The organism is Weizmannia sp. FSL K6-3076 (assembly GCF_038007245.1).
In the GTDB taxonomy this organism is placed as follows: Bacteria; Bacillota; Bacilli; order Bacillales; family Bacillaceae_C; genus Weizmannia; species Weizmannia faecalis.
In genome coordinates, this window is record NZ_JBBOWU010000001.1 from 346028 (window position 1) to 807400 (window position 461373).

Sequence of the window (461373 nt, forward strand, 5' to 3'; positions counted from 1 at the left end):
ACAAATCTGGATGCACCATTTTCACTGCAATACGGCTGTATCAAAAAAGGCTGCCCGCCACGCGTTCGGCAGCCTTTTTTGATGAGCAGAACAAATTACCGTAGACGCTTCGTTCAACATCAAACGCGGCAAAAGCCAAAATAAAAAAGCCGCGCAACGCCGCGCAGCCAAAATCTTATCGGTTCCAAATCAAAAGAAGCAAAACAATCGCCAAAAGGATGCGGTATATCGCAAACGGGACCAGCTTTACCTTGTTGATCAGTGCGAGGAAAAACTTGATCGCGATTAAGGCGAAAATAAACGCGCTGATGAATCCGGTAATAAAGAACGGAATCGTCTCAGGTGTTACGGCACCCCAATGCTTTACAAGCGAAAGAAAGCTCGCGCCAAACATGATCGGCACGGCCATAATAAACGTAAAGTCCGCTGCCGCACGGTGACTCATGCCAAGCAAGACGCCGCCTGAAATCGTGGAGCCGGAACGTGAAAAACCCGGCCACAGGGCAAGACATTGAAAAAGCCCAACCACAAACGCCTGTCTATATGTAATCTGGTCGACCGTCTCCGTCTTCGGCCGACGTGGGCGCGTGAGATCCGCTACAATCATCAAAATGGCTCCAACCACCAGGGCAACAAGTACCGTATTCACCGAAAACAGATGGGCATCAATATAGTCTTCAAACAAAAAGCCGAGCACAGCCGCCGGAACGAGCCCGGTAATCACATGCGTCAATCTCAGCCGTTCACCGTACATCTGCTCTCTCGTAATATTTTTTTTCAGGCCAAGCAAATTTAAAAATCTGTCCCAAAAAACCACAACCATCGCCATAATGGACCCAAGCTGGATCACCACTTTAAATACATTTGCCGCTTCAGTGCCATAAAGATGATTCGATTTCAAAATCAAGTCATCCACAATAATCATATGGCCCGTCGAAGAAACCGGGGCAAACTCTGTCAGCCCCTCCACAAGGCCGAGAATTGCGGCCACAAACAAATTCCACAAATGCAAAAACGTCACCTCCAGACTACATTATTCTACCATGGACACCGGCCAAAACGAATAAATTTTTTACGAACCCCGCCATGCTTAATCAGAAAATAAATTGAATTCAAGTGATTATAAGTTGAAAATGTTTACAATACACTATAAGATAAAGATAAAGAAGCCCGGGGAGGGGAAAAAATGCCTGGAAATCTCAGCTTTGGCGAAGTTCTCATTATTCTTGTTGTTGCCCTATTAATTTTCGGCCCGTCGAAACTCCCGCAGCTTGGAAGGGCAGCCGGCCAAACATTGCGCGAATTCAAAAAAGGCGTGCGTGACGCCATTGACGAAGAAGAAAAGCCGCAAGTGAAAAAAAGTAAATCATAACCATAGGCCGCTGTAAAACGCAGCGGCCCATTTTTTGCATGCACCCCGCCATTTTCCGAACGCTTTTCATGGTAAAACACCGAAAGACGACCGCCCTGACACCTTCACGAGCCGTCGTGTAAAAATACGACCAGCATACTGCCACTTTTCATCTCATTGCCAGTGCTGCAAAAAATGTCTGATCCTTTTTGCGAAAAACGCAGCAGCCAGTTTTTTATTCGCGCTGCCGTCATCCGAACATTTTTCACGGTAAAACACCGAAAGACGACCGCCCTGACACCTTCACGGGCCGAAAATGCAGCCGTAACGCCCTGTCCCCGGGGACGGATTCAATTTTCCTGATCGTGCTATATAAGTTGAACCAAACATTAGTTGCCAGAAGCAATGTCTATCCTGATCGTAATTGATTTTGACGCGAAAAACTTAAGTTCTTTTTATATAGCAGCAGGAACGGAGGGCTCCCCATGGGCTGATTCATCTGTATGGTTTATTTCCTTTTATGGCAGGAAAAAATTTTACACATCCCTCGCCGGCTAAATTACTTGAACCGGCTATAAATGTGTTAAGATAAGGGTAAATAGAAAAATGGTTCCTTTGAATCCGGAGGGGGCAATAACAATACGATGGAAGACCGGCTGTTTTCATTATTTCAAAAACGGGGGGTCAGAAGGGTCCTTATCTTTGTGCTGATCACACTTATCCTGTATTTTCTGCGCAGCATGATGGACCTGATGCTGCTCACCTTTATTTTTTCCTATCTTGTCAACAGACTGCAAAAAATTGTGACAAGATGGTTTCCGATCAAACGCAGACTGGCTGTTTTAATCGTGTACATTTTGATTCTCGGCGGCCTCACACTCGGCGTGATCAAATATTTTCCGATCCTGGTCAATGAAATTACCCAGCTTGTTATGCAGATTTCCGATTTTTACACAAAACCTCAGCACAATGAAGTACTGAATTATATTGTGAAAAACATCCAGGAAAAGAAAATTGTCGACTACGCACAAAAAGGCGTTTCTATCCTGTTCGATTATTTTACAAGCATCAGCAAAGTCAGCATCCAGGTCTTCATGGCCATTATCCTGAGTTTGTTTTTCCTGCTTGAAAAAGAGCGGATCATCCGTTTTACAAAACAGTTTAAAAAGAGCAAACTTGCAGCGTTTTACGATGAAATCGAGTATTTCGGTGTCAAATTTGTAGGGACATTCGGGAAAGTGATCGAGGCCCAGTTCATTATCGCCGTTGTGAATTCCGTGCTTACCACGATCGGCCTCTGGATTCTCGGCTTTCCGCAGTTATTCGGGCTCGCCATTCTCATTTTTGCTCTCGGCCTTATCCCGGTCGCCGGCGTTTTCATCTCGCTCATTCCGCTCTGTATCATCGCTTACAGCATCGGCGGCGGAATGAAAGTACTGTATGTCCTCATTTTGATTGTCATCGTGCATGCCGTGGAAGCCTATGTGCTGAATCCGCAGCTGATGTCCTCAAAAACGAATATGCCTGTTTTTTACACTTTTCTCATTTTAATTTTTTGTGAGCATTTTTTCGGTCTGTGGGGGCTCATTCTTGGTATTCCCATTGTGATGTTCTTCCTTGATGTTCTTGAAGTTACCGGCCAAAGTACGGAGCCAAAGAAAAAAACATAATGTGCACCAGCCGTTCCGAAGTGGGTAAGCATTTTGGAATGGCTTTTTTTATTGAAAAAAATGGCAGCAGGGCAAGAAACCTTTATAAGCTGTTTCCTATTTATTTAAAAAAGCGTTCTTCCCGGAAATTGAATTCCATTCGCCAAAGAGAACGCCGAGATTTTTAATATTTTATAAAAATATCCTCCCAGGAAATTTACATTAAAAAACAGAAAAATACCTTCAATAAAAATATTGATGTTATCTGAATAGATTGATATACTCTAAAATAGGGAGTAATGGAAGGTTTCTAAATACTGGAAGCGCACACCAAAAAGATGAGCAGCCGGGAGGTGATGATGTGATTTCATTCCGTCATGTCAACAAATACTATGGTGATTTTCACGTTTTAAAAGATATTAACCTTGAAGTAAAAGAAGGGGAAGTCGTCGTTGTGATCGGGCCTTCCGGATCAGGGAAGAGTACAATGCTCCGCTGCATCAACCGTCTGGAAGACATCACGGACGGCGAGCTCTTCGTCCGCAATATGAAAGTCAATGACAAAAAAACCGATATCAACGATCTTCGCAAAAACATCGGCATGGTCTTCCAGCACTTCAATTTGTATCCGCATAGAACTGTCTTGCAAAATATCACGCTGGCGCCGATCAAAGTGCTGGGCCAAAGTAAGGAAGAAGCGGAAAAAAAGGCGATGCACTACTTGGAAAGGGTGGGCATTCCGGATAAAGCAAACGCCTACCCGTCACAGTTATCAGGCGGCCAGCAGCAACGTGTCGCAATTGCCAGGGGGCTGGCAATGGAGCCGGACATTATGCTGTTTGACGAACCGACATCTGCCTTGGATCCCGAGATGATCGGAGAAGTGCTCGACGTTATGAAAGCACTCGCAAAAGACGGTATGACGATGGTAGTTGTCACGCACGAAATGGGCTTTGCCCGCGAAGTGGCGGACCGCGTCCTTTTCATGGACCAGGGGAGAATCATTGAGGACAATACGCCGGAAGACTTTTTCAAAAACCCGCGTGAAGAACGCGCCCGCACCTTTTTAAACCGTGTGCTGAACCATTAACCACAGGCCATGGTACATACACTTGCAAAACATGTGTATCCGGGCAGGATGCTAAAAATGGAAGCAAACGACCGCGGCTATTGGGTACACGCATGTCGGCCGTCGATCGCCGGAAAGCCGGCTACGAATGGTGGCCAAACATCCTGCATCACGCCCGGGCAGGATGCTAAAAATCGGGTGCAAACCATACGCGGTTATCAGGTCCATACATGGCGGCATCAATCGCCGGAAAGCCGGTTACGATGGCGGCCAAACACCCTGCATCACGCCCGGGCAGGATGCCAGAAATCGGAAGCAAACGATCCGCGGCTATCGGGTGCACGCATGGCGGCATCACTGCCGGAAAGCCGTTTTCTCGTGGCGGCCAAATAACCTGTACCACGCGGGTCAGGATGCCAAAAAATGAAAGCAAACGATCCGCGGCTATCGGGTACACGTACGGTGGCCGTCAATCGCCGGGAAAGCCGGTTCCAGTCGCAGTCATAAACCATTTGCATCTGCATATACATTCATATCCGGGGATGGTGCGCAATCATGGCCATAAGCCAAGGAATGGTAGGTGCCGGCCCGCGGGAATACCGTGCTACTCAAAGCAGTACCAGCATAAAACATTTATCATTGGGGACTTCCGCAAAGCGCTTGCTTTCGCGGTGACCATAAATAAAAAAGGGGGATTCAAATGGGAAAGGTCAAAAAATGGTTAGCAGCAGGATTGGTTTTCATTTTGGCAGCAGCACTGGTTGCAGGCTGCGGCAAATCAAAATCGACAGGCGGATCCGGTTCTGCAAGCGATGATCCGATCAAAAAAATCGAAGACAGAGGGAAATTGGTCGTTGGAGTCAAATATGATACATATCTATTTGGCTACAAAGACCCTAAAACCGGAAATGTGGAAGGCTTTGATGTAGACATTGCCAAAGCGATTTCCAAGAAAATTTTCGGTGACAAAGTTAAAGTCGAACTGAAAGAAGTCACATCGAAAACCCGGATTCCAATGCTGCAAAACGGCGATGTTGACATGGTTGTCGCTACCATGACGATTTCGCCGGATCGTAAAAAAGTGGTCGACTTCTCGGATGTTTATTTTGACGCCGGCCAGTCGCTCCTTGTGAAAAAAGGAAGCAAGATTAAGAGCGTCAAAGACTTGACGAAAGGCACAAAAGTCTTGACGGTAAAAGGTGCGACATCTGGTGACAACGTCAGAAAAGCCGCTCCGGATACAACCGTGTTAGAGTATGAAAACTATCAAGAAGCATTCACGGCTTTAAAATCCGGCAAAGGCGATGCACTGACAACCGACAACTCGATTCTGTACGGCATGGCCGCCCAAGACTCGAACTACCAGGTTGTAGGTGGCACTTTCACGAAAGAACCGTACGGCATTGCCATGAAAAAAGGCAATACGAAACTTGTAAAAGCCGTCAACAAAGCTTTGAAAGAACTGAAAGACAGCGGGGAATACGACAAAATCAAAAACAAATGGATCAAAGAATAAGGATAAGGGGTGGGCAAAATCGCCCATCCCTTTCTCCTGATTAAACCGCAAAGGAGTGAAACAGCGTGCTTGATTTTTCCATCCTCACCGACAATATCGACTTATACATGAAAGGTTTTGTCAATACGATTAAAATCAGCATCATCGGCCTTGTCGCCAGTTTCATTCTCGGCAACCTCATTGCCGTGTTCAGGCTGGCCCCTGTGAAACTGCTGAATTTTATCGGCGCAGTCTACGTTGAAGTCATCCGCAATATTCCGTTAATCCTGACCGGTTTCTTTTTCTATAACGGGCTCAGCTATTTTCATATTAATTTAAGCGGCTTTATCGCGGGCACCATTGCGCTCTCCATTTACACCGCCGCTTTTATTGCGGAAGCCGTACGTGCCGGCATTCAATCGGTGGACAAAGGTCAGCTTGAAGCCGCACGGTCAACTGGTCTGACATATACCCAGGCGATGCGTTACGTCGTCCTTCCGCAGGCGATCAAAATCGTCATTCCGCCGATCGGCAACCAATTCCTGAACCTGGTCAAAAACTCTTCGATCCTCGGTGTTTTTGCGGGACTCGACCTCATGTACTACGCCGATCTCATTCATGAAAAAACATGGATCACTTTTGATACGTATATTTTCGTCGGCATGTTTTATCTCATTCTGACGATCCCGCTCAGCCTGCTTGTCAACTATCTTGAACGCCGGCTGGCCAGAAGCAGTTGAATCATATTTAAAGGAGGGAAATGCGATGGATTTTGCCGGAGCTTATTCAAGTGGAAACCTGGCGTATTTGCTGAAGGGTTTTGCGGTGACATTGGAAGTGGCTTTTGTTGCAATCGTGTTGAGTTTTCTCATCGGCTGTATTCTCGGCATCTTGCGTTACGCCAAAATTCCAATTTTATCGCCAATCGTGGCACTTGTTGTGGAAATCACCCGGAACTTGCCACTGATTTTGATTATTTTCTTTACATATTTTGCCTTGCCTGAAGTCGGCATGAAAATGAGCGTCACGGCAGCAGCCATTTCGGCGCTGACGGTGTTCGAATCCGCGATGATTGCTGAAATTGTGCGCGGCGGCCTGAACGCCATCCCGAAAGGCCAGATCGAAGCTGCCCGTTCATCCGGCTTGAAATATATCCAAACCTTGTGGTACATCATCCTGCCGCAAGCTTTGAAAAAAATGATCCCGCCGCTTGTGAGCCAGTTCATTTCGCTTTTAAAAGATACGTCGCTTGCGATCATCATTGCACTGCCGGAACTGTTACACAATGCAAAAGGGATTTACAACGGGGAAGGCGGATCAAAATACATCATCCCGATTCTGCTCATGGCAGCTTTCATGTATTTTGTTGTCAACTACTTGCTTTCGATTCTCGCGCGCCGGCTCGAAAAGCGCCTCGACCCGGACCGTTCCGCTGCCAAACAGCTTGTGAACACAACAGAAAATTTGCTCTAGGGGAACCTGTCCTGAGGTTCCTTTTTTTTGCGCAGCTTTTCTCATGATAGAGATGTTTGCGATTGCTGATTTTCATTCGCAAAGTTGCAAAATAAATCAAATCCCCATTGCTTTTTTGTGCTAACTGTTATACAATATATATAACAAATAACCCAAATAAAAGAGATGATGTTCATGCTCATGAAAATCGACCTTGAATCGGATGTCCCTATTTACCAACAGCTGCATAACAGCATCATGGAAGGGATTGCGTCAAAAGAGCTGGCACCGGGCGATTCGCTTCCATCGGTAAGGGCGATGGCATCCGATCTCGGCGTCAACATGCACACGGTCAATAAAGCCTACCAAATCTTGAAGCAGGAAGGCTTTATCCAGATCCACCGGCAAAAAGGGGTTGTCATCCAGCCTGACCAGATGCCCCCGGCCGATGAACCATATCTTGAAAGCCTTACGGGAAAACTGCGCCCGCTCATCAGTGAAGCGATCTGCCGCGGCCTGGACGAAAAGCAATTTTTAAAAATATGCGAAAAGCTATACAACGACATTCAAAAGGTGGGAGAACAATGGAAACCATAATGGTATTGATCTTTTTCGGAATGGTTGCCGTCATGATGGCAGTAACACCGTACATTACAAGAAAAACGGAAAGTTTTGGGGTCACCATCCCAGAGGCAGCCTACCTGGATCCTGAACTGAAAAAACTGAGGAAACAATACGCCGCAGTCATTATTGTCTTCAGCATCCTTCTGGCAGCCGCCCTGTTCATAGCTGTAAGCACAAGCCAGTTGCTTCAAACTGGTTTCGCTCTCGCAGTCCTTGTTGACATTGCCGGTAATTTTCTCATCTATCTTTATTTTCACCGAAAAATGAAGGCAATCAAGAAGACGCGGAACTGGGCAGCCGGGAAAAAGCAGGCGATCATCGTCGACCCGAAATTCCGGAGCCAGAAACTCATTTTTTCCAACGCATGGTTTCTGATCCATGCAAGCGTGACAGCAGCCACTTTCCTGATGACATGGTTGTGCTACGGACGGATTCCGGACCGGATCGCCATGCATTATGATTTTAACGGTACACCGACAGACTGGGTGGAAAAATCGTACCGGACCGTGTTTGAACTGCCAACTGTCCAGCTGTTCTTGCTTATCCTGTTCATTTGGCTGAATACGATGATTGCAAAAAGCAAACAGCAGCTCAATGCCGAAAGACCGGAAGCCTCCCTCGAGCAAAATGTCCGTTTCCGGCGCAGATGGTCAGCATTTATGATCATTACAGGCTTGCTTATGATTTTACTATTTTTTGCCATTCAGCTTTCCTTTATTGTGCCGGTCCCGATTGCCTGGTTGTCGTACGGAGGCATGGGCGCGGTCCTGTTGATTGTGGCCGGGGCGGTTTTGCTCTCGGTTATCACCGGGCAGGGCGGCAGCCGCATCCGCGTAGGCAATGGTGCCGTTCAGGGCCGCTTCCAGTATGATGACGATGCGTATTGGAAACTCGGCGTTTTTTACTTCAATCGCAACGATCCTTCCTTATGGGTGGAAAAAAGGTTCGGGAGCGGCTGGACCCTTAACTTTGCGCACCCGGCAGGCTGGATTATCCTCGGGCTCATTATTCTGATTCCGCTTTTGCTTGGTGTTTTCTTTTCTTAAAAAACAAGGGGGCTGCTCCAAAGAATGGAAGCAACCCCTTTTATTATTCACTTTCAAGATCAACCCATTTGTCTGCCCAATTTTGCACTTCATCAAGGACCGGCTTGATCGCCTCGCCTTTTTCTGTCAACCGGTATTCGATCCGGACAGGGCTTTCCGGGTACACTTCCCGTACAAGGATGCCCTGGTCTTCCAGCTCCTTCAGCCGCTCCGAAAGCACCTTTTGGCTGATATGCGGGATAAGCTCCGCCATTTCGTTAAACCGCATCGGCCCATTAGAAAGGACACGGATAATCACGCCAACCCAGCGTTTTCCCAATAGCTGAAACGCCTTTTCGAAACGCGGACATAAACTTTGGTTTCCCATTTTTGTAACGCACCTTTCTCATCAACCCTGCATTCCGGGGCTATATCAACAAAAGCCTTTTTAACCATTATACATGAATTGTAAACTTACTAAAAGTAACTAGCTAACAATCTCTGTCCAGTGGAACTGCTGTGCTTCGCTGAAAAAGCTGGCAAACCCGTGACAGAAATGGCCCTAAAAAATCCCCAAATAAAGACGAAAAAATGAAAATGAGAGGAAATGCACAGTGAAACGGTGCTGCCCCCAAATAAAAAAGCGAAAAGGAAAATGCTCCGATGCGTCCTGGCCGGGTAAAGTTCTTCCAATCCATTGAATTTTCATATAAAATAAAGGGAGTAAAGAAAGGGAGGTTTTTAAGGTGAAAAAATTACTTTTCTATACAGCAGTAGGCTTTGCCGGCTACCAATACTTCAAATCAAAAGAAAACCGTGAAAAAGCGGCAGATGCCCTGAACAAGTTTTATGGAAACGTGGAAAAATGGCTCTCAAATTTTCAGCAATCAAATCGCAGCGGAGACAGACAATCCGGCACACAAGCCTAAAGGCAGACAGTGATTGGGCGTAGTCACCATTGCGATCCAGTCAGTCGAACGCTTGAAATGATCTCCCACCTGCTCTTTGGCCATGAGGATGGAAGACTTCTTTCATAAATCCGTTAAAATGGACTTGATCATTCACGCCCTCTTCTAATCCCCGTTCACCCACAACTGTAAAATTTTCCCTGGGCCATCACAACAGGGAAGTCGTGAACCTTCCAAATCTCAAATAAAATTTACAGGTGTAAAAACCATACGGAGACGGGTGAAGTATCATGGCCGAAAGCGGATAAAATAAATACTGAATCTTGATTGTTCCCTGGCAAAATACGGAAACCGAAACAATAAGCCTCATGTAAAAACTCCCCAAAGCCTGGTGAATATATAAAATGAACCTAAATTTTTCGCGTTAAAATCAATTACGATGGCTACACATACAGAAGTAGGAATGTTTAGTTCAACTTATACAGCAGCCGAAAGCAGAAAACGTGATTCTTAACTTAACGAAAAACGGGTGCGGGAACACGCTGGGTCCGGGAAAGAAGCTGGTTTTAAACCTGGATGGTTCCCTGCAAAGTGCCTATCATAAAATTGACAAATATCAAGTTTTAACCTTTTTGACAAACCCATCCTCATGCCCGAAAATGGCTGTAAGAAGAGTGAACTTTATGCAAACAAAAGCGGTCGTTTTTATTGACGCCGTTTAAGAGAGGGATACAAATGTCAGTGACATCATACGTCGATCAATATGGATATATTGTGCTGCTTTTGGCACTTTTGCTCGAAATGATTGCAGTTCCGCTTCCAGGCGAAGTGCTGATGAGCTATGCCGGTTATATGGTGCACCAGGGGCAGCTCAACTGGATCTTGAGCATTCTCATTGCCGCCACCGGTACATCTGTCGGCATGACAACGGCCTATTTTATCGGGCAGCGGCTCGGCGGCCCGTTTTTACATAAATACGGCCATTTTATCCATCTCGGCCCGTCCCAGCTTGAAAAAACATCGCGCTGGTTTAATAAATATGGGAATAAATTGCTTATCGTCGCGTATTTTATACCAGGTGTCCGCCACATCACCGGCTATTTTTCCGGAATTACGAAACTGCCATTCCGGTCATTTGCCACTTTTGCCTATTCCGGCGCTTTGATTTGGACAAGCACGTTTATTTCCCTCGGGAAGCTGCTTGGCCCGCAGTGGGAGCAGTTTCACGAAGCGGTCAAAAAATATCTCGTCATAGGCGGTATTGTAAGCGCCGGTTTAATCATCGCGTATTATGTGTTCCGCTATTTCCATAAGCAGATTTTCTGGGCGATGATGGCGGTGCTCCGGCGCGTTTTCATGATTTTCCGCAGCCGGGTCCGCGCCGAGTTTGTGATTATCGGCACCACGCTGGTGACATTGTTTTTGATTGTGTTAATGATCACAATGATTCAAAACCTTTTCAGCGAAGATTTCAGTGACTTTAACGAGGTGACCTCTTTAATCGTATCGCTTTTGTTCAAACACCATTGGGCAGGCGTCATGAAAGGGATGCTGGCGCTCAGCTCGCGGCAGGCGCTCATTCTCGTCATGGTGTTGACGGTTCTTTGGATCATTTGGAAAGGCAAAGATCGCACGCACGAATTTTTGATTATGCTGCTTGTCACAATCGGCGGGGAACTGTATCAAAATGTGCTGCATGAAGTGTTCCACCGGATGTCGGAAACGGAAATTCCGACGTTTTCCCACTTTGTCTTCTCATTTCCGAGCGACCAGGCGATGATGATTCTGATCATTTACGGCTATTTTACATATCTCGTTGTCCGGCACGCTGAGATGTTTTGGGTCCATACGTTTATGGATGTACTTCTTTTAGCTGTTCTGTTGTTCGCAGCTGTCAGCCATATTTATTTCGGCCTTGAAATCCCGAGCAACATTGCGGGCGGTTACGTATTCGGCGGCGTCTGGCTTGGCTTAAATATTTTATTGCTGGAAATTTTCCGTATGATATGATGGATAAGAAAGCAAATGTTGGAGGGGAAACATGTTCTCAGACTTTGTCACACAAATTTTAACAGCACTCGCTGATCTGGGTTACTTCGGTGTTGCGATCGGGCTTGCGATTGAGATTATCCCGAGCGAGATTGTCCTTGCCTATGCCGGCTATTTAATTTCCCGGGGAGAGATCAATTATTTCGGCGCCATTGCAGCGGGCACACTTGGCATTTTGATTGCCCAACTGATTTTATACTGGATCGGTGCATACGGTGGGCGCCCGTTCTTGCTAAAGTACGGCAAATATTTGCTGATTCACGAAAGGCATCTCGATGTCGCGGAAGAATGGTTCAACAAGTACGGCGCCGGTGTTATTTTTACGGGCCGATTCATCCCGGTCATCCGCCAGGCCATTTCGATCCCGGCCGGCATTGCCAAAATGTCGTATTTCAAGTTCATTTTTTTCACCCTGCTTGCGACCATTCCGTGGGCGGTGCTGTTTATCTTTCTCGGTGAACGTCTCGCATCAAACTGGGCACAAATTGATGACGTCGCGGCTCCTTATGTCAAGCCGGTTACCATTATCGCGATCATCATCATTGTGCTTTATATCGCTTACTCGATGTACCGCAAGAAAAAAAAAGCCTGACCCTCTATTTAGGGGGCCGGGCTTTTTCCATAGATGAGGGAAGAATGGAAACAGTGCGGTTCGGATCCCAAGAGCGGCTAACTCCCACTAAATCAAAGATACAGAGGGGATTAGCTGCTATAATTGTTCAAAATCCTTAACCAAAAAAACCGCCTGCACAAAGCAGACGGCGAAAAAGGGGGTTAACATGGATGAAACGCATATTCCGCACGTAAATTTTTCCATTTTATGATTTTTTTAAAGGAATTTTCTCCTTCTTTGTAGAATTGAATGATTATCTAATTACGGGAAGATGAGGAAATTTTTATGTCAGATCAAATTTTAACCTTACATGTGGGGCCGTCTCAACTTTTATCTAAACTGTGTGATGAAATAGAACTCGAAAAGACCATTAATGATTTAGTCAAATGGGATTCTGTCCGTTGTCATGTCTCACCCGGAACAAGGATTAAAGCCCTTGTCTTAAACATTTTATGCAGTGGCAAGCCCCTTTATAAGGTTCATGAATTCTATCAAAACCTAGATTCTGAGATGCTTTTCGATACATCGGTTTCACCCGATCAATTAAATGATGATGCATTAGGAAGAGCATTAGATTACTTGTATGAAGCCGAAGCATGGAAAGTCTATTCCACCATTGCATTAAAAGCACTAAAAAAATTGAATCTTCCTATTGGTGTACTGCATAACGATACAACCTCAATTTCTGTTTACGGAGAATATAAGCAACCGAAGGAAGATGGACTGCAAATTACGTACGGGTATAGTAAGGCCCATAGGCCTGACTTAAAACAAATCGTTCTGGGGATGGGGGTCACACCTGAACGAATTCCTATCCTTGCAAAAGTAGAAAATGGGAATACTTCGGATAAATCTTGGAATGTGGAATTCATTCAAAAGATGAGAAAAATCCTTTCCCATGAAGATTGGAAAAATCTCATTTATCAAGCCGATTCTGCATTAATCACAACGGAAAATCTAGCGGAAATTCAACAACAAAATTTATCGTTTATTTCCCGTTTACCTGATACATTCGGTTTAAGCACAGAACTAAAGAAAGAGGCATGGTTGCTCAATAACTGGGAAAGGGTAGGCTCACTTAGCAATAAAAAAGACGCAGCTATTTACCAAATTCAAGCTTTTGAAAGACAAATTCAAAACCTTCCTTACCGGTTTCTTGTTGTCCACTCAAACAATTTAGATCAACGAAAAGAGAAAACCCTAAATCGGGCGATCGAAAAGGAAGAAATACAATTAAAAAAAGAGATAGAAAAACTGAGTAAAGTTATCTTTCATTGTAAAGAGGACGCACTAGAAGCAATTCAATCTTTTAAGAAAAAACAAAAGGCTTCATATTTCTGTTATAAACTAAACGTCCAGATGAGTGATCAACCTATCAAACGAAAAAAGAGAGGAAGACCTAAAAAGGACGAACAGACAAAACAAGAACAAATCTATCAAATACAACTGGAATCGTTTGAAAAAGATCATGATTTTATCGAAAATAAGAAAAAAATGCTCAGCACTTTTGTTTTAATCACAAATAAATTAGATGAGGAGACACTATCCAATCAAGAAGTTTTGAGGGTTTATAAAGGACAGTCGGCCGCTGAGACCCGTTTCCGATTAATCAAAGATTCACAAATGATTGATGCCATTTACTTAAAAACCCCGGAAAGGGTTGAGGCCTTAGGTATTGTGTATGTGATGGCTTTATTAATCTATGGAATTTTAGAATATCGAGTTAGAAAAGAACTGAAAGAAAAGAACCTATCTCTAATCTTGAAAGGAAAAAGGAAACTCTATCAACCCACAGGCCAAGCATTGTTAGAGCAATTAGAAGATATTACCGTGATCCTTATAAATCAAAATCAACAAAAAATAAGGCTCTTACCCGATAATATTGATTCACAAGCCAAAAAAATCATTGAATTATGCGGGTATGATGTATCAATATACGTGTCAAAAAATGTCGAAAACAAAGGAGAATAACACACAATAGGAGGAATTCATGAAAAGAATGTCGAATTGAAAAGAATTTTATCGAAAATTCCTCAAAAATAAGAAGATATCATCCCACCAAGCCATTTAAATATAGTTCATTCAAAAATTAGAATGAACTATATTTAAGACGTGCGAAATGTGGGATGAAAAAGCAAGCCTAGTTTGCATCTTGCCTGATTACAAGAAAAAGGATAACGCAGGAAGCTTAAAACAATCTTAACAGGCCGAAATTCCGAAAAGAGGCAGGCTTGCCCACTATGCCCAGAAAAAAACCGCCTGCACAAAGCAGACGGCCAAAAAAGGGGGTTAACATGGATGAAAAAGCAAGCCGGATTTTCATCTTGCCTGATTACAAGAAAAAGGATAACGCCGAAAGCTTAAAACAACCTTAACAGGCCGAAATTCCGAAAAGAGGCAGGCTTGCCCACTATGCCCAGAAAAAAACCGCCTGCACAAGGGCGGCGGCCTAAAAAAGGGGCATATGAAAAAAGTAGGTTGTAAGCTCTCTTGCAAAGAAAAAGATACCTGCCGAAACTTAATAAATGCTTAAGACCTCCACGTCTCCGGCCATAAAAAAACGCCTGCACAAAGCAGACGAACCAACAAAAGCTCTTACCTGATGACAAACATCAATATACCGCTGGAAAATAAAAAACGCCTTAACTTTGGATGAAAGTTATGTGAAATCCCCCACAAATTATGATCTCGACAAAAATAACAAAATTTCATCAAAATCTTCGTGACAAATTGCCGCTTTTAGATAATAATAATGAAGACAGACTACTAAAACGAGGGATTCTATGGAGTCAAGAGTAGCGAAAAAAAAGAAAAAACGGTCAAGAGTCCGCTGGCGCAGAGTGTTCCTTATGCTCTTTTTACTGCTCATCGTCGCCGGCGCGGGTTACACAGCCTATCAATACTACGCTGGCGTTCATCAGACAGACCCGAATGATGCCTTAAATATGGACAATCTGGAATTTAACGGTAAAAAGGATGCAAATGGCCGCACCAATATTCTCCTTCTCGGAATTGATCGGCGCGGGCAAGAAGATTCAAGAACCGATACCATCATGATTGCCCAATATGACCCGAAGAATAACCAGGTGAAGCTCATTTCGATTATGCGTGACATTTATGCCGAAATTCCGGGGTATAGAAACTATAAAATTAACACAGCCTACTATCTTGGCAATCTGAAGAATCAAAAAAAGGGTGTTGAATTGCTGCGTCAAACACTCAAAACCAATTTTGACATTGATGTGCAATATTATGCACTTGTCGATTTCCAAGGTTTTGTTAAAATTGTCGATACCCTGGCGCCTCAAGGCATTGAAATGAACGTGGAACATAAAATGTCGGAAAACATCGGCTTGACGCTTTATCCTGGAAAACAGCTGATGCATGGGAAACAATTGCTCGCCTACGCACGATTCAGACATGACGCGCAAGGCGACTTTGGCCGGGTTGCCCGCCAGCAAAAAGTGCTTAAAGCGCTCCAATCTGAAGTTTTCAGCGTGAACGGTATCGCCAAAGCGCCGAAACTGCTTGGAACCATTCAGCCGTATATTGCCACCAATATGAGCAAAATGAACATTCTTGCGCTCGCCAAAGACGCCGTCGGAGGCAACCTCAAGGTAAAAACAATGACCGTACCGGTTGCCGGCACCTATACCAATGTCAGCTATCCGGGCGTCGGCGCCGCACTCGAAGTGGACAAAGAAAAAAATATAGAAGCCATCAAACAGTTTTTGGATGAATAACAGGGGCCGGTTCCGGCTCTTTTTTTTGTTGCAGACAGAAAGCCGTACCGGGAGCAAATTGTCCTTTTGGAGGGTTCAAAAAGACAAAAGAAAGCCGGACTAGGAGCAAATTGTCTTTTTGAAGGGTTCAAAAAGACAAAAGAGAGCCGTACCGGGAGCAAATTGTCCTTTTGGAGAGCTCTAAAAGACAAAAGAAAGCCGGACCAGGAGCAAATTGTCCTTTTGGAGAGCTCAAAAAGACAAAAGAGAGCTGGACCAGGAGCAAATTGTCCTTTTGGAGAGCTCAAAAAGACAAAAGAGAGTCGGATCAGGGGCGAATTGTCCTTTTGGAGGGCTCAAAAAGACAAAAGAAAGCCGGACCAAGAGCAAATTGTCTTTTTGAAGGGTTCAAAAAGAAAAAAGAGAGCCGTACCGGGAGCAAATTGTCTTTTTGGAGAGCTCAAAAAGACAAAAGAAAGCCGGACCAAGAGCAAATTGTCCTTTTGAAGGGCTCAAAAAGACAAAAGAAAGCCGGACCAAGAGCAAATTGTCTTTTTGAAGGGCCCAAAAAGACAAAAGAAAGCCGGACCAGGAGCAAATTGTCTTTTTGGAGAGTTCAAAAAGACAAAAGAAAGCCGTACCGGGAGCAAATTGTCTTTTTGGAGAGCTCAAAAAGACAAAAGAGAGTCGGACCAAGAGCAAATTGTCCTTTTGGAGAGCTCAAAAAGACAAAAGAAAGCCAATTAGACAATAGGGGCGAAACCGCATCCAATATGAATTTCAATTTCCCCCTTGTCATGTCACCCGAACAAGTGTAAAGTATAAATAAGTCAAAATTTTAAGTACGTTCAATTAAATAGCCTTATCAAGAGAGGCGGAGGGACTTGGCCCGATGAAACCTCAGCAACCAGCCATACGGCACGGTGCTAAATCCAACAGGTATACCTGAAAAGATAAGGAGCCATGTTATCATCTTGCCTCCTTTTCCGGGAGGCTTTTTTCATATCATGCAAAGGGAGTGTAAAAAGTTGGACTTTCTCGAAACGTTAAAAAACCGCATCCTTGTTGCGGACGGGGCAATGGGGACGCTGCTGTATGCATACGGCGCCGACACATGTTATGAGTCATTCAATCTGAGCCACCCGGAAGACATCCACGCGATCCACCGCGCCTATATCGAAGCTGGCGCATCGGTCATCCAGACCAACACGTACAGTGCCAACTATATCAAGCTTGCACAGTATGGACTGGATGAAAAAGTAAAAGACATCAACAAAGCGGCCGTCCGGATTGCAAAAGAGGCGGCAAACCGTGACACATTTATACTCGGCACAGTCGGCGGTATCCGCGGCCAGCGCAAAACCGAAGCAACACTTGCCGAAATCAAGCGTACGTTCCGCGAGCAGATTTTTCACCTCCTGGACGAAGGAGTTGATGCCCTGCTTTTGGAAACGTATTTTGACGCGGAAGAACTGTATACGGTCGTTGACATTGCGAAAAAAGAAGCGGATGTCCCGGTCATCGCCCAGTTCTCGCTTATCGAACCGGGCGTGCTCCAAAACGGAACCCCGGTCCGCGACGCGTTCAAGGAACTTGAAAACCGCGGCGCCGATGTGACCGGCCTGAACTGCCGGCTCGGCCCGCACCACATGATCCAGGCGTTCGAAGAAATCCCGATACCGAAGCGTGCCTTTTTGTCCGCATACCCGAATGCGAGTCTTTTAGATTACGAGGAAGGCCGGTTCACGTTCACAAATAACGCCGATTATTTTAAAACATGCGCCGAAAAACTGGTCGAACAGGGTGTGCGTCTGATCGGCGGCTGCTGCGGCACGACCCCAGCTCACATCAAAGCAATCGCAGACGGGGTGCAGGGGCTTTTGCCTGTCACAGAAAAAACGGTCCGCCCACCGAAAATTGAAATCGCAGCCGCCCCGGCGCAGCACGAACCACCGTTGCATGAAATCGTAAAAAAGCGCCGCTCTGTCATTGTCGAATTGGATACGCCGAAAACGCTGAACACGACTCGCTTTTTTGAAGGGGCAAAAGCGCTGCACGACGCCGGCATCGATGCCTTGACAATGGCCGACAACTCGCTTGCAAGCCCGCGCATCAGCAACACAGCGATTGCTTCAATTTTAAAAGAGAAACATGGCATCCGGCCGCTTGTTCATATTACATGCCGTGATCGTAATTTGATCGGGCTGCAGTCGCACTTAATGGGCCTTGCTGCGCTCGGGATTGACCAGGTGCTTGCCATCACGGGGGATCCGACAAAAATCGGCGACTTCCCGGGAGCGACGAGCGTATACGATTTGTCATCCATGGAACTGATCGCAATGATCAAGCAATTCAATGATGGCATCTCCCATTCCGGCAAATCGCTTCACAGGAAAACGAATTTTTCCGTCGCGGCTGCATTTAACCCGAACGTCCGCAATCTTGATAAAACGGTCGGGAGGTTGGAGCGCAAAATCCGCCACGGTGCCGATTATTTTATCACCCAGCCTGTGTTCAGCACGGAAAAAATCGAGCAAATCCATGAAGCAACGAAGCATTTGGACGCGCCGATCTATCTTGGCATTATGCCGCTTACCAGCTACCGGAACGCGGTCTTTCTGCACAATGAAGTGCCGGGCATCAAACTGACGGATGAAATTTTGGCGGCGATGGAAAAAACAAATGGCGACCCTGCAAAAGCGCGTGAAGAAAGCCTTGCGATCAGCCGTAACTTGATCGATGCGGCCCTCGCCTATTTCAACGGCATTTACCTGATTACGCCGCTCGAACGCTATGAACTCACAGTGGAATGCACGCGCTACATCCACGAAAAAACAGCAGTGCGAGGCGCAGGCATTGTCTGAGACTGCAACGAAAAGAGTACAGGCGGATTCATTGAAGTGAAACTTTGATAGCACTGTCCAATTGCAAGATTAAGAAAAGAGCTCAAGAAGACAAAACGAAACCTTGACCGGCGTCAGCCCCGGCGAGATGCATGCACTTTAAACTCAATCAAAAGTGGCACCGGCATCGCCAGCATCGGAACGCGGCCCAGCCAGGTACCAAATGTTACCGTACGTCGCAATCTCAATATCAAACGTACAACCAAAGGGGGAATTTTTCATGGGGCAAACGTTATTTGAACAGCAGCTTGCAAACCGCATTCTCATCCTTGACGGGGCGATGGGGACGATGATCCAGCAGCAACACCTTACCGCGGCGGATTTTGGCGGCGAAGCATATGAAGGCTGCAATGAATACTTGAATCTCACAGCGCCCGATATCATCCGCTCGATCCATGAAGCATATCTCGAGGCGGGGGCCGATATCATCGAAACTAATACCTTTGGCGCAACGTCCATCGTTCTTAACGAGTACGGCCTCGGGCACCTTGCTGAAAAAATCAACATCGAAGCCGCGCGCATCGCCAAGCAGGCTGCCGAAAAATATTCCACACCCGGCCGGCTGCGGTTTGTCGCTGGTTCGATGGGTCCGACAACAAAGACGCTCTCCGTCACAGGCGGCACCACTTTTGACGCGCTCAAAACCGCTTACCAGGAACAGGCTTGCGGGCTCATAAAAGGCGGCGCCGACGTGCTTCTCCTCGAAACATCGCAGGACTTGCTGAACGTCAAAGCCGCTTTTCTTGGCATTACGGATGCATTCAACGAAACCGGAAAAAAACTGCCGCTTCTCATCTCCGGCACCATCGAACCGATGGGCACAACGCTTGCTGGTCAGAACATTGAAGCATTTTACATTTCCGTCGAGCATATGCAGCCGGCCGCAGTCGGGCTTAACTGCGCGACCGGCCCGGAGTTCATGGCCGACTCGATCCGCACACTCGCGGGGCTCGCCAAAACGGCAGTGAGCTGCTACCCGAACGCCGGGCTTCCCGACGAAGAAGGGCATTACCACGAAACACCGGAATCGCTCGCTGTCAAAATGAAAGGCTTCGCCGAAAAAGGCTGGCTCAACATCGCAGGCGGCTGCTGCGGCACAACACCTGCCCATATCAAAGCACTGAATGAAGCACTTGCCGGGCTCCCGCCGCGCCAGCCTGCAAAACAAGAACACCACGCCGTCTCCGGGATCGAACCATTTATTTACGATGACCCGTCCACCCGTCCGATTTTTGTCGGCGAACGCACAAACGTCATCGGCTCGCGCAAGTTCCGGCGCCTGATCGCGGAAGGCAAATGGGAAGAAGCAAGTGAAATTGCCCGCACACAGGTTAAAAATGGCGCACAGATCATCGACATCTGCCTCGCCGATCCGGACCGCGATGAAATCAGCGATATGGAAAATTTTATTTCGATCGCCGTGAAAAAAGTGAAAGTGCCGTTTATGATCGATTCCACAGACGAAAACGTAATCGAAAAAGCTTTTACATACTGCCAGGGAAAAAGCATTGTCAATTCCATTAACCTTGAAAACGGTACGGAACGGTTTGAAAAAGTCGTGCCGCTCCTCAAAAAATACGGGGGTGCCGTTGTCGTCGGCACGATCGATGAAGAGGGGATGGCTGTCACTGCCGAACGGAAACTTGAGATTGCGCGCCGCTCTTATGATCTGCTCGTCGATACGTACGGGCTCAACCCGCGTGATCTTATTTTTGACACGCTCGTGTTCCCGGCCGGCACCGGCGACAAGCAGTATTTTGGCGCAGCAAAAGAAACGGTCGAAGGCATCCGCTTCATCAAAGAAGCGATGCCGGAATGCCAGACAATCCTCGGCGTCAGCAATGTTTCATTCGGGCTGCCGCCAGCCGGGCGTGAAGTGCTAAACTCAGTGTTTCTCTACCATTGTACGAAAGCCGGGCTGGATTACGCCATCGTGAACACAGAAAAACTCGAACGCTTTGCGTCCATCCCGGAAGAAAACGTGAAAATGGCCGAAAAACTGTTGTTTGAAACGAGTGACGAAGCCCTCGCCGCGTTCACCGAATATTACCGCGGTAAAGTGCAGGAGAAAAAAGCGCCAAAGCGCACGATGACGCTTGCTGAACGGCTTGCGAATTATGTTGTCGAAGGGACGAAAGAAGGCCTCATCCCGGACCTGGAACAGGCTTTAAAAGAATACCCGGATCCGCTCGCCATTATCAACGGCCCGCTTATGGAGGGGATGGCGGAAGTCGGCCGCCTGTTTAACGACAACCAGCTCATTGTCGCAGAAGTCTTGCAGAGTGCGGAAGTGATGAAAGCATCCGTCGCATTCCTCGAGCCTTTTATGGAAAAAAATGAAACAAGCACAAAAGGGAAAGTGCTGCTCGCAACCGTGAAAGGCGACGTCCATGATATCGGCAAAAATCTGGTCGACATCATTTTGTCGAATAATGGCTATAAAGTGGTCGACCTTGGCATCAAAGTGGCCCCGGCTGATCTTATCCACGCCGTCCGCAAAGAGAAACCGGATGTAATCGGGCTATCCGGCCTTCTTGTCAAATCCGCCCAGCAAATGGTCGTCACTGCCCAGGATTTGCGGGAAGCGGGCATCCACCAGCCGATACTGGTCGGCGGCGCAGCCCTGTCACGGAAATTCACGGTAAATAAAATTGCTCCGCAATATAAAGGGCTTGTGCTGTATGCAAAAGACGCAATGGAGGGCCTCACGCTTGCGAACAAATTGCAGGATGAATCGGAACGCAGCTCGCTCGAAACGGAACTTGCCAACCAGCGCAGCGGCGGGACAAGGGTGGTGGCGGCCGTGAATGCCGGCGGGGCACCTGTTGCGACTTTATCGCGCCGTTCTTCGGTATCCCCGGATGCGCTCGTTTACCAGCCGGCCGATTTGAAGCGGCATGTGCTGCGCAATTATCCGCTTGCCCATATCGAGCCCTACGTGAACATGCAAATGCTCCTCGGCCACCATTTAGGATTGAAAGGCCGCGTCGAAAAGCTGCTTGCGGAGGGAGACGAACGCGCCCTCAAGTTGAAACAGCAGGTGGATGAACTGCGCGAATGGGTGATGAAAGAAAAATTGCTTCAGCCCTCCGCTGTATACCAGTTTTTCCCTGCCCAGTCGGATGGGAATACTTTGATTGTTTATGAACCAGCTGGAGAGCCTGGTACATTAGATCCGAAATCTTTATCCGTCCTAGAGCGATTCACGTTCCCACGCCAGGCAAAGCCGCCGTATTTGTGCCTTGCCGATTATGTCCGGAGCGTGGACAGCGGGGTCGTAGATTATGTCTGCATGTTCGCGGTCGTCGCCGGCAAAAACATCCGCCATCATGCACGCTATTTGAAAGAAGCGGGCGAATATTTCAAAAGTCATGCTCTCCAGGCGCTTGCCCTCGAAACGGCAGAAGGTTTCGCCGAGCGACTGCATGAACTGATACGCGGCCAATGGGGCTTCCCGGACCCGGCTGATTTCACAATGCAGCAACGCTTTGCCGCCAAATACCAGGGCCAGCGCTACTCTTTCGGCTACCCGGCCTGCCCGAACCTCGAAGACCAGGCCAAACTGTTTAAATTGTTGCAACCGCAAAAAATCGGCCTCCACTTGACCGAAGGCTACATGATGGAACCCGAAGCCGCCGTCACCGCGCTTGTATTCTCCCATCCTGAGGCAAGATATTTTGCGGTATAACTCCCGAAGCGGGCCCTGGCCCGCTTCGGTTTTTTAAACCATTTACGACTTTTTCAGAGTCCAGTGCCATGTTGCTTTTTACAAAAAACCAAATGATTCGACAAAATCTGCGCTAACCCGATTTTTCTGTTCCGCCCTCAATGTTCCACGGGAAACATTCCACTGAAAACTGTGCATGTTGAACAGGATTTTCTGAACAAATTCCACTTGCCAGCAAGCCCTTCTTCGATATGATAGAAGAATAGACGTACGAACATGCTTGACCCGCTTTCTTTCTATATAAAATAACGCCATGCTTTCACCTACCACGTTCCCTGTGGCATTGAACGTCTACGCTAAATCAACGCCGGCTGAATAAAACCTGTACATCTCAAATTCGGCCAGTGCTGTCATCATCCTTGCATAACTTAACATTCCCAATGGCTGCGAATATTGACGTTTTTGGTGGCATGACAAGATGACAAGATACGATTCATCTCGACAAAACCAGCAATATTTCCACGGAAATACCCATATAAAAAAGCCCGAATACCGAAATCCGGGCTTTACATCCATCTATCTAAAAATGTGCGGCGACTGCGGCTAATTTTCATTCTTCCACTCATGCCGTATCCTTTACGGCATGAGTGGAAAATCCGCATTGAGCCGTTTCGTTCTTTTCTGTTCTTAGCCAATGAAAGTCCAAAAGCTCCATTGCTTTCTAGCAACTTACCAAATGCAAATGGCTTACTTACGGGAGAGGCGGTCTTTTGCACTACCGACCGAGTCCTGGGCCTCGCCTTTCAATTTGTCCATTTTGCCTTCAGCTTGTTTTTCCGCATCGCCGGTGATTTCACCCCACGTATCTTTTGCTTCGCCTTTCAATTTGTTCCCTTTTCCTTTGAGCTTGTCCTTCGTGGAGTCTTGATCCATTTTCATTCCTCCCATTCATATTGTTCATCTTTCCTATTCCCTGATCACAGGCCGATAAACGAAAAATGCAAAAGAAATAAATGGACAGGCTAGTTATCCGACCGGCGCAGATCATTTGCGCAAAATTTGACCTATCACGTCCAAAAGCAAAAAAATAAAGGGCCAAAACCAAATCAAATAGGGGCACCGCCACAACCAAAAATACACCTATTACAACAGGAGAAAGAGATAGAGTTCAATATAAAAAGATTGCAACAAGGCGATATCCATTTGCAAAAAGCAGGCAACAGAGCTGTGATATTTTATGGGACGTGAATAAGGTAAAGGGAACGCATGCGCATCATCTCCGTCTCGCTCCAAAATTGGAATGAGGAAACGCATGCGTATATAGGTTGGATGGTGTTGCAGAGTGGATGTGTGTTCGGCGTAACGCCCAATTTCAACGATTGCACGCCCGTTCTCAAAGCACCTGAAAACAGCCCCTAGATCATTTTCTTCCATGGTATGTATTTGCCGAGGCCATGGTAATAGCTGGCACAAATAATCGTGCGGCTGAATTGTTTCTGAAATGTATGCACGGAGCAGTTCAGTTTCAGCTGCTGCTGATTGGAAAAAGTAACATAAAGGCCGTCCGCCGTGGCATCAAAGTCTATTATGTTTGCCAGGAAAATGAACTGGCAGTCATACGATCTCGGGGATTTTGTCGGTGTTGCAATCAAACCATCCCCCACCACAATCGGTGCCTTATTAAAGTTAAAAATTTGTTTTGTTCCCTTGAGAACGCCTTCAAAATCGCACATCCGGTAATGGATGCAAGCGTCCCGTAATAATTCAAGCTTGCTCTTCCGTGAGCGAAAAACGCCGTCCTGATCATAAATGACTGTTTGATATTCCGGATCAAATGCGGTATCCAGCGCCATCGTTTCTTTCCTGATTAGGTAGTCAATTTTTTCTGTCACAAAAAATACCCCCTCATGTTAATTTGTGCTTTCCCTCCCGCTTCACTTTCAGGGGCAGAATTGCCAGGGGTGCCATGTCTTGCTGCCATCAAAGTATCCTTCCCCAAAAGAAGAGGGATATCATTGATTTTTATAGTCCTATTATACTATAAATTTCTAAAAAATAAAGCATGAATTTACAATTTTGTTATTATTTTTAATCCATGTAAATCTTGGCCAAAATTTCACGTTTTCCCTTAAAAAATATCAAATTTTCCCGCGGAAAACAGGATGTTTTGGAAACGAAAAAATGACGATCGCCGGTTCGCCCTCTTCCTTTGAACCTGTTATTTTACAATCAACCCGGGAATTCAAGGAAAGCGCGCTTTCCAAAAGGGGAAGCAAAGTGGAAAATTTTGAAGAAATGCTCAGGCAATACCGGCCGATGATTTTTCATATGATCCGCAAACTCCGCATTTACAAAAACATCGATGAGTTCGAGCAGATCGGTATGATTGCGCTGTGGGAAGCGTATCAGAACAGGCAGGACGACAAAGGGTCATTCACGAGCTATGCGTACAACACGATCCGTGGGAAAATGCTGACCGAACTCACGAAAAGGCGGCGGGAGGAAAAAATGTTTGCATTTCCGAAAGAGGAATTTTGGAATGTGAAAGTGGACGAGTCGCTTCGTCCCCCGCTTGAGCTTGAAACCCTGCTGTCCTATTGCGACGGTCTTACGGAAAAAGAGAAAAAATGGGTAGTGGCTACTTTTTATGAACAATTGAAACAAGGTGAAATCGCATTTCGCGAAGGCAAGTCCGTCGAGGCGGTAAAAAAATGGCGGAGACAAGCCCTCGAGAAAATCAGAAAGAGTATGGAGCAAAAAGAGAGGAAGCACTGACTGCTTCCTCACTCTGCGATGAAAAACTTGCGCAAGTAGTCATACCATGCTTTTGTGCCCTTGTTGCTTGGGGCGGTTTGTTCGCCATTTTGAAAGGTGACATACGATTTGAATGCGTCACTGTCCGGGTCTGGCCAGTATTTCCAATGATCCAGGTATGTGTAACCTTCTTTTTTTGCGTACGACGCTAGCTCTTTCACCTGCGCCGGATAATTCGCTGCCTTATAGAGCGGGTATGAAGGCTGAATCATCAGCACGGCATCATCCCAGGCAGCAGCGGCCGTTTTGATATCATCAAGCTGATTGTCCATTGCCACAGCCCCGTTGTTGATTAAAATAAACGGCTCAAACAAAATGAGATCCGGTTTGAAATGGGCGACGTCTTTATACTTGCCTTCACGGATAAACTCATCGGAATTTAAATGATAGGAAAAAAGGGAAACCGACACATGGCTGCCGTACGTATCATTCAACGCCTGCTTCAACTGTGGCCCCCAGCCATGCGTATTCGCACCCATCGCGTCCGAACCGACAATCGCAATTTTGTAGGCTCGCTTCTTGGAAAGTGCGTTTTCAAAATCCGCGCGGGCTTTTTTCGGCCAGTTTTTCGTGTAAGCCACTAGAGAAGTCTCCGGCTGGCCCGTTTTGTTTACGTCGCGCTTTTTCCCCGTGGTCGGTTCTGCCTTTGTCTTTTCCGCTTTTACTGCTACAGAATCCGGCTTGAACCGGCTTGGATCCGTTTTATACCCCCAGTACAGATGCCCAACTACCAATACGGCAATGACGACAACAGCCGACAAAATCGCCGTGAATATTTTCATACATCATACCTCCGCTCATCATCGCTTATGAAACGTCCGTGCAAACCTATAAAAAATTATGACAAAAAAAGACAAATTGCACAACCAAAATTGAAAGAAAATCCGCAAAAGGTAAATACAGGAAGACTATCTAACCGGTTTCTTTCTGCAAAATATTGTGGTTTAATACAAATTGTATCAAATTGTTTAAATTTATTTCAGTTTCCCACAAATTTCGGAATGATCTATGATATAATGTATGATAGTTTTCTATCTATTTCGCATTTGTGCTGCAGATCTAAAGGGAGGAACTTATGGAAGACACAATTAGTTTAAAAGAATTGATGCAGGTGCTGCGCAAACGACTTTCGATGATCGCGCTGATTACACTGGGGGCGATGATTGTGACGGCCATTGTGACCTATTTTGTGGTGACGCCTGTCTATGAATCATCGACACAAATCCTTGTCAATAAAGCAAGCGATGACCAATCGATGTATACCACCAATGCCGTACAAACAAACGTTCAGCTGGTCAATACATATAATGTGATTATTAAGAGCCCGTCGATCTTGGATAAAGTGATTGACGAACTGAAACTCGACATGACAACGGACGAACTGAACAACAAAATCGAAGTCAGCACAGAGCAAAATTCACAAGTCTTTACTTTGACGGTAAAAGATACAAACCCGTATATAGCAACCAAAATTGCCAATAAAATCGGGGAAGTGTTCAAAAAAGAAATCAAATCCATTATGAAAGTCGACAATGTGACCGTTATTTCGAAAGCACAAGTGCCTACGGGACCTGTTAGCCCGAAACCGTTGCTGAATATTGCGATTGCACTTGTTGTCGGCCTGATGGTGGGTGTTGGGATTGCCTTTCTGCTTGAATACCTCGACAACACGATTAAAGATGAACAGGATATTGAACAAATTTTGGAATTGCCTGTCCTTGGCGTGATTGGGCAAATTGACGATCAGGAATTGAATGGTTTGAACCGCGCAGGAAAAAAAACAAAAAGAAAGGTTGAGACGGTTGGCGCCTAAAAAAACAAAGCTGTTGAATACAAGAAGAAAATTAATCTCAAAGCTAAATCCAACGTCGCCGATTTCCGAACAATTTCGGACGATCCGTACAAACATCAGTTTTTCTTCTGTCGACCAAGACCTGCAGCTTTTGATGGTCACTTCAAGCGGGCCGGGAGAAGGAAAATCGACGATTGTCGGCAACCTCGCTGTTGTCTTTGCCCAACAAGGGAAAAGGGTCCTCCTTGTCGATGCCGATTTACGCCGCCCGACTGTCCATTATACGTTCGGGATGACGAATACATTTGGTTTAACAACCGTGCTGACAAAACAGGGTACACTCGAGGAAACGGCGGTCAAAACCGATGTGGACCATTTGCATGTTTTAACAAGCGGCCCGATTCCGCCAAACCCGGCAGAACTGTTAAGCTCAAAGGCAATGAAGGAATTTTTTAAGGAAGCAAAAGAACAATACGATATTATTTTACTCGATACACCACCGGTTTTGGCTGTCACCGATGCGCAAGTGTTAACCAATCAGTGTGATGGCACGATTCTTGTCGTCTCAAGCGGGAAAGCGGAAGTAGATGCCGTCAAAAAATCGAAAGAATTGCTGGAATCTGCAAATGCCAATCTGCTTGGGGTCGTCTTAAACAACAAGAAAACGCAAAATACGCATTATTATTACTATTATGGTAAAGACTGACACCATTTAAGTGGAAATTTTCCAAACACTATTGAAAAAAGATAAGAATACACTATAATTTTGTATAGAGTTTGGTTTTCATTGAAACGGAATTTCATTTTTTCACATGTTTGGAGGGGTACGGGATGATGGATATTCATTGCCATATTTTGCCGGGAATTGACGACGGTGCGCAAACGATATACGACAGCCTTGATATGGCAAAACAAGCCGTCTCCCAGGGGATCAAGCAGATTATTGCCACCCCTCATCATATGAACGGGAAATACGAAAACCGCAAAACAGAAATCGTTCAAAAAGTCAATGAATTGAATGAAAGATTGAAAGAAGAACAAATTGATCTGGAGATTCTGCCAGGGCAGGAAAACCGGATTTATGGAGAAATTTTGGAAGACTATGAAAAAGGGGAAATTCAAACGTTGGCCGGCACTTCTTACCTGTTTATCGAGTTTCCATCAGGGCATGTGCCGCGCTACGCGGAAACCCTTTTATACGAGATACAAGTGAAGGGCCTGGTGCCCATTATCGTGCATCCGGAAAGGAACGCGGAGCTGATTCAGCATCCGGATCGGTTGTATGAAATGGTGAATAATGGTGTGGCAACACAAATTACAGCCGCAAGCTTAACTGGTGCTTTCGGGAAAAAGATTAAAAAATTTACCGAACAACTGATAGAAGCGAATCTCACCCATTTTCTTGCATCAGACGCCCATAATGTAAAAACGCGTGCTTTTAAAATGGATGAAGCAGCGGACGAAATTGAAAAGAAATACGGCACGGATATGCTCTACTTCTTTACAGAAAACGCCGAACTGCTTGCAGGCGGCCAATCCATTTACAGAGAAATTCCGCAGCCAGTAAGACAAAAGAAATTGTTTGGTTTGTTTTAATTGTCCTTCTTTTTTAGCATTTTAGGAGAAGCATCAAGGTATATGAATGGAACTATGGGGCTGCTCCGCTGTTTTTGGCAAACAGTTTTATCCAATGTTGCTTGATTTTGGAACAGCTATTTCGGGTATGTCTCTCATCCGTTATCGTGCGAGGCACTCGGCCATGCTGTGGGTGTGTGTGCACCTTAGACGCCTGTCGTCAAGAGTGTGGTGTGAGGGCGGGTTAGATGCCCGATCATTTATTTTTATACCCGAATGCTGGAAGAACAAACATCGATTGTTTTTATCGTACTGCGCAAATCTTAAAAATCAATTAGAATAAGGAGGAATTTACGTGAAAAAAGTGAGAAAGGCAATTATCCCGGCTGCAGGCCTCGGAACACGGTTTTTGCCTGCAACAAAAGCGATGCCGAAAGAAATGTTGCCAATTGTGGACAAGCCTACGATCCAATACATAGTCGAAGAAGCCGTTGAATCCGGCATCGAAGACATCATCATTGTAACCGGAAAAGGGAAGCGTGCGATCGAAGACCATTTCGACAACGCCTGGGAACTTGAACAAAACCTTGCTGAAAAAGGAAAATTCGACCTCTTAGATAAAGTCCGCTACTCATCCAACTTAGCCAATATCCACTATATCCGACAGAAAGAACCGCTCGGCTTGGGGCATGCCGTTTGGTGCGCTCGCAACTTTATCGGCGACGAACCATTTGCGGTCCTTTTGGGTGACGACATCGTCCAAAACGATCCGCCATGCTTAAAACAACTCATTGATCAGTACGAAGAAACCCGTTCTTCCGTTATCGGCGTCCAGCAAGTCCCGGAAGAAGAAACACATCGGTATGGCATTATCGCACCCGCTTCCAAAGAAGGCCGCCGATATCAAGTTGACAAATTTGTCGAAAAGCCAAAACAAGGCACTGCACCATCCAATCTGGCCATCATCGGACGCTATTTACTGACACCAGAAATCTTTATGTTCCTGGACAAACAGGAAAAAGGTGCCGGCGGCGAGATCCAATTAACAGATGCCATCCAGCAACTGAACCAGATTCAAAGAGTATTTGCTTACCAGTTTGAGGGCAAGCGGTATGATGTTGGGGAGAAATTGGGGTTTGTTACTTCAAATATTGAAATGGCTTTACAGCATGATGAGATTAAAAATGAACTAATTCAATTCTTGGAAGATAGATTAGATGCCATAAAGAAGGGGAGTAGCGAGCTTGTCTGATTTAGGGTATAGCAAAAAATTGTCAGTTCAGCCTAATACGAAAGAAATATCCATTGATCGATCAAATAATTCAAAAATATATACTGTGTGCAAAAGGTCTATTGACTTAGTTATCTCGATCATTGGTTTGATTATCGTATCACCTCTATTTTTATTCATTGGTTTCTTTTATCTGTTTGGAGAAAATAAAGGTCCACTTATTTTTAAACAAAATAGAGTAGGAAAGGGCGGTGAACTTTTTTATATTTATAAGTTCCGATCAATGATTGTAGATGCAGATGAGAAGTTAAAAGCAAATAAAGTACTTTACCAAAAATATTTAAAAAATAATTATAAGTTAGAGCCTGAAGAGGATCCAAGAATCACAAAATTAGGGAGGTTTTTAAGAAAAACCAGCTTGGATGAAATACCGCAATTAATAAATGTTATAAAAGGTGACATGAGTTTAGTGGGTCCAAGACCAGTTGTAGAAGAAGAACTATTAGAATATGGAGAAAGGAAGAACGAATTTTTATCTGTCAAGCCGGGGATAACTGGCTATTGGCAAGTTAGTGGAAGAAGTAATGTTGGTTATCCTGAAAGAGTCAATTTAGAACTATATTATGTTAATAATCAGTCTTTATTATTTGATTTATATATTTTTTTAAAAACAATTTTTATGGTAATTCTAAAGAAAGGGGCATATTAAATTAAAAATATGGAATTAAGCGTAATAACATTGACTTGGAATAGTGAAACTTATATTAGCTCAATGTTAAGTTCCCTTATAAAAGGTTTAGAGGAAATTAATTGTGATTTTGAAATAATAATAGTTGATAATAATTCAAAAGATGGTACTGTTAAGATTTTAAATAAGTATTCAAAAAAATATAATAATATTAAAACCTATATTCTTTCTAAAAATTTTGGGACAACAAAACCTAGAAATTTAGCAATTAAAAAGGCAAAATATGAAAATATTTTAATAGTAGATAGCGATACGGATTTTTCCGATACTGATGTTCTAAGTTTATTAAATAGCTTTTCTAAAATTTCAAGTAAAAAGATTGGTTTAATACAGCCGCAATTAGTACATACAGATGGTACTATTCAAGCCTCAGCTCTAAAGTTTCCTACTCTGGGTAATAAGTTAGCTAGGTTTTTGGGAAAAGTCAATACACCGTATGACTTGAAAGAGATACAAACGGTAGATTATTGCATTTCTGCTGCTTGGTTGTTAAAAAAAGAAATATTCAACACTGTTGGTTTGTTAGACGAAAATATCTTTTATGCTCCAGAGGACGCCGAATTTTGTAAAAGGCTCTGGACAAAAGGTTTAGAAGTATGGTATTTTCCGGAAGTAAAGATAACCCATCATTATCAAAGAATGACAAGTAAAAAAAGATTCAATAAAATGTGGTTCTTGCATTTAAAAGGACTAATTTATTTTTGGTTAAAAAAATATTGATATCCTACCTATGTTAAATTTTAAATTAAAAAAGTTTTCCTGATTTCTAATATAATTGGTAATATCATGACAAAGTTGGAAGTGTTTAATAAATACTCAAATATTACCCTTTACATTATATTATCTTTAAACTATTTAAAGACAATAAATTAAAAAGAACTTTTAAAAAAAGACCTTTTAAAATTGAAGATCTCTAGCGTATTATTACAGTTTTTGCTTTAACGTGTTTTGACACTTTTTATTAAGGAGTTCGAACAATTTATGAAGAAAATGCATTATTTATTTAATGCTGTATTAGCTTTAATGTTAATGCCAATATACAAAAAAAAGCTCTTAAAAAAAAGATTATTACTTGTTGGTGGTCATAAGGGTGACTTATTCACAGATAACGGAAAAGAATTTTTTATTTTTTTGTGTGAACAATATCCTGAAGAGTATATTACTTATTGGGTCATTAATTCAAATAGCAAAGATTTAAGAAAAGTAAAGAAATACAATTATTTAATTAGAGGAAGCATAAAAAACTATATATATTATTTTTTTTCTAGAGGAGTATTTTTTACTCACTCCATTCAAGATGTTGCCCCAATTATTTCAGCGTTTATAAAACCAAAGGGAAAAAGAGTTTTTCTTAGTCATGGTATAGAAGGATTGAAAAAATTAAAATTGCCGAGATTAAATATACCACAGAATAAAAAGGCTGATTTATATTTGAGTATATCTGCCTTTGAAAAAAATATAAAGGTAAATGATTGGAACATAGATGAATCTAAAGTTAAAATAACCGGCTATCCCAGGTATGATAAATTAATAAAAAGAGATAAATATGAAAAGGTAATCTTGTATGCCCCCACCTGGAGGGAATGGAATAAAGGTTTAACTAAAGAGCAGTTTAGAAAAACAGATTATTATAGAGAGGTAATGAACTTTCTACAAAGTGATGACTTACAAAACATGTTAAGAAAAAATGGATACCAATTATACTTTTATGTACACTATTTATTTCACCAATTTGCAGATACATTCAATATTAAATCCGATTATATAAAATTATTAGAACCGAATGATGAATTGCAAAAATATATTTTGAATAGCGAGATATTTATTACTGACTATTCCAGCTCATGTTGGGATTTTTTCTATTTGGATAAACCTGTTCTGTTCTATATGTTTGATCAGAAGAAATATGAAGAAAAAAGAGGATCATATATTGATTTAGATGGACAGTTAATAGGGGAAAAATATACGTCTTTAAATAATTTATTATCTGGAATTAGTGAGGTTATAAGAGATAGAGAAACATATTCTAATAGATTTTACTTTTTAAAAGAGAAATATTATAAGTTTAATGATACTAACAATTGCCAACGTGTGTTAGATGAGTTTAAAAAGCTTGAAGTTAAGTAATATTTTCATATAATTAAAGGGTGTATCCTAAATGAAAAAAATTATAGTAGTGGTTCCCCGCTTATCCGGGAGGGGAGGGACAGAAACAGTACTAACAGAGGTAGATAACTTAGTCAATAATACTAATGAATATAGTATGAAGTTGTTTTTATTGAGTGGGACAGAGAATGAAGAATGGTTGCGAAATGTACATTATGATATGCCCTCTTCATTAGTTTTGAAAAAAAATACTAATAAAGCTATTCGATATTTAGTTAATTTTAAAGTGTTATGTCGTTATTTGTTATGTGAAAAACCAAATTTAGTTATCAGCACTAATACTCAATTATGCCAATATATATATATTGCAAGAATGTTAACTAAAGGAAAATATCCAATTGTTTCGTGGATACATTTTTCATTAAATGCCCCTAACACAAATATTAAGAAAAGACTTTTAAAATTTGCTGATTTTCATTTAGCTGTTAGTTCGGGAATAAGTGAGCAACTTAAAAAACTAAAAATAAGTACCTCGAACATCTATACAATTTACAATCCCATTAAAGAGATAGATTGTACTATAAAAAGGCCTATTAATAAAACGGTTTTCATATATATAGGTCGTATTACTTTTGAAGGGCAAAAAAGAATGAAAGATTTATTAATTTCTTTGTCTAAAATTAGTGGAGATTGGCAACTCGATGTTTACGGAGATGGAAAGGATGTAAATAAGTGTAAGACTTTTTCAAGAGAGTTAGGTATAGATGATAGAGTTATTTGGCATGGATGGGTTGATGATCCTTGGTCCACTGTTAAAGAAGCTACAGCGTTAGTGTTAACTTCTGAATACGAAGGATTTGGAATGGTATTAGTTGAAGCTTTGTCTAGAGGAGTATACTGTATTAGTTCAAATTGTGAAGTTGGCCCAGCTGATATCATTAAAGATAATGAAAATGGCAGATTGTTTAATAAAGATAATCTTAATGAATTACAAAGTATTTTACAGAATATAGTTGATGGTGAAGCTTTACCTTCACAAAAAAAGTTAAAAGAATCAATTACCAACTTTTATACACATCAATTTATTAAAAGTTTTATACGAGTAATTAAAGATATTAATATGAAATGGTATAGATAGTACATTGCTATTAAAATTAAGTAGGTGACTAGCTTTTGAAAAAGTACATTTTAGATATTATAGAAACTGAAAAAGAACACGCTGGTTCCAAAGCAAAAAGTGATATAAGCTTTTTTTTACATGATATGGGTTTCCTGAGTATTTTTTTTGATAGAGAAATAAGTAGACTGGAAAAGTATATGTTTGTAAATAATAATATAAAGAAAAAACTGAAACATATGGATAAAGGAGATTTACTAGTAGTACAATATCCATTATATACTGGTGAATACTTTTTTAAATGTTTATTAAAACAAACGAAGGAAAAACAGATATCAACGGTACTAGTTATTCACGACATAGAATCCATTAGAGATCAAGCTAGTTTACATAAAATAAATAAGGAAATGAGAGCTATAAATAGCTTCGATGTTGTGGTTTCTCATAATAAAGAAATGACAAAATGGCTACAATTAAATGGCATAACAAAGAAAATTATTGAATTAGGCATATTTGATTATCGTAATAATCATAAAGTTGTTACAATACCACCCAATGAAAAGAGCGTTGTATTTGCTGGTAACTTGGTAAAATCTAATTTTATAAAAAAAATAGATCGTATAGGAGTCAATTTCTTATTATACGGACCCAATCCACCAAAAATTAATAATAATATTATTAAATATAAAGGTGTATTTTCTCCAGAAGAGTTGCCTTTGCATCTGAAAGGTAACTTCGGCTTAGTCTGGGATGGAACTTCATTAGATGTTTGTGATGGCAAATATGGTGAATATCTAAAATATAATAATCCACATAAAACTTCTCTCTATTTGAGTTGTGGGATACCTGTGATTATCTGGAAAGAGGCTGCTTTAGCTGATTTTATCAGTAAAAATAACTTAGGAATTTGTATTAAATCATTACATGAATTAGATCATAAACTTAATTTGCTAGACAGTGAAACTTATATTGAAATTAAACAAAACGTATTAGAAGTGTCAAAAAAAATAAGGAATGGCTTTTTTATTAAAATGGCTATTAAAAAAGCACTAATTGAATTAGGAATAAATTAACTTATAAAAAAGGCATTACACTTGAATTTTTAACAACAGTGAAGGATGTTTCCTAAAGGTAAACTAACTTTAAATATGAATTAATATAGGGGTAACAAAATGTCATATGTACTTTTACCTATTAGTATGTTTATTAAACAGATGAATAATTCATCTTTCTTATTCTTAACAGAATTACCGATATATATATATATTAGTATAATAATGATGTTTCTACTTATTGGTAAATTTCCAAAACCTAAATACTTATTTAATAAAAGAATCATAGTTTGCTTATTAATTATTCTTTTTATGCAATTCATTGCGATGTTCCTAAGTAATTATGAAATAGGGAATGCTATAACTAATAGAAATCCTTTAAAAGAGTATGTAAGATTACTTCTCTTTTTTGGATGCATTATTATCCATTATGTAGTTGTAAGAATTAGTGTAAAAAATCAAGTAAGTATGATCAGATTTATACAAGGTAATGGAGTAGCTTTGATAATATTGCTGATAGTAACTTACCTTCAGTTTTTCTATTTAATTTTTCCCCATATTTTTACAAATACAGTAAGTTTTATCGGAAAGTATTTTGAAAATAGATATGATAGAAGCTGGTATAGTCAAGGAAGTTATGTTCAAACTTTGCATAGGATAAATGGATTTAATCCCGAATCTGATTATTTAGCTATACAATTTTTAGTTGTATTTGTTCCATTTTTATTAAGTGCAATAAAAAATAAATTTAATATTTTTTTTCCAAAAAGCACGTATAACCCAACTTTATATTATTTAACTTTATTAGGTGTTATAATTATTTTGTTTTTTGCCCAGACAACAACTGGTATTTTGGCAATCCTCTTGATTGTAGGTTTTCTTTGGTTGAGTTTACCTATCAAAAGAAAGTTATTAACCGCTGTATCTTTTTTAATACTATTTATTATTCTATGCATTGTGGTAACTAATAATGCATATATGATGGAAATTCTTAATGAAAATTTATTCAATAAAGCTGAAAGTGATTCTTCAATGAATAGAATTGGAGGTACAATTGGACTTATAGTTACTTGGTTTAAACATTTTATATTTGGAGTGGGATGGAATTTTCATAATTATTATTTATTAAAAAATGTACCTCAATGGACAACGAATAATGGAGAATATATGTATGTTTTTTCTGCACAAAATTTTTATCCGATTTTGAGTGTTTTTTTTGGCTGGCTTGCAGAATTTGGAACTATTATAGTAATCTTTCTAGTAGTATATATTTATAAGTTGTTAAGTGATTTTCGGAAATTTAGTAAACAGGTAAATTTGATTACAAATAATGAATTTGAGTATAAATTTATAAAGACTATTAGTGATTCTGTACACTTTTTTGTTATCTTTTATTTAATTTCTTCACTTTTTGTTTTCTATTGGTCAGAAAGTGTTTATCTAATTATGTTTTTTTTCTTTATTGTAGTTCGCCAATATTTGAAAAAAGAATATGGGACAAATGACAATTAGAAGTGGTTGTAGATTATCAAGATATAAATACAAAATATAAAGACAAATAATTTATGTTTCAATGCTTTTTTGAAAAAAGAGCATTGAAAAGGTATACAATCGCCTTTGAACATACGCGTAACGTTTTACTGTTTTTAGCTTAAGTAATTAAATAAAATTAATTAAAAGGAGACTAAAATGAACTACGATTATCTTGTTGTTGGATCAGGACTTTTCGGTAGTGTCTTTGCTTATGAAGCTGCAAAAAGAGGGAAAAGAGTTAAAGTAATTGATAAAAGGGATCACATTGCCGGTAATATTTATACAGAAGAAATAGAGGGTATTCAGGTACATAAATATGGCGCTCATATCTTTCACACAAATAACAAAAAGATTTGGGATTATGTAAATCAATTTGCAGAGTTTAACCGTTATACAAATAGTCCGATAGCAAACTATAAAGGTGAAATCTATAATATGCCTTTTAATATGAATACATTTAATAAACTATGGGGAGTTATAACTCCTGATGAAGCCAAAGCTAAAATTGAAGAGCAAAGAGCTGCTGCCCATATTGGTAAACCGAAAAACCTAGAAGAGCAAGCAATTTCGTTAGTTGGTACTGATATTTATGAAAAATTGATAAAAGGTTATACTGAAAAACAATGGGGACGAAAAGCAACTGAACTTCCATCATTTATTATCAAAAGATTACCTGTTCGCTTTACTTATGATAACAATTATTTTAATGATAGATATCAAGGCATTCCGATTGGTGGTTACACCCAAATTGTGGAAAAAATGTTAGCAAGTGATTTAATAGATGTCGAACTAGAAACCGACTTTTTTAACAATAAGGATAAGTATATAGAGCAGTTTCCTAAAATTGTTTATACAGGTATGATTGATCAATTTTTTGATTATCAATTTGGCACACTTGAATATAGAAGTTTAAGATTTGAAACGGATATTTTGGATCAAGAAAATTATCAAGGGAATGCTGTTGTAAACTATACTGATGCAGAAACTCCATATACAAGAATTATCGAGCATAAACATTTTGAGTTTGGAACTCAGTCTAAAACGGTTATCACTAAAGAATATCCAAAAACATGGCAAAAAGGTGATGAACCATATTATCCTATGAATGACGAAAAAAACAATGAAATATTTAAAAAATACCATGAATTGGCGGATCAAACTCCAAAAGTTATTTTTGGTGGTAGACTAGGTATGTATAAATACTATGATATGCACCAAGTTATAGCAGCAGCACTAACTGTTGTAAATAATGAATTTAAATGATATGAAACGGGTAATTAAATATGAGTATCACGAAAAATTATATTTATAATGTTATTTATCAAGTTATCACATTGATTGTACCTTTAGTTACAGTACCATATATTTCCCGTGTACTTGGGAGTCATGGTATAGGAATTAATGCATATACTAATTCTATTATTCAATACTTTATATTATTTGGAACAATCGGTATTTCTCTTTATGGAAATCGAGCAATCGCGTATGTAAGAGATGATAAAGAAAATTTAAGTCGTACTTTTTGGGGGATTTTCACTCTACAAATAAGTACGACCTTAATTTCTTATATAGTATTTTTGTTTTTTCTCAAAATAACAGGGGAATATCAAAATATCTTCCTTTTACAGTCGCTTTTTTTGCTGGCTGCTATGGTTGATGTATCATGGTTGTTTATGGGATTGGAAGATTTTAAAAAAACAGTCACTAGAAATTTGTTTGTCAAACTCGTTGGGGTTGTTTGCATATTTATATTTGTAAAATCGGCTCAGGATTTGTGGAAATACGTATTAATTTTATCTTTATCTCAATTTTTGGGACAATTAACTTTATGGTTTTATATTCCAAAGACAATAAAAAAAGTAAAAATAAAGTTAAATGATGTAAAAACACATTTGGGACCTTCACTAGTCCTTTTTTTGCCCCAAGTAGCCATCCAAATTTATTTAGTATTAAATAAAACGATGTTGGGATATTTATCAGATACTAATGAAGTCGGTTTTTTTGATAACTCTGATAAAATAGTGAGAATGGCATTGTCTATAGTAACTGCAACAGGTGTTGTTATGCTGCCACGAGTAGCTAATACATTTGCAAAGGGAGATTTATCAAAGGTAAACGATTATCTTTATTTATCTTTTGGTTTTGCCTCATATTTGTCATTTCCATTAATGTTTGGTTTGATGGGGATTGCTGAACAGTTTACCCCTTGGTTTTTCGGACCTGAATTTAGCAAGACTAATGAAATAATATTTATTATTAGTCCAATAATTGTGTTTATAGCATGGAGTAATGTAATTGGTCAGCAATATTTGATGCCAACAGGAAAAATGCGTGGTTATACTATTTCAGTTATAGTAGGAGCAATTATCAATTTTATTTTAAATTTATTACTAATACCTCATTTTCAATCTCTTGGTACATCTCTAGCAACATTAATTGCTGAGTTTACTGTAACTTTTGTACAATTGCTGTTTTTATCGGGACAAGTAAAATATAAAACATTATTTGCTTCAACCTGGAAATATTTTTTTAGTGGTTTAATCATGTACAGTGTTATAAAAGTAATTGGATTGAACTTGAACTTTGGTTTTATTACAACATTTATTCAAATAATTATTGGTCTGTTAATATATCCTCTTCTTTTATTTATTTTTAAGAATGAGTTAAATCGAAATTTATTTATTAAAGGATTAAGTTTCATTAAAAGATTGGTTAAATAGGACTTGTGGATAAGTAAAAAATTCCAGACTTTACAAGGATCTCTGCCACTTTTGTCAATTATAAAGTGCAAGGATTTTATGGGAAACACGTAAAAAATCTTACACTTGGAGGCCGTTACTATGTACAAAATGATCAAACATCAATTCACTTTTTTAGAAGATTCTTTTTCTACCATTGATGGAAAATGAAATAAAAAAATCGCTGGGTCCGTTTTTCTTAAATAATCCCTTGGTGGAAGGCTGAAATGTACAAGAAGAAAACACACCGGATTGACCACTGGATTGTGACATTTCCCAGTCGCATTTCCGTCCAATTGTGCTGGGCAAGGCAAAAGCGAACGTGGGGTTCGGTTCAAAAGTCGCCACAGTGCCGTTGGTGGCTATGCCTTGATTGAGCAACTTGAGACAATGAAGGGATCACCCTGAGGGAATCCGTTGAGAACGTCAACAGCCGGTTCGGATATTATTTGGAAGCGGTTTTGACAGATAAAATCTAACAAAACCGGGATCAATCTCTTGGCATTCGTCTGAGTGGGCCTTGGTTGGGACGTCCATCCAAACGGTACACAACACTATTTTACATTTTGACAATCGGATTTGGACTTGTATCTGACTGTATTGTATTTAAATCGTTCAGCAAAACCCTAATTAACGTACAATATGTAGATTTAAAATTATTATTGTTCTCATAAAAGTAAATGAATTGTCTAATTGGATTTTAAACTTCAAAATATAAATATATCTGCAGGGAGTGGTAGTTATCAATACTGAAGTATATAAATCGGAAGATGTTTTCGGGATATCCAGGGATTTGCCTTTAAATTATATTATAAGAAAAGATATAGACAGTTTATTTACCGATAGCTTAAAGCGAAAAAAGCATGTTGTAGTTTTTGGAAGCTCCAAGCAAGGTAAAACATCACTTAGAAAGAAATATCTTTTAGAAACAGATGCCATAATTATACACTGTTCAAATAAATGGACTTTAGAGGATATTCACGTAAATATATTAAAACGGGCTGGCTTTGAAATAACACAATCAAATAAAAAAACATCTACAGGAAAATATAAAATTGTTGCACAACTAAAGGCAATGTTTTCACCTTTGGTTTCATCTAGTTTAGCATCTGAAGTGGATAAAACAAATCAAGTGGAAGTAACTACTCAGCCACTTGAATTAGATCCAGAGGATGTCAACGATATTATCAGCGCACTAAAAACGATGAATTTTAAAAAACGCGTTTTATTAGAAGACTTCCATTACCTTAATATAGAGGCTCAAAGAGACTTTTCTATAGCTTTAAAGGCATTTCATGAAAACTCAGATATCAGTTTTATAATTATTGGAGTATGGTTAGATGAAAATCGTCTAACTATTTATAATGGCGACTTAACTGGGAGAGTGATCTCAGTAAATGCTGATAAGTGGACACCAGACGAACTGAAGGAAGTAATAGAAAAGGGTGAAAGTCTTTTAAACATTACATTTGCGGAAGATTTTAAAACAAAACTTATAGAAAATTCATTTGATAGTGTCTACATTGTTCAGGAAGCTTGTTATAATGTCTGTAGAGAAAATGGTGTTTTAGAAACACAGGAAAATAATAAAGTTATTGGAAAAGATACTAACATACAACAATTAATCAGAAAAATAGTTAATCAACAATCCGGAAGATACAATGATTTTTTAACGAAATTTGGTGATGGTTTTCAAACTACAGTATTAGAAATGTACAAGTGGATATTATATCCTTTGATTACTTCAGACTCTAATGTTTTAGAAAGAGGTCTTAGGTATTCCGATATAAGACATATTATCCAAGCCCATCACCCACGTGGCACTGAATTAAATCCAGGTAATTTGACTCAGTCTTTAAAATCCGTAGCTTCCTTACAAGTTTCTAAAAAAATTCAACCTATCATTATTGATTATGATGAGACAAATTTAAGACTCAGCTCTGAGGAGTAAAAATTTTTCGTGATAATTTAAATATACCTCCCAAAAAAGCGGCCAAATATGTAATAATTTAAATAATTAGAGCTTGCTGGACGAATATTTTGGCATGGCTTAGTGACAAGTCGAATACAAGCTAAAATTTGATTCGTTCAGCAAGCCCTAATTAAACTTGGCTGTTTTGAGGGGGTTTTTATTTTGGTTACTAGAAAAGAAAAAAGAAATCGTGAAAAAGAAGCAAATTATTTTTTCGAGTTCCTTAAAATTCAGAAGCATTTTTTCAAAGACCTGATGAATAACCTAAAAAAGGTAGCAGACCACCGACATCAAAGCTATATCACTTATGGTCCAGAGGTCCTTTTATTTACGATGATGTTGAAAAATATGACCGGCCTAAAATCCATGAGAAACATGAGTGAGAGTTTTAATAAAGAAGAATGTATTAAAAATGTAGGGAAGGTGTTAGGCTTAGATTCTCTTGAAGAACTTCCACATTATGATACAATTAACGACTTTTTATCTGGCTTAGATGTAAATGAATTAGAAAAAATTAGAACGTATATGATTAAAGAATTATTGAAAAAAAGGTCTCTCGAGTCTTATCGAATTGAAGGAAAGTACTGGGGTGTCATCATTGATGGAACTGGATTACACACCTTTCATGAGAAACATTGTAAACACTGCCTGAGACGGGCATATACAAATAAAGAAACAGGAGAAACGAACGTACTTTATATGCACCATGTACTTGAAGCCAAGCTTGTCGTGGGGGATATGGTCTTCAGTATTGCCTCCGAATTTATCGAAAATGAATCAGAAAATGTTTCTAAGCAAGATTGTGAATTAAAAGCCTTCGACAGGCTGGCAAAGAAAATAAAAAAAATATTTAAAAGACTACCGATTTGTATCTTGGGAGATAGTCTCTATGCATGTGAAACGGTATTTAATCTGTGCAGGGCGCACAAATGGAAATATATATGCAGATTTAAGGAAGGGAGAATTAAAAGTATCTCGACGGAGTTTAAGGCAATAAAAGAGCTGGAACAAAGTAAGGATCAGAATTCATTAGTTTGGGTGAATGATATTGCCTACAAAGACAGAACGGTCAATCTGATGGAGGCCACAATGAAAACAGAGGATGGGAAATCGAAAGAGTATGTATTTATAACGGATATTAAAATCACGAAAAAGAACGTGGAACGACTCATCGCTGCAGGAAGAAGCCGCTGGAAGATTGAAAATCAAGGATTTAACGAACAAAAAAATAATCGTTACAATATAGAACATGCCAATAGCCAAAACTACACAGCCATGAAAAATCATTATTTATTAGTTCAAATAACAGATATTATTAGACAGCTGTTTGAAAAAGGTTCGTCAATCTTAAAAGCACTCAAAAAAACGGCAAAAGAAAAATCCTCAAATCTGTTGGAATCGTTTCGGACACGCATTTTAACAGACGAGGATTTCACCCATTTAAGTAAGCCAATACAAGTAAGGTTTACTTAATGGTTATATTATAGCAAAGGATGTGATGTAAAAAAAGGTTTTTTTGAAGTTATCCACAATTTTAAAAAAGAAATTTGCAAATTCGGCTCTTTTTGACTTTGAAAGCAGAAAAAATAGATGGAAAAATTTTCTAAATGTGGATAAGTCATTTTATCATAAAACATCTAAAAATTGATGAATTTACTCTTCAGAACTGTTTAAGACTTAATGTTGTAGACAAAAGTTTCATTATGTGGTTAAATTTCCAAGAAAAAAAGGAAGTATTAGAATTAGCTGACTTACCCAATGATTAGTTATATAAGATGAACTTAAGTTTTCGACAGCTCTAATCTAACAAGCAGCCGATCAATAACTTTCTGACTTTTTTGGCTAGCTTGTTTCATAAATTCAGCCACGTGGGACCGGATTTGATAAAACTTGCTGGAAAAAACATTATTAACGACGTCTTGCTTCAGCCATTTCCATAATCCTTCCACTGGATTCAGCTCAGGGCTGTATTTAGGAAGATAGACAAACCTCAGCCGTGGATTTTCTTTCAGAAAATCCTTGATGACTTGTGACTTGTTCACTTTACTATTATCCAGGACCATTACAATTTTACCTTGTGGGTATTCGCTTAAAAGGAGTTCCAAAAATCGTTTAAAGGCCGAAGAGTTGCTTTTTTCTTCTTCATAATGCGTGACTTCGCCGGTTTCATAGTTTATTGCGGCGAACAATTTAGCACCTTTATGTTGGCCATATGTCATAATCTTTCGCTGCTGACCTTTCGGAAACCAGTTATACTGCAGGGCCTGATAAGCACGGATGAATGCTTCATCTTCGAATAACAAGTGATCAATGAGACCATTCTCCAGTTCCTTTTTCAAAGCTGGAAAAGTGACTTCTTTGAACTCCTTTTGTTCGTCCGGATCAGCTTTTGCCAAAGTATACGTTGCCTTAGTGTAGCTGAATCCAAGCCTGTGTAACATCTCAGAAACACCCTTGGGAGTAAAAGACTGCTGAAACTCTTGTTGAATCCAGTCGGCAATTAATTGGAGCGTCCAAGTGTATTTTGCTTCGAAACCGACTTCTGCAGGTGTTTTATTTACGATGGTATCGGCCAACTGTTCCTGTTGTTCTTTACTTAACTTTTCGGGTTTACCTGTTGTTTTTTTCATTTGTAGCCCGGAAATTCCACCTTCTTCATAAGAATGCAGTTCTGAAGAGTAAATTCATCAATTTTTAGATGTTTTATGATAAAATGACTTATCCACATTTAGAAAATTTTTCCATCTATTTTTTCTGCTTTCAAAGTCAAAAAGAGCCGAATTTGCAAATTTCTTTTTTAAAATTGTGGATAACTTCAAAAAAACCTTTTTTTACATCACATCCTTTGCTATAATATAACCATTAAGTAAACCTTACTTGTATTGGCTTACTTAAATGGGTGAAATCCTCGTCTGTTAAAATGCGTGTCCGAAACGATTCCAACAGATTTGAGGATTTTTCTTTTGCCGTTTTTTTGAGTGCTTTTAAGATTGACGAACCTTTTTCAAACAGCTGTCTAATAATATCTGTTATTTGAACTAATAAATAATGATTTTTCATGGCTGTGTAGTTTTGGCTATTGGCATGTTCTATATTGTAACGATTATTTTTTTGTTCGTTAAATCCTTGATTTTCAATCTTCCAGCGGCTTCTTCCTGCAGCGATGAGTCGTTCCACGTTCTTTTTCGTGATTTTAATATCCGTTATAAATACATACTCTTTCGATTTCCCATCCTCTGTTTTCATTGTGGCCTCCATCAGATTGACCGTTCTGTCTTTGTAGGCAATATCATTCACCCAAACTAATGAATTCTGATCCTTACTTTGTTCCAGCTCTTTTATTGCCCTAAACTCCGTCGAGATACTTTTAATTCTCCCTTCCTTAAATCTGCATATATATTTCCATTTGTGCGCCCTGCACAGATTAAATACCGTTTCACATGCATAGAGACTATCTCCCAAGATACAAATCGGTAGTCTTTTAAATATTTTTTTTATTTTCTTTGCCAGCCTGTCGAAGGCTTTTAATTCACAATCTTGCTTAGAAACATTTTCTGATTCATTTTCGATAAATTCGGAGGCAATACTGAAGACCATATCCCCCACGACAAGCTTGGCTTCAAGTACATGGTGCATATAAAGTACGTTCGTTTCTCCTGTTTCTTTATTTGTATATGCCCGTCTCAGGCAGTGTTTACAATGTTTCTCATGAAAGGTGTGTAATCCAGTTCCATCAATGATGACACCCCAGTACTTTCCTTCAATTCGATAAGACTCGAGAGACCTTTTTTTCAATAATTCTTTAATCATATACGTTCTAATTTTTTCTAATTCATTTACATCTAAGCCAGATAAAAAGTCGTTAATTGTATCATAATGTGGAAGTTCTTCAAGAGAATCTAAGCCTAACACCTTCCCTACATTTTTAATACATTCTTCTTTATTAAAACTCTCACTCATGTTTCTCATGGATTTTAGGCCGGTCATATTTTTCAACATCATCGTAAATAAAAGGACCTCTGGACCATAAGTGATATAGCTTTGATGTCGGTGGTCTGCTACCTTTTTTAGGTTATTCATCAGGTCTTTGAAAAAATGCTTCTGAATTTTAAGGAACTCGAAAAAATAATTTGCTTCTTTTTCACGATTTCTTTTTTCTTTTCTAGTAACCAAAATAAAAACCCCCTCAAAACAGCCAAGTTTAATTAGGGCTTGCTGAACGAATCAAATTTTAGCTTGTATTCGACTTGTCACTAAGCCATACCAAAATATTCGTCCAGCAAGCTCTAATTATTTAAATTATTACATATTTAGCCGCATTTTTGGGGGGGAATAGTTAAATTATCACGAAAAATTTTTACTCCTCAGAGCTGATAAGAATGAAAGTATGCCATAACCGTCTGCCGATTACGTCCTATAATCTTAGCGATATCCATATATATGGCCTTCTAGGTGTAATAGCACAGAAAGGTAACGCTCATAAAGACGTTTATCTTTTGTATTTTTCATTGCATTTCGTAAGGATTCAATTTCATGATTTACCATTTTTTCTCCATCCTTTTTGGTATAGTTACAGACTTTATACCCGAAAAAGGACCAAGAAATTGAGCAAAGATGATTAGTTCATCTTATATAGCAACTGATGCATATCTAAAAGAGACTTATGGATTAATTCTGACTTGTTATTTCAGTAATTAATACTTGCTGAATAAGTGAAAATTCCAGATTTGACAAGGGTTTCGGTTACCTTTGTCGAATATAAAGTGTAAGGACTTTATAACGTAAAAAACCTTGTGCTTGGAAGTCTTTACGACATACAAAAAAATGGGCGTTACACTTGCCGCCGGATACAGTCTGTCCTGGTTTAAGGATACATTCGCAAAAGGCGAAGATTTTGCAACATTGCTGGAAGAAGCCGCGCATTCTTCGATCGGGGCAAACGGGCTGCTTTTCACGCCGTTTATTGCCGGGGAAAGAACGCCCTATGCCGATGCAAAAATCCGCGGCACTTTTACAGGCATTGACAGCTCACACACCAGGCGGGATTTTACCCGTGCAGTGATGGAAGGTATTGCCTTCTCTATCAATGAAAGTGTTGAAATTTTTCGGAACTATGGCAAGAACATCGATACCGTGGTATCCATCGGCGGCGGTGCGAAAAGTGACCTGTGGCTGCAAATTCAGGCTGATATTTTTCATGCAAAAGTCATCAAACTTCAGAATGAACAAGGTCTCGGGATGGGCGCCGCCATGATTGCAGCAAGCGGATTGGGGTGGTTTTCTTCCCTCAAAGATTGTGCAGCCGCCTTTATCCGGACAGGCCGGACATTTGAGCCAATACCGAAAAACGTCAGCCGTTACCGGGATTTTTATCAGGTTTATAAAGATGTTTATCCGCACACCGTCGCGATCAATCACCAGTTGTTTGATTTAAGGGAGGAATGAGGGGGCTGCAGCACATTCAATTTGCTAAATGTACCGTATGTTGGCTTTTTTTCGAAAAATAGTCGCTTTACCCTCTTTTATCCGTTGAAACAGTTTTCAAGTAAAAAGTATTTCTATAAAAAATTTACATTCAGTATTTTGCTAATCCCTGGAATTTTTTCCAATTCCGGGGTTTTGCTTATCCTATCTCCAAAAATTTAGAGGGAAGAATTTCTGATAAACTCTGGACAATATTTAGAAAATATTGTAAACTTTAAACAAAGTGGTTTTCATTTCCTTTTTAATATGAAGGGGTTCTGCAAACTTGGGAGTGAGATCCACCAGATTAGGGGGGGAGTTATATGAAAAAAGTGAGATTCGTACTCTATGTATTGTTAGCGTTCTCTTTGATCGTTGGGTTGCCGATAGGTGCGCAGGCAAGTAGTAAGGCTGACCAGCAAAATAAAGTGGGATCAGCTGAGGTAACAGCTGGCTTGAACCAGAACGCCAAACCCCATCTGGATAAAAAAGGACTGGAAGACTACCGAGATCCGAATGATTATCCATTAGTTAGAGAGGGAGAAAATGTTGGTCTTTTGAATGACACCTATGGTAGCTATCATTTCCTTACTTATCTCTCTGTAAAGGAATACTCAGATACCCAAATGCAATTGCTCATTCGGCATGGTTGCTATAGCAGTAGCAAGGATCCTTATTTGTATGCTGAGTTCTATACCAACCGTAATGGAGTAATGGATCTTTTGGGGAGTTCCTATAATAATATAGGATGGTTTACAGGGGATATCAATGTGGGCTACACCATTGATAAATCACTCTATGAAAATGATCCCTATATTTATATAAGAATAGGCACATTAAGAAGCCTTTCGGATCAATATTTCAGCGGTGTGACTTACTTTAAGGTAGCAAACCCGTTTTATAAAGGCAACGGTTCAAATGCCGGAGATACGAATTACTATGAACTCATCAGCAATGAATTTCCTGATGGTTCAAACTCTGAATATACCGGTTCTTTCCGCATTAATAACGATGCTTATGCCGACAGAAAAAAACTCAGCCCGTCCGCATATCGTATGGATTATGTGGCACCGTTTGACACAGAGAAAAACCAAAATAAAGCTCTGAAAAAAGAGACAAAGTCTATTAAAAAAGATTATGTTAAAGGGGACAGCAAATCGTTCTATGTTCAAAATATAGAAACCAGCAATTTTTCATCCATTTCTGCAACCCTTCTTTATAGCGGCGACCACGCCAACGTTTGGGTAAACAACAACGATATTACAGAGGATGAAGCAGCATTACTTGGAAAAGAATTCGATAATAAAATCTATCGATCAGATGTCGACAACTTTGGAATGCCATCAGATGTCGACCAGAATGGGAAGGTCAATATATTATGCTATGACATTCAAGATGGATTTAGTGGAAGCGGCGGTTATGTGGCTGGTTATTTTTCTCCGCGCGATCTGTATTATTATAGCTATTCCAATCAGTCGGAAATTTTCTATATTGATACCTATCCGTTGATGGGGATGTCTGCGACGAAAGATGTTTCGCAAGCTTATTCTACCCTGGCGCATGAGTTTCAACATATGATTAATTTTAACCAGAAAGTATTTGTACAAGGATTGACCGATACGGATACTTGGATGGATGAGGGCCTCTCGATGGCGGCTGAACAAATTTACACCGGTGCGCCGTTGAATGACCGGATCGATTACTACAATGAAGATGCGGACATTACAAAAGGCCATTCGCTTTTGTATTGGGATTATGAGAGTGACACATTAGCAAACTATTCATTGTCATACCTGGTTATGGAGTATTTAAAGGCCCAGTGCGGACAAGGAAACACGATTTTTAAGGAATTGATTAATGATCCGCATACTGATTATCAAGCAGTGCAGAATATCATCCACAAATACATTGATCCAAACCTTAGCTTCGGCCAGTTTATGACAGATTTCCGTGCCGCACTTGTCTTGAAAGAAGATACCGGTCTTTACGGGTTTAAAGGAGATACTGCTTTTGACGGGCTGAAAGTAAAAACCTACAGCGGTTCCTCCATCAATATAAAAGGCGGCGGAGCCATCGTCAAAGCTTTAAGCTCCAAAGATGATTTTCAAGTTCCTTCTGACAAAGGAACCGATATCACCTATACGCTTCTTGAAAAAGGAGATGCAGGCGCTGTAACGTCCCTGTCAAAACCGTCCGTTCAAACGGTTGGGGATAATGACACAGTGGTTACCGGTACGGCCGACCCGAATGTGACTGTGAAAGTAGCGGTGAGCGGAAAGGAAATTGGTTCCGATTCTACCGATTCAAATGGAAGTTTTTCGGTCAGCATTCCTAAACAAAAAGCCGGAACAGAACTGCATGTGTATACTGAAGACAGCAAGGGCAATCAGAGTGAAGAAACCGTCGTCACTGTTCAGGACAAAACGGCTCCAGCAGCGCCGAAAGTGAATGAAGTAAGCGATGCAAGCACTGCGGTTAAAGGAACCACGGAAGCGGGGGCAAAAGTTACAGTAAAATCTGGCTCAAACATCTTAGGCACGGCAACGGCCGATAATACCGGTGCATTCTGGATATTTATCGAAAAACAAAATGCGGGAACGAAGCTTGTCGTTTATGCAGAAGATACAGCAGGGAATAAAAGCGCTGAAACAACGGTAACGGTCATTGACAAAACGACTCCGGCAGCGCCGAAAGTGAATGAAGTAAGCGATGCAAGTACTACGGTTACTGGAACCACAGAAGCGGGCGCGAAAGTAACAGTAAAATCTGGCTCGAACGTCTTAGGCACGGCAAAGGCCGATAATAACGGTGCATTCAAGGTAACCATCGCAAAACAAAAAGCAGGGACGAAGCTTGTCGTTTATGCAGAAGATGCAGCAGGGAACAAGAGCGCTGAAACGACGGTAACGGTCATTGATAAAACGGCTCCGGCAGCGCCGAAAGTGAATGAAGTAAGCGATGCAAGTACTACGGTAACAGGAACAACAGAAGCGGGCGCGAAAGTAACGGTAAAATCTGGATCGAAAATCTTAGGCACGGCAACGGCCGATAAAACTGGTGCATTCAAGGTAACCATCGCAAAACAAAGAGCAGGAACGACTTTGACAGTCTACGCAACAGATAAAGCGGGAAATACAAGTGCAGGCAAATCGTTCAAAGTGGTAGACAAAACAGCACCATCGGCCCCGTCCGTCAATCGGTTTGGTGATAATCAAACAACGATTACAGGTAAAGCAGAAGCCGGCGCCAAAGTGACGATTAAACGTGGTAAAACGGTGCTGGGGACAGGGACAGCAAGTAGTAAAGGCACCTTTTCAGTTAAAATCAAATCGAAGCAAAAGGCAGGAACGGTTCTAACAGCCTATGCGACAGATAAAGCTGGAAATACGGGTGCAGGCAAATCGTTCAAAGTGGAAGACAAAACAGCACCATCAGCCCCGTCTGTCAATCGGTTTGGTGATAATCAAACAGTGATTACAGGTAAAGCAGAAGCCGGCGCCAAAGTGACAATTAAACGTGGCAAAACAGTGCTGGGGACAAGGACAGCAAGTAGTAAGGGTAGCTTTTCAGTCAGAATTAAATCGAAGCAAAAGGCAGGAACGGTTCTAACAGCCTATGCGACAGATAAAGCGGGAAATACGGGTGCAGGCAAATCGTTCAAAGTGGAAGACAAAACAGCACCATCGGCCCCGTCCGTCAATCGGTTTGGCGATAATCAAACAACGATTACAGGTAAAGCAGAAGCCGGCGCCAGAGTGACGATTAAACGTGGTAAAACGGTGCTGGGGACAGGGACAGCAAACAGTAAAGGCACCTTCTCAATCAGGATCAAATCGAAGCAAAAGGCAGGAACGACTCTGACAGCCTACGCGACGGATAAATCGAGAAATACAAGTGCAGGCAAATCGTTTAAGGTTGTAGATAAAACCGCCCCTGGCATTCCAACAGCCGGAAAGGTCACTTACAAATCATCAACGGTTTCCGGTAAGGCGGAAAAATACGCGACGGTTTATGTTTACAACGGTAGCCATTACGTCGGAAAAGCAACGGCAAATTCAAGAGGAACCTACTCGGTGCATATGAAGAAACAAAAAAGAGGATCCACGCTGAGGATTTATGCAAAAGACAAGGCGGGGAATAAAAGCAAATACCGATATGTAAAGGTGAAGTAAGACGAAACGGCCTCCAGGTAGGGGGCCGTTTCTCCATATCCTGGAATGATAGATCGCTTTAGGTGAAAATTCCATCCTTTCAGCTGGTGTTTGAAGCTGGGGATCTTGGTCGCTTATTACGAAGTGCAATGAATAGTGTATTCGTACAAGGTATCTCAAACAAGGGCGACACTATGCTGCAACTTTTGTAGACGTCTACACTTTTTGCATGGTTTTGTATATAATAAAGATATAGGAATAATTGAGGGAGTGTAATTCATGAATAAAGCCAATGAAGCGGCAATCAAAAAAGTGAGAGATTGGCTTGACACGGAAGGAAAATCCATTCAAGATCTTGCTGAGGAAGTAGGAATCAGTAAATCCTTAATGGGACATATTTTAACAGGAAAACGGCAATTTCTTCCAAACAGAATGGCTCAAGTCGCAAAAGTTATGGGGATTACCGTTGAAGAATTGTTAGCTGAAGATCGTTCAGAAAAACCTTATGTACTTTCTTTACGCGGGAAAGCCAATTCGAGGGCTGCCAAACGCCAGTTGGAAAATATGTTATTTGCAATTGAAGATTGTTTACGGATTGAGGAGATCAATCGTGCTACTGGGGAGAAACCATATGAGTAAGCTGAAGTTACAGTCGGAACAAGTTGGTGAAGCTTTCGCCGGGCAATTTTTAACTGATCATTTTGGCGCCGAAATATTTATCGGCCCGGGGATTGAGTTAAAACTTCAAGAAATATCACATGTTATTTTTCAAGATGTGCCGGACAACGAATATTTCGGCGCTACTGTAAATGTTGATTCGGAACAAGTTTTTGTGGCCATCAATACCCGGCAGCCTTTACGCATAAGATATTTTACAGTTGCACATGAATTTTGGCATTTATTAGGATACAAAGAAGTCATTAGTGAAGAAATTGACCATGAAAGAGCAGCTGACCGGTTTGCTGCAGCGGTAATGATGCCTGCCTCGCTTGTCCGTCTGCTATGGGGAAGACTGAAACAGGACTTTGGAGAAGAAAAAGCGATCATCATGATTGCTGACATGGCCGCAGCACCATACGAAGCTGTGGCAAGACGGATACTCGAATTAAAGTTATCAAAATCCCGCCGCTTGATAGCAATAAAAGAAAAAGAGTGGATTTCACTTCGTAAAGCACACCATCTCGCAAACAGCCCGCTTGATGAGCCTTTTCCCATTAAAAGCTTTAGCAAATATGAAAGCGTTATCGCTGAAGCTGTTGAAAAAAGATTATTAAATAAAGCAGAAGCATCTGGAAAATTGGCTCAAATCTCTCCGGAAACGGCGATAAGGTATCAAACGGAAACAAATCGTGAACGCACGATCTCACAGGAAGAGGAAGAAGATTTGTGAGAAGAGGGAAAGTCTTTATTGATACCAATATTATTCAACTCGCGGCTGTTTATAAAAAAAGCGATGTCATCGGGTGGATTAATCAGCTTTACGAGGATGTATACATCCATATCTCAGTTTTGAATGAACTCCTATTGAACAGATCAGTGGCGGAAAAACAAATTCATGAACAAAGGTGGCAACTTTTTGATCCGGATGATGTACAATGTCTTTCTCACGATGAATTTGAAATATATCGTTACTATGAACGATATATTGGAGAGAGCTTTAAGAGGCTTTATGAAAAAAAGAGAAATCTTGGAATGATACTTAAAAGCACAAGCAATCTTGGTGAAATTCACACATTGGCTGCTGCAATGTTATTGCAAGCTAGAATCATTTGCAGCAATGATTATGAGATACGAGAAATTATCCATGATGAAGAAATATGCACAGCAGCCAGTGAATACGATACCCCCGAGCTCATTATACAAGATACACTTGAAGATTTTTGTTTTTTTTGCGTACAACACAAAGTTGCAACCAAAAAGGAAGTGAGGCAACTCTTTAAAGTAGCTAATGCTGAAGATAACGAACCTAAGCGCCAAAGAAAGCTAAATGCTTTAAATGCAAGATTGAATGAACTGTCCGATTCATGAACTAGGGTTTGCTGAACGGATCTGATTTTGGCTTACATCCCATTTGTCAGCAAGCTCTGCCTTAATATATAAAAGAATACATCGGCGAAAATACTTGGTTATTCTTTATGCATTCAATCAGCTTTCAAATGCAAAGTTCTTTTAGTATTTTCTATATAACCCTTGCATTGAATATTTACTAAAGCCCTTCAAGTTTTTGCTAAGTCTAAGAGAATGTAAAATATTTTGTGTAAATGAATAAGTGAAGGTGAACTAGGGCGAAGCGGCCTCCGATAATGGGGGCCGCCCCAGTACAGATAAATCAATATGCGTGTGCCCTGTCACCGCTTGAAAATATCCCCCCTTTGAAAATGAGGGGGGATATAGAAGAAAAACCGGGTTATACTGTTTCTGCCGATTGAGAGTTAAAGATTTGACGGCGGCGCTCCAGTTCGATACTCATTTTTTCCCGTTGTTGGTCCAGTTTATAGAAACAGGTCGTGATGCCGATAAGCAGGCAGATCAACATGGGAATCCATATAAATGAAGCTTCAATATATTTTAAAGCAGTCGGGGTTTGTGTTGCGTTCGGGACATAGCCGCCCATTTTTAAGAATATCCCGATCAGCGCGCTTGCCAGTCCCATGCTTAATTTCACACAAAAGCCCTGGAAAGCAGCAATCATACCGGATATGCTTCTTTTTTTCTGATACTCCGAGTAGTCGATGACATCTGGTTGGATGGCAAATGTTGTCCCAAAAATGCCGTATATGCCGAGACCCGTTACGGCTAATCCGGCAATCAGTATAACTGGGAATGCGCTTCCAAAGTAGATCATCAAATCGCCGATAATGTAAATCGCTGTGCTTAACAGCAAGCAAGCCTTTTTTGATATTTTTTTCTGTAAAAATGGAAGAACAAGCAGCATGGGCAAGCCGGACAAAATACCGAAAAGCCCTACAAAAGTTAACCAGCTGGAACGTCCCAGATTATAGGTAAAATAATAGATGACCGTGGTATTCCGGATCACAAATAATGCAAAGTAAAGAAAGTTTAAGATAAAGAACAGGATGCTCTGGCCGGTTAATCCTTTTAGATCCTCCAAAAACGAATGTTTTTCCTGTTTGACAGCCGGGGGTACAACTTCTTCTGTGTTCATAAAGGTAATCACAAATATCAATAAGGCGAGAACAGCATATAACGACATTGTAATGAGAAAGCCTTTTTGTGTGCTTCCCTGCCCGAACAGGTTTACAAGTGGTGTTGTAATGGACATCACCAATGCTGTTCCCAATAAAGCGCAAATCATTCTGGTCGTTACAAGCCAGTTTCGTTCATGTACGTCTGAAGTCAGTCTTGGAACGATCGTGTTTAACGGAATATTGACAACGGTATATGCGATATTCAGCAAAGTAAACGTCACATACGCCCAGACCAATTTTCCAGTCATTCCGGTATCCGGCACGATAAACGTAAGGATGGTAAAAACAGTAAATGGAACAGCTCCGATGATAAAATAAGGCCTCCCCTGGCCCCATCTCGTATGGGTCCGGTCAACGATCAATCCCATTCCGGTATCCGCAAATGCATCGATGATTTTTGTGACGAGCATTAATGTGCCGGCAGCGGCTGCTGTAATGCCAAAGACGTCCGTATAGAAAAACATCAGATAAGACGCCATTGTCCCAAACACAAGGTTACAACCTAAATCTCCTACGCCATACCCCATTCTTTTTTTCCATTTCTCCATTTAACTCACATCCCCTTTTTTGAATTTCCGTTGGGCCGTTGTATCGTAATGGCGCCACAACTGGACATGATGGCGAGGCTGGAAAACCAGCCAATAAGCAAATCATGTCCACTCTGTCTATCTTGTTGGTGATTCAACAAGGCGGGATATCGCTTTCATATCTTGTTTTAAATGTTGATAGGCAGATTGATAAACTTGATAGCAGGCATTATATTTTTCATGGTTTTCCGGATTTGGCAGGATCTTTTCATCTAACACCTGCCATTTTTTTACGTCGCCGTAACTTAAAAGTCCTGTTCCGATTCCGGCAAGAATTACATCCCCCATATTGGCTTCAACATCATGGAGCGGGCAAATGACAGGGTAGCCGGTTACGTCCGCAAAAATTTGCCGCCAGACTTTAGATTTTATTACCCCGCCGGCAATGTAGATGGAATTCCCCACATTTTCACCGGTTGCTTCCATGGCATTTCTTAAAGAATAGGCAACTGCCTCTAAGAATGCACGATAAAGATGTGCTTTAGTATGGGCGAGCGAGAGCCCGATAATTGTGCCCTTGGCATCTGAATCCCATATTGGGGCTCTTTCCCCCATAAAATACGGAAGGACGATAAGGCCATTACTGCCGGCAGGAATTTTCGATGCCTGTTCATTTAAAATATCATAAGCATTTCTACCGCCGTGTTTCTCTGCTTCCAATTCAAACTGGCACAGGGTTTGCTTGAACCATTTGACGATCGCGCCTGCCGTATTGGCTCCTGCAAAACAATACGATAATCGTTTGGCGTCATATAAATAAGGCCAGACAATCAAACCTTTTCCTTTCGCAGGCTGGTCGGAGATAAGTGCAGCACACATCGAAGTGCCGATAGAAGCGGCGTAAATGCCGGATTCCAATACCCCCAGCCCGATGTTTGCGGCGCCGCAGTCGATTCCGCCGGCGATGACGGGCATACCTTCAGAAAGCCCCAGTTCTTCTGCTGCTTTTTTCGTCAATCCGCCAACGATATCCGTTGACTCTACAATCCTTTGCGGCATCATCGACATAGGAATTCCCATTTGATCCATTAATGTTTTTGACCATGTCCTTGTATTCATGTCAAAGATCCCGCCAATATTGCCTGCCGAGGAATAGTCAATCGCAATTTCACCAGTCAAATGGTAGATGACGTAATCGTTAGGCGGGAGAAAGAGTTTCGTTTTTTTCCAGTTTTCCGGTTCATGGCGTTTCATCCATAAAATTTTTGTGTAGCCGTAATATGGATCTGCCCCGTTATAAGTGATTTCCTGCAAGTTTTCTTCCCCGATATGCTGAAGCACCCATTTCGTTTCTTCTTCAGCTCTTCTGTCCATCCAGATCATGCAAGGCCTTACAGGTTTCATGTTTTCATCCAGCGGTATGCCGGAACCTCCGTAAAGCCCGCTGATTGCAATCCCGGCAATCTTTTCTTTTGAAATGCCGGATTTTTGTACCGTGTTGCGAATAGAGGTTTTGGCTGCGTCTAGCCATACGTCCGGCCACTGCTCCGCCCATAAAGGCCTGGGGGTGATAATGTCATATTCTTGCAAGTCCTGGGCAATCAGATGGCCTTCTGTATCCATCAGTACTGTCTTTGTTCCTGAAGTTCCAATGTCTGTCCCAAGTAAATAGTTCATTAAATAAGCTCCTCGTATAATAAGTTTCAAATCCAAAGTTGATGTCAATTTCCAATTCGTTTTGCTCATTTACAAGTGAATATAAGGTTTTTATTCCAGGCGAACTCGTAATGATAGAATCATTAGATACAAGTGAAGGCACCATCTACAACAAAATCAGCACCGGTTGTAAATGTGCTCGTGTCACCTGCAAGGTATACACAAATGGATTGCAATTCTTCCGGTTTTCCCATCCGGTGAAGCGGGGCCATCTTGTTCCATTGTTCAATTAAAGGCTTCAGGCTTGGGGAATTTAATGTCAGTTCTGTGCCCATATATCCCGGGCTGATACAGTTGACCCGCACATTTTTGTCCGCCCATTCGACAGCCAGTGATTTCGTCAATTGAATAACGCCTGCTTTAGAAGCATTGTAGGAGCATTGCGGCTGCGGTACGTTGACAATATGTCCGGACATGGAGGCTGTATTGATAATCGAACCGCCACCTTGTTGAATCATCACTTTGCCGGCTGCCTGCGCGGTTAAAAAGATCCCTGTAAGGTTTACATCTATGACTTTTTTCCATTGTTCGAAGGTCATTTCTTCAGCCGGGACATTCAGGCAAATTCCTGCATTGCAAAACGCAACATCAATCCGCCCGAATGCATCCAATATTTTTGTGGTCATTGCCTTTACATCTCCGGGTTTTGTCACATCGGCTTGTACTGCAATGGCCTGGACCGGATGATTTTCTTGCAGTTCTCTGGCGGTTTTTTCTGCTTCTTTTAAATCCACGTCAACAATTGCAATGTCTGCACCCGCTTCAGCAAAAGCAGTGGCAACGCTTTTACCAATCCCTCTTGCGCCGCCTGTTACGAAAATCTTTTTTCCATCCAATCTCATTTTCTCGATTATTCCCATTTCGCTTACTCCCCTTTGATAAGTTATTTTATAAAATCATTTTATAAAACTTGTTTATATAATAAAACGCTTTTATGGGAGTGTCAACAGAAAGCGCTTAAAAAATTTGAACCATAATATTTTAGAAGATTTGAAAAACATGTCTGCATGATGCCATTCCTAAGTTGTGAGGGATTAGTCTGTATGTTATAGTGAATTTAAACAACTGTTTTTATAAATCGTATTTATATAATGGGGTCATCACATGGCGAATAGTATGACATTGAAAGATATAAAAAAGAATAATTATTCCTTAATCTATCACTTGATTTATCAGCACAAAAAACTTTCCAAACAAGAAATTTCGAATATGCTTCATTTAAGTCTGCCAACCGTTAGCCAGCATTTGACGCAGTTGGAGAAGAAAAATCTAATTCAAAAAAGCGGATACTTCGAATCTTCTGTTGGCAGACGGGCTGCGGCATATACCGTATGTCAACAGGCACGTATTGGGATCGGAGTCGAAATTCAAAAAGAGAAAGTCCGCATTTTGGCGATTGATTTACGAGGCACAGTCTTTCAGCAAAAAGAGCTGTATCTGACTTATGCAAATGACGACCATTATTTCAAACAAGTTACCCAGGAAGTACAGGCATTTATCGATCATTTTGATTTTAAGAAAGAACAAGTGCTGGGAATTGGATTTGCAGTACAGGCCCTGACTTCTAACGACGGAGAAAAAATTGTGTACGGCAAAATATTGGATTGTACAGGATTGGATATCCATGTTTTTGCTCGGCATCTTGACTATCCTTGCAAGTTCTTACACGATGCAAAATGTGCGGCTACAACAGAGCTTTGGATGAGAAAAGACATTGGGGATGCAGTATATTTATCGATCGGGACGCATCTTGGCGGAGCGATTATTATCAATGACCAAATTTATATGGGAAAAGATGGGCACAGCGGGACTGTCGAACATATGACAATTGATCCGAATGGTTCTTTGTGTTACTGCGGGAAAAGAGGCTGCATGGAAACGCTCTGTTCCATCCATGCACTATTAAAAAAAGAAGAATCCCTGGCATTTTTCTTCCAGAAAGTTCGTTCAGGGGTGCCTTCCTATGTGGAAAGATGGCATACTTTTATAGAACATCTGGCTTTTTCCATTAATAATATTCGCCTTGTAATCAACCGGGATTTTATTTTAGGCGGGCATATTTCCCCGTATTTAAAAGATAAAGATTTACAAATTCTCCATGAAAAGGTAAATGAGAAGACAGCTTTTCCAAGTGAAGAACCGTTTATTTTTATTAGCCGTTCCAATGAAGACGGTGTGCCGGTCGGTGCTGCCATTCCGTTTATCCAATCGTTTCTGGACAGTATTTGAAACAGGTAGCAAATCAAAAACCATGTTGAAAATTCAAGATGAAACGGCCTCCGGATATTGGAGGCCGTTTCAGTATGGAAGAAATATGCTTGGGTCTCCTATACAGAAAACTTAGGCCCTGTACAGATTCAACCTTGGATGTCAAATGTTGTCCCGAAAATGCCGTATTTCCAAGACCGGTTAGATAATCGGGAATCCGTTTCCAACTTGATAAAAATCTCTTGATATACATAAGAATGAAAAAACATGGGTATAGGTCTGTATAAAAGGAGGTTATGGCAGTGAAGGCAGTTACGTTTCAAGGTGCGAAAGACATACAGGTAAAAGAAGTTGATGATCCGTCATTAAAAAAGCGGGATGATATTTTAATCAGGATTACCTCAACGGCCATTTGCGGATCTGATTTGCATATTTATAACGGAGCTTTGCCGGCGCGCCCGGGATTTGTGATCGGGCATGAGCCGATGGGAATCGTTGAAGAGGTTGGCTCGGAAGTCACAAAAGTAAAAAAGGGCGACCGGGTTGTTCTGCCGTTTACGGTTTCGTGCGGGCATTGCTATTACTGCCAGCACGGGATGGAGTCCCAGTGTGACAACTCGAATCCGAATGAAGAGGTCGACACAGGCGGTTTATTTGGTTATACAGAGCGGTACGGAGATATTCCGGGCGGGCAGGCTGAGTACCTGCGTGTACCGTTCGGCAATCAAATGCCGTTTGTGATTCCCGAATCTTGTGAGTTGGAAGACGAGGCGTTGCTGTTCTTGTCGGATGTGCTTCCAACGGCATACTGGAGTGTTGAAAATGCCGGTGTGAAACAGGGAGACACGGTCGTTGTGCTCGGCTGCGGTCCGATCGGCTTGATGACCCAGAAATTTGCATGGCTGAACGGGGCCAGCAGGGTGATTGCAGTTGACCATGTGCCATACCGGTTAAAGCATGCCAAAAAAATGAATAGAGTCGAAGTTTATAATTTTAAAGAATACGATGAGATGGGAAAGTATTTACGTGAGATTACCAATGGCGGGGCTGATGTTGTGATCGATTGCGTCGGCATGGACGGAAAAAAATCGGCGATTGAAGCAATCGAACAAAAACTCAAGTTGCAGGGTGGCACAATCAGCGCAATTCAAATTGCGATGGAAGCAGTCAGGAAGTTTGGTACTATCCAGCTGACAGGGGTATACGGTTCGGTTTACAATGCATTCCCGCTTGGCAGGCTGTTCGAACGCAATATCACCCTGAAAATGGGACAGGCGCCGGCTGTACATCTGATGCCGAAACTCTTTCAAGACATTACAGAGAAAAAGTTTGACCCAACTGAAATCATAACCCATAAAATTTCGCTAGATAAAGCAAGCGAGGCCTATCAATTGTTCAATGATCATAAAGATGGCTGCATAAAAGTCGTATTAAAACCATAAAAAATGCCGGCTCCGTATATTTTTTAAAAGCGGGGCCGGCATTTTTTGGGATGTCTGTCAGCGCCCGATTTTGCCGGCAGTTGCCAACAGAACAAGGATTCAATTGGAAAAGGCATTTATGTCGTCCTCCGTGTGAGTGCGTGGATGAAATAAATAAATTGATTGAATTTGAAGGCGCTTACTCATAAAATAATAGTAAAACATGTAAAGGAGCCTCAAAAATGTCGAAAGTATTGGTTGTAAAAGCCCATCCATTTTCCGAAGAATACTCGCGTACTATGAAAGTGACGAATGCTTTTTTAACGTTTTTCCGAAAGAAGTCTCCCATCCTCAAGGAATGTGAAGGTGCGAATCGCACCAATGAGTAGGTGGGAGATGAATTTCGGTTGGCTTTAGCCAAAGTTATTTTTCCAATCCTTTTCTCAACAATTCTAAGATTGCGGCTGTTCTAGTTGGAATCCCATTTTCTTTTTGATATTGCTCCAATTTTTCTAATATCGTCTTAGGCATACGAATTTCTACACGTTCTTTCTCTTCTCTCATGATTATCACCTCATATTGATTGTACGGATTTTTTACGATATAATCAATATATACGAAATTTTTCCGCACAAAGTGAGGTGAATTGATATGGCCAAGCAAAACAAAGCTTTCAAGTTTCGTTTGTTACCAAACAAAGAACAATCCGCATTATTAGCTAAGACATTTGGTTGTGTTCGCTTTGTCTACAATAAGATGTTAGCTGAACGCAAAGAAACGTATGAAAAGTTCAAGGATGATAAAGAATTGCTTAAAAAGCAAAAGTTTCCGACCCCTGCAAAATATAAAAGTGAATTTCCATTCCTAAAAGAAGTGGATTCTTTAGCTTTGGCAAATGCACAAATGAACTTACAGACTGCTTATAAGAATTTCTTTGAAGGAAACGCGGATTTTCCAAAGTTCAAAAATCGTAAAGCAAAACAATCCTATACAACTAATATGGTCAACGGAAATATTAAGCTAGAAAATGGTCATATCAAACTGCCAAAAATCAAAAAGCCAATAAAAATGAAACAGCATAGAGAGATACCTGCTGATTATAAAATCAAATCTTGCACTATTTCTAAAACAAAGACAGGCAAATACTACATTTCAATTTTGACAGAATATGAGAAAGATATTCGTCCAGTTAAAATACAGAAAGTTGTTGGTTTGGATTTTGCTATGGATGGTCTATATGTCGAGAGTGAACAGGGTAAGAAAGCCAATTACCCACGTTACTATCGGCAAGCCTTAGATAAATTAGCAAAAGCACAACGAATTCTTTCTCGAAGAAAGAAAGGTTCTGCACGTTGGAACAAGCAACGACTAGTAGTGGCTAAATTACATGAGAAAGTGGCGAACCAACGCATGAATTTTCTTCATCATAAGTCAAAAGAATTAGCTTCTAACTTTGATGCTGTCGTGATTGAGGACTTGAACATGAAAGGGATGTCTCAAGCCCTTCACTTTGGGAAAAGCGTTCATGATAACGGCTGGGGGATGTTCACTACTTTCTTAGCGTATAAGCTAAAAGAACAGGGGAAACAACTTGTGAAAATTGATAAGTGGTTTCCCTCCACTAAGAAGTGTTCATGTTGCGGCAAGGAAAAAGAAATGCCATTATCTGAACGTGTATATAAATGTTCTTGCGGCTTTGTATTAGATCGCGATCACAATTCAGCAATCAATATCAAAAATGAGGGATTACGCTTATTAGCGTTATCATAAGTAACAAAACTCTTGGAACAAGAGGGTTAGCTCGGTCAGTTTTCGTTGGCTAGTAAAAGCAACGATAAGTCGAGAAGCCCCCACTTCAATCAAACCGTAAGGTTGATAAGTGGAGGGTAGTTCACTGAGGCTGGTTTTGTCGTTTCCGCAGATGATCATGTCAGGCATGGAAAGACAGCGTATGATTCAGGTAACTGGGGAGACTGGGGAGACAAAGGATATATGACGATGGCGGAGGATGAGCATACGCTTCGTAAGATTGTGCAGGAACAATATCCTGATTTGCCTTATTTCATGTTCGGGCATAGTATGGGGTCAATGATTGCCAGAGGTTATGCTGCTGCCTACGGGGATGGTTTGTCCGGCTTAATTCTGTGCGGGACTTCGGGCCAATTCCCGAATGCAGGCAAACTGCTCCCTGTTTTGAAAGACCTGGTCGATGAAGGCAAAGGGGAAGAAACCGATTCTTCTTATTTGGAAGAACTGATGGGCTGGATGACAGAACGGATTGAACAACCGAAAACGCCAAACGACTGGATAAGCGGCGACCCGGATATTGTGGCAGACCACGCAAACGATCCGTTTAATAATTTTTCAACTCCGCCAAATATACACTCACTCTACTATTTTGTCCAGATGATGGAGAAGATTGTCGGAACGGAGTGGGCAGAAAAAGTGCCGGTATCGATCCCTGTTTATAACATTGCCGGTGACCAGGATCCGGTCGGCCAATATGGGGAAGGGTATATGCTGTATCGAACTGGCTGGTGCAAACCGGACATATTTTTTGCTTGTCCTGCACTTGTAAGCGAAAAATGCATCTGAACCTGGCTGCAGCTATAACAAAAAGCTTCTGCCCAAAAAAGGGAGAAGCTTTTGTCATTTGCCATGCTCTTTACAAGATCCTGAATAGCCTTCATGACCAGCCTAATGGCTGCAGGCAATTATTTATAACTTGGAACTTCCAATGTGATATTGTAATTGTCTAATAGGTTGTATAAGTTATAGATTTCATCCACTTGTTTGTAAGCCCAGCCAATGTCTGTTGCATATTGATGGGAGGCATAGCCATATGTTGCAGCGACATCTGGATTCCATCTCATTTTATACAAGGTATCTTGACCGGCGCCAAGGTAATTGCTGCTGATAAATTTAGCTCCGCCAATGATGGCCGCTTCCGGGGTCGTCCAACCATGTTGATAGGCATACCTGGCTCCATTTTGGACGGCATTGCCATCATTCGCCCCAGTCCCATACATATTATAAACTGTCTTGCCATTATACTTGACCCCATTTGCCAGCTGGGAAGTGCCATTTCCTGTTTCAAGTAAGGCATGAGCAATCAGATAAATTTCATTGATACCATTTTGTTTTGCTGCAGTTAAAAATGCAGATGCTTTCCCGGCTAAAATGCCTTTACCCGCAAGAATTTTTTGGTTCACTTCTGTTGCATTCAGATTGGCGGTCGAAGTTAATTTCAAAAATTGAAGTGAGCGGACTGGATCCGAAACAAAGTTATTCGGATTTAAATAGTATTTCACTTCATTTTTCGTGGCATTTTTCCATGCCTTGTTATAACTGATTTGATACCATGTATAGCCGTCATCCCCTTTTACAGTGGATAAGATGGTGACCTTTGTGCCTTCTTTAAGCGTTTCGCCGACTTCATGATTCTTTGTACCGGCACCATCTCTGATATGCCAGTTTCCGTTTTGGACAACACCTGTTGTATGGCTTGTCAGCTTAATGGCATCACTTCTGATATATCGTTCATTTGTATCTGTTTGAGGCGAAACTTTCATTTGAATATTTGCAAGTTCATCCAGTGAAAGATCATATTTTTTTACAATCGATGTCACCTTGCCATTGGATTGTTTTGCAGCGGATGTTAAATAATTTGTGCTGACATAACCAATTTTTCCACCGATTTCTACCTTTGCCCAGCCATCCTCTTCGGAGTAGACCTTTACAGCTGTTCCTTTATCAAGGACTTCAATCACACTTGTTAAGGTAGAAGGCCCTTTACGTAAATTCAAATCTGCTGTCGTGTATTTGGTTACCGTAGAATCTGGTGTTGGTTCGGAACTGTTATTGCCGTCATCTGCTGTGCTTGCATCAGGGTCTGAACTTGACAGATAGGATGCGAGCACATAACCGGTTATGCCTCTCGCTTTCACTTTTACCCATGGGCCGGAAGCGGTGTAAACCGTCACTTTTTCGCCTCTTTGCAGACTTGCTAATTTTTTGCCACTTGTGGAGGCTTTGGAACGCAATAACAGATGCGAACCTTTGTCCACATTGACATATTTCGTCGTTGTTTTGGCAGGAGTTGAAGTGCCTGCATGGTTGTCCGGATTTGAATTCGCCAAAAAAGATGCGTGGACATACCCCGTTTTGCTCCCGGCCTTTACTTTCGCCCAATCCCCGGAAATGGAGTAAACCGTCACTTTTTCTCCTCTTGCCAAGCTCGCTAAAATGCTGGACGAAGTGGAGGCTTTGGAGCGCAATATTAAATGGGAGCCTTTGTCCACATTGACATACTTCGTCGTTGTTTTGGCCGGAGTAGAAGTGTCTGCACTGCTATCGGGATTTGAGTTCGCCAAAAAAGATGCGTGGACATACCCTGTTTTGCTGCCGGCTTTTACTTTTGCCCAGTCGCCAGAAATGGAGTATACCGTCACTTTTTCTCCTCTTGCCAAGCTCGCTAAAATGCTAGACGAAGTGGAGGACTTAGAACGCAATATTAAATGGGATCCTTTATCCACATTGACATACTTCGTCGTTGTTTTGGCCGGAGTAGAAGTGTCTGCATTGCTATCGGGATTTGAGTTCGCCAAAAAAGAGGCATGAACATATCCCGTTTTGCTGCCGGCTTTCACTTTTGCCCACTCCCCGGAAATAGAGTACACCGTCACTTTTTCTCCTCTTGCCAGGCTTGCTAAAATGCTGGACGAAGTGGAGGCTTTGGAGCGCAATATTAAATGGGAGCCTTTGTCCACATTGACATACTTCGTCGTTGTTTTGGCCGGAGTAGAAGTGTCTGCACTGCTATCGGGATTAGAATTCGCCAAAAAAGATGCATGAACATAACCCGTTTTGCTCCCGGCTTTTACTTTTGCCCAATCCCCAGAAATGGAGTAAACCGTCACCTTTTCGCCTCTAGCCAAGCTATCTAAAATGCTGGCCGTTCCGGAGGCTTTCGAACGTAATATTAAATGAGAGCCTTTGTCCACGTTGACATACTTCGTCGTTGTTTTGGCCGGAGTAGAAGTGTCTGCACTGCTATCGGGATTTGAGTTCGCCAAAAAAGATGCATGAACATAGCCCGTTTTGCTCCCGGCTTTTACTTTTGCCCAATCCCCGGAAATGGAGTAAACCGTCACTTTTTCTCCTCTTGCCAAGCTTGCTAAAATGCTGGACGAAGTGGAGGCCTTAGAGCGCAATATTAAATGGGAACCTTTGTCCACATTGACATACTTCGTCGTTGTTTTGGCTGGTTTTGAAGTACTTGTATTGCTGTCTGGATTTGAGTTTACCAAAAAAGATGCATGAACATAGCCCGTTTTACTTCCGGCTTTTACTTTCGCCCAATCCCCGGAAATAGAGTAAACCGTCACTTTTTCTCCTCTAGCCAAGCTTGCTAAAATGCTGGACGAAGTGGAGGTCTTCGAACGCAATATTAAATGGGAGCCTTTGTCCACATTGACATACTTCGTCGTTGTTTTGGTTGTGCTCGTTGTCGTTGCCGTACTGCCGGGTTTTGTGCTGGTTAAATATTCCGCGCTAACATACCCCGTTTTTGTCCCGGATTTTACTTCTGCCCAACCATCAGACACATTGTATACCAATACAGCTGTTCCTTTTTTTAAGCTGTCCAATTTGGCGGCACTTTTTGAAGGCTTTGCTCTTAATGTCAAGCTTGAATTCGCATCAACATTGACATATTTTGTCTCTGTTTTTGCTGCGGCTTGTACACTTGAACTATGTAGGAATTTTGTCAGTGAAGCGCCCTGTACCGTTTTATCAAAAGCAGGAGTGGATAATACTGCAAAACAAAGTGGTATGACTAAGCCTTTTTTCATTTCAATCTCCTTTCCAATTGGATCTTTCAGCTCGAGGGTTCCTGAAATTTAAAATTTCATTCTTTTAGCCTTTGTTCTATCAAAATACCCTAAATCCTGTCAAATCCGTCTAGTAAATTTATCGTCTTTTTTTAGTACTTTTTAAGGGGAATACGCCGTTTTTATTGAAAATATAAACCGAAAGTCCCGAATCGTGTAAAAAATCTCTTTTGACAAATGCCGAAGAGCGTTCAATTGGAAGAAACCCAAAAAACCAGAACAGGTCAGCGATCACTGGCCAGCCAATTCACTAAAAGACGGTGAACACTATGAATGGTAGCGTTCACCGTTTTGCACCTTGCAGCAACCCTTTTTTGACAGTCTTCACGATAGAGCTTACTTCGATTTTGGTTGCGTTAAATCATAAAGGGTAACGCCATCAATTGGAACCTCTGCCCATGGCGCCATTTGGGGATTGTTTTCTATATTTTTGCCATCTTGCAAGGTTTTGCCCATTTGTTTCATATTGCCAAAGGAGCCTCTTCCATTATAAAGTAGTGGATCTTCCCTTGCCGGACATATTTTTTAAACGCGGAAAGGGTCGGGGCCGGGTCACTTACTGTAAAACCGCCGATGTCCATCACGGGTTGATCTGTTGCAAGCTGATAAGTCGCCGGAGATGCGCACTTACCGTTGCAGCGACCCAAGTGTATGTTGAAGCACCTTTTTGTAACAACTTCACAATCTTTTTACTTGTGGATTCAGACCTTCCAGGAAATCCATCCTGTGCCTTTGGGGTTTATTACAGAAACTTAGTCTAGAGGGCTTCTTTTAAATTTTTCTTAATTTCGCTTGAAAGTTTCGGTAGGGGGGGACAGACCGAATTTTGCCGCAAGATTTATAGATTGGTGCGGAGGCGAAAAAGCGATCCTTAACTCCTGATCATGCTAAGCATGGCGTTATCGCAATTTGATTTGGATGTCCAGCGGATGCCGGCTTCGTGATTAGATAGCTGAATCGTTGATGAATCGGTATTAATGGAAACAGGGACAGCGGGGATTGCAAAAACGGCCGGCTTGTCCACCCAATCATTTAATGGGCATTTTAATGATAAGAAAACCCTAAAAACAAAACCGGGAGCACAATGCGTACCCCCGGTTTTGTTCCGGCTCTCATGATAAAGCTGTATAAGGCAGCATTCCCTTTTTCCGTGCAACTTTCGAGCATGTGAGGGGGGCATGGAAAACGGACTTTAAATGCCGGAGACCCTTACTTCATTGCATGGCTTACCAAAAACACCCGCCGTAGCCCCCATATCCGCCATAACCGCCGCCGTAACCGCCGACATATGAGGCACCGATGATGATCAACAGGATAAACAATACGACGACTAAAGCGAAACCGCCACTGTAAACGCCGCCATCAGACATCTTTTTAACCTCCTTTCGAAATAGCCATAACATACTATGTGAAATTCTCCATAAGGGAAGGGCGCTTTCTGTAAATCCGTACATGGCTGAACCCGATTATCACCGGCCGGGCTGCGCCAGTCCTATCTGCTTCTAAAAATGCTGCAAAAACTTCTTACCAGAAGAAGAAAGGAATTAAAGCCAAAGCAGCGATTGAACCGATGGCAATGCCCCAGCCAAATCCCCATCCCCAACCCCAGCCTCCGTAGCCAAATCCGCCAAGATTGCGGGGGCCTCCAAGCGGCCGAAGGAACACTCTGTTTCCGCTCACATGATGAATAATGCCTCTATGGATCCGTCCATCAACCGTCCGGATTTGGACCGCTCTGCCCCTGTATCGATGGCATAGTGCATGGAAGTGACGATATGACATAAAAATATCCTCCAATCCTTTAGGAATGGTACAGTATATGATTTTTGCCGGCGGATACGGTGGACAAAACGATCAGACTTTTTGTGGAATTATCGTGCGGGATTTTGAAACCCGGGTGCAGGGATGAAAATTACATGGAATCGATTTGTGCCAAAACCTTTGCATCGGTTTTGAGCACATCTTTTACGGAGAGGCCGGTTTTTTCAAGATATTGCTTGACGAGGTAGTATCCGACGCAATAACCGGACATTTTCGGATAGACACGTGAACCGTACAAAATCTCTTGATGTTGCTGTTTTGTTTTTTTAAGGTTTCTATGCGGGTACACGTATTGTCTCCATATCTTTTCCATTTCGTCATTGGAATAAGAAAAGGCCCAGGATGAAACGTATTTACGCCCGAATTTTTCCCTAACTGCATTTTCTGCCAGCCCTTCTAAAATAATCGTATCCAATAAAACATAATCGGCCTCCTCTTTCGGGTATTTTGTAAGCCGGCAAACATGGTTATACTCATGGACAAATAATGACCTGATTTCTGTTTCGCTGTTCCGGGCCGAAACAAATAAAAATAATTGATCTTTAAAGGCTAATCCTGATTTTCCGTTAAATTCTTTTTGAATCAGTAAATTGGCGGAGTCAGACGGAAAAATATAGATCGGAACATCCGGCCCATTCCATTCTTTTTTGCAGCAAAGAAATTCATTTTTTACGATTTCCCAAACATGCCGGTTTTGCAATTGCCGGACAATCCCGGCTCCGTTATCTTCCGGCTGGTACATGCCATGATAAGCCAGGTAGTCATAAATTTCCGCAGCACTTGCGCCTTTAAAATGCGCTTTAAACTTTTCGCAAATCGCTACAGGCTGGTGATATAATTGGCGCAGCCACTTGTCCGTTTCAACAACCCCCATATGCCTTCCTCCATTGCTTTTTCTTAACCAAAGTATGTTTTTAAACGATAACGGTTACCGATTTCTGCAATGGTACATACGGTATATAAACGAGCCAGCTGTTTGAATGGCAAGGGAGGGGTTAGAGTGGATCGGGAATATACTTACCTGAATTGTTTAGCAGAACTGGGAGTCGGCGGAGCGCATCCAGGCGGTTTCAAGCTGACACAGGATATATTATCGACTGAACATATAGGAAAAAAAACAACAGTGCTTGATGCGGGCTGCGGCACCGGCCAAACTGCTGCATACGTCGCGCAGCAGTACGGATGCCAAGTGACAGGGCTGGATCATCATCAATTGATGGTGGAAAAAGCCAGGAAAAGAGTCCGGTCATTAGGTTTGCCGATACAAATTGTGCACGGGAACACAGAGGCTCTCCCGTTTGCAGACAGTCAATTTGATTTGGTATTGTCAGAGTCGGTGATCGTTTTTACCGATATGCCCAAAACGGTTCAGGAATTTCAGCGGGTGCTGAAGCCCGGCGGATGTTTAATTGCGATTGAAATGGTTTTGGAGCAGCCTGTTTCGCCCCAAAGATTAGCACACATCAAAGACTTTTATGGAGTATCCCGAATTTTAACCGAGGAACAGTGGGTGCAGCTTTTTCAAGAAGCAGGGTTTCAATCCATCCATTCTGAAAAATATGATTTGCAATTTGGAGTTCAAAATGTCCCTGATTTTTCATTGTCGGAGGGCGTGGATGTGCAGTATTTTGAGATGCTTGAGCATCATATGATTATGTTTGAGTCAACCAAAGAGATCCTCGGCTTCCGGATTTTCAGATGCAAAACGGTTTAGGGTGCCGATCTATGGCAAGTTTTTCGACACAAAATAAGGAAGCTGGAATATTTGCAGGTTTGTCTTTTTAGGAGCCGGAGGAGTACGCGTGCATACCGGCTCCTTCATTTTTCGGTCCGTACACTTTTTATGGGCAATTTCAAATTCATAGATGGCCCGTTTGAGGAGAAATATTTTATGGGGGATGGGGGCGGACCGGATGGCATTGGAAGTATGTGTAAAATTTTACTCGAAGGGGCAAATGAGTGGAAAAAAATGGGAAGACGCTCTATCATCTAATTGTACACTTCAAGATGAACATCTAGAGAGAGGTCTTCCCATGGATATTATATCAATAATTGCTGGATTATTAAAGGATACAAAGAGTCTTATCGAATTTGAAGAACAGCTTAAACTTCTGATGCAGAAGGCTTTTACACAATGGGTTGGGGAAATATTTGAAGAGTTAGATAAAACAATTAAACAGGAGAAGTTAGAGGAGGGCTGGGTGTACTGCCGGAGTGATAACAGAAGCGTTCAGTTTCTATTTGGAAGTGTGACTTTTAAACGTTCATTAATGCGTGATAAGAGAGGGAACTCACATTATCCTCTGGATGAATGGTTAGGGCTGGTACCACACCAACGATACAGCCCGTTAGTGGAATTAAAGGTGGCAGAGTTGGCAAGTGAGAACACCTATCGGGAAGTAGCTGATATTTTAAAAGAGTGGACAGCAGTGAGTCTTAGTCACACAACTGTAGGGAACATGGTAAAACACGTAGGGAAAACTCAGGCGGAAGCCGATAAGGCACTTGTAGAAGAGCTAGAAATAGCTGTTTCCCTGCCTGAGGGGAAGAAGGTAGACTACCTGTTTTCTGAAGCAGATGGTGTATTCGTTCGGGGACTAAAAAAGAAACAGAGTATGGAAGTCCACCACGCCATTCTCTATGAGGGATGGCAAACCAATGGTAAAAGGGTCTCCCTGCGTCAGCCCACAGTCATCATGACAACGGAAGCCATCCAGACATTTTGGGATGAAGTCCAAGCCACAGCTGCCAACACCTACTCCCTCGAAAAAACGCATGTCATTACAAACAGTGATGGAGGTGCGGGATACACAGCTGAACGGTTTCAAACAGCATTCTCACAGTCGGAATTTCCGGTGCTCAACCAGCTGGATACCTACCACGTTGCACAAGCCATCATAAGGACATTTGGGGGCGGAAAGAGCGAGATCAAGGAGCAAATTAGAAAAGCGATTAGAACGCATGACCTGGACCAATTCACGTTATATTTGGATACGCACGAAAGCACCTTGACGGATAAAAAGGCTCTCAAGAAAATCAAGGAATTCCGTTCGTATATCTTGAAAAACTGGGACCGCATTTTTGACTGGAGAGACAGGGTGAAAAACGTGCCGGAAGGTGCGAGAGGCCTAGGAGCGATGGAATCGAATCAAAGGCATATCTCCTTCAGGATGAAAAAAAGGGGCATGCATTGGAGTGAACTTGGCGCAGAAGCCATGGTGAAAATCAAACAAGGCATACTCAATGGGACATTGAGAGAAGCCTATCTGAAACACCGTTCAAGAAGCGAGAGAAAGCAACGGAACTTGAAACAATCCATCAGGATGTCTCAACTACTCAAGCAGCCTGTACGCCCGTCAGTGGGCGTAAAGCACGGATCAGTTGCCCTGCATTCAAGCAGTTCATCGGCAATGGGACATTTAAGCAAAATATTAGAGCTTTCGTTTTAAGCCTGGCTCAGTGGGGACTGATCGTTGAGGCGCGCGAAATTTACGAGACTCCTGCGGGAAAAGCGAGCCAGGAGAGACCCCGCAGCGAGGTACGAGCGAGGAGGCTCGCCGGCCGCCCGCGGAAAGCGAGTGAATTTCGCGCGCCTCAACATCCCCGTTATCCATCTTTATACGGAAATATTACATCTTTTCCGAAAATTACACCGAGCAAGTAAAGCACGGTAGCCGAAAGTGTACAAAAAGAGTGTCTTGGAATACCCGATATTTAAACCTTGTCGAGAAAAACTTGACACATACCATTGGAAAAAATAGTTGACATCAGAAAAGATTTCAAATAATATCAAATTAATAGATTTACTCTATGAAACCCTCGCAAAACAACCCCGAAAGGAAGGATCCTCATGACAAAAGAATACCTTGACCTCAAAATGGACTTTATGTTCAAACAGCTTTTCGGCCACCCGAGCCGGAAAAACATCACCCTTGCCTTTTTGAATGACTTGCTGAACCGAAAAGGGCAGGACAGAATTGTCGATGTCCAGTATGAGAACACCGCACTCATTAAATCTGACTCGGACGGCAAAACAGGTCTGCTTGATATCCTCGTTTACACATCCAACCATGAGAGAATAAATGTTGAAATCCAGGTGGAAAATCAGCACAATATGCGGGAACGAGTGCTTTATTATTGGACAAAACTTTTCTCTTCCACGTTAGAGGCCGGACAAAATTATACAGAACTTGTTCCTACAATCATGATTTCTATCTTAAATTACCTGCTTTTCCCGCACCAAACCAAACGATTCCATAACCGCTTTCATGTTTATGAGGATTTGGAGTTTTTTATGTGGAGCCCGCATCTGGAATTTCACACATTTGATTTGACAAAGTTCAAGTCAAAGTGGAAAAAATATAGACGAGGGATGAAAGCGAAACCACCGGCAGCCTATCCATGGCTGATGATGCTTTCTGCTGCAGATTACCGGAAAAAGACGATAGACACCGACATTTTGCAGGAATTGGAGGAGTTAGCGATGAATGAGCAGGAAGTACTTGATGCGATCAAAGAGTGGGAAAGCTTAAGTGCGAATCGGGAAAACAAAGTGATGTTAGTATAGTTTTATGGACGTCCCTTAGATTTTTATTGAGTAAACAAGAGGAATTATTTAAAATACAGCTTAAAGACAGGGAAGAATCTGCTCATTTTTGGTGAAGGAAGATGGATCCGTGTTCAGCATATTGTTCTTAAAAATTAAAGGGATATGGTACACTATAGTGAAGAAATAAGTTGTAGATTTGAGGTTGATTCCATGAAAAACTTTCCTCGAACAACGAAATTAAAGAACAGAGATAATACTATATATAAATATTACCCGGGTTTTTCTGAGGATTTTGTTGAGGATATCATAAAGATTTTAAAAGTAAATACTAATGGAATTATTCTTGATCCTTGGAATGGGAGCGGAACAACTACTTATGTAGCATCAAAATTAGGGATTCCATCTATTGGTTTGGATATTAATCCGGTTATGAGTATTATTGCTTCTGCTCGTTTATTTAACATTGAAACCAACCCCTATAATGCAAATTATCTTTTAAAATCATCGGATAAATTTAGAACAAATGTAGAGGAAAATGATGCATTATGTAATTGGTTTCATAAAGATACTGTAAAAATAATTAGAAATATAGAGCGAACTATATTTAATGGCAAATACCTGAGGGAAGTCATCGTGAATAATGATTATTCAAATTTACAAGCATTTTATTGCTTAATCCTTTTTAATGTTTTAAAACATTTAGCCCATGATTTGAAATCTTCCAATCCAACTTGGATAAAGAAGCCAATATTAACAGAAAGGAAGAGTTTTTCAAAAGCAGAAATAGACGAAATATATCTGAATGAATATAACCGTTTAGTTCAAGTATATGAGCATAATAACGTCCATCAAAAAGTGAAACCAAAAATAATCATTGGCCGTTCAGAATCGATCCCATTAGATAATTCGAGTGTTGAAACAATAATTACTTCACCTCCATATTGTACTAGAATTGATTATGCAATTATGACCAGTTTGGAGTTAGCTATATTTAATATTAGTGAAATTGATTTTGTTAAATTAAGACATTCTTTGATTGGCGCGCCTGTCATTCATAAGCAAACACCGAAAGCAATTCGAGAGTGGGGACCAACATGTTTGGAAACATTATCAAAAATAGAAAATCATCATTCCAAAGCTTCCCGAACTTACTATTTGAAAACATATTTACAATATTTTCATTCCATTTTTCTATCTTTAAAAGAAATTGATCGAGTAATGAAAAATGAAGGGAAATGTATCATTGTTATTCAAAATTCCTATTATAAGGATATCTTTATAGATTTGAAACAAATTTTTATAGAAATGATAAAATACTTAGGTTGGCGATTAGTGGGTACTTATGAATTTATTAATCCAAATAATTTGGCTGAGATTAACCCAAGAGGGAAAGAGTATAGAGAAAGCTCGATAACAAAGGAATACGCCGTTATTTTTAGAAAATGGTAAAAAGGAAGTGAAAAAATGTCACAAATAGAACTGCTAACGATAATTGACGATAAAATTGAACAAGTACGTACAAAAAGCTTGGATTTATCATTTAATGAAATAGTGGATATGTATCGCGACGGAGAATTTGAAATTTCTCCGGCATATCAAAGACTTTTCAGGTGGTCAGAAGAAAAACAGTCTCAATTTATAGAATCTTTAATATTAGAAATGCCTATCCCACCTATTTATGTTATAGAAAAAGATGAGGGTCAGTATGAATTAATTGATGGTTTGCAAAGAATATCAACATACCTACACTTTAGAGGGGAATTACCTAATCCCAACAACCATTCAAATGATAAAACGGAAGAAGAAAACGTCGGTTTTTTAACATTAACCGGCTGCGACATTGTAAAGGAATTAAATGGGTTAACATATGAAAAATTGCCAAAAACCTTACAAATAAGACTAAAAAGAAGTTTTGTGCGAGTAGAGGTTATTCGGAAAGGGAGCGACCCGAGGCTAAGATATTATATGTTTAAACGTTTAAATACTGGCGGGGAACTTTTAAGTGAACAAGAAATCCGTAATTGTACAATTCGTTTACTAGACGATACTTTTAATGATTTTATTATCAGGTTAAGTAGTAATAAGCACTTTCAAAATACTATCAGTCATTTGAATGAGGAAAAAATCGAAAAAAAGGAGGATCAAGAATATGTTCTTAAGTATTTCGCATATAAATTGGATAGGGAAAATTATAAAAAGAATATAAGTTCTTTCCTTACAACTTTTATGGAAAAGGTATCTGACGAAAGCCATGAAGAGCATATCAAATTTGATTATGAAAAGGAGAGAAAAGAGTTCGAGAAAACTTTTGGAATATTAGATTTGTCTCTAGGAGAATACGCTTTTGATAAACTTCGAAAGGGAAAGTATATTTCTGGAATTACTTCCACTCATTTTGATGCTTTTACAATGGGAATTCAATCCTACTTAAATATTATTGATACAGAAGATAAACAATTAATGGAACAGTTGGGTGAAGTATTTAAGGCTATTAAGTTAGATCAGGAATTTCTGGATAATGCCTCCGGTGGGGGTAAAAATACAAAAAATTATTTATCTAAGAGAATTGAAGTAGTGCAAAAAAGAGTTGGTGAATTCTTAGATGGACGAAGCTAAAATAATAAATATACGTGAAGAACTTGAGAATGAATTAACTTGGAGAGAAAATGAACTAAAATTGCTAAAGAATCAGTTAGTAAAAATTCAAACAAAAAAAGAACAAAACATTTATAGAAAGTCACTTGTAGTTATGCTGTATGCTCATTATGAGGGGTTTTGCAATTTTGCCTTTCAAACCTATATTATGGCAATTAATGAAGAAAGTTTATTACGAAAGCAAGTGAATAATTATTTAGTAGCAGCATCCATGCATCAAGAATTTACATTGTTTGAAAACGAACAATTTAAAGAACAAACATTTAAGAAAATTTTTGGTCAAAAACCAATTGAAGATAGAAAACTCTTTAAACTGTCAAAAAGAAAATATTTGCTTGATGCATTGGAAAATTTTCTTGAACAAAAAATAATAATACCCGATAAAGTAATAAATACGGAAAGTAATCTTCGGCCCTTGGTACTTAAAAAGCTACTATATAGTCTTGGATTACCTGAAAATTCCTTTTCTAGATACGAAGAACATATCACCGAATTGGTGAATATCAGAAACGCAATCTCACACGGTCAGAAAAAAGGTGGGATAGATGAAAGTACATTTGAAAGATTAGAGAAAACGACAAGGGATATTAATAACGCTATTATTATATTAATATATGATGCATTGAGAAAGAAATTATATTTAAAAGACCATTCCATTGTATTTTAACGAAGAAAAAACAGGAAGTTTCATTAGAGCCTCCTCTGCCAAAAAATAAACCCTTGAGCGAGGCTCTGGAAATTTATTATCTCGGTTTTATTGGCCTTTTTCCGGATTTTCAAATTCACTAGAAATAAAACGGCCATTCTTTTCCAAAAAAGGTATATGTATCTTTTCCTCACAAATGGGTGTTTTTTTCACTACTCTTTGTTGAAAGGAGAAGCTACAAATTATTCACATATCCCCCTGTGAATAACTTAATTCGCTGGTACACCATATTTGCCATGATATGCATAGATGCAATGATTATCATCCGTAAAGATTCAGAGGCAGTCGTAATCACCTTCGAAAGAAACCGTCTTTCTTGTTTTATTCAACGTTGCTTCTGCCTCTATATGTGATGTATCCACGGCGGCTGCTTCCTCAACCGTTTCAACCACGCCTTCCCCTTTATTATATTCAACCACCAATAGCCGGGCTTTTTCCCAAAGATCATTTGTTGCCATGATTTGATCAAAGCGAGCAAAGGAACGGTAACTCGGAATTTTCTCCGTAAATCCACACATGGCGGCAAATAGCGGGTTTGATTTCACTTGTAAATAGACGCTCTCAACCATCACTTCAATATTGAAAAGGGCCAGTTCAAAAGCACGAAAAACGGGCATGAAAGGATGCGGTTTTCTCCCTGCAGGAAAAAAATCCAGCGGGAAAAAGAGCGGAGACATTAATGTTTCCCTAAACTGGAGGAATGGGCGTGAATGAGCAGGAAGTACTTGATGCGATCAAAGAAATCCCCAAATTTTAAATGAACCCGACCTTAAAGGTGCCCTTCTTTTTGGTTTAAAGTATCTCTTCAAACTCAACTATAAGATGTTTGCGGTGAACAAAAAAAGCGTACCCACCCCATTGCCGGTTGTTGGGAACGCTTTTTGTTTATAGGAATTTATTTGCTTTTAACTGCTTTGGCATTGATGTAGCCTATCCATTTGCCTTTGTTGTCATAAAGGGACAGGTAGCTTAGCCCGTTTATATGATAATAAATGTACTTCGCCAAGTATGTTTTGTTTACGGCCCGGATATTTTTCTTCTTCCAGTTAAAGTTTTGATATACGCCGTAGTTCTTGCTGGTTACTTTGACGGATTTGCCGTATTGAATGGCAGCACCTTGCTTGCCGCTTCCGGTTTTTGCTGCCTTGGCATTGATATAGCCTATCCCCGGTCTTTTTTAAATCCCTTCACCTTCTGATGATTCTGCAGCTGTTGCTTTTTTCTCGCCAAAATAGGTGGCCGCTTTCCTGCTTAATTCGACAATTTGACGGGCTATTTCTATAGCTGGATTTTCCTCATTTACAAAGATGCTTTCCAACAGTGCCCCCACATTGCAGCCGGCTGTAACAGCGGCATCTTTCCGGTTAGCAGACAGAGTGGCCGCCTCTTTATAAGGGGTGCCGCCTGCCAAGTCGCAGAAAAAGAGATATGTGTCATACCGGTTGTCTTTTAGTTCCGCCTCCAATTTTTCCCGCAGGTTTTCGTTTGACTCACCTTCCGGGAAATCAATGTAAGCGATGTTTTCCTGGATGCCTACCAACAGTTTGATGGTGGATTGGATGCCGGACGCAAAATGGCCGTGACCGGTGACGATGAATTTTATCATTTTACAACACTCCTAAGAAGCTCAGTACAATCGCCATGATAAAAGTGGCAATGATCAAAATAACTGGGCTGATTTTTTTAGCTTTTAACAGCCAATACATCAGAAACGTATAGGCGAATGGCAGCAGTTTCGGGAAAATCCGGTCAAGAAAGTCTTTTTGCAGCGAAATCGTATGGCCGGCGCTGACTGGAATTTTCGGCGCAAGTTCGATATTGACATATGTTGCGATTAAGCCGCCAATGACTGTTACGCCGAGAATCGTTGCTGCTTGAGAAATGACGCTTGAATTTTCCCGGATTTTGCTGATTGCCCTTGTTCCAAGTGAATAACCGATACGTGCCCAGAAAATGCGGCACAGGAAGATGGCGACATAAGCAAGGAAAAAGACAATTGGGCCGATCAAACTACCTTGTTTTGCAAATGAGGCGGTAATCCCGGCGAGAATTGGCAGGATGGTAAACCAGAAAATTGCATCGCCAATTCCTGCAAGCGGTCCGAAAAGTGCAACTTTCAATCCTTTAATGGTCGAACGGCTTTCTTTTCCTTCTTCGAGGGATAAAAGCAATCCCATCAGAAAAGGAGATGTATGGCAGTTCGTATTGATGAACTCCAGATTATCCTTCATCGTATTGGACAATCCTTCTTTATCGTTTTTATAAATTTTGCGCAAAGCCGGCAACATGGCAAGAAGCCAGCCCGCTGCCTGCATTCTTTCATAGTTGAACGCCGATTGAAGCAAAATGGAACGCAGGCCGAGTTTGGTTAAGTCTCTTTTCGTTAAGGCTTTTGTTTGTTTGGTTTGTTGATTAGATTCCATCTTCATCGTCACCCCCAAAGCGGGCTGCATTTGCAATTTGTTCCTGCAGTTCGCGTTTTTCCCGTGAATGAAAGTACTCGTAAACCGCGGCTGCAACCCCGATTACCGCAACTGGCAGGAGGTTGCTGAAATTGATAAAGCAGGCAGCTAAAAATCCAATCAATAAGTAAGGCATGTAGTTTGCTTTTAACATGACTTTTAGCAGCAACCCAAACCCAACAGCTGGCAAGATGCTTCCGGCAATGCCAAATCCGTGGCTGAGCCAACCCGGCATCGCTTCGACGAGCATTTTCATTGGAGTTTGTGCCAGGTAAGCACTTAAAAACACGACAACACCGTAAGTCAATCCGACAAGTAAAATTGGTAGCAGCGTTAGCCTGGTATAAGCTTTAATATTGGCTTCAGCTGCGTATTTGTCTGCTTTTGCCATGAAGACGGAGAAAATTGAATAATAGAATAAAATAATATATTGCATTAAGAAACTGAAAGGCAGCGCCAGGCCGATTGCCGTGGCAGGGCTTTTTCCTGTCGTGTGGGCAATGACCACTGTCATAACCCCTGCCAAAATGGGGTTTGGCGGCTGGGTCCCGCCGGCCGGTGTTAATCCGGCAAAAGCAAGTTCGGTCAGACCCGCTGCGATAAGTCCCATTTTAACATCGCCCAAAATGATCCCCGTTACGGTACAGACAATCATCGGTCGGAAAATATACAAACCTTCCAGCCAGAAATCGAAACCTGCGATAATGGCAAAAATGGTAATGAGTATGCCTTGCGTTAATGTGATGTCCATTTAGAGCAGCTCCTTAAAAGGTGTATTTTTTCTCACCGGGGACGTCTTGAATATAAACATTTACACCTAATGCCTGGATCGCTTTTAAATCTGCTTTGTCCTGTTCGTCCATATATACTTTTTTCGTAATTTCATCCTTTCCTTGTGAGAAGTGCATATTGCCGATATTCAGTTCTTTTATTGGCACACCGCCTTCGACAAGCTTTCTTGCGGATTGCGGTGTTCTTACAACTATAAAAATTTTTTGGCGTGGTGAAGCTTTTCCAATAATATCGATCGTTTTTTGCAAGGTGAAAAAGCGAATCGAAACGCCTGCAGATTCAGCAGTGGCTGACATTAATTCCTGCTGAAGCGGGTCATTTGCAGTTTCGTCATCCGCAACGATCAAAAGATTTGCACCCAAACTCGATGTCCAAATTACGCCAACCTGTCCGTGTACGAGGCGATTATCAATTCTTGTCAATAAAATATTTGGTGTGGCCATTTCTATTCTCTCCTTTGTCGTTTTATCATGTTGTCATGACAAGTAGTTTTATAAGGTGAAGCTGGTAGTAAATTGCTTTATCTTTTGTTTTATCCAAATAGCCGATAAAGCTATTTACTTGAAGAACTGTAAAATTGATAAAGAGCATTTGCTGTTACAGGTATTGGCAAAGCTTTTTAAACGATCTTTTGTCATGTTGTCATGACAAGTTATCCCGTTATTGGAACCGGGAAGCAGCTGCTTCATCCAAGACAACGGTAAGAGCCGGATGAAGTTGCAAAATTGATGCAGGGACACTTTCCGTTACGGGCCCTGTGAGTGCTTTGTGAATCATTTCAGCTTTTTCCGGGCCGTTTGCGATGAGTAAAATGCGTCTGCTGTTCATAATTGTTTTCATCCCAATTGTGAGTCCGTGGGAAGGGACGTTTCCCACGCCACCAAATTCATCTCCATGCTGTTGTTTGGATGCTTCTGTTAATTCCATGCGGTGTGTAACTGAACCAAACGGCGTGCCCGGTTCGTTAAAAGCAATGTGGCCGTTTTTTCCAATGCCGAGCATGCAAAGATCCAATCCACCTGCCTTATGAAGGTTTTGTTCAAAGAAAGGAAAAGTTTCTGCATACAGACGATGAATTTGATTTTCCGGAATATTTAATGGTCCGTAAAAACGCTCCTGCAAGTATGCATTGCAAGTGCCTTCTAAGTCAATTGGAACTTGATCATATTCATCGATGTTAAAGAAATGCCAATACTTCGGCAGCTCATGTTTGGAAAAGTATTGGACCAATGTATCATAACATTCTATTGGAGAGTTGCCGGTTGCAAGCCCGATATTTGCATGTTCTGATTTTAATAAATCCAAAATGGCTTCAGCCGCCGCTTTCCCAACGCCTTTTTTGCTTTTTACAATGTTAATTTTCATCTCAATCCTCTCTCTCATCAAGGTTAGAATGTTTAAGAAAACTCACCTCCTTTAGTTATGTATCCAGTAAGTACAGCGGAAGCTCACCTTTCACGATGGCTTTTGTAAACTCAAAAGGGTAGCCGCCAGAGAGACCTTGAGTCATCATTTGCATCGCCGGATCTCCTTTTTCAGCTTTTAACATTTTTGCCTGTTCTTTATTCAGGAGCACTGCACGGAATTCCCGTTTAAAGGACATGTTTAATAGATGGTAGTTTCTTTGTAGAATATGGTGCAGACTTTCCGACTCAAGATCCTCATTTTCAAGTCCCGAAAAACGGTCTGCCGGCAAGTACGTTTCTTCCAACATAACAGGGTCCCGGTCGGCCAACCGGATCCTTTTGATCGCATATATTTTTTTCCCGACTTTATATTCCAGGGCGCGTGCAATGTCTATTTCTATTAAATCTCTAATCTGGAAATCTGCAACAATTGTGGAAGGTTTTCTTCCCATCTTTTTGATCGCTTCAACGACATTGATAAAGTTGACTTTATTTTTAGACGCCTCATTTTCAAATGGAGCGACAAAACTTCCTTTTCCTTGTTGTTTGTAGATTCTTTTCATCTTTTCCAATTCATCGAGTGCCTGGCGTACAGTCGTCCGGCTTACCTGATAACGTTCACACAATTCTTTTTCAGTCGGGAGCTTATCATGCGCCTTCAACTTTCCGCTGTCCATTTGTTCTATTAAAATATCCAACAGTTGTGCATACAGCGGCACATAACTTTTTTTATTAATTGGCATTCGCCTCTCTCCTTTTATTGTTATGTTGTCATAACAACTGGCTAACTTTATTAAAACGCTTTCTTGCAGAAAAGTCAATGGATTTTTATTCAGTTCTGAAGAGTAAATTCATCAATTTTTAGATGTTTTATGATAAAATGACTTATCCACATTTAGAAAATTTTTCCATCTATTTTTTCTGCTTTCAAAGTCAAAAAGAGCCGAATTTGCAAATTTCTTTTTTAAAATTGTGGATAACTTCAAAAAAACCTTTTTTTACATCACATCCTTTGCTATAATATAACCATTAAGTAAACCTTACTTGTATTGGCTTACTTAAATGGGTGAAATCCTCGTCTGTTAAAATGCGTGTCCGAAACGATTCCAACAGATTTGAGGATTTTTCTTTTGCCGTTTTTTTGAGTGCTTTTAAGATTGACGAACCTTTTTCAAACAGCTGTCTAATAATATCTGTTATTTGAACTAATAAATAATGATTTTTCATGGCTGTGTAGTTTTGGCTATTGGCATGTTCTATATTGTAACGATTATTTTTTTGTTCGTTAAATCCTTGATTTTCAATCTTCCAGCGGCTTCTTCCTGCAGCGATGAGTCGTTCCACGTTCTTTTTCGTGATTTTAATATCCGTTATAAATACATACTCTTTCGATTTCCCATCCTCTGTTTTCATTGTGGCCTCCATCAGATTGACCGTTCTGTCTTTGTAGGCAATATCATTCACCCAAACTAATGAATTCTGATCCTTACTTTGTTCCAGCTCTTTTATTGCCCTAAACTCCGTCGAGATACTTTTAATTCTCCCTTCCTTAAATCTGCATATATATTTCCATTTGTGCGCCCTGCACAGATTAAATACCGTTTCACATGCATAGAGACTATCTCCCAAGATACAAATCGGTAGTCTTTTAAATATTTTTTTTATTTTCTTTGCCAGCCTGTCGAAGGCTTTTAATTCACAATCTTGCTTAGAAACATTTTCTGATTCATTTTCGATAAATTCGGAGGCAATACTGAAGACCATATCCCCCACGACAAGCTTGGCTTCAAGTACATGGTGCATATAAAGTACGTTCGTTTCTCCTGTTTCTTTATTTGTATATGCCCGTCTCAGGCAGTGTTTACAATGTTTCTCATGAAAGGTGTGTAATCCAGTTCCATCAATGATGACACCCCAGTACTTTCCTTCAATTCGATAAGACTCGAGAGACCTTTTTTTCAATAATTCTTTAATCATATACGTTCTAATTTTTTCTAATTCATTTACATCTAAGCCAGATAAAAAGTCGTTAATTGTATCATAATGTGGAAGTTCTTCAAGAGAATCTAAGCCTAACACCTTCCCTACATTTTTAATACATTCTTCTTTATTAAAACTCTCACTCATGTTTCTCATGGATTTTAGGCCGGTCATATTTTTCAACATCATCGTAAATAAAAGGACCTCTGGACCATAAGTGATATAGCTTTGATGTCGGTGGTCTGCTACCTTTTTTAGGTTATTCATCAGGTCTTTGAAAAAATGCTTCTGAATTTTAAGGAACTCGAAAAAATAATTTGCTTCTTTTTCACGATTTCTTTTTTCTTTTCTAGTAACCAAAATAAAAACCCCCTCAAAACAGCCAAGTTTAATTAGGGCTTGCTGAACGAATCAAATTTTAGCTTGTATTCGACTTGTCACTAAGCCATACCAAAATATTCGTCCAGCAAGCTCTAATTATTTAAATTATTACATATTTAGCCGCATTTTTGGGGGGGAATAGTTAAATTATCACGAAAAATTTTTACTCCTCAGAGCTGATTTTTATTAGAATGCTGGCAGTGGCAAAAAGCAGCTTACTTTCGGCCCATCCAATTTCAATAATTCGCCCCGCTTCATTATGCTGATTTCCAAATGACTGCGGCAAACCTGTACGGTTCTTTTTGCCAGCACCATTTACATGGGGAACAAAAATATTGGTTCAAAAAAGATAAAATATATTGACATTTTTATCTGTTGTGATAATATGGACTACAAATAATTTTAGTTATACTTCATTTTTTTTAACCTGACTAAACATCGACAGATCAGAGAGGATAATCATGATTGAAATTCACAAAAAAATTCGTGAGCTAAGGTTACAAAAAGGACTGACTCTAAAACAATTAAGCGAAAAGACTAATTTAACCATTGGTTTTCTTTCACAAGTTGAAAGAGGGACATCTTCACTTGCCATTACTTCTCTAAAAAAAATTGCAGATAGCTTGGGCGTGGAAATTTCGTACTTTTTCAACCCGACCATCACAGCGCATTATGCCGTAAAGAAGGAGAACCAGAAAACTTTTACAGTGGAAGGGAATGCAACAAAATATATCCGGTTAAGCGGAAACTTTCACAATCGAAATTTGGAGTGTATGCTTGTCACGCTGCAGCCATTTCAAAAAGATGATCAGACATTCAGCCATATGGGCGAGGAGTTTTATTATGTTTTAAAAGGTGAAGTGATATTTAAAATTGACAACAATGAATACCACCTTATGGCAGGTGAATCCATTCACTTTCCTTCTGAAAAAACCCATCAGTGGGAAAATCCGACAGGCGAGGAAACAGTTCTTATAAGTGTATTAACTCCGGTTCTTTTTTAAGAATTGGAGATTTCAATATACCTTTGAAAGGAGCGTTCATATTTTATGAAAGTTGCAACGGATATTGGGGGTACGTTCACAGATCTTGTATACGTCAATGACAGAGGGGATTTAGGTATTGCAAAAAGCCATACGACGCCGCCAAATTTTGAACAAGGTGTAATGGACGTTATACAGCAAGCCGGAATAGAACCGGACGCCATCAAGACATTCATTCATGGAACAACCGTCATTATTAATGCACTGACAGAAAGGAAAGGAGCTAAGACAGGCCTTATCACGACAAAGGGATTCAGAGATGTATTAGAGATTGCGCGCGGGAACAGGCCTGATCTTTATAATGTAAGGTATCAAAAACCAACGCCGTTTGTTGAGAGATATCTAAGAAAAGAAGTAGAGGAGAGGTTAAATTATAAGGGAGAAGAATTAACACCGCTTAATAAAAATGAAATCAAAGAAATTGTAGATTTTTTTAAGAAAGAAAAAGTTGAGGCCATTGCAGTATCTTTTCTGCATTCTTACGCGAATCCAGTCCACGAACAAGAAACGGTGGCGTATATTAAAGCATTATGGCCTGAAGTATTTGTAACAGCTTCCCATGAAATCACAAAGGAATGGCGGGAGTACGAAAGAACAAATACCGCTGTTTTCAATGCATATGTAAAACCAATTGCGACCTCTTATGTGAACAAACTGGATGAAAAACAAAAAAGAAGCAATAACTATATTATGCAATCAAATGGCGGGACGACTACTTTTGAAAACGCCAAAAATATTCCCATCCATATTGTAGAATCCGGCCCTGTTGCAGGCATATTCGGGGCGGCTGTCCTTGGTAATATACTGGGCGAAAAAAATATCATCGCATTTGATGTTGGTGGGACTACAGCAAAGTGTTCACTGATCGAAAATGGTGAAGTAAAAGTTTCAACAGACTATTATATTGAGCGTGATGACCGGCATGCCGGCTATCCAATTAAAACGCCTGTTGTGGATATTGTAGAAATCGGGAATGGCGGGGGATCGATCGCCTGGATAGATGATGCTGGATCTCTTAAAGTAGGGCCTAAGTCTGCTGGTGCTTTGCCGGGTCCTGTTGCTTACGGGCAGGGCGGTACAGAGCCAACAACGACCGATGCAAATTTATTAACCGGAAGACTTTCACCAAAGAATTTTGATTATACTGTAAATATGGACAAGGTCAAAGATGCGATTGAAACTAAAATTGCAAACTATTTTAATATCAGTGCAGAAGAAGCAGCACTCGGGATTATTCGAATTGCCAATTCTAACATGCTCAATGCTTTAAAGTTGATTTCTATACGCAAAGGATATAATCCGCGGGAATTTTCATTAATTGCTTTTGGCGGAGGAGGATCTATGCACGCTGCTGCCCTGGCAAAAGAGCTTGGGGTAAAGAAAGTCATTATTCCGGTCGCTTCATCCGTTTTTTCTGCATGGGGGATGTTAATGACGGATTTAAGGCATGACTATATTCAAACTTACATTACACGCTTAACTGATTTAGATCCGGCTGTCATTAATCGTGAATGGGAGAACCTGGAAAACAATGCTTATCATGAGTTTCTTTATGAAGATGTTAAGAAATCTTCTGTCATGTTTACGAGATTTTTAGACATGAGATATTTGGGGCAGGAGCATACAGTAAAAGTGCCAGTACCGAATGGACGTTGGAATAAAGAAACCTTGGAAACCATCATTCAAAGTTTTCATGAATTGCATGAAAAAACTTATACTTTCAAGTTGGAAAATGCAGAAACGGAAATTGTGAATCTGCATCTGACTGCAGTGGGGATTGTAGAGAAGCCTGAATTAGAAAAAGAACATCGTGATGGTGAAGTAAAAGATGCCATCAAAGAAGTACGCCCGGTTTATTTTGAGGATACGGGTTGGGTGCAAACTGATATTTATGATCGGGATAAGCTGCCGACTTTAAAGACGGTAACGGGACCGGCCATTGTAGAAGAAAAGGCTTCTGTCACAGTGCTTTACGAAGGCCAAACGCTGGTTGTCGATGAATATGGAAACCTTATTCTTGAAATAGGAGTGGAGTAACATGATCACTACATCCAAAAAAATTGACCCATTTACGTTGGAAATTGTAAAAGATTCTTTGCTTGCCATTGGAGATGAAATGTTTATAGCGCTGGCGAGAACTTCCATGAGTCCTATTGTATACGAAGTTCTTGACTATGCCAGCGGTTTAACCGATGCGAAAGGCAACCTTCTAACACAAGGAAACGGAGCAACCGGATTTATTGGCATGCTAACCTTTATGGTTAAGGAGACGTTAAATAAATTTGGAGAACAGGATTTAAACCCCGGTGATATTATCATTATTAACGATCCTTATAAGGGCGGGGGTTCGCATTTATCCGATGTCGGCCTCGTCATGCCGATTTTTTACAACGATAAGCTCATTGCATTTTCTGCGAATAAAGCGCACTGGACCGAGGTGGGCGGGAAGGATCCCGGTTCCTTCACAAATGATTCAACTGAAATTTTTCAAGAGGGCTTGCAATTTCCTTGTGTAAAGCTTTTTGAAAAGGGACGAGTCAATCAGGCTGTTGTTGATATGATTGAATCAAATGTGCGCTTTCCCGACTTGTCACTGGGGGATATGTGGGCACAAGTGGCGGCTTTGAAAACCGGAGAAAGGCGTGTTAGGGAGCTTTGCCAAAAACATGGCGAGGAGACTGTGTTGGCTTCAATTGAGCACTACTTGGACCATGGCGAGCAGCTATCCCGGCTCGAATTAAGCCAGTTGCCGAAAGGGACTTTTGAAGCTGAAGATCTCATTGATACAGACGGCATTGGGAACGGCCCCTTTAAAGTAAAAGTAAAGGTGACGATTACTGACGATGAGTTTATTTGTGACTTCAGAGGAAGCCATCCGCAAGTTCCAGGGCCGGTTAACTGCTCGTTAACGGCATTAACTTCTGCGGTCAGGGTCATTTTTCTGGCGGTTACCAATCCATCCCAGGATATTAACGACGGTGTGTTTCGTCCTTTAAAAATTCTTACGGACAAAAAATCTATCTTATCTGCAGAGAGGCCGGTTCCGGTTTCTAATTATTTTGAGTCTATGATTATGGGGGCTGACTTAATATGGAAGGCACTCGCACCGCATTTGCCTGACAGGTTATCGGCCGGCCATTTAACTTCTGTTTGCGCAGTTACGCTTTCTGGCATTCATCCCGATTCAAAAGAACCATTTTTAATTGTTGAGCCTTCAGTTGGAGGATGGGGTGCCGCCAAAGGGGCAGATGGTGCCAGCGGCCAGTTTTGTCTTGGGGATGGTGAAACTTATAATGTACCGGTGGAGGTAGCTGAGACAAGATATGGCGTTCTTGTTGACGAATACCGTTTGCGTAATGATGGTGGTGGAGCCGGAGAATATATCGGGGGGAGAGGCGTCATTCGTTCTTACCGGGCGCTCTCGGACGGCCAGACAGCAACGATTACTTACGGCAGGCACATAACGCCTCCTTGGGGGATGAATGGCGGAGAAAACGGGTCGGTTAACCAATTTTATGTTGAAAAAGCAAATGGGGATATTGATGGCCCGTATGGTTGCTACCCGAGATATCCATTGCAAAAAAATGATGTTGTAAAATTAATGACTGCAACCGGCGGCGGGTATGGAAATCCGTTAAAACGGCCGGCGCAAAAGGTTATCCAGGATGTAAAAAATGAATATATCTCAATCGAAGAAGCAGAGCAAGTTTTTGGTGTCCGTGTACAGTTCTGAAGAGTAAATTCATCAATTTTTAGATGTTTTATGATAAAATGACTTATCCACATTTAGAAAATTTTTCCATCTATTTTTTCTGCTTTCAAAGTCAAAAAGAGCCGAATTTGCAAATTTCTTTTTTAAAATTGTGGATAACTTCAAAAAAACCTTTTTTTACATCACATCCTTTGCTATAATATAACCATTAAGTAAACCTTACTTGTATTGGCTTACTTAAATGGGTGAAATCCTCGTCTGTTAAAATGCGTGTCCGAAACGATTCCAACAGATTTGAGGATTTTTCTTTTGCCGTTTTTTTGAGTGCTTTTAAGATTGACGAACCTTTTTCAAACAGCTGTCTAATAATATCTGTTATTTGAACTAATAAATAATGATTTTTCATGGCTGTGTAGTTTTGGCTATTGGCATGTTCTATATTGTAACGATTATTTTTTTGTTCGTTAAATCCTTGATTTTCAATCTTCCAGCGGCTTCTTCCTGCAGCGATGAGTCGTTCCACGTTCTTTTTCGTGATTTTAATATCCGTTATAAATACATACTCTTTCGATTTCCCATCCTCTGTTTTCATTGTGGCCTCCATCAGATTGACCGTTCTGTCTTTGTAGGCAATATCATTCACCCAAACTAATGAATTCTGATCCTTACTTTGTTCCAGCTCTTTTATTGCCCTAAACTCCGTCGAGATACTTTTAATTCTCCCTTCCTTAAATCTGCATATATATTTCCATTTGTGCGCCCTGCACAGATTAAATACCGTTTCACATGCATAGAGACTATCTCCCAAGATACAAATCGGTAGTCTTTTAAATATTTTTTTTATTTTCTTTGCCAGCCTGTCGAAGGCTTTTAATTCACAATCTTGCTTAGAAACATTTTCTGATTCATTTTCGATAAATTCGGAGGCAATACTGAAGACCATATCCCCCACGACAAGCTTGGCTTCAAGTACATGGTGCATATAAAGTACGTTCGTTTCTCCTGTTTCTTTATTTGTATATGCCCGTCTCAGGCAGTGTTTACAATGTTTCTCATGAAAGGTGTGTAATCCAGTTCCATCAATGATGACACCCCAGTACTTTCCTTCAATTCGATAAGACTCGAGAGACCTTTTTTTCAATAATTCTTTAATCATATACGTTCTAATTTTTTCTAATTCATTTACATCTAAGCCAGATAAAAAGTCGTTAATTGTATCATAATGTGGAAGTTCTTCAAGAGAATCTAAGCCTAACACCTTCCCTACATTTTTAATACATTCTTCTTTATTAAAACTCTCACTCATGTTTCTCATGGATTTTAGGCCGGTCATATTTTTCAACATCATCGTAAATAAAAGGACCTCTGGACCATAAGTGATATAGCTTTGATGTCGGTGGTCTGCTACCTTTTTTAGGTTATTCATCAGGTCTTTGAAAAAATGCTTCTGAATTTTAAGGAACTCGAAAAAATAATTTGCTTCTTTTTCACGATTTCTTTTTTCTTTTCTAGTAACCAAAATAAAAACCCCCTCAAAACAGCCAAGTTTAATTAGGGCTTGCTGAACGAATCAAATTTTAGCTTGTATTCGACTTGTCACTAAGCCATACCAAAATATTCGTCCAGCAAGCTCTAATTATTTAAATTATTACATATTTAGCCGCATTTTTGGGGGGGAATAGTTAAATTATCACGAAAAATTTTTACTCCTCAGAGCTGGTCCGTGTAAACCCGGTTACTTTTGAATATGAAGAAACAGAAACACGAAAAGCATTTGGTAAATGATTTTGAAGCTTCCAACATGAAAATTCAGAAGGGGAAAAACGAGCAATCATGAAAGTGAAATGATTGCTCGTTAATATACCGGGTACTTAAAGGGGGATTTATATTGGAGGATACAAAAAACAAAGGATCTGTTGCGACTGATGAGGCATTGATCTCGGTTCCCTTGTCTCAAAGGCAAAATTGGCTTACGCCAGCCATGATTTTTGGAGGGTTGGAGTTTACCATCCCGGTTTTGATGATTGGCGCCCAATTGACCTCTTCCTACAGTTTAGGAAAAATATTTTGGATTTTGGTTGTTGCTCTTGTCCTGTTTCAGTGGATTGGCAACACGATACAAGGGTATATAGGGGCAAAAACAGGCAGGGCATCCTCTGTCATTGCGCGATCCAGTTTTGGAGCAGTCCAGGCCCGTTTTATCGTTGGTTTAACCATTTTTATTGTCTCGTTAGGATGGTGGGCACTACAGACTGCGGTCGCAGGAAACGCCATTTCTGCGATGGTTCATGTAAATTACGAAAAAGATTGGGGAATGTGGGCAGTGATTACAGTCATTGCGGGATTCATTTTTGCTATCCCCTCAATTATTGGTTACTCATCCATGAAGTGGACAGATTATATTGCGGTACCGGCCGGCCTATTGCTGGTTGTCGGCTGTATCTTCTATGCATTGAGAAATACCGGCTGGCATGAAATGATCAACTGGAGCCCGGCAAATTCAAGTATTGGTTTTCTTGCAGCTGTCAGCCTTGTAATTGGCGTCAATGTTTCTCAATGGGTCATTGCTTCAGATTACACAAGATATGCAAAACCGAGTTGGAAGGATAATTTTCTTATTCCATTGGGCATCATTGCAGTCGGGTTTCCTCTGTTTTTTGTAGGTTCCATTATGTCGGTAGGCGTTGGAAATGCCGACATTGTAAATGTCATGATGAAGTTGGGATTTCCTTTTTGGGGCTTTTTGATTCTTTGGCTGGCAACATGGACCAGCCAACTTGTAAATAACTACAGTATGGGATTAGCGCTGGCAAATATGTTAAATATTAATTCCGGAAAAGGCAGGGCTATTTTGACTTTTATTGGAACGATCATTGCGATCATCATTGCACTGGCAGGGATACTGGATTATTTTACAGATTTCCTGTATATGACTGCCCTGGTCTATCCTGCGATTGGCGGAGTCATGATGTCTGACTTTTTCATCGTAAGAAAGCAGCAATGGGAAGATAATAAAGGATGGAACTGGATGGCAACCATTGCTTTAGTGATTGGTGGATTGATTGGATATTTAACGCAATATGTTTATCCATTCGGGTTACCGGCTGTGCAATCCTTAATCGCATCCGGGGTCATTTATGTGATTGCGATGAAAATAAAGGCGGCGGTAAAACCGGACCATTTTACGTCGTCATTATTCAGTCAAAATCCTGAGACGCCTGAACCGCAAAGTGATATTCCGACTTTATAAATTTTAAAGAGGTACAAATCTCGCTCTGTTGAGAAGAGATTGTGCCTTTTTTCTTTGAAAAACAGCCTCAATAAAACTGCAATGTACAACAGTATAAAAAGCAAAAAAATTATGTTACGATATTTTTAAAGAAAAATGATTTTAAAAATGATCTGTCTTTTTGAGCGAAGTAAGGAGGGTGCTTGATGAAGAAAGAAAAGGTAACCGATTATTTAAGAAAGGCAACCGAAAACTTTTCATTTCATGATGATTTGGATTTAAGCCCGTTTGAAACGAATGAAATCGCGGCATTTTTCTCTTCCAAGCGCACGACCATCAGCCGCATTTTAAATCAGGGAGTTAAAGAAGGCGAATTGATTAAAATAAATACCCGGCCGGTTTATTTTCTCCACAAACGTACCTTTGAGAAAAATTTTGGAAAGTTAAAAGGAAGCGTGTTCAAAAGTTTTCAAGCATTAAGCGAATATATACTGGAAGACTCTGCTGAGATGATTTTCCGGAGGTTAATTGGTTACGATAAAAGCCTAAAAGAAGTATTGGAACAAATGAAAACAGCTATTTTTTATCCTGATAACGGATTGCCGATCATGTTGCTTGGCCCGACCGGCATAGGGAAAACTTATTTGGCCCGGTTAATGTATGAATATACGAAAGCAAAAAAACGGATCAAACAGGATGCCCCTTTTTACGTGTTCAATTGTGCACAATATGCCAATAACCCGGAACTGTTGACCAGTTATTTATTTGGCCATGTAAAAGGTGCCTACACAGGGGCGGATAAAGACAAGGCCGGTTTATTGGAGAGGGCGGATGAAGGCATACTATTTTTGGATGAGGCGCATCGGTTGAATAGGGAGGGACAGGAAAAACTTTTTACCTTTATGGATCAGGGGATTTTTTACCGGCTGGGGGACACGGAAATTGCACGGAAAGCTAAAGTGAGGCTCGTCTTCGCGACAACCGAAAAAACAAGCAGTTTTTTGGAAACGTTTTTGCGGAGAATCCCGATAAAAGTCTATGTCCCCAGTTTGGATGAAAGGGGACCTTTTGAAAAAAGTCAGCTGATTGAACATTTTTTTATGGAGGAGAGCCAGCTTTTTCAGTTGCCGATTGAAGTCAGCCACCAGACATTGGATGCACTTAATAAATATCATTATGAGGGAAATATTGGTGAATGCAAAAATATGATTAAGTACACATGTGGTTGTGCTTATGCCAAAGCAGCAAAAGGATCGGACAAGATAAAGGTCACGCTGCAGGATCTTCCAAAAGAAATGCTAAAAAATGTACCGCAATTGTTTCACCATTTTACAGCCAATGAAGGGAATGTGATATTCTTTTCGGGGCGTAAACAATCCGTCGGGGAAATGAACGAGCTGGCAATTGATAAAATCAGACATACGTTCAAGAATTGCTTAAAATATTACCAAAAGGTGAAAGAAGGAAATATTGAGGAACAAGTTGCCAATCAAAAAATGTGTGAGGATATCACTGTATTGCTGGATCAATTGATATTTACCAGGCCAGATGACAATATCAATATCATGATGGGATTCACATTGCAGACCATGCAGGAATTTTTCAGGTACTTGGAAACGAATCACCATATTAAGTATGAAGGCAACAATGTGTATGCTTTGTCATCCTATTTGTTTTTTAAAACCGGGCTCCTCGCCTTAAACCATCAGGATGAAGTGCTTTCCGAACAATTGCTGGACGATGTGAAGCAGCGTTACAAGAAGGAATATCAGATTGTTTTGATGGTTAAAACGTTTATTGAAAACAGAATAGAGTTTCAATTAGGCAACGAGGACATCATTATAATGACGTTGTTTCTTTCAACAACGAAAATCTCCCATGATGAAAGCAGGATAAAAGCGATGGTCATTGCACACGGTTATGCAACAGCCAGCAGTATCGCAAATGTGTGCAACAGAATATTGGGTGTGAATGTTTTTGATTCACTTGATATGGAGATCGAAGCAACGACAGATGATATTATTGAAAAGTTGCGCCATTATCTCGAAATCAATGAGACGAACAACGGCCTGATTATTTTTGTTGACATGGGATCGTTGAATCAAATTCAAAATCAAATCCAGGAATATATAGATGGGCCACTGTTGTTTATTGACCAGGTGACGACAATGCCTGTGCTGGAAGTGGGACATTGCCTGATGAAAGGGAATACCATTCATGAAATTGCGGAGCATATGCAAATTTTAGAAAGGCCGAAAGTGAACCTGCTCCATCCGAAAAAGAAAAAAGCATATGCCATTGTTACTTCATGTTTTACAGGAATTGGAACTGCCATGCAAATTCAGAAACTATTAGAGAAGAGTATTAAGGACTTTTTGGAAGTGCACATTGTTGCCCACGACTTTGACAGACTTAAAAAGAATGGGATGAATGAAGCCCCTTTTCAACTATACGATGTGCTGGCAATTGTGGGGACAGCCAATCCCGGGATTAATGGGGTGAATTTTATTTCATTGGAAGATATTATTTCAGGCAAAGGCGAAAATGATGTTTTTCGTATATTTGGCAAAATCGCAGAGCCTGATATTATCCGACGGGTAAATGACAATATTATCCTGAATTTTTCTCTGAACAAAGTGATTGAATCCTTAACCATACTGGATACTGAAAAATTAATTAAGAATGTTGAAAAGAGTATCATCCAGCTTGAAAAACAGATGAACAGAAATTTTTCCAATGATAAAAAAATTGCACTCTATGTTCATATCAGCTGCATGGTTGAAAGATTGATCCGCTTGAGCCCGATTACGGAATATCCTGACCAGGACTTATTTGAACAGGCGCACACTCGCGAGATTCATGCGATTAAAAGTGCGCTTAGTGTGCTCGAGGATGATTATTGTGTGCAATTAAACATTCCTGAAATCGGTTATATATTCAATATTATGAATGGATAGACCCTTTGTTATAAAGGTTTATGGGCATTTGGAAAACCAATGCAAAAAGCATGTCACTAAGTTGGCATGCTTTTTGCATTTTTAAAGATTAGAAAAATCATTGAAAAACTTTTGAAATGGGGATTGGCTGTATGAGACAATTTTTATTTGCTACACACGGAGATCTATCTAAATCTTTTATAGATGCTGTTTCGTTGATAGTCGGAGATACTTCAAATGTTTCATATTTTCAAATGACCAAAAATAAATCCGGCGATTCGGCGAAAGATGAATTAAGAAAGATATTAAAAAACAAAAAGGAGGAGGATCAATTTATTGTATTGACGGATATGTTTGGTGGAAGTGTCTGTAACATCTGCACGGAATTGCTGATGGAACTGCAAAATTTTGAGTTGCTGACGGGTGTGAACCTGCCCATGACTTTGACGGTACTGCTGGCTGGTGAAGATACCAGTACAGAAGATCTGATTTCTCAAGGCTTACAGGCAGGAAAAGATGGAATCGTGCATTTGAATCAGTTGTTAGCATCACAGAAAGGAAGTGCCAACGATGATCTCTTTAGTGAGAATTGACGACCGTTTGCTTCACGGCCAGGTTGCTTATGGGTGGACATCATCATTAGGCGTGAATGTCATCCTGGTTGTAAATGATGAAGCCAAAAATGATCAAATGAAAGCGATGGCGCTGAATCTGGCAAAGCCGAACCAAGTCAAACTGTATATTCGCGGAGTGGAGGAATCCGGCGAAATTGTCCGGAAATTTGCCGAGGCAAAAAAAAGCAAAGTACTTGTTTTGGTCAAAAACTCCGCAGATGCACTTTCATTGGCCCAAGGTTCCGGCGGGGCGATTCATTCGGTCAATGTCGGCGGAATGCGCTATTCAGAAGGAAAACTTAAGTTAACAGATTTAGTGGCAGTAGATCAACAGGACTTGGAAAACTTTAAGAAAATGCAGGAACTCGGAGTGGAACTGGAATTCCGGTTATTGCCACGCGACAAGAAGAAAACATTGAGTGACTTGCTCAAAAACTAATGTGATTGGGGGTTGGGTTGGATGCTGATCGATGCATTAATGTTGGGGATTGTTGCCGGCATCGGAATCTTGGATGGGCGTATTTTCGGAGTCATGATGCTGGAACGCCCGCTTGTGACAGGATTATTGGTTGGCCTAGTATTGGGCGATGTAAAGAGCGGCATTATGATTGGTGCGCAATTAGAGTTGATTTGGATGGGAATTGCTGGCATCGGCGCCTCAACGCCACCGGATGTCGTCACAGGCGGTGTGCTTGGCACAGCATTTGCCATTTTGTCGGGACATGGCGTAGCTGTTGCACTGGCACTTGCGGTTCCAATTGCAGTACTGGCACAATCGCTTGGCGTGCTGGTACGGATTATGAACGGTTACTTCCTTCACAAGGCCGATAAGTATGCCGAAGATGCCAACTTTCGCGGCGTCACTTTGATGATGTGGGTCCCGCCAATTCTGTTTTTCTTAAGTGTTTTTCTTCCAACCTTCCTGGCGATTCTGATGGGGGCAAAGGAGGTAACAGCCTTAATCAATGCGGTGCCGAAAACCATTTTGGATGGTTTAACCATTGCAGGGAATTTGCTGCCTGCAATCGGGTTTGCATTGTTATTGGATATGTTGTTCTCAAAAAAAATGGTGGTCTTTTTCTTCCTCGGTTTTCTCGCGGCTTCTTATTTAAAATTGGATATTACGGCGATTGCTCTATTTGGCACTTGTCTCGCCATTATTATCTATGTTGTGATGAACCGTGATGAAAAAAGCAGCAACACCCAGGCCGGCCCAAATGACTTCGATAACTTAACGGAAGGAGAGATTGACTTTGAGTGAAGCCAAAATAACCAAAAAAGAACTCCGTCAAGTTTTTTGGAGATCGTTTGCCTTGCAAGGGGCCTTTAACTATGAAAGAATGCAGAACTTAGGTTATACGTACGCCATGATCCCGGTCATCCGGAAATTATACCGGAATCATGATGAACAGGTATCAGCATTAAAGCGGCACTTGGAAATGTTTAATACAACCCCTGTTGTGGCTCCGGCAATCATGGGCATCTCCGCAGCGATGGAAGAGCAGAATGCCAATGACCCGAATTTTGACGAAACTTCCATTAATGCGGTCAAGGCATCGTTAATGGGCCCTTTAGCTGGTATAGGTGATTCCCTGTTTTGGGGCACATTCAGGGTCATCGCGGCCGGAATTGGCATCTCTTTTGCGCAACAGGGAAATATTCTCGGGCCGATTTTGTTTTTCCTTTTGTACAACATTCCAAACTTTTTAGTAAAAATTTTCGGCCTGCAATTCGGATACCAGGTTGGCGTAAATTCTCTGGAAAGAATCCAGAAGCAGGGGCTGATGGACCGCATCATGTCCATTACCACCACGATCGGTCTTGTTGTCGTCGGCGGAATGGTTGCAACGATGTTAAATGTTACGACTCCCCTGAAATTCGATATAAATGGGGCGAAGGTTGTCATCCAGGATATATTGGACAAAATCCTGCCCAATATGTTGCCGCTTCTTGTAACATTTATAATTTATTATTTGATGAAAAAGAAAGTGAGCATTACATGGCTGACAGTCGGCATCCTGATAGCGGGCATCCTGCTTCACTGGGTTAAAATATTATAAATATGAAAGGAAGATAAAACATGAACATTGAAGATTACATGAAAGAAACACCTGTAAAAATGAAGGAAATTATTCAAGGGGCAGACGAATTATTTGCGGAAGTCCGAAAAGAAAAATTTAGCCGGATTGTAGTGACAGGATCAGGGACAAGTTACCATTCTGCTGCTCAGACGAAAAAATTGATGCAGCATTTTCTGGGCATTTATGTTGATGTGTTTTACCCATTCCAAATTGACAAGGAAACATTTCTTGATGATGCTTCCAAAACATTGTTGATCGGTATTTCACAGGGAGGAAGCAGTTATTCAACATACCATGCCATGAAAACCGGTAAGGAAGCAGGATGCAGCATTGCTTCAATGGCAGGCACAGAGGGAGCCCTCATTGACGAAATTTCGGACTATATTTTAACCGTCCGTTGCGGGGAAGAAACGGCCGGCGCAAAAACAAAGGGATTCTACTGTACAAAACTGAATCTTACGTTATTTGCATTACAGTTGGCGAAATCATACGGAAGAATATCAGCGGAGGACTATGCAGCTGAAATCACCCAATTAGAGGCATATGCCGACCATTTCCTTGCCATTTATGAACAATCATTGCAATGGGTGTCTCAAAACCGTGAGAACTTGGCTGCAGCAAAAGATATTCGCGTGATCGGGACAAAAGAAATTTACGGCGATACGTTGGAAAGTGCATTAAAACTGCTGGAAACCATGCGTATTCCTGTAACCGGCTATGAATTTGAAGAATTCGTTCATGGTATTTACAATGCTGTTAACGAAGACTCCACCATCATCATTCTCGATACAGGAGAAGAAGGCCGTGTTGAGACCTTGATCAATGTATTATCTGATTGGACAAACCATATTTATGTGATTGGCAAAAATGGGCGGGAAACGCCAAAAGATTTAAAAGCAGACTTTTTGAATCATCCATTCTATAAAACTTATGAATACATCATCCCGGTTCAACTGATCTGTGCGTATGTCCCGCAGTTAAAAGGGATCGACCCAAGTACGCCAAAAGACAAGGATTTCCATAGAAAACTGGGGAGCAAGAAACTGGACCGGTGATTTGTGAAAGGTGTTCTTTTAGGAAAAAATAGCGGCATAACGCCGCTATTTTTTGTTTTCAAGTTCTGCAGGATCATCATGCTTTCTCCGCAAGGGTTAATGGTTTCGAATCTTCATCACAGCCAAAATGTAAGCGCTTTATAATGTTGTGATGAAGTTGGTCGGGAGCTGAACGTATAATGAAAGTGGAAGGAGGCATGGGAATGAAATTGATGGATAAAGAAGTGCTGAATTTTATACTGGCGCACCAGGAAATTTCACTTGAAACAGTCGGGCAACTTCTTTCAAAGAAAGAAGAGGAAATTCGAAAAATGATCGAGCGGATTAATTCAGTGCTTCCGGAAGGCTCAATCAAAATACGGGATAACAAGATTCTTGTATCCGGTGGCGGCATAGAGGAAAGTTTTGATATGCTGACATTGCAGGAAAAAAGTTTTTTGCAGGAATATGAAGTCGAACTGAGAAGAAACTTGATCATGTATAGGCTGCTCACCCATCATGATCCTTCCTCGTTGCAGCAATTATCAGAACAATTTTTCGTAAGCAGGAACACAGCTTTTACAGATATTAAAAAGATAAAGGAATTATTTCGGCATGATCCTATTCAATTGAGTTATTCGCGGAAAGGCGGATACCAGTTTAAGGGGCCGGAAATGATTATCCGAAATAAACTGATTCAAATCACAAGAGACCTGATCAAAACTGTATACGGGAAAACGAAAATGATAACGTTTCATCTGCTTTCTGAAACAGATATTCACTTGATGAGAGAAAAGCTGGAGGAAATTGAGCATCATATCGGAATTCAATTAACCGATGAGCAAGTAAATGAATTACCGTATATTTTGTGTGCGATACTGGCGAGGGCAAAGAATCATCCAATTGAATGGTCTTTTCAAATGCACCGGTATGATATTCGGAATACAAAAGAGTACCCGGTCATCAGAGATGCCTTTCAGGACTATCCATTTCTCAAGGAACCGGATTTGATCTATCTTACATTGCAAATTTTATCTTCTAATATGATTGAATCAGCGTTTCGATTATCTGACAGTGATGAAATCTCTTTGGCCGTTGATAGATTTGTTGATCACTTAAAATCAAAACTTGCGATTGAGTTTATTAAAGAATCAGATCTAAAGGAAAAGATTTTGCTGCATATTCAGCCTGCCATCTTTCGCAATTTGCTTGGGTTCCAAATTAACAACCCGCTTAAAACAAAATTTATCAAAGATCATGGCTTTATTTATCAAGTTGTTTCCGAGTCAGCTGCCCCTTTTGAAAACTTGATTGGCCATGCCTTGTCTCCCGAAGAGCGGGTGTATCTGTCCATGATTGTTTTAGGGTGGATGTATCAAACAAAGGAAAATGCAAAATCCATTTTCAAAGCAGTGGTTCTTTGCCATAACGGTACTTCGATTTCCAAATTGCTCCTTGAAAATTTAAAAGAGATGTTCCCGGATTTCGAATTTATTGGGGCTTATTCTTTCCGGCAGTTTGAAAGCCGTCCGATTGAAGTAGATTTTATTTTTACAACGATTCCATATAAAAGCAAGGCAACGACGATCGTTGTGCCGCCATTCCTGGAACAGGAAAGCCGGCAGCAATTAAAAAAACTTGTTCAGAAGCTGCTTGATCTCGACACCAAGAAAAAGGCAAAAGGGATCGTTTATGCGATTAAAGACTTTATTCCTACAGATAAAATGAATCTTGTAGAAGAAACGGTCAAGACCTTTTTTGAAAGTGACAGAAAAAATGAAACTGGTGAAGAAAGTGATGCCTTGGGTCTGAAATTAACGGAACAAAATATCTCCGTTTTATCATATGAAATTTCTTGGGAAGAAGTGGTAGATACCATATTTGCACCATTACTGGAAAGAAACGCAATAGAACCGCGCTATCTTCAAGCTGTTAAAAGCGCGTTTTATAAACATTATCAAACGATGCTAATTGGTCCCGATGTTTACCTGCCACATGCAAGACCTGATGAAGGTGTCAACTATACGGATATTCAGATCGTCCTTTTTAAGAAAACTGTGATGTTTCCAAATAATAGGCCGATTTCTTTAATGGTTGCATTGGCACCTTCAGCGGATAACTCTCATGTTTTAACACTATCCAAATTAAATGATATTTTTCTTGATTCAAAGGCGCTTAGGCAAATCAAGTCGGCAGCGTCTCCTAAAGAATTGCTCAAAATCATTGAAAGGAGGTGAGGCGGTTGAATAACGGCAACAGTGTTCCCCAACCCCAATTTTTCGTGGAGGATATCCACCATCATTTTGCTGAAATGTTTCAGGAGGCGTTTATCGTTTTGGATGCGGATTACAAAACACAAGCGGAATTTTTCTGTGCATCCAGCGTGATTCTTGAACAAAGGCAATATGTAAAGTCTTCCTTTTGCAAGGCTGTCATGGAAAGGGAAGCCTTATATCCGACAGGTCTGGCGAACGAGTATATTCAATTTGCAATTCCGCATACGGACGCTTTTCATGTGGAAAAACCGTTTGTTTTTGTCACAAGGCTAAAAAATAATATCCCTTTTATGCATATGGGAACGACTGATATTCCGGTTCAGGCCAAAGTCATTTTTATGCTGGGGATTAAAAATCCGGAAAAACAAGTCGGCTTACTGTCGGATATTATGAAATGTTTCAATGACGGGGATTTTGTCCGGACGATCTTGACCATTCGAGACACACATGTAATGGTGGATTACTTAAAAAAACAATTTGGAGGTTGATGAAAAATGAAAAGGGTTATTGTCGCTTGTGGTTCAGGTGTGGCAACCAGCCAGACGGTGGCTTCAAAGGTGAAAAGAATCCTGCAGGAAAAGAAGATCAGCGCCGAGGTGGAAGCAGTTGATATCAAATCGTTGGACCGCCATGTGAAAAATTGTGATGTCTATGTTGCGATTACTAAGCCGAAAAAGGATTATGGCGTTCCCACGTTAAATGGCATTGCGTTTCTTACCGGAATGGGCATGGACAAAGAAGTGGAAAAGCTGGTAGAAGCCTTGAAATAAACCACAAATAAAAGGAGTGGGTCGCCGTGGAAGTGTTGCAGCATGTTGTTCAGTATGTATTAAATATGGGCGCTTCAGTATTCGTTCCAATCATAATGTTGATCATTGGAATTTGTGCACGGATGAAACTCAGAGAGGCAATTGGCGCAGCAATTATTTTCGGTGTGGCATTTGCCGGTATGAACCTGGTTGTAGGTTATATGTTAGATGCCATTAGCCCGGCGGCACAGTCTTTTGCAAAAAATACGGGCATTTCCCTGACTGCAATTGATGGCGGCTGGACAACCGCCGCATCGATAACCTGGGCTTGGCCGCTCGCCTTTTTGGTTTTCCCTCTCCAGATTGCGATCAATATTGTAATGTTGCTGTTTAAATGGACCAAAACGCTAAATGTAGATATGTGGAATGTGTGGGGGAAATGTTTTGTAGCTGTCATGATTTCCTATATCTCCGGGAATATTTATTTGGCCTTTGTGGTCGTTGCGATTCAAGTCATCGTAGAATTGAAAATCGGCGATATTTGGGGGAGGGAAATTGAAGATTTAACCGGAATACCCGGCGTAACCGTTCCGCATCATATGACCTTAATTGCCAGTCTGCTTTATCCAATCGATAAGCTGTTGGATAAGGTCCCATTTATGAATAAGAAAATGGACGCAGAAGCATTGAAAGAAAAACTCGGCGTTTTTGCAGAAAATCATGTCATGGGTGCCATTATCGGCTTCTTACTTGGTTTAGTTGCGGGCTACGGCATCTCTAAATCCTTGATTCTTGCTATTCAGGCTGCAACTGCGCTAACACTTTTTCCAATGGTTTCAAAACTATTTATGCAAGCGTTATCCCCGATATCTGAAGCCATTTCCGAGTTTATGAGGAAGCATTTTGGCGACCGGGAAATCTTTATCGGGCTTGATTGGCCGATACTGGCTGGACGAAATGAAATTTGGGTATCTGCCATTATCTTAATTCCGTTTGAATTGCTTTTCGCTGTTATTTTGCCTGGAAATAAAGTTCTGCCATTCGGCGGCATCATCAACTTATCGATCGCAGTGGCAGTTGTGCTGCTTACAAGGGGAAATCTGCTCCGAATGATTATATACGGGATTGTTACAACCCCTGTATTTCTTTATATTGCAACATTCTTCTCTCCTTATATTACAAGGCTTGCTCAAGAAACGGGGGCAGTGAAGGTTGCAGAGGGGACAATGCTGACATGGAGCACAATTGAAAACGGGGAGTTTAAATTTGCTTTTGCAGAGGCAATGGCAGGAAAATGGTGGGGCATGCTACTTTCGGTTTTATGGCTCGCACTCTTTGCACTGTTTTACTCCGGCAGGAAGAAAGATAATGCCGTTTATTTCGGACAAAATCATAATGAATATGTGACAGATGCTTTTAAAGAGGAGCAGTCTTTATGAGCCATCACCGGGCAGAAAAATGGTTTTGGAGAGGCATGCTGATTCTTGCCGGTATCCTTCTCGTTTTAGGCTTTTTAAGCGGCAATTTGATGATGTGGATCATGGCACTTACGATTGGTATTTTGGTCCGCTATTGTGCGTACGATTTGCTCTTCGCCGATTTTGACGCAAAAGCAGAAGAAATCAGACAACGCTATCTTAAGAAGAAGGAGGCGAAATAATGATATATACCATTACGCTGAACCCAGCCATTGATAGAGTCATCCATATTAATGGCGAACTAACAAGGGGAAGAAATAACACGGTCTCTAACACAGCCTTTGATATAGGAGGGAAAGGGACACATATATCGGTTGTTTTATCCGCCCTGGGCCAGCCAAATATTGCAGCCGGGATGGTCGGTGAAAATCGGAAAGATGAATTGATAGCTTTATTACGGGAGAAACAGGTTGAGTCAGCTTTTTACGTGGTCCCCGGGCAAACCGTCCGCGAAAATTTTGTGATAACCGATGACTCACAGAAGGGTAGCTATATGATTACCCATGCCGGCCCCGTTTTAAAGAAGGAAGATCTTGAAGGGTTTGCAAAAAATTTTATCAAAAGATGCAACCCCGGCGACATCGTGGCAGTGGCAGGTAATCCGCCAAAAACAACGAGACCGGAAGAGTATGAATGGGTCTTAAGGAAAATAAAGGAGACAGGTGTTCAATTGGTGGTCGACGCTTCGGGGCCCTATTTGAAAGCTGCCATCCAGGCAGAACCGGACCTGGTCAAACCCAATCAATTTGAATTTGCTGAGCTGATGCAATTGGAAATCAATAGCATTGAAGATTGTATTGCCGCTTATCAAAAGACGGAGCTATCGAAGATTCCTTACTTTATTGTTTCATTTGGAAAAAATGGATCTTTGTTATTTTACAACAATCTTGTATATAAAGTCACTCCGCCGGATGTTCATACTGTAAATGATACGGGATGCGGGGATGCATTTGTCGGTGGATTGGTCTATGGCATGTCCTGCAGGTATGATGTTCAGAAAATGTTGAAGTTTGCTACAGCTGTCAGTGCCTCAAAGGCAATGCAGGCAACAAGTTCCGGATTTGATATTAAAGAAGCCGGGAACATCGAGCAGAATGTGAAGTTTGAAAACATCGAAAAATCAGGGAGGAATTGCTATGTTATATGAAGCGGAAAGAAGAGATCTTTGTACAGTTGTGAAAACAATGTTTGATAGGTTTAACACAAATGCTGCAGGTGGGAACGTCAGCGTCCGGATGAACGGTAAACATATTATTATGACGCCGACATTAATGTCGCAGGAGAAGCTGTGCAATTTGGAACCTTATCAAATTTTAGTTGTTGATATGAATGAGAATATTGTAGAGGGAGACGGCCGAATTACAAGGGAAATCAATATGCATATGGCCTGTTATCATGAGAATGAATCGATCGGCTGTGTGCTCCATGCCCATCCAAAGGAATCTTTCGTTTTTGCGACTTTGGGAATGGATATGCCGAATTTAACCGAGGCTACACAAAAGCTCGGAAAAATCCCAACATTGGAATACCGCCCGGCAACAACAGTAGAACTGGCAGAAACTGTCCGAAAGCACATTATCTCGTTAGGGGAAAAAGTAACACCGGCAGCCATGCTGCTCAATAGGCATGGTATCCTGATTACAGATGAAACCCTACACAAAGCCTATGATATGCTTGAGAGAATTGAGTATAACGCATATGTTGCAAGCAAAGCCCTTGTCTTTGAAAAATTGGGCATCGCCGCAATCCCTGATGAGGTCTCTGCTCATTAAGACTGGACCATGCCCAAACAAAACAAAAATCGAAAATCAGCTCTTCCTATGGCAGCTGGCAGGCGATCCATAGGGAGAGCTTTTTATATGAGTATCGTAACACATAAAGGGGAGGAGCGGAACATCAATCTAATTGGTTATTTGGTAACACGGATTTGTGAAACATTTAATTATCGTGCTATGATTACAGGAAAGTAGTTTTTGGAGGGAGTTGCAGATGCCATACACGGAATTTGAACAGTCATTAAATGAAGCCTTTTTTTTCGCTACTCCTGGTTTTGTGGAGATAAAGGAAAAGGATGCGTTGTTACAGTGTGAGGGTTTGGATCAAGCGTATATAAAAGAAATGTTCAAATCGGGCGTAAGAATGGATGCGGGACGGGAAGAGGCGGAAGCCGTTTGCTATTTTCCGATTGTTCAGGAGATGAAAGTGGTCTCTGTCTTATTGTTGCGGCCGAAGCAGGGCGAGAAAGAAAGGTTTGCCCGTGACATCCAATACTTGAAGTTATTGTCAGAACTGGCCTGCCAATGGGTGGCTGAGAAATTAGAAAGGGAAACATGGCAAAAAATGTTCGGGGAGATCCATCTCGAAACCCGGAAACTGATTCAATCCATTACCGAGCCTTTTTGTCTAGTGGACCAGGACGGACTAATCCAGGAAATGAATGAACATATGGCTTCGCTCTTTCGCAAAAGAAGAACCACCTTAATGGGTGAAAAGATTATGCAATATATCACAAAGGAAAAATGGGAAAGCATCAAAAGCAGGAACGAAAAGGATGAGATGGTGGTGCAGGTGCCGGGAAACCAGGGGGAAGCCTATTTTGCCACCATTCAACCGGTAAAAAGCAAACAAGGGATTGTCTCGTATATGATCCTTTTAAAATCAAAGAAGACAGAAAAACCGGAGCAGGCCGGCCGGCGCCTTTACCATTTTGAAGATATTCTCGGCGTCAGTGAGATACTAAAACAGACGATCCAGTCAGCAAAAAGGGTGTCTAAAAGCGATGTAACCATCATGCTGCGCGGCGAGAGCGGAACGGGAAAAGAAATGTTTGCCCAAGCCATCCATCATGAAAGTGAGCGGAAAGATCAGCCTTTTGTTGCCTTAAATTGCGCGGCGATACCTGAAAACTTGCTGGAAAGCGAACTGTTTGGCTATGAAAAAGGGGCCTTTACGGGAGCAGAAAAAGAAAAACCGGGGCGTTTTGAACTGGCCAATCACGGCACGCTGTTTTTAGACGAAATCGGGGATATGTCCTTGTACCTGCAGGCAAAAATACTCCGGGTGCTGCAGGAAAAAACTTTGGAAAGGATTGGCTCAAACAAAAGCAGGAAGATCGATGTCCGTATTATCACAGCAACACACCGGAATTTGGAGGAATTGATCAGAAAGGGAGAATTTCGGGAAGATTTGTATTACCGGATCAGCGTGATTCCCATTTATATTCCGCCACTCAGGGCAAGAAAAGAAGACCTGCCTATCCTGATTGAGCATTTTATTCAAAAGTTTTCAAAAGATTTGAACAGAGATTCGAAAAATTTAGCGGCAGAAACACTCGACAGGCTTATGCAATATGATTGGCCGGGAAATATCCGGGAGTTGCAAAATGTGGTCCGCCATTTTGTGGAATTGCAGATTGGGGACACGGTAACATTGGAAAGCCTCCCATCCTCTTTACAAAGAGGGGCAAAATCATTTCCTCCATCTGTAAAACCGAAACGGACAAATCATTATCAAACCAGACTGGAGAAAAGGAAAGTGCTGGAATTGTTGGAGCGAAACGGCTGGAGTACAGAGGGAAAGAAAAAAACAGCAGCGGATTTGGGCATCAGTTTGGCTACCTTGTACCGGTATTTAAAGAAGATACAGGGATAAAAATGAGAATTATGAGAAACCATGCGAAAAGATGAGAAAAAACGAGAAAACTCAACATTTTACGAGGAAAAACGGCAAAACTGGACGTGCTTTTCTCAAACTGTAAAATGAGAAAAATGATTTTTAAACTTTGAAAATGTCCGAATACATTGCGAAATGAACGATTCTGTCCGTTTATATTTTTGGCACGATATTTGCATTGTATTTGGTGAGGGGTGAGGTCGTGAGCTGGTTCATTCACAAGGAAGACATTGCTTACATAAGCGCCGGCGCAAAATTTTTATCCAGCGGAGGCGGCGGGGATACGAAAATAGCAGCGTATTTGCTTTTGTCTGCTATGGAAGAAGATGACGTGATAGAAGTAAAAACCGCAGTTGAAATGGCAGACGAGTGGGTCGTGCCGGTCGCAGCCGCAGGGTCCACGGTGTTAATGAAAGAAGATCTGCCTGCAGGGGAAGAAATTGTAAAAGCTTTGAAAGAATATGAATCTGTGTCAGGCAGAAAAGCAGACGCTGTGATTTCAATGGAGATTGGGGGGATCAATGCATTAACCCCTTTACTGGCTGCGTTCAAATGCCATCTTCCGGTCATTGATGGCGATGGGATGGGCAGATCCTTCCCCGAACTGGAGATGGTGCATTTCTATCATGCTGGAATCCCGGCCGTTCCGCTCGCCGCCTGTTCAAAAGACGAAACGCTCGTAATAAATGAAGCAAAGCATGTCTCGCGCACTTTGAAAGAATTTATGTTTCAGCAGGATGGGTATTGCCATTTTGCCTGCTTCGGGGCTGCCGGGTCCCGTATGAGGGCGGCCATGGTACCGGGAACATTGAAGCTGGCACTGGAAATTGGAAAAATACTTGCCCAAAACGCCTCTATCTGGGTGAAAGTGCAGCAGTTGCGCCATGCCTTTTTTCAATCTGTATACGGGGAGATGGAGATTGCGTTTGCCGGGAAAATCCGGGCCATCAATCGCTGGTTTGAAGAGAAAATGCTGGTGGGCGCGTTGGAACTGGCCGGGCAGATGGAATACCATAAGCAACGCGCAAAACTGTATTTTCAAAATGAATTTCTTTCTTTTCAAATTCCGGATGCGTGCCATTGTACAACCCCTGATTTAATCATTTTCGTTCATTATGAAACCGGGCTGCCTGTAGCTGTATCGGAACTCCGTGAAGGGATGATGGCCATGGTTTTAACGGTAAAGGCTCCGGGACTGTATCAGACGAAAAAAATGCTTGCACAAACGGGTCCTGAAATGTTCCGGATTCCAAATCAGTTTCTTCAGAAGGAAACGGCCGGGAGGAGGCAGCAAGGTGAAAATTGGCATTGATATTGGCGGGACCAACACGCATGCCGTTTTGGTTTCCGGTGATGGGAAGCTCAAAATGGTTTCCAGTTCTTTGACCACCCCTGATGTCTATACAGGCGTATATCGATCAATGAAGGCCCTGCTGCAAAAATCAGAGATCAGGGCAGAGGAAGTAAAAGGGATTTATATCGGAACAACAGAACTAATGAATGCCGTATACGATGAGAAGGTTTTAGCAAAAACAGCTCTAATCCGCATTGCGAGAAGGCCTGTCAATATCACCCCGGCGCTTAAATGGCCGGCAACACTTCGGCGTTTGATCACAGAGCCGTATTTTATGGAAAGTGATCATGGCTACAACAAGAGCGGCGGCCGGATCGCGGATTTCAAACCGCTCGAACCGCTTTACCAATCCATTGCTGATGGAAAAATTGATGCCGTCTGCATCGTGGGCAGCTACTCCCCTTTGTATGAAAATGAGGAAGTTGCGGTAAAAAATGAAATTCGGAAAAGATTCCCGGAAATGCCTGTTACGGTTTCCCACTCATTTGGCACCCTTGGGTTTATGGAACGGGAAAATGCCGCTTTGCTCAACAGCTTATTGTCGAGAGTGATCAAAAAAATGCTTGCCAATTTAGCGGAAGGCTTCTCCTCTCTCTTGCTGGAATGCCCTTTTTGGCTGACGGAAAATAACGGATCGTTAATGTCTGTTGAACAAGCGATGAAATTCCCAGTTCTAACGCTTGCTTCCGGAGCGGCCAACAGTTTGAAAGGGGCAGCGAAACTTTCCGGGCTTCAAGATGTGATTGCGGTGGATATCGGCGGAAGCAAAGTGTATGCTGCGCGTGTTGCCGGCGGGGATTTGCCTGAAGTCATGGGCTCCTCCGATTTCCCCGGCTTGGAAGCAGGGCTTGAGATGCCGGAAATCATTTCCCTGCCTTTTGGCACAGGGAACAGGCCTGTTATCCGGAAGGGGGAAGTGGAGCTGTTGCCACTGCTTTCGAATGATATTAAGCAATACGGCGTTGCCTGGGGAGGAGATGCACTGACAGTCAGTGATTGCTTTCTTAAGCTCTTTCCTGATGCTTTTTATGACCCCGAACTCCAAACAGAAAAATTAAAATATGTACCAACGAATGATTGTGCGATGGTTGTCCAGTATGTGGTGCAAAAAATAAAAGAAATCCTGGACCGGCTGCAAAATGAAGAAAAAAACCTCCCCATTGTACTGGTCGGCGGAGGCAGCCCGCTTTTTAACCCGAATCTATTCGGAAAGTACCAAAAAGTGCTGAATCCGGCCGGCTATCCGTATAGCGGGGCAATCGGGGCTTGTGATGCGACCATCAGCGAAGTGTCAGATAAAGTGTACTGGTTAAATGACCGCTCAAAAGAAGAAGTGGTGGCCGAAGCAGCTTCTGCCTGCAAATTAGAAGCCATCAAAAAGGGCGCAGATCCTGATACCGTCAAACTTGCTTATATAGAAGAGTATCCTTTTGAGTACATGAAAGGGGAAATTCTCCGGATCAAAATAAAAGCTGTTGGCGAGCAAATTTTATAAAACGGAGGCTGCAAAATGCAAAAAAAATCAAGTCTTGGTGATGATTATGCTCTGTCCCGGGTACCGTCGTCCGGCCGCCAATCGTTGTGGAATATCACCATTGTCCGGGTCGGCTCATTAGCGACGATTTCACAATTTATTCTGGGGGCTTCATTAGGATACGGGATGAACTTTTGGCAGGCTTTTTGGGCAACGATGTTCGGCAGTGTCATCCTTGAAGTCATTAGTTTTCTGCTTGGCTATGCGGGTGCAAAAGAAGGGATGTCAACCAGCCTGCTATCTCGGTGGACGGGCTTTGGCAGGTACGGGTCAAGCATCATTGGCGCTGTAATTGCCATTTCTTGCATCGGCTGGTTTGGCGTACAAAACGCTGTCTTTGCCCAGGGGATCGTACAATCCACGAACGGGGCAATCAGCCTGCCGGTTGCGGCCGCGATTACAGGCTTGGGTGTAACGGTTCTTGTCATCTTTGGTTTTAAAATTTTAAGTGTAACAGCATCCATCGCTGTTCCTGCTTTTCTATTGGCAGTGGCAGTTGGCATTTATGATGTGCTCAACAAATCCTCTATTACGGAGTTAGTGGCAAGCGCACCTGCCGGAAAACCGCTGACAATGGGTGTTGCCGCAACAATGGTGGCGGGCGGGTTTATTATCGGAGCCGTGATTACGCCGGATTTCAGCAGATTTGCCAAAAACGGGAAAGATGTTTTCTGGATGACGATGATCGGCACCATTGTCGGTGAGCTTGGGATCAATATGATTGCCGTACTCATGGCGCTTGCTGCCAAAACAAGTGACGTGGCGAGCATCATGATGCAAACTTCCGGGTGGCTGGGCGCATTGGTTGTTGTTTTTTCCACCGTTAAAATCAATAACTTGAACTTGTATTCCTCATCACTCGGCTTTACGAATATCTTTGACAGCATATTGAACGTCAAATTGAATCGCGGCCTCGTGACGCTCGTCATCGGCATCATCGGGACGTTATTGTCTGTGATGGGCATCCTCGGCCGCTTTACGGATTTTCTTGTTTTTCTCGGGGTTCTGGTGCCGCCGATTGCTGGCATCATTGTCGTGGATTACTTTGTACTGAGAACGCACAAGAAGGAATTGGATGCCAGCCGGATGAAAGGAACCTTGCCGGAGACAGAAGAAAATGTAAACTGGGTTACGATGATTTCCTGGGCTGCGGGTTTTGCAGTCGGATACTTTGTGAAAATGGGGATCCCGTCCATCAATTCATTGGCGGCGAGTGCAGCGGTATATCTGGCAGGCATGCTGATTGTCCAGGCCGTCAGGAAAAACCCCGCTGAAGAAAAAATTGCATCTTAAAGAACCTGAATATTGGAGGCCTAAAAAGTAATGAGAAAAATCGGAATACAGGAAATAGAAGATATCGCAGTTGGAGCCGCCTTGCTGGGCACAGGGGGCGGCGGTGACCCGTACATCGGGAAGCTGATGGCAATCCAGGCAATTGAAGAATACGGCGAGGTCACTTTATTGGATGCGGAAGAAGTGCCGGATGATGCCCTGGTGGTTCCTTCCTCCATGATGGGCGCACCGACTGTCATGCTGGAAAAAGCGCCTAGCGGTGAGGAAGCGTTCGTTGCTTTTCAAAAATTGGAAACGTATCTTGGCGATAAAATTTATGCTACTTTTCCCATTGAGGCCGGCGGGGTCAACTCCATGCTGCCCTTTGCGTTAGCGGCGAAACTGGGGTTGCCTGTTGTCGATGCGGATGGAATGGGGCGGGCTTTTCCGGAGCTGCAAATGGTGACATTTTATCTGGACGGCATAGCTGCAACGCCGGCCGTTTTAGCGGATGAAAAAGGAAATACCGTTGTCCTTTCAACCATTGATAATGTTTGGACAGAAAGGATTGCCCGTTCAGCAACGGTCCAAATGGGCGGATCTGCGATGACTGCCATGTACGCGATGAAAGGGAGAAATTTAAAAGAAAGCGGCGTCCGCAATATTTTAAAACTCGAAGAAACCATTGGTAAGACGATCCGGAAAGCAAAGGAAAACAATGTAAATCCGATTCAGGAAGTTGTTAAAAGCGTCAAAGGATTTCCGCTGTTTTCCGGCAAAGTGAAAGATATTAACCGTAAAACGGAATCCGGATTTGCAAGAGGGACAGCAACGTTTGAAGGCATGCATGAAAATAAAGGAGAGACGCTTACGCTTCGGTTTCAAAACGAGCATCTTTTGGCCCGGACGGAAGAACGCTTATTGTGCATGACCCCGGATTTAATCGCTGTTTTGGATGCGGAAACAGGGCTCCCGATCACAACAGAGGGGATTCGTTACGGCGCCCGGTGTGTTGTCATTGGAATTCCGTGCCATCCAAAATGGAGAACAGAAAAAGGGTTGGCAACGGTCGGCCCGAAATATTTCGGATATGATGTGGACTATGTTCCGGTGGAAGAACTTGCAAAAGAAGGAGTGCGTTCATAATGGGAGTTTACCGTATTGGAATCGACGTTGGTGGCACACATACAGATGCCGTTTTATTGGATGAAAAGAATACTGTGATTGCGGAAACCAAATCGCCGACAACAGAAGACGTGGCAACAGGCATATATCATGCGATGCATAAGATCATCAGCGATGCCAATGTTCCGCGCGATCAAATACACTATGCCATGCTTGGCACGACACATTGTACAAATGCCATTGTAGAAAGAAAGAGATTAAATCATATTGCGGTTGTGAGGATCGGCGCGCCGGCCACATTGGCTGTGAAACCGTTGATCGGCGTTCCGGAAGATTTAAGGGAAGCGTTAGGGAAACACGTTTATCTCGTTCGCGGCGGCCATGAGTTTGACGGCCGGGAAATTACAACGCTTGATACCCATTATCTTTTTCAAATTGCCAGGGAAATGAAAGGAAAAGTAGATTCTATTGCGATCACTTCCGTCTTTTCACCTGTTTCCCAGGACCATGAGCACAGGGCAAGCGAAATTTTCAGGGAAGTATTAGGAGATGAGGTTGCGATTTCGTTATCGTCCGAAATTGGTTCCGTCGGCCTGCTTGAACGGGAAAATGCAACCATTTTGAATGCAGCGGTTGTCAATGTTGCCAAAACAGCCGCAGAAGGATTTATTCAGGCACTCGAAAATGAAGGTATCAAAGCACGCGTCTTTTTCGGGCAAAACGACGGCACGCTGATGTCGGTTGATTATGCCGTAAAATATCCGATTTTTACGGTTGCTTGCGGACCGACCAATTCACTGCGCGGCGCTTCTTATTTAAGCCAATTGTCTGATGCGATCGTGGTCGATGTCGGGGGGACGACTTCGGATGCCGGCGTACTTGTCAACTCTTTCCCCCGGGAGTCATCGCTTGCCGTTGAAATCGGCGGAGCGCGGACAAATTTCCGCATGCCGGATCTCATTTCAATCGGTCTTGGCGGCGGGACAATTGTACGAATCCGGGATAACGGGGAGTTCACAATCGGGCCGGACAGCGTCGGTTACAGGCTTCCGGAAAAAGGTTTGATTTTCGGGGGAGACACCCTCACCACCACCGATGTGGCAGTAGCACTTGGAAAAGTGGAACTGGGCGACCCGGAAAAAGTAGCGCATCTTGACAAAAAAGTGATGCAGCAGGTGTATGGCAGAATGGTGGAAATGGTCGAAGAAGCTATCGATAAGATGAAAACAAGTGCGGCACCGGTTCCGGTCATCCTTGTTGGCGGCGGGAGTGTATTGCTGCCGGACTCTTTAAAGGGCGCATCACGGGTCATCCGCCCGGAACATTCCGGTGTTGCCAATGCGATTGGTTCTGCGATTGCACAAGTCAGCGGCCAAATTGAAAAAATTTACGTTCTTGACGAAATAGGCAGGGAACAGGCATTGGAATCTGCCAAATCCCAGGCGAAGCAAGAAGCGATCAAAGCAGGGGCAGATCCCGGCAGCCTTGTCATCGTGGATATAGAAGATGTGCCGCTCGCCTATCTTCCGGGAAATGCGACAAGAATCCGAGTGAAGGCAGCCGGGGAGCTGGGGCGGATGCCAGTTGCCTCGATTTAAATTCTTGGATGTTGAAGCCGGGAAAGCACGTGAATTCTAACTGGTGCCGGATAGGAATGAGAAATCTGCCAAAGATGGATCTTTGGCAGATTTTTAGCAGGGGGGTCAATTTTTCTCCAACCAAACGAGTGTTGGGCAGGGAGCCCCGTCAGGTTTGTCAATCGTTGCTTCACGATGATCTATGGGTTTGTTCTTTCATAATATGATCTAATCGGGATAACCCTTTTTCTGCAGTATGCATCATCTCGTCAAACAATTCCTGCACTGTCGGAATCGTATGAATAAGGCCGACGACCTGTCCGGCCCAAGCATAACCTTTTTCTTCATTCCCGTCATAAATATAGTTGCAATTTGCGCTACCGCTAATCATCTCTTTCAGGTCTTCGTAGGATGCCCCTTCCTGTTCACGTTCCATAATATTCAAGGCAAAGCGGTTTTTCAAGACCCGGCCCGGTGCCCCTAATGTTCTCTTAATCACTACTGTATCCGTTTCTTTTGCATGCACGATGGCCTGCTTATATTTCTCGTGTGCATGAATACATTCTTTGGTGGCAATAAAACGGGTCCCCATTTGAATTCCTTCTGCGCCAAGAGAAAGGGCAGCCAATAATCCACGTCCGTCGCCAATGCCCCCGCCGGCGATTACAGGAATGGATACTTCGTCTGCAACCCGGGGAATGAGCAACATGCCGCCAATGTCGTCCCGGCCTAAATGGCCCCCGCCTTCCTGCCCGACGGCGATCACTGCGTCTGCACCCAATTGTTCAGCTTTTTGTGCTTGTCTTGTTCCAGCCACAAGGACAAGTGTACGAATGTTTTCTCCTTTTATCCTTTCGAAGACCGGTTGCGGGTTACCGCCACTGATGGAAATGGCTGGAACCTTTTCTTCAATGGCCACTTCAAGCAACTCCTCGTACCGGCCGTTATACCTTGCGATTGCAAAGTTTACACCGAAGGGCTTCCCGGTTAATTTTCGTACTTTGTGAATTGCATTGCGAAGTTTTTCAGGTGTTCGCAGCGTCGCGGCAGTAATTTGCCCCAGGCCGCCCGCATTGGAAACAGCAGCAGCTAATTCCGCATATCCGAGATAAGCAAGGCCTCCTTGGATAATGGGGTATTTTATTTTTAATATCTCCGTAATGCGAGTTCTCATTTTTACCGGCCCCTATTTGACTGAATTCCTTTTTTCTTCGTTAAGTGATAGCTTTGCCTTATCATATCACAGATTTCTTCCTCCGGGACGGTGCCGTCAAGAATAACGGAATTCCAATGTTCTTTGTTCAGATGGTATGCCGGAACAACAGCGTGGTATTTCCGGCGATAAAAGTCCAGCCAGCCGTTTTCACCTTTCACATTGATCCAAATATGGCCGTTTCTTTCAAAAATCCAGGCAAAGACTTTTTTATTTTTTTTGTGGCGCATTAATGTCCAATTCTTATCTTTAAAGGGGTAATCTTCATACGTGTTTTCCAGTTTTAAACAGTAATGGATAGCGTCCTCTCTTGTTTTCATTTATGATGCTCCTTCAACATGCTGTTATTTATATTATATAAAAATGTTAGGGATTACCGTCATTTTTTCCTGCTTTCTTAACGTAGGCGTGCTCTATGTAAAGGAAGGTCACCGAATTTTTCTGCCTTCTTAACATAGGCGTGCTCTAAGTAAAGGAAGGACGTCGATTTTTCCCGCTTTCTTAACGTAGACGGCCCTATGTAAAGGAAGGACGCCGATTTTTTCTGCTTTCTTAACATAGGCGTGCTCTATGTTAAGAAAGGTCATCGAATTTTCTTGCTTTCTTAACGTAGATGCGGTCTATGTAAAGGAAGGGCGTCGAATTTTCTCACTTTCTTAACGTAGGCGTGCTCTATGTTAAGAAAGGTCACCAATTTTTCCTGCTTTCTTAACATAGACATGGTCTATGTAAAGGAAGGACGCTGATTTTTCTTTCTTTTTTAACGTAGACATGCTCTAAGTAAAGGAAGGACGCCGATTTTTCCTACTTTCTTAACATAGGCGTGCTCTATGTTAAGAAAGGTCATCGAATTTTCTTGTTTTCTTAACGTAGATGCGGTCTAAGTAAGGGAGGGACGCCGAATTTTCTCACTTTCTTAACGTAGACATGCTCTATGTAAAGGAAGGACGCCGAATTTTCTCGCTTTCTTAACGTAGACGGGTTCTATGTTAAGGAACAGCGCCGTTTATTCGTATTTTTTGCTTTATATTGGTTTGAGTGGTGAAACTTTTTCAGCGTTCATCCTTCCTTTATCGTATTGTTGTTATTTTATTTTTTTGCGTCACGATTCCTGATGCAATTGGAATTCCCATGCCAATGATTACGATAGGTAAAAACCATTTACCAAACCCGTTTCCCCATCCCATTGCAATCACAATGGATTCCAATAAGATTAAAGCAAAGAAAATCAGACAAATATTTTTCAATTGATTTAGCAGTTTCCGGCTATGCACATAAAATTGTTTTGCATTTGATTCATTTAATCGATCAGGATAATTATAAATATGAGGGAATTTTTCCAAAACCTGCATCAATAGCGCAAGGATTGCCCCCACGCCGGGTAAAATCAAAAGTTCCCATTTTGATCCCCAACGATCGACTTTACCGGAGGCATCATAATGTCCGGGAACTTTTTCTGGAAGTTTCCCCAAACGCTAACCAGAAAAATAATCGAACCAAAGAAAAATAAATAGCCAATTATGTCCCAAAACCATTCGCCTTTTGTCTTGGAAATTTTCAATTTGGGCTGCTTCCGGGAGTTTGGCATGCCATTTCCCTCCAATCCAGTTTCTGATTCATTTCCGTCCAGCCATAAAGTTTTTTGTACATGAAAAAGCCCCCAAGTGCAAGGTTTTTTACATTTCATGAAACCCTTACATTATAGATACGATAAAAGTAACCAAATTCCTTATCAAATTTGAATTTGGTTTTTTATCCGGGCTTCTCTCCGAAGCGGATCGTGTATGGTAAACTAATGATGTCTTTGCCACTTTGAACGGGATTCCAGTTTTCACCATTTGAGTCCATATGAAAAGAAGGGGAATAAAAATTGAAAATGAACCGAACAGGCGCATGGTTTCTACTACTATTCTTAATGCTTTTTTGCAGTGGTTGCGGCCAAACCCAATCCACTAACAGCCAGCCAGTAAAAGAAAAGCAAGTGCAGCATATAAGTGCGGCAAAATCAGAGAGTAAGGCCGACAGTAAAACCGTTAACAAAACAGACAGCAATCATAAAAGTACCGCATCACTTCCAAAAGGAAAACTAAAGGTTTATTTTTTTGATGTCGGGCAAGGGGATAGCATGCTCATCCAAACACCAAAAGGAGAAAATGTGTTAATTGATGGTGGGAATAATGACAAAGGTGATGATGTTGTCCGGTATCTTCGCCAGCTGCATGTCAGCCAATTGGATGATGTGATTGCCACCCATCCGGATGCCGATCATATCGGGGGCCTGGATACGGTTCTGGAAAACTTAAAAGTAAAAAATGTATATGCGCCGCGGGTCGTGAATACAACCAGAACCTATGAAGATTTTTTGCTGGCTGTGAAAAATAGCAGACTTAAAATCAAGCAGGCAAAAGCGAATGTTGATCTTGGGTTGCGGGGGGCATCGATGAAGTTTGTCGGTCCTGTAAAAGATTATCACGAAGAGATGAATGACTGGTCGGCTGTTGTAAAACTTTCCTATGGGGAGAAAGGCACTTTTCTATTCACGGGAGATGCCCCTATCCGTTCTGAAGAAGAAATGATTGCAACGCACCAAGATCTTTCATCCCAAGTATTAAAAGTGGGGCATCACGGTTCAAAGACTGCTACAAGTCAGGCGTTTTTGGACGCCGTAAAACCGAAGTACGCGATTATTTCGGTAGCGAAGGTGAATTCGTACGGGCTTCCAAATGACGAGGTGATCAATCGTTTAAAGTCGAATCATATTCAAATTTTCCGGACAGACGAAATGAAAACCATTTTAGCGGTGACCGATGGGAAGTCTATTGAATTCCAGCCGGTTCCGTCTTTAACGCCGAATCATTCGTCTTCGGAAGCGGGAAATGCAACGGCTTCCGGCAAGGCTGCTCCGCCAGTAAAGCAGCCATCCCAGCAAGCCACTTCTAACGGGACATTACAGGCGAAGCTTGATGATCCAACGCCGCAGCAGTATAGTAAAATCAATTTAATGGTTACAGGTTTGACAGGCGCAACGTATCAGGCCACTTTTCATTATAAAAGCAAAGACACCGTCTATCGGGGAACGGTAGGGACGCCGCTTTCGGTTCGAATCAGCAGAGCGGCTCCTGGTTATGAGGTGCGGATTGATATAAAAGCTGTTGTAAAAGGGAAAACATATACCACCCATACTTCTTTTACCCCGCAATAAAGGAGGCCATTTTTGATGAAATATATTGTAGATCGGATCGAAGGGGAATTTGCTGTTTGTGAAAAAGAGGACCGGACGACTGTGGATATCCGTCTAAGTAAGCTCCCATCCGGTGTCAAAGCCGGAGACGTTCTCGTCGTCGAAGATGGAACACTGCGCATTGACAGGCAACAAACAAAGGAACGAAAAGCCCAAATCGAAAAATTGGCGGATGAGCTTTTTGAATAGGTAGCAGGGGGAAAAGGGTCAAACGGGGTACCAGTTGGGATATGGTCTTATCCAATAAGGGTGCGCACTGCCCAACTTTGAAAGAACGCGGGAATCCTTAAAGTATGCAGTGTTCAATTAGATTTTGGGGAGGGGGATTGTCTTATGCTATATTTGTAAGGACAAAATGAAGGTAAATAGAGACGGTTTGAAACTTTTAATCATCTCTGATAAACTACCCTATATATTTTATTCGCATTTTATGGGAGTACATTAAGGTTTAAACATCAACACGATTGATGCGTTGTTTATATCTTGGTGTACGCAGTAAGTGCGTGGATTGAAATTGTGAATTGGAAATTTACGTTTTTCTTGATTTTTACGTGTGTAGGCCAAACTACCAGGGTATGGGTATTGCCCCGATAGTTTGGCCTTTTTTTGTTCGGCAGCGGAATTTCAATATTAACAGACATTTATATGATATGAGTCCAATGAAAACAGATATAAAAAACATCTCTTTTTTTATGAACTCGTCACTTTTGATGCGGGGTTTAAAAAATATTAAATGTTCAAATTTTTGTGTTGCAGAGCAAGAAAATTTTTACTATAATTAATGTATGGTTAAATTTCCAATTCACAGAAGGTGGTAAAAATCAGATACATTGCCCATTTTGCTGAAAATAAAGAGCCTCATTATTTGGATGAGCATATTAAGGGGACGTATTTTCAAGCAAGACGTTTTAGCCATACGTTTGATCGTTACGGGATCACGGCCATTGCTGCGATTGCACATGACTTGGGGAAAAAGTCTAGTGCGTTTGTACAATACTTAAAAGCAGACAAAAAAATTCGCGGGTCAGTCCAACATGCTATTGGTGGTGTGATTGCGCTTTGTGACATTCTACAAGAGGTGCGGGATGAACGACTTATCATGGCTGCTCTGATAGTAGCGGGTCATCATACAGGGATGCCGGATCTACCAAGGTTGTCTGAGGAAAAGGTTCGTGAAGCCCCGCAATATTTGAAAGCAATTCCGGAGTTGTCACAAACAGAAATGCAAATGATTAAAGACATATTGAAACGATTTCCGGGATTGCCGCTCGGAGGAAAATCTGATCGTAAATCTTCATTTGCGTACAAAGAAATGCTGATGAGAATGTGTTTTTCTGCACTTGTAGATTCTGACTTTCTGGATACAGAACGTTATTTTGATTATGGAAAGAGTATAAAACGGCGGGGAAAAGCATTCAGTATACAACAACTGGATGAACAATTACAGAACTATATGCTTAAGTTGCGCATGGAAAGCCAGGATAAAGAGATAAATAGATATAGAAATGAAGTATATATGGCTTGCAGAGAAGCGGCAAAACAACCTTTGTTTTTTCGGGCGCTGGTTGTACCGACCGGGTTGGGGAAAACGTTGGCTTCGATAGCTTTTGCACTTGAGCACGCAAAAAGATTTAACAAAAAACGGGTGATTGTGGCGTTGCCGCTCGTGAACATCATTGATCAAACAGCCAGACAGTATCAAAAGGTTTTCGGGAAGGCATCCGTTTTGGAACAGCATTCCCAGCTAAGTTATACAGATGATAAAGGTGAGTCAATGGAGCGGGCAAGGTTGGCAGCTGAAAACTGGGATTCATTTCCGATTATTGTAACAACGACAGTAGAATTGTTTGAAAGTTTATTTTCAAACCGCACAAGTAAAGTAAGAAAGCTTCACCGTTTAGCAAACAGCGTGATTATTTTAGACGAATTTCAAAAATTGCCCATCCATGTTCTTGCACCTATTTTTCAAGCTCTGCACATATTAATGGAACATTTTAATGTCACTGTCGTTTTATGCAGCGCAACACCGTTGTCTTTCAAAAATGCTGAATTGGTTGGAAATATGGGTACGCCGGTAGAAATTTGTAAAAACCATGATCAACTGTTTGCAAGCATGAAACGGGTTGAATATACCCGGATTGAAAAGCCGCTAACTGTCTCAGAGCTTGTGGCCAGAATGAGGGAACACCCTGCTGCACTTTGTATCCTAAATACGAGGAAAGATGCCTTTCAGGTATATCGCGAAGCAATCAGCCAAAAGGTGAACGGACAGAAATTATATCATTTATCGAATCGGATGTGTCCTGACCACCGGAAAAAGGTGATCGAACAAATTAAAGAGGATTTAAAAAAAGAAAAGCCCATTCTTGTCATAACAACAACAGTAGTAGAAGCAGGAGTGGATTTGGACTTTCCAACAGTGTTTCGCGCAATGGCCCCGATTGACTCAATTGTTCAGGCTGCAGGAAGAAGCAACAGAGAAGGAAAGCTGGACAAAGGAAAAGTGTTTATTTTCGAATTGATTGGAGGGGGGATGCCTGGCGGAATGTACCGTAAAGGAACGGAGCAAACGAGAATTTTATTGAATCATCACGGCACCGTTGCATTGCATGAGCCTTGGATTTTCGAAAAATATTTTCGGAGTTTATATACCCTCGGTGGAGACGACTTGCTGGATTCATATGGAATAACAAGCCTTAAACCTTTTTCATTTGAGAAAGCGAGCCGCTTGTTTCAAATGATTGATCAGAATACGGTATCCATCCTTTGCAAAAATTACCAAGATGAAGACGGACAGATTGAAAGATTGATTCGGATGTACAAAGAAGCTCCATATTTAACAAAGGAATGGTATCGTGAGGCACAGTTATTTGCTGTAAATGAATATGTGGACAGCAGTTTTTTTAGAGAGAATCAAAATCAGTTGGAAAAGATATCGGAAGGTTGGTATATTTGGCACGGTGATTATGACATGAAAACCGGGATTATGGATATGGACGAGGGAGGAGATTGATAGATGGGGAAAATTTTCCGGCTGAAAGTATGGGGCGAGTATGCACTGTTTACCAGGGTGGAAGCGAAAGTGGAACGGGTATCTTATCCCGTAATGACTCCGTCTGCGGCAAGGGGCATTTTAGAAGGAATTTTTTGGAAACCAGAATTCAAGTGGCGAATAAAAAGCATCCATGTGTTGAAGCCCATTCAGTATTATTCTATTTTGCGGAATGAAGTTGCTTCAATTGTGCCTGGTAACATCGTCACGAGTAGACGGGATTATTTCACAGATGATAACCGGGAACGGCAATTGCGCCATTCAATCATGCTGCGTGATGTTGCCTATATTATAACGGCAGAAATGCAGCTAGTAAACCCGACGATGGAAAATAAGAGGAAGTATGCATCTATGTTTTTGCGAAGAGTGAACAAAGGGCAGTGCTTTCATCGCCCCTATCTCGGGACAAGGGAATGTTCACTTCACTTTTCCCTGCCTGAAGATGATGATAAGGCAATACCCGATACAATGGACATTGGCCCAATGTTATTCGACTTAAAATATCCCAAAGATCCCGGACAAAAAAATGCCCGTGTCATTCCCTATTTCTTTGATGCCAAATTGGACCGGGGTGTATTGTATGTGCCCGAGTACCTATATAAGGAGGTGGACGGCTGAATGTATATGCGCAGACTGGTGGAGTTTGCCGAACAGCATGCCAATGATTTGCCGCCGGTCGGATATGCCCGGAAAAGTTATCAATGGTTTGTTGTAATTACACATGATGACTGTTTTGAGTTTATTCAGGCTGAGCGGGGTGAACAGCGTGTTATTCCGAATCGCAGTCGTCAATCGGGTGTATCGCCTATTTTGCTTACTGACAAGGCGGAGTATGTATTTCAACTGCCTAAAAATCCCGCCAATGCAAATAGAGCAGCGGAACGCCACCTTGCATACCTGAAATTATTGAAAGAATGTTGTGAGGCCACACGCAATGAAATTGTTCAAAAGATCGTGCGGATATTGGAAAGTAAAAGCTGGCGGCTCCCAGATGGCATGAAACCGGATGATTTTATCTTGTTTCGGACGGAAGCGGGTGACTTTCCCCACGAAGACAATAAAGTAAAAAAGTTTTGGGAGGATTTTCTATTAAAGAATAGCTCAAAGGAAGAGAACGATAGTGTTTGCTTCATTTGCGGACGTACTGCACCGGCAGTAAAACGCCATACCATTGAATTTTCTTTGGGAAAAGAAAGGACAAAGCTTATTTCGGCCAACAAAAGTGCCTATTTTTCATACGGACTAGAAAACTCAGAAATTGCACCTACATGTTTTGCATGTGAACAAAAATATGGACAAGCTCTCTCGTACTTATTGAGAAAATATCCTAACAAAAAGCAGCACGGTGGCCCTCATATGATGGAAATCGGCAATGTGACGTACGTGTACTGGACTGTGCAAAACGATCCGGAAACGACCAGCATGTTTTCGTCACTATCCGACCCGGATCCCGATGCAGTCCAGAGAATTTTATCATCACCATTCAGAAGGACTGAAAATTACGCTTCTTTAGACCGTGTATGTATTTTAGCGCTGTCAGCAAACAAGGCCAGAATGGTTGTCCGGGACTATGCGGAGCCGCCTGTATGGGAGGTAAAGGCTCAAATCCGACGCTATTTTGATGCGCAACAAGTAGTGGGAGCACCAAAACCGGCGAGCATTTATTTATTGGCCGCTTGCATGTACCGTGATGGAAGAAAAGAGATGCGGAAGGAAGATGTTCTGGACTGGATGAACTGGGCACTTTATGGCAAAAGACTCTCAGAGCGGATCGTAGCAAAAATCGTGAGAAGAATTCAGGCAAGGGGCGGTATGACATGGATACATGCAGCAGCAATAAGAAGCTGGCTAATTAGCCAAAACAAGGAGGAATGGACAGTGGATTTAGATCACGCCAGAATCACGCCGCCTTACTTATGCGGCAGGTTGTTTGCGGTATTGGAAGCAGTGCAATACGAAGCAGTTAGAGGAAACGAAACGATTGCATCAAGGTTCTATGCGGCAGCTTCATCGACTCCACGAACGATTTTCGGACTTTTAATGCGAAATAGCAAATGGCATTTAAGTAAAATCGGTAAAGAAAACAAAGGATATGAAGTTCGTTATCAACAAAGGATTCAATTGATAACCGGCCAATTGAAAGAATTCCCTGCTGTCCTTGATTTGCAAGGACAGGCTGAGTTTGCACTCGGTTACTACCATGAAAGACAAGATATATACAAGAAAAAAGAAGATATGTCTGCTGATTCTGCTAATGTAAATCATTTAAATAAAACTGTTGTTGAGGGGGATAAATAGAATGAACATCAATTCAATTATTGATCCAAACAAACGCTACGATTTTGTGCTCGTCTTTGATGTGACGGATGGAAACCCGAACGGTGATCCGGACGCAGGCAATCTGCCGAGAATTGATCCGGAAACAATGCAAGGTATCGTAACGGACGTTGCAATAAAAAGAAAAATAAGAGATTACATTTACTTGACCAGAGGGAATTTGGAAGGTTTTGATATTTACGTCAAGCATCGCGGAATTCTTACAAATGAGCAGAAGAAGGCTTATGAGCAATTAGGAAAACCGGAAAACGACACCAACTTGAAAACAGTAAAAGATGCGCGGCAGTGGATGTGCGAACATTATTTTGATACACGTATGTTTGGTGCTGTCATGTCCACAAAAAAATTTAATGCAGGTCAAGTACGGGGAGCCGTACAACTGACATTCGCACGCTCGGTTGATCCGATTTTTCCTGCTGAATCGAGTATTACTCGTGTTGCATTAACAAATGCTGATGATATTAAAGGCGGGGAAGCTGCTGATGAAGAGGCACGTACCGGACAAATGGGGAGGAAAGCCCATGTGCCATACGGTTTATATATCTCCTATGGTTTTTATACACCATCATTTGCAGTTCAGACAGGAGTAAGAGAAGAAGATTTAAAAGGGCTGTGGGAGTCGCTTATTAACATGTGGGATCTGGATCATTCAGCCTCGCGCGGTCGGATGGCATGTCGGGGATTATATGTATTTTCACATGAAAGTTATTTAGGTAATGCACCATCTAATCAATTGTTCGAGAAAATTGAAATCCATCGAATCGATCACAGTAAGGTTGCAAGATCGTATAAAGATTATACCGTCGTTTTTGATGAAAAAATGCCCGAGGGAGTAACGCTGTATAAAATTGTGAATTCTTTTAAAGATGTCAAAGCTGTCAACTGAGTTGTTGTCTTTGGATACAGGGCTTTACTTCAGTGCCACTCTTTGGTTTGGGTCAGACGCTTACCAGATGCTTAAAACCTAACAGCGGGGAAGGTCCTTAGAATGATTTTTAGTTTTAATAGGATATTCAACATCTGTCGAATTAGACGCCGATGCTGAAATTAATCGTAGTAGTACTGATGACTTTTTGCAGCAGGAAACAGAGTAACACGTTTTAGTTCATTTTATATAGCAGAAAAACAAAAATTAACCAGTCCAATTTATCTCGTAAGAACGATTAGTTAAAAAGTGGTTTTTTAACGTGCTGCTTTTTACGACATAGCAGTCTGTAATAAGAATGCTTTTTGGTGAAACTGTGCGAATGAATAGTGGACATGGATTTCCCATGGGATTCGCACCAAAAATCCAATAGGTTTTTCCATATAAAGGAATTTTCGTATAGCAAAACTTGGGATAATATGGGGTAATTTGTAGATATTCGTCAAAATCTATTAAATTTCTACACGATAATAGCTGTCACACTCCTCGTGAGTGTGTGGATTGAAATGCTTCGTACTGAATACGAACAATTGCGCCAAGAATGTCACACTCCTCGTGAGTGTGTGGATTGAAATATTTGGAATTGTGCATAGCGATCTAACTACCAAAGTCACACTCCTCGTGAGTGTGTGGATTGAAATCGCCAAACTCAACCGCTTATTTAACTCCTGTATGTCACACTCCTCGTGAGTGTGTGGATTGAAATTTTTCCACGTCTAGTACGATTGTTTCGTCGGTCAGTCACACTCCTCGTGAGTGTGTGGATTGAAATGCGTATGTCGGCAAGGACTACGGCGACGATCCGGGTCACACTCCTCGTGAGTGTGTGGATTGAAATTGAATCAACTGCCGGTAAATGGATATTGCAAAAAGTCACACTCCTCGTGAGTGTGTGGATTGAAATACCACCTTCATCATTTTTGCAATCCAACATTTGTGTCACACTCCTCGTGAGTGTGTGGATTGAAATTTGCCTGCGAATTAAGAGCAAATCGCCATCCATGTCACACTCCTCGTGAGTGTGTGGATTGAAATTTGCCTGCGAATTAAGAGCAAATCGCCATCCATGTCACACTCCTCGTGAGTGTGTGGATTGAAATCGAAAAAGTGACGAATGATATTTATGGACATGTGGTCACACTCCTCGTGAGTGTGTGGATTGAAATAAGACCAAGTCCGTGATTTATCCGCCGGCATTTCGTCACACTCCTCGTGAGTGTGTGGATTGAAATCGAGAAGGTGTGTTTATTACGGAAGATAAGAAGCGTCACACTCCTCGTGAGTGTGTGGATTGAAATATGGCGTTATCTTCGCCAAGACTAGACCAAACAGGTCACACTCCTCGTGAGTGTGTGGATTGAAATAGTAACCTGAATGATAAATAGATCGGAACCGCAGGTCACACTCCTCGTGAGTGTGTGGATTGAAATTGAAGTAAGGGACGTTACAGAAGAGGAATTGGGGAAAGTGTTGGAAGAACAGCAGCAGCGAAAAGAACAGCGGAAAAAAGAGGAACTGCTAAAAATTGAGCAAGAGCAGGCGTTGCGTGAACAACAGGAAGCAGAAGCCCGCTTGGCGGCGATGTCGAAGGAAGAAAGATTGCTCTTTGCTATACAATCATTAACAGAATCACAAGCAGACCTGGAAAAAAGCAAATCGGAGTTATATGAGGAGGTAATCGCACAGCAAAATCAGGAAGCTGCTTTAGCCCTCCGACAATATTGGGAAAAAACAGGCCAGTGGAGAGTCAATAAGAAAAAGAAAAAACAGTATGATAAAGTCCTATCCATTAAAAAACTGTTAAATATAGAGTAAAGGCACGGGATCTCTGTAAACAGCTTTTTTTGATGTAAATAGGGCTTGCTGAACGAATCCGACGCTGAGTTTGTGCCCAATTTATCTGCAACCTCTGTCTCAAAATATAGAAGAATTCTTTTGCAAAAAGGGGTGATTTGATCTTCTCCATACGTTGAATCGGCTTTCGCGTGCAGGCATTTCCCTGGATTTGTTGTAAAACCCATGCATTTAAATGGTGGCCAAAGCTGTCAGCGTCCTTGCCAAATCTAGGAATTTCGCTTATTCAGCAAGCCCTAAATAGCGAAAGGAAGAAAACTCTTATTCAAGATTTCTTCCTTTTTTCTATGGAAAATATTCAGCTGCTTCAAATTTATCGGCTTCCTGCCGGGCCGGGCGGGAGTATAGATATCGCATCTATAATTGAGCACCCAGGGAGCTGATGTAGAATACATTTTCATCTTTTCCAGTGTGGTTTTTCTTTCCCATATCTTAGAGCTTGCTGAACGAATCCGATTCTGAGTTTGTCTGCAAGCTCTGTCTCAAAATATAGAAGAATTCTTTTGCGAAAATGGGTGATTTTATCTTCTCCATACGTTGAATTGGCTTTCGAGTGCAAGCTTTTCACTGGATTTGTTATAAAACCCTAGCATTTAATGGTTGCCAAAGCTGTCAGCAACCTTGCTAAATCTAGGCATTTTGCTTATTCAGCAAGCCCTATCTTAGGTAAGTCGGATTTTCATGATAAAACGTTTCTAGTCAGCCAGCGTACGCTTGTTAATAAACTGCCGATTTTTTTGAACTTCAGTATGGGTAAAGCTTTCTTTAAGAGTGCCGGGGTTGCATATTTTTCCAGCTTCATGGAGAATCTTATCCAATGCGTTGTCTGTATTGGATTCATCGGCGAAGGGGAGGAACGCATGACTGTATACACGTTAGTCTTGTATCCTAACAGCTTAAAGTGGTGAAAAAGGAGAGATCCGGGGGCGTAATGCGTGATATTCCATCAAAAGGATAATTCGTTCGTTACGCGTGTCCCGGCGTTAAGGCGTCAAGCGTGAACCATGATTCGTTCGCAACCAGTTGTAAATAGTGAGTGCCAAACGATTTGATATGCTCAAATCTAAGCAGCAAGCCCCCAGATCTCCTTTTCCTTGCCGGCATGAGATCCGGCGGCAAAAGGCGGAATCCAGGCTCCGTCCCTTGCCGCCGGGTCTCATGCCGGGTGTTTACTGGTACTCCTCTACAAAGTCGAGGTCAACCGCTGCGTTAAAATTGGCTTTATCAATCAGTATCGATAGACGGTTGGCTTCTTTTTCGGTTTTTTCAGCCTGCTTTTTAACCGCAGGGGGGTCAAACAGCGCTTTCTTGTAGACAACATTTGCGTCAAAAGCGCCTCTTTCTATCCGTTCCACTTGTTGGCTGCTTCCAAACTCTTGGAGCATTTCGGCTTCGGCGCGAAGTTGTTTCACAAGCTCTAACGCCTCTACGATGGATATTTTTTCACCCTTCCATTCAATCGTTGTGCGTAAGTTGGATGCTGCCAGTGCCTTTGTGACCGCCCGATAGTGGTTTCGCACTTGCTGAATTTCCGCGCTCACCACCTGAAATGTTCGTGCATGCGGCTTATATTCTTCACCTTTTTCAAATTCAACGTAGGCAATCTGGCTTCGATCCTGAATCAAGTCATGCAGTTTTTTGGACACCGCATTTTTAAGCAACCGTGCTTCCGCGACCGTGATTTGCATTTAACGCCCCACTCCCCTCCGACTTTTTCAATTTGGTATTATTATACAATTCCTGCTTTTAAGAGTGCAATGGTGGATTTGTAGTTCTTGCGGCCGTCATCTCTTTTTATTTTGAGGTTGCTGAACAAGCGGCATTCTCAAAGTTAAAAATGATTCCGTAGATTTTGTCGAACTTTAAATGCAATACAGAAAAAAACTTTGCACTCGAAAACATTTTAACGGTTATAAGAGGACAAAATCCTTCCTTTTTTGAAATATTTCTTCTATTGGGGTGAACATTTAAGACGGCTTGCTGGGTGAATCGGTTAAAATGCCAAAATCCGATTCGTTCAGAATCCCTATTATGGATCGATTTTTTTGTGCCAACTGTTGAATCCGAATGAAAAGGAGAGCCGGCCCGTCCATTTACAGTCTGGAATCTGGCCGGGAATCCACTTGCTTCACGAGGGAAAAGATATTGTATAGATCGTATTCAAATTATTGGGTATTCGCATTTTTTAAAGATAAAATGGAATTATGCATTTATAAATTTTGTCATTAGAGGAGGCGGATGAGTTTCTCTTGCTTGTGCCGGGGTAAAATAAAGTAAAATTTTAATCAAATTTTTCATGTCAGCTCTTTTTGTATTTTCAACTTGGCCAACACAGAAAAGAAAGAAGGATACTGTATGAACATGATGCATCGTAAGTTGGGAACTTTTGCGCTTACCATGACCGGTCTTGGATCCATCATCGGGTCCGGCTGGTTGTTTGGTGCCTGGAAAGCAGCTACGATTGCCGGCCCGGCAGCCATTTTTGCCTGGGTGATCGGAATGGTCGTTATCTTATTTATTGCCCTTTCTTACAGTGAACTGGGGGCCATGTTTCCAGTAGCGGGGGGAATGGTAAAATACACCCAATATTCCCATGGTTCTTTTGTTGGCTTCCTTGCTGCATGGGCGAACTGGATTGCCATTGTTTCCGTTATTCCGAGTGAGGCCATGGCTTCTGTGCAGTATATGAGCTCATGGCATTGGAGCTGGGCACAGAGTTTGGCACATAGCGGAATGCTGACGCCAAAAGGACTCGGCCTTGCTTCTTTGCTACTGTTGATTTATTTTTTTCTGAATTACTGGGCGGTTAGTTTATTTGCAAGGGTAAACTCGCTGATCACTATATTTAAAATCGTGATTCCGGGGTTGACGATTTTTGCACTTTTGATTGTCGGGTTCCATGGCGGCAACTTTACATACGGCCATGCTTTTGCGCCATACGGGTGGTCAAGTGTGTTTACGGCGGTGGCGACATCCGGGATTGTGTTCGCGTTTAACGGCTTTCAAAGTCCGATTAATATGGCGGGCGAAGCGAGAAAGCCGGGCCGGTCGATCCCGATTGCAGTCGTTGGATCTGTTTTAATTGCAACGGTGATTTACGTTCTGCTGCAAATTGCGTTTATCGGGGGTGTCAGCCCTTCTGTCCTGGCACATGGCTGGAATCATTTGAAGTTTAACTCCCCGTTTGCAGATCTTGCCATTGCGTTAAATATTAACTGGCTCGTGATTGTCTTGTATTTGGATGCGTTTGTATCTCCATCCGGCACCGGGACTACTTATACTGCAACAACTGCGCGTATGCTGTATGGTATGGAGAAAAATGGATATTTGCCGCGGTTTATCGGCAAACTGCATCCGGTTTATGGCATTCCGCGCCCGGCGATGTTTGTCAATTTGGTCATCTGTTTTATTTTCCTGTTTGTATTTAAAGGATGGGGTTCACTGGCAGAGGTTATTTCTGTTGCTACGTTGATTTCTTATATCACCGGGCCTGTAACTGTCATGGCATTAAGAAAAACCGCGGGGTACTTGTACCGTCCGCTCCGGGTGAAAGGCATGCAGATCATTGCGCCATGCGGCTTTATTTTTGCTTCGTTGACGCTATATTGGGCACGGTGGCCGCTTACCGGGGAAGTTTTCCTCATTATTATGATCGGGCTTCCCATTTATTTTTACTATCAGGCGAAAAGGAAATGGCAGTCTTTTTCGAAAAATTTCAAGTCCGGTATTTGGATGGTCGCCTATCTGATTGTGATGATGGGCATCTCTTATTTTGGAAGTGAGAAATTTGGCGGCCTCAACATGATCCCGTACGGCTGGGACATGGTCCTCATTGCTTTCGTTTCGCTCGGTTTTTACATTTGGGCAGTGAAAAGCGGATACGAAACACCCGACCTGCTTGAAGCTGCAAAATTAAACAAAGCATTGAAAGAGCATGACACGGGTGTGAATGATGATGAAAACGGTAACGGGAAACGAAACCCAGCTTATTCAACGGATTGGCCGCACTGATTATCGTAGAATTTGTCTAACAGGGGAATCCCTTCAAACACGTACAAAAAGCAGCAACCCATTTATTATTGAAAAACTGAATACCAAAAAAGCGCAGCTGAACCACTGCGCTTTTTTGATGCCTTTTTATTTCACTTTCACCGTCCGGTATCCACTGCTGTTGCCGGACTTATCCGTAGCTTTTACTTTGATCGCAGTCCCTTTTTTCTTCGGGCTGATTTTTATTTTGTAACTACCATGTTTATCAGCTTTGGCAGAGCCGATTTTTTTACTGCCGGTATAAGCGGTGACCGTTGCATATGCTTCCGTTTTTCCGGTGATATAACGGGAAGTATGGCTGACAGTGTTAACAGACGGTGTACTTGGTGCAATTCTGTCAACCACCGTCACGCTTTTTGTTCCACTTTTGCCATAAGTGTTTGTAGCATACACATAAATTTTTGTTCCGGATTTTTGTTTAGGAATAGAAACTTTATAGTCGCCTTTGCTGTTGCTTTTGCCTTTATAGGTTTTGGAACCGATTTTGACATAAACTGTGCTTGATTTGCTCGTCTTCCCGCTAACGGATGTGCTTTTATTGCTGACTGTGTTCACAGACGGCGTTGTAGCCGGTGATCCGACGGTCGTTACTTTTGTTCCACTTTTCCCATAAGTGTTTGTAGCATACACATAAATTCTTGTTCCGGCTTTTTGTTTAGGAATAGAAACTTTATAGTCGCCTTTGCTGTTGCTTTTGCCTTTATAGGTTTTAGAACCGGCTTTAACATAAACCGTGCAGTTTGCGTCTGTTTTGCCAGATACACTTGTACTATTGGTACTTACCGTATTAATAGATGGTGCAGAAGGGTACAAAGGTGCATTGACGGATAAAACGTACTTGCCGGTATTATAATCACTGCTAATTTTTAAATAGTATGTTCCCGCTGGCAGGCTCTCACTTTTGTTCCATTGTTTAGGTGTTTCAATGGAGCCGTCGTAAATATAGTCGTCCCAAAGGGCGGTTCCCTTTGAATTTGTTAGATGAAGATCGACCCCCTCCATATAGGAATCTATATTCATCGTAACTTTTACAGCTTTTGGCAATGTGAATTTATAGCAATCTGTATGATCACTCTCGCTCAGAAAACCGGTTATTTTTTGCGTATTAAGGGAAATCTGCTGGGCCTGGGTCGTTCCATTATTGGGTTCCGATTCATTGTTTCCGGCGGCAGTAAACCAGGTTGACAAATGATAAGTGCCGGTTTCAGGGCTGTGAATTTTGATATAATAGGTTCCGGCCTCTAAATCAGCATCTTTCATCCATTGCTTGGGAGTCTCTTTGGTTCCGTCATAAACAGATTCTTCGTCCCAGATGTTGTTTCCGTTCGCATCTATAAGATCCACATAGGCCCAATCTATACTGGAGTCAAGACTGATTTTAAGGTTTCCTGCTTTTGGCAGTCTTACTTTATAAACGTCCGTATCGTCACTCCAGCTCAAAAAACCGGTGACTTTTTGGCCGTTTGACAGCTCCTGTGCCTGAGATGTACCGTTATTTGGCTCCACTTCATTATTCCCTGCTGGTGTGTAATTGACATATAAATTGTATTTACCCGTATAACCGCTGGAATTAGAAATCTTGATATAATAGGTTCCTGCCTCCAGATCAACACTCTTTGACCATTGCTTCGGCGTTTGAGAGGATCCACCATATATGTCTTCATCTATTCCCCAAACGTCATTTCCACTTTCATCCAGAAGATCCAGAGAAGCATCATAAATGTTTGAATCTACGTGAACATCAATGGTGCCTGCTTGTTTCAAAATGAATTTATAGCAATCCGTATCATCATTTAAGCTAAGAAAACCGTTGATTTTCTGGGTATTGAGTGTAATAGGCTGTGCTTGTGATGTGCCATTGTTCGGCTCTGTTTCATTGTTCCCAGCAGTATTAAATCCAACCTTTAAATCATATTTTCCAGTATAGTCACTGGATTGGGAAATCTTGATGTAATAGGTCCCGGCCTCCAAATCAGCTTGATCCGACCATTGTTTTGGCGTGGAAGCAGATCCATCGTAAATGTCTCTGCTATAGCCCCATACACTCTTTCCATTTTCATCTGTCAGATCCAAGATAACAGCTTCGATATACGAGTTTAAATTGACTTTCACTGTACCAGCCGAAGGCAGTGTAATTTTATAGACTTGCTCAGCATTTTTGTTACTTATTGTGTTAGTAACTGTCGTATTAAAGTTTAAAGTTTGCGTGGTGCTCGCAGAAGCATGACCTGTTTGTAAAACAAGTGCTGGTAAAATTAATGCAATTGCCAAGACCAAGTAAATGGTTTTCTTTATAACCTTCACTATTCAACCCCTCCAGTATCGACAAATTAAAAATAAGTGGGAAAACACGTCTCCTTTCTATGCAAAATTAAAAAAACCAATTCTATTATAAAAGGAATTGGAAAAATAAACCACAATTTTTATAGGACTTTTGTATGAGGGATTTATCGTATTTTTAAAGCTACAAATCCTGTTTTCCAGAGTAGTTCGGGAATTCCGGGGAAGTCAGTTAGTACCAGCGGGGCTGCAGCTGGGTTCCGTTTAAAAGTGGGGATTTTCAATCTGAAAAAAATATGAGAAGGTTCTTCATAGGACAGGAAACTATGGCCCCATTGTTTGGTAACAGACAAATTTTCAACTTATGGCATCATGGGGAAGGTGAGACATCGTATGAATAAGTTGCCAGCTACAACAAAATTTTGTCGAAATGTATAGTCTTGGATGGAAAAATGTTATATAATTTAAATAGTTTACACATAAACGATTTTGGGGGAAATGATGAAAAAACTGAGGATCTTTTTATCCATTTTACTGGTGGTTGTTGTATTGGGCGGCGGGGTGGCTTATTTTGCTTACCAAAAGCTGCAGCCGGAGAACCATTTTAAAAACGTGCCGACCGTCTCTAAAACTGGGAACAACCCGGGCAGCCAAAGCACAACAACGCCCAAAATGAAGGAAAACGTATTCAATGTCCTCTTACTCGGTTCAGACGAACGGAAAGGGCAGAAGGTGGGACATTCGGATTCGATTATCTTGCTTCATGTCGATCTGAATAAGCACAAGTATAACATGGCCAGCATTCCCCGTGACACACGCGTGTATCTTGATGGCTACGGCTATACGAAACTGACAAGCGTGCAATATATTAAACAAGCAACAGGTGGCACAACAGCCGGGATTAAAGCCGCTATCAATTCAATCAGCCAATTGACAGGCGTACCGGTCAACTATTATGTGGAAACGAATTATGAAGGCTTGCAGTCGATGGTGGATGCACTGGGGACGATTGATGTGGATGTGCCGTTTGATGTAAAACTGACACACCCCTGGTACCCGGAAAACAAAGGAAGAGTAATTGCACAAGGTACGCAGACGCTTGACGGAGAAATGGTGACAGAGCTTGTACACGAACGCTATTCGTTGAAAAACGTGGACTATGACCGCCAGCTGCTGCAGGAAAAAGTGTTGATCGGTATTGCCAAAACCGCACTTCAACCGAAAAATTTAACGAAACTGCCAAAACTGGTGGACAAATCATCTGAATTTGTCATTGCTACCAATATGTCAAAAACAGATATCGCGAGTCTTGGTCTGCTTGTAAAAAATCTTAACACAGATAAGCAAGTGACCTATTACCAGCTGAACGGCACATCGAAAAGTATGTACGACGATATTTTAAAAAACAACAACTCGGAAATCGTCCTCGACCAGACGGCATTGAAAAAGACAATGGAGCATTTTGAATAAAAGGATTCGGAATTGGGATTGTGATTTGCATGATGGAGCTGGGATAAGCGGGGACAATTTAGGTTTCAAACGAATTTTATCCACTTGAATTTTTTGGAAAGTGAACGGCCAGAAAAAGCGGCCATCTACTTTGCGTGGAAAATAAACAGATTGCTACGTAAGCTAATAGGGTTAATTACTTTTTCTGTATGTAAAGGCCCGGTATTTTGAAGGCAGACAAGAGCAAGGTTCCAGATAAGGTTGCTTTGTTTTTACGGAGGCATGATGGTAGGGGCCGGGTCATAAATATTTTATAAGTCTGGTGTACAACGCCGGAAATCTAATTCAGTGGGGGTATCATAATGGCAACAATTTTATACGCCGTCTTTATTGCAATTGCGCTTTATGTTTTAAATGGCATGGCATTTATGAAGTTGGCCCAAAAAGCCGGGCGCGGAGACATTGCCTGGATGGCTTGGGTCCCGGTCTGTAATGTGATCCAGCAGCTTCTTTTGATTAAGAAAAGCGGCTGGTGGGTGCTCATTCTGCTCGTCCCGGTTGTGAACTTTATTTTTATTATCATTTGGCAAGTGAAATTGCTTCAAGCATTCGGCAAGCATGGCGCCTATGTACTGTTGTATATTTTTATTCCCATAGTTTATCAAATTTTATGGATCGTTTGGGCATTTTCCGACGAGACGAAGTACGTGGAAAGGGAAGCAGTGTAAGGATGATAAAAAGATGCCGGCGTTTGGTACGGCATCTTTTTATTATCATGAAGCTAAAGTGGGAAAGCTGCTCTGTTGTTTTAAAAGGGAAACGATCACGAGGCCCACTGCTGTTTTTGGATCCAACAATATACCTGTTAAGGCAAATCATTGCCGGCAGCAAAATAAATATCATACCAGTTTCGGCGGGTAAGACTTACTTTTGATGCTTCTGTAATTTTTTTCAGCCTTTCCGGGTTCATTGTTCCGGCAATGACTTGGATTTTTGCAGGATGCCTTAAAATCCACGCGGTCGCGACGGCCTCTTTGGACACGCCTTGTGCTTGTGCCAATTGGCCAAGTTTTTCGTTCAATTCCGGGAATTTTGGATCATCGATAAAGACGCCCTCAAAGAACCCGTACTGGAACGGTGACCAAGCTTGAATGGTGATATCATGCAGGCGGGAATATTCCAGAATTCCACCGTCATGGTTGATGCTGCGTTCGTCTTTCATATTGACGTGCATCCCGAAGTCAATCATACCGGTATGCGCGATGCTGAACTGCAACTGGTTGACAATCAGTTTTTGAGAAATGTATTTTTGGACAAGTTCTACCTGGTACGGATGGAAGTTGCTGACCCCGAACTGGCGGACTTTTCCGGCATTTTGTAGTTCTGAAAAAGCTTCGGCAATTTCTTCTGGTTCCATTAACGGATCAGGACGGTGAAGCAGGAGTATATCCAGGTAATCGGTTTGGAGCCGTTCTAGGATGCCGTCAACCGCTTTTAAAATATGCGATTTGGAAAAGTCATACATCTTGTCGCCAATGCCACATTTTGATTGGAGAACGATATCTTCCCGCTTGATGGAACTGTTTTTCAGCGCATTTGCAAAAATTTTCTCTGATTCTCCTTTTCCGTATATATCGGCATGGTCAAAGAAATTAATGCCGTGCTCGACTGCTGTTTCAATCATCGTTTGCGCTTCTTTTTCCGACAACCCGTTCATCCGCATGCAGCCTAACGCAACTTCTGATCCTAATATACCGCTCTTGCCAAGATTGATCCGATTCATCTTCATCCCTCCTGTAAAATGCTTCACATTTTATTATGGATTTGGATCATCTGCAAAGTCAAAGAAAAGCACTCGCATAACCAGGGGACGCCGGATCAAATTTGCAAATTGAAAAATCTACTTGAAAAACGAACGTTTGTCCTTTATAATAAAACTGAAAAATAAGAAAAGGAGTGCTGCCATTGGAACTTGTAATGGAAAAACATGCCGGTTATCACGTGCATGACCGTTTGTTTAAGGAGCTGATCCAAAACTTTTTTCAGGAGTTTATGGATGCCTTTTTCCCGGATCTTTCAGCGGATCTCGACTACCGCCGGGTGCGGTTTTTGTCGCAGGAACAGTTTACGGACTTTCCGGGCGGTGAGCAAAAACGGGTTGACATCCTCGCCGAAACGAAGGTAAAAGGGAAAGACACCGTGATTCTCATCCATGTTGAGCCGCAGTCGTATTACGAAAAGCCTTTTCCTGAACGCATGTTTCGTTATTACATGATGATCAGTCTCCGGCACCGGAAACCGGTATTGCCGATTGCCGTTTTCAGTTATGAGGAGAAAACAGAAACCCCTGATACGTACACCTTTGCGTTCCACAACATTGAAATTCTTCGTTTTCACTATTTATCCATTCATCTGATGAAACAAAATTGGAGAAATTATATCCGGAGCAACAACCCTGTTGCCGCGGCATTATTAAGCAAAATGGGGTATACAGAAACAGAACGGGTGCAGGTCAAACTGGAGTTTCTGCGGATGCTGGCCCGGATGGAACTCGACCCTGCAAAAATGAGGCTGTTACACGGTTTCTTTGATTATTATTTAAAATTGAACGAAAAAGAGGAGGCGGAAGTAATGGAAAACATTAAAATGCTGGATCCGGACGAAGCAGAGCAAGTATTGAAGCTGCCGAATTCTTACTTTGACCGCGGGTATAAGAAGGGGAAAGAGGAAGGCAGAGAAGAAGGAAGAGAGGAGTTATTACAAACCATTGTTTCCAGAATGCTCAAGAATGGCCTGGAACCACAATTGATTGTTGACATGACCGGCCTGACCCAGACAGAAGTGGAAAAAATAAAACAGCAACTGGAGCATTCATAAGATGGAAGTCAGACTGCCTGGTGTGGATGGAAAAGAAGTTGTTTTAGACTTGCCGAACTATTATTATGACCTCGGATATAAAAAAGGATTTAAAGAGGGATTTAAAGAAGGATTTAAAGAAGGAGTAAAGGAGAGAAGAGAAGAAGAAAGAACACGATTGATTATCAACTTGCTAAAAAATCAAGTGGATGTGAAGGCCATCGTCCAAGCATCCGGCTTGAGTGAGGACGAGATCATGAAAATCAACAGGGAGAACAATTGGTAAGAACACCATTGTACTTCAAAACTGCCAGCCTGCAGTAGGCGGTTTTGAAGTACGCTCGTTTGCCTGTACAAGGAATTCTCCGCCATGCTGCTGAATAAAGAATAAAGCTTTACACGAATGGGGGATGTTGATGCAAACTGCTTTTATCGCGGGCCATGCGAAGCTTCCGTCCGGGATGGCGGCCCAAAATATTTATGATACTTTGACGATAACGGCGGAAATTGAGATGAGGTACGGTGTCATTCTTGATGTCTCCTGTACACTGGCTACGGAGCACGGAAGGAAATTTATTTCCCATCTGCTTAAGGGTTACAGTTTAAATGATGGCATTGAGGAACCATTGAAGCAACTGCAGGAATTTTACTTAGGCAAAGCTTCAAATGCCTTAATTTCTGCTTTTAAAGATTTGTATAAACAGTATCATCTCGTATTGAAAACAAAACAGGGGGAATAGCCCCCTCCCATCCAAATCGTGCTTTCACCATATTCTGAGCCCTTTAGTAAACTTTATAGGCAAGTTTTTTATAGAAAATGAGAAAAAACTTTGCACTCGAAAGCCATTTTTGCAGATATCCATTCTATGAATGGCAAACATTGCAGCACTTGCTGAATGAGCCGGAAAAAAAGCCACAACGGATTCGACCAGCAAGCCTGTTGCCGCTTATGACGTCGTTAAAAATTTCTATGCCGAGGCCACCGGTATTTCATTATAGAAGCTGTGCCGTTACGATTCCTCCGCACCGCTTTCTGTAAACGGCCAGGCCGGCAGCATTTTGCTGAGCGGTTTGTCCGTACGATAACCGAGGACGTATTCTGCCTGCATGATCGTGTGAATTTCGCGAGTGCCTTCGTAAATGACCGGTGCCTTCGAGTTGCGTAAGTAGCGTTCAACCGGGTATTCGCTTGAGTAGCCGTAAGCGCCATGAATTTGGACGGCATCGTTGGCGGCTTCATTGGCGAAGTCGCACGCTTGCCATTTGGCGAGCGAGGTTTCGCGGGTGTTGCGCTTCCCTTGGTTTTTCAGTTCGCCGGCGCGGAAAACGAGGAGACGGCTCATTTGATAGCCTGCTTCCATTTTCGCAATCATTTGCTGGACAAGCTGGTGTTTGCCAATTTCATGCCCGAATGTTTTCCGCTCATGGCAGTATTTGACGCTTGCTTCAAGGCAGGCCTGGATTAACCCGCACGCGCCGGCTGCCACAGTAAAACGGCCATTGTCGAGCGCCGACATGGCAATTTTGAACCCTTCGCCTTCTTCTCCAAGCAGGTTTTCTTTTGGCACCCGCACATTGTCAAAAAACAGTTCCCCGGTGTTTCCGGCTCGGATTCCGAGTTTGCCTTTAATGGCTTTTGAAGAAAAGCCTGGCATTGTACGTTCCACGATAAATGCGGAAATGCCGTGATGCTTTTTCGCTTTATCGGTGTAAGCAAATACGAGAAAATGGTCCGCGACATCGCAAAGCGAGATCCATGTTTTCTGCCCGTTTAAGATATAAAAGTCCCCGTCTTTTTCGGCCGTTGTGCCAATGCCGGCAACATCCGAGCCCGCGCCAGGTTCCGTGAGGCCGAATGCCCCGATTTTCTCGCCTTTTGCCTGCGGGACAAGGTATTTCTGCTTTTGTGCCTCTGTTCCCCACTGTAAAAGGGTCAGGCTGTTTAAGCCGGTGTGGACGCTCACGGCCGTTCGGAAGGCGGTATCTCCCCGCTCGAGTTCTTCGCACACAATCGCGAGCGCGTTATAATCCATGCCGCTGCCGCCATATTTCTCCGGGATGCAGACCCCCATCAGGCCGAGATCCGCCAGCTTTTTCAACAGGCCTGTTTCAAAATGGTGGTTTTCATCCCATTCGCGAATAAAAGGCATAATCTCTTTATCTACAAAATTCCGTACGGTTTTCTTTAAAAGTTCCTGTTCTTCCGTCAGTTCAAAATGCATGATTTCATTCCTCCTTGTACGCTTCAATTTCTTCTTGTGAAAACCCGATTCTGCGTAAAATCTCTTCTGTGTGCTCTCCCGGCATGGGCGGGTGTTGCACGTACCGGACAGGGGTTTCAGATAGCTTCAACGGGCTTGCAACAAGTTTGATTTCCCCGGCAATCGGGTGCTCCATTTTAATCAACATTTCCCTTGCCTCAAGCTGCGGATCGGCCGCTACCTGCTCGAGGCTTTGGATTGGACCACACGGAATTTTCCGCTTCTCCAATGCTTCCCGCCAAAAGGAAACCGGTCGAGTTCGAAAAACTTTTTCCAAAATCGGGATCAATGTCTCACGGTTTTCTACCCGTTTCGGATTTGTCGCGAATCTTTCATCCGATGCAAGTTGCCCCAGGTCGAGCAATTCACAAAGCGTCTGAAACTGGCGGTCGTTTCCAACGGCGATCGCAATCTCCCCGTCGCTCGTTTGAAAAGATTGATAGGGAACAATATTGGGATGCCGGTTGCCTAGCCGTCCGGGAATGTTACCCGACATAAGAAAGTTGCTGGCAATATTAACAAGGGCTGTTGTAGCTGAATCGTAAAGCGAAAGGTCGATTTTCTGCCCTTCCCCCGTATGCTCCCTTGCCAAAAGGGCAGCCTCTATGCCGATGCAGGCGTAAAGCCCGGTTAATACATCGGTAATGGCGACGCCTGTCTTCAGCGGCGGCCCGTTTTCTTCGCCCGTGATGCTCATCAGCCCGCTCATCGCCTGGATAATAAAATCGTAGCCGGGCAAATCTTTGTACGGGCCGGTTTCCCCGAATCCCGTAATCGAGCAGTAGACGAGCCGCGGGTTGAGTGTCCGGAGTGTTTCGTATCCAAGCCCAAGTCGCTCCATCGTACCGGTTTTAAAATTATGGATGACAACATCGCTATTTTTCGCCAGCCTGCGAATGATTTCTTTTCCGCTTTCACGCTTTAAATCTAGCGTAATGCTTTTTTTATTTCGGTTGGTGCACAAATAGTAAGCGCTTACGTTTTGCTGAAACGGTGGTCCCCATCCCCGTGTTTCGTCACTGCCGCCGGGTGCTTCGACTTTGATCACCTCTGCACCGAGATCGCCAAGGATCATCGTGCAGAAAGGCCCGGCCAGCACTCTTGTTAAATCAAGCACTTTTATCCCGGACAATGCGGATTTCAACCTATCCACTCCTTTCAAAAAGTAGAAAAAGCCAGCATTGCATCCATGAGGCACGGATAAAATGACTGGCTTTTTCTGCCGGACAGCTTATCTTGCGGGATAAGCAGGCAGAATAAACAGTTATGTCTTTCTTTAATTGGGGCTTGCTGAATAAGCAAAGTTCCTCGATTTGGCAAGGCTGCTAACAGCTTTGGCAACCATTTAAATGCAAAGGTTTTACCACAGATCCAGGGAAATGCTTGCACTCGAAACCCGATTCAACGTATGGAGAAGATGAAATCTCCCCTTTTCGCAAAAGGATTCTTCTAAATTTTTGAGACAGAGCTTGCAGACAAATTGGGTACAAACTTAGAATCGGATTTGTTCAGCAAGCCCTAATTGGATTACCCCCGGCTGGCTTTGTTCACGCATTCCGGGAAGGGAACATCGCACAAAGCTTGGCGGGTGTTATGTATATAGGATAATCCATTCCGGAAAAATTGTAAATCGTTTTTGAATATTTTTATAAGAAAATCAAAACAAACAGTCAGATTGGCCATGCTGATAGCGGCGGCCTATCCATACAGTCCTAAAGTGCATTCGCATAGCGCGTGATCGTTTCGGATTTCATTCTTATCCAATGTAGGTTGAATGCCAATATCCGGAAAAACTTGATTGTTTTATTTTTGACCGCGGAATTGGGGAATGTTAAATTATAGGAAAATGGTTGTTCAGGAGGGATTTTCATGGATGGGAACAAAAAACAGATCCGGCTGGCAAGAAGGCCTGTTGGAACGCCAACAATGGAGGATTTCGCTTTTACCGAAGCGCCAATTGGCACACCAGGTGAAGGCGAAGTGCTAATTCGAAATGTATATATTTCCGTTGATCCGTACTTAAGGGGAAGAATGGAAGATGTGAAATCGTATATCCCGCCTTTTCAGCTGAATGATGTCATTGTAAGCGGCGTGATCGGACAGGTTGTCGCATCGCAGTCCGCCCAATTTAAAAAGGGCGACATCGTGATCGGCACGCTTGGTTGGGAAACGTATTCTATTGCGCATGAAAAAACGATCCGGAAGCTGGATCCCGATCTTGCACCCATAACGACCCATCTTGGCATTATTGGAATGACCGGGCTCACTGCGTATTTCGGTCTGCTCGATATTGGGAAGCCGAAAGCAGGTGAGACAGTGGTTGTATCGGGTGCTGCAGGGGCGGTTGGCTCCACTGTCGGCCAGATCGCAAAAATCAAAGGGGCGCGTGCTGTCGGAATTGCCGGATCTGAGGAAAAATGCCGCTATCTGACAGAAACGTTAGGGTTTGATGCAGCCATTAATTATAAAACGGAAAATGTCAGAAAGGCACTTAAGGAAGCATGCCCTGACGGTGTTGATGTCTATTTTGACAATGTCGGCGGTGAAATTTCCGACGCGGTCTTTCCGCTATTGAACGATTTTGCGCGCATTCCGGTATGCGGTGCCATATCCGCTTACAATAAAACAGAGCCGGACGTCGGGCCGCGTGTACAGCAATATTTAATCAAAACGAGTTCGCTGATGCAAGGTTTTACAGTCGGCCATTACAGTTCCCGCTTTAAAGAAGCCGGCGCCCAGCTTGCTGCCTGGTTGAACGAAGGCAAATTAAAATATGAAGAAACGATAACAGAAGGTTTTGATTCGATCATTGACGCTTTTCTCGATTTGTTTAAAGGAAAAAATATCGGAAAGCAGCTGGTGAAAATCAGCGAATTTGAATAATGTAGAAAGAAACAATCATCATGGGTGTATGGCTGCACCAGTCGGGACATAACGATGCATTGATCAGGTATGGGGCGAGGATAGAGGCTGCCGTACTTGACAATAAGTTATGTCCTCTTTTGTGCATTCAACCAGTTATATGGAATTTCACAATAAGGCCGGGCATTGTTCTTGCTTCTTTTATATAGAAGAATTCCTGATTATGCTGTAAAGTCGGCCAAAAATTTGGACCGTGGCTGAATCCGCGTTTATAAACCGGAGTGTAATGAGAGAAAGGCAGAGCAAGATGTCTTTTCCCCAACGGTTTCTGTTTCCCGCGTGTTTCTGGAATTTAACAGATGTTCAAAAAAGCTAAAAGCACAATGAAAAACCGAACAGGTCTCATGCAAATCTTCCTTTTTATTGGCGGAGTTTTCATGATTTCACCACAAGAATCCGGCTGTGCGGAGGGAAAATCGTCAAATATCTTTACCTTGCACACGCCTGGTGATTCCGGTATGATAGGGGCACAATGGTGTCGGCGCAGGGGGATATAAATTTGAGAGAACTGCTAACTAACCGGTTTGTCCGGATGATCTTTTTATCGGAACTATTTTTGCAAGCCGGGATCTGGGTACGGAATTTTGCCGTCCTGTTGTTTGTTACAGATAAAACGAACGGAAATCCGCTTGCGGTATCAATGATTTCAGTGGCAGATTATTTGCCCATTTTCATCTTTAGTTTTATCGGCGGGGCATATGCGGATCGCTGGCAGCCAAAGAAAACGATGATCTGGTGCGATTTGCTGAGTGCCGCCTCGGTTTTTGTCGTGATCGGGGCGCTTATATTTGGGTCGTGGCAGGTGATCTTTTTTGCCATGCTCGTTTCTTCCACTTTATCGCAGTTTTCACAGCCGTCAGGTTTAAAGCTGTTTAAAATACATCTGGAAGAACGCCTGATTCAGCAGGGGATGGCGGTCTACCAGACGATTTATGCCGTGTTCATGATTTTTGGCCCTGTGATCGGCACGTTTGCTTATCAAAGGTTAGGCATTGATCTATCGATAACCATTACCGGCGTAGCTTTCCTGCTCTCCGCAGCGGCCTTGTCTTTTATTCCGCGCGATGAAAAGGTAAAAAAAGCTGAAAATGCGACAAATATTTTCCAGGAAATGAAAAGCGGGGTTCGTTATGTGCTTGCAAAAAAGGAACTCAAGCTGCTTGGCTGCGGATTTCTTACTGCCGGGCTCGGCGTTGGTCTCATTCAGCCGATGAACATTTTTCTTGTAACCGATCGCCTCGGCCTGCCGAAAGAATACCTCCAGTGGCTCGTAATGGTAAACGGGATCGGCATGATTGCAGGCGGCGCGTTTTCAATGTTTTTTTCGAGATCCGTCTCCCCGCTTAAATTGCTCTTTACCGGATTGCTCGCGAATGCCCTCGGGCTTGCGGTGATCGGCGCGTCAACTTCTCTTTGGCTGACCCTTGCTGCGGAGCTGGTTTCCGGCCTGTTCTTGCCAAGCATTCAAATCGGGATCAGCACGATGGTTTTACAAAATACGGAAGCGGACTATATTGGCAGGGTGAACGGCACGCTTTACCCGCTTTTCACGGGGGCAATGGTGATCACGATGAGCCTTGCCGGCCTGGTGAAAACATGGCTGTCAGTGACGGCTGTTTTTGAAATTGCGGCGTTATTTTTTATCATCGGCCTCTGCTTTGCCTTCCCGTTAATGAAAGAACGATCACATGCGAGGTGAAGTCTTTGCGGGATGGGCAAGAGGCGAATAGTTTTTCAAAAAAGTTTTCCAAAAGAGGATGCTTCGAAACGGCGGAAGCACCCTTTTTCGTATATCATTCTGTAAAATATGGATGGACAGCTTCTTTTAAACAGGGCAGTGAAAGGGGAATAGAAGCTTTGGTTTCGAATCGGCAAAAACAAATATTATGGTTGTTACAAAAGTCAGCAGGCCCTCTGAATGCGAAGGCCATTGGTGAACGGCTGGGCATTAGCGACCGGACGGTAAGGGAGGAAATTCGGCAAATTCAACAGAAGAGCGATGCGCTTGGCGTAAAATTGAAAGTGCTCAGGGGAAAAGGATATCTCCTTGAAAAAGTGGACGATCGTCGTTTGCTTCAGTTAGAGGAAAACGGGCTTTTTGCAGAACAGGAGGAAAGGGTCAAGTACATTTTAAAGCGTTTGCTACTGGAAAAAGATTATGTGAGGCTGGAAGATTTGGAAGCAGACCTATATGTTTCAAAGTCGACACTTCATACTGATTTGAAAAAGGTAAGAAAAATATTAAAAAAGTACGACTTAACTCTGGCTAACCGTCCGCATTACGGAACAAAAGTGGAGGGCGGTGAATTCAAAAAAAGGCTGTGCCTGGCGGATTCCTTTTTTGGCTGGCAAAATAAGCCGGGTCAACAAAATACCCCGTTCAATCAGGATTTATTCCAAAAAGTAAAGCAAATCTTGATTCGCATTATTTCCAAATACCGGATACGCTTTTCCGATATAGAATTGCAAAATTTGGCAACCCATATTACCCTTGCATGCAAGAGAATTGAGGACGGGTTCACGATTGAGCCGTTGCCATTTCACTTTAAAGAATCCTACACTTTTGAAAGGAAAGTGGCAAAGGAAATTACCGGGGAAGTGGAAAAAATCTCCGGCATCCCGTTTCCCCCTGCAGAAATAGACTATATTCTCGTCCATTTACTGGGGACAAAACTGATCTCCAAGCATGTAGCGCGGCAAGTATCCGATGAGATTGATGATATTGTCAACGCCATCCTCCATAAACTAAAGACTCAGTTTCATTGGGACTTCAGCAATGACCAGGAATTCAGAAACGGACTGACATTGCATCTGCAAACATCCTTGAACCGGATGAAATATAAGATGAATATCCGGAATCCGTTGCTGAATGAAATGAAAACCAAGTTCCCCATCGCCTTTGAAGGGGCAGTCGCTGCGGGCGAGTGCATTGAAGCGGTTATCCATAAAAAGGTGAATGAGGACGAAATCAGTTATCTTGCCATTCATATTGCCATCGCGCTTGAGCGAATGAGAAAGAAGAAGCATGTTCTTGTTGTGTGCGCGACAGGGTTGGGCAGCGCCAAAATTTTGTCCTATCAGCTGGAAAACAGATTTGCAAATGAGATGGAGATTGTGGACACGATCAGCTATTACACTCTCTCTGATTATGATTTGTCACGGGTAGACCTGATTGTCAGCACGATCATGATTCCCGATTATTTAGAAGTGCCTGTTGTGGTGGTCAGTCACTTTTTGGAAGAGAATGATGCCATCCATATCCAACGGGAAATCGGCCGTCTGAAAGGGAATGTGCAGAAATATATGGCGCCTTCCAAAATATTTATCCATCAGGAGCTGGACAGCAAGGAGAAAGTCATTCAATTTTTATGCAAAAAACTGGTTGAACAGCATGCCGTTCCGGAAAATTATGCAACACTTGTTTTGAAAAGGGAAGCGATTGCATCCACTGCTTTTGGCAACCTGGTCGCAGTCCCGCATCCGCTTGAACCGGTTACCCACCGCACCTTTTGGACAATTTGTACACTTGCCCGGCCGATTCAGTGGGATGAAGACAAAAAAGTGCAGTTGGTTTGTTTGCTTAATGTCGGAAAAGAAGGCGGCAATCTGAATGCGATGTATAAGTATTTAACCGGGATCGTCCAAAACAAAGCAGCCGTTCAGAAGATCATCAAAAGCAACACGGTGGAAGAGTTAATACAATGCATGGAGGCGGGCTGATTGCTTTTTGCAATTGGCTTTTTTGTTTGATTTTTTCCACTTGCAAGCGGAAAAAATTCGGAATAAAAGTGAAACGCTTTCATTCTATAATGAAAGTGTCAAGAAAAGACAGGAGGAGAGCATCATGGGAGACGAAAAAATCCGGATCTTATTGGTTTGCTCGGCAGGCATGAGCACCAGCCTGCTGATGGAAAAAATGCAACATTCGGCCCAGGACCGGGGAATTAACGCAGAAGTGATGGCCATGTCTTCAACGGAAGCGGATAAATTTTTGAAAAAGGAGCATGTAGATGTGCTGCTTTTGGGTCCGCAAGTCCGTTATATGAAAAAGAAATATGAAAAAGCGCTGGCAAAAACGGATATTCCTTTGGCTGTCATTGACATGAAAGACTACGGAAAAATGAATGGTGAAAAAGTACTGGATGCTGCGTTGCAACTTGTAAACGCCGGCAAATAAGGAAGGTGGTGTGCAATTTGGAAGAACCGCAAACAATGGATGTCGTCATGGATTTAATTGTTCACAGCGGCAATGCCAAAAGCATTGGGATGGAGGCGCTGGACGCTTCGAAGCAAGGGGACTTTCCGCTGGCCCGTCAAAAGCTGGAAGAGGCGGATGAGGAATTGCTGGTGGCCCACCAGGCTCAGACCAATCTTTTAAAACAGGAAGCATCCGGCCAAACGATGTTCGTATCACTTCTTATGGTACACGGGCAGGATCATTTGATGAATGCCATTACTTTTTTAGATCTGGCAAAGGAATTGGTAGAAGTCTATCAAAATATGAAGGTCACGACAAAAGGGTAACTGTAGCCATTTACAGAGAGGAGCGTGTGCCATTTGGGACAAATCGGTATTTCTATTTATCCGTCGCGCAGCCGTTTTGAAGAGGACAAAGCTTATTTGGATCTGGCAAAAAAATACGGTTTTACAAGAATTTTTGCAAGTTTGCTGGAAATACAGGGGGATCAGGAAGAAATAGTTCGGAAATTTAAAAACACTATCCATTATGGAAACACAATCGGCATGGAGACGATACTCGATATCAATCCGGGTTTGTTTGAACAATTGGGAATCCGTTACGATGATCTCGGCTTTTTTAAAGATCTTGGGGCATCCGGCATCCGTCTCGATCTTGGATTCACCGGGGCTGAAGAAGCAAAAATGACGCAAAATCCGTACGGCCTCAAGATTGAAGTCAATATGAGTTCAGGGACAAGGTATATCGATCATATTATGAGTTACAGGCCGAATACAGAAAAACTGTATGCCTCCCATAATTTTTATCCGCAGAGATACTCGGGCCTTTCACAGAAACATTTTGAACAAACGACAGCCGTTTTCCGGGAATACCCTATTCATACTGCAGCGTTTGTCACTTCTCGCTATGGGGACCTCGGGCCGTGGCCGGTCCAGTCCGGCCTTTGCACATTGGAACAGCACCGCAATCTCAGCCTGCTGACCCAGGTGGCGCATTACCGCATCATGGGAACCATTGATGATATTTTGATTGGCAATGCGTATGCAACGGAAGATGAGTTGCGCGCCATGTCAGCAGTTTATTTGAATGTCCATCCTTCTTTGGAAGTGGAATTGCAGCCGAATCTGTCAAACATTGAACATCAGATTTTGCAGGAAGTTCACCAGTACCGGGGGGATTGTTCCGAATATATGATCCGTTCTTCTGTGACAAGAAGAAAATACCGGGACCACGACATCGAGCCCGGTGATACGCGCCCGATTCAACGCGGGGATCTGTTAATTTGCAATGATCGTTTTGGACAGTACAAAGGGGAGCTTCAGATTGCATTGAAAGAGATGGAGAACGAAGGAAACCGCAATGTTGTCGGCCATGTGAAAGAAGAAGCCGTTTTCTTATTGGATTACCTGCAGCCTTGGTCCACTTTCAAATTGATTTTTTCATAGGGGGTAAAAGAGATGCTTGAGAAAATTGAAGCCATTGCCGGCGCGATTGGAAGCCAGAGACATTTACGGGCGTTGAGAGACGGGATTTTGCTCAGCATGCCACTGATTATTATCGGTTCTTTTTTTCTCATATTGGGCAATCTGCCGATAAACGGCTATACCGATTGGTTAGCAAAGATTGAGCTAGCACCTGTCTTTAATAAAATTGTAAACGGTTCTTTCGGCCTGATGGCGATTATCGCCGTGTTCGGCATTGCCAGGAGCCTTGCCGACCATTATGAAGTCGACGGAGTAAGCGCAGGGGTTGTGGCCTTAGCCAGTTTTGTCATTGTAACGCCAGATGTGGTGGCAAAAACCGGTTCGGGCATTCCATATGCTTTTGTAGGCAGCGGCGGGTTGTTTGTTGCCATTTTAATCGGACTGATTTCGGCCGAAGTATTCAGGTTTTTTGTCCAAAAGAATTTTACCATTAAAATGCCTGAAGGGGTACCGGTAGCGGTTGAAAAATCATTTGCGGCCTTAATTCCTGGGTTCATGGTCATTCTCGTTTGGAGCTTGGTCTACTTGCTGCTTGGTTTAGCCGGTGTGGACAATATTCATACTTTATTAACCGGTATTTTAGGAAAGCCGCTTGGTGCGTTGGGTAGCAGTTTATGGGGAACGTTAATCATCATTGCCTTAAACTCCCTGTTCTGGTTTGTCGGCATCCATGGGGCGAATACGATCAATCCGGTCATTCAGCCGATTTGGCTGCAGAACACGGATGCCAACCGGATTGCATTTCAGGCGGGGCATGCGCTGCCGCATATTGTAACGAATGAGTTTATGATGAATTTTGTCTGGATGGGCGGCGGCGGCACCACGATCGGCCTTGTCATTTGCCTGTGGCTGTTTGCGAGAAGCAAAAACAACAAAGCGATGGGCTCGCTTTCTGTCGCGCCGGGTGTTTTTAACATCAATGAGCCGGTACTGTTTGGGCTCCCGGTCGTACTCAACTTTAAACTGCTCATTCCTTTTGTGCTAACGCCTATGATTACTGCTGTCATCACTTATTTTTCAATGGCAACCGGCCTGGTGGCAAAACCTGCAGGCATCGTCGTTCCGTGGACAATGCCGCCTGTGATCAGCGGCTACCTCGCAACCGGAGGGAAAATCAGCGGGGCAGTCATCCAGCTCATTACCCTGGCTTTATCTGTCGGCATTTATTACCCATTCGTTCGTAGCATGGATAAGGCTGAGCTGAGAAATGAACCGGACGAACAACAGGAACCAACGACGAAGGATAGCATTGCTTAATCCATTTAAAAGGCGCTTGTCCTATTTGGCAAGCGCCTTTTAATGGAAATAAAGGAGCAGTATTATTTTGCGCTTAATTTATGCTCAAGCTGTTTTACAATTTGCGCGTGTTTTTCTTCTGTCAGCCTGATTTTGAAAAAGTAGAGCAATGCTGCAATGGCAATTAAAATCATCGGGCCGAAGAAAATGAAAAGTTTAAAGGTAAACAACCCATGGCTTGAGATATCACTTGGAAGGGCATTCCCTGTCATACCGGCAAGTACGGCTGCTATCCCAACAATCCCGTTGGAAAAGGCGCCGGCGAGTTTATCAAGCAAAGGGCGTACGACTAATGTGACAGACTCATTCCGGTTCCCATTTTTTAATTGCCCGTATTCTACACTGTCGGTAATCGTCATCAGCGCCGCCAGGAAAATCATCGGATAAGGGAAAAAGTACAGCGAAACCGCAACCAAAACAGGGATTAAATGATGCCCGGCCAATAAGAACAGCACATAACCACAAAACATGAATATAATGCCGCCGGTGTAAATGGTTTTGCGTTTCACCCATTTCACCATTACCGGGAACAGGGCGACAGAAATCATGCCTAAGATGGCCGTAATCACACCGACTAAATAGTAATCACTCTGTCTTCCTAACACATATCTAAAATAGTAAAGTGAACTACCCTCCACTTATCAACCTTACGGTTTGATTGAAGTGGGGGCTTCTCGACTTATCGTTGCTTTTACTAGCCAACGAAAACTGACCGAGCTAACCCTCTTGTTCCAAGAGTTTTGTTACTTATGATAACGCTAATAAGCGTATACCTTCATTTTTGATATTGATTGCTGAATTATAGTCGCGATCTGCCACATAACCGCACGAACAACGGTAGGTGCGTTCAGATAGTTTCACAGGTTTTTCTGCACCACAACAAGAACACTTCTTAGTGGAGGGAAACCACTTATCAATTTTCACAAGTTGTTTCCCCTGTTCTTTTAGCTTATACGCTAAGAAAGTAGTGAACATTCCCCAGCCGTTATCATGAACGCTTTTCCCAAAGTGAAGGGCTTGAGACATCCCTTTCATGTTCAAGTCCTCAATCACGACAGCATCAAAGTTAGAAGCTAATTCTTTTGACTTATGATGAAGAAAATTCATGCGTTGGTTCGCCACTTTCTCATGTAACTTAGCCACTACTAGTCGTTGCTTGTTCCAACGTGCAGAACCTTTCTTTCTTCGAGAAAGAATTCGTTGTGCTTTTGCTAATTTATCTAAGGCTTGCCGATAGTAACGTGGGTAATTGGCTTTCTTACCCTGTTCACTCTCGACATATAGACCATCCATAGCAAAATCCAAACCAACAACTTTCTGTATTTTAACTGGACGAATATCTTTCTCATATTCTGTCAAAATTGAAATGTAGTATTTGCCTGTCTTTGTTTTAGAAATAGTGCAAGATTTGATTTTATAATCAGCAGGTATCTCTCTATGCTGTTTCATTTTTATTGGCTTTTTGATTTTTGGCAGTTTGATATGACCATTTTCTAGCTTAATATTTCCGTTGACCATATTAGTTGTATAGGATTGTTTTGCTTTACGATTTTTGAACTTTGGAAAATCCGCATTTCCTTCAAAGAAATTCTTATAAGCAGTCTGTAAGTTCATTTGTGCATTTGCCAAAGCTAAAGAATCCACTTCTTTTAGGAATGGAAATTCACTTTTATATTTTGCAGGAGTCGGAAACTTTTGCTTTTTAAGCGATTCTTTATCATCCTTGAACTTTTCATACGTTTCTTTGCGTTCAGCTAACATCTTATTGTAGACAAAGCGAACACAACCAAATGTCTTAGCTAATAATGCGGATTGTTCTTTGTTTGGTAACAAACGAAACTTGAAAGCTTTGTTTTGCTTGGCCATATCAATTCACCTCACTTTGTGCGGAAAAATTTCGTATATATTGATTATATCGTAAAAAATCCGTACAATCAATATGAGGTGATAATCATGAGAGAAGAGAAAGAACGTGTAGAAATTCGTATGCCTAAGACGATATTAGAAAAATTGAAGCAATATCAAAAAGAAAATGGGATTCCAACTAGAACAGCCGCAATCTTAGAATTGTTGAGAAAAGGATTGGAAAAATAACTATGGCTAAAGCCAACCGAAATTCATCTCCCACCTACTCATTGGTGCGATTCGCACCTTCACATTCCTTGAGGATGGGAGACTTCTTTCGGAAAGCCGTTAAAACATTCTCAATTTTTTATATCATAAACTTTTCCCATCCGGATCGTCAACTATCGGCGGCGAAAAATTTAAACTTTTTGTATTTATATAGCATCTAGCGTTGAAGATAATTTTAAAGAGACACTGAAAGAATCCATTCTCTTGCCGGAATGATTATGGTTTAACAAACCTTGAAATAAATGCATCAAACGCAAACAAGAGAAAAATCGTACCGAATTATCAGGAACATGGATACATTTTTTGAATTATTAGTATAACCGCCCATTGACAACGACTGAATGAACCTGTATATTTAGTCTTGCGAAATGTTGCTTAGGGTAACGAAACTGTTTGTGTGATTTCGCTGTGGCCGGAGCTTTCTAATGCGGGCCCGGGCAGATGCTCAAGGGATTGGAGGAGGCTTGCTTGATGCAAGGGCTGTTTTACCGCTATATACGCTTGTACCGCGTACTGATCAAGAAATTGAACGGCTTATTGGCACAGTTCGGGTTGTCCTATTCGCTCTGGCAGGTGACGTTTTATGTGCGGAATTTCGGCCCGTGCACACTTGTGGAAATTTGCAAGTATTATCAAGTTGAAAAACCGAATGTGACAAGGATTGTCCAAAAGCTGGAAGAACAGGGAATCGTAGAACAGATCCCGGGAAAAGACCGCCGTGAAAAAGTGATTCGGATGACGGAAAGAGGCGAAAACCTCTACCGGCAGTGCCGCGCGGAAATTACCGGATTGGAACAGCAGGCAATGAAGGGGATTCCGGAAGCGGAGCAAGAGATGGTATTCGAACTGCTTCCGCAAATCAGAGACAATTTAGATCACAAAGGGGAGGAAACAAATTGAGCAGGCCGAAGTTATGGACAAAGGATTTTATAATTGTTTCGACCGCGAACTTTTTTCTGTATTTTACATTTTACTTATTGATGGCGACCGTTACGATTTTTGCGACTGACCGGTTTCATGCATCACCAAGCGCGGCCGGCCTGGCATCAGGGATTTTCGTCGTCGGGGTCCTGGTTGCGCGGCTCTTTGCCGGCAAATCGATTGACCGCATCGGCAGGAAAAAGATGCTTTATGCTGGTTTTATTGCGATTATCATCATTTCATTATTTTATTTTGTGACGAATCAACTAGGTGTTTTACTGGCTGTCCGCTTTTTAAACGGCGCAGCGCTTGGGATAGCTTCAACTGCAACGGGAACCATTGTTGCCGGGATCATACCAAATGAACGCCGCGGGGAAGGCACGGGTTATTATGCATTGAGTGTGACACTTGCCGCGGCTGTCGGGCCTTTTGTCGGCATGTTCCTCATTCAGCACGCAAGTTTTAATATGGTATTTGCTTTATGCCTTGTGCTATTGGCTTTGAGCTTTATCTCCGCCCTCTTTTTAAAGATGCCGAAAGTGGTACTTTCAAAAGCGGATCTGGAAAAGATGAAGGGGCTCAAAATCAGCAATTTCTTTGAGCCGAAAGTGTTCCCAATTGCCATCATCAGTGCATTTGTCGGGCTCGGCTACTCCAGCATCCTGTCTTTTATGACTTCATATGCGAAAGAAATGAATCTTGTTGATATTTCAAGCTTTTTCTTTATTGTTTATGCTGTAACGGTGCTTGTGTCCAGGTCGTTTACGGGAAGATGGTTTGATACAAAAGGCGAGAACTTTGTCATGTATCCTTCGTTTCTTTTGTTTGCGGCAGGGCTCGTGCTGCTGAACCAGGCTGACAGCGGACTATTAATTTTATTGGCCGGAATTTTCGTCGGGCTTGGGTACGGCACTTTCTCGGCAAGCGGGCAGGCGATTGCAGTCAAAGTATCGCCGAAAAACCGGATTGGGCTTGCAACTTCAACGTTCTTTATTTTTCTTGATGCCGGTGTCGGGGTCGGGCCGTTTTTGCTCGGGCTTTTGGTTCCGTTCGCTGGTTATCACGGCTTGTACGCCATCATGGCTGTTGTCCTTGTCCTTTGCGTATTTCTTTATTATTTTGTCCATGGGAAAAAAGCTGCATCTATGCAAGGCGTGGTGGAAGAAGCAGAATAATTTGTCTGAACACAAACCCGGGGATTGCCCCCGGGTTTGTGTTTTTTAGTGACTTGCCTGGGTCAAAAGCGAAGTGAACGAGAGCGGGATAGTCCGGTGGAAAGCCAGTGCAGGATCGGCCGGCAAAGACTTGGGAAATCAAAAAAGAAGCAAGGGGCAGGCTCTTTTGATTGCGCAGCGGAAGGTTCCTGTTTTTTCATAAGATAAGTTTAAAAATATTTTATAAAAAATTTGATTATATCTAATTGTTCCGTTTACAATAAACGTAAGCGGAATATTTTTACGTAAAAATAAATAAAAATTTACATAGAGTTTTCGTAAAGGAAAAGGTGGTTATTATGGCGACAATGGCTGATATTGCTAAAATGGCGGGGGTATCCATTGCAACCGTGTCCAGAGTCCTGAATTATGACGATAAGGTCGTTGCATCTGATGAAACAAAGCGAAAAATATTTGAAGCAGCCGAAAGTCTGAACTATACAAAACATATGAACAAAAAAACTGCGAGAAAGGAAAAAATAGCAATTGTACAATGGAGCTCGCAGGAAGAAGAACTGAATGATATTTACTATATGTCCATTCGCTTAGGAGCCGAAAAATGCGCACAGGAACATGGCCTGATCATCTCTCGGATTTATGCCGAGTACGAAAAGATCCCGGATGATGTGGAAGGAATTTTAGCCATTGGGAAATTCTCAGAACAGCAGATTCAAGTTCTTCAATCTTTTCATAAACCGATTTGCTTTGTGGATACTTATTATGAGGTGGGAAGTGCTGATCAGGTCATGATAGATTTTGAACAGGCAGTTAAAGATGTCATTGATTACTTCGTTCAACAGGGACATCAGCGGATTGGATATATCGGGTCGCTTGCTGAGGATGAAACGAATTCCGGAATTGATCCGCGCAGTCTTGAATATACCAAATATATGCAAAAGTTAGGGCTCTATCGTAAAGAAGATGTTTTCGATTTTAAAGGGAAATATGATGTTCGTGCCGGCTACCAGCAAATGATTTCTGCCATTCGGAACTTGGGGGATCATTTGCCGACAGCTTTTTTTATTGCAAATGATCCGATGGCGATCGGCAGTTTAAAGGCCCTTCATGAAAATAACATCCGGGTTCCGGAACAAGTGAGTCTGATCGGCTTTAATGACGTAAGTGTGTCCCAATATACGGTCCCCGCCTTGAGCACCGTAAAAGTGTATACCGAAGTTTTGGGCGAAGAAGGGGTGACACTGTTGCTAGAACGTATAAACAGTCGGGAAATCCCTAAAAAAGTCAGACTGGGGACAAAACTTGTTATAAGAGAAAGCAGCAAATGAAACGCTTCCCTCGCAAAATATTTACGTAAAAATTATGTAAAAAATCAGCTGAAATGTTTAAATTTTTATTGATTTTTGCGTAAAACGGTGCTAGGATGGGGTTATGAATGATACCGTTTTCACAAAAGTGGAAGAAGGATGGAAGCATTGGGTGGCAGTGCACTTAAATAACGGACAACTTGGAGGAATGCGTGATGTTAAAAAAACAAGAAAAATTTTATTACGGCGGGGATTATAACCCTGAACAATGGGATGAATCTGTGTGGAAAGAAGACATGCGGCTGATGAAAAAAGCCGGCGCCAATTATGTAAGCATCAACATTTTCAGCTGGGCAAGGCTGCAGCCGGATGAAGAAACATATGATTTTTCAACGCTCGATAAAATCATGGATATGCTTGCGGAAAACGGCATCGGGGCGGACCTGGCCACTGCCACTGCGGCCCCGCCGGCATGGCTGTCGCGGAAATATCCCGATTCGCTTCCGGTTGACAAGGACGGGGCGCGCTTTCTGCCGGGGTCGCGCCAGCATTATTGCCCGAACAGCAAAGACTACGCGCGGCTTGCGGCGAAACTGGTGCGCAAAATTGCGGAACGGTACAAAAACCATCCCGCGCTTGTCATGTGGCATGTGAACAATGAGTATGGCTGCCACATTGCCGAATGCTACTGCGACAACTGCAAAAAAGCTTTTCAAACATGGCTCAAAGAAAAATACAGCACGATCGAGAACTTGAATAAAAGCTGGTCAACGGACTTCTGGAGCCAGCGTTATTATGAATGGGAAGAAATCTGTCTCCCGGGGAAAACGCCGACTTTTGCCAATCCGATGCAACAGCTTGATTACAAAGCCTTTATGGATGATTCGCTGCTTGCGCTTTATAAAATGGAACGCGATGTCCTGAAAGCATATACGCCGGATGTGCCGGTGATGACAAACTTAATGGGGCTGCACAAACCGGTGGACGGATTCCACTGGGCGAAAGAAATGGATCTTGTGACATGGGATGCCTACCCGGATCCGTTTGAGGACATCCCGTATGCGCAATTCATGGCCCATGATTTGACGCGCAGTTTGAAAAAACAGCCGTTTTTGCTAATGGAACAGGCAGCCGGCGCGGTGAACTGGCGGGCGCAAAACGCTGTGAAAGCACCGGGTGTGATGCGGCTTTGGAGTTATGAAGCGGCTGCGCACGGGGCGGACGGCATCATGTTTTTCCAATGGCGCGCATCCCAGGGCGGTGCGGAGAAATTCCATAGCGGGATGGTGCCGCATTCCGGGGATGAAGAAAGCCGGAATTTCCGGGAAGTGGTACAACTCGGCAATGAATTGAAAAATTTGGAAAAGGTAACGGGTTCAGCATATGCATCCGATGTTGCGATTGTTTTTGACTGGAAAAACTGGTGGGCGTTGGAACTCGATTCAAAACCTTCTTCGCTTGTAACCTATATCAAACAGCTTCTGCCGTTTTATAGGGTGCTTCATACCCAAAACATTGGTGTCGATTTTATTCACCCGGACGAGGCAATGGACCGGTATAAAGTGGTTTTCGCGCCGGCAAGTTACCGGGTGACAAAGACATTTGCGGATAAAGTAAAAGCCTATGTCGAAAACGGCGGTTATTTTGCCACCAATTTCTTCAGCGGAATTGCGGATGAAAACGACCGTGTGTATCTTGGCGGCTATCCGGGCGCGTACCGGGATATTCTTGGCATTTATGTTGAAGAGTTTGCGCCGATGAAAAAGGGGGCAGTACATCAAATCCGGACCGGGTATGGCGATGCGGCTATCCGCGTGTGGGAGGAAAAGATCCACTTGAAAGGCGCCGAAGCTTTGGCCTGGTTCAAAGACGGCTATTTGGCCGGGTCGCCTGCTGTCACCGCGCATCATTGCGGAAAAGGAAAAGCTTATTATATCGGGACACAGCCGGATGAACAATATTTGTCTTCGCTTTTAAAAGACATTTTACAGGAAGCGGATGTCCGACCAGCTTTGGATGCTCCTCGTGGCGTGGAAGTAGCAGTGCGCAAAAATGGAAATGAAAAATACTTGTTCCTGCTTAACCACACAGATCAGGTTCAGTTTGTGAATGCAGGTGGCACGTACCCGGAACTGATTAACGGGCATACTGAATCAGAAACGGTCCGGCTCTCACCCCGGGACGTAAAAATTTTGCAGGTGGTTGAAAAATAGGGTAGCACGAAGGGGAAAGTCTGTCTTTCGGACTTGCTGGAGATCAGGAAATGCTCACTTTTCAGTTGCTTTCTTGGAAAAACGGTATTCAGGGGAAACCACTCCGGCCTTTTCAGTTGGACGAACTGCAAAGTCACCGGAGAAGGCCATCATTTTCGAGACGTATTTTGCGATTTCCGGCAAAAACGCTGAAATCTCAGGCGAACCATTGATTCCACAGTCCCGGCGATACCACATCAAAAAGGATACCCCGCGTCACGCGGGGTATCCTTTTATGCTGCCTGTTCTACAGTCTGTTTGCGTGTTTTCTTTTTTACCGGAGAAAGGCGGCGTTCAATCCAGCCCATGATAAAGTCGGCAACGACAGCCATCAAGGCAGTCGGAATGGCACCGGCTAAAATAATCGATGTGCCATTTGAGACGCTGGTTCCGCGGACGATGATATCTCCGAGTCCGCCTGCGCCGACAAATGTGCCCATGGCTGCAATTCCGATCGCAACGACGAGTGCGGTCCTGAGGCCGGCCATAATGACAGACAATGCAAGTGGAAGTTCCACCATCCGCATGATCTGGAACTTTGTCATCCCCATTGCCTTGCCGGACTCAAGCAAAAATTGATCGACGCTGAGGATGCCGGTATACGTATTTTTTAAAACCGGCAAAAGCGAGTAAAGAAACAGGGCAAGCACGACCGTATTGGTGCCGAGTCCCATAACGAGCATCAACATGGACAGCATCGCCAACGACGGGACCGTTTGGATGATATTGGCAAGTGTGAGAATCCAGGCGCTTAGCTTGCGGCGGCGGGCCATGAAAATCCCGAGCGGAATCGCGACGACCGCTGCAAACAGAACACCATATGCCGACATCAGGAAATGGCGGTAAAATTGTACCCATACATAGTTGCCGTTTTCCCCGTAATAATGAAGTACGCTCCTGATCGTTTCCATGATCACCCCTCCTATTCAAAGTAATGATGTTTTTCTAGAAATTCTTTTGCCACCGTCGACGGTTCTTTCATTTCGACGTCACTTTCATAATTCAACTGCTGCATTGTTTTCGTATCAATTTTTCCAACAAGCTTTTGTAAAACTTTCCTGAGTTCAGGATGTTGTTTTAACGTGTCGTCCCGTACGACAGGGGAGGCGTCATACGGCGGGAAAAAGTGTTTGTCATCTTCCAGCATAACGAGGTTGTATGCATTGATCCTTCCGTCGGTTGAATAGGCAAGGACGACATCCGCCTTCCCGCTTTTGACGGCTTTGTAGACAAGCCCGAGTTCCATCGGGTACGTATTTCCAAAGGTAAATCCGTACGTTTTCACAAACCCGTCGTAACCGTCGCCTTTCCGTTTCAGCCAGGAATTATCCACGCCAAGCCGCAAATCTTTTGCCACTGGTTTTAATTGGGAAATTTTTGTCAAGTGGTCTTTGTCTGCTAAGGATTTGGTAACGGTAAAAGCATATGTGTTGGCAAATCCGAAAGAGTCGAACCATGTTTGGTGGAACCGTTTTTCAAATTGCTGTTTGACAATTTTTAATGCTTTTTCCGGATCGGTTACCGGTTCCATGCCGAGTGCGCCCGAAAGATCCGTCCCGGTGTAACGGACAGCGGAAATATTGATCTGCCCGCTTGTCATCGCTTTATGGAGCACAATCGACGAACCAAGATTATTGACCATATCGACTTTTATATCGGTATAATGTTCGATCATATCTTTTTCCATATAACCGATAATTTGTGTTTCTGTTGAGTTTGTCATGCCGATCTTTACGGACTGGCTGTCTGCGGCACTTAGGCCTGGCAGGGTGCAGCCGCCCGCAAAGATGCTTAAGCAGAAAATAAGCAAGAGGGCTGCTAACTTTTTCATGTGCCGTCATCCTTTCTAAGCGGCCTGTTTTTGTTTCCGGATACCTTTTGGGGTGGCAATCGTTTCAAGCTTTCCAAACAGATAGTCCACGATAAGCGCCAAAATGGTTACCGGTACTGCGCCGGCTGCGATCATTTCCGGCTGGTATAAATTGAGGCCGCTGAAAATATAGTCTCCGAGGCCGCCTGCACCGATAAAGGAAGCAAGGGTTGCCCAACCGATTAAGTAAACGGTGGACAGGCGGACGCCGGCCATGATCACAGGGATGGCAAGGGGCAGTTCCAAATGGATCACTCTTTCCCATCCGGTCATCCCCATCCCGCGCCCTGCTTCCACCAGTTTTGGGTCAATCCCCTTTACACCGGTGTACGTGTTCCGCAAGATAGGCAGGACCGAATAGAAAAACAACGCCGCAATTGCGGAAAGCTTTCCGATGCCGAAGATCGGAATGAAGAAGGCTAAAATGGCAAGGCTTGGGAAAGTTTGGACAACGCCCGCTATGCCCATCACGATATGTGCCGCCCGCCGGTATTTTGTCAGCCAGATGCCAAGCGGAACAGCGACAACGATGCCCAGGATGACAGCCGTAATGGAGATATAGAAATGCTGCCATGTTTTGAACAACAGTTCGCTCCAGTTGGCTTCCATAAACTGCATGAAGGCTTCCATGATTTTTCCTCCTAACTGATGATTTCAGATACGGCTTCCTCTTCGCCCCAGATGGAGTCGTAAACGATATCGACAAGGCTTGCTCTCGTGACAATGCCAACAAGCCGGTGTTCATGGTCGACAACAGGCACGTATTTAATACCCCGTTTTAAAATTTTCCGGACGGTATCGCGGACGAGGGTATCTTTTTCCACTGCGATTAAATTCGTTTCCACCATGTCTTTGACAAGAACCGGTTTCCTGCGGTTTCGGTCGATGATTTCGACATCGATATAGCCGAGGAGCACTTCCCGGCTGTCCACGACAAGCAGGGAGTCAACCCGCCGTTCTTTCATGATTTGGATGGCTTCTGTTAATGTTTTATCGACTGTGACTGTAACGGCTTTCGGGCTCATGATTTGTTCAACGGTCTGGATATTCGGCCGGGCCTGAAGCAGCCGTTCTTTGCCGATAAACGTTTCCACAAATTCGTTGGCCGGTTCGCGGAGAATTTCATCCGGCGTGCCGGTTTGGACCAGTTTGCCGTCGCGCATGATGACAATCTGGTCGGCAAGTTTAATTGCTTCATCCATGTCGTGGGTGACAAATACGATGGTTTTGCCAAGTTCCTTTTGCAGCTTTTTCAGTTCGTCCTGCAGGCTGTCGCGTGTAATCGGATCGAGCGCGCCAAACGGTTCATCCATTAAAATGAGCGGCTGGTCTGCCGCCAGTGCCCGCAAAACGCCAATACGCTGCTGCTGGCCGCCGCTCAATTCATGCGGGTAACGGTCCAAAAATTCTTCAGGCATATCTACGAGCTGGAGCAGTTCTTTGGCCCGCTCCCGTTGTTTTTCTTCAGGCCATTTCAGTAATCGCGGGACAAGAGAGATGTTTTGCTGGATTGTCATGTGGGGGAATAAACCGATTTGTTGAATCACGTACCCGATTTCTCTTCTGAGTTTGACGGGGTCCGTATTTTTGATGTTTTTGCCATTGATATAAATGGTACCCTCTGTTGGTTCAATCAGCCTATTGATCATTTTCATCGTGGTCGTTTTACCGCAGCCGCTCGGGCCGATAAAAACGATAAAGCGGCCGGATTCGAATTCGAGATTCAAATCGTCCACGGCGCGTTTGCCGCCCTTATAAATTTTCGAGACGTGGTCAAACTTTAACAATTTTCGCACCTCCAGTTTTTTTGGTTAAAGATTGGTTACAATATAAGTATAACGTAAAATTTGTAAAATGAAAAGTTTACGTATTGTACTTATTATATAGATGATATATATTGTAATTGAAGGCGATTTGTTATTCATTTTTTACGGTACCTTTTTCCGGCATTTGAAAAAGCGGCCAAAAGGAGCATTTCTAAGAGATGGAAGAAAAGACGTTGGACAAGGTTGTCCAGGCGAAGGAACAATATATCGAAAAAATTGCGGACCATATTCGTGCTTTCGGCATCCCGCCAACCGTCGGGCGTGTCCTCGGCATTATCTATATGAACCACAGGCCGATGACGCTCGATGAATTGTCCCAGGCAACAGGCATGAGCAAGACAAGGATGAGCCAGGTAGTCCGCGAAATGGTCGATATGAATATCGCAGAAAAAGTGTTTGAAAAAGGGGTCCGGAAAGATCTTTACAATGTCGGCCTCGATTTTTACGACACGTTTGTTACCATTTTCACGTCCAATTTGCAGAAAAGCATTCACCGCAACAAATTTTTTGAAAAAAAATTTGCGCGTGAATTGGCGGAACTGAAGGCCAATGAAGAACTGCCGCCGGAAATGGAAAAACAGCTGAATAACTTCTTAAATGAACTCGGCAATCTTGCAGAATATTATGATTGGCTTTCGCGGCTTGTGGATTTTTTTGAGAGCGGAAAAATTTTTGAATATGTACCGAAGAAAAAACAGGGATAAACGGAGGCTGGCCCATGAGTACAGAAAAAGAAAAAATGATTGCCGGGAAGTTGTACAATGCGGGAGACCCGGAACTCGCGCAGGCGAGGCTTAATGCAAGACGCCTCGTCCGTACGTTCAATGAAACGGACGAAACCGATTTGGAAACCCGGACAGCATTGTTGAAAAAATTATTCGGTTCGACGGGGGAATGCCTCTTTATCGAATCTGATTTCCGCTGCGATTACGGGTTTAACATTCATGTCGGGGAGAATTTTTATGCGAATTTCGATTGTGTAATTCTAGACGGGGGACCGGTTGAAATCGGGAAAAACTGCATGCTGGCGCCGGGTGTCCATATTTATACGGCAACACATCCGCTTGATGCAAAAACACGCGTGTCCGGCCTGGAGTTGACCAAACCGGTGAAAATTGGCGATAACGTCTGGATCGGCGGACGCGCGGTGATTAACCCGGGCGTTACGATCGGCAACAACGCGGTGATCGCTTCCGGAGCCGTCGTGGTCAAAGATGTGCCCGACAATGCAGTCGTCGGCGGAAACCCGGCGCGGATCATCAAGATGGCGGAATCATAAGGGAGGCGGCGCCTTCCTTTTTTGTCGATGCAAGAAGGGATGCAAGCCTGGTATCAACGAAACGCCATGGGAAACCCGGGAAGTTGGGAAAAGCCGGGAGAGCAGTTAAAGCCAGGGAAAAGAGAGGACGTGGAAAAAACACTCTCAAAATTGGGGTTATGTAAACATAGCCTATCGAGTGACCAGAATCAGTGAAAACTGGCGGCCATCAGTAAAAAAACAGCGGAATGTCAACCATAACAAGCCACCCTGCGGTCAAGGTGGCTTGCCCCTTAATCTTTTTGCCTGGCTGAAACGGCAGCCCAGAGCGCTGCCCCGACAAATGCAGCTATGGCGGCTGATGCAAGCGGATATTTGCTCATCTTGACATAATAACTGTTTCTGCGCATCCAGCCTTTATTCGTGCCCCGTTCATGCAGGCCGTAACCCGGATGGTAGAGGGCGCTGTCCGCTTTCGACTTTGACGGCCGGTCGCTGTGCTGCGTCCGGTACATGGTCAGCTCCATTAATTTATCCATGAACCGTGGCAAGAAGCGGCCTAAGACTGCGACCATTTTTGCCTGCGATCCGACATACATATCCCGCTTCGGGTGCTCGGCTGCAAACAGGATGGCTTCCGCGACGGCTTGAGGCGGGTAAATCATGGACATATAATGCGCCGGTTGTTTCTTAAGGTAGCTGCACGCATGCTCATTATACGGCGTATCGATCCGGCCGGGGTGAACGAGCGTAATCGAAACGGGCGCATGCTCTTTTTCAAGTTCCATCCGGATGCTTTCCGTAAAACCGTGCAACGCAAATTTAGAGGAAGCATAGGTGGACTGGATGACGGTTCCGCGGTCGCCGAACAGGCTGCCGATATTGATCACAGCGCCGGGCACGCCGCGGCTTTTGTAATGCTGGACGGCTAACCTTGTCCCGTATACGGCGCCCCAGAAATTCGTGTCATACATGCGTTTCATGTCTTCAATGCTGACGTCCATCGCTTCGCCAAAAATCGAAACGCCGGCATTGTTCACCCAGGTGTCAAAGCCGCCGAACGTTTTAATGGCGGTTGCCGCAATATGCTTCACATCTTCTTCGCGGCCGACATCCGCCCGCACCCAGATGGCGGAACTGCCATTATTTTTTAACGTCTTTCCGAAAGAAGTCTCCCATCCTCAAGGAATGTGAAGGTGCGAATCGCACCAATGAGTAGGTGGGAGATGAATTTCGGTTGGCTTTAGCCAAAGTTATTTTTCCAATCCTTTTCTCAACAATTCTAAGATTGCGCCTGTTCTAGTTGGAATCCCATTTTCTTTTTGATATTGCTCCAATTTTTCTAATATCGTCTTAGGCATACGAATTTCTACACGTTCTTTCTCTTCTCTCATGATTATCACCTCATATTGATTGTACGGATTTTTTACGATATAATCAATATATACGAAATTTTTCCGCACAAAGTGAGGTGAATTGATATGGCCAAGCAAAACAAAGCTTTCAAGTTTCGTTTGTTACCAAACAAAGAACAATCCGCATTATTAGCTAAGACATTTGGTTGTGTTCGCTTTGTCTACAATAAGATGTTAGCTGAACGCAAAGAAACGTATGAAAAGTTCAAGGATGATAAAGAATCGCTTAAAAAGCAAAAGTTTCCGACTCCTGCAAAATATAAAAGTGAATTTCCATTCCTAAAAGAAGTGGATTCTTTAGCTTTGGCAAATGCACAAATGAACTTACAGACTGCTTATAAGAATTTCTTTGAAGGAAATGCGGATTTTCCAAAGTTCAAAAATCGTAAAGCAAAACAATCCTATACAACTAATATGGTCAACGGAAATATTAAGCTAGAAAATGGTCATATCAAACTGCCAAAAATCAAAAAGCCAATAAAAATGAAACAGCATAGAGAGATACCTGCTGATTATAAAATCAAATCTTGCACTATTTCTAAAACAAAGACAGGCAAATACTACATTTCAATTTTGACAGAATATGAGAAAGATATTCGTCCAGTTAAAATACAGAAAGTTGTTGGTTTGGATTTTGCTATGGATGGTCTATATGTCGAGAGTGAACAGGGTAAGAAAGCCAATTACCCACGTTACTATCGGCAAGCCTTAGATAAATTAGCAAAAGCACAACGAATTCTTTCTCGAAGAAAGAAAGGTTCTGCACGTTGGAACAAGCAACGACTAGTAGTGGCTAAATTACATGAGAAAGTGGCGAACCAACGCATGAATTTTCTTCATCATAAGTCAAAAGAATTAGCTTCTAACTTTGATGCTGTCGTGATTGAGGACTTGAACATGAAAGGGATGTCTCAAGCCCTTCACTTTGGGAAAAGCGTTCATGATAACGGCTGGGGTATGTTCACTACTTTCTTAGCGTATAAGCTAAAAGAACAGGGGAAACAACTTGTGAAAATTGATAAGTGGTTTCCCTCCACTAAGAAGTGTTCATGTTGCGGCAAGGAAAAAGAAATGCCATTATCTGAACGTGTATATAAATGTTCTTGCGGCTTTGTATTAGATCGCGATCACAATTCAGCAATCAATATCAAAAATGAGGGATTACGCTTATTAGCGTTATCATAAGTAACAAAACTCTTGGAACAAGAGGGTTAGCTCGGTCAGTTTTCGTTGGCTAGTAAAAGCAACGATAAGTCGAGAAGCCCCCACTTCAATCAAACCGTAAGGTTGATAAGTGGAGGGTAGTTCACCTCATTGGCAAGAATTTTCAACGCGTGCTCATTCCTTGCCGCGAGTACAAGCCGTGCGCCGCGGGCTGCAGCCATTCTTGCGGTGGCAAGCCCGATCCCGCTCGAAGCGCCGGTGATCACGATGACCTGGTCTGCCAGTTTTTTCAGTGATAATGGTTTTTCCATACTGGCATCCATACTGCCGTTGCCTTGTTGTACATAAGATTGGTCCAATGTATGCCCTCCTTGAAGTTTTTTTGCTGTGTTTCGTAATATATCTATACTCTGATTGCGGTTATTTTTGCAGCAGCAGGATTTGGAAATGGGAGGTTCCGGAATTGAAAAAGCAGGGAAGGCGCGGTTGGGCTTTTTTTTAAGGGATGCATGGGAGAAATTGCCGAAACCGCGATTGCGGAAATCATTTGGAGAGTATTGGCTTCCTTGTCCAAAATCGTTGCCCGGTTCGCGCTACATGGATGGAATAACAGAAAAACCTTGGAAAATCCAAGGTTTGAATGGAGCACGATGTTGTTTTTAAAAATCTGCCTTTTAAAATGGATCATTATTTTCCGTTCCAGAGAAAGACTCAATGGCATGCTCAAGGGCGTTGTATGCCTGGCCGAATGCGCCTGCCGCCGAATCAGTACCTGCATGGCGGTGTTCCGGGATCGAATGTTTCGCCTGTTCGATCGCCGTAATGGCATCTTCAATCATCGTCCCTTTGTCCCCGTACTGCTGGCGGGCATCCTGAAGCTGCCGGATGCAGGCATCTAAATCTGCTGAATCGGGATGATTATAAGCGTTTTCGAGCTTTTCCTTCACTTGTTCCAAAATTTCCTTCATGATTCACACCCATTTCTGTAAAGAATACAAGGCTAGTCTTTCAAGTTGGGTTTCATTTTATGCAATATGGAATGCAAACTAGAAAGAAATTTCATCTTTTGCGCTGGAACCAGCCTGCCCTGGCGGCCGTTTCTGCCCGCGAACTGCCGCTCATCCTGCTTTGCCGCCCGGTTCAGGGGTCCAATAGGAAAAAAGCGGCCCGTTTTTTCCAAACACGGGATCGGTTTCCGGCATGCCGGTTTTGCGGATATTTTCGCGCAAGGTTTCATCTGCCCTCATTTGGGTATCATAATCCTGCCCGCCCGGATAACCCCCTGTCACCGCGAACCCGCCTCCTGACTCAATCCGTTTATGCCCGGTTCCGGCCGGCAACAGCACACAATCACCTTCAGAAATTGTAAAAATTTTACCTTGAGGGCCGCCAAGCTGCACTTTGGCATGGCCGCTCCGTACCGCAATCACTTCATGGGAATTGCTGTGGAAATGATGGTAAGGGAAAATGGTCCATACCCAGTTGTTTCCCCAATTATTTTTTTGAAACACTTTCTCAATTTCGTCTGTCCGTCCTTTAAAAACACCGTGGTAAATGAGCACAGGGAGAAACGGATTATTCGGAATCCCGCCGTTCTCCTCAAAATAAAATGCAGAAACGTTATCGTTTGCTGCCGTGCCCCCTGCATCTTTGCCGTCTGAAGCTGACATAAATGGAAGCAATCGTTTCATGGTTGTTTCCCCTCCTCTTTTAATCAGGTTTCATGATTTCCCGGCTTCTCGTTCATCTGCACGATACAGGCAGAATTTTCTTTTTGGTATGCTCCGCCCTTGTTATTGTTTTTCCCCGCCTAACCTATCGGAAACTTTCACTTTTTGCCAAAAATCCGCGGGCTTTTTTAATAAAGGCATCCATGGTGTAATGGGATACGGCAAAGCAAGTTTTTTTGGATACCCAACCACATCCTATCCTTTTTCCCTCTTACAGGCAAATCTTGTATAATAGTCTCAGAAACCATTCAGGAGGACGGCAGTTTGGGAAAAAAAGGATGGCTCGTAGTTTTATTGTTTTTCATTACGGCTGGTGTGCTGGGAACCGGTAACTGGTATTATCAGGCGAACACCGGAAAAACGATTGAAAAAGCACAGCAGCAATATAAAAAAGACTTGGCAAAAGAAAAGAAGCGCAGCCTGGAGGCAAAGGCAGCAAAGGAAAGCGCGGCAAAACAGATTTACGAAAAACATAAAGGGAAAGAACTGGTGTATTTGCCGGTCGGCTCCAGCCTGACAGCAGGGGATTTTGCAACGAAAAAAAGCAAAACGTATGCCGCTTTGTTGGCTGCGCGCATTCACCAAGGCCTTGGATATGAAGTGAAGACCATCAATGGCTACGGCAAGAGCGGGGCCGGCCTGAAGGAACATGGGGCAGACAGTCTTCCCCATATTATTTTCAATCATCCTGATCTTGTGACGATTGAGTTCGGTACGTTTGATCTGAACTGGAATGCCAAAAACACTTACGTTTCTGCCGGCCAATTTAAGAAAGATCTCGAACATTTTGTGGATGAAATCAGAAAGAGTACCGGCAAGAAAACAAAAATCATTTTGCTCACCACCTGGAACAGCGGGCAGTTGTCTTTTACTTATGACCGCGCCATTGAAGAGGTGGGGAAGGCAAAGGGTGTTCCTGTTGCCAATATTGAATCTGTCTGGCTGAACCGTTCCGATACACACGGCCAGAAAGGAGAGAAAGCGGCCACGGGCAAAAGCGATGGCTGGCTTGCCAATGACAAAGGGCATAAAGAAATTGCAAATACGGTGTACAAAAAAGCGTATGGGCTGTTAAAGTAAAATACTGGCTGCTTTTCGGAAGGGCAACCCCCGGTCTTTTGGCAGGCGCTCAAGGATTGTGAATATATCGCCCTGTCTTTCAGAAGGCTATCTCTGAAAGACAGGGCTTTTTGCTGTTTTCGGATAAATCACCTCAGTGAAAAACGAATTGTTCGTAATATAAAACAATTTGTTCTTAATATATTTTTAAAAAGCAAGGAAAACAAAGGAATGTTGCGAAAAAGAAAGTATTTTGTTCGTTATTACGAAAAAATGGCGTCGCTTTCAGCTGCATTTATTTTGAGAGACAGTTGATGCAATGCCCATTGTAATTCGTTATCAAGAACTATCGAGATGCAAAAGGTTAACATGCCGTTTCCAATTGTGGTTTTATAAAGTTGGCGTTGCCGGCGTGGCCGGGAGTTCTTCACCGAGAAACGGATTTAGTACGGTGCTGCCTAATACGGCCACCCATGTTTTTAACGTTCTCGTGCCAGGAGTCCTCCTTTTTCTTATTGGTGCAGCGATGGCGCGCACCAGCGCCATAAGCTCCAGCTTCGGAAGGAATAGCGAAAGGCAGCAGAATAGGGCTGTCTGTTTTTTGTGATAAAATGGAAAAGACAATGCAGATGGGAGGGATTCAATTGAAAAAAATTGCCGAGGGCGTTGCGATGCTGGAAATCAACCTGAACCATTTTATCATTCACCCCACTTTGATCTGGGATGAACAGAAAGCGGTTTTGGTAGATGCCGGCATGCCGGGTTCGCTTGATTTGATCCATGCAGAAATGGAGAAGGCGGGCGTGCCGTTTGAAAAATTGGACGCAGTTATTCTGACGCACCAGGATATGGATCATATTGGCAGCGTGCCGGAAATATTGGCAGAGTCCGGCCATTCCATTACGGTGTACGCACACGGGCTGGACAAGCCATATATCGAAGGGGAGAGGCTTCTGATCAAAGCGGATCCGGAAAAGATCGATCCGGCAAGATGGGAATCGATGCCGGAAGAAATGAAACAGATGTATTTGAATCCGCCGAAAGCGAAAGTGGACAAAGTGATCGGGGATGGAGAAGTTCTGCCTTTTGGCGGCGGAATAGAGGTGATTTTTACACCGGGGCATACGCCTGGCCATTGCTGCCTGTATCTTAAAAAGAGCAAAACATTGATCGCTGCGGATGCGATGGTTGCAGACAACGGCAAACTGCATGGCCCCAGACAGCAAGTCACGCCTGATATGGGAACCGCAATGGCTTCATTGAAAAAGCTGCTTGATTTTGATATTGAATCCGTCATCTGCTACCACGGCGGCCTGTGCCATGAAAATGTAAATGAACAGATTCGCAAGCTTGCAGAATGAAATAAGAGCGTGACAAAAAAGCCACGTTCTTATTTCAGTGCGCCGTGCATGGCGATTCGCTAGGCGGTGTAAGTCCGCTATGGGGGTAGGTAGCGACCAACCATTAGCCAAGAGCAAGGGTGTCCATCGTGAGATGGAATCTGAAGGAAGCTGGAGGCAAAATTCTGACCCGAGGAACACGAACATCATTAGGCGTACTCTCACAGGGTAAGGCTGCTGAACAAGTCAAAGCCCAAAAGCTATCCGGATGTGGAAACGTAAATGGTGCGGGTACATGGAATGAAAGCAAATCACCTTACCACGGGAGGTCTCACGGACAGGTGGAAACAGAGTATGAAACCTGGTTGAAACAAGATTTGCCGTGAGAAGTCAGCAGAAGCCATAGTACGGAGATGCCTGGAGCATCGAAGGAAGGGCTGAACTAAAGGAAGTGGAAGTCAATGAAAGTTACCGAAGAAACGAACAAATGCAGAAAACAGGAAGAAACCTGCTGTCAAAAAGATACTGCGGAACAGGAAGGATATGGCAGAGGGCATAGTTTCAAGAGGATAACTGAAAACAACACCACTAACACCAACAGACAGAACGAATGGATGCTCGAACGAATCCTTTCAAGTAATAACCTGCACCGTGCCTATAAAAAGGTAAAGAAAAACAAAGGTGCGGGCGGTGTCGATGGAATGAAAACAGGTGAACTTTTGGCATACCTAACTGAACATCAGAGGGAACTCGTCCTCTCCATTCGAAATGGGACATACAAGCCCCAACCCGTTAGAAGGGTAGAAATTCCAAAAGACAACGGGAAAACAAGGAAACTTGGAATACCAACGGTAGTAGACCGAGTCATCCAACAAGCCATTTCGCAGGTCCTAGTCCCTATATATGAAAGAAAGTTCTCAGACAATAGCTATGGTTTCCGACCACATAGAAGTACACATCAGGCACTTCTCAAGTGCCAAAAGAATGTAAATGAAGGATACCAGTATGTAGTAGACCTGGACTTAGAACAGTACTTTGACACGGTAAACCATAGTAAGCTTATCCAGATATTGAGTGAAACAATTCACGACGGACGTGTAATCTCCTTAATCCATAAATTCCTAAATGCAGGTGTTATGATCAAAGGAATAAGGACAACAAATGATTTCGGTGTTCCACAAGGAGGACCACTAAGTCCGCTTCTTGCCAATGTAATGTTAAACGAATTGGATAAAGAAATGGAAGCAAGAAATCACCGATTTGTCCGTTACGCTGATGATGTGATCATATTCTGTAAAAGCCGAAGAAGCTGCGAAAGAACATACCATAACATTCTCCCATTCATTGAGAAGAAATTGCGACTCAAAGTGAACCGAGAGAAGACGATGATCACACATATTAGAAACATCAAGTTCCTGAGTTATGGATTTTACCTTTATGAAGGAAAATGCAAATTCCGGGTACACCCGAAGGGTGTTCAAAAATTAAAGGAGAAAATTCGCAGAATCACAGGAAGAAGCAACGGATTAAGCGTAGAGGAAAGAAAGAAAAGGCTAAACGACACTGTCCGAGGATGGGTAAATTACTACAAGCTAGCGGATATGAAAAGTCTGGTAACCAGACTGGACCAATGGACACGAAGAAGAATGCGAATGGTAACTTGGAAAAGATGGAAGAGAGTACGCACAAGATTTTATTGGCTCAAGAAATTAGGGATCAATAAAAGAAAGGCGTGGGAATGGGCTAACACAAGAAAAGGCTACTGGAGAATCTCCGGCAGCCATATCTTAGCTAGAACCCTTACAAACGAACTCTTCCGAAGAGCAAGGTATATATTACTATCTGTCTGTACGGTCGTAAACTTTAGAACCGCCGTGTACTGAACCGTACGCACGGTGGTGTGAGAGGTCGGTTAATCAAATAATGATTAGCCTCCTACTCGATTAAGCCAAACCGATGGCTGGAAAAGATGCCGGACATGGGGAAGAAAAGTCCCTGTCTTTCTGTTTTTTCCTTTTCTGGTGTGGGCCGTTTTTTGTCGTTTTTGAGTCATATAGCGGCCGACCTTGCCCCGCAGCCTTCCTTTTCTGGTGTGGGCCGTATCGCCGGTGTGTGATATAAAATGGGTTTTGTTGCCGCTCATGTTCCGGGCGGCCTTGTCATCCTGACCCCCCTGCCTGGTGCAGGTTCGCCGGCATGTTGATTTGAAAAATGCCCGCCGCCCGAGCTATTTTGCCTTTTGCCGCGGCTTCTCATTCCCCCAGGCCGCCCCACAATGCCCGCTCGGCTTGGTGCGGATCCTTTTCTACTCTGCAATCCTGGCCAAAAATCATCGCGGGCCGCTGCCTTGTGTTATATGGCGGCCATTCGGGGAGCAGGCTGCAATTCGGATCGCCATTTTGGGCAAAAGCAATCCACGCCTGATGCATCTGGTCTGCAAGCGCATGCCGGCCGGGTGCATTTCCCGTTAAGTTTTCCGTGCCGGGTTGTTCCAGCGTATGCCACACAAATGGAATTTCCAGGGCATGGCAGGCTTTAAGCGTCCCGTTATAAACGGGGCTTTCCCAGTCAAACTGGTACATCCACACCTTTTCCCCGGTTTGTGCGCGGGTATCTGCCAATTTTAAGGCAGGACCGGTAAATACAAAGTATGTCATGATCCGGTCGTATAATTCCTGGGTAAATGCACTTGGATCTGTAATTTTTGCGGAAAGGGCGTCCCAATACTTTGCAAATGTTTTTTGGAAAACGTCCTGCATCTCTTTAGGGTCCTGCCTTTTCCACACCGGATCGAAAACAGTGAACAGCCGGTATTCGTCCTTATTTGTTCCGATTAAAACCGGAATGTCCTTTGCCGCATTTTCAAGAGCCCTTTCCGGATGTTCCGGCAGCACAATGCCATCTGTAACCGGAAGTAGGCTCATGAAAGGGAGCGAATTCACAGCCTCTGCTAGATTTTTTGCCGGCACCTCTGCCAGTTTTGCAACATCTTTTTTCTCCAGACCAAGCGTTTCCAGTATGCGTCGTGCATTTTTGGCTGCCCGTTCAGGTGTAGCGGTAAAATTGGCCGCCCCGCTTTCGAGAATGGCCTTATGAAACAACCCGCTTGCGGCAGGGGAAGAAAGCAATGCCGCAACACTCATGGCACCTGCAGATTCGCCGAAAATGGTCACGCAGTCCGGATCCCCGCCGAAAGCAGCAATATTTTCTTTTACCCATTTTAAAGCTGCGATCTGATCGAGGATCCCGCAATTTCCGGAGGCCTCATACTCTCCGCCCATTTCGCCAAGATACAGAAAACCGAGCGCCCCGAGCCGGTAATTGATCGTGACCACAACAACATCCCCGTTTTTGGCAAAAGCAGAGCCGTCATAAGAAGGCGCTGAACCTGCCCCGTTAGCAAACGCGCCGCCGTGGATCCATACCATAACAGGACGCCTCTCCCCGTCTGCTCCAGGCGTCCAAATATTAAGATTCAGGCAGTCTTCGTCCATATTTTCAGCCGGATTCCCGAGAAAATCCATCAGTTCAACCGGCGGCTGCCATGCAATTGGCCCGAACTGCGTGCAATCTTTTACGCCTGCCCAGGGTTCGGGCAGTTCCGGCGGGCGGAAACGCAAAGGTCCGATTGGCGGTTTTGCATAGGGAATCCCTTTCCAGATTTGCACACCTTTTTCCTCGTATCCCCGGGCCTTTCCGAAAACGGTTTCAACAATTGCTGTCTTCATTTTTATTCTCCTTTCCGGAATGGATTTCTAAAGTATTCGACGGGAATGTGCAAATTTCCTTTCAGTTTTTTTGAAAAATAGATTGACAACGAACGTACGATCTTTTATTCTGTTTATAGAATGTAAGTTCGGGTGAAGGGGTGCGAAAATATGGCAACCATCATAAGCAGCATTGGCCTAAAGGGAATAGAAGGATATTGTGTTCATGCCGAAGTGCAGATGATGTTGGGGTGCGGGTCCGGGATCACCATTGTCGGGTTGCCGGATGCTTCGGTGAAAGAATCTAAGGAACGAATACGGGGTGCATGTTCATCGATTGGATGTATGCTGTTCCAAAGCAAAACGATTGTCAATCTTTCCCCGGCAGACGAGCGGAAAAACAGTCCTGCACTTGATCTGCCCATTGCAATCGGGCTGATGGCAGAAAACCACTTTTTTCATGCCAGAATTCCTGATCATACTGCCTTTTTGGGCGCGCTCTCACTGGACGGGTCTGTTCAGGCAGTGGCTGGGATGCTTCCGTATGTGATGGCAGCAAGGGGATTAGGCATGAAAAGATTGTATTTGCCAGCCTCTGCGGAACTTCCCTTTTCACAAATGGACGGGATGGATATTATATTTGTCCAGCATTTAAAGGACGTACTCGATTCATTGTCCGGAAAGAAGCTGCCGCCTGTCCGGAAAAAGAGGCAGCTGCAACCAGATGAGTATTCATTCGAAGCAGATTTCAGCATGATTCTTGGGCACCGGCATGCGAAAAAAGTACTGGAGATTGCCGCCGCCGGAAGCCACAATGTTTTAATGTACGGCCCGCCCGGAAGCGGAAAAAGTATGCTGGCTGAGGCTTTTCCTTCGATTTTGCCGCCGCTTTCGGAAACGTCTTCTTTTGAAGTGGCGGGACTCTATCAGCTTGCAAACGTGAAAAGGGGATTTCACCGGAAACCGCCGTTTCGCGCGCCGCATCACGCTTCATCTGCAGTTTCACTCGTCGGTGGGGGTTCCCGGCCGCATCCGGGTGAAATTTCATTAGCCCATCACGGGGTGCTGTTTCTCGATGAAATGGCCGAGTTTCCAAAAAGAACGCTTGATATGCTCAGGCAGCCGCTTGAAAATGGGAAAGTAACCATTAGCAGAGCCGCTTCCACGGTGACTTACCCTGCCCGGTTTATTATGCTTGCGGCCATGAACTTGTGCCCATGCGGTTATCTCGGGTCGCCCCATGCGTATTGCACATGCACGCCAAAACAAATTCAAGCTTATCAAAACCGGATTTCCGGACCGCTGTTAGACCGCTTTGACATATTTTTGCCAGTCGGGACAGTACCGTTACTGGAAGAGTCCGGGAAAATAAACGAAACTTCAGAACAGATCCGAACCCGCGTCACGGAAGCAAGGAAAAGGCAGTACGAAAGGTACGGGGCGGAAGTTTGTAACGGTACAGTGCCAAACGAAATCTTTCTACAAAAAAATCCGCTCGCAAACAGCAGCAGTTTAATGCTCAGGCAGTGGGCAAGCAAGGACAACTTCAGCAGCCGGGCACAAATGAAAATTCTCAGGCTGGCAAGGACGATTTCAGATTTGCAAGGCAGCCGGGAGCTGTCAGAAGACGCGCTCTGGCAGGCATTGCAAATGAAAAGAAATCATCTTTTTGGAAAAAGAAAGGTGGATGCATATGCAACTTATAATGGAAGAAAAAGCGGAGTATTTGCCGCACGACCGCTTGTTTAAAGAACTTATCCAAACTTTTTTTGCAGATTTCATGGAAGCCTTTTTCCCGGAAGTAGCGCGGTGGATGGACTTTTCTGATGTGGAATTCCTCCAGCAGGATCTGTTTACAGACATCACAGCTGGTGAACAACGCAGAATTGATATTTTGGCAAAATTGAAATTAAAAGGGGAAGACACGGTTGTCCTCATCCATGTGGAACCGCAGTCTTATTATCAAATGGAATTTCCGGAACGGATGTTTATTTACTATTCCCGCATTTATGAAAAATATCGCTTGCCGGTTTTGCCAATTGCTGTTTTCAGTTATAATAAACGCAGGGAAACTCCTTCTCTTTTCACCGTAAGAATCCGCAACTTTGAGTCCATCCGTTTTCGTTATATGTCCATACACTTAATCAGGAAAAACTGGAAAGAATATATTCGAAGCAACAATCCCGTTGCGGCTGCACTGCTCAGCAAAATGGGGTATACAAAAAAAGAAAAAGTACAGGTAAAAGTAGAGTTCTTAAGAATGATGGCCCGCATGGAACTCGACCCGGCAAGAATGGCACTAATCTATGGATTTTTTGATTCTTATTTTAAATTAACGGATAAGGAGGATGAACTTGTGATGTCAAGCATTAAAAATCTGGATCCGCAAGAAGCCGACCAAATCCTGCGCCTGCCAAATTCCTTTTACGACAAAGGGTACAAAAAAGGGAAGGAAGAAGGAAAAGAAGAAGGAAAAGAAGAAGGAAAGGAAGAAGGATTGAAAGAGGGGTTGAAAGAAGGGGAAAGGAGAGCGGCATTAAGGATTGCCAAAAGAATGCTGGAAGAGAACCAGGATCTGGCATCAATCGCAAAATACACCGGGCTGGCAGAGGAAGAATTGAAAAAGCTGAAACAGAGCGGAGCAACCAGACTTAGGTGTGATCAATAAATACACTGGGTTGCCGGAAGAAGAAATTCAAAATTTTAAAATAGAACCGAGCAATCGGCTGCAATCGCATAAATTGTGAGCATCCGTGGAAAACTAGCCGCATCACTTCAATAAGGATGTGGAGAGAGTGGAAAAAGAGAACGGACGTGTTGAGCCGACACTTGCGACTGGCCTTGACGACCAGGAAGAGCTCGACCAAAAAGCAACGCCGGAAGAAATAGCAAAAGGTGAATATACGAAAGTGGTCAGATTGTCTCTGGATGAAGCAGATCCAAGTAAGGGTGAAGATTAATATGGCATCGAATTTTTTGGCAGGCCTAATTGCCTCCATAACCGCATTTTAAATGGCGATCCCGTATGAAAGTCCGCTATGGCGGCCATTTCTATTGCAAGTGATGCAAACAGAAAAGGCGGAAACTTTGAAAAAATGGTGCAACAAACGGATTGCATTTAAGCAGGGTGAAGGCGGCCTTGTTCCGGGGCCGCCCGTGCCAATCATTTGATATCAGCCTTTTCAGCCGTGAGCTGTTCGATTGTTTCCATTGCTTTTGCAATTTGCGCCTTCGTAAAGCTGCCAAGCAGGCGAAAGGATTCTTCGGGTTTTGCGGCATATGCTGCGACTTTTTCAATGGCCGCGCCATGATTTTCCGTCACATGCAGTGTATCCAGATTATAAGGAAAACCGAGTTTTTGATACAACGGAAGCAGTTTTTTCACTTCATTGATATCGCCTGTTGCCGCTAATTGGACAAGGATGCCGTAAGCCACTTTGGAACCGTGCAGAATGGAATGCGTTTCCGGCAGGAAGGACAGCCCGTTATGGATGGCGTGGGCCCCAGCCATTCTTCCGTATTCGCCGGCAAAGCCGCCGACTGTCCCGGCCGCGCCAATTATAATTTCAACTATATTGCGGAAAGCGTCGGTTATCTTCCCTTCGTTTCGGTCGTGTAATGCCTGCTCACTGTCGCGCAAGATCCCTTCATAAATCGCTTTTGCGGAGCGGAGGCCGAGTTCGACCATCACCGGCAAATGTTTCATGGAACGGGTGATGCCTTCTGCTTCATACCATTTGGCTAAAGAATCGCCAATTCCGCCCAGCAAATATTCGGCCGGTGCGTTCAGGAGAATACGCAAATCGATCAGGGTTAAAAAGGCGGAACGTTTGTAATAAGCGACATGACTGAATGAGCCGTCTTCATGATAAACAGCGGATAAAGGCGTATAACCGGCACACGTTCCGGCTAGCGTTGGAACGAGCACGACTTCACAGTTGAGCAGTTCTGCTGTTCCCTTTGCCGTATCGAGCACTTTGCCGCCGCCAATCCCGACGATGACATCTGCACGGCCTGCCTGTTCCGCCAGTTCTGCCATGTTTTTCTCACTTGCGGTATGATCGTACTGGAGCACCGGCCAGTTTTGCGGTACTGACGCAAATTCCTGAAATGCTTCGAATGATTTTACCCCAGTAATGACAACCGGATGCCTGAATTCTTCCAGCTTTTCTTCCAAATATTTGGCTGCTTCTTCTTCACATATGTATTGGTTTGGGCCGCTTCTTATGACTTGGCTGAGACGCATCTTACAGAACCTCCGTGATGTAAAAAATTTGATGTATGTCCAGCTTACGCCTAAATAAATTATATTTCAATAATTTTTTTATAAATGTCATAAGTACAAACTCTATTTTTTACAGATACTGGTTATCAAGAAATCTTTTGGTATAGAAACTTAACTAAGTATTGCAGCTCCATTGATTAGTCAAGTTTGGATAACGGAGTACGTGATTGAGATTACTTTATACATATAAGACAGATGTGCTTAATCAACAAAACAACGACTGACTAATGCAGCCGTTGTTTAATAAATTATTTTTGTATGGATTGAGAAAAGTTAAATTTTTTATGCTCAGCTTGTTGTCTGAGATCAATCTCAATTTGCTCAAGGCTTTTTCCTTTTGTCTCGGATACTTTTCGGGTTACAAAGATGAACGCCAGAACACCCATAATGCCATATATAATAAACATGGTTGAAATGCCAAATTGTTCAATCAATTTAGGAAAAGTTAAGGAGACAATTAAGTTTGCAAGCCAGTTTGTAACACTGCCAATCCCCATGCCTATGCCGCGAATTTTAAGCGGAAAGATTTCAGAGAGCATCACCCATACGACCGGTCCCCAGCTGAGGGAGAAAAATGCAATGTAAACAGCCAGGCAAATCACCGTTGTCCAACTGGCAGCAGTTGACGGGCCAAGTAAAGCGTTTACAATCCCCAGTACAAATAAGGCAAGAGACATACCGGCATTACCGATTAATAAAAGTGGTTTTCTACCAACTTTATCGATGATAAGAACTGCAATAGCTGTAATGATCACGTTAACAATCCCGATGCCTACTGTACCCAGAATAGCTGCAGATGCTCCTAGCCCGACGTTTGTAAAAGTGGTAGGTGCGTAATATAGAACGGTATTGCAGCCAATGATCTGTTGAAAGACTGCCAATCCTATGCCGGCAATTAATGCTGGCCGCACCCACGCTTGTTTTACTTCACTAAAACCGCCCTGATTTTTTTCAAGTTCGTTTGCTTGCTTGATCTCACGTATTTCTTCTTCAACGCCGTGCCCTTTTCTCATATAATTGAGAATCGTTCTTGCTTCAGGTTCTTTTCCCTGTTTCAAAAGCCAACGTGGGCTTTCTGGTAAAAAAAGCATACCGATTAACATCAGCAAACCCGGGATCAGCGCAAAACCGAGCATCCAGCGCCAGCTTCCTGTAGCAGCAAAAACATAGTTAATGATATAAGCCAATAAAATACCTGTCATGATCATCAGTTGATTCAAACTGGACAATGCACCGCGGATTGAAGTTGGTGCCATTTCTGATAAATACATTGGAACAAGGGTAGAGGCACTTCCGACTGCCAGGCCCAATATGACCCGGAAAAGAATTAAAACACCAGTATTTGGTGCCAACGCGGTACCTAATGCTCCAATACAGAAAACAGATGCTGCGATGAGAACGACTTTTTTTCTTCCCCATCTGTCAGACATTGCTCCGCTAATTGCGGCACCGATCATACAGCCAAACAGAATGGAGCTGACGACAATTCCTTCTGTCCAGGAAGTCAGGTGTAAATCATTTTTGATAAAAAGAAGGGCGCCGGAAATTACACCGGTATCATATCCAAATAATAATCCGCCCAAAGCGCCAAAAAAGTAAATCAAGCCATTATTGATTTTAAATTTCATCTGTTTTCCCTCCAAACCGCGATTCGTTTACTCTTCTTAAATCAAACAACTGGTGATTGATCGCGACGGTGTGCGGATAAACATCTTTATAAACCTGGTAAAAATCCCGGTAACGCTTCACGTTTTTCGGTACTGGCTCAAATGTCCGGTCCGTCCGGATAAAGGCGGCTGCGCAATCTTTGAGAGAAGAGAACCATCCCAATCCGCTTGCTGCAATCATGGCGGCGCCCATCCCGGGACCTTGTTCATTCTGAAGTTTGATAACTTTTGCTTGAAAAATATCAGCCTGAATTTGCAGCCACAGGTCACTTTTCGCACCGCCGCCGATGGATACCACGGTATCGATGTTCTTGCCATAGTTCCGAAAAATTTCAACACTTTCATTGATAGAGAAGGCAATACCTTCCATCACTGCACGGGTAAAATCCCGCCTGGTGTGTGAACTGTCAATGCCTGTAAAAGTGCCGCGGATTTTTGCATCGGCATAGGGCGTTCTTTCCCCGGCAATAAACGGCGTGAAAAGCAGGCCGTTTGCCCCGATCGAAGAATGCGCGGCTTCTTCCAGCAATGTTGCAAAATCTTCGCCTTTTGCGAATGTATCCTTAAACCAGGACAGACTGTATCCGGCGGCGAGTGTAACGCCCATTGTATAGTAAGCATCTTTCTGTCCATGATTAAAAAGATGCACTTTGCCGCCAAAGTTTTTATTGCTGTCTGATTCATATGAAAGGAATACACCGGATGTGCCAATGCTGCAAAGTGCTTTGCCTTCTTCTAAAATGCCGGCGCCAATTGCACCGCAGGCATTGTCCGCCCCACCGGCAAACACTTTGGTCGCAGGAGAAAGACCGCACGTCGCAGCGATGTCCGGCAATAATGTGCCGACTTCTGCTTCCGTCTCAACAAGCGGCGGGCAAATGCCGGCCGGGATGTCAAATGTGCGCAAAATATCCGTGCTCCACGATTGATTAACGATATCTAGCAACAGGGTGCCCGCTGCATCCGAGTAATCGATGCCAATCGTTCCGGTTAACCGGTAACGGAGATAATCTTTTGGCAGGAGAAAGACACGCGTTTTCCGGAAATTTTCCGGTTCGTACTGCTGGATCCAAAGCATCTTCGGAAGTGTAAATCCTTCCAAAGCCGGGTTTTTTGTAATTTCCAGCAGCTTGCCACCCAGTACTTGATCGATTTTTTTGCATTGTTCCGTTGTTCTTGTGTCATTCCAAAGAATGGCATTGCGGATGACTTGCAGATTTTCGTCCAGCAGCACAAGCCCGTGCATTTGGCCAGAAAAACTGAGTCCTTCAATCTCATCGCGGGATACTTCGGATTTTTCCGTTAGTTCTTTCAAAGCCTGAACTGTTTTTTCGACCCATTGTTCCGGATCCTGTTCGCTGTAACCCGGGTGCGGCTGCATTAACGGATAGGATTTGGAAACAGATGAAACCACCTGTCCATTTTGGTCAACAAGCAATACTTTAACAGAACTTGTCCCAAGGTCGACACCGATTGCATATTTCATCTTAATCTCCCCATTGAATAAACCGGCCGACCTTCATCCAGGCAGACCGGTTCGGAATTTTATGCATTTACACTTTGATAGGCTTCTTGCACAATATAATGGTTCAGCGTGTTTTTCAGTTGTTCCAGGCGGCCAGATTGATTTGTAATTTCTTTTTTATCAAGAATATAGTTTTCAAGTGATTTAAAATCAGCTTTGCCGGAAACGATATCGGCGCCGATGCCTTCTTTATAACTGCTGTACCGTTCTTCGATAAAGGCATCAAATACCCGGTCTTCAATCAGCCGGTTCGCCACTTTTAATCCAAGGGCAAAGCTGTCCATACCGGCAATATGGGCATAAAACAGATCTTCATCTGTGAACGAGGCGCGGCGTGTTTTCGCATCAAAGTTCAATCCGCCCCTGCCAAGGCCGCCGTTTTTCAATACTTCATACATCGCAAGTGTGGTGGAATAGAGATCTGTCGGGAATTCATCTGTGTCCCAACCGAGCAGCGGATCACCCTGGTTCGCATCCAAAGAGCCAAGCAAGCCGTGGGTACGTGCAACCCGAATTTCATGTTCAAACGTATGGCCGGCCAAAGTGGCATGATTTGCTTCAAGATTCAGCTTGAAGTGTTGATCCAAATCGTAAGTTTTTAAGAATGCAATAGTCGTAGCAGCATCAAAATCATATTGATGTTTTGTCGGTTCTTTCGGTTTCGGTTCAAGCAAGAACTGGGCATCAAATCCGATTTCTTTCGCGTAATCAACGGCCATATGGAAGAACCGTGCTAGGTTGTCCTGTTCTAGCTTCAAATCTGTATTCAACAAAGTTTCATAGCCTTCCCGGCCGCCCCAAAATACATAGTTTTCAGCGCCCAGCTCTTTCCCGACTTCAAGCCCTTTTTTCACTTGGGCGGCTGCGTACGCGAAAACATCTGCGTTGCACGAGCTAGCTGCACCGTGGACAAAACGTGGATTTGTGAACATATTGGCTGTATTCCATAAGAGTTTTACTTTGCTTGTTTTCATATAATCTTTAATCATGGCAACGATGACGTCCAGATTTTTATTTGTTTCCCTTAATGTATCGCCTTCAGGAGCAATATCGCGGTCATGAAAGCAGAAATAAGGGTTACCTAGTTTTTCAAAAAATTCAAATGCTGCTTCTACTCTTGCTTTGGCAAGATCCATGCCTGTGAAGCGATCCCACGGGCGGATCTTGGAGCCTGCGCCAAACGGATCGGTACCGCTTTCAGTAAAGGTGTGCCAGAATGCGACTGAGAATCGAAGCTGTTCTTCCATCGTTTTTCCACCAACGAGTTCTTTCGGATTGTAATGATTAAATGAAAGACCGCTTTTCAATTGTTTGCCAGAATAAGTGATTTTGCTGACATTTGGAAAATATGCCATCATTGTCCCCTCCTATCATTCATTGCAAGCGTATACATAGGGCCCTAGAAAAATAGCACTTTGTTTGTTTAACGGTTAAACTAAGTACATGTTCATAGTAGCACGGTCTTTTAAAAAAAACAACCAATTTTTAAGAAAAATTTTTGATATAATGATAAAAACCGATAATGTTTGTTTAGTGCCTTTACGAATGGAGAGATATTACAACATGCACATAGCGGACCAAAGTTTTATTAAAAATCAAAACCAGCGGGTGATTTTGAACGAGTTGATGAAACATGAGCAAATTTCCCGTGCCAAATTAGCAAAAATTACGAAATTAAATAAAGCAACGATTTCTTCCCAGGTATCGTTTTTGATAGAAAAGAAGCTTGTGAAAGAAGTGGGCACTGGCTTGTCGAGCGGTGGAAGAAAGCCGGTTATGCTAGTATTTAATGAAAAAGCCGGTTATGCTATTGGCGTGGATATTGGTGTGACATATATTTTAACAGTGCTTACTGATTTGGACGGAAACATGATTTACAGTGATTACTGTGAAATTGAAGATCCTTCTTTTGAGATGATAAAGCCGGTAATTATTGAAAGAATCCGGCTTGTTGCAAGTAAAGTGTCGTCTTCCCCGTACGGTATTATTGGCATTGGCGCGGGCGTTCACGGATTTGTCGATATGCAACAGAATGTGCTGTTTACACCGAATTCCGGCTGGCGGGATGTGGATTTAAAAGGCTTGCTGCAAACCCATTTTGATTGTCCTGTTTTGGTGGACAATGAGGCAAATGCCGGGGCATACGGCGAAAAATTGTTTGGCATCTTGAAAGGATGCAAAAATGGCATATATGTCAGTATTGGCATTGGTATTGGGCTTGGTATCATTGTTAATGATGAACTGTATCGCGGAAAAGAAGGCTTTTCCGGTGAAATGGGGCATATGTCGATTGACTTTAACGGCAGGCAGTGCGGCTGCGGCAATAAAGGTTGCTGGGAACTTTATGCATCCGAAAAAGCTTTTTATGATCAACTGTGCTTAGTAAAAAACAAACGCCGGATTACTTTGGAAGAAGTGACGAATTGGGTAAAGGAAAATGATGGTGAAACACTACGGGAATTGGATAAGCTGGGGTACTTTTTAGGAATCGGCCTTACGAATATTATCAATACCTTTAACCCCGAGGCGATTGTGCTTCGCAGTAATTTAATTCAGGAAAACCCGACCATTTTAAATTCTATACAAAGTACGATTGCATCCAGAGTGTCAAAATATGTCCGGCAGAACCATCGAATTTATTTGTCGCAGTTGCATCGGAATGCGACAGCAGTTGGGGCTGCGGCTTTTATTGTCCATCATTTTTTGATGGAGTCGGAAGAGCTTTACGGGAATTAAGGATGCTGCAGGTAACCTGGTGTTCATGTTAAAGCTAGGCCATAAAAGAAAAAGATGCGGAGCGCCCACGTGCAAACCACCAAAAAGACAAAAAGGGGCTCTCTGGACCCCTGAGTCTAAGCATGCATCAATCCGAAACCAGCATCATCAAAGTTTTAACATCCGCTCTAACGCCAAAACCGCATCCCGCGCTGTATTTTCCTCTACTTTGATCACGTTTGTTTCTTTGCCCTCGATGATATTTTCCAGTGACCATAAAAGATGGGGCAGGTTGATCCGGTTCATGGTCAGGCACGGGCACATGACCGGATTTAACGAAATAATCTTTTTATCCGGATGATTTTTGATCAGGCGCTGCACCAGGTTCATTTCAGTGCCAATTGCCCAGGCGCTCCCGGCCGGCGCGTTTTCAATCGTATCAATGATGTATTTTGTGGAGCCGCTGAAATCTGACAGGGCAACCACTTCATGCGCACATTCCGGATGGACAATGATTTGCATATCCGGATATTTCGCGCGCACGAATTCGATATTTTTGATGGTAAAGTGCGCGTGCACGGAGCAGTGCCCTTTCCATAAAATGACTTTCACATTTTCCAGCGCGCCTTCGTAGATAAGTTCGTTCCGGATCGGGTCCCAGACTGCCATATCTGCGAGTTCCACGCCCAAATCAAATGCAGTGTTCCGGCCGAGATGCTGGTCTGGTAAAAAGAAAACCCGTTCTTTCTGGGTGAAGGCCCACTTGACCATTTTTTTCGCATTTGAAGAGGTAACGGTTGCCCCGCCGTTGCGCCCGACAAATGCTTTTATCGCTGCTGTGGAGTTGACATAGGTAAGGGGCAGCATCGTATCCCCGAACAAAGATTGCAACATATCCCATGCCCGTTCCGTCTGGTGGATGTCGGCCATGTCTGCCATCGAGCAGCCTGCGCGCATGTCGGGGAGAATGACAGTTTGTTCCGCTGATGTTAAAATATCCGCCGTTTCTGCCATAAAATGTACACCGCAAAACACAATGTATTTGGCATGGCGGTTTTTTGCCGAAATTTGCGCAAGCTGCAGCGAATCACCGGCAGCATCGGCAAACTGGTATACTTCTTCACGCTGGTAGTGGTGACATGGGAGGAAAAGTTGCGCGCCCATTTCTTTTTTGATGTCCCAAACCCGGTTTTCCATTTCTTCTTGCGAAAGAGACTGATATTTTTCCGGCAAAGTCGTAAGTTGTAACGTTTCCAGCAGGCTCATAAAGCAACCTCCTTCGTATTTTCCACGATTGCACTGATATCAAGTACTGGATAGGAATGGGTCAAAAATCCGAGCGAAATCCACTCGATGCCGGTTTCAGCATAGCTCCGGATCTTTTCCATTGTGATGTTGCCCGATGCTTCCGTCGCAATATGGGGCGGCACGAGCGGGAGCCATTCGCGAATTTCTGCCGGTGATCGGTTGTCAAACATGATGATGTCAGCACCGGCACGGACAGCCTCAAGCAGCTGGTCTTTTGTTTCAATTTCGACTTCAATTTTCACAGTATGCCCGATGGATGCTTTCACTGTTTCCACGGCTTTTGTGATGCTGCCGGCAAATGCGATATGGTTGTCTTTCAGCATGACACAGTCGTACAGCCCGCGCCGGTGGTTGAATCCGCCGCCTGCTTTAACGGCGGATTTTTCAAGCATCCGGAGGCCAGGGGTTGTCTTTCTTGTATCGCAAATCTTTGCATGGGTGCCTTTCGTCTCACGGACTGCAGCGTTTGTTGTTGTTGCAATGCCCGACATGCGCTGGACGAGATTCAGGATTACCCGCTCTCCGGAAAGGAGGCTTACAATGGGCCCGTGGATTTCTGCAATGACCGTACCTTTTTCAAGCCAGGCACCGTCCTGGGGGAAAATGCGGGGTCTCACCGTACTGTCCAGGATACGGAAACCTTCTTCTATCACATCTTTCCCACAGAAAATCCCGTTTTGTTTTGCAATGAACGTTAATTTGCCCGGTTGATCCGGCGAAAAAATATATTCCGTATTGATATCGCCTTCCCCAATGTCTTCCATGAAAAAATCTTTAAGCATGGATTGAAGTTTGAGCTTGTTCATAAAGTCCCCTCCTTGCGATCAAGCCTTTGTTTTTTGCATGAATGAGATGGATACCCTGCCAGTCGCTGCTTTCATCCGGGTAATCGGCGCGGATATGGGCACCACGCGATTCTTTCCGGAAAAGCGCCGATTGTGTGATGAAAAAGCTGTTGGTAAACATAAAGACTTTTTCTATTTCTTCCTTTGTAAGATGGTCGAGTGAAAAAGCGGAAAACGTATCAGCCCCGCGTGCTTCGAGCCACTGCAAAAGATGCCGCAACCCGGTTTCCGTACGGATCACACCGGTATTTTCCATCATTTTTTCCTTCAATGCTGCGGTGTCTAACCGACGGGCGATTTCCGGATTTAAAGGAGGGCGGACGATTTCTACTGTTTCGCCGCCCGATGCTTCAGGTTCCGATGCATTTAAAAACGCTGCGAGCCGTTTGCCGAATACGAGCCCTTCCAAAAGCGAATTGCTGGCGAGCCGGTTTGCACCGTGTACGCCGCTTGCCGCGGCTTCCCCGATGGCATACAGCCCGTTTACCGTTGTTCTGCCATATGTATCCACTACGATGCCGCCCATAAAGAAATGGCTGCCCGGGACAACAGGCAACAGGCCGGAATGGATATCAATGCCGCTTTCCCGGCAAATCCGGGAAATGGTCGGGAACCTTTTTTCAAAGTGTTTGATTTTACGGATGTCCAGAAAAACTTTCTTTCCGCTATGAATCGTTTGATGAATTTGGTGGGCGACCACATGCCTGGGTGCCAGGTCTTTTAACGGGTGGACACCCGCCATGACAGGCGATCCATTTTCGTCCACGAGTACTGCACCTTCTCCGCGGACGGCTTCGGACACAAGGCCTTTCGCGCAGCCTTCCGCATACAATAATGTCGGGTGAAACTGGACGAACTCCATATCTGCAAGTTCCGCGCCGGCCCGGTATGCCATTTGAATCCCGTCGCCGATGATTTCCGGGTGGTTCGAGGTAAAAGGATACAAGCTCCCTAGCCCGCCGGTTGCGATTACGGTATGATCGGAAAAATAACGGCGGATTTTACCGGCGGCCGTTTTTGTTTTTACACCGGTTACGCGTCCTGTTTCTGCGGATACGATTAGTTCAAACGCCAGCTCATGTTCGATCATCCGGACGTTTTTTCCAAGTTGCCCGAGAAGATGTTGAATGACAAATTTGCCGGTTGCATCGCCGCCGCAATGGAGAATACGGTGCACTGTATGGGCGCCTTCAAGCCCTAAATCAAGCCCGCCGTCCGGCCGCCTGTCTACGGGAAGCCCGCTTTTTATGAGTGCTTCCGCTACAGCCGCACCCTCTTTCACCAATTTTTCCACTTCTTTTTCATCATGGTGCCGGCAGCCCGCCCGGATCGTGTCTTTCACATGCAATTTAAAACGGTCTTCCGGCGAGAGGACGGCTGCGATCCCGCCTTGTGCTTTGTAGGAATTGCTCGTTTTTACCTGCGCCTTTGTGATGATCGTCACTTCGTAGCGGCTGCCCAAGTGCACGGCCAACTGTAAGGCGGCAATCCCGCTTCCCAAGATACATATTTTTTCTGTCATCGGTCTCCCTACTTTACATCTGTCTTGACACCTATCTTTGCACAAAATTAAACTGAATACAAGTACTTTTTAGGAGGCTAGCTATGTTTTATTTTGATTATGCGGCAACGACAAAAATGAGTGAACGGGCACGGGAGACGTTTATGGAAGCGGCCGAATCTTTTTACGGAAACAGTGAAAGCCTGCATGACATCGGGACGGATGCGCGGGCGGTTCTTGAAAAATCGCGGGACTTGATCAGCAGCTATCTCGGCATACCGGCTGAAGGGCTGTATTTTACTTCAGGCGGGACGGAGGGGAATTTATTGGCGATTGTTTCGCTTGCAATGGGAGCTTCCGGAAGGGGAAAACATATCATTTCGTCGATGGCGGAGCATGCGTCCGTCCATTCGGCGCTCGGGTTTTTGGAAAGGCTGGGATTTGAAGTGACAAGGCTCCCGTTTACAGAAAAAGGGACGGTGGATGTTAAGAAGCTTGAAGCGGCGATCCGGCCGGACACGGTGCTCGTTTCGGTTCAGCATATTAACCAGGAAATCGGCACCATCCAGCCTATTGAGGAAATTTCCCGGATGGTAAGAAGGCGGGGGATCCTGCTTCATTCCGATTGTGTGCAGTCATTTGGCAAGGCCGATGTAGCGCGCATGATCCCTTACGTCGACAGCATCACCCTCTCTTCACACAAAATTCACGGGCCAAAAGGGGTCGGAGCAGTGTACATTCACCCCTCTTGTGTCATGGCGCCTGTTTTTCCGCATTTATCCCATGAAAAGGGGTTCCGCGGCGGGACGGTGAATGTGCCCGGCATTGCCGGATTTGCTGCCGCTGTCGAGGAAATTTTGATAGAAAGTGAGCGGGACTGGGAATACCGGACTGCATTAAAAGAGGCAACCGGCGGGGCGGTTGTTTTTATAGAAGGGGAACGGGCGATGCAGCTTCCTTCCATCGTCGGCTGTATGATTACAGGCGTTCAGGGGCAGCTTGTTTTATTGGAGTGTAACAAAGCGGGATTCGCGATTTCAACCGGGAGCGCCTGCCAGGAACATCATGAAGGCGGGAGCAAAGCGGTTGAAGCCATGGGATACCCGAGGGAAGCGGCTGATCAGTTTTTTAGAATTTCTTTTGGGCGCCACACAACAAAAGAGGAGATCTTTTCACTCGGAGAAAGATTGAAACAGATTGCGGCTGTGCACCGTGTCGGAACCGCGAGATGAAATCTATTTGCCCGCTGAACAAACATTGAGTGACTTATGGTTCAAGCAGTTGGTAATGTGGAAAGAGGGTATATGGAAGAACATGTATGGGTAGAATTTTACTTGAAGGGATAGATGAGTGGAAAAAATGGGAAGACACGCTGTTACTTAATTTTGCTGTTGACAGCTTCCCCGGTGTGGTGATATATTTACCTCGAATAGGTCAAGAAACTCGGAAACTTAACCAAAAAGGGATATGGTAAGACCGTCAGTCGGAGGCGGTGTCTTTCAGTGTTGTGAGGTGCTTAGCAATCGAAGCTAAGTACAAGAGAATCAGAAAAGGCGTCAGCATCGAAGCTGGCGCCTTTAGTATGTCAAAGGGGGAAACCAAATGTGAAGAGAGTGATGGTCTTTATTGATGGCAATAATTTCGAAGCGGCTCTTACTGCCTTGTACGGGTCTCAGCAGAGGCTGGACTATTTAAAGTTGGCAGAATACGTGGCTGCCCGGAGAGATGGGATCCTTCAGCGCATTTATTATTACACAGCAGTCGGAAGTTTGGATAAAGAAAAAGCGGCAGCAACGAAATTATTTATTGATCATTTAAACAAAAAGGTTCCAAAATGTATCGCGAAACTGGGTTATTTAAGTGTTGTGGGAATAAATGCGCTAGGCAAGCCAATTTTTACAGAAAAAGGAACAGATGTAAATATAGCGGTAGATTTGGTGTCACTTGCTTTTAATAACGGTTATGATGAGGCAATTTTATTCAGTGCTGATACGGATTACGAAGCAGCCATTAAAATGGCCAGAAGTTTGGGGAAAAATGTGGTTGCCGGTGTCGTAGATCAACAAAAAGCGGGTTATATGAAGGATCTTTGTGATGAGTATATTACTTTAAAAAAAGAAGACTTTAATCAGTGCATGCGTTAATGAAAAAGTAAAGCTGCCCGGAGTCCGAGCCTCAAGGCAGCAAATGATGCGCTTGGCTGTATAGTTCGAATCTGTACAGCCTTCTAATCATGAGTATGAACGGACAACACGGGTTCATACCCATTTTCTTTCGACATTTTTATTCCCATTTGAAAGAATGAAAAAACCTGTCTGCCATGCCATCCGTGTGGGAATCGCTTTATGGATTAAAATACGCGTGGTTTCCGCCATAAGAGGAATAGCCTTCCTAAAGGGCACAACTTTTAATATACATAATATCTGAATTTTTTTAAAAGGAAACAAAAAGTTTCCTGCTTGTCTGTTTAAGCATGCGCCGAAGTGGGGAAAGGTATTTTGCAAAATGTACAGAAGCGCCAAAGTGCATTTGACTTCATTGAAAGTTTGGATATATTATAAATTAGAAATTTTTCCATCATGGAAGCTTCAAAAAATATCATGCAAAGAAAACTGGATAAAAAAATTTTGCTTATACATCCTAAAAGATAGCAATACCCGCCGGACATCCCGGGAAAAATACGGGTGTAGCGGGAAGAAACACGCTGGCACTTAAATATAGCCTGATTTCGAATGATCTATTTTGCGAATTTGCGTTGATGCTGGTACGGTGAGCAGCAGCAGGAATGTTTTTATTCTCTATCATATAAGAAATGAGAGGTGGGTATGATGGACTTAAGTCCGAAAGAAATTGCGGATGTAGCAATTGAAAAAGGAATAGCGAAAGCGAACAGCTCGTTTTTGTCGATGGTGGTGCTTGGTTTTTTGGGCGGGGCTTTTATTGCAATCGGTTATTTGGCTTATATCCGGGTGACCGGCACGATGCCAGCGAGCTGGGGCAGTTTTGACACATTTATGGGTGCCGCAGTGTTCCCGACCGGCCTGATCTTGATTTTGGTTGGGGGCGGCGAGCTTGTCACCGGCAATATGATGGCCGTCAGCATGGCCTGTTTTGACAAAAAGATTAACATCTTGCAGCTTATCTGGAACTGGTTGTGGATCACCATTTTTAACCTGATCGGTGCGCTGTTTGTGGCCTACTTTTTCGGGCATTTTATCGGCCTGACAGAGGGGGATTTTTTGGCGAAAACAGTTCACACGGCAGAAATGAAGACAAGCGCACCTTTTTGGCAGGCATTTGTCTCCGGGATCGGTTGTAACTGGCTTGTCAGCATGGCAGTCTGGCTTTGCTACGGCGCCAAAACGTTTGCAGGCAAAATCCTCGGCATCTGGTTTCCGATCATGGCTTTTGTGCTGATTGGGTTCCAGCACGTCGTTGCCAATATGTTCATTATTCCGGCCGCTATTTTTGCGGGGCATCTTTCATGGATGTTATTTTTGAAAAATATCATTGCCGTTTTCCTCGGGAATGCGGCAGGCGCAGTTGTGTTTGTCAGCATGCTCTACTTTATCGCATATAAAAAAGAAGGGGTGCAAAAGACAGACACTGCACTTTGAAAGGGAAGGCTTCTCACAAAATGGGAAGCCTTCCTTTTGGTTTTCGGTAAAAACCGGATCAATTTTCCAGCCATTGCAGAAAAGGACGTAAATTTGAATAGGCGAGGCAGGATGGGAATGAGTCAGCAAGAATGCAAAGATCGGATAGAAAAAGCAGCAAAAACTTTGTACCCCGCCTGGTTCTAACGGAGAAAGAGCCATTACCAAGCCCTTCGTAATAATGGGTATCACAGTGCTTCCCGAGCAAAGCTCCACTTGCTTCCGCTCCCTATTCACACAAATTTTGCATGATTCTACAAATTTCCGCAAAGGATTGATATAATAGATATATAGTCTCAGACATTGGATCTGTTACTTATGGGACATCGTTTTTTGGAAAAACAACCTGTTCATAAATTGCAGATTGATGCTGGGTACATTGTCCTATGGATATCTTTACGGATTCCGGTTTGCAAGGGGATACCCATTTTAAAAAACAAATCTATCGCAGTGGAACCAGGGGGAAGAGGATGAGCAAACTACTACATACGACTGCAGCGAAAAAAGCACTGACTAAAGTTGAAAGGGTGGCTGAAAAGGTAAGGCAGGTTTGGGATACGCAAAAGTCCGTAGAAGAGCAGGCCGACTCCATTCGTTCCCTGCTTGATCAGGAACTTGCGCGGGATGAATACTTTGTGATTGTGGATGAAAACGGTGTGGGTTATATCCATACGAACCGTCTCCGGGAAGGAACTATTTTTAATGACAAAGTGGGGCTGGCTGCTGCCGGTACAAATACAGGTCTGTTACAGGTGTACCCAAGAGATACGGGGGAAGTGCTCATTGATGCCTCGTGTCCGCTTTTGACTGAGCCAAATGGAAAGCGCTTTAATTTGCGGATGGGCAGGCTTGTTCATCAGCCGTTTATCGGTCTCCTTTTTGGGGGGATAACGGTGGTGTCGAGCGTAGCAGCATCATTGGCCGCCTATTTTTTTCATCAAGACCTGGTGGAAACAGGCAGTGTGTTCGGCATTACCCTTTTCGTCAGTCTTGTGCTTAGTTTGGTCGCCTATTTGATCATCACTCATCAGCTGCGACATTGGTATGCGGTTACAAGAAAAATTTCATCGGGGGACTTGAGCGCAATGGTGAAGACAGTAGGGCTGCGCAATGAGTTCCATCAAATCGGCTATGAAATAAATAAAATCATTTTAGGGATCCGGGCAATGATCCGTGACTTTAAAAATGGAAGCGAAACAGTGGAACAGATAAGCAAGGAACAAGAAATGGAATTGCAGCACATTTCCGCAGCTTTTGAACAAATCTCTGCAGCCGTCCAAACTTTTCGGGGCGGCGCTGAGATTCAGGGCAACTCGGTTGGAAATGCGAATGAGATGGTGGAAAAGATGATGGAAAAGGTATGGGAAATGCAGGAAGAAGCGGAGAATGCTGTTGCCGGGGCGGATGAAGCACTGAGGGATGCAAGTAAGGGAGAACAGGCTGTACAATTGGCGAAAAACCAAATGAAGGCGATTCAGGATGAGGCTTCAAATACAGCGTCTAATATCCGTTTGGTAGCCGAAGAAGCGAAAACGGTCATGGAAAAGGTGTCGGCCATTACGGAAATTTCCAAGCAAACGAATATGCTGGCACTTAATGCCTCGATTGAAGCGGCACGGGCTGGCGAGGTCGGAAACGGTTTTGCGATTGTCGCCAATGAGGTGAGAAAACTGGCGGAAGGGACAAATGTATTTGCCGAACATATCATGTCCTCTATGAAAAAAACAAGGGAAGATTTAGAAGCAGCTGTTGCGCAGGTTGAACATAATGTAAAGGCGATCGATAAGGGAATGGAGATTGTTTCGCAAACCGGTGAGACCATTATGCAATTAACAAAGAGCGCCGTCCGGACACAAGACATGGTCATCCATAATCGCAAGTCTGTTCAAAACATCACGGAGGAGGGGGAAAAGCTTCAGGAAATGATAAAAGAAATAAAAACGATTACGGAAGATTTCACCAAAACAGTGGCTGAAACGAACGCCAGCATGGAAATTCAGGTGGAAGGCGTAAATTCGATCGCTCAGAATGCAACACAGCTGGCATCGGAAGCCAAGCATCTTAACCGCATTGTGAAAAGATTTCGGGATGGAAAAGACATTTTTTAAAAAGGGGACGCCCATTTCGCAAGCGCGACGTGGACGCCCATTCTGAAAATAGGGGGAGTGATTTTCATTTTTTACGGATGCATTCATTGCGGTAGGGGTGTTCCTCCTAAAAAGAACCCTAAACCAAGCCTTAATTAAGATAACTTAAGAAACGGGTTATAAAAGCGGCTGCCGTTGTGAAAGGTGACAAGCAGTGAAGCAACCAAGATGGCCAAAAAGACAGCCATTGTTGCATAGTCCTTTAACTGAAAAGGGCGTGCACTGTACCAGGTGCGTTTTTTATTTTTTCCGAAGCCGCGTAGTTCCATCGCGTTGCTGATGGTTTCGATTTTATCAAGGCTCGACAAGATGAGCGGAATCAGGATGGTTGCCGCATTTTTTATCCGTTTCGGCAGCTTTTCTTTGCGTGACATATCTAAGCCTCTTGCCTGCTGGGAAAGGGCGATATTGTGAAAGTCCCGCTGAATATCGGGAATATAGCGGAGCGCTAGGGCAACCGCAAATGAAATCCGGTAGCTGATCCCGATTTTATTGAGCGATGCAGCAAACTCGCTTGGATGCGTCGTTACAATAAACAGAAGTGCGGCTGGAATGACCGTGAAATATTTGAGTGTAATGTTAAACTGGTAAAAAAGCTGTTCCCACGTGATATTGTACCGGCCGGCAATCGAGAACAGCACATGGCTTGTCCCGTAAATTTTTACACCCTGTCCTGGCGAAAAAATATAAATCGCAATGTTATTCAAAAGCAGAAAAGCCAAGATAAAAAGCAAAATAAATAATACTTCCCGGATCTTGATGCGTGAAATGTAAAAAATAACAAGGCTTAAAAGAAAAAGGAAAAGAAGCACACGTGTATCATAGGTAAGCATGGCAGCAAAAGACCACATCAAAAAGAGAATCAATTTTGTCGCACCAGTCAATTCATGGACGGGGGATTTCCGCTCGATATAAGACAGCATTTCGGTTGCCATTTGTCTGTAGCCCCCTTTCGTACGTGATAAAGCGTTCCGTGAAACTTTCCGGGTTCAAATGTAGCCGGTTTGCAAGCGCATAGAGGGATGTCTCTTTTAAATTGGCACGTCGGATTATATCAGGATGAGTTAAAATTCCGGCAGCCGAACCGTCGGCAATTTTTTCTCCGTCTGCAAGTACAATGGCGCGCGGCGTATACTCCAGCATGAGGTGCATGTCATGGGTGATGAAGAGAATTGTGATGCCTTTTTTGTTCAGTTCCACCAAAAACTCCATGATTTCATGGTAATGCATATAATCCTGGCCGGCAGTTGGTTCATCGAGAATCAAAATATCCGGTTCCAGTACGAGAATAGAAGCAATGGTCACCCTTTTTTTCTGTCCGAAGCTGAGCGCGGAAACAGGCCAATTCCGAAAAGGGTAAAGACCGCAAAGCCGCATGGCATTTTCTGTGCGTTTTTTGATCTCTTCCGGGGCAATTCCCCGGTTGGCCAGACCAAGCGCAATTTCATCGAAAATCATATGTTTTGAGATCATCTGGTTCGGGTTTTGCATGACCATGCCAATCCGAAGCGACCGTTCTTTAATGGTGTCGTTTGTGACGTCTTTCCCTTTGTAAAAAATTTTTCCGGAAGAAGGTTGTTCAAAGCCGCAGATCAGACGTGACAATGTTGATTTTCCTGCACCATTTTTCCCGACAATGCTTACCATTTCCCCTTTTTGGATGGTGAAAGAAAGGTTTTTGAGCACAGGCTGCCCGGGTTTATACGAAAAAGACAAATGATGGATTTCAAGCACCGGCTCTGTTTCGATGCGGGCAACCGGCTTTTTGGCATGTTTATACCAGTTTAAAAGGGCGTCTTTGCACCGGCTGAGTTGAAATGTATCCAGGTGGGCCGGATGCATTTCAGGTGTAATGCGGCAGCCGGCATATTTTGCAGCTTTGACATAAAGCGGCTCCCGGATATGGCACGTTTCCAGCACGGAAGAAGAAAGCAATTCATCCGGCGTACAATCGCTGATCATGTTGCCTTCATCCATCACAATGACTCGGTCTATTTTTTCAGCCAGTACATCCTCAAGCCGGTGTTCAATGATTATGACGGTCACGTTTGCTTTTTTTCGGATGTCCGAAATAAGCTGAATGGCTTGCTTTCCGGTTGCCGGGTCGAGATTTGCGAGCGGTTCATCAAACAAAAGAATTCCTGTATGGTCCACCATTACACCAGCAAGAGACACTTTCTGCTTTTGGCCGCCTGATAATTCATGTACATGTGCTGAAAGCTTGTTTTCAATACCGACTGTCCGAGCTGCTTTATCAACGGCATCATGCATGTCACGGAGCGCGAGACCCTCATTTTCCAGGGCAAAAGCGATGTCCTCGCCGACGGTTAAGCCAATGAACTGTCCGTCCGGATCCTGTAGCACTGTCCCGACTAATTTGGATATGGAGAAAATGTCCATATCTTTTGTTTCTTTTCCGTTTATCTTTAGACTTCCGGATACTTTGCCTTTATATGAAAAAGGAATGAGACCGTTAATGCAGTGGCCAAGTGTGCTCTTCCCCGACCCGGACTGCCCGAGGATCAGCACGCTTTCCCCCTCATAAATCGTTAAATTGATATCATGCAGGGTAGGGGTGGCCTGACTTCTGTATTGAAACGTATAATTCTGGAATTCAATGACGGGCTTTTTCATCTTTTCCTCCCGGTATTCTATCATTCTTTTCGGAGACTACCGCTTTTGCTTCTCGTTTTCGCGTAAGCAGCAATCAGCAATGTTCCGATAATCCCGACTGTCACCATGTTGGACACACCCGCGACAATGCCTTGTAAAAATACTTTATTGGCAGGTTCCGCATAGATAAGGATGTCGAGCAAAGGGGCAACAAGAAACCATCCGATTGCTTGGGCAATGACTTGTACGATATTAAACAGAAAAATCTTTTTGCCGTTTAGAATGCCGGATTCGATGTCTATTTTTTTCGAAACAAGGCCGAATAAGAAGCCGACAAGGGTAGAAACGATCACCCAGCTCCACCAGATAGACCCGTAAGAAATGGCATCCTTTAAGGCATGCCCGATCAAGCCAATCAGGGCGCCTGCAACTGGGCCGTATACAATCGACATAAGGGCAAGAAAAGCATAAGACGTTTCAATGGTCGTATTCGGGATGCCGGTCGGGATGGAAACAAACCTGCCCAAAATAATAAAAACGGCAGCGCCAATCCCGATTGCAACAATTGTGACGATCGATCTTCTGTTTGATTGCATGTCGTGTTCCCCCTATTTTTGATATACAATTTTCGGTGCTTTGCGGATGGTAATGTTCCATTTGATACCGGTATCGATATGGTAGGCTTTTGCGAAAGAGCCCTGGTTGATGGCGATGCCGAGTTTGTACAGGGAATTGATGTACAAAAGCGGTTCGCCAATATGGCTGTCGGCAAAAGAATGGCCGAATGTCATAATGTTTTTATAATGCTGGCGGGATTCGTTAAAAATCGTGACTTCGAACGAATCGCCGTAGTTGACGTCCAATTGCCTGAACAAGGAAGAATCAATATTGGTCCATAAATTGCCGAAACGGACATCCAGCGTATCGATCGTGCCTGTAATCACGCCATCCTGAAGCTCCGGTGCTTTTCTCGGCAGTTCAATAATGGAGTCAGCCGGAATTTCCGGCCCGATTTCTTCAAAACGGATCACCCCGGCAGCCAGCTTTGCGCCGGTGTAGGCATATACATCACGGCCGTGAAACGTATACGATTCTTCTGAATGCGGGAGCCGGTTGGTGGTTTCGTCAATTTCTCTGGCGGCCACAATCGTGTCTTTAATGTGGGTCAGGGTGCCGTTATCCGGTGTGATGATGTACTGGCCGTTTGCCGTTTTGGCGGCAATGCTGCGCCGATCGGATCCGACACCGGGGTCGACCACGCTCACAAACACGGTATCCGCCGGCCAGTAGGAAATCGTCTGGTACAGCCGGTAAGAAGCTTCCCAAATATGGTAGGGTGGAATTTCATGGGTCAAGTTAAAGATTCGGAGCGCTGGGTCAACCGAGACTGCTACCCCGTTCATCGCGGCTACGGCGCCGTCGCATAATCCGAAGTCTGTTTGAAGTACCAATGGTTTTGTCATATCATTTCCTCCTTGAATTTTGAAAAATAAAAAACCACGCCCCTATACGATAAGGGCGTGGTTTGAATTCACGCGGTACCACCTTCGTTCACTGTTTACTCACATAAACAGCCTTAGCCAGTACGGGAGCCTGCAATCTCCTTATACTGCGGCGCTTTAACGGGCGCTCTTCCCGCCGGAACCTACTTACGGTTAAGCTTTCAGCACGGAACTCCAAGGCCATTTTTCCGGTTCGTCCTTTTGCTTCTTTTCAGCAACCGAAGCTCTCTGTGAAAATTCGTGAACCGTACTTTTCCTTTTCCTCGTTTTTGGAATGAACTTTGAATTCATTATAGGATTAATCATTTGAAATTTCAAGATAAAATTTTATAATTTTGCTTTTTCATCAAATCCCGTCTTCTATCCTGAAAATATACATCAGCTGATTTTCGTCTTTTTGCTGGTGCCGCGCTCACTGCTGTATTGGCGTCTAATTGCGGCCGTGCCGTTTCCGGGTTGGTTGCAGATGAAAACGGCACGATTTCTGACGCTCCGCCGGTTATTGCGCCGTATACCCTCCGTCCAGCACGGCTGCCTGGCCGGTGATACCTTTTGCTTTATTGCTAACCAAAAAAACGGCATAATCAGCGATTTCTGTGACAGAAAGCAGCCGTTTTTGCGGGACAAGGGGATAAATCACTTCCTCAAGTACTTTTTCAAAAGGCACTTTCCGCGTTTCTGCCAGGTCTTTCAGCTGGTTGCGTACAAGCGGCGTGTCGACATAGCCCGGGCAAATGGCGTTGACACGAATGCCATGCTCCGCCCCTTCCAAAGCGGCTACTTTCGTCAACCCGATCACCCCGTGTTTGGCGCTGTTGTAGGCGGCTTTGCCGGCAAACCCGATCAGACCGTTAACGGATGCCATGTTTAAAATCGTGCCGCCGCCCTGTTTTTTCATGATGGGGAAAGCATATTTGATGGCCATAAAAGGGGCTGTCAGCATGACTTTAATCAGCAGTTCAAATTTCTCTGTCGGAAAGGCTTCAATCGGCGAGACGTACTGGAGCCCGGCGTTGTTAACGAGAATATCCAGACGGCCGAATGTGCCTGCCGTTGTTTCGATCACTTGCTTCAAGTCCTTTTCGATCGTGACATCACACGGTGCAGAGACAGCGCCCAATTCATCAGCTGCTTTCTGGCTTGCTTCGGCGTTTTTATCGGAAATCACGACATTGGCGCCTTCTGTTTTAAAAGCGCGCGCAATGGCAAGGCCGATGCCGCTTCCTGCCCCTGTCACAAGCGCGGTTTTTCCTTCAAGGCATTTTTCCATCCCTTTTTCCTCCCTGTAATTCGGATCAAATGATGCCAAATATGGTGTAGAGTGCAATGGCAAAGAAAACAGAAACGGTTTTAATGATGGTGACGGCAAAAATATCACGATAAGACTGCTTGTGCGTCAAACCTGTAACGGCAAGCAGCGTAATGACCGCACCGTTATGCGGAAGGGTATCCATACCGCCGGATGCCATGGCAACAACACGGTGCATGACTTCGGGCGGAATATGGGCAGCGGCAATGGCTTTGTTGTACTGATCCGCCATCGCGCTCAGTGCAATCCCCATGCCGCCCGATGCCGAGCCGGTCACCCCGGCAAGCGTTGTTGTTGTTACTGCGCCGTTTACAAGCGGATTTGTAAACGTATGGGAAATGCCGTGGCTGATCGTTGTAAAACCGGGAAGCGAGGCAATAACGCCGCCAAACCCGTATTCAGCTCCGGTATTCATCGTTGCGAGCAGAGATCCGCCGATACTTGCATTCAATCCTTCTTTTATATTTTTCGGTACCCTTTTCCAGTCAAAAGCAACCGTTGCCAAAATGCCCATGACAAGCGCCATTTCCACCGCCCAAATGGCAGCCACCGCGTTGATGTCCACCGTGCCAAAAGCGTCAAGGCCGATTTTGGAAAAATCGAATCCGTCCGGGTACCATTTCGGGATATAGGTGGTAAAAACTTTGTTCATGACACCGACAAGAACGAGCGGGACGAAAGCAAAAATCTGCCTGGCCAGCGATTGGCTTGCGGAAAGATCCGGTGCTGGTTCCTGTTCGGCTTCAAGCGCCGCGGCCGTTTCTGAAGGAAAACCGTAATAGCCCTCGCCGGATTTTTCCGCTTTTTTCCGCCTGTATTCCAAGTATAACAGGCCGCATATCAGCACGAATGCACCGCCGAGCAGACCGAGAATCGGTGCTGCATAAATGTCCGTTTTAAAGAAAGTGGTGGGGATCACGTTTTGGATTTGCGGCGTGCCAGGCAAAGCATCCATCGTAAACGTTAAGGTTCCTAAAGCGATTGTCCCGGGAATGAGCCGTTTCGGAATATCCGCTTCCCGAAACATTTGGGCGGCAAACGGATAGATCGCAAACACGGCTACAAACAAGCTTACACCGCTGTAGGTCAGAATCGCTCCAAGCAGCACGATGGCAAGCATCGCCCGTTTTGCGCCGATGAGCTGGACGATCGTTTTGGCAATAGATTCTGCAATCCCGCTCATTTCCACCACTTTGCCGAAAATGGCACCTAAAAGGAAGACAGCAAAATAAGATTTAATAAAGCTGACCATCTTTTCCATAAACACATTTGAAAAGAACGGGAGCACATATTCCGGCGCCGTCAATAGTACGGCGAGCAGCGCGCACAAAGGGGCAAACAGGATCACCGAGTACCCCCTGTATGCAACAAATATTAATAGGCCCAGCGATAATAAAATGACGAAAAAGTCCATCTTCATCCCCCATTTTTCAATTTGAGAAAACGGTTACATTTATGAGCGTATCCGATTTGCCAGCAAACCTGTTTCCATAATCATAATAAAATGCAGCTGCCACAGTTGAATCAGCTTTCGATTGCAAGCATTACCCCAAAGTATTGTTGCAAAAGCGTCCGAGGATCTGCCCGGGTTTTTCAACTCATTCGGACAACCGGACTGCAAAAAAGAAAGCAGAAGCCGCCACGCCGGGCAGCTCCTTGATTTTTACCACCTTGCTGTCAGCATTTTCCGGCGGGTGTAGAATTCGACGCCGTCTGTGCCATTTGCGTGAAGGTCGCCGAAGAAGGAATTTTTCCAGCCGGAAAACGGGAAAAAGGCCATGGGCGCAGGCACCCCAATATTAACGCCAAGCATGCCGGCCTGGATCTTTTCCCTGAAGTAGCGGACATTGCTGCCGTCTTTCGTAAACAGACAGGCGCCGTTACCAAACTCAGACTGGTTTGCCACTTCAATGGCTTCTTTCAGGCTTCCCACGCGCACAACGGAGAGGACCGGCGCAAAAATTTCATCTTTCCAAATGCGCATATCCGGGGTGACTTTGTCAAAGATGGTCGGCCCGAGGAAATAGCCATCGCCGTGCGTAGCCGCATCTTTTCTGCCGTCCCTCACCAAAACGGCGCCTTCTGCTATTCCGGTTTCGATATATTTTTCCGTACGTTCTTTATGGTCCTGTCTGATAACCGGTCCGAGGAACACACCTTCATCGAGGCCGTTGCCGATTTGGATTTCATCCGCTTTCTGCTTCAGTTTTTGCAAAAGCGGTTCGGCTGTGTTTCCGACAGCGACCACAACCGAGCAGGCCATGCACCGTTCGCCGGCTGACCCGAAAGCAGCGCCGATTACTTCTTTTACCGCGGTGTCCAGATCGGCATCCGGCATCACGATCGTATGGTTTTTGGCGCCTGCTAATGCCTGCACCCGTTTTCCGTTGGCTGCCGCGGTTTTATACACATATTCAGCCACTGGTTTTGACCCGACAAAGGAGATTGCGGGCACGTCTTCGTGTTCCAATAGACGGTTGACAACATCATGTGCGCCATGGACGATATTGAGCACGCCATCCGGCAGACCTGCTTCCCGGAACAATTCTGCAAGCCGGTTGGCAAGGAGCGGTGTGCGTTCCGACGGTTTCAGGACAAAGGTATTCCCCATCGCGATAGCCAGTGGAAACATCCAGCACGGCACCATCATCGGAAAATTGAACGGTGTAATGCCGCCTACAACACCGACCGGGTAGCGGTACATGCCGGATTCCATATTGGTTGCAATATCCGGCAGCTGTTTTCCCATCATGAGTGAAGGGGCACCTGCGGCAAACTCCACACATTCAATGCCGCGCTGCACTTCCCCGTAAGCTTCCGTATAGCTTTTTCCATTTTCCTCGGTAATCATTTTGGCGAGTTCATCCCAATGGTCCACAAGCAGCTGCTGGAATTTGAACAAGATACGCGCACGTTTCGGAACGGGCGTTGTACTCCACGTTTTGAAAGCCTCTTTTGCTGCTTCTACCGCTTCATCGACATCAAGCGCAACGGAGAGCGGCACTTCTGCAAGCAGGTCGTCTGTCGCAGGATTCGGGACAGCCTGGTAACGGGTTGTTTGCGGCTCAATCCATTTGCCGCCCACATAGTTTTTTAAAATATTTTTCGTCGTTGTGTTCAACGTCAACAGCTCCTTTTTAGAAATGAAATACAATATGTTTTCAATGATGGGGCACAGCTGCAAAGGCAAATCAGCTGTGAATTTGTATTTAAGTTTTGCCCCAGTTTGCACGATGGTTGATTTTTGACAAAACAGGGTACAGCGTAGCAATGATCCGGCCATTTTATACCGAAAAAATTTTCAGAGTGAGCGCTCATGCCGCTTTTTCCCGTTGTAAATTTTCCGGATAAGCACGCCGTCCGCAAATCAGCGGCCGCAATTTTTCAGGATAGGCGGCCATTTAACGCGGTACCAGCCGAAGATTAAAAATCAGCCGCTGCAAACTTCCAGAACCGGCCAGCCTAAAAAATGGCCCGGCATGCAGCATTGGAATCTGAAAAGGCCGGCTGCTCTATCCCCGAGCCTGCACTTCCCCGGAAAACTGGTAATCATAGCAAACAAGATATAAATCTTCTATTTCCTTTTGCGAAGGAACCCGTGGATTGTTTTGCGGGCTGCCGCTGGCAAGGGCATCAGAAGCCATTTTGTTTATGGCGCTTTCAAACGGTTGCTGTGGAATGCCCCAGCCTCTTAAATTCGGGATATTTAAATCAAGGCACAGCTGCTTGACGGCACGGACGGCAAGATCAGCCGCTTCTTTGCCGGACAGGTCTTTCGCTTCCGGTGAAAAAATTTTCCCGATATCCGCGAGCCTTTCCAAACAGACGGATTTACTGAATTCAAGCACGGCAGGCAACAGCATGGCATTCGATACGCCGTGCGGGACGTGGAAGAGTGCGCCGATCGGCCGGCTCATTCCGTGCACAAGGCAGACAGAAGCGTTGGAAAATGCCATCCCCGCTTGCAAAGAACCGAGCGCCATGGCATCGCGAGCTTCCATATTTTCCCCATCTTCGTAGGCACTTTTTAAGTTCGGGATGATCAGCCGCATAGCGGACAGGGCAAGCGTATCGGTTAACGGATGCGCCCTTCTTGAAATATACGCTTCAATCGCATGGCTTAAGGCATCTACACCGGTCGCCGCTGTCACCGATTTCGGGGAAGACTTTGACAAAACAGGGTCCACAATCGCGACAGCCGGCATAAAGGCAGGCTGCTTGATCATCATTTTGACATCATTGGCCGTATTCGTAATGATCGTGGCGTCTGTCGCTTCTGATCCCGTTCCGGCCGTTGTCGGAACCGCAATATGCGCGACAGGCGGCTTTTCTGCTATTTTCCTTGCCCCCATATAATCGCCGATATAACCGCCGTTCGTTGCTACAACGGCAACGGCCTTGGCTGTGTCAATGCAACTGCCGCCCCCGAGAGAAACCAGCAGGTCGCAACTTTCCTGTTGAAAAAGGGCGAGCGCTTCAGAGACATAGTGGTCAACCGGTTCGGAATTGACACCTGCATACACGGCGCTTTTCACGCCGGCTTCCTGCAAAATGTGCTGGCACGCATCCGCATTGCCAAGCCCGGCCATGATTTTATCTGTGACAATTAAAGCTTTTTTTCCTCTTCGGGCCGCCTCTTCACCGATTTTTTCAAAAGCTTGTTTTCCGTAGAGAATGGTTTGCGGGGTCCGGAATACGGCTTGCCTCATTTTATTTTCACTCCTTTTGCGATGCTGCCTTTTTAAATGCAAAAAGCATGCCAAGAGCGTCTCACAGAATAGGGCCCGTTTCATACCGGAAAAGTGTAGGAAAAATACGACAATTGTAGCGGACTGGCTACACTACAGGCGCTACAGGTTATATTTTTTGATTTTCTGGTAAAGCGTTGTGCGGTGGATACCGAGCAGTTCCGCCGCTTTCGTCTTATTGCCGCCTGCATTTTTCAGTGCCCGAATAATGAGTGCTTTTTCTTGCGCCTCACCCGCTTCTCTAGCGCGGCTGATCAAAGATTCAGCGTAGATGTCTTTTGCCGGTTGAGCCTCATGAATCGCTTCCGGCAGATCGCCACGGCTGATTTCCGGTCCGTCGGCGAGTGTCACAAGCCTTTCCACCGTATTGGCCAGTTCCCTTACATTTCCTTTCCATCCGTAAGCCATCATCGCTGCAACTGCCTCCGAACTAATCCTTTTTTCGGGTAAATCGTAACGCCGGCAAAACGCCTTCAGAAAATGGGAAACCAAACCCGGTATATCTTCTTTTCGTTCGCGGAGCGGGGGCAAATGGATCCGGATAATATTCAGCCGGTAATATAAATCCGCCCGGAACGTGCCGGCTTCTACCATTTCTTCAAGATTGCGATTGGTAGCGGCGACAATCCTCACATTCGTTTTATATTTTTTTACGCCGCCAACCCGCTCGGCTTCTTTTTCCTGAATGGCACGCAGCAGTTTCGTCTGCATGGCGGGCGATAATTCCCCGATTTCGTCCAAAAACAGCGTGCCATTTTCCGCCAATTCAAATTTCCCGGGCTTCCCGCCTTTTTTTGCGCCGGTAAACGCGCCTTCTTCGTAACCAAACAGCTCGGATTCAAACAAAGGCTCCGGAATCGCGCCGCAGTTGACGGTAATAAACAGCCCCCGTGCATACGTGCTCAATTGGTGGATGCTTTTGGCAAACAGCTCCTTTCCAGTTCCGCTTTCCCCTGTTATTAAGACAGTTGCCGAAGTCCGTGCCGCCCTTCTTGCCAGCCGTTTTACGCGGGAGATGCTTTCGCTCGTTCCTAAAATTTGTGTGAAGCCGGCTTGATCCGGCATCTTTTTGGAACCTGTTTTTTCTTTCCGGGCGGACAAAGAATCCTGCTGCAGCCGCTCAAAAATTTGATACAATTCCGAGACGCCTTCGAAAATCAGCATGCCAATCGCGCCGACTACCCGGCCCCCTTTCCAAATCGGGATACGGTGGACGACCATTGCCTGCCCCTGAATATATTGGATGACACCGCGCTCAGGGATGGCCGTTTTGACAGTGACATGCAGATTGGTATTTTCAATGACTTCGGTAACATGCCGCCCGATCGCATCTTCCCGTTTGATGCCTGTAAACCGGCTGTATGCCTCGTTGAATTCGATGAGAATACCATTTTCATCGACAACGGCAATGCCCTCATAAGCGCTCTCCAATACGGCGTTTAAAATCTCTGCTGTGTTTTTTGTTTGCGCCATTTGCCGGATATAGTGCGCAAGGCCGTCCAATAGATCCTGCCTTGTAAGGATGCCGGTGCATTTCCGGTTTTCATTCACGACCGGAAATGCAGTAAAAGGCAGGGACAACACGTCAAGCAGGCTGTCTTGTTCAGAGATTGCGACAAAATTTCTCTTCGGCAGGGCGCGCAAGACCGGTTCGTTTTCCATATGATCCAACAATGCGGCGAGGACATGATGCAGCGTCAGCATCCCGACTGGTTGGTCGGTTTCATCTGCGACCACAAGGCTGCTTAAATTTTGCTTGCGCATGATGCATGCTGCTTCCTGGAACACGGTCCCCGGCCGGATGATATGAGGGCAAGGGGACATCCAGACACCTGCTTTTAACATGCTTTCCGTTTTTTCATAGTAAAGCGGTTTTGCCATTTCTCATTCCCCTTTTTGAAACGAAGGCTGCCGGGATACCCGGCACCATTCCGTTTAAATCGTTTTTAAGCATGCAACGAATAACTTCTTCCTTTCTTGCCGATTTCCTTTTGAAAAGTGCCATTTGTAAAATTTTTTTGCCGGATCAGCATGATTTATCATGGGAAAAAGTTTGCTGTTTGGAGGAAAAAGGGAAAAGGTTGCATGAGCGTATAGTAAAATGAAAAAAGGGTGGTCCGTGATGAAGGAAGAAAAAATGCGTTTTCCATTAAGCCCTAAGCCCAATCCGCAGGCTGTTATAACTGGGGAGCATTACCGGTTTACCGTGCTGACGCCGAAGCTGATTCGCTTGGAATATGCGGAAAACGGCATGTTTGAAGACAGGGCGACACAAACCGTGCTGAACCGGGCGTTTCCGGTACCGGCATTCCGGAAGCTGGAAAACGATGTTTCGCTTGAAATCATCACCGAAGCTTTCCATCTGCACTACCTTAAGAAAGGCCCGTTTTCGCCGAATGCACTTTTTATTGATGTGAAAAGCAATTTTACAAACCACAAGAACCGCTGGTATTTCGGAACACCGGTGGAAACATTGAAAGGCACAGCCAGAACGCTGGACCAGGTGGATGGGGAAATCGATTTGGAAGAAGGCATTCTTTCTAAAAAAGGTTACGCGGTGCTGGATGATTCGGAATCTTTTATTCTTGTTGATGAAGAGACGATTGAACCGCGCAAGAACAAAGGCGTGGATCTTTATTTTTTTGCGTACGGCCGCAGTTATCTGGAGGCATTGCGTGATTTTTACAAACTGACAGGGGCGCCACCGCTTTTGCCCCGGTTTGTGTTCGGAAACTGGTGGAGCCGGTACTGGCCGTATAAAGAGCAGGAATATAAAACGCTTGTGGAGCGGTTTGAAAACGAGGATATTCCTTTTTCTGTCGCCGTGCTGGACATGGACTGGCATCTTGTGGATATTCCGGCAAAATACGGGAGCGGCTGGACAGGCTATACGTGGAATAAGGAGCTGTTTCCGGATCCAAAATCGTTCTTGGACTGGCTGCATGCACGGCATTTAAAAGTAACGCTCAATCTGCATCCAGCCGACGGGGTGCGTGCCTATGAGGAAATGTATCCGGAAATGGCTGTAAAAATGGGCATCGACCCGGAGACGGGAGACCCGATTTTATTCGATATCAACAACCGTTTTTTCCGTGATGCGTATTTTGAGTACCTGCACCATCCGCAGGAAAAAGATGGTGTTGATTTTTGGTGGATTGACTGGCAGCAGGGGACAAACAGTTCGATTGAAGGGCTTGATCCTTTGTGGCTTTTGAATCATTTCCACACCTTGGACAGGTTGAAGTCCGGAAAGCGCCCGCTCATTTTATCACGCTACGCCGGCGCCGGCAGCCACCGTTATCCCATCGGTTTTTCCGGCGATACCGTTGTATCCTGGGACTCTTACCGGTTTCAGCCGTATTTTACGGCAACAGCTTCAAATATTGGCTACTCATGGTGGAGCCATGATATCGGCGGCCACTTCGGCGGGGCGCGTGATGACGAACTGGCTGTGCGCTGGGTGCAGTTTGGCACTTTTAGCCCGATCTTGCGCCTGCACAGCACGCAGAGTGAATTCATGGGGAAAGAGCCGTGGAAATACGGAAAAGAAGCGGCGGATGCAATCAAGGCATTTCTGCGGTTAAGGCACCGGCTGGTTCCGTATCTTTACACGATGAACTGGCGGACGCATCATGACTTGCTGCCGCTTGTCATGCCGATGTATGGTTTGTATCCGCTTAATGAAGAGTCGTATGATGTCCGGCACCAGTACTTTTTCGGCAGCGAACTGGTCGTTGCACCAGTAACGGAAAAAAGAAATCCGGCGCTTGGTCTCGCGTGTGTAAAGGTATGGCTGCCGTTTGGCACGTGGTACGACTTTTTTACCGGCCACCGTTATGAAGGCGGCACGAGGTTAAACGTGTACAGGGGGCTTGGCCGTTTGCCTGTTTTTGCAAAAGCCGGCGCGATCATTCCACTTGCGGGGCACTGCCCGCATAAAAACGGAACCGAAAATCCGAAGCAGCTGGATGTGCTGGTTTTTCCGGGGAGCACAAATACCTTTGTACTGTATGAAGATGACGGGGAAACGCTGGCATATGAAAACGGGGCGTATGCCTTGACGAAATTTGAACTCGACTGGGAGCAGCAGAAATTTATCGTGCATCCGATTGAGGGCGACTCGCGTGTTTTGCCTGCTCCAAGAGAGATCCGGATGCTGTTTCGCGGATTCGGAAACATCGAAATATCCGGGTATTCGGCATCCTATGACGAGGCAACAGAGGATTGCAGCATACGATCCGAAAAAAGGGGCTGCGGTTTCATTTTCGGCCGGCACGCACGATGTTCGCGCACGCCGCTTGCAGGATTTTTACGGGCTGCTAAACGCGGCACAGATTGCTTATCGTTTGAAAGAGGAGATTTATGCTTTGGCCCGGGAAGAAGAGGCGCCTTTGAAAATACTGGCCCGGCTGCGCACCATGAATCTCGACCCGGATTTGTTTGATGCGGTGTTTGAGCTGATCTACAGGGAATAAAGCGGCTGCCTGCCGGGGACAGTTTTTTTGGTGCTGCCTGATGTATTTCATAGGTGTGCTGATTGGATTTGGCGGGTAATTCCCGGAAGGCATACTATTAGATTTGGCAAATGAATTTTGAATGTAAAGTATAAGGATAGAAAAGATGAGTTCAGAAAATCCGGAACTTAAGCTAGGGGAATTATTGCCATTGGAAAGGGAACTTGCAGTTGTGTCATCCTGATTTGGAAAACGGCACGCTTGCTGGTTGCGGGTCAACCGGCAAAATCCGCCTCAACCTGTCGAAAAAAGACAAAATGAGAAGGAAACCAGACTGCCTGCTTCGAATATCTTTAAAGAAGAAGAGAAATTGAGGGGGGACCAAATGGACCGGATTGAACAGCTTGAACTAAGAGTGGCCGTTTTGGAACAGGAAGTGGCAACATTAAAAACTGACCTTGCAGCGAAACAGGGAAACCAGCCGGCCAAAAGGGAAGCCGCTCAAAGCACCATACCAACCACAACCAGCACGCCGGATAAACGGGTTGAGAAAACCGTACCACGCATAGAGGATGCTGAGACACCGGTTCAGGCGAAGCCGGAACCGGTTGATTGGGAATACCGGCTCGGAAGGGTGTGGCTGCCGAGAATCTTTATTTTCGTGCTGCTTCTAGGCATCATTTTTGCCTTTACCATTGTGGCCATTGCGGGGACGGAACTAATCAGGGTTTTGCTCGGTTTTGGCGTGGCCGCTGTGCTGTACTTTTTTGGGGAGAGACAGATTAAGAAACAAATGGTGGCACTTGGAACCGTGCTGCTGTCCGGCGCCGTTTCCGTTGCCATTTTGACGACGTTTGCGATGCATGTTTTGTACGGTTTCGTGCCGCCTTTCATTGCATTTATCCTGAACCTGATCTGGATCGGGCTTGGGCTGTTTCTTTCTGACCGGCACCGTTCGGAAGCGATTGCGATTTTAACTGCATGTGCCGGGTATCTTGTGCCGTTTTTGGTTGAAGGAAAGGAACATGCCGCCCATTTTGTCATTTGGTATGAAACGGCATTTTATGCGCTTTTGCTCTTGTTTGCCGTCCGGAAATCTTACAAAGCGCTGTTTTATACGGCAAGCGGGTTGTGGCATGCCGCCGTTTTTATCCTTTATATCAATCTTTTGATCAATCAAGTTGGTGCAGGGATCTCGTATTCTGTTGTGCTTGGGGCGATCATTCAGCATGTGCTGCTTTGCTGGGTCGCTTTTTACAAGAAGGGGATGGGAGAGGCAACAGTGCTGGTCTTATTCTCAAGCTTTGTGCTGACAACCGGATGGGCTTATAGTACGCTGGAGGAAGTGCCGGGCATATTGCTGCAAGCATCGCTTCAACATGCGCTGTTTAATCTATACTTATTGGCCGCTGCAGTCGCTTACGGCTGGTTTGCCTACTACGGCCGGGAAAAACAAAACCGGGAGCAGATCTCTGTCTCCATTTCCATTTGTACAGTAAGCGTTGTTTATTTCCTATACCAGATTTTGCCTGATCATGTGCTAAATCTTGCCGTGTATTTTATTGTAGCCACGGTCGCCATTTATCTTGGCTTTCATTTTAAAGCAGTCATTCAGCAGGTTATCGGGTTATTGCTTTATATTTTTACAACTTTTCAATTATTTTCCACCGCATGGATCCGGGATGTGTTCAGTGCGGAGACTTTCGTGTGGCTTGTTGTGATCGGGACGATGCTGTTTTTCTACCGGATGCTGGCTGCAGCTTCGTTGAAACAGGAAGGGATCGCCGTAAATGCCTTTTTTCATCTTGTTTTTCTTACCCAGCTGGCAGGTGCGGTTGCAGAAAGCTGGTCCGTCAGCCTGCGGATGATGCTCCAGTCTTTTGTCTGGATGGTATATGCTGCAGCTGGAGTGGCGCTCGGGGTTTGGAAAGACAATAAGAAGATCCGGCTCGCGGGGATGATCCTGCTTTTGATCACGCTTTGTAAACTGATTTTTGTCGATATGCATACCGTCAACCTCTTTATCCGGACGATTTTGTTTATTGCCCTCGGGACAGTTGGGCTACTTGTGTCACGGCTGTTTTATGTAAAAAAATAGCGTGGTATTGCCTTGCACCTATCCCCTGAAAGAAGGCAGGTGATTGGTGCAGTTTTTTTAAAAAAATATGGCTGAAGAGGCGAGCAGTTTCATACGAAACCTGCGCAAAAACAGGGCTGTGCCAGGCATTTCCGGTACAGCCCTGTCCTATTTTCCAAGTATATCCGCCTGGACGATGCATATATTGTATTGATAAACGATGAAATGAAAGCGTAATCATTATTAAAAAGGAGGACAACCCATGGATTTCACGCTGTCAGATGAGCAAAAAATGATTCAGCGAACGGTGCGGGAGTTTGTAAAAAAAGAATTGATGCCACTCGAGCAGGAGGTTTTAAAAAATGAACGCGAGGGGCGGCCGGGCCTGGCGGATAGCGTCATAAAAAATTTGCAAGAAAAAGCGAAGGCAGCCGGTTTCTGGGGGATTAATACGCCGGAAGAATATGGCGGCGCGAACCTCGGCCCCGTGATGACGGCGCTCCTCCAGATGGAACTCGGGCGCACCTTTGTCCCGTTCAGCTTCGGCGGGTCGGCGGACAATATTTTATATGACTGTAATGAGGAACAAAAGCAAAAATATTTAATCCCGGTTATTAACGGTGAGCGGCGGTCATGCTTTGCCTTAACGGAACCGGGGGCGGGGTCTGATGCCGCGAATATTAAAATGACGGCCGTAAAAGACGGGGACCATTGGGTGTTGAACGGCGAAAAAGTGTTCATTACAAACGGCAATGAAGCCGATTTTGCAATGGTATTTGCCGTCACGGACAAGGAAAAAGGGGCAAACGGCGGGGTAACCTGCTTCCTTGTTGATCGTGACATGGGGTGGCGGTCGGAATACATCCAGACGATGGGGGAGTGGGGGCCTGCTTCGCTCGTGTTCGAGGATGTCCGGGTGCCTGAAGCAAATATTCTCGGCGAACCGGGCAAGGGGTTCAGCCTTGGGATGAAGTGGATCGGCCAAGGGCGCTGGCTCATTCCGGCAAGAGCGGTCGGTGCCTCGGAACGGTTATTGCAAATGGCCATGGATTACGCGAAAACACGCGTTACTTTTGGCAAGCCTATTGCAGAACGGCAGGCGATCCAATGGATGATTGCCGATTCCAATGTTGAAATTGAAGCAACAAGGTGGCTCGTTCTCCATGCGGCATGGCTTTCTGAAACGGGAAAGGATAACCGGCACTATGCCTCGATTGCAAAACTGTACGGCAGCAATATGGCCAACCGGGTTGTGGACCGGGTGCTCCAAATCCACGGCGGCATGGGGTATACGAAAGAACTGCCGATTGAGCGGTGGTACCGGGAAATGCGGCTGTGGCGGATTTTCGAAGGCACGGACGAAATCCAGCGCTACATCATCTCCCGGAACCTGCTACGTGGGCATGTGAAAGTGGGGGAATTAATGGATTAACGGCTCATGCCCGGGCGGATAGAAAAAGCGCGTCTCCCGTCACTTTAACATAAATGGGGTGAAAAAATGCCGTTATTACAGGATTTGCTGGAACAAAACATTGCACAGTTTGGCGAATACCCGCTGTTTTATTACAGCGGGAAGGCTTACAGCAATCTGGATGCGCAAAAATACGCCAACCGGATTGCCGGGAACCTGCAAAAAAACGGTATCCGGAAAGGAGACCGGGTGCTCGTTTGCATGCCCAACTGCCCGGAAGTGCTGTTTTCCTATCAGGGCATCGCAAGGACCGGCGCCATCATCGTACCGGTCATGTTTTTGCTGCATGCTGAAGAAATCGCCTATATTCTTCGGAATTCCGGTGCCAAGGCTGTTATCACAGACGCCGCTACAATGCCAAAACTCAGGCAGGCCCTTTCCGGATTGCCGGAAAAACCGGTTGTTTTTTCGGCGGACGGTATAGCATCCGACCCGTTGGAAAATGCCTTCACGCCGGTAATGGGAATCCGGGAAGACAATCCCGCTGTCATTTTATATACATCTGGCACAACCGGCAGTCCAAAAGGGGTCATCTTAACGCACAGGAATTTGTATTCGAATGCGGTGAATTCTGCAGCAAACACGAAAGAGGGGCAAGGGCGCGAAGTGACAATTGGTGTCCTGCCGCTTGCCCATGTGTACGGACTGACTGTTTCAAATGTATGCTATATCAAAGGGTATTCTGTCGTTGTTTTTGCAAAATTTGAGCCGGAACAGGTTTTTGCAGCAATTGAAAAATATCGGGTCCGGTCTTTCTCGGTGGTCCCGGCAATGGTGTATGCAATGTACCATCACCCGAAGGCAGAAGCGTACGACCTGTCGAGCCTCGAATCCCTTTGCTCCGGTTCAGCGCCACTGCCGGAAGCATTGCGGCGAGGATTTCTGGAAAAATTCGGGGTGGAGGTGCTGGAAGGCTACGGGCTGTCGGAAGCTGCGCCGGTTGTCAGTTCTTATAAGGAGGGCATGCCGTATAAACCAGGGTCTGTCGGTGTGCCGATCCCTGGCGTTGAGATTAAAATTGTGGACCCGAATGATTTGGAAGTGCCGGCTGGCGAGGTCGGGGAGCTGGTCGTCCGCGGCGATAACATCACCCCTGGCTATTACCAAAATAGAGAAGAAACAGCGCGGGTTTTAAAGAACGGATGGCTTTATACAGGGGATCTTGCGAAAGTGGATGAAGACGGCTATTTGTATATCGTCGACCGTAAAAAAGATTTAATCATTCGCGGCGGTTTTAATATTTATCCGCGTGATATCGAAGAACTGCTTGCCCGCCACCCCGCTGTGCTGGAGACAGCGGTGATCGGTGTGCCAGATGAGCGGATGGGGGAAGAAGTGCTCGCTTTTATCGTGAAGAAGCCGGGAGACGAAACGTCAGCGCAGGATTTGGCCGCATATTGCCTCAAGCATCTCGCGAAAAACAAAGTGCCAAAAAAATTTGTCTTTTTAGATGACCTGCCGCGCAACGGGGTCGGGAAAATTTTAAAAACGCAGCTGAGGAAACAATCTGCCGATTTGCAACCGTAATGGCGGTTGTTTTTTTCTTTCTATAAAAATGAACAAAATGTCGCAGCTCTGTTGCCCGCTGTAAAAAATATTCATCATGAAAATTGCTGCTCGGAATTGATTTAAAAACTTAAGTTCATTTTATATAGCGTCTGGGATACACTGGTCTCGGCACGGAAAGAGGCTTTTACAGGAAAAATAGCGGCGAAGCGGGCGCCGCTACCTGTTATTGGAGTTGTGTCGGGACAGAAGATGTGTGATAGAAAATATTTTCCCTTGTTAACTGAAAGTGCTGCAAAAATGCTTCAAAATAAGCTTCAAACGGTTCCCCATTACGCACAAGCCTGTCGAGGTGCTTGGCGATGCCGACGATTTCGGAAATCACAAGTTGCGGGTTCTGTTCTAGATTTTTCCGGAAATAAAAAATTTCTTCGTAGATCATTTCGTCCGGCGCCACACCCCGCTTTACAGCAAACCGCGTTTTTTCTTCGCGCTCGTAAATTTTGTTGATATACCGCTTCAGCAATTCTTCATATGTTTTTCTGTCCACCACCCCTTTATGGTGTGAAGTGATGAAAATTTGCGCATCTGTTTCCAACGTGGTTTTCGCGGATGCGATAAAGGCGTCAATGTCAGAGTCGGCGTTGTTGTACCACGGTCCGAAAGAGGCCAGGTCAAAATCGCCGGCAAACAGGACACCGTGTTCCGGAAAATACGGGCAGCAGTATCCTTCCGTATGGCCGGGCGCATGGATCATCAACATTTTCGTCCCATATACATTGAGCTCTTCCCCGTACGGATACCATTTTTCCGTAAGGTTCAGCACCGGCTGCCAGTGCGGGCGGTCCCAGTTTTCAGGCGGTTTCTCAAACAGCTGCTTCATCCACTTTTTGCGGCTCTCCGGGTCGGCCGGGCTCAGCATACCGCTCGCTTTTGCCAGCTCTTCAACATCATTCAGTTTTTTTACATCATATGGATTGATTTGAATTTCGGCGTCTTTAAACAGGTACGCGCCCCAAATATGGTCCAGATGGTAATGGGTCAAATAAACAGACCGAATGGCGTATTCCTTTTTTATTTCATTTAAAATTTGAAAGCCGCTGCCGCAGTCAATGAGCGCCGCCCCCTGCCCGCCCTCGACGAGAAGCGAGGTACTGAACGGGACGCGGCTGCCGTTTTCCCCCGTAATGACGGTAAGCGGCCCGAATTTCGTATATGCCATGGGTAAGACCCCCTTTAAAATGAATGATCATTCATTTTTCTTTATTATAATGAATTTGAACCATTTTGTCTATTGCAAAAATACCTTTAACAATCTTCCCATATACGCTCTCATTGCCTTTTCCAAATCATAACCCCCATCATGCAAGCACCAGTCATACGTGACGCCCCGTGCTGCAATGAAGAGGTACTCCGTGATTTTTTCTGCAGGCATATCACGAACCATCTGATGATTAGCCAAAAACGTACAAGAAGAGCGTCGGGAAATACCCGGTATAGTGCCGAGAAAAACGTGAGATATACGGAACAAAATCATCCTTGAGTTTGCGGGCATTCATTGGTATAGTAAAAATAGCACATTAAATTTTGGCAACTTTCAATATTAAAGGGGAGTAGAAATGATCGAGTTTAAGAGCGTTTCTAAAGTTTATCCGAATGGGACACGAGGGTTAAACAATGTGAACCTGACGATACATAAGGGTGAGTTTGTCGTAATTGTCGGTCTTTCCGGCGCGGGAAAGTCTACATTACTGCGCTCAATTAACCGACTGCATGAAATCACGGAAGGTGAAATTCTGATTGATGGCAAGTCGATTACCGCTGCCAAGGGAAAGGAACTTCGTTATATCCGCCGTGATATCGGGATGATTTTCCAAAACTTTAACTTAGTGAAACGTTCTACGGTACTGCGTAATGTGTTATCCGGCCGTGTTGCCTACCATTCAACCCTCCGAACAATCTTGGGTCTGTTCCCGAAAGAAGATATGGATCTTGCCATGGATGCGTTGGAACGTGTAAATATAAAAGAAAAAGCGTATTCGCGTGCAGATGAATTATCTGGTGGGCAGCAGCAGCGCGTTTCGATTGCGCGGGCGCTCGCACAGGGGGCAAAAATCATTCTAGCAGATGAACCGGTAGCGTCGCTCGATCCGCTCACCACAAAGCAGGTAATGAATGACCTCAAACGGATTAACCAGGAGCTGGGGATTACAACGGTCGTAAATCTTCACTTCGTTGATTTGGCGAAGGCCTACGCGACAAGAATTATTGGCATCCGTGCCGGGAACATCGTGTTTGACGGCCCCGTATCTGAAGCGACAGATGATGTTTTCGCTGATATTTACGGCCGTAATCTGAAGGATGATGAGCTATTAGGGGGTGCGTTGTAATGGATGTAATCAGGCGGAAAAGAGTGGCAAGGATAAAGACAAGCCTGACCATCCTTTTCCTGATACTTATCATTTGGGGGAGCGCGCATACTACACAAGTCTCTTTGGCAGCATTGTGGGCAGGCCGCAGAAACATGGGGTCGTTATTGAATGAAATGTTCCCCCCTGACTGGCATTACTTCAGTTCCGTCACCAAGCCGATGCTTGCTACGATCCGCATGGCGATTTTGGGGACAACCTTTGGCGGCATCGCAGCGATTCCTGTTGCCCTGCTTGCATCAAGCAATGTTGTGAAAATACCGGTCATCTACCAAATTGCCCGCGTCATGATGAACTTGATCCGGACGCTGCCTGAGCTGCTGCTTGCCGCATTGTTCGTACCGGTTTTCGGGATCGGTGAAATACCAGGAATATTTGCGTTGGCGGTTTTTTCATTCGGGGTCATCGCCAAGCTTTTCTATGAATCGATTGAAGCGATTGACAGTGGGCCGCTTGAATCCATGACAGCGGTGGGCGCCAATAAAATCCAGTGGATCTTTTTCGGAGTAGTGCCGCAAGTGACGGCAAGCTATATGTCGTATTTCCTTTATAGTTTTGAAATTAATGTTCGTGCGGCAGCTGTTCTGGGGTATGTCGGCGCTGGCGGAATCGGGCTGTATTTAAATAATGCCCTCGGTTTTTTCCAATATAACCAAGTGCTCACGATCATTTTATACACGTTTGTTGTCGTTCTGATCATTGATGGCTTAAGTAATCGGATAAGGGAGAAATTAATATGAGGGGTCAATCGGATTTGGTAAAAAAACCGCTGCTGAAGAGGATCAAAACATGGGCGATTGTGCTGATTGTCGTTCTGATCTATGCATGGGCATTCGGCAGTGCACCCCATCTTGAATTAAAAGATACGGCGGCACAGGCATTAAAAGCGATCATTCATGGGTTCATCCACCCCGATTTCGGCTATATTTATGATCCGGACGGGGAAGATTTGTTGCATGCTCTCCTTGAAACATTAGCAATCGCGGTTTTAGGGACATTTATCTCGGCAGTTCTATGCGTGCCGTTTGCGTTTTGGGCAGCGCGGAATATGAGCAAGTATTATGTCGTTTCCACGCTTGGAAAAGTGGTTTTAAGCAGTATTCGCGTATTTCCGGAGCTGATTATGGCACTTTTGTTTATTAAATCGGTCGGGCTTGGCGCTTTTGCCGGGATACTGGCACTTGGTTTCCATTCGATCGGGATGCTTGGAAAACTGTTCGGAGAGTCGATTGAAAATATGAATTTTTCTGCCAGAGAGGCGCTGATCGCATCGGGTGCAAACCGGATCCAGGTGCTGTGGTTTGCAATTCTGCCGGAAGTCATGCCAGCTTTTATGTCATACACGCTGTACCGGTTTGAAATTAGCGTACGGTCGGCGGCAATTTTGGGAATTGTCGGTGCCGGCGGAATCGGTGCACCGCTGATTTTTGCTTTAAACGGCCACTCATGGGACCGGGTTGGAATTATTCTTTGGGGTATTATTATAATGGTTACGATAATCGACTATATTTCCGGATCGATCCGCAAGCGTTTGATATAACAAGCGGTTTTTTCGATAAACATGGACTGTTCAATTAGGATAATAGATAAAAGAAAAGGCTGCCTGCAGTGCTTTATTAACGCCCTGCAGGCAGCCTTTTCAGTGCGCCGTGCATGGCGATTCGCTAGGCGGTGTAAGTCCGCTATGGGGGTAGGTAGCGACCAACCATTAGCCAAGAGCAAGGGTGTCCATCGTGAGATGGAATCTGAAGGAAGCTGGAGGCAAAATTCTGACCCGAGGAACACGAACATCATTAGGCGTACTCTCACAGGGTAAGGCGGCTGAACAAGTCAAAGCCCAAAAGCTATCCGGATGTGGAAACGTAAATGGTGCGGGTACATGGAATGAAAGTGAATCACCTTACCACGGGAGGTCTCACGGACAGGTGGAAACAGAGTATGAAACCTGGTTGAAACAAGATTTGCCGTGAGAAGTCAGCAGAAGCCATAGTACGGAGATGCCTGGAGCATCGAAGGAAGGGCTGAACTAAAGGAAGTGGAAGTCAATGAAAGTTACCGAAGAAACGAACAAATGCAGAAAACAGGAAGAAACCTGCTGTCAAAAAGATACTGCGGAACAGGAAGGATATGGCAGAGGGCATAGTTTCAAGAGGATAACTGAAAACAACACCACTAACACCAACAGACAGAACGAATGGATGCTCGAACGAATCCTTTCAAGTAATAACCTGCACCGTGCCTATAAAAAGGTAAAGAAAAACAAAGGTGCGGGCGGTGTCGATGGAATGAAAACAGGTGAACTTTTGGCATACCTAACTGAACATCAGAGGGAACTCGTCCTCTCCATTCGAAATGGGACATACAAGCCCCAACCCGTTAGAAGGGTAGAAATTCCAAAAGACAACGGGAAAACAAGGAAACTTGGAATACCAACGGTAGTAGACCGAGTCATCCAACAAGCCATTTCGCAGGTCCTAGTCCCTATATATGAAAGAAAGTTCTCAGACAATAGCTATGGTTTCCGACCACATAGAAGTACACATCAGGCACTTCTCAAGTGCCAAAAGAATGTAAATGAAGGATACCAGTATGTAGTAGACCTGGACTTAGAACAGTACTTTGACACGGTAAACCATAGTAAGCTTATCCAGATATTGAGTGAAACAATTCACGACGGACGTGTAATCTCCTTAATCCATAAATTCCTAAATGCAGGTGTTATGATCAAAGGAATAAGGACAACAAATGATTTCGGTGTTCCACAAGGAGGACCACTAAGTCCGCTTCTTGCCAATGTAATGTTAAACGAATTGGATAAAGAAATGGAAGCAAGAAATCACCGATTTGTCCGTTACGCTGATGATGTGATCATATTCTGTAAAAGCCGAAGAAGCTGCGAAAGAACATACCATAACATTCTCCCATTCATTGAGAGGAAATTGCGACTCAAAGTGAACCGAGAGAAGACGATGATCACACATATTAGAAACATCAAGTTCCTGAGTTATGGATTCTACCTTTATGAAGGAAAATGCAAATTCCGGGTACACCCGAAGGGTGTTCAAAAATTAAAGGAGAAAATTCGCAGAATCACAGGAAGAAGCAACGGATTAAGCGTAGAGGAAAGAAAGAAAAGGCTAAACGACACTGTCCGAGGATGGGTAAATTACTACAAGCTAGCGGATATGAAAAGTCTGGTAACCAGACTGGACCAATGGACACGAAGAAGAATGCGAATGGTAACTTGGAAAAGATGGAAGAGAGTACGCACAAGATTTTATTGGCTCAAGAAATTAGGGATCAATAAAAGAAAGGCGTGGGAATGGGCTAACACAAGAAAAGGCTACTGGAGAATCTCCGGCAGCCATATCTTAGCTAGAACCCTTACAAACGAACTCTTCCGAAGAGCAAGGTATATAAGTTTTCTGGATTACTATCTGTCTGTACGGTCGTAAACTTTAGAACCGCCGTGTACGGAACCGTACGCACGGTGGTGTGAGAGGTCGGCTAATCAAATAATGATTAGCCTCCTACTCGATTGCGTTTTCGTGCTTATTTTCCGATTTTCTGGACTTTTTCGCTGTATTCTCGAACAGTATCGAAGTTCGCATCGGATGATTTTTTATAGCCGACATGTGTGTAAATATCTTTGATGATTTTTTGACCTTTTGGATCATTTCCAATTTTGATAAAAGCGTCAGTGACCTTGTCTTTCCACTTTTTAGACATATCCGGCCGTACACTAATCGTGTCATTTGGAATTTTCTCCGTCAAGAATAAGTAATGCGTTGTTTTATAAATATTCGGGTACTCTTTTTCAACAATATTACGGGCATCGACAAAGACGGCAGCAGCATCAACGTCACCCGACATCAGCGCCTGCACGCCTTTGTCATGGCCCTGCAGTTGGACGCCGGTTACATCTTTTTGCGCATCGACACCGGCTTTTTTCATTTCAACGGCCGGCCATACATACCCCGCAGAAGATGTTGGTGACTGCCAGCCAATCTTTTTACCTTTTAAATCTTTGATGCTTTTAATGTTAGAATCATTTTTAACAAGCATGCCGGAATAATAGTAATCCACTTTTTCCGAAGTGGGTTTTCCGGTTTTCGGATCCACCCCGTAGCGGAGCGCCTGTAATAAGACATCTGCATAGTGTTTTTTATGGGCAAGCACATAATCCGTTGGCGGCAGGAATCCGATATCCAGCTGCTTCGAACCCAATGCTTCCACAATACTGTTGTAATCCGTTGTCACTGTTACGGTGACCGGAATGCCGAGTTCTTTTGACAATAGTTTCCCCAGCGGTTTAGCTTTCGCTTCCAATGTTTCGGCATTCTGGGAAGGCACAAAGCCGATTTTCAGTTCTTTAGGTGTATAGGAACTGCTGCTGGAGTGGCTGCTATTCCCTGATTTTTCCCCGTTACTCCCGCAACCGGCAGCCAAGGAGGAAGTCAGTCCTAAAACGACAAACAGTGCAAGAAACTTTTTCAGCATACATTTACCCCCAACTTTATCATGATGGATTTACCTTCACTTTCAGTTTCATTATATACTACATGGAAAACAAAACAAACAAAATTTTAATTGTTTATAAATGTTTTAACAACGCAGAAAAAATGGGGATTTTTGAACATACATGGAAAATGTAAAAGAAAAAAGCTACAATGTGGATAATGAGATGTCGAAAAGAAAGGAAATAGGGATGAAAACATTTGAGCTGGTGATACTTGAAACAAGCGATATTCATGGAAATATTCTGCCGATCAATTATGGAACAAATGAGGAAGCGGCTGTTGGGTTGGCAAAAATCTCCACTTTGGTCAAAACAGAACGCGCACGGCAAAAGCACGTGCTGCTTCTTGATAATGGAGACCTTATTCAAGGGACGCCGCTAACCTACTATTATGCAAGGATTGATTCAGAAGGGCCCAACCCGATGGTGCTTGCTGCCAATTCGTTGCAGTACGATGCAGCCGTGCCGGGAAATCATGAGTTTAACTATGGGCAAGCGCTGCTCCTGGGGGCGGTGAAGGAATCCCATTTCCCGTGGCTGTCCGCCAATATTTTAAACGAGCAGACGAAAATGCCTTATTTTGGGCGCCCCTATATCATAAAAAAATTCGCGGAAGGATTGAAAGTGGCCGTACTGGGATTGACTACTCCTTATATCCCAAACTGGGAGCAGCCGCAGCATATCAGCGGGATGTTGTTTGCCGACCCTGTTGAAACGGCAAAACAGTGGGTGAAATTTTTGCGTGAAAAAGAACAGGCAGATATCGTCATCCTCTCTTACCACGGCGGATTTGAACGGGACTTGGACAGCGGCGAACCGACAGAAGACTTGACAGGTGAAAATCAGGGTTACCAGCTGTGCCAGAAAGTATCCGGAATCGATGTGCTTTTGACCGGTCATCAGCACCGGATGATCGCTGGAAAAGCAATCAACGGGGTGACGGTGGTACAGCCAGGCAATAACGGCAGGGCGGTAGGAAAAGTTGTATTGCAATTGGAAAAACAACAGGGACACTGGCGCTGTGTTCAGAAGACATCAGAACTTTTGTCTGTTGAAACAGTAAAAGCCGACCCTGCGATTATTTCTCTTGCCAAACCATATGAAGAGGCGACACAGGCCTGGCTTGACCAGCCAATCGGTAAAATTGAAGGGGATATGCTCGTGCATAACCCGATGGAAGTCCGCTTGAAAGATCATCCCCTGATTGAATTTATGAATCGCGTGCAAATGGAAGCGACTGGGGTAGACATATCATGCACAGCACTATTTGATAACCAGTCGCCAGGCTTTCCTGAAAACGTGACGATGCGGGATGTTGTTTCCAACTACATTTATCCGAATACCTTTAAGGTTATCCGAATTACCGGAGCAGATATAAAAGCGGCACTTGAGCGTTCGGCTAGCTATTTTAAGACTAGTAACGGCGGGACAATCGAAGTCAACCCCGCTTTTTCGAACCCAAAACCACAGCATTATAATTATGATATGTGGGAGGGCATCGACTATGTGATCGATCTGTCAAAACCAGTCGGCAAACGGGTTGTCAAACTCGAATACAAAGGAAAGCCCGTTGATCCGGCCGCCGAATATGATGTCGTGATGAATAACTACCGGGCCGGCGGTGGCGGTGATTATTTGATGTTCAAGGGTAAGCCTGTTGTAAAAGATGTGCAAATCGACGCGGCCGAACTGATCGCCAACTACATTTTAGAACGGAAAGTGATTCGGGCAACGGTGGATCACAATTGGAAAGTGATTTTTTAAAGAAAGTGTATGTCACATGGCCAAAATGGTAAAGCCCAATGCGATGCGGCTGCTTGATGACCATAAATGCCCATACGGCTGTCACTTTCAATTCCACTAATGGACTGTGTCGTGACTTTTCTCAGAAACGCGGTAGCCAAAAGCCCACAAAAAGAGTATCGGGAAATACCCGGCATAGTCCGACGTGATATAAAAGTAGATGGGCTGAAACTTTTTACACTTTTTGCGATTTTGATTATAATAGGCTTTGTACATATTGGGACGAGGAGGGAATGCCAGTGGCAAAGTTAGATGAGACATTGTCCATGTTGAAAGATTTAACCGATGCAAAAGGGATTGCCGGCAATGAAGCAGAAGTGCGTGCCGTTGTCAAAAAATATATAGAGCCCTATGCCGATGAACTCGACACAGACGGCCTCGGCAGCTTAATTGCGAAGAAAACGGGGCAGGCGGACGGTCCGAAGATTATGATCGCCGGCCATATGGATGAAGTTGGGTTCATGGTGACGCAAATTGATGAGTCAGGCTTTCTGCGCTTCCAAACGATCGGCGGCTGGTGGTCACAGGTGATGCTTGCCCAACGCGTTACGGTTGTAACAGATAAGGGTGATGTGACAGGTGTGATCGGATCGAAGCCACCGCATATTTTATCACCGGATGCACGCAAGAAATCGTACGATATCAAGGATATGTTCATTGATATTGGTGCCACAAGCCGGGAAGAAGCGCTTGAGTGGGGCGTAAAACCGGGCGACATGGTGGTGCCTTACTTTGAATTTACGGTTATGAAAAATGAAAAAATGCTGCTTGCCAAAGCCTGGGATAACCGGATCGGCTGTGCAGTTGTCATTGATGTGCTAAAGAATCTGCATAAAGAAAACCATCCGAACATCGTTTACGGCGTAACAAATGTCCAGGAAGAAGTGGGCTTGCGCGGTGCGAAAACGGCAGCCAGCAAAGTGAAACCGGATATTGCCTTTGCACTTGATGTCGGGATTGCCGGGGACACACCGGGAATCTCCGAAAAAGAAGCGCTTAGCAAAATGGGCAAAGGTCCGCAAATCGTGATTTACGACGCTTCAATGGTGGCGCATAAAGGCTTGCGCGATACGGTTGTGAAAGTTGCTGAAGAGTTGAATATCCCGTACCAGTTTGAATCGATTCCGGGCGGCGGAACAGACGCCGGCTCCATTCACTTAACGGGCAGCGGCATTCCATCTCTTGCCATCACGATTGCAACACGCTATATCCACTCGCACGCCGGCATCTTGCACCGTGATGATTACGAAAATACTGTTAAACTGATAACAGAAGTGATCAAACGTCTCGATCGCAAAACAGTAAACCATATTATTTTTGACTAAAATCATAAAAAATCCGGGCACTTTTTGATGCCTGGATTTTTTTATGAATAAAGTTTCCCGACAGTTCACCAAAAAGCCCTGTATGCAAAAGTTTGCCACCAAGTATTTTCTCCTTTTGTCCGTCTTTCCTCTTATTGGTATCTCATGGGGATGATGATTGCCGCCACCATCTGAATATCCTGGTTTTAGTTAGTGGAGAAAGGGAAATAAGTAACCAAGCTAGCCTAAAAGACCTAATTTTTGAAAAAATATTGAAACGAGAAGCTGGTTGATAGAAAATATTGGTAAAATAAACCGTTTGTACACTCGAACAAGGGGAGGCGGTGAGCGAAGGATGGATAAAAGCGATCTGATCCGCAAAAGGGAAAACATGCAGGCTCAGGCAGCAGCGGCGAGGCAGGATGCTGCACTGCTTGAAGAAAAAATCGAGCGGCTGTATCGGGCAAAGGGGCGAATGGAGGGAGTCATTGAAGGCGCATGGCAGCACGAAAGGAAGGTGGCGCATATTGATTTTCATCCACCCTCTTGGAAAGGCACAACGAAAAATAAGTATTTGAATCACTTGTATAAAATAGAGTCGTCTGTACGCCAATATGTGCACCATCTCCGAAATACGGAGGACAGGCTGGAAGAAGAAATTCGGCGTCTTTCGAATCAGCTGAATGAGGCACAAAGCAATTTATCATATTTGCAATCGCATATTTCTAACTTGAGCCAGGAAATTGCGGAAGGGGTTTAAGTGATGGGAGAAATTGCGATCAATCAAACCGTCTTCCGTGCAGTGCTCAGCCAAGCGGACAGTACCAGGTCTACGCTTGAAGGCATTAAGCCGGTAAAAATAACACTGCAGCAGACGGATTTAAAAAGCATGAGAGAACAGCTTGAAATAGTTGGGAAACTGAAGAAAGCGTTTGAACTGTACAGCGCGCTTCTTGATGCGGATTTGCAGAAACTGGAACAATTAGGGAATGAGATGGTACAGCAGGATGATCAAATCGGCCAGTCTTTTCACAGGCTTGAGAATTAAAGAGGGGAAAGGGTTGAATGTTGCACCATGAAAGTTGAATTTGAAGAGCTGCTGGATCTGCAAAAAGAAATCGACCGGAGCACAAAAGAATTAACGGCAAAGCTGGAAACTGTAAGGCAAAAAACAAACGCGATCAGTAGGCTGCAATCTTTTAAAGGGAAAGCGGCAGATTCAGCAAAACATTATTTTCACACCACCCACGGCGAAATGATTGAAGCACTGGTGACAGCTGCCCGGCAAGTTCAGCACCGGTACAACCAAATCATTTCCGAATTTGAGGGTACAGTGGATGATTCACCGGGCGCGGTACTGCACGCTGATTATATGCATAACCTTAATCAAAAAACGCGCATATTGAAAAACCAAATGATGGACATCCACCATGAAGGCGCGCAAGTTTTACACAGCATTTCGGATATCGTATCCATTCCGGCACCGGACTTGGGCCATTTCATAGAAAGCGCTGAAGCATCATAAAAATTTGCGAATGAAGTGAATGAAAAACTCCACGCCTTTGACCGCAAAGCCCTGCAAATCGTCGAAGAAAGCCGCCGCGACGTGGACAGGGTAATGAAGAAAGTGATGGAAGCAGGAGAAAGGAGTTTGGTTGGGGGCGGAATCAGTAATCTGCATTTGCAAAAATCTGAAACAGAGGATGGATCGATTAGTAAAACGAGATTGTTTATTTTGTTGACTGGGGCTTATAAAACATACAAAGATGTGAGCAAAAAATTAAAAAAAGCAGATAAGGCGACAATGAATGCCGCAAAAATCATTGTTGAATCTATGCTATCACCGCAAGCGAAAAGAAGGATTACAAGGGGGGATATTAGTGGCCTTACAAAAGAGCAATTAAGAAAGTATAATAATATTCTCTCTTTTAACTTGTTTAGGATCAAAGACAAAGCAATTATAGACCATATCAGAAAGTTTAAGGTGAACTCTTTTACAAGAGAAAATTTAGAAGAGTTGGCTGCCAGCCTCGAAACTTTTGGAAGAGAGCGTGGAAAACTCGCATTACAAAAAGAGTTTACCAAACTATACGGTCTCGAAAAATATGAAGAATTCAATAAGTTAAACCCCAAGAAAATGGCAACTAAGTTTGTAAAAGATTTTAATGATGAGTTAGTCGGGAAAAAAATAACTAATGTCAAGAAAACAATTAAATTTATTCCTGAATGGAAAAATCCAAAGCTTGCCTATAAAAAAATCGTTGACAATTTTAATGAAAGTACAAAAGGCCTTAACAAAATAGGAAAAACAATAAGTGCCTTGGATAAAGGACTGGGGCCACTAAATTTTTCACTTTCTGTGGCCGATAATTATAAAAAGTATAAAGGAGACACACAAAAAATTTTGGTGGGAACAGCTGTTGATGGAGTTTTTACTGCAGGTGTGACGACGACAAGCCAGTTTATTGGGGGTGCTCTTGGAAGTGCATTGGTACCACCAATCGGTACTGTTGCAGGGATTGCAGTAGGAACAATGGTGGGCTATGCTGTAAATAGGAAATTTGGAAAGCCGCCTAAAAGTGTTGTTGATCGAACAAAAGATTTATTAAACGAAGGAGTAGACGAGGTACAGTCAGTGGCAAAAAAAATAGTAAAGTTTTTTTAATAAATTGGGGTGAGAACATGGAAAAACTATCTGAAGAAAAGTTTTTTTAAATATTAAACGCTGATAGCAAAAGCGGTTTACTAACTTTCTCGGATTTACGCAAATTTTTAAGAATATGGTTTGTTTATTCTTTAACCTGAATTATTCATACCTGCGGGCGATGTTGTAAATTGAAGCAGAAAACCTTCATTTGTTTCTTCGTTGCCAAAGATTTAAAGCTGTTTTTTTCAATTTGATAAAGTCTGGCCTTTCAGTTCCAATAAATTACCGTTTTTGGGCAGACTAATCCCTTGGTCTGCCAATTAAATTTTTTTGAAGTTAATAACAGTATTGCTGGCTTATTCAAGTTGTAGGTATTGAATTTTCCGAAGTACCGCCCAAAAGAATTCCTGGTACACAAAACTAGAGGACAATTTAAAGTAAAAGGATCGTCCTGATTTTACTAATTTACTGGCCACTTTTATGATTCTTGTCCGAATCGTTTCAATTTGCATCGTCTGTTGCCCCTCTGGAAAGCAAAGGGTTCGCAGCCAATTCGTTAGATTATAAGCTAACAGGCTCAACATCATCTTCGCTTCATTCATTTGGAAAGCATGGCTGCTCATTTTATCGAGGCCGAAGCCATTCTTGGCTTCTTTGATATAGTTTTCCATTGTTCCACGTTTTTTGTACGCTTTAACAATATCCTGCGGGGAGAATGCAGCAATGTTCGTTACAAAAAATGAATGCGTGAAAAATAATTCTCCAGCAGGACGGACAGACTGAATGATCACTTTTCTCGGCTTGGACCATGACTTTGCTTGATACTCGCTTTCCTCGTAATAACATTCTAATTTCGTTGTATCAGTCGGTGTAGAGGCAGGATGCAGCTCATCGGCGAGACGTTGCAAATTGGCATTTGACTTTAAACGAATCACGTAATAGACCGATTGTTCTTCACATAGTTCATACAAAGCTGGGACAGCAAAACCACTGTCTCCCCGTAAGAATGGGAGGGTTTCGGGAAATTTCTCGTTATAATGTTCAATAAGAGGTTTCACAAAGTCCACAACCCCATTCGAAGTATACACATTTCCCGGTCTCAGCCGGGCTTTAAGGAAATCACCCATCATACCGTCGAAAGCAACTAATGGATGGAAACCGACTGTACCATAATGTGAATTGTAAGCTGCGGATTCTTGCTTTCCGTACGTGTCAGCGTGTGTTGAATCCAAGTCTATGATAAGAGCCTTTGACTCTCTGAATTGATGTACTTTGTCTAAAAGTTCCTGATTGGCTTGATTTAATTGAGCGATCGATTCAGCATCAAATCGTGAAAAAAAGCGAGATAAACTAGGCTGGGAAGCTAATGCATCTTTCCCCACGACTTTTGTAAAAACCGGGTCATTTGTCAATTGATCGGCTGCGTCATCTTCGAAATACCCGGCTATGATTTGATAAATCTTTTGGCGGAGTAAATCTTCATTCGAATGGATAAAGTAATGTCGTTCGTCTTTTAAATGAAGAAATCGAGCGATTGTTTTTGAAAAACCTATTTTCTCATCGAACTCTCTAAAGATGAGTTCCCCTGTATCAGAGGAAAGAGAACCTCCATCATTTGACAATTTAATTTGACGATTGAAATCTAGCGTTATTTGCGGTAAAGTAGCCATTATAAGAATCCTTTCTGATGGTTATTTCGTAGTTGCTTTAACCTTATCAGAAATGGATTCTTTTTGCATTTATTTGATGCATGAACAACTTAGGTTAATTCCATGGTAGATTAACGTTTGTAGATTATTTTGGTATTTCTATGAATAATTCAGGTTTAATTTTAATAGGAATCGCTTTTGCGGTCGTAAATGGCGGAAATATTGGTTGGGAAAATCTTTCTTCTTTCTGGCAATGGGTTTTTCGACTGGAATTCATTTTTTTTATCGTACATGCGCTTATGATTTTTATATGCCTGCCAAACCGGCCTTATAGTTGGAGATTATCCAGTATTGCAGTTGCCTTTTTTATGTATAAGGCTGCTTTTGATCCGTTTGTCTTGTTTATGATGTTTGCGAAAGATGGGCACATCTATGATTCATATGTTCAGACTGCCCTTTACGGGGTGATCACTTGCGTTATTTTCCACATCATTTTTCTATATTTCTGGCTCAGAAAAAGAAGAAATTTACGGGAAATAAACAAACCGGATATAAAAACCTATAATAAGGAAATTGGAGGTTCTGTGATTGGTTTTTTTGTTGTGCTGGTTTCAATTGTCACCCGTCATTACCTGCAGGGAGAGGCCGGAATGTTATTCTTTTTCGCTTTAATTCTTTTTATTTGTGCCGGGTTATTAATGAGCGTTTGCCAATTTGTTCTCATCGCTTGCAGAACTATCCGTATCCCGTCTTTTACCAATCTGTCAGCTTAAAATGAATACAAAAGGAGACTTTATATGATCGTCCGTGAATCATCACTCGTTATTCAAAATGTTATCTGCGTGGAAGAAGTGATCCCGCACGATAGTGGTATGTGCCAGCTTTGAGTCTGCGCATGAACCTTGTTAATGAAGATATTTATTACACAAGCCCGGTGATTTTTATACGATAGAAGAAATGGAAAATGAGCCGTCTTTTGGAAAGTATACGTATTATATCGGCCTGAACGGGCAGGTGGAAGTCCCTGAAGATGCATTTTACAAGCAGCTTGATTACATGGAAATTATGCCGGCGATCTATGTACGCTGTCCGGAAGTGGATGAGATTGAGGATGCGTACATGCTGTTAAGGGGTTATGCGAAGCGGAACGGGCTGGAAATCAAGGAGCCGTTTTACCACGTGTGTCTTGATGTGTTTGATGATGTGATGATGGATATTTATGCCAGGGTAAAGGAAGTGCCATCCGATGGTCGTTGAATATGAAACGATTGAGTATCGGAATGTAGTCATGTCTACATATGATATCCATGTCAGCCAGTTCGAAATGGCATTGGAAGATTTTAATGAAAAGCTTACAGATGCGCACCTTACCGTGAAAGGACCGCTGTTTTATGCGCTGTATAACATTCCGTTTGATGAAAGGATGTTGATTGACATCTATATGCCGGTTGAGCAGTCCAATGTTCCGAAAGATACAGACCTTACATTCCAAAGTTATTTTTATATCGATCAAATGCTGATGACGCGGGTAAAAGGGCAGTTTGAAGCCAATACAGAAAAAGCTTATGATGAATTGTTCCGGCACGTCATGGAGAATGGTTATAAAATTTCCTCGCCAATATTCCATATTTTACGCGGGGATGATGAAATGCAGTGGGTGGAGATTAAAATAAAGGTGTTTGAGGATGATGAGGCGGATGATTTAAAACAGGAGCGGTGAACGCCCGCTCCTTCACTTTATACCTGCTTCAGTCCTTGCTCAAGCGTATCCAGCATCATGCTTTGCTTTCCTGATCTCCGTTATTCCAAATCAATCCAAACAACGCGCCAATCCTTGGTAGCACTTTTTTTCCTCGCCTCTTTGAATCGCATTTTTCAACTGTTCCTGGTATAGCAAGAATTTTGTAAAGTGATTTAAATAATTTAAGCGAGGAGTGCAACACGAGCCGAATAGAAAATTCTTGTCGAATTGAGCGGAAAAAAATAACCGGTTATATATGAATCATGCAGAGGTTTGCTGCAAAAACAACCTTATCGATTGAAAAAAGGTCTGCCCGGAAGTGACAAACTGACTTTGGTGCAGACCTTTTTATTTTTTTTATGAACTTTATCTATAAAGATTCATTGGAGAAGATTAACAAATAAATGATTGTGCGCACAGGCTAGTGTGGAGAACTGTTAATCTAAGCCAAGCAGAGGAGTGGCGGGACATGCCTGTATTATTTTGTGGTCGGCTATACCGGTAAAGTGTTTACTCATTTTTTTGAATCGAATTTGCAAGGATTGGAACGCGTCTTTATTTTAAAAGGCGGCCCACGGACGGGAAAATCATTTTTCATAAAGAGGCTGAGTGTAGAATGGCAGTAGAAGGGATATGATCTTGAATTGATTCATTGCCCTTCCGACCCTGATTCGTTAGATGGCATTATCATTCCTTCATCAAAAACAGGGGTTGTGGATGGGAGTGCGCTACACGCAGTAGAACCGAAAGTACCAGGTAACCAAAATTTTTGTCGAATTGGTGTTCCCTTCATTTTAAAAATGTTGTATAATAAAAACGGAATAGTTTTAATACTTGAAAAGGGGGAATGGGATGGATAAGCGGACTGGGCGCAATGAATATGACCGTCATTGGAAGCGGGTTATTCATTCGCTGTTTGAAGATTTTGTTGCGTTTTTTTCACCAGGCTTGTATGAGATGATTGATTGGGACAAGCCACCTGACGACCTGGATAAGGAATTCCAAAGGCTGAATCCGGACGGCAAAAGCCGTGACCGGGAAGCAGACGGGCTTTTTAAAGTGTATTTGAAAAATGGTAGCGAACAGTGGATACTTGTCCATATCGAAGTGCAGGGGTGGAAAGATACTGGTTTTGCAGAAAGAATGTTTCAATACTTCTACCGGATTTTTGATGTGTATGATAAAAAGATATTTGCGCTTGTGATTTACACCGAAGATTACTCCGAAACGTATACCCCACCCCGTTATGAATACAACTTTTTCGGGACAAAATTGAATTATGAATACAATGTGTATAAAATAGCGGAACAAGATGAAAATGAATTGTTGCAATCGACTAATCCATTTGCTTTTGTAATCCTTGCGGCAAAAAAAGCCCTGTATGGAAAAACAGCCGCACAGCCAACCAAATTAGAATTGAAAAAGCAGTTGCTCCGGGTTTTAGCTGTTATGAAAGATCGCTTGCAGCTCGATAAAAAGGATTTACTGACACTTTTCATTTTCATGGACCACATGATAAAACTCGAAAGTCATTACCAACAGGAATTTGACCAGGAAATCCAAAATTGGGAGGGCGGCACGATGATAACGTATGAGGATGAACTAAAACAAGAAGCAAGAAAAGAAGGAAGGGAAGAAGGAAGAAAAGAAGGACTACAAGAAGGTAAACGAGAAGGAAGACAAGAAGGAAAAATAGAAATCACCCGAAACCTTATTAAACTTGGGGCATCCCTTGATTTTATCAAAAAGGCAACAGGCTTTTCTGAAAAAAAGGTCCTTGAAATAAAAGAGAAGCTGGAAAAGGAATAAGGTCTGATGGCTTTGAAATAGGAGGGCGGCACGATGATAACGTATGAGGATGAACTAAAACAAGAAGCAAGAAAAGAAGGAAGGGAAGAAGGAAAAATCGAGATCACCCGAAACCTCATTAAACTAGGGTCATCCCTCGATTTTATCAAAAAAGCAACAGGCCTTTCCGAAAAAAAGATCCTTGAAATAAAGGAGAAGTTGGAAAAGGAATAAGGGCTGATGGTTTTGAATTGGGAGGGTGGCACGATGATAACGTATGAAGATGAACTAAAACAAGAAGCAAGAAAAGAAGGGAGACAAGAAGAAAAAATTGAAATTACCCGAAACCTTATTAAACTTGGGATACCACTCGATTCTATCAAAAAAGCAACAGGTCTCTCCGAAAAAAAGATCCTTGAAATAAAGGAGAAGTTGGAAAAGGAATAAGGGCTGATGGCTTTGAAACGGGAGGGCGGCATGATGATCACGTATGAAGATGAACTAAGAAAAGAAGGGAAACGAACATGAACCGACTGTGCGTAAAGATGTGAATTTCCAATTTCACTTATATATGAATAAAGAAAAACGCCATCCAATAGGATGACGTTTTTCTCACGCTTTCGTATACTCCGTTTCGTGGCAGTTCGGGCATGGAGGGAGCCTGTCCTTATCTTCATCCAGCGTAATCTGTTCCCCGCAGTTTTTGCATTTATACTCGCCTTTTCCCGGTGTTTCACCTGTATGTGGCATCGGCCATGCTCCTTTCGTTTCGTGTTGTCATTTGAATACCCGTGCGAAAAAGTTTTTAAACATCGGCTGCCATACGCGTGCAAAACCGCCCGTTCGCTACAGAGCTTCATCAAAATGTCCCGCCACGGGTTTTCCACCGAGTCATGCTCCCACTGGCTGCCGGAATCCTGCAATCGAACATAAAATCTGGCTATCTAACATTGGGGAAGCACCTTCAATTACCTGCCCGGAATCCTGTGATCGAACACAAAACACCCCGCCGCGAAATGTCCGCAGCGGGGTTTCTGATTAAGGCACCATCCAGGAAAGGATGTTGGATTGCAGGAAGGTGAGCAGACAAATGATGAAAAGCAAAAACATACTGTGCTTGACTGTGAATCTCAGCAGTTGTGCTTCCCTGCCAATCAGCCCGGTTGCAGCGCAGGCAACGGCAATCGACTGCGGAGAAATCATTTTTCCCGTGACACCCCCGGATGAATTGGCCGCAATGGCAAGCAGCGGGTTCATGCCGACAGACTGAGCTGAAACTTGCTGAAGCGTGCCAAACAAAACATTGGACGAGGTGTCCGATCCGGTAATGAAAACGCCGAGCCAGCCAAGTACCGGCGAGAAAAACGGGAACAAAGCGGCTGTTTTGGCGAGCGCCAATGCCAATGTAGTAATCATGCCGGAAGCATTCATGACATACGCAAAGCCGACAATGAACAAAATGGTAAGAATCGGAAACTTCAATTCTTTTAACGTTTCAAAGAATGCGGCAAACCAGGCTTTCCATGTAATTTTTAAAAGAAACTTCGTGACAATGGCTGCGATAAAAATCGCTGTGCCTGCAGTGCCAAGCAGATCCAGCTTATACATGGCCGCAATCGGGGTGTGCGAGCCATTGATAATATGATTGTTTAAAAATGGCACATTCCCGCTGAACGAAGCCGCTCCGCCGATCGGGTTTAGAGCCTTTAAAACCGGGTTCGCTCCGGCATACTGCCCGGTGAGCGCAAGTTTGATCTGCGGGATGCCCCAGATGGTGATCAAAACCGTCAGGACAATAAATGGCGACCATGCTTTCGCAATTTGCCCGCCTGTATTGGAAACAGGCGGCGTTTCGAGCGCGGCGGCAGCCTCTTCATGCTCAAAATAGAATATGTTTTTCGGCTTCCAAAATTTTAGGAAGACGGCAAGGACAACCAAAGATACGAGTGCTGATAAAACGTCCGGCAGTTCCGGCCCCAGAAAATTGGAAGCAAAGAACTGCGTCAAGGCAAAGGACAAGCCTGATACAATAAGCGCCGGCAGCACTTCCATTGCTTTTTTAAAGCCCGCCATGACAATGATGAGATAAAGCGGAATGAACATGGAAATAAGCGGCAATTGTCGCCCGATCATTTTTGAAATTTCCAGTGCAGAAACACCGGTCGGCCCTGCCATCGCAATTACAGGGGACCCGATTGCGCCAAATGCTACCGGTGCAGTGTTGGCCAATAAGCAGATGCCGGCTGCATAAAGCGGATTGAATCCGAGCCCGACAAGCAGGGCAGCGGTAATCGCAACCGGCGCGCCAAACCCGGCACAACCTTCCAAAAAAGCGCCAAATGAAAACGCAATCAATAAAGCTTGCAATCTCCTGTCTTCCGTGATCGATACGACCGAGTTGCGGATCACATCAAACTGGCCGGTTTTGACCGTCAATTTATATAAAAACACAGAATTGATAATGATCCAGGCAATCGGTAGAATCCCATACACAATCCCCTGGGTAGCTGACATAACCGGCAGTACGGCCGGCATTCTGTAAACGATTACAGAAATCAGCAGCGCAATCACCAGCGTGGCAAGGCTTGCAAGATGTGCCGCCATTTTTTTAATGGCGAGTGCCCAGAAGAAAAACAGAATCGGAAAGGCAGCAATCAGTGCGGATAAAAACAAATGCCCCTTAAGCGGAATAAAATTTTGTACGTACTCCAACAATCTCCACTCCTTTTTGAAAAATTTTCTCCAATCCATCCCAATTGCAATTTTTAAGGTCATTAGATGAAATAGTCATCAGATGATAAGGTTTACACGTTAAAAAGTATAAGTATAATAAAAAGAAAAAACAACTCTTTTTTTAAAATTTTTGTTTGCTATTTTTCCGGATTGCTGTTATTCATAAAATATAGAAAAGGGATAAGAGGAGAAAACATGAAATATAAAAAAATTAAACCTGCAAAAATTTATGAACAAGTGGCAAATGAATTGATAGAGATGATCCAAAACGGGGAGCTTAAGCCCGGGGATAAGCTTGATCCGGTGCCACTTTTGGCAGAAAAGTTTTCCGTGGGGAGATCGGCTATAAGAGAAGCGTTAACGTCACTAAGGGCGCTCGGCTATATTGAGCTAAAACAGGGAGAGGGAACGTTTGTTCGTAACTTTGATGCGAGCGGGATTTCGTATCCCATTTCGCAGGCAGTCCTGATGAATCAGGAAGATGTGGCAAATCTGCTTGAAGTCCGGAAGATTCTTGAAGCCGGAGCAGCCGCCACGGCCGCTGTCAAACGGACCGAAGCTGATCTGGAAAGGATAAGGCAGGCGCTCGCAGATATGAAGCGGGCGACGGGGAACGAAGAACTCGGTGAAAAAGCAGATCTTGCCTTCCATCTTGCCATTGTCCAGGCTGTACAAAATCCGATTCTTGCCGGGCTGATGAACCAGGTTGCTGAGACGATGGAGGATGCAATGAAAGAAACGCGCAGAATGCTTCTTTTTTCTGATCCTTCCACATTGGGCGCCTTGTATGAGCAACATGAAAGAATCAGGGTAGCCATCGAAGAAAAGGACAGCGAAAAAGCGCGCAAGGCCATGATCGACCATTTGCAGTTTGTGGAAAACAGTCTAAAGGATTTTCTGCGTTAACCAATCTGTTTTCATGAACGCAAATCCGGCCCTTTTCTTCAGCAGGGGATCTGTTTTGGGGTAGTCCGGCTCCCTTGATATTGGCACCTGAGAATGAGAGGAAATTTAAAGCCTGTTCCGCTTTGAAAGATTTTTCAAGCAGAACAGGCTTTTGTATTGCGCCGATTCGTACGACTTCGGGCTTTCGATGACAGGATAATACCGAAGCACAACAGCTGGAAACATGAGGTGGTGTGAATTTCTCGGCTGATGTTCCGTGTGGATGACAAGGGCATGCGGCCTGGATATACTATTGCTACCTTGTCTTCTTGTCTGATTTCATGCTTTATTTTTTGTGTCACTTTCCTCCGCGCTTTCCCATATACATAGGGTATAGGCAATTTTTCAGCAAATGGAAAGCGGGGTGCGGCGGCGATGAAGCAAATGTTTTCAGCGTTGAGCGGCAAGATTAAAGAAAATGCGATTGATGTGTATATGGACAGCATCGAGCCGGCTGTCCGGGATCCGGTATTTTTCAGCGTCGGCATGCCAAATGGCGGCATGATCCCGAAAAAAGAACTGCAGCGCATCATGAATGAAATCTTTGAGGCAGATCCGGCACGCCTGTATGAGTATTGCAGTGCAAAAGGGTTTGGGCCGTATGTGGATGTTATCTCTAAAACGGAAAATATTCCGGAAAGCTATATCATGGCGACAAACGGCAATACGCAGGGGGTTGACCTTGTCTGCAGAATGCTGCTGGATGAAGGGGACGGTTTTGCAATGGAAATGTACACGTATTCCATTGCCTTTTCGGCGGTGCACCAGTACCGGCTCAAGGCGGTCGGCATTCCGCTTGAACAAGACGGTTTGGATGTCGATTTTCTTGAAAAAACATTGCAAACAAGAAGATTGAAAGCGCTTTACATTATTCCAAATGCTCAAAACCCAACCGGCGTCACCACCTCTCTCGAAAAACGGAAAAAACTCATTGAACTTGCTTACCAGTATGATTTTATCATTATAGAAGATGATCCGTACCGTGATCTGCTGTTTCACGGCCGCCCTCCTTCCTTGTTCGAACTCGATCCCTTAAAAGAAAGAACCATATACCTGTACAGTTTTTCAAAAGTTATGGCGCCGGCGATGCGGACCGGCTTTATTCTCGCGCACCCAGCCTTTCTGAAAAAACTTGAACAGTTTAAGCAGGTAACAGACGCCTGCACATCGCCCATGAACCAGATGCTGGCGGGAAAACTCATTTCTTCCGAAAACTGGCCGCAGATTCTTGCAAAACAAAAACACTTTTATGAAAAACGGAAAGACTGGACAAAACGGTTTTTACAGCATATGCACGAGACGGAGCAATGGGAAGGAGCTGAACCGGCCGGCGGGCTGTTTTACTGGATCGATGTCAAAAAAGGCGGTGTAACAGAATGGATGAAAATAGCGGCACAGGACGGCGCCGTGTTTGTGCCGGGTGATGCCTTTACGCTTGAGCGCGGGCTAAACACAAAAATCCGCCTTTGTTTCGCCTACTGCAGTGATGAGGAAATGAAAAAAGGGTTTTCCCGTCTGGAAGAAAGTTTTAAAAAGTGGAAGAAAACAAGCGCTTAACGGGGGAGGATCTGCTAAAGGGATTTCCGGGCATGTAAAAGTTCCGGGATCCCGCGTTTTCCGGGCTTACCTGGCTGTTTGTCATTCGTATATTGGGATTTTTTCACGCTCTTTAAAAAGAGAGCGGCGTCTCCTTATCACCGGCGGTCTTCAATATCCCGTGTATGCCGGAATGTTTCATCAGCGGTATTCAATCCCATGTATCCCTGGAATGTTTCATGAATAGGCGTTTTGGCGCCCTTTACGGTCCGGAAGGCGTTCCTCGAAGCTGCTGAGTTTCGCAAGCTCCTTACCGGTCTTCAAAAGGCAGGCGCAACGGGAGGAAGAAACCGGTGATTCGGTTTTTTACCCACTCCGCTGCTATTTGCGGGTGGTAATTCTTTTCAAACCGCCAGCCGCGCACAAACACGGTATAGGAAAGGTCGTTCCGTTTGTAAAAGCGCATCTTTTTTCTGCCGGCTTCCCGTTTGACTTGAGCGAGGCAGGATGAAATTTGCAAGAGCATTTGGTCCGTTGCAAAAAGATAAGGCTCTTTAAATTTTAACAGGCTTGCCCGGATCGCTCTCTGGTCCCGTTCCAGCGTCCTTTTGGCAAGCGGCAGGAGGATAAATGCCTCGATCAGCTTTTCTTCTTCCTCGGTTAAGATTTGCGGCATACGGATCACCTGTTTTCATTATATAAACAAACGTACGTTCCTGTCAATACTTACTTGGTTTTAAGGAGATGGGTTGTTATAATAATGTTCATCCTATTCGCCAAAATATTTACGAGGCGAATGCATCCTATTACTTAAAAAGGAAAATGAAGAGATGAATGGAAAAGACGGAGATTTTGCGAAAGGCTGTCTGATTGGCATTGGCTTGTCCATTCCGGTATGGGCTTTTGTAATATGGGTTTTGTTCAGGCTGTTTTGAGCGTTCCGTTTTCCACGGTAGCTTTTGTAAGTGCAGGTTACCTTCGCTCCGGCCGGGGGCAGGTGCCGGCACGAATCTGCGGTAGGTAACAGGTTATATTGCCTTTGCTCCCGTTTGAATGGAAAGCTGGTAAAAAACAAAAGCGGTGGCCGGATCACCTTCCATCTAAGCCCCTGGTTATCCGTTGCAGCTATAGGGATCCATTGCCTTCGCTTGTCCGAATAGACATTTTTTGTTCCGCCAAAGCGGGCAGCCTCTCCCCTTTGTTTAGCATATGCAGTTACCGGGTATTTTTACAATAGACAAGCAGTGATGCTAAGGAACATTAATCCAACCGGGAGGAGGGCACCAAATGGATTACAACAAGGACAAAAAAGGCGACTCGCCGGAACAACAGGAAAAACAGCATCATCATAAAGACATAGAGCCGGAAAGATCTCCGGTAAAACCGCAGGAAAAGCAAAAATAAAAATTGAAAAGGGCAGGCTCCGGACAACGGGGCCTGCCTGTCTTTATTGTTCCATATTGGTCACCATGTTGTGGACCTTGTCGCGTTCTGCCTGGCTGACATTGAGGTAGTAAATGCCATCAATGGTTGTACTGTTACCTTTTACTTCATAGTCTGTCGTATTTTGGCGGCAGTCGCGGTAGTTCATCGCAATGTTTTTCATATCATCAAGCGTCAGGTTTGTTTTGACATTGTTCTGGATCGCAGCCAGGATTTCCTGATAACGCGAGAAAGACTGGATGGTCGCCGCTTTGTTAATGACGGCCATAATGACGTCACGCTGGCGCTGGTTACGGCCAAAGTCACCTTGAGGATCAAGGTGGCGCATTCTTACATAACCGAGCGCTTTTTTGCCGGTATCCAATGTAATGTTCCCTTTGGCATAATAGTAGCCTTTTTTATAATACCCTTCGTCATGCCAGCTGATTTTATTGTAGACGGTTACACCGCCGACAGCATCTACAAGGTCAGCCAATCCTTCCATATTCAAGCGTATGTACTGGTCAAGGTTTAAATTAGCAAATTTGTTTACCGTATCCAGTGCCATTTTTGGCCCGCCGTAAGCATAAGCCGCATTTATCTTATTCAATGTTCCCTTGCCCACGATTTCTGTCCTCGTGTCACGCGGAATGGAGATCATCTGCATGGCTTTCTTTTGCGGGTTCAGTGTAAGAATAATGAGCGTATCGGATCTTCCTACATCTCCGGCCCGCTCATCTACGCCGAGTAAAAGAATGGAAATTGGTTTTTCACTTTTGATTTTTTCAGTGTTTTTCTCGGATGGTTTCACGGATTTGCTGTCATACATTTTATCTGCGGCATTTTGGACAGAATGGTAGACGTAATAGGCGAACCCTCCGCCCCCGATCACGATGATCGCTAAGAGAATCCCGAGTGTGATGAATATCTTCTTCTTCATTTTTTCGACCCTTTTCTTTGAATTTTTTATTTAATCTAATCGCTATCATATCATGGTTTTTCCAAATTGTTAACGGGGATTTTTCGTTTATGCAATGGTCCGGCTTTTCTCTTGCAATTTATTGGAAAAAGAAGAGGATGTGTGCGTGAAATGTGGCGAAAATGGCTGCAAGAAAAATGGTTTGGGTTGAGGCGTGTGACAGGACGAGGAGGTGGAAGTAATGGAAAACATGAAAATGTCGGGCCCGGGCGAAGCAGAATAGATGCCTGTTTTGAGTGCAGGCATGAGAAGGGACTGGCCGAAGGAAAAAAAGGAGCACGCGGCCGAATGCGCCGATTTTTTCACCTTTTGCCTGCGGGCTTCCGTTTCCCAAGTTTGCATGCATTTTTTCGCACTCTGTTTTACACGGGTGCTTCTGTATTGCTTAAGGCTTTCAATTCCGGTATGATTATGGCACGATATGAGACAGATTTGACCAGAGGGGGGCGCTTGTGGGAGAGCTTTTGAGAAATCGGTTTGTCCGGATGGTGTTTGTATCCGCGTTGTTTTTGCAGGTGGGCATATGGGTGCGGAATTTTGCCGTCCTGTTGTTTGTGACAGAAAAAACAAACGGCGACCCGTTTGCCGTTTCGATGATTTCAGTGGCGGAGTTCCTGCCCATTTTCATTTTTAGTTTTATCGGCGGAACATTTGCGGACCGCTGGCAGCCGAAGAAAACAATGGTTTGGTGTGATTTGCTGAGTGCTGTGTCCATTTTTGGCGTCATCGGCGCGCTTGTTTTTGGCTCGTGGCAGTCCGTCTTTTTTGCAACACTGATTTCCTCGATTTTGTCGCAGTTTTCACAACCGTCCGGGATGAAACTGTTTAAAATGCATCTTGAGGAACGCCTGATCTAGCAGGCAATGGCCGTTTACCAGACCATTTTTGCTGTTTTCATGATTCTTGGCCCGGTGGTCGGCACGTTTGCCTATGAAAGGTTTGGAATCGATTATTCTATTTTGATAACCGGTCTCGCTTTCCTGTTTTCCGCCGCGAGTTTGTCATTTATCCCGAAAGACCAGGCCATGAAAAAGAAGGAAAAATTGTCGAATATTTTCCAGGAAATGACGAGCGGGGTTCGCTATGTATTATCTAAAAAGGAATTGCGGCTGCTGGGACTTGGTTTTCTGGCGGCAGGGCTTGGCGTCGGTTTTATCCAACCGATGAATATTTTCCTCGTAACGGACCGTCTCGGCCTGCCGAAAGAGAACCTGCAATGGCTTGTGATGGTGAATGGCATTGGGATGATTACAGGCGGGGCTTTTTCCATGGCCTTTTCAAAATCTGCTTCACCTCAAAAAATGCTGTTCACCGGTATGCTTGCAAATGCCATTGGGCTTGCGATAATCGGTGCTTCGACTTCGCTTTGGCTGACACTCGCCGCCGAACTCGTTTCGGGCTTTTTCATGCCGAGCATCCAGATCGGCATTAACACCCTGATCCTGCAAAATACGGAATCCGATTTTATTGGCAGGGTGAACGGCATTTTGAGCCCGCTTTTCACTGGCTCCATGGTGGTGACCATGAGCCTTGCGGGGGCATTGAAGGAATGGTTTTCGATCACGGCTGTTTTCGAACTTGCTGCGTTGTTTTTCATTATCGGGCTGTGCTTTGTTTTTCCAATGTTGAAAACAGGCGTGTCGGGGAATGCAGAATCGAAGGGAGAATAGCGGCAGCATGTGCCCGTTTGCTGCCCGCTGCCGTTAACCGGAAAAATTTGATGCAAATAGGAATGAGCGGCGTGCCCGCGGCCATTCGCTGAAAAAGTCAGTGATCAAACAGCAGTGACAAGTATCTCGAACGCCAGCGGAAAAAATTCGGAGGGCGTGCCCGATCTGTTCGCGTACAAATTAGCCAATCAAAAGGCAATGAGCTGTTTTCTCATTGCCTTTATTTTTTCCTTTCCCCATACAATGGCTTGGCACATTAGGTTAAAGCGATATGCCGTTCATTCATCTTCTGAAAATCACCATGTTGATCGTATGTTGTTTATCATTACCCGCTTGGCGCAGCGGGGGCAGCAACGGAATAAGAATCTTGATTTTAAGGGATGATAAAGCATTTCATTTTCATGCTTATGGTAAAATGAATATAATTGGGAGCGCTTTAACGGAGGGGATTAGAATGAAAACATACCATATCGCGGCGATCCCGGGCGACGGGATTGGAAAAGAAGTGGTGCCGGCTGCCATCCGTGTGCTGCATGCGGCAGCGGAACGGCATGGCGGAATCCGGTTCGAATTCACGGCGTTCCCGTGGAGCTGTGATTATTATCTTGATCAGGGAAAAATGATGCCGGATAACGGGCTTGAGATTTTAAAAGATTATGAGGCTATTTTTCTCGGGGCAGTCGGCAATCCAAGGCTTGTGCCGGATCATGTGTCGCTTTGGGGCCTTTTGCTGAAAATCCGGCGCGGCTTCGAACAGGTGCTGAATATCCGGCCTGCAAAGTATTTCAAAGGGCTGCAGTCCCCGTTAAGGGACCCGAAAGATTTTGATTTCATTGTCGTGCGTGAAAACAGCGAAGGGGAGTACAGCGAGGTTGGCGGCAGAATTCATCGCGGTGAAGACGAAATTGCGATCCAGAATGCAATTTTTACAAGAAAAGGAACAGAGCGGGCGATGCGATATGCGTTTGAACTGGCGCAAAAACGCGGCCGACGCCTGACCAGTGCAACGAAATCAAACGGCATTTTCCACACAATGCCTTTTTGGGACGAGGTGTTCAGCCAGGTAAAGGCTGGCTATCCGGATGTGGCTGTAAACAGCATGCATATTGATGCGCTGTCTGCTTTTCTGGTGATGAAGCCGGAGACTTTTGATGTCATTGTTGCGAGCAATTTATTCGGGGATATTTTAACAGATATTGGCGGCGCGATTATGGGCAGTATCGGCATTGCGCCGTCCGCGAACATCAATTTGGACGGGAAATATCCTTCCATGTTTGAACCTGTCCACGGCTCGGCGCCGGATATTGCAGGAAAAGGCATTGCCAACCCAATAGGCCAAATTTGGACAGCTAAAATGATGCTCGATCATTTTGGCGAAACAGAAATGGGTGAAACGATAATGGATGCAATCGAATGGACGATTGAAAAAGGCATCAAAACCTCGGACATCGGCGGAACGGCAACAACAGAAGAAGTAACAGAAGCAGTTTGCCGGCGCATTTTACAAACTTAAAGAAAGCGAAGCCTGTATAGGGTTTGCTGAATCAGTAAAATTTCTAGATTTGGCAAGGCTGCTGACAGCTTTGACAACAATTTTAATGTAAGGGTTTTACAAAGTTTGCACTTGAAAGCCGATTCAACGTATGAAAAGATAAAATCGTCATTTTCGCAAAAAGATTCTACTATATTTTGAGACAGGGCTTGCAGACAAATTGGGTACAAACTCAGCATCGGATTCGTTCAGCAACCCCTATATGAAAACAATCGGTCTGAGCCGGGAGTCCACGGTTGAGCGTTACCGGAAGATGAGTGAAGAAGTGAAATGCAGGCTTGGTGGGCTGCCTTCGTCGAAATATATCCTTTGCAGCGTGGATTTTGCGGAAATGGAGCAGTTGCAGGTATGTGACTAAACAAATGAATAACGACCGGACCGGGAAATGATCCATCCGGAAAAAGGGAGGGGCTTGCACATAAGCCCCTCCCTTTCAGATCCCCTTCATCCGTTCCGGCAGGTTTTGGATCGATTCAATCACCGCATCAAGCTTGGCCTCAATCCGGTACAGCAAAAAGACGGTGACGGCGACCGGAAACCCGACTTCACTGATGAGCGACACCATTTCATGCATTTCTCCTCTCCCCCTGTAAAATCAAGAGCCCCCGTTCCGAAAACGGGAACCGGGGGCAAAAGATTACGCCAGTGTATATTCAGTAATGTTTTGCTCAATAAGACGTGCACCTTTCACGCTGGAGAGCGCCGTGCCGGATGAGCTGACCAGCACGCCCGAGCCGAGCATCTGAGCCATGGCGTTTTTCACTTTCACCGTATCGATGGGTTCTGCCGGCTCATCGACTGCAACCCTCACTGTTTTGTTATCCTGCGTTAAAAACTGAAGTTCCAAAGTTTTCATCTATCCATTCCCCCTTTTTTAATTTTTACTCACTGATGTCATTCAAGTCAGTGCGCGTCACACGGACAAGCGCTTTTTGCTGCAGTGAAGCGTATGCGTCTGCAAATTGCCGGATCGCATCGGGCGTTGCAGAGGCAGCCACATTGGCGAACGACTTCGCTTTGGTTACCGGTTTTCCATTTTCATTCACCCCGTTATCAAAGATTAATGAAATGCGGGAACTTGTTAAATGGACTTGTGCCATTCCCGCTCACCCCCTTTCACTCCTTATATAGCGGCTGAACAGAAAAAAGGGTACTTTTTTGTTGAAAAGAGAGAAACAGGGAGAGGAGGCGGGCAGTGCAACAGAGGCAGGACAATCGTTTTAGAAAATAATCCTCTTGGTTAAACAAAGCCGAACCATATGGCAGAACTTTTGTAAATGAAATGGAAACAGCAGCGCCAGGGATACAGCCGCGGCCGAAAAACGCCCCCATGCAGCGGGATATGAAAGATTTCCTGCTTAACAGACATGCCCTCAAATTGTGCAGTCCGGCCCTTAAAGATTGTCCCAAAGATTGCACCAATACGTCTTTTCGTACAGCCCCTGCTGTTGCAAAAGAATCCGCTCAGCAGGATAAGGTAGCCAAGCAAATGTGTTAAAAAACCCGCTCTTCTTTTTCCTGAACCGGGCAGCCAAAATTCGACTTGCTGTGCTAGAATGAAAGAAGCAACTTTTTAACATTGCCGGGTTGTCCGGACAGAGGTGCAGGAGGAATTTCATTGAGAATGTTCAGACGGGCATTATCCTTGCCTATTATACTATCGCTATTGTTTATACTGCCTGCCGGGGTATTCGGTGCAGGCGGAAGCGCGTCGGCCCAGGATTATTATAAACTTGTCAGCAACGAGTCTACCTCAAGCCTTTCGACAGAGCAGACTGGCACCTTCAAGATTGCGAACCTGGCAGCGCTCCGCCAAAAGTTAAAGAGCAACATTTACCGGATTGATTACCAAAAGCCATTTGATCTATTAAAATATTTAAGCCTTCGGAAGTATTCCGTTCGCATGGATACGAAAAGGGCTCGTCTTCCCCGGGTGGGAGATACGAAAAAATTCTGGGTGTCCAATCTTGCCAGCAATAAAGATTATCAAATAAGTGCTAAGCTTTTATACAGCGGTCCGCATGCGGATGTCTGGGTATACAACAACCAGCTGAACGACGCTCAGGCTGCCCAGCTTGGAAAAGAATTTGACAACCGTATTTATGCGCTCGATACAAAATATTTCGGCATGCCGTCCGATGTTGATGGAAATGGGAAAGTGAATATTCTTTGTTATGATATCCAGGACGGGTTTGATGGCTCAGGCGGATATGTAGCTGGCTATTTTTACCCGCTTGACCTTTTTGATGCCGACACTTCCAACAAGTCGGAAATCTTTTATATTGACACATACCCGCTGATGGGCACCGGAACATCGAAAAATGTAACCGAAGCGTATTCGACACTCGCCCATGAGTTTCAGCATATGATCTCTTTTAACCAGAAAGTGTTCGTCCAGCACCATTGGGATACGTTTGATACATGGATTGACGAAGGGATGTCCATGGCCGCAGAGCAAATTTATACCGGAAAGCCGCTTTCCGATCGGATTGATGATTATAACAACGATGCTTCAATCCCAAACGGCCACTCGCTTCTCTACTGGGATAGTAACGGGGATGTGCTTGCCAATTATTCCTTGTCCTATTTGTTCATGGAGTATTTGAAAATTCAATGCGGACAAGGCGATGCCATTTTCAAAAAAATCATGGACGATCCGAACACGAATGAAAAAGCCATCGAGGATGTGATCCGAAAATACATTGACCCGAACCTGACTTTCGGGCAGTTTATGACCGATTTCCGGGCCGCGCTCGTGTTAAAGCAGACAAACGGATTATACGGGTTTAAAGGGGATGCCGCGTTCAAGCCGCTCCGAATTAAAACTTACAACGGCAGTTCATTGAAGCTAAAAGGCGGCGGGGCGGTTGTGAAAAAGCTGTCTTCAGCAAGCCGCTTTTCCGTTCCGTCTGGAAAAGGACGGGATATGACATATACGCTCTTGTCGGGAAGTATCGGCGGCAAGGCGCAGCAACCGAAAACACCGAAAGTATGGACTGTCGGCGATAATAGCACATCCATTTCCGGCAGCTCCGACCCGGGGATCGAAGTAGCCATTATGAAGAACGGAAAAATACTTGCCCGCGGCACAGCGGACGGGAAAGGATATTTTAAAGTCCCGGTTTCAAAGCAAAAAGCCGGAACCGTCCTCTATGTTTATACAGAGGCCGGTTTAAAAAGCAGCAAAGTAAAAGTTATAGTAAAAGACAAAACGGCACCAGGCATGCCGACTGCCGGCAATGTCACAACGAAGTCCACGCATGTTGTGGGTAAAGCGGAAAAATCAGTAGTTGTCTATGTATACCGCGGCAGCAAACAGATCGGCAAAGCCACAGTAAATGCCAAAGGCGCATACAGTGTAAGAATCAGCAAACAGAAAAAAGGCACGAAGCTTTCCATTTTCGCGAAAGACAGAGCCGGAAACAAAAGCAAAACAAGAACGGTTACGGTAAGGTGAAAGAAAGTAAAAGTTTTGCTTGGCCGAAAAAATTGCGTAGTGATTAAAAAACTTGATGCTTGCCGATTGGATGATTTATTGATGAATGGTAAGTTTTTATAGGAATACGAAAAAACGGCAGCTCATCCGGCTGCCGTTTTTTCAATCAGTCACCGCCGTATCCGGTAAATTCGCGGTCAGGCGTGTGATGGAAAAGATGGTGTAAATATTTATGGAAGAACCATTCGCCGGCTGCAATGACGATGCTCGAAGCCAGCGCCGCCCATAACAGATTGTCCATGTCCGGGGCGAGTGATCTGCCCATCAGCCACACGACAAGGTACGCCAGAACAAAATCGGCGACGGTCGCCATGATATTTCTTTGCGTATTCTCTTCCCGTTCATTTTCCCGTTTGAAAATCATTAAATCTCCCAGGACATATGCGAGAATGGTCAGTACTACACTGGTGGCGATCATATCGCCAAACGGCATGTTGAAGATGGCGGATAAAATGATGCCCAACACAACTGCGACCATAATAAACTTTATCACTAACGCCTTTGCATGATCCATAACGGTCCCTCCTTTTAGTGTTTGTACTATATCATTACCCGCTTCTGCAGCCGTTAATCGGGAAATGAAGGCATTCTGCACAGAAAATCTTTCCAATTGTAACTTTTAATGCGGGTTCTTAAAATGCTGCAAATTGCCTTCTGCTTGCCGCACTTTCCTTTTTTGAAATGCCAGGCCGGGATTGGTAAGTACGATAAACAAAAAGGTATGTCTAAAAGCTTGATGCCATGCTTTATTGAAAAAAGCGGCAATCATGTTAATGGCGAGAAAGCAGAAACTTGATCCCGGATTCCTTTTTCCGTTACTTCATTTTTTCCAGTAATGATTTCCGTTGCGCTAAGGAAAGAGTTTAGGTTAAAGTGAAACCGTTTCCATATTAATATTGAATTAAGGCAAGCGGCTGATAAAGCGGAGCATTAAACAGTGTTTAAGGATTACAGCAAGTTACTCTTTGTGATCAACAGTAAGTAACAATGATGGATATTATGCGACAAAAAGGGTGAAGAAACGACAATTTTTAAACTAAGGGTGATGACATTGAACATAGAAGAAATCAGTTTTCAAATTATTTTAAATGGTGGAAACGCCCGAAGCTTAGCTGCGGAGTCCATAAATCATGCTAAAGCTGGTGAGTTTAAATTAGCTGAACAAAAAATTGAAGAAGCCAACGAAGCCATGACAATCGCTCATCGTTTTCAAACAGACCTAATAAAGGGGGAGGCCAGTGGGGAAAAATTTGAAATCAGTATATTGCTGATACACGCACAGGACCATTTAATGAATGCCATGACAGTAATTGACCTGGCAAAAGAAATCATTGAACTTTATAAAAAAACAAATGAACTTGAATGTCGAAAGTGCTAACAAATTTGCCAAGTTTGCTGTTTGAAAAATGGATGATTGGCGGCACAAGCGGGCCATTAAAAGCAACGGAAGTCATTAATTCATTGATAAGCAAGTTTAAATCACAATAAAAAACCAATTGGAGGCATTTATGATGAAAAAAGCATTAATTATTTGTGCAGCAGGTATGTCATCTTCTTTAATGGCGAAGAAGACAACGGAATTTTTTAAAACAAAAGGTAAGGAAATTGAAGTCTATGCTGTTTCAGCAAATGAAGGCAATAAGATGATTGAAAAGGGGGACTTTGATTTATATTTAGTCAGCCCACAAACAAAGATGTATTTTCAAAAACTTAAGGAAGCCGGAGAACGCGTAGGAAAGCCAGTTGTAAACATTCCGCCACAAGCCTATATTCCGATTCCAATGGGTGTTGAAAAATTAGGAAATTTAATCTTACAAGAACTGCCAAAAGATTGATTTGCTTATGAGAAAATGGGTCTTCGCTATTTACAATGCACTCACCCGGAAATGCCAAAATTTATGGATAGTCGGAAGGAAGGTGATCTTCAAGCAAGATACCCGTTAAGATGTCTTTTGGATTGGAGGTAATGGATTGCTTAAGCTTTAACGAGTAGCGGGGAGCCATATTTTTAATAAATGAGGGATTTTTATGAATGACGTAGAAAGAGCATTATTTGAAAAAAATCAAAAAAACCAGATGCTTAAATCGATGTACTATAACCGATATTTGCTTGTCAGATATGTTACCGCAATCTTTTTCTTTACGAATGTATATTGGTTAATTTCATTGGTTATGAGTCATTCGTTACTATACCTTCTTCCATTGGCGTTGATCATCGTTGTCATATTGAGCGTTGCGGAACAAGTAAAGATTTATAGCAGCCCGACAAATCATGCTAAATACACAAAGTTTTGTTTCATGACTTTGCTCATTGCAAATGTGATTTTGCTGTTGCCGAGTTGTTTTTCGTCATCTTTCGCTCATTTATATCCATTTTTAATCAATCAAAACAAGTCAAAAGTATTAATTTTAACTGTTTTGATTGCCGGGATATTTTTAAGCGCTTTTATCCTTTATCGGTTATACCAAATTACACATGATGAAGACAAGCATTTTCAACGCATCATGGAGTATGAAAAAGCGATTCGTTAATAATAGAAAAGAGGGGTCTTTATGTCAGAACAAAATAAGGCATTTACTTTTCTTGAAAAGTATCTGATGGGTCCTATGGGGAAAGTAGCATCTTTTCGATTTGTCCGGGCGGTAATGGCTGCCGGGATGGCTTCGATTCCATTTACAATCGTAGGGTCCATGTTCTTGGTGCTGAACGTATTGCCGCAGACCTTAACATTTTTGCAGGGCTTTTTCGATAATACGTTCTTTAGAATTAGTGACTTGTATATGCTGGCTAATAAAGCAACAATGGGAATTTTAGCATTATATTTCAACCTTGTTATTGGTTATGAGTATACAAAAATATACGCTGAAGAAGAAGGGATAAATGTAAACCCGCTAAATGGGGCTTTATTATCCATGTTTGCTTTCTTCATGACGATTCCGGAATTGGTTTCAGGTGGTGGAAAAATGTCACTTGTACAAAAAATGAATGACACCACCCATATTATTTTCGGTTGGGAAATGGGTGACAGTGGTGTCAGCCGTTTAGGTTCTTCGGGGATTTTTACGGCGATTATTGTTGCTGTCATTGCTGTCCAGCTGTACCGGCTCTGTGTAAAACAAAACTGGGTGATTAAAATGCCGGAAGCTGTTCCGGAAGGGGTATCCAGATCGTTCACAGCTTTAATTCCTGCTTTTTTAGTCGCTTTTGTGATCTTAATCATCAATGGTATTTTTGTAGCTTTAGGCACAGATATATTTAAAGTTGTCGCTGTTCCATTCAGCTTTGTTACGCATATCGCAAGCAGCTGGCTGGGATTGATGGTGATTTACTTCTTAATCCATGCACTCTGGATTGTAGGCATTCACGGGGCGAATATTATTGGAGCCTTCCTGACGCCTATTACTTTGGCAAATATGGAAGCCAATATTCATGGGGCAAATATTCCATTCGCCGGCGAGTTCCAAAATTCATTTGTCATTATGGGCGGTTCCGGATCGACTTTAGGATTATGTATCTTTATTGCATTTTTAGCCCGGTCACAGCAATTGAGAATACTGGGAAAAGCATCCCTTGCTCCTGGCATCTTTAATATTAATGAACCAATATTGTTTGGACTACCGATTGTTTATAATCCATACCTGGCTATCCCGTTCTTCTTAGCACCTATGGCTACAGCTACAATTGGTTATTTTGCGATCAAACTGCACATTGTTGCGCCACTTATCGCCCAAGTGCCGTGGCCAACGCCAATCGGTATCGGGGCTTTCATTGGAACAGGCGGGAGTATTATGGCGCCAGTTGTCTCACTCATTTGTGGTGTGGTCGCGTTTATCATATATCTTCCGTTCATCAGAATATATGATAAGAAGTTAGTTGAACAAGAAAAAGGTGGAGAATCTGTACTCTGATCCTAATCTTGGAATAGAAGAATAAGATGTAGAAATATCCTATGAAAACGATGTTGCACTGCGGGTGAATGAAAGAAGGCGGTTCTTCATAGGAAAATCGCCTTCTTATTTAACTTTTCTAGTTCAGGAAACCAAATAAGATAAATGATGGAGGGTTTACAATGTCAAAAGGCGTTTTACCAGAAAACTTTTTATGGGGCGGAGCAGTAGCAGCCCACCAGCTTGAAGGCGGCTGGAATAAAGGCGGAAAAGGTGTAAGTGTTGCTGATGTGATGACTGCAGGAAGGCACGGTGTTCCACGGCAAATTACGGATGGTGTATTGGAAGGTTACTATTATCCCAACCATGAAGCAATCGGCTTCTATTCCCGTTATAAAGAAGATATTAAACTGTTCGCAGAAATGGGGTTTAAATGTTTCCGTACTTCTATTGCCTGGACAAGAATTTTTCCAAACGGGGACGATGATGAGCCAAATGAAGAAGGATTGCAATTTTACGATGATTTGTTTGATGAATTATTAAAATATCATATTGAACCTGTTATTACCCTATCTCATTTTGAATTGCCTTACCATCTGGTGAAAAAATATGGCGGTTTTAGAAACCGGAAGTGTATTGATTTCTTTGTGAAATTTTCTGAGACAGTCATGAGACGTTATAAAGATAAAGTAAAATATTGGATGACCTTTAACGAAATCAATAATCAAGCAGATACGAGCATGGATTTCGCAAGCTTCACAAACTCAGGAATTAAATACGAAGAAGGTGAAAACCGGAAACAAACCATGTACCAGGCAGCGCTTTATGAATTAATTGCCAGCGCAAAAGCCGTTACATTAGGCCACAAAATCAATCCTGATTTTAAGATTGGTTGCATGCTTTCTTTCGTCCCTGTATATCCATATTCCTGCCATCCGGATGATGTGATGCTTGCAACTGAAGCAATGCGTAATCGCTGGTTCTTTGGTGATGTACATGTTCGCGGGGCGATTCCTCATTATACGAAAAAATACTGGGAAAGAAACGGATTTGAAATTGAATATACAAAGGAAGATGAACAAATTCTTAAAGAAGGAACAGTAGATTACATTGGATTCAGCTATTATATGTCTAAAGTAGTCAGCGCCCGTGAAGTAGAAGATAGCCAGCCTGATGGAGAGTTTGGCCGCGTCGTCCGCAATCCATATGTACAAGCCAGTGATTGGGGTTGGCAAATTGATCCGGTAGGCCTTCGTTATTCATTAAATGCTTTATATGAAAGGTACAATATTCCTTTATTTATTGTAGAAAACGGGCTTGGTGCGCGGGATGCCGTTGAAGAGGATGGCACGATTAACGATGATTACCGTATCCAATATTTTCGCGACCATATTCAGGAAATGAAAAAAGCGGTTGAACTGGACGGCGTTGATTTAATGGGGTACACACCGTGGGGATGTATAGATTTAGTGAGTGCTGGAACAGGAGAAATGGAAAAACGTTACGGTTTTATTTATGTGGACAAAGATAATGAAGGAAACGGAACTTTGGAAAGAAAAAAGAAAAAGTCATTTGAATGGTATAAGCATGTCATAAAAACAAATGGAGAAGAGCTATAACTTTTTAGGATGGCCGTTTTTCTAACAATTAAAATAAAACCTATATTCAATTTTGAGGTGAAAAATGGAGTTTCAATAAAACTCCATTTTTTCATATACGGAAAAAAAGAATCCCCTGCGGAAAAGCAATGGGGGTAGAAGAGAAGCTACGATATGGCAGGCTGCACAAGTGTAAAAGCATTGTTTTTTTAGCGTGTACATCACAGCCCGAAAAAATGGTTTCCCTTTGCCAAAAATCTTAGTAATCAATGATAAAAAGGAGTTGTTGGCATTGGCTATTCTCTCAAAACGGCAGAAAGATATATTAATCCTGTTATCCAAGTCAAAAGAACCTGTTACTGCAAGCTGGATGGCAAAAGAATTAGGCGTCAGTGACCGAACGATTCGAAATGAAATCAAGTTCATGCAAAATAATACGGCATCACACGGGTTTCAAATTGAATCGACCAGAGGATTGGGATATAGCGTAAAAGTATTAGATGACGGGCTTTTTTCAAAAATTCTCAATGAGATTTCTACGGAGGAACATCATTTAGCGGGTGACTTCACTGATAAAGATACGAGAGTTCTCTATATTTTGCGCCGGCTATTGTTAGAAACAGATTTTATTAAAATCGAAAGTTTTATAGATGAGATGTTCATCTCTTTGTCGACATTACAAAATGACTTAAAGATGGTAAAGGAAATTCTTGATAAATATCATTTAAAGCTAATCAACCGTCCGCACTATGGCTCAAAGGTTGAAGGCGATGAATATATGAAACGTCTATGTTTGTCTAATTTATTGTTGGAGCGGAACCAGGAAGCATTTCTAAAAGAAGATTGTTTACAACTCATTGATCCGGAACTATTTAAAAAGATTAAAGAAATAATCATCCAAAAGGTTAATAAATATAAAATTGAAATCTCTGATATATCTTTGGAAAATTTAGCAACGCATATTGCCATCGCCTGCAGAAGAATCCAGGAAGGCTTTGTTATTGAAGAGCTGGCTGATGTTCTGGTCGATGATCATCCATTTGAAAAAATTGTAGCGAATGAAATTATAAAAGAAGTGGAAGATTTTACTTCGTTAACTTTTCCTGGGACAGAAATCGATTATGTTATTGTTCATTTATTGGGAACCAAACTTTTACACAAGAAGGAACTGGCCGAGTTTAGTAAATTTGATGAAGCCGGAACGATTATAAATTGTATGTTAGATCGTTTAAAGTCTGAATTGAATTGGGACTTTCGCCAAGACCGCGAGTTTATCCAGGCGTTAACGCTGCATATCCGTCCTGCAATGAACCGATTGCGGTATAAAATGAATATCCGGAATCCGTTATTAAACGATATAAAGAAAAAATACCCGGCCGCGTTTGAAGGCGCCATTATTGCCAGCAAATGTATAGAAAAGTATTTGCAAATGGAAGTGGTTGAAGATGAAATTGCCTATATTGCGCTGCATATTGGTGTTGCGCTAGAACGGATGAAATTAAACAAGAAAAAAATAAAAAAAGTACTCATCGTTTGCGCATCGGGCGTAGGGAGCGCAAAATTGCTCTCCTACCGATTGCAAAATTTGTATGGGCAAGAAATTGAAATTGCCGATACCATTAATTACTACAATTTGTCATCCTATGATTTATCTTTTATTGATCTGATCATTAGTACGATTCCTATAAAGGAAAATTTGGGCGTCCCGGTCCAAGTTGTGAATACTTTTTTGGAAGATAAGGACATTCATGCGATAAAATGTTTTTTATCCAAGACACAAAATGTAGCAGAAAAGTATTTACATCCTTCAAGAATTTTTCTCCAGCTGGAATTGCGGGATAAGGAAAGCGTGATTCGATTTTTATGTGATGAACTATATAAGCAAAAGCTTGTACCAAGGGATTATGTAAACCTTGTTTTAGAAAGGGAGTCGATTACGCCAACCTGTTTTGGGAATCTCGTAGCCATTCCCCATCCAATGGTGCCCGTAACGAAGGAGACGTTTTGGACAGTATGCACGTTAAAAAGCCCTATTCACTGGCATGACCAGCAAATGGTCCAATTTGTTTGCCTGTTAAATATTAAAGAAGGCACGCAAACGGATTTAGATGGTATGTATGAAAAACTCATTTCCATTATTGAAAACAGGTACGTTGTGCAAAAAATCATCAAAAGCAAAACGGCTGATGAGTTAATGGCATGTATAAAATAATGAGCTCAGTGCCGCCGCCATTTACAAAGGAATATTTTCCAATCCATTGCCTCAAAGGATACTTTACCCGCCATCCATGTCATCAAGCACAAAACTTGTCCGGTTTTGTGCTTGGTATTTCTGGAGATAACTTTACATAAAAGCGAAAAAAGTTTGTGAACATTTTTTACAACTTCCTTGCCCTGTGCGGTTTCCTAAAGGATAATATTTGTAACCTGCAGTAGAAGGAGTAAAGACACGTGAAAACTTAAAAATGAGGAGTGAGCAAATGAAAACGGTCCAACTGAACAGCCGGATAGCTTTCGGCCAACGTCTACCGCTTGTATTGATTGCCGGCCCGTGCGTAATTGAAAGTGAAACGATGGCCATGGAAACAGCCGCAACCCTTCAAACCATTGCCGAAAAACTCGGCATTCCTTTCGTTTTTAAAGCTTCTTTCGATAAAGCCAACCGATCATCCATTTTTTCCAAACGGGGCCCGGGACTGGAAAAAGGGCTCGAAATACTTGACCGGATTAAAAATGTATTTGGCGCACCGGTCACGTCTGATATTCATGAGCCGCACCAGGCAAAAGCAGCCGGGGAAGTGCTCGACATACTGCAAATCCCCGCTTTCCTTTGCCGCCAGACCGATTTGCTGCTTGCCGCCGCCGCGACGGGCAAAATCGTGAATGTCAAAAAAGGGCAGTTTTTGGCGCCTTGGGATATGAAAAACGTCATTCAAAAATTGGAAGAATCCGGCACCGAAAAAATTCTCCTTACAGAACGTGGTTCGACATTCGGCTACAATAACCTGGTGGTGGACATGCGTGCACTTCCGGAAATGCGCAGATTAGGGTATCCGGTCGTGTTTGACGCTACCCATAGTGTCCAAATTCCGGGCGGAAACGGCACTTCAACAGGCGGAAAGCGTGCGTTTGTCCCGTATCTGGCAAGGGCAGCGGCGGCTTGCGGGATCGATGCGTTGTTTCTGGAAACCCATCCTGATCCGGACCAGGCCTGGTCGGATGGCCCAAATATGGTGAAACTGGATGATATTGAAGAAATGTTAAAGCCAATAATTGAAATTGATCGCATGATAAAAGAACAAACGGCAGCAAACATCCATTAACGGAGGTGAATAGGATGTTAAAAGATTTCAAACGAAGCATCAATTATGTCGAAAGCGTCCGTGAAGTACTGGAAAAAGAAGCCAATGAGATCTTAAAGCTGAAAGACCGGATCAATTTTCGTATAAATGAAGGCATTGAAATGATATTGGCGTGCGAAGGCAGAGTCATTTTTACAGGAATGGGGAAATCGGGCATCATTGGCCGGAAACTTGCTTCCACATTTGCAAGCACCGGTACCCCGGCATTTTTCCTTCACCCGGGAGAAGCACTGCACGGCGATCTTGGAAAAATAACAAAAGAAGACATCCTCATTGCCATTTCCAACAGCGGGGAAACTTCGGAAATATTAAATATGATCCCCTCCATCAAAAGGATCGGCGCAAAAATGATTGCTATTTCCGGTTCACGCAAGTCGACACTGGCGCGGCGTTCGAATCTGGTGATGGATATCGGTGAAGTTGAGGAAGCGTGCCCGCTCGGCCTTGCGCCGACTTCTACAACCACCGTCACGCTTGCGCTCGGGGATGCAATTGCGGTTGCCCTTTTGAAGGCAAGGGATTTTAAACCTGAAAATTTTGCGCTCTTCCATCCCGGCGGCTCGCTTGGCCGGCGTTTGCTTCTCACGGTTGGCCATGTGGCTAAACGGAAAAGGATGAACCCGGTTGCCGGAATGGACACCGGCATAAAGGAAGCATTATTTATGATGACGGAAGCGGGGGCGGGGGCTGTTTCAGTTATTGACGATCGGGGACGGCTGGCCGGCATTTTAACGGACGGCGATATCCGGCGTGAGCTTTTAAACGGCCATGAAGTACTGGATAAAAAAGTAGCAGATTTGTATACAAAATATCCGGTTTGCGTCAGTGAGCATCAGCTGGCAGCGGAAGCATTGCGGATAATGGAAGACCACGCTTTCAAGGTGCTTCCGGTTGTTACCGGCCAGAAACCGGTTGCCATGCTCCATATTCAGGATTTGGTCCAGACTATATAAGCAAAATAACAAGAATAAGCAAAATAACAAGAAAAAATTTTTTGACTGGATAGAGCGGATTCATAAAGAATCCCGCTTTTTTTGGTGGTTGCCGCCAATATGTGCAGCAGCAGTTTGTTTTTTCGGTGACACCACGCAAAAATTTCGGTGACAATGGCGCTGCGGCCTATTAAAATAGGTGATAAGATCTTGTGAATTAACGGGGGAGGGATTGTTTTGTTAAGGGTAAACAATGTGTCAGTAGAGATAGAGAAGTCAAAAATTTTGGAAGATATAAGTTTTTCTGCTGAACCAGGGGAGATTATTGGCCTGGTTGCTCCAAATGGATCCGGCAAGACGACGCTTTTAAATGCGATATCCAACCTGATTCCTGCTTCAAAAGGCGAAATTAGTATTTACGGCATGAATTATAAAATGCATCGGGAAAAAATCCTTAAAAAAATATTTTTTTTGCAAGACCATACAGTATTGTATCCAAATTTAACAGGGAGAGAGCATTTAAAACTTGTACAAAGATTATGGGAGAGCAAACAAGAATGTGGCGCTGTTATTGAAAAATTAAGCATGGGTTCCTATATCGACAAAAGGGTTTCAAAATATTCGCTTGGCATGCAGCAAAGGCTGCTATTTGGGATGTGCTTGATCAGTTCTTGTGATTTGCTATTGATGGACGAGCCGATGAATGGGCTGGACCCATCCAATATTAAACTGATAAGCAAATCCATTAAGCAACTTAGAGATGAAAATAAAATTGTATTTTTTTCTTCCCATATTCTGAACAATGTTGATGAATTATGTGATCGTGTCATCTTTTTAAAGCAAGGAAGAATGGTTTACGAAAGCAGAAAAAATAATCCGGACTTTAATAAATACATCATCATTAAGTTAGAGAATGGGAATGATGCGGATAAAGTTCTTTCCCTATTTAAAGATGAAGAAATTAAAAATGCCACAGCCAATGAAGTATGGGCGGAGATAGATTCGAGTAAAAGCTCCTTTGTGGTAAATCAGGCATTCGAACAAGACATGAAATTTAAATCATTTTTCATAGGGCAAAAAGGCAGCCAACTAATTTATGAGGAAATATACGAAGGTGAAGATAAATGGGGCTAATCAAATTAGAGACATTGCGATTCATTAGAAATAAAAAAAATTTGACTGTTTTTATTGCTGCTATTTTGATTGTTTTCATTTTGTTTGCAATTACTTTCGTGGGAGCAAAGAGAATGGACCCGCTCAATGAATATCAGGATAACAAATCCTCACTGGAAAATGCCATTTCACACATGGAATCAAATCCAAATAAGAGTGAAGCAAAGAAGAAAGCACTTGCGGGTTTGCAGGAGGAGTTACGCCTTCGTACAGAACAAATACAAGCTCATGAAGCAGGGGATTGGAAGCAAGAACTGAAATTGCAGATCGCTTTAGATAAAAAATTAATTGCTGGGATTAATGCCGGAACAATTGTTTTTGGTAATAAAAAAATTGTTCCGCAGACAGAAAAAGCAATACAGCTCAATACCATTCTGCTTAAACAAAATATTCATCCGGTAATAGAGTCGTTCGAAACCCCGGGTATTAACTTTACATATCGTATTCTTTTTTACGTATTCCCGTTCTTAATGCCTCTTCTCATTGCAGTTTTAATTGGTGATATTTCAACAAGAGACAAACAAGGCGGTATTAATCATTTTGTAAATGTTTTGCCAGTGAAGCTCAAGAAAATATTGGATGCGAGAATCTTCACTTCATTTGTTTACAGCCTTGCCATCACGATTGTTATCCTGGTTGTTGCGCTCATTATTGGTAGCATCATAAGCCATTTGGGGAGTTGGAAGTACCCTGTGGCGATCAATTTAAACGGGACAGAAGTATTGTGGATTTCAATTGCCCGGTTTTTGGGCAGATCGCTTTTACTAATCCTATGTCTTCTATTATTTATTTCTGTTTTCACGCAGTTTTTAAATACCTTTATTCGAAATCAATTGCTTCTGATGCTCGTTTTGGTGGCTTGTTTTTGTTTTGAGGAAATGATGAGCGGATTTAAGACAAAGTTGTATGCTGTTATGCATATCATCCCTTTTACATTTGTGGATGTGCCGAATATAGTGAATGGAGAAAGTGCAGCAAAATTCAGGAATGAGTATATCAATACTACAGACGGAGTCATTACGCTTCTCCTTTCATCTTTGCTGTTTTATTTTCTCACCATATGGATTATCCATAAGAAAAACAAAATTTAAAAAAAGCTTGACGAATCCGAAAAAAAGGGATAAATTGAACGTAAGCAATTTTTAGGTTCGTTGTGTAATTTCTTTTGCGGCGTTGATGGCAAATTTCATATTGGTGTTTTCTTATCAAGAGAGGTTGAGGGAATGGCCCGATGAAGCCTCAGCAACCTTCAATGCTTTTACGCGTTGAAAAGGTGCTAAGTCCTGCAAGTTATGGGATCATAACTTGAAAGATAAGAAGATGGTTCATGCACGAAAGGAATGGCCTTCTTCTTATTGGAGAAGGCTTTTTGATTTTAAGTGAGGGAGTGTCCATCATGTATCATACAGAAACAAAACTTGCACAAATCGGAAACCGCAGTGACCGCGTGACAGGTGCGGTGAACCCGCCTGTTTATTTTTCTACCGCTTACCGCCACGAAGGCATTGGGCAGTCAACCGGTTTCGATTATTCCCGTACCGGCAACCCGACGCGCCAGTTGCTTGAAGAAGCGATTGCGGATCTGGAGGGCGGGGACCGCGGGTTTGCGTGCAGTTCCGGCATGGCTGCGATTTTCACTGTTTTATCTTTGTTCCAGGCCGGCGATGAGTGGATTGTGAGTGATGATTTATATGGCGGCACCTACCGCCTGCTGGAGCAGGGATATAAAAAATGGGGGCTTTGTTGTAAGTACGTGAATACGTGCAACCCGGAAAATATTGAACAAGAAATCACCCCGAAAACGAAAGCCATTTTCCTCGAAACGCCGACAAACCCCCTCATGCAGCAGACGGATATCGGCGCAGTGGCTGAAATTGCGAAAAGGCACGGAATCCTGCTGATTGTAGACAATACTTTTTACACCCCGCTTTTGCAGCAGCCGATTAAAGAAGGCGCTGATATTGTAGTCCATAGCGCGACGAAATATCTTGGCGGGCATAACGACGTGCTGGCCGGTCTGATCGTGGCAAAGGGTGCTGAACTTTGCGAGCAGCTTTTTCTGTACCATAACGGTGCCGGCGCCACCCTCAGTCCGTTTGATTCGTGGCTTCTGATGCGCGGCATGAAAACGCTGGCGCTTAGGATGGAAAAACACGAAAAAAATGCAAAAGCTGTGGCGGCATTTTTAAGCGCGCATCCGGATGTAAAAGATGTGCTGTATCCGGGCCGCGGCGGGATGCTTTCTTTCCGTGTAAAAGAAGAATCATGGGTCGACCCGTTTTTACGCGGCCTGTCTTTGATTACATTTGCCGAAAGCCTCGGTGGGACGGAAAGTTTTATCACTTACCCGGCTACACAGACGCATGCCGACATTCCGGAAGAAAAACGGATTGCTTCAGGCGTAGACAATTGCCTTTTGCGCTTTTCAGTCGGAATTGAAAATGAACGCGATTTGCTTGCAGATATTGAAAAAGCTTTTGCCAACATTCACGAAGGGGTGCAAACACGATGACAAATGAAGATTATTCTTTTCAAACGAGGCTTTTACATAACAGCCATAAAATAGACCCGGCGACCGGTGCTGTGAGTGTACCGATCCAGCATGCTTCGACATACCACCAGGCGGACATTGACCAGTTCGGTAAATACGATTACAGCCGCTCGCTCAATCCAACGAGGGAAGCGCTCGAGGATGTCATCGCCGAACTCGAAGGCGGTGTCAAAGGTTTCGCGTTTGCTTCCGGGATGGCGGCGATTTCAACCGCGTTTCTGCTTTTGTCGGCGGGCGACCATGTTGTCATCACCGAAGATGTGTATGGCGGCACGTTCCGGATGGTGACAGAAGTCCTGACCCGGCTTGGTATTGAACATACATTTGTAGATATGACCAACCTTGAAGAAGTGCGGCAGGCCGTCCGCCCGAACACGAAGGCTTTTTATGTGGAAACCCCTTCAAACCCGCTTTTAAAAGTGACGGATATCCGTGCGGTGAGTGAACTGGCAAAGGAAACCGGGGCGCTCACCTTTGTCGACAACACCTTTTTAACGCCTGCCCTGCAGCGCCCGCTTGAACTCGGGGCGGATATCGTGCTGCACAGCGCGACGAAATTTTTAGCAGGGCACAGCGATGTCGTTGCTGGGCTTGCGGTTGTAAAAGATGAAGCATTGGCAGCGCGCCTCGGATTTTTGCAAAATTCATTCGGGGCGGTGCTCGGCGTCCAGGATGCATGGCTCGTTTTGCGCGGGTTGAAAACGTTGCATGTGCGGCTGCTCCAATCGCAGCAGTCAGCGGTGAAAATCGCACATTTTCTTGATGCGCATCCGCTTGTGCGAAACGTGTATTATCCGGGGCTCGGGCACCATCCGCAGCATGCGCTTCAAAAGCTAGAGGCACAAGGGCCGGGCGCGGTATTGTCGTTTGAACTGGAAGATGAGGAAGCGCTCCGGACATTCGTCAGCCATGTGAAAATTCCGGTCTTTGCCGTCAGCCTCGGCGCTGTAGAATCGATTCTGTCCTATCCGGCAAAAATGTCCCACGCCGCAATGCCGCCTGAGGACCGAAGAAAACGCGGCATCTCCGACAGCTTGTTGCGCTTATCGGTTGGCCTCGAAAATCCGGATGATCTGATTGCCGATTTCGAGCAGGCTTTTTCGTACACGAAAGCGGGCACAACCGTGAAATAATGGACAAACGGCTGCAGGGAATCCGCCCTGATCGGCGGGATTCCCCGTTTCAAAATAGACGCCCGGGCTTATTTTGAAACGCGAATGGAGGCACGCCCCGTCCGTACGTATGACAAAAAACTGCACCACAGAAGCCGCTGAAAAAGCCCGAAAGAAAACATAAAAACGGCGGGAAACCACTGTAAAAAGTGTCCCGCCGCTTTTTTCTGTTTTTTGTGTAAAGGAAAGGAACGCCTGCATTCACAATCCGGAAATCGGCCGGGTAACCGTCCTGCCTGGTTTCAACGTTTCTGTACGGCCGCCTATATGGATGTCCAGCGCATCTCCTTCCAGCAATGTCACTTTAAACGCATGGCGCGCCACTTCCACCTGAAACTTGCGGTTTTGGTAGGTGAGGCGAAATAAATAGCGGTCCCATTGTTCCGGAATGGTAGGATTTAGAAAAAACCCGTTTTCTTTGATCCGGACGCCGCCGAATCCGTACACGATTGATAGCCATGTCCCGCCCATATTGGCCATATGCAGGCCGTCCTTTGTATTGCCATGTGTGTTATCAAGATCAAGGCGGGCTGTTTCGATAAAATAATGATACGCTTTTTCCGCTTCGCCGAGCCTAGACGCCATTATGCTGAAAATGCATGTGGACAGTGATGAATCGTGTGTCGTGACTTTTTCATAATAATGATACGAGTTTCGGATCGTTTCCGGATTTGCCTCGTCTTCCAGCAAAAAATGCGCGAGCACCGTGTCTGCCTGTTTGCATACTTGGTACCGGTAAATCGTGAGCGGATGGTAATGCAAAAGGAGCGGGTAATGGTCTTTCGGCGTATGTTCAAAGTCCCAGACCGCTTTATCGAGAAAGCTGTCATCCTGTTTGTGGATGCCGCGTTTTTCATCATAAGGGAGATACATCGCATCCGCCGCTTTCAGCCAGCTTGCCGCTTCTTCGTCCGTTAAACCAAGCCGTGCAGCAAATGCCGCAAAATAGGCATCATCTGTTTCTTTCAGCCAGTGATAAAATTTGTGAGCTGATTTCAAATTATATTTTGCCATCACATTTGTATAGTAATTGTTGTTGACGATGGCTGTGTACTCATCCGGCCCGGTCACATCTTCAATCGCAAATTTGCCGTCTTTTTCCCGGTAATGGCCAACCTCAAGCCAAAGCCGCGCCGTTTCCACGAGAATTTCGACGCCGTATTGCTTCATAAAGTCCTGATCTTGGGTGGCATACCAGTATTGCATATAACTGTAAGCGATGTCCGCGCTGATATGATACTGCGCTGTGCCGGCAGGGAAATACGGGGAGCATTCCGTGCCGGAAATCGTCCGCCACGGAAATAGCGCACCTTTTTGATGGCCCATCTCTTTTGCCCTTGCCAGTGCGTGGTCAAGGATATGGTAGCGGTACAGCAGCAAATGCCGCGCGAGTTCCGGATGGATCAACAGAAACACCGGGAAAATGTAAATCTCCGTGTCCCAAAAGTAATGCCCTTCATAACCTTCCCCGGACAGCCCTTTTGCCGCAATATTGCTGGCGGTGTCTTTTCCGACAGATTGCAGGAGCTGGTACAGATTGAAACGGATCCCTTCCTGCAGTTTCGGATCGCCGTCAATTTCAATGTCCGCTGCTTGCCAGTAAGTGGCTAAATATTGCTCCTGCTCCCGTAATAGTGCTGAAAAATCTTTGCCTTGCATGCTTTTTAGGATGGCCGCCGCCTTTTCTGCGATATGGTCCCCGTGGCGGAGCGTGTCCGTATAGATCGCAAATTTTGTAAGGGACACCGGCTCGCCGTGTTTGAAATCGATGATTGCGTGCACTTTTTGTTCGTCTTGTTCATAATGGCATTCGCAAGAGACGGAAACGGCGTGGGTTGCGGCACAAGCCATTTCAAGCCCGGAAGCAAATGTGCGGACACGCAGTACAATCGTGCCTCTGTCCTCTGCCACTTTTGTCACAGCCAGCTTTTTTGCATGGGCAGATCCGGTCCGCGGGTCGTTTTTATCGACATAATTTTGCACATCACCGTTGACAGTGGAAATCACCCGCACCGGCCCGGAAAAGTTTACCGGCTCCATTTTCACTTGAATCGCAAACAGTTCCCGCTGTGTAAAAGAAACCAACCGTGAAAAAGTGAGCTTGATTTCTTTTCCGGAAGGCGATTTCCAATGGATGGCGCGTTCGGAAAACCCGCGTTTCATGTGCAAAGTTTGGGAAAAACCGAGAACTTCCCCTTCAAAAAGAGAAAAGCGTTCTTTTTCTTCTCCAAGAAAAATTTCGATGGTCTGCGCATCGATCACATTCAGCATTTTCTGACCGGTTTCCGGGAATCCGTACGCTTTTTCCCCGTACTGGATTTCTGTAATGTCATAAAAAGCATTCAAATATGTGCCGCGGATAGAAGGGATTTCTTCCGGGTAGCCTTCTTCAAAGTTTCCGCGCACGCCAAGATAGCCATTCCCGAGTGCAAATAAGCTTTCATTGACCAGCAGCATTTGTTTGTCCAATTCGTGTTTCGTGATTTCCCATGTCATACGCTGTTCCTCCAAAAATTCCAAATTCGAAGATGGCATGGTGCCAAGCGCCCTTTTTTCTTATGGTCCGGCCGGGAAGCCCTTTTTTCGCTCATATCGGATCGACCGCCGGCTCATGTATTCATCCAGGGGTCACACACCGGCAGGCAGGATTCCGGAAAATGTCGCGCGTTATACCGAGGGAAAACTTTTCCACTGCCGGAAATTTTTATTCTTTCACCCCACCTGTTGTAAGGCCGGAGACGATTTGTTTCTGGAACAGAAGGACGATGATCAAAGTCGGGACCGTGACGACTGTGGTAGCGGCAGCGACCTGTCCCCAAAGTATTTCGAACTGGGTGCGGAGGAAAGAAATCGCGACCGGCACAGTATGATAATTAGCGTCCGAATTTAAGGTAATCGTCAGCAAAAATTCGTTCCACGCGGCAATGAATGTAATAATCGCAGTTGTAAAAACACCTGGCGCGGCAAGCGGGAAGACAATCCGGAACAGCGTCTGGACCGGCGTCGCACCGTCAATTTTTGCCGATTCTTCAAGTGCGAGCGGAATCTGGTTGAAATGCGTCACCAGGATCCATACCGCAGTCGGCAGGGTGATCGTCGAATACGGCAGGACAATCGCATACGAGTTCGTTAAATGCAAATGCAGGAACAAATTATAAATCGGCCCGGTGACAATCATTTGCGGGAACATCGAAACCGCCAGAATCAGCCCGAGCAACAGGTTTTTCCCTTTGAAATCAAAGCGTGAAATCGCGTAAGCCGTAAACGTGGCAATTAAAATAATGTAAACCGTTGTCGTTGTCGCAACGATAAAACTGTTTTTCACCGATGTCAGGATCCCTTTTTGGAAAATCTGCGTGTAATTTTCCCATGTCGGATGATGGGCAAAGACCCGAAAAGCCCCGTCGCCAAAAATTTCCCCGGAAGGTTTAAAGGAGGTGATAAAAATCCAGAAAAACGGAAATATCATCCCAAATAAAAATACGGCAATCAGGGCGATGATGAGCACATTCCATTTGCGGTTCGTTTTCATGGCCATCCCTCCTTAGTTTTTATCCATCAAATTGGCGCCGAGCACTTTAATGTAAATGGTTGCGATGATGGCGACGCAAATAAACATGATGATGACAATGACGGAGCCGTAGCCGAAGTTGGTTTGCCCGAACATCGTTTTGTAACCGTAGACAGACATGGTTTCTGTTGCCCCGCCCGGACCGCCGCCTGTCAGAACGTAAATCAGGTCGAAAACGCGAAAAGCGTCAAGTGTCCTGAACAGCAGTGCGACTAAAATAGAAGGCTTCAGCATTGGTAGCGTAATTTTGAAAAATTGCTGGATTTTTGTTGCGCCGTCAATGGATGCGGCTTCATACAACCCTTTGGAAATGTTTTGCAGGCCGGCAAGCAGCAAAAGGGCCATATAAGGTGTTGTTTTCCAAACGTCGGCTAAGATCGTGGATACCATCGCGCCGGATCCCGTTAATAGCAGAATGCGCGAATCGCTGATTAGCCCTATGGATTGGAAAAAATGCGCGACAACACCGCTTGTGCCGTCATACAAATAACTCCACATGAGCGCGGCAACCGCGGTCGGAATTGCCCACGGGATCAGCGAAGTTGTCCTTACAATGCCTTGCCCTCTGAACGCTTTGTTCATAATCATGGCGAGGCCGAGGCCGAGGACGAACTCAAGGAAAACCGAAACGACGGTAAAGAGCACGGTATTCCATAAGGCATGCCCGAGTCGTTTGTCATGCAATGCTTCTTTATAAGACTTGAAGCCGATGAAGTTGGAGGGTACAAAGCTGCTTTTAAAATCTTTTACAATTTTTGATAAATTTTTTCCGTTTTGCGTATTGTATTTGGCGTTGATTTCCTTTACCAGTTTGGATGAGTCGGTATAAAGGCCCATCAGCTTTTTCTGGTCGGCCTGGCTGATTTTTTGGACGCCTTTTCTGCCTTTATACTGCTTGGCAACATTGGCAACGCGATGGACCAGCTTGTCGACTTTTTGCCGGTCGGCCGGGTCGGTGATTTTTTCCCGGTCTTCTGTTAGAAACAGCCTGACATACGTTTGCGTTTCGTCAAATAAATCGAAATTATAGCGCGGGCTCATGTACAGCCCCGATTTTTGCTGGTTATTCAGCTGATAATCAAAAAAGGTATAGCGGAGTGACTGAAAAATCGGCCACAGCGAGAATACGCCGATAAACAGCAGGGCTGGAAGGATAAATAAAAAAGCCTGCAAGCGGTTCTTCTTCATGATGCTGGCACCTCTTTTCACCATAATGTTTCTTCCCGTAGGAGGATGCACAGTTTATGCAGCGCCCCCTCATTTCTTTTTAAAAAAGGCTCTATTGAATAGAGCCTTTCGCCGATATCAAACCATTATGAAAAGCAGGCGCCCGGGGACGGAAAGGGAGTAAAACGCGTTCCCGGACGGTTGCTTATTCGCCTGTTGCGTCCTGGATCGTTTTGACTGCATCATCCAGATTTTGGCCTGTGCTTAAATATTTGTGGGCCGCAATTTGGATCGTGTCGGATACTTTGCTGTATTTCGCGGATACCGGGCGGGCAATCGTCGTTTTCAACGCTTTTTGGAAGCCCGGCATGGTCAGCATTTTGTTTTGTTTTTGGACATCAGGATCATTCAGCAAATCATTATATCCCGGCAGGTAACCGCCTTTTGTGGACATAATCTTCTGCCCTTTTTTGCCGGCTACGAATTTTACAAACTCCCATGCGCCTTCTTCATGTTTTGAGTTTTTGTTGATGCCGAGAAGCCAGCCGCCGACAGCACCGCCGTTTGGAAGCGGAGCAATGCCAACATTTTTGATGTCCACTTTTACGCCTTCCCCGCCTGTTTTAATGGTGCCATACTGGTACGGCCAGTTCCGCGAAAAGACAGATTTTCCTTGTGCAAAGCTGTCCAGCGTTTGTTGTTCCATATAGTTCAGCAAATCTTTCGGTGACCATGATGCTTTTGTAAATTGATACATCGTCTCAAGGCCGCCTTTGATATCTTTATAATGATTCGTGAATTCTGTCACATTAACTGTTAAGCCTTCATATTGTTTGGACTGATAAACAAAGCCGTTTGTCGTTCCGTTTTTGCCGGCATATTTTGCAGCCATGTCCCCGAGTTCTTTATAGGTGTAGTCCCCGCTTTCGAGTTTCGCTGCATCTTCCTTGCTGACAATATCGGAACGGTAATACAGAATGCCGAGGTCCGGGAAGAATGGAAGTGTGTATTGTTTCCCTTCATAGTTTCCGGAAGCCATTGAGCCGGCATTGAACTGGTCTTTCGTCAAATTGGCATCCATCATTTTTTTGTCAATCGGCACAAGGTATCCGGCACCGGCAAATTCGCCGCCCCACACAACGTCCATGGACATGATGTCATATTCGCTTGATCCGCTGGAGAGCGATGTCAGTAATTGGTCGTGCATTTGTGCCGAGTCATTCGTCATTTGTACCCATTTCACCTGGTACTTTTTCGATTGTTTGTTAAAAGCCGCAATGACTGCTTTTGTCGCAGGTGTACTGTCATTTTGTGCTGCGAATTTTAACACAATCTTTTTTGAGGAACTGCCGCTTTTGCTTGATTTCGAGTTTGAATTGCTGCCGCAGCCGGCCAGCACGCCGATAACAAGCGTAAGCGCTGCCAAAATCACGCCCGCTTTTTTCCACATACGAAAGCCCCCTTTAGTTTTGATGATTACACTTGAATATTACCCTGTATGCGCATACAATGATATTAGAATCTTTAGATCTATAATAAAATTTTTAGGTATTGGGGCGGCTCCGATGAAACAGTCTGCCATCAGCAAATCCATTATAGAACGCTACCTTTCATACCGCGTTGAGCACCAGCGCGAGTATTTTCTTCATCCGCCTTATATGATGGAAAAGCAGTTGTTGAATGCCGTAAAAGAAGGGAGAGTGGAAGCAGCCGAATCCGTTTTGAAAACTATCAATAAGCTGGAGCGGGCTAAACTTGCGGAAGAACCGATCCGCTCGCTCCGTAATTCACTCATCTGTATTTGCACGCTGTTTACAAGGGCGGCGATCGAAGCGGGCGTGCCACCGGAAACCGCTTTTAACATCAGCGATGCGCATATTTTGGAGATTGAAAGGTTAAAGACGCAGGAAAAGCTGTTCGAACTCGAGTACAGCATGTTGCGAAATTTTACGGAAGCCGTTCAGCAGGCAAGGAAACAGGAAAATCGCTACAGCCATGCGATTCATATGGCTGTGGCATATATTCATGAAAATATTTTACAGGTGATCACGCTTGAATCGCTGGCGAAACATGTTTACCTGAATCCGAGCTACTTGTCCCACTTGTTTAAAAAAGAGACCGGCGTATCGGTGACGGATTATATTAATAAAAAGCGGATTGAAGAATCGATTTATTTTTTGCTCCATACAAATATTACTATTTCCGAAATTGCGCTTCTGTTCCATTTTTGCAACCAAAGCTACTATACTTCGCTTTTTAAAAAATATATGGGGCTCACCCCAAAAGAATTCAGGGAGCAGAACCAGCACTAGCTTTGCCGGCATGTATCCGTTTTTTAACGGCCGGCCGGCGCTTCCTTGCGATTTTCCAATGTTTAACACATGGCAGCACCGTTTCACGTCCGGATTTCCATCAAGTTCCTTTCCTTAGCCCGTCTACCGCACTCGAACAAAACCGTATATCGCCCTTGCTGCAAAAAACACGGTATCAGCAAAGGGCGCCTTTTTATGACCACAAGCCGGGTTTTCCCTTTTTGCCCAGGCATTGGCGGACCGGGATTTTACATTGCCGGCGGTGCACGGAACGTATATACTAAACATGGAAACATTTCACCGTGCTAAGGAGAAAACTGTTTTGAAAAAGGCATTTGGCAATATCGATTTGACCGTAATTACAGAAGAACAATTTTTGGACGAATTTGAGAGCCGGGTACACGAAGGGATCAAAACCAATGTGTTCTTTTTGAATGCGCACTGCTACAATATCGCCCAAACCGACCGCGACTACTACCGAATTATCAATGAAGCCGACTATCTGCTCAACGATGGGGTCGGGATTGAAATCGGCGCAAAACTGTTTGACATTCCGCTTGCCGGCAATTTAAACGGTACCGACTTGACGCCGAAAATATTAAAGCGCTGTGAAAAAAACGGCTTCTCCGTATTTGTGCTCGGTGCTACCGAAACGAATCTGCAAAGCGCGATACAACATTTCCGCAGGGATTATCCCGGTTTAAAAATTGCCGGCTGCCACCACGGGTATTTTCAATCAAAACATGAGATTGTGGCGATGATTAACCGCTCGCATGCCGATGTGCTGCTCGTCGGAATGGGCGTTCCGCTGCAGGAAAAATTCATTGCCGGCTTCGATCAGGAACTTTCTTGCACAGCACGGCTCGGCGTCGGCGCATTTATTGATTTTGCATCCGGAAACGTACCGCGCGCCCCGTATTTGTTCCGGAAATTGCGGATCGAGTGGCTGTTCCGATTGTTGCGCGAACCGAAACGGCTGTGGAAGCGAAATTTCGGCAGCCTCATCTTTTTGTGCCGGATTTTGCGATATAAATGGAAACATTCATAGTCTCCTTTTTCCGGCGCTGAAAGGAACAGGGCGTGCAGGACGGGAATTCAGACACGTGCCAAAAAAAGAAGGAAATACCCGGTACTTGCCGACAATAAAAGATGTGCTATTTTTGTTTTACAAAAGGGAAAAGCGGGTACGATAATGAAATCATTTGTAAAAGAAAGGTGAGAAAGATGATGGAAATTGATATCAAACCCTCTGCACTCTCCCAATTCAAACAAATTGAATTTCAAGAAGGCGAAGGCATCCGGATTGAGGCGGTCTTTGTCGGGAGCTGTACAATTGCTGCGGAACATTCTTTAAAAATTGACCATAAACGGGAAGATGACGATTTATTTAATGTTTATGGCATTCCGCTCCTTGTGTCGAAGGCAAGCCAAAAACAGCTCGGTGAGAAAGTCATCATCGATTACAATCCGAATAAAGGGTACAAACTTTCTTCAGATCAGGAAGTTTACCAATACAATCTTGACTTGACAAGAGCCGAGTAAAAAGAGGTGCTTTGCATTGAAAGAAACTTTTCGTGCATTGGTCATGGAAAATGCATCACGGCCGGTACTCTCCGTACAGGAATGGGATACGGGCCGGCTGCCGGACGCGGAAGTCACTGTAAAAGTCGCCTATTCAAGTGTCAATTACAAAGATGCGCTTGTTGGCGTGAAAGGGGACTTTGTCAAATCGTATCCATTCATACCGGGGATTGATTTGGCGGGAACGGTGCTTGCATCCGCTGACAGCCGCTTTAAAGAAGGCGATGAAGTGATCGTCACAAGCTATAAGCTGGGCACCGGGCATTTCGGCGGATTCAGTGAAATGGCGCGCGTGCCGGCCGCCTGGGTCGTGCCGCTTCCGAAAGGGCTGACGTTAAGAGAGTCCATGATTTTAGGGACAGCCGGCTTTACGGCAGCGCTGTCCGTGCAAAAACTAGAAGACCACGGGCTCAAACCGGGACAGGGGCCGGTGCTTGTTGCCGGGGCAAGCGGCGGTGTCGGCAGTGTCGCTGTCGATATTTTGGCAAAAAGGGGTTATGAAGTCACGGCCTCAACCGGAAAAAAAGAGGCACACGCCTATTTAAAACGGCTCGGTGCGGCCCGTATCCTCGACAGGGAAGCCGTTACGGACCATGAAGACCAGTCGATTCGCAAAAAAGAATGGGCAGCGGCAGTCGATCCTGTCGGCGGGAAAACGACACAATACATCATCAGCACACTCCAGTACGGCGGGGCGGTGGCAACGAGCGGTCTTACCGGTGGAAGGGAAGTCACAACGACCGTAACGCCGTTTCTCGGGCGCGCTATCAGCTGGCTCGGAATCGATTCTGTTTTTTGCCCGATGGATCTCCGGGTGAAAATTTGGGAAAAACTTGCCAGCGAATTTAAGCCGGAACATTTGACGAGTGAAATTGTTCGGGAAATTAGCCTTGAGCAAGTCCCGGCCGCCCTTTCAAATATTTTGGAAGGCAAGCTTCAGGGTCGGACAATTGTAAAATTGTAACGAAAAAGGATGCGTGGTATTCGCATCCTTTTTTAATTGGCCGTTTTGGCGTTTGAAAAAGCAAGCCCCAAAACGGCTATTTCAATTGCGGGCAAATCTACAACTATCATCTGTGTACCCATCCGGCTGATGTAAGCTGTCCGGGTTTTAACTTTCCGCCGGCTCTACATGCACAATGACCTCATATACTTCACAATCGCGGATCAGTGAATTCTCCACTTTTGTGGAAATGTCATGGGCATGACGCAAATCAAGAGACGGATCAACGCCGATGACAAGATCAATGACCGTATTGTTTCCGTACTGCCGCGCTTTAATATCCTTCACGCTTTGGACGCCGGCTACACTTAATACTTTCGCTTTATAATTTTCCAGCTCCGACTCATCAAATCCGTCTGTTAAAAGATGGGAAGTATCACGGAAAATTTCCCAGGCGGTTTTGCAAATCAATAAGCCGACAACAATCGCAGCCGCCGGATCAAGCCACGGAAGATGGAACTGCGAACCGATGATGCCGATGCTCGCGCCGATACTCACCCAGGCATCGGACAAATTATCCATCGCGCTTGCCCGCACCGCCTGGCTATTGATGCGCTTTGATAATCGTTTATTGTACAAATAGACAAAAAACATGACGGCGGCACAAAGGAATCCGGTCCATGCCGCAGCCATATCCGGGGATTCGGATTTTCCATGTATGATCGAGAGAATGGCATCATAGAGCACCTGGATGCCGACCGCCATCATAATGAGAGAAGCAACCATGGAGGCGACATTTTCCGCTTTCCAATGCCCGTAAGGATGGTCGCGGTCCGCCGGTTTCCGGGAGAGGCGGAGCCCGATCAGGACGGCGATCGAAGACAGGATGTCCGTAATATTGTTCAGCCCGTCTGCCTTCAGGGCGCTTGAATCCGTATAGAAGGCAATTACCAGTTTCAGCACCGACAGGCTTAAATAGGCCGCCATGCTGACCATAATGCCATACTCGCCTAATTTTAAATTTTGGTATTTTTCTTCATTCATTGCATTCACTTCCAATTGGTTTACTTCTCTATCATAACAATGAAGGGCAGGGTGGGTCTACAGCAACGTTTTTTCCGGCCGCTATAAAAGTTAGATGCGGGAAAATTCGCCTTCACATTCATTAAGGTCTGGGATTTCAACAAATTTATGCTAATATGGAAATAGAAAAATTTTTACAGGAGGCCAACATGAGCACTGATTGGAAAACTTCTTATGAAAAATGGAACCGCTTTGCAGAGCTGGATGCCGCATTAAAAGCAGAATTAGCCGGCGTAAGCGGGGATGAAAAAAATCTGGAAGACCGCTTTTATAAAAACCTCGAGTTCGGAACGGGCGGTATGCGCGGGGAACTGGGCGCCGGCACGAACCGCATGAATATTTATACAGTCCGGAAAGCATCAGAAGGGCTGGCAAACTTCATTCTCGACCAGGGGGAAGAAGCCGTAAACCGCGGGGTCGCGATTGCCTACGATTCAAGACGCAAGTCGCCGGAGTTTGCGCTTGAAACTGCAAAAACGCTCGGCAAGCATGGGATCAAAGCCTATTTATTTGATTCCCTCCATCCGACGCCGCTTTTGTCATTTGCGGTCCGGTACTTGACCGCTTATGCCGGCGTTGTCATCACAGCGAGCCATAACCCGAAAGAATACAACGGCTACAAAGTTTACGGTCCGGATGGCGGGCAGATGCCACCAAAAGAAGCGGACGAACTGACAGGCTATGTGAACCGTGTCGAAAATGAGCTGCTTGTCGAAGTCGGCGAAGAAAAGGATCTGATCGAAAAAGGCTTGCTCGTTTATATCGGCGAAAATGTAGACAAAGCTTACCAGGACCAGCTCATCAAACTCCGCCAAAACAAGGAAGTGATCAGTTCGGTTGCAGATTCTTTCAAAATCGTCTATACGCCGCTGCATGGGACAGGCAATCTCCCGGTCCGCCGCGGCCTTGAAAATTTCGGTTTTCAAAACGTCACCGTTGTAAAAGAACAGGAGCTGCCGGATTCCGAGTTCTCAACAGTAAAATCGCCAAATCCGGAAGAACATGCCGCTTTTGAACTTGCCATCCGCTACGGCGAAGAAATCGGCGCGGACATTTTGCTTGGCACCGACCCGGACACTGACCGTCTTGGCGTTGCCGTAAAAAACCATGAAGGAAAATACGAGGTTTTAACCGGCAACCAGACAGGTGCATTACTGCTCCATTATCTTTTAACACAAAAACAAAAGCAAGGGACATTGCCTGAAAACGGTATTGTCATCAAAACGATTGTGACGTCGGAAATCGGCCGCGATATTGCCCGGTCTTTCGGCATCCCGACGATCGACACTTTGACCGGTTTTAAATTCATCGGTGAAAAGATCAAAGAGTTTGAAAAAACCGGTGCTCATACTTTCTTATTCGGGTATGAAGAAAGCTACGGTTATTTAATCGGCGATTTTGTGCGCGATAAAGATGCGGTGCAGTCGGCAGTGCTTGCTGCGGAGGTGGCCGCTTACTATAAGTCGATGGGAAAAACATTGTATGAAGGCCTGCTCGACATTTTCGAACAGTACGGCTACTATAAGGAATCCTTAACATCGCTCACTTTGAAAGGAAAAGAAGGATCGGAAAAAATCGCCGGCATCCTTGCCAACTTCCGGGCCCATCCGTTAACAGAAGTGGCGGGCATCCCGGTATCCGCCCGCGAGGATTATCAATCACAAGTGCGGACCAACGCGAAAACGGGAGAAACGTCAAAAATTGAACTGCCAAAGTCCAATGTGCTGAAATTTTTCCTTGAAGACGGTTCATGGTTCTGCATGCGCCCGTCCGGAACAGAACCGAAAGTGAAGTTCTATTTTGGTGTGAAAGCGGACAGCCTCGCGGAGAGCGAACAACGGAACAAACGCTTAAGCGATGAAGTTATGAATCTCGTAAACCGTATGCTTGAATAGTATTCATGGAGTGCCCCGGGCGGATTTGACGTCCGGGGCTTTTTTTCGCGCACTGGCAGAATACTGCCGGACTACCGCAGCCCAGGCGGAACAACATTTTCACTGATCCGGCCATCTCTCCGGAACCGCCCGTATTGCTGCCGCCCCCGTATTTGTACCGGTCCTTCTTTCCCGTTTCATGCAGGTTCAGTACGATTTTCCCTTTCTGCAAAAGCAGGCGTAGCTTGCAGAAATTTGCCGAAAAAATGAGCCTGATTTTTCTTTACTTTAAAAATAAGGCATGATATATTCTGGGCAGATGCACCTTTCGGCAAAAAAATCCAAAAAATATTGATACCGGTTTTATTTCAGCCGGATCAGCCATTTGGTTGCCTTTGGATGTGCAATTAAGGGGGAAAGAGAATGAAAAATGCCGGAACGGCTAAAAAACTAGTATTCTTGCTTTTAACGGTTGTACTCATTTTTTCAAACGGGATCCTGTTGGCGCCATCGAAATCACAAGCCGCCGGAAAAGAGAAAACGAATCCATTGGTGAAAATGCCTGACCGCAAGAAACCGGACGGGCTCGATCAGGCGGAAAAATATAAAGAGGATCGGCAAGTGCGCGTCATCATTGAGCTCGCCGGATCGCCGGCCATTACTTACGCAACAAAGCGCGGCATCCGCTATAAAGATCTCTCCAAAGACAAAAAAACAGAACTCCAGCAACAAATCAAAAACCAGCAATCTGGTGTTCTTTCAGCCATCCGGTCCAAAAAACTGCCGCTTAAGGTAGAAAACCAGTTTACAACAGTGGCTAACGGCATCAGCGGCACCATCCCATACGGCAAAATAAAAGAATTAAAGAAAATTGAAAATGTATCCCATGTTTATATCGTCAACCGGTATAAACGGCCGCAGGACAAGCTACAATCCGTATCCAGCAACGGCCTTACCGGCGCGCCTGAAACGTGGAATTTAAAGTATAAAGGGCAAGGCATGGTCATCGGCGTCATTGATACAGGGATCGACTATCGCCACAAAGATATGGTGCTGTCGGAAGGCACGGTGCCGAAACTGACCCAGGCAAAAGTCTCCGATCTCGTAAAAAAAGATGCCCTTCCCGGGAAATATTTTACGGCAAAAGTCCCGTATGGCTATAACTATGCAGATAAAAATACCAACATTATAGATGAAGGGGACGGTGCTTCCATGCACGGCATGCACGTCTCGGGCATTGCGGCGGCAAACGGCAATGAATCGGAAGGCGGCGTGAAAGGAATTGCACCGGAGGCCCAGCTTTTGGCGCTAAAAGTGTACAGCAATGACCAGGATCAAGCATATACGTACGGCGATATTTACATGAAAGCCATTGATGATGCCATTAAACTCGGTGCGGACGTATTAAACATGAGTTTTGGCACGCCGGATGTTTCTACGGACGGGAATGATCCGGAGCAAAAAGCGGTCAGCCGCGCAGTCGACAATGGGATCTTCATGTCCGTTGCAGCCGGAAACGAAGGCCAAATTGGCGGGGAAGAACATAGCCCGTTCGCATCCAACCCGGACATTGGCACCGTCAATGCACCGGGTACCGCACCGAATGCTATGTCTGTTGCCTCGATGGAAAATACGAATGTCCATGCTGATCTGCTTGATTATACAGTTGCAGGTGGAAAGACGGCCTCCATTCCATTTTTCTCGGCAGGAAGCAGGCACCCGAACGATGTCGTAAACAAAACATACGATGTTGTGGATTGCGGGTATGGCACAGCAGAAGATTTTGCAGGGAAAGATCTATCGGGCAAATACGCTTTGATGGCGCGTGGCGGCAATACCAATCTTATTGAAAAAACAGCCAATGCCCAAAGTGCTGGCGCTAATGGGGCCATCATTTACAATAATCAAAGCGGTATTCTCGAAATGGCTTCAGACCGGTTTATCAAAATTCCGCAAATTTCGATATTGCAGGCGGACGGGGAAGCGATGAAAGCCGCTTTATCGGAAGGAAAACAGGTAAGCCTTACCTTTACCGGGAAGAAAGCCGAAATCCAAAACCCAGAAGCCGGAAAAATGAGCTTTTTCTCCTCTTGGGGAACGGCGTCCAACTTGGACTTCAAGCCGGAAATCACCGCACCTGGCGGGGAAATTTATTCGACATTAAACAATGACCAGTACGGCACCATGAGCGGCACATCGATGGCCACCCCGCATGTTGCTGGCGGCGCTGCGCTTGTATTGCAGTACATCCAGTCTGCATTTCCGTCACTAAAAGGCGCAGATAAAATAAAACTGGCAAAGACACTGCTCATGAACACGGCAATGCCGCTAACAGACCCGGCTTCCAAAACGTTTTATTCGCCGCGGAAGCAAGGCGCAGGGCTGATGCAAATCGACAGGGCGGTGACAACGCCGGTGTATATTGTCCGGAAAGGGACAAGCGACGGAAAAGTGGCGCTTAAAGAAATCAGCGCCAACAAATTTTCTTTTACCTTAACAGCAACCAACTTTGGCAATCGAGACGCTGAATATACCGTTAGCACAAAACCGGTCGCGGACAGGGTCGATGCGCAAGGCAAGCTGGCGTTATCTTCCGCGGAAATCGAAGGCGCCACTGTCACGATAGACAATCCGTCTGTGAACATTCCAAAAGGCGGGTCAAAAGACATCACGATTACGATTGACTTGTCTAGGGCGGATGCGAATTTGGCAAAGAAAATGAAAAACGGCTACTTTGTTGACGGTTTTGTCACGTTCCATGAAGAAGGATCTGGGCTTCCGGATTTGTCCGTCCCTTATTCCGGTTTTAAAGGGGATTGGGGGAAGGCACCTGTACTTGACCAGATGGTGTATAACTGGAAACAGTCATTTTTCCAAATCTCCGGCATGGTGGATGGAGACGGTTACTACCTCGGCGAGGATCTATTTGAAGAAAACCATTTCGACCAAAATAAAATTGCCATTTCGCCGGACGAGGATGGTTCGGGCGATACTGCAACACCGGTCCTGTCTTTCTTGCGGAACAGCAAAATGGCCGAATTCAGCATTTTGGACGGGAACAAAAAAGAAATCCGGAAGCTCTATACTGAGTATGATTTGCCGAAAAACATCTGGGATGACCTGCCGTATACTTATCTTCCGGATGAGACGACATGGGACGGCACTGCGAACAATAAAAAAGTAGCGGACGGAAAGTATTATTACCAGATCAGGACAACACCGGGCGATTCCGGAAAACCGGGGCAGACGATGCAGATTCCTGTACTGGTCGACACAAAAGTGCCGGAGATCAGCCATATCAGCTATGACCATGACGCCGATGAAGTCAGCTTTTCCGCCATGGACAACGGGGGAAGCGGCGTTCAATACATCCTGCTGTTTGTTGACGGGAATTTGGAAGGCGCAGTGGAGCCGGACGCCGGACAAACGTACCATGTCCCGCTCAGCGTGAAAGCCAATCAATCGATTACCGTAACAGCCTACGATTATGCCGGTAACCATGCCACTAAAACAGTAAGCGGGAAAAATGCTGTTTCCGGCATCCATTTGGAGGAGCCGTTTGCGCTGACACCGTATGATTCAAGGGATATAGATGTATACGGAACGATTACGAGTCCGTATAAAGTCAGATTTGTTACGGTGGAAGGAAAAGATTTGGCTGTTTCGCCGGTGAAAATACCGGTAGATGAGGATGTGGACGGAACTTATTTGTTTGATTCAACAATGGCCGGCCAACCGATCCGGTTCAAAAAAGACGGCGTATTTGACCTGAAAATTTCCGCTATCGATGAAAAACAAAATAAAATGGAATTCAACAGAAAAGTGATCATTGACTCGACAGAACCGGAAATCAAAGCGGATGGTTTGCCGAACGACAATCGGACAGAAGCAGGGACTGTCAAGGTGACGGTAACGGACAATTTTGACCGGCTCCGTTTCACGGAAAACGGGAATGAAATTTTCAATCATCCATTCGGCAAGGACGTAAAGAGCGGGGACCAGTTTGCCATGCGGAAATTCAGCAAAACGATGACGCTCAAACTGGCAGACGGGAAAAATGTTTTTAAAGCAGAAGATTTTGCTGGCAACATCACTGAACTGGCAGTCATTAAAATTCCGCCGAAGCCATCGCATGTGGACAAAGTGGGTGACCGGGATACGAAAGTGACGGGCTCCGCCAAAAGCGGCCTTGTTGTCGAAGTAAAAGCCGGTTCTAAAAAGCTTGGCAGCGCGGCTGCAAAAAACGGTAAATTCACCGTCCCGATTCCGAAACAAAAAGCGGGCACAGTATTATCCGTCTCGGCCAAACAAACAAGCACCGGCTATGCCAGCAGAACGGTGCAAGTGAAAGTAGCGGATGAAACACCGCCACCTCCGCCAAAAGTGCGGACCGTCACCAACTTTTCAAAAAAGGTCACCGGCACAGCGGAGCCATATGCGACAATCACGGTAAAAGCCGGCAAAACAACTATCGGAACCGGAAAAGCCGATAAAAACGGGAAATTTGCGGTCAAGATACAACCGCAAAGGATCGGCAAAAAACTGTATGTCTATGCAACCGATGCGGCGCACCATCCAGGAAAGACCACAGTTGTAACCGTAAAACCGCCGGCACCGTCCGCACAGGGCGTTAAAGCAGGCGCAACGAAAGTGACCGGAACGGCACTTAGCGGGTCCAAAATCTATGTCAAAACCGGAAAAACGGCAATCGGCCATGCTGTTGCCGGGAAAAATGGCAAGTTCATCGTGAAAATCAAAAAGCAAAAGGCAGGCACAAAATTGTCGTTGTATGCTGTCAAAAACGGCATTTGGAGCGACGCCAAAACGATTACGGTACAAAAATAGGGGAACACATACCACCGTTTAAAAGAAAAATAACGTTTCAGGGCCAGATGCCTTGTTTTTTATTTTCCCGAAAACAGCTGAAAAGGGCTACTTCTTTTTTTGCCCATTGGAAGAAAAACGCCTAAAAAGGATGCAACATTTTTCTTACTCATGTAAAATGGAAAGAGCGAATAGGAGGCTTTGCCATTGCTCATGAAGAAAAAACAAAGCGCGTTGGTGCTTGCGGGCATATGTATCCTGTTTATGGCTGCCATGTTTCTTTTCTCCAATCAGCCCTATAAGGAACAGGACATGCGGCCGGAATTGGAAAAGCTGGTACACCTCGATGCAAACACATTGCCGAAAATCGAATTTTATTACGGGGGTGCGCTTGTAACGTCAACGCTGCCGTATGATTTTATTGAATTCTGGATCCGGAAATCCTGCCATGTGGCGGAATATGCCGTCTGTACTTTGCTGATCCTTCTAACTTTGCGCACGGTTTTGGTTCCTGTCCGTTTTGCAGTTCCGGCCGGCTTTCTGGCAAGTTTTCTCTATGCCAATCTTGACGAATGGCATCAAAGTTTTGTCAGCGGCAGAACAGGGCATTTTATAGATGTCATCACTTTTGACAGCTTCGGAATCATGATTGGCGTCTGTCTGTTTTTATGGTTTACGCGAAGGAAAAAATCCCGATAATGCTTAACGAACGGCATTTGTTTCTTTATAATAATCGTATTGAATATACAACAGGGAGTTCTAATCTATGAGCATATCTGTCAGATTTAAAAACGTTTCGAAAAAGTATAAAATGTACCGGAGCAATTCGGAAAAAATTCTCGACATCATTTTGCCGGGCGGTTACGGGGATGATTTTTACGCCCTGCAGAATATTTCTTTTGAGGCAAGCGCCGGGGATGTCATCGGCGTGATCGGCGTTAACGGCGCCGGCAAATCAACCTTGTCCAATCTGATTACCGGTATTATTCCGCCCACAACCGGAACGATTGAATTAAACGGCGAAACATCGCTGATTGCCATCAACTCCGGTTTAAACAATGAATTGTCGGGCCTTGAAAATATTGAACTGAAATGCCTGATGCTTGGGTTCACAAAAAAGCAGATTAAAGAGCTGACCCCTCAGATTATTGAATTTGCGGATATCGGGCAGTTCATTGACCAGCCTGTTAAAAAATATTCAAGCGGGATGAAGTCACGGCTCGGATTTGCCATCTCGGTCAACGTTGACCCTGATATTCTTGTCATAGACGAGGCGTTATCGGTCGGCGACCAGACATTTGCCGATAAATGTTTTGAGAAGATGAATGAATTCAAGGATGCGGGCAAAACGATCTTTTTCATCAGCCACTCGATGGGCCAGGTAAAGAAATTTTGCGAGAAAGCGATGTGGCTGGAAGCAGGGGAAATTAAGCAATACGGCGCGATCGATGATGTCCTGCCAAATTACGAAAAGTTCCTGAAAGAATTCAAATCATGGCCAAAAGACAAACAGAAAAACTTCAAACAGATGATTCTCGAAAAACGGAGCAAAGAAAGAAAAGAAAAAGTGGCAGAATAAGGAGGCGGCTGCCCGGAATGCTTGTTGCGTGCCGGGCAGCCGCTTTTTGCTTACCGGGATTTTCGCTGGAAAACCGGGAGTGGCGGCTGAAGAACGATTCCAGCCAGGCAAAATGTTTTTCGTAAAAAAGATATCAAGAATTGACAGCGCTTACTTTTTAGCGGTATAGTGAAAATGTGTACATACTCACAATGGGAGGGAATCATAATGGCCAGCTTAGAAAATAAAATTGCAATTGTCACAGGCGGCGCTTCCGGGATCGGGCTTGCAACCGCAAAAGCTTTTACGGAAAAAGGGGCGAAAGTGGTCATTTCCGATTACAACGAAGAAAGCGGCAAAGCGGTTGAAAAGGAACTTAAAGAAAAAGGAGCGGATGTATGCTTTATTCGCGCCGATGCATCTGATGAACAGTCCGTCGCCGGTCTTGTCGCAGAAACCGTCAACCGGTACGGCAGAGTGGATATTATGGTGAATAATGCCGGCATCGGCGTCATGGCCACAACCCATGAATTGACCTTTGAAGACTATCAAAAGGTCATTTCTGTCAATCAAAACGGTGTATTTTTCGGTTCAAAATATGCCATCCGTGAAATGTTGAAAACAGGCGGGGGCTGCATTGTCAATACATCCTCTATTTTAGGGTACGTCGGCGAACCGGGCGCTTTTGCCTACAATGCAAGCAAGGGTGCCGTCAACCTGATGACAAAGTCGCTGGCCCTTGAATATGCATCAAAAGGCATTCGCGTGAATGCGGTGAACCCGGGGTATGTTGAAACCGGCATGGTGAATAAGGAAGCACTCGGTGACTTTTATGACGGCCTGGTCGCAAGGCATCCGATCGGCCGGCTCGGGCGTGCGGATGAAATCGCCCATGCCATCGTGTTCCTGTGCGAAAATGAATTTGTAACCGGTATTGCCCTGCTCATGGACGGCGGTTATACAGCGCAATAAGTGGGCATAACCAGCGCCAAAAGGCATCCATCCGGTCCGGGTTGATACCGGTTGATGCGTTCAAGCCATAAACCGGCCCTCGGGAAGAATCGCCGATTTGGCCGTATTTGCAAATGCGTCTGTCCGGACAAGCCATAAAAAAACCTGCATCCGCTAAAAGGATGCAGGTTTTTTTGGTTAAAAGTGCATAACCCAGATGGTTCCGTAAACAACGACGATCGCAATGATGATGCTGTAGATCATATTGCTGACATTGATCTTTCCGTTTTCGCCTTCTTTGACGTGCATGAACATAAATAATTGCACGCCAGCCTGGAGGAAGGCAAACAATCCGATTGTCCAGATGATCGCCGTTTTAGAAAGGTTGGTATACAAAGCAACATACAGTGCCACAAGGGTCAATACGATTGAAAGCAGAAAACCGATGACATGGCCGATCGGATATTTTGAATGATGCTCCATTATTTCATCAACCCTCCTAAATAAACGAAAGTGAAGATAAAGATCCAGACGACATCAAGGAAGTGCCAGTAAATACTTACAACGAAAAATTTGCGTGCCGTCATCGGCGTTAAACCGCGGCGGATCAGTTGTATAATAATCGATATTCCCCATAAAATCCCGAGGGAAACGTGGCATCCGTGCGTTCCGAGCAATACATAGAATGCGGAAAGGAATGCGCTTGTCGGCAGTGTTGCCCCATCATGAACGTACGTGACAAATTCATTGATTTCAAAGCCGACGAAAGTTAAACCGAGAAGAAGGGTAACGATAAACCAGCCGAGCATCGCGCCTTTATTCCGGTTGCGCATATTGAAGACGGCAATTCCGCATGTAAAACTGCTTGTCAAAAGGACAAAGGTTTCAATCAGGACACCTTTGAGCTCAAAGATGTCCTGCTGAACAGGCCCGCCTGCTGTTTGGTGCTGGAGTGTAAAATACGTTGCAAACAGCGTTGCAAACAAAGTGATTTCAGCCGCCAGGAAAACCCAGAAACCGAAAATGGTTAAACGGTCCTGATTGCGCTGGTATTCGAGGGGCAATGATGTATCCAAATGTTCGTCGCTCATCGTTTTACACCTCCTGCTCTTGTATTTTCTGTGCGAATGATTTCTTCTACACTGATATAGTGCCCTTTATCCGGGTCAAACGATCTCCACGCAAGGCAGCCGAGCATCATCAAACCGCCGAGAATGGCGAGCCACCACCAGGACCAGACAAGGCCGAAACCTGCAAGGCCCATCGATACAGCGGAGAAAAATGGCATTGCCGAGTTATTTGGCATATGGATCGGTTTGTACTCTTCATCCCGGTAAATCGGTGTGCCGTTTTCTTTGTATTCTGCGAACGCATCAAGTGTAGAGACAACCGGCTGTTTCGCAAAGTTATATTCCGGAACCGGTGTAGGGGTTGCCCAATCTAATGTGCGGCCATCCCAAGGATCACCGGTCGTGTCGCGAACGCCATGTTTAATGCTGTAAACAATGTTCCAAGCCAGGACGAGGAACCCAATCCCCATGATATAGGCACCTACTGTAGAGGCGAAGTTCCAACCTGTCCAGCCAAGTCCTGCTTCATAAGTGTACATCCGGCGCGCCATTCCGTCGAGGCCGACAAAGAATTGCGGCAGGAAGCAAAGGTTAAAGCCGACCATCCACAACCAGAACGTAATTTTGCCCAGTTTTTCATTCAGCATATAGCCGAACATTTTCGGATACCAGTAGTGGAGCCCTGCGAAACATGCATAGGCGACTGCCGGAATCAATGTATAGTGGAAGTGGGCAATCAGGAAATATGAATTGTGATATTGATAGTCTGCTGCTGCCATGGAAAGCATAACACCCGTAACCCCGCCGATCAAAAATGTCGGGATAAAGGCAAGCGACCAAAGCATAGGCGTTGTTGTTCTAATTTTCCCTTTATGCAATGTAAAGATTTCGTTAAATAATTTGACACCCGTTGGTATCGCGATAATCATCGTTGAGATCGAGAAGAACGAGTTTACGACTGCTGTGTTCCCCATTGTAAAGAAGTGGTGAACCCATGTGAAATAACTGAAGAATGCGATACCAGCCATCGCAACGACCATGGAGGCATATCCAAACAATCGTTTACCCGAGAATGTAGCGATAATGTCCGCGTAAATCCCAAGAGATGGCAGCAACACAATGTACACTTCCGGGTGGCCCCAGATCCAGAACAAGTTTGCCCATAACATCGGGCTGCCGCCTGAACCCATGGTAAAGAAGTGTGCGCCGAAAGTACGGTCAAACGTTACTTCTGCCAAAGCCACTGTCAAAACAGGGAAAGCAAAAAGCACGATGATAAAAGTAATCAAAGTAGACCATACGAACATCGGCATTTTCATTAATGTCATGCCCGGCGCCCTCATTTTCAGAATCGTGACAATGAAGTTCACGGCTGTTGCCAGTGTCCCGATCCCGGAAAGCTGCAGGCCCATTGCATAATAGTTGTTTCCGACACCTTTTGTAAATTCCGTGCCTGCAAGCGGGAAGTAGTTCGTCCAGCCGGCAGTAGGGGAACCCCCGATAATAAATGAAATATTAAAGAGGCACATCCCTGCAACCATTGCCCAGAAGCTGAATGCGTTCAAAAGCGGGAAGGCAACATCGCGCGCCCCGATTTGGAGCGGAACAGCAACGTTAATCAGGCCGAACAAAAACGGCATCGCCATAAATAAGATCATGACAACCCCGTGGGTCGTAAAGATCCCGTCGTAATGGTTTGCATCAAGCAGATGTTGGTTCGGCAGTGCAAGCTGTGTTCTCATCATTAAAGCATCGACACCGCCGCGGAATAACATTAAAACCGCAACGATAATGTACATAATCCCGATTTTTTTATGGTCAACGGTTGTCAGCCATTCTTTCCATAACCATTTCCATTTCTTGAAATAGGTTAGAGAAAAGATCACAGCGGCCGCGCCAAGTGCCATGCCAACTTCGGCGGCATATATGGCCGGTTCACCGGTGACGAAAAAATCACTAAGTTTCACACTGTTTTCCTCCTATTCCAATGATTATTTTCCGCCCATATCCATACCGGACATATCGTGGTGGTGATGGTGATTTTGTTTCTCACCTTTTTCCGATTCTTCATAATAGCTTTTTTGTTCATCCGGTTTATCCCATTTTAAATGGGTTCCCGTGTAAGTCTGTCTTCCTACGAGGCCTTCTTTTTTAATCAGTTTTTCATAATCCGATTTTTTCATTTGAGGCGCTCTGCTTTTGACTTCCTTCACCCACGCATTAAAATCTTTCGGTGTTTGGGCCAACACATCGAAGTCCATCTTTGCAAAGCCTTCCCCGTTGAAGTTTGCGTTTCTTCCTGTATATTCGCCAGGGTGGTCTGCAGCCAGAATCAGCCTCATCGTCATGTTCGGCATCGTATATTTCTGTCCGCCAAGTTCAGGGATCCAGAAAGATGCCATCGTACCGGATGATGTCAATTCGAAATTGATTGGCCGCCCAGCCGGGATGTTTACATAGTTAACGGTTTCAATGCCCTGTTCCGGATAACTGAAAATCCATTTCCATTCCGATGACGTGACATAAATCGTTAAAGGTTTTTCGCTTTTCATGGATTTTGGCGTTTCTTCAACCGAATAGTTTGCTTTAACGGTTGGAATGGCAATGGCGATAATAATCAGCACCGGGATAATGGTCCACACCGTTTCCAGCACTTTATGGCCGTGGATTTGCGGCGGTTTATAATCAGCCGGCAGACGCGACGCCCTGTATTTTATCACCATATAAAGATACAACCCAAGGACAACGACGAATACAAAGGCCATTAAGATGGATGAGTAAACAATCAAATGATATTGTTCCCGCGCCATTGGACCTTGTGGGTCGAGCACTGCAAATTTGGTGTCACATCCGCCGAGCAAAAAGAGCGATGTGAGGGACAAAAGCAGCACCAGTTTCCAAGGTAGTTTCCTCAACACATTTTTTCTCTCCTTCCGGTTTGGTAAAATAGTGTACAAATAAAAGCAAATGAAAAAAAGGTGGTACTTTTATTTTTTCACCTTTATTATGGTGCTAACCTATTTTACAATAAAAAAATTTAGATGTATTGTCTTTTACCCTTATTCCGCCATGTTTCATAAAAATTTCATAAAAAGTTCATATATTTTTCATAGATTTGTCAAATACTGCCATTATCCAGAAATAATTTACAACTTTGTGAAGGAATACGGTATTTAATATTTTGGAAAAGATTTCAAAACCATTCTGGGAGGAAAAGTGTTTTTAACGTATAATGTTAAGGGAAACAGAAAGGGGTTTTACGGATGATAAAAGCTGTGATTTTTGATTTCGACGGGCTGATTATGGATACGGAATCGGAACATTATGAAGCGCTTTGTGAAATTTTCCGCGGCTACGATTGCGAGATGCCGCTTGAACTATGGGGAAAGGGGATAGGCACGCATTCGGGTTTTAAGCCGTTTAAATATCTTGAAGAGCAGATCAAAAAGCCGCTTGATACAGAAAAACTGGACCATGAGCTGGAGGAAATGTTTTTAAAACGGCTCGAAAAAGGCGCGGCCCGCGAAGGCGTGGAAGATTATTTAAAGTCGGCCAAGAACCTCGGGCTTAAAGTCGGACTGGCTTCAAGCTCTGACAGGAAATGGCTGCACCGCTATTTGCGCCAGCTTGGCCTGCTCGCTTATTTTGACTGCATCAAATCTTCCGATGACGTTGAAAAAGTCAAACCGGACCCAGCTTTGTATTTGAAAGCGGCCGGCTGTCTCGGCGTGGAACCGGAACAATGCCTCGTCTTCGAAGATTCGCCAAACGGGTCGCTTGCGGCAAAACGCGCCGGTATGGCATGCGTAGTCGTCCCGAACCGGGTAACAAAAGACCTCAAGTTCGGCGAGATTGACCACCGCCTCGGGTCAATGGCAGAAACGCCGCTTGAAGAAGTAATCCGGTTTATTGAAAGCCGTTGACAGAACAACCCGCTTCTGCATGCCGGAAGCGGGTTGTTTGTTTCCACTATTCCTTAGTCACCAGACAGATTTTCTTCCAGCATTTGCGTGACTTTTTCTTTTTCAGCATCTGACACCGCCAAATAATAGATCCCGTCAAAGTTGGCATCGGTGCCTTTTACTTCATACTGGGTAATGTTTTTGGCGGCATTCCGGTAATTTTTCTCAATCGTAAGCATGTCATTAAACGTCATATTTGTTTTGACATTGTCGCCAAGCGTATCAAGGATACTGCTGTATTTTGCCACAGAAGAAATGCTGGTTGCTTTCCGGATCAGCGCCTCGATCACTTTCCGCTGTCGTTTATTGCGGCCAAAATCGCCTTCCGGATCAAGATGGCGCATTCTGACATAGCCGAGCGCCTGGGCTCCGTTCAGATGAATTTCCCCTTTTTTGTAATGGTACCCTTTTTTATAGTACCCTTCGTCATGCCAGTCAATTGTGTTGTTGACGGTAATGCCGCCAACCGCATTGACCAGTTTTTTCAGGGCCTGCATGTTGATTTTCACATAATAATCCATTTGGATACCGGTAAAGTCCTCAACGGTCTGCAGTGCCATACTGGTTCCGCCATATGCATACGCAGCATTGATTTTGTCATATGTGCCGCGTCCGGCGATCAGCGTCCTTGTATCCCGCGGGATGCTGACCAGCTGTGTCGTGCCTTTTTTCGGATTAATGGTCATCACAATGATGGCATCGGAACGGCCGCTGTCATTTGCACGTTCATCCACACCAAGCAGCAAAACGGAAATCGGCTGCCCGTTCTGGCTTGAGATGCTTTCATTTGAAGTGCCTGCCAACGATTCATGCATTTTATTAGCCGCAGCTTTTGCCGAGTGATAAACATAGTAGGCATAACCGCCACAGGCGATGACCAAGATCCCAATTAGGCTTAAAAAAGACATCAGGATTTTTTTCTTCATCGATGGCCCTCTCTTTTTTCGTCATATAATTGTTTATTATAGCATGATTCGCTACGCTTGAATATCCTTTTTTGTCGATTCCCATCATATCCCGGTTGTATCAGGCATGACTGTGCTGCCGCTTTACAATCATCCGCATTTTGAAAAGAAAGCATTAAGAAAAATTTAAGTTTGCGCCCCATAATGAAGCCGGAAAGCAGAACAGATGGTTCCTGTTAAAATTGGAAAACAAAAAAGGAGAACATAATGATGAAGAAGTGGATATTGCAGCCGTTTTGATTGTTGCGGCCATCGGGGGAGGGCCGCTTTTCTATGTAAAAAGCAAGGCAGACCGTGCAGACGCAAGCTCAAAGACAGTCCAGACGGCCACAGTGGAGAAAGGGATGGCCGTGCCCAGCATCTTCCGGCACAGCTTTCCGGCGGCCAGCAGCAGGTGAAATAGAGCGGCAAATGAGCAGCCGCTCTTTTAGCTGTTTTACATTTACCGGTCCCGGCTTATTACCCACTCATCCTTGGGCCCGTCCAGCTCCATTTTTTGCAATTCCAGCCTCATTTTTTCTGTTTCCAGCAGGAAGTTTTCGTTTTTCAGCTTTTCGAGCTCCAGTTCTTTCTCCAATATTTGCACCTTTATTTTTTCACGCGACTTAAAAAAATTCGTTACAATTGCGACAATCGGCACAGAAAAAATTAAAATGACTGAAATCAATCCGATAAAGTCATCCATTGGCCCACCCCCGGCATATTCTTAAACCCATTATACAATAAGTGCTGCATTCTTTTTACCATTTCCGTCAAAAAAGGGGGCTCCCGCCAGCCTTTTCGGGGCAGCCCTTCAGAAAAACATCCGGAAAATGAGAAAAACCGCCGGGAAAAAATGATTTTCCCAACGGTTTTTTTGTTTTAAAAAGAGCTTTTGGGATTGCTATCAGCCTGTATTCCGGAGCCCTGCGGCGATGCCGTTGATCGTAAGCAGGACCTCCATCAGCAGGTGCCGGGCTTTTTCATCTTTGTTTTCGCGTTCACGCAGTTGCGAAATAAGGTAGACTTGGAACAGGTTCAGCGGGTCGACATACGGGTTGCGGAGGCGCACTGATTCTTTAATGTTCGGCGTGTAATCCAGCAACTCTTTTTGGTCCGCAATCTTTAAAACCATTTCCTTCGTCAGTTCGTATTCCGCTTTGATCAGGCCGAAAATCCGGCCGGCAACTTCAGGATCTTTCACCAGCCTTGTATATTCTTCAGCCGTGGAAAGCTCCGCCTTGATCAATGCCATTTGCAGGTTATTGATCGTTGCATGGAAGAACGGCCATGATGCATACATTTCCCGAAGCAACTTGAAATTGCCGGTTTCTTCCACATATTTGCTCAGGCCTGTCCCGGCTGCGTACCAGGCGGGAAGGAGCTGGCGGCTTTGCGTCCAGGAAAATACCCACGGAATGGCGCGCAAGTCTTCGAAACGGGCGCTCCCTTTCCGGCTCATCGGGCGGGAGCCGATGTTGAGTTCACCGATCTCATTTAAAGGCGTTGCCTGTTTGAAATAAGACAGGAAGTCAGGGTCGCGGAAGACGAGTTCCTGATATTTTTCAAGCGCATATTCGGAAATTTTATCCATTGCCCTGACAGCTTCTTCGTTTGGCGTTTTGCCATTTTTCTCGTTCTGTTTTTGTTCTGTGATGGCACACATCATCGTGGATGTCGCCTGCTCAAGGCTCCGGTAGGCAATGTCGCGCAGCAAATAGCGCGATGACAGCACTTCGCCTTGCTCGGTGATTTTCACGCCGTCGCCAAGTGTAACCGGCGGCTGGGACAAAAGGCTTGAATAAAGCGGGCCGCCGCCGCGTCCGAGTGAACCGCCGCGCCCGTGGAAAAACTTCAGCTTAATGCCGTATTTGGCACCCATTTCGTGGATCTCTTTCTGTGCTTTGTACAGCTGCCAGTTCGCCGTCATCGTGCCGCCGTCTTTGCTGCCGTCGGAATAGCCGAGCATGACTTCCTGCAGATTGCCGCGCACCTTTAAATGGTTGCGGTAAATGGGCATTTGGAAAAGGGTTTCGAGCATTTTCGCGCCGTTCCGCAAGTCTTCGATCGTTTCAAGAAGCGGGGCGATATGGATCTCACTTAAAATTTCGCCGTTCGGGTAGACGCGGTACAGGCCGGCTTCTTTCGCGAGCACGAGCACTTCCAGCACGTCGCTGACCGAATGTGCCATGCTGATCAAATACACCTGGATGGACCGTTCGCCGAATGTTTGGTGGGCGCGTTTGATCATCCGGAATGTGTTGATGACTTCCTGCGTTTCCGGCGTAAACGTATCATAGATTGAAATCATCGGCCGCGGGTCGTTTAAAGCCTTCAGGAGCACCGCGACTTTTTCATTTTCGGGCAGATTTTTATAGTCTTTCGCGATATTGACGTTATAAAGCACCTCGGCAAGTGCTGATTCATGTTCGCCGCTATGGTTGCGGATATCGAGTGATGCTAGGTGGAACCCGAACAATTCGACCTGGCGGATAACTTTGCGGAGCAATTTAATCGGATGCCCGGCCGGATGGTGCTGGTTCACGCTGTCCCGGATCATATACAGATCGGCAAGGAGCTCCTCTGCGGATTGGTAGCCGCCATTGCTTTTTCCCACACATTCCAGTTTATGGATCATAATCGCCAGCTTTCTGCGGTAAATTTCATCTTTTGTCGGCCATAATTTTGCAGCCGGCATTGTATTTTCTTCGCTTTCCACAGATGCAACCAGGGCATGGCTGGCGCTTATTTTTTTGGCAGAATGGCTGAGCAGCTCCCGGAGTGTGGTAAGCGACTTTTTATATTTTTCCAATACGAGTTCACGCTGCATCTCGAGCGTTTTCCAGGTGATGTCCGCGGTCACGTTCGGGTTCCCGTCCCGGTCGCCGCCGATCCACGATCCGAAATGAAGATAAGAAGGGACTTTAAAACGCTGTCCGTACGATTCGTACAGATAGTCTTCTAGGTCTTCGTGTATGCGCGGCAGCACGTCGAACAGGACATTGTCGAAATAATAAAGCCCGTTTTTCACCTCGTCTAGAACGGACGGTTTCTTCTCGCGGATTTCGGAACTTTGCCATAAAATGGTAATCTCATTCAAAATCGTTTCTTCAATGACTTTTTTCTCATAACGGGTGTTGGCATATTCGAGCGCTTTTAAAAGGTCTGCAATACGTTTGTGGATTTGCAGAATGGTCCGCCTCGTTGCTTCTGTCGGGTGTGCCGTTATAATCAGTTCAAGCGATAAACTGTCCAGCAGTTCTGCAACCATTTCAGCCGGCACTTTTTCTTTCCGCAGCGTTTCGATGCCATCTTCAAGTGAACGCGGTTGGACCTGGTCTGTATCTTCCGACTGGTACTCCCGCCGGCGCTTAATTCTGAAATTTTGCTCGGTAATATTAAATAATTGCAGATAGGTAGAGAAAGCGCGGATGACTTCCTGCCGTTCTGGCGGATTCAGGTCTGTAATTTCTTTTTTTAATTGAAGGTAGAAAGCCTCATCGCCGGTTTCCCTCGCTTTTTGTGCCAGGGAGCGAATATTTTGGATTGTTTTGAGCAATGCTTCGCCGCCTTCAAATAGGATCACTTTATCCAGCAGCCCGGCGAGAAAATCCATGTCTGCCTGCAGGGCCATCCGGGGGGCTTTCTTTTCATCAATTTGATGCAAGGATAATCGCTCCTTTCATTTGGTCAGAAAAATGCACAAAGAAAATGATACTTATTATTATACTTGTAAAATGAAAAAAGTCTAATACTTTATAAAATTAAAAACTAGTAAAGGAACATTTCCCGCATAAAGGGATAAATTAAGGATAAAATGCGAACGATTGAAAGTCAATGATGAATATCATTCGTGTTTTTAATGTGGCAAGTACCGGAGATGGAAAGAAAAGAATTGGCAGTGAAACCGTTCTCTTCTTCTTTGATAATAAATGAAAGCAGCCGGTATGGAGAGAAAAAATTTACTTATATAAAATTGATTTTATGGCCGGCTTTATTATGCCCGTCGTACTGGCTGTCCGCACGGTGTCCATTTATGATGCAGACATGAATGGCTGGGCAGTTGCGTTTTTGTCGATGCCTGGCGTGCACGTCTCCATGCATGTGAAGCGGGTTTTTTTAAGCAGGCAGCACCCGCTTTTTGAGGGGAGGCATTCAGGATAAAAAATGGCAGAGATCATTTGGGCGGGATCAGCCATTTATTCCTCCGCCCGGGGAACTTTGTGAAAATCAGCACAAGAATGAATAACGCTTACATATCTGGCTCTTTCAAATAAAGCCATTTGTGAAAAATGTAAACGGATAATTTTGAGAAACCGTCATTTTCCTTTAAAACCGGGCATTTGGGCAAGCAAATTTTCAAATTTTCGCCATAAAATATGTGAATCTGATCACAAAAATAGTGGTATACTTACCCATGTGGAATGAAGGAAAATGAACGGAACGATCCATTTCAGCCATAAAAGAGCATGCCGTCCATCTATTTCACAAACCGCATGGCAGCATTTGCTGCAAAAGTTTAATTGTCCTGCTTTAAAGGAAAAGCAGTATGGAATCCATTAGGAGTTGGCACAATATCCATAGACTGGATAGGGGCCCGCCATGCCGGGCTTGCAAAACTGCTTTCATACAGTGGATATATTTTTTACTTTTGATGGGAAGGAAGATTATACATGAAAAAAGTCAATCGTATTGCAGTGGTTGGAACGGGTGCAGTTGGTACAAGTTACTGCTACGCCATGATTAATCAGGGTGTTGCAGAAGAGCTTGTTTTAATCGATATTAACGAAGCAAAAGCAGAAGGGGAAGCCATGGACCTGAACCACGGCCTGCCATTTGCGCCTACGCCGACCCGCGTTTGGAAAGGTGATTATTCCGATTGCGGCACTGCCGACCTTGTTGTCATTACGGCAGGTTCCCCGCAAAAACCGGGCGAAACAAGGCTTGATCTTGTTGCCAAAAACGCAAAAATTTTTAAAGGCATGATTAAGAGCATCATGGACAGCGGCTTTAACGGGATTTTTCTTGTTGCCAGCAACCCGGTTGACATTTTGACATATGTAACTTGGAAAGAGTCCGGCCTGCCGAAAGAACATGTTATCGGTTCGGGCACAGTGCTTGACTCCGCGCGTCTCCGCAACTCTTTGAGCGCCCAATTTGGAATTGACCCGCGCAATGTGCATGCTGCGATTATCGGCGAACACGGCGATACGGAACTTCCGGTATGGAGCCATACAAATATCGGTTACGATACGATTGAAAGCTATCTACAAAAAGGAATTATTGACGAAAAGACGTTAGATGACATTTTTGTCAATACGAGAGATGCGGCTTATCATATTATTGAACGAAAAGGGGCCACATTTTACGGCATCGGGATGTCCTTGACCCGGATTACAAGGGCAATCCTGAACAATGAAAACAGCGTATTGACGGTCTCTGCATTTCTTGAAGGCCAATACGGAAACAGCGATGTGTACGTTGGCGTTCCGGCCATCATCAATCGCCAGGGCATCCGTGAAGTGGTTGAAATCAAACTGAACGAAAAAGAACAGGAACAGTTCAATCATTCTGTAAAAGTGCTAAAAGAAACAATGGCACCGGTATTGTAAGCATTTGTGCCGGCCGGGCTTCATGGGAGGCCCGGCTTTTTCTTTGAAAAAAATCCCGGCGCCTGCTTAAGGCGGACTGCCGAAAAAAGTGCCCATGCTTGCCCCGCTTTCCGGGAAAAGCATGGGCCTGTTTTTTGCCGGGGTTAGGAGCGGGCCTGCCATAGGCGGATATAAAAAAGCAACCTTGAATCGATTCAAGGCTGCTTTTTCTTAATTCAATATGATCACTTTGACCGTACGGCGCCCCCATGCGATGGAAGCTTTTTTGTTCGGCATCAGGACATCGATGATATGGCCCTTAATGGCACCGCCGGTATCGGCTGCGATGGCAACCCCGTATCCTTCAACCCAGACTTTGCTGCCGAGCGGAATGACCGACGGATCGACAGCGATCAATTTCATGTTCGGGTTTTTCTTAATGTTATATCCCAAAGCGGTAATATCCAGCTTCGTATCTTCATGGTTATAAGATGTCGCCGTCACATAGAAGGATTTGCCTTGTGGCGTGCTGTGGCCGGAAGATGCGGTGGATTTGGTTCCGGCCGTTTTCCCGGCACCGGCTTCCGCTGGTTTTTTCGCTTGTGTTTCTGCTGTTTTTTCAGCTTGCGCTTCCGCTGCCTTTTCGGCTTCAGCTTCGCTCGCTTGTTTTGCGAGGGCTTCTTCCCTTGCTTTTGCGGCCGCCTGCTGTGCCTTTATTTCTTTTTGCAGGTTGCTGATTTTCGTATTCAAGTCGGTTTGTTTTTGTTCCGCTTTTGACAGCTCATTTTGAATGCTGTCATACTTCGATTTTAATCCCGACAATGCTTTTTCCTTTTCTTTTAAATTTGTTTGCAGTTTTGCCTGGCTGCTTTTCAAGTTTGCCTGCTCCTGTTCGAGCACTTTTTCCTGGTCTGCAATGGCTTTTTTATCGGCTTCAATTTTCGCAAGGTCCGCTTTTTGCTGATCCAAAAGGCTTGTATCAGCGTTCAGCAGTGTCGCGACTGCACTGACCCGGTTGATCAGGTCGCCAATGCTTTCCGCGTTTAAAATCGTTTCAATCACATAGTCGTATTGGTTGTTTTTTTGCATGGCAACGAGGCGTTTTTTAATCACGCCTTCCCGTGCAGAAACTTGGTCCTCCAGCTTTACGATTTCCTCTTTTTTCTTTTCAATCAAATCTTTTGCTGACTGGATTTTCGCTTCAGTTGCTGCGATATTTTCTTTATTTTTCTGAATGGATGATTGCAATGCGTCCCAGTCTTTTTGCAAATTTTCCATTTTGCTTTCGACGGCTTTTTTCTCCGATTCTTTCTTTTGAATGGTTTGCGTATTTTCATCCAATTTTTTCTGTAAGGAACCTTGATCTGTTTCTGCATAGGCATTTAGTTGCGCCGTGCCAACGAATATGGCAAACGCCATAACTGCAATTCGCCTTTTTAAGTGCATAAGACAACTCCCTTCTCCGTACTCTTGTTATAACACAAATAGGCAGAAAGGAAGATTACAATACGATTAAATTCATATTACGAGAATGAAAACGAATTCAATCTATGTGAAAAAGGGAAAAGATAGATTTGGGTGCTTTTTCGGCTAATGATGGGCAGTTATAAGGCTTTTGCCTCCGTTTATGGCTGTTGAGGGGAAATCCTTCAGGCAGGATCGTTCTACAGCGCGGTTGTGTTAAGCTTCCGTTAAACTTTCCCTTGACACAACAGCTCCTTAGAAGGAAAAATAAAGCAGGGGGGATTTGGATTGACCGCTAACCATCCCTAACGAAATATTCTTACGCTTTGTCTAATCCGTTTCCGTATTTGGTGATGCTGTCTGATTTGAAAACTTTAAATTTTCGTTTTTCGTTTTGCTGTTAGCGTCCATCTTTTTGATGGGGATATTGGCATGATTGGCATTTCGGTGAATCAGGCCGGGCAAATAAATAGGGGGATTCTTAATTGAAAATAAATTTAATGTTTTTATCCCAGATTACGAAAGTAAAATAGTAATTTAAAATAAAAAAGTGCCCCATCCTTTGGTATAATTGATTTTGAGAAAAAAACAATAACCAAGAAAGGGGGCACCTTTAAGGTGAATTATATCATTCCTGTTTCAAGAATTAAATATGAATTCAATTTAAAGAATAGTACAAAATTTAGTGGCATCCTCCCATTTCTGCAATTTCTGGAACGGATGAAAATCCAGCAGACTTTCCGGGGGTTTGATTGCTTAAAGAAAGACAATGCCAAATTTCCTCTAAGTAAAATATTTGTATATCTGATTGCGGGCTGGATGACAGATTGCTCCCGTATGTTTCATTTTCAATCACTCCAGAATGACCCTTTGATTCGTGCTTTCTTAGGAGGAAAATGCCCGCATTATACGCTTTTAAGCAAGGATCTATTAAGGTTGGAGAAAATCGAAGATGCTGCCATAGAATTCAAAGAACGGGTGATGGACATCATCGAACCATGGCTGGATTCCGATCTCATTCTTGACTTTGATTCAAGTGTCGAAACGGTTTATGGAAACCAGGAGGGAGCGAAAATCGGGGTGAACCCCCATAAGCCGGGCAGAAAAAGCTACCTCCCCCTTCTCGTTTTTGAAGGAAAATCCCATCTTTGCTTAAACGGTGTGCTAAGACCGGGAAACGTCCATTCAGCTGACAACGGAATTGAATTTGCCGAGGAAACCTATCGATTGCTTTCCGCTCAGTACCTTATCCGGTACGCCCGTTTTGACAAGGGATTTGGCGGAGAAAAGTTTTACAGTTATTGGGAGCAGCGGAAGATTAACTACGCCGACAAACTGAAATGGACATCAAGATTGAAAAAGTATGTTGAAAACGACAATTCTCCGTGGATCCGGTATGTTGATGATGAGCTGATTGTTATAGAGGGAAAAACAGTCTACTACCAAGCAACTTCCTGGGAAAAGCCAAGAAGAGTTGCGGTCATCCGAAAAGCTGACAAGTATGAGAAAGACCAGCTTCAATTGTTTGATTTTCTCTGGGATTATGAAGCCATTGTGACAACGATGGACTGGGAACCTATGGATATTTGGAGATTTTACAATCAGAGAGCCTGTCTGGAAAACTATATCAAAGAGTCTAAATATGGTTTTTCGATGGACAAGATTCCAACAGATTCTTTCGGGGCAAATCATATGGATCTTCTGATTAAATTACTGGCGTCAATTTATTCGAGATCTTTAAAAAGGACCATTGCCCGGCTGCGTTCAAGTCCCATACCATCAGGCGGTTTCGAAGAGAGTTTATTTATTCGGCCGGCGTGCTGACGTCTCACAGCCGGAGGGTCTCATTGTACATTTGTGAGACATATGCCCACAAATGGGCATTCCGGAAAATGATTCAAAGTGTGCGCATGATTGATTGAGAGACAGGAACTGAATACTGGAAATTAAAAAGCCCGCAAAGGTGGGGAGGGGGAAAGTATACCTTCAACCACCTGAAATTATAGATTTGGATTCCATATTTTACATTTACTTCCACGTGTGTGGATTTTAGCTATCAAATCGCTGCACTTTCGTAATTTGGGATTATACTAAATTTTATGCGATTTGTTTGCCTTTAAGCGGAAATTTCGTCACGGATTCAGGGAAATAATAAATGAAAAGATAAAGGAATACAATAAGATTTGCCCAAACTCAATGCAAAGGTACCCTATTCGTTTAGAAGATTTAAAGAAGGCAAAGAAAATTTGGTGATATAACCGTTTCATCCCAGGCATTGATCACTCCAGAAAAGATAAGCGAATGCGCTTCGTAACTGTTTAAGCACCGAAAACATGATGCAGAGCCGGTTGATGGTTGTTATAACGTTCTTATTGACAGAATATTGACGAGATAAAAATGTTCACATATAATATTTGTGAACATGAATCTCAAAAAAGGACGGTATATGGAGCGATGAAGAACTAATCTGATTTTACGGGAGATTACTCATGAATAGGCTAAAAAATGAGGAAACCTGGAGAATTGGATTGGTCTGCGCTTTTTTACCGGTCAAGCATAAATTACATGAGCTTCTGTTGTTAAGACGGGATGCTTATGTGTGTTTTTTGATACGGTTTTACGGGCTTTTTTTGAATCCAACCTCTCCAGGATTTTTGGGGAGGTTTTTGTATGGAAATTTTTGAAGCGAGGAATATCAGCAAAAGTTTCGGGGATCGTACGCTATTAAAGGATATTTCTTTTAAAATAAAAACGGGCGAAAAAATCGGGCTCGTTGGTTGGAACGGTACTGGGAAAACAACGCTCGCCAAAATTCTGCTTGGCCAATTGGAAGCGGATAGCGGTACCCTCTCTAAATTTCCGCCATCATTAAAAATTGGCTATCTCCCACAAATGGCAGGTGCCGGAGATGTGACCGGGAAAAATTTCGCAGAAAACGGGGAGATATTGCATATTGCAAGTGAACTTGGACTTTCCCGGCTTCAAAGCTGGAATGAAGAAAGAAAAAAGGGGATGAGCGGGGGAGAACGCCTCAAACTGGCGCTGGCTGAAATTTGGGCTGCCCGGCCGGAGTTTGCCATTTTGGATGAGCCAACCAATCATCTTGATGAAAGAGGCACCGACTGGCTCGCTGATACATTGGCTGCCTTCAAAGGGGCCGCCCTGATCATCTCCCATGACCGCTATTTTCTGGATCGGACGGCAAATAAAATTTTTGAATTGGAGGATGGAAAGCTTTCCATTTATGAAGGCAACTATACCGCTTTTTATAAGAAAAAAGCATTTCATGTGCGACAGCAGAAACAGGCATATGAAAAGCAGCAAAAAGATATAAAGCGGGTGCAGCAGCAAATCACTGCGCTCAAGCAATGGTCGGATAAAGCACATCGGGAAGCGGGAAAAGGGGACAACATAAAAGAATTCGATGGGGTAAGGGCAAAGAAAATAGATAAACAGATAAAATCCAAGCAAAAAAGGCTGGAATCTGAGCTTTCAAAACACAAAGTGGATAAGCCGAAAGAAGATGCCGACATTCGCTTCGACTTTAAAACGCGCCAAAAACGCGGGCAAAGAATTCTCGAAGTAAAAGACTTAACGAAAACCTACGGAGATCGCGTTTTATTCCGGAACAGCCGTTTTTATGTAAATGACGGCGAGCACATCGCTTTATCGGGGCCGAATGGATGCGGCAAAACAACACTGATCAGAATGTTGCTGGGGGAAGAACCGGTAACTTCCGGGGAAATTTGGAAAAGTGGTTCGCTCCGGATTGCATATTTAAGCCAGGATATGCAGGGTCTGCCACTTGAAAAAACAGCACTTCAATATATTGGCACGGCGGACCGTGATGATATATCAAAAGCAAGGATGACTTTGGCAAATTTGGAGCTGGGGCCGGAAAAAATATCGAAGCCACTCGCATTCCTTAGCATGGGTGAAAGGATAAAAGTAAAGCTTGCGAAAATGGTTTTAGAAGCATATGATGTTTTAATTTTAGATGAACCAACAAACCACCTTGATTTGCCAAGCCGGGAGCAGATGGAAGACACACTGTCGATGTTCCAAGGAACGTTGCTGGTCGTTTCGCATGACCGTTATTTTATTGAAAAACTGTGTAATAAAATGCTGTTGTTTGATGATGGACGGATTCAGCGGGTGGAAGCGGGGAAAAGAGAAGGCCGCGAAAAAGCAGCACAGCAAGAAAGAAATGAAGAATTGGCCGTTCTGGAGACAAAAATTGCCGAGTACATTGGAAAAATCAGCTTATGTGCTCCGGGCAGTACGGAATATCAGGAAATGGATAAGGAACTGCAGAAATTGATGGAACAAAAGCGCAGACTGCGGCAATAAAAAACGTGAAAAAGAAGCAGGGATCTGCTTCTTCTTCAATTCAGACAGGACAGGAAGGAATATTCTGCCGGCTAAGGATCCATTTTGATGTTTAAGAAGCCAAAAAAGTGCTGAACTTTTCGATTTTCATTCATGTGTAGCCGTGCCGTTTTGGTATGATGATAGGAATAGGTTTTGAATGAGAAGAGAGGAATTTCTTATGGAAATGGTGGAAAAAGCAATTGAATTTGCGGCAAAAGCACATGAAGGCCAATACCGGAAAGCGTCCGACCTTCCGTATATTGCGCATCCGTATGCGGTTGCCATGATGCTTTTAACAGAAGGCTGCCGCAAAGAAGTGGTCACAGCAGGGCTTCTTCATGATACGGTTGAAGATACTGCGGTGACAAACGAGGAGATAGAAGCTGAATTTGGAAGCGATGTTGCCCGCATTGTTGCAGCCTGCACCGAACCGCCTAAAAATGTGCGGTGGGAGGAACGAAAACAGCATACCATCGAGCGATTAAAAACGGCAGAAGAGGAAATTTGTATGCTCATATGTGCAGATAAACTCCACAATTTGAAAACGATACACGAAGGATTGCGAAAAAATGGGGAGAGCGTGTGGAACGCGTTCAGCCGTGGGAAAGAAAAGCAGGAATGGTACTATCGAAGTATTGCAGAAAGTATTGCGTTGAACCATTCTTTTCCTTTACTGGAGCAGCTGCAGGCGGAAATAAAGCAGGTTTTTGGACATGAATAAGGTGCAGGGGAAACGGACATTGCCTGTGAAATAACGGACTTGCTGCTTGTAAAACCGCAAAGTGAGGGCACCGGCTTTCATCCGTAATATTTACGTTACTGCAGACGCCTGCTTGTGCGGGCCGCAAATCAATTACATAAGAAAAATGGCTTGTTTGACGCTAGCCTGTGCGTGTCCTGAGACGCACAGGCTTTTTTGCATGTACATGACAGTTCAAGCGGTTGGAAAACATAAAGATACAACAACACTTGGAGGCTGCCAATGAAAAAGGTATGGAAGATTTATGCAACTGATTTGAAAAAAATGACAACAAACTGGGCAGCAAGCCTGATCATTGCCGCCTTGATTATTCTTCCATCATTGTATGCCTGGTTTAACATCAAGGCATCCTGGGACCCATACGGCCACACAAAAGGAATTGCGGTAGCCGTTGTGAATTTGGACCGGGGGACAGCGATCAACGGAAAAAAAGTACACGCCGGGAATGAAGTTATAAAAAAGTTGAAACAAAATAAAGCGCTCGGCTGGAGGTTTGTGCAGGAGAAGGAAGCCGCACGCGGCGTAAAGACCGGAGAATATTATGCGAGCCTGACCATCCCGGAAAATTTTTCGGAAAAACTGGCTTCCATCCTGGGTGATAAGCCGGAGAAACCGGTCATTACTTATACCGTTAATGAAAAAATCAATGCGATTGCGCCTAAAATAACAGGGTCGGGTGCGTCTGCCATTACACAGCAAATTAGTGCGCAATTTGTAAAAACCGTTAGCAAAGCGATTTTTACAATGTTTAATCAAATCGGCATTGAACTTGAAAGGGATTTGCCGGATATTGAAAATTTTAAAGCATGGGTTTTTAGATTGGAGGGAGACATTCCGGAGCTTAACCGGATCATCAGGACGGCAGATCGGGATATTACGAAAGCAGACGCAGTAAGAAAACAGGCAGAAGGCGCGATGCCCGATGTCCTGCTGCTTGCAAAACACGGCAAAACCGTCTCAGGGGACATGTCCCGCTTTTTTGGAAACACTGGAAGTTTGCTTGAGCAGACGGATACCGTGATCAAAACCGGACTGGAAGCACTGAATGCCGCCCCTGCTGTCTCGAACCAGGTGAGTATGCTGGCGGACAAAACGAAAATTGCAGAAACAGCGCCAAAAAATACGATGATCTTGCAAAATAGCAAACAGATCTCTGACGCGTTCAGTGATTTGCTCCGAACCGCTGCTGAAGAAACCGGTTCGGAGCATCTTAAGCGTATGGCAGCCCGGTTTACTGCACTCAGCCAATCCTTTCAAAAACAGCAGGACCTAAACGGGAAAATTCTCCAACAGGCCCATAACGGGTTGCTGCCGGAAGCATTGCAGGCAGATCTAAAGCAAGAAGCCGGCCGTGCCGGGGTCATTGCAGGCAGCCTGATTGGAAACGATGGTGCCAACATCGCCGCGGATTTAAAAACATTTGTGGCGCAAGCCGGGCAGGACAGTGCAAAAGCAAATAAACTGTTTCAGAAATTGGAAGGCAGCCTGCCGGATATCCAGGCGATTCTCCGCGATACGAAAACTGGGCTTGCAATCGGGAAGGCAAAATTGAAAACGGCTGAAACGGAACTGCCGGCTGCTGAGAGAAAAATCAGGGAACTGGCTGATAAAATCCGGTCGTTTGAAAAACAGGGCAATATAGATCAGTGGATTCAATTGCTGAAGAACGATGCACAGGAAGAAAGCGGATTTTTAAAGCAGCCGGTATCGCTGAAAGAAAAAGTGCTATACCCTATCAAAAATTACGGTGCGGGTATGGCTCCGTTTTATACGGTCCTGTCTTTTTGGGTGGGGGCAATGTTATTGGTATCCCTGCTGTCGGTTGAACACCATCATGGCGGCGCATATGCCAGCTGGCAAGTCTATTTCGGCAAACTGCTGCTGTTTTTAACGATTGCGCTTTTCCAGTCGGCGATTACGGCGGCGGGTGATCTTTTTATTTTGCATGTGGATGTGCAAGAAAAAGCCTGGTTTATTTTGTTCGGTATCGGTATTGGCGCTGTTTTTAATGTGATGGTCTATACACTCGTTTCTGTTTTTGGCAATGCGGGAAAAGCACTTGGTATTGTCCTGCTTGTCCTGCAAATTTCCGGGTCGGGCGGCACTTTTCCAATCCAGATGGAACCGTCTTTTTTTCAACATATTCATCCGCTTTTGCCATTTACTTATGGGATTGGCTTAATGCGTGAAGCGGTTGGCGGAATGCTGATGGAAGCAGTGATCACAGATATCGTTTATCTGGCAGGATTTCTGGCAGTTGCGCTTATTTTCGGGACTGCAGCCAAGAAACTGCTCAGCCGTATGACCGAACGTTTTGCAAGAAAAGGGAAAGAAAGCGGGTTGTTCGAATAAACCATATGAAAAAAGCAGAATAGACAAGAAAAATGAAAAGAGACATGAAAAGTGATGTTGGCTTATAATAAGAAAGAAGAATATTTAGGAGGGGATTCAATTGGCGATTGCCGATATTACGATATTTCCGGTCGGAACGGATTCAACAAGCATCAGCAAATATGTGGCGGAGATTGAGAAGGCGCTCGGAAAAGAACAGGGAAGGGTGAAAATCAAGCTGACTCCGATGAGCACTTTAATAGAAGGGGACATCCATGACCTGTTTGAAATCATTGAAAAACTGCATGAAATCCCTTTTTCACATGGCATAAAGCGCGTTGAAACGAATATCCGCATCGACGACCGCAGGGACAAACAGCTCACGATGGAAGGAAAACTGGCCTCCGTCGCCGAAAAACTTGACCAATAAAAAACCGGCACAAGGCCGGTATGATAAAAGGAGGTTTGGCCAGGCTCTGGGGGAAGCCCGGCCAAATATGGTTTGCTGCAATTCCTTGCCGCTGTCCTAAATGTAAAACATGAAAAAGAAAAACTTGTGAAATGAACATGATAAAATGATGAGAATTTCCCAGGAAAAAACAAAAAGCGGACCGGGGCCCGCCTTTTGAATTGCCAAAATTTTATCCGTGCAAAAATTTTACACAAACCGCTTCCGGAACGGGGACATCCTTTTGCAGCAAAGTGAGGATCCCGGTTTCTGGATCGCGGGCGTATAAAACGAGCGTGCCCGATTCCTGGTTTGCAGCCACGATAAATTTTTCGGTCGGGTCAAGCACAAAGTCGCGCGGCCAGCTTCCTTCGGTTGAGGTGTACTCGACAAGGGACAGTTTGCCGTCCGGCCCGGCTGCAAACACGGCAATGCTGTCATGGCCGCGGTTTCCGGCGTAAACAAAACGGCCGTCGGAAGAGAGATGGATTGCGCTTCCCTGGCTGTTTTCCGTAAAATCTTCCGGAATCGTTTTGATATACTGGACATCTTTAAACGTGCCGGAAGCTTCGTCAAATTCGAGCACAATCACTTCATTGCTCAATTCTGTCATGCAGTAGGCAAATTTCCGGTCCGGATGAAAGGCAAGATGGCGTGGGCCGCTTCCCGGGCGGACGGAAAGGACGGCTTTTTCCGTTAATTTGCCGCCATCATGTGCGTACGTTGTAATCGTATCATTGCCGAGGTCCACCGCAACGACATATTTTTCATCCGGGGTAAAGCCTGCAAAATGGACGTGCGGTTTTTCCTGGCGTTCCGGGTTCGGCCCGGAGCCAGTATGTTCGATAACACTTGCTGCCGGCTGCAGGCTGCCGTCTTCGTTTGTCAGATAGGCGTTGACCGTCCCGTTATGGTAGTTGGCGGAGACGACCGTTTTCTTTGCCGAATCCACGCTGACATGGCATGGGGAGGCGCCGCCGGATAATTCTCGGTTCAATTCCGTTAGAGCACCGCTTTCCGCATCAATTGAAAAAGCCGCAACCCCGCCCTGGCTGCCTTCTTTGACAACGGCATACAGATTGCGGTTGTCTGCCGTGATATTGAGATAAGTCGGGTTGTCCAGTCTGGCGGCAACTTTTACATCTTCAATTTGCTTTTTTTCTGTATTGAGGGTAAAGGTGTAAATCCCTTCGCTGGCGCCTTTTGTATAGGTGCCGGCATACCCTGTCCATTTTGTTTTTCCCATGGCTGATGCTCCTTCCAATCTGTAATGTGAATATTATAACATAGAAAACGTTTCCCGTTCATTCAGGCGCATTTCCTGGTACGATGTCATGAGCGAAAAACAGGGTGATAAACGGGAAACATGCTCAAAATTGCCGGCATGCAAGCGGAAATATGGCAAATGTTTCATTTTTGTATCAAAATTGAAAGCGAACTGAAATTTTTTGCCGGAGATGTTTTGATAAAATAAAGTAATCGACAAAATTCTACACATCGCTGCATCCCGGATGCAATATGATAGAGATATAAAAGGCCGTGTGAGGAGGAAAATCATGAAGCCGGAAGACCAGTTTGTCCAAAAATGTTATTATGAAACGTTTATCAAAGAAGGGGAAGAGCGCCATCCGCTTGAAGTGCTCGGGGAAGCGTTCGAAAAAGAAAACGCCCTTGAAAATGCCGATCTTTCCTATATCCGCTTTGCACAAGGGGAAATTTATTTTCATTATAAAGATTATGAAGCAGCCGTTTTTAAATGGGAAAGCATACATAACGACTTTGAACCTTGGGCGCAAAAAAACATGGGGGATGCTTATTTTGAACTCGGTCTCAGCAGCATGGCCGAAGAAATTTACAAGTCGGTTCAAACAGACTCCATCGTGTTAAAGACGGAGATCGCGCTTCAGCTCATCTCGCTTTATATGGAGGAGCAAAAGCATGATCAGGCTGTCCAGACAATCAAACAAGCGGTCGCCATGAACCCGGATTATCCGAATGTGACGAAAATCGCCCGTGCCTACTTTGAAAAAAACGAAGACTGGATGAATGCGGTTGAACTGGCTGTCAATGAATCCATCCGCACTGAATCGCTGTTTTGGTTTCAAATTTTAAAGTCGTATATTGAAAAAGGGCATACCAAGACGATTACGCCGGATTATTTTCGGGATGCGCTGTCCGTTTTATACAAGGTGGATCAAATTCAGTTTGAACAACTTGCGGTTGCGCTTTGGCGGTCTTACGAAACGGAGGGCGCGTATCTCGGCTGGCTCCGCGAATTCAACGACCTTTTCGCCGGGCTTGAACTCCATTCGCTTGAAACGTGGCACGAGCTGTCTGCCATTTACGGGGAAACCTATTTTTCTTTAATCAGCGGCAGCTATCTGTTAAAACAACTGGCACCGGTGATGCCGGGCATTTTAACGAACTGGCTGCGGATCACGGACCAGGCGCACGCCCTTCAAGCATCCACTGCGGTTCTCGCATGGGTCGATCTTTTTCCGGGCAGCATCGGGCCGCAGCAAATTGCCGATGCGGAAACGATTTTGAATCATGCGGAGCAAACATTGGATCAGCTTGAATATGCGCTCCGGCTCTTTGATTCCATTATGCAATGGGCAAAAAGGAACGGGCTATCCGTCAGCACTCGTTTGAAATGGATGGCGAGGGAGCTGATTGACTTTGATGTCCAGCACATTCTCGTTACCGGCATGAACGGCAGTGGCAAGACGGCCTTCATCCAGTCGGTGCTGGCCGACCCGCTCCCCGAACGGCCGACACAGTTTGTGATGGCGGTGCGCCATGATGATGAACATGCGCTTTCTGTCATCTCGGACAAAGGCATTTCGCCTGTAACGGAAGAGGACAATGCGGCGCCGGAGCCCGGAGATATGCTTGAATGGCGGGGCCCGAGCCGGTTTTTGGAAGAAAATGCGCTTATTTTTATCGATACTCCCGGGCTGAACGGGCCGGGGCGGGGAAAGGCATACGAGTATTTGCGTTTTGTTGACGGCGTTTTATTCGTTTTAAATGCAAATGATCCCCTTACAGACAAAGAAGCGGATATGTTGTTGAAAATGAAGGAACAAGTGCCCAGGTTAACGATTCACTTTTTGCTGTCCAAAATGGATATGATTTACAGCAAGCAGGAAGCGGCAGATTTAGTAGAAGAAACAGTACAAAAGGTGAAAACGATTTTTCCGGAGGCAAACTTGCACCCTTATACGTCCAATTATGCATCCCGGGAAGCAGGACTGGATCTTGCCCGCTTTTTCCGGCAAAATTTCAAGCCGGAAAACCTGGAAGAAAGCCGGATTGAAAAACTTTCGCACTGCATCCGGGAATCGATTGCCGATCTGCTGAAACAAAGGCTGCAAAATGAACAGCATCTGGTAGAGTCAATCAACCGGCATGAAGATCTGTACGCAAAATTAAACGGAGCGGCAAACCAGCTTCAGGATGTCATCCATGAACAAACCGAGCTTGTCCGCTCGTCCTATCACAGCATGACGCGGAAAATCCGCGATGAACTGCAAAATAAGATTCCGGAAATTTTACGGAAAAGCGCCGATTTTATTAAGCCGGACAGTGATTTTCGGAAAATTCATCTCGAGTTGAATGAAGAAATGAACAACCGGATCCGGCACTTTTTGCAGACGTCCATTTCCCCGAAATACGAGGAGCTGGTGACGGAGTGGATAGAAGCGTCGGAAAGGGAATTGCAGCAAAGCCAGGATTATCTTGATGAAATGGCGGAAGGGTTTAACAAGTTGTACGGGGAAGAGATTCTTGCGCTTGCCTGCGATTTTAAAATTATGGAGGACTGGCGGCGTGATGCGGATCGGATGGCAAACGGAATTCCTTTTGAACCGGTCAATATATTGTTGCGCCATACGCCGCAGCAGGTCCTGTTAAAGAGCGCGGGCAAATTGTTTGGTGTGCTTTCGCAAAACAAAACAATGCTGTATAACCGCTATAAAAAATTTATCGAAAGCGAAGATTATACGGAAATTGCAAACCTTGTCACGAATAAAGTGATGCTGCAATTCGAGCTGTTTGAACAAGGGCTTGAGCGCGATGTCCGCCTGTTCTTTAAAAATCCGGAAACGGTTCTCCGCGAAACGATTGCGGAAACAGGGGCGGCCATTGCCGAGACAAAAGAGATGCTGGAGAATATGAAAGAAAATCCGGAAGTGTATCAGGATCCGCTGAAATTATTCGAACTGAAACTCCGCCAGTTTGAATGGATGCAGCTCGGACAGAAAACAAGCGGGAAAGTGTAAACTTTTCGCAAGACGATGACGGGGCAGGCACAGGGCTTAAGGGGAAACAGGGCTTGCTGAACGCATGGCGAAAGTGCGGATTCAGTAAGCCCCAATATGATCAATAAATGAACCGCCTGAATTTCGCCGGAAACACATGCATGAACCGGTTTGGGAACAGAAAATGAACCGGCCGGATGTTGCGGAAAGCAGATGGATGGAAGCGGCCGAAAATTGTTGAATGAACAGCGCCCATATGCGGCGTTGTTTTTTTATCCTATTTTTCGGGTGTACCGGGCGTTTTCACCTGAAGCAGCGTGGGTTCTAAAAGTGTATTAAAGATAAGCTCCTTTTGCAGCTCTGAGGAGTAAAAATTTTTCGTGATAATTTAAGTATCCCCCCCAAAAATACGGCCAAATATGTAATAATTTAAATAATTAGAGCTTGCTGGACGAATATTTTGGCATGGCTTAGTGACAAGTCGAATACAAGCTAAAATTTGATTCGTTCAGCAAGCCCTAATTAAACTTGGCTGTTTTGAGGGGGTTTTTATTTTGGTTACTAGAAAAGAAAAAAGAAATCGTGAAAAAGAAGCAAATTATTTTTTCGAGTTCCTTAAAATTCAGAAGCATTTTTTCAAAGACCTGATGAATAACCTAAAAAAGGTAGCAGACCACCGACATCAAAGCTATATCACTTATGGTCCAGAGGTCCTTTTATTTACGATGATGTTGAAAAATATGACCGGCCTAAAATCCATGAGAAACATGAGTGAGCGTTTTAATAAAGAAGAATGTATTAAAAATGTAGGGAAGGTGTTAGGCTTAGATTCTCTTGAAGAACTTCCACATTATGATACAATTAACGACTTTTTATCTGGCTTAGATGTAAATGAATTAGAAAAAATTAGAACGTATATGATTAAAGAATTATTGAAAAAAAGGTCTCTCGAGTCTTATCGAATTGAAGGAAAGTACTGGGGTGTCATCATTGATGGAACTGGATTACACACCTTTCATGAGAAACATTGTAAACACTGCCTGAGACGGGCATATACAAATAAAGAAACAGGAGAAACGAACGTACTTTATATGCACCATGTACTTGAAGCCAAGCTTGTCGTGGGGGATATGGTCTTCAGTATTGCCTCCGAATTTATCGAAAATGAATCAGAAAATGTTTCTAAGCAAGATTGTGAATTAAAAGCCTTCGACAGGCTGGCAAAGAAAATAAAAAAAATATTTAAAAGACTACCGATTTGTATCTTGGGAGATAGTCTCTATGCATGTGAAACGGTATTTAATCTGTGCAGGGCGCACAAATGGAAATATATATGCAGATTTAAGGAAGGGAGAATTAAAAGTATCTCGACGGAGTTTAAGGCAATAAAAGAGCTGGAACAAAGTAAGGATCAGAATTCATTAGTTTGGGTGAATGATATTGCCTACAAAGACAGAACGGTCAATCTGATGGAGGCCACAATGAAAACAGAGGATGGGAAATCGAAAGAGTATGTATTTATAACGGATATTAAAATCACGAAAAAGAACGTGGAACGACTCATCGCTGCAGGAAGAAGCCGCTGGAAGATTGAAAATCAAGGATTTAACGAACAAAAAAATAATCGTTACAATATAGAACATGCCAATAGCCAAAACTACACAGCCATGAAAAATCATTATTTATTAGTTCAAATAACAGATATTATTAGACAGCTGTTTGAAAAAGGTTCGTCAATCTTAAAAGCACTCAAAAAAACGGCAAAAGAAAAATCCTCAAATCTGTTGGAATCGTTTCGGACACGCATTTTAACAGACGAGGATTTCACCCATTTAAGTAAGCCAATACAAGTAAGGTTTACTTAATGGTTATATTATAGCAAAGGATGTGATGTAAAAAAAGGTTTTTTTGAAGTTATCCACAATTTTAAAAAAGAAATTTGCAAATTCGGCTCTTTTTGACTTTGAAAGCAGAAAAAATAGATGGAAAAATTTTCTAAATGTGGATAAGTCATTTTATCATAAAACATCTAAAAATTGATGAATTTACTCTTCAGAGCTGCTCCTTTTGGCAAAAACTTGACACTTGTTCGCAATATATTCCTGCTATGATGGATGATACATTCGTGATACTATTAAGATACAGTTTATACTTAGAAATGGGGTGGCATTTTGAAAAGGATTGACCGCATTTACGCGTATCTTGTTGAACAGTCGCAAGGCAAAACGCTTGATGAATGGATCCGTATAGAAGGATTTACAGCTTCGGATATCGCAAAAGACCTTGGCATTTTAAGAAACAATGTCAGTGCCGAGCTGAACAAGCTGTTGCGGCAGAAACGGATTATCAAAATAAAAGGCCGCCCGGTTCATTACTTGGTCAAACAAATCATGGAAGACCTTCTCGGAACGAAATTGCCGGAAGATCAATATGAATATGAAAATATACTTGAAGTGACGGGCGGGCAATCCCCGGATCCGGGCAACGGTCCGTCCGCAAATCATGATACCGCCTGGGAAACGAATCCCTTTGATGACCTGATCGGTTCGAAAACAAGCCTGAAAGTGCAGGTCGAACAGGCAAAGGCGGCCGTCCTCTATCCCCCGCACGGCCTTCATACGCTCATTGTCGGCCAGACTGGTGTCGGGAAAACGCTGTTTGCCAATTTGATGTTCAATTATGCAAAACTGGCAGCCCCGTTTATGGACGAAGACGCCCAATTTATTGTCTTTAACTGCGCGGATTATGCGAATAACCCGCAGCTCCTCATTTCCCACATTTTCGGTCATATTAAAGGCGCCTTTACGGGTGCGGACAGCGAAAAAGACGGCCTTGTTTCCAAAGCGGACGGCGGCATGCTGTTTCTCGATGAAATCCACCGGCTCCCGCCTGAAGGACAGGAAATGCTCTTTTACTTTATGGATACGGGGACGTATGCAAAGCTTGGGGAAACCGAACGGAATCGCAACGCCAATGTCCTGATCGTCGGGGCGACAACGGAAGACCCGGAATCTTCCTTGTTGAAAACGTTTGTCCGCCGTATTCCGATCCTGATCCGGATTCCGTCTTTTGAAGAACGGCCGGCAATTGACAAGATTGAGATTCTGAAATTCCTGCTTGCCATTGAAGCAAACCGCGTCCAAAAACCGATTAAAATTGATGCGGAATCGATGAAGGCGTTAATTGGCAATACGTCATACGGTAACGTCGGGCAGTTGAAATCCAACATCCAGCTTGTCTGCGCCAACGGTTTTCTGCACTGCCTGCACGATGATGTCATTACCATCCACTTTAAAGATCTGCCATCCGAACTGAAAAACGGTTTCTTCTATTTTAGTAGAAAACGCCAGGAAATCCAGGAGCTTTCCGATTTAATTGATTCCTATTTAACGGTTTATCCGGAAGGGGAAAACAAGGCGCTCTTTGAAGAAGACCCGTACGAACCGGATTTTAACCTGTACAACATCATCGAGGACAAAGTCAGTTTTATGATGGAACAGGACGTGTCGGATGAAGACATTAACCGGTTTCTGAAATTGGACATCGATATCCATTTAAACAAGTTTTACAACAAGTTTTCAAGCTATGCGCTGAACCGTGAGAAAATCTTAAAAATTGTCAGCGAAGATATCCTTAATTTCAGCGAAGAAGTGCAGGATATTGTGGAAAAACGGCTGAAGTGCAAAGTAAATGAACGTTTTTTGCTGGCGTTCAGCCTGCACTTGACTTCCTTCCTGAAGCGGGTAAAAAACCAGCAGGTGGCCAATTATACGAATATCGAAAATGTCATCAATGACCGACCGCAGGAGTATCAGCTGTCACTTGATATTTGCAAAATGATCGGGGAAAAATACCGCGTGCATGTACCGGTAAAAGAAGCCATGTACTTAACGATTTTGCTCACATCTCTTATAGACGAACAAAAGGCCGAGCAGGTGGCGATCCTCGTTGCCGCGCACGGGTTCAGCACCGCAAGCAGCATGGTAAGTGTTGTGAAAAGCCTCCTCGGTGAATCGAATGTGGACTGCATTGATATGCCGCTTGATATGGACCCGAAATATGTTTTGGAGGAAATGAAGAGGCGGGTAAAAGAAATTGATATGGGAAAAGGCGTCCTGCTGCTTGTCGATATGGGCTCGCTGACCGGGTTTGGCGATGTGATTACACAGGAAACGGGCATCAAAACGCGGACCATCGATATGGTGACAACGGCGCTCGTCATTGAAGCGATCCGCAAAGCGACGATTATGGAAATGGATCTCGACGATATTTATGAGTCATTAAAGGAATTCCGCGGCTACGGATCTTACCAGATGGAAAGCAAACCGCGGGAAACAGGGAAGCCCGTGAAACCGCAGGCCATTCTTTCCGTCTGTTCAACAGGGGAAGGGACGGCGGAAAAATTAAAGCAGCTGATTACAAGACTGCTCAAAAACATCGGCAAAACCAATATTGCCGTTATCCCGCTGCCAATCAACGAAGTAGAAGAAAAGAAAGAAATGCTGATGCAGAAATATGACATTTTGCTCGCTGTCGGGATTGCCGATCCGAAAGTCCAGGCACCGTTTGTTCCGCTTGAATCTTTGTTTATGGGCGACGGGGAAACGCAGGTCACCCATCTCATTCAAAACCACCAGTTGCTGAAACAACCGCCAAGGTCTCCGGCAATGGTGCGGGAAATGACGGAAGAAAGCCTGAATGAATTTTTAACCTTTTTAAATCCAAAGAAAGTGATCACAGCGATTACGGCGTTTGTCACTGTCCTTGAAAAAATAGCGGAAAGGCCGTTTAACAACGCATCGAAAATCAATATGAATATTCATATCGGTTGTGCGCTCGAAAGAATGGTCACCCATTCTGGCCTCATTTACAAAAATGACATCACGCCGGAAAAAACTGCTAAAATCAAAAAATATAAAAAGGCGGCGCAAATTTTTGAAGACCAGCTGAAATTGAAGCTGTCGGACGATGAACTTTATTATATTGCCGACATGATCGACCATTTATCTGCCGAGCAAACTGCAGCCGTGCGGTAATTTTTACCTGCAAATAGATTCTCACTATTTGCAGGCTTTTTTTATGCCGGGGAAAAAGACGGAGAGATATCCCTGATACGGAATGCACATGCAGGTCAAAAGTATCAAAATGATACAGGTATTGCAGAACTTTTTAATACAGTAGCGAAATGGAAAATAAAACCCTTTTTCAATGTGTATTAAACAAACGGTTTGTGTATCATAAGCATAAAAGGATTTCTGAAAACGCTTATTTGACAACGGTTGTTTTTTGATACTCAAAAGTTGGCACACATCTTGCATTATAATAGGCGGAAAGGCAAGTTTTTTACGATTGATTAGCAGGAGGTGGTCGGATGGCATTGGATATACGGCTTGCGCGCATTGATGATCGTTTGATTCATGGCCAGGTTGCCACGGTTTGGTCGAGGGCAGTGGGGATTGACCGGATTTTAGTGGCCAATGATGAAGCCGCCAATGACGAGCTGCGAAAGCTTTTATTGAAGCAAGCGACACCACCGAGCATCAAATCACATGTCATTACGAAGCAAAAACTGTTTGAACTTTACCAAAACCGGCTGTTTGACGAAATGAAAGTGATGCTGCTGTTTGTTTCGCCGCAGGATGTACTGGAAGTTGTCCAGGCAGGGGTTGGTTTGAAATCGGTCAATATCGGCGGCATGCGTTTTACGGAAGGCAAGAAGATGATCACCAATTTTATTTCAGTCAATGAGGATGATATCCAGGCCTTTGCGAAGCTGGCTGCACGCGGCATCGAATTGGAAATCCGCCAAGTGCCCGCCGACCGGAAAATCGATTTGATGCAGCTGATCAAAAAGGAAAAACGGCTACATCCATGAATTTAGTTACAGGTTCTTTAGAACTTATTTATAAGATTGATACTGTAACAATACGATTAGGGAGGTAAGAAGATGGTAGGAATTATCATTGCCAGTCACGGCGATTTCGCCAATGGTGTCTTGCAATCCGGAGAGATGATCTTCGGAAAGCAGGAAAATGTAAAAGCTGTTACATTGATGCCGAGCGAAGGCCCTGATAACGTAAAGGCAAAAATGAAAGAAGCAGTCGCCTCTTTCGACAACCAGGATGAAGTCCTCTTCTTAGTCGATCTTTGGGGCGGAACACCTTTCAACCAGGCCAACAGCTTGTTTGAAGAACACAAAGACAAGTGGGCCATCGTCTCAGGCATGAACTTGCCAATGCTCATTGAAGCATTTGCAGCACGCGCCACGATGAACAAAGCCCAGGACATTGCCGCGCATATTTTAGGCGCAGCGAAAGAAGGCGTGAAAGTAAGGCCTGAAGCATTACAGCCGGCCGCACCTTCCAAGCCTGCCGGAAAACCGTTAACGGCAGGGGCTCCTGGCAAGTTTGAATACGTGCTGGCACGGATCGACTCTCGCCTGCTCCACGGACAAGTCGCAACATCTTGGACAAAAACGACACGGCCTACACGTATCATCGTTGTATCGGATGCGGTAGCGAAGGACGAACTTCGGAAGAAACTGATTCAACAGGCTGCGCCCCCTGGTGTAAAGGCACACGTTGTTCCTATCCGTAAAATGATTGAACTTGCGAAAGATGACCAGCATTTCGGTGGCCAGCGCGCCCTGCTTCTTTTTGAAAACCCGCAGGATGTGCTCCGTGCAGTCGAGGGCGGCGTTCCATTGAAAACAATCAACGTCGGTTCCATGGCACACTCGCCGGGCAAAGTTCAGCCAAACAAGGTGCTGGCATTTAGCCAGAATGATATTGATGCTTTCAAAAAAATGAAAGAACTGGGGCTAAAGTTTGATGTGCGCAAAGTTCCGGGCGATGCAAAAGGCGACATGGACGAAATTCTCAAAAGGGCTCAGGAAGAGCTGAACAAACAAAAATAATCCTGCCCATCAGGAGAAAAGGGAGGACGACTCGTTATGGATTTAAATATTGTCCAAATGATACTAGTCTTTATCGTAGCATTTTTAGCTGGTATGGAAGGGATTTTGGACCAATTCCAGTTCCATCAGCCACTCGTTGCTTGTACGTTAATTGGCCTCGTTACAGGTAACTTGGTGCCATGTATTATCTTAGGCGGTACCCTGCAAATGATCGCTTTAGGCTGGGCAAACATCGGGGCTGCCGTAGCGCCGGATGCTGCGCTTGCATCCGTTGCATCTGCCATTATCTTAGTTTTAAGCGGCGCAGGCAAAGCCGGTGTATCTTCTGCAATCGCGATTGCCGTTCCGCTTGCGGTTGCCGGCCTCTTATTGACGATCATCGTTCGTACCATTGCAACAGGGATTGTCCACTTAATGGATGCCGCAGCGCGGGAAGGAAACATCAGAACAGTTGAGTTTTGGCATATTGTTGCGATTTGCCTGCAAGGGCTGCGTATTGCGATTCCGGCAGTCCTGGTTTTAGCCATTGGTGCAGGACCGGTGCGTGACTTGTTATCCGCCATGCCGACCTGGTTGACAGACGGCCTTGCAATCGGCGGGGGAATGGTCGTTGCTGTTGGTTATGCAATGGTCATTAATATGATGGCGACAAGAGAAGTATGGCCGTTCTTCGCCATTGGGTTCGTTTTGGCAACTGTTTCGCAAATTACCCTTATCGGCCTTGGCGGTATCGGTGTGTCACTTGCACTGATTTATTTGGCGCTCTCCAAACAAGGCGGCTCCGGTAAAGGCGGCGGAAATGCAAACACCGGCGATCCGTTAGGCGATATTATTGACAATTACTAAGAAGGAGGCGGACAGAAAAATGGCACAAGAACTAAAATTATCTAGAAAAGATCGTATTTCTGTATGGTGGCGTTCAACTTTCCTTCAAGGTTCCTGGAACTATGAACGGATGCAAAACGGCGGCTGGGCATATACCATGATTCCGGCCATCAAAAAATTATATAAAACGAAAGAAGACCGTTCTGCTGCCCTGCAGCGCCACTTGGAATTTTTTAACACTCACCCTTATGTCGCTGCACCGATTGTTGGTGTAACTTTAGCGCTTGAAGAAGAACGTGCAAACGGCGCTCCCGTTGACGACACAGCCATTCAAGGTGTGAAAGTCGGGATGATGGGGCCTTTGGCAGGGATCGGGGATCCGGTATTCTGGTTCACGGTCAGGCCAATCCTTGGTGCGTTAGGTGCTTCTCTGGCATTGAACGGCAACATTCTCGGGCCAATTATTTTCTTCGTTGCATGGAACCTCATCCGGATGGGATTCCTGTGGTATACACAAGAATTCGGCTACAGAGCTGGTTCAAGAATTACGGAGGACTTATCGGGCGGCATTCTTCAGGATATTACAAAAGGCGCATCGATCCTTGGGATGTTTATCCTTGGCGCGCTGGTTAACAGATGGGTATCGATTAAGTTTACACCAGTTGTATCACAAGTAAAACTTTCTAAAGGCGCTTATATTGACTGGAATCATTTGCCTGCCGGAGCACAGGGGATTAAAACGGCGCTTGAACAGCAAGCTGCCGGCCTCTCATTGGAACCGGTCAAAGTCACGACATTGCAAAACAACCTGGACAGCTTAATTCCGGGCCTTGCCGCATTGCTTTTGACGCTGTTCTGCATGTGGCTTTTGAAAAAGAAAGTGTCTCCGATCGTTATGATTCTTGGATTGTTTGTTGTTGGTATCGTATTCCATTTAATTCACTTAATGTAAGAAAAGGCAAATGCCCGGGCTTTCTGGCCTGGGCTTTTTTCAAAAAAACCGCCAGCCCCTGGGTTGTATACGGGTTCTGAGTATGTTTTGCTTCAGGCGGTAAAACTTCGTATAATAAGGGAGAGGCCAGCCGGGGAAGATTTGCCCCGGATTTACAAATACGGTTGCGGGAAGAATTGCGATGTACAGCCGTTTCACCGGTCAACCAGGACCCTTTTTAGAAGCGAAGATCCGGAAATCAAGATAAGCTGTATAGATATGAATTTTTGAAACCACAAAAAGAAAAGAACGGGGTGGATCAAATGGTCCAATCAATCAATACAAAAGTGGATTTGGTGATAAAGGCAGCCGCGCATATGGGATTGACAGATTACGGCAAAATCATGATCGGCGATAAAGGATTTGAATTTTTCAATGAGCGCGATGTGCGCAAATACATTCAAATTCCTTGGGAAGAAGTCGATTACGTGATCGCTTCCGTCATGTTTAAAGGAAAATGGATCCCGCGTTATGCGATCAAAACGAAGAAAAACGGGACATACACCTTTTCTTCCAAAGATCCGAAAAGGGTGTTGCGGGCGGTCCGCCAATATGTGGATCCGAATCGGATGGTTCAGTCACTGAGTTTCTTCGATGTTGTGAAGCGCAGTTTTAAGAGAAAACCGAAAAAGCAATAGTTTTAAAAGACAAGGCAGGTTAAACTTGTCTTTTTTTGTTGGCTGTTCCGGGGAAATGGCAGGAAGAGCACGGAAAGTTTCCCTGAAGCCGGGCTGTTTGAAAAGCCGGATCACAGGACCGTTCTGAATCGTCGTCCAAAGCCTGTGGGCGTTGTCATTTTGTAAATATTATGATATGTTTTTTTATGAAAGCATCAGGGGTATTGGCAACTTTGTTTTACATAAAACTGTAAGTGCTTACAGTTTTGGCAAAATACAGAAACGGAGGATGGATGGAGATGGGAAATACGACACAGTTTGTGCCGGGGCTTGAAGGGGTTGTCGCTGTTGAAACGGAGCTTTCTTTTCTTGACACGGCCCAAGGCGAGATCGTTTTAAAGGGGTATGACTTGATTGAGTTGTCGAAAACGAAAAGCTATCTGGACATCGTGCATTTGCTTCTTGAAGGCACGCTCCCGAATGATGCCGAGAAAAAAGCGTTGGAAGAAAGTTTAAAGAAAAACTACCGGATTCCAGACGCCGTGCTGGACATTTTGAAGCTATTGCCGGCATCCACCCACCCGATGGATGCGCTCCGTACAGGGGTTTCAGCGCTGGCGGGGTATGATGAAAACCTGCTGGACCGCTCCCGTAAAGCCAATTTAAACCGTGCATACCATTTGCTCGGGAATGTGCCGAACATTGTTGCAAACAGCTACCATCTTTTAAATGGCGAGGACCCGGTTGAACCGCGGCAGGATTTGTCGTACAGCGCCAATTTCCTGTACATGATCACCGGGAAAGTCCCTTCGGAAAAGGAAGAAAAGATTTTCGACCGTTCCCTTGTCCTGTACAGCGAACATGAACTGCCGAATTCGACTTTTACGGCAAGGGTCATTGCGTCCACCTTGTCCGATTTATACGGGGCGTTAACAGGCGCAGTGGCATCGCTCAAGGGCCATCTGCACGGGGGCGCCAATGAAGCGGTGATGGAGATGCTGAAAGAAGCCGGCACGGTGGAAAAATTTGAAGAAATGCTTTATACGAAACTGAAAAACAAAGAAAAAGTAATGGGGTTCGGCCACCGCGTCTACATGAAAAAGATGGACCCGCGCGCCTTGATGATGAAAGAAGCGCTGAAAGAACTTTGTGCGGAAAAAGGGGATCATTCGCTGCTTGAAATGTGCGAAGCCGGGGAAAAAATCATGGCGCAGGAAAAAGGGCTCTATCCGAACCTCGATTATTATGCAGCCCCGGTTTATTGGATGCTCGGCATTCCGATTCCGCTTTATACGCCGATCTTTTTCAGTTCAAGAACGGTCGGGCTGTGCGCACATGTGATGGAGCAGCATGAAAACAACCGCCTGTTCCGTCCGCGCGTCCAATACAAAGGCCCGCGCGGTTTGCATCCGCAAGATTAAGTTTTAAAAAGGCCTGCGACCGGATGGCTTGCATTCGCAAGATGAGGTTTTAAAAAGGCGGGACCATTAAGAGATAAAGTGAACAAAAAGCTGGGGTAAAACGCTGTCTTAAGGACCCGGTGTTGCACTGCAGATGAAGTTTGGAAAGGGGAATGTTTAAATTGGCCGGTACAACAGCTGTAAATGAAAAAACAGGGGAGCGGGATGCCCTGATAGAAGAAATTGCCCGTTATGTGCTAGACAAAGAGATTACGAGTTCCGAAGCTTTTGAGACTGCGCGTTACGGGCTTTTGGATACGCTCGGCTGCGGCATTCTCGCCCTCCGTTTTCCGGAGTGTGCAAAAATGCTCGGTCCGATCGTTCCGGGTACAACCGTGCCGAACGGGACGCATGTGCCGGGCACTTCCTATGTGCTCGATCCGGTTGCGGGGGCGTTTAATATTGGCTGCATGATCCGCTGGCTCGATTATAACGATACGTGGCTCGCGGCGGAGTGGGGGCACCCTTCCGACAACCTCGGCGGCATCCTTGCTGTTGCGGATTTTTTGAGCCGGACGCGCGTTGCCAACGGGAAAGCACCGCTAAAAGTGCGCGATGTGCTCGAGGGCATGATCAAAGCCCATGAAATCCAAGGTGTGCTTGCTTTGGAAAACAGTTTGAACCGCGTCGGGCTTGACCATGTTTTATTTGTCAAAGTGGCTACAGCTGCTGTTGCGACAAAAATGCTCGGCGGCGGGAAAAACGAAATCATGAACGCCGTTTCCCACGCCTGGATTGATAACGGCCCGTTGCGCACATACCGGCATGCGCCGAATACCGGTTCGCGCAAATCATGGGCGGCCGGCGATGCAACCAGCAGGGGCGTGGCGCTTGCGCTGATTGCGATGAAAGGGGAGATGGGTTATCAAACGCCGCTTTCCGCACCCGGGTGGGGATTCCAGGACGTGATGTTCAAAGGGAAAGAACTGAAACTGGCCCGCCCGCTCGGTTCCTATGTGATGGAAAATGTTTTATTTAAAGTATCGTATCCGGCAGAATTCCATGCACAGACGGCAGCAGAAGCCGCAGTCAAACTCCATCCGGTTGTAGCTGGGAAACTGGATCAAATCAGCCGGATTACAATTACGACGCATGAGTCCGCCATCCGCATCATTGACAAAAAAGGGCCGCTTTATAACCCTGCTGACCGCGACCATTGCATCCAGTATGTGACGGCTGTCGGCCTGATCAAAGGCAATATTACGGCGGACGATTATGAAGACGCAGTCGCCGCTGACCCGCGCATTGATGCATTGAGGGAAAAAATGGCAGTTGTTGAAAACAAACAATACAGCATCGATTACCTTGATCCGGATAAACGTTCCATCGCGAATGCCGTACAAGTCTTTTTTGAAGACGGCACATCAACTGAAAATGTGGAAGTCGAGTATCCGCTTGGCCACCGCTTCAGAAGGGAAGAAGCGATCCCGAAAATTATCACCAAGTTTTCGGATAATATCGCCACCCACTATTCCGCGAAGCAGCAGGAAAGGATCAAAGAAGCCTGCCTTGCGGGAGAAGCGCTTGAAAAAATGGCCGTTCATGAATTCGTCAATTTATTCACCTTGTAGAAAGGATGTTGCACCATGGTTTGGATTGTCAATCACCCGTCTTCACAGGAGGCGCTTGCCAAACGGTTTAAGGAACGCATACAGGCGCCAGGCATTTTGCAAATCCCCGGCGCGCATGATGCAATGGCGGCACTCATTGCAAAAAACACAGGGTTTGAGGCGCTTTATTTATCAGGCGCTGCCTATACCGCGAGCAAAGGGATTCCGGATCTTGGCATGATCACATTGACGGAAATGGCGGAACGTGCACGCGATCTCGTGCGTGCCACCGATTTACCGGTTCTTGTTGACATTGACACCGGCTTTGGCGGCGTGCTGAACGTTGCCCGCACCGCCCGCGAAATGGTTGAAGCAGGGGTTGCGGCTGTTCAGATTGAAGACCAGCAGCTTCCGAAAAAATGCGGGCATTTAAACGGCAAACAGCTTGTGGAGACATCCGACATGCGCGAAAAAATCCGGGCGCTCAAAAGTGTGGCACCGCACCTCGTAGTTGTCGCACGTACGGACGCAAGAGGCGTCGAAGGGCTGGATTCCGCCTTGACGCGAGCTGAGGCGTATGTGGAAGCGGGGGCGGATGCGATTTTTCCGGAAGCGCTCGAGTCCCGTGATGAATTCCGGCTGTTTGCGAAAAAAATAAAAGCGCCGCTCCTTGCCAATATGACCGAATTCGGTAAAACCCCGTATTATACGGCGGAAGAATTTCAGGAAATGGGATACGCGATGGTCATTTATCCGGTTACTTCGCTGCGCGTTGCCGCAAAAGCTTATGAAAGGGTGTTTGAAAAAATCAAAAACGAAGGCACGCAAAAAAATGCCCTTTCCGACATGCAGACGAGAAAAGAGCTTTACAGCACGATTTCTTTAGAGGAATTTGAAGCGCTCGACCAGTCGATCGCTAAAACGATTCTGCCTGTTACGCCTGATCCTTCCTCATCAACGTAAAGAAAAAGGGCAAACCCGCCTTTTCCGTGCGGGTTTGCCCTTTTAAACTTAGCGGCCGGCCTATTTGGGGCTTACTCAATAAGCAAAATGGATACTGACAGCTTTGGCAAAAATTTTAAATGCAAGGGTTTTTTTCGACATCCAGCACTTTTTCGCGAACATCTACCTTTTTTCTTGCGACGTTGAGTAGTTTTCGCCAAATTCGTTTTTCAACCCGGATGCCGTTGTTTGGCCGGAAACTTCTGTGGCAGGATCGGCTGTTCTGGGAGCGGCCGTTTCATTGAGGGCAGAAGCATCATTGTCTACGAGCACAAGATAGTGTCCGGCATCAATTTCAGTCGAATAGCGGTCCAGTTCGTCCTGCGGGAGATCCAGATTGGTCAGTTTTCTTGTCGTTTCATCATAATAGTCCGGCTTGAAGAACCCTTTGATTTTCTCCCAGACAGAGCTGTTTTGTTCATCCTGGACAGTGGTGGTGTGGTCCACATTTGCGCCGGTCTGCTTTTTCAATAAAGTTCCATCATTCCCGTTTGAAATAATAGAAATATTGGAAGTGCTGTAGCCTTGTGCGGTCAACCGGTCTACTACGTCAATCGTTTCCTGCAACGTTGTGTAAATACCAACTACTTCTTTTGCCATCTCTATCTGCCTCCTAATGGTGATAGTGCATTTTTACCCGGTAGAAAAAGGGTTAAACGAGTTTCATAGGTTTTGACATCTCCATAAAATTCAGTCAATATAGAATTAAATGGAGGGAGAGAGATGGAAGAATCTGCATATCTATCGTATGATGCAACAGGGCTGGCCGGACTCGTAAAGCGAAAAGAAGTAAGTGTGGAAGAAGTGCTTGAGGCGGCAATGGCCCGGATTGAAAAAACAAACAGGCGTTTAAATGCCGTCATCCGGACACGGTTTGAGAAAGCAAAAAAGGAAGCGGCCACGCTCCGTACAGATGAGCAGCCATTTGCCGGCGTGCCGATTTTGCTGAAAGACCTTTCTCAGGCAGTAAAGGGCGAGCTGCTCACATCCGGATCAAAACTGCTCCAGCAAAACCGTGCCAGAGAAGATGCTTTTTTTACGGCAAAATTGAAGGAAGCGGGGTTTATCATTCTCGGACATACAAACGTACCGGAATTTGGATTAAAAAATATTACGGAACCTGAACTTTATGGTCCGGCGCGCAATCCGTGGAATCCCCATTTTTCACCCGGCGGATCAAGCGGTGGTTCCGCGGCTGCGGTGGCTTCCGGGATGGTACCGGTTGCCGGTGCAAGTGACGGCGGCGGATCGATCCGCATCCCAGCTTCTTTTACAAGTTTAACAGGATTAAAGCCGACAAGGGGAAGGACACCGGTCGGGCCGGGCCGTGGACGGCAATGGCAAGGGGCGGCTATTGACTTTGTGCTGGCAAAAACAGTCAGAGACAGTGCAGCGCTCCTCGATGTGCTACAAACGGTAGAGCCCGCCGCTGCTTTTCAAACGCCGCTTTTTCCGGGATATGTAAAGGAACTAGAGCGGAGTGGAACGAAAAAATACCGGATCGCGTTTTCGGTTGAATCGCCGGTCGGGACGCCTGTCAGCCGCGATGCAAAACAGGCTGTCTATAAAACGGCAAAATGGCTGGAGCAGGAGGGCCATCTTGTGGAAGAAGCCAAAAACGGTGTTGACGGCAGGCGGCTGATGGAAAACTATTATTTAATGAACTGCGGGGAAATGGCGGCGGAACTTTCGGATTTGGAAAGCGCACTTAGACGCCCGCTTACGGAAAAAGATATGGAGCCGGTTTCGTGGGTCTTGTATGCTGCCGGGAAAAATGTCACGGCGGCGGAATACGCAAAGAGCCTTGCGGAGTGGGATAAAGCCGCAGCACAAATGGCTGCTTTCCATGAGACTTATGACCTGTATATCACGCCTTCAACCGCGTTTCCGGCACCGAAAATCGGGGAACTTACCCAAACCGGGAAAGAGCGGGATCGCTTGTTTGGCGTTACCGGACTTCCGAAAGAAAAGCAGCAGGCACTTGTCTATGATATGTTTGAACCGAGCTTAACGTTTTCCCCGTTTACGCAGCTGGCCAATTTAACCGGGCAGCCGGCGATCAGCCTGCCGGTTCATGTAACAGCGGCCGGGCTTCCTTTAGGGGTACAGCTGGTTGCGCCGAAAGGAAATGAACATTGGCTGCTGGATGTCGCTTATGCGCTCGAACAGTCGGAACTTTGGGTTGGCATGCAGGGAAACCCTTGCCTTTAAAGCATGAATAAGCGGCGTTACTTACGCACGGGTTGGAACTCTACGTTAAGGAAGGCCGCGAAAAATCCTCGCTACCTTAACGTAGAGTCACTCTACGTTAAGGAAGGAGACCAAAAATCCCCGCTATCTTAACGTAGGGCGTTCTATGTTAAGGAAGGGTGAAAAAAGCAGGATTTATCTTAACATAGAAAGGAAGCTCGACAAAAAGACATGCTTTCTTAATGTAGAGACGTCCTATGTTAAGGCTGCCCAAAAGTCCCGCTTCCTTAACGTAGAGGCGTTCTACGTTAAGGAAGCTCGAAAAAAATGCCCGCTTTCTTAATGTAGAGGCGTTCTATGTTGAGGAATGCCGGCAAAAAGTTCCGCTATCTTAACGTAGAACTCTCTATGTTAAGGAAGGTCGTCCAAAAGTCCCGCTTCCTTAACGTAGAGGCGTTCTACGTTAAGGAAGCTCGAAAAAAATGCCCGCTATCTTAACGTAGAGGCGTTCTATGTTAAGGAAGCCCGCCCAAAAGTCATGCTTTCTTAATGTAGAGACGTCCTATGTTAAGGAAGGCTGCCCAAAAGTTCCGCTATCTTAACATAGAGGCGCTCTATGTTAAGGAAGCCCGAAAAAAAGACATGCTATCTTAACGTAGAGGCGTTCTACGTTAAGGAAGTCCGAAAAAAAGACATGCTATCTTAACGTAGAGGCGTTCTATGTTAAGGAAGGCCGTCAAAAATCCCCGCTATCTTAACGCCCCAATCTTTACCAAGGCAGGCAAAGGCCGGCTTGCGCACCGCACCATCCTATTGAAAATTTTTTGCCAAAAAGGATGGCTTTCATGTTACAATAAAATTACAAGGAAAAAAAGCAGGGGAGCCGGTTTGGCTGAGAGGATGCCGCTTTGCATCGACCCTTCACCTGATCTGGATAATGCCAGCGTAGGGAGTCTCATATTGAAGCATGTTTCGGCATGTTTTGGATGGACAGGCTTTCTTGCGCATGCAATGAAAGCTTTTTTATTTGAAAAAAAGGAGGAGAATTTGATGGAAAAATCGAATCAAGTAACGGTTTCTTTTTCAGTTGTTCCGCATATTAAAAGTGATGACTTATACGGTGTCGTCGACCGCGCGATCGAAGTCGTCCAAAACGCCGGCGTACGTTATGAAGTCGGGGCAATGGAAACGACGATGGAAGGCGATCTTGACGAGCTGCTTGAGATCATCAAAAAAGCGCAGGATGCTTGCGTCCAAGCCGGTGCGATTGATGTCCTCACATCGATCAAAATCCATTACCGGCCAAGCACCGGGGTGACAATGGATGAAAAAATTGCAAAATATCGCGAACAAACGCCGCAGCCGGTTCGTTAACACGGCGCTCACGGCTGCCTGGCTCATTTTTTTGCTCTTCGTCTGGCAAGGGGTAACGGCCGGCTTTCATATCAGTGAATGGATGCTGCCAAAACCGACGGAAGTATGGCAGGAATTGAAAAGCCTGCAATGGATGGTTTGGCCCAATATTTGGCAAACTGCAAAAGAAGTATTGATCGGACTAGCCTTTTCCATTGTGATTGGCGCAGCGATTGCCGTTTTTATGGATATGGTTCCCGTTTTCCGGATGCTGGTCCGGCCGCTTTTGGTCGTTTCGCAAACGATTCCGATTGTGGCAATTGCGCCGCTTTTAATCGTCTGGTTCGGATTCGGGCTCCAGTCAAAAATCATTGTGGTCATTTTAATCTGCTTTTTCCCGCTGGCATTGAGCATCCTGGAAGGGTTTCAAACGGTGGATGATGACTTGGTGAAACTGTTAAAGACCATGCATGCTTCAAAATGGCAGCTATACCGGAAAGTCAAATTTCCGGCTGTGCTCCCTTACTTTTTTTCCGGTTTAAAAATTGCCGTTACATATAGTGTGATGGGTGCCATTATCGGTGAGTGGCTCGGCGCAAGCGAAGGGCTCGGCGTCATGCTGACAAGGGCGACGAAATCTTTTATGACGGCCCGCCTGTTTGCTATCTCTGCTGTCATCATTGGGCTCACATTTCTTTTATACGGCGCTGTTGAATGTTTGCAAAGGCTATCCGCACCATGGGTATACCGAAAGGAAGATCATCAATGAGGAAAATGTTAATCATCTTGCAGGCGGCCATGTTGCTGCTTGCTGCTGGATGCACCAGCAGCGGGCAGAAAGAAAACAGCAAAAAAGCGCTGCAAAAGGTGACGGTTGTGCTGGACTGGTTTCCGAACACCAATCATACCGGCCTGTATGTAGCTAAAACAAAACACTATTTTCAAAAGCAGGGCCTGGATGTGAAAATCATCCAGCCGGGGGACAATATTACGGCTGAACAAATGGTGGCTTCCGGGAAAGCGGATTTCGGGGTCAGCTATCAGGAAAATGTCACCACGGCAAGGACGGAAGGAATTCCGATTGTGTCCATTGCCGCGATTATCCAGCACAATACTTCTGGCTTTGCTTCTTTGAAAAAAGACAACATCACTTCTCCGAAAGACTTTGAAGGAAAACGTTACGGCGGCTGGGGTTCGCCGTCTGAAGAAGCCGTCATCAAAACGGTCATGGAAAAATATGGCGCCGACTACAGCAAAGTAAAAAATATTGTGCTCGGCCAGACGGATTTTTTCAAATCAATCGGGCGTGAAGCGGATTTTGAATGGATTTATTACGGCTGGGACGGCATCCAGGCAGAGCGGAGCGGGAAAAAACTGAATCTTATCATGGTCAAAGATCTCGACCCTGCGCTTGATTATTACAGCCCGGTCATCATTACAAGCGAAAAACTGGCCAAAGGGGATAAACCTCTTGTCAAATCTTTTATGAAGGCTACGGCTCAAGGCTATACATTTGCAATCAAGCACCCGGAACAGGCCGCCGATATCCTGATTAAGGACGTGCCGGATACAAATAAAGGGCTTGTCCGCGCCAGCCAGAAGTGGCTAAGCACGAAGTACCAGGACGATGCCGCGGAATGGGGGGTACAGAAGGAAGAAGTGTGGCGCCGTTATATGGACTTCCTTTATGACCATAAAGTCATTAAGAAAAAAATCAACATCAAGGCTGCCTACACAAACGAATTTCTTCCAAACCGGCCATGACGTATTTGCAATTGGAAGGTATTACGAAAACATTTGGCGGGAAAAAAGTGCTGGAAGGCATTTCCGCAACGATCCGGAAAGGTGAATTCTGTACTTTTATCGGGCCGAGCGGATGCGGAAAAAGCACGCTGTTAAATATCATTGCCGGGATTGAAAAGGCGAATGGCGGCAAAGTGCTGCTTGACGGCAAACCGGATGGGGTTCAGGATGCCGCCGGTTTCATGCCGCAGCAGGATTTGCTTCTGCCTTGGCGGACGGCACTGCAAAACATTGTTTTGCCGCTTGAAATAAAAGGGGTGCGGAAACGGGAACGGGTTTTGCGGGGGATGGAGGTGCTCCGGCAGTTTGGCCTTGAGGATTACGCCGGCCACTATCCCGCCTCGCTCTCTGGCGGCATGCGGCAGCGGATCAGCTTTTTGCGCACGTATTTATGCGAAAAACCGGTTATGCTGCTAGACGAACCGTTCGGGAAGCTCGATGCCTTTACTAAAATGGATGTCCACCGCTGGCTGCTCGAATCATGGGAGAAAGGAAACCAGACGATTCTTATGGTTACCCATGATCTTGATGAAGCCGTGCTGCTATCGGACCGTGTTTTTGTCATGTCGCAGCAGCCGTCCGCCATCATCCACGAATTGAAGGTGCATTTGCCGCGCCCGCGGAAATGGGAGATGCTCTCTTCGGATGCGTTGAAAAAAGACAAAGATGAACTGTTAAGAGAACTTGCCTCATTTTTGGGGAAATAAAAAAAGGTTTGGAGATGCTCCAAACCTTTTTTATAAGTTCAGCATATTGGATGCCGCATATTTTTCGACGGAAAGGCCGGTCCGGTCAATTTTGGCCGGTTCAACCAGTACATGCGGAAAATGGGCGTGGAGCGTTTCTGCCATGGCCTCTGCTTGCCCGGACGGCACGAGTGAAATAACCGTCGGGCCGGCGCCGCTAATGACCGTCCCGTACGCGCCGAGTGATTTGGTCAGCCGGCGGATCTCCAAAAATTCGGGGATCAATTTTGTCCGGTACGGCTCGTGAAAACGGTCCTGTTCCATCATTTTTCCGGCCAGTTCGTACTGGCCGCTTATGAGCGCCGCAATAAAAAGATTGCTGGCCGCACTTCCTTTTACTGCCTCTTTCCGTGCATAAAAATCAGGAAGCACTTTGCGCGCATCTTCCGTTTTTAACTCATAACCGGGAATAAACAGGAGCAAATCCGCCATAATGTCAAAAAACGGCACGACTTCGACTCGTCCGTCCCCTTGCTCGGCTGAAACAACGAGCCCGCCGAACAAAGATGCTGCGACATTATCCGGATGCCCCTCGATCCGGGAGGCAATGTCCAGCTTTTCCGCAAGCGAAAGCCCGAGATTTCCGGCAAAGTTAGCCAGTTCAATGCCGGCCACAACGGCTGAGGCGCTGCTGCCAAGCCCGCGGGCAAGCGGAATTTCGCTGTCAACAATGACTTTGCACGGGGCAAGCTGCACGCCGTATAAATCCGCAACCTGCCGCGCAATTTTTAAGATAAAAGGGTCGCTGTCTTTCGGAAGCGGCGGCAAAAGGGGTGATACTTGTTCAAAAACCCATTCCTCGCTATCGCGTACTTCAAGCGTTAAAAAACGGTTGAGCGCCATGCCGACTGAGTCAAATCCGGGCCCGAGATTTGCCGTGCTTGCGGGGACGCGGATAACCAGCCTGTTCATACATGGATCACATTTGAAAGATAATCTGTCACAGCTTCTTCCGTTGCCGGCAGCACGGCAGGCCGGACTTCGACTTGGGACATGGCGGTTTGCGGGTCTTTTAGCCCGTTTCCGGTCAGGACAGCAACCACTTTGCTCCCTTTTTTGATCTGTCCCGTTTTGACCTGCTTGATGACACCGGCGATGGACGCACATGAACCCGGTTCGGCGAACGTTCCTTCATTGCGGGCGAGCAGCCGGAACGCATCAAGGATTTCCGGGTCTGACACTGAGTCAATCACGCCGCCTGATTCATCGCGGGCGTTGACAGCCAGTTTCCAGCTTGCCGGGTTGCCGATCCGGATCGCGGTTGCGACCGTTTCCGGGTTTTCGATCACCCGATCCCGGACGATGGCAGCTGCGCCTTCCGCTTCAAAGCCGTGCATTTCCGGCAGGCCGGTTTCGAATTTCTCATTGAACTCTTTGAATCCTTTCCAATACGCGCTGATGTTTCCGGCATTGCCGACCGGGATGGCAAGGACATCGGGTGCTGAACCCAGCTGCTCACAAATCTCGAAAGCCGCTGTTTTTTGGCCTTCCAGCCGGTAAGGGTTAACCGAGTTTACAAGTGTAACAGGCGAAGTTTCGCTTACTTTCCTGACGATTTTAAGCGCCTGGTCAAAATTGCCATCAATTTCCACGATTTCAGCGCCGTACATAACGGCCTGTGCCAGTTTGCCAAGCGCGATTTTTCCGCTCGGGATCACGATGATTGCCCGGATTCCGGCTTTTGCGGCATAGGCGGCCGCAGAAGCGGAAGTGTTGCCGGTGGAGGCGCAGATAACGGACCTGCTGCCGTTTTCGATCGCTTTCGCAACCGCCATCACCATGCCGCGGTCTTTAAAAGAGCCGGTTGGGTTCAAACCTTCAAATTTTCCGTACAATTCCACGCCGAGCTTTTCCGAGAGGCGGGCAAACGGGATAAGCGGCGTATTGCCTTCAAATAATGTCAGTTCCGGTGTTTTGTCTGTGACGGGTAAAAATGATTTGTACTGTTTGAGTAATCCTGGCCATTGATTCATGTTTTTATGCCTCTCCTTCAACACGGTAGTAGCTGTTCACTTCTTTGACAACAGGCATTTCATTTAACTGTTCGAGCGCCTTTTGGAAACGGTCGAGCGACACTTTGTGGGTAACAATGATGATTTCCGCAAGCTCATCGCGTTTATCAGGCGTCTGCAAAATCCGTTTAAAGCTGATATTGAGGGCGCTGAAGGCGGCTGTAATTTTAGAAAATGCGCCGACCTGGTCTTTTAAATGCATACGGATATAAAATTGCCCGTAGCGCTGCTCAGGCGGCATGAGTTTCCGTTCAAAGCGCGGGCCCCTGAGGTTCCGGCCGTTCACGCCGAGCTGCATGTTTTTAATCGCGGCAATACAATCGCTCACGACCGCGGTCGCAGTCGGCATGCTTCCGGCGCCGGGCCCGTAAAACATCGCTTCGCCGATTGCTTCCCCGTTAATATAAACGGCATTGAATTCGTTTTTCACGGAAGCAAGCGGGTGGTTTTGGGCGATAAACGCCGGCTGCACGCTCACTTCAATATGTTCATCCTGGCATTCCGCCAAGCCGATCAGCTTCATCGTATACCCGAGCGTTTTCCCATAATGCAAATCTGCGGATGAAAGATGGGTAATGCCTTCCACTTCCACATCTTCAAGTTTCACATTTGTATAGAATGCGAGCCTTGCCAAAATCGCCATTTTCCTTGCCGCATCCAGGCCTTCCACATCTGATGTCGGGTCAGCTTCGGCAAAACCAAGTTCCTGTGCCTCTTTCAGCGCCTCGTCATAAGAAACGCCTTCATCCATCATTTTGGTCAAAATAAAATTGGTTGTCCCGTTGACGATCCCCATCACTTTTTGGATCCGGTCGGAAACAAGGCCGTCTGTAAGCCCCCTGATAATCGGGATGCCGCCGCCGACGCTTGCCTCATACAGCAAGTCACACTGGTTTTTCCAGGCCAGTTCCTGAAGCTCCGGGCCATAGAGAGCAATTAAATCTTTGTTCGCGGTCACGACATGTTTTTTATTTTCAATCGCCTTGACAATGTACCGGCGGGCTTCATCAATTCCGCCCATCACTTCAACGACGACATCGATTTCCGGGTCATTTAGTATCTCATCGGGATTTGTAGTGACAGAGGCGGGATCAATGTCTACACCGCGGTCCTTTTCGGTGTCGCGCACGAGAATTCGTTTCACCTTTACTTCACGCCCAAGCTGATGGACGAGTTCCTCCTGATGCTGCCGGATCAGTTTGACAACGCCGCAGCCAACGGTTCCGAGTCCAAGCAGTCCGATTGAAACGTCCGATTTCATTTGATCACACCTCTTTATGTATTTTTACAGAAAACAAATGTCTTTGTATAATAGACATTAAAGCATGATTACAGAGGAAGATCAAGTCTTTCTTTTTTAAAAAGTAAGAAAAAGAATCAGACGTGCAGTGCTGGTTGCGGGTGCCGCTCCAGGCAAACTTCGAGGATTTCAGCATTCATGGCGTCGTTTTTTTGGCTTATTTCAAATGCATGCGGGAGAAAGCGTTCAGCCGGCGAGACTGCGGTTTCCCCGCATATATCGATGCCGAATACTTGCTTTTGATCGAGAATGGCCGAAATACAGGACAGCAATTCCTGCTTGCCCATCCTCCCCTGATCCCAGTTTGTCTCGGCAAAAGCCGGGGAAAGGACGTCTTTGTCAATGCTGATATAGACGGTATCTGTTGGAATGGCGGATAAAATCCGTTTCCGGTTTTCAAGATTCCGGCCGTTAAAAGGAAAAATTTGGACGGTTTGTGGCGGGCGGCGATGTGTTTTGAAAGAAGTCGGGCCGATGATGACAACTCTTTTCAGCAGCGGGTTCGTTTTTAAGGCGTAGGAAACCCATGACCCGCATGATAGCAGTGTCTGTTCAAAGCTGTCGTCCATGTCCGGATGGTTGTCGAACAGCACAAGGGTGAACGGTTTCGGCGCTTTTTTTAAAAGCAGGGAGGTCACATAATGGTAGTTGCCACTTCCAAGAAAGGTGATGCCTTTTTGTTTGCGGCGGTCCAGTGCCGTTTCAATTTGGAAAAGCGCCTGTTTTTCACAAAAAAGATTGGTATGGCGGATATGTTTCAGATTAATAGTTTCATGGGGAAAAGACTGGATCCTTTTTTGTTCATCATACGTTTCGTCAAAAGCCAATATCGTGACACCTTTATGCAATAAACCCATCTCTTTCATCTCCTTTAAGAATTCACAGAACGGGTTGAAGCAGGTTCCTTTGAATGGCGGAATATTGAAACGATTTATTATGATTTTATCACATTTTTTTGAAACACGCATCGTTTCCGGCTCAGGCGGGAAGGAGCGGGAAGATGATGATACAGGTAAATTTTTGAAACGGCCACCGGCAAACGCCGTGCTCCCGTGTTCCGTTTGACAGGAAATCTTCATCCGGCTTTTTTAATTGCCGGATTAGCTGGCATGAAAGGCGGAATCGCGCTTGGCCGTATTTATTTTTTTGCATCAAAATAAGCCTCCCTCATGCAGGAAGGCTCATGCTCTATTAAACGATTAAACGATGACCGGCGGTTTGCGCACGAGGCTCAAAATGCCCGCAATCAGGTAAAGCAGCGCCGGGAGCACCCCGAATCCGACGGTGAAAAAGAACACAAGCAATGCACCGATAATAAGCAAAATGCCTGACAGCTTCGGCCTTTTGTTATTCCTCAGTTGAACAGCGGCGACAATGCCGATCACCGTTCCGATGATAAGCACCACAGCAATTCCCCAGCCGAGCGCCTGGATCGTATGAAGGACTGTTTGAAAGTCGGCTTCCCGTATGGAGGCATCATTTTTCAGCTGGTCGATAATACTTTGGCTTTTCATGGCTATCGTAAAGAAGATAACGAGGATTGTGGCAAGTCCGTTTAGCACCGCGCCAATGATGCTCAGTACAATTTCAGCAGTTCGTTTCATTTTTACCACCCCTTTCTTTCTTGTCTATAAAACCCATTCCCTTCCATAAATACGAAAAAAACAAAAAAAGGATTCGGAAATTAGAAATTTTATGTTGTCGCATTCAAGCAGTGTTACAATAAAACTATGAGAACGGGGGTGTTTGGCCATGCAAATTTATACAAGCAAAGAAATTAAGGAAGCCGATGCAAATGCAGCTTCTTTCGGCATGGATACGTTTACGCTGATGGAAAATGCCGGAAGCGGTCTGTACCGCGCCCTTGCACCGCTCCTTTCCAAACGCGACACGATTGCGGTGCTTTCCGGCAAAGGGAATAACGGTGGGGACGGGATTGTACTTGCCCGCTATTTAAAACTGAACGGATACAACGCGGATTTGATCTTTCCTTTAGGCCTGCCGCAAACGAAAGAGGCTGCGCAGCATTTTTCCTATTTTCAATCATGCGGCTTTGAAGCAGCCCCTTTTGACCGTGAGAAACATTATGACTGGATCGCAGACGGGCTGCTTGGCATTGGTACAAGGCTGCCGCTCAGGGATGATCTTGCAGAAGTAACCGATTGGATCAATACCCGGAAGGCAAAAGTGGCCGCCATTGACGTACCGACGGGAGTGGCGGGGGATACGGGTGATGCCGATCCGCATACCGTACACGCAGATTATACGTTTTCTCTCCATGGTTTGAAACCGTCCAGCCTGTTATTCCCTTCTTCCGCTTATTTCGGCGAAACAAAGGCTGTCGGGATCGGCCTGCCGCATACTTCAAAATGGAAAATTTGGTCAGAAGAAGATGTCATCCGTTCGCTCCCCGAAAGAAGCGGCAATGTCCATAAAGGCACATTTGGGACCGGGCTTTTGGTTGCCGGGAGTGACGGTATGCCGGGGAGTGCGGCACTGGCTGCGATCGGCGCCATGCGGATGGGGATCGGGAAACTCTCCGTTTTTACGGAAAGCGGTGTCCGGAATGTGATCGCTACACTCGTTCCGGAAGCGACTTATTTAAAAAGGGATTTTTCAAAGCGGCTTAACGATTTGGGGCAGAAATTTGCCGGGGTGGCCATCGGTCCCGGGATTGAGCCGGATGAGCAGCTGGAGTCTTTCATTCACGGCGTTTTAAAAGAACCGCTTCCTGTTGTCCTCGATGCGGGTGCATTACATAAAAGGACATACCCGAAACGCACGGCGCCGGTCGTTTTAACGCCGCATCCAGGGGAATTTTCAAGGATGGCGGACATACCGACCGGGCAAATCGCTGCAGATAGGATCAGGCTTGCTTCCGCATATGCACAGGAACACGGGGTCATCGTTGTTTTAAAAGGGCAGTACACGGTGATGGCTTTTCCGGATGGCAGCGGCTATGTAAACACAACCGGCAACAGCAGCCTGGCAAAAGGCGGAAGCGGTGATACATTAACCGGCATGCTCTTGGCAAATATATGCACGTATGCTAATATCAAGGAAGCGGTTGCCAATGCCGTTTATATTCACGGGGCATGCGCAGACTTGTGGATCCGGGAAAACGGGTCCGCTACACTCACTGCCCATGAATTTTCCCGGCTGCTTCCCAAAGTGATGCACCAATTGGAAACGGCCGCAAAAGATGCAGGGAAAGCGCCGGGTTTAGGAAACGGTGACCGTTTTATAAAGAGGTGACAAATGATGCAAAAAATCAAGAAGGCGATTATCCCGGCAGCGGGGCTTGGAACACGTTTCCTGCCGGCGACGAAGGCAATGCCGAAAGAAATGCTGCCAATTGTCGATAAGCCGACAATCCAATATATTGTGGAAGAGGCCATTGATTCCGGCATTGAAGATATCATCATCGTAACCGGGAAAGGGAAACGGGCGATTGAAGACCATTTTGACCACGCATTTGAGCTTGAGGACAATTTGATCGCAAAGAAAAAATTTGATCTGCTTGAAAAAGTGCGCCAGCCTGCAGAAGTGGATATCCATTATATCCGGCAAAAGGAACCGAAAGGACTGGGCCACGCGATTTGGTGTGCGCGCAAATTTATTGGGAATGAACCGTTTGCCGTGCTCCTCGGTGATGATATTATTCAGGCTGAACCGCCTTGCCTGAAACAAATGATCGATGTTTATGAACAGGTCCATTCCAGCGTGATTGCCGTCATGGAAGTCGCGCGTGAGGAAACAAACCGTTACGGGATTATTGACCCGCTCGATCAAAAGGGAAGAATTTATGATGTGAAAGGCTTTGTAGAAAAGCCGAAAGTGGAGGAAGCGCCGTCAAATGTCGCCATTATCGGGCGGTATATTTTAACACCGGAGATTTTTGATTTCCTTTCATTGCAGAAGACGGGATCAGGCGGTGAAATCCAGCTGACCGATGCCATTGAACAATTGAATGAAATCCAAAAAGTGTATGCCTATGCTTATGAAGGGAAACGCTACGACGTCGGCGAAAAATTCGGGTTTATCAAATCGACGATTGAAATGGCGCTTTCCCGGGAAGATCTGCGCGATGATTTGCTCCGGTATTTGGAAGATTTGCAATGGAGAATTCAAAACCATCAGATCTGAAACTTGCAGGTCTGCCGGTAAAAACGCCTGTTTCGCGAAATATGCGAACGCAGGCGTTTTTTATCGGGCTGTGCGATGGGGATCGGGATACAACCCGAAGTTCCAGCTAAAATATCGCAGCTTTTGTTGCCTGCTGTAAAAAATCGTCATCGTGCAAATTGGCGCTCGGGCTTGATGTAACTTAAGCTCAACTTATATAGAATGAAATGAAGTTTTTCGCGTCAAAATCAATGACGATCAGAAGAGAGGTTGTTTCTGGCAACCATGAAAAGGAATCCAGTTTCGTTCGGCTTATTTTGCAAGTTCCAGTGCTTTTATGCAAAACAAACCTGATTCATGGTGAAAATCACACGGCCGGATGAAAAAGATGTAAGATAGTAGCAAAAGTAAGGAAAGGATGGCACATTTTGAAAACAGATGACAAAAGATTTAAACAGGCGCACAAAGAAGCATGGATCGGCGTCGGGCTTGTGCTGTTCAATTTTCTCTGGTGGTACGGTTTTGCTTACGGCCTCGGTTCACGGCCGGCCAAACAGTATCATTATATATTTGGCATGCCATCATGGTTTTTTTACAGCTGCATTGCCGGGTATATTGTCGTGACGGCGCTTGTCATCTTCATTGTGAAGTTCTTTTTTAAGGATATCCCTTTCGATGATGAAGAGGGGGATAAGCCATGAACTGGCCGGTATTGGCACCACTGCTCATTTTTTTGCTCATTATTTTTGCCGTTGGTTTTTGGGCCAATCAATACGTGATCAAAACGCAATCTTTTGTACAGGAATATTTTCTCGGAAAACGGCAGCTCGGCGGTTTTATCCTCGCGATGACGATGGTGGCGACATACGGGAGCGCCAGCAGCTTTATCGGCGGGCCGGGTGTGGCGTACACACAGGGGCTTGGCTGGGTGCTTCTTTCTATGGCACAGCTTTCAACCGGCTATTTTGTCCTGATGGTGCTCGGGAAAAAATTTGCGATTATGGCACGCAAATATGAGGCGGTGACGCTGATTGACTTTTTAAAAAGCCGTTATCAAAGTGATGCCGTCGTCATTTTGGCGGCAGCAAGCATTATTATTTTTCTGTTTTCATCGATGACGGCACAGTGGATCGGCGGTGCGCGCCTTGTTGAATCGCTGACCGGATTGTCGTATACGGCGTCGCTCCTAATTTTTGCCGCTTCTGTTACGCTGTTTGTCGTAGTCGGGGGATTTCGCGCAGTGGCGGTGACAGATGCAGTCCAGGGCACGGTCATGTTTCTTGGCACGCTTATTTTACTGGTGGCAACCATTAAAGCGGGCGGCGGGATGGAACCGATTATGCACAAACTTGCTGCAGAGGACCCGGATCTGATTACGCCGTTCGGACACGGGCACAGCCTGAGCCCTGCCTATGTGTCGTCGTTTTGGATTTTGGTCGGGATTGGTGTCGTCGGCCTGCCGCAAATTACGGTCCGTGCGATGTCCTACAAAGATTCCCGGGCGATGCACAGGGCGATCATCATCGGTACCATTGTCATTGGGTTTATTATGTTCGGCATGCATTTTATTGGCGTGATGGCACGTGCTGTCATACCGGGTGTGAAAGTGCCCGATACGGTAATGCCGCTATTAACGATGAAAGTGCTGCCGCCTGTGCCGGCCGGTATCGTGCTTGCTGCTCCGATGGCCGCAATTATGTCTACCGTTGATGCGCTCCTCATTCTCGTCGGTTCCGCGCTTGTCAAAGACCTTTATTTGAATTATGTGAAACCGAACGCATCCGAAAAACAGATGAAAGCGGCAAGTTTCAGCGTGACCGCAGCGATTGCCGTCATTGTCGTGCTGTTGTCGCTCAGCCCGCCGAAATTGATCATATGGCTCAACTTGTTTTCCTTTGGCGGCCTGGAATCCGTTTTTATATGGCCGGTGATTTTCGGCTTGTACTGGAATAAAGGAAACAAGTACGGCGCGGTTTGTTCTATGATACTCGGCATGGGCTCGTACATTCTGCTGGACCGCTTGCATCCAAACCCGTTCGGATTGCATACAGTGGTGCTGCCGGTCCTTATTTCCTGCGCCGGGTTTATCGCGGCGAGCCTTCTCTTCGGGCGCAAGAGAGCTGCCATTCGGGCTGAACGCGATGGGGCATAAAGTAAAAGTACCGGTTCAATTGACACGCGTCATTGCGACTTATTGGGGCCGAGTAAACAGGCGCCTCAAATTGAAATTTTTAGCTAAAAATGTGCGATGTCCGGAAAAAGCTGCAAAATAAGAATCAATCGGGCCGGGACGAATCATCCTCTCGGCCCAGATCTAAAAAATTTTTCGTTGCATCTTTCCCGGATTTGTGATAATATAATGATTGTCATCTGCGGGACATTAGCTCAGTTGGAAGAGCAGCTGACTCTTAATCAGCGGGTCGTGGGTTCGAGCCCCTCATGTCCCATCACGAAGCAATATGATGCACAATTGTGCCATTATATTGCTTTTTTATTTTTATAGAAGTTTTTTTCGCGGATAATCCGGCTAAAAAATAACAAGCGGACATATTCAGGCATACTATATTGTGGTATAATATAATGGTTGCAGGTTTCGCAGCTATTTATGAATCGAAGAAAAAAGGAGATGATAACTGATGGATTCTGACGCGCATCCGAGGTCGTGCATGAAACATAAGCAAGAGGAAGTCTTCATACTGGCCTCGACCAATCCTACAGGTTATCAGTCTCTGGAAGAGTAAAGTATGCTTGAGCTTCCTCAAAAGAGAAGAGGAGGTGGCCTGCATGTTAAATATGTATTTAACGGACGAAAACGGCAAACTGAAGGAAACAGAAACTTTGTCAAAAGGATGCTGGGTGAACCTGGTGAACCCGACAGAGGAAGAAATCAACCAGGTTGTCCAGCAAACGAATATACCGGCCGATTTTATTAAAGACCCGCTGGATGTCGATGAACGCTCCCGTATTGAAAAAGAAGACGATGATATTTTAATCATTGTCGGCCTTCCCGTTAAGGTAAAGGACGATGTGGACTCCGCGCTGTATGATACGATTCCGCTCGGGATTATCGTCACGCCTTTTTATTTCATCACGGTCTGCCTGCAGGATAATCCGATTATCGGAAAGTTTATCCACAGACGGGTGCGCGGGTTTTACACCTACATGAAAACCAGATTTACCCTTCAAATTCTATATGAAGTTGCAAGTTATTATTTAAACTATTTAAAATATATCGACCGCAGATCAAGCCTGATCGAACGCGAATTGCACGAATCGATGCGAAACGAGGAACTGTTCGAACTGTTGAGCCTTGAAAAAACGCTCGTGTATTTCACTACCTCATTAAAAGCCAATAAAATCGTCATGGAAAAAATGACACGGCAGCATTTTCTAAAAGTATATGAAGATGACATGGACTTACTGGATGACGTCATGATTGAAGTCAAACAGGCAATCGAAATGTGTGAAGTGCACAGCAATATTTTAAGCGGCATGATGGATGCCTATGCTTCTGTCATTTCCAATAACGTGAACGGCGTGATGAAATTTTTGACGACGGTCACGATTATCCTTTCCCTGCCAACGATGGTATCCAGCTTTTTCGGAATGAATCTTCACGGCCTGCCATGGCAATCAAGCCCCCATGGGTTTTGGCTGGCGTTTTTGGCCTCTCTGGTTCTTTCCAGTGTTACAGCCCTTATTTTTTGGAAAAAAAGATATTTCTAACACACCTGGGAGATGGATTTGCATAAAATTCATCTCCTTTTCCGTTTCTGCCTTGTGAATGTGCAGGTTTCACAAGCGAGAAGCGGTTTTTTTACGGCAATTTCTATACGTAATTTTGCATAAATATTCAAATATAAAATGTAAGCACTTACAATGTAAAAAGGCGGAAAAAACTTATTTTAATTGAATCATGGCTGGAAAGCAATATTTTAAAGAAAAAAGTTTATAAATGATTTATTCATTTGTCACCAATCTGACACAGCCATAGCATGTGAAATCGCCTATAATAAAGCCATAAAGAAAAGAAACAAATGTAAAACGGCAGAAAATCATGTGAAATACTTCACAAATTATATTTTTTAGTCTATCATGTGAAATTATTCACAAAAACATTTAGAATGGGGGCCACGAACATGGCAATCGATGAAAAAGTTGTTGGCAAATCTGCGCAAATCACGGAAATGGTCGATTCCCTCGTCGCAAAAGGGCAAAAAGCACTGCGTGAATTTATGGAACTGGATCAGGCACAAGTGGACAATATCGTAAAACAAATGGCACTTGCCGGGTTGGAACAGCATATGGTGCTCGCCAAAATGGCCGTGGAAGAAACAGGGCGCGGCGTATATGAAGATAAAATGACAAAAAACTTGTTTGCAACAGAATACATCTATCACAACATTAAATATAACAAAACAGTCGGCATCATTGACGAAAACAATAATGAAGGGATTGTTAAATTTGCGGAACCGGTCGGCGTGATTGCCGGGGTCACTCCTGTAACGAACCCGACATCAACCACGATGTTTAAAGCATTAATTGCCATTAAAACACGCAACCCAATTATTTTCGCATTCCATCCGTCCGCGCAAAAATGCAGCAGCCATGCCGCAAAAGTCATGCTTGACGCTGCTGTGAAAGCCGGCGCGCCGGAAAACTGCATCCAATGGATCGAAAAACCGGCCATTGAAGCGACACAGCAATTGATGAACCATGCGGGTATTTCACTGATTCTTGCCACGGGCGGTTCCGGCATGGTAAAGTCCGCCTATTCGAGCGGGAAACCTGCGCTTGGCGTCGGGCCGGGAAACGTCCCTTGCTATATTGAAAAATCTGCTGATATCAAACGCGCCGTCAATGACCTGATTTTGTCCAAAACGTTTGACAACGGCATGATCTGTGCGTCGGAACAGGCTGTCATCATCGACAAAGAAATTTATGACAATGTGAAAAACGAATTGATTGCAAATCACTGCTACTTCCTGAATGAAGCGGAGAAGAAAAAGGTTGAGAAAACCGTCATCAATGAAAAGACGCAATCCGTCAACAGCGCCATTGTCGGCAAACCGGCCTATGAAATTGCGAAAATGGCAGGCGTGGACGTTCCGGAAGATACCAAAATTTTAATCGCTGAACTTACAGGTGTCGGCCCGGACTACCCGCTTTCCAGAGAAAAATTAAGCCCGGTTTTGGCCTGTTACAAAGCCAACAGCACAAAACAAGGTTTCGAATTTGCAGAAGCCATGCTCGAATTCGGCGGGCTTGGCCACTCGGCTGTGATCCATTCGACAAACGATGAAGTCATTGAACAATACGGCTTAAAAATGAAAGCCGGCCGGATCATTGTCAACTCCCCGTCTTCGCAAGGGGCAATCGGCGACATTTACAATGCCTATATGCCTTCTTTGACACTCGGCTGCGGCACGTTCGGCGGCAACTCGGTGTCCACAAACGTCGGTGTCATCAATCTTTACAATGTAAAAACAATGGCGAAACGGAGAGTCAATATGCAATGGTTTAAAATTCCACCGCGCGTGTATTTTGAAAAGAACTCGGTCCAATACCTGGAAAAAATGCCGGATATCTCAAGTGCCTTTATTGTCACCGATCCGGATATGGTCAGGCTTGGATTCGTTGAGAAAGTACTGTATTACTTGCGGAAACGCCCGGACTATGTGCACTGTGAAATTTTCTCAGAAGTCGAACCGGATCCGTCTATTGAAACGGTTCGGAAAGGTGCCGCAGCTATGGCAAGCTTCCAGCCGGATGTCATTATCGCGCTTGGCGGCGGGTCGGCGATGGATGCTGCAAAAGGCATGTGGCTGTTCTATGAGCATCCGGAAGTTGATTTCAACGAATTGAAGCAAAAATTTATGGACATCCGGAAACGGGTTGCCAAATTCCCGAAACTGGGTGAAAAAGCGCAGCTGGTCTGCATTCCGACCACATCGGGCACCGGTTCTGAAGTGACTTCTTTCGCCGTCATTTCGGATAAAAAGAACAACACAAAATATCCGCTCGCAGACTATGAACTGACACCGGATGTTGCGATCATTGACCCGCAGTTTGTTATGACCGTTCCGAAATCCGTAACAGCCGATACCGGGATGGACGTTTTGACCCATGCGATTGAAGCCTATGTATCCAACATGGCCAACGACTATACGGACGGTCTGGCAATTAAGGCCATCCAGCTTGTTCACGAATACTTGCCGAAAGCATACGCAAATGGCAATGATGCACTGGCACGCGAAAAAATGCACAATGCATCGACTTTGGCAGGGATGGCGTTCTCGAATGCATTCCTTGGCATCAACCATTCACTTGCCCATAAAATCGGCGCTGAATTCCATATTCCGCACGGCCGGGCTAACGCGATTCTGTTGCCGCATGTCATCCGCTATAACGCGCAAAAGCCGAAAAAATTTGCGGCATTCCCGAAATACGAACATTTTATTGCGGATCAACGCTACGCGGAAATCGCGCGCGTACTTGGTCTTCCGGCAAGCACGACAGAAGAAGGTGTCGAAAGCCTTTGCCAGGAAATCATCCGGATGTGCAAACTGTTCAATATTCCGCTTAGCCTAAAAGCAGCCGGCGTGAACCGGGCGGACTTTGAAAAACGGGTTGCCATTATTGCAGACCGCGCATTTGAAGACCAATGCACACCTGCAAACCCTAAATTGCCGCTTGTCAGCGAATTGGAAGACATTTTACGCAAAGCTTTTGAAGGCGTTGAAGCAAAATAATGGCTTTCATTTTGGAAGAGGCGCACTTTACGTGAAGGGAACCGAAGAGGTTTTGGCGAAAACGCTCATGTAGCCCGTGTCTATGAAAAAGAAGCAATTTAAAAATTGTTGATCCGTTAACATAGAGCCCGTCTAAGTGAAGGAAATAGCCAGAATTTTGGCGATCACTTCACTTAGACGGGTTTTTAAGGTAAGGAACGAGGATCTACGTTAAGATAGGGATGATTTCTGGCGGTCTTCCTTAACGTAGAATGGCTCTACGTTAAGAAAGGGGCGATTTTTTTCGATCTTCCTTAATATAGAGCGGGTCTACGTTAAGAAAGCATGACTTTTTTTCGGTCTTCCTTAACGTAGAATGGGTCTACGTTAAGAAAGGGGCGATTTTTTTCGATCTTCCTTAATATAGAGCGGGTCTACGTTAAGATAGGGACGATTTTAGGCGATCTTCCTTAACGTAGAATGGCTCTAAGTTAAGAAAGGGGCGATTTTTTTCGATCTTCCTTAATATAGAGCGGGTCTACGTTAAGAAAGCATGACTTTTTTTCGGTCTTCCTTAACATAGAACACCTCTACGTTAAGATAGGGACGATTTTTGGCGGTCTTCCTTAACATAGAACGCCTCTACGTTAAGATAGGGGCGATATTAAGCGATCTTCCTTAACATAGAACGGGTCTACGTTAGATAACTTTTCTTTTCCATACGGGATAGTGTATGATAAAAGAACTGGAAAAGGAAGGTTAGGGAAAAAACAATGGAACCTACATTCATTCATCATTTACAGCCTTTTTTACAACAGGCATGGAAAAATTCAACGTTTGAACATCCTGCTTCTGTACAGGAAAAAGTGATTCCTGCTGTGCTGGACGGCCGGGATGTGATTGCTGCAGCACCGACAGGATCGGGAAAAACACTCGCCTACCTGCTGCCTGTGCTCGACCGGATGGACCCCGGAAAACAAACGGTTCAAGCTGTCATTCTGGCGCCTTCTAAAGAACTGGTCATGCAAATCCAAGAGGAAGCCGGAAAATGGTCACAGGGAAGCGGAATCCGGAGCATCCCGCTGATCGGCGGCGCGAATGTGAAACGGCAAATTGAAAAACTGAAAAAACACCCGCACCTTGTTATCGGGACGCCTGGACGCATCCTTGAATTGATCCACCAGAAAAAACTGAAAATGCATGAAGTGAAAATGATGGTGCTCGATGAAGGGGACCAGCTGCTCGGAAAGGAATACAGCCGCACGGTCGGACAAATTGTAAAATCCGCCATGCGTGACTGCCAGCTCCTTTTGTTTTCAGCCACTTTGCCTGATGCTGCAGCCCATAAGGCTATGGAACAGATGAAAGAACCCCTGTTGATTCGCATTGCAAAAGAGGAGGCGCGGAGCCCGGTTGAACATATTTATATCGTAAGCAGCGATCCGCGCGACAAAATCGAGCAGTTGCGAAAGATAGCCCGAATGGGGGTCCGGGGACTCGTGTTTTTTAATAATAAATGGGATGTTTCGGTTGCAGTGGAAAAACTCCGGTTCAAAGGGCTGGCCATCGCCGAATTGCATGGCGATATGCGCAAGGAAGAAAGAGAAAAAAGTATCCGGTTGTTCCAAAACGGCGATGTCCCGCTCCTTTTGGCAACGGATGTCGCTGCCCGCGGCCTGGACATTCCGGCGATTACGCATGTGATTCAATTTGATTTGCCGGAAGATGGTTCCGCATATGTCCACCGTTCGGGACGGACAGGCCGGCTCGGTTCAAACCCCGGCACAGTTGTCTCTCTTGTCACGCCGAAAGAAGAAACGGTGTTGAAAAAATATGCAAAAGCGCAGCATGTGGAATTGAGGCGAAAAGACATAAAGCGCGGTGAGCTGGTAGATCCCGAATAGGCAAATCAGTTTTTTTGAATGCGAAAAATTTGTCCGGAGGATGGCTTCATTCCCTGGGCGGATTCCAAAAGCGGGAAGATTATTCTGCTTTAAAAAGATGAAATACAAAGTTTCGTTGTCTTTCATGCCGCAGAAGGCCTGCCGGAAATCGATTCTCCGGCAGGCCTTCTGTTTTGGACTTCCTTTTAATTGGGCATAGGCAATCGTCCAGCTGTGTATTGAGACTTCCTTTTGAATAGGTACCGGCCATCGCCTGGTCGTGTTTTGAGACTTTTATTTGAATGAGTATCAGCAATCGCCCGGTCGTATTTTGAAACTTCCCTTTGAATGGGCATTGGCCATCGCCCGATTGTATTTCGAAACTTCCCTCTGAATGGACATCAGCGGAAGCCGTTTGGGTCGGCAATCGCCCGATTATATTTTGAAACTTCCTTATGAATTAACATCGTCCGGGAGGCTGGCCGGTGACAAGCCGGCTTTTTTAAATACTTTGCCGAGTTCATCGTTGGCTTGTTCCAGTTTTTTGTTCGCAGCATCCAGCGAAGGGTTCGTTTTTTTCAACTCATCCGCTTTCATTTGGTAGGACTGTTGCAAATCTTTTACAGCCGTTTTGATCTCCGATTGATAGCTACTTATTTTGGATGGGATTTTCGTATTTTTAATTTCTTTCACTACATTTTCTGCGGATGACTGCGCTTCCTTCTGCATGGTGGCAAGCTCAGTTTTCGGCGGTTTTTCGTCCGTCTTCGCGATCGCCTGTTCATACGTATTTAAATCCCTGTCCTGGGCATTGATATGATTGGTGAGATTCATATAAAAATTCATCAAAGCTGTTTTTGTGCTGCTTTTTGCCGGTTTCTTTGCCCCGGACTGCCCTGAATTTCCGGAACATGCGCCAAGTGCAAGCACAAGGGCAAGGCTAAAAGTTGCAAACCAAATTTTTTTCATGCTGTAACCCCTTCCTAAATCTGTAAATTTTTAATAGACTTGCAGCACGATCATAGCATTTTTTGTTTCTTATGGTAAATAGGGGAGGAAAAAATAAGATTTATGGAAAAATTTTAATTCATATTTTTGTATCCCGGTTTAGATTTCCGGGGAAGGGGTAGAGGTAGGAAAAAGTGCAAAAAAAACATCGGGAGTTTCCGAAGTTTTTTGATCTCAAAGTCTTTTTGCCCCGACGTACCGCGGTTTCCAGTAAGGATTGCTCAGGCTGTCGATCTTTACGCCCTGCGATACGGAGTGGATGACTTGGTTATGGCCGATATAAATGGCGACATGTGAAACGCCTTTTGAATAAGTATGGAAGAAAACCAGATCGCCCGGTTTTAAATTTGACTTGCTGACTTTTTTTCCTTTTTTGTAAATGCTTGCTGCTGTTCTCGGCAAGCTTTTTCCGTTCTTTTTAAATGTATAACCTACAAAGCCGGAACAATCAAAACCTGATGGGCTTGTGCCGCCCCACCTGTACGGGGTCCCTATATATTTCTTTGCCGTACTGATGACTTTTGACGGGGAATAGGATGCAGCAGCCGCTTGTTTAGCAGGCAGTAAAAAACCGGTTCCCAGCATGAATGCAAGCAGTATTGGAGCTACTTTCTTCAAATTTCCCACCTCTGTCTATGAATCTTGTAATCCCACTATACCAATATTTGTCGATTCTTTGGTTACGCTCACATTAAATAATATTACAAAAACATTACGTATACGACAAAAGTGTGAAAAGTTTGACGGCGTCCGGCATGCGGGGCACGGCATCCTTTTTTGTTCGGGTGAACCATGGATTTTGATATCTAACGTTATTTCTATATAATGGAGTCATGACTTTAAAGCAGAAAGGAACGTTCAACATGATCGTCAAGTCAGAAGCGGATTTGGAAGGACTGAAAAAAATCGGGAGGCTTGTTGCCAGCATTCGCGATGAGCTGAAGGAAAAAGCCAGGCCCGGCATCACAACAAAAGAGCTGGATGAATGGGCAGGCAAGAGGTTTGCAGAAAACGGGGCGGTCTCCGGGCCAAAGGGAGAGTATGACTTCCCGGGTTACACCTGTATCAGTGTAAATGAAGAAGTGGCGCACGGCATTCCGGGAGACCGCGTGTTAAAAGAAGGGGATCTTGTGAATGTGGATGTATCCGGATCGCTGGATGGATATTATGCGGATACAGGCATCTCTTTTGTTGTCGGAAAAGGAGATCCCGAATTATTTGCGCTGTGCGAATGTGCGCAGCTGGCGTTTGACAGCGGCCTGAAAAAAATCCGGGCCGGCAATCGGCAGAATCAAATCGGCCGGGCGGTTGAAAAAGCAGTGTACGACAATGGTTTTGAAGTACTCTTGAATTTGACGGGCCACGGTGTCGGGAAGGCCCTGCATGAGGATCCCGAGTATATTTTAAATTACTATGACCCAGACGATACAGGTTTGTTACAGGACGGCATGGTCATTGCGTTTGAACCGTTTGTCTCGACCGGCGCTGATGAAGTGGTAGAATCGGGCGACGGCTGGACGTATGTAACGCCGGACGGAAGCTTTGTAGCGCAAGTGGAACATACCGTCATTGTAACAAAAGGAACCCCCATCGTTCTAACGCGATAAGCGGTGCGCCGGAGCATTGTCCTCCCTAGAGAATCACCGTTTCGGGCGGCTACAGTGGAATAAATAGCCCGCCTCGTTTTAATCATCAAGCGGGGGTCTGAAGTATGCATTTGGAAAGATCCCGTCGTTTTAACGCAGTAAACGGGGAAATGCCCTGCTCCGGAATACTGTCCCACCCGAAGAATGCACCGTTTCAGGCGGCTGCAGCGGGATCGGATTTAATCGTCAAGCGGGGGTCTGAAGTATGCATTTGGAAAGATCCCGTCGTTTTAACGCAGTAAACGGGGAAATGCCCTGCTCCGAAATACTGTCCCGCCTGAAAAATCACCATATCGGGCGGGGCAGTATAAGCGGGGCCATTCTACCGTTTTAACGCAATTAGCGGGGAAACGGCTTTAATCCGGTGTGCCAGCCAGCCCGCAACCAAGGACAAAATGATGTCTTTTGGCAGGGGCACCGCCATCCACACCCAGGCAATTTTGTAGCTGAACGCTTGTGGGGCCTGCGCCCATATTTTGTACGCGGCGTACATCCAGTTGGTCCCAATCAAATAGTTTAAAATCAGGCCAATGATTGCCGCAATAAAGTACGTTGTCAAGTTTTGGCGTTTTTCCACAATCTTGCCCGTTGCCCAGGCTGCGGGGATAAAGCTAAGAATAAATCCGAATGTTGGGCTTAAAACGGTTTGAAACCCGCCGCTGAACTGCGCAAAAACCGGTGCTCCCAGTAAGCCGATCAGCATATAGGCGACCATCGAGATCGCTCCAAGCCTGCTGCCGAGCACTAAACCTGCCAGCACGGCAAAAAAAGTTTGCAATGTGATCGGCACCCCGCCGATAACAAGAAACGGCGCAATGGATGTAATATTTGCCCCAATGGCCATCAGCGCCGCAAACATACCCGCATAACAAAGATCAATGGCACGGAATTTTTTCGCTGCCATTTTTTCACTCCCCTTTTTTCCTTTATCTATTAATAGATTAAAAAACTGCGGCATATATGTCAACCTAAAAATAAAATTGGTTTACATATTTCGGGCTTTGTGTCTTGAAGTTTACTGTAACGTAGAGGGGAGTGACATGGTTCCAAAACACCGAGTGTTGTCAATAATATAGTGAATCAAATCAGTGGGGAGGTCTTCTTCTCTCACTAAAGGCGAAGGTCTTTGTCATCCTAATCGGATTTTTATCCACCCTAAAAGGTTTAATTGTGTCTTGACTATTGGATTTATATATGGAATAATTTGTCTATTAAGAAGATGATCTGTATATTTTTTGAAATTTTTTCAAAACGATTCTTCGTTCAGTACCGGGAAGTTTTTTAAATAGTATTTTTAAAAACTTAAAAAAGTTTGGTGATATCAATGGGTCAATCCTCAACACGTAGAAGCTTTTCATCCGTTATATATTTAGTTGTCGGTTTACTGGTTACTTTTATTCAGCGTACACCAGTGTACTGGGGTGCATTCATCGTCCTGTTTTTTATGTCCTTGTATAATATTTATAAAAAACCAAGCTTAGGGAATATTCTTTTCTACATCATTGCTTATTTACTCCTTTTTGCTTATCTATGGTTTTTTATATTACATTAAGTTAAAAACAGGGCAGGTAGAGGGGGAGACACATTTATTAGGATGGAAGAGGTGTTTTTATCATTCCCACTTCCACTCCTTATGAAGAATACGGGTATGTTGCTGCTTTTTATTTTGTTTAATTCCATTTTCTGAACGGTGTTTGAACTTCCTCTGGTCACTTCCTTAAAAACTTCCTTCAAAAACCAACCAATTATTCCTTAGCATTCGCTTCGGCAACTTTTCAATACATTTAGGGAAATATAGGCTGGCATAATCAACCAAATCCATGACATGCAATCCCAAAATGGCGCATTCCTGTATAATCGTATTCCCCTCTAATTGTTTCATAATGATAAAAGGAATTCACGCTTTATATCTTGAAGTTTACGTTAACGTAAATTGTATGATAGAGGCAAATGGGAAGGAGAGGGGTGTATGACCTGCAAAATTTCTGAACTGGCAGCCGAATTCGGGGTATCCACGAGGACCATCCGCTATTATGAAGAGCTTGGGCTGTTCAAGCCAAAAAGAAGCCAAAATGGCAGGAGATGCTATTCGAAAAAGGACTACACCAGGTTAAAGCTCATTTTCCGCGGGAAACAACTGGATTTTTCTTTGGATGAGATTAAAGAAATGATCGAACTGTTCGATTGCGACCGCTCCGGCATAAAACAACTCGAAAAAACGATCGAGTATGGCAAACAAAAACGCCGGGAAGTTGCACAGCAAATTCAAAACCTCCAGGAACTTCAATCCGAACTGGAAAAATATCTGGCAGAATTTGAAACTCGTTTAAAACGCTTAAAGGAGGAGCAGGGATGAATATTTCTGAACTGTTGGCGCGGAATGCAAGAAAGTACCCACAGCAGGAAGCATTGGTTTCGCCTCGTGAACGGCTGAATTATCAGGAATTAAATGTCAGAGTAAACCGTTTGGCGCATGCCCTCCAAAATTGTAACTTCAAGCAGGGAGACAGGGCGGTCATCGTGATGCCAAATACAAATGCGTTTGTCATTGCCTATTTTGCCGTGATGCGGCTTGGCGGTATTGTCGTGCCGGTTAATGCCAAATCAAGCCGCGCAGAACTGGAGTATATGTTGGACGATAGCGGAGCAAACGTGTTATTTGTCCATGAGCTGCTTTTTGAGGAACTCAAAGAAGCAACTTTTCCTCCCCATCTCGTAAAAATAAAAACAGGCGAACGTGTGACAGGCTGTCAAATTTTTGAAGAAATGATTAACCATTCGCCTGAAACGGAGATCCGGTGCCGGCTCAAAGAAGACGATGATGCTTCTATTCTTTACACATCGGGCACAACTGGGAAGCCAAAGGGTGTTTTGTTCACCAACCGCAATATTTTGTCCGCCGCCTGGATGATGTGTGTGGAAATGGCAATGAAACCGGAAAGCAGAATCCTGCACATGATGCCGCTCAGCCATTCAGCGCCTCTTCATCTCTTTTTGGTTGCAGGCACGGTTGTAGGCGCCACACATGTGCTTTCGCCTGTATTTACACCGGAAGCATTGGTGGAAACTGTAGAAAAAGAACGAATCACCCATTTCTTCGGTGCCCCGGTGGCCTATTTGTTCACGGCAAAACTGCCGAACTTGCAGGATTACGATTTATCCACCATGAAGTATTGGGTATACGGCGGTGCGCCGCTTTCCAGACCGGAAGTGGGCCTGATTCAAAATGCTTTTCGGTCGGACCGGCTCGTGTGCGTATATGGCCTGACAGAAGCGGGGCCGAACGGGACATTGCTGCTGCCTGAAGAACACGCGGAAAAAGCTGGAAGCATCGGTAAACGCGCTGCACTTGGCATGGAAATCCGGCTTGTGAATGAAAAAGGTGAAGACGTAGCGGCGGGGGAAGTCGGGGAAATTGCGTTGTACGGGGAAAGCGTCATGAAAGGATATTTCCGGAAACCAGAAGAAACGAACCGCGTATTTCAAAATGGCTGGCTGTTAACTGGCGACATGGCGAGAAAAGATGAGGAAGGGTACTACTGGGTAGTGGACCGTAAAAAAGATATGATCCTCTCAGGCGGTGTAAACGTGTACCCGAAAGAGATCGAGGACGTATTGGTTACCCATCCGAAAATAAGGGAAGTTTCTGTGATCGGTGTTCCGCATCCGGAATGGGGGGAAACGGTCAAAGCTTTTCTCGTGCTGGCAGAACCGATGGACAATATTGAAGAATAATGCAAACGCTTTCTGAAGGGCAAACTGGCATCCTATAAAATTCCGAAGTTGTACGAAAGAATAGAAGAACTGCCGAGGAACGCCACGGGAAAAATCCAAAAACAAGTATTGAGGGGGATGGCCAATGAACTTTTACCATGACGATCCGAACCTGGCACGGCTTTTGAAACAATATTTGGATCCGCTGTTTTTTGATTGGGCAGAAAAGGAACTGGCCGAATTCGGGGAAATGTGCGCCGGAGAAATTGACGAACGGGCGACCCACACGGACCGGGAAGGCCAGCCCAAGCTGATCAAATATAACCGCTACGGGGAAGATGTATCGAGAGTGTGGGTAAATGAGGGTTATTTTAAAACGGTTGAGCAAGTGTATAACAAAGGTATTGTCGGATATGTCCATAAACCCATTCCGGCATTGGGACAAAAAGGCAATTATGTGTATGCGTTTGCGCAAGGTTATTTGCTGTCGCAATCAGAACTCGGGTTTTATTGTCCGGTCACATTGACGGCAGCAGCCTCCTATTTGCTTGACCATTATGGCAGCCATGAACTGAAACAAACCTATTTGCCGCAGCTGATTTCAACAGGTGAAGCGGAGCGCTACGAAGGTGCCACTTTTTTAACGGAACGCCAAGGCGGGTCAGACGTTGGCGCCAATGAAACAAAAGCCGTTTCGGAAGACGGCTGTTACCGGCTTTACGGCGAAAAATATTTTGCCTCTAATGTGGGCATGTGCGGTGTAGCCATGGTGCTTGCAAGGCGTGAAGGGGCCCCGTCCGGAACAAAAGGGCTAAGCTTGTTTTTGGTGCCCTGGGAAAAAGAAAACGGCGAGAAAAACGGCATCTATATCCGGCGTTTGAAAGATAAGCTCGGCGTGCGCGCGGTGCCTTCGGGCGAGGTGGTATTTGACGGGGCAAAAGCTTACTTGGTTGGCGACCCCCGCAAAGGCTTTTACTATATGATGGAGGCCCTAAACCTTTCGCGCATCTGCAATGCCGTTGCTTCGATCGGCATCATGCGCCGGGCATACCGGGAAGCGCGGGCCTATGCGCTGAGACGGACGGCGTTTGGCAGCCGGCTCGCAGATTATCCAATGGTAAAAGAAACCCTTGTCAAAATGGCAGCCAAACAGGAAGTGGAAACAAGCGCTGTTTTCCGGCTTGCCACACTTTTTGACCGGACGGCTTCCGGCAAGGCGGATGAAAAAGAAAACATCATGGCAAGGCTTCTCATCGCCATTTTGAAAATGGAAACAGCCGAGCAGGCCATCCATTTTGCCCATGAAGCGATCGAAATGCACGGCGGAAACGGCTATATCGAAGACTTTGTAACGCCAAGGCTTTTGCGTGATGCCCAGGTGCTTACTGTCTGGGAAGGGACCGCCAATATTCTCGGCCTTGAAGTGCTCCGCCTGATGCGGAAATTTAAAGTGCACGACATTTTTATCGGCATGATGCGGGAGAAAATAGATCAGCTGCAGGCCGGTACATGGCTATCTGCCGGACTGGAGCAACTCGAAGAAACTTGCCGTTTTGTCATGGAGGCGAAAGAGGAAGCCGTGCAAACGTACCATTGTAAAAAAGTGGCCAGGCAAATGGTTAAAATATATGAAAGTGTCACAGCCCTCGAAGACGCACTGGCCGGGCAGCGGCAAAAATGGATCGCGGAAGCCTATCTCAGGCTGGCTTGGCACGACCCGCTTGCCATCGATCCGGAACTGGCGCTTGTGAAACATTTTGAAGAGATTGTGATGGAAAAAGTGCCGGCAAATGAAGGAAATTAATTGTCACCCATCGGCTTTTAGGCGAATACACTAAATGGAAAAAGCCTGGATAAAGAGGTGGTCCATTTGTATTGGCAGAAGCCAGATATGTATTTTTCCCGGACGGAACCGGGTTACCGCATTCATCCGCAAAAATATGCCTTTCCGCCCCAGCACCAGCCAAAACAGCCGGGGATTGAAAAACTGATGCATCCGCGCGCCCGCAGATTGAAGACCCGTCCTATAAGGGATCTGGAAAGCTTGAAAATAAAGTGGCGATTGTAACCGGCGGGGACAGCGGGATCGGCGCAGCTACCGCGATTGCGTTTGCAAAAGAAGGCGCGGATGTAGTGATTCCGTATTTTTCCAATTATGAAATAGAAGATGCGAGCCGGACAAAGCGGAGGATCGAAGCGCTCGGGCAGCGTTGCCTGCTGATTCCGGGGGACCTAAAAGATCCGGAGCATTGCCAAAACGTTGTGAAGCAAACGGTGGATACATTCGGACATCTGGATGTGCTTGTGAACAATCATGCCATGCAGTTTGTGCAGAAGGATTTGCAAGATATTACGAATGAACAATGGGATTTTACCTTTAAAAACAATATTCACAGCTTTTTCTACTTGGTCAAAGCCGCATTGCCGTATTTGAAAGCCGGCAGCTCGATCATTTTTACCAGTTCTGTCACGGCGTATGAAGGAAGTCGAAATTTGATCGATTATTCTGCAACAAAAGGGGCAATTGTGGCTTTCACCCGGTCTTTGTCGCAAAATCTGGTGAGAAAGGGCATCCGGGTCAATGCGGTGGCACCGGGGCCGATTTGGACACCGCTGATTCCGTCAAGCTTCTATCCGGAACAGGTTGCCAAATTCGGCCTTGATGTGCCAATGAAGCGGGCCGGCCAGCCGTATGAACTGGCTCCCACTTATGTTTATCTCGCATCCCGTGATTCCAGCTATGTGACCGGGCAGGTGCTGCATGTAAACGGCGGGACGATTACGGATTCTTAATGGCAAGGGAGCGTGCTGTGCAAATCGACTGCACTCATGCGAAATCACAAGCGGCCGAGGAAACGGGTGAATGAAGATATAGCAACCTGATGCTGGCGTATCAATAGCGGCAAGCCGGTCTGTTGTGCACGCTGGGATCCGCCCGAAAAGGAAATTAGAAAACTAGCGGTGCGCTTTTTCCGTATCCGTGTATAACTCATCCAAATATTGCGCGGTAAAGTCGACGAGCGCCCGCTGTTTGATAAGTTTTGACGGGGCAGCGCCGATAAAACCGGTTTTAACTTGATGGCTGCGTTCAAAGGCGCGGCCGATTTTATTGAATAAATCGGAGTTTTCCTCATAATCTTCGTATGATTGCCAGACCCTTTTTCCGTTTATTGTCATCGCGCAGCTCTGCGTACACCGTTTTGTATGCTTGGACCTGGATTCGCCGAGATGCATGGATGTATTGGCGTGGTAATCGACACCGAGCAGCAAAATACAGCCATCTCGGTCATAAATCTGGGCGAGCGGGGATTTTTCCCCGAACGGGAAGTCGAGCGAATGTCCGCTCAAAATTGATTTTGCTTCCCGTCCCCAAGCAGTAAACGAACAAGTTGGATGATGGCTTCTTAAAACCCCCGGAAACGTCCGAAAAAGCTCGGCAACCCGGCCCATGCCGTAAGTCGGCGTGACGGCGGGATCGAATGCAGGCATAGAGCGGCGGATTTCTTCCCACCAAGCTTCTGGAACGGGCGGGTTTTCCCAAAAGGCGGGGTCGGTATTATTCGCTGTTTGGGCCGGCATCACAATGGTGCCGCGCTCTGTTACCACTTCCATTAAAGCCAGAATGACGGCAACCTCTCCCCCGCAAACCCAGCCGAGCGCGCTTAAAGACGAGTGGACGATAACCACCATACCTTCTTTCAGCCCGAGCTTGCGAAAATCTGTCACTAATCTTTCTTTTGTTACGAGCATTTGTTTTTGACGAATCACGTTTTCTTCTGTCACAGGAGCGCCTCCCATCTCTGCTGATTTATTTGTAATGATTCTCCAGGCTTGCCTCATATCCTTTATTATTGAAAAAGTTTTTCTTGATAAGGAGAAGAGGAAGAACATGGCAGTGTTTTTTAAAGGGGCATTTATGCTGATTGGCGTTGCTTTCATCGGAGAGTGCATTGAATTTTTAACAAATATGGTACTTGCAAATGAACTCGGGGCGCACGGCATGGGGCTGTACATGTCTATTTTGCCGGCCATTTTTTTAATTGTCACCATCGCCAGCATGGAACTGCCCATCTCCATTTCAAAATTTGTTGCGGAACAGGAAGAAAAATATCATCGTGATATGCTGCGGTTTACAATCCGGCTGGCATCTTTGTTTGTCCTGTTGCTCATGGCGGCAGTCGCATTGCTGCTGCCGGCGCTTCCAATTTTCCATCATTACCACCCGTATCTTCGCTGGCTGATCATTGCGCTTATCCCGATGATCGCCTTTTCCTCAATTGCGAGAGGTTATTTTATGGGTGTCCAGCAAATGGGGAAGATTGCTGCTGCCAACTTCCTGAGAAAAATGATGCAGCTTATCCTGCTTGTCTTGCTATTTCATTGGATGGAATTTGACGTGCAAATGTCGATTTTTATCGCGATATGCACACTTGTCGGTAGTGACTTGATTGTGCTGCTGTATCTTTTTCATATGTTTGTGCTGCAAATGCGGACGCTCAAGAAAAAAGAACAGGCTCCAATGGGGGGAAAGGAAATCAGAAGGAGCCTTCTTTCTGTTTCCTTGTCGACAACGGGCATGCGCGTATTTCATGCCGTCACAAATGCGATTGAACCATTTTTTATCAAATGGGTATTGCTTAAATCCGGGATGACGGAGGGGATGGCAAACGAACATTTCGGACTGGTGGCCGGCGTCGCTTTTACGATCGGATTTTTTCCGGCCTTTATTGCCCATTCCCTGTCCACCGTATTAATTCCGACTGTTTCGGAAGCTTATGCCAAAAGAGACGGCATAAAGCTGCAGAAACTGCTTCAGCAGGTGATGATGATGACGTTTCTTTACGGGCTTCCGGCTGTCATTGTCATTCAGGTGTTTTCCGTGCCGCTCACAACTTTGTTTTCCCATTCGGCTGCCGCCGCCGTTTATGTCCGTCTGTTATGGCCGTATTTTCTGTTTCACTATTTTGTCATTCCGATGCAGGCGTTTTTAATCGGCCTCGGCCTGGTCAGGGATGCCCTCGCGCATTTTATTTGGTCAACAATGGTTACGTACTGCCTCATTTATTATCTTGGCTCAAATCCCCAGTACCAAATGGCCGGCGTCATCATCGCTATGAATACGGGAACATTGCTTATCATGATGATGCACTATTTAACGATTTGTAAAAAAATTGAAATCTCCCTGATTCTCCGCAAATCAATGAAACATACTTTTTAACGGTAGATATACGGGTTCCGGCAGGCTTTTTGGATGTTTGTCCGGGTTTGTGAGGGTCCGCGGTAATTCTTGAAAGTTTGTGCAACATAACCCAGCTTGATCGTTTTATAAGGGGGGAACGAGAAAGAATCGAAATTTTTGATAGTAATTTCACATAGAACGGTTCTACGTTAAGGAACAGACGAAAAAATTGGTCAAAAGTTCACATAGAATGGTTCTACGTTAAGGAACAGACAAAAAATCCGGTCAAAAGTTCACGTAAAGTGGTTCTACGTTAAGGAACAGACGAAAAAATTGGTCAAAAGTTCACATAGAATGGTTCTACGTTAAGGAACAGACAAAAAATCCGGTCAAAAGTTCACGTAAAGTGGTTCTACGTTAAGGAACAGACGAAAAAATTGGTCAAAAGTTCACATAGAACGGTTCTACGTTAAGGAACAGACGAAAAAATCGGTCAAAAGTTCACATAGAATGGTTCTACGTTAAGGAACGGACGAAAAATCTGGTCAGAAGTTCACATAGAGCGGTTCTACGTTAAGGAACAGACAAAAAATCCGGTCAAAAGTTCACATAGAGCGGTTCTACGTTAAGGAACGGACGAAAAATCCGGTCAAAAGTTCACATAGAGTGGTTCTACGTTAAGGAACAATGCAAAAATCCGGCCATAAGTTCACATAGAGCAGTTCTACGTTAAGGAACAATGCGAAAATCCAACCAAAAGTTCACGTAGGCACCGTCTAAATAAAGGAAAACAAGGATTTTTGGGGATAAGTTTACGTAAAGGGCCTGTATGTAAAGAGGCACTTGGCCGGTAAAATTTAAAAAAGCCTGTCCGGTATTTCTGGACAGGCTTTTGAAACAGGACTATTTTATAATCAGTACCGGACATTTGGCGAGCTGGGTGACTTTCTGGCTGACGCTGCCAAGCATGAGCCCCTTCAGGTTTCCGAGTCCTCTGCTTCCCATAATGATAAGCTGATAGTTTCCTTCTTCCGCCTTTCTGACAATCTGGGCAGCGGGATCGCCCGTTTCATAAAACTTCTCTATCTCAATTTCTTCCTCTTCAGCAAGAGCGGCGGCTTGGTCTAGCAAATCGTCCCCGTCCCTCTGCTGTTCAGAATAAAGGGTATCTATTGACGCATTTGGCATCCCCTCCGGAATAACCGGATTTTTCTCCACATGGATGACACCGATTTTTGTAAACCTTTCTTTTGCAAAATTCAGTGCGGATTTCAGTGCTTTTTCACTCATTTTTGAACCGTCTATTGCCACAAGAATACGATTAAACATAAAATCATCTCCATCGGCTTTCTTCTCATCAACCTTATCATATCATAAAAAATTGCAACAATTAACAGAGAATACGAGAAAAACACAAAATCTCTGCCCCTTGGGGTGGACAGGCACGGTTTATTTTTTGCGTGTTCGTCGGATATTTTCTGTTTTTTTTCGGAAAAATAAAGGGTATTGAACCATACGAGGTGATATGAAATGAACGAAAACAAAAAGAAATCGCAACGGAAAATGGACAACCCCGAACAATTTGCAACAGAAAACGAAGACATGCATGATAAATTTATGAGTGAACAAACAGTTGACCCGATCCCAATGGAAGACTTGCGAGAAGAAAAGCTTGAAGAAAAAACGGATCATGACAAAAAAACGACTTCTTCAAGCGAAAAAAAGTACAAACCGTAAACCTTGTAAGCAAAGCACCCGCGGGATGGCCGATAAAAACGGAATCCGAATCCCCGGGTGCTTCTAGTATGTTTTTCGCCAAGATTCGAGTGGGTACTGTCGCTTAAAACAATGGAACAGCGATGGATCTGTCTTGCCCGGAGCGGTAGGTTCTAGCCCTTGCAAAACCTTTGGCAAATGCCAATGCAGGTTAGCCTGCTGGAAACCCGTCATAAGGAAACGGAACAGGCAGTTGCAGCACCTGTTCCGTAAATTTTTTTAAAGCCAGCCTCCACCAAGTCATAACTTGCATCTGCTTTTGGTTGCGGCACCTGTTCTGTTTATATGCTTACAGCCAGTTATTGTCATCCGATCCGCTATCCCATCCGCCAAAGTCATTGTCATCATTGGAACTGAAATCAGCCAGATCGAATCCGGCGTCTTGCTGGTCGTTGTCATGTGCGTCATGATCCTCATGGGAACTGAAATGAGCCAAATCAAAACCGGTATCTTGCTGGTCGTGGTCTCCATGATTTCCGTCGTCATGACCGTCATGGCCGTTGTCTTCAAAGTTGCTTAAAGTATCCTGGAGATGGTCAATCTCATCCTGTTGTAAAATATTTTGCTCTTCCAGTTCTTGCAACAGATCGTTGCCATCAAGATTTTGAAAATGCTCGAACTGGTCTAAACCGATTCTGCCCTGTTCCAGTAAATACGTCAGCAATGCACCTGTTGCCATCCCGCCGGCAAACATGCCAAACCGGCCGATTCCGGCATTACCCCCATCGTTCCATCCGGTTTGCTCCGGGTGCGGGTCATAGGCATCCCCATTGTAAATGCTTCTTCGCGGTTCAATGATTTGCGGGCGGTTCCGCTCGATCAAAGGACGGATGATTAAAAAATACACGAGCAAGATAATAATGATAATCCCGATAAACCAACCCAATTTTATTCCCTCCTGATCAAAAGTCATTTTATGCTACATCCAATCATCTTTGTTGCGTATTGTAACGCATTAGAATGAAAATAATCAGGATAAAAGTAGTTGAGATTACGAGAAAGCATGGGGCAGGCGCACCCCATGCTTCTGCCATTTTTAGCCCATCCTGGAAGAGGCGCCCTGCATGTCGATGACTGCTTTTCGTTGGGTAAAATCAATATTTTTATAGTAAGCATTTTTGACTAAAATGTTCGGTCCGAGACATTTGACTTGCGGGCAATGGCAATTCAGCGATTTTGCAATGGGTGTTTCGAGCCATTTTTCAAAGACGTCGGGCAGCCTGTCATGCTGGATATTGCCAAGCGGTGGTGTATCGCCAAAATCCGTGACAATCACATCACCCGTAAAAATATTGACATTCAGGCGGGAGCGGCCGTCCGGATCATTGCGGAGGGTCACATTTTTGCTTTCGTACAATCTTTTCAATAAGGCCTGGTCTTCTGGATTAGGGCTGCACGGATAAAATGGCAGCGTGCCAAACAGCATCCACACGCTTTCATCACGGATATCGAGCAAATGGTGGATGGCTTCTCGAATTTCATCCAAGCTGAGCACTTCAAGATCAGCAGCAAAATCACTTGGGTACATTGGGTGAATTTCGTGCCTTGCACATTTCATTTCTTCGACAATTTGATGATGGATTTGTTCCATATAAGGCAATGTGCGCTTGTTTAACATCGTTTCCGCAGAAACCATCACGCCCATCTCCGACAAGGCGCGGCTGTTTTCCACGATACGCCTGAACAATTTTTCACCGTGCTGATCGCTTGGCTTGATCCGCATGTTGGCAAACCCGCCGTCAATATAATCACGGACAGTTCCCCAGTTGTGGGAAATGTGCAGCACATCGAGATAAGGCGCAATTTGCACATATTTTTCGAGTTTCATTGTTAAGTTGGAATTGATTTGGGTGCGAATCCCTCTTTCATGCGCATATTGTAACAGCGGCAGAACGTAATTTTCAACAGATTTGGTTGACAGCATCGGCTCGCCGCCGGTAATGCTGATGCAGCGCAGTGTGCTGATTTCATCCAGCCGCCTGAGCAGCAGATCAAGCGGCAGCGCATCCGGATCTTTTGGCTGCAGAGTGTAACCGACCGCACAATGTTCGCAGCGCATATTGCATAAAGTGGTCGTTGTGAATTCAATATTCGACAAAGTCAGTTTGCCGTGCGTCGTGATGTCCATGTATGCTTCCCACGGATCGTATTCAGGCGTAATGCTTCGTTGTGTTTCTTCTTTTAACATGTTTGTGCTCCTTTTTCAAAAAGTCAATCCGGGCGCCTGCTTTGCGCATGATTCCACCTCCAAACGGCAGGCCCCTCCTTTTTCTGCTTTTTTCCTATATATGCCATGGTTCATTATAACATGCAGCCTGTTTCTTTTTTCGCAGATTCCATTTCCTGGGCTCCGGGTGTTTTTCGTAAAAAAAGCACGGCAGGAAATTCATTTGTTGATGCTGCCTTCGTTGCAGCAGTGACGGCTGTCTTGAAAAGTTGCGCCGGCTGTTTGTCATTTTTCTCTGATGCAAGGCTCGTTATGGCACGGGCACCTAGACCGACGCCATTCATCCGTTTTGATATTGGATTTTTTTCTTTATAAACTGATTGAACTTTTCTGCTTCATCGCGGATACTGATGTTTTGTTCCCATGACGCAGCGAGATGAAGAGCTTCCTGACTGGAATAAAGGGCGTATGCCAAATCGCCTTTTTTGGCAAATAATCTGGCCATGCCGTAGTGATAGTACATTAACTCAATCGGGTTGGCTTTGTTTTTTTGATAAAGCATCTTTTCAAATGCCGCCGCCGCTTTTTCAAACTGCTGATTTTCCACGTATGCGATGCCGAGATTAAAATAGGCTTCAATCGTCTTTTCCCCGCCGTAAGAATGGCTGATTTGATTAGCAGCTTCATATGCACGGATGGCCTCTTTGTATTTTTTCCGTTCCAAATATAAATCGCCCTGGACTAATAAAACACGGTGCTTGATCATCGGGGTGGAGGGGACCGGAATGACTTTGCCGAGAATGGCCTCTGCCTGATCGGGGTCGCCCGATTTAAGAAGCACCCTTGATTTTAAGGCATGCCCCCAGACCATCAAGTCGCGGGTATCCTCATTGCCAGCATCCAGGCCGGATAGCCGCTTTAGCCCGGCATCAATTTGTGTGAGCGCCTCTTTCAGCTCATTCATTTCCATCAGCGCCCATCCAACCGTATCAATCCGAAAGAAAGCTTCGAGCATGCTTTTTCCCAGTGCAGCAGCAAAATCAGCTGCTTTTCGCCCGTATTCGACCCGTAAAGGCAGATTGACCCGGCTTAAAAAATGGCTGGTACGGACTACGAATTCAATCAATATTTCCTTTTCGTCTGATTGGCTGGCCCATTCCATTACCTTGCGAATGTTTGTCCATTCCTGCTTCAGATCATCGAGATCCCGGCCAAGCAGATAGCGCCAATAGAATATATTGGGCTGTTCCCGTTTTAAATGGGTATCCAAAAAATGGATATAATAGCGAGCCCATCGTTTTCGCGCCTCTTTTTCCAGCTGCCGGTTTTCCGACAAGTGCTGTTCACCGTAAGCAATCACGGTTTGATGCGCGGGGTAGCGCAATTTTCCGTCTGTCCGGTCAGGATGGATCAGCGCATAATTCCGCATTTGTTCAACTGCTGCATAAAAGCCCCTGGCATCTAATCCTGCCGCTGCGGCCCAGGCAGCTTCAACGGGCGGCTTTTCAAAAAAACAGAGCACCTGCCATAAACGGCGGGCTGCTTCATCGATGCGCTTCCATGTTCTCCCGAAAAGAAATTCAAATAACTCCAGTAATGAATACCCGGCGCTTTCGATTTCCTGAATGAGTTGTTCTGCCGGAATGCCGCCGTCGCTGATATAGGCAATACAGAGGGACAGCGCTTTTGGATTCCCGGCGGCCGCTTTGATCAGCTTTGCCTGCATCTCCGGTGTCAGATGCCGCAACTCTTCCTGGTTAGGTGCACTGCCGGTTTGCAAATGTTCGCGGATGACAAATGACAAATATGAAAGTGCCTCTTTTTCGTTTAATCCCTTTAACTTGACAATTGTGAAATTTTGAAAAGCGTCTTTATAATCTTGATTGTAGTTTTCACGGGAAGTCAGCATTGCTTTTACGCCTTGAGGGAGGTTGATAATGAATTCAAGCACCTCTTTTTCAGCGGCGTCCATACTATCCACAATAAGCAGTATCGGCTGTTCCCTGGAAAAAAAGCTGTAAAGCATGCCGCACTGCAAAACGTTTTTCCATGACGGGTTTATCGATTTGTTCTGTCAGTCCAAGCTGGTAAGCGATTGTATTTAAAAAATCATTGAAACTTAACCCTGTTAAATGGGTGCTGAACCAAATGATGCAGTGAAACGCGGGCCACTTATCAGAGACATTTGCCGCTTCTTCACCCGGTTCCCCTGCACAAGCATAAGCGGCTTCAAGGGCGAGCGTCGTTTTTCCCACGCCGGCCCACCCTGTAATGGAACAAACAGGCGAAGGGGAAAGAAGCCAGTGATAGATGGCTTGTAAATCTGATTTTCTACCAATAAAGCGCCCTGACCAGCGTGCGGGCAGGTTGTGCGCGGAAAATTTGTTTTTCTCTTCGCTTTCAAGCACAGCGGCGTTTCCAAACAGACGGGTGATGACCATATTGATTTCCTCAGGCGGGGGTGTACCGATTGTCCCGTTATCGTTCATCGTTTTTGCTTTTTTAAGGCAGGACGCCACCCATGCCGGCAATGCCGGTTCGATGACAGGGATGGAAGTGGTTTCCAGCAATTCCATGAACCACGTTACATTCATGCATCCTTTTTCAAGAATGAGCCAGATGATGCCGAACAGTTTGGCATCCTCGATCCGGCCCGGAATATACTTCGATCCCATTTGGCCGATCCAGCTTTTAACGGTGTTAGGGGATACACCTAGTTTGTATGCGATTTTTTCCATGTAAGATTGCCCGGTTTTGTTGCCGGCTTCTCTATTTGTCTTGTAATCCGGGTGCTGTTTTAAAGCTTTAACACCGGAAGATAGCAGACTGGAAAACTTTTTTTGGTTTTCAAGTTCGGCCAAAGCCTGCACCTCCTTTCCTATATTTTATCAATATAATAACCGATGTCTAAGATTTAAGCATAAAACATACAGTGCGGCTGTCCTTTTATACAGCAACAATAGCTGGTTCCCCTTTCATCCGTTTTGTATGATAAAAATAGTGAAAACAGAATATGCCAAAATGAATGCACTTTCATCACGGTATATTCCGGAAATCCAGTTTTTCAAAGAGAGGGACTTTGAAGATGACAAACCATATACCTGAAACAATGAAAGCAGCAGTGATGCACGGGACACGAAATATTTCGATTGAGACATTGCCTGTTCCGCAAATTGAAGAAAATGAAGTTTTAATTAAAGTCATGGCGGTCGGCATTTGCGGTTCGGATTTACATTATTACGAAACGGGCAGAATTGGAAAATATGTAGTGGACAAGCCGTTTATTCTCGGGCATGAATGTGCAGGGGAAATTGCAGCAGTTGGTTCAAAAGTCCGCCATTTTAAAGTAGGGGACAGAGTCGCTGTTGAGCCAAGTGTCACTTGCGGGCATTGTGAAGCATGTAAAGAAGGGCGTTACAATCTTTGCCCACATGTCCAATTTTTGGCAACCCCTCCTGTAGATGGTGCCTTTTGCCAATATATTAAAATGCGAGAAGACTTTGTGTTCGCCATTCCGGATGCGCTTTCTTATGAAGAGGCTTCTCTTGTTGAACCTTTTTCCGTTGGCATTCACGCAGCCACAAGAACAAAACTGCAACCGGGATCGACCGTAGCGATTATGGGAATGGGTCCGGTCGGTTTAATGGCTGTTGTGGCAGCGAGGGCCTTCGGAGCGTCGAACATTATTGTAACGGACTTGGAACCATTGCGGCTTGAAGCGGCAAAAGAAATGGGCGCTACCTATGCGATCAATATTCGCGAACAAGATCCTTATGAAGCAATTCAAGACATCACCAATGGCAAGGGGGTTGATGTTGCTTGGGAAACAGCAGGTAATCCAGCAGCGCTCCAATCAGCGCTTGCATCTGTATGCCGCGGCGGGAAGCTGGCCATTGTCGGTTTACCGGCTCAAAATGAAATTCCGTTGAACGTCCCATTTATCGCGGATAATGAAATTGATATTTACGGTGTTTTCCGTTATGCGAATACGTATCCAAAAGGCATAAAATTTTTGGCTTCCGGCATCGCGGATGTGAAAAAACTGGTGACGGATCAATATGCCTTGGAAGATACTTATCAGGCGATGGAACGCGCACTGAATTTCAAGAACGAATGCCTGAAAGTCATGATTTATCCGAACAACTGAAAATACTGAGCCGTTCATTTATAACAAGAGCGAGGCATCCCTATTTAGGAAAAGGGTAGTATCATTCGTTCATTTTATAGAAAATGTTTGCAATCTACATGCGCGGGCCGGATGGGTTTCACCGGAAAAATAGGATCGAAATCATGATGGCCTGTAGGATGTCACACGAATCATAGAATGGGGAGGATGATGCGGGCTGGCCGATGAATTTCAAGCCACCCGCATCCATCATCCATTTGCATGTTTGAAGGAAAAGCCGGTACAAAATGTCTGTTTTTCTGCAGGCAGTTGAATGAACGAATCATTGAAAACGCATTCGGAAGTATCACCTATGTTGGTTTCTGATAAAACAGTACGATTCCATGCAGTGGAAAATCAAAAGAGCGCTTCCGGCGGCAGGTTGTCTTTGGACGGAACGAATCGGTTACGGGCTCGGGGATATGTCTTATAATATTATTTTCCAGTTCGTAAACGCCTATCTGTTATTCTATTATACCGATGTGGACGGGATTTCACCTGCTATCATTGGCACTTTGTTCCTTGTTGTGCGCGTTTTGGATGCCGTTTTTGACCCGGTGATGGGCGCCATTATGGATAAGACAAAGAGCAGATGGGGGAAAGCCCGGCCGTACTTATTATGGGCGGCAGTTCCTCTTGCTTTGTTTACTTTTTTATGTTTTACAACGCCCCATTTTAGTGTGGCGGGCAACAGAATTTATGCATACGTGACCTATATTTTGCTCGGGATGTCATTCAGCATGCAGACGATACCGGTAAACAGCCTGACTGCAAGAATGACGGACAATTTACAGGAACGGACATTATTGACAACGATCAGGATGATTTTGGTCTATATCGGAATTCTTCTCTCCATATCTTGTGCAACACCGCTTGCCCAATATTTCGGCGGCGATGACCAGGCAAAAGGATTTCAACTCACGGCGCTTGTTTATGCGGCCGCAAGCTTTGCATTAAATTTGATCAGTTTCCTGACAGTGCGGGAGAGGGTCGCTATAAAACCAGAAAAAAACACGGTGTAAAGAAAACATTGGCCGTCTTGATCCGAAATAAACCTTTGCTCATCCTGGCTTCTTCTTTCCTGGCTTTTGCCGTCGGTTTTAACATTAAATTGACGACAATGGTTTACTACTTCACCTATAATGTCCACCGCAAAGATTTGGTGTTTATGGGGACGCTGTTATTTTTTGGTGCTGCGCTGATCAGCAATATCTTCATCCCCAGCCTGTCCAAAAAATGGGACAGGAAGAACGTCATGATGATTTCGGCAGCCCTTTCCCTGATTTCTTATGTCGGCTTGCAATTTACAGCATATTCCTCCATTCCACTGATTTTGTTTTTACTGTTTGTTTCCGGGTTTTTTACCACCCCGCTGAACACGCTCGCATGGGGGATGCTTGCGGATTGTGTGGACTATGCAGAGTGGAAAACGGGAATCCGCGCAGACGGTGTGGTGATTTCGAGTATGAGTTTTACCAATAAACTGGGTGTTGCGCTCGCCGGTTCGTTTTCAGCGTTCTTTTTAAACAAGGCCGGCTATGTTCCGAATGCAGCCCAGTCCGTTTCATCCCTTCAAGCGATTAAGGACATGAATGCAATCATCCCCGGCATTTTTATTCTGCTGTCTGTTTTGCTGATCAGCTTTTATCCTATTACAGAAAACAGATACAAGAAGATGATGAAAGAACTGGAGCAGAAAAGATGAAACCGTATGTATGGGGATTTTTGGAAGATCAAGGGGCCGGCCGAGATGCCGGTGCCCTTTTCTCCGGTAAAATGCGAGGGCTGCAGCAACCAGCCCTTTTTTGCATGTCCACATCTTCACCGGCGCTTTTCTGTTTCAACATCGAAACGGATTTTGCAAAAATAAAAATTGACATGAAATGCGTTTCATCATTTACACTATAAATACATAAAAATGAGCCTGCTGGCAGGGGCTTGGTTTAAACACTTCCATCCTAAAGCATGGATGCCTGCTGAAAAATCGCAAGTGTTTTAATAGGTGAGGTTATGACAAATATTAGAGACTTGGCGAAAATGGCCGGCGTGTCTGTGACGACCGTCTCCCGTGTGCTGAACAATCATCCGTATGTAAGTGAAGAAAAAAAGAACGCCGTCTTAAAAGCGGTGAAAGCGACCCGGTACCATAAAAACATCAATGCCGTTCATTTAAGTAAAGGGAAAACAAAATTGATCGGGGTCGTTTTGCCGTTTACAGATCATCCTTATTTTGCCCTTTTATTGAAAGGGATCGCAAAGCAGGCGCTTGAGTATAACCATAAACTGCTTTTGTTTCAAACAGACTATATGGAAAGCAGGGAAACGGAAGCCTTACAAATGCTGCAACAAAAGCAAATTGACGGTTTAATCATTTGTTCGCGTGCCTGCAGTATGCGCAAAATTGAAGAATACTTGCCATTCGGGCCGATTGCGCTTTGTGAATGTGTAAAAGGCGGCGAAATATCGTCAACCTATATTGACCACTATAAAATTTTTATGGATGCACTGGAATTTTTGTACCGGAAAGGCCATACGAAAATCGGGTATTGCATCGGCAGGAAATCCGGCACCAACAGCCGGAATCGCGATAAAGCCTACTGGGATTTCCATGAAAAATACCATTTGCCGCACCATCCGGAATATATTTTTGACCAATGCTACGACTACGAGGATGGAGAAAGGGTTTTGAGCCGGGTAAAAGAAATGGACCCGCCTCCTTCGGCATTGCTTGTAACAAGCGACCAGGTTGCAGCGGGGATTGTCATCAGTTGCAACAAACAGCAAATTTCTATTCCGGATGAGCTGGCGATCATCGGATTTGACAATGAACCGATTGCTGGAATGCTGAATATCACAACCATAGATATCCCGCTTGTTGACATGGGCCGGAACCTTGTTCGCCAGGTTTTGACGAAGGAAATTAAAAACAAGGAAATCTCAGCAAAACTCATTGAAAGAGGCACGGTATAGGGATAAAGACTGAGGAAGTTCCATTCAGTTCTGCCGCGTGTAAAGCCCGGCCAACCTCAGCCTGCCAATACAAAAAATTGTACCCGAAACGCCGTCATCAATATGGATGCTTGTGCTTTATCAAACGGGGAGGGAGAAAAGTGAATATACTGGAAGATGCAAAGGCCATGGTTTTAGAACTGTATGCCAGTTTGTGCAGTAAAGTAGGCGATCAACCATTAGAGAAGGTTGTAGAGGTGATTGGCCGGTCGAACCGTTTGTTTTTGGCGGGAACGGGCTGTTCGGAAATGATCCTCCGTGTCTTTGCCAACAGGCTGGTCCATTTGGGGTTCCGGGTTGGGATGATCGGCGATTTGATTTCACCTGTTCCTGAAAAAGGGGATACCATCCTGTTCAGCTCAAAATCGGGAGAAAATCCTACTTTATTGAATGCCGCCCGAAAAGCCAGGCTCCACGGCATAAAAATGGTGGCCATCACGGCTTCTCCTGAATCAACTCTTGCAAAAATGGCGGATGTGACGGTTTTGTTGCCGGACGAATCGTCTGAATTTGAAAGCATAAAACAGGCCGGCCCCACCCCGGAAAGAATCGGAACCTTATTTGAACTGCTGAGTTTTTTGATTTATGCTGTCATTACAGCATCTTTAATGAAAAAACGGCATCCTGAAAATGAGTATGCTTGAAATAGAACGGGAAAGGATTATGAAGAATATGAAGCAACAAAGCGTGATTTTTTTTGATATCGACGGGACTTTGCTGACACATGAGAAGAAGCTGCCTGTCACAACCAAAAAAGCGATAGATAAGCTGAAAAGCGATGGTCATGTCACAGCCATTGCAACGGGCAGGGCCCCGTTTATGTTTGAAGATTTGCGGAAAGAACTCGGGATGGATACGTTTGTAAGTTATAACGGGCAATATGTTGTTATGAACGGAGAGGTATTGTTTAAAAATCCGTTAAACAGGCAATCGCTTGAAGAATTGACTGCATATGCCCTTTCCCACCAGCATCCGCTTGTCTACATGGACCATGAAGACATGAAGGCCAATGTGCCAAACCACGAGGATATTGAAAAAAGCATTGCGTCTTTGAAAATTGGCCGGTTGCCTGCGTATGACCCGCATTATTATAAAGGGCGTGAATTGTACCAGGCGCTCCTGTTCTGTTCAGAAGGGGAAGAGAAACAGTATGAACAGGCGTTTCCGGATTTTGAATTTATCCGGTGGCATCCGCTTTCCGTCGATGTTTTGCCAAAAGGCGGGTCAAAAGCGAGAGGAATTAAAAAGATTGTTGAAAAATTGGGCTTTCCTCCAGAACGCCAATATGCGTTTGGCGACGGGTTAAATGATATTAAAATGCTGTCCATGATTAAAAACAGTGTGGCAATGGGAAATGCGGAAGAAAAGGTAAAGGCCGCCGCCAAATATATTACAAAATCGGTGGAGGATATGGGCATTCCCCACGGTCTGCAAATTGTAGGGCTGTTATAACCTGTACAGAGCTAGCTGAATAAGCAAACTGCTTAGATTTGGCAAGGATGCTGACAGCTTTGGCAACCATTTAAATGCTAGTTTTACAACAAATCCGGTGAAAAGCTTGCACTCGTAAGCCAAATCAGATAAAATCACCCATTTCTGCAAAAGAATTCTGCTATATTTTGAGACAGAGCTTGCAGACAAACTCAGAATTGGATTCGTTCAGCAAGCCCTAAATAAAGGTGTCACGTTTACTGTGGCAGGAACGTCTATGCCGTTTTTGGGCATTTAAAAAAATACACAAAAAAGAAGCGCCGGCAAAACTATTCTCTTCCGGACGCTTCTTTTTCTTGGCTGATTTTGCTGAAGTATGCATATTCTGTTTCAAGTTCCGTCAATGTCAGGGTGAAAAGCTGCTTGTCATCTTCCTGATAGGCGCCAAGAGCAATCAGCTGTTCTATCAAATATTGCCGTTTTTTCTCTATCGCGTGCCGTAGAAAATTTTTCAAATGAGCATCCTCCCATTCTTTTGGAGCATGATTTAAAACTCATCATATTTCCGTACGGGTTTCGATATGCGCAATTTCTTGAACAAATAATGAACATTGGGCCGCAATCCATTCTTTTTCATGATCCATTGTTGCGACATGATAAGAGTTGCGGAGCGGTACGATTTTTTTCCGGCTGGCATGAATATGCGCGGCAATATACTCTGTATTTTCAGGAGGCACGACATGGTCTTCTGTTGATTGGAACAAAAGTGCGGGGCAATGGATGGCGGAGAGGTTTTCCCGCGTTTCCCACATCACGGACAGAAGCTCACGGATGGAAGCCACCGGCACTTTTTCATATGAAATTTCATGCACGCCCGCTGCTTTAATATCCGGCGGGCCCTCTTGAATAAACCGTCCTTTCGCCAGGCATTTTTCCAGTTCAGGAATGCTTTGGATAGCCGCGTTGATACACACTATTCCCCGGATATCCGGGTGTTTTTCCGCGAGATGCAAAGCCAGTGTGCCACCCATTGACTGGCCAATAACAAAAATATCATGGCAATGCCGTTTCAGCAGCTGATAACCTTCTTCAAGGCTAGCAATCCAGTCTTTGTAAGTGCAGCGTTCCATGTCCAGGATATGCGTCCCGTGTCCCTTTAATCTTGGCGCGCAAACCGTAAACCCGTCCGATGCCAGTGCCTCTCCCAAAAAGCGGACGCTCTGCGGGGTGCCGTTGAATCCATGCGAGATGAGAATGCCAATTTCATTTCCTTTTATAAAAAAGGATTCTGCACCCGAAAGAACGGGATAGTATTCATGCATAAAAAAGCTCCTTCCTAACATTTATATGGTCAGTGAATTTAAAATGTTAACATAATTTTAAACCAATTAATCCTAGTTGTAAAGTATGTTTTAACGGTAAAATGGAATAGAATAGGTAAAAAAACAGAAGGAGGCAAAAGAGGCTGGTCTTATGTCAAGAAAGTAGACACATAGATTTGAGATATTTTTATTTAAAACCCCTACCGCACTTCGTTTGGTTAGGCATCAGAAATGATCAATCGAAAGGCGTGATTGATCATCTCTGACGCCGTAAGAGGAATTTGAGTAATTTATGAGATATTTTCTTCTGTTAATTGCTGGTGCTTCCTCTCAAATTGGTTGGGTGAGACATACCCTAAGGTGGAGTGCTTTCGCCGTTCATTGTAAAAACTGCTAATATAGTAATTTATAGCTCTCATTGCCGCAGCCCTGGTTTCAAAGCGCCTCCTGTGTATTAAATCCTTCTTGATAGTGGCGTGAAAAGATTCGATACAAGCATTGTCGTATGGATCTCCTTTTCTGCTCATGCTGATTTGTATTCCGTTTGCTTTTAGAATATCTGTATATTCTTTGGAACAATACTGGGATCCTCTGTCTGAATGATGGACCAGCCCTTCCCCAGGTTGCCTTGAAGTAATCGCCATATTCAATGCTTGGATTGGCAACTCTTTTTTCATACGTCCGCCCATACGCCATCCCACTATTTTCCTCGAAAACAAGTCCATCACGGATGATAAATATACCCAGCCCTCAAGCGTCCAGATATAAGTAATATCCACCACCCAAACCTGATTCGGCCCTTCTGTTTTAAACTGGCGTTTGAGAAGATTAGGATAAATCTTCATATCGTGATTGGAATCTGTTGTAACAACGAACTTTTCTTTAGACGAGGCTGACAAACCCATTTCCTTCATCAAACGGGCTACTGTTTTTTGGGAAATGGTATAGCCCCATTCAACCAGGTCATTGTGTACTCTTGGACTCCCATACGTCCCCTGGCTCTCATGAAAAGACTTGCTTATTTTCTGTCGAATTTCTTTCAGATAAGCCTCTTTTTTTGATGGCCCCTGGTTGCGCAACCACTTGTAATATCCACTTTTAGAAACCTCCAGGACTTTACACATCTTCACGACTGAATGTTCATCATAATGAGCTTGAATAAACCGGTATTTTACTCCTGGTTTTTTGTGAAGATGCGCATGGCCTTTTTTAAGATTTCGTTTTCCTCCCGTATCTCAGCCAATTCTTTCTCATGTTGTTTTTTCATCTTTTCTAATTCTGAAGGGGTAATGTAGCGCTCTGCCGTTTGTTCACCTTTTACCCGTTGCCTATAATCAGCAACCCATCTGCACAACGATTTGTAGGATACTTCCAGTTCATAAGCTACCTCAGTATCCTTTCTCCCCTCCTCAACCACCAATTTTGAAGCATAATCCTTATACTCCCGATCGTAATGTTTCCCCATTATGAACACGTCCTTTTTAATGATGATTGTATTATATACTAATCTCATTTCCCCGTGTCCACTTTTTAGACTAACTTAAAAAGCCCCTGCCGCCGCGGAAGAACTGTCCCGTTAGGTGTTCCAATTGGACATAAGCTCCACAAATACATTATGGGCGGGAAAAGGGGAGGAGTTCAAGAAATTGACTTAGAGATAAAATCAAATGCCTTTCTCTTCTTTTTGTTATGTAAGTTGGTTTTAAATGATAGACAAATAAACCTATTGCAGAAGCAGCTGCTTCCGCAATAGGCTAATCACTGATACTCCGGGCTCACCGGAGTGAAGCCATTATTGATACAATTGCCCGCTGTCTCCGGCAGTCGGATTCTGGGACTGTGCCATGTACTGCTGGATTTGCGGCTGGTTTTCCGGAACAACTTGGTACATGGCGCCGATTTTTGCCGTATCCACAGATTCTGCCTGGTCAACCGGATAGTAGCCTTTCGATGCCATATACTGCCACATGTCATAGGCGTGGGCGCAGCTCATCATAAAGGCAGTCTGGCAAAACGACCGGATTTCAGGATTTGCCATTTCCATCGCCGCCCATGCATATTCCCGCCCGGCCCGTTTCAGCGTTAACAAATACGCAGTTGCCATTTCGCGGTCGTTCATATCTTCAACCATCGTCCGCGGCTGGACAGGGACAGCCGGTGGGGCCATTTGCAGTGCCATGTTGGAAATCTCTTGGTTTTCTTTTAACAACGGCAATTCTTTTTTTGCCCCTTCAGCTTTGTTTAAAAATTCGACTTTCATGTTGTAGTCCCGGATATGGAGCGGAAAATGTTTTTCCAGAATTTTTTTGAACGCCGGATCCTGGACATGCTGGAGCATATATGCCATGTTCGTAATCGAGTTGACACAGCTCATCGCCAGTTCATTTAAATCGTACAGTTCATGTGCGGCTAATTTCATGATTCAACCTCCACTTCATTTTTTAAACCAATCTTATTTTGTTTTAAACGGGGCAGGATATACAGGAACGTTTTCGTTGTTTTTTGTAATGGCCAGTGCTACTGTAAAAATGAAACCGTCCCACAAATGGGGAGAAGGAGGAGAGCGTTGTGAAGACAGAAACTTTACGTTTAAAGGCGCATCAGAATGCTGAACTGACAGCGTATGTGCTGGACGGATCCCCTGAGTTCAGCAATATCGAGGCGCGCCCGGCTGTGCTTATTTTTCCCGGTGGCGCCTACCGGTTTACCTCGGACAGGGAAGCGGAACCGGTTGCAATGGCATATTTGGCGGAAGGATTCAACGCGTTTGTACTGCGCTACTCGGTCGGGGAAACATTCCGGTTTGAAGCGGCTTTACAAGATGCGGAAGAAGCGATTGCGATGATCCGCGAGCATGCGAAAGACTGGCATACTGACCCTGAAAAAATTGCAGTTGTTGGTTTTTCTGCAGGAGGCCATCTTGCTGCTGCACTTGGTACGATCGGGAAAAATAAGCCCAATGCCTTGATTTTAGGCTACCCATGTATTTTGGATTCGATGAGCGAAAGCCTTGCTTTTCCGGTGCCGTCTGTTGACAAGGAAGTGACTGCCGAAACGCCGCCGGCTTTTCTGTTTTCAACGTTTGAAGACCAAACCGTGCCGATTGAAAACTCAATTGCCTTCTTGCAGGCGTTGAATGCGCATGGCATTCCATTTGAGTCGCATATTTTTCAAAAAGGCAAGCATGGATTGTCGCTCGCCAAACCCCACACTTCAAACGGATTAAAAGCAAATGTGGATGCAGATGTTGAAAAATGGTTTGGCCTGAGCGTTTCCTGGCTTCATAAAGTGCTCGGCCAGTTTCCGGCTAATGCTTAATTGAGGGGAATTTGACGGTCCGGGAAAACGGTTCTTGATGGCTCAGAAAAGGGTTCAAGAAAATCAGAAGTTTCATGTTTTTGGGACTTTACCACGCGCGCAGAGTCCGTCTATGTAAAGAAAGCTGGCGCAAAAATCGATGTTCCTTCACGTAGAGTGCGTCTACGTGAAGGAAGCGAGGAAAAAAGGTGTTGTTCCTTAACGTAGAAGGCGTCTATGTGAAGGAAGCGAGGAAAAAAGGCGTTGTTCCTTAACGTAGAAGCCGCCTATGTTAAGAAAGGGTGCAAGAAAATCGCCGTTTCTTAACATAGAGTGCGCCTACGTGAAGGAAACGCGCAAAAAAATTGATGTTCCTTAACATAGAGCGCGTTTATGTAAAGAAAGCACGCAAAAAAATCGTAGTTTCTTCACATAGGCTGCAACCGAAACGGCCGGTGCTGTAGTATAAACCATTTTTGTAAAATTGGGAGGAATGTATATGTCAAGTCTACATGAAACTTTTGTATTGGAAAATGGGGTGGCGATCCCGAAAATCGGCCTTGGTACATGGCAAGTCCCGAATGGCGAAACCACTTACCATGCCGTATCTTTTGCTTTAAAAAACGGCTATCGCCACATTGATACCGCCTATGCTTACCATAATGAAGAAAGTGTCGGCAAAGCAGTGCGGGATTCCGGCATTGACCGGCGCGACATTTTTGTCACGTCCAAGCTGCCGGCGGAAATCAAGTCGTATGACAAAGCGCTGAAAACATTTGACGAAACAATGGAAAATCTTGGCCTTGAGCAGCTCGACCTTTATCTGATTCATGCCCCGTGGCCGTGGAGCGAAAAGGGGGCCGATTACACGAAAGAAAATATTGAAGTTTGGAAAGCGATGGAGGAGATCTATGAAAGCGGGCGCTGCCGGGCAATTGGCGTTTCCAATTTCAGCGTTTCCGACCTGAAAGCCGTGATGGAAAATGCAAAAATCAAGCCGATGGTCAATCAAATCCGTTACTTCATTGGACATACACAGGAAGATGTGACAGCATTCTGCCAGGACAATGGCATTCTGGTTGAGGCCTATTCGCCGCTTGCTACTGGAAAAATTCTGGAAAACACCGAGATACAAAAAATTGCAGACAAATACGGCAAAACACTTCCGCAAGTTTGCATCCGTTACTGCTTGCAAAAAGGCGTGCTGCCACTCCCAAAATCGACGCATGAGGCATTTATCCTGCAAAATGCGGACGTAGACTTTGAAATTTCCAGTGAAGACATGCAATATCTCGATCAGTTGAAAGAGACAGAAAAATAAACGGAAAGAAAAAGGCTGTTCATTTGGACAGCCTTTTGAAATGTACCGGAGCCGATTCCGAAGCGCGATTAAGTGCAACCGTTCTTTTTTCATATTATAATAGTTACAAAAGAACAAAGCAGCAGTTTACAGAAAAGGTATAACAGCAATAACGCCGGCAGTCTGTCAATCCCGGCCGGCACAGGCTGTTTGAAAAAATAGAGAAATCGGCGGACTTTTTACCGGCATTGAAAAATATACAGCAAAGAACCAGGGGGAGCATAAATGAAGATTGTTGCACTTTCGGGCTCGCGAGTCGGCTCGAAAACAAGAACAGCGATGAACTACGCGGTAAACGTGATCCGTGGGAAATATCCAAACGCGGAAGTCACGCTCCTTGATCTGGCGGATTACGATGTGCAGTTCAGCGACGGGCGCCATTATATGGATTACGAAGGGGATACCAAATTTGTGGCGCAAACTGTCATGGACGCGGATGCGCTTATCATCGGCACGCCGGTTTTCCAGGCATCGATTCCGGCGACATTGAAAAATGTGTTTGACCTGCTGCCCGAAAAATCACTTCGGGATAAGGTGGCAAGCATCATTGTCACGGCCGGCTCACCGAAACATTATTTGATTGCCGAGCAGCAGATCAAGCCGATTTTGTCTTACATGCGGGCACAAATTGTCCAGTCTTATGTTTTTATAGAGGAAAAAGATTTTTACCAGAAAGAAATTGTCAATGAAGACGTCCTCTTGCGCATCAGCCGGCTTGTGGAGGACACCGTCATGCTTACGGAAACGTATGCAAAAATAAAAGAAGCAGCGTACATCTCCCGCGATTAAAGCCGCGCACGTACCGGACGATTCAGAAAAGGGCGGACAGCTAAAACTGTCCGCCCTTTTCTGATGCAGGTGGTAGGAGAGTAAAGGAAAATCCCGTTTTTGCAGTTCTCCGGGAAGAAAAAAGATACCAAAAACTGGTGAACGATATTCAATATAAACTGGGAATTAGCCAGGTGTAACTCCTCTGTTTAAACTACAACGGCTTGCAAAAAACTTACCTAAATATAAAAATTTTTCAGAAAAACGGTTTTTCTCTTGATCATTCCCTCCCTGTCCATGTAAAATTAAAATAGCAAATAAATGTTCTCGTTTTTAAATTTGGGAGGGAGTGCCTTGTCTTTTTCATTTATCCATGCGGCTGATATTCATTTGGACAGCCCTTTGGCCGGCCTGGAGCAATACGAGGGGGCACCAGTGGAAAAAATCCGCGGTGCAACCCGTGAAGCATTTAAAAATTTGGTGGATGCGGCGATTGAACGGCAAGTCCATTTTCTCATCATTGCCGGCGATTTGTATGACGGCAACTGGAAAGATTACAATACCGGCCTATTTTTCACAAGCCAGATGGTGCGCCTGCAGAAAGAAGGCATTCCTGTTTTCCTCATCCGCGGCAACCATGATGCGGCCAATTTGATGACGAAATCTCTGAAACTGCCGGCCAATGTGCACGAATTTCCGGTCAAAGCGCCGGAAACGGTTACCCTTGATGCACTTGGCGTCGCCATTCACGGGCAAGGTTTTGCACAACGGGCAGTGGAAGAAAATCTTGTGAAGAACTATCCGCCGAAAAAAGAAGGCTATTTCAATATCGGCATTTTACATACAAGCGCGACGGGGCGTGAAGGGCATGAAAATTACGCGCCGTGCACGATAGAAGATATGATGGAGAAGCAGTATGATTATTGGGCGCTCGGCCATATCCATATGCGGGAATTGCTCCATCCGCATGATCCGGTGATTTTGTTCCCGGGAAATATCCAGGGACGGCATATCCGGGAGACAGGAGAAAAGGGCTGCACCTATGTGGAAGTAAAAGACGATACGATTGAAAAGATGGAACCCATCCCGCTTGATGTGTTGCGCTGGACATTATGCCCGGTTGATATGGGCGACATCGAAACGATGGACGGGCTCATGGACGCGGCCCGCAGTGCGCTTGAAAAGGCATACGGGGAAGCAGACGGGCGTTACTTGGCGGTGCGTTTTGAATTGGCCGGCGCAACGAAAATGCACAGGGAACTGATTGCAAAAAAAGACCTCCTCTTGAACCAGCTGCGTTCCATTGCGCTTGAGACAGGTTTCGGTGAAATCTGGGTGGAGAAAGTAAAAATCAAAACAACAGGACTGAACGATGCCGATGCCTTTTCCGATGAACAGTCGCCAATCGGGACGGTGCTAAAATTTATCCGCAGCACGGCCGAAAATGAAGAGATGCTTGAAGCGCTGCTGGATGAGTTCAGCGATATCCGCCAGGCCATTCCGCATGAACTGAAAGAAGGGGAAGACGGGTTTGATTTTTCCAACCCGGGCCTCGTCAAAAAGCGGATAAAAGATGTGGAAGACTTCATTCTTTATTCCTTAACGGAAACGGGGGCGGAAAAGGCATGAGATTTGATTATTTGAACCTGCTTGCTTACGGGCATTTTACTGACCAGATGCTTTCCTTTGATCCGGAGAAAAACTTCCATCTGCTGTTCGGGCCGAACGAAGCCGGAAAAAGCACAACACTCCGCTCGATTACGCATTTTTTATACGGATTTCCGCAAAAAACGAACGACGCTTTCCTCCATGGCAATACGAAATTAAGAATTGAAGGGCTTTTGCGCAACACAAAAGGGGAAGCCTTGCAGTTTACCCGCAGAAAAGGGAAAAAGAATACGGCACTTGACCCGGACGGCAACCCGGTCCCGGAAAATACGGTCGCGGCCTTTTTAAACCATATGCCGGAATCCCAGTTTTTAAATATGTTTGCCCTTGACCATGTCCGTCTTCGTGAAGGCGGCGAAAGCCTTTTGGAAAGCGGGGGCAATGCCGGGGAAAGTTTTTTCACCGCCGCTTCGGGCATCAATGTGCTGCGCCGGGTTCTCGAGAACTTTGACAAACAGGCAGGCGCACTGTACAAAAAAACCGGTTCCGTCCCTGAATTAAATAAGCTGCTCAAGCGGGAAAAAGAGCTTTCGAAAAAAATCAATGAGCAGCAGTTGAAAGTACAGGCATGGAAAGCTTTCGAGGCGCGTTACCGGGAGTTGGAAAAAGAACTCGGCGCCCTCACCGCAAAAATAAAGACGCTGCGCAGCCAAAAAGAACAGCTGCAACGGGTCAAATGGATTTTGCCGAAGATCGCAAACCGGAAAAATCTTTTGCAAAAATTGGAAGCGCTCGGCGATGTCCCGGATCTTCCGGATAATATTGCAGAAGTCCGTGCCGAAGCGGAAAACAAATGGAACGCTTCCCGGGCAAACTTGGACAAAATTTCCCGGCAACTGGCGGGCACCGAAGCGGAAATGAAAGAAATCAGCATTCCGGAACACATTTTAGAACAGGCTGCCGCGATTACAGCCCTTTACCGCCAAGTGCAACAGTACGAAGACGATGAAAAAATGCTGCCTGAGCTCGAAGGGAAAAAGCAGCAGCTCCAAGCCCAATTGATGTCCGTTATGAAGGAGATCGACCCGGGCCGTGCAACAGTTGAAAATATAGAACATTACCGGCTGCCTTCCGCCCAAAAAGAAATGATCCGCGAGCTTTGCAAGCAAAAGCCGTTGCTCGACCAGGCTTATGAATCATTGAAACGGGAAGGCGAAAAACTGGAAAAAGAGCTGGCAAAGAAGCTGGAAGAATTGGCTGCCTTGCCTGATCTGCCGGACGTGGAAAAACTGGAAGCCGTCCTGGCAAAGGTGAACCGTGCAGGGGACGTGGAAGCGGCGATACACGAGCTGGCCGCGGAATGCCGGCAAAAGCAGCGGCAAGTGGAAGAAGCCGTCCGTACTTTGCCGTTATGGGATGGTGAGGCGGAAGAACTTGTCAAACTCCCGGTGCCCGGTTTAGAAGAAACGGTGAAGAAATTTGAAAAAGAGGCGGAGCAATTGACGCGGCAGCTGGACTCGGTGCAAAGCCGGATTTCCCGGTTGGAAGAGGACATCGAAGCTTCAGAAGAAAGCATCCGCCGGCTTGATTCCATTGCCGAGATCCCGTCCGAAGAAAAGCTGTCGGCCGTCCGTGCCTTAAGGGATGCCGGCTGGCAGCTGATACGCACCAAACTTGAAACCGGCCATTGGCTTGAAACGGCTGAAACATATACAAAGGGAGAGCCGGCCGCGTCGGTTTATGAGAAACATGTCCTTGAAGCTGACCAGATTGCGGATACGATGCGGCTGGAAGCGGAAAAAGTCGGCGAGAAGAATAAACTTTTAGCCGATATTAGAAAGTTCCGCGGGAAAAAGGAACAGCTTGAAAAAGAGAAATCCGGACTTGAAGAAGCTTTGCGTGCGTGGGAATCCGGCTGGCAAAATCTTTGGGCGCCGGCGCAAATCCGTCCGCTTACGCCTGGAGAGATGCGGGAATGGCTGCAAAAACACGCGCAAATTAAAAGCTTGATGCAGGATTATGAGAAGGAGCAAGATAAAATGCGCGCGCTCCATGATAGCCGTGCGGACTGCTGCAATGCGCTATCTGCCGTGCTGAAAACATTTGCCGCCGTTTCAGAAGGGCAGCCGCTTGCGGAACTGGTAAGTCTTGCAGAAAACGAATTGAAACGAGTCCGCAATCTTGCCGCAAAGAAGGACAGCCTCGAAACGGCTATCCGCGATTTAAAAGAAAAACGGGAAGAGATGCAAACGGAGAAAGCGGAAATCGGGAAGAAACGCGAAGCATGGCTGGCAAATTGGTCTTCGGCTGTCGCGGGCACGGCAATATTGGAAGAGGTGCCGCCGGCGGTTGCTGAATCCCTGCTCGCCCGCTATGAAACATGTATGCAACTCTATGATGCATACAACCAGACTGAAAAAGAGCAGCAAGCCGTTACTGAAAAAATGGCGCGCTTTGAAGAAAAAGTGCAGCATATCCTTGAAACGGCCCAACTTCCATCGAACGGGGAGAATGCCGCTGTTGCCGTAAGCCAGATGTATCAGCTATTGCAAAATGCCCAACAGGACGATGCCGCTTTGAAAAAGCTCAAACGCCGTTTAGAAGACTTGGAGAATGAGAGAAAAGAAGAAACAGAAGCACTGGAAGCAGCTGAAGCGGTTTTAACAGAACTTTTCCAACAGGCAGGCTGCAGCACAATCGAAGAACTAAAGCAAATTGAAACAGCTTTCCTGCTGAAAAAAAGTTTTGAAAAAGACATTCGGCAAATCGAAGCGGACATGCTGGATGCGGGTGCCGGTAAATCACTGCAGGAATTGCTTGATGAGGCGGCCCGGTTTGATGCAGATTCGATTGACGCCGATTTGGCGGAAACCGGGCGTGAACTTGACCGTTTGGAAGCCTCGCGTTCCGAGGTGGAGCAGGAATATGGGGCGGTCAAAAAAGAATACGAAGAACAGATTCGCGGCGCCAACATGACAGCCATTGAAGCCGGCCAGGAAAGGGAAAGCGTGCATGCGCAAATCGCCAGTTTGACGGAGCAATATATCCAGTTGAAACTCGCTGCCGCTTTGCTGCAAAAGGGGATTGAATTTTACCGGAGCCAAAATCAAAATCCGATTTTAAATCGTGCGGGTGATATTTTTGCGCGGCTGACACTTCATTCTTTTGACGGGTTGGCGGTGGATTACAACGAGCAGGACGAGCCTGTTTTAATGGGCGTGCGCGGCGGGGAGAATGTGCCGCTGAACGGGATGAGCGACGGGACGACCGACCAGCTGTATCTGTCCTTACGCCTTGCGAGCATTGAAAAATACGCAGCTGAAAACGAGCCGCTACCGTTCATTGTCGATGACATCCTCGTCCATTTCGACGATGAACGTTCAAAAGAAACATTGAAAGTATTGCTCGAACTTTCCAGCTGCACGCAAATCATCTTTTTCACACATCATCAGCGCCTTGTCGACATGATGCAGGAAATCGCCCCGCCGGAAGCCGTCCAGTACTTGGCTTTCCACGGGCAGAAAATTGCCGTGCATTAAACAGGGCTTGCCGAACAAATCCGTTTTTGCTTTTTATCCGGCCCATTCAGTAAGTGCTGCAATGTTTACCAGATACAGGTTGATTCTTTTCTATCTATGGCTGTGGCTTTTGAATTAAGTTTTTTCGGGATCACTATAAAAGCAAGACAAAATAAAAAAGGCCCCGCTTTGTGCGGGTCCTTCTTTTACATCAGGATTCGGTGGAAGAATATTTGTAAAAGCCTTCTCCTGTTTCTTTTCCGAGTTTGCCTTTGTCAATGTATTCCGTTTTCAGCAAGTCTGCTATTTTTTTATACAGTTCATCGCCGGTAGTTTCTGCTTTTGCCAAACTGATATTGTAGGCGGTGTTGATGCCGACAACATCCAGAATTTGGAATGGTCCGGCCGGGGCGCCTGTTGCAATGCGCCATGTTTTGTCAATCGTTTCCGGATCGGCAACCCCTTTTACCAGCAGCATTTGCGCTGCTTCCAACAGCGGTACGAGCAAAGAGTTCAGAATATAGCCCGGCTGCTCTTTGTGCAAAGGCAGCGGCACCATGCCAATTGCCTCTGCGAATGCGATCACATCCTGAAACACTTTTTCATCTGTGCCAGGATGTTTCATGATTTCTGCTGTATTGTTTTTCCAAATTTCATTGGCAAAATGGAGCGCCAGAAATTTTTTCGGGCGGCCGGTTGCTTCTGCAAACTGGCTTGGCAGCAGGGTCGATGAGTTCGTGGCAAAGACCGTTTTTTCCGGTGCCAATTTTCCAAGTTTTTGGTAAAAGTCCTTTTTAATGGAAACCACTTCCGGAATCGCTTCAATGACCAGATCGGCATTGGCTACAGCTTGTCCTAGATCATCAGAAAAAGAAATTCTATGATAGGCTGCGTCCACTTCTTGCTCTGTTGCACCAAGATCTTTCTGGTACCGGGCCTTCAACCCGGAAATTCTTTCTTTTGCCTGTTCGATTGCCTCGGCAGAAATATCATAAACATATACATGAAAGCCTTTAAAAGCCGTTTGATAGGCAATTTGGCTCCCGAGTACGCCGCTCCCTGCAATGGTGATATTTTGAAAGTTCATCATCATACGCCCTTTCTCGCGTTTTATGTAACCCCTTACAATCCTATCGTATCACCATGGAAATGAAGCGTCAAAATTTGAATGGCTATCAATGGAAAAATGCAGTTTTACAGGCCTCATTTGGCGTGCTGGCGCTTATTTTCCGGGTTGCCTGCTATTCACAAAATCGTAAATTTCGCTAGGCGAAAAAGCTTTACTCTTTTTATCAAGGTGATATAATATGGGTTGCATTCAAAAGAACGGATGAAAAAGCCCGCAAAATGAAGAAGAGAGGTCTTATGGAAATCAAAGCTGTCAAACTCAAGCAGAAGTCTACTTTTTACCTGAACAGATATTTAACGGGGGATTCTATAGATTATCGGGAAGTTATTGGCATTATTATCCCAATTTTGGTGGATCAGGCGTTTTTGATCTTAATGAGTTTTCTAAATACGGCGATGATCAGTTCTGCCGGCGTCAGTGCTGTCAGTGCCGTAAACATGGTAGATTCATTGAATATTTTCCTTGTCAACGTATTTATTGCAATTGCAACCGGTGGAACGGTGATTGTTGCCCAGTATAAAGGCATTGGCAATAAAGAAATGGTGTCAAAGACGGCGACACAAGCCATTTCTGCTGTTGCTATTTTTTCGGTCGTGCTTGCCGTGTTTGTGATTGTGTTCAACACGCCGACGCTCAATTTACTGTTCGGGAAAGCAGATGCAGCCGTTTTTCATAATGCGAGAATTTATTTGATTGGCAGCTGTCTCTCGTATCCTTTTATTGCGATTTTCCAGGCAGTACTGGGCGGTTTGCGCGGCGTCGGGGAAACAAAGCCATGCCTCGGCTTGTCGCTGTTTATGAACTTAACGAATACCGTGCTCAATGTTGTATTTATCACTATTTTTCATATGGGTGTCGTCGGCCTTGTGACATCCATTTTATGTGCAAGAATTTTCGGTATGATCGCTTCCATTTTTTACGTTATGAAGTACAATGAGACGATTCGTTTTAAAATAAAAAATGCGCTGCACCTTGATTTTTCTTTATTGAAGAAAGTGATGTTTATCGGGATCCCGTTTGCGGCGGAACAAATCTTTTTTAACGGCGGGAAACTGCTGACACAGACATTTATTGTGCAACTTGGGACATTGGCGCTAACGGAAAATGCGATCGCAAGTTCAATCACGCTGCTCTTCCAGATTGGACCAAACGCGCTCAGCATTGCGATTGTTACGATTGTCGGACAATGCATGGGTCGGCGGAATATCGATGACGCGCGGAAATTTGCAAAGTCGTTTATTGTTTTGTCTTCGCTGCTTTATATCGTAACGACAGCGGTTCTTTTGCCGTTTTTCCCTGTCATGATGCAATTGTTTAATCCGCCTGACTCGATTATTCCGACGATCTTTACGATTGTCCTGATTTCTGCGTTCGGGCAGCCGCTGTTATGGCCGCAAAGTTTTATTATGCCGGCCGTGCTCCGGGCAGCAGGTGACTCAACATTTACATCGGTCGCTTCGCTGTTGTCAATGTGGCTTTTGCGGGTGATACTCGGCTATATTTTAGGGATTACATTCGGTTTTGGCATCATTGGCGTCTGGGTCGCGATGATTGCCGAATGGGGTGTGCGCGGGCTCATTTTTATGAACCGCTTCAAAGGTGCCAAATGGTATGCGCATAAACTGGTTTAACGACGGAAAGCAGTGCGATCGTCCGCACTGCTTTTAGTTTTCAAAATGTGAAAACGTTAACAATTTCGACACAGCTTTTTCCGGCTGCCCATGCTATACTACAAGTGTAAGGAAGGAAAGCCCTTACAGTTTGGGATTGCAGGAGACTCAACCATCCCGATTGGTTCCGTCTTCACGCGTATATTTCGAAAAGCCCAGAACGGTGAGCGCAACCGGTCCACTAAAAAGGAATTGGCGAATGCTCTCCGCCCGTTCAGGCAGCTGAAAAGCAAACCTTTTGCCGGGACATAAACGATTGCCGAAAAAGTGATTTGAAGAATCATGGAAACTCCAGGCACTTGAGTAAATGAATGAAAGCAATTGGGGAACCAGTTTCCGACGATGAAAGTTTTCTAAGGAAAGTTTTCAAAAGGAAAAGGCCGCAAAGCAATTCATTCATGAGAAAAAGTGCTGAACAGTCAAATGAAATGTCAATGAACTTTCAGGCAAAAGAATATGGAAAGGCAAAGGAAAGCCGGATCAGTTACGGATCTTTTAAGGCACAAGCTTTAAAAGCAGCAAATCTTAACAAAGATTTGTATCTGTCACGGAGCCGACGACAGGCGTCCTGATAACATCACACTCCGGCAGCCGGGAAAAGGCTGAAAACCCCATTCATACATTGGGGAGCTACCCCCCGAATGTGAAAATGTATACAGGATGCGGCATGGTTGGGTCCCCTGTAATACCAAACTAAAGGCAGTGCGATGAAGTACCCGTTCATCGCACTGCCTTTTCATTTGGGAAGCATGCCGTTCAAGAAAAAAACAGGATTGCCAAGAAGGTGGGGCTTCCGTTATTTGGAAAAAAGGGAGTGGCCGCGATCGGAATAGGGGGCGAAACAGGTTGGGCTGCAGGGTTCAAGAGGAACAAAAGCGAGTTTGACAACGCCGGAATATCTTTTTTCTCGCTTTCTTCACGCAGGTCAGCCAATTGGACAAAACGAACGCCGGTCGGGGAGCTTTTGTCTAATTGGACCTTCTAATTAGACAAAACATTCAGGGAGCGTTGAGCTTTTGTTCAATTAGAGGGGTTCTAAGTCAAGATTGTCATTTTCCCCCGCTTTCTTAGGCCCAGCCCCCAATCCAAATGCCTGTGCGCCGCGAAACATCCGCGTCCAAAATGTCTTCATCAGGCTGAGGGAGACAAAAAAGGGAGCAAATTTAGCCCCCTGTTTACGAATTGGCTCCTGACTCTTGTTGTTTTTCGACCACTGCCTCATTTGAAATGTTCAGCGTTCCCGTGTACTCCACTAAACCGATCTTGCAGCCGGGGCCGATTTCGATATTTTCCCCGCGAACCGTGCCGGCTTCGGTGTATTCCAAATAGATTTGGTCCCCTTCGATGATATCAGCGTGCAACAGATGCCGCTTTTTTCCAAACATGCCGGGAAGCCCGCCTTGCATGCGGACGTCAATTTTCTTCCCGCCGATTTCGCCCGCGCGGCTGTTGCTATACTTTAACGCAATTTCAATTTCTTCCGCATTTAACAGGCCGCCAACTAGAAACTTTCCTTTTAAAATAAAAGCCTCTGCTTCGACATCTTCTTTGACGTCAAGCGACCCTTTGATCTCTGCTTTTTCCGTGCTGAACCGTCCGCCGATTTCCATCTCCCCGCGTACAAGGCTGGTCTTGATTTCCGCATCCCGTTCAATCCGGCAGCTGCCTGAAACTTTCATTTTCTCTGCCTCTACACTGCCGGCAAATATCCCCTCGCCAAAAACTGAAATCATCTTGGCGGTTGTATTTCCGCTTACCTTGCTTGTACCGCGGATCGACAAGTTCAAGCAATCGAGCGCATCGACAATTTCCGCTTCCCCGTTCACTTTAACATTTCCGTACAATCCGCCGCCATAAGCGCCCGAGCCATTCACAATCAAAGGATTTCTCTCCATGTTCTGCACGCCTTTCTTTATATTTTTCGGTATTCTTTCACAACCGCTGAGCTGTCTTTTTCAAACGTATCCTGGTACTCCACAAGATCAATTTCACATTTTGGACCAATTTTTATACGGGCGCCCCGCACCACTTTCGCCGTCGTCATCTCAAGCACAATATCATCTCCTTCAATACTGTCAACCTTGAGACCCGTGGGCATAAACGGCTTCAGCCAGTTTGAAATAGAATTGACTTTTTTCACCGTGATCTGCTGCCCACCCATTTCACGGATAAAACAGCGCCACAACGGGTTCATTTCAATCTTTTCGGCATTCAGTTCGCCTTCCATTTTGACAGTGCCGTGGATGTTGATTTCCTCGGCTTCACAATCTCCGGCAACAGACACATTCCCTTCAAGCAGAATTTCCGTTCCTTTCACTTTGCCGTCAAATCTTGCATTCCCGGATACGCGGAGATTTTCTGCCAGGACATCATCCAAAAACTTGGCCGATCCTGAAACCTCCATGCTTTTACTGGAGAGACTGCCGTGAAAGGTTGCGGTGCCATTGATCGTGGCATTTTGTGAAACAATGTTTCCTTTAAAAACCGCTATTCCGTTTGATTCCAAACTTTTACACTGGATTTCACTATTCACTGTTCCTTTTCCGTTCACGATGACGTCGTCAAAAGTCCCGCCGTTTGAGGATGCGACTCCGTTTATGACAAGATTTCCCACTTTTGCCCGCCTCCTATAGCCATTTTCCTTTTAATTCTGCTGATAACTCCATCAGATCAAGGTTGACAATCACTTTTGCTTCACGGTCAAACAAAATATCTTCCGCTTTTTTTGTTAAAAAGCAAGTGGAAACGCCGAACTTCCGGATCAGCCATACGTTTGTGCCCTCCGTTGCAAAAGATTTTTCTGCATCCTGCAAGAGCCCAACCAGCATTTTTCCTTCCTCAAGGGAAATCTCCCCGCCGTGCAAAAGTTTTTCCAATAAAAAAATGGCGAGCACTTCCTCAAAAGGAAAAGCCTGTTCTTGCGCCTGCGTTTGTTCGATGTAAAAATTTAGTACAAAATCGGAGGCAATACCCCGTTTCAGTATATCTGCCTTGCTGATCCGTTTCCCGCCGCCCGGTGCAAACATTTCGGCAAGCGCATCAAGCGAAAGGTTTTCTTTCATCGCCTGGATTTTTTCAATCCGCTCCAAAATGCGTTCGCGGGGGAAAAAGGTTTCCTGCCCGGTAAACGTCGATTTGCGGATAAACCAGTCTTCCGGAATCAGGTTTTTCCGTTTCCACCGGTATAATTGCCCATAGGAGATGCCGGTTTGTTCGAGCAGATCTTTTTTGGAAATTAAGTCTTCATCCATTTTCGCCACTCCTTTGCTATTTTTAATATAACATAACACTGTTACACTGTAAACAAGAAAGCAAATTTAGAAAATTTCATCATAACGGGCTCAAAATATGTTATAGTTATATCTATACATAGGATTGATGTTCAGGAGGAAGAAAAACATGATTGCGGAAGAATTCAAAAGGATGCTTGGCCAGAAATCGGTCATCCGGGAAATTGCTGAATACGGGGCAGTACGGGCAAAGGAAATCGGGTCTGAAAATGTTTTTGACTATAGCCTTGGCAATCCGAGCGTGCCGGTCCCGCAAGCTTTTACCGAAAAACTTATGGAACTTGCGAAAAACCCGGCGGTGCACGGCTACAGCCCGAGCCTTGGGATTGATTCAGTCCGTGAAAAAATTGCAGATTCCTTAAAACAGCGGTTTGGCATGCCGTACCGGAAAGAACATATTTTTATGGCGACAGGAGCAGCCGGCGCCATTGCACACGCGTTAAGGGCGGTAACCGTACCGGGAGATGAAGTGCTCACGTTTGCGCCGTATTTTCCGGAATACATGCCATACGTCAATCAAACGGGCGCGGTGTTAAAAGTTGTTCCTGCTGATACAGAAAATTTTCAAATTCATTTTGACGCGTTCCGCCGGATGATTTCGCCCAAAACGGCAGCCGTTTTAATCAACACGCCGAACAATCCTTCAGGCGCTGTCTATTCGGAAGCTACGATCCGGGAATTGGCGCAGATTTTGCAAGAAAAAGAGCAGGAATTCGGGCATGAGATTTATATCATCACAGATGAACCGTACAGGGAAATTGTGTTCAAGGGGGTAGAGGCCCCATACGTTGCAAAATATCATCCGTACACGATTACATGCTACTCTTTCAGCAAGTCGCTGTCGCTGCCAGGCGAGCGGATCGGGTACGTAGCCGTGAACCCGGACTGCCCGGATGCGGAATTGATTGTCAATATGTGCGGTCAGATCTCACGCGGCATCGGCCACAACTGCCCGCCGTCGATCATCCAGCTCGCTGTTGCCGAAGTGCTGGACATCACAGCGGATCTTTCAGTCTATGAAACCAACATGAATATTTTGTATGATGCCTTGACCGATATGGGTTTTTCCATCACAAAGCCCGGCGGTACATTCTACATGTTTCCGAAAGCCTTGGAAGAGGATGCTGTGGCATTTTGCAAAAAAGCACTTGAATATGACCTGCTGCTCGTTCCTTCTGATACGTTTGGCGTTCCGAGCTACTTCCGAATTGCCTACTGCATCCCGACAGAGAAAGTGAAACGGTCGCTTGAAGCGTTCAGGAAACTGGCAAATGAATATCAACTATGAAACATTGGCCAGTCCGCCGTATGTCGTGTAAAAAGAGACTTAGGCTTTTGCATCGGGGCCAATTTAACCATTTTCATGGTATTTGCGGCCGGTAGCAAAATAACAATGTTTCGACCGTTTTATAGAATAAAGTGAACTTAACTTTAAAGCCACTTATCCATCTTCATGGTGTTTGCAGCCGGTGGCAAAATAACAATGTTTCCCTGTTTTATAGAATAAAGTGAATTTAATTTCAAAGCCACACATCCATTTGCATGGCGGCTGCTTTTTCCGGCAGGGAGCATCTCCTGTGGTTCAACAACCCAATAGTGCTAGAGACAGGCAGCTTATGATTTTGAGATCATTGAGTCTAAATACTTGATGATCTCTTCTTTGTTTCCGGAGACGGATTCTTCCCTAAGCTGGTCTTTTTTCATTTTTTCCTGTGCTTTTTGCAATATCTTTTCCCCTTTTTCTGCTGGGACCACAACAACTCCGTCCGCATCGCCCACGATAATGTCTCCGGGATGTACGGCTACTCCCCCGCAGGAAATGGGGACGTTTATTTCGCCAATACCGCTTTTTCCGCTAGCGGCTACAGTTGTGCCTCTGCAAAAAACAGGATAGTTCAGTTTTTTAACGCCATCTATATCGCGAATGACGCCGTCCACAACGATCCCGCTTATGCCTAAAGTTTTTGCCATCCCGACCACAAAGTCGCCAGCAATGGCCCTGTACTCATCCCCCTTTGCATCCACGACAAGAACATCGCCAGGTTGTGCATGTCTGATGGCTTTTAGGACGGCTAAATTGTCACCCACCGGCATTTTAACAGTAAAAGCTTTGCCGCAGAGAAAATAGGAAGATTTCAATGGCTTAATCCGCGGGTGCAAGTTATTCAAGCCATCCATAGCATCTGATATACATGTGGTAGGAATAGAACGGAATGCCTCTACAAATGCATCCATCGCTGAACCCCTCTTTCTTTAAGACTTGTTTTATGTATACTATACTAAAATAGAGAAAAAAATGAAAATAAAAAATTGTTATATTCATTCATAATAAAAATGAATAGAGGAGAGGGGAAAAGCCGCTGAAAAAGTCCAAGAGAAAACGGCAAGACACCCCCATTCATAGTGTCTCACCGTTTTTCAGTGTCCTCTGCCGGGGAAGAGGGGCGGTGTTTTTACTCGTATACCACCTTAAACTCCATCTTGTAACTTGCAAAGTCCTGTTTGTTAAACAATGGCAAATACAGCCCGATGTTCATCAGTTCGTCGCCGCCGTAGATTTTGTCTGTTTCAATATGCCGGTAGTTTTTGTCCGGGTCAAGGCCTGCCAGTTTTAATATTTTCAACGGGCCGGCTGCTTCAGACAGTACGTTGAAAAAATAGGCAATGGTATGGTTGCGGTCCGGTGAGACAAATTGCCAGGCGGCGCTGTTGCCTTCAAACGGGCTTATCAGGCGGTAGAACCGGCCAAACTGGAACAATTGCCGGTGTGCTTTGTAAAATGCAACCTGTTCCCGGATCACTGCTTTTTCATCTTCCGTGCATTTTGTCAAATCCAACTCATAGCCGAAATTGCCGCCCATTGCCACGTCACCGCGCGTCGATAACGGCGTAACCCGGCCGGTTTGGTGGTTCGGAACGGCCGAGACATGCGCGCCCATCGTAACCGGTGGGTAGGCGAGGCTTGTGCCATACTGGATTTTCAAACGGTCGGCCGCATCGGTATTATCGCTCGTCCACGTTTGCGGCATATAATACAGCATGCCCGGATCAAAACGCCCGCCACCGCCGGAACAGCTTTCAAACAAAATATCAGGATAACGCGATGTCAACTTTTCTAAAAAGTCATACAGCCCGAGCATATAGCGGTGGGCGGTTTCTCCCTGGTTTTCCGGCTCCAGCAGGGCGGAATGGACTTCTGTCATATGGCGGTTCATATCCCATTTGATGTAATCAACATGGACATGATCCAGAATGTCTGTCATCTGCCGGAAAATATTTTCGCGTACATCCCTACGGCTAAAATCGAGCACATATTGGGAGCGCCCTTCAGAAAGCCCGCGGCCCGGAATTTGCAGTGCCCAGTCCGGATGTTCACGGAAAAGGTCGCTGTCCCGCGAAACCATTTCCGGTTCAAACCAGAGGCCGAATTGCATCCCGCGTTTATGGATTTCTTCTGCCAGGTTTTTGAGCCCCATCTTTATTTTTTCGGCGTATTCATACCAGTCCCCTAAAGAACTGCGGTCATTGTCCCGGTGGCCGAACCAGCCGTCATCCAGTACAAATAGCTCAATGCCGAGCTTTTGCGCCTCGTCGGCGAGTTCAAGCAGTTTTTCATCATGAAATCGGAAATAGGTCGCTTCCCAGTTATTGATCAATACAGGGCGTTCCGCATCTTTATGCTTGCCGCGCAAAAGGTGGCGGCGGTAGAGCGTGTGAAACGTTTGCGACATCCCGTTCAGCCCGTCTCTGCTGTATACCATCACCGCTTCAGGGGAATAAAAAGTGTCACCCGGCTCCAACGCCCAGCTGAACCCGAAATCATTCAGCCCGATTCCAAAGCGTACCTGGCCGAACTGGTCCTGCTGCACCATTCCGGCAAAATTGCCGCTGTAAACGAGGTTCACTACATATGCTTCACCTTGGAATTCCGTTGTTTCAGGCTGGACAAGCGCCAAAAACGGATTTTCCTGGTGGCTGCTGGCGCCGCGCTTGCTGTCTATCCGCTTGATGCCGTCTGTTACGGTTTCTCTTGCTATTTGCCGTTCGCGTTTATGGGCGCCGGGGAGATGCAAAAGCTCAAAATTTCCGGCTGGGAAATCGACATTCAGGCTCATCAAGCGTTCAATTCGAACAGGTTTGTTTCCGCCGTTTGTCAGCACAGCCGCGCGGGAAATCGCCGGAAAATCGCGAAAGATGGTATATAAAAGCGTTAATTGAAGGCCTGTAAGCTTGTCTTCCAACATGATTTTCAACGTTTCGGCTTCATTTTGATTGGCAAAAGTAGCGGGAAGCCCGGGAAGCGCCGGCTTGCCCTTTAAAATGTCATACGCCCGGTAGCGGAAGTCCGTGACCGTTGACCCGTCCGCATGTCGGATAATATGTGCCGGCTCACGGAAATCGCCGTTGCCGTAACCCGGGAATTCCTGCAGTACCGTATCAAGCGAAAATTTGCGGTCTTTTGCACCGGGCGGGTTCGGGGAAAAACTGCGGCCAATGCGCGGATAGGCGCGCCCTCCGTGATAGGCCCTCACCGGTTTTCCCCAATACAGATGTTCCACGTAGCCGAATGCATCCACTTGTAAAAGGTAACTCACTTCATCATTTTGCAAATGGAAAGTTTTCGTTTGTTCCTCAAAACTAATCATCCATCTTCCTCCTCGTTTCGTAAGTGCAGAGGCCATTTTCAGTTTTGTCGCATCAGTTGGAATGGCCGAGGCATCCCCGGTTTTGTTCAATATGATATATACGGTTAGAGAAAATTCTTTTGGGTAAAGGAATGGTGCATATGCTTTACCGAAAGAATCCGTTTACACTTTACTATCATTTTAGTGTTTGCATCCGTCCTTGTCACTTGATTTGTAGAGTAGCTGTGCGGGCGCATCCGCCTCCAAGGAATGCGGCAGCGGCCTTTCCACGGAAAAATTTGGCATAAAAAAGTTAGCGTCAGGTATTGCATTCTTGTGCTGGCGTTGTAAAATGACTATTATTAAAAGTAGATGAGAAACAATTTGTTAACATTTACACAATGGAGCTGATGATGATGCGGGAAACCATTTCAAAAGAAAATATCCGGGAAAGAGTGCGCGACATTGTGTTGAATGATTTCGATGATGACCCTTCGGAAATAAAGGACGACACCCTTTTTGTCGATGATCTCGGTGCGGACTGGATCGATCTTTCAGAGCTGGCTGTGGAGTTATCGGATGAATTTGATTTCGATATAGAGGAAGATGAAATCAACAAGCTTGTTTCCATTGAAAAGGCAACAGACTATATATATGAAAAACAGCGAAAATGTCGTGAACATCTGGCGATCAAACTGCCAAAAATACTGGAAATCAGAAAGCAAAACAAGGCCCGTGGATAACTCGAGATTCACGGGCTTTGTTTTGCTTATGGGTTGCTGAATAAGCAAAATTTATAGATTTGGTTTATAAAAATCTAGAGAAAAGTTTGCGCTCGAGCTGTTTCATCGTACTAGAAGACAGAATCCTGCATTTTGCAGATAGTTTCTTCTATATATTAAGACAGCATTTGCTGATCAATTGGGTAGAAAATCGGATTCGCCCAGCAAGCTTTATTTACGGGATGGCTTACAACGGTGCGATGCACATTTGCAAACCGCTTTTTTTCCATTATACTATTACAAGGCAGTGAAACGCCCGTTTTTTTGAATCGAAAATTTTACACTTTAAACGTGTTCAAGATATTTGTTTTTCAATGGAAGGAGAGATTGGATTGGCCATTTTGCAAGGGGAATCATTGGTGACAGAAATCCGCGGCTTTGATGCAAAAGGTTCCGGGCAGGCGGTTGTCTGGCGTGAAAATGAACTTGGTAACGCGAAAAAATTAAAACTGACCATTCCGCGTACGCTTCTCGGGGAAAAAGTACGCGTCACCGTGGATCAGCCGGAAAAAAGAAGAAGAAAGGCACTTCCGGATGAAATTCTGAAAGCCCATCCGGAAAGGGTGGTGCCCATGTGCCCGCACTTTGACCGTTGCGGTGGCTGTGTCTGGCAGCACTGGGCATACGAAGGGCAGTTAAAACAAAAAACCGTCCATGTAAAAGAAGCCATTGCCGCACAAGGCTTTGACCCGGCGCTTGTCCGTGATACGATCGGCATGGATAATCCTTGGCATTACCGCAATAAAATGGAATTTACATTTGCTCCGGATGGATCGCTCGGCCTGCATGAGCAAGGGAATTTCCGGAAAGTGATTCCGCTTGAAACGTGCCTGATTGCCGGAAAAGAAATGGTAGATGGCGCGATGGAAGTGGCCGCGTGGGTAAAAGAGCATGGCTTAAAAGGCTATGACAAAGATGCGCACGAAGGCCTCTTACGCCACTTAATGGTGCGCCAGTCTTTTGCAACAGGGGAAATGATGCTCGCCCTGTTTGCAACCGAAGCGCCGGATGGGGAACTAGCTGAAGCGGCCCGCGATTTGGCAGAGCGGATCACCGGCAAATTCCCGCAAGTAAAAAGCCTGCTCTGGCTCGAAAATACCGATTGGGCAGACCGGACACAGGCGGAAAAAACACATGTCCTCTCTGGACGTGATTTTATTTACGATGAAATGGGCGGTTACCGTTACCGGATATGGTTCGATACATTTTTCCAAACCAACCCGGTACAGGCACAGAAACTCGTCGATCTTGCGCTTGAAATGGGCCGGCCGGAGAAAACGGAAAAAATGATTGACCTGTTCTGCGGTGTCGGCACATTCTCGCTTCCGTTTGCGGACCGTGTCGGGGAACTTGCCGGCATTGAAATCGTTGAAACCTCGATTGAATCGGCAAAACGGAATGCAAAAGACAATGGCATTTCAAACACATATTTCCTTGCCAAAGACGCACGCAAAGGGATAGATGAAGTGCTGGAAAGCTTCGGCAACCCGGAACTGTTGCTTCTCGACCCACCGCGTTCCGGCGCCGGCGGCAAAGTGATGCGCAAAATCGGCCGGGCCCAACCTGCGCGCATTGTCTATGTCTCCTGCAACCCGGACACATTTGCAACGGATATAAAAGAACTCGAACCGTTTGGCTACAAACTGACTGCCGTCCAGCCGGTGGACCTGTTCCCGCATACGGTGCATGTGGAGTGCGTGGCGCATTTGGTTTTGACGAAGGAAGCTTAAAAAATATGACGCCCTAAAATTGAAAACTTGACTTTTCCAATTTTAGGGTGCCTCTCACTGAAGTGGACGAACTCTGGATTACTTTTTTACTGAAAATTTACCCTTGTTTTCATTTCTTTGATGATCTCGGGTTGAATTTGGCATGGAACATAATCTGTATTGTCAGCCACAAAAAGTAAGAGTAAAATAAGAACCAAGTAAGATTCAAGTAAGACCTATTTGAGGTGAACTGAATGGAAATAAAAAGCTTTTACCGTACCCAGCGAGACCTGGCTACGGCACTAAAACAGCTTGTTGATGCATATTGGAATGAAGAAATCACAGAAGAATTTCTAATCGATGGCATTCAAAGTATGTATAAAAACAACGAAGAGAAACTTATAAAGGGACATACATATACCACAATTGTTCAGCAGCAGTGCGGGAAAAGGCGTATGGCTGTTGTGAGTAAAGTCTTAGATTTAACAAACGTGGAATGAAAGGTCGGATGGCATGTCGGCGGAATTAGCTTATTCTTCCGTATTAACAGGGGCTTCCTTTATGTATTACGAATTTAAGCAAGTTGTAGCCCTTAAACAAAGTGGCTTATCTGATCAGGATATCAGAAAAAAAGTGATAGAGGAAAACATTTTCCAACATAATAAAATTTCAAGCTTGAAGCGTGGCTTGCCTTCCATTTTAAAAAGGACGAATGTCTTGGATGACACGTTAAGGACATTTGTTCTTGAAGAACCATTAGAAGTTGGGAAGGTCATCAATCTTTATGCCATTATGAAGACGGATCGGCTCTTCTTTGAATTTATGGATGAAGTCGTTCAAGATAAGCTTGAAACCAATAATTACATACTTGAGAAAAAGGATTTAAATGCTTTTTTTATGGCAAAGGCTGAGCAAGACGAAAATATTGCGAATTGGTCTGAATCAACCATTCGAAGATTGAAGCAAGTGTACGTGAAAATTTTGGTTGAAACTGGATTATTACAAGATAAAAATTCCCACGAGCTAAGACGGTTGCTGATAGATGAAAAAGTTAAAATGCATATTTCTCGGATTGGCGACATCCGATATATCCATGCAATGGGTGAATAGGTGGTGACGGCGTGGCAAATTTAAATGCAAGATTAGATAAAATCATTCCAAAAATTAAAGAAAAAAAGTTTATTGAGGGCCGGGGTCTCGGGAATGAGATCAGTTTTTACATTTTCGACTATAATCCGGCTGATGAACTAGCGGTTCGGGATTACATCAAGCATGTAAAGAAAGAATTCAGCTACGACGGTTCAGATCGAAACATTATCGAGTTTGATCTTTATAAAATGATGATTGAAATTGCCAAGGAGAAACGAATTTTTGATCGAATATTTGATATAGAAAAGCGACAGGGCAAGGATACATTGTTTAAGGCAATGACCAACTTTGCAAAGCCAAGTATCTTTCTTGATAAAATGAAGCATCAATTGGGAGACCACAATGTCGTTTTCATTACAGGTGTTGGTAAGGTCTATCCGTTTGTTCGGTCCCATAATATCTTGAATAATCTTCAAGAAGTCATTGATAAAATCCCTGTTGTCATGTTTTTTCCAGGTAAATACGATGGACAGTCGCTCCAGTTATTCGGTAAGTTAAAAGATGACAATTATTATCGGGCGTTTCGCTTAGTGGATTAGGGAAAAAGAGGGGGATACAAAAGTGATTATCAGGGACATGTTCCAAAAGGACATTGAAAGAGACATAAAAGGTGTCATTAAAGTTGCACAAACAGATGAAAAGTTTATTTATCAAGAACTTGACGAATATGTGGTCACAAAAGAAATTAATCGGCACTTGTCCAAGTTTTATGAGAACTACCAAAAAGGAATTGATGGCTATACAGATAAAATGGGCGTTTGGATTTCCGGTTTCTTTGGAAGCGGGAAATCGCATTTCTTAAAAATCCTTGCCTATTTACTCGAAAACAAAAAAGTGCAAGGGAAGAAAGCTGTCGATTTTTTCCAAAATAAAATTCAAGACCCATTAATTTTGGCGAATATGAATCGCACTGCATATGTGGATACGGAGGTTATCTTATTCAATATTGACTCCAAAGCTTCACTAGACAGTAAAACCAAAGATGATGCCATTTTGCGTGTTTTTCTGAAGGTATTCTATGAACATCGTGGCTATTATGGCGACATTCCTGGTGTAGCCGAAATGGAAAAATATTTGGATCAAAGGGGTCTTTACAATGCCTTCAAAGTAGAGTTCAAAAATCTTTGTGGGGAAGAATGGGTTGATCGGCGGAATACTTTTTATTTTGACGCTGACTACGTGATCGGTGCACTTACGAAAGTAACAGACATGTCGGAGGAATCTGCGCGTAACTGGTTCGAAAATGGCGTAAATAACTATGAAATTAGCATCGATAAGTTTGCGCAAGAAGTGAAAGATTATATTGATCAAAAAGGCGACAACTTCCATCTTGTTTTCTTAGTGGATGAAATTGGCCAGTTCATTGGCCGCAGCGGAAATTTAATGCTGGATCTCCAAACGATTGCTGAGGATTTGGGAACGTATTGCCAAGGAAAAGTCTGGATTATGGTCACTTCCCAAGAAAGCATTGACAGTATCATCCAGGTCAAAGGTGACGACTTTTCCAGGATTCAAGGCCGTTTTGATACTCGTTTATCCTTATCGTCCATTTCAGTTGATGAAGTCATAAAAAAACGAATTCTTTTAAAGAAGGACTTTGTAAATGACAAATTAAAGCTCCTCTTCCCTGAAAAAAGCGCTATTTTAAAGAACTTGATCAGCTTCCGGGACAGCACGGCAGATCTGCGTGGTTTTGACAATGAACAAGAATTTGCGGATGTTTATCCATTCATCCCTTATCAGTTTAAGCTGCTGCAAAATGTATTTGAACAAGTCCGTAAACATGGTTCCTCTGGTAAGCACTTATCAGAAGGGGAACGTTCCATGTTATCAGCATTTAAAGAAGCTGGCCTCCGTTATAAAGATGCTGAAGAAGGGGCACTGATTCCGTTCTATGCTTTCTATGACACAATCAAGGAATTTTTAAACCCTTCCATTTCAAGGGTTATTGACGGCGCATATGAAAACCCCGCTTTAGCAGATGACGAGTTTAATATGGATTTGTTAAAAGTGCTCTTCATGATTAAATATGTCAAAGAGCTGCCGGCAAATTTGGACAATATTGCCACGTTAATGGTGACAAACATAAATGAAGATAAATTGCAACTTAAAGAAAAAATAAAAGTATCGCTTAGAAAACTAATTCAACAAACATTAATCCAAAAAAATGGCGATAACTATATTTTCCTTACTGATGACGAGCAAGATATCAACCGGGAAATCAAGTCTTTAAATATAGATGAAGAAATCGTCAAAAGGGAACTGGCAAACTATATTTTCCAGGACCTTTATGACGAAAAACGGTTCCGTTATTCCAGTGATTACTCTTTCAGCTATAATCAAAAAATGGATGAGAAAAATTATGGGAATCAAACATCTAATATTGGTATCAACATTCTTTCCCCGCTTTCGGATCACTATCTCAAGTCTGAGCAAGAATTAATGATGATGTCGTCTGGTATTGGCGAAATGATCGTCAAGCTTGGCGGAAGTGATGCCTATGTTGAAGAAATTGGGGAAGCTTTAAGGATTGAAGAATATCGAAAGAAGACAAATATTACCCAGCTCCCTGAAAATATTCAAAACATCTTGAATAACAAACAAGCTGAAGTCCGTGAAAGAAGAAGAAGGGTTCGTGAACTGCTAGAAGAGGCAATTAAAGACGGTTCCTTTTTTATTTACGGTGACAAGGTAGATATTAAAGGTTCGACTGTTCGTGAAAAAATCAATGCTGCCTTTACATTGTTAGTGGATAATGTCTATACCAAACTAGGCTATGTAAAAGAACATTTGGAAAATGAACGAAGCCTTATTTCCATTTTAGCTGCCGGTCAGGAGAAACTTCCTTTTGCAGATACATTAGGGCCGGATCCAAATGAGCTGGCCAAACGTGAAATTGCAGAATTTATCAGTTTGCAAGATGATCTGAAAAAACAAGTAAGAGTAAAGATCTTATATGATCGCTTTAGTGATAAGCCTTATGGTTGGAAACAATTGGATATTGCTGGATTAATTGCTCAATTGTTGAAAGAACAAAGGATTCGTATTCGATATAAAGCGGAATATTTGGAACCGGAAGAAAACGTCAACGCATTGGTGACTATCTTCGCCAAACCAGCAGAAGCCGATTTGGCTATTGTAATCAAACGGGTAAAAGTTGATGAAAAGCTTATTCGGATTGCTAAGGGGATCTGTAGGGATTTATTTAATAAAACAGATTTGCCAGATGATGAAGATGGCCTATTAAAAGAAATTAAAATGCTCATTGAGCAGCAGATTCAGGAGATTAAAAATTATAAGATTCATTATGAAGGTAAAAAATATCCTGGATTAAGTTTGTTGAATAAAGGGCTGGAATACTTTGGGCAATTTCATAATGGTTTAGACAATGTTTCGTTCTTTATGAAGCTAAAAGAATTGGAAGATGATCTTTTGGATTGGGAAGAAGATATTGTCTACGTGAAAAGCTTCTTCGGAACCGATCAAAGGAAAATTTTCGAAGATGGTTTAGCCGCATTGAAGAAATATGAAGAAAATAAAGCTTATTTATATGGTGATGAAATTGAAAGAGCGATGAGCCAGCTTCGTTCTATTATTGAGGATCCGATTCCATATAAAAAAATAAAGGACATACCAGAGCTCATTCATGTCATGGATGAGCAAGTCAAAAAAGTGTTGGAAGAGAAGAGAGAAAATGCCATTGCGAAGTTGAAAGAGGATCAGGATTACTTGTTATTACGTACTTCCCAGTATGGCGTTTCGAAAGTTACAGAAGATAAAGTCAACCAGTATTATGATAACCTTTATGGGAGTGTAGAATCTTTTTCCGATATTTTTAAGGTAGACGCAACAATTTCCCAAAGTACAACCTTTAAAGAAAGAATGGAAAGAGAGATTCAAAGAGAAATGGCGGCATGGCAAAGGAAGAAAAAGGAAGAGGCAAGACGACCAGGAGACGTTGTGGTAGGATCTGCCGCACCGCCTGTTCAAAAGCAAAAGAAAACGGTCAAGGTCACACAACTTGTTGATATTAAGACTTTGAAGACCGAGGAAGATGTAGACCGTTACATTCGTGCATTGTCTAATCGATTGAAACAAATCATTAAAGAAAATAGCGAAATAGAATTTGTGGACTAACTGGGGTGAAAAGCATGAATAAATCAGCATTAAAGACCTTTGCAACCAACGCCCGAAGAGAACTGCTGAAAAAAGTCGAAGCAAGGGCCATGAAAATCGGAATTACCGAAGACAATATTAAAAAAGCAGAAATTGAAAGCTCGGATGCCATCTTTATTGATGGCAGACAGCTTTCAAAGGAAGAAAAAAATCAAAGGAACCGTTTAATTGATCGGGTTCATGAAATTGGCTTTAAGCGGGTAATGGAAGAAGTTGCCTACACGTGGTTTAACCGCTTTACTGCTCTTCGTTTTATGGAAGTTAATGACTATCTTCCGACAAAGGTTAGGGTCCTGTCCTCCACATATGCCGACAGCACAGAACCGGATATGATGAAGGAGGCTTTGTCACTTGATTTAGATATCGATAAAGAATATGTTTATGAATTAAAAATGAACAACCAGTCAGAAGAGTTGTTCAAATATCTGATTATCAAGCATTGCAATGATTTGAATCGTTATATGCCGTTTATGTTTGAAACAATTAATGACTATACGGAGATTCTTTTCCCGGATGGTTTGCTTGCTCCTGATTCATTTGTTCGGCAGATGGCCAATACTGAGGAAATACCAGAAGATAATTGGAAAAAGGTTGAAATTATCGGTTGGTTATACCAATACTATATTTCTGAAGAAAACGAACGTGTAATTAAGGCGAAAAAAAGATACAAAGCTGAAGAATTGCCATTCGCAACCCAATTGTTTACTCCTGAATGGATTGTGCGATATATGGTCCAAAATGCATTGGGCCGTTATTGGATTGAGTCACACCCAGAACATCGGGATCTTATAAATGATTGGGAGTTCTATCTTGAAAATCCTAATCCAGAAGCTGATTATGAAGAAAAGTTGGCTCCTTACATCAATAATGAACTAAAAGTTGAAGATATTAAGTGTTTTGATCCTGCAATGGGAAGTGGGCATATTCTTGTCTACATGTTTGATGTACTATTCGAGATTTATAATAAATGTGGTTATATAGAACGTGAAATTCCTCGTTTGATTATTGAAAATAATCTGTATGGATTGGACATTGATGATCGGGCGTATCAACTGGCAAGTTTTTCTCTTATCATGAAAGCACTCGAGTATAATAAACGTTTCTTGAGAAGTATTGAGCGGGATGGACTGAAAATGAATTTAGCTGCTATTCAAGAAACAAATTTGCTAACAGAACAAGAGGTGGAATTCTTAGCAGGAGAACCTTCTGGAGAGAAATATGAAAAGATCAAGGAATTTGTTAATCAATTCTGTAACGCAAAATCAATTGGTTCACTCATCAAATTAGAATTCAATGATGTTGACTTTATTCGGGATAGAATAAACATTGTTGAGCATCAACAGGGTAATCTCTTTGAAGAAGAAATAAAGGGACGAGTTTTACCTCTTTTTAAAAAACTTGTAAAACAGACTGCAATAATGAGCCAGCGATATGATGTATTCATATCAAATCCGCCTTACGCTGCTAAAAAGTATTTGACTGTTGAAGTAGCAAACTATTTAACCAAACACTATCCAGATGTAAAATACGACCTATTTTCTGCATTTATTGAATTTAGCTTTCACTCTACAAAAAAGAATGGACAAATGGGATTTATGTCTCCTTTTGTATGGATGTTTATTTCTTCATATGAGAAGTTACGTAAAAACATCATTAAGAATCGAACAATAAGTAGTTTAATTCAGTTAGAATACTCAGGCTTTGATGGGGCAACTGTACCAATTTGCACGTTTACGCTAAGAAACTATCCAAGTAAAACATCTGGAGAATATATCAGATTGACTGATTTCAGAGGCGCAAGAAATCAGCCAATTAAAACTTTAGAAGCTGTTCAAAACCCGCAAGTTTCTTATCGCTATTCGTTTAAACAAGAAAATTTCACTAAGATCCCTGGTAGTCCGATTGCTTATTGGTTATCAAATATAAATATTTTTGATAATGAAAAATTGAGCGATACTTATTGCTCTGGAGGAAGAAATAAGACTCATAACAACGAAAAATATATTAGATATCATTGGGAAGTTTCAAATATAGGTAATAAATGGGTCAGTTATCAAAATGGCGGAGAATATAAAAAATACTTTGGTAACGACATATTTGTTGTAGATTGGACAGAGGAAGCAAAAGAGTTTTATGCGTCACATGGTGGATTAGTAAATAAAAAATTTTGGAATAAAGAAGGCATTACGTGGAATCTAATTACTTCTTCAAATCCAGGATTTAAAATAAAGGAGAACGAATCGCTATATAGCTCAGGATCACCAACGATTTTTAATGAAGATTTTAAAATTGATTATTATACCTTAGGTTTATTAAATTCGAAAGTTACCCAATATCTATTGAGGATAATAAATCCTACTATGAATACTACTGTAGGGGATGTTTTATCGCTACCCAATAAACCTACTACTAAGGAGAAAAAAGTAAAAATTAATAATTTAGTTCTAGCGAATGTCTCTATAGCCAAGGAGGACTGGGATTCCATTGAATTATCCAGAGGGTTCAAGAAACATCCACTACTGAATTTTGATACAAATAAATTAGAATTATCTTTTAAAAGTTGGAACCAATGTACTAAAGATCGAATTAAAAAATTTAAAATAAATGAAGAAGAAATAAATACTCATTTTATTAGTGAATATGGCTTAGAAAATGAGTTGATCCCAGATTTAGAAGGAAAAGATTTAACGTTAAGCGAAGCAAATATGGAACGTGATATTAAAAGTTTTATATCTTATGCAGTTGGCTGCATGTTTGGAAGATATTCCATTGACGTTCAAGGACTTGTCTTCGCAGGTGGGAAATTTGATACAAATAGGTATCAAATTTTTCATGCGGATAAAGATAACATTCTTCCAATTTTACCAGGAGCCTATTTTGAAGATGACATTGTTTCAAGATTCGTTGATTTTGTGCGAATCACATTTGGTGAAGATACTCTTAACGAAAACCTTGACTTTATGGCCGATGCTCTTGGTCGAAAAAAAGGCGAAACAGCTAAAGAATCTTTGCGCCGTTATTTCTTGAATGACTTTTATAAGGACCATGTTCAAACATATAAAAAGCGTCCAATTTATTGGCTGTTCACATCTGGCAAAGAAAAAGCTTTTAACTGTCTGATTTACATGCATCGCTATGATAAAACGACTTTATCCCGAATCCGTACTGACTACTTACATGAATACCAAATTCGCCTTGATGCGGAAAAACAGGATTTGCTGAATATCATAGATGGTGATTCAACGGCAAAAGAAGTCAGCAACGCCAAGAAGCAACTTAAATCTCTCGATAAAAAGATTGCTGAGCTTAAGCAATACGATGAGTTGCTACACCATATGGCAGACATGCAGATTGAAATTGACCTCGATGATGGAGTGAAAGTGAATTACGAAAAGTTCAAAGGACTCTTGGCAAAAATTTATTAAGAAAAATTGGATACATCAGCGGTTGCTGGTGTATCTTTCGTTTATAATGATTTGTAGGGCAGGTGAACGAAATGGACATTCATCAAATTGAAATAGCACTTTCAGATATTTTCCACGAACCTTTAAAAAATGGAGAATCACGAAAGCTTGTTTTCTGGCTGGATAAAGACAATGAATTTGCTGAGGATATTAACCAAATCAGTGTTGATGGGGTTAAAATACATCAACTAACAGACCACAATCAATTTTATACAAAATATTTACTGGAAGAAGAGGAACCGAGCACTTCTTTCCTCATTTACACCAACCTGGATTTAGCAATGGAAGAAAATTGGTTAGCGGACACTGTACTGTATTCAAAAACATTTTACGCTGATAAGATCTCGTTGATATTAAGCGATTTACATATTGATCCATCATTACGGGCGACCATTAAGAAATATGAAAAGTTTTTCAACAATAAAGAGCGATTCAAAAAATTTGCGGACTTTGGAATTGAAAACTACACGGAAGAAATGATTGAGCTGGCGATTATGAGTGTTTTATGCAACGTCAAAACGCCTGATTTTGAAGATGTCTTAAAATCCGTCTTGATGGATTCTCTTGATGAAAAGGAAAATAAATCCTATATGCAGTTGGATAAGTTCTTTAATGTAGATGTGTTTTGGCGGTATGTAGAGCAAATATACGGCTATGAACGGGAAGAAAAAACGCTGAAAACATTATTTATCCATTTGGTCGTAACAGCGTTCAGTCAATCAGTCGGAAGTGAAAATTTAGCGGATTTAAGTGGCTTTATTGCCCAGCATAACAAAACAAACGCTCTTGTATTTATCGATCATTGGATGCATCATAAAACAGATGATGCAGTTTTTGATGAATATACGGAGATGGTGGAACAGGAAATCCAGCTTCCTAAAATTATCATTACGATACCGGTTGATACATTTAAACAGGCAGATATTTTTCCGTATATCGACAAGGCCATTATAATTCATATCGCAAACGGCCTTTTTACCCATCTTGAGGATTACGAGGAATACACGAAGCTCATTAAACTGCGACGGGCCAAGCACTACTATGGTAAATTTTCTGCGATCTATGAAGCCCTGTATTATACAGTAAAAATGCAGGAGTTTTATAAAGAACATCGGCAAGGGATCCCGCAAGGTCATGCAATCGATTTATACGAGCGCTACATAAAAGAATATTATCGAATGGACACATATTACCGTAAGTTTTATGTTGCTTTTGACAAAGGCAATAATCATGATTTGATGAAGAAGCTGAAAGATCTTGTAGAAGATTTGTACACAAATTGGTATATGGAGGAACTCAATACACTTTGGTCAAAAGCAGCTGAAGCAGAAATGATACAGGAATGGTCACTGCCAGGCATAAAAAACCAACAACATTTTTATTCCTCCGTGATTGCGCCAAAACTGCGAAATGGCGAGCGGGTTTTCATCCTTGTTTCGGATGCGATGAGGTACGAAATTGGTGTGGAACTGGCTGAACGTTTGAACGCTGAAACGATGGGTAGTTGTGAAATGGAAACAATGCTTAGCGTTCTTCCATCTATTACAAAGCTTGGCATGCCTGCACTCTTGCCACATCGGGAAATTGATATCGATACTAACGGGAATGTGTATGTAGATGGCATGAATGCAGTCGGCTTTGAAAATCGGAAAAAGATAATCGAGTCGAAGGTATCCGACAGCATCGCCGTTCATTTTCAAGATATCTTGGCCATGAATAAGATGGGACGGAGAGAAACATTTAAGGGAAAAAAACTAATCTACATTTATCATGACCATATTGATGCGGTGGGTGACAAAGCAGCAACAGAACGTTACACTTTCGATGCTGTAGAAAAGGCTTTAAACCAATTATTCGATCTTGTGAAAATCATTCGCGGTGATTTAAGCGGGACGAATGTTTACATTACTTCTGATCATGGCTTCTTATATCAAAGAGATGCTTTAGAAGAAAACGACAAAATTGGGCAGGATAAACTGGATGCGATTGAATTCAAACGTCGTTATATCTTGGCAAAAGAAAAGCGGGATGTTCAGGGACAACTTGCTGTTAATTTGTCCTCAATTATTAAAAACGAACAGCAACTCACTGCCTATATCCCAAAAGCAAATTTGCGGTACAAAATGCAAGGATCCGGTATCAATTTTGTTCATGGCGGGGCAAGTTTGCAGGAAGTGGTCGTGCCTCTTCTTTCGTGGAGAAACAAACGCTCCGGGCAAAAGGGTGCCAAAGCCATTCAGAAAGTGGATATCAAACTGACAAACACGGCTCGTAAGATTACGAACAGTATTTTTAACCTTGAGTTTTTCCAAACAGAAAAGGTTGGGGACAAAATGACGCCTCGAACTGTTGTGATTTATATGGCAGATGAGGCAGGAAATGTTTTATCCAATGAAGAAACCATTATTGGAGATCGTTCATTCGATAACCCGGCAGACCGGACCTTTAAGATAAGGTTTGTATTAAAAAATATGGCGTATGACCGAAACCAAACGTATTACTTGATCATTAAAGATACTGAAACAGGGATTGCAGTGGAAAAAATTCCATTTACGATAAACTTAGGCATTGTGAGCGATTTTGATTTTTAAGCGGGGAGGGGAGAAAAATGGAGGAAAGTGTAAACCAAGTACCGACTGCTGATCTTGATAAAAAGCTCAATGATTCCTTTGCTGGTCGGGTTGTACGGAAAGATCTGACGAAGCTGATTAAAGAAGGCGCCAATGTTCCGATTTATGTGCTGGAATATCTACTTGGCATGTATGCTGCAACGGATGATGAAGAGAGCATTCAGGAGGGCATCAACCGAGTTAAAAAGATACTGGCAGAAAACTTTGTACGCCCGGATGAAGCGGAAAAAGTAAAATCTCGGATCCGTGAGCTTGGCCAATACTCTGTTATTGATAAAGTGAGCGTAACGCTGAATGCAAAAATTGATACATATGAAGCGGAATTCTCCAACCTTGGATTAAAGGGGGTTCCGGTTTCACCGATGTATGTAAAAGAATTCGACAAGCTGCTTATCGGCGGCATTTGGTGCATGGTCAAGCTGGATTACTTTTATGATGAAGAAGTAAGGAATACAAACCCATTTAGCGTCAGTGCGCTTCAGCCGATCCAACTTCCGAATATGGACATCAATGAAGTGTTTGAAGGTCGCAAGCATTTTTCCAAGGATGAATGGATTGATGTGCTCATTCGTTCAACTGGAATGGAGCCGACTCAGCTTGAGAAACGGGTAAAGTGGCACTTGCTCTTAAGGCTTGTTCCACTCGTTGAAAATAATTACAATATGTGTGAACTCGGCCCCCGTGGCACTGGAAAGTCCCATGTATATAAAGAACTTTCACCGAACTCAATCTTAGTATCCGGTGGCCAAACAACGGTGGCAAACCTTTTTTACAACATGTCTACAAGAAAGATTGGGCTTGTCGGAATGTGGGATTGTGTTACTTTTGACGAAGTGGCCGGGATTCGTTTTAAAGATAAAGACGGCATTCAAATTATGAAAGATTATATGGCTTCTGGATCTTTTGCACGGGGCAAAGAAGAAAAGAATGGCAGTGCATCAATGGTCTTCGTGGGTAATATCAACCAAAGTGTGGATTCTTTAATTAAGACTTCCCATTTATTTGCTCCTTTCCCGGAAGAAATGGCAAACGACAGTGCGTTCTTTGACCGGATGCATTATTATGTGCCAGGTTGGGAAATTCCAAAAATGCGTCCGGATTTCTTTACCGATAAATACGGCTTTATTGTGGATTATATGGCAGAGTTTTTCAGAGAGATGAGAAAGCGGTCGTATTCGGATGCATTAGACCATTATTTTAAGCTTGGTAATAATTTGAACCAGCGGGATACGGTTGCTGTAAGGAAAACTGTTTCCGGGTTGGTGAAACTGATTTATCCGAACGGAATTTTTACAAAAGAAGATATTGAAGAAATTCTCATCTATGCTTTAGAAGGCCGACGCCGTGTAAAAGAGCAGCTTAAAAAGATCGGCGGGATGGAATTTTACGATGTCATGTTCTCTTATATCGATAAAGAAACGATGGAAGAGAACTATGTGGCCGTCCCGGAACAAGGCGGTGGAAAACTGATCCCTGAAGGCATGGCGAAACCTGGCCATGTTTATGTTGTGGGTCATGGGAACTCTGGAATGATTGGCGTCTACAAGCTTGAAAACCAAGTTGTAAGTGGGACAGGAAAGTTTGACAAATCCGGCGTGAGCTCCCACAGAGAGGCAAAAGAAAGCCTCGATACTGCTTTCCGCTATTTCACCGCTAACAGTAAGAGCATCAGTAACACGATTAGCACGAAAACGAAGGACTACTTGATGCATATTAGCGACTTGCAAGGAATTGGCTTAACCAGTGAACTTGCGGTTGCTGAATTAATTGGCCTTTGCTCGAGTGCGCTGAATAAACCATTGCAGGAGAGCATGGTTGTGATTGGGAACATGACAGTCGGTGGAACCATTTCTAAAGTGGAGGAGTTTGCCAATGTTCTGCAGGTATGTGTCGATGCCGGGGCAAAGAAAGTGCTAATCCCAGCATCGTCTGTGATGGACTTGCAAACGGTGCCCCCAGATTTATTGGTGAAGGTTCAGCCTGTGTTTTATGCGGATCCGATTGATGCAGTGTTTAAGGCATTGGGGGTGAGTTGATTTCATTACTCTGAATAAGGAGATGAAAATATGAGACCGGATTCATTAAAATACCAGGAAACCATTGCTAAGGAATTTGAAGCAGTAAAAGATCGTGTCCGATACTTGATTGGTTCTGCACATTGGGGGGAAGAAGGGCGCTATAAAGAAGTTATTCTGATAAATTTTTTAAGACGGATCCTCCCCAATACTATTTCTGTAGGTACGGGTTTCATTAAAGATGGTGACAATGTCTCGACCCAGTCGGATGTTATTACTCAACTTTCGCAGACTGAAACAGGTAGGTATACCTTGATATAATTCGGCAGACCCGCAATCCATTGTTGTAGTTGACTTTTGATCAGTTGTTGAATTTTCTTATTACTTTTATCCAGAGTATCTTCAAGAATCTCGACTAACTGCTGCAATGCAACAGCCCAATCAAGGTCATCTATTTCATCACATAATTCATAAAACATGCCACCTAATGTTCTGTCATCTACACTGCAACGGTTTTGCCATGACAAGACAATATACCTTGCAAACACAATGGTCGTGTGGCTGATAAGCGCGTCATATGAACGACTCTGGAATTCCTTTTGTAGTTTTAATAGGGACTTTGTTGTTTTGAAGAAAACCTCAATATCCCAACGCATCCCGTAAATACGGATGATTTCCTGGTCACTCAGTGTACAGTCTGTACTCAAAATCGCCAACCAGTCGCTTTTCTTGTTGCGGTTGCGAACAAAGACAACTTTAATTGGCACGCCATTGGCCTGCGTTGTATGGATGGAACGCAAGATTCCTTTCTTTCCACTAGTCGGTTTAGCTAGACGATACAATTCATCTAGGCTAACACGCTTACCATCGACAAAATAGCGTTGTTTTAATTTTTTGACCATACCAATTACGTCAAGACCTTGTTCTGTAATCTCCTTGATGAGAGGTTGTTGGGTGAACCACGAATCCATTAGAACATAGGAAGCATCGATACCAGAATTCATCGCCCGGGCAATCATGCCGGGAATCTGTTCTGGTGCCGTTTGTAATGCTTCTTTTCGGCGCTTATAACCGGAACTGCGTTTATCGATATTTTCGGATATGCCGTTGATCTGGCTCTTTTTCGAACTCAATAATGAGAAGTCAACGGGTAGGAATGTTGCGCCATCAGACCATCCTAATGTCAACATGCGGAATCCTTTGTAAAAACGCATTTTTTGAGATGCATGATCAAAGCAGCGAGCCAGAAGCTCAACGTGTTTGCTTCGGTTCCGGTCATAAGATGAATCATCTAAAATCAATACTTTCGGACGGTCATGACGTGTCAATTTCGAAACTTTTCCAATCACTGAGGCAACCAGTGAAAGGAGGAAACGACGCCAGTTGAACGTTGATTGGTTGAGAAACCGATAAACGGTATCTTTGGCTGGAATGTCTGTAGCTTTCTTACTTTTTAACATCCTGAACCAGTTTTTGTTTTCAAAGATCATACGAATCAATTTCATAATTGCTCTTTTTAAAAAGACAGAGACCTGCAGAATTCTCAATTTATATTTTTTAAAAATTTTTAATGCTTATGCAGCTTGTTGTGTTTGTTTTATCATGGCATTTATGCGGTCTGCAGCTAACTTTGATGCGTTATAAATTAGAGTTACAAGATCGAAATGTACTTTTGCCCGTTTGTCGGTCCTGTATCGAACATTGTTAAGCTGAAAGAATTCCTTCAAATAGGCGTTTACTCGTTCTACTGCAGTCCGGCGTTTGAAAATGTTCTTCCATGCCTTAGATCCCCGGGCAGGAGCTGTATATTTACGAAGATCTGTCGTAATCTTTACTTTATACACTTTTTGACAGATGCCTTCATTGGCCAGTGGGCAGTCTGCACATTCTTTTGGCCGGGTGTACTTCAATGTTTCATACTTGGCGTCGTAGCTGTCATAACGATAAGAATACTCTCTGAAACAGGTGAGAGCGAAATGTTTGTCAAAGCCCTCTAGTTCCGGTTCATTCCGTTTATTGTACGCAATCACGGATTGGCATCCCATACGGTAAACCTGTTGATAGATCGGTTCATAATCGTAACCGGCATCCATTGTTGTATAATGCAAAGCCGGCAAGTTTAATCGTTGCTGAATCCCTTTAAGCAATGGGATTGCCGCCTTTCCGTCATTCAAGTTCCCCGAGGAGAACAAAGTCTGTAAGATATATTGGCTGGAGGCTCCAACTGCCAAATGGCCCTTATAGCCAAACCAAAACACATTCTTGCCTTCACTGTTCTTTTTAATGCCCCATTTCGGATCTATCGGAACTTGAGATCGCAGTTCATCCAAAGGGGCATCCAGTTGGGCTTCAATTTTCTTTTCATAAATGGGCAGATTTGCTTCTTTTTCAGCTTGTTCAGCCAGCCATTTTTCCCGTTCTTCTTTGGGCTTTCTGCCACGTTTTTTTGGCTCTTTGTCCGGTTTTTCTTTTTTGGGTGGTGCCTGGTCCCGGGCTTCAAAATGCGTGGCATCGATGGCGACTGTATCATCCATGATAAATCCTTCGGAAATGGCCTGTGTAATCACTTCTTTCAGTGATACTTCCAAAATATTGGTCTCTTCTAGTTTGGTAATGAGCCGGGAATAAGAAGCCTCAGAAGGTATATGGTCTGATACAAGAAAGCCACAGTTTAGTTTAAAAGCAATATCTTCATTAAGCCGTTTTACAAGGTCTTTGATCGTTGGGATTCGTTCAACAATCCGAATGAAAACAGAGATCACCATGGCTGCATAGTTTAATGCTTCAGGTGCGCCAAGATTGGATTTCTTAGAGATGGCATGGCAGATTTTATCCAAATTTATAGCTGAAATAATGGCATCATAACGGTGGGTAGGCTCCATTTCATATAATTCTTGGATGCCAAAAAAACTTATTTGTCGTATAATGGTCAAAGGGAAGTCCCTCCTGTCTTTTTGGTTTTCTTGGCAATTACCATTATACAAGACTTGGGGAGGTACTTCCTTTTTTGTGCTCTGAAACCCTTGGGGCGCAGGGACTATGAAATATGAAATTCATTCATTTGAGTTATTTCCAAAATTAATTGAAAAGGAAATAAAACGCAGGCATAGCAGCCAAACGGTTATCGAGGCTTTGCAAGAAGCAGGGTTCAAAAAAATCGAAGAAGTTAAATTATGGGAAATAAGAAAGGTACACGAAAATAAAGCGCAATTATTAAAAGACATAAGTGAGAGAACAGGAAGAAGCATTTTGTATGAACTGGATGATCAAGAACTAAGTTTGCTGGCCGATTATGTCCAGAAAAAGGTGACAAAGGAAAATAACATCGTTGAAAAAGACCGGTGGACAATATGGAAGGCAACTATTTAGCTGATTGACCGCCTGCAGGGCAACGGGTAAGAACAACATACTTCCCTAAATTTTTCCAGGCATAAAATTAGAAGATCTGGAAATGCATCAAAAGGGGATGTTCAATTTTATTTACTAAATCCTGAACAATATTTATGTGTTTATGAGGCTTCCTCTATGAATAGTTATAGAGCAGATCATAACAATTATAAAGACATTGATAAAATAGATTTCCGGAAATATAAGTCCTGAAATTGAAGTATTTTTAACCATTTTCGGCCATTTCCTGGACAGTGCCGAAACGCGGCAAATTAGGGAAAGTGGCCGGTACTACTATTTTAGGCCGGGCCAGAATCAGTGCCCGTCAATGTCGAAGCAAACGCTATTGATTGAGCATCGTTTTAAAAGATGCAAGGGTCGTCTGATGGCTGACCCAGATTCTGCTTAACGGATAGGATGTCCTGATATCTCACAGCACTTGAGCCATGTGGAATGTGTTTGCGTTGTAAATTTGATATAATGAAGAAATAAACCACAAGGTGGTGAAACGTTTTGAGAGTGAGCCGTGAAGAATTAAAGCGGATGATTGATCAAATTCCTGAACAAGATGTCCTTGAAGTGTATGATTTTATTGAATTTTTAACCTTCAAGCGGGGAGAACAAGCACTACACGAACAGGAAGTTGAATATCTGGCAAAAGATGAAGAAGTTGTTCGTCAGGTTCAAAAGAGTCGCGAAGATCGGCGAAACGGACGCATTTACAGCAAAGAACAGGGGCTTAAGTATCTTCGGAGACGTTTCAAGGAGTCTTAAGCATGGACAAAGAGTATCGTGTATTTTGGTCACAAACTGCGCTGGACGAATTGAGCAATATTCGGGCATACCCTTCAGATGTAAAAGAAAGAATATATTTGGATTCATTTAATCGTTTGTCCTACATGCCTACGATTACTGCAAAGAAAATACCAAGCGGTGTGTTGGAAGGTTGTTGGGTAAGGCTCGGGCTTTATCAGGTAATGTTAGTATTTGAAGTGGATGAAGAGGAATCAACCGTTTGGATCGAAGGCATAAAACACAAGCGGGAAAATGTTTATTGGAAAAATCAATAAAAATTGGTGTCTGCGAAAAAATTGCAGATACTCTGTAAGCCCAAATATAAAAAATCAGCGCATCTTTTTTGGTGCGAATAACAAATAGCCGTTTATCTTTGCTTTTTTCTAAGATAAATGGCTATTTTTCACAAGTTGCCTGGATAAGTATTGACCTAAGCATATATCGGTTTAAAATACCGGATTTCTATGTGGACTTGCTGAATAAACAAAAATTTCAGATTCGCCAAGGATTTCGGCTCCTTTTGTCAAATATAAATTGTAAGGATTTTATGGGATACATGTAAAAAAGCCTTGCGCTTGAAGGCCGTTATCATGCATATACAAAATGACCGAACCTCAATTCAATTATGCTACTTTTCCAATGTCAGGGCTTCTCTCACTGAGTTGCCGAACGCGGGGATTATTTTCTATCCCGAAAATTTACCCTTATTTCCATAGTCTCGGCTTGAATCCGCCATCATTCGGGCGATGACAGCCCTTATATTAAATGTTAGAATAAGGTAATCTCATATATTCATAGGGGGAAAAGATGGTCAAATTTGGATTTAAGTGCGTGATTTCTTTTGTAACGGCTTTCGCTTTCGTATTCCTCGCTTTGTCAAATGGTTCGTTCATCAAGGCGCATGCATCTTCCATTACTGTCAAACATGCAACCAGATCGGTGAACCTTGTTTCGAAAGCATCAAGCGCCGGCAAAAAAGTTGGCACTTTGCCCGGTAATGCGCCGGTATTTGTCACCGGTTCGTCGGGCAGCTATTACCGGGTTCAATTTCAAAATAAAACGGCCTATGCGTATAAAAAATACGTGGCAAACGGCAAACCAAAGGCGTGGTATACCGGCTATGCTGCTGATACGGTATATTTGCACGACATCCATACGGGAAAAACATTGAAAAATACGCTTTATCTCGCAACGCCGGTTACCGTTTATGCGAAACAGGGCCACTGGCTGACCATTGGTTATGCAGACGGCTATTACGGTTATGCCCAAACTTACGATACCCATGTTGTCCGCTACGCCAAACGGGGAATAGATTTATCATATTTGCAACCATCCGGGACGAACGGGATTGATTTCAAAAAAGTGAAAGCGGCGGGTTTCAGCTATGCGATTATAAAAGCAAGTGAGGGAACCGATTTGCCAAAAACGGACACCAAGGATTATTTTGTACAGGATGTTAAAGCGGCAGCCAAAGCCGGTTTAAAAGTTCATGCTTATCACATGTTTGACGCCACTTCCATAACTGCTGCGAAACAGGAAGCAGACCATTTTGCGCAGAGGCTAAGTCCTGTGAAACAACAGATTGGCTATGTTTTTGTGGATGTCGAATACTAGAATCTATCGAAAAACAAGGACACTTTAACCCGCTATGTGGATGCCTTTATCACCGAGTTGAAAATCAAAGGATTCCAGCATACCGGGCTCTATACGTACTACGATTTTTACAAGAATCGTTTAAATGCATCGAAACTTCCCAAGGGGAATCTATTATGGATTGCACGTTACAACGCAACGCTCGGCATGCAGGCTGACGTTTGGCAGCATCGTAAAACAAACTGTAAGATCAACGGCGTAAAAGGGAATTTCGATTTTGATCTGACTTACAACAAAGCCATTGGCGGTTAAGATTTTTGTGAAAAATGGAACGGCAGATAGCCAAACAGTATTTGCTTGTGTGCATGATGGATAAAAATAAAACGCGGGGCATATGTATGAAATGGGTTGAAGTTCGTGCGCATTTTCCGGACGTGGTGTCTGAGTGGAAATGCCAGCAATTGATGACATTGCAAACGGTAATGAAGTTTGGAAAATCTATATAAAATGAACTTAAGTTTTTTACATCAAGCCCGGGCGCCATTTGCATAAGGGTTACTTTGTACAGCAAGCAACAGAGCCTTGATATTTTTCATTTTATATAATAAAAGTTGCATGCAGAAAATCAAAATCGGAAATGATATATTTTTCAGGCTGGGGTACAAAGAAGCGTATCAGATTTCAAATGGATAGCCATGTACCTTTAAGTAGGACTTGCTGAACGAATCCGATTCTGAGTTTGTCTGCAAGTTCTGTCTCAAAATATAGAAGATCCTTTGCGAAAATGGGAGTTTCGAGTGCAAGCATTTCCCTGGATCTGTTGTAAAACCCTTGCATCTAAATGGTTGGCAAAGCTGTCAGCAGCCTTGTCAAATCTAGAAATTTTACCGATTCAGCAAGCCCTAAGTATCTGTTGAAATGAAATACAAAGATCAGGGACCTGCCATCAGAATGAAACCAGGTCTCCCAACAGCGGCAGATGGCTGTTGGGAGACCTTTATTTTTATGCGCGTGTGAAGAGGGGCCCTTCTGCCGTGGCGTTCGTGGCCTAGTTTTTTTGCCATTATGGATTTGTAAGCAAATCTTCCAAAGCTTGCCGGAGCGTCGGGAACATGAATTCAAATCCTGCCTGCATGAGGACTTTCGGGCGTACGTGCTGGCCTTCAAGCACAAGGCTGCTTTTTTGCCCGAGTGCCAGTTTCAAGGCAAAAGAAGGTACGGGAAGCCAATGTGGCCGGTGTAAAACAGCGCCAATGGTTTTGCCAAATGCCTTCATCCTTACAGGCGAAGGGTGCAGTGACGTTGACCGGGCCGCGGATGTTCTCATTTTTAATAGCAAATAAGATCGATCTTACTACGTCTGTTATATGCACCCATGAGACCCATTGATTGCCGGAACCGACTGTGCCGCCCGCAAACCATTTATATGGCAATACCATAAGGGGCAGTGCTCCGTTTTCCTTTCCAAGCACAACGCCGAATCTCAATAAGACAGTACGGATGGCATGTCTTTCTGCTTGCTTCGCCTCGGTTTCCCAATCCGATGCCGTCCTGCCAAGAAAATCATTTGCCCTTTGCAATGATTTTTCAGTATACACAGCATTGCGTGATGGCGGATAGATGCCGATTGCACTTGCATTGACCAGTACTGCCGGTTTGCGCGGCATGGCAGACAGGATGCGCAACACTTCATCTGTTGCGCACATCCGGCTTTCATAAATTTGTTTTTGATGTTTGGCACTCCATCTTCCATCGTTTATGGACACGCCGGCCAGGTTGATGAATACATCCGCATTTCCTATTTCATTTTCGGGAGAAGCATCTTCCGCCAGCCACTTTACATACTGCACGCGATTGGCCGGCTGCTTGTCTTTCCTTGTTAAAATGACCACTTCATGCCCTTCGCAAAGAAGCATATCCGTTAATTTCCGCCCGATAAATCCGGTCCCGCCAGCGATCACAATCCTCATTTTTGCCCTCCGTTCTGCAAATTTCACCACGGTTTGCAACTTAAGTCAGGAATAAATGGGCACGAATGATGAAAAATCAAGGTTTCCAACTCATTCGTCCTTGTTTATGGGAAAAAGCCTTCTGTGATGTTCCCGGAGCAGTCCTGATATTAAAAAGGTAATAGAAGACAATATTTTAATCAAGATGGAGCTGATAAAATAAACTGAGTTATGGATCATCATATCAGGAGCCATTAAAATTAAAATAACAGAACCCCCCACGTCTCTTCCATGAAAGCGGACCAGGTGGGGGCATTTTATTTTGGGAAAGATGAAATTGTGGTCTGATCATAACCAAATTATTAAGCCCCCTACAACATTTAAAGAACAAGTAGAGTTATTGAGAAGCAGAAAAATACAAGTATATTTTTCCTGTTTGGCCAGCATTTGAGGTAACATCCTGTGCTTTTTTCCATATTTAACAAAAACTTAAAAGACGGGCAATAAATTTGCTGTTGCACAAAATTTGGGACTATGATATGGTAAGAGTAATGAAATGAATATTCATAATAGTCTACTAGGGGCGCCGGGTTGGCTGAGAAGTACCCTTTGAACCTGATCTAGTTCGTACTAGCGTAGGGAAGTAGGTGATAAAATTACACCTGATGATTTGTAATTTATACACCCGCTTTCCGATGGAGGGCGGGTTTTTTATTTTGAAGCTGCTTAGGGCAAAGGGAGAAACCAGCCTGCAAACCGCAATCGGTTTCCCGGTAAACAAGGAGGAATCATTGTTGAAACGATCTTTTACAGAAAGGCTATATCAAAATGTCCAGCCGATTTGGGAGAAAAACCATAACCATCCTTTTGTTCTGGGACTGGGGAACGGAACTTTAGAAAGAGATAAATTTATCTATTATTTAAAGCAGGATTACGTATATTTAGTTGAGTACGCAAAACTGTTTGCCATGGGTGTTGTGAAAGCGGGTAACCTTGACATGATGACGAGATTTGCTGCGGTGCTCCATGAATCGTTGCATTTTGAGATGGAACTGCACCGCCAATACGCTGCCGAGTTTGGCATTACACGCACGGATTTAGAAGCAACTCAACCAACACCGATCAACCTTGCTTACACGAGTTATATGCTGCAAGTGGCCGCCAATGGAAGCTTGGCTGAACTTGTTGCCTGCTTGTTGCCGTGTGCCTGGGATTATTGGGAAATTGGGAAACTGCTAAAAGTAAATCATCGAGACACATTGGAGGCCAATCCTTACAAGAAATGGATCGAAACCTATTCTTCAGAAACGTTCGGCTCCGGAACGCAGTGGTTAATTGACTTAATGGACCAACTGGCAAGCGGAAAATCAGAAACGGAATTGGCAGTCTTAGAACGCCATTTTCAAATAGCCTCAAAGTATGAATACTTATTTTGGGATATGAACGATAAAAAACAAGACTGGCCGGTCTGATTTTCATTCACAACTAAAAAGGAGGGAAGGTTGGTTCTAATGAGAAAAACACAAAAAATAACAGCAACTGCAGTTATTGCAGCTATCACAACTGTATCCAGCAGCTTGATTTATATCCCGGTTGGTTTTGCAAAAATTTTTCCGGTACAGCATTTTGCCAACATACTCTCGGCTGTTTTGCTCGGCCCCGGTTATGCGGTTGCGCAAGCTTTTATATCCTCGCTTTTACGTAACTTGCTTGGGACGGGGAGTATTTTTGCCTTTCCGGGAAGCATGATCGGCGCGTTTTTGGCAGCTTATCTGTACGCGAAGACGAATAAGCTCATTTTTGCCTTTGTTGGGGAGGTCATGGGGACAGGCATTCTCGGTGCCTTGGCATGTTATCCCATTGCTGTTTTCTTACTCGGCCAAGCGTCAACGCTTTTCGGATTTATCCCTGCCTTCTTTTTAAGCTCTTTTGCAGGGGCCATTTTTGGCTATGTTTTGATAAAAGTTTTACAAAAAAATAAAGGGTGGGACAGAATGATCAATCATACCGTAAGCAACCGTAAGCTTTGAGTGAAGCACCACGGAGGATTGAAGGCATTTGCCATGGTGCATACAGGTTGCCAGCCATTGATAACCGGTCAAAATCCATGCCAGCAAAACCAGGCTCTTGAAAACAGCAAGCTGTCTTGCGTTATTTTTATTCCTGTCCCGAAATCTGTGCCAGCAACAACAGGCTCTTGAAAGCAGAGCCTGATGCTGTTAGATTATGACGGCACTCCGGCATAGTCTGAGACCTTCGCTGGCCGGATCCATTTGCCAACCGGCTCGCCTGTGATACCACCGCCATCCAGATCGAATATGAGCTGACCTCTTAAAAAAGTTTTCGTAACCCGGCAATCAATTTTTCTGCCGATATACGGGCTGTGCTTATGGCGGTAATAGAGGTCTTCCGCACTTACCGTGTATGGCCGGTCGGGATCGAGAAAGAGGAGATCCGCATCTTTTGCGAGCGCAATTTCCCCTTTCGATTTTAAGCCAAAACGTTCGGCAGGGTTGGTTGCAATCATGCGCGTAAATTGCGTAATGGGAATATTGCGCTTTTTGACAGCCTCATCGAACATCAAATCGACATTATTCTGGCACCCGGTTATGCCGCCCCATACCTCAAAAATATTACCGGTTTCGCTGTCCTTCATTACAGGCGGGCAAGGGGAATGGTCGGATGTCAGCATATCAATTTTTCCTTGTTTCAATCCTTCCCAAAGTTTTTCCTGCTCCGCTTCGCTGCGCAAAGGCGGGGAACATTTGGCAAGTGGGCCGATTTCCGCAAATTGGGCTGTTGTGATGGTAAAGTAATGGGGGCATGACTCAAGCGTGACATCCTGTCCTTCGTTCCGCACTTTCGTAATTTCTTCCACCCCTTCCGCACTGCTGACATGGACAAAATGCAGTTTGCACCCGGTTTGTTTCGCAAAATACAGCGCCCGCTTGATGGCATCCACTTCTGTAAATACAGGCCGTGTTGCAACATAATCAGCCGGACTTGTTTTCCCTTGTTTGATCATCTCCTCTGCTAACCCATCGGTAATGGCGGCATTCTCTGCATGAATCAATAAAATATGTCCCAGCTTGGCTAATTTTTTCATTCCCTCATAAAGCGTGTAATCATCTACATTTTTAAAGTCTCCCGGCAAATCGGTTCCGCAGCTGGCCATAAAACACTTATAAGCGACCACGCCGCAATCGGAGAGTTCTTTTAAGTGATCGAGATTACCGGGCACTAATCCGCCGTAAAAGGCGTAGTCCACATAGTTTTTTCCGGCGGCAGCGGCAAGCTTTTTTTCTAAAGCATCTTTTGTTGTCGTGGCAGGCAGCGCATTTAAAGGCATATCTACATACGTTGTCGTTCCCCCGGCGGCAAGCGCCTTTGTTCCGGTTTCAAACCCTTCCCATTCCGTCCGTCCCGGTTCACATATATGCACATGGATGTCGACCATTCCCGGCATCACATATTGGCCTGAGGCGTCATAAACTTGTTTTGCCGTTTCCTCAATTTTATCTGCAATTACAGCAATTTTTCCATTTTGGATGGCAAGATCAGCGATTTTAACGCTGTTTCTAAAAACAACTTTTCCATTTTTTATGAGCGTATCATATTTCATTGTGAATCCCCTCCCTGTGATTTGATTCGAGAACGACTGTGTTTTGAAAAATTGTATCCTTTTTAAATTTTGAAAATGGAAATGCGTATTTTGACAGAATGATATAGGCTAAACCAGCCGCAACAAAGCCGATGATCCATGCCAGTTCCACTTTTGCAAATGCGGCAGCCGCGCCAATTACTAATGAAATGACAGCCGCAGGGTTATAGCCGGAATAAGGCCCGTCTTCCGCGTACAAGTCGGCGATATTTACCTTTTGTTTTCGGAAGATGTAGTACTCAATCAATAGAATGGCTACAATCGGACCTAAAAATGCCGAGTAAGCCAGAATGAAAATGTCGAGCCCCTTTGCTGAAGAATCCCGGACAAGCACCCATGGAAAAGATGCAAAAGCAAGCAGCCCTGTAATGGTGACAGCATACTTATACTTTAATTTCGTAAGCAATGTAATGACGTAAGTTGGCGGAATAATATTGGCAACCATATTCACCGAAACGGTCCCGATCACGATAAACGCAGACACGAAAAATGTAATATAAGGATTATCGACCACCACCGAAAAGGCCTTTACAGGATTTGTAATACCGGTAGCAGAAGCAAGCATGGCCCCCATCGTTAAAGCAAACCCGTATGCGATAAAGATCGGAATAAAATACAATAACCTTCTTTTTGTATGGCTGATCCCGGCTTTCAATTCTCTTGAATAATCCGCTGCACTTAAAAAGATGGCGGCATAATTGCCCATAAACGTCATGATAAAAGCAAAGAATGGCAGCCCCCACGTTCCTTTTGCATGCACCCATTTGTTTGCAATCGTGGCGCTATGGGATGTGAGAAGAATGCTGAACACATAGAAAAGTGCAGCTAAAATCACGACTGAAGTCAGGGCCTCCACCCACTTAATCGCATGAAAGCCATAGAGGGAGAGCGCAATTTGAAACAATTGGAGCACGATAAAGCAAACAGCCGCATTGTCAAAAGCTCCGCCCGTTGCAATTTTGGCCATTTCATTTAAAGCCGTGCCGCCAATCCAGCTTTGGTATCCGTACCAAACAATGGCAGGTATACCGCGGCAAAGCGATGTGAATATCGAACCCTTTACGCCGAAGGACATTCTCAGCTGGACAACGTACGGAATGCCTGTTTTGTAGCCTAATCTGTCGTTCAATGAAAAGATGGTTGAAATAATACTGATGGCGATCAATGCCGCAGCAAAAGTTTGGTAAATGTTTAATGTCGCCATCCCGGCCACAATCAGACTTGCACCAAGCGTAATATTTCCAATATTGACCCCGTCCCCAATCCACATAAAAATATAATTCAAAGGGCCAACTGTTCTGTCTGCATCTGTTTTCGGGATCAGGGAGGGATCCATACTCGCCTTCTTCTGCGGTTGCGGATAAGCACTTTCCAATTGAGTAGCCATTGCTTCAGCTCCTTTTCAATAAATTTACGGTAGTGAATTTGGGATGTTTCTTTTGATGTCATTTAATATCACATATAATGTCATCTGTATTTTTAATATAGCAAAGGATAAACGATTTTTCATTAGCGATTTTGCACAATTCTTTATCTATTTATTATTCAAAATAGATAAAGTAGAACCAGTGTTGGTGTTTTCCTTGTTTTTTATGTAAGGTAACTTAACATGAATAGGAGGGAGAGCTGAAAGATTTTTTCTTGGTGAAAACAAAAGCTTGGGTTTGAGGAGACATCCTTTATCCAAATAATCGCTGCTGTAGGAAATGTAAAAGCAGCGGATTCTGCACATGATTCAACCAGGATTTTTTAGCAAAAATGGTCACGGCCGGATTTGTATGGATGTTTTGCACCGAAAACTCGCCTCAGCAATTTCCCCATTCAGTGCTACCAATTTTGTTATAATAGAAATGCTAGGTGAGAGCCCAAAAATATCAGTGATCATTTCTGGTGAGCGAGGACAAATATTGTAAGCGGTTAAGTATAGAATGGTTTTTATATATTGTTGTGTTTACATCAAATCCATTTAGGAAAAGGAGCGTTGCGCATGTCCTATATCGTTGATTTCAAAAATGTGTCTGATGTTGGTCTAGAGTCTTCACCTGTTGCGAAGGCGCTAGCCGGTTTGCGTGCGAATGAGGCGCGCTATTTTATGAATAAATACAAACACGTATTTACTGTTTTGCCAGCTGCAGAAAGCGGAGAGACCCTAGAATATGTGAATAGGATTTTGAAAGAAGAACGCGGCATTGAATTTGCAGCCAAGCCATTGGAAACTTCGCGTTTTCAAGTGGAAAATATCCAATTTGCTTACGTCTTTTACGAGGATGGCCTCGTTGTCAATGTAATGTATTCCATAGATGATCCGAAGAAGCGGGCGGTTGGTTTTAAACTTTCTGAGGGGATGGAAGTACCAAAGGAATTAGAAGGGAAATTTAAATTTGCCAGACAAAAGTCAAAACTGGCCGGCACCATACGGGGATCATTTTTTGTCATAAAAGGCGGGTATTAAAAGCAATAATCTGGACGAGCTTGCTGGACGAGTCAGAACAGGCCAAAAGCTGATTCGTCCGGCAAGCTTCGTTACTTTTCGTTCTTCAAGGACGTAAACTATTCTATCAACTGCCATCTACATAACCAATGCCACATTTTCCATCACTTTTTATTAATTTCATTTGTTTTTTCAACTTAACTGTAAGATATTCCAATTTCCGCCCAGCTGAGAAAAACTCCCCATTCTAGTCGTGCTGTTTTAGTTGATCCTTCAATTAAGCAGCCCAATTTTGCACATAGTCTTCTGCACTGATTGCGCTTACATGTTTTAACATTTGTTATATGATGAAAATGTAGGAAGGAGGAACAAATGGGAGTGAAAAATATGGGCGCTTCCAAGAAAAAGCTCATTTTAAACTACTTAGCACATCAAGAAGGATACACATCTGTTGAAGATTTATCAAGCACCTTTAAAATTTCCAAAAGAACGGTCTATTATATTTTCAACGCTCTAAATAAAGAATTGCTTGCAAAAAAAATGGAGCCCATTCAAAATGTCAGGAATGAGGGCTACTATCTAAAAAAAGAAACGAAAGAAAAAATACTTAAAACAGGGGATGCCATCGAAGAATCAACACCGATTAAATATTCAAAAGATGAAAGATGCAACATAGATATTCTGCTTAGTTTAATCAGTACGAAAAAAGTTACCCTTGAAGGGCTGTCTGAACTTGAAAATATCTCAAGAAATACTGCTATAACAGATATTGATCGGGCCAGAAGCCTGCTTAAAAAGTCCAACCTTGCCCTTAAAAATGATCCTAAACACGGCTACTGGTTAAGCGGAAAAGAAGAAGATATCCGTTGGTGGTTTCATGAATTTATTAGCAATCACTCAAATTTGTACAAAAAAATGATAAGCAGTGAACATTTTCAACACTTCATCGATTGCAAAGCTGAAAATCAATTTATACGTGGAACCGGTGCATGGTTAGAAGATGTAGAAAGATTGACGGGAAAACATTTTTCGGACGACGCTATAAACATTTTATCGGTTTATATCCCGTTTGTTATTCAGCGAATTAAAAAGAATAGAACAGTCGGACCATTAAAAGAATACGAATTAAATGTTCTGAAAACGTACCCTGAATACGAACTGGTTTCGCAGCTGTTAAAGTTATTTGATATTAATCCTGAAGTATATGAAAACGAAATCTTTTATATAGAAACACTTCTTTTGAGCAGCCAGATCAATTTTATCAGTTCGGAGTCCAAATATGCACCGCAAAAATTTACCGGATTGGATACGGTCGTTGAAAAAGTGATTTTACGTTTTCAACAAATATCCGGCATCAATTTCGATAATATTTATGAATTGAAAAAGAATCTGTACGTGCATCTTCTTGCTTGTTACTATCGGGTGCGCTATGGTGTGAAGTATCAAAACAGGCTGTTAAAGGAGATCAAAAAGAATTACGGGAATGTATTTTCATTTACAAGATTCTCCATTCAGCCTTTTGAAGCCTTTTGTAAACATTCTATCAGTGAAGATGAAATCTCGTTAATCTCGATTTATTTTGGTGCGGAAATTGATAAACAAAGAAAAAACTGGCCTACAAAAGCAGTTCAAAAAGTTTTGCTTGTCTGCAGCAGCGGTGTTGGAACTGCAGCCATCTTGAAACAAAAACTTCAATCGTTGTTTCCATTTGTAAGTTTTGAAGGTCCAATCACAGAGCGAGAGTATTTAAAACAATCGGAAATACAGGAAAACCTGGTGATTTCCACGGTAAACATTCCGGAAAAAAATAAAAAAGTCATTACAGTTCATTCCATCCCGGATCATCAGGATTTAAAAATACTCACCAAAAATCTTGTTCAATTTGATATTTATCGAAATGAACTTGTCTCATCTATTTTGGATGTTGTTAGTGATTATGCGAAGATTCATGACTTTAATGGCTTAACACAAGGATTAATTCAGCTGTTTAATAAACCAAACTTCAAGAGTGGAACAGGAGGGATCTATCAGCCAATGCTGAGTGAGCTATTAACTGATCATACAATTCAAGTTGTAAAAAATGATGGCCTCGATTGGATGAAAGCCATTCAAAAGAGCGCAAGCCCGCTCTTAATGGAGGGCAAAATTAACCAGGAATATATTGATGCCATGATAAACGTTGTCAATCAGCATGGGCCGTTTATCAATATTGGCAGAGAAATTGCCTTGGCGCATGCACGTCCCGAAAATGGTGTCAAGCACTTAGGAATGTCACTGTTGAAGCTTGATAAACCGGTTGATTTAGTAGATAAAGAACATCCGGTTAGGATTTTTATTACTTTAGCAGCCATCGATAATACGGCCCACTTAAAAGCATTATCCGAGCTTGCAACATTGCTGGGGAAGGAAGAAAAATTAGAGCAACTTTTACATGCGAAAACGAAAGAAGAAATTTTATCCATTATTACAGAGGAGGAGAATATTCAATGAAAATTGCAGCTGTATGCGGATCAGGTTTAGGTTCCAGTTTCATGATTGAAATGAACATCAAGTCGATTTTAGATCAATTAGGGATTAATCAGGATGATATTGAAGTGACTCACTTCGATATGGGAAGTGCTACCCCGGATTCTGCAGACCATTTCTTTGTCGGCCAGGATTTAGCTGAGGCAACTGAAAAACTTGGAGCCGAGAAAGTAACAGTATTAAAAAGTATTATTGATAAAAATGAATTGAAAGAAAAAGTGGTTCAATTTTTGCAAGAATCCGGTCGTTTGCCTGAATAATTCATGGATAAGCAAAAAATTCGTGCATGGATGCGTTTTTATCCAGATCTAACCAAAGATGAATGAACAAAGCATTATTTTTTCATTCAGACAAATTGAGGTGACGAGATCATGAAAGATTTTTTAAATGTATTAATTGGTATTGCCAGTACGCCGGCACTTCTTGTTGCTTTAATTGCCGTTATCGGTTTAATCCTTCAAAAGAAATCGATCAGTAACATATTGCTGGGCGGTATAAAGACGTTTGTAGGATTCCTGGTTTTAACAGGGGGTGCGGGTATTGTACAGAATTCTTTAACACCATTTGGGGAAATGTTTAAACATGCTTTTTCCGTTCAGGGTGTTGTCCCAAATAATGAGGCGATTGTAGCCCTTGCCCTCACAAAATATGGTACACCGACAGCATTGATTATGCTGGTTGGCATGATTGTCAATATTTTCATTGCACGGTTTACGAGATTTAAATATATCTATTTAACAGGGCATGCGACTTTATATATGTCCTGTATGATTGCGGTCATTATGACGGTATCCGGTTTTACATCCGTACCCTTAATCCTTTTAGGCGGATTGATTCTCGGAATGGCAAATGCCTTGTCACCGGCTATCGTGCAGCCATTCATGAAAAATGTTACTGGTACAGATGAAGTTGCACTTGGACATACCGGTAATTTTGGATACATGATTTCAGCTGTTATTGGTAAATTTTTCGGAAATCAAAACCATTCAACAGAAGATCTTAAAGTCCCAAAAGGCCTTTCCTTCTTGCGTGATTCAACGGTTGCCATAACGCTTACGATGGGAGTTATTTATATAATTCTAGCTATTTTTACTGGCAAAGGATATATTGAAGCAAAACTAAGCGATGGAACAAACTTTATTATTTATGCCATCCAAATGGCAGGTACTTTTGCTGCAGGTGTGTTTGTCATCCTTTCGGGTGTCCGTTTGATCTTAGGCGAAATCATTCCGGCGTTTAAAGGGATTTCTGAAAAATTAGTTCCAAACTCTAAACCGGCACTTGACTGTCCAATTGTTTTTCCATATGCCCCAAATGCTGTTTTGGTCGGCTTTTTCTCAAGCTTTATCGGAGGAATCGTGAGCATGTTTCTGATGATTGCCTTCCACACGATAATCGTTTTACCAGGTGTCGTTCCTCACTTTTTCTGTGGTGCAACAGCAGGGGTATTTGGCAATGCAACAGGCGGGCGCAGAGGTGCGATACTCGGTTCATTCATCCATGGAATCGTTATTAGTTTCATGCCGATTGCGTTGATGCCGGTATTAGGCAATCTTGGCTTTGAAAATTCTACATTCTCTGATACAGACTATGGTGTTGTCGGCCTTTTCTTAGGAGGTTTAGGAGGATTAGGAGGCGTTGTACTGATAACGACAGGAATTTTTGCTGTTCTTGCCATTATGCTTATTCTAACCGCGTTCAAAAAGAAAAATGCAAATCCTGCTGGAAATAAATAACCAATTGGTTTGGGGAATTTTAGAGATGAGATAAGTGTAAATGGTCCGGACCTCCATGGCTGCCATTTTAAAAGACTAAAGCGGATGAATGGATCCGTATGAACGCATGTACTGCTAAAATGCTGTGGACTCTTCAAATCACTTAAAAAGAAAAAGCAATTGGCTTAAAAATGAAAGAAAGCTCTTCTTGTAGCCGCGAAAAGAGCTTTCTTTTAATGTAGAAAGCCGAGTTGCTGATGGTGCCTACTCATGCGAATGTTTAAAATGAAAACAACGGTGTTAAGAAAAAGCCCCTATTATATAAAATAAACTTAAGTTTTTCATCAAGCATGAGCAGCAATTTGCATGAGGCCTACTTTATTCAGCAGGCAACGGAGCTGCGATATTTTGTTCATTTATATAGGAGCTTTTTTAAGATGTTTTTTTCGTGATTACATCTATTAATTTGATGAATGCTTTTATTATAAATGTGATTACTGCAGCGATCACAAAAGATCCAAAGATCAAGGCAATATAATTAACATTTATAGCTGGAGACATTATTTGTGATGCAAATGCAACTAAGACAATCAAATAAGTAATAATAAACGTTTTAGATAAAAAGAAGCTTTTCAAGCCGTACACCTCCATTCATCATTCATGGTATGCCCAGACCAAGCTTTGAGCAATTTTATTATAGCATCCTTTCGAAATCGCTTCCATAAAATCCAAGGAAAATTAATTTTTTTCCGAACTGTTAACTGTTTTCTCTTTTCTATGTGGTTATCTTCCCGATCATAGGTTACAATCTTGATCAGACACGGCTGCAATAAAACCTTTTCTGCCTGTGGTCAGAAAAAAGGTATTGAAAAGATAAAAAATTCATTCTATAATATGCGCATAGTGTTGTTTAGCCAACCGTTGTGATTTTCCGGGCATGGGGACCCCTTTTATATCCAAAATTCTGGCTACTGGTTTCTTCAGTTTTATGGTTGGAGGATGGTTCTCTGTCGGAATGTAATGTGAATAGGTGAATCATTTGTCAAAACCTTCACTGAATCCGCTTACAAAAATGACTTCGAACAGGGGTATGGCATGGCAGATGGTGAAAAATCGATATGGGTGGCAGTGGGGAGGCGCCCGTTTCGCAGAGAAGAATGAAAGTCATCCAGTACATTTTTCAGGATGAATGCCATGCCAGGGCGAACATGGCACCGTCAAAAGAACGGAAGCCCATACCCGCCAGCAGCAAGGCAGTCGGAATATTGCCATTGAGCTGCTTTTGGCCGGGAAATGGGGGGAAGGATGCACACTGTTTTTACGCGCAAAAAAGACGACAGCGTGTAACTTAATCAAGGGGATGGGAGGATGAATGCATTTGCAAACAAAAACGCTACAGGAAACAGACGAAAAATATTTATGGCATGCCATGAGGGGAGCCGCAAGTCCCGGGCAGCCCAATTTGATTATCACAAAAGCGGAAGGTGCTTGGGTAACGGACATTGAGGGCAACCGCTATTTGGACGGGATGGCCGGGTTATGGTGTGTGAATACCGGTTACGGCCGGAAAGAATTGGCGGAAGCGGCATACAAGCAGCTTCTTGAGATGCCATACTATCCGTTATCCCAAAGCCATGTGCCTGCCATTCAGCTGGCCGAAAAATTAAACGAATGGCTTGGCGGGGATTACGTCATTTTCTTCTCTAACAGCGGTTCGGAAGCCAATGAGACGGCTTTTAAAATTGCCCGCCAATACCACCGGCAAAGAGGGGATCTGGACCGGTACAAGTTTATTTCCCGTTATCGCGCGTATCACGGCAATACGATGGGGGCGCTTGCGGCAACAGGCCAGGCACAAAGAAAGTATAAGTATGAACCGCTTGGACAGGGATTTCTTCATGTTGCACCTCCTGACACGTACCGGCATCCGGAAGACGTGGAAACGCTTGAAAGTGCCAAGGAAATCGACCGTGTAATGACGTGGGAGCTAAGTGAAACGATTGCCGGCGTCATTATGGAACCGATCATTACTGGCGGAGGGATCTTACTGCCGCCCGATGGTTATATGGCGAAAGTGAAAGAGATTTGCGAAAAGCACGGTGCCCTTCTGATTTGTGATGAAGTCATCTGCGGATTCGGACGGACCGGAAAGGCGTTTGGTTTTATGCATTACGGTGTGAAGCCGGATATCATTACAATGGCAAAAGGGATTACGAGCGGTTATCTCCCGCTATCAGCGACTGCTGTCAAAAGGGAAATTTACGAGGCGTATGCGGGCAGTGAAGATTATGACCGTTTCCGCCACGTCAACACATTCGGAGGAAATCCTGCAGCCTGTGCACTGGCTTTAAAGAATTTGGAATTAATGGAAAATGAAGCGTTGTTTGAACGTTCCCGCATACTGGGTGAACGGCTGCTAGAAGCGCTAATAAGCCTGAAGGATCATCCAAATGTAGGGGATGTCCGCGGAAAAGGATTGCTGATTGGCATTGAGCTGGTGGAAAATAAACAAACAAAGGAACCGGCTGCAGTCGAAAAACTGAATAAAGTGATAAGCACCTGCAAAGAAAAAGGCCTGTTAATTGGCAAGAACGGTGATACTGTTGCTGGATTTAACAATGTATTGCAGCTTTCCCCGCCGTTAAGCATAACCGATGATGACTTTCGCACGATCGTGCAAGTTTTAAAAGAAAGCATCTCCCAATTGTAAAAACGTTTCTTGTTAGAAAATGCGCTTCAAAGGAGAGAGAGGGTTTGGAGAATCAGCAACTGAAGAAGGACTTGAAAATTCGCCATATTACGATGATTTCGATCGGAGGAGTCATTGGCGCCGGCTTGTTCATGGGAAGCGGCGCCGTCATCCATTCGGCCGGCCCGGGTGCAGTCATTTCGTATGCTTTGGCAGGTTTACTTGTCATTTTTGTTATGAGAATGCTGGGGGAAATGGCATCGGTGAACCCGACAAGCGGTTCGTTTTCCACCTATGCGCGTGAAGCCATTGGCCCTTGGGCAGGATACACGATTGGCTGGCTGTACTGGTTCTTTTGGGTCATTGTCATTGCGATTGAAGCAACTGCGGGGGCAGCGAATATTCAATACTGGTTCCCGGAAATGCCATCGTGGCTTTTAAGTTTAATATTAACCGTTTTATTAACGCTCACAAATGTATATTCCGTTAAATCGTACGGTGAATTCGAATATTGGTTTTCAATCATTAAAGTGGCCACCATTGTTTTATTCCTGCTGCTCGGCCTCTCCGTTATTTTCGGCATCGTTCCGGGCGTCCAATCCCCAGGACTTTCCAACTTAACAGGGAATGGCGGTTTTATGCCGAATGGCTTTGGTAGCGTCTTATTGGGCATTACGGTTGTCATCTTTTCTTTTATGGGGACCGAAATTGTGGCAGTGGCGGCGGGGGAATCCTCCGAACCGGAAAGGGCAGTCAGAACAGCTACTAACAGTGTCATTTGGCGAATTCTGATCTTTTATGTCGGTTCGATTGCGATTGTAGCCACCTTGCTTCCGTGGAACTCGGCGAATATTTTAAAGAGCCCGTTCGTCGCCGTTCTTGAACATGTTGGCATTCCGGCAGCGGCTCAGATTATGAATTTCATTGTGCTGACCGCCGTACTTTCCTGTTTGAATTCTGGTTTATATACAAATTCACGGATGCTGTACGGGATGGCAAAAGCCGGCGATGCCCCGAAAATTTTTCTGAAGTTAAATAAAAACGGGGTACCGGTTTATGCCGTTTTGTGCGGCACGGTTTTCGCTTATGTCGGGGTTATTTTTAATTATATTTCCCCCGATAAAGTATTCTTGTTTTTAGTAAACAGTTCAGGCGGGATCGCTTTATTGGTTTACCTTGTCATTGCCTTTTCCCATTTGCGCATGCGTCGGACGGTGGAAAAAACGAACCCGGATGCCTTGAAGGTGAAAATGTGGCTGTATCCGTATTTAACTTATGTCACCATTTTGGGCATTGTTGCGGTTTTAGTCGCGATGATCTTTATCGACTCATTGCGTCCGCAAGTACTGCTGACTTTGCTTATTGCCGTTCTCGTGGTCGGCTCGTATTTCCTTTTGCATCCTAAAAAAACAAATGTGCTGCCACTGGATAGTGAGGATTCAAGTATAAAATCTTAAGCACAGCAAAAAGCACCGCCTCTTTTAAAAAGGCGGTGCCCATTTTCCAGCTGTTAATCTGCAGCCGGTTTTGTTTGCATGGTTTTCTTTCTGTTTTCCTTTTTGGCGCCTGGTTTAAATGTATCTGCCCGTTTCACAAAAAGGGACATGATCAATACGACAATATTAATCGCGAGCGCGACGTAGAAGGAATATTGGATGCCGGCCAGCAACGCTTTTTGTCCTAAAGCGGCTTTATCAGCTGCTGTAAAATGAAGCGGATTGATCCCGGACATCAGGTCTTCCGCTTTCGATTTTGTGACAGCATTCATGATCGTGACAAAAACGGCTGTTCCGATTGACCCGGAAACTTGCTGTGCTGTATTATTAACCGCCGTTCCGTGCGGGTTCAGCCGGGAAGGCAATTGATTCAAGCCGTTCGTCATAATCGGCATCATCACCATCGACATCCCGAACATCCGGAGCGTGTAAACAAGAATAATATACGTGTAGCTCGAGTCAATTTGTAAATTCGCCAGCATATAGGTGGAAACAGCTGTGATGGAAAGCCCCGTGACAGCCAGCACGCGGGGACCGAACTGATCAAACAGCTTTCCGGTGATCGGCGACATAATCCCCATGACAATTGCGCCCGGCAGCATCATTAAGCCGGAGTCAAGCGGAGAGATGCCCCGTACGTTTTGCACATAGGCAGGTGTTAAAATCATGCCGGAAAACATGGCTGCCGCATTTACAATGGCAATGACAGAGGCAAGGGCAAACATCGGATATTTATACACGCGCAAATCCAATAAAGGTTCATCCATCATAAACTGCCGAATAACGAAGGCGATTAAAGCCACACTGCCGGCAATCAGTGCCGTTAAAACCACCGGATCTGTCCAGCCGTCCGAACTTGCAGAACTGAATCCGTAAAGCAAACCACCAAACCCGATGGAAGATAAGACGACCGAGAGATAATCAAGCGTTGCTTTTTTATTTTGCTCCATGACGTTTTCCGCTTTCCAGATCCCCAAAACGAGACTGATAACGGCTAATGGCAAAATCATTTCAAACAGAAAGCGCCAGTCAAAGTATTCGACAATGTAGCCGGATAACGTCGGGCCGATTGCCGGGGCTGTAATCATGACAAGGCCAAAGACCCCCATGGCTGTTCCGCGTTTTTCAATCGGAAAACTAACCAGCATAATATTCATGAGCAATGGCCCCATGACAGAAGATCCTGCAGCCTGGATCATCCTTCCTGTCAGCAACAGCCCGAAGTTCGGGGCAAATGCTGCCAGCGCAGTCCCTAACGTGAAGATCAACATGGCCGTAATAAACAACTGCCGGTTTGTAAAGCGGGTCAGCAGAAAAGCAGATGCAGGAACCAGCACGCCGCTGACTAGCATATAACCTGTTGCGAGCCACTGAATGGTGGAATAATCTTTGATGTGTAAATCTGCCATGATGGAAGGCAGTGCTACATTGAGCAGCGAGTTATTGAGAAATGAAACGAAAGCGCCGATAAAAAGAACCCCGATCATGAGATAGGGCGGCTTTTTATGTTGTATTGCTGGATTCATATTATCTTTTTCCCCTTTTTGTAAGTTGTTTTTATTTCCCGCTTGAAAATGCCGGAGAAGGTTCCCTGTACAATCCTTTTTTAAGCAGTTCCATTTGGGCAAGATAATGATCGAGTGCTTCTTCGGCCGTTAATTCCCCGGCAAATGCTTGCACAAGATTATGAAAGGTGACGGCTTCCAAAATCGTGATCATATCCTGCAGTTCCCGTTCGTCATTGATGTTCAGTTTTTTTGTGTTGACGGACCGGAGCAAAGCCAAATCCTGCTTTTTCAGATCCTCTTCAAAAAAATTTTCTGCCAAAGTATTTTCGGTTTTATAATTCATATTGGAAAAAGCATTTTTGAAAAAATTGGCATTTTCCTGGTTTCGGATGTCTTGAATGGCAAATTGAAAGACCTCGGTAAAAGCCGCAAATAAATCCCCGCCCTTTTTTTGGAGAGTGGAAATAAACTGTTCTTTGCTTTTTCGTGAGAGCAAACGCAGCAAATAATAAAACAAATCCTCCTTATCTTCAAAGTATTGGTAAAAGCTGCCTCTTGGAATGCAAGCCTCCTTTACAATATTTGCGATAGAGGATTCGTGCAGCGGTGCTCTTGAAAATTCTTTTTTTGCAGCTTGAATCAAAGTGTCCTGTTTTTCTTTCGGCAACCGGAAAAAAGTTGGCTTCGGCATGGCAGCATATTCTCCTATCTTGAAAAATTGCGGCACGGGCATCTGTCCTGAAAATGACACCGTGTCATAAAAGAAACAATATGAAGATTATATATGACACCGTGTCACTGGAAACATTTCTTAATAAAGTGCACCGGTCTCTTCGCCGCAGCTTGCCGGGAAAAATAAGGACAAACGTACCTAAAAACATAAAACAGGCTGGGGAAGTTTTAAATCCGGTCTTACCGGTCGCGAATCTGCGGGGAAATCGTCGCAGGTCCAATTATGGAAACACAGGCTGGTGCTCGTCCCGGTTTTTACTATATAAAGTGAACGGAAACAGGCTATTCTGTTGCCTGCAAAAATAATCGTCCTGAAGTATAACGAAATATTGCCTGCTGTAAGCTATCATACAATGAATGGTTTGGCGCTCATCGGAATTTTTCCTTCATTTTATATAGCAGATATTTTATTGACAAGGATCCTGTTTTCGCCTAATATACATCGTGTACGATATATCGGATACGATGTATATTAGGCGATTCAATGATAAATATGCAGGGGAGGGGAGTATATGAGTGAAAGAGCCGAATTTATTCGGGATTCAATTGATTTTTTGCAGCGTTATATCATCAAAAGTTTGCAAAGAGAAGCGGAGGAGTTTGGTTTAACTGTTCCCCAGGTCAGGGTGCTGGCGGAGGTGTTAACGGGCAAAAGGGTTAGTATCAAATTGCTGTCCCGGAACTTGAAAATGACGCAGAGCACCGTTTCGGATATCGTGGAGCGGCTGACGTTAAAAGGGTTGCTTGTGAAAACCCCGAGCGCATCGGATAAACGGTCGGTGGAGATTTCTCCGTCATCGGAGCTGGAAGGCGAACTGAGCGAAAGCATATCAAAAATCATCAACCAGTCATTTGTAGATGCATTGAACCTGTTGCAGCCGGATGAACAGGACATCGTGGAACAAGGCATCAAACTGCTCGTAAATGCTGTGAAGAAAAAAATCGAGCGGGATGGCCTTCATAAATATGAATCTTTTGATGTGTTCTTTTTTCGTGACGAAAATGAAAGCTTCAAATCTAGGAAAAAGGAGAACGACAAGTGAGAAAAATTCTGAAAGGCCGTTGGATCATTTTTTCCGTATGGCTCATTGCCACGATTGTGCTGACAGCGATCCAGCCGGATGTTAATGCCATCCTGCGGGAACGGGGGCAGCAGGGAACCTCGAGCAAAAGCCCTTCCGTTGTAGCAGACAAAATGTTAAAAAAGATCGATGCCGGCAAAGGCACGAACAATTTGATTGTTTTTTACGATAAAAATAAAATTTCAAAGGCCGAAATGGAAAAAATCGGTGATTGTTTAGACAAAATTAGAGAAAGCAAATCCGAACTCGGCATTTCCAATGTGATTGACCCGATCCATACGCCGGAAGCCAAAAGTTCCCTTTTATCAAAAGACGGCACCACGCTTATGGTCAGCTTCAAGCTGGATAAAAAAGGGAGAGAAATCGATGACATCCAAAAACAGTTTGATGCCAGGCTGAAACATTCGCCTGTCGATTATTATTTGAGCGGGGAAGATTTTATTAACAATGACTATTTGAAGGCCTCCCAAGCCGGTGTGGAGCGGAGCGCAGCATTAACGGTCATTTTTATTCTCGTTGTGCTGGTGATTGTGTTCCGCTCCGTTGTGACCCCGCTCGTCTCGTTGGCGGCTGTCGCTTTTTCCTATTTGTGTTCAATGGGGATTGCCGCCCAGCTTATCGACAAAGCCGGATTTCCGGTGACAAGCTTGACGCAGATGCTGCTTGTGCTGATTTTATTTGGAATTGGAACCGATTATAATATCCTGCTTTTTAACCGGTTCAGGGAAGAGTTGTCCCACGGGAACCCGATTGATGAAGCGATTGTCCGCACATACCGGACGGCGGGAAAAACGATCGCCTATAGTATTGTGACCGTTTTTATCGCATTTCTGGCGCTTATATTTTCCGAATCGCCGATATATCGGTCAGGTGTCGTTGTGGTGATCGGGGTAACGATCCTTTTGCTTGAAATTTTAACCCTAACTCCTTTCATCATGAAAGTCCTTGGTACAAAGCTGTTCTGGCCGTCGAAAAATGCAAGCGGGCATAAGCCGAACCGGTACTGGGGAAAAGCTTCTTTCATCGCCGTAAAACATCCGATTATTACAGTCACACTCATTCTTTTGATCATTGCCCCAGCATTGATCTTTCACCAGGAGAAGCTGAATTTTGATACGGTTGGAGAACTTGGCAATAAATATCCTTCTTCCAAAGCGATCAACCTTGTTGCTGAACATTTCGGGAAAGGGCAGTCCATGCCTGCGGAGGTTGTGATTGAGAACGGAAAAGCAATGGATAACAACGCATCCATGGCTGTCATTGACAATATTACACAAAGGCTGAAAAAAATAGACGGTGTCGGGAAAGTTTCTTCGGTTACGCGGCCTGAAGGAAAGAAAATGGAGGACTTTTACATCGACAAGCAGATGATTACGGTAACGGACGGCTTGTCGCAAACGCAGGACGGGGTTGACCAAATCAATGCTGGATTAAAGACAGCCCAGGAGAAACTCGGATCCGCCGATTTTTCGAAAGTGAACGACATGGTAGATGGAACCGCCAAACTTGAAAATGGAATGGCCGCTCTCACCACCGGGCTCGAAAAAATTCAAAACGGCATTGGCAATGGGTCCGGCCAGCCGGAAACACTGGCAAACGGCATCGCTACCATTGAAAAAAATCTTTCCCAAATGAGCAGCGGGGTCAGCACATTGTCAGCAAATTACGGGAAAATGCAGGCCGGCTATGCTGAAATGGGCAAAAATTATCAGCAGGCTGCACAAGCACTGCTCGGTGTAAAAAGTGCGATTGCGCAAATGCAGACGCTCGTGACGGCGCTCGGGCAAAGTACGCCAAGTGTGCAGAGCGACCGGAACTATTTGGCGCTGAAGCAAATGACAAACCAGCTCTCATCATCCCTCAAGCAAATCACGCCGGAAGGGATCAACACGCTGAACAGCAATTACGACAAGACGACATCCGGGTTCAAGACAGCGAACGACAATCTATCCAAGATGGCTGGCGGGCTTTCGCAAATGGCAGACGGGCTCAAGAAAACCGAAAGCGGGATTGGCCAGGCGTCTGATGGCATCGGCAAAATAGTAACCAATATGAACGATGTGACAAAGGGGCTGGGCCAGATGAAATCGGGCCAGCAGCAACTCGCTTCCGGCCTTAGCGGTTTTAAACAGTTCGGCGATAAGTTGTCGGATGTTAACCGCGGATTAAAGCAAATTTCAGACGGCCTTGGCAAAACAAATGACTATCTGGCACAGCTGAAAACGGAAAAAACATTCCATATTCCGAAAGAAGCGCTCGCCGACAAAGATTTTAAAAAAGCAATGGACACGTATATGTCGGATGACAGAAAAGTGACGAAACTGACTGTCGTGTTGAGCAACGATCCTTATTCAAATCAATCATTGGATACCATTGATAAGATCAATAAAACGGTTGTCACCGGGCTGAAAGGAACTGTGCTTTCAAAAGCCGACAGCGGGACAGCCGGAACGAGTGCAACGACCAACGACATGAACCATATTCTGTCAAGGGACCTTGCCAAATCAACCGTGATCGTGACCATCAGCGTGCTGCTTGTGCTTCTGTTGGTTATACGGTCTTTCTGGCCGCCGGTTTTCATTACGGCATCCCTTGTCGGTGCCTATTATACAGCCATGTTTGTCATCAACTCTATTTTTCTTGGCATGCTGGGCTATGAAGGCATTTCTTCGTTTGTGCCGTTCTTTTCCTTTATCATCATCGTCTCGCTTGGTGTAGATTACAGCATTTTCCTGATGATGCGCTATAAGGAATACCCGCAGCTTGACCCGAGGGAAGCGATTATACTCGCTTCGAGACATACAGGCGGTGTCATTATTTCCGCGGTCGTTATTTTAGGCGGCACATTTGCCACGCTGATGCCTTCAGGAATGCTGCTGCTGGCTGAATTGGCGATCGCCGTCATTACCGGCCTTGTCGTGCTTTGCTTCATCCTATTGCCATTCTTTCTGCCAGGCATGATCGCCTTGCCGGAAGCCTTGGAAAAAATATTTTCGGACAAAAAGAAAGAAAACTTGGAGCTGGAGAAAGAATCATCCAAGCGATAATGAAAAAAGCAGCCGCTTATCCAAATTGGGAAAGGGCTGCTTTTTTTGCTGGCACGGTTTTAGATCGAGGCGGAGGAAGCAGGTAACCTTTTAGCTAAAGTACGGTAAAGAGATGGTAAGTGAGCAAACAGGCCAACGTATGTGTAAAATTTTACTCGACGGGGCAAATGAGTGGAAAAAAATGGGAAGACGCTCTATCATCTAATTGTACACTTCAAGATGAACATCTAGAGAGAGAGGTCTTCCCATGGATATTATATCAATAATTGCTGGATTATTAAAGGATACAAAGAGTCTTATCGAATTTGAAGAACAGCTTAAACTTCTGATGCAGAAGGCTTTTACACAATGGGTTGGGGAAATATTTGAAGAGTTAGATAAAACAATTAAACAGGAGAAGTTAGAGGAGGGCTGGGTGTACTGCCGGAGTGATAACAGAAGCGTTCAGTTTCTATTTGGAAGTGTGACTTTTAAACGTTCATTAATGCGTGATAAGAGAGGGAACTCACATTATCCTCTGGATGAATGGTTAGGGCTGGTACCACACCAACGATACAGCCCGTTAGTGGAATTAAAGGTGGCAGAGTTGGCAAGTGAGAACACCTATCGGGAAGTAGCTGATATTTTAAAAGAGTGGACAGCAGTGAGTCTTAGTCACACAACTGTAGGGAACATGGTAAAACACGTAGGGAAAACTCAGGCGGAAGCCGATAAGGCACTTGTAGAAGAGCTAGAAATAGCTGTTTCCCTGCCTGAGGGGAAGAAGGTAGACTACCTGTTTTCTGAAGCAGATGGTGTATTCGTTCGGGGACTAAAAAAGAAACAGAGTATGGAAGTCCACCACGCCATTCTCTATGAGGGATGGGAAACCAATGGAAAAAGGGTCTCCCTGCGTCAGCCCACAGTCATCATGACAACGGAAGCCATCCAGACATTTTGGGATGAAGTCCAAGCCACAGCTGCCAACACCTATTCCCTCGAAAAAGCGCATGTCATTACAAACAGTGATGGAGGTGCTGGGTACACAGCTGAACGGTTTCAAACAGCATTCTCACAGTCGGAATTTCCGGTGCTCAACCAGCTGGATACCTACCACGTTGCACAAGCCATCATAAGGACATTTGGGGGCGGAAAGAGCGAGATCAAGGAGCAAATTAGAAAAGCGATTAGAACGCATGACCTGGACCAATTCACGTTATATTTGGATACGCACGAAAGCACCTTGACGGATAAAAAGGCTCTCAAGAAAATCAAGGAATTCCGTTCGTATATCTTGAAAAACTGGGACCGCATTTTTGACTGGAGAGACAGGGTGAAAAACGTGCCGGAAGGTGCGAGAGGCCTAGGAGCGATGGAATCGAATCAAAGGCATATCTCCTTCAGGATGAAAAAAAGGGGCATGCATTGGAGTGAACTTGGCGCAGAAGCCATGGTGAAAATCAAACAAGGCATACTCAATGGGACATTGAGAGAAGCCTATCTGAAACACCGTTCAAGAAGCGAGAGAAAGCAACGGAACTTGAAACAATCCATCAGGATGTCTCAACTACTCAAGCAGCCTGTACGCCCGTCAGTGGGCGTAAAGCACGGATCAGTTGCCCTGCATTCAAGCAGTTCATCGGCAATGGGACATTTAAGCAAAATATTAGAGCTTTCGTTTTAAGCCTGGCTCAGTGGGGACTGATCGTTGAGGCGCGCGAAATTTACGAGACTCCTGCGGGAAAAGCGAGCCAGGAGAGACCCCGCAGCGAGGTACGAGCGAGGAGGCTCGCCGGCCGCCCGCGGAAAGCGAGTGAATTTCGCGCGCCTCAACATCCCCGTTATCCATCTTTATACGGAAATATTACATCTTTTCCGAAAATTACACCGAGCAAGTAAAGCACGGTAGCCGAAAGTGTACAAAAAGAGTGTCTTGGAATACCCGATATTTAAACCTTGTCGAGAAAAACTTGACACATACCAGGCCAACTATTTTTTTGAAAAGTGAGCATAAAACGAGTATAGGTGAAGGAGCGGGCGCAAAAACTGGTGTTTCTTAACGTAGAACGGGTCTAAGTGAAGGAAGCGGGCGCAAAAGACGTTGTTCCTTAACGTAGAACGGGTCTAAGTGAAGGAAGCGCGGAAAAAACGCCGTGTTTCTTAACGTAGAACGGGTCTACGTTAAGGAAGCGGGCGAAAATTCCGTTGTTCCTTAACATAGAGTGCGCCTACGTTAAGAAAGCGCGGAAAAAAAGCGTTGTTTCTTAACGTAGAACGGGTCTGAGAGTCAAGTCCAGGTTATTGTGTAAATTTATGGGCAAATGTTTTCAACCACCCCTTCATTTTTTCGGCTTAACTTCCATGGATTTTTTTCTTCATCTCCGGGAAGGGATGTCAAATGCCTTTCAATTTGACATCCCTTCCCGGAGATGAAATCATCCATGATGGAAGTTAAGCTGAAAATGCTGCTAACTATTCTTTCCCATAAGTGACTTCCTCTTCGAGTATTCTGTATCTTGATACTGCATTAAAACGGCACCAACCAAACGAAAAGCAGATTGGGTATTAGGAAAAATGCGAATGACCCTTTCCCTTCTACGAACCTCTTGGTTAAGCCGCTCGAGGGAATTAGTACTCCGTATGTGCATACGGATATTCTCAGGAAAGTTCATGTATTGGATAGTATCTTCAAAACCTTCATCTAAAATGGCCAGGGCTTTTTCAAATCTTGCTTCTGTACCAAATTTGTTTATTAATTCATCTTTAAACTTGCGTATGTCCTCAATCGTAACGGCCTCAAACACGCGCTTAATCATCACCCGGATTTCTGCAGTATCTTTTTTGGGCAGTTTTTCAATGATATTGCGTTTAAAATGAACATTGCACCTTTGCCAAGCAGTGCCAATGAATTCCCGTTGTATTGCTTTCTGAAGGCCCATGTGAGCATCGGAAATAACGAGTTTTGGTGATTGGAGTCCACGTGATTTAAGTTGTTTAAAAAATGAACTCCAACTCTCCAAACTTTCTGCATGGTCAACGCTTAAACCCAGTATTTCACGTGTATTCTTCTCTGTAATGGCAGTCGCAATATAAACAGCCTTTGATATGACCTTATGGTGCTCCCGTACTTTTATATACATGGCGTCCACAAACACATAAGGGTAGTAGGTTGTATTCAACGGTCTCTCGGCCCAAGCATTCACAATGGGATCCAGTTTTTGCGTAAGGGAAGAGACAAACGACTTGGATACATTCTTACCGCAAAGCTGTTCTACGACATTTGTGACCTTACGGGTAGAGACGCCATTGATGACCATCTCCAACATAGAAAGGACGAAAGCTTGGTCACATCTGGCATACTTTTCAAATAAGGTAGTTGAGAATTCGCCATTACGTGTCCGGGGAACTTTTAATGTAACATTGCCGATGCTCATCAACAGCTCGCGTTCATAGTAACCGTTCCGGTAATCCCGGCGTTCAACAGCGCGTTCATAAGGGCTCGTTTTTAAATAGTCATCCCTTTCCTTTTCCATAAACTCGTTTAACACGAGGACAACCGCTGATTTAATTACCGCGTCAAGATCTGAAGTCATGATGGCTTCTTTTAAAACATCCAAATTTAGGTTAAACTGTAAGTGAGTCATTTTATCTCCTCTTTTCATTGTTTATTGTCGTTGAAAACAGTGTTGCCAAGAGTTGATAAAATGACTCCTTCTTTTTACACAATTATACGGACTTAATCGGTCTGAGTGAAGGAAGCGCGGAAAAAACGCGTTGTTTCTTAACGTAGGATGCGTCTAAGTGAAGGAAGCGAGCGAAATTCCGACAAACAATGTACGTAAACGCCCATATCACAAAAAATACATGCCAGCGGAAGAATGAAAATCCCGTCGTAAATCAGAATAGACCGCTTCGAAGTGCCTAACAACCCCCGTGAAAGATGCCATTTTAGCATGTATCAATTTCCGGGGTTCCCTTATACTAATCGTAAAAGCATTTTAGAAAGAAGGGGCAAGCATGAACTATTTTGCAGGGTTGCTAATTGTCTTTGCGCTGGTGCTTGGAAATGCGGGGTGCTCTGCTGAAGGCGGCAAACAAAACCGGGAAGCTGCCGTCATGAAGACGGTTCCGGTTACGGGCTGCACGGCAAAGCAAAAAGCGGAACAGACCAAAATGGGGGTTGCCTGGTACCGGACATCCGGAGAAGCAAGAGCGCTCTATTATCAAGGATACAATATCGGAAAACAGCGTATTGAGGAGAGCCTGAAAACCAAAGTAAAAAAGAAGCGCGCCATTGTCCTGGATCTGGATGAGACAGTGCTGGATAACGGGCCGTACTTATCTTATATGGCAGAAAAAGGCATTTCGTTTGGCAGCGGCTGGGGAGCATGGGTGAAAAAAGCAAAAGCAAAACCGCTTCCGGGGGCACTTTCCTTTTTAAAATATGCCGATAAAAAAGGAATCGATATTTATTACATTTCAAACCGGGACGAAAAATATATGGATGCCACCCTTCGCAACTTGAAAAAAGAAGGGATCCCGCAGGCCGTCCGTTCCCATGTGCTGTTGCAAACAGGAACAAGCAGCAAAGAAGCACGCCGACAAACCGTTGAAAAGAATTATGAAATCATTGCCTTGTTCGGTGATAATCTGGGTGACTTTTTTAAGACATTTGACGGAAAAGGAAACAAGGCGCGCAGCCTGGAAGCAGACCGTTTCCGCCATGCATTTGGCCGCAAATTTATCGTATTCCCGAATCCGGTTTACGGGGATTGGGAGCATGAATTGCCATGTGGTTCATAAACGCAAAAAAATTCCGGAGTTCTCCGGAATTTTTATATGCACTATGTATGGCGGAGAAGGTGGGATTTGAACCCACGCGACGGTCACCCGCCCTAACGCATTTCGAGTGCGTCCCCTTCAGCCGCTTGGGTACTTCTCCATATGAAAAAAAGAAAGATGCTGGTGAGAGGACTCGAACCTCCGACCCCTTCATTACGAGTGAAGTGCACTACCAACTGTGCTACACCAGCATGGAATCAATCAGGACAATGTAAATTATATTATAATAAAATCCGGATTGCAAGAGGAAATTTAAAAAAAGTGTTGTAATGTTTTTCCGGCATGTTTCCGGTAAAATAAGAGAAAAGATGTTTCCGGGGGAGGAAAGGATATGGATTTTTTAAAAGCCTCAACGCTGGAGGAAAAACTGGACCTAATTCAAACGCTTGCCGGCCCGTTTTCTGAAAGGGCGGCTGCCAATGACTTGGAAGGACGGTTTGCTTTTGAAAATATTCAAGATTTAAAAGAAACAGGCTATACAAAGCTGACTGTGCCACAAAACTACGGTGGGGGCGGCATTTCGCTGTATGAGCTTGTCCGCCTGCAAGAGGCCATCGCGGTTGCGGACGGGTCGACTGCCCTTTCCATTGGATGGCATATGGGGATTTTAATGCATTTGTCCGAAACAAGAACATGGAACGGGCAATTGTTTGAACGCATTTGCCGTGCGGCAGCAGGGGAGGCCGCCCTCATCAACACTTGCGCAACAGAAGCGCAAACGGGCAGCCCGACGCGCGGTGGCATGCCGGAAACAACGGCAACGGAAAAGAACGGCGAATGGGTGTTAAACGGGAGAAAAACTTTTGCCACCATGTCTCCGGTGCTCGACTTTTTTATCATTACCGCAACGATTCCGGAAAAAGAAGCGGTTGGCAGTTTTGTCGTTCCGCGGGATACGGCTGGCCTCTCCATCGTCGAAACATGGGACAGCATTGCTTTAAGGGCAACCGGCAGCCATGATGTTGTGCTGGAAAACGTCAAAGTCCCGCTTGCGAACCTGGCGGAGATCCAGACGAAAAAGAAGGAGCCGGCCGGTTATCTGCTCCATATCCCTGCCTGTTATTTAGGCATTGCCGAGGCAGCAAAACGGGAAGCGGCTCGCTTTGCTAAATCGTATACGCCGAACAGCCTGAACCATCCGATTGCGGAACTGCCGGCTATCCGCCAGAAATTCGGTGAAATCGAGCTGAAATTGATGCAGGCGCGGCATTTTCTGTATTCGGTTGCGAAAATGTGGGATGAAGCCGGAGCAGAACAAAGAAAAGAGATGGGCCCGGAACTTGGGGCAGCGAAAATGGCAGTTACGAATCATGCGATAGAAGCAGTTGATTTAGCGATGCGAATCGTAGGTGCCAGAAGCCTGTCCGAAAAAAGTCCGCTGCAGCGCTATTACCGCGATGTCCGCGCCGGGCTCCACAACCCGCCGATGGATGATGCCGTCCTTATGCAGCTCGGCGCGCGTGTGTAAAATCAAAAAGCATCCGATGGTCTAAACAGCGGGAAAACAGAATTGTGGATCTGGCCATGAGGATAGTCGGCGCCCGCAGCCTTTTTCAAAAAAGCCCGCTGCAGCGCTATTACCGTGATGTGCATGCGGGATTACACAATCCGCCGATGGATGATACCGTCCTTATGCAGCTCGGCGCGCGCGTGTAAAATCAAAAAGCATCCGATGGTCTAAGCAGCCGGGAAAAAGGGGGGGCGCAAAGCAGCAAAGCGCCGCCGCTTTTTTCGGTCCACTTTGTCGCTACTGCTAAAAAAGCGGCAACTGCTGATAAATGCACTGTTGCCGCTCCATGGTTTGCTTACGTTCGATGATGTGCCGGATAAGCCCGTACAATTTCATCCTGCCATTTTTCAAGGATTTTCCTGATATTTTCCGGGGCGGTTTTCGGCTTGCGGGTGTAAGACAGCAGGCCGTTTGTTTCCTGCTCGACATCTGAAAGCTGCGTATAACAAAAGCCTCCTCCTTATCAAAACGTATTATAATAAAAAAATAAAAATTTAGAAATAATTTATTGCCGAGGTATTTTTTATGAGAAAAATCTATGAATTCATGAGTAAAGATGAGAAGAAGAAGGCTATATCTTTGCTTACTAAAGATATAGATGAGCTAAAGAAGGAACAAAAACGAGAAGATGAAAAGGGATATCCCCGAGTAATAAAAGATGCAATAGAAGAAACAATCCAAAGGTACATAAAAGATATGGAGTATTTAAAAGATGATTTAAAAAAAGAAGAGAAAAAATCTTAAATCAGTTATTACAGCAGTGGATCGCATTGGAATGGTAAATGATTGTACTGAGGCTGTATTATTTAAGGCTTGCTGAATAAGCAAAATTCCTAGATTTGGCAAGAGTGCTGACAGCTTTGGCAACAATTTAAATGCAAGGATTTTACAACAAATCCAGGGAAAAGCTTGCACTCGAAAGCCGATTCAACGTATTTAGAAGACAAAATCACGCATTCTCACATATATTTTGCGACAGAGCTTGCAGACAAATTTGGTACAAACTCAGAATCGGATTCGTTCAGCAAGCCCTATTTAGAAATGGAATATTACCAGTAAAAATTTTAGTAAAAATGTTGCCTTTTTTTACTTCTGCGTGTAAGATGGAATTGAAGAAAACGTTTGCAATCTTTTTATTCTATTCTATTACACTTAGGGGGAACGAACATGAGCAACCCAAATTTGCCTCAGGCTTTTAAGGAGTATTTCGGGACGGCGGCGGAGCGCGCGTTTTTTGCGCCGGGCCGGATTAATCTGATCGGGGAGCATACCGACTATAACGGCGGCCATGTGTTTCCGTGCGCGATTACCATGGGGACGTATGCTTTGGCCAAAAAACGCGATGACCGCAACATTCGCTTTGTATCTTTGAATTTTAAAGAAAAAGGCGTTATCGAATTTATGCTTGACGATCTGGCATACAACAAAGCACATGACTGGGCCAATTACCCGAAAGGCATGCTGAAATATTTGAAGGAAGCGGGGCATGAAATAGAACAGGGTTTTGACTGCCTCGTGTACGGCAATATTCCGAATGGGGCCGGCCTGTCTTCTTCCGCCTCCATTGAACTATTAACCGGCGTGATGCTTGAAAAATTGTTCAACCTGAAAGTGGAACAGCTCGATCTTGTCAAGCTCGGGCAAAAAACGGAAAACCAATTTATCGGCGTAAACAGCGGGATCATGGATCAGTTCGCGGTCGGGATGGGCAAAAAAGACGCGGGCATTTTGCTCGACTGTGCCACACTTGCGTACGAATATGCCCCGATCAAGCTGGATCACCATAAAATTTTGATTATGAACACGAATAAACGCCGTGAACTTGCGGACTCTAAATATAATGAACGACGTGCGGAATGTGAATCGGCACTGAAACAGCTGCAAAAGAAACTCGATATCGAAACGCTCGGCGATTTGACAGAAGAAGCATTTGAAAAAAACAAGGAAATCATAGACAATGAGATTGTGAGGAAACGGGCAAAACATGCGGTTTACGAAAATGTGCGCACGCTAAAAGCACTTGACGCATTAAAACGCGGCGACCTGCCCGCTTTCGGGGAACTGATCAATGCCTCCCACCGTTCGCTGCGGGATGATTATGAAGTGACCGGCAAAGAACTCGATACGCTGGCCGAAACCGCCTGGAAGCAGGAGGGCGTGCTCGGGGCGAGAATGACGGGCGCAGGATTCGGCGGATGTGCGATCGCGATTGTCGAAACTGACAAAGTTGATGCGTTCATTAAAAATGTCGGGGACGTCTATGAAAAAGAAATCGGCTACCGGGCGGACTTCTACACCGCAAGCATCGGTGACGGAGCAAAAGAAATGACAATGGAGGAACTTGCATGAGCATTTTAGTATTAGGCGGGGCCGGTTATATCGGCTCGCATGCCGTATATCAACTGATCGACCAAAAATATGACGTGGTGGTGATTGACAATCTGCAAACCGGCCACCGCGCCGCAATCCATCCAAAGGCAAAATTTTACGAAGGTGATATTCGCGACCGTGCCTTTATGCAGGAAGTTTTCGGGAAAGAAAAAATTGACGCGATCATTCATTTTGCAGCCAACTCGCTTGTCGGCGAATCGATGGAACAGCCGCTGAAATATTTCGACAACAACGTATATGGCACGCAAATTGTGCTTGAAATGATGAAAGAATTCCATGTGCCGCATATTGTGTTTTCTTCGACCGCTGCAACATACGGGGAACCGGAACACGTGCCGATTACAGAGACAATGCCGACCGTTCCGACCAACACTTACGGCGAGACAAAACTGACGATGGAAAAAATGATGAAATGGTGTGAAAAAGCGTACGGCATTAAATACGTTGCACTTCGCTATTTTAACGTAGCCGGCGCAAGATCAACCGGCGAAATCGGCGAAGACCACCATCCGGAAACGCATCTCATCCCGGTTGTATTGGAAACGGTGCTTGGAAAACGTGAGGCGATCACCATTTTCGGCGAAGACTATGATACAAAAGATGGGACATGCGTCCGCGATTACATCCATGTGGAGGACTTGATTGATGCCCATATTCTTGCGCTTCAATATTTACAGAACGGCGGCGCAAGCGATGTGTTCAACCTCGGATCAAGCAACGGATTTTCCGTCAAAGAAATTGTGGATACCGTGCGGGAAGTGACCGGCAAGGGCTTTAACGTCAAAATCGGCGACCGCCGCGCTGGGGATCCGAGCACGCTGATCGCTTCATCCGACAAGGCAAAGCGTGTGCTCGGCTGGAATCCGAAAAAAACGGATATCCGCCAGATTATCAAAGATGCATGGAACTGGCATGAAAGCCATCCAAACGGTTACGACGACAGAAGGTGAAATCATTGGCCATTTTTGAAACGGTCGAGCAGCTTGTAAACAAGGCTGTCCGTGCCGGGTTAATCGGGGAAGAAGACCGGGTGTATGCGAGAAACCAGGTGCTGTCACTTTTGCATCTGGATGAATTTCATGAACCGGAAGAAGGCGGGGCGGATCAGGATATTCCTGATCTCCTCCGCATCCTTGTCCGTTACGCGTGCGAAAAAGGCATCATTCAGGATGTATTGGATGAGAAAGACATTTTTGCAAGCCACATCATGAATGTGTTTACGCCGCGCCCGTCAACGGTAAACTATATTTTCCGGGAAAAATATGCGGAAAGCCCGGCTGAAGCGACCGATTATTTTTACGCATTAAGCAAACACAGCAATTATATCCAAACGAAGCAGATTGCGAAAAACATTGTATACAAGACGCCAACGGAATACGGCGATCTTGACATTACCATCAATCTTTCAAAACCGGAAAAAGACCCGAAGTCCATTGCCAGGGAAAAAAACGCCAAAAAAGGGCATTACCCGAAATGCCTTCTTTGCATGGAAAATGAAGGATATGCCGGCAGAACGGGGCACCCGGCACGGTCGAACCACCGGCTTATCCGCCTTACCCTCGGCGGCGAGCCGTGGTATTTGCAATATTCACCATATATGTATTACAACGAACATTGCATTGTGCTGTCAGAAACACACCGCGATATGAAAATCGACAAAGCGGCTTTTCAAAGATTGCTTGAATTTGTCGGGCGGTTCCCGCATTATTTCCTTGGTTCAAATGCCGATCTGCCGATTGTCGGCGGTTCGATTTTGTCGCACGACCATTATCAGGGCGGGCGTTATGAATTTGCGATGGCAAAAGCGGCTGACGACTGGCAGTTTGAAATGAAGGCATTTCCGGATGTGGAAGCCGCCGTTATCAAATGGCCGATATCGGTCATCCGGCTGCGAAGTGCAGAGGCAGCAAGGCTTACAGAGGCCGCGGATCATATTTTGCAAATCTGGAAACAGTACAGCGATCCTTCCGCCGACATTCTCGCGGAAACAAACGGGACGCCGCATAACACGATTACGCCGATCGCAAGAAAACGCGCGGGCCGGTTTGAACTTGATCTTGTGCTCCGCAACAACCGGACAAGCGAAACCCATCCGCTTGGCATTTTCCACCCGCACGCTGAGGTCCATCATATTAAAAAAGAAAACATCGGGCTGATTGAAGTGATGGGGCTTGCGGTTCTGCCAGCGCGGCTGAAAAATGAGCTGGCCGAAGTGGAAAAATTTTTGCTCGGGCAGCCGAATGATATTGCCGACTACCATCTTGACTGGGCAAACGGATTGAAGAAAAAATACGAAGGCACGGTGGCGGCGGAAAACGTGGAAGGCATCGTCCGCAACGAAGTGGGCAAAGTCTTCCTGCAAGTTTTGCAGCACGCCGGCGTCTTCAAACGGGACGAAAAAGGGAAACAGGCATTCCGGAACTTTTTACGCAAGTTGTAGTAGCGGTCCGTTCCAACATTTTTGTGTAGATGTTAACGGCGAATCGTGCGGGCTGCTAAACATCTTCCGGAATGAATCGCGCAGTCCAAGCAGCAGGCCGGTTTTTACAGGACTGTGAGACCGGCCGCAGACTCTGGAAGCGATTGGCGCGGTCGCGGGGAACTGGAGCCGGGAACGCGTTCCAACATTTTTAGCATACGCTTTTGACGCATATAGGGGGCTGCAGATCACATTCCGTAACTTTTAGCTCAGACGGGTACACCGGGCCGTTTTATATGGCCCGCAATCTTTAACGGAAAAGGGCTGATCAAAATGGAAATCAAAAAGGCATTGTTTGGGGAATTGGAAGGGCGTCCGGTCTATGCTTATGAATTGAAAAATGACTGTGGCGTATCTGTAACGGTGCTTGAATACGGTTGCATCATCAACAAGATCATCGTGCCGGACAAAAACGGCAAAGCGGAAAATATCGTGCTCGGGTATGACAACCTTGACGGCTACCTCCATGGTGTTCCGTATTTCGGCGCTATCATCGGCCGTATTGCCGGCAGGATCGCCGGGGCTTCTTTTGAACTGGACGGCAAAACATACAAGCTTTCTGCCAATGAAAACCGCAACCATCTCCATGGCGGCTTCAAAGGGTTTAACGCCGTCATCTGGGACAGCACACCCATTGAACAAGACGGCGCAGTTGGTGTGAAATTTACGCATATAAGCCCGGACGGCGAAGAAGGCTATCCCGGAAATCTCGATGCCACCGTGACCTATCTTTTAACAAATGAACAAGAACTGAAGCTGTCTTATCAGGCACATACGGATAAAAAAACGATCGTCAACATGACCAATCATGCATACTTCAATTTAAGCGGCGATATGAAACGCGATGTACGCGGGCACAAATTGCAAATCCCGAGTAACCGTGTGCTTGAACTTGGCCAGGAAACGCTGCCGACAGGGAAGACTTTCGATGTCACCGGCACCGCGTTCGATTTTCGGAACGGGCGAAAAATCGAAGACGGCACGGTATCAGATCATCCGCAAAACGTCCTTGTCGGAAACGGCTATGACCACGCGTTTTTATTGCCGGAAACGGAAAAAACGATCCGCTTAAAAGACGAAGAGAGCGGGCGCGTGCTGACGGTGGAAACCGACCAGCCTTGCGTCGTCGTTTATACTTGCAATACAATGGGCAATGACGAATATGAAATCCGCGGCCGCAAGCCTTCAGATTATTTGGCGGTCTGCCTTGAGACGCAGGGTGTGCCGGATGCGATCCATCACCCTGAATACCCGTCTGTGATTCTAGAGCCGGGTGAAACATACCGTGCCCATACAAAATGGATTTTTGGTTGAAAAAGATTGAGGTGTAAGCATGGCAACGATTAAAGATATTGCAGAGAAGGCGGGTGTTTCCATTTCAACGGTTTCACGCGTGCTGAATAACGACCCGTCACTTTCCGTTAGTGACGATACGAAAAAAAGAATCTTTGAAGCGGCTGAAGCGCTTTCCTACAAGAAAAAAACAGCCCGGAAACCGGAAAAAATCAAAATTGCGCTAGTGTACTGGTATACGGAACAAGAAGAGCTGAATGATTTGTATTATTTATCGATCAGAATGGGCATTGAAGCACGCTGCAGCATGAAAAATATCCGGCTGACGAAATACGATTTGACGCATTTGGAAGAGATGGGGAAAGAGCAAATCCAGGGCATTATTGCTGTCGGGAAATTCAGCCTGGCGCAAGTGGAGAAGCTTCTCTCTGTTACCCCGAATATCGTATTTGTCGACTGCTCGCCTGACGACAACCGCTTTGATGCTGTTGTGGCCGATTTTGAAAAAGCGACAGAAAAAGTGCTCGCCTATTTTACGGAAAAAGGCCATACACAAATCGGCTTTATCGGCGGCAGGGAAAATTATAAAGATGCGTCCGCCACGATTGAGGATCCGCGCGAAACGGCGTTCAGGCGCTGGATGCAGGCAGCAGGCCGCTGGAATGAAAAATGGGTATATATCGGTGCGTTTTCGACTGAAGACGGATACCAGTTGATGAACGAGGCGATCCGCGAACACGGGGACGCGCTTCCGACCGCTTTTTTTGCCGCCAATGATGCGATTGCGATCGGGTGCCTTAAGGCGCTTGCGGAAAACAACATCCCGGTGCCCGGCCGCGTGAGCCTTATCGGCGTCAATGACATCTCGCTGTCCAAATATGTTTTCCCGCCGCTTTCTACTGTGAAAGTGTATACGGAATTGATGGGCGAGACAGCAGTCGATACGCTGCTGGAACGTTTGGAAGGCAGAACCGTTGCAAAGAAAATTTTTATTGCCACAAAACTTGTTTGCCGCAAAAGCGGATGAGTGAGTGGGAAAGCGGGTAAAAATGATTTTGAGGCTGTCTGTTGCGATCTTGGTTTTGGAATGGTATGGCCGCGAACTTTACGGAAAGCGGAGTAAATTTTAGGGCAGATGATGCAAAGGTGCCGAAGCAGTGCAGGTCCCGGTTTCAATAATAGCGGGGGCACGAAAGAAAATGGGCGGGCTTTGCGAAAAGTAGAGTAGCGATTAAGGCAGGCTTTGCAAATGCATCGGGGCAGTGCGAGTATAGGTTGCTGTTTCGAAATGGCATATATTGCAAACAAAACCGCCGCAAACCTGTCGTAAGTGGGCAGGATTTTAGGGCAGATGATGCAATGCCTTGAAGCATTGCAAGTACCTGCTTCAAAAATAGCAGTGGCGCGAAAGAATGGCCGCGGCTTTGCGAAAAGTAGAGTAGCGATTAAGGCAGGTTTTGCAAATGTATCGAGCAGTGTGGATCCCGGCTCCAGCCCGGTTCCAGGCTGCAGCACTTGCCTCGTGCAAAGCGGAGGCCCGCATAAAGCCGGGGCCGCATGCATATAATAGAAGCATGCACGAATGCGCCGGGACGGTTTGCACACTTGCCTGCATACGTTAACGCAGCAGGGCCGGTCCCCTTTTTTGTGTTAAAGTGTGTTATACTAAACATAAGAAGGGAGTCTTTTATGATGGCATATTTTAATAACCAGAAGGAGCCGGTGCCTGAGGTGGAAACGACCGTATGGGCCTGCACAAACGATGATTGCAACGGTTTTATGCGTGAAAACTTTACTTTTGAAGAAAAGCCGCACTGCCCGCTCTGCCACTCCGATATGAAAAAAGAAGTACGCGTGCTGCCAGTTATCGGAAGTTAAAAAAACAGTTATTTTTTGTTGCCATTTTTCGGGCCTGTTGAAACCCCTGTTTTCAACGGGTTTTTTACTATCTGCGGGAATCGTTAAGCCATTTTTTGTAAAACCCGATTGCGCGCGGTCTCCAGCATACAAAAGGGGTGCCATGAAAGCACCCCTTTATCTCACTTTTTTTCTTTCCATTCGGCGAATATCTCATCCGCGATTTCTTCCAGAGATTTCACTTTGCCGTGCGGGTTTTGCGATTCTTTCCGGACTTTCCACTGTCGTTCTTCTTCGCGCTTTGATTTACTCACTTGGATCACTCCTGTTTGCCATCTGTAAATTTCGCGAATCTTTTCATATCCTTATCCGTTTCAAGCGCTGTCACAGCAAACGGTTTATAAGGCTTATGTTCACTGAACAAGCCAACCTGGTTGCTCCCATGCGCATCATTGACAACCGTTTCCGCCTCATTGTCCCGATGCGTCACCTCACGTTTGTCAGGCATAGTATTTCCACTCCTTGTTCAAAATAAAATCATGTTTTCCGCCGATCAATGTTATAATTACCTATTATGAAGCAAACGATTTACGGAGGAGGAAACTGCTGCAATGGATTTAACACCAGGAACCGTTGCCGAACTTACGGTGGTGCGGGAAGCGCCGTTCGGTTATTTTTTATCTAACGGGACAGAAGACGTGCTCCTGCATCACCGGGATATTGTGGAACCCTTTGATCCGGAAGCGGTGCAAACGGTCTTTCTATATCAGGACCATCAGGGGAGGCTGGCCGCGACAAATGTGATTCCGGACATCCGATTGGGGACATACGGCTGGGCGGAAGTTGCCGGCACCAAAGAAAAACTTGGCGTTTTCGTTTCGATCGGAATTCACAAAGACATGCTTCTTTCTGTTGATGACTTGCCCCCGATCCGCTCGCTCTGGCCGGAAAAAGGCGATCGTTTATACATTACCCTTGATCTTGACAAACATGGGCGCTTATTCGCAAAATTAGCCGAAGAAAACATGGTCAGGGATTTAGCGAAACAAGCCGGTCGTGAAATGTGGAACAAAGATGTCACCGGGCATGTGTTCCGACTGACAAAAGCGGGTTCTTCAATCATAACCGATGAGGGCTTTATTGGCTTCATCCATGAATCACAGCGCAAAAACGAACCGCGCCTCGGGCAGAAAGTGGAAGGCCGCGTCATTGATGTAAAAGAAGACGGGACACTGAATATCTCGCTTTTGGGGCGCGCTTATGAAGCATTGGATAAAGATGCGGAAAATATCCTTGCCTATATGGATTCCCGCGGCGGAAAAATGCCGTATTGGGATAAAAGCATGCCGGAAGAGATTCAGGAGCGGTTTGGCATCAGCAAAGCGGCGTTTAAACGTGCGCTCGGCCGTCTGATGAAAAACGGCACCGTCTATCAAGAAGAAGGCTGGACTTATCGGAAGGAGGAAAAGTAATGGCAGCTCCAAGGTTGAAACGCATTCACCATATTGCCATCATTTGTTCCGATTATGCAAAATCAAAGCATTTTTATGTCGATTGCCTTGGATTGGAGCCGGTGCGGGAAGTATATCGGAAAGAGCGGGATTCCTACAAACTGGATCTTTCGGTCGGCAGCGTATATCAGATCGAGCTGTTTTCCTTTCCGAATCCGCCCGCGCGCCCGACATTTCCGGAAGCTGCGGGCTTGCGGCATCTTGCATTTGAAACGGACGATGTAGAAGCGGATAAAAAGTGGCTTGAAGAAATGGGCATTCAAGTAGAAGACATCCGCATTGACCCGCTTACAGATAAAAAATTCACCTTTTTCCAGGATCCCGACGGTCTTCCGATCGAATTGTATGAAAGCTGACCTGTTACTGCGGATGAAAAAATTTGCAGACAAACGGCCGGTGCAAAAAAACAGATTGGCAGATAAAGAAATAGAAAACGCCCCCGTATAAACACTAAAATTTGGCAAACAAAAAAGCGGCATCCGGACAGCAAAAAAATGGCAGGCAAGAAACGAAAAATGGTTCCAAATGGGCAAAAAATTTTTCGCTCAGAAGATAGCTGAAGACAAACGGCCGATTGAAAAACACGGGGATACCGGGACAGCAAAAAATGGCAGGCAAGAAACGAAAAATGGTTCCAAATGGGCAAAAAATTTTGCATGCAGAAGATAGCTGAAGACAAACGGCCGATTGAAAAACACGGGGATACCGGGACAGCAAAAAATGGCAGGCAAGAAATGAAAAACGTCCCCAAACGGGCAAAAAAATTTTGCGTGCGGAAAGCAAATGGCCGGTGCAAAAACACGGGATAACCGGCGCGGGTGCAGGAGCGGTGTGCTATAATGAAAAGGACTGAAAATGCTTTGTTCATATTTGAGCAAAGGATTGCCTTTCAAGGAGGAAGATTTGAATGAGCGAGCCTTTATTTCTTGAACCGGTTTTTAAAGAAAGAATTTGGGGAGGAACCGCGCTGAGGGACCGGTTTGGTTACCGCATCCCGTCTGACCATACAGGGGAGTGCTGGGCTATTTCCGGCCATCCGAACGGCCCGTCGACTGTAAAAAACGGTGAATTTGCCGGCAAAACCTTGATGGAACTGTGGGAAGAAAGACGTGACTTGTTCGGCGGAATGTCTGGAAAAGGATTCCCGCTCCTGACGAAAATTCTCGATGCAAATGCAGATTTATCGGTTCAGGTTCACCCGGATGATGCATACGCCAATGAACACGAAAACGGAGAACTTGGCAAAACGGAATGCTGGTACATCATTGATTGCAAGGAAGACGCACAGCTCGTTTACGGGCATCATGCCAAAACGAAAGAAGAATTCGTCCGCCTGGTTGAAGAAGGAAAATGGGACAGCCTGCTGCGCAAAGTGCCGATTCACCCGGGGGACTTTTTCTATGTGCCGAGCGGGACGATTCATGCTCTTTGTGAAGGGACGCTTGTGCTCGAAACGCAGCAAAGCAGTGATACAACGTACCGCGTTTATGACTACGACCGGACGGATGCTGCCGGCAACAAACGTGAACTGCATTTGCAAAAAGCCATTGATGTTACAACGATACCGCACCGGGATGCCGCAGTCCTCCCCCGTACGGAAGAAAAACCGGGTGTTACCATCACAACGTTTGCAAAGGAAGCCTTTTTCTCTGTATATAAATGGGATGTAAAAGGAACCGCATCGTTTACCCAAAACAAACCGTTCGAACTGGCCAGCGTGCTTGACGGGGAAGGGGCCATGAAAGCCGACGGAAAAACTTATCCGCTTGAAAAAGGGATGCATTTTCTGCTGCCGTCCGGATTTGGCCATTTTGAACTGGAAGGTCATCTGACGCTGATCATATCCCATCCGTAAACTGTCTGTCTATCAAGAATATTGCAGCAAACGGCAGAAAACCGATATAATGAAAAATACATGACAACTGAGTATGGGGGAGACGTTGAAAATGCCAATCAATATACCGAAAGATTTACCTGCCGGAGAGCTGCTGAGACAAGAGAAAATTTTTGTGATGGATGAGGACAGGGCGAGAACGCAGGATATCCGTCCGCTGAATATATTAATCTTAAATTTAATGCCGGAAAAAGAAAAGACGGAGTTGCAGCTGCTGCGCCTTCTTGGCAATACGCCGTTGCAGGTCAACATCACTTTTCTCCGGACGTCGACTTACCAATCCAAAAACGTCAGCAGCTACCATTTAGAACATTTTTACACGGTTTTTGACGAGGTGAAAAGCCGCCGTTTTGACGGGATGATTATTACCGGTGCCCCGGTTGAAAAAATGGATTTCGAAGCGGTGGATTATTGGGACGAGCTGAAGCAAATCATGGATTGGACCAAAACCAATGTCACGTCGACACTACATATTTGCTGGGGCGCGCAGGCTGCCTTGTACTACCATTACGGCATTGAGAAGTACGAACTGCCGGAAAAGTGTTTCGGCATTTTCAAACACCGCTTGTTTTTGCCGATGGTCAAGCTGGTCCGCGGATTTGATGAGGTTTTTAACGCGCCCCATTCCCGCTATACGGATGTTGCACGCGGAGCCATTGAAAACCATCCGGAACTGCAGCTCGTTTCCATATCGGAAGAGGGTTCGCCGTTCATTGTGATGGACGAAAACGGGAAAAATATTATGATCACCGGCCATTTGGAATATGATGCCACAACCCTTGCTGATGAATATGTGCGCGATCAGCAAAGAGGACTTGGCACCGCCCTCCCGAAAAATTATTTTCCCAATAACGATGCCAATGAGAGGCCGCTCCATACATGGCGCTCGCACAGCTACTTACTTTTTTCCAATTGGCTGAACTATTATGTATACCAGGAAACACCGTACCAATGGTAAACAAAGGGCTGTCCCGCAAACAGGGGCGGCTTTTTTGGTGCTTGGGGATTTCAAAAGAAAGTTACCGTTCGATTCGGCTGGCTTTTGTTCCTTTGAAGCTCGCTAAGGGACAATGCGTAAACGGCAAAAAGCCCCCAATTGCTATCAGAAGCATCCCCCAAAAAAAAGAGGCAGCCCCGCGTATCAGGACAGCCCCTTTTCGCCTTCCGCTTTCGGAACCGCGAAAGAGAGAAGAAAACAAACAAGTGAAATTATGGCAAGTAGGATGAAGATCGAGTGAATGCCTGAAAAAAGCACATGCCGCAGCCAATCGCGCGCCGCTTCCGAAAACCGGCCTGCGCTTTCCGGATTGATCAGCCTGTTCAGCGAATTCGTCGTAAACCCGCCCGGATTGCCCTTCGCAAGTTCCCCGGCAACTTTTGCATTGAAATACGTACCGAATACAGCGGAACCCGCCGACTGCCCGAGATTCCGGAAAAATGTATTCGAAGCCGTCGCCGCCCCGCGCAAAGACCAGTCCACCGCCGACTGAACCGAAACGAGCGAGATCGTCATCACAATCCCGAACCCGAACCCGGAAATGGCGGAGAAAACGTAAAAACTCCATTCCTGCGTTCCCAATGAAAACAAGCTGAGCCAGGCAGTGCTTCCCAAGATGAAGGCCATCCCCGTTAAAAACGCCAAACGGTCCCCGTATTTCAACTGAAGCCTTCCGCCGGCAAAAGAGCCGAGCATCCACAGGACAGGGCTCGGTGCCAGCATAAGGCCGGAAAGCGTTGCGCCATGCCCTTCAAGCCCTTGGATCCACATCGGAATATACACGTTAATCCCCATCAGAACAGCACTGCCCAAAAAACAAACCAGATTTGAAACCGAAATGGCCCGGACGTGGAACAACGAAAGCGGCATTAATGGATCCGGATGCCGGTACTCAATCCATATAAATAAACCAAGGAGAATGACACTACCAGCTAATAATCCTATAATCACCGGGTTTCCCCAATCGCTTGTATCCCCGCCTTTTTGTAGGGCGTAAAGCAATGCAAGCATCCCGGCGGAAAAGGTGGCAGCCCCCCATACATCAATTGCATTTTCCGTTTTTTCCACCTGCTCATGTAAAAACAGGATGACCATCAAAACGGAAATCAGACCAAACGGCAGATTGATGAAAAAGATCCAGTGCCAGGTGAGCTGGTCGACAAAGAAACCGCCGAAAAGAGGCCCGATGACACCGGCAATGCCCCATGCCGCGCCCATAAACCCGAGCATTTTCGCCCGTTTTTCATGCGGATAAATATCGGCAACAATGGTATTCGTAACCGGCATGATCGCCCCGGCCCCGATTCCCTGAATGGCACGGAACACAATCAGCTGGCCCATCGAACCGGCGAGCCCGCACAATGTCGAACCGGCAAGGAAAACAACGGTGCCGGCCGTGAAAATTTTTTTGCGACCGTACAAATCCGCAAGCTTCCCGAAAATTGGAACCGTTACTGCTGAAGTGAGCAAATAAATGGCAAATACCCAGTTCATCACGCCGATCCCTTTCAGGTCGCTCACAATCCGCGGCATCGCGGTGCTGACAATCGTCCCCTCAATGGCTGTTAAAAAGGTGGCCACAAACAGGGCGATTGTGACCGCCTTGACATTGGTTTGTTTCATAAAAAGTCCTCCATGATTTGTTCGTTCTGCACTTTTTCTAGTATATATCAACTTGCCGCGGAAAAATAGATTTCTAGACTCAGGAAAGAATCTGCATAAAAAGAAATCATTTCCCCATAATAAAGATTGACATCTGACACATCATGAATGATAATTGGTATAGACAACTATATAAATTTTAAAAAAGAGGTGTTTTCCGTTGACGGAAAAAGTGCTGATCCACAGCAATCTTTATACAGGGAATGAACATATTGCAGACGGATTTATCCGGTTTACAGATAAAATCATTGAAACCGGCAAAATGGCAGATTACCGGCCGAAAGCAGGGGAAGAAGTGATCGACGGGAAAGGGATGACAACTATCCCGGGCATGATTGATGTCCATATCCATGGCGGCTATGGCATTGATGCGATGGATGCCGATCCGGAGGCGCTCGTTACATTAAGCCAAAAGTTGCGGCAGGAAGGGGTGACTTCCTTTTTCGCGACAACGATGACCCAGGATTACGGAAAAATCGAAGCCGCCTTGCGCGCCGTTAAAGTGGCAAAAGAAAAAGGGGGCACAACGATCGAAGGCATTCATCTCGAAGGGCCGTTTGTTTCGAAAAAAAGAGCGGGGGCCCAGCCGCTTGAATATATTAAGGCGCCGGACACGGAACTGTTTTTAAAGTGGGTTGAAGCTTCTGGCAATCTCATTAAGCTTGTCACCTATGCCCCTGAAAATGAAGGTGCACGGGCATTTGAAAATGTGATGATTGAACGCGGCATCGTGCCTTCCATGGGCCATTCAGATGCCGTCCGTGCTGAACTTTTACAAAGCAAGGCAACACACGCGACCCATCTTTATAATGGCATGCGCGGCCTGCACCACCGCGAGCCTGGCGTTGCGGGGCATGCGTTGCTGTCGCCTTATGTACAAGTTGAACTGATTGTTGACGGTATCCATGTGCATCCGGATATGGTGAAGTTCACGTATGAAATAAAAGGGCCGGAAAAAATCTCCGTCATTACTGATGCGATGCGGGCGAAAGGGCTGCCGGACGGGGAGTCGGAGCTCGGCGGCCAGAAAGTGCTGGTGAAAAATGGGGAAGCCCGGCTTGAAAATGGTGCGCTTGCCGGCAGCATCTTAAAGATGGACGATGCATTCCGCAACATTATGAAATTTACCGGCTGTTCGATTGCAGAAGCGGTACAGATGACTTCCGTGAACCAGGCGCGCGAGTTTGGCCTCGAACAAAAAGGAAGTCTCACGGCCGGGAAAGATGCCGATTTTGTACTGCTGGATGAACAATTGCAAGTGAAAACAACGTATCACCTTGGAGAGCGGGAATAACGCGCACAGACTGGTGTGAACCAGTCGCGCGATAAAAAAAGTCTTACGGCCAGGAAAGATGCCGATTTTGTACTGCTGGATGAACAATTGCAAGTGAAAGCAACGTATCATCTTGGAGAGCGGGAATAACACACACAGACTGGTGTGAACCAGTCGCGCGATAAAAAAAGTCTTACGGTCGGGAAAGATGCCGATTTCGTACTGCTGGATGAACAATTACGAGCGAAAGCAACGTATCACCTTGGAGAGCGGAAATAACCAGTCGCGCAGTAAAAGAGTCTTACAACCAGTAAAGATCTGGTAAAAAAACATATCATCTTTGAAAGCGGGGATAAAAATGGATGTGCATATTTTTAAAACAAGCGATGAAGCAGCAAAATACGCCTATGAACTGATCGAAAAAGGGATTCGGGAAGGGCAAATCCGCACGCTCGGGCTTGCAACGGGCGGCACGCCGCTGAAGCTGTATGCTTACATGCGGCATGCCGGACTGGACGTTTCAAACGTTACCACTGTGAATCTTGACGAATATGTGGGCCTCAAAGATACCGATGAACACAGCTACCGTTATTACATGGAAAAAGAACTGTTTTCGCATATGAATTTTAAACAATCGTATCTGCCTGATGGAACGGCGGAAGACCTCGAAGAAGAATGTGCAAGGTATGAAAGAATTTTAAAAACGCATCCGGTCGACCTACAAGTGCTCGGCATCGGTAAAAACGGGCACATCGGCTTTAATGAACCGGGCACTTCCTTCGATTCCAGAACCCATATTGTCGAACTGACCGAATCGACGCGGGAAGCAAACCGGCGCTTTTTCGAAAGAGAAGAAGATGTGCCGGATCGCGCCCTTTCGATGGGGATTGCTTCGATTATGGACGCGAAAAAAATCGTACTGCTGGCATTCGGCAAAAGTAAGGCTGAAGCGGTCCGCAGCATGATCAAAGGGCCGGTGGACGAAGCCTGCCCGGCATCCGTTCTGCAAATGCATCCGAATGTCGTTGTCGTTGCCGATGAAGATGCCGCTTCTTTGCTGGAGGATGCCGGGAAGCGCCATGATTGACAAAACCTCCCCGATCCCGATTTACTTTCAAATTCAGGAAGAAATCCGGAAGAAAATCAGGGAGGGGGAATGGAAAACAGGCGAAGCCATTCCGTCTGAACGGGTGTTAAGCGATCTTTTTGAAGTGAGCAGAATGACAGTCCGCCAGGCGGTACAAGGTTTGGTGGATGAAGGCATTTTAATGAGAAAACGGGGAAGCGGCACGTTTATCAGCGAACATAAGGTGGAGCAGCCTTTGGAAGGGCGGATGAGTTTTACGCGGCTGATGGAAGAGCGCGGGATGAAAGCTTCGAATAAAATCGTGGCGTTTTTTGAAAGGGAAGCCTCCGTGCAGGAAATGGAGGCACTCACGCTGAAAGAGCCGGAAAACGTTCTTCATATCGAGCGGCTCCGCTACGGGGATGAGATCCCGATTGTATTCGAATCGATCATCACCCCGGCAAGGATTGCGGCAGGGCTTACTGAAGAAAAATTAAACCGTTCTTTCTACCAGTTTCTTGAACGGGAAAAGGGATTGCGGCTCGGAAAAGGGTACCAGACAATCGAAGCCGTTGCGGCGAGCGCACGGCTGGCAAAACTGTTAAAAGTGGCCCCGGGTTCACCGGTGCTGTCCATTGAACGCGTGACTTCGCTTTCAGACGGTACACCGTTTGAATATGTCAAAGCGCAATACGCCGGCAGCCGCTTTAAATTTTATATGTAAGAAGAATCAAATCGGGGCAAGCCGGTTCAGATGCAAAAAAACCGCGGAAGATCCGCGGTTTTTTTGGTTCAATTTATAGAACATTAATAGAAACGTTTATAGCTGTCAAAATGGGATTTCCAGTACGTGTAGCCGACAGAAGAAACAGATACGCCATCGGAATTCGCGGCGATAAACCGGCCGCCGCCGAGATAGATACCAACATGCGTGATCGCGCTCGGATTGGTTCCATACGTGCCTTCAAAGAAGACAAGATCTCCTGCCTTTGGGCTGTTCACATAGTAAGAACGGTTATAAAGGCCTGCTGCGGACATGCGGGAAATGCTGTACCCGGCTTTTTTGTATACATAATAGATAAAACCGCTGCAGTCAAATCCGGACGGGCTCGTACCACCCCAAACATACGGCGTGCCGATTAAGCTGTTCGCAATGCTGATTAAAGAAGATACAGAATGGGTACTGCCTGAAGTTGTATCGACTGTTGTGACCGATTTGGAAGAATCGGACGGACTGCCGGTTACTTTCAGCTTCTGGCCGGCATAAATCAAGTCGGAACTCAGATTGTTCAAAGATTTAAGCTTACTGACGGTGATTCCGTACTGTTTGCTAATGCCGGACAATGTGTCTCCGCTTTTTACCGTGTATGTAGCCGTAGCCGTGGAACCGGAACTGTTTGAACTTGCAGCGCCTGCCGTTCCCGATGTGGAGGAACCGGATGAGCTGCTACCGGTTACTTTCAGCTTCTGACCGGAAAAAATCAAATCGGAACTTAAATTGTTCAAAGATTTTAGCTTGCTGACAGTTGTCCCAAACTGTTTGCTAATGCCGGATAATGTGTCTCCGCTTTTTACTGTGTATGTAGTCGTGGAACTGGAACTGCCGGTTGAACGCGAACTGCTGCTTGAACTGGACGAGGAAGCGGAATCTGCCCCTTTGGAAACAGCCAATACGTCACCGGGATGGATCAGCGATGAAGAGAGCTTGTTCCAGCTCATTAAGTTTGAAACCGATATGCCGTGGTTTAAGGCAATCGTGCTCAATGTATCCCCCGGCTTGACCGTGTACGTTTTGGCAGAAGAGGATGGGGCCGAAACAGAACGGGCCGAAGCTTTTGCCTTGGACGCTGAAACGTTCAGTACCTGGTTCGGGTAAATCGTGTCAGATGCCAAATGGTTGGTTGATTTCAATGCATCAACGGACGTATTATACTTCTTTGCAATTTTCCAGAGGGAATCCCCTTTTTGGACTTTATATGTCTGGGCAAATGCCTGCGATGTAAACGAAGTGGCCAGAATGGTTGTAGCGGCAACAGAAAAGACAGTTTTCTTTCTCACACTCGTGTAACCTCCATTTATATTTTTATCTCTCTATTTAACATTCTATCAAAATTTTTTCACAATGGTACCCCATTTCGGCATTTTATAGGAAAAGATTGCACTTTTTTCCAATGAAAGCGGCAGAAATAGCGAAATTTGTTAAGATACCCCGGAAAATTGAGGGTCTCCCTTAACCTAGAGCGCGACTACGTTAAGATATCCGCAAAAATTTTCTCGCTTCCTTAACATAGAGTGCGTCTACGTTAAGATACCCGGCAAAATTGAGAGTCTTTCTTAACATAGAGCACGTCTACGAGTCAAGTCCAGGTTATTGTGTAAATTTATGGGCAAATGTTTTCAACCACCCCTTCATTTTTTCGGCTTAACTTCCATGGATTTTTTTCTTCATCTCCGGGAAGGGATGTCAAATGCCTTTCAATTTGACATCCCTTCCCGGAGATGAAATCATCCATGATGGAAGTTAAGCTGAAAATGCTGCTAACTATTCTTTCCCATAAGTGACTTCCTCTTCGAGTATTCTGTATCTTGATACTGCATTAAAACGGCACCAACCAAACGAAAAGCAGATTGGGTATTAGGAAAAATGCGAATGACCCTTTCCCTTCTACGAACCTCTTGGTTAAGCCGCTCGAGGGAATTAGTACTCCGTATGTGCATACGGATATTCTCAGGAAAGTTCATGTATTGGATAGTATCTTCAAAACCTTCATCTAAAATGGCCAGGGCTTTTTCAAATCTTGCTTCTGTACCAAATTTGTTTATTAATTCATCTTTAAACTTGCGTATGTCCTCAATCGTAACGGCCTCAAACACGCGCTTAATCATCACCCGGATTTCTGCAGTATCTTTTTTGGGCAGTTTTTCAATGATATTGCGTTTAAAATGAACATTGCACCTTTGCCAAGCAGTGCCAATGAATTCCCGTTGTATTGCTTTCTGAAGGCCCATGTGAGCATCGGAAATAACGAGTTTTGGTGATTGGAGTCCACGTGATTTAAGTTGTTTAAAAAATGAACTCCAACTCTCCAAACTTTCTGCATGGTCAACGCTTAAACCCAGTATTTCACGTGTATTCTTCTCTGTAATGGCAGTCGCAATATAAACAGCCTTTGATATGACCTTATGGTGCTCCCGTACTTTTATATACATGGCGTCCACAAACACATAAGGGTAGTAGGTTGTATTCAACGGTCTCTCGGCCCAAGCATTCACAATGGGATCCAGTTTTTGCGTAAGGGAAGAGACAAACGACTTGGATACATTCTTACCGCAAAGCTGTTCTACGACATTTGTGACCTTACGGGTAGAGACGCCATTGATGACCATCTCCAACATAGAAAGGACGAAAGCTTGGTCACATCTGGCATACTTTTCAAATAAGGTAGTTGAGAATTCGCCATTACGTGTCCGGGGAACTTTTAATGTAACATTGCCGATGCTCATCAACAGCTCGCGTTCATAGTAACCGTTCCGGTAATCCCGGCGTTCAACAGCGCGTTCATAAGGGCTCGTTTTTAAATAGTCATCCCTTTCCTTTTCCATAAACTCGTTTAACACGAGGACAACCGCTGATTTAATTACCGCGTCAAGATCTGAAGTCATGATGGCTTCTTTTAAAACATCCAAATTTAGGTTAAACTGTAAGTGAGTCATTTTATCTCCTCTTTTCATTGTTTATTGTCGTTGAAAACAGTGTTGCCAAGAGTTGATAAAATGACTCCTTCTTTTTACACAATTATACGGACTTAATCCGTCTACGTTAAGATATCCATAAAAATTCCGCGTCTTCCTTAACGTAGAGTGCTTCTATGTTAAGATATCCGGCAAAATCGAAGGTCTTTCTTAACCTAGAGCGCGACTACGTTCAGATACCCGTAAAAATTCCGCGTCTTCCTTAACATAGAAGCGTTCTATGTTAAGATACCCGGCAAAATCGAGGGTCTTCCTTAACCTAGAGTGCGTCTATGTTAAGATATCCGTCTGCTAAATCATTTGATCGGCAAATTTTTCCTGCATTTGTTCGGTTTTTGCCCGGAACTGCTCCGCCTGGGCAGCCGCTTCATTGAGCGTTTCTGCAATTGTATGATGGTCATTCGTTAAGCTTTCGATCGTCGCCGACATTTCTTCTAGGCTGGCGGAAGTTTCTTGAATGATGGCCGCGAGTTCGCTTGATGCGCCTTCCACGCCATGCGCCTTTTCGGTCACTTTTTTGGACAACGTATCGAATTCTTTAAACTTCTCAACCTGTCCGTTTAACGTTTTTAATAGTTTACGGAAATAGGTGGTTACATTTTGGCTTGATTCCGCTGTCGTCAAAATTTGTGTGCTGCTTAATTCCAGCTTATCCCGTGCCGCCGCGTTGCTCTGGTTCAAATCAGCCAAATTATGGTTAATTTTTTCGGTGGTTTCGTGTGTCGTTTCCGCAAGGCGCCGGATTTCATCGGCAACAATCGAAAACCCGCGGCCTGCTTCCCCAGCGCGGGCCGCTTCAATCGAAGCATTCAGCGCAAGCAGGTTCGTCTGTTCTGTAATTTGTTTGATGCTGTCGGTGAACGTATTCGTTTCTTCCACTTTTTGCGTTAACACTGTAAATGTGTTGTTCAGCTCCATAATCGTATCTACCACATCACTGATTTCAAGCGTTAAATTTTCTACCGCCTTTTCACCGGCTTTTGCCGTTTCCTGTGCTTCAAGCGATTCGTTTGTCAGTTCACCGGACATTTGTGTTAAAAATTCCATCGATTGCACCGTATCTCCGGCGTGTCCGGCAATTTGCGTAATCTGCTCACTTTGGGTTACACTGCCTTTAGAGATTTCATGAACGGCGGACTTCATTTCGTTTTGGGCATGTAAATTGGTCTGAATATTGTCGTTCACATTGGAAACGCGGTCAAGAATCTCCGCCATTTCCTGCCGGTAAGCCGAGCCTTGATCTTCCATGGTTTGAAGGGTTTTCTTTATGGATAAAAGAAAAGAATCCATCAAATTTTGATGCAGGTAGATCATGGCGTATAATAAAATTGCGGTTAAAACATAGCAGAGCAAAGCGGTCGGGACCAGGTTATGAATGAGGCCCGAATCGGCGGCCGGCACCAAGTAGCTGGCAAGAAATCCGGCAATGCCAAGACCGGCTCCGATAAAGAAAAGGACATTTTCAAACTGCAATGCCGCATAAGCAAGCAGAAAGAAAAACAAAATGTCTACGGAAAAGCTGTTTTGAACAAAAAGGGTGGCATATATTCTGAACAAATAAGAAATGATGACGCTCGCATAAGAAAACAAGCGGAATTTTTTCATGGCGCGCCCGAGTGTAAAATACAGTGCCAGAAGAACAACGATTTCCACGCCGTACAGGACAGCCATTCCGGCCTCTTGTTTGTAAAGATATGTTACAAAAACGACCAGCAGGGCAACAAGCAGGGTAATAAACATGAGAAGACTTTTTTTGCGCATGTTGTCTGCTTTTAACTGTGTAATGATGTCCACGTTCTTACCTCCAAATCTAGTTCTTCTTATCTAACACAAATGTAACACAAAAACCGGCAAACTTCTCCATTTTTTTCTCAAAAGGTGGAAACTTGCCGGTGTCAGGGAGGAGATTTTTTGAGGAAGTATGTATTTATCATCGGTTTGCTGCTCGGGGTTTTGGCGGCCCTTGCCGGTTGCGAAAAAACGCCGACACCGAATGAACGCCTTGCAGATTATGTAAAAGCATGGAAGCAGGAAAAATTTGCGGAAATGTACCATAGTTATTTATCGGCTTCCGCAAAAAATACGTATGCGAAAAAAGATATGGCGGACCGGTACAAAAAAGTGTACGGGGACTTGAATGTTTCAGATTTAAATGTTTCATACCAATCGTTGGATAAAGATGCCTATAAAAACAAAGAGAAAGTTACCGTGCCGGTCAAAATTTCGTTCCAAACCTCAGCCGGCAAAGTCGCCTACAAGGATAAAGTGGCGCTTGTAAAGGAAAAACGGGACAAAAAAGAAAACTGGTATGTCAATTGGAAGCCGGATCTTATTCTCCCGCATTTGGCCAAAGGGGATACGATTAAAGTGTCCGACCAAAACGCTGTCCGCGGGGAAATTTTGGACCGAAACGGAAAAGCGTTGGCCAAAAACGGCAGCGTGTACCAAATCGGCGTCATTCCGGAACAATTGAAAGGGGATAAACAAGCGGATATGCAAAAAGCTGCCGGCTTACTTGGCATGTCAGCGGACGAAATCAAACAAAAACTGGACGAGGACTGGGTGCAGCCTCATTTGTTTGTCCCGTTAAAAAAAGTCCCGATGGAGAAGAAGGATCTCGTGAAAAAAGTCACCTCCATCCCGGGCTTTTCTTCGCAAACGGTTGGTGCCCGCGTTTATCCTTATGGGAAAGCCGCTGCGCATTTAACCGGTTATATCGGTGCGATCACTGGCGAAGAACTGAAAAAACTGCAAAAGAAAGGCTATACTGCGGAGAGTGTAGTCGGCAAGCGCGGGCTCGAACAGTTGTATGACCAAAAGCTCCGCGGCCGGGCAGGAGAAAAAATTTACATCGAGAAGCAGGACGGCAGCACCTATACCGTTGCTGAGCAAAAAGTGAAAAACGGCGAGAATATCAAAGTCACCATCGATGCCGAATTGCAACAGAAAATTTACAATCAAATGAAGGGGGATGCCGGCACGGCCGCGGCCATCCATCCCAAAACGGGTGACGTGCTTGCCCTTGTAAGCACGCCTGCTTTCGACCCAAATGATTTTATTTCAGGCATGTCTTCTTCCGCTTACACGAAACTTGAAAAAGATCCGGATAAGCCGCTCATTAACCGGTTTGCCCTAACGTATGCGCCGGGTTCAACAATCAAGCCGGTCACTGCGGCTATCGCGCTTGATACCGGGACGACAACAACCGCGGCAACGAAAACCATTACAGGGACTTCGTGGCAAAAGAACGCCGACTGGGGCAGCTATAAAGTGACCCGCGTCCACGCCAATAACAGCCCGGAAAACATGGAAAAAGCGCTCGTGTTATCCGATAATATCTTTTTTGCCCAAACCGCGCTTGATATCGGGGCGGACAAATTTGCAAAGGGCCTGAAGGGTTTCGGATTCGGGGAAGACATTCCGTTTGCGTATCCGTTAAAGGCATCGCAAATTTCGTCTACCGGCAAGTTCAGCAGTGACATCCAGCTTGCAGACACGGGTTATGGCCAGGGGCAGATGCAAATGAATATTCTCCATCTTGCCATCAGCTACACGCCGTTTTTAAACAGCGGCGATGAACTGAAGCCAAATTTGCTTGCAGGTGAAAAAACAAAAGTGTGGAAACATGCCGCAAGCAGTAAAACCACCGGGGAGATTTCCGGTATGCTCCGCCAGGTCGTTGCGGATCCGTCCGGCACGGCGCACGCTGCCAATATCTCCGGAGCGCAGCTTGCGGGAAAAACGGGCACCGCTGAACTGAAAAAGAGCCAAAAAGATCAAAGCGGCAAAGAAAACGGCTTTTTCGTCGTATATGACGAAAAGAACCCGAATATGCTTGTTGCGATGCTGATTGAAAATGTTAAACATCGCGGCGGCAGCGGGCTTGTCGTGAACAAAGCCGTAAATCTGTTTCAATAGTTAACTTTGCAAGGGCCATCCCCGCTGCAAAAAAGGTTAAAGCTTCATGCTATATAAATTGAAATAAAATTTGTGACGCGGGATGAGATAAGAAGACTGCGTTCTTTATAACGATCCATTCGGATGGGAAAACCAAAGCTCATTTTATATAGCGTGAAAAGGCGGCATCCCGGGGAGCGGCATGGATGCCGGTTGTCCAGCCGCCAAAAAGATTTGTTTGCAGATGCCGGCCACTTAAACAATGCGATTTTTGTATCTTAAAGGTATCCCTGATGTCAAAGTGACCGGGGATGCCTTTTTCATGTTTTTTGGCGGTTGCTGCGAGAAAAAGCATGAAAAATAGTAGAATCGCTCAAATGTTAGTGGATAAATTGTCGGAGAACAATTATAATGGTTACAGTGAATTTCGGGTAAATATTTTTTTAAGATTGCTTTAAGAAAGTTAAGGTATAATGTTTTTAAGAAGAAGTGAAACGGTTATCATGCTTCGGCATCGATGGCGGGTTCACGAACACTTCAATCCTTATTGGTTATGATCAACCAAAGGAGGCAGCACATTGATATTCCTGACCTTGTTTATATGCTTTATGCTCACAATACTCCTGACGCCGCTGATTAAAAAACTGGCGATCCGGATCGGGGCAGTTGACAAGCCGAATCAGCGAAAAGTTCATATGAAAGTCATGCCCCGTTTAGGCGGTCTTGCTATTTATATCAGTTTTATCGCCGGCGTTCTGCTGCTTCAACCGGACAGTTCGCATTCGCTGCCTATTTTGCTCGGCAGCTTGATTATTGTCATTACGGGCATGGTTGATGATGTAAGAGAGCTGTCACCGCGCGTCAAACTCATCGGCCAACTGGCAGCCGCACTGGTTGTTGTTTTAAGCGGTATTCATGTCGAATTCATCAACCTTCCTTTCGGCGGACAGCTGGAATTTGGGATTTTTAGTATCCCACTGACGATTTTGTGGATTGTCGGCGTCACGAATGCCATCAACTTAATTGACGGATTGGATGGGCTCGCCGCGGGGGTTTCCTCGATTGCGCTGTTAACCATTTCCGGCATGGCGATTATTATGGGGGACGCCTATGTGACGGTGCTCGGCCTAATTTTAATGGCCAGTACGATTGCGTTCTTATTTTATAATTTTTATCCGGCAAAGATTTTTATGGGCGATACCGGTGCCCTTTTTCTCGGCTACATGATTTCCGTGCTGTCATTGCTCGGTTTTAAAAATGTAACCTTTATTTCCTTGATTATTCCGGCGCTTATTCTCGGTGTGCCGATTTCGGATACTTTCTTTGCGATTATCCGCCGGCTTGTCCATAAGCAGCCTTTATCGGCCCCGGATAAATCGCATTTGCACCATTGCCTCTTGCGCCTTGGCTTTTCACACCGCCAAGTCGTGCTGATTATTTATGCGATCGCTGCCATGTTCAGCCTCGCCGCCTTTATCTTCTCGATGGCGACGCTCTGGGGTTCGCTCATCTTTATCGGTGTGATCCTGATTACAATTGAGATTTTCGTTGAAAGCATTGGCCTGATCGGAAAAGATTACAAGCCACTGTTGAATTTTATAAAAAACCGGTCATAGCCGTCCGGATCCACCTGGGCCGTTCCCGAAATAAATAATCCGGGGCAGCACCTGCACAAAACCGCAACTGGCAGTTTCAGGTTTGCGACTTTGGCAGCTCCGTTAACTGCAACGATGATGAGGTTCCGGCCGGCTGTAAACCTGTTTTGCAAGTCCCAGTTTTAACGGCAATCTGGCTGAGATTTCAGCATCTCCTGCTCACGGCCGGTTGTATCCGGCTCAGCGGCTGTTTTGCGTGCCGTGTTGGATTGATACCTGTTCGTCCGCTTCCGGTTTAAAAAAGCAGAAAGCCGGATGACGGGCTTTCCGCTTCTGCTTTTCCGATTTTTATGCTTCTCTTTACCGGGCAACATCCGTTTCCAAATATAGTTTTTCCCCCTCGGCCACATCCGCCTGCCCGTTTGTTAAATCAGAGATCCACGTTTCAAAAGCATGCTGTTCCCCTTCTTTTACATAAATATCCAATTCCACCTGCGCGAGATACCGGATTTCTTTTATTTCATACGGGGAATGGTGTAGCGCATTCTCGACTTTCCCGAGCCACGTAT

Annotated in this window: 366 protein-coding genes, 3 tRNA genes, 18 pseudogenes, 1 CRISPR repeat array, 4 riboswitches and 1 other annotated feature (2 of these 393 only partly in view); of the genes and pseudogenes, 256 read left to right on the forward strand and 131 right to left on the reverse strand. The window is 44.4% G+C overall.

All coding sequences use genetic code 11. The annotated features are described in order from the left end of the window. Position 1 carries a 1-nt sliver of an APC family permease gene (locus tag NSS95_RS01615; protein ID WP_340713736.1) on the forward strand. 1820 nt of this gene lie to the left of the window's left edge, so just 1 of its 1821 coding nucleotides falls inside the window; its start codon lies off the left edge, out of view; its stop codon straddles the left edge of the window (only 1 of its three bases is visible, at position 1). 174 nt (positions 2 to 175) lie between these two features. On the opposite strand, the gene NSS95_RS01620 is transcribed toward NSS95_RS01615, so the two are convergent. Further along, positions 176 to 1012 carry an undecaprenyl-diphosphate phosphatase gene (locus tag NSS95_RS01620; protein WP_013858270.1) on the reverse strand — a complete coding sequence of 279 codons (837 nt, stop codon included), beginning with the start codon at positions 1010 to 1012 and terminating at the stop codon, positions 176 to 178. A gap of 174 nt (positions 1013 to 1186) precedes the next feature. Here NSS95_RS01620 and NSS95_RS01625 point away from each other — a divergent pair, with 174 nt between their 5' ends. The 9 genes from NSS95_RS01625 to NSS95_RS01665 all read left to right on the forward strand — a co-directional run bounded on the left by NSS95_RS01625 (position 1187) and on the right by NSS95_RS01665 (position 8686). Then, entirely contained in the window at positions 1187 to 1372 is a 186-nt protein-coding gene (locus tag NSS95_RS01625; protein ID WP_017551739.1) for a twin-arginine translocase TatA/TatE family subunit, read from the forward strand. Positions 1373 to 1995: 623 nt separating this feature from the next. After that, the gene (locus NSS95_RS01630; RefSeq protein ID WP_017551741.1) at positions 1996 to 3021 is read left to right on the forward strand and encodes an AI-2E family transporter; all 1026 of its coding nucleotides are present in this window, start codon (positions 1996 to 1998) and stop codon (positions 3019 to 3021) included. A gap of 268 nt (positions 3022 to 3289) precedes the next feature. Continuing rightward, entirely contained in the window at positions 3290 to 4090 is an 801-nt protein-coding gene (locus NSS95_RS01635) for an amino acid ABC transporter ATP-binding protein (protein WP_372510097.1), read from the forward strand. Between the two features lie 57 nt (positions 4091 to 4147). Next, positions 4148 to 4462: a hypothetical protein gene (locus NSS95_RS01640; RefSeq protein WP_061087123.1), complete on the forward strand. Its 315-nt coding sequence runs from the start codon at positions 4148 to 4150 to the stop codon at positions 4460 to 4462. Between the two features lie 307 nt (positions 4463 to 4769). Next, entirely contained in the window at positions 4770 to 5585 is an 816-nt protein-coding gene (locus tag NSS95_RS01645) for a transporter substrate-binding domain-containing protein (RefSeq protein WP_014096261.1), read from the forward strand. A gap of 65 nt (positions 5586 to 5650) precedes the next feature. Continuing rightward, on the forward strand, positions 5651 to 6304 hold the full coding sequence (locus NSS95_RS01650; RefSeq protein ID WP_014096260.1) for an amino acid ABC transporter permease: 654 nt from the start codon (positions 5651 to 5653) through the stop codon (positions 6302 to 6304). 25 nt (positions 6305 to 6329) lie between these two features. After that, the gene (locus tag NSS95_RS01655; protein WP_014096259.1) at positions 6330 to 7037 is read left to right on the forward strand and encodes an amino acid ABC transporter permease; all 708 of its coding nucleotides are present in this window, start codon (positions 6330 to 6332) and stop codon (positions 7035 to 7037) included. Positions 7038 to 7211: 174 nt separating this feature from the next. After that, positions 7212 to 7613, forward strand: a complete 402-nt coding sequence (locus tag NSS95_RS01660) for a GntR family transcriptional regulator (protein ID WP_035182601.1) — start codon at positions 7212 to 7214, stop codon at positions 7611 to 7613. Next, complete coding sequence (locus tag NSS95_RS01665; protein WP_035182599.1) at positions 7601 to 8686, forward strand: DUF1648 domain-containing protein; 1086 nt, start codon at positions 7601 to 7603, stop codon at positions 8684 to 8686. Before NSS95_RS01660 ends, NSS95_RS01665 begins: the two co-directional genes overlap by 13 nt. A gap of 43 nt (positions 8687 to 8729) precedes the next feature. Here NSS95_RS01665 and NSS95_RS01670 read toward each other — a convergent pair whose 3' ends face one another. After that, entirely contained in the window at positions 8730 to 9053 is a 324-nt protein-coding gene (locus tag NSS95_RS01670) for a winged helix-turn-helix transcriptional regulator (protein WP_014096256.1), read from the reverse strand. Positions 9054 to 9411: 358 nt separating this feature from the next. Here NSS95_RS01670 and NSS95_RS01675 point away from each other — a divergent pair, with 358 nt between their 5' ends. The 8 genes from NSS95_RS01675 to metH all read left to right on the forward strand — a co-directional run bounded on the left by NSS95_RS01675 (position 9412) and on the right by metH (position 22548). Next, positions 9412 to 9594 carry a hypothetical protein gene (locus tag NSS95_RS01675; RefSeq protein WP_061565277.1) on the forward strand — a complete coding sequence of 61 codons (183 nt, stop codon included), beginning with the start codon at positions 9412 to 9414 and terminating at the stop codon, positions 9592 to 9594. A 714-nt stretch (positions 9595 to 10308) separates the two neighbouring features. Then, on the forward strand, positions 10309 to 11583 hold the full coding sequence (locus NSS95_RS01680; protein WP_014096254.1) for a VTT domain-containing protein: 1275 nt from the start codon (positions 10309 to 10311) through the stop codon (positions 11581 to 11583). A gap of 31 nt (positions 11584 to 11614) precedes the next feature. Next, the gene (locus tag NSS95_RS01685; protein WP_014096253.1) at positions 11615 to 12214 is read left to right on the forward strand and encodes a DedA family protein; all 600 of its coding nucleotides are present in this window, start codon (positions 11615 to 11617) and stop codon (positions 12212 to 12214) included. Positions 12215 to 12520: 306 nt separating this feature from the next. Beyond that, complete coding sequence (locus NSS95_RS01690) at positions 12521 to 14206, forward strand: IS1634 family transposase (RefSeq protein ID WP_260832243.1); 1686 nt, start codon at positions 12521 to 12523, stop codon at positions 14204 to 14206. An 812-nt stretch (positions 14207 to 15018) separates the two neighbouring features. Further along, complete coding sequence (locus tag NSS95_RS01695) at positions 15019 to 15978, forward strand: LCP family protein (protein ID WP_035182595.1); 960 nt, start codon at positions 15019 to 15021, stop codon at positions 15976 to 15978. 170 nt (positions 15979 to 16148) lie between these two features. Beyond that, complete coding sequence (locus NSS95_RS01700; protein ID WP_340713737.1) at positions 16149 to 16775, forward strand: hypothetical protein; 627 nt, start codon at positions 16149 to 16151, stop codon at positions 16773 to 16775. A 41-nt stretch (positions 16776 to 16816) separates the two neighbouring features. Next, positions 16817 to 16917: riboswitch (SAM riboswitch) on the forward strand. A gap of 68 nt (positions 16918 to 16985) precedes the next feature. After that, a complete protein-coding gene (locus tag NSS95_RS01705) occupies positions 16986 to 18821 on the forward strand; it encodes a bifunctional homocysteine S-methyltransferase/methylenetetrahydrofolate reductase (protein WP_340713738.1) in 1836 nt (611 codons plus the stop codon). Positions 18822 to 19080: 259 nt separating this feature from the next. After that, positions 19081 to 22548 carry a methionine synthase gene (metH, locus tag NSS95_RS01710; protein WP_340713739.1) on the forward strand — a complete coding sequence of 1156 codons (3468 nt, stop codon included), beginning with the start codon at positions 19081 to 19083 and terminating at the stop codon, positions 22546 to 22548. A gap of 726 nt (positions 22549 to 23274) precedes the next feature. Here metH and NSS95_RS01715 read toward each other — a convergent pair. The 3 genes from NSS95_RS01715 to NSS95_RS01725 all read right to left on the reverse strand — a co-directional run bounded on the left by NSS95_RS01715 (position 23275) and on the right by NSS95_RS01725 (position 24419). Next, positions 23275 to 23460: a CsbD family protein gene (locus NSS95_RS01715; protein ID WP_017550938.1), complete on the reverse strand. Its 186-nt coding sequence runs from the start codon at positions 23458 to 23460 to the stop codon at positions 23275 to 23277. A gap of 210 nt (positions 23461 to 23670) precedes the next feature. Further along, positions 23671 to 23961 (reverse strand): hypothetical protein, encoded by a 291-nt coding sequence (locus NSS95_RS01720; protein WP_152650457.1) that lies wholly within the window; start codon positions 23959 to 23961, stop codon positions 23671 to 23673. After that, positions 23943 to 24419: a competence protein ComK gene (locus NSS95_RS01725; RefSeq protein ID WP_014096247.1), complete on the reverse strand. Its 477-nt coding sequence runs from the start codon at positions 24417 to 24419 to the stop codon at positions 23943 to 23945. Before NSS95_RS01725 ends, NSS95_RS01720 begins: the two co-directional genes overlap by 19 nt. Positions 24420 to 24708: 289 nt before the next feature. Here NSS95_RS01725 and NSS95_RS01730 point away from each other — a divergent pair, with 289 nt between their 5' ends. After that, the gene (locus tag NSS95_RS01730) at positions 24709 to 25302 is read left to right on the forward strand and encodes a sigma-70 family RNA polymerase sigma factor (RefSeq protein WP_328220324.1); all 594 of its coding nucleotides are present in this window, start codon (positions 24709 to 24711) and stop codon (positions 25300 to 25302) included. A gap of 8 nt (positions 25303 to 25310) precedes the next feature. Here NSS95_RS01730 and NSS95_RS01735 read toward each other — a convergent pair whose 3' ends face one another. Continuing rightward, the gene (locus tag NSS95_RS01735) at positions 25311 to 26123 is read right to left on the reverse strand and encodes a hypothetical protein (RefSeq protein ID WP_340713740.1); all 813 of its coding nucleotides are present in this window, start codon (positions 26121 to 26123) and stop codon (positions 25311 to 25313) included. A gap of 293 nt (positions 26124 to 26416) precedes the next feature. On the opposite strand from NSS95_RS01735, the gene NSS95_RS01740 reads away from it, so the two are divergent. From NSS95_RS01740 to NSS95_RS01810, 15 genes and pseudogenes are all read left to right on the forward strand, one after another. Continuing rightward, positions 26417 to 27154, forward strand: coding sequence for a YveK family protein (locus NSS95_RS01740; protein ID WP_340713741.1), 738 nt, complete (start codon positions 26417 to 26419; stop codon positions 27152 to 27154). Further along, positions 27144 to 27839: a CpsD/CapB family tyrosine-protein kinase gene (locus NSS95_RS01745; RefSeq protein ID WP_340713742.1), complete on the forward strand. Its 696-nt coding sequence runs from the start codon at positions 27144 to 27146 to the stop codon at positions 27837 to 27839. Before NSS95_RS01740 ends, NSS95_RS01745 begins: the two co-directional genes overlap by 11 nt. Positions 27840 to 27964: 125 nt before the next feature. Continuing rightward, positions 27965 to 28729 carry a tyrosine-protein phosphatase gene (locus NSS95_RS01750; RefSeq protein ID WP_340713743.1) on the forward strand — a complete coding sequence of 255 codons (765 nt, stop codon included), beginning with the start codon at positions 27965 to 27967 and terminating at the stop codon, positions 28727 to 28729. A 334-nt stretch (positions 28730 to 29063) separates the two neighbouring features. After that, entirely contained in the window at positions 29064 to 29960 is an 897-nt protein-coding gene (gene galU, locus NSS95_RS01755) for a UTP--glucose-1-phosphate uridylyltransferase GalU (protein ID WP_035190424.1), read from the forward strand. 46 nt (positions 29961 to 30006) lie between these two features. Then, the gene (locus NSS95_RS01760) at positions 30007 to 30648 is read left to right on the forward strand and encodes a sugar transferase (protein ID WP_328228252.1); all 642 of its coding nucleotides are present in this window, start codon (positions 30007 to 30009) and stop codon (positions 30646 to 30648) included. A gap of 9 nt (positions 30649 to 30657) precedes the next feature. Then, positions 30658 to 31407 carry a glycosyltransferase family 2 protein gene (locus tag NSS95_RS01765; RefSeq protein ID WP_328221273.1) on the forward strand — a complete coding sequence of 250 codons (750 nt, stop codon included), beginning with the start codon at positions 30658 to 30660 and terminating at the stop codon, positions 31405 to 31407. Between the two features lie 261 nt (positions 31408 to 31668). After that, entirely contained in the window at positions 31669 to 32814 is a 1146-nt protein-coding gene (locus NSS95_RS01770) for a CDP-glycerol glycerophosphotransferase family protein (RefSeq protein ID WP_328221271.1), read from the forward strand. A gap of 31 nt (positions 32815 to 32845) precedes the next feature. Then, complete coding sequence (locus NSS95_RS01775; RefSeq protein WP_328221269.1) at positions 32846 to 33931, forward strand: glycosyltransferase; 1086 nt, start codon at positions 32846 to 32848, stop codon at positions 33929 to 33931. A 35-nt stretch (positions 33932 to 33966) separates the two neighbouring features. Further along, positions 33967 to 34983 carry a galactofuranosyltransferase gene (locus NSS95_RS01780; protein ID WP_328221267.1) on the forward strand — a complete coding sequence of 339 codons (1017 nt, stop codon included), beginning with the start codon at positions 33967 to 33969 and terminating at the stop codon, positions 34981 to 34983. A 99-nt stretch (positions 34984 to 35082) separates the two neighbouring features. After that, positions 35083 to 36474 (forward strand): O-antigen ligase family protein, encoded by a 1392-nt coding sequence (locus tag NSS95_RS01785; protein ID WP_328221266.1) that lies wholly within the window; start codon positions 35083 to 35085, stop codon positions 36472 to 36474. A 177-nt stretch (positions 36475 to 36651) separates the two neighbouring features. Further along, on the forward strand, positions 36652 to 37758 hold the full coding sequence (gene glf, locus NSS95_RS01790; protein ID WP_328221265.1) for a UDP-galactopyranose mutase: 1107 nt from the start codon (positions 36652 to 36654) through the stop codon (positions 37756 to 37758). Between the two features lie 20 nt (positions 37759 to 37778). After that, on the forward strand, positions 37779 to 39215 hold the full coding sequence (locus tag NSS95_RS01795; protein WP_328221264.1) for a flippase: 1437 nt from the start codon (positions 37779 to 37781) through the stop codon (positions 39213 to 39215). 236 nt (positions 39216 to 39451) lie between these two features. Next, positions 39452 to 39775 (forward strand): annotated as a pseudogene (locus tag NSS95_RS01800) (IS5/IS1182 family transposase); the annotation flags it as partial. Between the two features lie 191 nt (positions 39776 to 39966). Next, positions 39967 to 41184, forward strand: a complete 1218-nt coding sequence (locus NSS95_RS01805; protein WP_340713744.1) for a hypothetical protein — start codon at positions 39967 to 39969, stop codon at positions 41182 to 41184. Positions 41185 to 41367: 183 nt separating this feature from the next. Further along, positions 41368 to 42678 carry a transposase family protein gene (locus tag NSS95_RS01810; protein ID WP_013858128.1) on the forward strand — a complete coding sequence of 437 codons (1311 nt, stop codon included), beginning with the start codon at positions 41368 to 41370 and terminating at the stop codon, positions 42676 to 42678. Positions 42679 to 42986: 308 nt separating this feature from the next. Here NSS95_RS01810 and NSS95_RS01815 read toward each other — a convergent pair whose 3' ends face one another. After that, positions 42987 to 43889, reverse strand: a complete 903-nt coding sequence (locus NSS95_RS01815) for an IS630 family transposase (RefSeq protein WP_340714040.1) — start codon at positions 43887 to 43889, stop codon at positions 42987 to 42989. 178 nt (positions 43890 to 44067) lie between these two features. Then, complete coding sequence (locus NSS95_RS01820; protein WP_014096263.1) at positions 44068 to 45378, reverse strand: transposase family protein; 1311 nt, start codon at positions 45376 to 45378, stop codon at positions 44068 to 44070. 642 nt (positions 45379 to 46020) lie between these two features. On the opposite strand from NSS95_RS01820, the pseudogene NSS95_RS01825 reads away from it, so the two are divergent. The 5 genes and pseudogenes from NSS95_RS01825 to NSS95_RS01845 form a co-directional block, all read left to right on the forward strand. After that, positions 46021 to 46650 (forward strand): annotated as a pseudogene (locus tag NSS95_RS01825) (FGGY-family carbohydrate kinase); the annotation flags it as partial. A 341-nt stretch (positions 46651 to 46991) separates the two neighbouring features. Continuing rightward, positions 46992 to 50840: an Ig-like domain-containing protein gene (locus NSS95_RS01830; protein WP_340713745.1), complete on the forward strand. Its 3849-nt coding sequence runs from the start codon at positions 46992 to 46994 to the stop codon at positions 50838 to 50840. Between the two features lie 258 nt (positions 50841 to 51098). Continuing rightward, the gene (locus NSS95_RS01835) at positions 51099 to 51458 is read left to right on the forward strand and encodes a helix-turn-helix domain-containing protein (protein WP_013858322.1); all 360 of its coding nucleotides are present in this window, start codon (positions 51099 to 51101) and stop codon (positions 51456 to 51458) included. After that, positions 51451 to 52209, forward strand: coding sequence for an ImmA/IrrE family metallo-endopeptidase (locus tag NSS95_RS01840; protein ID WP_013858323.1), 759 nt, complete (start codon positions 51451 to 51453; stop codon positions 52207 to 52209). Before NSS95_RS01835 ends, NSS95_RS01840 begins: the two co-directional genes overlap by 8 nt. Then, entirely contained in the window at positions 52206 to 52847 is a 642-nt protein-coding gene (locus NSS95_RS01845) for a hypothetical protein (RefSeq protein ID WP_017551431.1), read from the forward strand. Before NSS95_RS01840 ends, NSS95_RS01845 begins: the two co-directional genes overlap by 4 nt. Positions 52848 to 53226: 379 nt before the next feature. Here NSS95_RS01845 and NSS95_RS01850 read toward each other — a convergent pair whose 3' ends face one another. The 3 genes from NSS95_RS01850 to NSS95_RS01860 form a co-directional block, all read right to left on the reverse strand. Next, a complete protein-coding gene (locus tag NSS95_RS01850; protein WP_340713746.1) occupies positions 53227 to 54576 on the reverse strand; it encodes an MFS transporter in 1350 nt (449 codons plus the stop codon). A gap of 117 nt (positions 54577 to 54693) precedes the next feature. Continuing rightward, positions 54694 to 56232, reverse strand: a complete 1539-nt coding sequence (locus tag NSS95_RS01855; RefSeq protein ID WP_340713747.1) for an FGGY-family carbohydrate kinase — start codon at positions 56230 to 56232, stop codon at positions 54694 to 54696. A 122-nt stretch (positions 56233 to 56354) separates the two neighbouring features. Beyond that, positions 56355 to 57131, reverse strand: coding sequence for an SDR family oxidoreductase (locus NSS95_RS01860; protein WP_251460187.1), 777 nt, complete (start codon positions 57129 to 57131; stop codon positions 56355 to 56357). A gap of 244 nt (positions 57132 to 57375) precedes the next feature. Here NSS95_RS01860 and NSS95_RS01865 point away from each other — a divergent pair, with 244 nt between their 5' ends. The 3 genes from NSS95_RS01865 to NSS95_RS01875 all read left to right on the forward strand — a co-directional run bounded on the left by NSS95_RS01865 (position 57376) and on the right by NSS95_RS01875 (position 60289). Further along, positions 57376 to 58500, forward strand: coding sequence for an ROK family transcriptional regulator (locus tag NSS95_RS01865; RefSeq protein WP_340713748.1), 1125 nt, complete (start codon positions 57376 to 57378; stop codon positions 58498 to 58500). A gap of 281 nt (positions 58501 to 58781) precedes the next feature. After that, entirely contained in the window at positions 58782 to 59921 is a 1140-nt protein-coding gene (locus NSS95_RS01870; RefSeq protein ID WP_340713749.1) for a zinc-dependent alcohol dehydrogenase, read from the forward strand. A gap of 221 nt (positions 59922 to 60142) precedes the next feature. Further along, positions 60143 to 60289 carry an NAD(P)H dehydrogenase (quinone) gene (locus NSS95_RS01875; protein ID WP_014096214.1) on the forward strand — a complete coding sequence of 49 codons (147 nt, stop codon included), beginning with the start codon at positions 60143 to 60145 and terminating at the stop codon, positions 60287 to 60289. A gap of 34 nt (positions 60290 to 60323) precedes the next feature. On the opposite strand, the gene NSS95_RS01880 is transcribed toward NSS95_RS01875, so the two are convergent. Next, positions 60324 to 60464 (reverse strand): ribbon-helix-helix protein, CopG family, encoded by a 141-nt coding sequence (locus tag NSS95_RS01880; protein ID WP_003352379.1) that lies wholly within the window; start codon positions 60462 to 60464, stop codon positions 60324 to 60326. An 87-nt stretch (positions 60465 to 60551) separates the two neighbouring features. Between NSS95_RS01880 and NSS95_RS01885 the strand changes: the two genes are divergently transcribed. Together NSS95_RS01885 and NSS95_RS01890 are read left to right on the forward strand one after the other, a co-directional pair. After that, the gene (locus tag NSS95_RS01885) at positions 60552 to 61670 is read left to right on the forward strand and encodes an RNA-guided endonuclease InsQ/TnpB family protein (protein ID WP_014095882.1); all 1119 of its coding nucleotides are present in this window, start codon (positions 60552 to 60554) and stop codon (positions 61668 to 61670) included. A gap of 180 nt (positions 61671 to 61850) precedes the next feature. Continuing rightward, a pseudogene (locus tag NSS95_RS01890) lies at positions 61851 to 62495 on the forward strand (alpha/beta fold hydrolase); the annotation flags it as partial. A gap of 119 nt (positions 62496 to 62614) precedes the next feature. Here NSS95_RS01890 and NSS95_RS01895 read toward each other — a convergent pair. The 6 genes and pseudogenes from NSS95_RS01895 to NSS95_RS01915 form a co-directional block, all read right to left on the reverse strand. Beyond that, positions 62615 to 65752, reverse strand: a complete 3138-nt coding sequence (locus tag NSS95_RS01895; protein WP_340713750.1) for an SH3 domain-containing protein — start codon at positions 65750 to 65752, stop codon at positions 62615 to 62617. A gap of 375 nt (positions 65753 to 66127) precedes the next feature. Continuing rightward, the gene (locus NSS95_RS01900) at positions 66128 to 66256 is read right to left on the reverse strand and encodes a hypothetical protein (protein WP_017552072.1); all 129 of its coding nucleotides are present in this window, start codon (positions 66254 to 66256) and stop codon (positions 66128 to 66130) included. Continuing rightward, positions 66253 to 66372 (reverse strand): hypothetical protein, encoded by a 120-nt coding sequence (locus NSS95_RS16965; protein ID WP_445079828.1) that lies wholly within the window; start codon positions 66370 to 66372, stop codon positions 66253 to 66255. The genes NSS95_RS01900 and NSS95_RS16965 overlap by 4 nt, the downstream gene beginning before the upstream one ends. Before the next feature lie 708 nt (positions 66373 to 67080). Continuing rightward, a pseudogene (locus NSS95_RS16970) lies at positions 67081 to 67161 on the reverse strand (YjcZ family sporulation protein); the annotation flags it as partial. Positions 67162 to 67315: 154 nt separating this feature from the next. Beyond that, positions 67316 to 67573, reverse strand: a complete 258-nt coding sequence (locus NSS95_RS01910; RefSeq protein ID WP_014096209.1) for a hypothetical protein — start codon at positions 67571 to 67573, stop codon at positions 67316 to 67318. Between the two features lie 130 nt (positions 67574 to 67703). After that, positions 67704 to 68486, reverse strand: coding sequence for a DUF2268 domain-containing protein (locus NSS95_RS01915; protein ID WP_014096208.1), 783 nt, complete (start codon positions 68484 to 68486; stop codon positions 67704 to 67706). Between the two features lie 126 nt (positions 68487 to 68612). On the opposite strand from NSS95_RS01915, the gene NSS95_RS01920 reads away from it, so the two are divergent. The 6 genes and pseudogenes from NSS95_RS01920 to NSS95_RS01945 all read left to right on the forward strand — a co-directional run bounded on the left by NSS95_RS01920 (position 68613) and on the right by NSS95_RS01945 (position 75483). Then, the gene (locus NSS95_RS01920; RefSeq protein WP_035191120.1) at positions 68613 to 69326 is read left to right on the forward strand and encodes a class I SAM-dependent methyltransferase; all 714 of its coding nucleotides are present in this window, start codon (positions 68613 to 68615) and stop codon (positions 69324 to 69326) included. 319 nt (positions 69327 to 69645) lie between these two features. After that, the gene (locus NSS95_RS01925) at positions 69646 to 71061 is read left to right on the forward strand and encodes an ISLre2-like element ISBco6 family transposase (RefSeq protein ID WP_340713751.1); all 1416 of its coding nucleotides are present in this window, start codon (positions 69646 to 69648) and stop codon (positions 71059 to 71061) included. Positions 71062 to 71462: 401 nt separating this feature from the next. Continuing rightward, positions 71463 to 72170: pseudogene (locus NSS95_RS01930) on the forward strand (Rpn family recombination-promoting nuclease/putative transposase); the annotation flags it as partial. 201 nt (positions 72171 to 72371) lie between these two features. Beyond that, positions 72372 to 73610: a DNA methyltransferase gene (locus NSS95_RS01935; protein WP_017552079.1), complete on the forward strand. Its 1239-nt coding sequence runs from the start codon at positions 72372 to 72374 to the stop codon at positions 73608 to 73610. A 15-nt stretch (positions 73611 to 73625) separates the two neighbouring features. After that, positions 73626 to 74777: a DUF262 domain-containing protein gene (locus NSS95_RS01940; protein ID WP_017552080.1), complete on the forward strand. Its 1152-nt coding sequence runs from the start codon at positions 73626 to 73628 to the stop codon at positions 74775 to 74777. Beyond that, complete coding sequence (locus NSS95_RS01945) at positions 74764 to 75483, forward strand: MAE_28990/MAE_18760 family HEPN-like nuclease (protein ID WP_017552081.1); 720 nt, start codon at positions 74764 to 74766, stop codon at positions 75481 to 75483. Before NSS95_RS01940 ends, NSS95_RS01945 begins: the two co-directional genes overlap by 14 nt. 314 nt (positions 75484 to 75797) lie before the next feature. Here the strand turns inward: NSS95_RS01945 and NSS95_RS01950 are convergent, their stop codons facing one another. The 8 genes from NSS95_RS01950 to NSS95_RS01985 all read right to left on the reverse strand — a co-directional run bounded on the left by NSS95_RS01950 (position 75798) and on the right by NSS95_RS01985 (position 82522). Further along, complete coding sequence (locus NSS95_RS01950; protein ID WP_230090509.1) at positions 75798 to 76067, reverse strand: hypothetical protein; 270 nt, start codon at positions 76065 to 76067, stop codon at positions 75798 to 75800. 632 nt (positions 76068 to 76699) lie between these two features. Then, a complete protein-coding gene (locus NSS95_RS01955; RefSeq protein WP_014096203.1) occupies positions 76700 to 77128 on the reverse strand; it encodes a PTS sugar transporter subunit IIA in 429 nt (142 codons plus the stop codon). A 1-nt stretch (position 77129) separates the two neighbouring features. Next, positions 77130 to 77945 carry a PTS galactosamine transporter subunit IID gene (agaD, locus tag NSS95_RS01960; RefSeq protein ID WP_026104483.1) on the reverse strand — a complete coding sequence of 272 codons (816 nt, stop codon included), beginning with the start codon at positions 77943 to 77945 and terminating at the stop codon, positions 77130 to 77132. Next, a complete protein-coding gene (gene agaC, locus NSS95_RS01965) occupies positions 77935 to 78735 on the reverse strand; it encodes a PTS galactosamine transporter subunit IIC (protein WP_014096201.1) in 801 nt (266 codons plus the stop codon). The genes agaD and agaC overlap by 11 nt, the downstream gene beginning before the upstream one ends. 13 nt (positions 78736 to 78748) lie before the next feature. Next, positions 78749 to 79219 (reverse strand): PTS galactosamine transporter subunit IIB, encoded by a 471-nt coding sequence (gene agaB / locus NSS95_RS01970; protein ID WP_014096200.1) that lies wholly within the window; start codon positions 79217 to 79219, stop codon positions 78749 to 78751. Positions 79220 to 79436: 217 nt separating this feature from the next. Then, the gene (locus NSS95_RS01975) at positions 79437 to 80141 is read right to left on the reverse strand and encodes a glucosamine-6-phosphate deaminase (RefSeq protein ID WP_017550174.1); all 705 of its coding nucleotides are present in this window, start codon (positions 80139 to 80141) and stop codon (positions 79437 to 79439) included. Between the two features lie 55 nt (positions 80142 to 80196). Further along, complete coding sequence (locus tag NSS95_RS01980) at positions 80197 to 80925, reverse strand: GntR family transcriptional regulator (protein WP_014096198.1); 729 nt, start codon at positions 80923 to 80925, stop codon at positions 80197 to 80199. Positions 80926 to 81211: 286 nt separating this feature from the next. Then, positions 81212 to 82522 (reverse strand): transposase family protein, encoded by a 1311-nt coding sequence (locus NSS95_RS01985; protein WP_014096263.1) that lies wholly within the window; start codon positions 82520 to 82522, stop codon positions 81212 to 81214. Between the two features lie 482 nt (positions 82523 to 83004). Between NSS95_RS01985 and NSS95_RS01990 the strand changes: the two genes are divergently transcribed. Genes NSS95_RS01990 through NSS95_RS02000 form a run of 3 tightly spaced genes read left to right on the forward strand, consistent with a single transcriptional unit; the run spans position 83005 to position 87319 of the window. Continuing rightward, positions 83005 to 83547: a helix-turn-helix domain-containing protein gene (locus NSS95_RS01990; protein ID WP_014096197.1), complete on the forward strand. Its 543-nt coding sequence runs from the start codon at positions 83005 to 83007 to the stop codon at positions 83545 to 83547. A gap of 45 nt (positions 83548 to 83592) precedes the next feature. Continuing rightward, positions 83593 to 85623 (forward strand): hydantoinase/oxoprolinase family protein, encoded by a 2031-nt coding sequence (locus tag NSS95_RS01995; RefSeq protein ID WP_285957727.1) that lies wholly within the window; start codon positions 83593 to 83595, stop codon positions 85621 to 85623. 1 nt (position 85624) lies between these two features. After that, positions 85625 to 87319 (forward strand): hydantoinase B/oxoprolinase family protein, encoded by a 1695-nt coding sequence (locus NSS95_RS02000; RefSeq protein WP_340713752.1) that lies wholly within the window; start codon positions 85625 to 85627, stop codon positions 87317 to 87319. 187 nt (positions 87320 to 87506) lie between these two features. On the opposite strand, the gene NSS95_RS02005 is transcribed toward NSS95_RS02000, so the two are convergent. Continuing rightward, on the reverse strand, positions 87507 to 88817 hold the full coding sequence (locus NSS95_RS02005; RefSeq protein ID WP_014096263.1) for a transposase family protein: 1311 nt from the start codon (positions 88815 to 88817) through the stop codon (positions 87507 to 87509). A gap of 369 nt (positions 88818 to 89186) precedes the next feature. Between NSS95_RS02005 and NSS95_RS02010 the strand changes: the two genes are divergently transcribed. The 20 genes from NSS95_RS02010 (at position 89187) to NSS95_RS02105 (ending at position 112250) form a co-directional block, all read left to right on the forward strand. Continuing rightward, positions 89187 to 90548 carry a purine-cytosine permease family protein gene (locus tag NSS95_RS02010; protein ID WP_014096194.1) on the forward strand — a complete coding sequence of 454 codons (1362 nt, stop codon included), beginning with the start codon at positions 89187 to 89189 and terminating at the stop codon, positions 90546 to 90548. A 185-nt stretch (positions 90549 to 90733) separates the two neighbouring features. Then, positions 90734 to 93484 (forward strand): sigma 54-interacting transcriptional regulator, encoded by a 2751-nt coding sequence (locus NSS95_RS02015; RefSeq protein WP_046721424.1) that lies wholly within the window; start codon positions 90734 to 90736, stop codon positions 93482 to 93484. Positions 93485 to 93615: 131 nt separating this feature from the next. Beyond that, the gene (locus tag NSS95_RS02020) at positions 93616 to 94056 is read left to right on the forward strand and encodes a PTS sugar transporter subunit IIA (protein ID WP_014096188.1); all 441 of its coding nucleotides are present in this window, start codon (positions 93616 to 93618) and stop codon (positions 94054 to 94056) included. Further along, positions 94034 to 94516, forward strand: coding sequence for a PTS sugar transporter subunit IIB (locus NSS95_RS02025; protein ID WP_014096187.1), 483 nt, complete (start codon positions 94034 to 94036; stop codon positions 94514 to 94516). Before NSS95_RS02020 ends, NSS95_RS02025 begins: the two co-directional genes overlap by 23 nt. A gap of 21 nt (positions 94517 to 94537) precedes the next feature. Then, on the forward strand, positions 94538 to 95338 hold the full coding sequence (locus tag NSS95_RS02030) for a PTS mannose/fructose/sorbose/N-acetylgalactosamine transporter subunit IIC (RefSeq protein ID WP_014096186.1): 801 nt from the start codon (positions 94538 to 94540) through the stop codon (positions 95336 to 95338). Next, positions 95331 to 96137: a PTS system mannose/fructose/sorbose family transporter subunit IID gene (locus NSS95_RS02035; RefSeq protein WP_014096185.1), complete on the forward strand. Its 807-nt coding sequence runs from the start codon at positions 95331 to 95333 to the stop codon at positions 96135 to 96137. Before NSS95_RS02030 ends, NSS95_RS02035 begins: the two co-directional genes overlap by 8 nt. A 20-nt stretch (positions 96138 to 96157) precedes the next feature. After that, positions 96158 to 97213, forward strand: coding sequence for an SIS domain-containing protein (locus NSS95_RS02040; protein ID WP_014096184.1), 1056 nt, complete (start codon positions 96158 to 96160; stop codon positions 97211 to 97213). A 203-nt stretch (positions 97214 to 97416) separates the two neighbouring features. Beyond that, entirely contained in the window at positions 97417 to 99429 is a 2013-nt protein-coding gene (locus tag NSS95_RS02045) for a BglG family transcription antiterminator (RefSeq protein WP_340713753.1), read from the forward strand. A gap of 5 nt (positions 99430 to 99434) precedes the next feature. Next, on the forward strand, positions 99435 to 99956 hold the full coding sequence (locus NSS95_RS02050) for a PTS sugar transporter subunit IIA (RefSeq protein WP_340713754.1): 522 nt from the start codon (positions 99435 to 99437) through the stop codon (positions 99954 to 99956). 6 nt (positions 99957 to 99962) lie between these two features. Then, positions 99963 to 100238, forward strand: a complete 276-nt coding sequence (locus tag NSS95_RS02055; protein ID WP_026684216.1) for a PTS sugar transporter subunit IIB — start codon at positions 99963 to 99965, stop codon at positions 100236 to 100238. Between the two features lie 26 nt (positions 100239 to 100264). Further along, positions 100265 to 101656 (forward strand): PTS galactitol transporter subunit IIC, encoded by a 1392-nt coding sequence (locus NSS95_RS02060; RefSeq protein ID WP_340713755.1) that lies wholly within the window; start codon positions 100265 to 100267, stop codon positions 101654 to 101656. Beyond that, complete coding sequence (locus NSS95_RS02065; RefSeq protein WP_026684218.1) at positions 101653 to 101877, forward strand: hypothetical protein; 225 nt, start codon at positions 101653 to 101655, stop codon at positions 101875 to 101877. The genes NSS95_RS02060 and NSS95_RS02065 overlap by 4 nt, the downstream gene beginning before the upstream one ends. Beyond that, positions 101877 to 102842 (forward strand): 1-phosphofructokinase family hexose kinase, encoded by a 966-nt coding sequence (locus NSS95_RS02070; RefSeq protein WP_061086413.1) that lies wholly within the window; start codon positions 101877 to 101879, stop codon positions 102840 to 102842. The genes NSS95_RS02065 and NSS95_RS02070 overlap by 1 nt, the downstream gene beginning before the upstream one ends. Further along, positions 102832 to 103467: a class II aldolase/adducin family protein gene (locus NSS95_RS02075; protein ID WP_061086412.1), complete on the forward strand. Its 636-nt coding sequence runs from the start codon at positions 102832 to 102834 to the stop codon at positions 103465 to 103467. Before NSS95_RS02070 ends, NSS95_RS02075 begins: the two co-directional genes overlap by 11 nt. A gap of 217 nt (positions 103468 to 103684) precedes the next feature. Further along, positions 103685 to 105346 (forward strand): sigma-54 interaction domain-containing protein, encoded by a 1662-nt coding sequence (locus tag NSS95_RS02080; protein WP_071452354.1) that lies wholly within the window; start codon positions 103685 to 103687, stop codon positions 105344 to 105346. 223 nt (positions 105347 to 105569) lie between these two features. Next, positions 105570 to 106679, forward strand: a complete 1110-nt coding sequence (locus NSS95_RS02085) for a DUF917 domain-containing protein (RefSeq protein WP_017550155.1) — start codon at positions 105570 to 105572, stop codon at positions 106677 to 106679. Next, a complete protein-coding gene (locus NSS95_RS02090; RefSeq protein ID WP_017550154.1) occupies positions 106663 to 108216 on the forward strand; it encodes a hydantoinase/oxoprolinase N-terminal domain-containing protein in 1554 nt (517 codons plus the stop codon). Before NSS95_RS02085 ends, NSS95_RS02090 begins: the two co-directional genes overlap by 17 nt. A gap of 15 nt (positions 108217 to 108231) precedes the next feature. Beyond that, the gene (locus NSS95_RS02095; RefSeq protein ID WP_017550153.1) at positions 108232 to 109548 is read left to right on the forward strand and encodes a cytosine permease; all 1317 of its coding nucleotides are present in this window, start codon (positions 108232 to 108234) and stop codon (positions 109546 to 109548) included. Between the two features lie 30 nt (positions 109549 to 109578). Beyond that, positions 109579 to 110673, forward strand: coding sequence for a DUF917 domain-containing protein (locus tag NSS95_RS02100; RefSeq protein WP_340713756.1), 1095 nt, complete (start codon positions 109579 to 109581; stop codon positions 110671 to 110673). Then, positions 110673 to 112250, forward strand: a complete 1578-nt coding sequence (locus tag NSS95_RS02105; protein ID WP_328220794.1) for a hydantoinase/oxoprolinase family protein — start codon at positions 110673 to 110675, stop codon at positions 112248 to 112250. The genes NSS95_RS02100 and NSS95_RS02105 overlap by 1 nt, the downstream gene beginning before the upstream one ends. A gap of 169 nt (positions 112251 to 112419) precedes the next feature. Here the strand turns inward: NSS95_RS02105 and NSS95_RS02110 are convergent, their stop codons facing one another. The 3 genes and pseudogenes from NSS95_RS02110 to NSS95_RS02120 form a co-directional block, all read right to left on the reverse strand. Continuing rightward, positions 112420 to 113403 (reverse strand): NAD(P)H-dependent flavin oxidoreductase, encoded by a 984-nt coding sequence (locus NSS95_RS02110; protein WP_014096172.1) that lies wholly within the window; start codon positions 113401 to 113403, stop codon positions 112420 to 112422. A gap of 2 nt (positions 113404 to 113405) precedes the next feature. Beyond that, complete coding sequence (locus NSS95_RS02115; protein WP_014096171.1) at positions 113406 to 113762, reverse strand: MmcQ/YjbR family DNA-binding protein; 357 nt, start codon at positions 113760 to 113762, stop codon at positions 113406 to 113408. 750 nt (positions 113763 to 114512) lie between these two features. Beyond that, positions 114513 to 115030 (reverse strand): annotated as a pseudogene (locus NSS95_RS02120) (DUF1648 domain-containing protein). 327 nt (positions 115031 to 115357) lie between these two features. On the opposite strand from NSS95_RS02120, the gene NSS95_RS02125 reads away from it, so the two are divergent. The 7 genes from NSS95_RS02125 to NSS95_RS02155 all read left to right on the forward strand — a co-directional run bounded on the left by NSS95_RS02125 (position 115358) and on the right by NSS95_RS02155 (position 124812). Then, positions 115358 to 116644 (forward strand): ComEC/Rec2 family competence protein, encoded by a 1287-nt coding sequence (locus tag NSS95_RS02125; protein ID WP_272955367.1) that lies wholly within the window; start codon positions 115358 to 115360, stop codon positions 116642 to 116644. A 15-nt stretch (positions 116645 to 116659) separates the two neighbouring features. Continuing rightward, positions 116660 to 116872, forward strand: coding sequence for a DUF3006 domain-containing protein (locus NSS95_RS02130; RefSeq protein WP_013858348.1), 213 nt, complete (start codon positions 116660 to 116662; stop codon positions 116870 to 116872). A gap of 676 nt (positions 116873 to 117548) precedes the next feature. After that, positions 117549 to 119696, forward strand: coding sequence for a CRISPR-associated helicase/endonuclease Cas3 (locus tag NSS95_RS02135; protein ID WP_061565736.1), 2148 nt, complete (start codon positions 117549 to 117551; stop codon positions 119694 to 119696). A 3-nt stretch (positions 119697 to 119699) separates the two neighbouring features. Further along, the gene (gene cas5c, locus NSS95_RS02140) at positions 119700 to 120353 is read left to right on the forward strand and encodes a type I-C CRISPR-associated protein Cas5c (protein WP_061565737.1); all 654 of its coding nucleotides are present in this window, start codon (positions 119700 to 119702) and stop codon (positions 120351 to 120353) included. Further along, the gene (gene cas8c / locus NSS95_RS02145; protein ID WP_061565738.1) at positions 120354 to 122033 is read left to right on the forward strand and encodes a type I-C CRISPR-associated protein Cas8c/Csd1; all 1680 of its coding nucleotides are present in this window, start codon (positions 120354 to 120356) and stop codon (positions 122031 to 122033) included. Position 122034: 1 nt separating this feature from the next. Next, on the forward strand, positions 122035 to 122958 hold the full coding sequence (cas7c, locus tag NSS95_RS02150) for a type I-C CRISPR-associated protein Cas7/Csd2 (RefSeq protein WP_326242789.1): 924 nt from the start codon (positions 122035 to 122037) through the stop codon (positions 122956 to 122958). 515 nt (positions 122959 to 123473) lie between these two features. After that, positions 123474 to 124427: a CRISPR direct-repeat array (repeat unit 32 nt; unit sequence GTCACACTCCTCGTGAGTGTGTGGATTGAAAT). A gap of 40 nt (positions 124428 to 124467) precedes the next feature. After that, on the forward strand, positions 124468 to 124812 hold the full coding sequence (locus NSS95_RS02155; protein WP_061565740.1) for a hypothetical protein: 345 nt from the start codon (positions 124468 to 124470) through the stop codon (positions 124810 to 124812). Positions 124813 to 126020: 1208 nt separating this feature from the next. Here the strand turns inward: NSS95_RS02155 and NSS95_RS02160 are convergent. Beyond that, positions 126021 to 126539: a hypothetical protein gene (locus NSS95_RS02160; protein ID WP_328229193.1), complete on the reverse strand. Its 519-nt coding sequence runs from the start codon at positions 126537 to 126539 to the stop codon at positions 126021 to 126023. Between the two features lie 667 nt (positions 126540 to 127206). On the opposite strand from NSS95_RS02160, the gene NSS95_RS02165 reads away from it, so the two are divergent. Further along, positions 127207 to 128862 (forward strand): APC family permease, encoded by a 1656-nt coding sequence (locus tag NSS95_RS02165; RefSeq protein ID WP_340713757.1) that lies wholly within the window; start codon positions 127207 to 127209, stop codon positions 128860 to 128862. A 126-nt stretch (positions 128863 to 128988) separates the two neighbouring features. Here NSS95_RS02165 and NSS95_RS02170 read toward each other — a convergent pair whose 3' ends face one another. Further along, complete coding sequence (locus tag NSS95_RS02170; RefSeq protein WP_328229877.1) at positions 128989 to 131205, reverse strand: Ig-like domain-containing protein; 2217 nt, start codon at positions 131203 to 131205, stop codon at positions 128989 to 128991. Positions 131206 to 131682: 477 nt separating this feature from the next. Between NSS95_RS02170 and NSS95_RS02175 the strand changes: the two genes are divergently transcribed. Continuing rightward, complete coding sequence (locus NSS95_RS02175; RefSeq protein WP_014096162.1) at positions 131683 to 132651, forward strand: LCP family protein; 969 nt, start codon at positions 131683 to 131685, stop codon at positions 132649 to 132651. Between the two features lie 341 nt (positions 132652 to 132992). Further along, positions 132993 to 133358 (forward strand): DUF5684 domain-containing protein, encoded by a 366-nt coding sequence (locus NSS95_RS02180; RefSeq protein WP_014096161.1) that lies wholly within the window; start codon positions 132993 to 132995, stop codon positions 133356 to 133358. 137 nt (positions 133359 to 133495) lie between these two features. Here NSS95_RS02180 and NSS95_RS02185 read toward each other — a convergent pair whose 3' ends face one another. Further along, positions 133496 to 134413 (reverse strand): aldo/keto reductase, encoded by a 918-nt coding sequence (locus tag NSS95_RS02185; protein ID WP_340713758.1) that lies wholly within the window; start codon positions 134411 to 134413, stop codon positions 133496 to 133498. A gap of 182 nt (positions 134414 to 134595) precedes the next feature. Here NSS95_RS02185 and NSS95_RS02190 point away from each other — a divergent pair, with 182 nt between their 5' ends. From NSS95_RS02190 to NSS95_RS02200, 3 genes are all read left to right on the forward strand, one after another. Continuing rightward, positions 134596 to 135507, forward strand: a complete 912-nt coding sequence (locus NSS95_RS02190; protein WP_340713759.1) for a transposase — start codon at positions 134596 to 134598, stop codon at positions 135505 to 135507. A gap of 1 nt (position 135508) precedes the next feature. Then, a complete protein-coding gene (locus tag NSS95_RS02195; RefSeq protein ID WP_014096156.1) occupies positions 135509 to 135772 on the forward strand; it encodes a hypothetical protein in 264 nt (87 codons plus the stop codon). 130 nt (positions 135773 to 135902) lie between these two features. After that, positions 135903 to 136226, forward strand: a complete 324-nt coding sequence (locus NSS95_RS02200) for a DUF3870 domain-containing protein (protein WP_017550185.1) — start codon at positions 135903 to 135905, stop codon at positions 136224 to 136226. A 270-nt stretch (positions 136227 to 136496) separates the two neighbouring features. Here the strand turns inward: NSS95_RS02200 and NSS95_RS02205 are convergent, their stop codons facing one another. Continuing rightward, complete coding sequence (locus tag NSS95_RS02205) at positions 136497 to 137708, reverse strand: acyl-CoA dehydrogenase family protein (RefSeq protein WP_014096154.1); 1212 nt, start codon at positions 137706 to 137708, stop codon at positions 136497 to 136499. Positions 137709 to 137712: 4 nt separating this feature from the next. After that, positions 137713 to 138891 carry a CaiB/BaiF CoA transferase family protein gene (locus tag NSS95_RS02210; RefSeq protein WP_340713760.1) on the reverse strand — a complete coding sequence of 393 codons (1179 nt, stop codon included), beginning with the start codon at positions 138889 to 138891 and terminating at the stop codon, positions 137713 to 137715. 725 nt (positions 138892 to 139616) lie between these two features. Here NSS95_RS02210 and NSS95_RS02215 point away from each other — a divergent pair. From NSS95_RS02215 to celB (NSS95_RS02245), 7 genes are all read left to right on the forward strand, one after another. Continuing rightward, positions 139617 to 140630 (forward strand): NADP-dependent oxidoreductase, encoded by a 1014-nt coding sequence (locus tag NSS95_RS02215; protein ID WP_014096152.1) that lies wholly within the window; start codon positions 139617 to 139619, stop codon positions 140628 to 140630. Positions 140631 to 141168: 538 nt separating this feature from the next. Continuing rightward, the gene (locus NSS95_RS02220; protein WP_046721834.1) at positions 141169 to 142368 is read left to right on the forward strand and encodes an MFS transporter; all 1200 of its coding nucleotides are present in this window, start codon (positions 141169 to 141171) and stop codon (positions 142366 to 142368) included. Between the two features lie 158 nt (positions 142369 to 142526). After that, entirely contained in the window at positions 142527 to 144389 is a 1863-nt protein-coding gene (locus tag NSS95_RS02225) for a BglG family transcription antiterminator (protein WP_340713761.1), read from the forward strand. A 124-nt stretch (positions 144390 to 144513) separates the two neighbouring features. Beyond that, positions 144514 to 144846, forward strand: coding sequence for a PTS sugar transporter subunit IIB (locus NSS95_RS02230; RefSeq protein WP_035189728.1), 333 nt, complete (start codon positions 144514 to 144516; stop codon positions 144844 to 144846). Between the two features lie 35 nt (positions 144847 to 144881). Further along, positions 144882 to 145193 carry a PTS lactose/cellobiose transporter subunit IIA gene (locus tag NSS95_RS02235; RefSeq protein ID WP_368014025.1) on the forward strand — a complete coding sequence of 104 codons (312 nt, stop codon included), beginning with the start codon at positions 144882 to 144884 and terminating at the stop codon, positions 145191 to 145193. 33 nt (positions 145194 to 145226) lie between these two features. After that, positions 145227 to 146312, forward strand: a complete 1086-nt coding sequence (locus NSS95_RS02240) for a DUF871 domain-containing protein (protein ID WP_061087169.1) — start codon at positions 145227 to 145229, stop codon at positions 146310 to 146312. Between the two features lie 12 nt (positions 146313 to 146324). Beyond that, on the forward strand, positions 146325 to 147608 hold the full coding sequence (gene celB / locus NSS95_RS02245) for a PTS cellobiose transporter subunit IIC (RefSeq protein WP_061087168.1): 1284 nt from the start codon (positions 146325 to 146327) through the stop codon (positions 147606 to 147608). 62 nt (positions 147609 to 147670) lie between these two features. Here celB (NSS95_RS02245) and NSS95_RS02250 read toward each other — a convergent pair whose 3' ends face one another. Next, positions 147671 to 148285 (reverse strand): MFS transporter, encoded by a 615-nt coding sequence (locus tag NSS95_RS02250; protein ID WP_340713762.1) that lies wholly within the window; start codon positions 148283 to 148285, stop codon positions 147671 to 147673. Positions 148286 to 148394: 109 nt separating this feature from the next. Continuing rightward, entirely contained in the window at positions 148395 to 149513 is a 1119-nt protein-coding gene (locus tag NSS95_RS02255; protein WP_340713763.1) for an RNA-guided endonuclease InsQ/TnpB family protein, read from the reverse strand. An 87-nt stretch (positions 149514 to 149600) separates the two neighbouring features. On the opposite strand from NSS95_RS02255, the gene NSS95_RS02260 reads away from it, so the two are divergent. The 5 genes from NSS95_RS02260 to NSS95_RS02280 all read left to right on the forward strand — a co-directional run bounded on the left by NSS95_RS02260 (position 149601) and on the right by NSS95_RS02280 (position 155393). Further along, on the forward strand, positions 149601 to 149741 hold the full coding sequence (locus NSS95_RS02260) for a hypothetical protein (RefSeq protein ID WP_013858507.1): 141 nt from the start codon (positions 149601 to 149603) through the stop codon (positions 149739 to 149741). Between the two features lie 510 nt (positions 149742 to 150251). Further along, a complete protein-coding gene (locus tag NSS95_RS02265; RefSeq protein WP_017551894.1) occupies positions 150252 to 150680 on the forward strand; it encodes a MarR family winged helix-turn-helix transcriptional regulator in 429 nt (142 codons plus the stop codon). Then, positions 150677 to 151876 (forward strand): MFS transporter, encoded by a 1200-nt coding sequence (locus NSS95_RS02270; RefSeq protein WP_340713764.1) that lies wholly within the window; start codon positions 150677 to 150679, stop codon positions 151874 to 151876. The genes NSS95_RS02265 and NSS95_RS02270 overlap by 4 nt, the downstream gene beginning before the upstream one ends. A gap of 338 nt (positions 151877 to 152214) precedes the next feature. Then, a complete protein-coding gene (locus tag NSS95_RS02275; RefSeq protein WP_328228505.1) occupies positions 152215 to 153201 on the forward strand; it encodes a LacI family DNA-binding transcriptional regulator in 987 nt (328 codons plus the stop codon). Between the two features lie 194 nt (positions 153202 to 153395). Continuing rightward, complete coding sequence (locus tag NSS95_RS02280) at positions 153396 to 155393, forward strand: beta-galactosidase (protein WP_340713765.1); 1998 nt, start codon at positions 153396 to 153398, stop codon at positions 155391 to 155393. Positions 155394 to 155447: 54 nt separating this feature from the next. Here the strand turns inward: NSS95_RS02280 and NSS95_RS02285 are convergent, their stop codons facing one another. Genes NSS95_RS02285 through NSS95_RS02305 form a run of 5 tightly spaced genes read right to left on the reverse strand, consistent with a single transcriptional unit; the run spans position 155448 to position 159089 of the window. After that, positions 155448 to 155633, reverse strand: a complete 186-nt coding sequence (locus NSS95_RS02285) for a hypothetical protein (RefSeq protein ID WP_152598485.1) — start codon at positions 155631 to 155633, stop codon at positions 155448 to 155450. 32 nt (positions 155634 to 155665) lie between these two features. Continuing rightward, positions 155666 to 156343, reverse strand: coding sequence for an ABC transporter permease (locus NSS95_RS02290; RefSeq protein WP_035182477.1), 678 nt, complete (start codon positions 156341 to 156343; stop codon positions 155666 to 155668). 11 nt (positions 156344 to 156354) lie between these two features. Further along, positions 156355 to 157263, reverse strand: coding sequence for an osmoprotectant ABC transporter substrate-binding protein (locus NSS95_RS02295; RefSeq protein WP_340713766.1), 909 nt, complete (start codon positions 157261 to 157263; stop codon positions 156355 to 156357). A 15-nt stretch (positions 157264 to 157278) separates the two neighbouring features. Continuing rightward, a complete protein-coding gene (locus tag NSS95_RS02300; protein WP_328228963.1) occupies positions 157279 to 157932 on the reverse strand; it encodes an ABC transporter permease in 654 nt (217 codons plus the stop codon). 11 nt (positions 157933 to 157943) lie between these two features. Then, complete coding sequence (locus tag NSS95_RS02305) at positions 157944 to 159089, reverse strand: betaine/proline/choline family ABC transporter ATP-binding protein (RefSeq protein ID WP_328228964.1); 1146 nt, start codon at positions 159087 to 159089, stop codon at positions 157944 to 157946. 197 nt (positions 159090 to 159286) lie between these two features. Between NSS95_RS02305 and NSS95_RS02310 the strand changes: the two genes are divergently transcribed. Both NSS95_RS02310 and NSS95_RS02315 read left to right on the forward strand, forming a co-directional pair. After that, entirely contained in the window at positions 159287 to 159832 is a 546-nt protein-coding gene (locus NSS95_RS02310) for a GbsR/MarR family transcriptional regulator (protein ID WP_061086784.1), read from the forward strand. A 14-nt stretch (positions 159833 to 159846) separates the two neighbouring features. Beyond that, positions 159847 to 160407 (forward strand): maltose acetyltransferase domain-containing protein, encoded by a 561-nt coding sequence (locus NSS95_RS02315; protein WP_029142384.1) that lies wholly within the window; start codon positions 159847 to 159849, stop codon positions 160405 to 160407. Between the two features lie 272 nt (positions 160408 to 160679). On the opposite strand, the pseudogene NSS95_RS02320 reads toward NSS95_RS02315, so the two are convergent. Together NSS95_RS02320 and NSS95_RS02325 are read right to left on the reverse strand one after the other, a co-directional pair. Next, positions 160680 to 161540, reverse strand: a pseudogene (locus tag NSS95_RS02320) (SDR family oxidoreductase); the annotation flags it as partial. A 99-nt stretch (positions 161541 to 161639) separates the two neighbouring features. Further along, positions 161640 to 161780: a hypothetical protein gene (locus NSS95_RS02325; protein ID WP_014095675.1), complete on the reverse strand. Its 141-nt coding sequence runs from the start codon at positions 161778 to 161780 to the stop codon at positions 161640 to 161642. 87 nt (positions 161781 to 161867) lie between these two features. Here NSS95_RS02325 and NSS95_RS02330 point away from each other — a divergent pair, with 87 nt between their 5' ends. Continuing rightward, entirely contained in the window at positions 161868 to 162986 is a 1119-nt protein-coding gene (locus tag NSS95_RS02330) for an RNA-guided endonuclease InsQ/TnpB family protein (RefSeq protein ID WP_195854872.1), read from the forward strand. Positions 162987 to 163108: 122 nt separating this feature from the next. Here the strand turns inward: NSS95_RS02330 and NSS95_RS02335 are convergent. The 3 genes and pseudogenes from NSS95_RS02335 to NSS95_RS02345 form a co-directional block, all read right to left on the reverse strand. Continuing rightward, positions 163109 to 163288: pseudogene (locus NSS95_RS02335) on the reverse strand (SDR family NAD(P)-dependent oxidoreductase); the annotation flags it as partial. Positions 163289 to 163639: 351 nt separating this feature from the next. Further along, on the reverse strand, positions 163640 to 163933 hold the full coding sequence (locus tag NSS95_RS02340) for a hypothetical protein (protein ID WP_013858390.1): 294 nt from the start codon (positions 163931 to 163933) through the stop codon (positions 163640 to 163642). 150 nt (positions 163934 to 164083) lie between these two features. Continuing rightward, entirely contained in the window at positions 164084 to 164656 is a 573-nt protein-coding gene (locus tag NSS95_RS02345) for a cupin domain-containing protein (protein ID WP_035191170.1), read from the reverse strand. A gap of 303 nt (positions 164657 to 164959) precedes the next feature. On the opposite strand from NSS95_RS02345, the gene NSS95_RS02350 reads away from it, so the two are divergent. From NSS95_RS02350 to ltrA (NSS95_RS02360), 3 genes are all read left to right on the forward strand, one after another. After that, positions 164960 to 165775 carry an SGNH/GDSL hydrolase family protein gene (locus NSS95_RS02350; RefSeq protein ID WP_328220773.1) on the forward strand — a complete coding sequence of 272 codons (816 nt, stop codon included), beginning with the start codon at positions 164960 to 164962 and terminating at the stop codon, positions 165773 to 165775. 623 nt (positions 165776 to 166398) lie between these two features. Continuing rightward, positions 166399 to 167115, forward strand: a complete 717-nt coding sequence (locus NSS95_RS02355; RefSeq protein ID WP_035182475.1) for an MBL fold metallo-hydrolase — start codon at positions 166399 to 166401, stop codon at positions 167113 to 167115. A gap of 440 nt (positions 167116 to 167555) precedes the next feature. Further along, positions 167556 to 168977 carry a group II intron reverse transcriptase/maturase gene (gene ltrA / locus NSS95_RS02360; protein ID WP_340713767.1) on the forward strand — a complete coding sequence of 474 codons (1422 nt, stop codon included), beginning with the start codon at positions 167556 to 167558 and terminating at the stop codon, positions 168975 to 168977. Positions 168978 to 169346: 369 nt separating this feature from the next. Here the strand turns inward: ltrA (NSS95_RS02360) and NSS95_RS02365 are convergent, their stop codons facing one another. Next, the gene (locus NSS95_RS02365; RefSeq protein ID WP_014096122.1) at positions 169347 to 170822 is read right to left on the reverse strand and encodes a carboxylesterase/lipase family protein; all 1476 of its coding nucleotides are present in this window, start codon (positions 170820 to 170822) and stop codon (positions 169347 to 169349) included. Between the two features lie 150 nt (positions 170823 to 170972). Between NSS95_RS02365 and NSS95_RS02370 the strand changes: the two genes are divergently transcribed. The 3 genes from NSS95_RS02370 (at position 170973) to NSS95_RS02380 (ending at position 173761) form a co-directional block, all read left to right on the forward strand. Continuing rightward, positions 170973 to 172550: a YifB family Mg chelatase-like AAA ATPase gene (locus NSS95_RS02370; protein WP_328220771.1), complete on the forward strand. Its 1578-nt coding sequence runs from the start codon at positions 170973 to 170975 to the stop codon at positions 172548 to 172550. Then, positions 172495 to 173469, forward strand: a complete 975-nt coding sequence (locus NSS95_RS02375) for an Rpn family recombination-promoting nuclease/putative transposase (protein WP_014096120.1) — start codon at positions 172495 to 172497, stop codon at positions 173467 to 173469. Before NSS95_RS02370 ends, NSS95_RS02375 begins: the two co-directional genes overlap by 56 nt. Before the next feature lie 127 nt (positions 173470 to 173596). Next, positions 173597 to 173761: a hypothetical protein gene (locus NSS95_RS02380; protein WP_013858399.1), complete on the forward strand. Its 165-nt coding sequence runs from the start codon at positions 173597 to 173599 to the stop codon at positions 173759 to 173761. Between the two features lie 203 nt (positions 173762 to 173964). Here NSS95_RS02380 and NSS95_RS02385 read toward each other — a convergent pair whose 3' ends face one another. From NSS95_RS02385 to xylA, 4 genes are all read right to left on the reverse strand, one after another. Next, positions 173965 to 175047: an iron-containing alcohol dehydrogenase family protein gene (locus NSS95_RS02385; protein WP_014096119.1), complete on the reverse strand. Its 1083-nt coding sequence runs from the start codon at positions 175045 to 175047 to the stop codon at positions 173965 to 173967. A 287-nt stretch (positions 175048 to 175334) separates the two neighbouring features. Continuing rightward, a complete protein-coding gene (locus NSS95_RS02390) occupies positions 175335 to 176714 on the reverse strand; it encodes a sugar porter family MFS transporter (RefSeq protein ID WP_014096118.1) in 1380 nt (459 codons plus the stop codon). Further along, on the reverse strand, positions 176704 to 178239 hold the full coding sequence (xylB, locus tag NSS95_RS02395; RefSeq protein ID WP_061565690.1) for a xylulokinase: 1536 nt from the start codon (positions 178237 to 178239) through the stop codon (positions 176704 to 176706). The genes NSS95_RS02390 and xylB overlap by 11 nt, the downstream gene beginning before the upstream one ends. 59 nt (positions 178240 to 178298) lie before the next feature. Beyond that, on the reverse strand, positions 178299 to 179633 hold the full coding sequence (gene xylA, locus NSS95_RS02400; protein ID WP_061565689.1) for a xylose isomerase: 1335 nt from the start codon (positions 179631 to 179633) through the stop codon (positions 178299 to 178301). A gap of 208 nt (positions 179634 to 179841) precedes the next feature. Here xylA and NSS95_RS02405 point away from each other — a divergent pair, with 208 nt between their 5' ends. Beyond that, on the forward strand, positions 179842 to 181014 hold the full coding sequence (locus tag NSS95_RS02405; RefSeq protein WP_014096115.1) for an ROK family transcriptional regulator: 1173 nt from the start codon (positions 179842 to 179844) through the stop codon (positions 181012 to 181014). 147 nt (positions 181015 to 181161) lie between these two features. Here the strand turns inward: NSS95_RS02405 and nadA are convergent, their stop codons facing one another. Genes nadA through nadB form a run of 3 tightly spaced genes read right to left on the reverse strand, consistent with a single transcriptional unit; the run spans position 181162 to position 184668 of the window. Continuing rightward, positions 181162 to 182259, reverse strand: a complete 1098-nt coding sequence (nadA, locus tag NSS95_RS02410; RefSeq protein ID WP_340713768.1) for a quinolinate synthase NadA — start codon at positions 182257 to 182259, stop codon at positions 181162 to 181164. After that, on the reverse strand, positions 182256 to 183107 hold the full coding sequence (gene nadC / locus NSS95_RS02415; protein ID WP_328229143.1) for a carboxylating nicotinate-nucleotide diphosphorylase: 852 nt from the start codon (positions 183105 to 183107) through the stop codon (positions 182256 to 182258). The genes nadA and nadC overlap by 4 nt, the downstream gene beginning before the upstream one ends. Next, on the reverse strand, positions 183076 to 184668 hold the full coding sequence (gene nadB, locus NSS95_RS02420) for an L-aspartate oxidase (protein WP_328229144.1): 1593 nt from the start codon (positions 184666 to 184668) through the stop codon (positions 183076 to 183078). The genes nadC and nadB overlap by 32 nt, the downstream gene beginning before the upstream one ends. Before the next feature lie 83 nt (positions 184669 to 184751). On the opposite strand from nadB, the gene NSS95_RS02425 reads away from it, so the two are divergent. The 5 genes from NSS95_RS02425 to NSS95_RS02445 all read left to right on the forward strand — a co-directional run bounded on the left by NSS95_RS02425 (position 184752) and on the right by NSS95_RS02445 (position 190411). Continuing rightward, complete coding sequence (locus NSS95_RS02425; RefSeq protein ID WP_061565685.1) at positions 184752 to 185879, forward strand: IscS subfamily cysteine desulfurase; 1128 nt, start codon at positions 184752 to 184754, stop codon at positions 185877 to 185879. A gap of 86 nt (positions 185880 to 185965) precedes the next feature. Then, positions 185966 to 186121, forward strand: a complete 156-nt coding sequence (locus NSS95_RS02430) for a hypothetical protein (protein ID WP_017551914.1) — start codon at positions 185966 to 185968, stop codon at positions 186119 to 186121. Positions 186122 to 186251: 130 nt separating this feature from the next. Beyond that, on the forward strand, positions 186252 to 186791 hold the full coding sequence (locus NSS95_RS02435) for an NYN domain-containing protein (protein ID WP_014096110.1): 540 nt from the start codon (positions 186252 to 186254) through the stop codon (positions 186789 to 186791). 684 nt (positions 186792 to 187475) lie between these two features. Then, positions 187476 to 188264 (forward strand): formate/nitrite transporter family protein, encoded by a 789-nt coding sequence (locus NSS95_RS02440; RefSeq protein ID WP_014096109.1) that lies wholly within the window; start codon positions 187476 to 187478, stop codon positions 188262 to 188264. Positions 188265 to 188773: 509 nt separating this feature from the next. Further along, positions 188774 to 190411 carry a methyl-accepting chemotaxis protein gene (locus NSS95_RS02445; RefSeq protein WP_328229145.1) on the forward strand — a complete coding sequence of 546 codons (1638 nt, stop codon included), beginning with the start codon at positions 188774 to 188776 and terminating at the stop codon, positions 190409 to 190411. Between the two features lie 134 nt (positions 190412 to 190545). On the opposite strand, the gene NSS95_RS02450 is transcribed toward NSS95_RS02445, so the two are convergent. The 9 genes from NSS95_RS02450 to NSS95_RS02490 form a co-directional block, all read right to left on the reverse strand. Continuing rightward, positions 190546 to 191385, reverse strand: a complete 840-nt coding sequence (locus NSS95_RS02450) for an energy-coupling factor transporter transmembrane component T family protein (protein WP_017551918.1) — start codon at positions 191383 to 191385, stop codon at positions 190546 to 190548. Further along, complete coding sequence (locus NSS95_RS02455) at positions 191336 to 193084, reverse strand: ABC transporter ATP-binding protein (RefSeq protein WP_017551919.1); 1749 nt, start codon at positions 193082 to 193084, stop codon at positions 191336 to 191338. The genes NSS95_RS02450 and NSS95_RS02455 overlap by 50 nt, the downstream gene beginning before the upstream one ends. A 20-nt stretch (positions 193085 to 193104) precedes the next feature. Beyond that, entirely contained in the window at positions 193105 to 193659 is a 555-nt protein-coding gene (locus tag NSS95_RS02460; RefSeq protein ID WP_014096104.1) for an ECF-type riboflavin transporter substrate-binding protein, read from the reverse strand. Positions 193660 to 193671: 12 nt separating this feature from the next. After that, a complete protein-coding gene (locus tag NSS95_RS02465) occupies positions 193672 to 194526 on the reverse strand; it encodes an SAM hydrolase/SAM-dependent halogenase family protein (RefSeq protein ID WP_014096103.1) in 855 nt (284 codons plus the stop codon). Positions 194527 to 194574: 48 nt separating this feature from the next. Then, positions 194575 to 194838 (reverse strand) — a binding site (T-box leader). A gap of 226 nt (positions 194839 to 195064) precedes the next feature. Beyond that, positions 195065 to 195835, reverse strand: a complete 771-nt coding sequence (locus NSS95_RS02470; protein ID WP_014096102.1) for a 3-hydroxybutyrate dehydrogenase — start codon at positions 195833 to 195835, stop codon at positions 195065 to 195067. A 25-nt stretch (positions 195836 to 195860) separates the two neighbouring features. Then, positions 195861 to 197288 carry a GntP family permease gene (locus tag NSS95_RS02475; protein ID WP_061577403.1) on the reverse strand — a complete coding sequence of 476 codons (1428 nt, stop codon included), beginning with the start codon at positions 197286 to 197288 and terminating at the stop codon, positions 195861 to 195863. 249 nt (positions 197289 to 197537) lie between these two features. After that, positions 197538 to 198995, reverse strand: coding sequence for a CoA-acylating methylmalonate-semialdehyde dehydrogenase (locus tag NSS95_RS02480; protein ID WP_081106234.1), 1458 nt, complete (start codon positions 198993 to 198995; stop codon positions 197538 to 197540). Positions 198996 to 199386: 391 nt separating this feature from the next. Beyond that, positions 199387 to 200583: an iron-containing alcohol dehydrogenase gene (locus tag NSS95_RS02485; protein ID WP_014096100.1), complete on the reverse strand. Its 1197-nt coding sequence runs from the start codon at positions 200581 to 200583 to the stop codon at positions 199387 to 199389. Between the two features lie 141 nt (positions 200584 to 200724). Continuing rightward, positions 200725 to 202503 carry a sigma-54-dependent Fis family transcriptional regulator gene (locus NSS95_RS02490; protein ID WP_014096099.1) on the reverse strand — a complete coding sequence of 593 codons (1779 nt, stop codon included), beginning with the start codon at positions 202501 to 202503 and terminating at the stop codon, positions 200725 to 200727. Between the two features lie 241 nt (positions 202504 to 202744). Here NSS95_RS02490 and NSS95_RS02495 point away from each other — a divergent pair, with 241 nt between their 5' ends. The 4 genes from NSS95_RS02495 to NSS95_RS02510 all read left to right on the forward strand — a co-directional run bounded on the left by NSS95_RS02495 (position 202745) and on the right by NSS95_RS02510 (position 210151). Continuing rightward, entirely contained in the window at positions 202745 to 205066 is a 2322-nt protein-coding gene (locus tag NSS95_RS02495; protein ID WP_340713769.1) for a glycoside hydrolase family 31 protein, read from the forward strand. Between the two features lie 395 nt (positions 205067 to 205461). Continuing rightward, positions 205462 to 207174, forward strand: a complete 1713-nt coding sequence (locus tag NSS95_RS02500; RefSeq protein WP_061565681.1) for a DUF2339 domain-containing protein — start codon at positions 205462 to 205464, stop codon at positions 207172 to 207174. A 241-nt stretch (positions 207175 to 207415) separates the two neighbouring features. After that, complete coding sequence (locus tag NSS95_RS02505; RefSeq protein WP_061565680.1) at positions 207416 to 208585, forward strand: acyl-CoA dehydrogenase family protein; 1170 nt, start codon at positions 207416 to 207418, stop codon at positions 208583 to 208585. A gap of 66 nt (positions 208586 to 208651) precedes the next feature. After that, complete coding sequence (locus NSS95_RS02510; RefSeq protein WP_061565679.1) at positions 208652 to 210151, forward strand: class I adenylate-forming enzyme family protein; 1500 nt, start codon at positions 208652 to 208654, stop codon at positions 210149 to 210151. Between the two features lie 205 nt (positions 210152 to 210356). On the opposite strand, the gene NSS95_RS02515 is transcribed toward NSS95_RS02510, so the two are convergent. After that, positions 210357 to 211352 (reverse strand): MBL fold metallo-hydrolase, encoded by a 996-nt coding sequence (locus tag NSS95_RS02515; RefSeq protein WP_061565678.1) that lies wholly within the window; start codon positions 211350 to 211352, stop codon positions 210357 to 210359. A 397-nt stretch (positions 211353 to 211749) separates the two neighbouring features. Between NSS95_RS02515 and phnC the strand changes: the two genes are divergently transcribed. The 4 genes from phnC to ltrA (NSS95_RS02535) all read left to right on the forward strand — a co-directional run bounded on the left by phnC (position 211750) and on the right by ltrA (NSS95_RS02535) (position 216014). Beyond that, entirely contained in the window at positions 211750 to 212520 is a 771-nt protein-coding gene (gene phnC / locus NSS95_RS02520) for a phosphonate ABC transporter ATP-binding protein (RefSeq protein WP_019722145.1), read from the forward strand. Beyond that, entirely contained in the window at positions 212520 to 213299 is a 780-nt protein-coding gene (gene phnE, locus NSS95_RS02525; RefSeq protein WP_013858423.1) for a phosphonate ABC transporter, permease protein PhnE, read from the forward strand. Before phnC ends, phnE (NSS95_RS02525) begins: the two co-directional genes overlap by 1 nt. Further along, the gene (gene phnE / locus NSS95_RS02530) at positions 213296 to 214099 is read left to right on the forward strand and encodes a phosphonate ABC transporter, permease protein PhnE (RefSeq protein WP_013858424.1); all 804 of its coding nucleotides are present in this window, start codon (positions 213296 to 213298) and stop codon (positions 214097 to 214099) included. Before phnE (NSS95_RS02525) ends, phnE (NSS95_RS02530) begins: the two co-directional genes overlap by 4 nt. Before the next feature lie 505 nt (positions 214100 to 214604). Continuing rightward, positions 214605 to 216014, forward strand: a complete 1410-nt coding sequence (ltrA, locus tag NSS95_RS02535) for a group II intron reverse transcriptase/maturase (RefSeq protein ID WP_043052493.1) — start codon at positions 214605 to 214607, stop codon at positions 216012 to 216014. Between the two features lie 97 nt (positions 216015 to 216111). Here ltrA (NSS95_RS02535) and NSS95_RS02540 read toward each other — a convergent pair whose 3' ends face one another. Next, on the reverse strand, positions 216112 to 217059 hold the full coding sequence (locus NSS95_RS02540) for a phosphate/phosphite/phosphonate ABC transporter substrate-binding protein (RefSeq protein WP_013858425.1): 948 nt from the start codon (positions 217057 to 217059) through the stop codon (positions 216112 to 216114). A 142-nt stretch (positions 217060 to 217201) separates the two neighbouring features. Here NSS95_RS02540 and NSS95_RS02545 point away from each other — a divergent pair, with 142 nt between their 5' ends. The 6 genes from NSS95_RS02545 to NSS95_RS02570 all read left to right on the forward strand — a co-directional run bounded on the left by NSS95_RS02545 (position 217202) and on the right by NSS95_RS02570 (position 222850). After that, positions 217202 to 218842, forward strand: coding sequence for a bifunctional metallophosphatase/5'-nucleotidase (locus NSS95_RS02545; RefSeq protein WP_035190207.1), 1641 nt, complete (start codon positions 217202 to 217204; stop codon positions 218840 to 218842). A gap of 278 nt (positions 218843 to 219120) precedes the next feature. After that, the gene (locus NSS95_RS02550) at positions 219121 to 220206 is read left to right on the forward strand and encodes a M42 family metallopeptidase (RefSeq protein ID WP_327077377.1); all 1086 of its coding nucleotides are present in this window, start codon (positions 219121 to 219123) and stop codon (positions 220204 to 220206) included. Positions 220207 to 220540: 334 nt separating this feature from the next. Next, positions 220541 to 220945, forward strand: coding sequence for a DUF5082 domain-containing protein (locus NSS95_RS02555; RefSeq protein WP_061565516.1), 405 nt, complete (start codon positions 220541 to 220543; stop codon positions 220943 to 220945). 3 nt (positions 220946 to 220948) lie between these two features. Continuing rightward, positions 220949 to 221233, forward strand: a complete 285-nt coding sequence (locus NSS95_RS02560) for a DUF5344 family protein (RefSeq protein ID WP_061565515.1) — start codon at positions 220949 to 220951, stop codon at positions 221231 to 221233. 27 nt (positions 221234 to 221260) lie between these two features. Then, positions 221261 to 221710 (forward strand): T7SS effector LXG polymorphic toxin, encoded by a 450-nt coding sequence (locus NSS95_RS02565; RefSeq protein ID WP_235601895.1) that lies wholly within the window; start codon positions 221261 to 221263, stop codon positions 221708 to 221710. A gap of 93 nt (positions 221711 to 221803) precedes the next feature. After that, positions 221804 to 222850, forward strand: a complete 1047-nt coding sequence (locus NSS95_RS02570) for a hypothetical protein (RefSeq protein ID WP_340713770.1) — start codon at positions 221804 to 221806, stop codon at positions 222848 to 222850. A 338-nt stretch (positions 222851 to 223188) separates the two neighbouring features. Here the strand turns inward: NSS95_RS02570 and NSS95_RS02575 are convergent, their stop codons facing one another. Then, positions 223189 to 224502: an IS1380 family transposase gene (locus NSS95_RS02575; RefSeq protein WP_340713771.1), complete on the reverse strand. Its 1314-nt coding sequence runs from the start codon at positions 224500 to 224502 to the stop codon at positions 223189 to 223191. A gap of 140 nt (positions 224503 to 224642) precedes the next feature. Here NSS95_RS02575 and NSS95_RS02580 point away from each other — a divergent pair, with 140 nt between their 5' ends. The 6 genes from NSS95_RS02580 to NSS95_RS02605 all read left to right on the forward strand — a co-directional run bounded on the left by NSS95_RS02580 (position 224643) and on the right by NSS95_RS02605 (position 228457). After that, on the forward strand, positions 224643 to 225254 hold the full coding sequence (locus NSS95_RS02580; RefSeq protein ID WP_201059182.1) for a hypothetical protein: 612 nt from the start codon (positions 224643 to 224645) through the stop codon (positions 225252 to 225254). 184 nt (positions 225255 to 225438) lie between these two features. After that, on the forward strand, positions 225439 to 225738 hold the full coding sequence (locus NSS95_RS02585; protein ID WP_235601904.1) for a hypothetical protein: 300 nt from the start codon (positions 225439 to 225441) through the stop codon (positions 225736 to 225738). Next, entirely contained in the window at positions 225728 to 226201 is a 474-nt protein-coding gene (locus tag NSS95_RS02590) for a DUF5085 family protein (RefSeq protein WP_035190906.1), read from the forward strand. Before NSS95_RS02585 ends, NSS95_RS02590 begins: the two co-directional genes overlap by 11 nt. Before the next feature lie 873 nt (positions 226202 to 227074). After that, on the forward strand, positions 227075 to 228031 hold the full coding sequence (locus tag NSS95_RS02595; protein WP_340713772.1) for an Rpn family recombination-promoting nuclease/putative transposase: 957 nt from the start codon (positions 227075 to 227077) through the stop codon (positions 228029 to 228031). Between the two features lie 33 nt (positions 228032 to 228064). After that, positions 228065 to 228244, forward strand: a complete 180-nt coding sequence (locus tag NSS95_RS02600; RefSeq protein ID WP_061565676.1) for a hypothetical protein — start codon at positions 228065 to 228067, stop codon at positions 228242 to 228244. 33 nt (positions 228245 to 228277) lie between these two features. Continuing rightward, positions 228278 to 228457, forward strand: a complete 180-nt coding sequence (locus NSS95_RS02605; protein ID WP_235601918.1) for a hypothetical protein — start codon at positions 228278 to 228280, stop codon at positions 228455 to 228457. Between the two features lie 165 nt (positions 228458 to 228622). Here NSS95_RS02605 and NSS95_RS02610 read toward each other — a convergent pair whose 3' ends face one another. Both NSS95_RS02610 and NSS95_RS02615 read right to left on the reverse strand, forming a co-directional pair. After that, positions 228623 to 228760: a zinc ribbon-containing protein gene (locus NSS95_RS02610; protein ID WP_035190889.1), complete on the reverse strand. Its 138-nt coding sequence runs from the start codon at positions 228758 to 228760 to the stop codon at positions 228623 to 228625. A 288-nt stretch (positions 228761 to 229048) separates the two neighbouring features. Continuing rightward, complete coding sequence (locus NSS95_RS02615) at positions 229049 to 230722, reverse strand: L-lactate permease (RefSeq protein ID WP_014096074.1); 1674 nt, start codon at positions 230720 to 230722, stop codon at positions 229049 to 229051. A 216-nt stretch (positions 230723 to 230938) separates the two neighbouring features. Here NSS95_RS02615 and NSS95_RS02620 point away from each other — a divergent pair, with 216 nt between their 5' ends. Together NSS95_RS02620 and NSS95_RS02625 are read left to right on the forward strand one after the other, a co-directional pair. Further along, complete coding sequence (locus NSS95_RS02620) at positions 230939 to 231649, forward strand: FadR/GntR family transcriptional regulator (protein WP_014096073.1); 711 nt, start codon at positions 230939 to 230941, stop codon at positions 231647 to 231649. 414 nt (positions 231650 to 232063) lie between these two features. Further along, complete coding sequence (locus NSS95_RS02625; RefSeq protein WP_014096072.1) at positions 232064 to 233245, forward strand: aminotransferase-like domain-containing protein; 1182 nt, start codon at positions 232064 to 232066, stop codon at positions 233243 to 233245. Between the two features lie 289 nt (positions 233246 to 233534). Here NSS95_RS02625 and NSS95_RS02630 read toward each other — a convergent pair whose 3' ends face one another. Further along, positions 233535 to 233900, reverse strand: coding sequence for a hypothetical protein (locus NSS95_RS02630; protein WP_014096071.1), 366 nt, complete (start codon positions 233898 to 233900; stop codon positions 233535 to 233537). A 771-nt stretch (positions 233901 to 234671) separates the two neighbouring features. Beyond that, on the reverse strand, positions 234672 to 235586 hold the full coding sequence (locus NSS95_RS02635; protein WP_017551945.1) for an LCP family glycopolymer transferase: 915 nt from the start codon (positions 235584 to 235586) through the stop codon (positions 234672 to 234674). A 491-nt stretch (positions 235587 to 236077) separates the two neighbouring features. Between NSS95_RS02635 and NSS95_RS02640 the strand changes: the two are divergent. From NSS95_RS02640 to NSS95_RS02650, 3 genes and pseudogenes are all read left to right on the forward strand, one after another. Further along, a pseudogene (locus NSS95_RS02640) lies at positions 236078 to 237295 on the forward strand (MFS transporter). Positions 237296 to 237749: 454 nt separating this feature from the next. Next, positions 237750 to 238808 carry a tartrate dehydrogenase gene (locus NSS95_RS02645; protein WP_046721811.1) on the forward strand — a complete coding sequence of 353 codons (1059 nt, stop codon included), beginning with the start codon at positions 237750 to 237752 and terminating at the stop codon, positions 238806 to 238808. A 199-nt stretch (positions 238809 to 239007) separates the two neighbouring features. Beyond that, positions 239008 to 239205, forward strand: coding sequence for a hypothetical protein (locus NSS95_RS02650; protein ID WP_185740925.1), 198 nt, complete (start codon positions 239008 to 239010; stop codon positions 239203 to 239205). Between the two features lie 75 nt (positions 239206 to 239280). On the opposite strand, the gene NSS95_RS02655 is transcribed toward NSS95_RS02650, so the two are convergent. The 3 genes from NSS95_RS02655 to NSS95_RS02665 all read right to left on the reverse strand — a co-directional run bounded on the left by NSS95_RS02655 (position 239281) and on the right by NSS95_RS02665 (position 239947). After that, positions 239281 to 239421: a YvrJ family protein gene (locus NSS95_RS02655; protein WP_013858438.1), complete on the reverse strand. Its 141-nt coding sequence runs from the start codon at positions 239419 to 239421 to the stop codon at positions 239281 to 239283. Between the two features lie 63 nt (positions 239422 to 239484). Further along, entirely contained in the window at positions 239485 to 239703 is a 219-nt protein-coding gene (locus NSS95_RS02660; protein WP_017551950.1) for a DUF2922 domain-containing protein, read from the reverse strand. Positions 239704 to 239728: 25 nt separating this feature from the next. After that, positions 239729 to 239947, reverse strand: a complete 219-nt coding sequence (locus NSS95_RS02665; protein ID WP_017551951.1) for a DUF1659 domain-containing protein — start codon at positions 239945 to 239947, stop codon at positions 239729 to 239731. A gap of 518 nt (positions 239948 to 240465) precedes the next feature. Here NSS95_RS02665 and NSS95_RS02670 point away from each other — a divergent pair. Beyond that, the gene (locus NSS95_RS02670; protein ID WP_168985900.1) at positions 240466 to 242304 is read left to right on the forward strand and encodes an Ig-like domain-containing protein; all 1839 of its coding nucleotides are present in this window, start codon (positions 240466 to 240468) and stop codon (positions 242302 to 242304) included. Between the two features lie 145 nt (positions 242305 to 242449). Here NSS95_RS02670 and NSS95_RS02675 read toward each other — a convergent pair whose 3' ends face one another. Further along, the gene (locus tag NSS95_RS02675; protein ID WP_017551954.1) at positions 242450 to 242857 is read right to left on the reverse strand and encodes a YndM family protein; all 408 of its coding nucleotides are present in this window, start codon (positions 242855 to 242857) and stop codon (positions 242450 to 242452) included. A 123-nt stretch (positions 242858 to 242980) separates the two neighbouring features. Between NSS95_RS02675 and NSS95_RS02680 the strand changes: the two genes are divergently transcribed. The 13 genes from NSS95_RS02680 to metC all read left to right on the forward strand — a co-directional run bounded on the left by NSS95_RS02680 (position 242981) and on the right by metC (position 256980). Beyond that, positions 242981 to 243139: a hypothetical protein gene (locus tag NSS95_RS02680; protein WP_155641199.1), complete on the forward strand. Its 159-nt coding sequence runs from the start codon at positions 242981 to 242983 to the stop codon at positions 243137 to 243139. A 249-nt stretch (positions 243140 to 243388) separates the two neighbouring features. Next, the gene (locus NSS95_RS02685) at positions 243389 to 243721 is read left to right on the forward strand and encodes a PTS lactose/cellobiose transporter subunit IIA (protein ID WP_035317082.1); all 333 of its coding nucleotides are present in this window, start codon (positions 243389 to 243391) and stop codon (positions 243719 to 243721) included. 133 nt (positions 243722 to 243854) lie between these two features. Continuing rightward, positions 243855 to 244178, forward strand: coding sequence for a PTS cellobiose transporter subunit IIB (locus NSS95_RS02690; RefSeq protein WP_340713773.1), 324 nt, complete (start codon positions 243855 to 243857; stop codon positions 244176 to 244178). Positions 244179 to 244371: 193 nt separating this feature from the next. Continuing rightward, entirely contained in the window at positions 244372 to 244875 is a 504-nt protein-coding gene (locus NSS95_RS02695; protein ID WP_017552256.1) for a hypothetical protein, read from the forward strand. A gap of 21 nt (positions 244876 to 244896) precedes the next feature. Continuing rightward, complete coding sequence (celB, locus tag NSS95_RS02700) at positions 244897 to 246252, forward strand: PTS cellobiose transporter subunit IIC (protein ID WP_061565671.1); 1356 nt, start codon at positions 244897 to 244899, stop codon at positions 246250 to 246252. Between the two features lie 161 nt (positions 246253 to 246413). After that, a complete protein-coding gene (locus NSS95_RS02705; protein ID WP_061565670.1) occupies positions 246414 to 247850 on the forward strand; it encodes a 6-phospho-beta-glucosidase in 1437 nt (478 codons plus the stop codon). A 271-nt stretch (positions 247851 to 248121) separates the two neighbouring features. Beyond that, positions 248122 to 250041: a BglG family transcription antiterminator gene (locus NSS95_RS02710; RefSeq protein WP_340713774.1), complete on the forward strand. Its 1920-nt coding sequence runs from the start codon at positions 248122 to 248124 to the stop codon at positions 250039 to 250041. Between the two features lie 268 nt (positions 250042 to 250309). Further along, positions 250310 to 251152, forward strand: a complete 843-nt coding sequence (gene kdsA / locus NSS95_RS02715) for a 3-deoxy-8-phosphooctulonate synthase (protein ID WP_061565668.1) — start codon at positions 250310 to 250312, stop codon at positions 251150 to 251152. A 14-nt stretch (positions 251153 to 251166) separates the two neighbouring features. Then, on the forward strand, positions 251167 to 252144 hold the full coding sequence (locus NSS95_RS02720; RefSeq protein WP_017552251.1) for a KpsF/GutQ family sugar-phosphate isomerase: 978 nt from the start codon (positions 251167 to 251169) through the stop codon (positions 252142 to 252144). Between the two features lie 216 nt (positions 252145 to 252360). Beyond that, positions 252361 to 253257, forward strand: a complete 897-nt coding sequence (locus NSS95_RS02725) for an ABC transporter ATP-binding protein (protein ID WP_017552250.1) — start codon at positions 252361 to 252363, stop codon at positions 253255 to 253257. Further along, entirely contained in the window at positions 253248 to 254387 is a 1140-nt protein-coding gene (locus NSS95_RS02730; RefSeq protein WP_017552249.1) for an ABC transporter permease, read from the forward strand. Before NSS95_RS02725 ends, NSS95_RS02730 begins: the two co-directional genes overlap by 10 nt. A gap of 108 nt (positions 254388 to 254495) precedes the next feature. Then, positions 254496 to 254615: riboswitch (SAM riboswitch) on the forward strand. A gap of 77 nt (positions 254616 to 254692) precedes the next feature. Then, the gene (locus tag NSS95_RS02735; RefSeq protein ID WP_026104684.1) at positions 254693 to 255808 is read left to right on the forward strand and encodes a methionine biosynthesis PLP-dependent protein; all 1116 of its coding nucleotides are present in this window, start codon (positions 254693 to 254695) and stop codon (positions 255806 to 255808) included. Further along, complete coding sequence (metC, locus tag NSS95_RS02740; RefSeq protein ID WP_017552247.1) at positions 255805 to 256980, forward strand: cystathionine beta-lyase; 1176 nt, start codon at positions 255805 to 255807, stop codon at positions 256978 to 256980. Before NSS95_RS02735 ends, metC begins: the two co-directional genes overlap by 4 nt. Positions 256981 to 257220: 240 nt before the next feature. On the opposite strand, the gene NSS95_RS02745 is transcribed toward metC, so the two are convergent. From NSS95_RS02745 to NSS95_RS02760, 4 genes are all read right to left on the reverse strand, one after another. Next, positions 257221 to 259515, reverse strand: coding sequence for a glycoside hydrolase family 65 protein (locus tag NSS95_RS02745; RefSeq protein WP_046721866.1), 2295 nt, complete (start codon positions 259513 to 259515; stop codon positions 257221 to 257223). Positions 259516 to 259723: 208 nt separating this feature from the next. After that, a complete protein-coding gene (locus tag NSS95_RS02750) occupies positions 259724 to 260551 on the reverse strand; it encodes a carbohydrate ABC transporter permease (protein WP_013858456.1) in 828 nt (275 codons plus the stop codon). A 12-nt stretch (positions 260552 to 260563) separates the two neighbouring features. Then, complete coding sequence (locus NSS95_RS02755; RefSeq protein WP_104851228.1) at positions 260564 to 261778, reverse strand: carbohydrate ABC transporter permease; 1215 nt, start codon at positions 261776 to 261778, stop codon at positions 260564 to 260566. A gap of 184 nt (positions 261779 to 261962) precedes the next feature. Beyond that, complete coding sequence (locus NSS95_RS02760) at positions 261963 to 263207, reverse strand: extracellular solute-binding protein (RefSeq protein WP_326244184.1); 1245 nt, start codon at positions 263205 to 263207, stop codon at positions 261963 to 261965. A gap of 115 nt (positions 263208 to 263322) precedes the next feature. Between NSS95_RS02760 and NSS95_RS02765 the strand changes: the two genes are divergently transcribed. The 4 genes from NSS95_RS02765 (at position 263323) to NSS95_RS02780 (ending at position 266614) form a co-directional block, all read left to right on the forward strand. Next, positions 263323 to 264069, forward strand: a complete 747-nt coding sequence (locus NSS95_RS02765) for an AraC family transcriptional regulator (protein ID WP_326244183.1) — start codon at positions 263323 to 263325, stop codon at positions 264067 to 264069. Between the two features lie 322 nt (positions 264070 to 264391). Further along, a complete protein-coding gene (locus tag NSS95_RS02770; protein WP_017552242.1) occupies positions 264392 to 265117 on the forward strand; it encodes a WecB/TagA/CpsF family glycosyltransferase in 726 nt (241 codons plus the stop codon). Positions 265118 to 265296: 179 nt separating this feature from the next. Further along, positions 265297 to 265611, forward strand: coding sequence for an iron-sulfur cluster biosynthesis family protein (locus NSS95_RS02775; protein WP_104851712.1), 315 nt, complete (start codon positions 265297 to 265299; stop codon positions 265609 to 265611). A 16-nt stretch (positions 265612 to 265627) separates the two neighbouring features. Then, positions 265628 to 266614 carry an acrylyl-CoA reductase family protein gene (locus tag NSS95_RS02780; protein WP_258921942.1) on the forward strand — a complete coding sequence of 329 codons (987 nt, stop codon included), beginning with the start codon at positions 265628 to 265630 and terminating at the stop codon, positions 266612 to 266614. Between the two features lie 147 nt (positions 266615 to 266761). On the opposite strand, the gene NSS95_RS02785 is transcribed toward NSS95_RS02780, so the two are convergent. Beyond that, complete coding sequence (locus NSS95_RS02785) at positions 266762 to 267637, reverse strand: cation diffusion facilitator family transporter (RefSeq protein ID WP_035189452.1); 876 nt, start codon at positions 267635 to 267637, stop codon at positions 266762 to 266764. A gap of 188 nt (positions 267638 to 267825) precedes the next feature. On the opposite strand from NSS95_RS02785, the gene NSS95_RS02790 reads away from it, so the two are divergent. From NSS95_RS02790 to NSS95_RS02810, 5 genes are all read left to right on the forward strand, one after another. Next, positions 267826 to 269571, forward strand: coding sequence for a phospho-sugar mutase (locus NSS95_RS02790; RefSeq protein ID WP_340713775.1), 1746 nt, complete (start codon positions 267826 to 267828; stop codon positions 269569 to 269571). A gap of 402 nt (positions 269572 to 269973) precedes the next feature. Beyond that, entirely contained in the window at positions 269974 to 274395 is a 4422-nt protein-coding gene (locus NSS95_RS02795; RefSeq protein ID WP_104851233.1) for a S8 family serine peptidase, read from the forward strand. A 192-nt stretch (positions 274396 to 274587) separates the two neighbouring features. Continuing rightward, positions 274588 to 275073 (forward strand): VanZ family protein, encoded by a 486-nt coding sequence (locus NSS95_RS02800; protein ID WP_340714041.1) that lies wholly within the window; start codon positions 274588 to 274590, stop codon positions 275071 to 275073. A gap of 67 nt (positions 275074 to 275140) precedes the next feature. Then, positions 275141 to 275953, forward strand: coding sequence for a teichoic acids export ABC transporter ATP-binding subunit TagH (tagH, locus tag NSS95_RS02805; protein WP_061086758.1), 813 nt, complete (start codon positions 275141 to 275143; stop codon positions 275951 to 275953). A 207-nt stretch (positions 275954 to 276160) separates the two neighbouring features. Further along, the gene (locus NSS95_RS02810) at positions 276161 to 276904 is read left to right on the forward strand and encodes an SDR family NAD(P)-dependent oxidoreductase (protein WP_340713776.1); all 744 of its coding nucleotides are present in this window, start codon (positions 276161 to 276163) and stop codon (positions 276902 to 276904) included. A 177-nt stretch (positions 276905 to 277081) separates the two neighbouring features. Here the strand turns inward: NSS95_RS02810 and qoxD are convergent, their stop codons facing one another. The 4 genes from qoxD to qoxA are packed head-to-tail and all read right to left on the reverse strand — an operon-like array spanning position 277082 to position 280871. Next, positions 277082 to 277366, reverse strand: a complete 285-nt coding sequence (qoxD, locus tag NSS95_RS02815; RefSeq protein ID WP_029141973.1) for a cytochrome aa3 quinol oxidase subunit IV — start codon at positions 277364 to 277366, stop codon at positions 277082 to 277084. Beyond that, positions 277366 to 277974 (reverse strand): cytochrome aa3 quinol oxidase subunit III, encoded by a 609-nt coding sequence (gene qoxC, locus NSS95_RS02820; RefSeq protein WP_017553873.1) that lies wholly within the window; start codon positions 277972 to 277974, stop codon positions 277366 to 277368. Before qoxC ends, qoxD begins: the two co-directional genes overlap by 1 nt. Next, positions 277971 to 279920, reverse strand: coding sequence for a cytochrome aa3 quinol oxidase subunit I (qoxB, locus tag NSS95_RS02825; protein ID WP_035189426.1), 1950 nt, complete (start codon positions 279918 to 279920; stop codon positions 277971 to 277973). Before qoxB ends, qoxC begins: the two co-directional genes overlap by 4 nt. A gap of 24 nt (positions 279921 to 279944) precedes the next feature. After that, positions 279945 to 280871 (reverse strand): cytochrome aa3 quinol oxidase subunit II, encoded by a 927-nt coding sequence (gene qoxA / locus NSS95_RS02830; protein ID WP_035189427.1) that lies wholly within the window; start codon positions 280869 to 280871, stop codon positions 279945 to 279947. Between the two features lie 345 nt (positions 280872 to 281216). Between qoxA and NSS95_RS02835 the strand changes: the two genes are divergently transcribed. After that, entirely contained in the window at positions 281217 to 281876 is a 660-nt protein-coding gene (locus NSS95_RS02835) for an HAD family hydrolase (RefSeq protein WP_179234231.1), read from the forward strand. Between the two features lie 53 nt (positions 281877 to 281929). Here the strand turns inward: NSS95_RS02835 and NSS95_RS02840 are convergent, their stop codons facing one another. After that, on the reverse strand, positions 281930 to 282841 hold the full coding sequence (locus NSS95_RS02840) for an LCP family glycopolymer transferase (protein ID WP_035189430.1): 912 nt from the start codon (positions 282839 to 282841) through the stop codon (positions 281930 to 281932). A 221-nt stretch (positions 282842 to 283062) separates the two neighbouring features. Here NSS95_RS02840 and NSS95_RS02845 point away from each other — a divergent pair, with 221 nt between their 5' ends. Next, on the forward strand, positions 283063 to 283278 hold the full coding sequence (locus NSS95_RS02845) for a hypothetical protein (RefSeq protein ID WP_179234232.1): 216 nt from the start codon (positions 283063 to 283065) through the stop codon (positions 283276 to 283278). Between the two features lie 44 nt (positions 283279 to 283322). Here the strand turns inward: NSS95_RS02845 and NSS95_RS02850 are convergent, their stop codons facing one another. Both NSS95_RS02850 and ppc read right to left on the reverse strand, forming a co-directional pair. Then, the gene (locus NSS95_RS02850) at positions 283323 to 283565 is read right to left on the reverse strand and encodes a hypothetical protein (RefSeq protein WP_046721204.1); all 243 of its coding nucleotides are present in this window, start codon (positions 283563 to 283565) and stop codon (positions 283323 to 283325) included. A gap of 201 nt (positions 283566 to 283766) precedes the next feature. After that, positions 283767 to 286475 carry a phosphoenolpyruvate carboxylase gene (gene ppc, locus NSS95_RS02855; RefSeq protein ID WP_429890155.1) on the reverse strand — a complete coding sequence of 903 codons (2709 nt, stop codon included), beginning with the start codon at positions 286473 to 286475 and terminating at the stop codon, positions 283767 to 283769. A gap of 1057 nt (positions 286476 to 287532) precedes the next feature. On the opposite strand from ppc, the gene NSS95_RS02860 reads away from it, so the two are divergent. Then, positions 287533 to 288471, forward strand: coding sequence for an L-lactate dehydrogenase (locus tag NSS95_RS02860; RefSeq protein ID WP_046721206.1), 939 nt, complete (start codon positions 287533 to 287535; stop codon positions 288469 to 288471). A 210-nt stretch (positions 288472 to 288681) separates the two neighbouring features. Here NSS95_RS02860 and NSS95_RS02865 read toward each other — a convergent pair whose 3' ends face one another. Next, on the reverse strand, positions 288682 to 289896 hold the full coding sequence (locus NSS95_RS02865; protein ID WP_046721207.1) for a 3D domain-containing protein: 1215 nt from the start codon (positions 289894 to 289896) through the stop codon (positions 288682 to 288684). Positions 289897 to 290532: 636 nt separating this feature from the next. On the opposite strand from NSS95_RS02865, the pseudogene NSS95_RS02870 reads away from it, so the two are divergent. From NSS95_RS02870 to NSS95_RS02890, 5 genes and pseudogenes are all read left to right on the forward strand, one after another. Further along, positions 290533 to 291836 (forward strand): annotated as a pseudogene (locus NSS95_RS02870) (IS1380 family transposase). Between the two features lie 748 nt (positions 291837 to 292584). Further along, positions 292585 to 294264: a ribosomal protection-like ABC-F family protein gene (abc-f, locus tag NSS95_RS02875; RefSeq protein WP_340713777.1), complete on the forward strand. Its 1680-nt coding sequence runs from the start codon at positions 292585 to 292587 to the stop codon at positions 294262 to 294264. A 199-nt stretch (positions 294265 to 294463) separates the two neighbouring features. Then, positions 294464 to 295006, forward strand: a complete 543-nt coding sequence (locus NSS95_RS02880) for an HD domain-containing protein (protein ID WP_340713778.1) — start codon at positions 294464 to 294466, stop codon at positions 295004 to 295006. Positions 295007 to 295267: 261 nt separating this feature from the next. Next, complete coding sequence (locus NSS95_RS02885; protein WP_340713779.1) at positions 295268 to 297397, forward strand: YhgE/Pip domain-containing protein; 2130 nt, start codon at positions 295268 to 295270, stop codon at positions 297395 to 297397. A gap of 100 nt (positions 297398 to 297497) precedes the next feature. After that, positions 297498 to 297806, forward strand: coding sequence for an MTH1187 family thiamine-binding protein (locus NSS95_RS02890; RefSeq protein ID WP_017551986.1), 309 nt, complete (start codon positions 297498 to 297500; stop codon positions 297804 to 297806). Positions 297807 to 298017: 211 nt separating this feature from the next. On the opposite strand, the gene NSS95_RS02895 is transcribed toward NSS95_RS02890, so the two are convergent. Beyond that, the gene (locus NSS95_RS02895) at positions 298018 to 299070 is read right to left on the reverse strand and encodes a lactonase family protein (RefSeq protein ID WP_017551984.1); all 1053 of its coding nucleotides are present in this window, start codon (positions 299068 to 299070) and stop codon (positions 298018 to 298020) included. Between the two features lie 310 nt (positions 299071 to 299380). Here NSS95_RS02895 and NSS95_RS02900 point away from each other — a divergent pair, with 310 nt between their 5' ends. The 11 genes from NSS95_RS02900 to prpB all read left to right on the forward strand — a co-directional run bounded on the left by NSS95_RS02900 (position 299381) and on the right by prpB (position 315405). After that, positions 299381 to 302104: a GTP-binding protein gene (locus NSS95_RS02900; RefSeq protein ID WP_211062531.1), complete on the forward strand. Its 2724-nt coding sequence runs from the start codon at positions 299381 to 299383 to the stop codon at positions 302102 to 302104. 533 nt (positions 302105 to 302637) lie between these two features. Beyond that, positions 302638 to 303948, forward strand: a complete 1311-nt coding sequence (locus NSS95_RS02905; protein ID WP_014095824.1) for a transposase family protein — start codon at positions 302638 to 302640, stop codon at positions 303946 to 303948. A 306-nt stretch (positions 303949 to 304254) separates the two neighbouring features. Then, complete coding sequence (locus NSS95_RS02910) at positions 304255 to 307119, forward strand: sigma-54-dependent transcriptional regulator (RefSeq protein WP_061565696.1); 2865 nt, start codon at positions 304255 to 304257, stop codon at positions 307117 to 307119. Positions 307120 to 307454: 335 nt separating this feature from the next. Further along, positions 307455 to 307958, forward strand: coding sequence for a PTS system mannose/fructose/N-acetylgalactosamine-transporter subunit IIB (locus tag NSS95_RS02915; RefSeq protein ID WP_061565697.1), 504 nt, complete (start codon positions 307455 to 307457; stop codon positions 307956 to 307958). 72 nt (positions 307959 to 308030) lie between these two features. Next, positions 308031 to 308999, forward strand: a complete 969-nt coding sequence (locus NSS95_RS02920; RefSeq protein ID WP_014096011.1) for a mannose/fructose/sorbose PTS transporter subunit IIA — start codon at positions 308031 to 308033, stop codon at positions 308997 to 308999. A 36-nt stretch (positions 309000 to 309035) separates the two neighbouring features. Further along, positions 309036 to 309845 (forward strand): PTS mannose/fructose/sorbose transporter subunit IIC, encoded by an 810-nt coding sequence (locus NSS95_RS02925; RefSeq protein WP_014096010.1) that lies wholly within the window; start codon positions 309036 to 309038, stop codon positions 309843 to 309845. A 19-nt stretch (positions 309846 to 309864) separates the two neighbouring features. Then, positions 309865 to 310776, forward strand: a complete 912-nt coding sequence (locus tag NSS95_RS02930; protein WP_014096009.1) for a PTS system mannose/fructose/sorbose family transporter subunit IID — start codon at positions 309865 to 309867, stop codon at positions 310774 to 310776. 302 nt (positions 310777 to 311078) lie between these two features. Next, positions 311079 to 311453, forward strand: coding sequence for a DUF956 family protein (locus NSS95_RS02935; protein WP_014096008.1), 375 nt, complete (start codon positions 311079 to 311081; stop codon positions 311451 to 311453). Positions 311454 to 311731: 278 nt separating this feature from the next. Further along, positions 311732 to 312853, forward strand: a complete 1122-nt coding sequence (mmgD, locus tag NSS95_RS02940) for a citrate synthase (protein WP_017551979.1) — start codon at positions 311732 to 311734, stop codon at positions 312851 to 312853. A gap of 152 nt (positions 312854 to 313005) precedes the next feature. Then, positions 313006 to 314463 (forward strand): 2-methylcitrate dehydratase, encoded by a 1458-nt coding sequence (gene prpD / locus NSS95_RS02945; protein WP_061577635.1) that lies wholly within the window; start codon positions 313006 to 313008, stop codon positions 314461 to 314463. Positions 314464 to 314478: 15 nt separating this feature from the next. After that, entirely contained in the window at positions 314479 to 315405 is a 927-nt protein-coding gene (gene prpB, locus NSS95_RS02950) for a methylisocitrate lyase (protein WP_014096005.1), read from the forward strand. Positions 315406 to 315567: 162 nt separating this feature from the next. On the opposite strand, the gene NSS95_RS02955 is transcribed toward prpB, so the two are convergent. Continuing rightward, positions 315568 to 316044, reverse strand: coding sequence for a general stress protein (locus NSS95_RS02955; protein WP_014096004.1), 477 nt, complete (start codon positions 316042 to 316044; stop codon positions 315568 to 315570). Between the two features lie 123 nt (positions 316045 to 316167). Between NSS95_RS02955 and NSS95_RS02960 the strand changes: the two genes are divergently transcribed. From NSS95_RS02960 to NSS95_RS02980, 5 genes are all read left to right on the forward strand, one after another. Then, positions 316168 to 317655 carry an amidase gene (locus tag NSS95_RS02960; RefSeq protein ID WP_014096003.1) on the forward strand — a complete coding sequence of 496 codons (1488 nt, stop codon included), beginning with the start codon at positions 316168 to 316170 and terminating at the stop codon, positions 317653 to 317655. Positions 317656 to 318500: 845 nt separating this feature from the next. Further along, positions 318501 to 318603: riboswitch (TPP riboswitch) on the forward strand. An 81-nt stretch (positions 318604 to 318684) separates the two neighbouring features. After that, a complete protein-coding gene (locus tag NSS95_RS02965; protein WP_013858509.1) occupies positions 318685 to 319008 on the forward strand; it encodes an MTH1187 family thiamine-binding protein in 324 nt (107 codons plus the stop codon). Further along, positions 318959 to 319756, forward strand: a complete 798-nt coding sequence (locus NSS95_RS02970) for an ABC transporter permease (RefSeq protein WP_035182360.1) — start codon at positions 318959 to 318961, stop codon at positions 319754 to 319756. Before NSS95_RS02965 ends, NSS95_RS02970 begins: the two co-directional genes overlap by 50 nt. Further along, positions 319753 to 320751 carry an ABC transporter substrate-binding protein gene (locus NSS95_RS02975; protein ID WP_035189444.1) on the forward strand — a complete coding sequence of 333 codons (999 nt, stop codon included), beginning with the start codon at positions 319753 to 319755 and terminating at the stop codon, positions 320749 to 320751. The genes NSS95_RS02970 and NSS95_RS02975 overlap by 4 nt, the downstream gene beginning before the upstream one ends. After that, entirely contained in the window at positions 320748 to 321497 is a 750-nt protein-coding gene (locus tag NSS95_RS02980) for an ABC transporter ATP-binding protein (RefSeq protein ID WP_013858512.1), read from the forward strand. The genes NSS95_RS02975 and NSS95_RS02980 overlap by 4 nt, the downstream gene beginning before the upstream one ends. Before the next feature lie 30 nt (positions 321498 to 321527). Here NSS95_RS02980 and thrB read toward each other — a convergent pair whose 3' ends face one another. The 5 genes from thrB to NSS95_RS03005 all read right to left on the reverse strand — a co-directional run bounded on the left by thrB (position 321528) and on the right by NSS95_RS03005 (position 326452). After that, a complete protein-coding gene (thrB, locus tag NSS95_RS02985; protein ID WP_035189445.1) occupies positions 321528 to 322448 on the reverse strand; it encodes a homoserine kinase in 921 nt (306 codons plus the stop codon). Further along, the gene (gene thrC, locus NSS95_RS02990; RefSeq protein ID WP_014095998.1) at positions 322445 to 323509 is read right to left on the reverse strand and encodes a threonine synthase; all 1065 of its coding nucleotides are present in this window, start codon (positions 323507 to 323509) and stop codon (positions 322445 to 322447) included. The genes thrB and thrC overlap by 4 nt, the downstream gene beginning before the upstream one ends. A 4-nt stretch (positions 323510 to 323513) precedes the next feature. Then, the gene (locus NSS95_RS02995; RefSeq protein WP_014095997.1) at positions 323514 to 324809 is read right to left on the reverse strand and encodes a homoserine dehydrogenase; all 1296 of its coding nucleotides are present in this window, start codon (positions 324807 to 324809) and stop codon (positions 323514 to 323516) included. 116 nt (positions 324810 to 324925) lie between these two features. Then, a complete protein-coding gene (locus tag NSS95_RS03000) occupies positions 324926 to 325705 on the reverse strand; it encodes an arginase family protein (protein WP_035182353.1) in 780 nt (259 codons plus the stop codon). A gap of 342 nt (positions 325706 to 326047) precedes the next feature. Beyond that, entirely contained in the window at positions 326048 to 326452 is a 405-nt protein-coding gene (locus NSS95_RS03005; RefSeq protein ID WP_035189447.1) for a DUF4064 domain-containing protein, read from the reverse strand. Positions 326453 to 326600: 148 nt separating this feature from the next. Between NSS95_RS03005 and NSS95_RS03010 the strand changes: the two genes are divergently transcribed. The 8 genes from NSS95_RS03010 to NSS95_RS03045 all read left to right on the forward strand — a co-directional run bounded on the left by NSS95_RS03010 (position 326601) and on the right by NSS95_RS03045 (position 337608). Then, the gene (locus tag NSS95_RS03010; RefSeq protein ID WP_035189448.1) at positions 326601 to 328103 is read left to right on the forward strand and encodes a bifunctional ADP-dependent NAD(P)H-hydrate dehydratase/NAD(P)H-hydrate epimerase; all 1503 of its coding nucleotides are present in this window, start codon (positions 326601 to 326603) and stop codon (positions 328101 to 328103) included. Positions 328104 to 328106: 3 nt separating this feature from the next. Further along, positions 328107 to 328994, forward strand: a complete 888-nt coding sequence (galU, locus tag NSS95_RS03015; protein WP_013858519.1) for a UTP--glucose-1-phosphate uridylyltransferase GalU — start codon at positions 328107 to 328109, stop codon at positions 328992 to 328994. Between the two features lie 407 nt (positions 328995 to 329401). Then, entirely contained in the window at positions 329402 to 329674 is a 273-nt protein-coding gene (locus tag NSS95_RS03020; protein WP_017551968.1) for a YhdT family protein, read from the forward strand. Beyond that, entirely contained in the window at positions 329671 to 331125 is a 1455-nt protein-coding gene (gene panF, locus NSS95_RS03025; RefSeq protein ID WP_014095990.1) for a sodium/pantothenate symporter, read from the forward strand. The genes NSS95_RS03020 and panF overlap by 4 nt, the downstream gene beginning before the upstream one ends. 222 nt (positions 331126 to 331347) lie before the next feature. Beyond that, a tRNA-Lys gene (locus NSS95_RS03030) sits at positions 331348 to 331420 on the forward strand. Between the two features lie 337 nt (positions 331421 to 331757). Further along, positions 331758 to 332699 carry a magnesium transporter CorA family protein gene (locus NSS95_RS03035; RefSeq protein WP_035189450.1) on the forward strand — a complete coding sequence of 314 codons (942 nt, stop codon included), beginning with the start codon at positions 331758 to 331760 and terminating at the stop codon, positions 332697 to 332699. 413 nt (positions 332700 to 333112) lie between these two features. Next, positions 333113 to 335725: a bifunctional acetaldehyde-CoA/alcohol dehydrogenase gene (adhE, locus tag NSS95_RS03040; protein WP_035189451.1), complete on the forward strand. Its 2613-nt coding sequence runs from the start codon at positions 333113 to 333115 to the stop codon at positions 335723 to 335725. 752 nt (positions 335726 to 336477) lie between these two features. Beyond that, positions 336478 to 337608, forward strand: a complete 1131-nt coding sequence (locus NSS95_RS03045; RefSeq protein WP_014095986.1) for a DEAD/DEAH box helicase — start codon at positions 336478 to 336480, stop codon at positions 337606 to 337608. Positions 337609 to 338040: 432 nt separating this feature from the next. Here the strand turns inward: NSS95_RS03045 and NSS95_RS03050 are convergent, their stop codons facing one another. Beyond that, positions 338041 to 338556 (reverse strand): hypothetical protein, encoded by a 516-nt coding sequence (locus NSS95_RS03050; protein ID WP_014095985.1) that lies wholly within the window; start codon positions 338554 to 338556, stop codon positions 338041 to 338043. A 213-nt stretch (positions 338557 to 338769) separates the two neighbouring features. Then, complete coding sequence (locus NSS95_RS03055; RefSeq protein WP_014095984.1) at positions 338770 to 339213, reverse strand: C40 family peptidase; 444 nt, start codon at positions 339211 to 339213, stop codon at positions 338770 to 338772. A 245-nt stretch (positions 339214 to 339458) separates the two neighbouring features. Between NSS95_RS03055 and map the strand changes: the two genes are divergently transcribed. Next, positions 339459 to 340202 (forward strand): type I methionyl aminopeptidase, encoded by a 744-nt coding sequence (gene map / locus NSS95_RS03060; RefSeq protein WP_014095983.1) that lies wholly within the window; start codon positions 339459 to 339461, stop codon positions 340200 to 340202. Positions 340203 to 340563: 361 nt separating this feature from the next. Here the strand turns inward: map and NSS95_RS03065 are convergent, their stop codons facing one another. Beyond that, positions 340564 to 341145 (reverse strand): biotin transporter BioY, encoded by a 582-nt coding sequence (locus NSS95_RS03065; RefSeq protein WP_014095981.1) that lies wholly within the window; start codon positions 341143 to 341145, stop codon positions 340564 to 340566. Positions 341146 to 342210: 1065 nt separating this feature from the next. Between NSS95_RS03065 and NSS95_RS03070 the strand changes: the two genes are divergently transcribed. The 4 genes and pseudogenes from NSS95_RS03070 to NSS95_RS03085 all read left to right on the forward strand — a co-directional run bounded on the left by NSS95_RS03070 (position 342211) and on the right by NSS95_RS03085 (position 346748). Further along, positions 342211 to 342597 carry a MerR family transcriptional regulator gene (locus NSS95_RS03070; RefSeq protein WP_014095980.1) on the forward strand — a complete coding sequence of 129 codons (387 nt, stop codon included), beginning with the start codon at positions 342211 to 342213 and terminating at the stop codon, positions 342595 to 342597. Continuing rightward, positions 342594 to 344117 (forward strand): annotated as a pseudogene (locus NSS95_RS03075) (class I adenylate-forming enzyme family protein). The gene NSS95_RS03070 and the pseudogene NSS95_RS03075 overlap by 4 nt, the downstream one beginning before the upstream one ends. After that, complete coding sequence (locus NSS95_RS03080) at positions 344101 to 345759, forward strand: acyl-CoA dehydrogenase family protein (protein ID WP_061577636.1); 1659 nt, start codon at positions 344101 to 344103, stop codon at positions 345757 to 345759. The pseudogene NSS95_RS03075 and the gene NSS95_RS03080 overlap by 17 nt, the downstream one beginning before the upstream one ends. Before the next feature lie 87 nt (positions 345760 to 345846). Beyond that, positions 345847 to 346748: pseudogene (locus NSS95_RS03085) on the forward strand (SDR family oxidoreductase). A gap of 162 nt (positions 346749 to 346910) precedes the next feature. On the opposite strand, the gene NSS95_RS03090 reads toward NSS95_RS03085, so the two are convergent. After that, entirely contained in the window at positions 346911 to 347738 is an 828-nt protein-coding gene (locus NSS95_RS03090) for an aminoglycoside N(3)-acetyltransferase (protein ID WP_014095976.1), read from the reverse strand. A gap of 106 nt (positions 347739 to 347844) precedes the next feature. Between NSS95_RS03090 and NSS95_RS03095 the strand changes: the two genes are divergently transcribed. After that, positions 347845 to 349173, forward strand: a complete 1329-nt coding sequence (locus NSS95_RS03095) for a polysaccharide biosynthesis protein (protein ID WP_061565703.1) — start codon at positions 347845 to 347847, stop codon at positions 349171 to 349173. A gap of 864 nt (positions 349174 to 350037) precedes the next feature. Here NSS95_RS03095 and NSS95_RS03100 read toward each other — a convergent pair. Continuing rightward, positions 350038 to 350463: a universal stress protein gene (locus NSS95_RS03100; protein ID WP_014095974.1), complete on the reverse strand. Its 426-nt coding sequence runs from the start codon at positions 350461 to 350463 to the stop codon at positions 350038 to 350040. 201 nt (positions 350464 to 350664) lie between these two features. Here NSS95_RS03100 and NSS95_RS03105 point away from each other — a divergent pair, with 201 nt between their 5' ends. Beyond that, positions 350665 to 350871: a hypothetical protein gene (locus NSS95_RS03105; RefSeq protein ID WP_014095973.1), complete on the forward strand. Its 207-nt coding sequence runs from the start codon at positions 350665 to 350667 to the stop codon at positions 350869 to 350871. Between the two features lie 328 nt (positions 350872 to 351199). Here the strand turns inward: NSS95_RS03105 and NSS95_RS03110 are convergent, their stop codons facing one another. The 3 genes and pseudogenes from NSS95_RS03110 to NSS95_RS03120 form a co-directional block, all read right to left on the reverse strand. Beyond that, a complete protein-coding gene (locus tag NSS95_RS03110) occupies positions 351200 to 351796 on the reverse strand; it encodes a hypothetical protein (protein ID WP_035189883.1) in 597 nt (198 codons plus the stop codon). A 150-nt stretch (positions 351797 to 351946) separates the two neighbouring features. Then, a complete protein-coding gene (gene yfkAB, locus NSS95_RS03115; protein WP_014095971.1) occupies positions 351947 to 353098 on the reverse strand; it encodes a radical SAM/CxCxxxxC motif protein YfkAB in 1152 nt (383 codons plus the stop codon). Positions 353099 to 353417: 319 nt separating this feature from the next. Further along, positions 353418 to 355938: pseudogene (locus NSS95_RS03120) on the reverse strand (tetratricopeptide repeat protein). A gap of 224 nt (positions 355939 to 356162) precedes the next feature. Between NSS95_RS03120 and NSS95_RS03125 the strand changes: the two are divergent. From NSS95_RS03125 to NSS95_RS03145, 5 genes and pseudogenes are all read left to right on the forward strand, one after another. Beyond that, a complete protein-coding gene (locus NSS95_RS03125) occupies positions 356163 to 357224 on the forward strand; it encodes an NAD(P)-dependent alcohol dehydrogenase (RefSeq protein ID WP_017551353.1) in 1062 nt (353 codons plus the stop codon). Positions 357225 to 357555: 331 nt separating this feature from the next. Further along, positions 357556 to 358947 (forward strand): annotated as a pseudogene (locus tag NSS95_RS03130) (MFS transporter). Positions 358948 to 359252: 305 nt separating this feature from the next. Then, the gene (locus NSS95_RS03135; protein WP_017551352.1) at positions 359253 to 360212 is read left to right on the forward strand and encodes a LacI family DNA-binding transcriptional regulator; all 960 of its coding nucleotides are present in this window, start codon (positions 359253 to 359255) and stop codon (positions 360210 to 360212) included. A gap of 140 nt (positions 360213 to 360352) precedes the next feature. After that, positions 360353 to 360895 (forward strand): SIS domain-containing protein, encoded by a 543-nt coding sequence (locus tag NSS95_RS03140; RefSeq protein ID WP_017551351.1) that lies wholly within the window; start codon positions 360353 to 360355, stop codon positions 360893 to 360895. Positions 360896 to 360923: 28 nt separating this feature from the next. Continuing rightward, positions 360924 to 361703, forward strand: coding sequence for a Cof-type HAD-IIB family hydrolase (locus NSS95_RS03145; protein ID WP_017551350.1), 780 nt, complete (start codon positions 360924 to 360926; stop codon positions 361701 to 361703). Positions 361704 to 362011: 308 nt separating this feature from the next. Here NSS95_RS03145 and fbpA read toward each other — a convergent pair whose 3' ends face one another. From fbpA to NSS95_RS03170, 5 genes are all read right to left on the reverse strand, one after another. After that, the gene (fbpA, locus tag NSS95_RS03150) at positions 362012 to 362197 is read right to left on the reverse strand and encodes a Fur-regulated basic protein FbpA (RefSeq protein WP_014095964.1); all 186 of its coding nucleotides are present in this window, start codon (positions 362195 to 362197) and stop codon (positions 362012 to 362014) included. A gap of 42 nt (positions 362198 to 362239) precedes the next feature. Beyond that, positions 362240 to 363004, reverse strand: coding sequence for an alpha/beta hydrolase (locus NSS95_RS03155; protein ID WP_014095963.1), 765 nt, complete (start codon positions 363002 to 363004; stop codon positions 362240 to 362242). Positions 363005 to 363294: 290 nt separating this feature from the next. Beyond that, a complete protein-coding gene (locus NSS95_RS03160; RefSeq protein ID WP_235601147.1) occupies positions 363295 to 364164 on the reverse strand; it encodes an IS3 family transposase in 870 nt (289 codons plus the stop codon). 11 nt (positions 364165 to 364175) lie between these two features. Next, positions 364176 to 364469: a transposase gene (locus NSS95_RS03165; RefSeq protein ID WP_064505187.1), complete on the reverse strand. Its 294-nt coding sequence runs from the start codon at positions 364467 to 364469 to the stop codon at positions 364176 to 364178. 327 nt (positions 364470 to 364796) lie between these two features. Continuing rightward, the gene (locus NSS95_RS03170) at positions 364797 to 365423 is read right to left on the reverse strand and encodes a spore coat protein (protein WP_026684873.1); all 627 of its coding nucleotides are present in this window, start codon (positions 365421 to 365423) and stop codon (positions 364797 to 364799) included. Between the two features lie 149 nt (positions 365424 to 365572). On the opposite strand from NSS95_RS03170, the gene NSS95_RS03175 reads away from it, so the two are divergent. From NSS95_RS03175 to NSS95_RS03195, 5 genes are all read left to right on the forward strand, one after another. Continuing rightward, positions 365573 to 366322 (forward strand): alpha/beta hydrolase, encoded by a 750-nt coding sequence (locus NSS95_RS03175; protein ID WP_061577545.1) that lies wholly within the window; start codon positions 365573 to 365575, stop codon positions 366320 to 366322. A gap of 478 nt (positions 366323 to 366800) precedes the next feature. Then, positions 366801 to 367622 carry an aldo/keto reductase gene (locus tag NSS95_RS03180; RefSeq protein WP_035182318.1) on the forward strand — a complete coding sequence of 274 codons (822 nt, stop codon included), beginning with the start codon at positions 366801 to 366803 and terminating at the stop codon, positions 367620 to 367622. A gap of 264 nt (positions 367623 to 367886) precedes the next feature. Then, positions 367887 to 368450, forward strand: coding sequence for an NADPH-dependent FMN reductase (locus NSS95_RS03185; RefSeq protein WP_340713780.1), 564 nt, complete (start codon positions 367887 to 367889; stop codon positions 368448 to 368450). 333 nt (positions 368451 to 368783) lie between these two features. Then, a complete protein-coding gene (locus tag NSS95_RS03190) occupies positions 368784 to 370058 on the forward strand; it encodes a metallophosphoesterase family protein (protein ID WP_035182309.1) in 1275 nt (424 codons plus the stop codon). Then, positions 370055 to 373576 carry a YhaN family protein gene (locus NSS95_RS03195; RefSeq protein WP_061577390.1) on the forward strand — a complete coding sequence of 1174 codons (3522 nt, stop codon included), beginning with the start codon at positions 370055 to 370057 and terminating at the stop codon, positions 373574 to 373576. Before NSS95_RS03190 ends, NSS95_RS03195 begins: the two co-directional genes overlap by 4 nt. Positions 373577 to 373766: 190 nt before the next feature. On the opposite strand, the gene NSS95_RS03200 is transcribed toward NSS95_RS03195, so the two are convergent. Next, positions 373767 to 374642, reverse strand: coding sequence for a 3-hydroxyacyl-CoA dehydrogenase (locus NSS95_RS03200; RefSeq protein WP_061577398.1), 876 nt, complete (start codon positions 374640 to 374642; stop codon positions 373767 to 373769). A gap of 278 nt (positions 374643 to 374920) precedes the next feature. Between NSS95_RS03200 and NSS95_RS03205 the strand changes: the two genes are divergently transcribed. After that, complete coding sequence (locus NSS95_RS03205; RefSeq protein WP_046721038.1) at positions 374921 to 376315, forward strand: MATE family efflux transporter; 1395 nt, start codon at positions 374921 to 374923, stop codon at positions 376313 to 376315. A 1214-nt stretch (positions 376316 to 377529) separates the two neighbouring features. Here NSS95_RS03205 and NSS95_RS03210 read toward each other — a convergent pair. Genes NSS95_RS03210 through NSS95_RS03220 form a run of 3 tightly spaced genes read right to left on the reverse strand, consistent with a single transcriptional unit; the run spans position 377530 to position 379605 of the window. After that, positions 377530 to 378249, reverse strand: coding sequence for a hypothetical protein (locus NSS95_RS03210; protein WP_064505185.1), 720 nt, complete (start codon positions 378247 to 378249; stop codon positions 377530 to 377532). A 17-nt stretch (positions 378250 to 378266) separates the two neighbouring features. Beyond that, complete coding sequence (locus tag NSS95_RS03215) at positions 378267 to 378968, reverse strand: polymer-forming cytoskeletal protein (RefSeq protein ID WP_071451744.1); 702 nt, start codon at positions 378966 to 378968, stop codon at positions 378267 to 378269. 13 nt (positions 378969 to 378981) lie between these two features. Further along, positions 378982 to 379605 carry a YhbD family protein gene (locus NSS95_RS03220; protein WP_061086921.1) on the reverse strand — a complete coding sequence of 208 codons (624 nt, stop codon included), beginning with the start codon at positions 379603 to 379605 and terminating at the stop codon, positions 378982 to 378984. A 148-nt stretch (positions 379606 to 379753) separates the two neighbouring features. Here NSS95_RS03220 and NSS95_RS03225 point away from each other — a divergent pair, with 148 nt between their 5' ends. After that, complete coding sequence (locus tag NSS95_RS03225; RefSeq protein ID WP_026684659.1) at positions 379754 to 380932, forward strand: pyridoxal phosphate-dependent aminotransferase; 1179 nt, start codon at positions 379754 to 379756, stop codon at positions 380930 to 380932. A gap of 326 nt (positions 380933 to 381258) precedes the next feature. Here NSS95_RS03225 and NSS95_RS03230 read toward each other — a convergent pair whose 3' ends face one another. Together NSS95_RS03230 and NSS95_RS03235 are read right to left on the reverse strand one after the other, a co-directional pair. Continuing rightward, positions 381259 to 381879 (reverse strand): RraA family protein, encoded by a 621-nt coding sequence (locus NSS95_RS03230; protein WP_276211004.1) that lies wholly within the window; start codon positions 381877 to 381879, stop codon positions 381259 to 381261. A 218-nt stretch (positions 381880 to 382097) separates the two neighbouring features. Then, positions 382098 to 384290 (reverse strand): alpha-galactosidase, encoded by a 2193-nt coding sequence (locus NSS95_RS03235; protein WP_340713781.1) that lies wholly within the window; start codon positions 384288 to 384290, stop codon positions 382098 to 382100. Positions 384291 to 384685: 395 nt separating this feature from the next. Here NSS95_RS03235 and NSS95_RS03240 point away from each other — a divergent pair, with 395 nt between their 5' ends. The 10 genes from NSS95_RS03240 (at position 384686) to NSS95_RS03285 (ending at position 400515) form a co-directional block, all read left to right on the forward strand. Beyond that, positions 384686 to 385012 (forward strand): acyl carrier protein, encoded by a 327-nt coding sequence (locus NSS95_RS03240; RefSeq protein WP_014095944.1) that lies wholly within the window; start codon positions 384686 to 384688, stop codon positions 385010 to 385012. A 371-nt stretch (positions 385013 to 385383) separates the two neighbouring features. After that, positions 385384 to 386781, forward strand: a complete 1398-nt coding sequence (gene rlmD, locus NSS95_RS03245; RefSeq protein ID WP_340713782.1) for a 23S rRNA (uracil(1939)-C(5))-methyltransferase RlmD — start codon at positions 385384 to 385386, stop codon at positions 386779 to 386781. A 233-nt stretch (positions 386782 to 387014) separates the two neighbouring features. Then, complete coding sequence (locus NSS95_RS03250; protein ID WP_326242091.1) at positions 387015 to 387260, forward strand: TIGR04540 family protein; 246 nt, start codon at positions 387015 to 387017, stop codon at positions 387258 to 387260. A 13-nt stretch (positions 387261 to 387273) separates the two neighbouring features. Beyond that, positions 387274 to 387870: a DUF1819 family protein gene (locus NSS95_RS03255; protein WP_326242090.1), complete on the forward strand. Its 597-nt coding sequence runs from the start codon at positions 387274 to 387276 to the stop codon at positions 387868 to 387870. An 11-nt stretch (positions 387871 to 387881) separates the two neighbouring features. Then, a complete protein-coding gene (locus NSS95_RS03260; protein ID WP_326242089.1) occupies positions 387882 to 388448 on the forward strand; it encodes a DUF1788 domain-containing protein in 567 nt (188 codons plus the stop codon). Between the two features lie 22 nt (positions 388449 to 388470). Continuing rightward, positions 388471 to 392046 carry a BREX system P-loop protein BrxC gene (brxC, locus tag NSS95_RS03265; RefSeq protein WP_340702351.1) on the forward strand — a complete coding sequence of 1192 codons (3576 nt, stop codon included), beginning with the start codon at positions 388471 to 388473 and terminating at the stop codon, positions 392044 to 392046. A gap of 14 nt (positions 392047 to 392060) precedes the next feature. After that, complete coding sequence (gene pglX / locus NSS95_RS03270; protein WP_340713783.1) at positions 392061 to 395510, forward strand: BREX-1 system adenine-specific DNA-methyltransferase PglX; 3450 nt, start codon at positions 392061 to 392063, stop codon at positions 395508 to 395510. A gap of 71 nt (positions 395511 to 395581) precedes the next feature. Then, on the forward strand, positions 395582 to 398140 hold the full coding sequence (gene pglZ / locus NSS95_RS03275) for a BREX-1 system phosphatase PglZ type A (RefSeq protein ID WP_340713784.1): 2559 nt from the start codon (positions 395582 to 395584) through the stop codon (positions 398138 to 398140). Positions 398141 to 398157: 17 nt separating this feature from the next. Beyond that, positions 398158 to 400215, forward strand: coding sequence for a protease Lon-related BREX system protein BrxL (gene brxL / locus NSS95_RS03280; protein ID WP_340713785.1), 2058 nt, complete (start codon positions 398158 to 398160; stop codon positions 400213 to 400215). Positions 400216 to 400245: 30 nt separating this feature from the next. After that, a complete protein-coding gene (locus NSS95_RS03285; RefSeq protein ID WP_340713786.1) occupies positions 400246 to 400515 on the forward strand; it encodes a DUF6602 domain-containing protein in 270 nt (89 codons plus the stop codon). On the opposite strand, the pseudogene NSS95_RS03290 reads toward NSS95_RS03285, so the two are convergent. Together NSS95_RS03290 and NSS95_RS03295 are read right to left on the reverse strand one after the other, a co-directional pair. Beyond that, positions 400473 to 401684 (reverse strand): annotated as a pseudogene (locus NSS95_RS03290) (IS4 family transposase); the annotation flags it as partial. The gene NSS95_RS03285 and the pseudogene NSS95_RS03290 sit on opposite strands and share 43 nt — an antisense overlap. An 84-nt stretch (positions 401685 to 401768) precedes the next feature. Further along, positions 401769 to 403127, reverse strand: coding sequence for an IS1182-like element ISBco4 family transposase (locus NSS95_RS03295; protein WP_340714042.1), 1359 nt, complete (start codon positions 403125 to 403127; stop codon positions 401769 to 401771). A gap of 127 nt (positions 403128 to 403254) precedes the next feature. Between NSS95_RS03295 and NSS95_RS03300 the strand changes: the two are divergent. The 4 genes and pseudogenes from NSS95_RS03300 to NSS95_RS03315 form a co-directional block, all read left to right on the forward strand. After that, positions 403255 to 403563: pseudogene (locus NSS95_RS03300) on the forward strand (class I SAM-dependent methyltransferase); the annotation flags it as partial. A 537-nt stretch (positions 403564 to 404100) separates the two neighbouring features. Next, complete coding sequence (locus tag NSS95_RS03305; protein WP_340714043.1) at positions 404101 to 404355, forward strand: hypothetical protein; 255 nt, start codon at positions 404101 to 404103, stop codon at positions 404353 to 404355. 2 nt (positions 404356 to 404357) lie between these two features. Beyond that, entirely contained in the window at positions 404358 to 404651 is a 294-nt protein-coding gene (locus tag NSS95_RS03310; protein WP_340713787.1) for a type II toxin-antitoxin system RelE family toxin, read from the forward strand. A 532-nt stretch (positions 404652 to 405183) separates the two neighbouring features. After that, a pseudogene (locus NSS95_RS03315) lies at positions 405184 to 406281 on the forward strand (GH25 family lysozyme). 751 nt (positions 406282 to 407032) lie between these two features. Here the strand turns inward: NSS95_RS03315 and NSS95_RS03320 are convergent. Next, positions 407033 to 407939, reverse strand: a pseudogene (locus tag NSS95_RS03320) (TIGR01777 family oxidoreductase). A 548-nt stretch (positions 407940 to 408487) separates the two neighbouring features. Further along, positions 408488 to 408577, forward strand: a riboswitch (TPP riboswitch). A 6-nt stretch (positions 408578 to 408583) separates the two neighbouring features. Between NSS95_RS03320 and tenA the strand changes: the two are divergent. Both tenA and thiW read left to right on the forward strand, forming a co-directional pair. Next, the gene (gene tenA, locus NSS95_RS03325) at positions 408584 to 409390 is read left to right on the forward strand and encodes a thiaminase II (protein WP_340714044.1); all 807 of its coding nucleotides are present in this window, start codon (positions 408584 to 408586) and stop codon (positions 409388 to 409390) included. Positions 409391 to 409429: 39 nt separating this feature from the next. Continuing rightward, the gene (gene thiW, locus NSS95_RS03330; protein ID WP_340713788.1) at positions 409430 to 409948 is read left to right on the forward strand and encodes an energy coupling factor transporter S component ThiW; all 519 of its coding nucleotides are present in this window, start codon (positions 409430 to 409432) and stop codon (positions 409946 to 409948) included. A 194-nt stretch (positions 409949 to 410142) separates the two neighbouring features. Here the strand turns inward: thiW and allB are convergent, their stop codons facing one another. Together allB and NSS95_RS03340 are read right to left on the reverse strand one after the other, a co-directional pair. Then, positions 410143 to 411540, reverse strand: a complete 1398-nt coding sequence (gene allB, locus NSS95_RS03335; protein ID WP_340713789.1) for an allantoinase AllB — start codon at positions 411538 to 411540, stop codon at positions 410143 to 410145. Further along, a complete protein-coding gene (locus tag NSS95_RS03340) occupies positions 411530 to 412966 on the reverse strand; it encodes an NCS1 family transporter (protein ID WP_017551594.1) in 1437 nt (478 codons plus the stop codon). Before NSS95_RS03340 ends, allB begins: the two co-directional genes overlap by 11 nt. Before the next feature lie 600 nt (positions 412967 to 413566). On the opposite strand from NSS95_RS03340, the gene NSS95_RS03345 reads away from it, so the two are divergent. From NSS95_RS03345 to gabP, 6 genes are all read left to right on the forward strand, one after another. Then, complete coding sequence (locus NSS95_RS03345; protein ID WP_340713790.1) at positions 413567 to 414031, forward strand: phage tail protein; 465 nt, start codon at positions 413567 to 413569, stop codon at positions 414029 to 414031. 351 nt (positions 414032 to 414382) lie between these two features. Then, positions 414383 to 416500 (forward strand): BglG family transcription antiterminator, encoded by a 2118-nt coding sequence (locus NSS95_RS03350; protein WP_061577777.1) that lies wholly within the window; start codon positions 414383 to 414385, stop codon positions 416498 to 416500. Then, positions 416497 to 416796: a PTS sugar transporter subunit IIB gene (locus tag NSS95_RS03355; protein ID WP_035182291.1), complete on the forward strand. Its 300-nt coding sequence runs from the start codon at positions 416497 to 416499 to the stop codon at positions 416794 to 416796. The genes NSS95_RS03350 and NSS95_RS03355 overlap by 4 nt, the downstream gene beginning before the upstream one ends. Positions 416797 to 416907: 111 nt before the next feature. Then, entirely contained in the window at positions 416908 to 418272 is a 1365-nt protein-coding gene (locus tag NSS95_RS03360; protein ID WP_035182290.1) for a PTS ascorbate transporter subunit IIC, read from the forward strand. Positions 418273 to 419623: 1351 nt separating this feature from the next. Next, complete coding sequence (locus NSS95_RS03365) at positions 419624 to 420961, forward strand: aspartate aminotransferase family protein (protein ID WP_061577688.1); 1338 nt, start codon at positions 419624 to 419626, stop codon at positions 420959 to 420961. A gap of 44 nt (positions 420962 to 421005) precedes the next feature. Further along, entirely contained in the window at positions 421006 to 422397 is a 1392-nt protein-coding gene (gabP, locus tag NSS95_RS03370) for a GABA permease (RefSeq protein WP_026684375.1), read from the forward strand. Positions 422398 to 422450: 53 nt separating this feature from the next. Here the strand turns inward: gabP and NSS95_RS03375 are convergent, their stop codons facing one another. Beyond that, positions 422451 to 423962 carry a DHA2 family efflux MFS transporter permease subunit gene (locus NSS95_RS03375; RefSeq protein WP_035190796.1) on the reverse strand — a complete coding sequence of 504 codons (1512 nt, stop codon included), beginning with the start codon at positions 423960 to 423962 and terminating at the stop codon, positions 422451 to 422453. Positions 423963 to 423993: 31 nt separating this feature from the next. Beyond that, positions 423994 to 424635, reverse strand: a complete 642-nt coding sequence (locus tag NSS95_RS03380; protein ID WP_061577687.1) for a TetR/AcrR family transcriptional regulator — start codon at positions 424633 to 424635, stop codon at positions 423994 to 423996. 553 nt (positions 424636 to 425188) lie between these two features. Between NSS95_RS03380 and NSS95_RS03385 the strand changes: the two genes are divergently transcribed. The 3 genes from NSS95_RS03385 (at position 425189) to NSS95_RS03395 (ending at position 430468) form a co-directional block, all read left to right on the forward strand. Continuing rightward, on the forward strand, positions 425189 to 425719 hold the full coding sequence (locus tag NSS95_RS03385) for a MarR family winged helix-turn-helix transcriptional regulator (RefSeq protein WP_061577686.1): 531 nt from the start codon (positions 425189 to 425191) through the stop codon (positions 425717 to 425719). Then, positions 425716 to 428805: an MMPL family transporter gene (locus NSS95_RS03390; protein WP_061577685.1), complete on the forward strand. Its 3090-nt coding sequence runs from the start codon at positions 425716 to 425718 to the stop codon at positions 428803 to 428805. Before NSS95_RS03385 ends, NSS95_RS03390 begins: the two co-directional genes overlap by 4 nt. A 247-nt stretch (positions 428806 to 429052) precedes the next feature. Beyond that, positions 429053 to 430468, forward strand: coding sequence for an ISLre2-like element ISBco6 family transposase (locus tag NSS95_RS03395; RefSeq protein WP_340713791.1), 1416 nt, complete (start codon positions 429053 to 429055; stop codon positions 430466 to 430468). Between the two features lie 784 nt (positions 430469 to 431252). Here the strand turns inward: NSS95_RS03395 and NSS95_RS03400 are convergent. Then, positions 431253 to 432428, reverse strand: coding sequence for an IS256 family transposase (locus NSS95_RS03400; protein ID WP_017551449.1), 1176 nt, complete (start codon positions 432426 to 432428; stop codon positions 431253 to 431255). Between the two features lie 373 nt (positions 432429 to 432801). On the opposite strand from NSS95_RS03400, the gene NSS95_RS03405 reads away from it, so the two are divergent. After that, on the forward strand, positions 432802 to 433587 hold the full coding sequence (locus NSS95_RS03405; RefSeq protein WP_026684377.1) for a 5'-nucleotidase, lipoprotein e(P4) family: 786 nt from the start codon (positions 432802 to 432804) through the stop codon (positions 433585 to 433587). A gap of 48 nt (positions 433588 to 433635) precedes the next feature. On the opposite strand, the gene NSS95_RS03410 is transcribed toward NSS95_RS03405, so the two are convergent. Both NSS95_RS03410 and NSS95_RS03415 read right to left on the reverse strand, forming a co-directional pair. Next, a tRNA-Ser gene (locus NSS95_RS03410) sits at positions 433636 to 433726 on the reverse strand. An 18-nt stretch (positions 433727 to 433744) separates the two neighbouring features. Beyond that, positions 433745 to 433817, reverse strand: a tRNA-Thr gene (locus NSS95_RS03415). A gap of 140 nt (positions 433818 to 433957) precedes the next feature. Here NSS95_RS03415 and NSS95_RS03420 point away from each other — a divergent pair. The 9 genes from NSS95_RS03420 to NSS95_RS03460 all read left to right on the forward strand — a co-directional run bounded on the left by NSS95_RS03420 (position 433958) and on the right by NSS95_RS03460 (position 443177). Further along, complete coding sequence (locus NSS95_RS03420) at positions 433958 to 435094, forward strand: acyl-CoA dehydrogenase family protein (protein WP_014095921.1); 1137 nt, start codon at positions 433958 to 433960, stop codon at positions 435092 to 435094. A 44-nt stretch (positions 435095 to 435138) separates the two neighbouring features. Continuing rightward, on the forward strand, positions 435139 to 435282 hold the full coding sequence (locus NSS95_RS03425; RefSeq protein ID WP_017551605.1) for an acyl-CoA dehydrogenase: 144 nt from the start codon (positions 435139 to 435141) through the stop codon (positions 435280 to 435282). A 379-nt stretch (positions 435283 to 435661) separates the two neighbouring features. Continuing rightward, positions 435662 to 435880: a hypothetical protein gene (locus tag NSS95_RS03430; protein ID WP_014095919.1), complete on the forward strand. Its 219-nt coding sequence runs from the start codon at positions 435662 to 435664 to the stop codon at positions 435878 to 435880. Between the two features lie 423 nt (positions 435881 to 436303). Then, complete coding sequence (locus tag NSS95_RS03435) at positions 436304 to 437485, forward strand: galactokinase (RefSeq protein ID WP_328228532.1); 1182 nt, start codon at positions 436304 to 436306, stop codon at positions 437483 to 437485. Further along, the gene (galE, locus tag NSS95_RS03440; RefSeq protein WP_014095917.1) at positions 437482 to 438477 is read left to right on the forward strand and encodes a UDP-glucose 4-epimerase GalE; all 996 of its coding nucleotides are present in this window, start codon (positions 437482 to 437484) and stop codon (positions 438475 to 438477) included. The genes NSS95_RS03435 and galE overlap by 4 nt, the downstream gene beginning before the upstream one ends. A 5-nt stretch (positions 438478 to 438482) precedes the next feature. After that, on the forward strand, positions 438483 to 439967 hold the full coding sequence (galT, locus tag NSS95_RS03445; protein ID WP_328228533.1) for a UDP-glucose--hexose-1-phosphate uridylyltransferase: 1485 nt from the start codon (positions 438483 to 438485) through the stop codon (positions 439965 to 439967). Between the two features lie 312 nt (positions 439968 to 440279). Then, positions 440280 to 441320, forward strand: a complete 1041-nt coding sequence (locus NSS95_RS03450) for an aldose epimerase family protein (RefSeq protein WP_328228534.1) — start codon at positions 440280 to 440282, stop codon at positions 441318 to 441320. A gap of 19 nt (positions 441321 to 441339) precedes the next feature. After that, complete coding sequence (locus NSS95_RS03455; protein ID WP_017551614.1) at positions 441340 to 442326, forward strand: LacI family DNA-binding transcriptional regulator; 987 nt, start codon at positions 441340 to 441342, stop codon at positions 442324 to 442326. Positions 442327 to 442988: 662 nt separating this feature from the next. Further along, the gene (locus NSS95_RS03460; RefSeq protein ID WP_014095913.1) at positions 442989 to 443177 is read left to right on the forward strand and encodes a cold-shock protein; all 189 of its coding nucleotides are present in this window, start codon (positions 442989 to 442991) and stop codon (positions 443175 to 443177) included. 161 nt (positions 443178 to 443338) lie between these two features. Here the strand turns inward: NSS95_RS03460 and NSS95_RS03465 are convergent, their stop codons facing one another. Both NSS95_RS03465 and NSS95_RS03470 read right to left on the reverse strand, forming a co-directional pair. Next, on the reverse strand, positions 443339 to 443470 hold the full coding sequence (locus tag NSS95_RS03465) for a DUF6254 family protein (RefSeq protein ID WP_014095912.1): 132 nt from the start codon (positions 443468 to 443470) through the stop codon (positions 443339 to 443341). A gap of 5 nt (positions 443471 to 443475) precedes the next feature. Further along, entirely contained in the window at positions 443476 to 443664 is a 189-nt protein-coding gene (locus NSS95_RS03470; RefSeq protein WP_014095911.1) for a hypothetical protein, read from the reverse strand. Between the two features lie 103 nt (positions 443665 to 443767). On the opposite strand from NSS95_RS03470, the gene NSS95_RS03475 reads away from it, so the two are divergent. The 4 genes from NSS95_RS03475 to metA all read left to right on the forward strand — a co-directional run bounded on the left by NSS95_RS03475 (position 443768) and on the right by metA (position 447519). Continuing rightward, positions 443768 to 444628 carry a CvfB family protein gene (locus NSS95_RS03475; RefSeq protein WP_017551615.1) on the forward strand — a complete coding sequence of 287 codons (861 nt, stop codon included), beginning with the start codon at positions 443768 to 443770 and terminating at the stop codon, positions 444626 to 444628. Next, complete coding sequence (gloA2, locus tag NSS95_RS03480; RefSeq protein ID WP_328228535.1) at positions 444628 to 445023, forward strand: SMU1112c/YaeR family gloxylase I-like metalloprotein; 396 nt, start codon at positions 444628 to 444630, stop codon at positions 445021 to 445023. The genes NSS95_RS03475 and gloA2 overlap by 1 nt, the downstream gene beginning before the upstream one ends. 551 nt (positions 445024 to 445574) lie before the next feature. Next, positions 445575 to 446522: a mannose-6-phosphate isomerase, class I gene (gene manA / locus NSS95_RS03485; RefSeq protein ID WP_017551620.1), complete on the forward strand. Its 948-nt coding sequence runs from the start codon at positions 445575 to 445577 to the stop codon at positions 446520 to 446522. Between the two features lie 91 nt (positions 446523 to 446613). Beyond that, complete coding sequence (gene metA / locus NSS95_RS03490; protein ID WP_035189069.1) at positions 446614 to 447519, forward strand: homoserine O-acetyltransferase MetA; 906 nt, start codon at positions 446614 to 446616, stop codon at positions 447517 to 447519. A gap of 183 nt (positions 447520 to 447702) precedes the next feature. Here metA and NSS95_RS03495 read toward each other — a convergent pair whose 3' ends face one another. Next, positions 447703 to 449181 carry an MDR family MFS transporter gene (locus NSS95_RS03495; RefSeq protein ID WP_017551621.1) on the reverse strand — a complete coding sequence of 493 codons (1479 nt, stop codon included), beginning with the start codon at positions 449179 to 449181 and terminating at the stop codon, positions 447703 to 447705. Positions 449182 to 449380: 199 nt separating this feature from the next. Between NSS95_RS03495 and nagA the strand changes: the two genes are divergently transcribed. From nagA to NSS95_RS03510, 3 genes are all read left to right on the forward strand, one after another. Continuing rightward, positions 449381 to 450514 carry an N-acetylglucosamine-6-phosphate deacetylase gene (gene nagA / locus NSS95_RS03500; protein ID WP_014095905.1) on the forward strand — a complete coding sequence of 378 codons (1134 nt, stop codon included), beginning with the start codon at positions 449381 to 449383 and terminating at the stop codon, positions 450512 to 450514. A gap of 337 nt (positions 450515 to 450851) precedes the next feature. Next, positions 450852 to 451580 (forward strand): glucosamine-6-phosphate deaminase, encoded by a 729-nt coding sequence (nagB, locus tag NSS95_RS03505; protein WP_014095904.1) that lies wholly within the window; start codon positions 450852 to 450854, stop codon positions 451578 to 451580. Further along, complete coding sequence (locus NSS95_RS03510) at positions 451573 to 452283, forward strand: GntR family transcriptional regulator (protein ID WP_014095903.1); 711 nt, start codon at positions 451573 to 451575, stop codon at positions 452281 to 452283. The genes nagB and NSS95_RS03510 overlap by 8 nt, the downstream gene beginning before the upstream one ends. A gap of 83 nt (positions 452284 to 452366) precedes the next feature. On the opposite strand, the gene NSS95_RS03515 is transcribed toward NSS95_RS03510, so the two are convergent. The 3 genes from NSS95_RS03515 to NSS95_RS03525 all read right to left on the reverse strand — a co-directional run bounded on the left by NSS95_RS03515 (position 452367) and on the right by NSS95_RS03525 (position 457106). Then, a complete protein-coding gene (locus NSS95_RS03515) occupies positions 452367 to 453617 on the reverse strand; it encodes a C40 family peptidase (protein ID WP_014095902.1) in 1251 nt (416 codons plus the stop codon). A 480-nt stretch (positions 453618 to 454097) separates the two neighbouring features. After that, a complete protein-coding gene (locus NSS95_RS03520; protein WP_017551449.1) occupies positions 454098 to 455273 on the reverse strand; it encodes an IS256 family transposase in 1176 nt (391 codons plus the stop codon). Between the two features lie 330 nt (positions 455274 to 455603). Beyond that, complete coding sequence (locus NSS95_RS03525; protein WP_035182261.1) at positions 455604 to 457106, reverse strand: methyl-accepting chemotaxis protein; 1503 nt, start codon at positions 457104 to 457106, stop codon at positions 455604 to 455606. 117 nt (positions 457107 to 457223) lie between these two features. Between NSS95_RS03525 and NSS95_RS03530 the strand changes: the two genes are divergently transcribed. Beyond that, a complete protein-coding gene (locus NSS95_RS03530; RefSeq protein WP_340713792.1) occupies positions 457224 to 459230 on the forward strand; it encodes a penicillin-binding transpeptidase domain-containing protein in 2007 nt (668 codons plus the stop codon). A 557-nt stretch (positions 459231 to 459787) separates the two neighbouring features. Beyond that, positions 459788 to 460825 carry a glycosyltransferase family 4 protein gene (locus NSS95_RS03535; protein ID WP_014095899.1) on the forward strand — a complete coding sequence of 346 codons (1038 nt, stop codon included), beginning with the start codon at positions 459788 to 459790 and terminating at the stop codon, positions 460823 to 460825. Between the two features lie 339 nt (positions 460826 to 461164). On the opposite strand, the gene NSS95_RS03540 is transcribed toward NSS95_RS03535, so the two are convergent. Further along, a protein-coding gene (locus NSS95_RS03540) for a YigZ family protein (protein ID WP_251460342.1) crosses the window boundary here: on the reverse strand, positions 461165 to 461373 show its end. The gene runs 430 nt beyond the window's last position; 209 of the gene's 639 nt are visible here — the last part of the coding sequence; its start codon lies beyond the right edge, outside the window; it ends in the stop codon at positions 461165 to 461167.

Excerpts from the sequence above, each read along its gene's own strand:
- NSS95_RS02235 (WP_368014025.1), top strand. The coding sequence starts at position 144,882 with ATGGATGTCGTCATGGATTTAATTGTTCACAGCGGCAATGCCAAAAGC.
- thrC (WP_014095998.1), bottom strand. The coding sequence starts at position 323,509 with ATGAATCAATGGCCAGGATTACTCAAACAGTACAAATCATTTTTACCC.
- panF (WP_014095990.1), top strand. The coding sequence starts at position 329,671 with ATGAACTGGCCGGTATTGGCACCACTGCTCATTTTTTTGCTCATTATT.
- NSS95_RS03205 (WP_046721038.1), top strand. The coding sequence starts at position 374,921 with ATGGAAATCAAAGCTGTCAAACTCAAGCAGAAGTCTACTTTTTACCTG.
- NSS95_RS03010 (WP_035189448.1), top strand. The coding sequence starts at position 326,601 with ATGCAAATTTATACAAGCAAAGAAATTAAGGAAGCCGATGCAAATGCA.
- NSS95_RS01885 (WP_014095882.1), top strand. The coding sequence starts at position 60,552 with ATGGCCAAGCAAAACAAAGCTTTCAAGTTTCGTTTGTTACCAAACAAA.
- NSS95_RS01795 (WP_328221264.1), top strand. The coding sequence starts at position 37,779 with ATGAGTATCACGAAAAATTATATTTATAATGTTATTTATCAAGTTATC.
- NSS95_RS01740 (WP_340713741.1), top strand. The coding sequence starts at position 26,417 with ATGGAAGACACAATTAGTTTAAAAGAATTGATGCAGGTGCTGCGCAAA.
- NSS95_RS01775 (WP_328221269.1), top strand. The coding sequence starts at position 32,846 with ATGAAAAAAATTATAGTAGTGGTTCCCCGCTTATCCGGGAGGGGAGGG.
- NSS95_RS01975 (WP_017550174.1), bottom strand. The coding sequence starts at position 80,141 with ATGAAAATTAACATTGTAAAAAGCAAAAAAGGCGTTGGGAAAGCGGCG.
- qoxC (WP_017553873.1), bottom strand. The coding sequence starts at position 277,974 with ATGAGCGACGAACATTTGGATACATCATTGCCCCTCGAATACCAGCGC.
- NSS95_RS01945 (WP_017552081.1), top strand. The coding sequence starts at position 74,764 with ATGGACGAAGCTAAAATAATAAATATACGTGAAGAACTTGAGAATGAA.
- NSS95_RS02690 (WP_340713773.1), top strand. The coding sequence starts at position 243,855 with ATGAAAAAAGCATTAATTATTTGTGCAGCAGGTATGTCATCTTCTTTA.
- NSS95_RS02545 (WP_035190207.1), top strand. The coding sequence starts at position 217,202 with ATGGAAAATGTAAAAGAAAAAAGCTACAATGTGGATAATGAGATGTCG.
- NSS95_RS03165 (WP_064505187.1), bottom strand. The coding sequence starts at position 364,469 with ATGGGGAAACATTACGATCGGGAGTATAAGGATTATGCTTCAAAATTG.
- prpB (WP_014096005.1), top strand. The coding sequence starts at position 314,479 with ATGGTTTGGATTGTCAATCACCCGTCTTCACAGGAGGCGCTTGCCAAA.
- NSS95_RS03350 (WP_061577777.1), top strand. The coding sequence starts at position 414,383 with ATGGGAGTGAAAAATATGGGCGCTTCCAAGAAAAAGCTCATTTTAAAC.
- NSS95_RS02310 (WP_061086784.1), top strand. The coding sequence starts at position 159,287 with ATGGAAGAAAAGACGTTGGACAAGGTTGTCCAGGCGAAGGAACAATAT.
- NSS95_RS02865 (WP_046721207.1), bottom strand. The coding sequence starts at position 289,896 with ATGCACTTAAAAAGGCGAATTGCAGTTATGGCGTTTGCCATATTCGTT.
- galE (WP_014095917.1), top strand. The coding sequence starts at position 437,482 with ATGAGCATTTTAGTATTAGGCGGGGCCGGTTATATCGGCTCGCATGCC.
- NSS95_RS03510 (WP_014095903.1), top strand. The coding sequence starts at position 451,573 with ATGATTGACAAAACCTCCCCGATCCCGATTTACTTTCAAATTCAGGAA.
- NSS95_RS03470 (WP_014095911.1), bottom strand. The coding sequence starts at position 443,664 with ATGCCTGACAAACGTGAGGTGACGCATCGGGACAATGAGGCGGAAACG.
- NSS95_RS02960 (WP_014096003.1), top strand. The coding sequence starts at position 316,168 with ATGGAAGAATCTGCATATCTATCGTATGATGCAACAGGGCTGGCCGGA.
- NSS95_RS02900 (WP_211062531.1), top strand. The coding sequence starts at position 299,381 with ATGAAGCCGGAAGACCAGTTTGTCCAAAAATGTTATTATGAAACGTTT.
- NSS95_RS01690 (WP_260832243.1), top strand. The coding sequence starts at position 12,521 with ATGTCAGATCAAATTTTAACCTTACATGTGGGGCCGTCTCAACTTTTA.
- NSS95_RS03520 (WP_017551449.1), bottom strand. The coding sequence starts at position 455,273 with ATGACTCACTTACAGTTTAACCTAAATTTGGATGTTTTAAAAGAAGCC.
- nagB (WP_014095904.1), top strand. The coding sequence starts at position 450,852 with ATGGATGTGCATATTTTTAAAACAAGCGATGAAGCAGCAAAATACGCC.
- NSS95_RS02450 (WP_017551918.1), bottom strand. The coding sequence starts at position 191,385 with ATGGCAACCGAAATGCTGTCTTATATCGAGCGGAAATCCCCCGTCCAT.
- NSS95_RS01955 (WP_014096203.1), bottom strand. The coding sequence starts at position 77,128 with ATGATAAAATTCATCGTCACCGGTCACGGCCATTTTGCGTCCGGCATC.
- NSS95_RS02625 (WP_014096072.1), top strand. The coding sequence starts at position 232,064 with ATGAAGCAAATGTTTTCAGCGTTGAGCGGCAAGATTAAAGAAAATGCG.
- NSS95_RS02495 (WP_340713769.1), top strand. The coding sequence starts at position 202,745 with ATGAAGGAAGAAAAAATGCGTTTTCCATTAAGCCCTAAGCCCAATCCG.
- NSS95_RS02115 (WP_014096171.1), bottom strand. The coding sequence starts at position 113,762 with ATGAAAACAAGAGAGGACGCTATCCATTACTGTTTAAAACTGGAAAAC.
- NSS95_RS02585 (WP_235601904.1), top strand. The coding sequence starts at position 225,439 with ATGGAAAATGAGCCGTCTTTTGGAAAGTATACGTATTATATCGGCCTG.
- cas5c (WP_061565737.1), top strand. The coding sequence starts at position 119,700 with ATGGGGAAAATTTTCCGGCTGAAAGTATGGGGCGAGTATGCACTGTTT.
- nadA (WP_340713768.1), bottom strand. The coding sequence starts at position 182,259 with ATGAGCCTGCTGGAAACGTTACAACTTACGACTTTGCCGGAAAAATAT.
- NSS95_RS03145 (WP_017551350.1), top strand. The coding sequence starts at position 360,924 with ATGAAGCAACAAAGCGTGATTTTTTTTGATATCGACGGGACTTTGCTG.
- NSS95_RS02475 (WP_061577403.1), bottom strand. The coding sequence starts at position 197,288 with ATGGACTTTTTCGTCATTTTATTATCGCTGGGCCTATTAATATTTGTT.
- NSS95_RS02075 (WP_061086412.1), top strand. The coding sequence starts at position 102,832 with ATGTTATATGAAGCGGAAAGAAGAGATCTTTGTACAGTTGTGAAAACA.
- NSS95_RS02925 (WP_014096010.1), top strand. The coding sequence starts at position 309,036 with ATGGATTTAAATATTGTCCAAATGATACTAGTCTTTATCGTAGCATTT.
- NSS95_RS03125 (WP_017551353.1), top strand. The coding sequence starts at position 356,163 with ATGACAAACCATATACCTGAAACAATGAAAGCAGCAGTGATGCACGGG.
- NSS95_RS01765 (WP_328221273.1), top strand. The coding sequence starts at position 30,658 with ATGGAATTAAGCGTAATAACATTGACTTGGAATAGTGAAACTTATATT.
- NSS95_RS02280 (WP_340713765.1), top strand. The coding sequence starts at position 153,396 with ATGTTAAAAAAACAAGAAAAATTTTATTACGGCGGGGATTATAACCCT.
- NSS95_RS02760 (WP_326244184.1), bottom strand. The coding sequence starts at position 263,207 with ATGTGGAAAAAAGCGGGCGTGATTTTGGCAGCGCTTACGCTTGTTATC.
- NSS95_RS03435 (WP_328228532.1), top strand. The coding sequence starts at position 436,304 with ATGAGCAACCCAAATTTGCCTCAGGCTTTTAAGGAGTATTTCGGGACG.
- qoxD (WP_029141973.1), bottom strand. The coding sequence starts at position 277,366 with ATGGAGCATCATTCAAAATATCCGATCGGCCATGTCATCGGTTTTCTG.
- NSS95_RS02730 (WP_017552249.1), top strand. The coding sequence starts at position 253,248 with ATGGGGCTAATCAAATTAGAGACATTGCGATTCATTAGAAATAAAAAA.
- NSS95_RS01895 (WP_340713750.1), bottom strand. The coding sequence starts at position 65,752 with ATGAAAAAAGGCTTAGTCATACCACTTTGTTTTGCAGTATTATCCACT.
- NSS95_RS02275 (WP_328228505.1), top strand. The coding sequence starts at position 152,215 with ATGGCGACAATGGCTGATATTGCTAAAATGGCGGGGGTATCCATTGCA.
- NSS95_RS03340 (WP_017551594.1), bottom strand. The coding sequence starts at position 412,966 with ATGGCTACTCAATTGGAAAGTGCTTATCCGCAACCGCAGAAGAAGGCG.
- NSS95_RS02230 (WP_035189728.1), top strand. The coding sequence starts at position 144,514 with ATGGGAGACGAAAAAATCCGGATCTTATTGGTTTGCTCGGCAGGCATG.
- NSS95_RS03450 (WP_328228534.1), top strand. The coding sequence starts at position 440,280 with ATGGAAATCAAAAAGGCATTGTTTGGGGAATTGGAAGGGCGTCCGGTC.
- NSS95_RS02620 (WP_014096073.1), top strand. The coding sequence starts at position 230,939 with ATGAAATATAAAAAAATTAAACCTGCAAAAATTTATGAACAAGTGGCA.
- NSS95_RS02840 (WP_035189430.1), bottom strand. The coding sequence starts at position 282,841 with ATGAAGAAAAAAATCCTGATGTCTTTTTTAAGCCTAATTGGGATCTTG.
- NSS95_RS02605 (WP_235601918.1), top strand. The coding sequence starts at position 228,278 with ATGATAACGTATGAAGATGAACTAAAACAAGAAGCAAGAAAAGAAGGG.
- NSS95_RS03235 (WP_340713781.1), bottom strand. The coding sequence starts at position 384,290 with ATGATTAGTTTTGAGGAACAAACGAAAACTTTCCATTTGCAAAATGAT.
- ltrA (WP_043052493.1), top strand. The coding sequence starts at position 214,605 with ATGAAAGTTACCGAAGAAACGAACAAATGCAGAAAACAGGAAGAAACC.
- NSS95_RS02465 (WP_014096103.1), bottom strand. The coding sequence starts at position 194,526 with ATGACAAAACCATTGGTACTTCAAACAGACTTCGGATTATGCGACGGC.
- NSS95_RS02160 (WP_328229193.1), bottom strand. The coding sequence starts at position 126,539 with ATGCAAATCACGGTCGCGGAAGCACGGTTGCTTAAAAATGCGGTGTCC.
- NSS95_RS02485 (WP_014096100.1), bottom strand. The coding sequence starts at position 200,583 with ATGAGGCAAGCCGTATTCCGGACCCCGCAAACCATTCTCTACGGAAAA.
- tenA (WP_340714044.1), top strand. The coding sequence starts at position 408,584 with ATGATTTGTAATTTATACACCCGCTTTCCGATGGAGGGCGGGTTTTTT.
- NSS95_RS02385 (WP_014096119.1), bottom strand. The coding sequence starts at position 175,047 with ATGCGTCTCAGCCAAGTCATAAGAAGCGGCCCAAACCAATACATATGT.
- NSS95_RS03045 (WP_014095986.1), top strand. The coding sequence starts at position 336,478 with ATGGAACCTACATTCATTCATCATTTACAGCCTTTTTTACAACAGGCA.
- NSS95_RS01655 (WP_014096259.1), top strand. The coding sequence starts at position 6,330 with ATGGATTTTGCCGGAGCTTATTCAAGTGGAAACCTGGCGTATTTGCTG.
- NSS95_RS02540 (WP_013858425.1), bottom strand. The coding sequence starts at position 217,059 with ATGCTGAAAAAGTTTCTTGCACTGTTTGTCGTTTTAGGACTGACTTCC.
- NSS95_RS01925 (WP_340713751.1), top strand. The coding sequence starts at position 69,646 with ATGGATATTATATCAATAATTGCTGGATTATTAAAGGATACAAAGAGT.
- NSS95_RS03000 (WP_035182353.1), bottom strand. The coding sequence starts at position 325,705 with ATGGGTTTATTGCATAAAGGTGTCACGATATTGGCTTTTGACGAAACG.
- phnE (WP_013858424.1), top strand. The coding sequence starts at position 213,296 with ATGAGGGGTCAATCGGATTTGGTAAAAAAACCGCTGCTGAAGAGGATC.
- NSS95_RS01680 (WP_014096254.1), top strand. The coding sequence starts at position 10,309 with ATGTCAGTGACATCATACGTCGATCAATATGGATATATTGTGCTGCTT.
- NSS95_RS01665 (WP_035182599.1), top strand. The coding sequence starts at position 7,601 with ATGGAAACCATAATGGTATTGATCTTTTTCGGAATGGTTGCCGTCATG.
- NSS95_RS03310 (WP_340713787.1), top strand. The coding sequence starts at position 404,358 with ATGGACAAAGAGTATCGTGTATTTTGGTCACAAACTGCGCTGGACGAA.
- NSS95_RS02515 (WP_061565678.1), bottom strand. The coding sequence starts at position 211,352 with ATGGCATATACGAAATTCGGGCCGCTTACCGTCATTACGGGGGAAAAC.
- NSS95_RS02505 (WP_061565680.1), top strand. The coding sequence starts at position 207,416 with ATGGATTTCACGCTGTCAGATGAGCAAAAAATGATTCAGCGAACGGTG.
- NSS95_RS02810 (WP_340713776.1), top strand. The coding sequence starts at position 276,161 with ATGGCCAGCTTAGAAAATAAAATTGCAATTGTCACAGGCGGCGCTTCC.
- NSS95_RS02470 (WP_014096102.1), bottom strand. The coding sequence starts at position 195,835 with ATGGAAAAATGCCTTGAAGGAAAAACCGCGCTTGTGACAGGGGCAGGA.
- NSS95_RS02045 (WP_340713753.1), top strand. The coding sequence starts at position 97,417 with ATGAAATTGATGGATAAAGAAGTGCTGAATTTTATACTGGCGCACCAG.
- NSS95_RS02645 (WP_046721811.1), top strand. The coding sequence starts at position 237,750 with ATGAAAACATACCATATCGCGGCGATCCCGGGCGACGGGATTGGAAAA.
- NSS95_RS02595 (WP_340713772.1), top strand. The coding sequence starts at position 227,075 with ATGGATAAGCGGACTGGGCGCAATGAATATGACCGTCATTGGAAGCGG.
- NSS95_RS01900 (WP_017552072.1), bottom strand. The coding sequence starts at position 66,256 with ATGAAACAAATGGGCAAAACCTTGCAAGATGGCAAAAATATAGAAAAC.
- NSS95_RS03475 (WP_017551615.1), top strand. The coding sequence starts at position 443,768 with ATGGATTTAACACCAGGAACCGTTGCCGAACTTACGGTGGTGCGGGAA.
- NSS95_RS01720 (WP_152650457.1), bottom strand. The coding sequence starts at position 23,961 with ATGGAAGAAAATGATCTAGGGGCTGTTTTCAGGTGCTTTGAGAACGGG.
- NSS95_RS02030 (WP_014096186.1), top strand. The coding sequence starts at position 94,538 with ATGCTGATCGATGCATTAATGTTGGGGATTGTTGCCGGCATCGGAATC.
- NSS95_RS03100 (WP_014095974.1), bottom strand. The coding sequence starts at position 350,463 with ATGTTTAATCGTATTCTTGTGGCAATAGACGGTTCAAAAATGAGTGAA.
- NSS95_RS03345 (WP_340713790.1), top strand. The coding sequence starts at position 413,567 with ATGTCCTATATCGTTGATTTCAAAAATGTGTCTGATGTTGGTCTAGAG.
- NSS95_RS02750 (WP_013858456.1), bottom strand. The coding sequence starts at position 260,551 with ATGAAAACGAACCGCAAATGGAATGTGCTCATCATCGCCCTGATTGCC.
- phnE (WP_013858423.1), top strand. The coding sequence starts at position 212,520 with ATGGATGTAATCAGGCGGAAAAGAGTGGCAAGGATAAAGACAAGCCTG.
- NSS95_RS01995 (WP_285957727.1), top strand. The coding sequence starts at position 83,593 with ATGAAAGTTGCAACGGATATTGGGGGTACGTTCACAGATCTTGTATAC.
- NSS95_RS02110 (WP_014096172.1), bottom strand. The coding sequence starts at position 113,403 with ATGAGAACTCGCATTACGGAGATATTAAAAATAAAATACCCCATTATC.
- NSS95_RS02565 (WP_235601895.1), top strand. The coding sequence starts at position 221,261 with ATGAAAGTTGAATTTGAAGAGCTGCTGGATCTGCAAAAAGAAATCGAC.
- NSS95_RS02695 (WP_017552256.1), top strand. The coding sequence starts at position 244,372 with ATGAATGACGTAGAAAGAGCATTATTTGAAAAAAATCAAAAAAACCAG.
- NSS95_RS01735 (WP_340713740.1), bottom strand. The coding sequence starts at position 26,123 with ATGAAAATATTCACGGCGATTTTGTCGGCTGTTGTCGTCATTGCCGTA.
- celB (WP_061087168.1), top strand. The coding sequence starts at position 146,325 with ATGCTTGAGAAAATTGAAGCCATTGCCGGCGCGATTGGAAGCCAGAGA.
- manA (WP_017551620.1), top strand. The coding sequence starts at position 445,575 with ATGAGCGAGCCTTTATTTCTTGAACCGGTTTTTAAAGAAAGAATTTGG.
- NSS95_RS02460 (WP_014096104.1), bottom strand. The coding sequence starts at position 193,659 with ATGCAATCAAACAGAAGATCGATCGTCACAATTGTTGCAATCGGGATT.
- NSS95_RS02200 (WP_017550185.1), top strand. The coding sequence starts at position 135,903 with ATGCAAACTGCTTTTATCGCGGGCCATGCGAAGCTTCCGTCCGGGATG.
- thiW (WP_340713788.1), top strand. The coding sequence starts at position 409,430 with ATGAGAAAAACACAAAAAATAACAGCAACTGCAGTTATTGCAGCTATC.
- NSS95_RS02885 (WP_340713779.1), top strand. The coding sequence starts at position 295,268 with ATGAAAAAGGTATGGAAGATTTATGCAACTGATTTGAAAAAAATGACA.
- NSS95_RS01770 (WP_328221271.1), top strand. The coding sequence starts at position 31,669 with ATGAAGAAAATGCATTATTTATTTAATGCTGTATTAGCTTTAATGTTA.
- NSS95_RS03420 (WP_014095921.1), top strand. The coding sequence starts at position 433,958 with ATGGATTTTTTAAAAGCCTCAACGCTGGAGGAAAAACTGGACCTAATT.
- NSS95_RS16965 (WP_445079828.1), bottom strand. The coding sequence starts at position 66,372 with ATGGACATCGGCGGTTTTACAGTAAGTGACCCGGCCCCGACCCTTTCC.
- NSS95_RS01855 (WP_340713747.1), bottom strand. The coding sequence starts at position 56,232 with ATGAACTATTTACTTGGGACAGACATTGGAACTTCAGGAACAAAGACA.
- gloA2 (WP_328228535.1), top strand. The coding sequence starts at position 444,628 with ATGGCAGCTCCAAGGTTGAAACGCATTCACCATATTGCCATCATTTGT.
- NSS95_RS01980 (WP_014096198.1), bottom strand. The coding sequence starts at position 80,925 with ATGCCAATTAATAAAAAAAGTTATGTGCCGCTGTATGCACAACTGTTG.
- NSS95_RS03250 (WP_326242091.1), top strand. The coding sequence starts at position 387,015 with ATGGAAATAAAAAGCTTTTACCGTACCCAGCGAGACCTGGCTACGGCA.
- NSS95_RS03050 (WP_014095985.1), bottom strand. The coding sequence starts at position 338,556 with ATGAAAAAAATTTGGTTTGCAACTTTTAGCCTTGCCCTTGTGCTTGCA.
- NSS95_RS01660 (WP_035182601.1), top strand. The coding sequence starts at position 7,212 with ATGCTCATGAAAATCGACCTTGAATCGGATGTCCCTATTTACCAACAG.
- mmgD (WP_017551979.1), top strand. The coding sequence starts at position 311,732 with ATGGGAAATACGACACAGTTTGTGCCGGGGCTTGAAGGGGTTGTCGCT.
- NSS95_RS02290 (WP_035182477.1), bottom strand. The coding sequence starts at position 156,343 with ATGGAAACGATCAGGAGCGTACTTCATTATTACGGGGAAAACGGCAAC.
- NSS95_RS02785 (WP_035189452.1), bottom strand. The coding sequence starts at position 267,637 with ATGAATGAAGAAAAATACCAAAATTTAAAATTAGGCGAGTATGGCATT.
- NSS95_RS03170 (WP_026684873.1), bottom strand. The coding sequence starts at position 365,423 with ATGAAATTAGCCGCACATGAACTGTACGATTTAAATGAACTGGCGATG.
- NSS95_RS01670 (WP_014096256.1), bottom strand. The coding sequence starts at position 9,053 with ATGGGAAACCAAAGTTTATGTCCGCGTTTCGAAAAGGCGTTTCAGCTA.
- NSS95_RS03185 (WP_340713780.1), top strand. The coding sequence starts at position 367,887 with ATGAAGATTGTTGCACTTTCGGGCTCGCGAGTCGGCTCGAAAACAAGA.
- NSS95_RS03065 (WP_014095981.1), bottom strand. The coding sequence starts at position 341,145 with ATGGCAGCGAAAAAATTCCGTGCCATTGATCTTTGTTATGCGGGTATG.
- NSS95_RS02440 (WP_014096109.1), top strand. The coding sequence starts at position 187,476 with ATGGACTTAAGTCCGAAAGAAATTGCGGATGTAGCAATTGAAAAAGGA.
- nadC (WP_328229143.1), bottom strand. The coding sequence starts at position 183,107 with ATGAACAAGCTCAAACTTCAATCCATGCTTAAAGATTTTTTCATGGAA.
- NSS95_RS03365 (WP_061577688.1), top strand. The coding sequence starts at position 419,624 with ATGCATTTGCAAACAAAAACGCTACAGGAAACAGACGAAAAATATTTA.
- NSS95_RS02995 (WP_014095997.1), bottom strand. The coding sequence starts at position 324,809 with ATGAAATCGGACGTTTCAATCGGACTGCTTGGACTCGGAACCGTTGGC.
- NSS95_RS02185 (WP_340713758.1), bottom strand. The coding sequence starts at position 134,413 with ATGAATCGGATCAATCTTGGCAAGAGCGGTATATTAGGATCAGAAGTT.
- ltrA (WP_340713767.1), top strand. The coding sequence starts at position 167,556 with ATGAAAGTTACCGAAGAAACGAACAAATGCAGAAAACAGGAAGAAACC.
- NSS95_RS02930 (WP_014096009.1), top strand. The coding sequence starts at position 309,865 with ATGGCACAAGAACTAAAATTATCTAGAAAAGATCGTATTTCTGTATGG.
- NSS95_RS02345 (WP_035191170.1), bottom strand. The coding sequence starts at position 164,656 with ATGAAACGATTGCTTCCATTTATGTCAGCTTCAGACGGCAAAGATGCA.
- NSS95_RS03005 (WP_035189447.1), bottom strand. The coding sequence starts at position 326,452 with ATGAAACGAACTGCTGAAATTGTACTGAGCATCATTGGCGCGGTGCTA.
- NSS95_RS01860 (WP_251460187.1), bottom strand. The coding sequence starts at position 57,131 with ATGGGAATAATCGAGAAAATGAGATTGGATGGAAAAAAGATTTTCGTA.
- metH (WP_340713739.1), top strand. The coding sequence starts at position 19,081 with ATGGGGCAAACGTTATTTGAACAGCAGCTTGCAAACCGCATTCTCATC.
- NSS95_RS02065 (WP_026684218.1), top strand. The coding sequence starts at position 101,653 with ATGAGCCATCACCGGGCAGAAAAATGGTTTTGGAGAGGCATGCTGATT.
- NSS95_RS02130 (WP_013858348.1), top strand. The coding sequence starts at position 116,660 with ATGAAATATATTGTAGATCGGATCGAAGGGGAATTTGCTGTTTGTGAA.
- NSS95_RS01865 (WP_340713748.1), top strand. The coding sequence starts at position 57,376 with ATGGCGAATAGTATGACATTGAAAGATATAAAAAAGAATAATTATTCC.
- NSS95_RS02100 (WP_340713756.1), top strand. The coding sequence starts at position 109,579 with ATGAGAAAAATCGGAATACAGGAAATAGAAGATATCGCAGTTGGAGCC.
- tagH (WP_061086758.1), top strand. The coding sequence starts at position 275,141 with ATGAGCATATCTGTCAGATTTAAAAACGTTTCGAAAAAGTATAAAATG.
- NSS95_RS01640 (WP_061087123.1), top strand. The coding sequence starts at position 4,148 with ATGGAAGCAAACGACCGCGGCTATTGGGTACACGCATGTCGGCCGTCG.
- NSS95_RS01730 (WP_328220324.1), top strand. The coding sequence starts at position 24,709 with ATGACGATCGCCGGTTCGCCCTCTTCCTTTGAACCTGTTATTTTACAA.
- NSS95_RS02755 (WP_104851228.1), bottom strand. The coding sequence starts at position 261,778 with ATGAAGAAGAACCGCTTGCAGGCTTTTTTATTTATCCTTCCAGCCCTG.
- metC (WP_017552247.1), top strand. The coding sequence starts at position 255,805 with ATGACAAATGAAGATTATTCTTTTCAAACGAGGCTTTTACATAACAGC.
- NSS95_RS01935 (WP_017552079.1), top strand. The coding sequence starts at position 72,372 with ATGAAAAACTTTCCTCGAACAACGAAATTAAAGAACAGAGATAATACT.
- NSS95_RS01630 (WP_017551741.1), top strand. The coding sequence starts at position 1,996 with ATGGAAGACCGGCTGTTTTCATTATTTCAAAAACGGGGGGTCAGAAGG.
- allB (WP_340713789.1), bottom strand. The coding sequence starts at position 411,540 with ATGAAATATGATACGCTCATAAAAAATGGAAAAGTTGTTTTTAGAAAC.
- NSS95_RS01830 (WP_340713745.1), top strand. The coding sequence starts at position 46,992 with ATGAAAAAAGTGAGATTCGTACTCTATGTATTGTTAGCGTTCTCTTTG.
- NSS95_RS02735 (WP_026104684.1), top strand. The coding sequence starts at position 254,693 with ATGTATCATACAGAAACAAAACTTGCACAAATCGGAAACCGCAGTGAC.
- NSS95_RS02955 (WP_014096004.1), bottom strand. The coding sequence starts at position 316,044 with ATGGCAAAAGAAGTAGTTGGTATTTACACAACGTTGCAGGAAACGATT.
- NSS95_RS02790 (WP_340713775.1), top strand. The coding sequence starts at position 267,826 with ATGAGCACTGATTGGAAAACTTCTTATGAAAAATGGAACCGCTTTGCA.
- NSS95_RS01715 (WP_017550938.1), bottom strand. The coding sequence starts at position 23,460 with ATGGATCAAGACTCCACGAAGGACAAGCTCAAAGGAAAAGGGAACAAA.
- NSS95_RS02425 (WP_061565685.1), top strand. The coding sequence starts at position 184,752 with ATGTTTTATTTTGATTATGCGGCAACGACAAAAATGAGTGAACGGGCA.
- NSS95_RS03380 (WP_061577687.1), bottom strand. The coding sequence starts at position 424,635 with ATGCCGAAGCCAACTTTTTTCCGGTTGCCGAAAGAAAAACAGGACACT.
- NSS95_RS01645 (WP_014096261.1), top strand. The coding sequence starts at position 4,770 with ATGGGAAAGGTCAAAAAATGGTTAGCAGCAGGATTGGTTTTCATTTTG.
- NSS95_RS02510 (WP_061565679.1), top strand. The coding sequence starts at position 208,652 with ATGCCGTTATTACAGGATTTGCTGGAACAAAACATTGCACAGTTTGGC.
- NSS95_RS02445 (WP_328229145.1), top strand. The coding sequence starts at position 188,774 with ATGAGCAAACTACTACATACGACTGCAGCGAAAAAAGCACTGACTAAA.
- NSS95_RS02265 (WP_017551894.1), top strand. The coding sequence starts at position 150,252 with ATGCAAGGGCTGTTTTACCGCTATATACGCTTGTACCGCGTACTGATC.
- NSS95_RS03080 (WP_061577636.1), top strand. The coding sequence starts at position 344,101 with ATGAACTTTTACCATGACGATCCGAACCTGGCACGGCTTTTGAAACAA.
- NSS95_RS02490 (WP_014096099.1), bottom strand. The coding sequence starts at position 202,503 with ATGGCAAAACCGCTTTACTATGAAAAAACGGAAAGCATGTTAAAAGCA.
- NSS95_RS02580 (WP_201059182.1), top strand. The coding sequence starts at position 224,643 with ATGAATAATTCAGGTTTAATTTTAATAGGAATCGCTTTTGCGGTCGTA.
- NSS95_RS02920 (WP_014096011.1), top strand. The coding sequence starts at position 308,031 with ATGGTAGGAATTATCATTGCCAGTCACGGCGATTTCGCCAATGGTGTC.
- NSS95_RS03195 (WP_061577390.1), top strand. The coding sequence starts at position 370,055 with ATGAGATTTGATTATTTGAACCTGCTTGCTTACGGGCATTTTACTGAC.
- NSS95_RS02980 (WP_013858512.1), top strand. The coding sequence starts at position 320,748 with ATGACGTATTTGCAATTGGAAGGTATTACGAAAACATTTGGCGGGAAA.
- NSS95_RS01750 (WP_340713743.1), top strand. The coding sequence starts at position 27,965 with ATGATGGATATTCATTGCCATATTTTGCCGGGAATTGACGACGGTGCG.
- NSS95_RS02965 (WP_013858509.1), top strand. The coding sequence starts at position 318,685 with ATGGAAAAATCGAATCAAGTAACGGTTTCTTTTTCAGTTGTTCCGCAT.
- NSS95_RS03400 (WP_017551449.1), bottom strand. The coding sequence starts at position 432,428 with ATGACTCACTTACAGTTTAACCTAAATTTGGATGTTTTAAAAGAAGCC.
- NSS95_RS01785 (WP_328221266.1), top strand. The coding sequence starts at position 35,083 with ATGTCATATGTACTTTTACCTATTAGTATGTTTATTAAACAGATGAAT.
- NSS95_RS01695 (WP_035182595.1), top strand. The coding sequence starts at position 15,019 with ATGGAGTCAAGAGTAGCGAAAAAAAAGAAAAAACGGTCAAGAGTCCGC.
- NSS95_RS02375 (WP_014096120.1), top strand. The coding sequence starts at position 172,495 with ATGCAACTTATAATGGAAGAAAAAGCGGAGTATTTGCCGCACGACCGC.
- NSS95_RS01910 (WP_014096209.1), bottom strand. The coding sequence starts at position 67,573 with ATGTCATATCGTCACTTCCATGCACTATGCCATCGATACAGGGGCAGA.
- NSS95_RS02665 (WP_017551951.1), bottom strand. The coding sequence starts at position 239,947 with ATGGCACAAGTCCATTTAACAAGTTCCCGCATTTCATTAATCTTTGAT.
- NSS95_RS03355 (WP_035182291.1), top strand. The coding sequence starts at position 416,497 with ATGAAAATTGCAGCTGTATGCGGATCAGGTTTAGGTTCCAGTTTCATG.
- NSS95_RS03240 (WP_014095944.1), top strand. The coding sequence starts at position 384,686 with ATGCGGGAAACCATTTCAAAAGAAAATATCCGGGAAAGAGTGCGCGAC.
- NSS95_RS02390 (WP_014096118.1), bottom strand. The coding sequence starts at position 176,714 with ATGAAATTTAAAATCAATAATGGCTTGATTTACTTTTTTGGCGCTTTG.
- map (WP_014095983.1), top strand. The coding sequence starts at position 339,459 with ATGATCGTCAAGTCAGAAGCGGATTTGGAAGGACTGAAAAAAATCGGG.
- abc-f (WP_340713777.1), top strand. The coding sequence starts at position 292,585 with ATGGAAATTTTTGAAGCGAGGAATATCAGCAAAAGTTTCGGGGATCGT.
- NSS95_RS02195 (WP_014096156.1), top strand. The coding sequence starts at position 135,509 with ATGGAAGTCAGACTGCCTGGTGTGGATGGAAAAGAAGTTGTTTTAGAC.
- NSS95_RS02315 (WP_029142384.1), top strand. The coding sequence starts at position 159,847 with ATGAGTACAGAAAAAGAAAAAATGATTGCCGGGAAGTTGTACAATGCG.
- NSS95_RS02685 (WP_035317082.1), top strand. The coding sequence starts at position 243,389 with ATGACATTGAACATAGAAGAAATCAGTTTTCAAATTATTTTAAATGGT.
- kdsA (WP_061565668.1), top strand. The coding sequence starts at position 250,310 with ATGAAAACGGTCCAACTGAACAGCCGGATAGCTTTCGGCCAACGTCTA.
- NSS95_RS02555 (WP_061565516.1), top strand. The coding sequence starts at position 220,541 with ATGGATAAAAGCGATCTGATCCGCAAAAGGGAAAACATGCAGGCTCAG.
- NSS95_RS01685 (WP_014096253.1), top strand. The coding sequence starts at position 11,615 with ATGTTCTCAGACTTTGTCACACAAATTTTAACAGCACTCGCTGATCTG.
- NSS95_RS02775 (WP_104851712.1), top strand. The coding sequence starts at position 265,297 with ATGGAAATTGATATCAAACCCTCTGCACTCTCCCAATTCAAACAAATT.
- NSS95_RS02175 (WP_014096162.1), top strand. The coding sequence starts at position 131,683 with ATGAAAAAACTGAGGATCTTTTTATCCATTTTACTGGTGGTTGTTGTA.
- NSS95_RS02025 (WP_014096187.1), top strand. The coding sequence starts at position 94,034 with ATGATCTCTTTAGTGAGAATTGACGACCGTTTGCTTCACGGCCAGGTT.
- NSS95_RS02660 (WP_017551950.1), bottom strand. The coding sequence starts at position 239,703 with ATGAAAACTTTGGAACTTCAGTTTTTAACGCAGGATAACAAAACAGTG.
- NSS95_RS02795 (WP_104851233.1), top strand. The coding sequence starts at position 269,974 with ATGAAAAATGCCGGAACGGCTAAAAAACTAGTATTCTTGCTTTTAACG.
- NSS95_RS02430 (WP_017551914.1), top strand. The coding sequence starts at position 185,966 with ATGGGTAGAATTTTACTTGAAGGGATAGATGAGTGGAAAAAATGGGAA.
- NSS95_RS02325 (WP_014095675.1), bottom strand. The coding sequence starts at position 161,780 with ATGAGAGAAGAGAAAGAACGTGTAGAAATTCGTATGCCTAAGACGATA.
- NSS95_RS03455 (WP_017551614.1), top strand. The coding sequence starts at position 441,340 with ATGGCAACGATTAAAGATATTGCAGAGAAGGCGGGTGTTTCCATTTCA.
- galU (WP_013858519.1), top strand. The coding sequence starts at position 328,107 with ATGATGCAAAAAATCAAGAAGGCGATTATCCCGGCAGCGGGGCTTGGA.
- NSS95_RS01835 (WP_013858322.1), top strand. The coding sequence starts at position 51,099 with ATGAATAAAGCCAATGAAGCGGCAATCAAAAAAGTGAGAGATTGGCTT.
- NSS95_RS02800 (WP_340714041.1), top strand. The coding sequence starts at position 274,588 with ATGAAGAAAAAACAAAGCGCGTTGGTGCTTGCGGGCATATGTATCCTG.
- NSS95_RS02300 (WP_328228963.1), bottom strand. The coding sequence starts at position 157,932 with ATGGAAGCCTTCATGCAGTTTATGGAAGCCAACTGGAGCGAACTGTTG.
- NSS95_RS01840 (WP_013858323.1), top strand. The coding sequence starts at position 51,451 with ATGAGTAAGCTGAAGTTACAGTCGGAACAAGTTGGTGAAGCTTTCGCC.
- NSS95_RS02705 (WP_061565670.1), top strand. The coding sequence starts at position 246,414 with ATGTCAAAAGGCGTTTTACCAGAAAACTTTTTATGGGGCGGAGCAGTA.
- prpD (WP_061577635.1), top strand. The coding sequence starts at position 313,006 with ATGTTTAAATTGGCCGGTACAACAGCTGTAAATGAAAAAACAGGGGAG.
- NSS95_RS02630 (WP_014096071.1), bottom strand. The coding sequence starts at position 233,900 with ATGCCGCAAATCTTAACCGAGGAAGAAGAAAAGCTGATCGAGGCATTT.
- NSS95_RS02205 (WP_014096154.1), bottom strand. The coding sequence starts at position 137,708 with ATGCATTTTGAACTGACGGAAGAACAGGAACTTTTAAAGAAAACCGTA.
- NSS95_RS02165 (WP_340713757.1), top strand. The coding sequence starts at position 127,207 with ATGAACATGATGCATCGTAAGTTGGGAACTTTTGCGCTTACCATGACC.
- pglX (WP_340713783.1), top strand. The coding sequence starts at position 392,061 with ATGAATAAATCAGCATTAAAGACCTTTGCAACCAACGCCCGAAGAGAA.
- agaB (WP_014096200.1), bottom strand. The coding sequence starts at position 79,219 with ATGGCCACACCAAATATTTTATTGACAAGAATTGATAATCGCCTCGTA.
- adhE (WP_035189451.1), top strand. The coding sequence starts at position 333,113 with ATGGCAATCGATGAAAAAGTTGTTGGCAAATCTGCGCAAATCACGGAA.
- NSS95_RS02125 (WP_272955367.1), top strand. The coding sequence starts at position 115,358 with ATGCTTTTTTGCAGTGGTTGCGGCCAAACCCAATCCACTAACAGCCAG.
- NSS95_RS02070 (WP_061086413.1), top strand. The coding sequence starts at position 101,877 with ATGATATATACCATTACGCTGAACCCAGCCATTGATAGAGTCATCCAT.
- NSS95_RS02055 (WP_026684216.1), top strand. The coding sequence starts at position 99,963 with ATGAAAAGGGTTATTGTCGCTTGTGGTTCAGGTGTGGCAACCAGCCAG.
- NSS95_RS02000 (WP_340713752.1), top strand. The coding sequence starts at position 85,625 with ATGATCACTACATCCAAAAAAATTGACCCATTTACGTTGGAAATTGTA.
- NSS95_RS02765 (WP_326244183.1), top strand. The coding sequence starts at position 263,323 with ATGAAACAGTCTGCCATCAGCAAATCCATTATAGAACGCTACCTTTCA.
- NSS95_RS01875 (WP_014096214.1), top strand. The coding sequence starts at position 60,143 with ATGTCGAAAGTATTGGTTGTAAAAGCCCATCCATTTTCCGAAGAATAC.
- NSS95_RS02975 (WP_035189444.1), top strand. The coding sequence starts at position 319,753 with ATGAGGAAAATGTTAATCATCTTGCAGGCGGCCATGTTGCTGCTTGCT.
- NSS95_RS02215 (WP_014096152.1), top strand. The coding sequence starts at position 139,617 with ATGGATGGGAACAAAAAACAGATCCGGCTGGCAAGAAGGCCTGTTGGA.
- brxL (WP_340713785.1), top strand. The coding sequence starts at position 398,158 with ATGGAGGAAAGTGTAAACCAAGTACCGACTGCTGATCTTGATAAAAAG.
- NSS95_RS03495 (WP_017551621.1), bottom strand. The coding sequence starts at position 449,181 with ATGAAACAAACCAATGTCAAGGCGGTCACAATCGCCCTGTTTGTGGCC.
- NSS95_RS02095 (WP_017550153.1), top strand. The coding sequence starts at position 108,232 with ATGCAAAAAAAATCAAGTCTTGGTGATGATTATGCTCTGTCCCGGGTA.
- NSS95_RS03460 (WP_014095913.1), top strand. The coding sequence starts at position 442,989 with ATGATGGCATATTTTAATAACCAGAAGGAGCCGGTGCCTGAGGTGGAA.
- xylB (WP_061565690.1), bottom strand. The coding sequence starts at position 178,239 with ATGAAATATGCAATCGGTGTCGACCTTGGGACAAGTTCTGTTAAAGTA.
- celB (WP_061565671.1), top strand. The coding sequence starts at position 244,897 with ATGTCAGAACAAAATAAGGCATTTACTTTTCTTGAAAAGTATCTGATG.
- NSS95_RS02635 (WP_017551945.1), bottom strand. The coding sequence starts at position 235,586 with ATGAAGAAGAAGATATTCATCACACTCGGGATTCTCTTAGCGATCATC.
- NSS95_RS02970 (WP_035182360.1), top strand. The coding sequence starts at position 318,959 with ATGAAAAAATTGCAAAATATCGCGAACAAACGCCGCAGCCGGTTCGTT.
- NSS95_RS03210 (WP_064505185.1), bottom strand. The coding sequence starts at position 378,249 with ATGGAGAGAAATCCTTTGATTGTGAATGGCTCGGGCGCTTATGGCGGC.
- agaC (WP_014096201.1), bottom strand. The coding sequence starts at position 78,735 with ATGGACATCACATTAACGCAAGGCATACTCATTACCATTTTTGCCATT.
- NSS95_RS03430 (WP_014095919.1), top strand. The coding sequence starts at position 435,662 with ATGAGAAAAATCTATGAATTCATGAGTAAAGATGAGAAGAAGAAGGCT.
- NSS95_RS02015 (WP_046721424.1), top strand. The coding sequence starts at position 90,734 with ATGAAGAAAGAAAAGGTAACCGATTATTTAAGAAAGGCAACCGAAAAC.
- NSS95_RS02675 (WP_017551954.1), bottom strand. The coding sequence starts at position 242,857 with ATGGATCATGCAAAGGCGTTAGTGATAAAGTTTATTATGGTCGCAGTT.
- NSS95_RS02655 (WP_013858438.1), bottom strand. The coding sequence starts at position 239,421 with ATGCATGAAATGGTGTCGCTCATCAGTGAAGTCGGGTTTCCGGTCGCC.
- glf (WP_328221265.1), top strand. The coding sequence starts at position 36,652 with ATGAACTACGATTATCTTGTTGTTGGATCAGGACTTTTCGGTAGTGTC.
- NSS95_RS02835 (WP_179234231.1), top strand. The coding sequence starts at position 281,217 with ATGATAAAAGCTGTGATTTTTGATTTCGACGGGCTGATTATGGATACG.
- NSS95_RS02560 (WP_061565515.1), top strand. The coding sequence starts at position 220,949 with ATGGGAGAAATTGCGATCAATCAAACCGTCTTCCGTGCAGTGCTCAGC.
- cas7c (WP_326242789.1), top strand. The coding sequence starts at position 122,035 with ATGAACATCAATTCAATTATTGATCCAAACAAACGCTACGATTTTGTG.
- NSS95_RS01625 (WP_017551739.1), top strand. The coding sequence starts at position 1,187 with ATGCCTGGAAATCTCAGCTTTGGCGAAGTTCTCATTATTCTTGTTGTT.
- NSS95_RS02680 (WP_155641199.1), top strand. The coding sequence starts at position 242,981 with ATGCTGCAAATTGCCTTCTGCTTGCCGCACTTTCCTTTTTTGAAATGC.
- NSS95_RS01990 (WP_014096197.1), top strand. The coding sequence starts at position 83,005 with ATGATTGAAATTCACAAAAAAATTCGTGAGCTAAGGTTACAAAAAGGA.
- NSS95_RS02610 (WP_035190889.1), bottom strand. The coding sequence starts at position 228,760 with ATGCCACATACAGGTGAAACACCGGGAAAAGGCGAGTATAAATGCAAA.
- NSS95_RS03180 (WP_035182318.1), top strand. The coding sequence starts at position 366,801 with ATGTCAAGTCTACATGAAACTTTTGTATTGGAAAATGGGGTGGCGATC.
- NSS95_RS02370 (WP_328220771.1), top strand. The coding sequence starts at position 170,973 with ATGGCAACCATCATAAGCAGCATTGGCCTAAAGGGAATAGAAGGATAT.
- NSS95_RS02180 (WP_014096161.1), top strand. The coding sequence starts at position 132,993 with ATGGCAACAATTTTATACGCCGTCTTTATTGCAATTGCGCTTTATGTT.
- yfkAB (WP_014095971.1), bottom strand. The coding sequence starts at position 353,098 with ATGTTAAAAGAAGAAACACAACGAAGCATTACGCCTGAATACGATCCG.
- NSS95_RS01940 (WP_017552080.1), top strand. The coding sequence starts at position 73,626 with ATGTCACAAATAGAACTGCTAACGATAATTGACGATAAAATTGAACAA.
- NSS95_RS02850 (WP_046721204.1), bottom strand. The coding sequence starts at position 283,565 with ATGGATGACTTTATCGGATTGATTTCAGTCATTTTAATTTTTTCTGTG.
- NSS95_RS03155 (WP_014095963.1), bottom strand. The coding sequence starts at position 363,004 with ATGCATGAATACTATCCCGTTCTTTCGGGTGCAGAATCCTTTTTTATA.
- NSS95_RS02720 (WP_017552251.1), top strand. The coding sequence starts at position 251,167 with ATGTTAAAAGATTTCAAACGAAGCATCAATTATGTCGAAAGCGTCCGT.
- NSS95_RS02895 (WP_017551984.1), bottom strand. The coding sequence starts at position 299,070 with ATGGGAAAAACAAAATGGACAGGGTATGCCGGCACCTATACAAAAGGC.
- NSS95_RS03135 (WP_017551352.1), top strand. The coding sequence starts at position 359,253 with ATGACAAATATTAGAGACTTGGCGAAAATGGCCGGCGTGTCTGTGACG.
- NSS95_RS01915 (WP_014096208.1), bottom strand. The coding sequence starts at position 68,486 with ATGGGGGTTGTTGAAACGGACAAGTGGCTGCGCCAATTATATCACCAG.
- NSS95_RS03225 (WP_026684659.1), top strand. The coding sequence starts at position 379,754 with ATGATTGCGGAAGAATTCAAAAGGATGCTTGGCCAGAAATCGGTCATC.
- NSS95_RS03360 (WP_035182290.1), top strand. The coding sequence starts at position 416,908 with ATGAAAGATTTTTTAAATGTATTAATTGGTATTGCCAGTACGCCGGCA.
- NSS95_RS03255 (WP_326242090.1), top strand. The coding sequence starts at position 387,274 with ATGTCGGCGGAATTAGCTTATTCTTCCGTATTAACAGGGGCTTCCTTT.
- NSS95_RS02880 (WP_340713778.1), top strand. The coding sequence starts at position 294,464 with ATGGAAATGGTGGAAAAAGCAATTGAATTTGCGGCAAAAGCACATGAA.
- nadB (WP_328229144.1), bottom strand. The coding sequence starts at position 184,668 with ATGACAGAAAAAATATGTATCTTGGGAAGCGGGATTGCCGCCTTACAG.
- metA (WP_035189069.1), top strand. The coding sequence starts at position 446,614 with ATGCCAATCAATATACCGAAAGATTTACCTGCCGGAGAGCTGCTGAGA.
- NSS95_RS03385 (WP_061577686.1), top strand. The coding sequence starts at position 425,189 with ATGAGTGAAAGAGCCGAATTTATTCGGGATTCAATTGATTTTTTGCAG.
- pglZ (WP_340713784.1), top strand. The coding sequence starts at position 395,582 with ATGGACATTCATCAAATTGAAATAGCACTTTCAGATATTTTCCACGAA.
- NSS95_RS02570 (WP_340713770.1), top strand. The coding sequence starts at position 221,804 with ATGAAGAAAGTGATGGAAGCAGGAGAAAGGAGTTTGGTTGGGGGCGGA.
- NSS95_RS03105 (WP_014095973.1), top strand. The coding sequence starts at position 350,665 with ATGAACGAAAACAAAAAGAAATCGCAACGGAAAATGGACAACCCCGAA.
- NSS95_RS02500 (WP_061565681.1), top strand. The coding sequence starts at position 205,462 with ATGGACCGGATTGAACAGCTTGAACTAAGAGTGGCCGTTTTGGAACAG.
- NSS95_RS02295 (WP_340713766.1), bottom strand. The coding sequence starts at position 157,263 with ATGAAAAAGTTAGCAGCCCTCTTGCTTATTTTCTGCTTAAGCATCTTT.
- NSS95_RS02260 (WP_013858507.1), top strand. The coding sequence starts at position 149,601 with ATGAGAGAAGAGAAAGAACGTGTAGAAATTCGTATGCCTAAGACGATA.
- NSS95_RS02455 (WP_017551919.1), bottom strand. The coding sequence starts at position 193,084 with ATGAAAAAGCCCGTCATTGAATTCCAGAATTATACGTTTCAATACAGA.
- NSS95_RS02255 (WP_340713763.1), bottom strand. The coding sequence starts at position 149,513 with ATGGCCAAGCAAAACAAAGCTTTCAAGTTTCGTTTGTTACCAAACAAA.
- agaD (WP_026104483.1), bottom strand. The coding sequence starts at position 77,945 with ATGGAATCTAATCAACAAACCAAACAAACAAAAGCCTTAACGAAAAGA.
- NSS95_RS02915 (WP_061565697.1), top strand. The coding sequence starts at position 307,455 with ATGGCATTGGATATACGGCTTGCGCGCATTGATGATCGTTTGATTCAT.
- NSS95_RS03285 (WP_340713786.1), top strand. The coding sequence starts at position 400,246 with ATGAGACCGGATTCATTAAAATACCAGGAAACCATTGCTAAGGAATTT.
- NSS95_RS03070 (WP_014095980.1), top strand. The coding sequence starts at position 342,211 with ATGACCTGCAAAATTTCTGAACTGGCAGCCGAATTCGGGGTATCCACG.
- NSS95_RS02935 (WP_014096008.1), top strand. The coding sequence starts at position 311,079 with ATGGTCCAATCAATCAATACAAAAGTGGATTTGGTGATAAAGGCAGCC.
- NSS95_RS02330 (WP_195854872.1), top strand. The coding sequence starts at position 161,868 with ATGGCCAAGCAAAACAAAGCTTTCAAGTTTCGTTTGTTACCAAACAAA.
- NSS95_RS02020 (WP_014096188.1), top strand. The coding sequence starts at position 93,616 with ATGAGACAATTTTTATTTGCTACACACGGAGATCTATCTAAATCTTTT.
- NSS95_RS02745 (WP_046721866.1), bottom strand. The coding sequence starts at position 259,515 with ATGACATGGGAAATCACGAAACACGAATTGGACAAACAAATGCTGCTG.
- NSS95_RS02105 (WP_328220794.1), top strand. The coding sequence starts at position 110,673 with ATGGGAGTTTACCGTATTGGAATCGACGTTGGTGGCACACATACAGAT.
- NSS95_RS01880 (WP_003352379.1), bottom strand. The coding sequence starts at position 60,464 with ATGAGAGAAGAGAAAGAACGTGTAGAAATTCGTATGCCTAAGACGATA.
- xylA (WP_061565689.1), bottom strand. The coding sequence starts at position 179,633 with ATGGCATATTTTCCAAATGTCAGCAAAATCACTTATTCTGGCAAACAA.
- NSS95_RS03095 (WP_061565703.1), top strand. The coding sequence starts at position 347,845 with ATGGCAGTGTTTTTTAAAGGGGCATTTATGCTGATTGGCGTTGCTTTC.
- NSS95_RS03200 (WP_061577398.1), bottom strand. The coding sequence starts at position 374,642 with ATGAACTTTCAAAATATCACCATTGCAGGGAGCGGCGTACTCGGGAGC.
- NSS95_RS03035 (WP_035189450.1), top strand. The coding sequence starts at position 331,758 with ATGTTAAATATGTATTTAACGGACGAAAACGGCAAACTGAAGGAAACA.
- NSS95_RS01850 (WP_340713746.1), bottom strand. The coding sequence starts at position 54,576 with ATGGAGAAATGGAAAAAAAGAATGGGGTATGGCGTAGGAGATTTAGGT.
- NSS95_RS02600 (WP_061565676.1), top strand. The coding sequence starts at position 228,065 with ATGATAACGTATGAGGATGAACTAAAACAAGAAGCAAGAAAAGAAGGA.
- NSS95_RS03405 (WP_026684377.1), top strand. The coding sequence starts at position 432,802 with ATGAACTATTTTGCAGGGTTGCTAATTGTCTTTGCGCTGGTGCTTGGA.
- cas8c (WP_061565738.1), top strand. The coding sequence starts at position 120,354 with ATGTATATGCGCAGACTGGTGGAGTTTGCCGAACAGCATGCCAATGAT.
- NSS95_RS02040 (WP_014096184.1), top strand. The coding sequence starts at position 96,158 with ATGAACATTGAAGATTACATGAAAGAAACACCTGTAAAAATGAAGGAA.
- NSS95_RS02575 (WP_340713771.1), bottom strand. The coding sequence starts at position 224,502 with ATGGCTACTTTACCGCAAATAACGCTAGATTTCAATCGTCAAATTAAA.
- NSS95_RS03230 (WP_276211004.1), bottom strand. The coding sequence starts at position 381,879 with ATGGATGCATTTGTAGAGGCATTCCGTTCTATTCCTACCACATGTATA.
- NSS95_RS02860 (WP_046721206.1), top strand. The coding sequence starts at position 287,533 with ATGAAAAAAGTCAATCGTATTGCAGTGGTTGGAACGGGTGCAGTTGGT.
- NSS95_RS02365 (WP_014096122.1), bottom strand. The coding sequence starts at position 170,822 with ATGAAGACAGCAATTGTTGAAACCGTTTTCGGAAAGGCCCGGGGATAC.
- ppc (WP_429890155.1), bottom strand. The coding sequence starts at position 286,475 with ATGGATTTTCTCGCCGGGCTGCTGGATAAAGTGATCCTATTTGAAGGC.
- NSS95_RS02340 (WP_013858390.1), bottom strand. The coding sequence starts at position 163,933 with ATGAAGGAAATTTTGGAACAAGTGAAGGAAAAGCTCGAAAACGCTTAT.
- NSS95_RS02590 (WP_035190906.1), top strand. The coding sequence starts at position 225,728 with ATGGTCGTTGAATATGAAACGATTGAGTATCGGAATGTAGTCATGTCT.
- NSS95_RS02405 (WP_014096115.1), top strand. The coding sequence starts at position 179,842 with ATGCACATAGCGGACCAAAGTTTTATTAAAAATCAAAACCAGCGGGTG.
- NSS95_RS03375 (WP_035190796.1), bottom strand. The coding sequence starts at position 423,962 with ATGAATCCAGCAATACAACATAAAAAGCCGCCCTATCTCATGATCGGG.
- phnC (WP_019722145.1), top strand. The coding sequence starts at position 211,750 with ATGATCGAGTTTAAGAGCGTTTCTAAAGTTTATCCGAATGGGACACGA.
- NSS95_RS03395 (WP_340713791.1), top strand. The coding sequence starts at position 429,053 with ATGGATATTATATCAATAATTGCTGGATTATTAAAGGATACAAAGAGT.
- NSS95_RS02080 (WP_071452354.1), top strand. The coding sequence starts at position 103,685 with ATGCCATACACGGAATTTGAACAGTCATTAAATGAAGCCTTTTTTTTC.
- thrB (WP_035189445.1), bottom strand. The coding sequence starts at position 322,448 with ATGAACAGGCTGGTTATCCGCGTCCCCGCAAGCACGGCAAATCTCGGG.
- NSS95_RS03220 (WP_061086921.1), bottom strand. The coding sequence starts at position 379,605 with ATGGATGAAGACTTAATTTCCAAAAAAGATCTGCTCGAACAAACCGGC.